Origin of the sequence: Chitinophaga sp. GbtcB8, from assembly GCF_019091455.1 — a bacterium.
Taxonomy (GTDB): Bacteria; Bacteroidota; Bacteroidia; order Chitinophagales; family Chitinophagaceae; genus Chitinophaga.
This window is the reverse complement of the sequence record NZ_JAGXJN010000002.1, coordinates 230,685-615,958: the sequence shown is the minus strand read 5'-3', so window position 1 is coordinate 615,958 and position 385,274 is coordinate 230,685. Positions and strand designations below refer to the sequence as shown.

Here is a 385,274-nt window from a genome sequence, read left to right as displayed (position 1 = left end):
TTCCTCGCGTTCTGGACACAGTCCGCCAGGAGCGTGTACCCGCCCGTTCTTAGCCGCTGGGCGGTTAGGGTTGTAGACTGCACCCACCTATCCGCCACATGCCAGTACCCCTTCCTTGAGTTCGCATACTCCGCTGCCTTGAACCTACTGACTCCTAGTTTCATAAGATTCGCCGCTCGGGTCTTGATCCGTTTCCATTGTTTCCATATGACCATCCGGATTCTCCTGGGATACCATTCGTCCGTTTTGGCCATCAGCTTCTGCATGTCTGCCAGCCGGAAGTAGTTCACCCAACCAGCTATGAACTGTTTGAGCGCTTCTTTCCTTCTGGCGTTCCCCCAACCGTTACTTCTGGAAGTTAATTCCAGGATTCGCCCTCGCATCTTCTCCACGCTTTTCCGATGTACACGTAGGCGGCATTCCCCTTTCATTTTGTAAAATGAGTGGCCAAGGAATCTAACCCCAGTGATGTAAGCAACGCTGCTTTTCTCACGGTTCACTTTCAAAAACAATCTTCCCTCAATGTATCTGATAATGCTTTCCTTGCTGCGTGTCGCTCCTCGTTGGCTTTTGCATAAGATAATCAGATCGTCTGCATAACGAACGAAGCGGTGGCCACGGGTCTCGAGTTCCCGGTCCAATTCATTTAGCATTACATTGCTCAGTAGCGGACTTAAGGGCCCCCCTTGAGGTACACCAGTTTGGCTGGTTTCAAACCTATTTGATACAATAACGCCTGCCTGGAGGTAGCGGAAGAAAACTGTTTCTCGTAAATTGGTGATAGTACTTGCATGATTGCCTGTTGTATCACCAGATCCACAACGGTTGGGATGCCAAGCTGTCTTTGCTTGCCGTCATCCTTGTCTATCAGTACCCGACGTACCGGATTAGGCTGGTATTTACCAGCCAGTATGGTTGTTATTAACGCATCCTTCTCTTTGATGAGATAATCCTTTAAGAACTCGACTTCCATCTCATCTACTCCACCAGCTCCCTTGTTCTGCACTACCCTTTTATAGGCGGCATTCAAATTTGCAGGTGATAGGATTTGTTCCAACATCCCATACCCTGTTTGCGTTAAACTTGTAAGGTTGTTTTCAGTTATCCACATGGAGGTCTGCACTCCTACACAGTCTTCGGATGCCGTCCTAACTTTCTGTAGGGAGTTATCTTGCGATATTTTCTACTTTCTGCACTTCATCTGGTAACATTCATTTACTTCTTAAGGTTCAGTCCTTCAGACACTAGTCGTTATGCCTTACTATGACCTCGGCTGACTTCTCACAGCAAATCTTGTTTCAACCACGCTTCCTACTCCGTTTCCGCGCGTCTGTGGGACCTCCCATGGTAAGTCGATAAACCTTCATTCCATATACCCGCACCATTTACAGTGCTGCGTCCGTGTAATCATGGGATTTCGCTTTGTGTTGCAAGCTCGTCCACTCAGCTTCTGCCTGATAGTGTTCGTGTTCCTCGGGCCGGAATTTTGCCGCCAGCTTCCTCCAGATCCCACCTCGCGGTGGAAACCCTTGCTTTGGGCTAATGGTTAGTGATTACAAACCCCCATAACGGACTTACACCGTCAAGTTTATCGCCTTGCATGGCGCACAACAAAAAACCCGACGGGTGATACCAATCGGGTTTGTAATGTGTTATTATTCAGCATCACATAATAGTCCGACCAGTACCTTGCGGATACCGATAACATGAACTACTATATGACATCATTAATTTCATGAGTGCAAAGATATGTGTTTTGTGCTTTTAAAAAACAGTTCCTTCTGAAATATTTTTATGTAGGAACAAACATCGCCGGTCATTATCTATTTTATCTTCACAACAACCTTTCCTTTGGTACGACCACTTTCTACATAAGCCAGTGCATCCCTGATCGCTTCAAAGCCCCAAATCTTTTCCACCAGCGGACGGATGATGCCGGCATTAACGAGCTCAGTAATTTTACCTAGCTGCGCTCCCTGCGCTCTCATAAAAACAAAGGCATAGCTCACACGCTTCCGTTTTGCTTTCTTACGGATGTTATAGCTTAAAAGGAACATAACTACTTTCAACATCCAGCTGAGCCCTGTCTCTCCGGCAAAAGCAGGATCCGGGGGGCCAGAAACGGAAATCAGCTTACCACCGGGCCTGAGCACGGAAAGCGACTTTTCAAGCATCTTTGCATCCTGGCTGTTTAATACCACATCATAGTCACGTAGCTTATCTTCAAAATTTTCTTTCTTATAATCAATCACCACATCCGCACCCAGCCGTTTCACCATATTCACATTCTCAGTACTGGTGGTAGTGGCCACGGTTGCACCCAAATGTTTTGCAAGTTGTATAGCAATAGTGCCAAGCCCGCCGGAACCGGCCTGTATAAACACCTTTTGACCCTTTTTCAGATCTGCCTTCTCTACCAGCACCTGCCATGCGGTTAATGCAACCAGTGGAAGGGAGGCTGCTTCCTCCATCGTCAGCGAGGAAGGTTTTATTGCTACATCATCTTCATGCATAGCAATGTATTCTGCAAAAGTGCCTATACGGCCTTTATCCGGGCGGGCATACACTTCATCTCCAACTTTAAATTTCCTGACGCGCGACCCTACCTGGGCTATAACACCTGCTACATCATTGCCCAATATCAGGGGCAGGCGATAAGGCAAAACAAGCTTAAATTCTCCCTTCATGATCTTATTGTCAAGCGGATTAATCCCGGTAGCATATACCTGTACCAATACATCATGCTCCCCGGTTTCCGGCACAGGCATCTCTGCGATCCGTCCGCCATCTTTAGGTTTATAACTATCAATTATAAATGCTTTCATGTGGTATTTCTTTTATTTCTATTTAAACTATTTGGCCGCATTCATTCTTTTCAGGATTGCTCTTTCAAAGATCTTATAAGCATAATGCTGCATGGTAAGAAAGAGTGAAGCGCCTTTCCCTACAGGAAAGCTAAACTTGGGTGTCTTTTCGTTCACGATCTTCATTACTGTATCTACAACGGGTTCGGGAGTGGGTGCTTTATCAAATTCATTTTTTGAAAATGCAGCTACTTTTTCCCGGAGCTGATCATAAGCGTTAATTTTCACCTCCGACCCTACTGAGCTATTATTGATGTTGGTTTTGAAGCCCATCGGTTCTACCATAGCTACTTTAATATTAAATTCGTTCAGCTCAAACCTTAGCGCCTTAAAATAGCCTTCCAGCGCATGTTTTGAAGCCGCATAATAAGCAACGCTTGGCAGACCCATTAGACCTGTGATTGATCCCAGCGTGATGATCTTTCCGTGTCTTTGATCCCGGAAATAGGGCAATAGCTTATTAGTGAGTTTGATGGTTCCCCAAAAGTTGGTCTCGAACTGTTGTTTCCCCAGCTCAATAGAAGTTTCTTCGGCAAGGCCAGTTACCAGGTAGCCCGCATTATTAATGAGTACATCCAGCTCCCGGATCTCACTAAAAAGTTCCCTGGAAAAAGAGGCAATAGACTGGTCGTCATTAATATCGAGGGCCAGTAATTTGAAAGGTAGACCGGCCTGGTATTTCCCGGGGTAACGGCTTGTGCCAATTACCCGGTAACCATTTTCATGAAGCTTGCTGGCAATAAGCAATCCGATACCCGATGAGGCCCCTGTGACTAAAACCGTTTGTTTCATTTTATTCTTTTTATTCACTGTTATATAATTACCTGAAAACATTACTTATACAATTGCGTGCGAAAAGCCGTTTAACTTTGCAAACCCTGATCCTGATGTTTATTTTATACTTTTTAGTATATTTTTAGATCCGCAGCCACCCTGTACTTCTCATGACTTAAAATAGACTTTTTAGTATATTATTTGGCAAAAAAAATTACACGGCGTAACGCTCTAATTCCGCTTTCAGGCTCCTGATCAGGCCATGCATTGGTTTAGATGTATTCATAGCTCTGCATAAAACAACGGCCCCCTCCACAGCCGCCACCGCCTTAAATGCATAAACGGGAGGATTAAGCTCATCAGAAAATTCCCCATCCTTAATCCCTTGCTGTAAAATACTGACAAACAGCTCCTGGCCCTGGCGTAGCACAGCTCCTACCTTTTCTTTTATCTCGGGAAAATGGTCGTCAGATTCTACCGCAATGTTGAATAACGGGCATCCTCCTTTTACGTAGGTATCCAAAGGGTCCTTGTAAAAATCAAGGAAGGCAAACACTTTTGCCTTTGCGGTTTTACCCTTGCTTATAATTGTAAATAGCTTTTTTTCATTATTTTCCAGCAAATGATCCACTACCTGTAAAGACAGGTCCTCTTTACTTTGAAAATGCCCGTAAAGACAGCCTTTTGTTACTTTGGCAGCATCCAGCACATCGTCTATGCTCGCGCCGGAGATCCCCTTTTGATTAAAAATAGGGCCCGCTGTCTCCAGGATAAACTGTTTGGTTCTTTCCGCTTTACTCAACATATTAAATATACTTTTCGGTACAAAGATATACTAAAAAGTATATTTTAAACAAAATAATTTCATGCGGTCAATTACTACTCCCCCAACAAACCGCGCCGGTCATCAATTATTATCCTTCATTATTAATTCCCCCTTTACCAGTCAGGTACATGCTCATTAGCGGAGGACAATGGAATTGAACCATCGCCGGACCGTGAAATTCCCATCATATCAACCCTTTCTTTGTGTAGTTTAATTAAAGGACCTGGATGAGACGGAACCGTTTTTAAGCATCAGGGACAAATGTACATGTTATGGTCTGGCGGAAATGCGGGCGCCGCGCCGCAGCGGATCTACATCGCCAAAATATTTTTCCATTCATAGTCAAACTACTGGCTTCTTGTTTCAAATTCAATGTTTTTTTAAACCATATTAGCAGCAACCGAATGTTGCGTGCAGGTCCATATTGGCCGGTCTATCTCCTCACTGCAATAATTATCCCGGTCGCCCAATTTTGTTTTGTCAGTACTAGATCAGTCCTGCTCTCTAAATATTTTATAAAATTGATTGCTTTTTCCTGATGCCCCTCCGGCCAGTTTGGCTGCGGTAACATATCGTCTACAATATAAAGCCCGCCCACATTTAGCATATCTAACACTTCTTCCAAAAGAAGATATTTCCCATGCCAGGTGTCAGCAAAAACATAATCGAATTTTTGTCCTTTATTATTTTTCACCCAATCCTCACCATCAGTATGCACCAGGTTTAAGCGATTGTCATCACCCAGATATTCTTTAGCGATTGCCAAAAGCGCTTCATCATTGTCAAATGAAATCAATGTAGAGTTACTATCCATACCATCCAGTATCCAGGAAGTTGAAAGCCCGGTGCCGGTTCCAAGCTCTAAGAATTTGCCGGATGGTTTTGAAGCAGCTAAGGTCCGTAATAAAGAGCAGGTTAAAATGTCGGAAGCCATAGTAAAGCCATTTTCCTTTGTTGCTTTGTCTATAGCAAAATAAGCGTTCGGTATAGGTTGATTGATTTCCTCAGTCATTTAATATAATTCTTTGTTTGTGAAAAATCACTTTCATCATCATACCTAAAATCATTGCCGGTTATATCATAAAGCACTACTTCCAGCTCATCAAAGTCCCAGGAATAAATATTATTGCCGAATGTGATCGTCTTTCCATTATAATCAAACGCCAGCCTGTTATCACCGTGCAGGTCGTTGATCACCTGCTGTTAGGTATCAAAACCTAAATAATCAAATGAGCCACCAGCCAAGGGATGTTTTGTTAGTGCTGGTTTTGCCAGATGGCGGAACCGTGAAATTTTCCTTATGTCAAACCTTTGCTTCCTGGATCTGAAAAGGCCCTGCCTGATTAACTCCAGGTGTTCTTTACCATCCCCCCTGCGCACCTCCCCCGCCGCCGGTGCCACCGCCAAAATTAAAGCCAGGCGCAGGTGCAGGCGTTGGCGTAAAGCTTTCGGAAACAACCAGCGATTCACCCTGTACCTTTTCCAGCAGGTGAGTATTATCTATTTCCTGGCTGGTAAAATCGTGCTTAGGCGTTTTAAGATAACGGATCAGTACATACGCAATACCTATCATTACCAAACCGCCCAGGGTCATTTCCAGCTCTATTGGCGCCATATGATGGTACTGTTTGATGGTTAATACAATGCCGGCAATTAACACCAGTCCTGTGCGCAGAAGGATCACATTCTTCTTCCAGATGCCTGCTGCAATATAAGCCAGCGGAATAAGTATGGTAAAGATCCAGAAGAGCCAGGCAGCAGGAATGCTTTGGCCGGGTTCCAGGTTAAGATCAAAAAATTCGTTGCTGGCTTCCCGCACTACTAAATAGTTTACAGATAAATAGCCGGTAAGTAAAGTGGTGATCTCAATAATGCTGCCGCAATGCTTGTAGTGCCGCCATGTTGTTTTCCAATCCCATTTCCTTGCCCAGGCATAAATACCATAAGAGGCTATCATCAGTAACAGCGGCGCAGCAATACGGCCGGCAGTACCCATATTGATACAGGCATAGAACAGGCATCCTAATAAAGCTATAACAGCTGCAATGCTCATAAGTGTATCGGCAAAGCGCAAGGCAGCGTAAACCGTTGTCATAAAAATGACCAGGCAATATACCAGGTAAGGAGTATCCTGCGGTAGCGCCATCATACAACCGCTCAGGAATAACGATATGCTGGTCCACAACAGGGCATCATCTACCCCGGAGCGGTGATGTTTGGTTTCATGGATCATGAACTCCAGCGCACCATAGGTTAATAACCCGAAAAAGATGATCAGCCCCTGCCAGGATTCTTTAACAAGCTGTATGAACATCAACCCCAATAATCCCAATGAAAATAAAACGATGATCACCGTTAGCAGGAACAGCCCGATGCGGATGTAAATATTGGGCGTGTAGAACGGTACAGGGTACGCCTGGAAAATGCGCTCCTTTTCCTCTTTACTAATGCATTGCTGTTTGTATGCTTCTTCCGCTTCTTCGTGCAGGACCTTATTATCCAGCCATTCCTGTTTATATGCCAGCATTTTGTTTGATCTTTTTGTTGAGGTTAATAAGGAACAGGATCAGCCCTACGCCGGACCCAATGAAATAGAACAGGATCAGGTACACAGCGCCCAGGTCAATATCCTCCGCCAGCATCAGTAACCGGATCACTAAATAACTGAGCCCGATATAGCTGTATAAGGTAAGGATCAGCATAAAATAAAAAGAATGATCCTTTAGGGCCTGCTTATAGAAATAAAGAGCAGTCCCTGTTAACGCCATTATGAACAGGTAAAACTGGTGCTCAAAGTGGAACATACCTGCCAGCAGGGAAATAAACAGTACATGCGCGCCAATGTTCATATACGTGAAGCGGAAATGTGCTTTAATGTTCCGGTACCGGGATAGCTCCCCTGCTGCAATCAATAATACCCCCAGCGTTATGCCGGTGAAAATAAGGGTTTCGCTGTTGAAGTCATTCTCCCGCAGAATGCGCAAAGGGGTTACCACAATGCCCATCCACGCAGCCAGGTTGGTGATGGCCAGGCTCAACACGCCCAGGTGATCGAAATAATAAGCACAGAAGAACAATACCACCAGTGGAATAAAACCGGCCAGCCGCAGGTGGTTGCCGAAAATGGCATACTGGAATTGTATATAGGCAATGAAGGATACAAAGGTAAGACAGCCCAGTACCAGCAGGTAGTCGGATAAGGCATCCGGCGCAGGCACCTTGCTAAAGGAAAAGGGCTGTTTTCTTTTGTTACAGTAGTAAAAACAGCCGGCGCTTACAGCGGCAATAAACAGCAGAATAACCTGGTGGCCAATGGTATCAATGTTCTTATAAACCAGTATTCCCAGGCCGGTGCTGAGTAATAACACACCCAGGTACAGGACGGTTTTCAGCTCCCAGTGCAGGGAAAACAGCTTATTGGCGGACACAGCTTTTACTTTTTCTACACTGCTTTCACTGATCAACCCCTCTGCGTGTAGCCGCTCAAATGTATGTGGGTGCATAGTTTACAGGGACTAGTATCCTGCAATATAGAAAAAAATATATCGCACATCTGCAACTAAAAGGTGATTTAAATAAGTTTTTGATTACATATTTTTGAATTCTAACTATATCGAAGCCCTCATTTTTTATTACTATCCTATGTCAATGCCCAGGGTAAACTGGTCGTGGAGCATTTATGAATCGTTGCCCGGGTACAGCCGGAATCAGGGGGTGTTATGGTTGCTGTTGCTTTTGATACCTGCCTTGCCACAGGTATCCCGGGCACATACCGTAATGCCTCCGGCGGCTAAAACCGCACTCATAAATGCTTTCGCAGACAGTACCAACATACCGCCAACGCTCACACTTTCGCACACGGACATCTCCTGTAATGGCCGTAATGATGGCAGTATAACTGCCGAAGCATCAAAAGGTAAAGGTTCCTATCAATATAGCCGCGACAATGGACGCAGCTGGCAGAACGATCCTGTTTTTACGCTACTGCCGGCAGGCGCCTACACTATTATAGTACAGGACAGCGCCAAACTGCGGGATACAGCAACCGTTCAGCTAAAAGAGCCCGCAGCCCTGGCTATCAGCGAGCAGCATGCCACTGCCTCCTGCTACGGCAATGCGCAGATCTCTGTACAGCCATCCGGCGGCACACCGCCTTATACCTATAGCCTGGACAGTGCCCGCACCTGGCAGGCCGCCAACTATTTTAATAAGCTGCTGCCGGGCGATTACGTCATACTGGTGAAGGATCAGCACGAGTGTATGACCAGCGCCTGGATGCACATTACCTCTCCCGACCCTATATATATTGAGCTTAGCGCGGAACATGCCACCTGTTATGAAAGCAGCACCGGGCGTATTTCCGTAAAAGCAAGCGGTGGCGAGCTGCCTTATGAATACAGTAAGGATGGCCGAACCTGGCAGGACGATCCTGTTTTTGAAAAGCTGGCGCGCGGCGCCTACAAGATCTATGTGAGGGATCACAACGCGTGTATATTGGATAAAACAATAGAGATAACCGCACCCCAGCGTTTAACCATGCACACACAAAACCAGGATGCTGTTTGTTATGGTAACTCCAACGGCAGCATCAGCGTGCAGGCCCAGGGCGGCACCCAGCCTTACAGGTACACGAATAATAACGGGCTTACCTGGCAAACCACGCCTGATTTCCAGGGCATCTCTGCTGGCGATTATACCGTAATGGTATTGGACAGCAATGCCTGTATGACCTATGAGCAGGTAACCCTGAAAGAACCAACATTTTTATACATCAGCAGCGCCAAAGGCATTTTTAACGGTACAACAGATTGCAGCATTAACATGGTTGCAGGCGGCGGATCGCCCGACTATAGCTACAGCATTGGCAGGAACCAGGCATGGCAAAGCGCCAGTACCTTTGACAATGTTGTTTCCGGCTCTTACACACTGTATGTAAAGGATCAGCATGGGTGTAGAACAGGGCTTATACTTACCGTGGCCACCTCCCCGGTGGTGCAGCTGGTAATGAACAGCTGGGGCCCATCCTGTTACCAGGGTGCCAATGGCAACATTACCATAAATGCACAGGGCGGCCAGCCTCCTTACCGTTATAGCAAAGATGATGGCGCCAACTGGCAAAGTCAAAACCGCTTTGCAGGACCAGCCGGCGTATACAATATACTGGTGGAAGACAATAACGGTAACCAGGTACGCAGCCAGATAACTTTGGGTGAACCCACCCTGCTAACCGCGCGTGTGGAAGGCACGGATGTAACCTGCCGTAATGCGGCAAACGGCAGCATTCACACTTTTGCCAGCGGCGGCTCTCCCCCTTATAAATATAGCATTAACAACGGTGCTACCTGGCAAAGCAATCCTAACTTTATAGGCTTGCCGGGCGGACATTACACCATTATGGTAAAAGACAACGGCTACTGTGATGCCAGCGCCGTTGTAGATATCTATGAACCACCCGCATTACATACTACCGGGAAAAGCAGCGCAGTTACCTGTCATGGTGGTACAAACGGTAGTATAATGTTAACGGCCGATGGCGGTACAGCGCCCTATCAATACACCAAAGATCGCGGGCTTACCTGGCAGGATACTTCTTACTTTGCAAAACTTAGCCGCGGCACTTATAAGATCTATGTACGCGATCATAACGGTTGCCTGGACAGCATATCCATAAAAGTGCAGGAGCCCGCAGCGCTTACCATGAAACCCGTTATACAGCAGGTTGACTGTTATGGCGCAGCAAACGGGAAAGTAACCTTTACCACCAGCGGCGGCACTACACCATACACCTACCGCATGGATAACGGGAACTGGCAAACGGAGCCGGTATTTGACTCCTTAACACCCGGTAACTATACCGTAACCGTAAAAGATGTAAACGGCTGTACTTTCGCTACCACCGTAAGCATTACACAGCCTTATCCCCTGCTGCTGAAATTTATATCTGCTACTAATGGCTGCTCCTACATAGGCGGACAGCTGGCTGTAAAGGCCAGCGGCGGTACCTTACCTTATACGTATAGCCTGGCAGGTACTGCTATGAGCCGCACAGACGGGGATTTCAGCGGCCTGGCTGCCAGCAGCTATGAAGCAATAGTTACCGATAAAAATGGCTGTGAAACAAAGCTGGACCCGGTGGCCATTGACGTATCGCCGGAGCTGACATTGGTGATGGATGAGAAACAGGATATGCAGTGCGATGGGATCCATAAAGGTAGTGTACGTTTTCATGCAACAGGCGGCACCCTTCCCTACCGGTATAGCCTGAATGAAAACACCATCGCTACCGGCGATATCCGTCCTTTGGATAAAGGAGCCTATAACGCCGTGGTGCAGGATAAATACGGCTGTGTAGCAGTGCTGCCGTTCAAGATCATTTTGCTGGATGAGGACTGCGAGCTAACAATGCCTACGGGCTTCTCTCCTAACGGTGACGGGCAGAACGACCTTTTCAGGCCGGCGCTGTACGGGAATATAAGCGGCTATAAGCTTGAGATCTTTAATGTATGGGGAAATCTGATATTTTCACATTCGGATCCGCGGGTTGGATGGGATGGTTATTTTAAAGACCGGCCGCAGGCAGCGGGTACGTATGTATGGATAGCGCGGTATACGAACAGCAAGGGGCAGGCTGTGGTAAGGAGAGGTGCGGTAACGTTGGTGAGGTGATGGAGTTATAACTGGTGAAATGTTCTTGCGCCCTTCGATAGACATTCGGGGTAAAAGCGCATGCAACTCCCATTAAAAGCGCATACTATTAGGGGTAAAAGCGCATGATCTCTGCTACTTTGCCTGCAGGTTAAAAACAAACTGCGCCTGGCTGTTCGGAGCGTTGATGAAGCGTTGGAAGCCGTGTGGGCTTTGGTGGAAAAATTGATCTTTATCAAGCCGATGACGCCAGCCAAGGTTTGTTTTCAATCCTGCAGGCAAGGCGCTTGTGCACGGTTGGAAGTTGTTATTGATGTAGTACACGTAAATACTTATCTTTCGTCGAAAACATCCTACTGGTAAGGCTTATCACCCATCCTGGCCCACTTTTGGGCCTGGTAGCGCAACTACCAAAAGTGATAAAATGTGATAAAATGTGATAAAAACGCTCATTTCATTTGGGACGTTTTATGCAGCCCCTTAACTTCGTTCCGATACTTTTATTCTTCATTTTAAAAAGCAATAACAATGCCTAAACAACAAGGCCCTGTTTATTTTACAGGCACCCGTGGCGATGCCTGTTTTTATAAGATGGACGGGCAGTATTATGTACGTAAGAAAAGCTCCCTGAGCGGAAAACGCGTTAAACACGCCCCTTCTTTTGAATTAACGCGGGTATATGCAGACCTGCTGGCACAGGCTTCAAGGCTGGCTGCAGCGGTGTACCGGCTATTACCTAAGGAGCAAAAGAACCTGGTACTATACCGCGCCATGACCGGCGAAGCCTTGCGGATGCTGAAGCAGGGCGTAAACGTGGAAGTTATTAGCGCACAGCTGCAGGCATATTGTGCACCGAAGGTTGTAAAGGTTAAACCAGCGGAACGCAAACGGAAGGCGGTTACGGCCCCCGGCGGCATGCGTGTGGCAGGTATGGGAAATATTCACTTTGCATTTCCCAAACAGGTACGGGTGTATATTACGCCTGAGGGTAAATTGGAAGTGAGGTTAACAAACAGGACCAAGATGAAGAAGGAGCATGAGCGGGTGGCGATGGAATGATGAAATAGTTAATAAGAGCGTTCAAAGGTTTTCCCGCAGGTTCATTGCCAGCGTGGATGAATAAGCTTAGTACATGTGCAAATCAACGCTTCACAAAGTGCATAGTCTCCTTTATGCAAAAAGACCGCTAATAGTATCTTTCATTTGCCGGATGCGACCCAGCCAGATCCTTGACAGCAGCGTCATTTGTAGTATGTAAGCGGCTATTACCCCAACCAGTAACCAGTATTTGCTTGTATTAAAGTTAATAACCGCAGTAAAGAAAACCAGCAGGCAGGCAGCCATGAGCACCCGGCTGGCAATGGATACTGTGGCATGGATCTTCATTTGGGACAGCTGGCCATTCAATGACTGTTGCAGGTTCACCCCTTGTATACGGCGTTTTGTAAACTGGTAATTGATAATGTTGTGTCCAAGGGCCAACAACATAGCGGCTACCAGCAGAATGTTTACAGCCAATGGTTTGCGATCGCCGTCAAAAGCATTATAGTACATGCAGAGGAATACGATATAGGCTGCCGTTTCTATGATCATTTGTTTGCGGATACCTTTTAACAAGGGGTGTGCCCCCTCCTTTAACATACGTTGCAATTCTGTATTGCTTTTTGCGTTAGGGTTGATGCCCTGCCAGGCCGATTTTAAAGGATCTTGTTCCATAATTACTTTTTAAGCAATTGTTGAATTTTGTTTTTAATTCTGTTCAGTTTTACTCCCACATTATTTTCCGTAATGCCGGTGATCTCCGCGATCTCTTTGTAGCTTAAATCTTCCAGGTATAAAGTAATGAGTGCTTTGTCTGCATCATTGAGTTGTTTGAGCGCATGGAACAATTGTTCCTGCTGCTCATCCGGGTCATGAGGTTCCTCCGGGTTATCCGGCAGCTGATCCGTATACCTGATATCCGGCCGCTTTTTACGGAAAGGGAGAATGGCCGTGTTCAGGGCTATCCGGTACATCCAGGAACTGAATTTGGCCTTTCCCTGGAATGAGGGAACGGAACGCCAGAGCTGGAAGATGATCTCCTGGAAGAGGTCTTCCCGGTCCTGGGGGTTATCCCGGTACAGGCGGCAGATCTTGTGGATGATGGCCTGATGGGTGGTAATGAGGTGTAAGAATTGTGTTTCATCCATTGTGTTTTGTTGGAATGAGTAAGCTAATCTACTGACTTCAGTTTGTTAGTTGCAGGATTTTCTGAAAACTTACGAAGTATAATTAATAACACTATATGGATGTGCTTAGCTTTTATTTATAAAATTTAGTTAGGCAAGCTAGATAAGGAATGAGACGTTTGGGGTAAGTCTGTTATTAATTAGATAGCTAACAGGTAAAGCTGTTGTAATGATTTTTGCCAGTAGATGCTGGCCATGGTTAATATCTGCAACCATCAACCAAATGAAATATGATAAGAAAATTTCAAATTTTGTTGTAGGCAATGCAATTTTTGTGGTGACTTCTCTTACAATTTTGAACTCCAAGACAGGTCCCATATGCTGAGGCTACAACCTTGTTCATAATACCAACAGCAATTTCTGGTGCGGCGTTTTCGTTGTTTAAGTCAGGAAAAATTATTGGACGCAGTTATTGGCTACTCTTATTTTTGCATGGGTACCATTTTTGGGGATGAGGATATGGGAGAAGGGGCAGTGTGGCAGAAAAATGATAGAATTATTTCGATGAAACCACACGAATGATAGAGCCTGGTTACCCACTTAAATGATAATATACTACACAATCTGCAGCAAAATCTGCAGATTGTGTAGTATATCAATTATAATGGGTAATCACATCTCCAAGGAGAGGTAAATTTTCCCGGATCAATGTTTTCTGATTTTAACTTTTCAAAAAGTTCTTCCTCGCTATTTACATAATATTTTTTTTTATTATGCATGATTAAATCCTCATCACCTGTAAATTCACCTATCTTGTCTTTCTCAAGTTCAAAGTCCCGGATCAGATACAAATGTTCAGGAACATTTTTGTTTATAGGTGCTGATTGGGGTTTATAAATGGCAACCCATCTTCTATATTGATCACAACTTGGATCAATTTCTGCGGCAATATGTCCTCCGCCCTTTAATCGGTTATAAACTGCTAGGTCAAAAGTTTTCTCCATACAATTAATTAAAAAATATTCTTGTTACCTCTCCAGCCTCATTATGAATCTGCAGATGCATTATATCACCATGTGGATTCTCAGGTCCGTGTCCTATTAACCGTCCGGTTTCATCAAAAACATCATCCCAATGATAATGTCCCTGAAAAGAATAATACGGGATTTCATCTTATTAATTAATCTTGTTTTTTAATATTTCTATTTCCTCTTTCAGTTCCCGGTGCTGCTGCTCCATCTTCAACAGGTAAAGAGTCAGTTCTTCCACTTTCTGCAGCAGTTTTTTATTCATTTCCGCTACATCCAGTCCCTCCTTTTCTACTTCTGCAGCAGTTGGCATATCCGGCAGGTGTTTGTGCTGCTGTATATAGCCGGCTAACTCAGACAAAGCTGGTAATTGATAATCGTCTGCAAATACATAGTCAGGCCAGGAAGTATAGGTTTTCACTTTTATTTTGGTAAACATGGCATCTCCATTTACGGCAAACTTATACCCCTTGGTATCTTCCGTACCAATGCCTACGTTACCGCTGCCGGTAATGATCATCCTTGAAGTACCCTGGGTAAAGAATTTCATTCCTCCATACGCGGCTGCCCATAATGTAGGCCCGCTTGTACTCCAGCTATCCATTAGCCATTGTATGCCATATTGTGGCTGTATCTTACCATCATAGGTAAAACGGTCAGTAAGGGCTACTCCAAACTGGGTACCCTGCTGTACCTGGATATTGCCTTCACCGTTAATGCGCATGCGTTCTGTAATAACAGAGCTGCCTAGTCCTGCAGTCAGGAAACGGAGCATTGAAGCGTGAGCAGTACCATCCGTCCAGGCATCGCCCGTTATAGCCTCTATCTGCGCTCCTGTTCTGTAGACACCCGCGGCTGGGTTAGAGCCAAACAGTACGCCGCCTAAGCGCTGGTTAGCGACAGTTGGCGTGCCGCTATTGTACAATCTTACAAAAGCTCCGCTATTGGTGGAATAGGCAACTGTACTTTGGGCTGTAATACCGGATGCTCCGGAAGCGGTTACCACATGCAAGGGGAAAGCAGGACTGACAGTACCTATCCCTACATTTCCTAAACCCGCTGCATTCAGCAAAGTATTGTTGCCTGCCAGGTTGATCTGCAGGGGTTTTGAATTAAAGCTCTGTAAATAACTGTAAGTGGCATTACCCCCCAATGCCAATGCGCTGCCGCCCTGGCTTATATTCACATCATAGGTGTTAATACTGCCTGATGTAGCCTCTGTAGCAGAAACAACATGCAGCAGATTAATTGGTGTTATGCCTATACCAACCTTATCAAAGGTTTGAGTAGTTTGTGCCTGGCTAAATAAGGGTAACAAACATATTACCACTAGAACAGGGATATACTGCTTCATATGTAAGGGATTATAAAATTCGTCATCAAAACCGTTTGGCATAAACGTCAAAATTCTTCTTATACTACGCATACTATCTGCATACTCAAAAATTATATCCCAATCTTAATTTAATAGGATCCGTTCTGGGCACATGTTGATTATATAAAAAGTCATACAGCAAAATAACATTGCCTTTCAGCTTACTGTTAATCTTGTACTTCTTACTAATACCGATCAACGCACTCCCCTGCCAGTTATCTATACTCTTCAACTGCTGCGTATTCTGGAAGTTGCTGGTATAATTCTCCTCAAAGCCGCCATTTACATAAATGGTGCCTTTCAGCTTCCAATCCAGGAAAGAGCGCAATCCCATGCCCTGGCTGGAAAAACGGATATTGTCAAAGCCCGTACCCATACCAAGTTTGTAAGCGGCACCTAAGCCAGCAGTCCCATTCTTATGGAATTTATACGCTACCTGCCCGGCAATGTCACTGGTAGTAGGATAGAATTGTGTAGAGCGCGCGAACTGCATGTTGCCACCGAACTCCAGCCGCTGTAGAAAGCTTTTGGTTTTCATTTCATTAGGCTTAAAGTCCGGCATATCAGCAGCATTATCTACATCCGGGAATTTCTTCTTCAGCTCATTGAACTGCTCCCGTGCCTGCGACATCTGCTGGCTTACGGCAGCACGTGCATCCGGCCCGCTGCCGCCTAAACGTTGTTGTATGAGCTGCTCCACCTGGTTACGGGTTTGCAGGCCTTCCAGCTTTTGCGCGGTGTTGCTGCTACCGGAGAGGTTGAACAAACCTGCCAGCTGGGAATGCTTCTGCAGGAAGTCGTTATAGGCGGGTACTTTCTTCAGAACCTCCATGGCTTTGGCTTCTGCTTTCTTTTTGTCTTTGAGGACCTCTTTATACTCCTTTAGCTGTTGTCCGTAGTAATAAGCTTCCTTGTTGTATTTCCGGAGGTCTTTGGTGAAGCCGGTGTATTGTTCCAGCTGTGCCTTCAACTGCTGCCGGCGTTCGCGGATGTAAGCTTTAATTTGCTCTGCCTGTTGAAATTTTGCCTGCAGGTCCTGCACACTTTTAAGAGAGCCGCTTACCTTATCTTGTAAGGCTTTGGACTGGCCACCAAGATCTTTAGCGCCTTTAAGAAAGGATAGAGAATTTTGCAGCGTATCCAGGTAACCGGAGTAATTAGCACCTAAGGCAGATGGATTATATTTCCCTGCTTTTTGCTGCAGGTTTGATCTTAAACTACCTAGTGAATCAATGGAATGACTGAAAATATTCTTCGCAGCAACGGAATCGATCTTAGCCAGTCTGGATTGCATTTTCTTTTCCTGCCGCTGCAGGCGTTGCAAGGCTTTGGCTGTACGTTGGTTGACCTCTTGCTGCATTTTTCGGGACTTACCAGTCACCTGCGAGAAGTATTTAGCAGGCACTTGGGCTACCGCGATAGCAGTACTATCAGTGGTTTGTGCTTGCGCAACATAACCGCTTATCAGGCACAGGAATATGATAGCAGAACAGATCAACCAATGGCTAACCGTTGATGCTCTTTCATGGTAAGGCATGTACGCTACTTTATTAAGGGATCTAATGCGCGGGCATAGTACAGCACTCTCAACATCCACAAATAGGGTAACGATGATCGCTTATGAAAACATGCAGCAGAAAGTATGGGTTTATGCACTTATGGGTAACAACATTACTTTCCAGGTATAGTTTCGGATGTAAAAGAAAATATTTTTTCTCAGCTTACCAACGTCATGATTACATAAAAATTAAACAAATACAATTCATCTGTCATATAACATTCTTACCCCACCTCGCACTATGGCTTTGAACTAAAATCCGGCTTACCGCTTGCACACTTTTTAGTTATTCCGCTTAAAAAAACAATGCAGGTCCAAAACAATGTGATTCTCCATTAACGCTCCTACTCAAAAACACCATACTGATAATTCTTATCAAACAAAAGACTGAAACATGTTCCCTCGCCCACTTTTGACTTTACATCTATCCCTACATGATCTGACTCAAGGATCTCATATGTAGTTGACAACCCAATGCCTAATCCGCCTTGTTTGTTCGTAAAATAGGGTTTGAATATATTCTTCATGTTCGCCTTACTGATCCCGCATCCATTATCTTCTATCCGGATGAAATATTTACCGTACACTGATTTAGTGCTCAGCTCCAGTATTCCTTTTCCCGAAGTCATTGCGTCAATGGCATTAATAATAATATTGGTCAGTGCAATCTTCATTCTCAGCCTGTTCATTTTTATCTTGCAATCCTGGATAGCATAATTCCTTATAACCTCAATATGCTTAAGTGTGATGCGATCCCCGGCCGTTTCTAGTACTTCATCCAGCAGCTGATGAACGGAATATTGTGCTGCCGGTACGTCCTCTTCCTGCTGGTATTTAAGCAGCCCGGTGATCAGATCATTGATCCGGATTGAGCTGCGCATAATAATATCCAGGTATACTTTCAGGTCATCGTTCTTTATTACGGATTCAATCATTCCAATGGATAAATTGATATTGGTTAAAGGGTTCCTAAGCTCATGCGCCATGGCTGTTAAAAACTGAATGGGATAATCCTTCACTTTCTTAGGCGCCGATGGCGTGGGGTAGCGGCTCTGGCGATCTGTTGAGATCAGGTGGTTTGCAAAATCAATATATGAATCGTGACTAGCCAGGGCGCTGGTTTTGGTGCGAACGGTGAGTGTTTTCATTATTCAGGAATTTATCGAAGTAAAGATGCACATATTTAACCCTATATCTGTTATAGGAAGCTATGAATTAATTATATAATTCACAGGTTATTCCCCTTATTCATACCCGCTTTTAATAATGGTTAAGATCATCTTAAACCGCCCGTTTGGTTGTATGAAATTGGGCGCATGGGCAGGTATAATAATCCCCTGGCCCGATTCCAGGTTATGTGAGATCCGGTCAATTACGATCTCCGCCTTGCCCTCAATGATCTGGGCAAAAGTGTCAAAGGGAGAGGTTTTCTCCGTTAACCCTTCTCCACTGTCAAAAGACATGATGCTGATATTACCGGTTGATTTCCTGATAATAGTCTTAATCACCACTGCATTAGCCATATACTCTATAATTTCAACTATGATGTGTGATTTTGATTTTTCGAGTTCTGCAAATTCAGGCTTGCCGTATTTATGCTCATTATCCATAATGTAAAGTTTTATTTAATCGTCAGGATCAACCACAAAGGTCCTACTCTTTTTACCGGTAAGCATTACAGAACTCCATAAATATGTTTCATTATTCACACATCGTCCAGCATGGAGCGTCTTTTCTCCTTAAGCTGTTTAAAATGGGAAGGGGTCAGGCCGGTTGTTTTCTTGAACTGGGTGGAAAGATGCGCCACGCTGCTATAATGCAACAGTGCGGCGATTTGGGTGAGATTAAGCTCATTGTACACCAGCAATTCTTTTACGCGCTCAATTTTATGGGTAATAATGAACTTTTCGATGGTAATGCCCTGTACTTCTGAAAAAAGATTGGAAAGATAGGTGTAGTCGTGGTTTAGTTTTGAGCTTAAAAATTCGGAAAAATTTACGGTCAGGGGTTCCTCTGAATAATGCACCAATTCAACGATCACATTTTTTATCTTCTGGATCAATACGCTCTTTTTATCATCCATTAACTCAAGCCCCCACTTCAACAGGCCGGCCTTGAGCTGGTCATGCTGTTTGATTGACATATTCTCCACAACTTCTACTTCGCCTAATTCCACCGCCGTATAATGCAATCCCAATTTGGTCAGTTCGTCTTTCAAGACCATTTTACAGCGGATACAGACCATATTTTTAATATAGAGCTTCAAGTTTTTTTAATTAATAAGGTGTTTTTACTTATATGAACGACAGTGCTGGGGAGAGGATGGAGAACCGGATATGCCGGTAGAATCTGCTTAAATATAGGTATAAATTTCCTTACCCGGCTATTTCTGTGCAATTGATTATGTGCAAAGACCTTCCATATAAAGTAAGTTGGCCATAACCCGGTAATTGTTCATACCTTTAGAGTATCATTGATATAATACCCACCGCTACCCGCCAGGAATATCCGCATACCTTCACTTGTACGATCTGCTTGCATTTCAGAAAGGCGTTGGAAGATTGTTGTAATAATTAAAAATTATGAAATGGATACTTATGTTAACAGTCTGAATGAATTAAATTATTCAAAAGACGAGCGGCAGAAAAAGCTGCGCCAGATGGTTGAAGATGCCATTAAGGAAGAAAAATTAATTGTTGACCAGCTGCAACATCCGGCAAAGGAAATTTTATCTCCGGGAGAAAAGCTTTCCGACAAAGTTGCTTTATTCGGCGGTAGCTGGAAATTTATTATTATATCCGCCATCATTTTAGCACTTTGGATTTTCTCAAATAATGCTGTTATTAAGAGAACTGCTTTTGATCCTTACCCATTTATATTATTGAATTTAGTGCTTTCCTGTATGGCCGCTCTGCAGGCGCCCATTATTATGATGAGCCAGAACAGAAAGGAAAATACAGACCGGAAGCGAGCCGAAAATGATTACCTCATTAACCTGAAATCAGAAATTGAAATACGCAACCTGCATCAGAAAATAGACATGTTAATGGAGGAACAGCTTCAAAGCTTAATGGAAGTACAATCGGTAGAAATAAAGCTCTTGCAGGAATTGCATGAAAAGTTTGACAAGCAAAATCATGTATTATGAGTAATACGTTTTCAAAAAACCAGTTAATGCAGGCCATCATTCGCCTTACCACAGAAATGGGAATGAACTACCCGGAGCTGTATACATTTTTAGATGAAACGCCTTTATTCCTTTCCAATAAAATAGATGATGAGATCTCCTCTGCTGATCTTACAGAATATTTTGATACGCTTAAAGGTCAGATACGGAATTATGTCAGAACTCATTCAAAAAATATAGCCGGGAATTATGGGATAACAAGGCCGGCATGAATTACTTCTCCCTCACCCTATACAAATACAGATCCCCATACTTCTCTATCGCTCCCTCCCTTTTATCTATCAGCTCCAGCTTAAAACAATCCACAAACTGCGGATCCAGCTTACGCAGTGCCTCCGGCGAATAAATAGTCATGAAATACACATACCGCAAATTATTATCCGCCATGTACTTCATCATACCATCATAATGCGCACTTTCACCACTAATAACAGTCTTAAACACATCCGCCTTCCACTTCAAAAAAGTTACCTCCTGGCCCAGGTCCACGCAATAAAAAGGTTTATCTACAAAAGCGGATAATACATTCAAACACCAGTAATCTGTAACTATTTTGTCACTGGGCGGTACTTCCGAAAATAACCCATGTGCTCTGTAAGCATTTGAAAAAGGATAACGGATATCCTTTGTAACAGCGATCGCGCCACCGGCCAGCTGCAATGCCAATAAAATACCTGCCAATCTACGCGCCCCAAGGGTAGTAGGCGTTTCACTGGCATGTAACCAATACGCCACAATAAACCCGATATAAATAAATCCTACGTAACGCGCGCTGGTTAAAGGAAAAATAGCAGCAGTAGCAAAGGTGAGCAATAGATTCACGCCAAACAGGAGCAGGCTTTTCTTGTTACCACGGAGTATAAAAAATACCAGCACCAGTAAGCCTAATGAAAAAATTGGGTTAACGATCTTTAACACCGGGAACTGCCGTTGTGCATCTATCAGGAATTGAGTATTCCAGAAATGGCCGTCCCACCATACGGGTATGGGCATCAGCGCCCGCAACGGCGCCAGTACAATAGTGGCTGCCTGCTGTTTTAGCTGCCACTTGTTGCTAAAGAATTGCGGGTTTAACACACTGTCCGCTGGCGGAAAAACAAAGCTTAGCGCCGGGATGACCAGTAATATCCCCAGCACACCATGTAAAATCACTAAGCCGGCTTTCTCTTTTTGTTCTGCGCAGTATATTAAGAAGTACAGGTGCAGGCTGCCGGCCAGGAATATGCCCAGCAAATGGGTATTGGTTAATAAGAACAGCAGCAGGTAATATACTAACAGCTTACCCCCGAACTGCCGGCGTATGATCATGCAAATGCAAAAAGCCAGCAGCAGGCCAATGGCATAGTTCCGGCTTAAGAGGGTGAACTCAAACAGTAAGTAATAGCCAAATGGCATCCATATCCGGCTTGCAACAGGTATATCGGAATGCAGCAGCAATATGTAAACAGCTACTATAACAATACACAGGTGTACCGCCTGTATGCCGCCCAGGTTATGCGTGAACTTTGAGATGGTAAAAAGGATCAGGTACCATAAAGGCGGATGCCCTTCATAACGGATATTGCTGAGCAGCTCCCACACGTTTTTACTGGCTTTCGCAATGTTCCAGCTATGGTATTCATCGCCCCAAAGCTCGTGGCGGTACATAGCGAAGCAGAACAACATTACGTAGATAATGAATACAGCCCAAAGCAATGGTTTGGAGGATGTGGATCTCATTTGGGTAGTTTGCTTGATGTAATTCTACCCCCAAAAGAAGATATTATTTCCGGCATTAACAAACAATCCTCGATGAACAAAAGACAAGGTGGTAATAGCACCCAAACAAAAAAAGCGGAGCCGCTGCCCCGCTTTAATAAAATAACTTCCCTTAATGCCCCACAGCCGCCATCTCCTCACAGGCAGTCGCGCATTTTCTACACATGTCGGCGCACCGTCTACAATGCTCCATGCCGTGCTGAGCATGTTTTTCGCATTCATCCGCACAGGCATTACAAATGTCGGTACATACGCGGCAAAGCTGATCGCTGAACCGGCCTTCCATGCTCATTACAGTGGCAGCGGCATTACAGATCACAGCACACTCAAGATCAAGCTGGATACAGGTCTTCAGCATTTCCACATCTTTTTCATTCAAACAGGCCACAGCGCATTGGTGGCAGGCGGTAGCACAAGCCTGGCAGGCTTCCAGGCATTGTTGATACTGTTGATTGGTCATAAGAAATGTATTACAGGTTAAACAATCGTATTTGTTATTATGCCGCAATATCGCGGCCAATTATAGTGCGGAGTTCCCTTGTTCTCATAAACGATTATTAATAAATTTTCCTACTTTTAGCGCAAGGCGTCTCAATGGTATGCACATGCAGTATAATGATAAGGAACTATTCCAGCTGATCTCGGAAGGCAACGAATCCGCTTTCCGGCAGCTCTTTCGCAGGTATGTTCCCGAGCTGCGCCCCCTCATCCTCCACCTGACCAAAGCCCCCGCCATTACAGACGATATTATCCAGGAAACCTTTCTGCGCATATGGATCAGCCGCGATAAGCTGCTTGAAATAGAAAACCCGCACTCCTGGCTGCTGCGTATTGTTTTCCATCAATCATTCTCCTACCTGCGCAAACAGGCCGTGCATCATAAAGTAATGGATGCCATTAGCACCCACGCCGCGGCAGAGGAGCACATCAGCACCACAGAGGAAAGCATCATCTACCATTCCATGCTCAAACAGGTAAGCATGGCCGCTGCACAGCTACCGCCGCAGGCTAAACGTATTTACCTGCTAAGCCGGGATAAGGGCCTGAAAATACCGGAGATCGCCCGTGAGCTTTCCATTTCCCCCAATACCGTTAAAAATTCCCTGGTAAGGTCCTTACAGTTTATCCGCAAACAGCTGGAGCTGTCCGGCTACCTTTTTCCCACACTTATAATATGGCTGCTCACAGCCTGAAAAAAATTTTTCTTTTCCATAGGTCCTAATTGTTTACTTACGCGTCTGTTAATACAGGGGGACTTTCCGCGATGCCGGATTCTACGTTTATGAGATTGCCACGTTTAACATTTAAACAACCAACAAATTGTCTATACAAGACCGTTTAGCATACCTGTTGCAACAGGCTGTGCGTCAGACCGCTACCGTTGCAGAGTTACAGGAATTGTCGGACCTGGTTCAGGCCGACCAAAGCGGCGATACCGCCCGCCTGGTGGAAATGCTGCTGCGTAAAGATCTTCCGCCCGGAACAGCAGAATATGACGAAACCTATTGGGACCAGGTAGCCAATAATATACTGGCTGCTGACCGCCCGGAGGAAATGCCTGCCGGCAACGTAATACCAATACCACAGCGCCGGCGCGGGTGGATGGCAGCAGCCGTTATCACCGGCGCGGTACTGCTCTCCGGAGGGGCGTACTGGTTATTACAAAAGCCCGCTCCTGCCCCGCTGGCGGCCGTTACGCCGGCGCCTGCCCATGATGTTGCCCCCGGTGGCAATAAAGCAGTGCTGATCCTGGCAGATGGTACCCAGATGTCATTGGATAGCACCGCCAATGGCCTGCTGGCGCAACAAGGCAATACAAAGGTTTCCAAACCCGGCGCAGGACAGCTTACCTACACGCAGCAAACAGCGGGCAGCACCGCGCTTACACAATACAATACCCTGCGCACGCCACGCGGCGGCCAGTTCCAGGTAACCTTACCGGATGGCACCAAAGTATGGCTCAATGCTGCCAGCACCTTAAAATATCCCACTGCATTTACCGGCACCAGCCGGCTGGTAGAGCTGAGCGGCGAAGCTTATTTTGAAGTAGCCGCCAATGCCGCCAAACCTTTCCGGGTAAATGTGCTTACCCATACCAACGGCAGCCCGGATAGCATGCAGGTAGCAGTGCTGGGTACCCATTTCAATATTATGGCGTATGAAGATGAGCAGCAGGTTAAAACCACCCTGCTGGAAGGCGCGGTACGCGTAAACAGCCATGGCAGCAGCAAACAGCTGCGTCCCGGCCAGGGCGCCAGCCTGGATAAGCAACAACGTACACTCACTCTGCAGGACAATACAAATACAGAAGAAGCAGTAGCCTGGAAAAACGGCTTTATACAATTGGAAGGCAACGACATTACCTCCGCCATGCGGCTCATAGCCCGCTGGTACGATGTGGAGGTGGTTTACAAAGCGCCTGTGGCTGCGCACTTCCGGGGCATTATACCCAGGAATGTGCCCGTATCACAGGTATTAAAAATGATGGAGCTAACCGGAGAAGTACACTTTGAAATAAAGGGGAAACAGCTGATCGTATCGCCCTGATCTATGCCACTTAAAAATACTACGTTAAAAAACTGAACACATGAGTCCTTAATGTTTATTCCTACACCTAATCTCTGAAGGTCAAAAAAAACCGGGAGCGTTCGCGGCGCCCCCGGTCAATTCAGGCCTGTAATTACAATCGCTTACGGCAATTTTCATTATCAACCCAAACCATACAAATGTATGCAATTGACGCTTTTTTCCCAAAGCGGGCCAAGAAGGCTCGCGTGGGGCAAAACATTTCCACGATTATTAGTAAAAACATTCCTGATCATGAAATTAACGGTGCTTTTGATGACCATCACCCTGCTGCAGGTACATGCGGCCGGGTATGCACAAACAGTTACCCTTTCGCAACGGAATATTTCCCTGGACCAGGTCTTTAAAGAGATCCGGAAGCAAACCGGTTACGCCTTCCTGTATACGGATGAACAGCTGCAGCACCTTCCGAAAGTGAGCCTGGAGCTGAAGAACGCCTCCCTGCAAACAGCGCTGGACGCCTGTTTCCAGGGGCAGCCGCTTACCTACAGCATCTCTGATAAGGTGATCATTATTAAGCGCAAAGCGCTGCAGGCGCCACCTGAAATTGCACCGCCGGACCAGGAAATAAAAGGCCGCATCACCAATGAAAAAGGCGAGCCGCTGCCCGGTGTAACCGTACAGCTGAAAGGCACCACCCGCGGCGTGGTAACCAATGAAAATGGTGAATACACCATTACCGTACCCGCCGGCAATGCCATACTGATCGTTTCATCCATCGGCTATAATAAAGAAGAGATACCGGTATCCGGCAAAAATGAAGTATCTGTTACGCTGCAACCTTCCGCCTCCAACATGAATGAGCTGGTGGTGGTAGGTTATGGCGAACAGAAAAGAGGCTCGCTTACCAATTCCATTACATCCGTTTCAGCAGCTGCATTCAAGGATCAGCCGGTGAACCGCCTGGACCAGGTGTTACAGGGCAGGGCCGCCGGTGTGCAGGTAACCAATGCAGCCGGCTCTCCGGGCGGTAGTGTAAGAATACGCATACGCGGCGCCAATTCCATTAGCCTGGATAACGGTCCCATATATGTAGTAGATGGCTTTGTAGGAGCAGAATTTTTTTCCATTATCCCGGACGACATTGAATCCATACAGGTGCAGAAAAATGCCTCTGCAACTGCCATTTACGGCAGCCGCGGAGCCAATGGCGTTACCCTCGTTACCACTAAAAAAGGCAGCAAGGGCGGTTTAAAGGTGAACTTTACCAGCCGTTACTCCTCCGCCACCGTTATCAAAAAGCTGGACCTGCTGAATGCCGGCGACTTTGCGGAAACGGCCAATGCACATGCAACCGCCGTAGGCACCACCAAACCGTTTACAGATGCGCAGGTAGCAGACTACCGCGCAAAAGGCGGCACCAGCTGGCAGGATGAGATCTTCCGTACAGCGCCCAGCCAGGAATATTTATTGAGCCTTTCCGGCGGTAATGATAAATCCGGCTACTTTATTTCCGGCAACTACCTGGACCAGGATGGCGTGATCAATAATTCATTCTACAAACGTTACACCGTAAGGTCTAACATCAACTCCAACCTGGCCAAAGGCATCTCTACCTTCCTGAACATTACCGGCTCTTACAGCACGGCGCAGAATGTAGATATACCCGCAGACGGCCCTAGCAGCCCATTGGCGCAGGCCATCACATGGTCGCCCACTGTGCCGGTACGGCAGGCTAATGGCAGCTATACCATCAGTGATCCTGTAGGCTCCCTTTTCTATAACCCGGTAGCTTTAACTACAGACCGGCTGGCCGTAACAGAAAGAATGCTGGCTAACCTGATGGGCGGTTTCCGTTTTGAGCTGTTGCCGGGCCTGAGCTATAACCTGCAATATGGCATCAACTATCTTGATTATGATAACAAAAGTTTTGCAGGCAAGGTTACCAATGGCGGCACAGCTACCAGCAGCTACCGCTCCAACAAAGAGATCAAGCTGCAAAATACCAACACCCTTAACTATCGCCGCTTATTTAATAACGTGCATAGCCTGGATATTACAGCGGTGATGGAATACCAGCAAACTACGTACAACTATGTATCCGCCGGCACATCTAACCTTACGTACGAAAATTTCCAGTGGAATAACCTGGCATTAGGTACGCCCGGCAGCCCAGGCTCCGGTTATTCAAAATCGGGCCTGTTCTCGCTGGTAGGCCGTATTAACTATGGCTATAAAGATAAATACTTGGTATCCGGCGCCCTGCGGCGCGATGGGTCTTCCAAGTTCCAGGGTAATAATAAGTACGGTTATTTTCCTTCTGTGTCAGCAGGATGGATGATCAGCAACGAACCTTTTATGCAGGATGTACCCGTGATCAGCACCCTGAAGCTGCGCGGCAGCTGGGGTTTGACAGGCAGCCAGGGTATTAATGCATACAGTACTTTTTCATCCTACTCCAACAGGATAGCCTCCTTTACTAACAGCACTTTTCTGAATGGCATTGTGCTGGGCAACATTGGCAACCCTGATCTTAAATGGGAAACCACCGAGCAAAAAAATGCAGGGCTGGATGTAGGCCTCTTTAACAACCGTGTAAATCTTACGGCAGATTATTTTGTGAAAGAAACGCGCGACCTGCTGCTGAATGAAACCCTGCCCCTGTACCTGGGCGGCAATACTATTACCCGCAACGTTGGTACAGTGCAGAATAAAGGCTGGGAGCTTTCAGTGGAAGCTGCTGTAATAGACAAAGGCGCTGTTAACTGGAACACCTCCCTGAATGTATCCTTCATTAAGAACAAGGTGATATACATAGGTGATGGCAAAAAAATGATCTTTGATCCTAACACCCGCAAAATAGGCGGTGGCATGTCGCCGCAATCAGAGTTTGTGGTAATGCCCGGGCAGCCGCTGGGCGCCATCTGGGGGCTTACTTACCTGGGCACCTGGAAACCGGGCGATGCAAAGGCAGCAGAGTATGGCGCCAAGGCCGGAGATTCCCGCTACCAGGATCTGAATAGTGATGGCCTGATAGATGCCAACGACTACGGTGTAATAGGTACCGGCATTCCCCGCACCTCCATTGGCTGGAACAATACAGTTTCTTACAAGTCCTTTACCCTTAACCTGATGTTCCAGGGCCTGTTAGGCTTTGATAAGCTGAATTACAACAAAGCAGCTGCCATGTACTACGGCGGCGATGCAAGGGAAGCTACCCTAACAGAGATCAAAGACCGTTACATACCCGGCGTTAATGAAACATCGGATATACCCGCTTTCAGCACCACTAACCGGAACTTTACGCAAAGCACCCGTTTCCTGGAAAAAGCAGATTTTCTGCGGTTGAAGAATGTGAGCCTGTCTTATGATATACCTAAATCAAGAATAAAAAATGTGCTGGGCGTTAAAGTATTTGTGAGCGCCACCAACCTGTTCACCTTTACCGGTTACAGCGGCATAGATCCGGAAGCTAATTCTGATGCAGGCGATCTGCGGCAGGGCATTGACTTTGGCTCTTATCCGAATGCAAAAACCATTACCGGGGGCGTTACCCTTAGTTTTTAAATATAACGTACATGATTAAACGACTCCACATGAAAAAGATATACATAGCCGCCTTGCTGCTGCTAACAGCAGGCTGCAGCAAAGAGTTAACGGAAAATCCCAGGGGCCTGGTAGGCGGCGCTGCCGCTTTAAGCAGCCAGGCCGGCCTTGAATCAGCGCTCACCGGCGCATACGGCAGCTTAATGGTACCCTGGACCAGCGGTTTTACCAGCGTGTCGCAAATTGCTATGACCATGGGCGGCGATGACCTCACCACCCACCCCGGCTCCAATAAAGAAGAGTTCCGGGAGTTTGACCGTTTTAATGTAACCTCCCTTAACAGCCGCATGACACCCATCTGGCTGGGCTGTTACAAAACCATACAATCCACCACCAACATCATCAACAATTATACACAGGTGCAGGATGGTACTGAAGCCACAATACAAACCATTGTAGGGGAAGCCAGCTTCCTGCGCGCGCTGAGCTACTACTGGCTTACACGCCTCTGGGGCGAGGTGCCCATTATTCCTTCGGAGATCTATTCACCGGACTTCCTGACCCTTACCAAAAGCAAACCTGCTGATGTATATAAGCTGATAGAAGAAGATCTGGCAAGGGCGGAACAATGGGTGCCCAACAAAAAGCGCGATCCGGGAAGGCCTAACAAAGGCTCCGTAAAAGCGCTGTTGGCAGATGTGTATCTCACGGAAGCCGGCTGGCCGCTGAAAGATCAGTCTAAATATGCCATGGCAGCCGCCAAGGCCAAAGAGGTGATAGATCATAAAGCAGATTATAGCTTTGACCTTTACCAGGATGGGTTCTTAAAGATCTTTGCCGGTGGCACCGTAGAAGATGTGTTCACGCTGTTTACCCGCGGGCAATGGTCTACCTACAACTCCTTTTACGGCCTTTCCACTATGCCGGAGAATGAAGGCGGCTGGAGCGATTTTTTCCCTGAGCTGAAATTCTTTAACAACTTCCCGGCAGGCTCCCGGAAAGATGCTACTTTCTCTACTGAATTTGTGGTAAGTGGCGATACTATTTCCTGGCAGCAAACCACCACCAAACACCCTTATTATAAAAAGTTCACCATACAGCAGGCGGGCGATAAAGCCGTGTATATGTCTAACAACCCGGTGATCATGATCCGGTATGCGCATGTGCTGCTGATCTATGCAGAAGCGCAGGCAAGATCTGCAGGCACACCTAACGCAGACGCATATACTGCGGTGAATGCCGTGCGCCAGCGCGCCGGCTTACCGGCCCTGGCCGCAAATATGACGGGCGCTGATTTTGCCGCTGCAGTGGTAAATGAACGCGCCTGGGGATTTGCCGGTGAACGGAGCCGCTGGTTTGTCCTGGTGCGGCTGGACCAGGTAGCTGCTGCCAATGCCGGTAAAGACCCTGCCGACCTGCAGCCCGCAGGCCCCATTACCCAGGCCGGTTACTGGATGCCCATACCCGGCGTAGATGCATTGGTGAACCCGAATTTATAACAACAATCCAGGATGATTGTCCTATGAAACAATAGCCAGAAACCACGTATTAACAGGAAACCCGGGACCGGCGCAGTAACAGAACTGCGTCGGTCCCTATTTACCCACGTAAAAATGAAACCCGTTATGAAAAACATTTCAACACTCTTTGTGTTGCTGCTTGGCATGCTGTTAAGTGGCAACAGGCTCCATGCGCAATTCCTGCTGCTGGATGATATGGAAGGCAATGGCCCCTGCGCCGGCAGGTGGAACTATTACGCCGGAAATACCACTACCGGCAAAGTGGAATTTGGCGTGCCCAATCCCAGCATCTCTACCGTGAATCCCAGCCCGCTGGTGGCCAAATTCACCAAAGACACTACCTGCTTTGAATACATGAGCGCAGGATGCAGCCTTACAGATTCTTTTGACCTGGCAGCCAACAGCATATTTAAAATGCTGGTGTACAGCAGCACGCAGGACGAGATCATGTTTAAGCTGCAACCCGGCGACAACTATTCAAAAGCAGTGTACTTTACCTATAAGGTAAGCCATATTAATCAATGGGAAGAAGCTACTTACAATTTCCAGAGCGTAAAGAACAGAACAGACTTTAATCGCATTGAAGTACATTTTATTGATGGCAAAAAAGCCAATGGCATCCTGTACTTTGACCTGGTGCAGGGCCCCAACTCCACTGGTATTACCCTAAAGGACACCAGCATTTTAATGGGCCAGGAAAACGGCGCCACGCTCACCGCCACGGTACGCGGCAGTAAATTTGACAGCGTATTAACCACTGCCGGCTGGACCAGCACCAACCTGCCCGCAGGCGTAAGCATAGGTAACGTGCAGCGCATAAACGATACTACCGCACGTATTACGCTAAGCGGCAGCTCACCGGCCAACTACTCCCGCACCACGCTGAAGCTGAACATAGCCGGGGGCGAGCTGGCAAACGCCAACACCACTTCCTACCAGGCAAAAGGCAATGTAGTATTTGAAGGCAACCCCAACTGGACGGTGATCTTTACAGATGAATTTAATACAGACGGCAAGCCCGATGCCGCCAAATGGAAAGTAGACCCGCAGCCTAAAGGATGGATCAATGGAGAGCAGCAGGTATACACCGATACCACGCATGATAATGCGCTTGTAAAAGATGGTAAGCTCATTATTAAAGGCAGGAAGGATTTCCCTACCGGCAATAGCGCAGAGCCCTGGTCATCGGCCCGCCTGATCACACAGGGCAAGCTGGATTTCAAATACGGTAAGGTGGACGTGCGCGCCAAGCTGCCCCGTGCACGCGGCTCCTGGCCTGCCATCTGGCTTATGCCTACCAGCAGCGCCTATGGCGGCTGGCCCAAAAGCGGGGAGCTGGATATGATGGAGCATGTAGGCAATAACTTCGGCACCGTACTCTCTACCGTGCACACACAAAACCACAACTGGACCAACGGCGGCCAGGTATCCGCCAATAAGAAGCTGATGGATGCAGATACCGTGTACCATACCTATAGCATGGAATGGGGCGCAGATTCCATTACCTTCAGCTACGACAGCATACATGTGCTTACTTATCCCAACCCGCATACAGACTGGAAAGACTGGCCCTTTGATCAGCCGTTTTACCTGATCCTGAATGTGGCCATTGGCGGCGGCATGGGCGGTACTATTGCAGAAGCAGACTGGCCGGATAGCATGGTAGTGGATTATGTGCGCATTTCCCAGAAAGGATTAGGCACACCGGTGCTGGATACGGTAACCGTAACACCAGCCACTCTTTCTTTTTTGCCGGGAAAAACGCAGCAGTACACTGCCAAAATACTGGACCAGAACGCGCGGCCAATTGCTGCCACACCAGTATGGAGCATAACCGGCGCAGGCAACAGCATTACCGCCAGCGGGCTGGCCACCCTGAATGATACAGCCATAATTACCGCCACAGTAACCGTAAACGGTGTTACCAAAACAGGCGTAGTACGTGCAAACAAACGTGCAGCCCATTACAAACCTATCCCCGCAAAAATACAGGCGGAAAGTTTTGATAATGGCAATGCCTGTTGTACAGAAACAACCGCCGATACCGGCGGCGGGCTGGATGTGAGCTACATAGGCAGCGGCACCTGGTTTGAATATGATATTGATGTACCGGACAGCAGCGAATACAGGATCCAGTTCCGCGTGGCGGCAAATACGGCCTCCAGCCTGAAAATACAGCTGGATACCGCAACCCTGCAAACAGTAACCCTGCCGGCCAGCGGGGGCTGGCAAAAATGGAGCACAGTAACCTCATTGCCTGTACGTTTATTACCAGGCCAGAAAACCATCCGCATCACCGCTAATAAAGACGGCTGGAACTTTAACTGGCTGCGTTTTATACGCGCAGATTCTATTCCATTAACACGCATCGCCGTTAAGCCGGATCCGGTAACCCTTAACACCGGCGAAACAAAACAATTCACCGCCACCGGTTACGGACAGGATAGCAGCGTGTTTATGCTGCAGCCGGTGTGGTCTGTTTCCGGTACAGGCAATACCATTAGCGCAAATGGCCTGTTAAACGCCCCTGCTGCCGGCGATTATACCATTACAGCCACAGAAGGCGCTGTAAGCGGTATTGCCACAGCACACGTGGTCACAGCCCCGGTGCTCACCCGCATAACCCTTGCGCCGGACACGGTTACTGTACCCTTAGGCGCATCCCAGCAATTTACAGCTACAGGATATGATCAGCGTGACAGTGTTTACACCTTCACTCCTGCCTGGGCGGCCACCGGCGCAGATAATACCATTAGTGCAGGCGGCAATTTTACGGCCGGTAACACGCCGGGCAACTATGTAGTAACAGTATCTGGTGGTGCCGTAAGCGCCACAGCCGCAGTAACTGTTGGTTATACCTGCTCTGTTAATGACAAATATGAAGCAGAAAGCGCCTCTAACCGCGCTACCACCCCCTACCTGGAAACCTGCACAGATGTGGGCGGCGGGCAGGATTTTACCAACCTGCATGTAAACGACTGGTTTGCCTACAGTACGCTGAACGTGCCTGCAGCGGGTAAATACACCATCAGCTTCCGGGTATCCGCCACAGCGCCTGCCAAATTATGGGTAGGGCATAGTGGTTATAACTTTGGCAGTGTTGATATCCCATCCACCGGCGGCGCCTGGCAAACCATTACAGATACCATTACCCTGCCGGCGCTCTCCTATACAGGCATCCATGTGCAATCGGGCACTTTTAAGTTCAACTGGTTCAGTATTAGCAACTGCGCTGCGCCGGCAGCCGATTCCTCCGCTGCCCGTATGGCTTACAGCAGTGTAAAAACCGGTATTGAAACCGGCGATGTAAAAAGCGTGCGGCTGTACCCCAATCCTACCACCGACCAGCTGACCCTGGAATTGCAGGAACCGGTGTACCGGGTATGTACTTTGCTTGATATGCAGGGCAATGTGGTAAAACAATGGGCCCTCGCTAAAGGGCAAACCAGGGTTAGTCAGCACATTGGCTCCCTGATACCGGGTACGTACCTCTTAAAATTAGAAAATGAGCATAAAAAGCTCACTTTGAAAGTGGTCAAATACTAATTGAAAAGTAAAAAAGCAAAAGGTAAAAATTAAAGGGAATGCAGCGAAGTAAGGTTTAAACCTAACCGCTGCATTCTCTTTTTAATTTTTATTTTTTGCTTTTAATTTATACTGCGGCCCCACTGCAATCGGTGTCCATGGCTATTATTTTTTATTTTCAGTTAAAATTGTTTACTTTGGTTTAACGGATTTTTTAGATCAGCAGCAACAAACATTACAGGTTATTATAGATTCATCACCTCAAACCACGTATACTCAAATAACCGTTCCTAATTAGCTTTAAGCAGTGCAAATGAACCTACGTAAAACCCTCTACACTGTTATCGATATGGGTACCGGCCCGGTCAGGGACCGCCATGAAAAATTACTCATCAACAAAGTTAATGGGGTTGCCTGTTCATTGATCGTGCTAAGTTTGATCTTCGGCCTCCTGTTCTACATCCTTTCCGGGCACCTGCTTATATTAATAGCCACCACGGTAGAAAGCCTGCTTTTTGTGCTGATCATTGCCCTTAACTATTATAAAAAACATGCGCTGGCCGCACTGGGCCTGCAGCTGGTGCTCAATGCAGCTATCCTGTATTTTGGCCTGTTACTGGGCAAAGCAATAGACGGGCTTTGGCTGGCGCTGTTCTTAATTGTCACCTCTTTCCTGTTCCTGAAAACCGCCGCGGCAAGGCGCATCAGCCTCACAGGCGGTATCATTTCCCTGGTATTAATAGAGCTGAATAAATTTTACCCGGTAGTAACGCCTTTCCCCTTCACGCCAACGGTGCTGCTGGTAGTACATTACTCCGCCATTGCTGTAATACTGTTCATTACTGTGCTTACCTTAATGCATTACCTGCAATACAACAAGCTGCTGGTAACTGCTGTAAAAGGGCAAACCCGTGAGCTGGAAAACGCTAACCGTTCCCTGAAAGTATTTATGCGCGAGCTTACGCATGAGATCCGTACCCCGCTGAATGCTATTTACAGCATTGCACAGCTGAAGCTGATGGATGCGCCGGATAGCGCTACCAATGAGCACCTGCACTACGCCTGCCATAACGTGTTAAGCATTATTAACAACGTGCAGGACCGCAGTAAAATGGAAGCAGGCAAACCGGATGAGATAAAACGCGAAGCCTTTGATATACGCAGCTGGATCCGGGAAGTATGCAACATTTACAGCTACCTGGCCCGCAGCAAAGCGGTGCAGATAGAGGTAGAAACAGGGGAACAGCTGCCCGGCCTGATGTATGAGGACAAAACCACGCTTACCAAGATCGCTAACAACATTATAGGTAATGCCATTAAGTTCAGCCCTAAAAATACAACCGTTACCGTTAGTATGCACCAGGTGAATGGGCAGTGGCACCTTGCAGTAGCAGACCAGGGCGCAGGCATAAGCCGGGAAAAGGTAGCCACCCTGTTTGATGAATTTACCCGGGAGCGCATCAATTTTGCAGAAGGCACGGGATTGGGTTTGAACATAGCGCAAAAGCTGGCCTTTCAGCTGCAGGGCCATATACAGGTGTTCAGCGAGCAGGGTAAGGGCACCATGTTCATTATATGCCTGCCGGTGCATGAATGTAAAGAGATCATTGTGGCAGATAGCCACCCGGAATATATTGACAATCATATTTTCCAGGGACGTAAAGTGCTGCTGGTGGAGGATGACCATATGAGCCAGCAATACCTGCATAAGTACCTGCACAGTAAAGGTTTTGAAGTAATACTGGCGGAGGATGGCATGGAAGGGTTATACCGCGCCACCTGCGACCAATTCGATATTATTATTTCCGATATTGGGCTGCCCCGCATGGAAGGCCGGGAGCTGCTGGCGCGCCTGAAAGCCAATAAGTACCTGGCCCATGTACCGGTGATCATTACCTCGGCAGACACGGCTATTAAAGAAGACCTGCTGCAGGCAGGAGCCGCAGGCTGCCTGGTAAAACCGGTGGATTTTAAACAGCTGCATAAAGTACTGAAAGACACTATAATTCAGGCTATACTAGCCCCGGAGCACCGGGCTTAGACACTACGCGCGGCACTTTTTGCAATTTTAGTTAAAATGCTTTACCTTGTTGGTGATTAGGCTTCAGCTCAGCACGTACTCAATAACCATAATCTTTAACCATCTCGTATGAATGCCCGTGGCAGGTTACGCTGACTTCAATTAACGCTACTCCCTTATGGCGATATTAAGGAACATTATAAGAACCGGTACCCAAAATGTGGATGAAATAGCCAAACATGCTATTATAGCGGTAAACCGCTTTAGCCTGGTATCTCTCCTCTTAACTTCCTGCTTTGGAATTGTTTTTTATTTCCTGACCGGAGAGCTGCAGATACTGGCCGCCGGCCTGACAGAAGCTGTTTTGCTGGCAGGCGTATTATGGCTGAACAGCCGGCACAAACACCTGTGGGCCAGCTACGCCTACATATGCATTATTAACGGTTCCCTGGTATATTTCAGCGGCATCCTGGCAGCTATTATAGAAGTGCACCTGGCTTTTTTGCTGATGTTCGGCGCCTCGCTGCTGTTCTTCCGGAAAGACAGGGACCGCATGATCAGCATTGGTATTACGGCGCTTACCTTACTGTTGTGTGAATACAACTACTCCTACCCTTTTATAAACCCCATCTTAAAAACAGATTACGAGCAAATGCTCCTGCGCTGGCTGGCCCGGCCCGGCATTATTTTGCTGGATTCCCTGGTGCTGTGGTATTACAAAAAAACCAACGAAGCGCTTTACAGCAGCTTAATGAAACGCTCTGAAGAGCTGGAAGCCGCCAATACTTCCAAGAACTTTTTTATACGCGTTACCAACCATGAGCTGAAAGGACCTTTAAATGCCATTCACGAAATAAGCCAAACCCTGCTGCTGAATGATGAAGTGGATGAAAGCCCTTCCCTGAAGCCGCTGGCAGAGGACCTGTACACAGCCAGCACCACCGCCATGCAGGAGGTAACCAATGTGCTGGATATGTCGCAGATAGAAGCGGGAAAAATTAACCAGGTAGATAACAGCTCCATTAACATACGGCAGTTCCTGATGAACCTGTGCAAGGTGCACCAGTATACGGCCAACCGCAAAAAGGTAAGCATAGTAACAGAGTTTCATGATCAGCTGCCGCTTACCATTATCAGCGATAAGGCCAAGCTTACCAAAGTAATGAGCAACCTGCTCGTGAACGCGGTAAAATTTACCGCCCCTAAAAGCCGTGTAACAGTTAAGGCCTATGTAAAGGACGGCCTGCTGTATATGGCGGTAAAAGACCGGGGCAAAGGTATTGAGCGGGAACGCCTGCACACCATCTTTGACCCGTTTGAAACAGAACAGAACAGCCTGATGGAAGGCAGCGGCCTGGGATTGTTTATTACCCGCCACTTTATAGAGCTGCTGGGCGGAAAGATCACCGTGAACAGCAGCCCGAAGGAAGGTACTGTTTTCACCCTTCATATGCCGCTCATAGCCGGGCAGGCAGAACCACAGGTTACGCAGCCCGCCATTGCACCCGCCGACTACAGCGGTAAAAAAGTGCTGATCTGTGAAGATGACGAAATAAGCCAGCTATACCTGGCCAAGTTCCTGGAAAGGGCTGGCTGCACTACCCTGCTGGCAGATAACGGCGCCAAAGCCATTAACCTTGCCCAGCAGGAAATGCCGGACCTGATGATCCTGGATTCCCATATGCCGGTAATGAGCGGCAGGGAAACGATCACGCATATACGCAATCATCCGCATCTGGCACACTTACCCATTATAGTAATTTCCGGTGATGCCTATAGCGGGGAAAGTGAAGAGCTGCTTACCGCCGGCGCCAGTGAATACCTGCTAAAACCCGTGAGCTTTAGAACACTGAGCGACGTGATGCGCAAGTACCTCACTTCCCCGGTAAATAACAAGCGGCTGCCACCGGCTCAGGCCATCCGGTAGCGGGCCGTATCCATCCAGCTCCAGTCAATATTGCCGCGCATCATAGTAGCCAGCGCATTTACAAAACGCAGCAGCTCTTTATTAACAGCTTCCTCAAAAACCGGCAGCTGTGCAGCCAGCCGTATAAACTCCTTCACCTTATCATCATGGATCTGCGTGGCTTTAAACACAGCATCTTCCAGCGTCAGGTGTTCATGATTCTTCAGTAACATTACCAGGTTCATCTCATCGCCCTGCTGCAATTCCTTGCGGTAAGAAAACAGGTCGTTAGCATAACAGATGGTATCAGAGCACAGGGTAATAAGGGTTTGCACCGTATTATGCCAGCGCACTTCTTCCGGCAGGTGGATGTTCTCCATGATCTCTACCAGGTCTGCAAAAAAGTTGGCGCCGCCAAACTCCTGCCGGAACTGCATGTATTCAGCTACTGCAGGCATGCGGTGCTGTTTCACCAGCTCTATACGCCAAAGGTTTGCCACAAAGGCCCGTTTCATGCTTTCTGCAAAACGGTTTTGCCAGGCAGGTGTGCTGAGGCGGCAGATCCTTTCCCAGAAATCACTGATGGCCGCCAGTGAAGGGCCGTGTTTTTCCAGGGTTTTGGTTTCATGTAATACCAGGATGCGGCGTACCTGCTCCAGGAACATTTCAAAGTTCTCTTTTTTACGCACAGCTTCCGTGTCGGCAGTAGCTTCGTCGTACTGATCGTCTAATACAAATAACAGGGTGTTCAGATCTGCAGCTATACATAATGCTTCCAGGTTTGCATTTGGAAACATACGCGCCACCATCCAGGTGAACCGCTGCCGCCGGTAATGGTCCATTACTTCATTGGTTGTAATGAGGTGAAAGGCTCTTACCCAGTAAGTGGTATGCGCATCGGCCTGTTCAACCAACGGGTTTAAACGGGTCGGAAAAGGACAATACAATGCCGGATTGCCCGTAGAGCTTTTAATGAGTGCCATAGGAAATAAATTTTGTTTGAGGATAATATAGCTAAATTTGAGCAATGTGGGGATAACCTATGCAATGCAGGCCCATTACGGCTTTCCGACTGAAATTATTCTGCAGTAATAGTGAAGAATTAATAATTAAAAATCAAGAATTAAAAAGTAAAATAATAAATATAAAAGTATAATGTAGTGGAGATTGGGGTAGTATTTATACGATACCTGTATGATTGAAATGAGGAAAGAATTAGCGTCATTGCGAGGCATAAACGGAGGTACCGGGCGTAGGTGCCGAAGCAATCTCCCGCCATTCAGATGATTGATTGCTTCGGCCCTATGGCAGGAGATTGCTTCGGCCCTGCTTCCCGCTCCCCCTTACACGCGGCCTCGCAATGACGCGAATCATTTAATTCTTAATTTTTACTTTATCCAGCAGCTCCCGCGCAGTAACCTCCCCGCTGTCAGCCGCCATGCTTAACCAGAACATAGCATAGGTTTCATTTTTTTCTACAGCCAGGCCATTGAGGTAATAACAGCCTACTTCTTTTTGCGCAACAGTTTTCCCGGCTTCAGCGGCCTGTAAAAAGTAGCGGAATGCTTTCAGGTGATCTGCTTTGCTAACAGCATTACGCTCATAAAATTCCGCCAGGTAATACATAGATTCCACATGCCCTACTGCGGCAGACCGCTCATATAACTCCAGGGCTATACGAATATTATAATCATTGGCTATGCCGAGCTGCGGCTGTAATTGTCCTTTGTTATCATAGGCAAAAGTACCTTTGAGCAGCTCAAAGGCCAGGCGGTTCTGGCATTCAGAACCTGCTACGGTAGCGCCCTGGTGCAGGTAACGCGCGGCTGACTTCAGGTTGCGGGCTTTATGATCTCCATAAAAAACAGCTTTAAAGGCAGGGAAACAGCAGCCTTCCTCATCCTGCAGGTCCTGGTCAGCGGTTTTGCAATACCACTCTGCAGCGGCATAGGGATCGCGGTCTTCCTCATAACCTTTATCAAAGTAACGGGCCAGGCAGGCCATAGCCTTCAGGTACCCCAGGGAGGCGCTTTTCATAAGATATTCCAGCGCCATTTTACGGTCTTCTTTATTGGGTTTAAAGAAGTAGCCGGGTACTACATGCACTCCTCTCCATAACAGGCGGCCCTCATAAATGCGCTTGCCTACCAGGTAGTAACAATGTGAGCTGCCATAGTGCATCCCCAGGTTCACGTAATGTGTGGCGGCGCTATAGTCGTGCGTGCGGGAGCGCTTTTCCAGCTCCAGCTCTGCCAGGCGTGCGCAGGCCCAGCCGCTGCCCTGCTGCACAATATTTTCCAGTATATGAATGGCTTTTACCCGGTTAATGATGCCGGTATTATGTTCCTCTCCCCTCCAGTATAGCTGCGCCAGCTGCTCACCGGCGGAAACATAACCTTCCCGCAGGGCCACCTGGTAATAATTCAGCGCTTTTAAAAGGTGGCTGGGCTGAGCGTTTAGCCCTTTCCGGTAGATATCGCCCAGGCGCATCATTGCAGCCGGATGCCCATAGCGGGCAGCACGCCGGTAATATACCACTGCCTGGTGGCTATCGGGATCGGCCTGGCTTAAACAGCCGGCATAATCGTATAATAACACTACATTCTCAGGGTGGTAAGACAGTGCTTCCTTGAAGTAGAGCAGGGCCTTCCCCCACTCCTTACGGCAGGCGTAAAACCGCGCCAGCGCCGGTGCACCACGGTGGGGCGACAGGCGGTACATGGTTTCAATATGCGGAAGCGCTTCTGTGGGCGCATTTTTACCCAGCCAGCAGTAAAAAGCATAGTGGCCACGGTATACGGCGCGTACCTCATTACGGGCATTGGCGGGCAGGCCGCTGTATAAAAGATAGGCATAAGCCTGCATGCTGTCTGACCATACGTCCGGCGGGCGGTGGTACAGCGGTTCGCCGTCCTTCACAATTACCTGGTGTATTTCCGGAGGTGTTTTGCGAAGGGCATCCAGCATGGCTATACGTAAAGTAATGGAAGCGGGCTCCAGCTGCAGGGCTTTTTTATACCAGTAAGGCAGCTGGTGCAGGTCGCCGGTTTCATCCAGCGTAAATTCTTTGGCAGTGCCATAACGTGGGTCTACTGCATTCATATAGCCCAGGTATAACCAGGCATGGAACGGCCTGCGGGAAAGCATTACAGCTGTTTCCAACAATGCGCCGGCATGGTCCATGCCATCTTTCAGGCTTCTTAAACTGTAAACAGATGCGGATGCTACGGGCAGTGAGCCCCTTTTCGTATAGGCGTCAGACAGGATACAATCTGCGAGGATAATATGCGCTGCATAGGATTGCGGGTAGCGGGCCTGCCATTGTACGGCCAGCTGCCAGGCACTTTTTAGTTTAATGGGATAATACCGCAGATATTTTTCCAGGTCGCCCGGAGTGTTCTCCTGCTGTTGTTCGTAACGCTCCTGTACTCCCCGGTATAAATATTCCAGTGTATCAATATCCTCCTCACGCACCAGTTCCAGTAAAAAAAGATAGTTTTTCAATCCGTTGTTCTGCATCATTGTTTCACCACATAATAGTATTGGTTAAATGGGTTACTGTTGTTCTGCAGGAACTGCTTTCAAGCGGATACAGGCCCCAGTGCAAGTTCTGCAATTTACGACGGTAAAATGTTAATAAGATGTAAATGATGAATTGTTTACTAATACGGACAAGAGATTTGTGTGGACTTCGTCCACAGTCCATGATCCATTGCATACTGCGCTGGATGCGTTATGCGGGGAATTGAGGACGATGTTATTAGCTTACAGCATGATCTGTTTAATGAGCAATCAGCCTTACACCGGACTATTCATCACACGTGCTACGCAATGGACCGTGGACTATTGCGGCCATCAGGAAACGGAAGAGAAACCATTCCCTCCTCCTTTATGCAGCTGCTCCAGTAAACGTGTGGCAATCGCATTTACAAGGTCGTTGTCTACAATACTGGATAATACAGGTTTAAGCGTACCGTTCTCCTGCCGGTAGTAGTCTATTGCATGATCCTCATCTATCAGCGCCCGGTAAAATGTTGCCCCATGTTCATGATGCAGGTTAATGTTAACTATGTGATTTTTCCCCTGCAGGTCAAAGTCGAGGATGAATTCCATTCTACAAAATACGAAAATTGCCGTATTTAGGCGTCACCGTTTTACCGGCACGCCCTTAATTGCATATTGGCTAACAGCTGCTGCCAACGGGCATCCCCCATTATTTGTACGGAATAGCTATTACATTCAGGGAAGCAGGGGCTGCATTAATAGCAAGGTGGTTACCCGCAGTGAGCGGCTGCGTAACAGGCACTACTTTTCCCGGATCATCCAGCGTATTAATAGCCAAGGTATTGGCGGTAAGCACCTGTTGCCGGGCAGCGCCTTTAGCGGCCTGTACACCCTGCAGGTTTATTTGCAGGGATTGCGCATGTGCGGACACATTTACAATTTTCAGGATCACCTGTTTTGCGGCTGCATCTATAGTAGCGCTGGCATACAGGCTATCTTTACCGGCCAGTACGGCGCCATTCTGCAAAATGGGCACCACCTGGGTACCTTTATTAGCCGAAAATAGCTTTTGTACATAATAGTTAGGTGTGCCAACTGCCCGCAGGTTATCGAACCAGATAAGGTCCGGGCGCCATTGCCAGGCTTCCACATGGGCAAACAGCGGGGCGTAGGATGCCATCTGCACCACATCGGCATTACGTTCCAGCCCGGTCATAAAAGCAGCTTCCGCCAGGGCGCTGCCCCAGGTGTTACGGCTTTCCGGCTCCGTACCTTCTTTGGTATGGGCGGCATATTCACCCGCAAAGATCTTAGGCCCCTTCTTGCGGTCGTAATTATCGTAACGGGATGCATTTGACAGGAACCACTGCGGGGGCATATAATAATGTTCATCAATAAAATCAGCCCGGCTGCTTTTCAGCTCTTTCCACAAATAATCAAACATAGGGCCTTTGGAGAACGGGCCTGCGCTGGATACCAGCTTAATATCCGGATATTTTGATTTAATGGCCTGTTCAAAGATCTTATACCGTTCTATGTACTGTGGGTCCCACTGTTCATTGCCCACACCCATCAGGGTTAAATGGAATGGCCCAGGGTGGCCCATAGCAGCACGCAGCGCACCCCATTTGGTATTAGCATCGCCATTGGCAAACTCTATGAGATCCAGCGCATCCTGTACATAAGGGTCCAGCTCATTCATGGCTACCACCTCACCGGTATTGAACTGGCAGGCCATGCCGCAGTTAAGGATGGGCAATGGTGCAGCGCCAATGTCTTCCGCCAGCTGAAAATATTCAAAGAACCCCAGGCCAAAGCTCTGGAAATAATCCGGGGTAGAGCGGTGTGAAAATTCTGTGTTCCAGCGGTTTACGATCAGGGTACGCTCCTCCGGTTTGCCTACTGTTTTCTTCCATTGATAACGGTTGGCCAGGTCCCGCCCTTCTACAATACAACCACCGGGAAAACGGATGAACCCGGGTTTAAGATCGGCCAGCATTTGCGCCAGATCAGCGCGCAGTCCATTGGGCCGATTCTTCCAGGTATTGGCCGGGAACAGGGATACCATATCCAGATCTATGCTGCCCTGCCCTTTGAATAACAGCTGCAGCTTACCTTTTGCGGCTGTGCCGGTGGCAGTAAGGGATACCTTATAGGGCTGCCAGCCGTCGTGAAAACCACTTAGTGCAGCTTCCCCAATGGGCTGATCCTTTTCATCCAGCAGCACTACCCTGGCCTGCAGGCCGGTACCGGCGGGCGCATTGGCCCACATGGAAAAATTATACTGCTGCCCCTTTGTAATGCCCATGCCGCGGAAGCCTTCATTGGATAAACCATAGCTGCCATTGGGCGCATCTACCATAATAGCAGCGTAACGCGGGTTGGCCGTGTTAACTGCCGTGCGGTTCACTATGAGGATATGACCAGTGTCTTTATTCTGTTTTACTTCCTTCCAGCCCATGAGCGGTGTAAAGAACTCAAAGGAGCGGTTCTTCACCAGCTCTGCATACAACCCGCCATCTGCCGCAAAATTGATGTCTTCAAAGAAGATCCCCCACATATTGGGAGGCACATTGGTAATGGGTTTATTGGCCTGCACGGTGAGCTGGGTTTGTGCGAAAGTTGGCGTGCTGCTTAGCGCTAATGTAGCGAGTACCAGGAATTTTTTGCAAAACATAACTATAAGTTATTACGTGGAAACATGTATGCCATACCTTAAAAGTATTGCACACGCCAATATACAAATAATATTTGTACGAATGACACTTAATAGGTAATTATGAATTGGAATACAGTAAATGATTGATGGAGATGCTATAATGGAAAAGTCCTGCGCCATAAGGCGCAGGACTTTTTTTATGAAGTACGCAATTCGTAATTAATAGTTCGTATTCTGTATCAGCACACCCTTACTCCGGTCTATTTCCTGCTGTGGTATGGGGAAGTAATAGTGTTTGGGACGTACAAAGGTACGTGCTGCTTCTACTACAGAGCCATCATAGGCCAGCTTGGGTTTGTTGTAGTATGTGGTGATGTCAATAAGCTTGGCTTTATCCCAGCGCATAAGATCCTGGTGGCGTTCGTTCTCACCACACAGCTCTACGCGGCGCTCGTGCATCAGCTGCGTCATACCGGCGCCTGCTACGGGCGGCAGTGCGGCAGATGCGCGTTTGCGTACGGCATTGATCTCTGCATCACCTGCGCCGGCGCCGGCAGTGCGGATCTTGGCTTCTGCTACCAGCAGGTAAATATCTGCGGAGCGCATGAGCGGCGTTTTTAAAGAGTAGTTCAAACCGCCGGAAGGTTTCCATGCGCAGAATTTGCGGTAGTGGCGGCCGGTGGTTGACAGGTCTGCGGTGTAGGTTGCTACTTCCGTACCAATGTCTATTTGATCGCCGGGTCCCATGAAGCAGACCGCCTTGCGCGGGTCATTGGCTTCAAATTCATCTACCAGCCCTTTTACAGGGTAAAAGAAGCTCCAGCCACCCCATGCGCGCGGCGCGTGGTAAGTAATGAAGTCTGAGTAACCCCAGCCATCCACTGTTTGCACGGCCAGCAGCATCTCTGAGTTGTTGCCGGTAGCAACCGAAAAGTTATCGGCATAATTGGTAGCCAGCGCATAGTTAGCGTTGGTAGTAACCTTGGTGCCGTATTCAATAGCTTTATCCAGCTTGTTCCAGTCCATATACAGCTTGGTGAGCAGGCCCCAGGCAGTGCCTTTGCTTACGCGGCCTTTGTCGGCGCTGGCCAGGGTTTCCGGCAGCAAATCGGCAGCCTGTAACAGGTCTGATTCTATCTGGGCGCGCAGTGTATCGCTGCTCACTTTGGGCTTGTTGTAGTTGCCGTTCAGCACATCATCTTCTGTAATGATGGGCGCCTCGCCATATACTACCAGCAAACGCCAGTAAGCATATGCGCGGAAGAAATGCGCTTCGCCCAGGCAGCGGCTCTTGATAGCAGGATCAATGTCCGTGATCTTGGGAATGTAGATGAGCGCATTGTTGGTGCGGTTAATGGTTTCATATTTCCAGCGCCAGCCTACCCTTACAGAATATGTAGAGGCGTCATACTTAAAGTCTTCTATGGCCTGGTCATAGTCGTGATCCCCGCCGCGGATCTGATCATCCGAACAGTTGTCAAACACAAACTCATTAAAGCCGGTATAATCTTCTTCCAGCAAAATATTGTAAATGCCGGTAATGCCGTCCAGCGCATCGCTCTGGTTGCGCCAGTAGTTACCGGTGGTATAACTTCCTTTAGGTTTTACGTCCAGCACATTGCAGGAGGCGGCCAGCAGGAACAGGGCGCAGGTACCTATATATATTATCCGTTGCATAATCTTATCTTTTAAGTTCCCTATGGTTAGAAATTAAGCGTTGCGCCAAAAGTAAAGCTCCTGGCCTGTGGGTAAGCTGCTACATCCACACCGCGCTGGCGGTTACCATCGCCGGTACCGCTGTAACCCAGCATAGGCGTTAACCCGGTGTAGTTGGTAATGATGAACAGGTTTTGCGCGGCTACGTATACACGAAAATCCGAGATGCCGCTGTTGCCCCATATTTTTGCAGGAACAGTGTAACCCAGCGCCACATTGCGCAGCGTAAAATAGTTACCGCTTTCTACAAAACGGTCAGATACGCGCAGGTTATTATTGGCTACATCGTTTGACAGGGTCATACGCGGTACTGTGTTGCTGGTACCTTCTCCATGCCAGCGGTTCAGCGCTTCTGCATACATATTGTACGGGTAGCCGGGGTCCATGCCCTGCATACGGTCTGCATTATACAGCTTTACACCTGCTACGCCGGTGAAGGACAGGCTAAGGTCAAAGCCTTTGTAGTTGGCCCCGGCCTGGATGCCATATGTCATTTTAGGATTGGGGCTGCCCAGGAAAGTGCGGTCATCTTCATCTACTATACCATCGCCATTCACATCCAGGAAGATCATATCACCGGGCTTAATATCCCCGCGGCGTGGATCTTTTGCTATGTTGGGATCAGCATCTATCTGCGCCTGGTTCTGATATACACCGCCTGTTTTCCAGCCGTAGAAGGATGCCAGGGGCTGCCCTTCATAGGTGCGGGAAATTTCCGCGCCCTGGCGGCCGTACACGATGGAGCCGATGTAGGAATCCTTATCGTACAGCTGCGTTACCTTATTCTTAATGAAAGAGGCGTTTGCGGCTATATTGTAGCTGAAGTCCTTGTTACCACCCTGGTAGCTAAGCTCTATTTCCCAGCCACGGTTATTCAGCTGGCCTATGTTACGGTCAGGGATACCTGCTGTACCATGTTCATCCAGCTCCGGTGCAGGCACCAGCATATCGCGGGTATTCTTGTTAAAGTAAGTGATGGTAGCGTTCAGCTTATTTTCCAGCACGCCTATTTCTGCGCTTACGTTGGTCATTTCTGCTTTTTCCCAGGTGATATCCGGGTTAGCAAGGCGGGAGTTCCATACGCCGGTGTAAGGATTTTCGCCGAATGAATAGCGGCGGTCGCGCGTAATGGGCGCCAGGTATTGGAAGTCATTGACATTCTGGTTACCTAACTGACCCCAGCCGCCGGTTACTTTCAGGTTAGAAATAAAGGGTACGCTATTCTTAAAGAATGTTTCGTCTGAAATGCGCCAGCCCAGTGAAAAGGCAGGAAAATAACCCCAGCGTTTACCTTCGGGGAATTTGGAGGAACCATCTGCACGGAAGGTGGCTGTTAACAGGTATTTATCCTTAAAGCTGTAAAAGCCTCTTACAAAACCGGAGGCCAGTGCGCTTTGCGCATTGAAATTGCCATTAATGGCATGGTAGTCGTTGCCGTTATCCAGCACGCGCTGGTCGGGCGCTTCATCATTCAGACCCCAGCTTTCTGCGCGGAAGAAATAACCATTGGTGGTTTGTACAGAGTAACCACCGGTTAAGGTTACACGATGTTTTTGTGCAAACAGGTGGTTAAAGGTCAGGAATACCTCGCCCAGCTCTGACTTATTGCTTTCGCTGCGGTTCCACAGCTCGGCATGGTCACGGGTACGGGTCTGGTCCAGCACTTTGGGTACAAAGCTGTACTGGTTATAGATGCTGCCATCAAAGCCGTAGTTACCGCGTAAGGTTAAACCCTGCAGGATCTCGATCTCTGCATACACATTACCCAGCAGGCGGTAGTTCTTATTCCAGGTGTCGGTGGTTTGTGCGGTGAACACAGGGTTGTTAATATCCCCCAGCTCGTTGCTGGCCTGTGAGGAGCCGTAGCTGCCATCAGGGTTCATTACCGGTATGGCCGGGTTAAAACGCAGGGCGCTGAACAGCAGGCCGGTTTGTGATGAGTAGGTATCAAAACCCTGGTTCTGTTTGTAGCTCAGCTGCAGGTTCTCCCCTATTTTCAGGCGTTTGCCCAGCTTATGCTCAGAGTTAATGCGCATAGAATACCTTTTGAAATAGGTATTTTCCACCAGGCCTTTTTCATCGTAATAACCGGCGCTGAACATATAGTTGGAGCTATTGTTACCACCGCGGATGCTTACATCTGCATTGGTTACATTGCCCGAGCCCAGAATGGCATCCTGCCAGTCAGTGCGCTGGGTGGCGTAGTAAGGATCATTCCACACAGGATCTACCGTACCGCCGGAATTAGCATACCGCTCTTTTTTCAGCATTACCAGGTCGGGCGCGGTAAGCAAAGGAATGGTACGGATGGCGTTGGATACGCCGCGGTACACATTTGCAGATGCCCGCAGCTTTTCGCCGTAGTTACCTTTTTTAGTGGTGATGATGATAACCCCGTTGGCGGCACGTGTACCGTAAATGGCGGAGGAAGATGCATCTTTTAATATTCCCATGGAGGCGATATCATTGGGATTTACATCATTGATGCCGCTTGCAGGCACCCCGTCTATTACCACCAGCGGTTCTGCATTATTAATGGTACCTGTACCGCGGATACGGATGCTGGGCGTGGTACCAGGCGATCCGTCGGAACGCACAATATCCACCCCGCTGGCCCGTCCCTGCAGGGCCTGGGCCGCATCGCTCACGGGCAGGTTCTTAATGTCGGCGCCTTTTATTGAGGAGATGGTGCCCGTAGCATCGCGGCGGGTTTGTGTACCATAACCTACTACCAGCACTTCATTCAGCCCTTTGCTGGATACTTCCAGGGCAATGTTCACGTTGTTGGATTGCTCACCGATGGTGAAGGTTTGCTGGCGATAGCCAACGTAGGAAAAACTAAGCGCGCGTACGCCGGCAGGCACCTGTATGGAAAAACGGCCTGCGGCATCTGTGACCGCGCCCCCTGCTGCGCCCTGCAGGGTAATGGTTACGCCGGGCAGGCCTGTACTATCTGCAGTACTGGTCACCTTTCCGGTAATGATGCGCTGCGCTAGTGCCGTGTTCACACACAGGCATAACAACAAAAGGAAGCAACATGACTTCCATGAGTAAAACTTTTGCATAGCAGGAAAAATAAGTAAGTGATAAACGATTCAGCTATCTGGTCGTAATAAATGAATAATGCTGTGATCCTCTCTACAATTCAAAGAAATAAAAAAGCCGCCCAATAATGTATAGGCTAAAAATGGCTACCCGATTGTTAGTATGGACTGGCCAATCATTGTTCCCCTGTAAGTGTGCTCATAATATAGTTAGTTAGTTAAAGATACAGCGCGGACAAAACTAATGTAATAGTATTTTAGCCACATGACATGCTGCATTAACGATGTGTTAATTCCCCGGCTGAAAGCAGAAAGCGTAAAGCAGAAAGCTGATTGTGTTACGCTTTATGGTATGTGCCTCTGAATGGATAAACTGTTACCAATACAAGGGCTTAAAGCTTTATGCCTTCTGCTTTGCGCTTTACGCTTTGACTATAAATGTAATAACTTTAATGTTTTCACATCATCTTTTTTGTTTTCATTTAAAATTTTGAGGAGATATACCCCATTTCCTGCAGCTGCAGGATGGGTTAACAAGTGTAAGGGGTTTTATTTTTTAAGGGCAATAGTATTTACCAGGGTGCCAATGGGGTCAATGGTGATCTGCACCACATCGTTCTCCTGCAGGGTAAAGCTGCTGTCGGGCACCAGGCAGGTGCCGGTCATCAGGTAACAGCCATCGGGAAAATCGCATTCGCGGTACAGGAAACCGGCCAGCTCCTGGTGGCCGCGTTTCATTTGACTGATGGGTACTGCATCGCTGTACTGCGGCTGCCCGTTGCGCAGTATCTGCATCCTGATCTCTGTATCCGGCGGAATGGTTTGATCAGGTACCAGCAGGCATGGGCCAATGGCTGCACTTTTTTCATATGTCTTTGCCTGCGGCAGGTACAGGGGGTTCTCTCCTTCTATGCTGCGGGAGCTCATGTCGTTGCCAATGGTATAACCCTGTATGGCGCCTTCGCGGTTAATGAACAGGGTTAGCTCCGGTTCTGGTACATTCCAGGTGGAATCCTTTCTGATATTTACTTTGTGACCATGACCTACAGCACGGCGTGCGGTGGATTTAAAGAACAGCTCCGGCCTTTCTGCTTCATATACCAGATCATAAAAAGTAGCGCCGCCTGTGTCTTCTGATTCTTCCATGCGGGCTACCTTACTACGGAAATAGGTAACACCTGCGGCCCATATTTCCTGGGAGCTGATGGGTGGCAGCAGGTGTTGCTGAATGGCGGTTTCCGCATCGCTGGCTGGTTGTGCGGCTGCTATGGCTTTGGAAAGACTGTTAAACAGGTCTGAAGCGTTCACCAGCGTATCCCAGCTGTTTTCCATGCGGTAGTAACGTTCATGGTAGTACGCAAAAATGCCCTTGGTAGTGTTGTATAAGCGGATAAGCTCCATTGATTTTAGATTTTAGATTTACGATTTTAGATTTCCCGGATCGTTGGAATTTACGATTTTAGATTTACGATTTTAGATTTGATGGAAACGGTTTACCAAAGTCCGGTCAGATCGTAAATCTAAAATCGTAAATCGTAAATCAAAAATTATTTTGGAAATGCGGTGCTGATGTCCTGGATGGACATATGCCAAAGCCGCTGTGCCAGGGAATCCATAGTGGCATAGGAGCCTTCCAGGTGCACTGTGGTTTGGCTGTAGGTCAGTGAATTGCCGGGAGCCAGCGGGCGAGCATCCGAAGAAGATTCCAGCTCATAGAAGGGGCCCATTTGGGAACCATCTTCCAGCGGGCCATCATTATAACAATTCACCACATCTCCTTTATAAGGTTCCTTTTGCTGCTCCCATTTTGAATTAACATATTTCCCGTTTCTATTAATGCTGAATAAGATGAGGGTGATAGCGCCACTTTCCACATCCACACTGCCAGCCATGGGTATGGCTATTTCCGGCGCCAGGCCTACCTTACCGCGCTTACGGCCATTGGCCTTCATAAGCAGCAGGCTGTCTTTTACCTGCAAATAACCAGGCGGGATCTTACCAAAATAATCATCATGAATGGCTGCTCTTGCATTAGCTCCTGCTTTAAAAGGTACTACGATCACGGTTTTGTCTGAAGGGGTGAACATGCCTAACAACCAGATGGATAAAAGGCCGGTACTTTCCTGCCAGGCGTTTTTGCCTTTATTGGTTAGGGTATTTTCCGTGCGGTAAGCTACGGTGGCAATGCTTTGCGGCAGCGTAAAACCCAGCTGCTGTATAAGGGTGGCGCGGTTCAGTAAGGTTATCTTACGTGAGATGCCTACCTGGAAATCAGCACCTGCATAGTTCTGCAAAACGCCTTCTTTGTAATAATGTACAGTGGTACTGCTTTGATCCTTCAGGTCAAAAACAGCGGTATCAATGAGGCCGGGTGTTTGCCAGTGCTCAAAGGCAAAGGGTTTTCCCTTGGGAAAGAACAGCGCATACTGCCCGCCTTCCGGGCCTAACCAGAAACGTTCCTCGCCACCGTAGGCATTAATATGCGGGTTGTATTTGCCAGATTCAATTAGTTTATAGTTAAGCCAGCCATAACTTTTGCCATGATAACCGCCGGCGCTGCTGGTCATAACACGGGCCTGGTAATCACCGGCTACCAATACCATGCTGCTATCGTCGGGGCTTTTGAGTGTTACCAGGTTGCCCAGGTGGTTGTGCAGAAAATTTTCATCCTGCTGAAAGGTGCCTGCATCCGTGGTTTGAGCAGCTTGCTGGTCGGCCTGTTTTGCCTGATCCGCTTGTTTAGGAGCCGGGTTGCAGGCCGCGAGGAGAAGGAGGGAAAGTGCGTGGAAAGGATACTTCATTGAATTATTAATTATCAATTACGAATTGGGTACTGCGGTAGCATCAGGTATGAATTATGCACGCGGAACAGTTGCGCAAATAACTACAGTTATACAGGCATAATGTAAGCAAAGTTTCCTGATCATTTACATTAAACATGGTTGATTAAATTACGAATTATTCATTATGAAGTGCAGCGTTTTTTTTGAATGTTACTGAAATAGGTGTTGGCCTGCTGCAGGGTTAACAGGCCATTCACCGTATCCTCTTTTCTAACTTCAACATATGCTCCCGGCGGGCTTTGATAATGCCCCTGCGTCTGTTTGTTCTTACTTCCTGTGTACCGTTGCGCGTTCATGATGGCAACCTCCTGGCGGAAGGAGCTGGCAACTCCGGATCATTCTGCAGGTGACGGAACAACCCGGGGAATAAAAAAGGCGGTATCCGGTTTATAGCTCCATACATGCCGCAGGTGACGGTGTGCAGGTATATCAACAAACGTGGAATATTAGCATACTGCAAATTGATTGTTTTTTTGATGACCGTATTATCCTTTACGAGCCAAAAATTATACTATATTGGCAATTATTACCTATTCAGGCGATTGTATTGTGTATTTTTGGATTAAAAACAAGTTCCACGTATGAAACCGATCCTCCGGAAAGTAGCTGTGCATGGCGGGCATTCCTTTAGTGTGCGGGAAGATGTGCTGCCTTACCTGTATAACCACTGGCATTATCACCCGGAAGTGGAGCTAACGCTCATTCGCAAGGGACGGGGCACCCGCCTGGTGGGCGACCATATGGAACGTTTTACCGATTGCGACCTGGTGCTGCTGGGCCCCAACCTGCCGCATATGTGGCGTAATGATGCAGACTATTTCCAACCGGATAGCGGGCTGCATATTGAAGCCGTGGCCATTCACTTTCACGAAAACTTCTGGGGCGATACCTTTTTACAGCTACCGGAAATGGAACCAGTGCGTATGCTGCTGAAACAGGCAGGCAGGGGCCTGCAGATACATGGGAAAGCCAAAGCTGCATTGTCGTTGCAGATGGAGGAAATATTACAGGCCAGCGGTCCGCAAAAGATCACCTTACTTATTCACCTGCTTACCGCGATTGCTGCTACGCCGGAAAAAAGTTTCCTCAGCAGCCTGGGTTTTGTGCAGGAATACAACCTGCAACGCACGGATAAGATCAACGAGATCTATCATTATACTTTTAACAACTTCACCCAGGCCCTTAGCATTGAAACTGTGGCAAAGGCAGTACACATCAGCCCCCACTCCTTTTGCAGGTATTTTAAAACACGTACCTCTAAAACGTATTTTCAATTCCTGGCGGAGCTGCGGATCGGGTATGCATGTAAGCTGCTGCTGGAAAATGATATGAGCATTGCACAGGTGGCATATTCATCGGGGTTTAATAACCTGGCGAACTTTAACCGGCAGTTTAAGGCTATTACCGGGAAAACGCCGATGGGGTATTTTAAGGGGTATGCGGGGAAGGTAGGGTGAAAACGTGCTGCTATTGTGGTAAGAACTGAAAATTAAATATGAGGTCACCTATGCTTTTCATAAGCGCTCTGAATGGAGCTGCCTTCATTGTATTGATCTTAGGACGGTCAATGTCTTCTCCGAAAGATAAGGTCAATAAATGCATTCTGGCATGAGAGTTTTTCTTAGCTAGTGGCTTTTCAAACATCTCATCTAACAAAGTAAAAGAAAAGTCATCCCGTGTAATTTCGGAACTGGTTACCATTACGGCAATGAAAGTGTTCTCATGTTGATTTGCTTCCAATATGGAGAGCACTATGTGCGGATGAGGTTCTCCATAATTGCTACCGTAAGGATGTGGAAGAAGAAATACGTCGCGCTGGTTAACGGCCATACAGTATCCTGTTCATTGTTTTGCCGGAACGGCTGACAGCGGTTTTTGCTTCTTCAGAAACTGCTGTCACTGGTTGTTTAAGGGTATTCTTTTTTAAAAGCCTCAGCGTGTCGTGCATGATCTCAAGGATCTCCGCTATTATATCGTGAGTAGCTTTTAATGCTTTAGACCTGGGATTAACCAAATGCTGTTCCAGGTCATTTTGAACAGCATAGATGTATTTAATTGTTTCTTCAATGCTTGCTATCTGCAGGCTCAGATTCTCATTCCTGATTTCCTCAACATTTTCTAACAGATAGACATAGGTACCTTTTAATTCCAACAGATAAGCAACCAGCTTTTTATTTGTTCTGCTTAAGAACCGGTTGGCAAGAAAAAAAGGACGCAAGACAAAATAGACGGAAACGACTATTTTATACTCACGGTTCTCTTTATACTGAGCACCCAAAATTGAATGGTAATCCAGTGCTATCATCTGAAATAAATCAATTACTTGCCTGATAAAGATACAAAATCAGGCCCATCCGGCCAAAGTATGCCACTCATCCATTTAACTTTCCCATCTCCCCGCTTCTTTGTAACTTTTATAATAACCCATCTTACACGGCATGCTCATCAAAACTGCTGTATATATGGTTGTTCTGCAAACCCTGCTTTTATCTGCACACGCACAGCAGGTGCGGCTGGCCACCCTGGACCAGCTGGAACAACGTTTTGCTGCAGGCCGTGATACTACTTACATCATAAACTTCTGGGCTACCTGGTGCGGCCCATGCGTACAGGAGCTTCCACATTTTGAACGGTTCGGGAAAACGTTACAGCATACACCGGTAAAGGTATTGCTGGTTAGCCTGGATGCACGGTCCAAACTAAAAAACGAAGTGATGCCGTTTGTGCAAAAAGCAAAACTGAAGAATGAAGTATTACTGCTTAATGAAACTGATCAGCAACAATACATAGACCGTATCAGCCCGCAATGGTCGGGCAGTATACCTGCCACACTTTTTATTAACAAAAGGAAACAGCTACGCCGCCTGGAAGAAAAGGAATTTACATACGACCAGCTACTGGCCTTGTACAACTCTTTAAAATAATACCGTTATGCGCAACTTACTCTTACTGGTGCTACTGCTGCCGGGTCTTTGTGCCCGGGCACAGGAAAAAGGTTACGCCGTAGGCGCGGTGGTAACCGATTTTAAACTGAAGAACGTTGATAACAACACCGTATCGCTGGCCAGCTACCCGGATGCCAGGGGGTACATTGTGATCTTTGGCTGTAACAGCTGTCCCGTATCCCGCGGTTATGAGAACCGTATGGTGGCATTGCAGGAAAAGTTCTCCGGTAAAGGGTTCCCGGTGATCATGATCAACCCTAATGACCCGGAAGTAGCAAGTAGTGAGAGTTTTGCCGATATGCAGCAGCATGCCCGCAAAAGCAGCCTGAACTTTCCCTACCTGGAAGATCCCGGACAAGTAGTGACCCGCCGCTTTGGCGCCCTGCGTACGCCGCATGTGTTTGTACTGCAGAAAACACCTAAAGGAATTGTAGTGGCTTATATTGGCGCAATTGACAATGATCCGGATAATGGAAATGCGCAGAAGATCAATTATGTGCAGAATGCGGTGAATAGCTTACTGGCTGGTCAGCAGCCGGAGGTAACATTTACGAAAGCTGTAGGATGCGGGGTGAAATCAAAGGGGTGAAAGAGCAAAATAAAAAAATCCATGGTCCATTGCCTTGAAAAAAGCAATAGACCATGGACTATTAATTATAAACTATCTTAGAAATTCCAGCCGGCCTTCAGACCGAAGAAACCCATGGTGCCATCTTTAAACCAGGCTTCGTATTTGCCTTCCAGGTCAAAGCCCAGTACGCGTATTCCTATACCCGGCGCAAAGATAGCCGCAGTACCATCGCCACCGGTGAGGTTAGCGGCGCCACCTTCTACCTTAACATACAGTAGCGGAATAGGTAACTTGTACTTAAGACCAACACGTACCGGTACAGCAGATAATGCATCGTACTTTACGTTGTTGCCCATACCATCGCTAACAGATTTACCGCCAAAGCGCATATAACTAACGGAGCCGGTTACACCCAGACCGCCGATCAGTTTAATATCCGCTCCCAGGCCTATACCATAGCCGGTATTGTGGGTGTCTTTCAGGTCGCCTACCGGAAAGCCGGCTTCCACAAAAGGACCAATACTGAATCTTTTCAATTGCGCTTTAGAAATGCTGCTGGTTACACACAGGATCAGCAACATACCAGTGATCGTAGAAAGGATCTTTTTCATCTGAGTGGTTTTGTTCGGAAAGGTTATTATAAATTTTGCGTAAATGTAAGTAATTATTTCATAAATAAATGAAAGAACCCCAACGGCTCAACCATTCTCTGTTATTAAGTGTTAACACATTAAACCATCCAGCAGGTAACCCGTCTTTTATAGCGTAACCGGTTGTCCTGCGGTGAGCCGCTGTTAAGTACTGTTAACGACTGTTAATTACTACTAACAAAACACAGACCAATTGAAAAAGTGCAGGTTATTTGCAGGCATCCGGCTATACCCTTTCATTCCGCTATTGCAAAAGGCTTAATGTATTACGAACAGGATATACCATGAACAGGATCATTATTTTCATGGCGGTCTTATGGATCGCCGGTGCAGGACCTTTACTGGCGCAGGATTCCACTACAGCCGGTTTGCCGGATAAATGGAGCCTGCAACAATGCCTGGATTATGCGCGAGCACATAATATTCAGTTAAGCAGCCTTCGCCTGAGCCAGGCCTCCAGTGAGCAGGACCTGCTGCAATCCCGCGCAGCACGGCTCCCCAGCCTGGGAGGTACGGTTACCCAATCCTTCACTAATTCCAAGAATACCAACCCCGTAGTAGGTGGCTTTCAAACACAATCCAGTCTGGCCAGCAACTATGCGCTAAGCTCCACTTGGATCTTATACCAGGGCGGGTACCTGCGTAATGACATCCGCGAAAAGAACCTGCTGCTGCAGACCGCCAATTTGAACATGCAGCAGGCGGAGAACGACATTACCCTGCAGATCACACAGGCATACCTGAACATTTTACTGGCGGGCGAGAACATTGTGTATGTAAAAGACCTGGTACAAACCTCGCAGGCGCAGCTGCAACAGGGACAACAGCTCTTTAACGCCGGCAGCATTGCCCGTAAAGACCTGGTACAGCTGGAAGCCCAGCAGGCCACAGATGCTTACTCGCTGGTAGTTGCGCAAAACACTTACCGGCAGAATTTACTAACCCTGAAACAGGTATTGCAGCTGCCTACAGCCTATACCTTTTCCATCGTACAGCCGGATACGTTACGGGCAGAAAAACCTGTACCATCACTGGAAGAAGCGCAACGTATTGCCCTGCAAACCAGGCCGGAAGTAAAGAACGGAGAGCTGGGCGTAACCATTGCGGAAGTAGGGCTGGAAAAAGCCAAAGCAGGTTATAAACCCACGCTTAGCCTGGGCGGTACCTTATCCAGCGGGTTTTCCGATAACCAGTCAAACAGCTACTGGCAGCAGCTGGATAATAACTTTTACCAGCGTGCAGGATTAACATTAGGTATTCCCATTTTCAGCAACCGGGTGAACAAGGCCAATGAAGCGCGTGCAAAGATCCAGATAGACCAGGCCAGGTTAACCCTGCAGGATACCAAAACCGTGTTAACACAGCAGGTAGAGCAATCTTACCTGAACCTGCAGAACGCACAGGAGCAATACAAAGCTGCGGAAAAACAGCTGGTGGCCAGTGAAGAGGGTTACCGCATTAGTGTAGAGCAAATGAAAATAGGCGCGGTGAATATAACTGACCTTGCCGTGCAAAAGAACCTGTATGTACAGGCGCTGCAGGCATTTATACAGGCTAAGTATGGCGCCATCCTGAATACCAGGATCTACGAGTTTTATATAGGAGAACCGGTTACTAATAATTAAGGGATAAAACGATAAACAACAGCAAATGAAATCAAAGATTCCATTTGGCAAATAAAACGACAAACAAGCACAAATGAAACGATATAAATGGTTAATAACAGGCATCATCATTATAGCAGCAGTAGCCATCTGGTTCCTGTTCTTCAGGCATAAGGAAGATCCGGTGATGATTGATACAGAAAAACCGGTGTATGGTTTTATTGCCAATGCCATTACGGCTACCGGCACTATACAGCCGGTGGATACAGTGTCTGTAGGTACACAGGTATCCGGCACCATCCGCGTTATTTATGCGGATTTTAATACGCAGGTGAAAAAGAACCAGCTGATAGCGGAGCTGGATAAATCATTGTTGCAGGCGCAGGTGGATCAGTTTCAGGCCAACCTGGCTGCTGCTCAGGACCAGCTGGTGTTCCAGCAAAGTAACTACAGCCGTCAATCGCAGCTGTACAATGTAGGCGCTATCAGCAAGGCCGATTATGAAACGGCCCTGTACCAGTTCAACAGCGCCAAAGCTAATGTGGCGGCAATTAAAGCACAATTGCAATCAGCCAACAAAAACCTTTCGTATGCCAACATTTATTCTCCTATTGACGGTGTGGTGTTAAACAGGAGTGTGAACATAGGGCAAACAGTAGCAGCCAGCTTTAACACCCCTACCCTTTTTATTTTAGCAAAAGACCTTACTAAAATGCAGGTACAGGCCAGCGTGGATGAAGCGGATATTGGCAACGTGGAAAAAGGACAGCGTGTAACCTTTACCGTGGATGCGTTCCCGGACGATGTATTTAACGGCACCGTGCAGGAAGTACGCCTGCAGCCCAGCACTTCTGCTAACGTGGTTACCTATACTACCATCATAGACGCGCCCAATAACGACATGCGCCTGAAACCCGGCATGACGGCCAACATCACCATCTACACCAAAGAAGCCAAGAATGCTTTGCTGGTAAGCGCAAAAGCGCTGAAATTCAAACCGGATTCCGCCCTGCTGAAAGATTATGTGATCATAGGGCGAAGGGATACCTCTCATGGCAAAACAGAACCTGGCTTTTACCGCAGCAAACGCCCGGATACTTTGAGAACACAAACGGATACCACTAAACGCTTAACCTCTCCGGATGAAGCGGCACGTCCTGCTGCAGTATGGATCAAACGGGGCGATACCCTTATGCGCCGCCGTATTATGACAGGACTGAATGATGAAACTAATGTGCAGGTAATGAGCGGGCTGGATACGTCGGATATTGTGGTGAATGATGCAAGACGTGTTACTAAAAAGGAAAAGAACGCCGCAACGAAAAGCCCGTTTATGCCGACAAGGCCGGGCAGAGGTGGCAGCAGCCGCAGTGGCGGAGGAACAGGACCGAGGTAGATGTGCAGATGTTTGAAATTTGCTAATGTGCTGATGTGCTAATATGCTGGTTTTTATAATGAGCGATGGAGTTAAATGATAAATAGCTGGATAAAAGAGGATACAGGATGCTGATGATGAATGGATGAGAATGGGATGAGTTAATAAAGTTTTGAAGCTGAGATGTGCGGAGTGAATGATAATGAAACTATAATGAAATGGGTAAGATACTAGAGCTACATGACCTGAAGCGGGAGTTTAGAATGGGTACGGAGATTGTTCGCGCGCTGAAAGGCGTATCGTTTGAGGTAACAACCGGAGAATTTGTAACTATTATGGGCAGCAGCGGCAGCGGCAAAACTACGCTGCTGAATTTATTGGGCTGCCTGGATAAACCTACCTCAGGGGTATACCAGCTGGATGGCGTGGATATCAGTAAGCTATCGCGGGATGAGCTGGCGCGGCTGCGTAACCGCAAGATCGGTTTTGTGTTCCAGTCCTATAATCTGCTGGCGCGTACCAGCGCGCTGGAAAATGTGGAGCTGCCCTTATTCTACAACTCCGGGCTTACTGCCCACGACCGGAAGGAACGGGCCGTGAAAGCGCTGGAAGCAGTGAAGCTGGCAGAGCGCCTGGATCATATGCCAAACCAGCTATCCGGCGGGCAGCAGCAGCGTGTAGCCATTGCCCGTGCATTGGTGAACGAGCCGGTAATGATATTGGCCGATGAAGCTACCGGCAACCTGGACACCCGCACTTCATACGAGATCATGGCGCTGCTACAGGAGCTGAACCAGGCCGGCAAAACGATTGTATTCGTAACACACGAACCGGATATTGCCGCCTTTAGCAGCCGTACCGTAATGCTGCGCGATGGTAAAGTGATCCGCGACAGCAAGAATGAAAATGTACGGTCTGCACGGCAGGCGCTAAGCGAGCTGCCGGTGGCGGATGATTATTAAAAAACAAAACCATGAACTTCTTCAACCTCATACGGATAGCCTTACGGGCACTGCAACGTAACAAGCTGCGGGCCTTCCTCACCATGCTGGGTATTATTATTGGCGTGGGGGCGGTGATTGCAATGGTGGCCATCGGCCAGGGTTCCAAACAAAGCATACAGGATCAGCTATCCAGCATGGGCTCCAACATGATCACCATACGGCCCAACAGCAATACCAGCGTGGGCGGCGGCGCAAGGCTGGATGCTACCAGCCTGCAAACCCTGAAGCTGGACGATATAAAGGCCATTGAACAACAGGCAAAATATATTACAGCCGTATCGCCACAGGTATCCGGCAAAGGGCAGGCTATTAACGGTGCGCTGAACTGGCCTACCAGCATACAGGGTGTAAGCCCTAGTTACCTGGATATACGCGACTGGCCATTGAAAGAGGGCGTAGCTTTCGGCGATAATGATGTAAAGGCAGCCACCAAAGTTTGCCTCATTGGACAAACAGTTGTGGAGAACCTGTTCAGCGGCGGAGAAAACCCCGTGGGTAAAACCATCCGTTTTAACAAGATCCCTTTTAAGATCATTGGCGTGCTGAGTGAAAAAGGAGAAAATGCATTTGGGCAGGACCAGGACGATATTATCCTGGCGCCCTACACCACGGTGCAGAAGCGCATACTGGCCATCCCGTATATACAGAACATCTTTGCATCGGCTATTGACGAGAGCAGCTCTACGCTGGCTACGGAAGAAGTATCGCAGATCCTGCGCACCGCGCATAAGCTCAAAACCGGCGATGATGATGATTTTACCGTACGTACGCAGGCAGAGCTGATCAATACCTTCAGCTCCACCAGCCAGCTGCTCACGGTGCTGTTAGCCGCCATAGCCGGCATTTCCCTGGTAGTGGGCGGTATTGGTATCATGAACATCATGTATGTTTCTGTAACGGAGCGTACCAAAGAAATAGGATTACGCATGTCTATTGGCGCCAGAGGGATTGATATACTGCTGCAGTTCCTGATAGAGGCCATCCTTATCAGCATTACCGGTGGGCTGATCGGTATTGCGCTGGGGATAACAGCCTCCAAACTGATTACGGTATTCCTTTCCTGGCCCACGCTGGTATCTGAAAGCTCTATTGTGTTATCGTTTATTGTTTGTACGGTAACCGGTGTGTTCTTTGGTTATTACCCGGCAGTAAAGGCCAGCAGGCTGGATCCTATAGAAGCGCTGCGGTATGAGTGAATTACAAATTGCTTAGTGCGGATGATACGGCCCCAGGGCCCAGTACTTGCGGCCTACTAATTTTTTGATCTTGTTAACGGCTTTCCAGCCGTTTTCAGAATTGGTCATTATAACCATTCCGTACCCACCTTCCAGACTGGCCAGCATGCTGGATATATACCCGTAATTATGCCCGTCATGCCCAAAAAAATTCACAGGCCCTCTCTTTGCGATGGTGAACCCTAAAGCATATTGGCTGCCACTGGTATTGGTAACAGGTGTTAGCATCAGGCGGGTATGCTCCTGGTCCAGTATATGGCCCTGCTCTCCTTTTAAGGATAGCTGCACTTCGGCCAGGAACCGCGCCAGATCTGCCGGTGTGCTCCAAAGCCCCCCGAAGCTGAAGGGGTATATAACCATGTATTTATCTTCAATTACTGCATTCTTTTTAAGATGGCCACTGGCAAATTCCTTTCCCGGCAAATGATAGTCAAAAGTGCTGTGCTCCATTTGAAGCGGCGCCAACACTGTTTGTTCCATGATAGCAGGATACGTTTTCTTTTCCTTATCCATTAACAACAGCTCCAGGATGGAGTAACCACCGGCCGAATACACATACTTCCCGGGATACCACGTTACCCGTACCGGCTCATTAATGGCAGGGGCCTGCCCGTTCAATGCCTGTACAATAGTGGGTAAGGTATCTTTCCTTGTATAATGCCGGAATACAGCGCCGGAAATACCGCCGGTATGGCTTAGCAGCTCCTTCACATTCACCTTTGACTGTTTTGTATATTCATTATCAGGCAGCTGCCAGGAAGTAAGCTGTTTATTGATGTCTTCACTTAATGAGATCTTTCCTTCCTGCACCTTTTTCATTACCGCTAATGCCGTTACCGGCTTGCTCATGGAAGCGGCCTGGAAAAGCGTGGTGGCGGTTACGCTATCCTGCGTACCAGCTTCTTTTAACCCAAAGCCTTTTGCCCATACTACTTTATAATTCTCAATAATAGCAATGCTTACACCTACTGCTTTTGTTTTCTTTATGATCTTATTGATCTCAGGGATTAATGACTCATATTTTTGCGCATCAGTTTGTGCATGGAGCGAAACCGTTGTGAAGAATAATGTAAGGGTTAAAATAAATTTCATCTGTGCATGATTATGTAAGTTACTTTACCAGCCCTGTGATCTCATCCAGCTTTGCGCTGAACTTAGTTACAGCTCCTGCTACCACTGCTATCTGCTCCTGTGCCTCTTTCCAGTTACGCTGTTCTATTGCTTCGCGGATACCGGGTAAGGTTTTTACGCCGTAACCGGTATAAAAGCCGGGTGCATAAATGCTGTGCTTAAACCAGGGCCGTTTGGGTAATCCCTGGCTTACCAGCAAACTTTGTTCCGCCTGGTACAAGGCTTCGTTTAAGCGTTGGCGTGCTGCAGCGGTTATTGTAGTTGCAGCAATTGAATCGGCCAGTGTGCTGCTGGAATGGTCCAGCTTTACAAGGGCATTCTGCAGGGCGGAAAAATCCAGGTAAGGCACTTCCGCTTTTGCTTTAGGCGCAGTAAAAGGCTTTTTAGGATCAGCAGCCAGCTGGTAGCTATGCTCTTTTATCAAACGGTTCTCCAACACGGTGTTTTCCCGCAGCTGGTCGGCCTGTTCGGTGAGCTCCTTTACATAACCGCTGATGGTTTTATACAGATCCGTGAAATCAAATGGCAATACATCAGCATCGGCTAAACGTAAAACTGCACGGCCGGCTACCTGCGCCAGCGCTACACCGTAGCTGAAATCCGGATCTTTAAAGCGGGAATACTGGTCGTAGGAATCATAAATGGAATGATACTCTCCCCCATCCCCTTCACCGCCAAAACCCAGGTTTAAAGAAGGCACGCCCAGGTGCTGGAAAAAGGGCGAGTAATCGGAGCCGGAGCCCAGCGCAAAAAGGGTAATGCCTTTCTTTTCCAATGCTGCTTTGCGGCCCGCGGGCGCTGCATTCACCACCGCCGCTGCTTTGGCCCTTTCATATACGCTTACTTTGGTTTGCGGATCGGTTACGTCTTTGGCTATGCCGTCCATTAATTTGGTAAGGGCGTGTGAGCCGCCCATGCCCAGGAAACCGCGTTCATTACCATCTGTATTAATATAGGCTACGGCTTTTTGCTGCAGCTCTTTGTCATGATCTTCCACCCATTCTGTAGATCCTAAAAGGCCTGGTTCCTCGCCATCCCAGGCGCAGTATACCAGGCTGCGTTTAGGCTGGTAACCGCTTTTAACAAGCGCGCCAATGGCCTTAGCTTCTTCCAGCATGGCCGCCAGCCCGCTAATGGGGTCACCGGCGCCATTTACCCAGGCATCATGGTGGTTACCGCGTATCACCCATTCATCCGGGTACTGGCTGCCTTTTATGGTGGCTACTACATCGTATGCAGGCACCAGATCCCAGTTGTAGGTTACCTCCAAATGTACGGTAGCTTTACCCGGCCCTGTATGGTAGGTAATGGGCAATGCGCCCCGCCATCCGGCCGGTACTACTGGTCCTTCCAGGGCTGCCAGCAAAGGCTGCGCATCATGATAGCTGATGGGCTGCACTGGTATTTTCAGGATGGTAGCAGCCTGTGTGCGCTCCAGGCGTTGGGCATTTTCCGTAGCGCCTACACCGGGCGTTAACGGATCGCCGGGATAAATAACCATATCCATTACAGAACCGCGCTGTACCCCATATTCACTTTTAAAGGCACCTTTGGGATATACATCGCCTTCATAATACCCATCTTCTTTAGGATCGGAATAAATGATACAACCAATAGCGCCGTGCTCTGAGGCTACCTTGGGTTTAATACCACGCCAGGAGCGGCCATAACGCGCTATTACTATCTTGCCCTTCACGTCTATGCCTAAACGTTCCAATGTTTCATAATCTTCGGGTAAACCGTAGTTCACATACACCAGCGGCGCTGTTACATTCCCATCTGCGCCCCAGGCATTATAGGTAGGCAGCTGTCCTTCCTGGCCGGAGGTAGCATCTTCTTTCAGGGCCGGCTCTTTTAGCGTAGCCGTGAACTTTACAGGAGCGGTGAGCTCCAGCACCCGTGTTTTAGGCGTGGGAAACAGCACCTTATAGGTGTTAATGCGGGCATCCCACCCATAACTCTTAAACTTCCCTACAATGGCTTCGGCTACTTTTTTACCTTCTGCAGAGCCCAGGTGGTGGGGCTTTGCAGACAATTCCTTAATGGTGGCGCCTATATGGGCGCTGCTAAGCTGCTGATCAAAACGGGTTTCCAGCTGTGTGCTGGCTGCTTTTTGCTGAGCAATAACGGGCGTGCAAATACTCCATGCCAAAGCGGCCGCGCTAAGCGTAATAGTTAACTTCATGATGATTATTTTATAGGCAGATGATGTTGCGATCCGGATATTTGGTTGGTGGTTCCCTATAGTATAGTTAATAATACGGCGAATCCTGTTATTAAACAAGCAGAAAAAAATTACCGGCCTTTTTTGTGCTGCGCTGCTCTTTTACGCTCCTCCTCTTTTTCATTTTCCTGCACATTGTGGCGGTGACTTTCTACCTCTGTTACCTGGTACATTACAGCATAACTGCTGGGCCGGATCTCTGCGCCAAACTGCAGGGCGTAGAATTTGGTGAACTCCGCGCCAACATATAAAATAATGGCGGAATAATAGATCCATAATAACAGCACCACCAAAGACCCGGCTGCGCCATAAGCGCTGCCTATATTGCTGCGGCCTATGTAAAAGGTAATGATGAACTTTCCCAGCATAAACAGCAGCGTGGTAAAAAAAGCCCCGGCGGCCACATCTTTCCAGCGGATCAACGCATCCGGCAATACCTTGTAGATGATAGCAAACAGAAACCATATGATCACGAACGTAAGCACCAGGTTAGTAATGTAGAACAGCATGATGGCAGTATGTGGAAAATGTTCCCGCAGCTGGTCCATAAAACCTTCTACCAGCGCATTGATCATCAATGATACCAGCAATAAAAAGCCCAGTCCCAGCACCAGGGAGAACGACAGCAGGCGGCTTAACAGCAGCTGCACCAATCCCCTGCGGTATTTTACCTTTAAGCGCCACATGCTGTTAATGGTTTCCTGGATCTCTGTAAAAATAGTGGTAGCGCCTATGAGCAGGGCAATAAAGCCTACTGCGGCGGTAAATACATTGGCGCTGTCCAGCGTTGCATTCTTCATTACCTCCTGGATCTGCAGCGCGGCCTTACTGCCTATCAGGCCGCTGACCTGCGTGTAGATCCTGCCTTCCACGGCCTCGCGCCCCCAGAAAAGGTCGGCCAGGAAAATGATGACGATCATCATGGGGCCTAATGAAAAAACCGTGTAAAAGGCCAGCGATGCGCTCAGCCTGAGCACCTGGTCTGTTCCAAAACTTTTACCGGTGTGCCGGAGCACTTTCCAGAAATCCCTTATTGAAAATTTCCTCATAAACAAAGTTGAGCACTTTATGAGGTCAATTAAAGTGCCAGCCTGTAGTATTAATAGCTGGTGGGGTGATGCGCTGTATCTGCAGGGGTACGAATGATGGTATCTTTTGGGGCGGCGGTGCTATCCATGGCAGTATGGGTGCTGTCTGTTTTGCCCGTCAGCAGGCTGTCTGCACGGCCTGGTGTTACGCGGGTATTAGGTGCAGCGCGGTTATCAGCGCCGATCCAGCCCATCTTCTCCATATCCTTACGCTCTTTTTTATTGAACAGCTGCTGCGGATGTTTTTCCCGGCGCAGTCCTTCATCAAAGCGGGATTCTGCTCCCATAGCAGGCGCCTGGTATGCCTGGTTGCTTTTTGACTGGAATACGCCCCTGGAACAGCTGTACAGCAGTATTACAGCACATAGGGCAGTAAATATTTTCAGGGGAAAACGCATAAGCAGGTTGTTTAATACATTAATATGACTCTACCATTTTAACGTGGCAGGCGGGGGATTATTGCTGTGCACAAAAGTAAAATGCAGCCACCCGGTACCGGCATGGCTGCATTTGGCTGAAAGCGGAAAGCTGAAAGCAAAAAGCTATTCAGGTGTTTTTGCTTTTAGTTTATTTTACTGCAAATTTTTGCTGCAGCACCATTTCATTGGCGTTCTTGCCAATGGCTACGGTGTATTGTCCTTTGTATAATTTCCATTTACCGGTGGGCAGGTCCCACTTTTGCAGCTCGCTTACAGGAATACTTAATTCCACGGTTTGCTGCCCGCCCTTATTCACGCTTACGCGTTTAAAGCCTTTCAGCTCTTTCAGGGGCATGCGGTCCATTTGCGGGTACTGTATGTAAGCCTGCAGCACATCATCCGCATCATAGTTACCGGTGTTCTGCACATTCACAGTAAAGTGGATGGTATCTTTTAATGCATATACGTTCTTAGGTGCTTGTGCCCATGCATAGCTGAAAGTAGTGTAGCTTAATCCAAACCCAAAAGGATACTGCACTTCCCCGCTGAAATAGCGGTAGGTACGGCCTTTGAGGCTGTAGTCCTTATAATCCGGCAGGTCGTTCAGGGAGCGGTAGAATGTTACCGGTAAGTGACCGGAAGGTGATACATTGCCAAACACAAGATCCGCCAGCGCTGCACCACCCTGCTCACCGGGGTACCAGGCCAATATAATAGCATCGGCATAAGGTTCAATGGCTGCAATATCAACCGCGCTGCCGGCTGTTACTACGGCAATAATAGGTTTCTTGTGTGCGGCGCGCAGCTTTTTCATAAACGCCAGCTGGGATGCGGGCAGGCTAAGCGTAGCTTTATCACCGCCGGAAGCAGAAAGGAATGCATCGCCCTCTTCTCCTTCCAGCACCGGTGTTAAACCTATTACAGCAATGCTTACATCACTGTTCTCTGCTGCCCATATACCGCCAAAATGTACGGTATCCTTATAATCACAGCCCAGGTCATATTGTACTGCAGTGGCAGGACCAGCTGCTGCGGCAATACCTTCTGCAAAGGTTACCAGGTTGCCGTTAATGCCGTGATAGTTGGCTACCAGCGCATCTGCTGCGGCTGCGTTGGAACCCAGCACCATAATGGAGCTGTATTTTTCTTTCTGCAGGGGCAGCACGCCGTTGTTCTTCAGCAATACCATACCCTGTTCTGCGGTTTTACGCGCCAGCGCTACATGGTAGGCATTGTGCACACTGTCCGCACCATAACGGTTATACGGAGCCAGGCCATTTTCATCAAACATACCCAGCTTCATTTGCGTGCGCAGGTTCTGGCTTAAAGCGCTGTCCACATCTGCTACGGTAAGCAATTTCTTTTCTACGGCTTCCTTTACATCTTTCTGCAAAATGGTGCCGCACTCCATGCCTACTTTAGCTTTTACTGCTGCAGCAGCTGTTTCCAGGCGGGTGGGAATGGCTTTGTGGCGTGTGTAAATATCATCCAGCGCACCGCAGTCTGTTACGGTTTGTCCGCTGAAGCCCCACTCATCGCGCAGGATGGTTTGCAGCAGCGTTTTACCGGTACAGCAAGGCTCCCCGTTCACGCGGTTATAAGCGCACATGATAGAGGCCACATGTGCATCTACCAGGTGTTTAAAGGCATATAAATAAGTTTCGCGCAGGTCTTTTTCATCTATCTGTACGTTAAACGTATGGCGGTCTGCTTCCGGTCCGCTGTGCACGGCAAAGTGTTTGGCGCAGGCGGCGGTTTTCAGGTGCATGGGATCTGTACCCTGCAGGCCGGTGATAAATGAGGTGCCTATGCTGGCGGTGAGAAAGGGATCTTCACCATAGGTTCCCTGGCCGCGGCCCCAGCGTGGATCACGGAACAGGTTAATATTAGGCGTCCAGAAATCGAGGCCCATGTACCACAGGCGGCGGTTCATGGCTACCGACAGGTTGTATTTGGCGCGGGCTTCCGTGGAAATGGTGTTGGCTACTTCCTGCACCAGGGCCTGGTTAAAGGTGGCCGACATGCCAATGGCCTGCGGGTATACTGTGGCCTCTCCTGCCCTGGCAATGCCATGCAGCGCCTCGTTCCACCAGTTGTAAGAGGGAATTTGCAGGCGGTCAATGGCAGGACTGTTAAACCCTAACAGGGAGATCTTCTCATCCAGCGTAAGGGTTTTTAACAGGTCTTTTACGCGCGCATCCACCGGCGCCTGGGCATTCCGGAATACGGGCTGCTGTGCATACAGGCTGCCTGCCATTAATACAAGTACGGTTGCCAGCTGGTAAATTTTTTTCAACATCAGATTAAGATTAGCTTAAGGTTCAATGTTCACAAATGGGGCTTAAAGAAACGGCATTTTCTGGTAAAATAATATTGTTGTGCAGTAATTAACCCAGGCTGATATCATTTTAATAGAAAAAAATAATTTTTAAAAGAACGAACATTCGTTTATCTTTGTTCCCGATATGCGTTTAAGAGATGAAAATAAAGAGACGCTGATCCGGGAGCAGGCCATTGCACTGATTGTGCAGGAAGGCTTTGACGGGTTAAGCATGCAAAAGCTGGCAAAGGCGGCCAATTTATCGGCCTCCACCATTTACATTTATTTCAAAAGCCGGGAGGACCTTCTGAACCAGGTATATATTGCGGTGGATGAGATCTTTGCAAAGGAGGTGCTGAAGAACTTTGACCCTGCCATGTCTTTTGAAGAAGGTTTGTGGCAGCAGTGGAAGAACCGGTATAAGTACGTACAAAAGTACCCGCTGCACTATCATTTCTCTGAACAGTTCCGCAACTCGCCGCTGATCAAACACCAGGATATTAAGGAAAGCCCTTTCCGGGTGGCCATGCAGCAGTTCACTAAAAATGCCATTCAACGCAAAGAGATCGTGGACCTGCCGCCGGAAATATTATGGGCCCTGGCCTATGGCCCGTTTTACATACTTATTAAATTTCACCTGGACCAGAGCAGCATGGGCGGTAAACCTTTTTCCCTAAGCGAGCAGAAAATGAAACAGGCGTTTGGGCTGGTGGTTAAAGCGCTTAAAGCATAAAGCGGAAAGCATAAAGCATAAAGCGGAAGCCTTTTTGTTTAGGGCCCTATGTTGTACTGGAACAACGCACAGCGCATTAAGCGTTAAGCGTTCGGCATTAAGCATTCTGCTTATTATATACACACTAAAACACTACTGATGAAACTCAATCATGCCAACCTGCCGGTGGCAGATGTACCTGCGGTAAAGGATTTCTTTACCACCCACTTTGATTTTACGGCATTGCCCATGCAGGGTGGCGGCGATAAATTTGCCGTGCTGGAAGGTGAAGACGGCTTTATCCTGAACCTGATGCAGGCTAAGGAGGCCCATATTACCGGTACCGAAAGCGGTTATCCTAAAAACTTTCACATCGGCTTTTTCGTAGATACACCGGAGCTGGTGCGCGAAAAACATGCGGCCATTACAGCAGCCGGTTTTACCGCTAATGAGGTGGAGGAATTAAAACGGGGCGGGTTTAGTTCTGTTACGTTCTACTGTTATGCGCCAGGGGGAATATTAGTGGAAGTAAGCAGCAGTAATTAACCCTCATGCGCTTTTACCCCTGATGTTATGCGCTTTTAATAGGGATGTTATGCGCTTTTAATACCAATTGCGCAGCAGTTGCGCACGAGTATCACACGAGTGTCATGCCGGCCTGCTGCCAGTGATGGGTCAAACAGCCGTTAATCCGCAATACTGATTGACGCAATTTACCCGGAGAATGACGCAATCAACCCATCTTTATAGATTGAAAATCACATAGTTTTGTAAGCATATCTAAAACAACGATCATGACTTTCAATCCTTATTTAAATTTTGATGGAAATGCTGAAGAAGCATTTATATTTTATCAATCTGTTTTTGGGGGAGAGTTATTTCTTCAAAGAATGACAGATGCCCCGGGAACGGAGAACCTGCCCGAAAACGAAAAGAAACGTGTTATGCATGTTGCACTTCCTGTTGGTAAGGGTCAGCTTTTAATGGCGTCTGATTGCTTACCTTCTGCGGGACACGTGCTGAACGTAGGCAATAACAATTACATTTCTATTACACCTGATAGCCGTGAAGATACTGAACGGCTTTTTAATGGACTTTCCGCGGGCGGCAAAGTTGAAATGCCTCTTGCGGATATGTTTTGGGGGGATTACTTCGGATCTTTTAAAGATAAATTTGGCGTCTGCTGGATGGTGAATTTTAGCAATAAGCAACCCGGTTCGTAAGATGCCGGAGCTGTGCCAAATGGCCTGTGACTGCAATTAATTTATGTGTGCCACACCTTTTTGGTGTGGCACACTTTGTTAATGATAACCAGGGTTCTGTTTTAATGTTGCAGTGCCATTCTTCAGGCTCAGATCTATCTGGCGCTGCGGAATGGGGAAATATTCATTTACATTTTTAGTGAAATGCGCGCCTCTTACATCTGTAGTAATGGTGCCTTCAAAGGCAAAGTAGGCGTTAATAGCCACATCTGCCTGGCCCCAGCGCACCAGGTCAAAAAAGCGGTGACCTTCCATGGCCAGCTCCAGCTTGCGCTCAAAGTAAACGGCCTTTAAGGCATAAGCCTGCCCTTTGGAGGCAAAGGTACCTGCGGGGTAAGGCTTTACGCTGTAATTAGCTGCGGGCGTGGTAGAGAAGCCGCCCATTGGTTTGTTGTTATCCTTATACTTATACACCCAGCCGGCTGGTATGGCGGCGCGGTTACGCACCATATTTACATACTCTTCTGCTTTGGCAAAGCTGGAGAGCTGCACTTCACATTCGGCAGCCATCAGCAACACATCCGCATAACGGATCAGGTTATAGTTAATGGCATTACCGGGGGCCCAGCTGCGGGGATCATAATAATCGTCCTGCGTGGCCTGCCAGTACACATTCTTTTTGGCGGAGTATACACCGGCATCCACGGGATCGCGGGCCCAGGCTGCGCCGGGGTGCAAGCCCCAGTCAAGGTAAGGTATGCCCTGGCGGCCTACCGTCCAGTCAAGGCGTGGATCTACGGTTTCTGTATTGGCGTTATGCTGGTTATAGGCATCCAGGTAAGGCAAACCGCCGCCATCTGTAATGTAGGAGTTTACCAGGTCTTGTGATGGCTGGTAAAAACCGCAGCAGCTGAAAGGCCCGTTGTAGGGGTAGTTCAGCATCTCGCCCTGGTTGGCATTGGCGGTGGTGCCGGAACCATCGTTCGCATCGTATTGAATGGCAAAAACGGATTCGGAATTGTTTTCCGTAGCTGCGTCAAAGTTATCCTCGAACTTATTTACCAGCGCATAACGTTCTCCCTTGGAAGTAATGCCCTGTGCAATGATCTGGTCGAACAAGGTTTTGGCATCTGTAAACTTATGCTGGTATAACAGGGTTTTGGCCAGGTAAGCGGCGGCAGCCCATTTATTGGGGCGGCCTGCTTCTTCCTGCGTTTCGTGCAGGTTATCCATGGCAAATTTGAAATCCGTCTGAATGTCGGGCCATATATCCTGGTCATTGGGCATCTTAAAGTCACTTTGTTTTTCATCTATCCAGGGCACCATGTTAAACATCTTCTTCAGATCAGAATAATAGTGTGCGCGTAAAAAGCGGGCTTCTGCCTCCACCTCTGTTTTCTCATCCTCCGACATATCTTTTACAGCCGGCAGTATGCGTAACACAGTATTACAGCGGGTTACGCCTTCATAATCCACCCGCCATTTATCGTTAAAAAAACTGTTGCTGGCATCTCCCTTAAAAGCCGCGATGGCCATGGTGGCCGGGGAATCAAAGGGGTCGCTGCCTTTATGCGCATCACCGCCGCACACGCTGCCGTAGATCCAGTTGTCCGGCGATACAGCATAACCGCTGCCGCCGGAAAGGTTCACCATATCTCCATCTTTATAATCCTGCCCGTCCAGCGCACCATAGGCGCCAATAAGCAAAGTGTTCACGCCCTTTTTAGTGGTAAGGGCATTTTCATCTAAGGCCGACAGCGGCGCACGGTCCAGGAAGCTTTTGCTGCAGGACTGTGACAGCAGAGCGGCTGCCAGCATGGATATACTACCTATTAAACGTATGTTTTGCATTACTTACTTTTTAATGGTTTAGAAAGAGAGATTCACACCTACCAGGAACTCCCGCTGACTGGGATAAGCTCCTTCGTCAATACCAAAGTCCGTTACACCGGAGCCACCAATTTCAGGATCAATGCCTTTGTATTTGGTGATGGTGAACAGGTTAGCCGCTTGTATGTACACCCGCAAACGGTCTACATGCAAGCGGTTCAGCATACCAGCCGGCAACGTGTATCCCAGCTGTATGTTCTTGGCGCGCAGGTAAGCGCCATTATCCACGAAATAAGAGTTGGGTACGTTGTTGGTGCTGAAAGAGCCGGCATTTTCCTGGATAGGCGCTTTGGCGTTCTTATGATCCGGGCGCCAGGAATCGTACAGGGCGGTTTTGCTTTTTGCGCCGTCAAAAGAGGAGTAAAAGTCTGTCCACCATTTTACGTTGTTCCAGATCTGGTTGCCCTGCACGCCGTACAGGAAAATGCTGAAATCAAATCCCTTGTATTTGAGGCCCAGGTTAATACCGTAGGATACATCCGGGTTAGGATCGCCCAGGAAGGTGCGGTCATCTGCGGTGATCTGTCCGTCATGGTTGATGTCTGCATAACGGAAGCGGCCCAAACTGGCATCTGTCTGGTAAGTGGCGTTGGGATCGCCGGTGGCTTTCTGCGCTTCTGCATCGGCAGCAGCTATCTCGCTATCATCATTCCAGAAACCTGTTACCTTATATCCAAAGAAAGAGGAAACCGGGTGGCCGGCTGCATTGCGGATGATGGTGCTGCCATCAAAACGGCGGCCATCCTCATCAAAATAGTTAATGCCCTCTGCTATTTTTTTGATCTTATTCTTATAGGTGGTAAAGGTGATGGTTGCATCCAGCTGCAGCTCTTTGGTAATGTTGGTGTGCGTGCCAATGGTAATGTCTATCCCGTGGTTTGACATATTGGCTACGTTGGCATATGGCTGCTGCGCTACGCCGTTAGTGCCGGGCAGCTCAGGATTATACAGCAGGTCTTTGATGTTCTTCTGGTAATAATCTGCAGATACTTCCAGCTTACCGCCGAACAAGCTGGCATCTATACCTATGTTGGTATTAACATCACTTTCCCATTTAGCATAGGGGTTACCGATCTGGTACGGCTGAAAACCTTGCAGGATGCTGTTGTTAGAGCCGGTAAGATCATAATAGGATGAATTCTTATTGCCGTTGAATAACGTATATGCGTTGTAGGGAGACAGGTTAAACTGGTTACCCATTATGCCCCAGCCGCCGCGGATCTTCAGATCGGTGAGCCAGGTAAGGCCTTTCATGAACTGCTCCTGGGAAATGCGCCAGCCTGCACTTACGGCCGGGAACCAGCCATAACGGTTGTAGAGCAGCTTGGACGATCCATCGCGCCGCAGCGTAGCGCCTAACAGGTATTTATCGCGGTAGCTGTAATCCAGGCGGCCGATGAGTGATACCAGCGCATTGGAGAAACGGGTATTGGCAGCTGTTTGCCCGCCGCCGCCGGTGGAGTTATCCACGTAGTTGGGATCAAACGTAAAGAAATCCTGTGTGGTGCCGTTCAGCGTTCTGCCGCGTTCATCATAGGCTTCTGTACCTACCAGCAGTTTCAGGTCATGCGCGCCGGCAAAGGTGTGCTGGAAAGCCAGGGTGTTGGTCCAGGTCCAGTTATGACCGTTGCCGGAATTTTCACTGTAAGAGTTCAGGGAAGAATTTTCCCTGTTCTCATACTGGGGATAGGTGAAGGTATGATCCCAGCTGGAATACACCTCGCCGCCAAAGCTGGTGCGTACAGTGAAGTATTTGAACAGGTCTACCTCCGCATACACATTGCCGAACACGCGGTTGCTTTGCCCTTTATTGGTGCGGGTGCGGTACTGCTGTGCTACAGGGTTAGCCGCATCGCCCAAACCCAGGCCATAGGAGCCTGCAAAGTTGCCCATAATATCATACACCGGTATAATGGGCTGCTGGCGGTAGCTCATGGATACTGCATTTTCACTGGTCAATGATTCTATGCTGGGGTTATCTGTAACGGATACGGATATATTTTCCCCTACCCTTACATGATCTGTAATATTAAACTGGCTGTTGGAGCGCAGGGTGTAGCGTTTCAGGTAGGTGTTCATTAAGGTACCTTCCTGGTTAAAATAGTTGAGTGAGAACAGGTAGTTACCACGGTCGCCACCGCCGCTTACAGACAGGTTATGGCTGGTAATGGGCGCGGGTTTAAAAACTTCGTGATACCAGTCCGTACCTGCTTTATTGGCTTTGGTAATGCGGTAAAAATTATTGAAATCGTCCTGGTCTGTGTAGTTAGGATTTACATAATACAGGGAAGGATCCGTACGGGGATCGCCTTCTTTGAGCCCTACGGGCAGCAGGTAATCCGGCAGCACCGGTGTGGGGCCGCTGCCATACAGCGTATCCGACGGGTTGGCAATGCCGGAGTTCTTATATGCCATCCAGCGCAGGTTAGCCATTTCCTGCGGGTTCAGCGCATGCCATACATTACCGCCTTTAGGATACTGGCGGCCGTAATACGCATCGTACTGCACTTTTACTTTACCGCTGCCTCTTTTGGTGGTGATGATGATAACCCCGTTGGATGCACGGGAGCCGTAAATGGATGCGGCGCCGGCATCTTTTAACACCTGCATGGTGGCTACATCATTCGGGTTCAGGTCACTGATGTTCTGCGTGGGTACACCATCTACCACATATAAGGGCGTGTTATTGCCAAAGGTGTTCACCCCGCGGATACGTACCATGGGCGCCGCGCCGGGCTGCCCGGAACCTATGACCGTTACGCCGGAGGCCTGCCCCTGCAGCTGATCCTCTACCTGCGCGGTGGGCTGCTTGTTCATGTCTGCCACCTTAACAATGGTAACTGCGCCGGTAAGATCTTTTTTACGCTGGGAGGTATAACCGGTTACCACTACCTCATTGAGTGAGCTGGTATTTTCCTGCAGGGTTACATCCAGCGCTGACTGGCTGCCTACGGGTATTTCCCGGCTTTCATAACCTACGTAGGATACTTGCAGCACTTCGCTCCCGCTACCTTCAATATTCAGGGTATAGTTACCATCTGCATCCGTAAGCGCACCGTTTCGTGTACCCTTTACCTTTATAGTTACCCCGGGTAAGGGTACGCCTTTTTTATCTGTTACCCTGCCATGAATAGGGCGCTGCTGCTGTTGCAGCACAGGCGCAGTAGGTGTTTCCAGCTGCTCTGCTGCTTTCTTTTCCGTGACCAGGTAAAAGCGGTCGCGTACTTTTTCAAACGACAGGTTAAAAGGGCTGAGCGCTTTTTGGAGGATCTCTTCCGGCGAGTGGTACAGGGTAAGGTCCAGCTTTACCTTACGGCTTTTTACCAGCTCGCTTTTATAGGCTATGGAAATGCCGAAGCGGTTTTCTGTTTGCCGGAATACATTTTTAAGGGTAAGCTCTTCCAGCTGGTAAGTTACTTCCCTTGGAGTGCCCGCCGGACCTGCAGCAACGGCTGTCAGATCCTGCGCGTAAAGTGCAGGGCATAGCCATGCGAGCGCCAATATGTGCATTGGCAGCACACGTAAACATTTTTGCATGTGTACTTTTTTTTGTGTGTTAGTGACCCCGGTTACTTCCCTTCCGTATATAGATATACTCTTCCTTTTGGTTGAATTTTACGTTGAATACTTTTGCAAATTGTGTCATCATGGTATCGGCATTATAGATCACTGGCATAGAGCCGGATACCTGGTAGCGCAGTAGCTGTGAATCGGCCATGATCAATCGTTTGCCGAATACCTGCTGCATAAAGATTGCGGCATCTGATAAGGTATAGTTCTCCATTTCCACGCGGCTGCTGGTCCAGGCCAGGAGGCGGCTTACCGGTGCATTGCTTTTGGCATAGCTGCCATCCAGCTTATTATAGTTCAGCATTTCACCGGGCTGCAGGTACAGCTGCGTTTCTGGTGCATGGGCGGCCGGTACGTTCAGCTTTACCTGTCCTTGCTGCAGTACTACCATAATCTTATTTCCAAAGCTATTGACGTTGAACTGTGTGCCTAATACTTCTACCGATAGTTTGTCGTACGTATGTACTATAAAACGCTGGTTGTTATGCCTTACATGGAAGTAGGCTTCTCCATCCAGCCACACCTCCCGCTGATCTGCTTTTCCCGTGTACAGCAGGCGGGATCCGGCATTTAATATTATTAAAGAGCTATCCGGCAGCCAGGCGCGTTTTACTTCTCCTAAATGCGTATATACACTATACGTTACCGGCTTAAAAGATCGTTGTTGCATCAGCCATAATGACGTGGCGGCTATTAATATAATTGCGGCTGCGTATTTCCAGCTGGCCCACCAGCGTTTTCTTATAACGGGCAGCTCTTCTTCCCCTGTTTGATGTTCCCAGATATTATCCCATAGCTGGCCCTTTTCCTGTTCTGTAAGCGTATATTCCTTAAACTGTATGCTGCGTACCAGGGTAACGGCAGCTTCAATGGTAGCGCGTTTTTCCGGGTGCTCGCGCAGCCAGGATTCCCAGTAATAGGTATTTTTCACATCCGGATGCAGCACCCATTGCTGAAAGTCCTCATCCAGGATAAAGTCCCTGGTAGTATATAAGTGGTAGGCTTTTTCCGTCAAAGGGTGTTGTTTTTATTAAAGAGACGCGGAGGGGAGAAATCTCATCAGTTTTGGGGAAGTTTTTTGAAAAGTTTTTTTGGGAACACTGGTTGATCTTAATTTAGGTTACCGGAGATGCCTTGGTGCGGATGTTTGCAGGCGTATCTTGGCTTTACATGCTTGCAGGTCCAAACACGGACTGCGCCCGCCTGTTTGGATGGTTATGGGGCGTTGGGTTGTCACTTATGGTTTAGTTAGGTGATGGGGCATTATCAAGCCGGTGACGCCGGGCAAGGTCCTTTGTTTGGAACCTGCAAGCAATGCGGGAGTGCGCCTGGAAAAGTTTAGGGTGCTTAACTAACATGAATAAGTGCATGGGTGGTGAAATGACATATGTATCAATTTGGAGATGGCCCCCGTTCGAAACCGTTTTAGTTACCAGATTACATTGTCTGTGTATTCCTTATCAATGTAATCAGTAAAAGGCCTCACCATTTGCATATGCAGGGTTACAATGTTAAGCTCCCATATGGCTGAATCATCATACCATGGATCAATTAAAAAATGCAACCTTTGTTTCCCTTAATCCCCCCTACTCCGTCCTCAAATTCTTCAACGGATTAGCCACCGCCGCCTTCACCGACTGATACGCAATAGTACCCCCGGCAATAATAAAAGATACTGCCAGTGCGGCCAGGAAAATAGCGGCGTTAATGCCGATGTGGTAAGCAAAATTCTCCAGCCAGGCGTGCATCATGTAATAGGCCACCGGTGCCGCTATCAGGAAGGCTATAGCTATCAGCAGCATAAATTCTTTTGCAAAGAGGCCTACAATATTAAGTATAGAGGCGCCCAATACTTTACGGATGCCCACCTCGCGGGTACGTTGTACGGCAGAAAAAGCAACCAGTCCATACAGTCCTAAACAGCCTATTAAAATAGCCAGGATAGAGAACAGCCGGAAGGCGGTGTACACTTTCTGCTCCTGCTTATAGAACTGTGCAATATGATCATCTATAAATTCGTAGTCGAACAGATCATCCGGGAAAAGGGCTGTCCATACTTTTTCAATACGGGCAATAGTTTCCGGCATGTGCTGCGGCTGCAGCTTTACGCTGGCGCTAAAGAAACGGCCGGCACGGTATAACAGGATGCAGGGCCTTCTCTTTTTATGCTTGGATTCACTCTGGAAGTCCTGCATAACACCGGTAATGATAACCGGTTCGCCGGATGCAATGAACCCCTTACCAATGGCATCCTGCGGGTTTTGAATACCCAGCTTGTGCATGAGCGTTTCATTGATCACCAGCTGGTGGGTGGTATCATTTTCATGTTGCTTAACGATCTTGTTACCGGCCAGCATACGCAGGCCAAACATGTCGGTGTAATGTTCATCAATGAACTTGATCTCCGTTACATCGTCTTTGGTCAGGCCTATTTCCGGTGCACGGAAAGGCGCAAAGCTGCTGTTGTATGAAGGCGCACCGGAAGAAAAGCTGAGATCTTTTATACCGGGATCATTGGCCAGCTGCTGCGCTATTATCTGCTGTTTGGATTCGTCGGGCAGATTAAAGGTGATCACGGCTTCTTTGTTAAAACCCAGGTCCTGGTTTTTGAAGAAATCCATTTGCCGGGCTACTATTAAGGTGCCTACGATCAGGATCTGGGAGGCGGCAAACTGCACAAATACTAAGCTCTTACGCAAAGTTAATCCCCGGAAGTTGTTACCAGTACTGCTTTTCAAAGACAACACCGGTTTAAACGCCGATTGTATAAAGGCCGGGTATAAGCCTGCCAGCAAAACGATCAGCAGCCCCAATGCGAGCACTAAACCCAGTATAACAGGCTGGAAGATCTGCGTATGATCCAGCTTAATATCCAGCCAGTTAACAGCCTGCGGCATAAACAGGTAAGCAATGATAATGCCCAGCAGCAGGGAAATAATGACCAGGAAAGCCGTTTCTCCCAGGAACTGGCGGATGAGCTGCGGCCTGTTAGCGCCCAGCACTTTGCGCACCCCTACTTCTTTGGCGCGGCGTGTAGCCTGCGCCGTGGCCAGGTTAATAAAGTTGATGCAGGCAGTAATAATAATAAACAATGCCACGATGGCCAATGCCCAGTAAGTGCTGCGGGAAGCGGTAGGGCTAACAGTATTATTGAGGTAACGCTGATCAAAGTGAATATCGCGCAGGGGCTGTAAAGGCAGGGTGGCTTCTTTGGCAATATCCGCACCCCAGTTCTTTGTAATAAAACCGGGCAGCTTCCTTTCCAGGTTTGCCACCGGGTAATGTTCCGGTAATACAATATAGGTGCTGCCTCCCATAATGGCATAGAACTCGCGCATAGCGCTGCCCTTTTCAAGGTCTTTGCGGATGCTTTCAAAAGATACCAGGAACCCGAAAGGCAAATGCGTATTACCCGGTACATCTTTAATTAAACCGGTAACCTTCAGGTCCAGGCGGTTATCCAGGTTCAGGAGCTGGCCCATGGGGTCCTTATCTCCAAAATATTTCCTGGCTATACTTTCTGTAAGCACAATGGTATTGGGTTCTGATAAAGCGGTGCGGGGATTGCCCTGCAGCCATTGGTAATCAAAAATGCCGGTGAACTGCCCGTCTGCAAACAGGAAACCATCTGCAGGGAAACGCTGCTGTCCTATTTTTACCAGGCCATTGTTGCGGTACCACACCTGCGATACGTTTTCCAGCTCCGGAAAATCATTGCGTAATGCGGGCGCTATAGCCATAGACACGCTGGGGTTATAATCCAGCGCATGCAGGGTAACACGGTAAGTGCGGTTGGCTTTGTGATGGAAGCTATCGTACCCCAGCTCATTCCGTACGATCAAAAAGGTCATAAGGCAGGAGGCCACACTAATGGTAAGCCCAAATACATTCAACAATACATAGCTGAGATTACGTTGCATGATCCTGATAGCGGAGAGCAGATAACTTCTGAACATGGGAAGGCAGATTGATCAACGCTGGTTTTCCAATACAGTGCCAGTTCATAACTACACTGATAATCAATTACTCTGATCTACCGGCATGTCCGGTTTTAACACAGGCCGTGTGCGAATATGAACAGTGTTTTAAGCGCCTTTATTTACCAGCAAAAGCAGCACCGGCAGGGCCAGTATTTCCTTTAACAGCCCTATGGCTTTGGAGATAAGGTTGTACACGGAATCTACTTTCATACCCATCATATCAGCTACCTCCTGGTAAGAGAGGTTCTGGAAAAAGCGCAGGTAAATAGCTTCCCGCTGGCGGCGGGTTAAAGTGGCCAGGGCGGAGTGCAGCTGCTGCAATTGTTCCTTACGGATCTCGTCCTGGATAATGTGGTGTTCCCGGGGCGGAATGCATTCAAAATCAAAGGGGATGGTATCGTCTGTTTTACGCCAGCGCCGGTCTTTCTGCAGGCTGCGTAACAGGTGGCGGCGGAATGCGGTGAGCAGGTAATAACGTATATGTACCACCGTTTCTGCCAGCTGCTGGCGGCTATGCCACAGGTCCTGGAACAGCTCCTGCAGGCAGTCCTTTACCTTTTCCGCATCTCCGCAGAAATGCAGGCCATAACTGTATAGGTCATCCACGTAGGTGTGATAGATCAGGGCGAAAGCATCGCGGTTACCCTCCCGGAACTGCTGCCACCATGCCGGCTGCGCGGGAGCCTGGTTCAAGGCCGCCACCGGTGGTACTATGGCTTCCTTCATAAGTGTTGATTTTGGCTGAAAGCAGAAAGCGTAAAGCAGAAAGCTGCTTACGTTTTGCTTATGGCTTTGGGAAGATACAAAATTTCCCCTTTTCATGGCACGCGCCTTGCAGCACTTTTAATATGGAAAAACATATCATAACTATCGTACTAAACGATAAGCCTTATCAGTTATTTATTTCCATTGACCACCAGGAAGAAGAAGTTACCTACCGCGTAGAACCGGGTGCAGATGAAGGACAATTAGATAACATCATCCCGGAACGGCTGGAATTCAGGGCCAATGGACATATTAAATTTGATGACCGCTTAAAGACCGTGGAAAGCGAGCAGATCGCACGCCTCATCTGGCAGGAGATACTGGATAAATTGAATCCGTAACCTGCCTGCATGTGTATGTTTGTTTGCTGCCAGCACTTTTCCCAAATGCTGTCAGCATTTCTTTTTTTTAACCATCTCCTCCCCTTTTTGTTGCACATCTTACAACGCATTGCGTAATATTACCCTCAAAAATATAAAGACATGCAAATAGGATTTATTGGACTCGGCAATTTAGGAACTCCCATCGCGGAAAATTTACTGGCAACACACCAGCTGTATGTGTATAACCGCACCGCAGCCAAAGCGCAGCACCTGGTAGATAAAGGCGCCATATTGTGCGAATCTGTAAAAGAGCTGGCCACTATGTGCGATGTGGTATTCAGCATTGTATCGGATGATGCGGCGCTCAAAAACATTACGGAAGGGCCGGATGGTATTGCAGCCCACCTGAAGCGCGGCGGCGTACACATTTCCATGAGCACTATTTTACCGTCAACAGCCACTGTGCTGGAAGCCTTACACCATCAGCACCACAACTACTACATTTCCTCACCTATACTGGGCAGGCCGGAAGCAGCCAGGGCCCGCAAGCTGAACATGCTGGTATCCGGCAACGCTGAAGAGGTTGATCGTATTAAACCCTTATTATCTGATGCCGGCGGCGCAGCTATATGGGAATTTGGGAAAGAGGTGACCGGCGCACCGGCGGCTAAGCTGTGCAGCAATTACCTGATACTTTCCAGCGTAGCAGCCATGGCAGAAGGTATTCACCTGGCCAAACAAAGCGGCATTGATGCTGCGATGTGGATGAACATGCTTACACAAACTATTTTCGGCGCACCGGTTTATATTAACTATAGCGCAGCCTTGTTAAAGGAAAATTATTTACCCGCAGGTTTTGGTTTAAAGCTGGCGTTGAAAGATGCCAACCTGGTATTACAGCAATCAGTAGCTACAGGGAGCAATATGCCGGTAGGCAAAACAGTGCAGGGACTCTTAGAGCAGGCAGTGGCTGCAGGATTTGGAGAGCATGACGTAACTGCGGTAGCGGAAGTAGTAAAAAAATAGTTGGCGTTGGCCAACTATTTTCATCCCAATCCCGGGCCGTAAGGCTGGGGAGTGTCTGAACCCTTCTTTCTGATACCATTCCAGATGGATTCCAGGATATGCCGTCCTTCCAGGGTAATAACCCGGGGAGAACATTGCACACCTTCCCCGGTTTCAAAAATCACCAGGTTATCCGGAATATGGCCTTCAAAACGTTTGGACAGGTCACCGTCCTGTAAATAATATGCAGGTTTACCGTTGTATGTTTCCTGCTCCACATGCAGATCCTCATCTTTACCGTTGAAGCTGATTATAATGGTTTGGGCAGCCATGAGACTTTTTTACATAACGGCCACAAGTTTGGGGCCGGTTTTTAGTTAGCTGTTGGCAGTTGGCTCCTGGCTGTTAGTAGTTGGCCGTTTGATGGGTATAGTTCGATAAATTAGCTGATTCTACTATAATACTGCCGGGCCTGTATGCCTAGCGTAATACAGCTGATAACCAGCAATAAGCATTTCCGGAAGATAAGCACGGTACTCGTTTTAAAGATGACGGGTTATGGGCCGCCAATATACAAAATACTCTCGCTTGTCTACAAAAACCCCCGTCTCATCTACTACTTGAGCGGCGGGTACATCCTACAGATAAATTTGTTAACTTATTCTGTTGAAATGAGGAGCACCAATACTATATATGGTATTATAACCCTGCATGTGCTGATCTGGGGAGCGTTAATGGCGCTGCCGCATTTACTCACAGCAGGTACCCAGCCCCCGCCCGGCGCTTTGCCGGGTAGTTTCTGGTTCATAAGCACGCTGCTGCACATCTGCGCTTTTTACCTCAACGCCTATTTCCTGTATCCCCGCCTGATGAATAAACGGTACTGGTGGTTATACATCCTGAGCCTGGTGGTGCTGGTAATGGGCGTTAATTATGCCAAAACCGGGATCCTGGCAGCGTTCTACTCCCAGATCGCCATAACGGCATCCATCCGCGCTATGCTGTTCTTTTCCATTATGCTGTTCATAGTGGCCAGCATTATATACCGGCTGGTGGTGGATAAGGTACGGTATGAAAAGGCGCAGAAAGAAAGGCAGGCCGAACAGCTGGCTATGGAGCTGAAGTTCCTGCGCTCGCAGATCAGCCCTCACTTTTTGTTTAATGTGCTCACGAACCTGGTGTCGCTGGCCAGGAAAAAGTCGGACCTGATGGAGCCTTCCCTCATTATGCTCTCGGAGCTGATGCGGTACATGCTCTACGATTCCGAAGGCAAAAAAGTGATGCTGGATAAGGAGATCGCTTACCTGAAAAGTTATATTGAGCTGCAGAAGCTGCGCTTTGGCAGCGATACGCAGATAGAAACCATTATTGAGCTGGAAGAAGGCGCTGGCCCTTACAGCATTGAGCCCATGCTGCTGATCCCTTTTGTGGAAAATGCCTTTAAACATGGTATTGGCTGGATCGATGATCCCTGGATCTACATTCGCCTGGTGGTGGCGGAGAACCGCCTTACGTTTACAGTGCGGAATAAATACAGCGGCGACAATGTGAAGGATAGTAAAGATGCTAATTCCGGCATAGGGCTGGCCAATGTAAGCTCGCGCCTGAAGCTCTTATACCCGGAACAGCATATCTTAGCAGTACAAAAGGAAAATGATGTATTTTCCACTACCTTAACCCTGCAGTTAAAATGATGCAATGCCTGGCCATAGATGATGAAAAACTGGTGCTGGAGCTGCTGGAAGACAACATCCGGCAGGTACCTTTCCTGCAGCTGGTAAAAGCCTGCCGCAATGCGCTGGAAGCTACCACCATCCTGCAAAGCACTCCCATCGACCTCTTATTCCTGGATATACAGATGCCGGGGCTCAACGGCCTGCAGCTGCTGCAAAGCTTACCGCATCCACCCATGACCATTCTTATTACCGCCTATGAGCAGTATGCGCTGGAAAGCTATAACCTGGATGTGGTGGATTACCTGCTGAAGCCCGTTTCCTTTGAGCGTTTTATGAAAGCCTGCAACAAAGCGCATGAGCGTTTTTTACGGCAGCCCTATACGCCTGCTGCGGAACCTGCGCCTGATCACTTTTTTGTGAACGTGGAATATACGCTGGTAAAGGTATTGATAGCAGATATCCTGTACGTGGAAGGGCTGAAAGATTACATCAAGATCCATGTAGGCTCCTCCAAAAAACCGGTGATCACGCGTATGAGCATGAAAGCCATTGAAGAAAAGTTACCACCCGCGCAGTTTATACGCACCCATAAATCTTTCATTATTGCAGCCCCTAAGATCACAGCTATTAAACGCGACCTGGTTTGTATAGGAGAGCTGGAGCTGCCCCTGAGCGAGTTTTATAAAGGGAACCTGGATAAGGTGATTAACCGGTGAAGTCCATAGACTATCAATCCTGAGCTTTCAACGAAAGCAACTTTGAGCTTTCCACGAAACCTGCACTCCGTTTTATTACTGATATTTGTATCGTAATTCAAGCAAGGCACTATGGAGCATGCGCAATTAGCAAAGAACCTGCAAGGCATTGTATATTCAGAATATCCGGCGGTACAACGGCAAGGGGAGCATTTCATGCCAGAACATTGCCTGAGTTACCTGATCTCAGGATCGGTAACCGTACTGGATGGGAATAATACCCGCACTTTCAGGCCCGGGGATTATATGTACAGTCCCAAGAACCACCTGGCAAAATTCATTAAACATCCACCGGCAAATGGCAATTACCAGTCTATTGCTATTATAATGGACCAGGATACGCTGCTGGATTTTTATAAAGAGCATGCTGCGCATACCGCCCCCGGCAAAATAGAGAAAGCAGTATTACAGCTGCCGCCCAATGTGTTATTGGAAAATTACTTTCAGTCATTGCTGCCGTATTTTAAACTGGACATGCCGGAACCGCTGATATTGCTGAAAAAGCGGGAAGCCATCCTGCTGCTGTTACAGGCACAGCCGGCGTTGGCCAGCCTGCTGTTTGATTTTAGCGCACCGGGCAAAATAGACCTGGAAGCATTTATGAACCAGCATTTCCGGTATAATGTGGACATGAAAAGATTTGCCTACCTCACGGGCAGAAGCCTGGCCACCTTTAAACGTGATTTTGAAAAAGTATTTCATACAACGCCTAACCGCTGGCTGCAGCAAAAGCGGTTGCAGGAAGCCTATCAGCTGATCAAGGAGCGGGGCGAAAAACCGTCGGATGTGTACCTGGATGTAGGGTTTGAAACCCTTTCGCACTTCTCTTATTCCTTTAAACAATTCTTTGGCGTAAATCCGTCCATGGTATAAACGCCGCTTAATCAATTAATACAACCGGTAAAGCCTTTTACCGGCACACTACACTATTCTTTAATCTTTTTAAAATTGAATCAAATGAAAACTGTTTTCATTACTGGTACTTCCAGTGGTTTGGGTAAAGCGGCCGTTCAGTTATTTGCCGCCCGCGGGTGGAAAGTGATTGCTACCATGCGCAGCCCTGAAAAAGAAACGGAACTTACACAGCTGGATAATGTGCACTTACTGAAGCTGGATGTTGCCAATGCGGCGCAAATAGATACCTGCGTACAACAGGCCCTGGCATCAGGCCCTGTAGATGTGGTGGTGAACAATGCCGGTTATGGCCTGGTAGGCCCGCTGGAAAGTTATACGGATGAGCAAATCACTACCCAGCTGGATACTAACCTGCTGGGCGTAATCAGGATCATTAAGGCTTTTACCCCGCATTTCAGGGAAAAGAAAAGCGGTTTGTTCATCAACATTACATCTATAGGCGGGTTAATAACAGTACCTTTTTCAGCCGTGTACCATGCCAGCAAATGGGCGCTGGAAGGCTTGAGCGAGAGCCTTTCCTTTGAATTCAGCCAGCTGGGTATAGGCATCAAAACCGTTTCGCCGGGCGCTATTAAAACTGATTTCGGTACCCGCTCCCTGCAAACCGGCCAGCCGAATGCAGCCTATGGCAATATGATGGAGCAGGTATTTTCCGTTTTTGGCAGGCTGTGGGACCCGGAAAAATATTCGTCTGCTGAAACGATTGCCGAAGTGGTATATGAAGCCGCTACAGATGGAAAAGATCATCTGCGCTACCAGGCCGGCGAAGATGCAAAAGCATTTTACGCCCAACGCCTGTGGCAGGGTGCGGAACTGTTCCGGAAAGGTATAGAAGAAACTGTATTTGGTGAAATCGGGGTACCTACTGTTTAACCAGGTACGCACATTTCCCCTTTTTGTCGCAGCAAGTAACCGGCAAATAGATTGCGCTAAACCCGCGTAGTGAGGCCGCCTAGTTTTGTGTTCATAAAAACACATACTATGGCGGCTTACATTAAACCTATTATTTTGTTACTGTGTAGCGGGGCCTTGTATATTACCGCTACCGCCCAGGTAAAAATAGCTGGTTATATTACCAACAAAGAGCAGGCTGCCGTTGAAGGCGCCAGCATAACTATCAAGGGCAGCACAGCCGGAGCAGTTACAGACAGCGCCGGTTATTTCCAGCTTAGCACTGCACTCAAAGGCAAACAGGTACTGGCAGTTTCATCCATCGGGTATAAACCCTATGAGCGCGGGATTATGATCCCCGATACTGGTATAACCGTTCACGTTACACTGGCCAATGAGAATAAAACGCTGGGCGAGGTAGTGATCAGCGCCGGCGCTTTTGAAGCAAGCGATAAAGCCAAAGGCGCTTCCCTTACGCCCATGGATGCCATGACAGTGGCGGGTAATAACGGTGATATCTCCAACTCCCTGCGCTCCTTACCCGGCGCACAACAAATAGGTGAGCGGGAAGGTTTGTTTGTGCGCGGCGGCACAGGCGAAGAAACCAAACAGTTTGTAGATGGTACCCTGCTAAAGAACCCCAACTTTGCCAGCGTACCGGGTATTATTCAACCCGCGCGTATTAATCCATTCTTATTTAAAGGCGTATTGTTCAGCACCGGCGGTTACTCTGCCCAATACGGGCAGGCTATGAGCAGCGCGCTGATACTGGAAAGCGTGGACCTGCCGGAAACATCCTCTGCCAGCCTGCACATTTTCCCATCTAACAGCGGCGCAGGTTTTCAAAAGCTGGCCAGGAACAAACAAAGCAGCTATGGCATTAGTGCGGATTATGGCAACCTGCAGCCCTATAACAGCGTGATCAAACAACGGCCGGATTATTTTACCGGACCGGAATATGGCCGCAGCGAAGCCAACTACCGGGTAAAGACCAGCAAAACCGGCATCCTGAAAATATATGCCAACAGCACCTTCAGCAACATTGGCATGCGCAACGCAGATGTTGATACCAGCAGCCTGCAGGGCGCATTTGAGCTGCATAGCCGCAACTTTTACGGCAACATCAGCTACCGCGAAATGCTGGTCCCTAACTGGCAATTGAATGCCGGTGGCGCATATAGCTATAATAAGGATAGAATGTCGTACCAGCTGCAGAACAACGCTCATGAAACCATACCTATTCCAAATACGCCTTTTTCATGGAAGTACCGCAGCTGGCAAACCCAAACCAATTTTGCACAGGGCCGTGCGGTGCTAACACGTTTGTTTGCCCATAACCAGGCCTTGCATATGGGCGTAGAACATTTTTATACGCAGGACCGTTACCGCAGCAATGACAGCATTTATCCATTAACCGATCAGCTAAGCGCTGCTTTTGCTGAGGGCGATATTTATATTACAGATAACATGATGGCAAGGGCCGGTGTGCGTGTGGAACGCTCTACCCTGCTACAACGCACTACCGTAGCGCCGCGCGCCAGCCTGGCCTACCGTTTCCCGGATGGCGGGCAGGTGAATGTTGCTTACGGTATTTTTTACCAGAAACCGGAGAACGAATTTTTATACCAGCAGCGCAATCTTCAATTTTCAGAGGCTACGCATTACATCATCAACTACACTAAAAAGGCTAACAACCGGCTGTTACGTATAGAAGCGTATTATAAAAAATACCAGGACCTTGTTAAAACAGCCCCCGTTCTTAACAACAATGGCAGCGGCGATGCCAAAGGCATAGAGCTGTTCTGGCGCGATAAACGCACCATTCCTAACCTGGATTACTGGGTAAGCTATACTTACCTGGATACCAAACGGGATTACCTGAACTTTCCCTATGCGCTGCAGCCCAATTTTGCCACACCGCACACCGCCTCTTTAGCCGTAAAACGTTACTTCCCCGACATTAACCTGAATGTAAACCTGGTATACAATTTTGCGACCGGGCGCCCGTATTACGATATCCGTTCCCCGCAGGACAAGACCCCGCAGGTCTTTGACCAGGGCACTACCCGCGCCTATCATAACGTGAACCTCAGCGGCGCCTATATGTTTTCCCTGTTCCCGAAATGGAAACATAAAGATTTCTCCGGTATTGGCTTTGGCATGAATAACATACTGGGCACTCAACAGGTGTTTGGCTACCAGTATAGCTATAACGGCATGAACAAAGTACCCATGCTGCCCACTGCCAGCCGCAGCTACTACATCGGCCTCTTTATGAGCTTTGGTATTGACCGGACGGAGGACTTCATTAACGATAATCTTTAATAATTATAAAATCTCATCATCATGAAAAAAGTAATGCTCTTATGTGCAAGTTTCCTGTTATTGCTACTCGCGACTAAAGCGCAGGATAAGCTCTCCGCTGCGATTGCACAGCTGGATAAAGCCAGTACAGTAGCAGATTATGAAGCCCTGGCTGTACGTTTTAAACAGGCGGCGAATGCGCAAAAAAGCAACTGGCTGCCGTTTTATTACACGGCGTTGTGTAATGCTAAAATTGGGTTCCTGCTGCAAAAAGATGGCGACCGTATAGAGCCTTTCAGCATTGAAGGCGAACAATATGCTAAACAGGCGGAAGCATTGCTGAAAGACAAAGGCACCAATAAAGACAAGGCGGAACTGTACACGGTGTATAGCATGGTATACCGCAGTAAAGTATTCATCAACCCCATGACCTACGGGCGTGAATTTGGTACGCTTTCCCAGCAATACCTGGACAAAGCAGCACAGCTGGATCCTGAAAACCCGCGTGTATTGTATCTGCAGGCCTGGGTAAAATACTATACGCCTAAAATGTGGGGCGGCGATAAGGATAAAGCTAAGATCCTGGCCCAATCTGCATTAAAAGGCTTTTCTGCCCAACCGGCAACCGGCGAACAACCGCACTGGGGCAAGCCGGAAAGTGAAGAGCTGTTAGCGAAGTATAAATAGCGTCCATGGCCTGGTGCGAATAGATTTGTTGTTACGTTAAAGGTAGGTGCCTGCACTTGCTTTTAACGTAACATTTTTTTACGCTGTATGCAATGGACTATGGACCAACGACCATGGACTAAAGAATTTCACTACTTTTACAACTATGCTTAACGTCAGCTATGAAGCTTTTTACGAAACAGCCCGCCTGCTTAGCTTTTCTAAAGCGGCAGAAGTGTTGTTTATGACGCAGCCCTCTGTGAGCAAGCATATCCGGCTGCTGGAAAACCAGTTTAACCTCAGCTTCTTTGAAAGAAAAGGCAGCACTATACAGCTAACTGCTGCAGGAAAGATCCTTTTTGATCATATAAAACAGGCTAAAGAGCTGCAGCGGAACATGCAGTTCAATTTAAGCAGCCTCTCCGGACGTCAGCAGGCCAAAGGCTCGCTGGTAGTGGGCGCCAGCACCACAGTGGCATTGTACGTGATACCGGGTATCCTGTCCAGCTTTCACCAGCAATATCCTAACATACAACTGCGGCTGCTCAACAGTAATTCGGAAAATATACTGCGCGCGCTGCTGGAACAGGAAATAGACCTGGGTATTACTGAAAGCAGGAATAAACATACCACGGTGCAGTATAAATTTTTCATGAAAGACGAGGTGATACCGGTATGTCATCACAAAAGCCCGCTGGCTAAAAAGAAACGGGTAACAGTAGAGGAGCTGAAGAATATTCCTGTAGCGCTGCGGGAAAGGGGCAGCGGCACGCTGGCAGCCGTGGCAGAGGCCCTGGCGCCCTTCGGACTATCTATCCAGGATATTAATAACCGCATTATTTTAGGCGGTACAGAAGCTCTCAAAAACTTCCTGCTCAGCGATACCTGCCTGGGCTTTTTACCACAGCGTTCTGTAGAACATCTTATAGATAACGGACAATTGGTACGCATTGATATTCCGGGTTTAAGGATCCACCGCTCCTTCTTTTTCATGCAGCGGCAGGGCACCAATAATGACCAGATCAACAACATATTTATACGCCTCGCCAAAAAACAGTATAACCCCAGGTAATAGTATATGCCTATTTAGTATAACCTCCGAATGAAGGAGCTAAGTACATTTGTTGTGAGAACAAATGATGATAACAGTAATAACCGGCTGTTGTCATTGTACATCTGACTTCATTTTTATTTACACTTCATTTTATGAGGACAATTGAAACATTGTCGTTGCTGTCGTCCCTGCAATGCAGCAGCTGCGGCCAATATCACGACCCACACCGTTTACATCAAACATCCGTATGTTGTAATGCCCCTTTAGTAGCGGAGTATAGTACTGATGATGTATTTCCGCTTTCAAAAGAAGTATTGCCCGCCCAATCAGATAATATGTGGCGTTACCTGGAAATGCTGCCTGTTTTTGATGTGAACAATATTGTAACCCTGGGCGAAGGCATGACGCCCCTGTTAACACTGCACAATATTTCCCGCCAGCTGGGGTTCGATAAACTTTTCTGGAAAGATGAATCGCTGAATCCCACCGGCTCTTTTAAAGCCCGCGGTTTAAGCGCTGCTATTTCCAAGGCCAAAGAATTTGGCGTGGAAAGCTGCATTGTTCCCACAGCAGGCAATGCCGGCGGTGCCATGGCAGCTTATTGCGCTGCTGCAGGCATGCAGGCAGTGGTAGTAATGCCACGGCATACCCCTAAGATCTTTAAGGAAGAATGCTGGATGTACGGTGCTGAAGTAGTACTGGTAGATGGCCTCATTAACGACTGCGCAGCAGAAGCAGCCCGCATCCGGGAAGAACGCGGCTGTTTTGATGTCTCCACCTTTAAGGAGCCGTACCGTTTGGAAGGCAAGAAAACTATGGGTTATGAAATTGCAGAACAGCTGCACTGGAACTTGCCGGATGTGATCCTGTACCCCACCGGCGGCGGTACCGGGTTAATTGGTTTATGGAAAGCATTCGGGGAAATGCTGGCGCTGGGCTGGATACCCGATAAAATGCCCCGCCTGATTGCGGTGCAGGCAGCCAATTGCCAGCCCATAGTGGCCTCCTGGCAAGGTTTGCAGCCTAATGCTAAAAAGTATAACGGACAGCCCTCTATTGCTAATGGCCTGGCCGTGCCCCGCCCCTTTGCGGAGCCGCTGATCATGGATGCGTTAAACCAGTCGCATGGTCATGCGCTGGCCATCAGTGAAGAGGAGCTTAAAAAATACATGCAGTTATTATCGCGGCGGGAGGGATTACTGGCCGCACCTGAAGGTGCGGCCTTACTTGCAGCCCTGCCCAAGCTGCTGGACGAAGGCCTGATACTGCACGATGAAAACATTTTACTGCTGAACACCGGCTCCGGCTATAAATACCTGGAGAATCTGAACATACAATGCTAAACGCTAGTCGTTGAAGGATACATACATATACCTGAAGCTGATCACCATTTCACGGTACTGTTTCATAATATCCTGCCCCAGGTTGCCATAGTAATACCTGTCCTCTTCCATTACCGGTGCGGTAATAACAGGTATATGGGGCAACCTGGGTTTCTTATCGGCAATGCCCAATACTATTTCAGGCAGCCTATATGCGTTCACGGTATTAACACCTCCTGCCCCGCCCTGCGGCAGCCGGAAAGGCTTGCCCCTGCGCATTACCTCTTTCCGGTATTTCTTAAAAAAGGGCGCATTCAGCGCAGTAGCGGTAGCGCCGGTATCAAATATAAAAGGCAAACTGTCTTTTTTGTACGCTACATTGATAACCGGCCGCAGGTTACTCAAACCAAAGTTGGCGTAGCTGCCGGGTAAAGGTTGCTGCGGTACTTCCAGCAGGCCCTCCTTACTGTTAATACGGATCTCGCCCATTTGCTCAATCACCGGGAAACCAATGATGCCTTTAATGCCATACTTTGCCTCCGGCCAGGTAAGCGCGCTGTCGGGGAATACCATGAACACGGCGTTCTTTACCAGGATGCCGCCTATCTTCAGCTCCTTCACTACAGCAATGCGCGCCTTCACAATGCCACCAGTAGCCGCTTCCACGTCAAAATATTTATTCATCGGGGTAAGATGATTGCGTGCGGCGCTGCTTTCTGTAATGGTAGAAATACCGGCGCCGGTGTCAAATACAAATTCATTGCTGGTATCGCCGATGCTCACCGGTATATTCACCAGTCCTACTGCATCCCGCTTAAAAGGAACATGTGTGTCCTGCACCACAGTTAGCTCCTGGGGTGCTATCTCCTGTAAGCCCTCCCATATTACCGCTGCATTGCGGATGGCTGCCTGGTCTTTTTCCGGCAACGTGGTTTTAAAGCTGTCCAGCAAATACATGGAGCTGGTGTAAGCGGCTTTATACCGGTAGGCTTTTACCAGGTTATCTATTTTTACCTGTAACAATTCCGACACCTGTTTGGCGGTAAGATCGGCACGGTACTTTTGCAGCAGCAGGTCTATGCTGGTGTTGGATGTTTGGCCTTTGTTAAAGAAATTATCCAGGTATGCCTGGTAATATAGGCGTTCCCGTTCGGACAGCTGCTCACCTTTAGCTGCTATTACATTGCGTAAAACAAAGAGCTGCCGGCGTAACAACAGGCTATCGGGATGATCATTGTCCTGGGCAATCGCTATTGCGCTGCTGCAGCAAAAGGCCAGCAGCCACATACATTTTTTCATTGATCGTTTTTTATAAACAGTACAGAGAGCGCAAAGTTACACCGTATCAAACAGACGAAAGATATAGGACAGCTCGTACAAGATAAATAGTATAACTAAAATTGCGTTAAAAACGCGGTTATTGATCTGGATGGCCAGCAGGCATAAAATAATATGCACGGCATTACGGATGGGGTATTCTATGGACAGGCTTTTGAGGTAGTCCTGCCCTTTAATAAGCGTATCGCCAATATCCAGCAGGTAGCTGAAGGCCAGGATAGCAAAGAACCATTTTTTGCGGGAAAAGAAATAATCCTCATACCCCTTATAGTCTTTAATATCGTCCGGGAACAGCAGGGCGCATAAAGAGTAAAAGGTCATGATGAAGAAGATGATAAAGAAGTAGCTGGTAAAGGTCCAGTGCGGCACATGCGTTAAACGGTACTCCCACCACCAGAAGTGCACCAGCAGCATGAAAATGTAGAATACCCAGGCCAGGTGCAGCCAATACGGCTTATCGCGGTGCGGATGCTGTATAAATTTAGCCACGCCTTTCAGCAAATGCGTAATGCTTAAACCCAGGATAATGGTGATCAGGGTTTTGATGTGGTTGAAGGTATCCATTGGACTAATTTAAGCATAAAGCAGAAAGCGTAAAGCAGAAAGCCTGAAGCCTTTATGTTCTATCCCCCATTTATCCTTTATGCTTTATGCCTTATGCTTTGTGCTTTATGCTTCCCTAGCGCTTTGCCGGTCCATACAACGGTGTGCCGCTGCGCAGGCCTGTGTGCTGGCCGTTTTCCAGCTCCAGCTGGCCATTTACCAATACGTACTGCATGCCGGTGGAGTATTGATGCGGAACGTCAAAGGTGGCTTTGTCATCGATCGTTTGATCGTCAAAGATCACAATATCAGCGGCCATACCTTCGCGGAGCATACCCCTGTTCTTTAGCTGGAACTTCTGTGCGGCCAGGGAGGTCATGCGGCGGATGGCCTCTTCCAGCGGGATCAGCTTAGCCTCCCGCACATATTTACCCAGTATGCGCGCATTAGTACCATAAGCGCGGGGGTGCGGCATGCCTTTGCCCGGTGTGGGTACGCCGGCATCAGCGCCTACCATGCAAAAGGGGTATTGCATAATGTAACGCACATCTTCCTCATTCATGCCATGGTACACCATTTGCGCACCGCCTTTTTCCACCATATCCATAATGGTTTCCGCCTCATGTTTTGCATTGCCTTTACGGCCCATCAACTTGTTGATGTCTGTAATGCTTTTACCGTTAAAGCTGGTATCTGCCGGGTAATTGGCTACCACGCAGTAGCTGAAATTCTTGTATTTGTAGCTGTGAAGCTGTTCCAGCATTTCCTTTTTGATCTGTGCACGGGTGGCGGCATTGTGCAGGCGCACGTTAATGGAATCCTGCCCGCCTGCAAGCGCCCAATCCGGCAAACGTACGCCCAGGTTGGTGCTGCTGGCCGTGTAGGGATATTGATCAATGGTTACGTCCCAGCCTTCTTTGCGTGCCTGCTGCACTAATCCCAATATTTCGCGGGAACGGCCCCAGTTAGCTTTACCACTTACTTTAAAATGCGAGATCTCTACCGGCATATTGGCCGATTTGCCAATGTTAATGGCTTCATTCACCGCATCCACCACTTTGTTTTCCTCGTTCCGTATATGTGACGCATACACGCCGTTATATTGCGCGGCTGACCTAGCCAGCTCCACTACTTCATCTGTTTTGGAAAAAGCGCCGGGAATGTAAATGAGGCCTGTTGAAAAACCTACGGCGCCATCCTGCATGGCTTTGGCCACCAGGGAATCCATCTGCTGCTGCTCTGCCGGTGTGGGTGCGCGGTTATCCCGCTGCATAACCTGTGCCCGTACCGTATTATGCCCTACCAGGGAGGCTATGTTAATACCTGCGTGCAAGCTATCTACCCGGCCAAAGAACTTTTGCAGGTCGGCGGCTGAGCTGCCGCAGTTGCCCGTAACAATGGTGGTTACACCATCATAGATATAGTTATCTGCAGTAGGGCGTTCAAAAATGCCGGATTCCACATGCCCGTGTACATCAATAAAACCAGGGGCTACGATCATCTTTTGCGCATCAATGGTTTTGCTGGCGCTATAGCCGCTTAGCTTGCCTACGGCAATGATCTTACCTTCTTTTACCGCCACATCCCCATAAAACCAGGAGTTGCCGGTACCATCCACGATGCGGCCGTTGCGGATCAATACATCGCAGGGCTGTTGCGCAAACGCGGGGAAACTGCACAGCAAAGCCATGCCGGTTAACCATTTCATCATACAATTATTTTTTGCTGTTGGCCTTAAATACCCGTATAAAATTTCCGCCTAATATTTTGCGGATGTCTTTCTTTGTATATCCTCTTTCCAGTAATGCTTTGGTCACTAACGGGTAGTCCTCTACACCGTTCAGCTGTTGCGGCGGGGCTTCAATCCCGTCAAAGTCGGATCCCAGCCCTACATGCTCCACCCCGGCCAGCTTAGCTATGTAGTCAATATGATCAATGAGCAAATTAAAGGGCGCCCGCAGCTGTTCTGCTTCTGCAGGGTATTTGCGGTATAGCTCCTCCTGGATCTCATACGCTGCTTTGCTGCTTTGTTTCAGGGCGTCTGCATCCTGCTGATGCCGGGCAATGAACTCCTTTTGCCGCCGGAAATAGGTGCTGTCCAGGAAACCGGAATAAAAGTTCACCTGTATTACGCCGCCATTGGCGCCAACTGCTTTGATCTGCTCATCCTTCAGGTTGCGGAACACGGGGCAAAGCGCATATGCGCAGCTGTGCGATACCAGCACCGGTTTGGTGGTGGTGTGAATGGCGTCCCAAAAGGTTTGCTCGCCTACATGCGAGAGGTCTACCATCATGCCCAGCTGGTTCATGCGCCGCACTACCTGTTTGCCAAAATCGTTCAGCCCCTTATGCGCGTTACGCACACTATCGCCTGATTCATCTTTGGCAGAGCTGGCCCATTCCGTAGAGTTGTTCCAGGTAAGGGTCAGGTAACGCGCGCCGCGTTTGTACAGGCTATCCAGGTTAGCAATATCGCCGGCTATCATATGCCCGCCTTCCACGCCTATCATGGCTGCCAGCTTATGCTGTTTTACGGCCCAGTCCAATTGCTTTGGGGTAAACGCCATCGCCATTTTATCGGCGTTACGTGCGGTAATGGCGTACAGGGAATCGATCTCTATATTGGCAAATTTGAAAGCGGTATCCTTTCCAAAACGTTCATCGCAGAAAATGGAAAACACCTGTACATCTACCCCGCCCTCTTTAAAACGGGCCAGGTCAGAATGTGTTTTGCCGCGCAGGTCCTGTGAAATATCCAGTCCGCGCATGGTGGCGGAGGAAAGTACATCGTTATGCGTATCCACCAGCACAGCCTTTTCATGCAGCTTTTTATATGCCTGGGCATTGAGGGCGCTTTCAGAAAATAATAATACAACGCAGCACAAGGCCAGGCGCCGGGGCAAGAGGTTCTTCATGAAGCGGTAGATTTTGGATTGTGTTCTCAATAAAACAAAAAAACCGCATAAAACCTAAAGGTTATGCGGTTTTGCCTGTTTTTAAAATGATCTTAAGCAGCCGGGTTGGTATATTGTTTGATGGCATCAAACTCCTGGCCCTTGGCCAGTTTTTCTTCTTCTACATCATAATCATCCTGCAGGCCCAGCCAGAACTTAGGCGAAGTACCAAAATAGATGCTAAGCCTCAGGGCGGTATCGGCAGTAATTCTGCGAGCGCCCTTTAATATTGCTGCAACGCGTGTTTGCGGAATATTAATATCCTTGGCTAATCTATATGCTGAAATATTCATGGGTGTTAAGAACTCCTCCTGCAATATTTCTCCCGGGTGGATATTTTTTAGTCTTTTCATGGCAATAGGCTTTTAATGATAATCTATAATTTCCACTGCCGCAGCATTTCCACTGCTCCATTTAAAAATAATCCTCCATTGATCATTGATCCGTATGCTGTAAAACTCTTTCATATTCCCTGAAAGCTTTTCCAGCTTATTTGCCGGTGGTATCTTCAGATCATTTAAATGCTGCGAGTTATTCAACATCCTTAACTTTCTTCTTGCTATTTCCTGTATCCCATTCGGCAATTTCTTTGACCACTCACCATTCCATATTTTTTCGGTTTCCTTATTTCCAAAAGATACGATCATACATACGTATTTCGTTACTAACGCCAAAGGTAAGTATTTTTACCTTTATTTCAAAGAAAACCTCTTATCCCCTACAACACCACCCGTTTCCCTTCCTTTGCCGACTTACGCGCTGCTTCCAGTATCCTTACCACAATAATATTATTCTCTAATGACGACAGATCATTACCCGGTTTAAAACCATCTTTCAGCACAGCCTGCAGGTAAGTGAGGTTATCCTGGTACTGCGCGGTTTTTACTTCCACGGTGTAGGTGCTATCCTTTTGGCGGCCTACCAGGTTATGCATGTTCAGCGCATGCAGGTAACCGGTTTTGCCAAACACTTCCAGGTCTTTAATGCTGAAAGGCCAGTTCCAGGAGGCTTCTATGATGCCGGTGGCATCCGGGTATTCCAGCAGAATGGTGGCATCATCATCTACTTTGGGATATACATCGGGTTTTATCTGGTGTGTAACGGCCCTTACTGCTACCGGTGCTTTACCGTGCATCAGCCATGTCATTAAGTTAGCGCCATAACAGCCAAAGTCCATTAATGCGCCTGCGCCGTTCTTTACCGGATCGGTGAGCCATTTCAGGAAGTCGGGGCTGCAGCCTATTTCTTTAGGGCCTTCGTGGCCGTCATGTACTATCATTTTGCGGATGGGGCCAATGGTGTGCTGGTTGTTCACCATATCCTGCACCTGCTGGTTGGTATTGTACCAGGTGGTTTCATAATTGGTGAGCACGGGCACATGGTATTGTGCGGAGAGTGCGGCTATGCGCTGCGCCTGCTGTACGGATACGGCCAGCGGTTTTTCCACCATCACCGGTATGCCTTTGGGGGCGCAGGCTTCCACCACAGCCAGGTGATCGGCAATGGGATTATAGGCCAGCACTACATCCGGTTTTATTTTAGCCAGCATGGAGGGCACATCTTTATAAAAGATATTATCCGGCAGCTGGTAGCGTTTTTTCATGCGCTGGATCAGCTGTTCATCGTTTTCCGCAATACCCAGGATCTTTACTTCGCCTTTGCGATAGCGGCCCAGGATCAGGTGCACATGGTCGTGGTTAAGGCCGGCCAGCGCTACCTGCAGGGATACCTGCTGCGCGATGGCGGAAAAGTGGAAAACGAGTAACAGCATCAATAATAAACGGCAGCGTTGCATGAGTATGGAATTTTAGTGAACGTTGAACGTACAAAGTATAAAAAAAGCCGCGCGCTGTGCCGGGGTTGTGATGAGTGGCACGTTTAGCGCATCTTTACCCGCAGCACATATTTGCTGGCGGTAATGTACAATACCGTATCATCCTCTGCCAGGGCGCAATTGGAGGTGGCTACCGGTACTTTTATCTTCCCTAATAATTTGCCGCTGCTGTTAAAGATCCATACGCCACCGGGGCCGGTAGCAAAAATATTACCCTTACGGTCTATCTTAAAACCATCGGGTGAGCCGCCTTCTTTTTTCCCTTCGGCCGTTACATCCCGCAGAATGCGCGGGTTCGCCAGCGAATCATTTTCAGCCAGGTCAAACATATACCATATGGCTTTATTAGGATCAGAGTTAGCTACGATGAGCGTTTTTTCATCCGGCGTTAATGCCAGTCCGTTAGGGCGTGTAAGCGAGTCCGTGAGTAAGGTTACCTTACCGTCTGTGGCCACTTTGAACACGCCGTGAAAAGGCAGCTCACGGGCAGGGTCTTCGTTCTGTTTTTCCATGCCATAAGGCGGATCAGTAAAAAACAGGTCGCCGTTGCTACGCATAATGGCATCATTGGGACTGTTAAACTTTTTGCCGCCATAGTTATCTGCCAGGGAAATGAATTTAGATGCAGGTTTATCCAGCGGGGCATCCATACGCGCCATACGGCGGTCGCCATGCTGGCATAACACCAGGCGGCCCTGCAGGTCCAGGATCAGGGCATTGGAGCCTACTTCTCCCCCGCGTGGCGTAGTGCCGGTATAACCGGAGGGTGTAAGGTAAGTTTCCAGCCCTTTGTCTGCCGTCCATTTACATACTTTGTTCTTCGGGATATCGGAGAACAGCAGCATGTTATGCGCAGGGATCCACAACGGCCCTTCGGACCAGTCAAAACCTTCCGCAATAATTTCTATGGGAGCATCTTTATGCAGTATGGAATCCAGGCTGCTGTCTGCCTGCTCAATGGTGCCGATCGTTCTCATATCACGGGAATTACAGGCACAAAATAGTATAATAACGTGGAAAATATATAAGTTCCGGTTCATACCAGGTAAGGTTAAACGATTTGTTATTTACGCCGCAAAGGATCCAGCAGGAACATGAGGCCGTTGGTCTTGATCACGTACAACGTTTCCAGCAGCATGCCCAGCTTGCCTTTTGGGAAACCGCCTTTGCGCGGAAACCATTCCAGGTAAGATACCGGCAGATCGCAAAGCACAGTGTCTTTGTACTTACCAAAGGGCATTTTCATGGTCACTAACTGTTGTAATATCTCCGGGTTGGGCTGTGCAAGTTCCATGAACAAATATATGAATTTGGGATTTTAGATTTATGATTTTAGATGAAGGCCGGAGGGCTGCAGGCCGGTATACTTCCGGATCTCGTTGCTCAGGTGCGCATGATCATAATAACCATATTCAAAGGCAATGTCCTGCAGGCTGGCGCCGGCCCGGTGTTCCTTAATATGCTGTAATGCAAAGCGGTACCTTACCAGGTTGGCAAAGGCTTTGGGGCTGATGCCCGTTTGTTGCTTGAACTGCCGTTCCAGCTGCCGGTTATGCATGAAATGTTTTTTAGCCAGCCGGTCCATGCTAAGCTGTCCTTTATAATGATAGAGGTCTGCAATAACGGGTAAAAGGCTGTGCGGAACAGTTTTTATTTTATCCAGCAACAGCTTGTCCAGCACATCAGGCTCAAACGTTATACCGGTGATCAAACCACTGTTAAAAGGGATAATGCGGTCTGTGATAGTTTCCAGGGAAAGATCGTAAAACGCGGTAAAACAGCCCGGCTTAAAACGGATGCCTAATAAGCTGGTAGCGGGCTGCCGCATGGAGGCGGAAAAACGCGTCATAGTACCTACCAGGTAAGTGCCTCCGGTGGCCATTATGAGCTGCGGGTTAACAGCTACCGCTGTACCCAGGTTAAAAATAATATCTACGCAGCCGTCCGGTAAGATCCTTTCCGGCGCAGGCAGGTCATGGGCAGCTGTTTGCACGGTCCAGTAAGCGTCTATATAACTGCGCAGCTGCGGATGAGGTGTATATTCGCGGTAGCTCATATCTCTGCAAATTTACGATATTTATACGTGTTGTATGATAACCAGCAAATTGCATGCGTAACACTCCGGATGTTATTTAATATAGGGGTTACCGTAGTATTTAATTTTAACAATTCCACAGCAATTTTACGCTTTTCATATGAGGGACTGCATGCAACAATTGGTTTATCTTCCATTAAAGTTTGTATGCGGACAATATAAACTGGCAACCCGGCCGGTATCTGTTTATAATGTTTAAAACCCAATACCCTTACCCAAATTAAAAGTTAACGTACCATGAAAAAACACCTTGTATGGCTGCTGGCATGCAGCACAACCCTCTTGTCCTGTTACAAACCCCAAATGGAGCCCGGGTTAAAAGACAATACCCTCTATAACAACAAAACAGGCGCTACTGCACTGTTGACCGGTATTAATTATTATGTATCCACCACTGGCGATGACGCTGCTGACGGCAGCCTGGGCACGCCTTTCCGCACCATTAATAAAGCCCTTACAGTGGTAACGCCCGGTGATACGGTATTTGTGCGCGGCGGCACTTATATTGAGAAAGTACATTTCCCCGTATCCGGTGTAAAAGGCAGCTTTGTTACATTAAAAGAGTATCCCGGTGAAACCGCTATCATCAGCGGCACAGGGCTTAGCGTAACGGCCGATGAAGGCCTGGTAACCATTGACAGCGCGCAGTATATTGCGATAGATGGTTTTGACATCTGTAATTTTAAAAGCAGCACCGGTAACCCCAGGGGCATCCTGGTAACGAACGGCAAAGACTTTACACGGCTGTATAACAACCAGGTGTACGGCATTAACTATGAAGGCGCTCCGCAAACCGGCAACAGCTACGGCATTTTATTCAGCGGCAGCACAGCCGACCCGGTGAGCGATATCCAGGTAACCAACAACACCATCCGCGACTGCCAAACCGGTACCGGCGCTAACCTGGGCGCAGTGGGCAGCGTTTCATCCTTTACCTTCAGCAACAATGCCATCTATAACGGGGAAAACATTGGTATCAGCGTAACCGGCAGCTATGAGAATGGCGCTTACAGAAAGCCTGGCGCAGGTACCATTCAGCGTAATACTGTTTATAATGTTACACAGGCCGGCATCAGCCTGCTGGGGGCCCTGAACATAATTGCCGATGCCAACTACATACATAACAACGGCATTGGCATCCAGGCAGGCGGCGTTATCAATTATTCTGCCGGCACACTCAATATCTTAACCAATAACATGATCTGGTTCTGCCAGGGCAGCGGCATCGCTATAGGCAGCACAGATGCAGCCAGTACAGCCGGCGCCACTAACAGCTATGTGCTGAACAATACCCTGTATTATAACAACCAGCAACCGCCTGCCACAGGTATGAACGGGGAGGTTGACATACAAACGAATGGTATGTTCACCAATCTCTTTAACAATATCATCTACGCCGGCCCGGCAGATCTATTTGTGAGCGCAAACAGCACCTCCTCTTCCTATCCCTATGCCGACCATAACATGTATTACACAGATGGTACGCGGCAGTGGCGTTATAATGGTACCCTCATAAGTGATCTCATTACCTGGAGAACGTATGTAAGGCCCGAAACACATTCTACCAACACTATTGATCCGGGCTTTATAAATACCGTGCCAGCCAGTCTGAACCTGCATTTGTCGGTTCATTCACTGGCAAAAAATATGGGTACTGAGTTTACCCGGATCCCGGGAACGGATATTGACGGAGAATCCCGGAGGGTAGGCGCCATTGACGCAGGCGCAGATGAGCTGCAATAACACAAAAATCCGGGAGTTACTCCCGGATTTTTTATTAGCTTCACCCTTATGTTTACGCAAGATACCTATACCGCCAGAAGGCGCCAACTGAAGGCCACTGTTAACCAGGGCCTTATTTTATTATTGGGCAATGAGGAACTGGGAATGAACTACCGGGATAATGTGTATCATTTCCGGCAGGACAGCTCTTTCCTGTATTTTATAGGCATTGACAGGCCCTCGCTGGTAGCAGTAATAGATGTGGACAATGACAAAGAGCTGCTGTTTGGTAATGAGCTTACCATGGACGACCTGGTATGGACAGGCCCTAAAGAAACCATCCGCGACCAGGCAGCCAAAACCGGCATCTCCGAAGTGCAGCCTTTAGCAGCGCTGGATGGCCTGCTGAAAGCCGCGCAAGCTAAGGGACAGCCCATACATTTCCTGCCCCCTTACCGTGCAGATAATGCGCAAAAGCTCAGCGACTGGTTAAACATTCCCTATGCTGCGCTGAAAAGCAAGGCATCTGTAACACTCATAAAAGCGGTAATAGCACAACGCGCCATTAAAGCGCCTGAAGAGATAGCAGAAATAGAAAAAGCCATTGGCATTACAGTAGATATGCAGCTGGAAGCCATTCGCAGCGCGCAGGCAGGTTTAACGGAAGCACAGCTGGCCGGCCGGGTACATGGCGTGGCAGTAAGCTCCGGCGGTAACCTCTCCTTCCCTATTATTTTAACGGTGAATGGGCAGATCTTACATAACCACTACCAGGATACCGTATTAAAGGACGGGCAAATGGTGCTGTGCGATTGCGGAGCAGAAACACCCCTGCATTATGCCGGCGACCTTACCCGCACCTTTCCCGTGAATGGCAGCTTTACCCCTATACAAAGATCTGTGTATGATATTGTAGCCGCCGCACAACAGGCAGCCATAGACGCCCTGCGGCCCGGCATGCTGTTTAGGGATGTGCATTTGCTGGCCTGCGAAAAACTGGCAGAAGGCCAGCGCGACCTGGGCCTTATGAAAGGCGATGTAAAGGAAGCCGTTGCGCAGGGAGCGCATACCCTGTTCTTCCAATGCGGGTTAGGACATATGATGGGGCATGATGTACATGATATGGAAGACCTGGGCGAAAACTATGTAGGTTATACAGATACACTGGTAAAAAGCACGGAGTTCGGCCTGAAATCATTACGCCTGGGACGCGCCCTGGAAAAGGGTTTTGTGCTGACCGTAGAACCGGGATTATATTTTATTCCCGAACTGATGGATGCCTGGCAGGCTGCTAAAAAACACACGGACTTTATTAACTATGATAAAGTACAGGCCTTTCGCAACTTTGGCGGCATACGTATAGAGGAAGACTTTTTAATTACGGGAGATGGCAGCCGCCTGCTGGGTAAGCCTTTATACAAAACAGCATCGGCCATTGAAGCGCTGAAGTAAGGAATAAACCTTTTGCTATTTATTAAAAACTGCTAACTTAGGCGGGAAAAACCTGCAACTGTCAATTTTTTGTCCTTATAATGCCACATCCGAATGTAAGCCTGTTCCAGACTATCCGCTGCCTATGCACTTTACACTGGCGGCTGAAAAAACAGGAACGTTACTTCCACCAACACCTGCCACCTTTACTGGCGCAGCTGGCTGCCGGTCAGTCAAAGATTTTTTCTGAAAAAACCGTTCAACGCATCCATAAATACTGGCAGCTGGGACTGCACGTTATCTGCAACAGCCTGTACCAGCTAAGCGGGCGGCAGCTTACAGCAAATGAACAGCAGCGCATTTTATTATTCAGCATTTTCGGCCCTTTGTACGATGACCTGTTTGATGATCAGATCATGAGCCATGAACAGCTGGAAGCTTTTACCTGGCAACCGGAAAAGCATGTACCGCAAAGCTTTGAGGAGCATGTGGTGAAAGCGGTGTACCTGGAGCTACTAGCCTTGGCGCCTGACAGGAAAAAGGTAATGGAGCACCTGCACGAAGTATTTGTTTGGCAGCAGGCATCGCTTAAACAGCTATCGCCGGAAGTAGCTGAAGCTGCGCTTTACGAGATCACCTATAAAAAAAGCTACTACTCTATTTTACTTTACTACTCCATATTAGACCACTACCCCGCCACAGCCATACAGCATATGCTGTACCCCATGGCCGGGCTGTTACAATTAACCAACGATGCTTTTGATGTGTACAAGGATGTGCGCAGCGGTATTCATACCCTTCCCAACCTGTACCGCAACTATGATCAGCTGCAACAGCACTTTATGACCGATGTGGCGCTGTTCAATCATTACCTGGAGCAGCTGCCCTTTGAGCGCTTTGCCAAAGTATTTTACAGCACTACCATGCATGCCCTGCATGGCATGGGCCGTATGGCGCTGGAACAATTGAAAGCCAACACCCGCGGGGTAACCAGCATGGCGGAACTGGCTGCCCTGAGCCGCAAGGCCCTGGTGTGTGATATGGATTCTTTAGGTCAGAAAATAAAATGGGTAAAAGAGGTAAGGCGGCTGGTTAACTACCGGCAACCGGTACACGCAGCTGTTGCAGCAGCTGCTGCGTTGTAAGCACGGTGGCAAATTCGTCCTGCAGGGTAGCCAGGGATACCTGGTGCACCAGCTCTGCATCAAAACGTTCACCATTCACACCGGTTTTATTGAATGCTGCAGTAGCATCGGAGATCACGTATGTATGATAGCCTAAATTACCGGCCATACGGGTTGTGGTTGATACACAGTGTTCCGTTGATAACCCGATCACAACTACCGCGTTAATCCCCTGCGCATCCAGCTGCGCCTGAAGATCAGTATTAATAAAAGCGCTGTTCACACTTCTTACCACCACAGGCTCTCCGGGCAAAGGTTTTACTTCTTCCTTAAATGCATACCCGGCTTTTTCCGGGAACAACGGTGACTTCGGGCTTAGGGAGCTATACTGGATATGGAAGAACGGCAGCTCATTGGCGCGCCAGTAAACCAGCAATTTTTGGGCATTCTCTTCTGCCTGGGGGTTATTACGTTCACCGCCATAATATTCCTTTTCTTCAAAACCTTGCTGAAGATCTACCAGCAATAAGGCCGGGCGGCCCTGTAATACATTTTCCATGATGGGTAGTTTATGCAGGCAAAGGTAAGCCAGGATGCAGTTACAGGGAAGGACAAGAAAGCGAAGTTTTAGGACAATCGTTAGTCTGCGCTTAAATTACGCACAGGCGCCAGCACTACTGCCCTGCACACCTGTAAGGTAATGGTGCCCAATGCAATGAGCAAAGCAAAAACACCCGCTGCCAGGAAGATCCACCCATTCAGTGGCACCCGGTAAGCGAAGTGCTGTAACCAGCCATTCATGGCACTCCATGCAACAGGCGATGCGATGATAAAAGCGATCCCTACCAGCTGCAGGAAGTTTTTGGAGAACAATGCAACAATGCTCATCACATCTGCCCCCAATACCCTGCGGATCCCTATTTCCTTAATACGCTGATGTGTAGCTATATGTGCCAGGCCAAACAATCCTGCACAGCAAATAAGTATAGAAAGTACGGTTGCAATATTGATGATCTTTTTCCAGCGCAGCTCCTGTGCATATTCCTGCATGTTCAGCTGATCCAGGTAGCTGTAGCTGAATACAGCATCCGGCAATGCTTTTTTGTAGGCGGCTTCAAAAGCAGCCAGCGCATGCTGCTGGCCTGTTGGTGCTAACTTTAACAAGATGGTTCTGCCAAACCAGCTGCTCATGATCATTACGGTTGGCTGAATACGCTCCCGCAAAGAACCGGTATGAAAATCCTTTACTACGCCTACAATTGTTTTTACTTCCTTGTCAAAATATTCATCTGTATGTATTTGCTTACCTATAGGATCCGTAAGACCTGCGGCCTTTACAAAGGCTTCGTTTACAATGGCTCCCTGTGTTTTGTCGGTGGCATAAGCTGCGGAAAAATTGCGCCCGCTGCTTAGTGTAATGCCCATGGCCGGTAAATAATCCTCATCTATTACCATATGCGCAGCTGCAGTGCTGCTGCCATTTACTTTTACCGGGCTGGTACCGCTGCGGGTACCTCCAAAAGACACCATTTTTACAGCCGGCTGTTTTAACAGCTCGTTTTTCAATAAGGCTTTTACCTGCGGCAGCTCCGGCTCTCCGCCAATGTAGGCGCGTATTACCTGTTGCGGGTTATAACCCAGGTCTTTTGTACGCACATAATTCATCTGGCGGTAAAACAACAGCGTGAAAAGCAGCAGGAAAATGGCCAGGGAGAATTGTAAAACAATAAGCATATGGCCCGGCATATTGCGGCCCAGCAATTTTTGCTTACCTGCCAATGCCTGCACCGGTTTTAAGCCGGATAATACATAGGATGGATAAACGCCGGTGAGCATAACGATCCCCGCCAATACCACACTACAATAACCCAGCAGGGAAATATCCAGCACTTTGGCAGGGATCAGGTCTTTCCCCGTTAGCTGGTTAAAGGTGGGCAGCGCACCCCAGGTTAATAACAATGCCAGCACAAAGGCCGCAAGGCACAATACGCCTGATTCCAGCAGGAATTGCAGCATCATCTGCATATTACTGCTGCCATTTATTTTCCGGATGCCCACTTCCTTTATTCTTTTGAGCGAGCCGGCCAGGCTGATGTTAATGAAATTAATACCGGCCATCAGTAAAATAAAGATGGCTATGCCCAGGAACAGCCAGGAAAATACGGGGTTGCTGCCATTTATAATGCCGCCTTCTTTACTATCATTATCTGCCCCAACGTATAAGGGATGCAGGTGCATGTCCTTTATATTTTGTAAGCCAAAACGGAGGCTTGCATCTTTCCTGGTATTGTTAAGCTTCCGGGACACAACACTAATATCTGCCCCTGGCTGTAGCAGTACAAAAGTGCTCAGATAAAGATTACGCCAATCTGTATCTTCAAATGAAAGCTGCATAAAACTGAAAGGCAGCAGCACATCAAACCGGATAGAAGAGTTACGGGGCGGGTCTTTTACCACAGCGGTCACCACCAGGGGTTTTCCTAATTTCCTGGCAGAAGGGTCTGCGTTCATGCTTAGCAGCTGCCCTACCACATCAATGCGGTTGAAGTATTTTAACGCGGTGCTTTCCGTAATAACGGCGCTGCCTATATCCTGCAGGGCTGTTTGCGGATCGCCCTTTAACAGCTGGAACGAGAACAGGTTAAAAAAATGTTCATCCACAAACATCAGCTGTTGCTGCAGCACTTTATTATTTGCAGTAAGGTCGCCGTATATGCCGCCCCCCATTACTCTTACAAAGTCCTGCACTTCCGGTATCTGCGCCTTAAAGGCCGGACCGTGCACCTGGCCGGTACCTCCTGTGGTTTGTGTGTTATTATCCTGCGTGATGGTGGTGGTAACGCGGTAAAGGTCTTTATGATGCATGTGGAAGGCATCAAAGCTGTTCTCATCTTTAATATACAGGATGGCCAGCAGTACGGCCGTAATACCAATGGCCAGACCAATAATATTGATCATGGTATATAACCTGTTCCTTGTATGATTGCGGAAGGCTGCCTTTAAATAGTCGGTGAACATAAGTATGGATCTAGCGCTACATAAAAAATGCCACTTACTACTACTTTGATAATGTGTAAGTTAATATTTTACCCGGCAATGTATATGTCCGTTTTTAATGAGACATTGTTCATTTCTGGACACTGATAATTTGTAATTTAGCGCTATTATGATCAAGTTCACAGCCACTATACTCAGCTTCAATGAAAACGGCGATAAGACCGGCTGGAGCTATGTTGAGATCCCCGCCGATATTGCGCAGGAGCTAAAACCGGGCAACAGGAAAACTTTTCGCGTAAAGGGTAAGCTGGATAATTTTGCGATAAAAGCCGTAGCTGTAATGCCCATGGGCGGAGGCCGCTTTATATTGCCTGTTAATGCGGATATGCGCAAAGGCACCGGTAAGCGTAAAGGTGCTAAACTGCAGCTGCAGCTTACGGAAGATAAGAACCCAACTCCGGTTACCTGTCCTGAGCTAATGGAATGTCTGGCGGATGATCCGGATGCGCTGGCTTATTTTAACAGTCTTAATATGTCGCACCGCAACTATTTTATGAAGTGGATAGAGAGCGCCAAAACAGTGCCTACGAAAGAAAAGCGTATAGCCCAAACAGTAATATCGCTTTCAAAAAAGCAAAGTTATCCTGAAATGCTCCGTGCGCAGCAGCGGGATAAATTGTTATAGTGTGGTGAGGCCTGCGGCAGGCTTTATCGTACATACGTTGCCGTAGATATGTATATTGTGTGCAACACATTTGCTAAATTTTCTTTCCCGGAGCGCCTCTTGTCAGGTAAAGACCAAACCCTTTACCAGCAATCATTTCAAGCCTGCCAAACATCTTTCATTAACTAAAATGGACAATTGCAAAATGGATTTTGCTAAAAAATTCCGGTTAAAAATGTTGCATAAGTACAAACGATTGCATACTTTCGTGCCGTACTGAACCGGTAGCACAACAGAGAGAATCAAGCAAAGCCGAATGCACAAACCATAGAAAAACCTTTACCATTCGTACACAAATCCATAACCATTTATTATTTAGCTAAAACTAGTATCCATAAAGAACATATTAGTGTAGTATAACCATATTTTAAACAGGCGTAAACCGTTTTGTATGAAGAGCCATTTGCAGCGTGTTGCCATACACGTATGTTATGACCATATGTGTACATGACATTTCCATATTAAATATTCTGTACTTAGCAAACTATTTAATTCATTTTGCATATATCCTATGAAAACCTACCCCGTCCGGCTGCGGAGGGCATCATCCCTATGCCTGTTATTGCCGTTACACTGCGCTGTACTGCCACTGCAGCCCGGTAGCGTACTTTGCTGCGCAGTGTAACTTTTTTCCCACGACCCTGTCTTTTCTTCTTTTTAAACATCAACTATATGCGACAGATCAAACGGGCAACCGTTCCGGGGCAATATAAGTGTCGCGTTTACGTTAAAAGAAGCGGGTTATACTACGTTGGGTATATTTGATATGTCCGGCAAGTTAGTGGCTCAGCGGTAATATACCGGCAGGTACTTATATGCTGAAAGTGATCCATAACGGTAAAGTGACTACGAAAAAGTTATCTAAACAATAAGGTCCTGACATTCCTTGCAAAAAGCCGGCTACGCGAGTGGCCGGCTTTTGCATTCCACAAAAAAGCCGGCCCATTAAAATGGAACCGGCTTTCTCTATTCTATATAATGTGTGAAGGTATCAATACCCGGGATTCTGCTCTGCTGCGCGTTCATCGGCAGTAAGCGGTACACCGTCCTTAAAGAGGCGATCAATGTGCTGCTGCGGAATGGGGCGTAGCTTGTGAAATGGTTTCATGTTGCCGGCTGCAGGATTAAAGAGCTTTATTCTTTCAACAGATGTTTCTGTACGCGCCAGGTCCATCCAGCGCTGGAACTCACCTAACAGCTCCCGTGTTCTTTCATTCAGCATAAAATGAATGAAACGCGCAGCTTTGGAGCTGGCAGACGGCGGGTACTGCTCATGCGGATCATTCGCATCAAAAGCAGCTTCCGTTACCTGTACCAGGCTCTCAGTGCTGCTTACATCCCCCTGCACACCACCTTCGGTAAACCAGTAATGCATGGGTTTTGCTTCGCCCTGTTTGTAAGCGGCCCTGCGGCGCAGCGCATTAATGTATTCCAATGCGCGGCCATAATTACCACCACGGCCATACGCTTCTGCAGCAATCAGGTAGGTTTCTGCAAGGCGTGCATATACGCCGTCACGGCCGGCGGTTTCAGTGGAGATATCCAGGCGGGTGGGATCCATGTGTTTGATCAGCGACAGGAAATCCTGTTTATTAAACTTATTGCGCGTTATCCACAGGTAAGGCTTCCTGGCGATCTCCGCATCAGGCACATTCTGGTGCAGGGTAAGCAATATGGCAGTGTCGCCCAGCTTGAACTTAGGCTGCCCTACCAGTGCTGGCGAAGGCGCATTGTCTACCGTCCATTTGGGAATATTGGCGGCGTTGTTAGAGAGGTAGGTGGTGCGGAAGCTTTTATAAAAGCGGGAATCATTTTTCCGGTCAAAAATATCCAGGGTATAATTAGTAGGCATCAGGCGGCGGAACGGGCGCCCGTAGGGAATATCCCGCTGCATACCGGGTTTTTGGTCGTACACCATCTGGTAGTACAGGTGCGTGCGGTTGCCGGAGCCGTTCAGCATAAAGGCATTGTTGTTGAACTGTGCAGCCAGTATCACTTCACGGTTTTCCTGGTTGTTAATGTTCCAGAGATCGGCGTAGTTATCTAACAGCTGGTAAGGCCCGTCTGTGATCACCAGGTTAGCCCAGTAAGCGGCGCTGTCCATATCTGAAGGCTTTTGTCCGCGTTGTTCCGTAACAGCGCTGCCACGGGTTAAATATACCTTGGCTAAGTAATGCCTGGCAGCACCTTTGGTAATACGCCCGTATTGCGACTGGGTGGCAGGCAGTGTTGCAGCGGCAAACTGCAGGTCGCTGATAATGGTTTGGTAAATATCTGCAACGGGAGATCGTGCAAACTCAAGACGTACCGTAATATCACCGGTAAGTGTAAGCGGCACGCTTCCAAACTGCTGCACCAGCATAAAGTAATAAAAACCCCGCAGGAAACGCAGCTCTGCAATGCGCAGGTTCTTATTGGTATCGTTCGTGTAAAACTGCGTGCCCTCTATTTTTGGAATGCGTTCTATGCCCATATTGCAGGCATTAATGGCGCGATAGTAGGCTGTCCACATATCATGAATGTATGCGGCGGAGGTAGGGTTCAGCTGGGCAGTGAAATCGTCAAAATATTTATTCTGCCCGTCAGATGCTTCGGTGTATTCATCTACGCCGTAGTTGAACAGGGTAAAGCTCTGCTCCCCGTTAAACAGATAACGAAGCTCGCTGTACGCGCCATCCACCAGGTCTTCTATCCCGGTTTCGGTATTGTAATAATCATAAGAGATCTGTGTTACCATTTCCTCATCCAGGAACTTTTTGCAGGAAGGCAGCAGCAGAATGGCTATCAGTATATATAATCGCTTTTGCATCATTTTTCAGTTTATGGGTGAGGGTTAGAAACCTACGCGCAGGCCTATCACTATGCTTTTATCACTCAGGTTATTATCTATCAGCTGATCGTTTATGTTGGTCTGATAGTTGGCAGTAAATTCCGGGTCCAGGCCTTTGAAATCTGTGATCAGCCAGGGATTAAACGCCGTAACATATACCCGCAGGTTCTGGATGTGCAGGCGTGAGATCATGCTCTTTGGCAGGTTATATGCCAGCGATACATTACGCAGCTTCACAAAAGAGGCTTTCTGATACAGGTAAGATTCCGGGTAATCTATCCGTTCCTGGTCCTGCCGGGGGCGCGGGTATACGTTGGATGGGTTGGCCGGTGTCCAGTAATCCAGCTTCCTTTCCGTATAACGTCCTGCCAGTGAAGGACGGTAATAGCCGCTGGCTACCATCTGCCCTATACGTGCGTAAAAGAAAAAGGAGAACTCCACGCCTTTGTACGCAAAGGTGTTCACAATACTGCCTGACCAGTCGGGTACGTTGTTGCCAATAACCATACGGTCACGGGCATCGATCACCTTATCATTGTTCAGGTCCAGGATCTTGCCCTGGCCGGGTTTGCGGCCATATGCGGCAGCGGCATCCGCTTCATTGGTTTGCCATACACCAATGGGTTTCCAGTCGTAGTATACCGTTACCGGCTGCCCTATGAACCAGCGGTTGGCAATATCGTCGTTCTTGGCGCCGTACAGCTCTGTGATCTCTTCTTTGTTCTTGGCAAATACCAGGTCGGTGGTCCAGCGGAAACCGCTGTTGGTTTCCATATTCACTGTTCCCAGGCTCACTTCCACACCACGGTTGCGGGTAGATCCGATGTTCTCCTGTATAAACCCAAAACCGGATACCGTGGGCACCTGCCGGTCCATGATCAGATCGCGGGTATTGGCCTGGTAAACATCTACGGTACCGGTTATACGTCCTTTTGCAAAGGAGAAATCAATACCGCCGTTCACCTGGTAAGTGGCTTCCCATTTCAGCGCCGGGTTAGGTATCAGGTTGGGTAAGTAACCCCATGCAGGATTATCACCCCATACATAACGGGTTTTTGCCAGGCGGCCCTGCACCGTGTACGGGCTAATGGCGGAGTTACCTGTTTTACCATATCCCACGCGCAGCTTCAGCTCATCTAAAAAGGAGATGCCTTTCAGAAAGCGCTCTTCCTGCATTTTCCAGGCCAGCGCAAAGGAGGGAAAGAAGTCCCATTTGTTACCCGGCGCCAGCACGGAAGACCCGTCAAAACGACCAGATACCGTAAGCAGGTAACGGTCTAACAACGTGTAGTTCACACGGCCCATGTACGACATTAACCTGCGTTGCGAATAATCGCTGCTGAATGCATCCGGCCCGCTGTTGTTGGTAGATCCCAGGTTGTAGAACAGCTGTTTATCGTACGGCAGGTTAGACACCGTAAGCCCGGATGCCTCATACCTTTCATGCTGTATACTTTGCAGCAGCGTTAGGCCCAGGCTATGCTGCTTATTAATTTGTTTATCGTAGTACAGCAGGTTTTCCAGCACATAGGAAAACCGCTGCTGCTGGTCATAAATAGCCTGCGACGTACCGCGGTTACGGTTAGTGCTTAGCGATCCGTAGAACTGCCCGCGGCGGTACTGCCTGTAATCGGGGCCAAAGTTCATACGGAAGCGCAGGTCCTTTGTGAGCTGTATTTCGCCGTAATAGCTGCCCATCACATGCGTGGTGCGGCGTTCATCAATTACATTATCGATATTGAACAACGGGTTAAAGATCAGCGCATCGCCACCTGGCTGGTATATTTTATTACCAGCGCTGTCATAGGGTACGGCCAGGGGCAGCTGTCCAATAGCGTTAAAGTACAACGGCGCGCCGTATTGCTGGGTAGCTACGCTGGCCATGGTGGAGCCGCCTACGCGTATAATGCGGCTCACATTGTAATCCACTCCCAGGCGTACATTGTACCGCTCAAAGGATTGTGTTTTCTGGATGCCGCTTTCATTGTAATACCCCAGCGACATTACCACCCGCACTTTCTCCGATCCGCCGGAAACGCTTACCTGGTGGTCCTGCTTAATACCGGTGCGCAGCGCCATCTTGGCCCAGTCCGTGGTTCTTACTTTACCAGCATTGTAAATGGGTAAGGAATCAAAGGAACCCATACCGTACAATGCAAACTGCTGCTGTTCTGCAGCAGTAGCTGCGCGGTATTTGGGGATCAGGTTGGCTTTGTCTGCCCACTCATACCCCTCTGCTACAGATTCCCACATGTTAGCATCGCCCTTAAATAAATTAAAGTCCTGTTTAGGATTGGGAAAGGGAGTGGTATAATCCAACGGATCGCTGTTATTGCGGTAGGCCTCCCGTCTCAGCTCTGCAAACTCGCCCCCATCCATCATATCCAGGGTAGTGAGCGGTTTTGAAAAGCCAACATACCCATCGTACGTTACAGAGGCTGCACCGATCTTGCCTTTTTTCATGGTCACCAGTATTACGCCGTTGGCGCCGCGGGAACCATAGATGGCGGTAGCAGATGCATCTTTCAGGATCTCTACAGATGCTATGTCGGATGGGTTAAAGTCATTGATGCTGGAGCTGTCCGGCAGCGGAATACCATCCAGCACCACCAGCGGATAGTTGGTAGCTTTCAGGGAGCGGTTACCGCGAATGCGGATCTGCGGGTTATCGCCCGGGCGGAAACTGCTGGCGGCCACATCTACCCCGGCAGCCCTGCCCTGCAAGGCCTGCGAAATACTTTGCACGGGTACCTGTTTTAATTGCTGGGCGCTTACGGAAGATAAGGATCCTGTTACATCACTCTTTTTGCGGGTACCGTACCCAACCACCACTACTTCTTCAATAGCGGTTTGGTCCAGCGCCAGCACCATATTAATAGTGCTGCGGTTGCCGATCTCCTCCTCCTTACGTACATATCCTACAAAAGAAAAAACCAGGGTGCCCTGGCCATTGCTAACGGTGAGCCTGTAGTGCCCGTCCTTATCTGTAACCGTACCTGTGCTGGTACCTTTCAGCGCTACCGTTACACCAGGCAGCGGGCTATTGGTCTCTGCCGCTGTTACACGGCCGGTAATGGTGATGGCAGGCGCTTCGCGCGCAAAAGAAATTAAATGGCTACAACAGACAAATAACGTAAAAAGCAGGGCTTTCGCAAACAGGAAGGCGATCCCGTTGCGTTTCGTGGATGTACGCATATTGTTTCAGATTTTGGGTGCGAGGAAAAGGTTGATACTTTCTGCTACATGTTCATAACGTAGCTGCTAAAGTAGCAGAAAGGCGGGGTGGAAAGAATGGAAAATCGTACAGATGTATGGATAAATTGGTGGGGCAAACGGCGGCTTGACCTGCAAATAATCCATATTTGGGAATTTTTGTACCTTCCATGGTAAGTAAATATCAGAATAAATGAAAAGAAGGACCAACAGGGGGATGGCATTACGTACCGGGGTAAGTAAAATACGCCATTATTTCCGTCTTTCTGCTTATAAAAAACTCAAGGAACAGGATCTAAGTGACCTGGAAGAAAAAGGCTTTGAAGTAATGTTTGCAAATATTGGAAAACGTGCTGCTACCAATGCCATCAATGAAAATAAAGCATTGGGAATTCCTGTTACCTTCTGGCAAGACGGATGGGTAGTACGCAGAATGCCGGATGGCAGCATTGAACGGCTCCAACAGGCAGCACAGGTCAGGGAAAAACAATTCAGGAAAGGCACTGTACTCCATGTCAGAAAAACACACTAGCCGTATGCGGGTATTTGCCGGCCCTAACGGGTCCGGTAAAAGCACCACTATTAGAGAAGTTCAACGCAATTTTTATACGGGTGTTTACATCAATGCAGATGATATAGAAAAAACCGGGCGGGAAAAAGGCTTTATTAACCTGGGAGATTATGGTTTAACCGCTGATGAAACAACTTTTACTAATTTCCTTCAACAATCTACCCTATTTCAAAAAGCGAACCAGGAAGGGTTTCCAATAGATCTTACATTTTCAGACAATATCATAAAAATAAGAAAGGATACTCATTCCTATGAAGCTGCTTTAATTGCTGAGTTCCTGCGCCAATTGCTGATTGAAGAAGGCAATACTTTTTCTTTTGAAACAGTAATGTCGCACCCCTCCAAACTGGATATATTTAGAAATGCCCATGCAGCCGGCTTTAAAAACTACCTGTACTTTATTGCAACAATATCGCCTAAGATCAATATTGATCGCGTAGCGGCAAGAGTAAAAAAGGGCGGGCATGCTGTTGACCCACGTAAAATCGAAGAACGTTATTACCGCTCCCTGGATCTTTTAGCTGACATGATACCTTATTGCCATCGGTGTTACCTGATCGACAATTCACTGGAAGGAAAATACCGTCTAATAGCAGAAATTGAAGATAATGAAACAGTCATCATTCATAATGATGATATTCCGGATTGGGTGTATACCCATGCTATCCAAAAAATGGGATTTGACCAATAATTACCTACAACCTCTCATAATCTTCCCGCGTATCCACATCCACCTCTCCCAACGGGAACGGCACAGCCGCCACTTCCTGCTCAAACTGCGCTAACAGCTTTTTAGCGCCTTCCTGGCCTTTGAGGGCCATCAGCCCGGGAAAGAATTGCTTATCAAACAGCACAGGCACGCCCATGGTGTTTTTATAGTAGCTGGCTACAATGCCTTTGCCGGTGTCCAGCTTTTGCTGCATGAGCTGCTGCAGGTGTTCAACACTCACATGGGGCTGATCGCATACCATTAAGATCACGCCGGTGGCCAGGGGCGCTTTTTCCTGCAGGGCCGATATGCCGGTACGGATAGAGGAGCTCATGCCCTCTTCCCAATCCTTGTTCTCTATCATGGTTACCAGCTCTTTGGGAACTTCCGGGGAAATGATCATGGCATGCGCGCCCAGTACCACTATTACGGGAGTGCAGCCTGAGCTCAGGGCCGTTTGTATAGCGTGCTGCAACAGGGTTTTGCCCTGGTAAATGAGCTGTTGTTTGGGAGCGCCCATGCGGGTAGAGGCGCCCGCGGCTAAGATGATGATGCCTGTCATAATAATGGATTAATGCAGTACAGCTGGTTCCCCGTTGTGCGGGGCATGAATAGGGGTATTTTTATCGCGCAGCGGGCTACCACTGCGGTTAGACAGCACAGCTTTGATCTCCGCCATTACCGACAGCGCAATTTCTTCCGCACCTTCCGCGCCAATATCCAGGCCGGTGGGCCCATACACTTTCTGTAGCTGTTCCGGGGTAATGGTGATGCCGGCTGCGCGCAGCTCTTCCAGCATACGGTCCAGCTTCTTTTTAGGGCCCAGGGAACCAATGTAGGGCAGCTCCAAAGGCAGCAGCTGCCGCAGCATGGCCAGGTCGTAATTATAGTTGTGCGTCATGAGCACCACGGCGGTACGGTCATCAATCACTATTTGCGATAAAGCCTGTTCCGACCTGGAAACCAGCACTTTACCAGCCTGCGGGAAACGCTGCAAGGTGGCATAATTAGGGCGGCCATCTACCACCGTGGTTTCCCAGCCCAGCACTGCTGCCAGGGCGGTTAACGGAATAGCGTCATTACCAGCTCCGAAAATGATCAGGGCCGGCGCAGGCTGCACCACTTCTATAAAGGCAGTGAAAGTATGCGTGTAGGTGTATTGTTTGGTAACATGCAGCTGGGTACGCAGCGCTTCCTCCGCATCCTGCAGTAAAGTATTATCCGGCCATTCTATGTTGCTGAAAAATGTATTTTTCTGTACGCTGTTCTGCGTAAGCAGCAAAACAGTACCGGGTTGTGTTCCTTTTTTATCTTCCAGGGAGAATAAAGTAGCCAGCACGGAGGTTTGCCGCTGCTGCAGGCAGGCTTTTAATAATTGAATGGGATGATCGGGCGCTGTGGGCACAACAGGCTCTATTAAAATATGGATGATGCCATTGCAGCCCAGCTGCACGCCCAGTTTGGCATCGTCTTCGTCGGTAGTATCGTAGGTTACCAGCATGGCCTGCTGGCGGAACATTACCTGCTGGGCTTTGCGCAGGGCATCGCCCTCCAGGCAGCCTCCGCTGATAGCGCCGGTCAGCTGACCGTCTTCTGTAATTAACATGCGTGCTCCGGCGCGGCGGTAAGCAGAGCCTTCTACCAGCACCACGGTGGCTAATGCGGTTTGTTGTCCTTGCAGTTGAGCTTTGTCAAACGCGGCTACAATGTCTTTGAGCTCTTTCATCGTTCCTAAAGTTAAAAGTAAAAACGTAAAAGTAAAAGGCAGGCCGTTATCTTAAAGTAAAAAAGCAAAAGGTGACGAGTAAAACGATTGCTTTACCCGTCACCTTTTATATATCTAATAGTCATCTCATTTCGCCCATCGCCTTCTCACTTCGTTCCTTACACTTCGCTCTGCTGCTTCTGCACAGAGAACACCGCTTCGCTATTCATAAATGGCTGTGATCTTAACCGATGGCCGGTAGCGGCAAAAATAGCATTGCCTATTGCTGCGGCTACAGGTGGTAAGGCCGGCTCGCCTAAACCCGTGGGCTTTTCATTATTTTCAATAAAAGCTATTTCCACCGGCGGCGCTTCCCGCATGCGTATCAGGCGGTAACGGTCGTAGTTGGTTTGATCCGGCTTGCCTTTGGTAAGGGTCAGCTCACCGAACATGGCATGTCCCAAACCATCTATCATAGCGCCTTCCACCTGGTTTTCCGCTCCGCTCCTGTTAATGATGGTGCCGCAATCCACTGCGCAATAGATCTTGTTGATCTTCCATTGCCCGTTCACGTTACTCACTTCCGCCACCTGCGCCACATAGGTCTGGAATGAGAAGTGTGCGCTTATTCCCTGGAACACACCGGGTTTAGACTGGCCCCAGCCGGCCATTTGCGCTACTTTTTTGATCACGCCGGCATAACGGTCAGGATTATAATCCATTTTGCCTACCGGCTGCGCTTTGGCCTGCTCCAGCAGCTCCAGGCGGAATGCTACGGGGTCTTTACCTACGCCGTGCGCAATTTCATCCAGGAAAGATTCTTCTGCAAAAGCAATGTAGTTATGAATGGGTGCGCGCCAGGGGCCTGTAGTTACGGGCGATTTATACTCGTGCGTATCCACCTGCAGATTAGGTACTGCACCGGCAGGGAAATTATCTTCACGCGATGTATTACCAGTTACGCCTACAGAATGGTGATGCCAGGCAATGAGCCTGCCGTTACTATCTGTTGCGGCCTTGTATTTGTATAAAGCCATGGGCCGGTAAAACCCGCCGCCCATATCATCTTCCCTTTTCCAGATCACATTTACCGGGGCTTTGGCCAGCTGGGATACTGCCACAGCTTCCTCTACGAAATCGGTCATGAGCCTGCGGCCAAAACCGCCACCCATGCGGGTCATGCCTACCTTTATCTTCTCCTTAGGGATCTTGAATTTTTCAGCAATGGTATTACGCGCTTTGTCCGGCAGCTGAATAGGCCCATACAGCTCAACACTGTCAGCTTTTACATCCGCAAAAAAGTTCATGGGCTCCATGGGGTTGTGCGGAATAAACGGGCATTCAAATGTTGCCTCAAATGTTTTGGTACCGGCAGCCAATCCTTTTTTGATGTTGCCATCCTTACGTTTTGATTCTTTTGGCAGCTGTTCCAGCGTCTTATTAAAGTTGGCTTTGTAATCAGCAGTGCTTTCCAGCGTGCCATCATCTTTCCAAACCGGTTTTATGGATCTGGCAGCCTGCATCACTTCCCAGGTGCTGCGGCCCAGCACTGCTATCTTGTTATCAAAGGTCACTACATCTTTTATGCCCTGGTATTTGCGGGCAGCATCCTGGTTAAAGGATTCCAGTGTTTGCCCGAATGCAGGCGGACGGATAATAGTGGCATACAACATGCCTTCCCGTTTGGTATCAATACCGTATTTCTGTTTGCCGGTAATAATGGCTTTGGTATCGTAGTTCCCTATACGTGTGCCAATGATCTTAAAGCGCTTCGGGTCTTTCAGCTTCACATCTTTGGGTACGGGCATGGTAGCTGCTTTTTCTACCAGGTCGCCGTAAGAGATCTTTTTGCCGCTGTCTTTATGAAACACCATACCAGCTTCCGTGGTGCAGGTGTTGGGAGCTACCTTCCATTTATCGGCAGCTGCATTCACCAGCATTTGCCGGCCGGTGGCGCCTGCCTGCCGGAATGGATCCCAGCTGCTGCGTACAGAGCCACTGCCACCTGCTACCTGGCGTGTATACTTGTCCGTATCCAGGGCGGCTTGCTCAATGATCACGTTCTTCCAGTCTACATCCAGCTCTTCTGCCACTATCATGGGCAGGGCAGTTTTCACCCCCTGTCCTATTTCCGGGTTGGGCGCCATAATGGTCACCAAACCGTCGGTACCTATTTTAATGAATGCATTCAGGGTTTGCATTGCTGCGGGCGCATTGCTACCGGAAGGGCTACACGAAGCTAAATACTCCATGCCTAATATCAAACCTCCGCCGGCCGTAATGCCGATCTTGAGGAAATGTCTTCTGTTGATGGTGGATGTGCTCATGATTTACCTCCTTGTGCAGCCAGGTGAATGGCTTTTTTAATTCTGTTATAGGTACCGCAGCGGCAAATATTGCCCGACATCAGATTATCAATCTCCTGGTCTGTAGGCTGCGGTTTATCTTTCAGGAAAGCTGCTGCGCTCATGATCGGCCCGGACGGGCAGTAACCGCATTGCGGCACATCCACTTCTTCCCAGGCTTTTTGTAAAGGATGATCTCCTTTTTCAGACAGTCCTTCAATGGTCACTATTTTTTGCTGACCAATGGCGGATACCGGTACGGAGCAGGACCTCACAGCATCACCGTTCAGGTGCACGGTGCAGGCGCCGCATTGTGCAATGCCACATCCGAACTTGGTACCTGTTAGTCCTGCAAAATCGCGGATCACCCATAACAAAGGCATTTGCGGGTCTACATCTACTTTGTAGTCAGTGTTGTTGATGGTTAAGTTGAAGACAGCCATAACAAGGGTTTAGAGATTACACCAATGATAACGTTAGAAATATAATACAATATTTTGCTTTGGGGAAGTAAAAATACATTGGTGGTAAAGTGAAGGGAGCTATTTAATTAGATAGGTAAAATATAAAAAAACGGGATGCCGCCATATCCTTTACAGGCTTATGTTTGCGGCACCCCAGCTTTGATCTTATATTTTAACGACCGTTGTATATTATAATACTATTCGGCAGGTATTTATCTGTTTTGCTTTGGACGCATTGGTAGTAGAAATTATTAAGCGTTAGTGCCACCATCAATAGTAGTTACTGCACCATTAAAAGAGCGGCCTTCTGCGCTTGACAGGAACGCTACATATGCTGCAATATCGTCTGCGGATCCGTATTTAGGAATGGCCATTAAGGTGCGTTGATGATCGGAATGTGGTCCGTTCTGCGGGTTCATATCGGTATCAGTTGCACCGGGCTGTATCAGGTTCACAGTGACCTCGCGTGCGCCGAGGTCGCGTGCCAGTCCTTTGGTAAGGCCAATGAGCGCGGCTTTTGTCATGGAATAGAGCGTCATACCCGGCGCCCATACCCGCTCTGCCAGGTTGCTACCAATGGTAATAATGCGGCCACCGTTGGGCATATGCGCAAGCGCTGCCTGCACTGCTACAAATACTGCCCGTACATTTACAGATACTACGCGGTCAAATTCTGCCAGGGTATGTTTGTCTATTTGTCCGTCTATCCAGATGCCTGCATTGTTCACCAGGATATCTATGCTACCAAAGGCTTTGCCTGCCTGGTTCACCGCAGCGGTGAGGGCTTCGGCGTTTTCATTGTCAGCAGCAATGGCTATTGCTTGTCCGCCGGCAGCTTCAATTTCTTTAACTACTGCCTGTGCTTTATCTGCAGCGCTTACGTAAGTGATGGCTACTTTTGCACCTTCATGTGCCAGGCGTTTGGCGATAGCGGCGCCCATACCACGGCTCCCTCCTGTTACCAGGGCTGTTTTGTTCTCTAAACGTTTCATATGTTATGATTTGAATGTTGGAAGTTTATATTAGAATGATCATTCCATTATTGGTCAAAAAAAAGGCGATCATTGCCTGATCACTTGAATTAAAAACTCTGCCATTTGTGTTACGAGCTTTTTATTTTTTGAGATGATATAGGTTTGCCACAATCCACTGAAGTTAGCGATGATATAACTGGCCAGCATATTTACATCGCGGTCTTTGCTGATCTCCCCTGCTGATTGCGCTTTTTTAAGTAATACCTCCAGGATATCATTCAGGCGGGCGCCATCATTCTTCAGGATATTGCTCACCTCTTTATCTGTTTCTGCCAGCTCGAAGGAAGATTTCACCACCATGCAGGCTTTACCTTCCTGCAGCGTTCTTTCCAGGGCTTTGCGGATAATGGCTTCTACTGCATCTATAGACGATAGCGCACCAGCAGCAGCTGCTTTGTATTCCTCCTGTTTATCTGTAGCATAATTGCCCAGGCATTGCAGGAATAGGGCGTGTTTATCGCCATAAGTATCGTAGATGCTGGCGCGGTTCAGCTGCATTGCTTCTACCAGGTCCTGCATGGAAGTGGCGTGGTAGCCCTTTTCCCAGAACAGGTCACGGGCTTTTTCCAATCTTTCTTCCGGGTCAAATGCTTTGTTTCGTGCCATGATGAGGCAAAGGTACGATAACGGAACGATTGTTCCAAATATAGATTATGAAGTGGGGTTATGTGGAGTAATGGTTGTGGTCCCTGCCATTAGTGTATGATGGAGTTTCCGGAGGGTTGGTTACCGTTCTCAAAGGTTTTATAAACATTTCCAGGATTCTTATAACCGTTCCCGGAGGTCCAATAAACGGGCTGCACCCGCCTGTTTTGTAATCCGATGGTGCGTTTACTATCGTATTAGGCGTTGTTATGTTATAGGGCTTTATCAAGCGCATCACGCCGGGCAAAGGCCCGTTTATTGGACCTCCGGGGCCGGGGAGATCGAAGCGATGGAAGAACATTATGTTGGTTGCTGTGGTTCCTCATATTGTCTCGTTGTTTCCTAATTATGGGTCCGGTGATCAGAGCAATGAAAGTCCTTTTTGTTGATAGCTGCGGTTCCTTATATTACCTCATGTTTCCTATTATGGGTCCAGTAATCGGAGCGATGAAACTCCTTTATGTTGGTTGCTGCTGGTTCCTCACATTATCTCGTGTTGCCTGTTTTCTCTTAGCTACACTGTTAAAATTTTTTGATAACACGCTCTCTCGCCGGGCCTCCTACCCATCCGAGCAGCGGACCTTAGCCGGCGCGATACGCTTGATAATGACACATCCCTATTTACAGCTGATACGACCCACTAAGCCCCAATAGACTTACCGAACAGGCGGGTACAGTTCGTTGCCGGATGGGTGGGAGAACCCTACATGCTTTCCAACATACTCCCGCAATGCTTCATTCAACCGCGCAGTAACAGCCCCCGGTTGCCCATTACTAATAGGTTTCCCATCCAGCTGCAATACAGGCAAAATGTATTTAGTAGTGCTGGAAATAAAAGCCTCCTTTGCAGCACGAAACTCTTCTAAGGTAACATCCCGCTCTTCCACTTGGTACAATCCGCCAGCTACTTTTAAAGTATGCATTCGCGTAATGCCTTTTAAAATGTTGCGGGATGGCGTTACTACAATATCATCCTCCGTAACCATAAAAATATTTGCACGCGGGCATTCCGTGATCAACCCATGCCGGTAATACAGCAGGTCATCTGCCTGTTGCTCCTTTACAAACGGCTGCAGCCAGATGGCCATCAGGTAATCAATGGTCTTTATTTCCGGCAGCTGCCGCTGATGATTGTAGCTTACCAGGCGCAATCCTTTTTCAAAGGCATCTGCAGCAAGCGGGGCCAAAGGTTGTTGCGTGATCACCAGGTTAGGCGTAGTAATACTATACCCGTCCTGCGGGTAACCGCCGGTGCAGGAAATACGGATGCCGGCATCGGGGACCTGGTTGCGTTGTATTAATTCATGGATGATCGCTTTCAATTGCTCCGGGCTTTGCTGCAACGGCAGCCGCATTTGCGCTGCGGAATTGTAGAAGCGGGCCAGGTGGTCATCCAGGAAAACCGGTATGTTATTGGTCGTTTTAAAGAAATCAAAAATGCCGTAACCACGTTGTGTTGCCAGGTCAGTGACCAGCAAGGCAGCCTCTGTGGCGGGTACAAATGTATTGTTGATAAAAACAGCCGCTTGGTTCATGCTGCGTAGATATTTGCCGAAAGATAAGGCAGTACGCGGGTATTTCTATATTTTGATCACTACTTTTCCCATCAGGCAGCCCGTAGCAAAATATTCATAGGCTTGTGCAGCTTCCTCAAAGGGAAATACGCGGTCTATTACCGGGTGCAGCAGGTGTACGGCCATGGCGCGGATCATGGCTTCCAGGCCGGTACGGTGGCCAACAAATAAACGGCGCATGGTAACCAGGTTGCCGGCCAGTATGATGGGATCTATTGTTATCATCTTTTTTTGGATGCCCAGCACACTCACCAGCGCTACATTGGCATTGAGCGCAGTTACCTGTAAGGATTGCTCAATGGTATCGGCCCCGCCGGTTTCTATGATATGATCTATGCCTTGCCCGTTCGTGAGCGCCCGTACTGCAGGCGGCCAGTTGGGTATGGTATGCCGGTTGATCACATCATCCGCGCCCAGCTCAATAAGCCGCGCCGCCTTCTCCGGGCAGGAGGTAATGGCAATCACTTTTGCACCCAGCATTTTGGCAAACTGTAAAGCAAACAATGCTACGCCGCCGGTGCCTATAGTAAGTACGGTTTGCCCCGGTGTAATGGGCCCGCCGCCGGTTAGTGCGTTCCAGGCCGTTAATCCTGCGCAAGGCAAGGTGGCCGCTTCCTCCCAGCTCAGGTGTGGTGGTACATGTACCAGGCTTTCTTCTTCCAGCAAGGCATATTCCGTGAGCATACCGGGCAGTGTGCAGCCTAATTGGTGCCGGCCAAGCTCACGGCTAAAAGGCCCGTCTACCCAGCGGGCAAAGTAGCTGCCGGCTACATGATCGCCTATGGCAAACTTTTGTACAGCTTCACCAGTAGCCACTACTTCTCCTGCCCCATCGCTCAGCGGTATTACGCCCGGTACTGACGGCAGCGGGTACACGCCATTCAGGATATAGGTATCCCGGCGGTTCAGGGATACGGCATGCATACGTACCAATACTTCTGTAGGGCCGGGTTCCGGGATGGAATGTTGTTGCAGGATGAGTTTTTTTACAGTGGCTGTATCTTCCAGGTGATAAGCTCTCATGATCATTATTTTGATGGCAAAGCTAGGCCGGGTCAGTGCCTGCGGGTTTATCCAAAGACGCCAATCATTGATCATTTTGCGCCACGGCATCACAGCCAGTTGTATTTACACTTATCTTGGCACAAATTTCAGGATGTATGGATCTGCAAAAAGCATTAGTGAAAAACCTGCTGGCCTATGCAGTGCGGCGGGAAATATCTGCGGAGCAGTTATGCTCACTGGCAGGGCTTTCTATCTCCGCCTTACAAAGTAAAAACCCGTTGGTCATTACACCAAAACAGCTGAATGATCTGTGGTTAAACGCCTGCCACCTGAGTAACGATCCTTTATTCGGGCTGCACCTGGGCGAGTCCATGCAGGCATCTGCCCTGGGCATGGTAGGGCTCATCATTCAGCATAGCAGCACAGTAGGCGAAGCGCTTACACAGGCGGCGTCCTTCACGCACCTCATCACCGATCTGTTTGGCATGCAGGTTACGCAACATAAAACAGGTTTCACCGTACAGTTCATTCCTTATAAAGATGGCACACAGGAACACAGTTTCGCGTTTCAGCAAATGATGGACCTGTTTATGGCCTATACCCTGCATGAAATGGACGGACTGGTATTGCAGCCCATTCAGCCCAAACAGGTGAAGCTGCCCTTTCATAGCCATAATGAAGCGGAATACCAGCGGGTGCTGCGTTGTACGGCTATACGGAAATCAAAGGAATATGTAATTGAGTTTGATAAACAGCATTGGGATACGCCGGTGATCACTGCTAATTACGCTTTACAAAGCCTGCTGCTGCAAAAGGTGGGCGCGGTAGATGATACGTTAAGCAACATTCCCAACCTGCGCACCCGGTTAAGCAGTTATTTACTGGCCAATGCTTACCTGGGCATTCCTTCTTTGGAAGACCTGGCCGCGAACTTTAACACCAGCGCCCGTACGCTGCAACGCAAGCTGCAGGAAGAAGGCATTACCTACCAGCAGCTGGCTGAATCAGTACGCAAATCGCTGGCCCTGCATTACCTGGAATCCGGTAGTTACCCTATAAAAGAGATCTCGTATATACTGGGATATAATGAGCTGAGTGCATTTACACGGGCATTTAAAAGATGGACCGGCAGCAGCCCGGTGAATTATTTGAAAAATTAGCTAATGTGATGACATCAAAACAATTCCAGCTGCCCGTTCGCCGGCGGCAATATCTCACCAAAATTAGAAAGCCCGATCCCTAACAACCGTACTTTATTATCCTCATAAAAAGCCGCGGTCATCAGCTGCCTTGCGGTAGCCTGTATGGTAGCAACATCATTCACCGGATAGCTAAGCGATAAATTCCGCGTGATCTGCCGGAAGTCACTGTACTTCACTTTCAGCGTAATAGTACGGCCCTTTAGATTGTATTTCACTAAGCGGTTATGTACGGTTAGCGATAGCTTATCCAGCTCCGCGTACATTTCTTCCAGGGTGGTAAGGTCGTAAGGGAAGGTATCTTCTGCGCTGAGGGATTTGGTTTCGCGGTGTGGTTCTACGGGCCGGTCATCAATGCCCCGCACAATGCGGTAATAGAAACGGCCGGGTTTACCGAAATGCTGGGTAAGATCTGCTTCCGTAAGTTTTTTCAGATCAGCGCCGGTGTGCAGGCCCATGCGTTTCATCTTATCTGCCGTTACCTTGCCTACGCCAAAGAACTTTTCTACCGGCAGCTTTTCCATAAAATCTTCTATTGCAGAAGGGCCTATGAAGGTAAGGCCATCCGGCTTTTGCATATCAGAGGCTATCTTGGCTACAAACTTATTTACCGATACGCCGGCAGATGCAGTAAGCCGGAGCTCATCCTTTATAGCCTGCTTGATCAGCTTAGCCACTTCTATGGCAGATCCTACCTGCAGTTTATCCTCTGTTACATCCAGGAAAGCTTCATCCAGGGAAAGGGGTTCTATCAGGTCGGTGTAGCGGTGAAAGATCTCGCGGATCCTGCGGGATACCTCTTTGTACACATCAAACCTTGGACGTACGAAAATAGCATCCGGGCAAAGCTGCAGCGCCCTTTTGGATGGCATGGCAGAACGGATACCGAATTTGCGCGCTTCATAGCTGGCAGTAGCCACTACCCCGCCCCGGCCTTCAGGCGAGCCGCCGACTACAATGGGTTTGCCGCGGTACTCGGGAAAATCGCGCTGCTCTATGGACGCGTAAAAAGCGTCCATATCTATGTGGATGATCTTGCGGAGCGGTTTAGAAGGTTCGTTTTGCATGCAGCACCAGGTAGCAAAAGACAAAGATAGGAAGGGATGGGAGAATAAAAAGGAAAAGGCCCCTGAGGACGGCTCCCTGACATTAACAAGATATTAACCTTTTCGATGATCGTTTATCATAATTTACGGCCTCATTGCATCTAAGGACAGTAATACACCTATCGAGAGTAAAAATAAGGAAGCATTCAACTTATCACATGAGATTCATTTGATCCAGGATATGTATCCCCGCATATTTCCCCTCATTTTTTCATTTTGCCTTTTTATCACATTAATGGCAGGCAACTTCTATGCCTATACGCAGGGGAAAGATGCAAGGGTAACCATTACCTGTGAAAATCTTACATTAAGCGACTTCTTTAATGCAATATGGGAACAAACCCAGCTACAGGCCTTCTTCAACGATCAGCAAATAAATAGTTCGGAAAGGATCAGCGTAACATTTAAAAATGAGCCGCTGGATAACGTGCTCGCCTATCTGCTAAGAAAAAGAGAGCTTACCTGGGACTACAGGGGTCAGGTATTTGTGATCTTACCCAGAAAAGAAGGCGATCCGCTGTTAGGTGAGATGCCGAAAAATGTTACCCGAACAGTAACAGGAACAGTGCGGGATAATAATGGTATTCCTGTTAAGAATATTTTTGTTGGGGTGAGAGCTTCCTTTAAAGGAACCCGGACAGATGAAAACGGCCAGTTCAGGTTAAAAGATGTTAAACCGGATGCCCGTCTTGCAACACGTTCCATGCTCTATATTAATAAAGAGGTGATTGCAAAGGAAGATACCATCAATATACAGGTAGCCCCCTACGTTGCAAACCTGGACCAGATAACCATAGTGGGATATTCCCAACAAACGCTTACCGGGAATATCAGCAGGGTAAAAGAGGAGGATATTACTGCTCAACCGGTTTCAAACCCGCTCTTTGCATTACAGGGCCGTATACCCGGGTTATATATTACGGCCATCAGTGGATTGCCTGGCAGCAGTCTTAATATCCGCTTGCGTGGAAGGAACAGTATTGAAAGCAGCACAGATCCGCTGATAATATATGATGGTATGCCTTTCTTTTCGGGACAATCCAATTCAGATGTGACCAATAAGATTGGAAGCGGCGTTGGTTTAGGTGCAAATGTTGCCGCCAGCCCGTTAAACCTGGTAAATGTGCATGATATTGCCAGTATATCTGTACTGAAGGATGCTGATGCTACAGCCATCTACGGCACCCGCGGGGCTAACGGGGTAATAGTCATTACCAGTAAAACGCCCACAGAGGATAGGAAAGGAATGACGGTCAACGTATACTCAGGCATAGCGGAAGCGGGTCATTTGGTTAAGTACCTGGATACGCAGCAATATTTACAGATGCGTCATGAAGGATTAAACAACGACAAGCGGTCTGCTGACTCCTCTCGTGATTATGACCTCAAAGTATGGGATACCACGCGTTATACCAACTGGCAAAAGACGCTGATAGGCGGAACGGGCCATGTTACCAATGCGAACATGGAATTGGTGGGCACAGGTAAAACCAGCAGTTACCGCTTAAGCGGCCTGTATAGGCGTGAAAGCACTGTTTATCCCACTAAAGAATTTTATTACACAAAGGGTTCATTACGGTTTCAATACAATTTCAGCTCACTCAATAAAAAATTCAATGCAGCTGTTGCCGGAAATTATGTGGCTGACCGGAATGTGTTGCCCTCTCTGGATCTTACCCAATTTTCCACATTGCCGCCTAATACGCCGGAGCCTTATGTTCGTGATACCCTCAACTTTGCAGAGGGGAATTTTGAGAACCCTTATAGCTTTATGCTTCAAACCTACAAAGCTGGCTCACATAACGTCCGTACTAATGGCACCTTTAGTTACCAGCTAATACCAGGTTTGTCTATAACATCCACTTTAGGTTATGGCTCCTTCAATATACATGAAACGCAGATCAATCCATCAAGATCATTCGGTGGCCAGATCGCTGGCTTTAGCAATTTTGCGGATACTAAATTTTCCAACCTGATTGCAGAGCTGCAAGGCTCATGGAATAAAACAATTGGAAAAGAACAATTTAATATGCTGATCGGATCCACCTTTCAAAAAGATGGGAAAACGGCCAACAGTTATTCAGGCTATGGGTATAAGGATGATACGCAGCTCGAAAACAGAAATGCTGCAACAGACGTGGATACCAATAACCAAACCAGGCAAAACTATCGTTACACATCCTGGTATGCACATATCGGCTATAAGCATAATGACAAATATTTGCTGAATATAACTATTAACCGGGACGGCTCTACCAGGCTATCCACTATGGGTAGATACGGTAACTTTGGAACCATTGCAGCTGCCTGGATCTTCAGCAGGGAAAGCTGGTTGGTACAAAACCGTATTCTGAGCTTTGGTAAATTGCGCGGCAGCCTGGGAGTATCGGGCAATAACAGATGGACACCCGATGAAAGCAAAAACCCTTCCCTACCTTTTTATCTGGCAGTTGGCAATGTTTATGGCCCCTTAGCCAATTGGAATTATACCTGGGAGAAAGTACGAAAAGCGGAAGCAGGACTAGACCTTGGTTTTTTTAACGATCAGTTGTTAATAAACCTCAGTGTATATCATAACCGCAGTGGTAACCAGCTTCTCACATTAAAATCCGCCTTCGACGGCGCAGAAAAAAGACCGGTGAATTACCCGGCAGTAGTGGAAAACAAAGGTGTGGAGGTAGACATCATCTCCAATAACATAAGATCCGATAAGCTCACCTGGACTACAAATTTGAACATCAGTTTTCCCAAAACAGTACTGAAAAAATTCCCATTCCTGGAAATGACCTCCTACAAATACTATTACTCTGTAGGGTTACCGCTTGATATGTTTAAGGGATACCATGTACTCGGCGTTGCTCCGAAAGAAGGGATCTTCCTGTTTGCGGACAAGAACGGAGACGGAGCTACCCTTGATGACAAGGCATATGGCAAGGGTATTGGGCCCTCCATATATGGAGGTATACAAAATAATATCCGGTGGAAAGGCCTGGAAATTGAATTTCTTTTACGCTTTGTGCGTCAAAAAAATTATAGCTACGAATATGCAAATTCCAATGTTGCCCCGGGCGCTATACGCAATCAGCCTACAACAGTTTGGGACCGCTGGCAGCATCCTGAAGATGTGACCCATATACAGCGATTTACCAGTACAATATTCACACCGGAAGGAACAGCTTTCCGTTATTTAGTTGAGAGCGACCAACGAATAGCAGATGCATCTTATATAAGGATGCAGTCATTATCTGTTGCCTGGCATCTTCCCGAAGCATGGATGCAAAGGATCAGGATAAAAAGCAGTAAATTGTTTGTACAGGGGCAAAATTTGTTTACAATTACCAGGTATCCCGGTTTAGATCCTGAAACTGCCGCATCCTCGGAAAGATATCCTACAACCAGGATGGTTACCGCCGGATTACAAATAGCATTCTAAGAACAGGGGGCAAGACACGGGCACCAGGTTATTTACACCACTTCTTTAATTCGGGGGGCTTGATTACTGTTATGACTTCTCTTACAGTGATACGTATAGCAGTTTAACTTATTGCGCAATCGATAGCAATAATGGGAGATGCTGAAAACCCATGTAACAGAGTAAGCATAAAACCAAATTTAATCATCATGAAAAAGTTCCTATGTAAACGCCGGCGTGAAGCAATTACGCTTGCCGTATTATTATTGTCCACCTTATTTTCACTGGCAAATACGAAACGCACATCTGCCAGATTCATACAGAGTAATCTCGGTAATACTTGCCTGTTAGGGACCCTACCGCCTGAATGCGGAACCACTGTAACCGGTGTTATTTGCACCAGCACTTTGGGAACAGCCACCAGGACCTGGTACCAGGATAATTGTGTGACCGTATACTATCGGCAGCCATAATCCACACCGGGCAAAACGGGAACCATAACACATAACAACATAAAAACGGCAGGGTATGTTGTACCCTGCCGCTTCATTCATCCCCCTCCGCTTACTTAGAAGCAATATGCAGCGTATCTCCCGAAAAACGACAATCAAGTTTAGTGACCGCTGGTATATTATTTATGTTGGCCATCAGGCCAATTGACTTATCGATCAAACCTGTATATCTTTTATCCAGCAGCCGCTCATCATCAATAACAACGCAGGTATCAAACAGCCGCTCCAGCCTGGGAGCTATAGCATTTAGATCTTCATTGAAGAAATGGCACACTCCATGCTGCCATGCCAAAGCAACATTACACGTGCACGCCCGTAGCTGGAACGTGCTACCATGCGTATACACCAGCTCCTCGCCTGCATGTACAATAATGTCTTTGCCCATTGCCCTGACACGGATCTTTCCCTTAACCAATGAGATCTTTGTTACTCCGGAGTCATAGGTATTAACATTGAACTCTGTGCCCAGTACCTCAATGGTGGCATAAGGTGTGTTAATGACAAATGGCCTGCGGCCGGGCGCCACTTTAAAATAAGCTTCCCCTTTAAAATCCACTTTCCGCTTATCTTTTGAGAACTGCACCCGCAGGCGTGAAGCTGCATTGATCCGTACTGTAGATCCATCCGATAAGCTAACGCTATCTTCCTTTCCCCTGAATGTTATCACGGTGTGGATTGCAGTATCCTCCATGTTATCAAAAGGGAGAGCCAGCATAGAATTGTTTCCGCCGAATGTGGGCGGACCGTAATGGAAAAAACAAATGCCGGAGATGATCAATAGTAACACCGCTGCAGCCCTCATCATCTCAAGTCTGCGTGCATGTTTTGTGCTCTTAACAGCAACAACTTTGAGCGTATCCCGGTGCTTATGCTTACCCGCAACAGGTCTTTTGAAATGCCAGGAGCGGTACAGGGCAGATTCGTCGGCATATATAGCTGCAGCCTTGGGATCTGCCGCAATAATATCGCTAAGAAGCTGCTCTTCATCAGGACTGATAGAGCCCGCCAGTTTCTTTGCGATGAGATCTAAAAACATGTTGAAATCGTATAGCATATAAATATGTTCTGGTGTAGTACATATGTTTCTACCACAATCGCCTTAACGCGATTGGGCGGTTTTTCAAGATTATGTCAATACCAACTCATGGATGTTTTGGCAGTGTTGCACAAACTCATTTGTCAGCATTTAATAATGTCCAGGCGACATTTTTTGGGGCGCCCGACAGTACATGATTATCTATGCAGATATCAAGGCATCTGAGAATTATACATTCTCCTATTGTAAGAGCTTTAGCTGTGTGATATATTTATTTACATTACCATAATTAATGGATTGATTAATTGTCCCTTACTCATGGGTATATAGGGTGAAAAAATCCTGCTCAATTTAACAGCAGGATGGGTTAAATCTGGTTAATTACATGTTAAAGCATTTGTTATTGATCGGGAAATTATTATAGCAGCATCAATAAGATACTATCCTTTACAATCCTGATACATCATTGTAATGCATACACTGTTATTTTTATTACAGCGCAACTGCTCCATTCAAGATCCCTATCTCCGCTGCAAGCGCCGGGTATCTTGCTTTCAGATCTTCCAGGATCAATGATAAATGCGTTCCAATATTCACATAGGCAGTGGTCTTACCCTGGAATTGCACACCGGATACCGACATGGATGCCCGGTGCAAGGCCACCACCTCCCACTGGTCGTTCAATACCGGCGAGCCGGAAGTACCGGCTTCTGTATCCGTAAAATAACGCAGCTCATTAGCAGTGGAGGAGCTTACAAGATTATTCCGGATGGCATAACGTTTACCACGCCCGCCGGGGTGCTGTATAATATTAACGGGAATAGGCTCATTGTTATAGGTAAGCATTTGCGTGGTGTACCGCAGCGGGCTTCTGCCGGTGTCCGGCACCCGTATAATGGCATAGTCCAGGCCGGGCTCCCATGCTTCCAGTGCCGTTACCTGGATGGTGCTGCCTGCTTCCATTTCATCTGCATCAAAATCCAGCAATGCCTGCGTGCCTTTTGCCTGCAGCTGCAGATCGGCTTCCGGGGCATTTGCCTCACCCTGTTTCCGCGCATTAATAACGTGATGGTTTGTCATAATAAGCGATGAGGTGAGCAGCCAGCCGGTACCTAAAAAGTTCATGGGCTGCCCATTCGCCAGCTTGCGGGGCTGGCCGTTCTGAAAACCCGGCACTTTCAGCTTTAACACGGCAGGCGCCGCTTTTACGCCTGCTTCCATAAAGGCAAAGGTTACCATATCATCTGCATGAATGATCTGTTCCTTTATTTCCTTTATGTTCTCCACATCAGGTTTGGGAGCACCTGTGGCCCGCTGGTTCACCAGGTCCAGCGTAGCCCTTACCGTTGCTTCATTTTGCCCGGCCCCGTATAACAGGAAGGCTGCATTCTGCAGGTATAGCTGCAGCGGCACCGCACCGGAGGTTAGCCTTTCCACTTCATTCATGTACCCTATATCTACCATCATTTGTGCGGCGGGGTTACCTGCCTGCGGAAAAACGGCCACAAATCTTCTGTCAATGGATTGCAGCAATGCAATGCGGTTCCCGGCCGGGTCTAACCCGCTTATAAGCGCATCGCCCAGTTTCAGGATCTCCTGTTGTGTAAGTAATGCCATTAAACTAAGCTTTCGTATAAATAATTATCTTCTTCCTGCTCCCAGCTTTCCCTGTATTCATCCAGGCCCCTGAGGTTTTCAGTGGTCAGTATGTCAAGCGTTGGCTTGAAACCGTGTATGTTAAAGCTTTCCAGCTGCTTCCTGGTTTTAGGATATTCATCGCCTAAGAGTGGAATAGCCAGCTCAATTACAAAGGGCACCGTATAGGCGTTGCTTTCGTTTATGCGTTCACAGGCAGCGTTTAACCTGAAACGTAAAGCCGGGATAATGTTATTGTTGCTTAAATGGTGGGTATCATGGATCAGCAGCCGGTGGCAGAGGATCTGGATAAGGGGAATGGGGTTGGCCGCACCGGCAATGGCCTGCGCTGCCTGTTCCAGCTTTTCATCTGCAGTGGGTGGATCTTTTCGGAGCAATGCTACCTGCGACTGCAGCCAGAACAATTCCGCCAGGCGGCCCCGGTTCGTGGAGCCGGATACCTTCTCTACCCCCTGCTCCAGCACTTCCCATGCCCGTTGATTATTTTCTATCAGCATATATACCTTTGCTTCCAGCGCAAAAAGTGGGCTTTGTTCTGAGCGGTCTTTCCGCTCGCCTAATAATTCCAGCGCCCATTTAAACTGCAGCTCCTTTAATGCGCGTTTGATCTTACGCGTTATATTCCGCTCCCAGTCCATTATATCCGCATTTGCATAAATATCACGGGGCACTTCAAGGGCCATCCTGGAAGCCAGCCAAACCTTAACATGATCCGGGTATTCTTCCAGGTTAGAGGCTATGGATTGCTCAATACCTTTTATCCAGCGCTGGTCAAGCTCGTGATAACTGTTTTCACCCAATGCCAGCCGGTGGTACATTTCTTCCGCGCGCGCCTCAATAGTTTCCTGCCCTATATAAAAAGCAATGGCGGCATTATGCAGCGTACGTACTTCAGCGTATTTATCCTGCTTCAGCAGCCGGATCATGGATTGCCGGATCTCCGGGCGGTACACCAGGGTACCGGCATCGCCCATTGTTACCAGCGCATGCTCCCGTTTTAACGCTTCAAAAAGCGCTTCTGCTTCTGTTATACTTTCAATGGCTATTTTGCAAACAGGGGCCAGCACATAGAGTATTATTTCCGGGCTGGTAATGCGTAACACCATGCCGGGATGTGCCAGCTTACGCACCTCTTCGTTATGGATATGATCCAGGATCCTTTTGTAGAGCTGCCCCTGTATGATCTGCTCATCCAGCCGGAAGAACATCCAGTTGGATGTACTCAGGTTCTTAATTCCTGAAGTACCGGCAGCACCGGTGTCAGATGTAATTAAGTTGGCTGCAAGCCTTAGCGATAAAGGATTTCCGCCCACCTGTCCGGCAACGGCCTTTGCAACGGTTCCATCTGTAACGCCAAGGGCATTCAGCAAAGTAATGCTGTCGGCCTGGTCCAGCCGTTCCAGGGGCAGCTCCTGCAAAACATCTTTATCTATCCCCAGGTCTGCAATGGGCGTTCTGCCTGCAATAATGATAGACAGCAGGGAAAACTCCCTCTGAATAATACCAAGCATACGCCAAAAGGCACTCAGGCTTTCACGATCGCGGTACTGTACCTCCTCAAAAGTATCCAGTACAATTAATACCGGGAGCGGGCTTTTGGGGTTGTTCTGTTTGGAAATAATATCAAGCAGCGAGGCAAATTCACTATAGAGGGTTTCATCTGCTGAACGGTAGGCATTCAGGCGAATAGTACGGGTAGCAGATATATCTCCCCGGTTATTTATTGCACCCTGGCCATCCCGGTAGTCGCGCACCACATCATTGAACTGTATGAACACAGCGGCAAGCTCCGGGAGCTGTAATGCCAGCTGCGCAGCTACTTCCACCAATATGGTAAAGGGCGTTTCAATGCGCAGGTTAGGCTGGTCAAAAGCCAGGTAAGCAAAGGGGATCTTTTTCTTATTGTCGCCCTGGAAATTCTCCCACAGCAAACGGCCTACCAGCGCCGATTTCCCAATGCCGCCCGGGCCATGAATAGCCAGTATGGGTTTCTTTTTAGACGAGAACCAATCCAGTATGGAAGTGGAGGCATTGCCAATATGCTGGTTCAGGGTACGCAGCTCTTTTTTGCGCCCGGTAAAGTTTGAAATAACCAGGTGCTCAAAACTTGCCAGCACGCTTTTCCGGTGTAACAGCTGCAGCACATCGGCCTGGGAAGGAAGGCTGTCATCCATTCCCCCCAGCCAGGTAAGCACCTGGCACAAACAGTTCAGCTGTTTATAACCCATTTTTTCCGGTGGGGGTATGGTGCCGGTAGACAGGTAGTTTTCCCATAACTTTTGCACATCGGTTATCAAACGGTCCGGGTTGGCCTGCAAAGCCGCCTGCATAGCTGTTCTTGATGTGAACTTACGCAATGCTTCCTGCCGTGTAGCAGGCTTTAACGTAAAAAGGCCTTCTGATAATCCGCCGGCAGCGGGTACAACATAGTCATACAATAATACCCGGGGATGCGGGTGCGTAACAGTGCTATTAAGCGGCTGCAGGGAATCACAGGCAAAACAATGCAGCACGGCTGCTGCCTGCAGGTAAGCCCATAACAGCTGATCATCCTTCGTTGTTTCCTTTTGCTGGCGTTCATCCCGCTTGCTGGTATATTTTGCAATGATCCTGGCAGTAATATCTAATGACATAAAATTAAATTTCGTTGAGAGAATCCTTGAGATCATCCAGTCTTTGCTGTAGCTCGTTCATGCGCTCCGCGCGGTCTTTTGGAAGGCCGGTAAGCACCTGCAGCAGCACGGCCTCGAAATCAATGTCAGGCACGGCTGCAAAGATCACGGTCAGCTCATTCACCGCACGCAAAAGCATCCTTAAGCGCTGGTTCAGCTCATACATTTTCTCCGGTGCTTTGGGAAGGTCAGTGCAAACATATGCCACCAGGTGCTGCATATTAAAGCTGTGGCCTGCTGCTCTTTTCAATATTTCATCTACCGCAAATTCTACATCGTTGGCGGTGCAGGGTTGTATCCGCTCTTCCTCTACCTTACCGGGGTCCACCGTTAATACCGCCCGGTCAAATCCTATGAGTATAAGCCGGCAGCGATGCGAAAACACGCCTGTAGTGATCCGGTCTGAAAGGGCTACCAGGAAATTCCGGGTTGCCGGCAGCAGCATTTCCCCGCGGAAGTTGTCTAAAACAAACCAGTGTTGTGAAGATGTTTGCGATGCTTCATTCAGCACCCAGCCGGCAAGCTGCCGGGCGTACAGGTTTAAATTGGTTTCAGGTGCAGGCATGCTGGTCAGCGGCCTGCCCATCTGGTACACCAGGTCCATAGCCACTTCCCTGGGGCCCATTGACAGGCCCAGCTCAGGGTCCAGAGAAAGCCGGTAAGTTAAGATCGACTTTACGTTTGAAAAGTGCTCTATATAATTCGTGGAGTACGATTTTCCGCATTGGGTATCTCCATTCACCACCAGTATGGGCTGCAGGTTAGCACCGGCAGTGGACAGCCGTTGCAGGTGCGAGCGCAATAATCTCCGGTTCACGAATGGGGTGCTGTTATTCAGCACGGTCTGGTCAAGCGGGTCTGCAACGGGTGGCGGCTGGTGCCGTGAGCGTTCCCAGATCTCCGCGATCTTTGCATCCACAATGGTCAGCTCATAGATCTTCAGCAGGCGTTCCATCCAGGTAGGCATGTGGCCCCAGCCGTCGTTTATGCATAAGCGTACGGCGTCCATGGCTATTTCACGGGCTTTCCCCTGTACCAGGTCTTCGGCAAATGTGGTGTTCATAAAAGAAAGTACCAGCGCGGTCCTGGGTTTTTCTTCCAGGATCAACCGGCTGGTCAGCACTTCTATTACGTAGTCTTTATCGTTTTCAGATAACATAAGAATTAATTTATGCGTCATACCATTCCTGCCAGCTTACACGGCGCATACCCGGCGGCGCAGGTGCATTTTCAGGCGCGATCAGCGGGGTAGTTTCCTGCGGTTGGCTAATGGGCTTTGTAAGGCTGTTCCAGTCAAACATAAATACAGCAGTGTAATACGCGGTTATTTGCGGGGAAAAGAATACCAGGCTGGTATCCCGGTTGTATTGCGTACCGTCAGACGACCAGTTGTTGCTGCCTACCACCGCTATTTTACCATCAATGAGAATGCCCTTGTTATGTACTTTGCTGCTTTGCCGGCGGAACATGCTTCTTTTCCATTTACGGGTACCGATCAGCAGGTCGGAGTGCTCTGCTTTCTGGCTGGGGCCAACAATCACTTTTACATCCAAGCCTGCTTCCATCTTTTGGGCAATAGCCGCAATGATCCGGTCAAATATTTCTGCAGAAGGCTGGCGTATGTAAGAGAACTGCAGGTACAGCGATTCCTCCGCAGCTTCAATCAGCTTCAATACTTCCGCTGCATAATTATCAGGGCTCATCAAAGGTTTCACTTTTACAACCTCGCCGTTTGTATAGAAGGTCTCTGCTGCAAAGGGCTGTGGCTGTATTACGGCTGCTTCCGCTTCAGCTAAGGTATCCGGTACAAAAAGGTCCGGCAGCTCAAAAAAAGCTTCTTCTATTACTGCTCCTGTGGCCTGCCGCATATCATAGCGGATAAACTTTTCGTACATCTCCGCCAAAGGCCTGTCTTCAATGATCACATGCCATTCCCGGTTCCCTTCCTTATACAGGAACTGCTCATTGCCGGGTGTTATCAGGGGTTGGCTGTGAGGGCTCCAGTTACCGCTGGAAAGCCAGAAAGCGCTGGAATCACGCACAGCTACCTTGGTATGGTACGAGTTATTAAAAATGCGGTTAGCGCCGGATACGGATGCTTTTACAAATTCCAGCCTTTCGCCCCAGCTTTGTGAGAGGGTATCTACTATGTGCAGGTCGTTCTTATCAACCTGTAATATCATACTTAGCGTAGCGCCCCGCTCCTGCCCCAGCGTGGTAATGGTATCAATGATGTGCGTTGCATAAAACTCATACATGGCCACCGTAAGGCTGGTAGTGGTTTCTTCAAGAAACGGCTGAAGGGTGGTCCAGCCGGAATCCGGCCCTACATGGCAGGTCACATTCTTCACTTCCATTGCGGTAAGCGCTACCTCGTTGGGGTCCGGCGGCTGGTAGTTAATGTGGGGAGCAGCTTCCAGGTTATATCCCTCCCATATTGAAAGCGGTATCAAACCTTCCACCAGGTCCAGTGGGGTGGCAACTTCGGCTTCAAGGGGTATGCCTTCCAGGCTTTCCGGCAGGGGCACTATGCCGGCATCCGGTTTTGTTACTACTGTTATTACGGGAACAGGATCTTCTCCCCGGTTACTTTTGCTGAATCCCGGGCGCACACCTAATACACCGGGCAGAGTTAACAGCGCTTCCTGGTTGGCTTTAATAACCGTAATAACCGGTCCAAACAGATCGGGGCTTACCGGTAATATTTCTTCCACTGTTTGCATTGTTATTTTTTTGGGATCTGTGATGAATTATGATCTTTTCCAGCTTTCCAGGTTCGAGAAAACCTGGGACGAGATCCTGGTGCCGGAGTTAGCGGTATTGCCTCCGTAGGTATGAATAGCCACCGCTTGCCGCTGTCCGCCCTTAATGATGTATACGCCTGCGCCGCTTTGTCCGCCAGCGGTATCTGCTGCGTAAAAAATCTTATCGGCGTTCACACTGCCTATCTGCCTGTTATCATACCATAAGGTGCCAGGGGGCTTATCTCCCGGGTAACCTTCAATGTTGGCGATGGATGCCAGCAACAGGTTATCGTCATAAACGCCAAAACCCATATATCCCAGCTCCTGGTCAAAAGCAGCCGGTAAAATAATGGCGCCATAATCGTAGTGCTCCAATCCCTTTTCGCCCCATCCCTGCACGGTCCAGAACTCCGTAGCGGTTTTACCGCCAAAGGGCAGCTGTGTACCATTACGGCCGGGCATTACCTGGATCTTTTTTACCCAGCCATCGCGGGCCGGCATACCGCTGTTTTTGATACATACACAATGTCCTGCGGTGATCAATGTGCGCGGGCTTATAAACCAGCCGGTACCTATCCATTGCGTATTATCGGCTGCAGTGATCAGCAGGGAAGCTGTTGCGCGCCAGGGATATTTTTTGGTATCTGTGATCTGTACGCGTTCATCGGTCCCTATCACTACTTCCTTTATTGGACTTGCACCAAAAGAAGCATTCCCGATATCCGCCAGGCCTGACAGGTCCGGAACGTTAAAGGATGTTTCGTCCTCCCCGGCCAGCTCCTGTATAATGCGGGGTATATATTCTATTTCCGCGCCGTCCGTTATAGGCCAGATATCGCCATAACCGGGCGATCCGGGCGATTCCATGGGCACTAACACAGATGATTCAGAGGTAATAATATTTGTTATAGGGGTATGCAATCCTGTCACAGGTACTACATCAGGCATGATAAACAGGTTTATAAAAATGAAGTGCTCGAAGGAAATAATTTTAAATGGGGTGATGAGAAAACTGATCCGTTCGGGGAATTAGAGCCGGCTAAAATAAGGACTGTTGTTGGGGTATTGATTCCTCATAAAAATAGCTAATAACGATAACAACGTGAAATCTTTTTTTATGCCGGCAGCCGCTTCTGTCAAAGGCCCGGAGCGGTATTCAGAGAGGAAGGTACAGGGGGCTAACATAATCATCTAAATAATAATTTCTACATAATAGCTATATGAACAATTAACAGCTGCCTTTTGTATTCATTATAACTGGGGACATTGTAAATAGACCGTCGCAAGAACTAACACTTAACATAAGCGGAAACCGTTTTGTAACCTCAAGCCGTGCATTATGCCCATTTACCTGTCATGCCTGCTGGCCTGGCTTTTGTATAGCCTGTTCAATACTTTGTCAAAAAATCCGGGTGTATTAAGTGGCGCCCGATCCGCTGTTGCTATTGCATTCAGCGCTTATATCCGTACATTTTTCCTTGTAGCGGCTATTGCCTATACACTCTTAGCGGTGTTGGTCTTTATGCTCAATAATATAACTGGTGTTGGTGAAAACGTTGTGCTTGCGCGTATGTTGTTTGCCCCGCTACGTGCATTAAAACAATTTCATGATGCGTTCCATGCAAGCTGGCAATGGCTAAGCCTGGCACTGATGCCTGTTCTGGCGCTCATCGTTATTTATTACGTTATAAAGAAACATGCCAAACGTCCGGGCATAATAAATGGACAGCAGCGCGCCAGCGGTAGGGCATTCACTTTCTTTACATCCGCCGGCATGCACAGCGCCGTTAACAAAACAGATACAGCACTTTCCATAACTTCCGGTGTAATACTACTGGCTTCGCTTCTAATATTGCAGGCCATCCAGGTACCATTTGCCACTGTAAATGCACGTTACAACCTGGAAAATATTATTGTTGCGCATCACATCCAAACCCTGGATGAAAAGTGGAACCTGCATTTTCCTCCGGGTACTCAAAAGAAGACGCCCCTCTCCGCAGATCTGAGCGCCGGTATTGCCAGATTAAGCCGCATCATGGAACGGGAAATTATGCGTTCCTTTTTGCACGACAGTGTAAGCCTGGATAGCGTACAGCAGTTCCAGTTAGTGAGCACCCAGGTAAGGCAAAACTTATTAAAGGCATACGTTGCGCAGAAACAAGTTGCCGCAGATCCGCATGCTTATGAGGCTACCAATCCGTTTGATAACTTTGAGCCCGTCAGCCCGTCGCCGGCAGCTACCAGTTTCATTAAAGCTTATGCATATCAGACAGCGCAGCCTGGCCCTGCTACCAGCTTTGGCAAAAAAATGGAGGCCAGGCTTAGCACCGCAGTTAGCAGGCTAAGCGCCCGGGATCAACAGATGTTCCGCACGCAGCTCAGGGACCTTAACAACATGTATAATGACCAGGTAACCATCGATGATGTAATTACCATGAGCTTTGAAAACCTGCACGATAGCCTGGCTGATAACTGGTCAAAAGAAATACTTAAGAACCTGTTAGGAGAACAGGTGTTTCTAAAGTTTTTCACGGCCGCCTTTCCCCGCAGCTTTCAGAAAGCATTTGATAATATTCTGGAAATGAAAGCCAGGGATCTGCTAACATCTATTTTCATTGATCACAAAACCGTGATGGCATCCATCCATAACATCAGACATACCTCTTCCGGTGGCGTGATCTCGGACCATCTCACCAAAATCAAGGACCGTCTCAAAAAACATCCCCTTCCTTTTGAGAAGATGAACAACGCCATCAGGCAGGCGCCGCCCGCTATTATCTATAACCGCATGCAAGAGCCGGAATACCAGATGACCGAAAACCGGCTGGATGTTTATGTAGAAAAAGCGGCTAACAACCTGGTAAGGCCCTACATTAAAGCCGCTTATGCCGGCGGACTAAGCACCTATGAAGATTACTTTCCCAATTCGCTGCAATCTTCTGTTCCCACGCATTATGCTGTGATCATGAAACCCCTGAAACGGTTCTCGCCCACCAGCATTGTGGCCTTTACCCGCGAGGAAGCTTTTAATAATGCCTTCAGTTTTTCCAACCTTTCCGCTAACCCCTGGACCGGCGGGGTATTAATAGGGCGAAGTCCTGAAAAAAGCAGCACCGCAGCACCGGATATCCGTGACATGCAATGGGAGGATAGCGCAGGTTTTGTGCATATTACCCTTATTGATGCAGCGGGTAAAAAGTATAAGCTGGGGAGTTTTTCCAAACCCGTTATTGCGCAGGCCCTGGCCTATGCAGCAGATGCCAGGCCCGTAGCTACCACTATGATCAACTGTACTGATGGCGCCCTGCCCCTAAGGGTGCTGATGCATCCGGCACTGGTAAACACCCCGCTTGGCTGTAACATCATCAGCATGGACCGTTTTGTAGATACCTATGCGTACAATGAGCCTTCCGGTCAGGTCCAGTATGCGTTGCTGCAGTTCCGTTATCAAAAGTTCATGTATGATGCATGCGCTTATTACCTGATCTTTAAAAGGCATCTTTATGAGGGTACGGAAAACTTCCTGGTAGAAGGGCCTTACAAACAATTCACCGGTTTTGTTATTAGTAATTTTACGTTGCTAAAGCAAAAGTTGTTAAACGGCAGTGTATTTAACGATCCCCTGCTCTCCCCTATGCGTGTTAAAAAAAGTTATTACCACCAGTACCTGGTTGATTTAATCGTAACCCACCTCGCCAGCAGCGCTACAGGAGAAGAATTCTTTAATAAAATAAACGCCGGCTTCCCGGGTAATATGACCGCAGGGGATATTCTCATCACACAATCGGAGATACGTTCTGGTGTGCGGGAGGATCCGTATTTACTGGATCCTGATCTTCGCTCGCTGATGTTACCTGCAGACGATAATCCATTAAATACACTGACGTTTATTGAGCAGGTAGCGTATAATAAAAGCAGGTTCTGTAAAAAGGACCTTCACCCGGAGGTGGATAACAGCCCCTGGGCGTTTCCGTACATTAAGTCGAATAATATGATCCAAAGGACCATTGACCAGAATGTACAGGATGGTGTTAATAAGGAGATCATGGATCATGCGCTGGCTTTTACAGTAGCGCAACGCCTGTTCAGGAGTGCTTTTTCTGGTGCGCTTGGGTTGGGTTTTCCGCTTTCGCGGATGGGGAGTTTGATGGAGGTGTGTGTTAGCGGAGTGGGATATGTGAAAACGCCGGAGTGGAGCGCGGGGTATCAGTCACTGCCGGGTATGGATAAGGAGGTGTTTGATATAATGGGGGTGAGTGGGGAGGAGAATGAACGGGCGTGCAGGTGAAATTACTAATGCCCTGCAGTAGCTGCATCAAATACGCGGCAAAAGTTACCGCCGCCGATCTTGGCGATCTCATTCTCCGTGAAACCGGTCTTTAACATTGCATCAACAACCGCGTAATAGAAACCGGTTTGTTGGTCCTGCCAGGCTTCGTTTGTGCGTTCACCCACTCTGCCGCGATCTTTTCCACCGGAGCCATTATTACCGCGTGGAATGCTGTCCTGGTGATTGCCGGGATTGTTCCCACCCGGTTTAGGACCAAAGTCACCAGCAGGTCTGTAAGCAGGAGTTAACTTGGTATCTGTGCCAATGCTGACATGATCAATTCCCATAACATCAACCAGTACCCGAATGTTCCGGGCATACTCCAGCGGCGTATCTGCCAAGTGCGTCCAAACGCTAATAACGCCGCCTGCGTTGGCAACGATCTTAGCCTGCTCCTTGCTGATGAGTCTTGGCCGCATCATTTTGGCCATGAACGGATTCTGCCCCAGCTGGGTATCAAGGCCCGTATGAGAAATGATTACTGGCTGGGTGGCCACTTTTAATGCAGCGTCAATCGTTTCATTGCTAGCATGTGCAAGGTCTACAAGAATGCCTAATTTGTTACATTCTTTGATAACATCTGCTCCGAACGTGGTGAGTCCACCCCAGCGAGCGGGGTTTGTATAAACGTCGCCCAATGGTACGGATGCATCGTTGTCATGAAGTAGTCCAAGATGCCGCAAACCCCGGTTATAGGCTACTCCAAGCCGGTCTAATTGTCCTTCGAGAAAGTGCCCGCCCTCTACCGATTGAATAACGGTTGGCTTGTGTTCTTTATGAGCGGCACGGAGGTCTGCCAGGTTCATGGAGCGCTTCATGTTGTTACTTTCCAGCACCTTGTCCATTGCATTCAATCCGTTTATGAACCGGTTATAGGCATCTCCCGGGTTACGTAGCTGCTGATAGTCTACGGCGAATGTCATACAGATGGCCGATAAGCCCGACTTCTTCATTTCGCCGGCCAGGTCTACTTTAGGGCCCGGTAATTCCGCTGCGTTAAGCGGAACATCAATATGATTGTGGGTATCAATCCCGATGGTTTTGGATACAATTGCAGCTACCTCTGGGTCTACATCGTTCACAGCCCATGTTAACAATGGGTTCAACATCATTACTGCGCCAGCTCCGGTTACTGTGGTGATAAATTTCCGCCGGGACCATTCCTCCTGGGTTCTTTCCATGATTTTCAATTAGGCAATTGCCAATGGCAAAAAGACAATGAATATATAAAAAACCTGGTAAGACCAAAGATAAATTCTACAAAACCTTCAATGCCGCCCTTGGCTTACAACCATAATGCACGCACTTAACACCGGCCCTGTTATTGTTAAACTTTCCGTTGGGCGCATATCCGGATTGAGCCTTTGTTTCATCATAATACCCATCACTTGAATAAACAGCATGATAGGCATTATAAGTAACAAGATTTGCATTGGTATTCAGATTGGCCTTACCAAGGTTTTTGAACTTAACACCTAACAAACGGTAAACAGTGGGTGTATTATAGCCATTCAGCAGGCTGTTAAGAGCCTGCCCATAGGACGGCAAATTCCGTAACCGCTGGTTCATTTTCACCATTACCGCAAAACAGGTATCTGCATAATCCCGGATACGCTTAGCCTCCGGCAGATCTGATCTGTTAACAAAACCATTTTCCTTTGTAGCGGTACGTATCTGTTCATAAGTAATATTAAATGAGCTGTCATTCCTCAGTATAACGGTGATCAGGCTGTCCTCATTATGCCGTTCATATCTAAAAACATTCCCCACACCAAAGGTACCAATGCAGGCTTTGATTAAAGCTATGGAAGCACAATTACCGCCGCCATTCACATTTCCCTGCTTAAAAGCATTAAAAAGCAGGTTATTCTCAGGCGATGTTTGTCCATTTGCATTAAATATGCATAACATCAACAGTCCTGTAATTATTCTTTTCATCATTATTCGTTTAAGGGTTGTATAAAATTAGTAAAGGCGGCGGATCATGGGTTAGTAAACCAAACCTCGTAATGCCTGGGCCTGGTCCCTCTGCCGTTTCCAGGTATCCTCACAGGGCTTTCATTTAAAGTCGGACCTAAATTCAGCGTTTTCAGGATCTGAATAATTTCAGCAGCTTCCCCGCGCTCTTCATCCCGGTAATATCTTACCTCTATCTTATCCGGGATATTCGCTTTCAGCCTTGCAACGTTCTCCACTCCTGGTGCTATAAAATTTCTTTTGCTCAGCTCATTTTGCAATAATTTGGCAACAGGCCGTTGGCTTTCATCTGCTATCTGGATATATACACGTGGGGCAATGTTGTTCAGCTGTTCTGTGGCTTTGTTAAGCAATGTTTTAATAGTATCCGTGCGGCCGGTAGAACAGGGCATGGAATAAACCTGGGCCCGGATAAGGGCAATATTTCTTTTGGCGCTATCTGTTTGAAGTTGGATGGCCGCATACTCCTGCTGGGCCACTAATTGTTTGCTCTTCGCTGCATCTCTGGCTAATTCAGCCGCAGCCACGGCTTTTATGGCCGAATCTTTTTTTACCTGCGCCTCCTTCATTTCCAGTGCCGCGGTTTTCGACTGTATATTCGATACGATGTTCTGGCCTATTACACCGCCTAAGGCAATTACAACGGCGAAAGAGCTGGTCCAGAAGTTTAATTTTTTGTATGCCGGCCGTTTGAGGTCTGCTACTTTTAAGGTGAGCTCTTCAACTTTTAGTTGCTGCTCTTTTAGTTTGAGCTGTGCTTCGTTGAGGGCGGTTTGTTCGGGGGAAGGGGAATGGGGTGATTGTTCCATTTTGGTTGTTATTTAGAAAACAACATGACTATAATATACTGAAAATCGCTGTTGTTGTACTATTCCACAATAACTTTTTTGGTCCAACCTACAAAGTCCCTTACCTGCTAGTACATATCTAATGAACAAACGTCTTATTCTATATCACCAGCCAATAACATTTTCCATCCCCTGTTACTTTCCGCCCCACAATTTCAGTTCTTAATATAAACACCATTTTATGGATCTGAAAATCAAAATACCGCATAAGAAAAACCACATCAGGTTCTTCATCTATAACATTCCGCCCTGGCTGGTGGTATGGATCGTATTATTCCTCATGCTGCTCCGGCTGATGACAGGACACTGGCTTTAACGCTCTAAACCAACTATTATGCTTAATTATGAACGGGATCTTGAATTTGCAAAGGTTTTTGAGGATATGCATCCAAAACTGGACAAGTTCTTCCATTTCAGGCTTAAAAATGCCGGCAGGTCGGGAACGGCGGATTGGGCCCTGATGAAAGATGACCTGGTACAACAAACGGCATATAAAGCACTGCAATACAGTCGCACCACTAATGGCGCCAATTACCCACTAAAAAAGCTCATCCGCATAAAAGCAGGTAATACCTGGTCTGAGTACATAAAGCAGTCAAAAAACAAACCTTTTAAACACACATCGGAAGGCTCGCCTGAAAAAGAAAGTAAAGACCCGGATCCTCTTAAAACAATGATGAACAAAGACCTGCAGGATCATCTGCCTGCAAAAGCCGGGAAAATGGAACTAAAGATCATCGTTCAGATGATAACCGAAGGATATCACTACAGCGAAATAGCACAAATCCTTAATATAAAAGAAGGCGCTGTAAAAATGCAGGTGTACCGGCTAAAGAAATGGTTGAACCGGAAAGGAAAGAAGTAATTATTATTCACTCAAAAGTTAATCTAAAAAGTATGCAACAGATAAATAAGCAGATAGCTGATACTTTCACAGGATTCCTCAGGGGTTTTGTGAGTATATATGACGATATGGACGAAAATGACCTGATCCTCGCCTATGAAAATCTGTTCAATCATCAACCCATAGGCTCCCTTATAAAGAACAACCGCTTAGCCCAAACGGTAGAATACCTGAAAGAGGTAATGGCTATGCATCAGTTAACCACCTTAGATGGCTTAATAGCCCACTACAACCGTAAAAAGACCAGGGTAAGGGAGTTCCTTACTGATCTCATTCAGCAGACCAGGAAAGATAGTCCGCTGCCAATAAAGGATCCGCCCTCTATTAACGCACTCAGTCCCTCTTTATATAAAAATACTTTTCTGAAACTGCATCATGCTACGGCAAAAGCGTTAACAGTGGCCAACCGGCCGTTCCACCTCTTTATAAATGCTCTGTATCGCCGCATGTATATTACAGACCATCATTTTAAGCCTAAAGAGGAATACATGGGTATTTCCGTTCATTTTTTTGTACCGGTCCCTGTAGAACGGGAACAGGTGAAAGGTTTTATCTCCTCCGTGTACCTGGAACAATTCTATGAGCATAATAACAACCGGCCTATTAACCTCATACAATTAAAGAACCAGCAGTTTAAATGCACTACTGTTGGATATATAGAGGAGCATATGCCATTAGATGGCTGGACACATTTCAGCAACCGTATTAATATCATTTTCGAAGCCAGAATAGAAATCCTGCTTGAGAAGCTCCTTAAAAAGATAAAAAAGGAACGGCCTGTTAAAAGTGAAGGATTCAAAAAAGAGCTGGTGGAATGGCTGTATTACTCAAAACTGCGCGATCCTGGTATGTGTGAAAATTTCTTTACCCAGTTGAAACGATCCGGAAGCAACGCGTCTCCCCTGCCTGACCGGGAAACCAAAAAAGCATCTCTATTAAAGACCAGGTCTCAACTCGCCGCCATTATCAATGATATTTGTGAAAAGAAATTGTCCCTTAAAAAATGGGCCATTCTTAAAAGTCCATCCGGGCACTCCTGGGTAACATCGGATAATGCCGGTTTTGGTATCAGTATTGAGGAATGGTGTAAGTCCAGACAAGCTTCCCACCCTGATACCCTGCTGGCTGATATAAAGCAGGATACAGTGATCTATTTTCCATTATCCAAAGACTACTGCCTGCGATTACAACCTTATGATCTGGACGACGCCTGGCTTGCGGACCTGAATAATGCACCCATAACATTTGAACAGTCTTCGGAGCAGGAGCTGACCATTGTGAACCGGTTAACCTATGCCACTCACAAGTATTTTGTGGTAGCCGGGGATATTAAGAGTTTGGAGCTGTGTAATACGAAGATCAGGGCGCATGCGGGGGGTAGGTAGTAAAAGGAAGCCACTGGAATATTTAACTAGGTTCAGCTTCGCCCTTGCCACCCTCAATAGGGAATCCGCTGCTTTGACTGCATCTTTTGGGGACAAGATGAGAAATAATGAGGTTATTCTTAGTAAAAACAATAATCTCCTAATGCTGTCAATACAAACAATTGGAGCTGTTATAGAGGTTAAGCGTTGCGTGAGTGAAATCAATTACATTAAGGCATTCCTTACCCTCAGCTAAATGGGTGCCATTTGAAATTAGCTGGAGGAGTTTATTTTTTTCATAAATGTGCTTACAAATGACAATGTTACTCAGATCTCTTATATCCAAACCCGTTGACAGGCTGTCAACGGTAGTCAATATCACCGGAGCGCCCCATCCACCATTTCTAAACCGTTTTAAAGTTTCTTTACCTGCGGCGCCATCAGCCGTTGTTACTCGGGCACAACATCCAAATATATGAATGAGGTACATTTCATTAATAGCATTACATATATTTAATGCATGCGTTTGATCTACGCAGTAAATAATTGTTTTCCCCAAAGGGGGTAAATATTCCAGTAGCTTTTCCGCAATAAACCTCACTGACACTGGGGAGGTTATATCAGAATCTGTTATTTCCCACTCACCAAATAAATTAAACGGTCTAATACGGTGAATTTTAACTGGTGAAAGAAAGCCGTCCTTAATTCCTTCTTCCAGTGTATATTGATAAAGTGGTTCACTTCCAAACATGTCGCTTGCCATTTGCGGCACACCGGAAAATCCGAAATGTATGGCGTCATTAAAATACTTTAGTATGTCACTCAAAATATCTTGCTGAGATATGCTTCTTCCTTTATAGGCATCTATAATAATAATGTCAAAAAAAGACTTTGGGTATATCTTATAATATTCATGTTTCTTCTTTTTGAAGGAAAATCGCCGGTAAGTAGATAAAAATATATTTCCCTCAACTGAAAAACCGGTCTTTTGTTCTTTACTAAGATCGGTCAGTATATAATCTTCCCCGTATCGGCTAAAGAAACTAACAAATTGTTCAATCATCTCCTGCCTGTCTGTAAGAACCAGTACTCTTGGTTTCCTGTTCGCCCCCTCAATATTCCAGTTACACTGAAATAGTTTGTACAATATTTGAAAGGTCACATAAGTTTTTCCCGTGCCGGGTGCCATGTTTAATATCCCTCCTTCTCTCTTCGCAATACTCTTCATTACTATTTCTATTGCATCATACTGGTATTCCCGGATAGATTCATTCTCTCTCAGGTGTGTTGGGGCTTTATGTAACTCTTCCTGCAATGAAATGTATGGAGTGGCTATTTTCATCAGTAGTTCATCGGGAGTAGGAAAGTAATTAATGTACTGTCCTTTCCCCGTATACATATCAAACTCATAGATGTCTTTCCCATTACTGGCATATACAAATCGCAACTGTTTATTGCTCGCATATTTTATAGCCTTTTGTAAACCGGCGTTGGCTCGTTTACCTGCTCTTTTGGCTTCTATAATAGCTACGGGTATATTATTATGTATCAATAAATAATCAACAAATCCACGTCTTACTATTTTGCCATCAGAATAGGTAATACAGTATTCCCGGCAAATGTTCTGAGGTTTCCATTTGCTCCTTTTAAGTGCAGGCTCTATAAATTCAGCCCTTGTATCTGCTTCTGAAAAGCGTGTTTTCATGAGAAATAAAATAATAATTACTTATTCCTTCTCTCCAATACCCCCTCTGTACTTTTATCACCCGGCTTCAATTGCATTATTATTTATGCCATCAACAATACTAATAATCTTAGCCCCCTGAGTTAAATCAAATACTCCACTCAGTCCCTGGTCGCTAAAATCAGTAAAAGGCTGATCAAAAAGCATTTGTTTATCAATGGTGCCTTTAACGCTCAAGTAATCAATAATAGTATTAATGAAATTAATCTGTTGCGCAGAAAAATTCCCTTTATCCAGGAATTCAGCAAAGGCTTCCTTCGCCGCATTTATTTCCAACCCTAAAATACTTCTCACAAATTTTCCAAGCGGCTTACCATCCATGGCTTTTTCCAACATTTCCTTATTACCACCTTTATCAATACTAAATAACAACCGTTCCAGTTCCTGCAGTTCTGATTTAGTAATAGGCTGGTTATTGCGAATGCGGTGAATGGTAATATGATCATAATTATCCCGGATAATTTTTTCCACCCTTCTTTTATGATCCCCTAACTCCTGGTATTGGGTTAACAGCTCTACCTCTTCAATATTATCCAGGGTATCGGTAAAATTGGTATAAAGGAGCTTTTGTCCTTCCACATCTATATACTGAATAAGATTGCGTAACGCAAGCCTTGTTTCGTTATGGCTGGTTACTCCTGAATTTTTCCAATACGGTTCTTCCTGCAACATCCTGATTAAGGGCTCCTGTTGTTTTACCTGGGGAATACTTAATTTCCGCAATAACCCTTTTACTGTATCTTTTATCTTTCCCTGGTAATACCTGATACGGGAAGACTGTTCTATTTGCTGTGCAATCAGTGAAAGCATCAGTAAATCAAACCGGCGGGCGGATTCTGTAGACGTACTATCTGTATATAAATGAGCAAGATGGTTTTCTATCTCGTAAACATCGCTTAAATCCAATGCATTCCACCGGTCGCGGTTTTTATACTTCTCTACATATCTTAGTTCCATCCTTACCCTGAAATCTTCCGGGTTAAATGAACATACAATAGCATACAACTCATCCAGCAATTGCTCACAAAAAATTGCTTCCTCTTCCGCAGCAGGATGTTGGGTAAGCAAAAAAGCTATATTTAATTTCTTCTTGAAAATTAGTTCACTCATAGGTATCCTTACCCCTGTCTCTGATTCCTTAATACCACTATTGAAAAATTCAATGTTGCCACATATGTCAAAAACATAAAAGCATTCCTTATTCTGGCCAGGCCCAAAAATACCCGGGCATAAACGTGTTCCCCGGCCAATCATTTGCCAGTATTTGGCTTTCGACTGTACCAGTTTAAAAAACACAAGGTTTAAAATCTCGGGTATATCAATACCGGTATCCAGCATATCCACCGAAACGGCTATCTGGAAGTCGGTATTCTCAGGATTAGCAAATTGATAAATCATATCCTGGGCATCATACACGGTATTATCAATGAGCCGCAGCATTTTACCCTTTTCTTCAGGGTATAATTCATTGAAACACTTTTCAATAAAAACGGCATGTTCATGATTTTTTGCAAAAATGATTGTTTTACCAAGGCGGTCTCCCCCTTGAATAGTCAAACCCTTCTGCATAAGTGTTTGTAGCACCTTGTTTACCGTATCTTTATTAAATAGCCAGGTATTTACTGCGCTGCTGTCTACTTCCTGGGGTACCTCTCCATATGTTTCTAAAAACTCCTTTTCATAAGCTTCTTTTTCCGCTTCGCTCAGCTCATCATATCTAATACCTTTCCTTACAAATTTCAGCGGCACCTTAATACCTTTTGGCGGTACCAGGTATCCATCACTCACAGCTTTATCCAGCTCATAGGCATAGGTTGGCTGATGCACCTCCAGGCCAAACTGCTCGTAAGTATCTTTATCCGCATCCGCCTTTGGTGTGGCGGTTAACCCAATAAATATGGCATCAAAATATTGGAAAATGGCTTTGTAACGCTTGTAAATGCTCCGGTGGGCCTCGTCAATAATTATTACGTCAAAATGTCCTACTCCATAATAACGCTTTCCTTCCGCCTTCGCGTTATCTATCTTATTCATCATGGTAGGGTATGTGCTGAATACAATCCGGCTCGCAGTATCTTCTTCTTCCCGGGTAAGGTCAATAGCGGTAAGCTGCGGCAGGTAGGTATTAAAAGCATTTTTTGCCTGTGTTACCAAAGCGTTTCTGTCAGCAAGAAATAAGATCCGCTTAGCCCAGTTTGCCTTGGTCAACAAGTCCGTTATGGCTGCTGCTATTCTTGTTTTACCGCTGCCGGTAGCCATTACCAATAAAGTCCCCCTGGCTTTTTTATCCTCCAATCTTTCCATTACGCGTTTAATCGCTTCTTCCTGGTAATACCGGTCTGCAATATCTTTATTAATACGTTGGGTATGCAAAAGCTTGCGGGTAATACGGCGGTTCACTAATAACTGCAACTCATCCTTGCTATAAAACCCCTGTACTTTCCTGGGTGCATAAAAAAGATCATCCCACAGGTTAGTTTCAAAACCATTGGTATAAAAAATAATAGGGCGCTGGCTGTATATCCGCTCAAGCGCATCAGCATAAAGCTCTGCCTGGCGTTGACCTTCATGGGCATCCCCTAAGGTTCTTTTTGCCTCTATCACAGCCAGTGGCTTACCATCATCCCCCCATAAAACATAATCAGCCCTGCCATCTCCGGTCTGCATTCCCGCAATCCTAAATTCCACAAAATTAGGTTGGGTAATATCCCAGCCTGCCTCTTTTAACATTACGTCAATATACATCCGCCTTGTTTCCGCCTCTGAAACGTTAAGCGGCGGTAAAGGCAGTGTTTTATGAGATGCTTTTACAGCCTGTATGGCATCAAGCCGTTGCTGTAATTTTTCTGCCAGCTCCTTATTCTCCAGTAAGGCTGTATTGGCCCGTTCCAGCTGCTGTTTTACTGCCTCATATTGCAGGGCAAGATGTTCAGCCTGTTTCCTGGTACGTACTATGGCATCTCCTTTCGGCAGTATATTTTCATCAAATATCACAACCGGGGTAAGGCTTATACTGTAAATACGCACTACCCACAAACAAAAGCTGTGTATCATTTTTAATGCTACCAGGGAGTCTTTAACGGTTGTTGCGGCAGAACCATGTGCCGCATTATTCCCTATCTTACGTACAAGGTTAATATTGCGCCAAAGAGTTTCCGGTACAACATCCATAAAACTCTGCTCATACATTAAGGAATTCAGCGTGGTATCTGCCGGTATAGCTAATTCGCTATCGTTATCATACAACCACTTCACAAACTCTTCCAGTGATTTACGGCAAAGTATAGCGCAGTACATCGGATCAGTATATACCTGTTCCTCCGCCCTGCGCGCTGTGGCGTACATCAGTTGAAATTCGTTTTGCAAAAAGGAAAAATTACTTTCCATAAGGTTGTTTTTAGTGTAACCAGGTTATTTTATTAATTCGCCTTTGAAGGCTTTTTGTAAAAGGCTTTGAAAAAGGCTTTCGGAGTGGGTTATTTGTTTAAGCATGGTTTGCTTGATCTCCAGTATATGCTGAGCCATTATTGCAAACCTCCGTTGAACCTCTATTGGAGGTAATAAAATTTTAATTCTTTTCATTTGCCCAAGAACTAGGTCCCGATTAGCAATTCCTCTAGTAAAAAGTTGCGATTGGGTATAACAAAAGTCATGATTTAACATGCTTTCTAAAAATTTCCCTTCAAGAAGTCCCCTATCAAATTTCAATACAGCAAGATGTACCCAATTTGAAAATTCGAAATCTATATCGACACATTTTGCAAATCCGGTTGTCCCTCCTTTTGTGTATAAAACATCACCAATTCGGGCATTACATTTTGCTTTATAAATTTCATGATCTTTTTCTGAAATGTATCGGACGTTAGACAGATCCCAATATCCTTTAATAATATTGTTGACCGAAATAAAAGGCACACCTTCTTTTACATACCGAGGAGATACATGTGGACCATCCTTTATACTTGTACATACGTCCCCCAGGGTCTTTATTTCCCATCCTTTGTCATTCTTTACCGGATCACCAAACATCTGGTAAAATATACTTTGTAACAGTTTATCGTATTGAGCAAGTAAGGCTTTGTCTTTACGGCGTAGTTCATCTGCTTTGTCTAATATGGCAGCTATTTTCAATTGTATAGAAAGCGGAGGCATAGGAATTTGAAGATTTCGCAATTCCCCTCCATTAACGTGAGGAATCGTTGCTCCGGTTCTTTTAGACTTTATTTCAGCTTCCTTGGCTTGTAAATAGCGAAATAGAAACCTTCCATTGACATTATCATTCAATGGCCTTAATCGGGCAAGGGTGCTGCCAATTACCCCGGTGAGGTTAGTTCCAACTTTCCCTGCATTAGCACCATCCCAGGCAATAATTACATCGTTCGCCAAAACATCAATACCTTTTTCATCTGTAAATTTGGGAATATAGCTACCATTCAAATCTTCAATTTGAATATATCGTGTAGCCGATGTATTTTCAACCTCGTTATGCTTTTTACCCTTAGCAGTTGATACAATTTCATTCAATTTTATTGTTTTCCAACTCATCTAATATCTGTTCTAATTATAAATATTGCTTATCTTTCTTACGTTTACCATCTAATGCTCAACGTACTAATATGCTAACAATGGTAACAACTCCAAAGAATAATTCATATCCCAGCTAACAACTTTTTCAGTTGTTCCAACGCATCACTACGGTCCTTATCCAACCCCTCAATTGTCTTTATAATATCCGCAGGCGCCTCATACTCCTTCTCTTCATGTTTCACCTCCTTATACCGGTTAATGCTCAAATCATAGCCATGCTGTTTTATTTCTTCAACAGGGACAAAAAAACACGCAGTATCCCGCCCGCCTTCCAAAGAGGCAGCTCCCTTATTCTTCCATTTATCCAGCACATCAGGTATATCGTTCTGCGGTATAGGCTGCCGTTTATCATCCAAGCTAAAACCATCCGCCTTCATATCATAGAACCAAACATGGTCCGTACCACCGGTAGTAGTTTTAGTAAAAATTAATATACCCGTGCTTACACCTGCATAAGGCCTGAATACACCCGAAGGCATGGATATTACCGCCTCCAGTTTATGCTGTTCAATCAATAGTTGCCTTATCTGTTTATGTGCCTTACTGCTACCAAATAGCACCCCATCCGGGATAATAACTGCTGCACGGCCACCTTTCCTTAACCCACGTAATATCAAAGCCAGGAAAAGTAGCTCCGTTTTCTTACTATCTACCATTTTCAAGATACTGCCATCCACAGCATCCTTATCCAGGCTACCGGTAAAGGGGGGGTTACCAAGCATCAGTGTTGCCTGGTCTGTAAAAGCATGATTTGCTTCACTTAGTGCATCCACATCTCGCAGGTCCGGTTCTTCAATACCATGCAAAATCATGTTCATCGCGCCAATACGTATCATAGTAGGGTCAAATTCCATCCCCATAAACATGTGGCGGTTAAAATGCGTGGTAAATGCCCCATCATAAAAGGCCCTGGCCGCGTGTTCACGCAAAAATTCAGCACAGCCTACCAGAAAACCGCAAGTGCCTGCCGCAGGGTCGCAGATAACATCATCCGTAGTAGGCACCATCATTTCTACCATCATCTTAATAATATGCCTGGGTGTACGAAACTGGCCGTTTTGGCCTGCGGTAGCAATTTTGCTTAACAGGTACTCATATACGTCGCCCTTGGTATCCCGGTCTTTCATATCTATACCACTCAGCATATCTACCACGTTCGATAAAAGCCGGGCTGTGGGAATCATAAATACCGCACCTTTCATAAACCTGGCGAAAGCACTGCCTGTGCCCCCATAATTCTTCATAAAATCAAACACCCCATTTTCCTTCCTGAAAAGCTGAAACATGGTTTCAGGCTCCATATCTTTAAAGGTGCTCCAGCGCAGCTCCTTTTGATCCTCGCTATATATAGGCCCTTCTACCGGGGTTCCTAATAAGGTAGACTGTTGCTCCTTGAGTATTTGCAGTTCATCCAAACGTTTAATAAAAAGCAGGTAAGTAATTTGTTCAATCACAGTCAGCGGGTTGGAAATGCCGCCGGTCCAGAAGGTATTCCAAATCTTATCGATGTCTGTACGAAGCTCTGATGTAAGCATATTTATATTTTGAAGATGCAAGATAGTCCTATAATCATATTGAAAAACAAAAGTCACGTTGATGCATGCACCCTATTTGCATCCTCCGGAGAATAAACGGCCAATCCTGACAGGAAAAGCTTTTTCATAGCCTCCCGCAGATCCTGCGGCTCCAAAACCTCCAGTTCGCCTCCGAAACCCAAAAGTACCGAGCGTAACTCATAGTTACAAAGCAGATTTAGCGCTATAAGCATGCCCCCATCGGGGTATTCTTCCAGCACCTGCTGCGTACGATGGATAGGTTTTGTTCTGATATACGGAGCCTGCAACCGGGACACTTTAATCCTGATTGGCTGAGGCACTTCGTCCGTGGGCACGGTTACGCCTATAAGTGATTCAAAATAAATATCTGGATCAAACAAGTCATTCCCTATAAATGATACCAAAGAGTTTTTTATTTCCTGTATCCGGTCCAGGGCCAGATTTGTCAGTTTCTTATCATTTTCCTTCCTGCCAAATAAAAACCATCGGTTGCGGTATTCCTTCAGCAGGTAAGGGTGAAAAACAAACTGGTTGGGGGCTGTTGCATTAAAAGATTGGTAGGTGATCCTTAATGGGGTCTTTTCTTTAATCGCATAAAAAATATTATCAATATATTCAGTTCCCCGGGCCACTGTATGCTTCTCAAATTGTATAATGCAGTGGCTTTCAGGAATATTGGTATCCACCGTATGCTGAAGTTTGTTAACAATTACCTCTACCTCCTCCAGGATCTTAAAATCATTCACCTGCTTTAAAATTTTAATAGCGTCCTTTAAATATTCTACCTCTTCATGGCTGATCGGCAAATTTTTAATTGAAAAATCAGGGTCACTATACATAAAATAGGTAACCCGTCCCTCCTTTCTCCGTTCAATCGGCGCCCCCAGGGTCATTTCCAGCTGTTTAATATCATCTTGTATAGTCCGCTTTCGTACGTCTTTTTGCCCAAATTGGTCCCATAACTTGTCATTAACCGTATCAATTAAGTCCTGTAAAGTCCATTTTCTTCTCCGGTTGCGTAAGCATTCATCCAGAATCGCAATGCGGAAAGCAAAGTTTTTATTAGCGGGCATTGATTAAAGATTGAATATATAAATATAGTAAGTCCCTCTCAGGATGCAAAAAGAGTGCATCCTGCACGGCTAGCTTTGACTCATTGCATTACAACAGCATAATAGTAAAAAAATTAAGGCTATTGAGTTCCGCCTGTAAGAGCTCAGGGGAGACACGGTTTTCACTCTCTTTGCTGAAAGCCATTTAAAACCGAATACTATGGCTATAGGAAGAACGGCTGGCACAGGCGAAACATGTCCTGAAAGCGGCGTTTGGAAGGTAGTAGGTACGCCTACTACAACAGCCCCGATAGCGAAGGGGAATCGCATGCCACCTTACGGGGGCAAAGCGGTAACCTGGGTGCTCATCCAGCTAGCGTAAAATAAAAGGAGCTTCAATTATGAAGCTCCTTTTATTTTTATTTAATTATCACATCTTTTGCTACATAATTTCTACCATCCCTGTCAAATTCCGGCTTCCCAGCTACAAAGCAAATAGAACATGTTACCTCCCGTCCTACTGCTAATTTCTTAAGCAAGGCGGCATCTACCGGTTTCTGAGAATAGAACATTACATTCCGGTCAATTTCCTGACATTGAATAAAGGCCCGGGATCCTTTAATACCTTTTACTTTCCCGGCATACACATTCCCGTCAACCGGCGCCTGTTTCTTATAAACTTTAATGCCCGCCGGCCTCCCGGACGTACTACTCAAATCAATTTTCCCAACTACTACAGGTGGCGCCAGCACCGGCCGCACTACAGGTTCCTCAGATACCGGCTTTTCAACAACATCTTCCTCAGTGGCTGCCTGCAGGGGAATAACCTCCTCTTCATCTTCCGCTTTCACTTTTATGTCAACTTCATCCCGGTTGCTATTGAATGGAATAACTGCCCAGGCCTGGATCTGATCATACCGGAATCCAACAAAGAATTTAACTCTGTCATTAACACTTCTCTCACTAAATCCTCCGTGGTGGGGAACAAAAAATGCTTCCAGTCCGCAATCCAGTACAATAATACCCTGCTGTGAATTTTGCACAGTTTTTATTCTGCCGAAAGCCTCCCGCAACTTTTGCTTATTCCGGTCAAAAAAATCCAACGAAAAATCGCCCAGGCTCTTGTGATTCAGCATCTGTCTTATTCCCTTACCGGGAGCAAGCCATTCAAAACAAAACCGGTCGTTATTCACATATGGCTTCATAAGTGCCAATATTTCCCGTACGTTCGTAGTAGTTGAATTATCAAATGCAGCTCCTTCTGAAATGGCCTGTATGGCATTTAACACATATAAATAATAATACCCCTCCAGCAAAGAGTTGCTGTTTTGGCCGGCAATCTGGGTCCAGGTGCTTATCTTAACAATGCAGGAAGCTATATCTGGCGGATTTTTCAGAAACCGCACGGCCTGCATCAGGAGCCTGATATTTTGTGCATTATCCGGCTCATCAAAAATGTTTTCGTTAAGGTATTTGATGCATTGCAGCAGCTCACTTTCAGATATCCTGCTCCAGGAGTTAAATAAATCCTTTTCATGAATTGCTTTTGAGGCCAGCAGGCAGGTTACAAACATCCGTTTATAACGCGGCCGCATAAATTCATATCCGGACGGTGTCTTATTAATTAACTGCTCAAACCTATTTTTCGCAGACAGCTCGGAACCAATTGTTCTGATCAAATGTGTTTCGCTCTTCAGTATATATTCTGCTGACCGCTGTATCCTATACCGGTTGTCCATCTGTTTGGACTGTTCAATCAGAAAAAACGCCTCCCGAAGTAGAAAAGTGGCTTTATCCAACTTCTCCATGTACCAGTTATGGCTTGGGTCTGACAGGAAAACATCCTTTTTACTGGAGGCCGCAAATGTTTTAAACCCGTAATTGATAGCCCGTATAATACAGCTTATCTGGGAATGATAACCGTAGATGTTGGATGCATCCAATCTTATGACTTCATCAAATATGGTACATGCTTCATCAGTTAGGTTCCTGATTTCATACTCTTTATCTTCATCGGGTATCTCATCCTGGGTGGCAGCCGTTATTTTATTTGACGCTTTTTCACTGTAACACATGCCAAGCGTATGCATTAGCCCGGAATTATTCGGAGCTATTGTAAGAGAAATCTGCGCCTCAGAAATAGCTTTTTCGAAATCTTTTACTTTGGGGCTATAGGCATACCTGGCATAGTGCCCGTGAAAATGGGCCTCTTCCGGGTAGGAATTTACAAGCACCTCAAATATCGCCATGGCATCATGGGGGTTCGCCACATCCGATATCAGCTCTGTAAACTCCTGCTCTTTTCCGGAACCATCAAAATCATGTCGCTCAATAAAAAGGCTGTTCAGGATCTGCTCTGTTGTCTCATCCAATATGGGTACCGCTGTTTTAATCATATCTATCAACTCAATCAGCCAGTTGCCCAGGTTATTCTTCCAGTTTTCCTTGGTCTCTATTCCACCGCCAAGTATAATTTTCATGGCTTCCTGGGATAAGACTGAATAACGTGGGCGCCACCGGTTCAAATAACCCTCTTCGTTAAACTCCTCATGTAATAATGGCAGCAGCGCATGATGCCTTCCCAATACAGAAATCAGGTCGCATTTATCACGGTCCACTTTAAAAAGCGGTGCAAATAATTCCCCAGCAACAGACCGTTGTGTGTAATTATAAATAATGGTTATAAAACCAATCAGTTTTTTCTGCTCAAGGGAAATGCCATTAAAACATTTAACTACATAATCTTCCGCTCCCTGGTAATCATCGCCGTATGCAGTTAAGGCATAAAGTACAGGTGTAATATATCCGGGTGTTGACTCGTTTTTCCCAGGTATAGATTTTATACGCTCCTTCATCGCCGGCGCCAGTGCGGTGTACATGCTTTCAAACGCTGGAACTTCCTGAAAGGATAATCTTGCAGGCAGATAAGCTTTATCCGGTGCATTCTCATGCGGGCCTCGCCTGATCACAAAAATAACGGCATTTTTCTTTGTCATTGCCAGGTCCCGGTACAACCTGTTCATGTCCCTTATTTCAAATGCCTCAATAAGTATCAGCAATGGAAGGCTGCCTTTGGTATACTTGTCATAAATGGTTCGCAGCGCATCAATGGTTTTTCTGGGCTCGTATTTGTGTACTACCACTGTTGGGTAGTTTTTCGACAGTTCCCAGGCAATATGCCTGCCCACCGTAGTACCTCCGGATCCTGCTTCATGTATCAGCTCAAATAAGCAAAGCTTATTTAAATCCAGTCTGATCTTTATTTTGTGCTGTATTTCATCAACCGGGCTCCTTCTAATATCTTTTTGTTCCGCCAGATCCCTCCAGGATATTACCTTACCCCGGTAAAACCCGTTTTCCTCGTCAGACGCTATCAAATTTGCAATCCCCTTATGAAGCACCTCTATTTCCAGCGACAGCAACAAGTCATAATCTTCTTGCTTCATTCTTGCCCCGTCACTCTTTTCATCAGCACGTGAAGGGATCCAATAGGCATCAGAAGGTTGCTTATCGTTACCCAATAGTGCATAGTTTTCAATATGGGCGGCAATCTCCTCCGGCGAAATGGTAATAATCTGTACATTAGAATAAGTGTCCAGCACCTGCTCATAAAGTGTAATATCGTCAGTGGTAATAACAAACTGTAGGTTAGCCTCATCCACAATGTTTAAAGCATCTATAATGGCATACGCATAATTTTTACTAGGGTTAACAAGCACCACAATGCGTGTCTTAGTATGGGAGCCCTTTATAAAGGATTTGTATAACGGATCGGCTATTTTACTCTTATATTTATTATTCCATATTTTAAATTCCTTAATAGGAGTTATGCTTCCCTGCCCGTTTGCCATAAACCAATACCTCGGAAATCCGGGATCAAATGAGCACTTGTCTTCTATTGTATACGAAATTTTATTAGAAGCTCCTCTTTCCTGGTTAAAATGATAAAGTAGGCCTAGCTCGTTCTCATCGCTCTGCGGGTTAAAGTCAATAACCAGCCGCCATGGCAGCAAAGAAAAGGATTTTACGGTATGGGCGCTTGCAGACAAATACTCCGGAGAAACCAGTATATACTGGTACCTCATGGCATCAAATTCCAGGCAGGCATTATAAAATTGGTTCCACCGCTCTAGAAAGGAGGCGCCACTAGGTACATGCGGCTTGCCCGCTATTGCATCTTCAATTTCCATGGGTAGCGGCATTCCCATAACATCAGCATAAAACCACCGTACAATAGGCACCAGGGCATGGTGGCATATATCCAGATCATCCTGGGTTATTTTTTTTCGCGGATCATCCTGGTGGTGTGAACCATTATTTCCCTTATTCCTGACAATCTCAAATTGATTTTGCAGGCAGCTATCGATAAGTATCCTAAGCTCATCCCTACCAATAGTATGTATAAGGTTCTCCAGGTTTAATTTCCCGGTATAAGTATCTGGTACAAACCGCGCAGGAATAGCGTCATGTTTTCCATTAATAATTCTTTCACCGACAATATCCCCCTTCCGCTTAAAAATACAGGCTTTACATATAGCTTCTACAGTAATCCGGGCATTGGCGGTTACCAGGTCCCCGTTATTGTAACTATTAACCCACAATGTAAAATAGTATGATATATCATTCAGCTTCTCTGACAATCCCATAGGTAAATAATATATAATTAAAAATAGTCAGGTATACTAACTATTAAAGCCACATACCCGTAATATGTTAATACCGGGTTATTGTACCTATGTACTACTCACTTTTTCTTTTCCTTAATAAAATAAGTAAAGCTGCACATAAAAAACCGTTGCAGCACATTGCTTTGCACATCCTCTATATAACTCTGCCCAACCGTACGTTCAATGCTCGTATTACGGTTAAGCAGGTCAGATACATGCAACTTCAAAAGTGCCCGGTTATGGGCCATGGATTTAGCTATATATCCGTTCAATAAGGTAATGTGCTGGTTGTACCCCGCAGCCAGCCCGGTATTAAGCCAGTAATTGGCAGCTGCATAAATGCTAAACCCAAGCGGCAATTGCACATTGCCGTTAAAGGAAAAACCATAACTGAAGTAATTGGTGTTACTGGTCTTTTGCAGTGAGTACCGTACGGCATTATAATGCGCACTGGCATTCACACCAAAATCAAACAGTGTGGCGTGTGAATAATTAAAACCCAGGGTTTGGTCCACTCCAAAATTACCCGTATAACTTTTCTGGCCGTTTACATAACCAGCATCACGGTTATAGCTAAAGGTGGTATTGGTATTAATGGCGGTCTGTAGCTTTTTTAACGGAAATGAATTTACCATGTTTATATTGGTTCTGTAGCTCCCGTTCATATTCAGCGGCTGGCTTACCTGGCGCCCTAATGAATCAAACCAGCTGGCATTAATGATCTTGTTGCTGATAACGGAGGTATTGATGTTCACAAAAAAACTCCGCATGCTAACCGGGTTAAGCGCCTCATATTTTATATTGGCGCTGTGTATAAAGGCCGGCTGCAGGTCCGGATTGCCCAGCTGTATATATAAGGGATTACTGTTATCCGGTACCGGCTGCAGTTGGGCCAGGTCCGGCAATTGAGGCACACCGGTATAATCCATATGCAGGCGGTTATGGCTGGTAAAGGCATAGCCGAAAAACGCTTTGGGATAAATCCTGTGCATATGTAACCGGAGTTCCGGCTGCCCGCTAACCTCGTTATGAAGGCTATTTATATACGTTGCCAGCCCTATGCCGAAATCATACTTTTCCCCTTGCGTTTGTATGTTCACAAGCCCATAATGTGAAATCGAAGTACTTTCAAAAGAGTTGCTCAGGCTATCGTTAAAATGGTCATAGCTGTTTTTGGCAGGGTTAAAGTCATAGGTATACTTTTCAGCCGTATTATACCGCCGGGTAGGCATATACATCACCTGTAGATAGTAATTCTTAAAAACAGGCATCGTATATACTAACAGCGCCTGCAAGATCTGTTGCCGGCTGTTACGGTTATTATGCTGGTTAATAGTATCCGCCTGTGTATCACCACCAGGAAGAATAAAGAAATTATCGGACCGGTTAAATCCCTCATTGCTGCTGTTATTATTAGTAGCATTTAATCTTGCGCTGAATGTGTGCCCGGGTTTCCGGAACCGCCTGCTGAAATTACCTACTAAATTAAGAGAAGGAGCCGTATTGCCGGTTGTATTATGCAGGCTGCCGTAATTTACCAGCTGCTGCGTGCCACTCAGGGAGGTGTAAGTACGCTGCTGATCACTGTTACCACTGTTATAACTGTAATTACCTTCCATGGTCAACAGGTTCATTGAATCCGGCCTGAACTCGATATGTGTATTAATAGTATGGTTATGAGTATTAGCTGACGCCCGGCTGCGCTGGTTATAATAATAGGTAGTATCCGGCAAAATATTCTGGCGTGCGCTACTGATCATGTTTTCCGTGTTATTGCCATTAGCAGTATAACTGCCGTTCAACCGCCATTGTTTGCCTATGTCTTTGCTGTAATTAGCCCCAGCATTCCAGGCCTGGCTCAGCCCACTGCTCCTGGGAACTGCGCCTCCATCCAGGAAAGTGGGGTTGTTAACATTATTGGCGCTGCCTATAAAAGATAGCTGCTCCCCGTCACTAAAGCGGTTCAGGTTCCCGTTCCCTGCAAAACGTTCTTCCGTACCGTAACCGGCGGCCACCCTTCCGAAAAACTGTTGTTTACGCGATTGTTTGATGGTGATGTTGATCGTTTTTTCCCTTTCCCCATCATCAATACCAGTAAACCGTGCCTGCTCGCTTTTCCGGTCAATGAATTGTATCCTGTTGATCATATCTGCCGGCAAATTCTGGATCACCAGCTTCAGGTCATTGCCCCAAAAGGGCCTGCCGTCTACCAATATCCGTTTAACCTCCACTCCGTTTATGCGTATGGTACCGTCTGGGTCTACCTGTACGCCCGGCAATTTTTTCAGCAAAGTTTCCATTAAAGCATTCTCGCGGGTTTTGTAATGATCTGCATTAAATTCCAGCGTATCTTTTTTCATGGTCATGGGCACAGCTGCCTCCACTATTTCCACTAGCTGCAGGTTCACGCCGGTTTTTTGCAGCGCTAAGCCGCCCAGGTCTGTAAGGGTATCTGCCGGTAATATCTGTACAGGTTTTAGCAGCGTTTTATACCCCAGGTAAGTTACATATAACAGGTACGCGCCAGGGGTTATACCTTTTATTTCAAACGCACCCTGGCGGCCTGCAAAAGTAAATGCTGCGCGTGTTGAGTCTTTAGCATATAACAGCGTAATGCTTGCATCAGCCAAAGGTTGTTGTGTATCCTTTTCAATAATGCGGCCTTTTACCCGTGCCGTTTGTAATTGCTGAGACCAGGTTATGAGAGGGCAAAGGGTAACAATACATACGATGAGGAGTATTTTACTCATCTGTAAAACAATAAGGGTCCTTTAATGGTATGTTCCGGTACTGTAATGTAAGAAGTAAATAGTAGACATTAGGACCATTATGGATAGAATATTGGTCCGCAGTATTATAGCAGCGGGTAACTTCCGCAAATAAAAAAACCACCGGTTTCCCGGTGGTTTTTTTATCTTAAAATAGCAGTTTTGTTACTGTCCCCTTAACAGCACCGTTCCATCCCAATCCTGCTCATATGCTGCCACTTTACCATTATTTTTCAAATTCTTCAAAAACACATCCACCGAGTCATTCTTATGCAGTATACCCGTATAGGTTACTTTCCCCAGCTCCTCACTATCCAGTTTAAACGTTACCCCGTACAATCGCTCTGCCACTTTACAAACTTCTGCCAGCGGCTCCTGTTGGAAACGGTATATCCCTTGCAGCCAGCTTAGTTCACTGCTACCATTAACCGCTTCTATTTCCATGCGTTTTGTCTTCGGGTCCAGCACAGCTTTCTGGCAAGGGCTTAACTTCACGCTCCCTTTGGCTGTTACCGGCTGCATTATCACATCCGTCACCGCTACCTTACCGGATATCAGTGATAGCAGGAAATGGTCATCATAGGTGTTAATATTAAACGACGTTCCCAGCACCTGCACATCCTTCTTTTTAGAATGTACTATAAAGGGTTGGTTGGCATTGGCTGCTACGTTAAAAAATGCTTCCCCGTCTACAAACACTTCCCTTTTAGGGCCTGTAAAGGCAAAGGGGAACCGCAGGATGGTTGCTGCGTTCAGGTGCACCACAGAGCCGTCTGCCAGGGTAAGGCTGTACATGTTGCCGGCAGGCACTGTGATCGTATTATCCCTACCGGCATTAGGATCGCCTGTTTTGGCAGTAAAGTATAACATAGAGGCATTGGTGTGCAGCATGGCTGCACTGGCTACAATAGTATCGTTGTTCATCCCTAGCGCTACGGCATCACCGCCAGCCATGGCCAGGGTTACACCTTTCAGGTGGGTAACGGTAGGGGCATGTTTCTCGTAAAAGGGAAAGTACAGTGCAATGGCGCTGGTAGCCAGCGCCACTATGCCGGCAGCGGCAAAGTTCAGGTACCGCCTGCGTTTAGGCAGGGCAGCCCTTCTTTCCTCTACACTCCGCGGTATTTCCATATTAATGAAGCTTTGCACCCGTACCTGCGCGCTGGTTTGGGGAACTTTGGCAAGGTTCTCATAGGTTACGCGTACGTCTTCTGCCATTTCCCTCGCATCTTCATCCTGGCGCAAGATCTGGTCAATAAGGCGTTCTTCCTCCCAGCTGGTGCAATTCTCCTGCCGGCGTATCAGCAGTAATAGCAAATCATCGCGATCAATGTTGTTGATCATAGTGGTTCATTTTTTTAGTTGGTTGGGGCCCTCAATTAAGATAGTGGATAGGAAAGAAAGGAATAGGCTATAGGCTTTCATTGTCTCCCGTTCACACGTGTTCCTTTATCTTACCATACTTAACATCCGAAATGATCATATGGTTGCAAATTTTCGAAAAAATTATTGAATTGACATCATACTTATTATCCACCGGTTATCCCCCTAAAAAAGACCGTCGGAGAACGGCCTTGTGTTATGTTTTGGTGCAAAAATGAAAATATTTTAGTAGCTACTGTAAATGCAAAACTCCTTCATTATCAAAGTGATAGTGAATCTTTCGGGCACTCCCAAGATTGTCCAGGAAGGCGGTGATTGGCTTGTTCCTATCCATCATTCCGGCAAAGCGTTCCGTGGCTAATTGGGGGTTATCTATTAACACGTTTGTGCCATACCACCGGGGCAGCACATTTACTATTTCCTGCAGAGTGGCATCAGAAAAGTAGTATTTTCCTTCCTGCCAGCCCAGGGTTTCATCTTCATCAAACGGCTGTACCTGTATTCCCTCATCCACTGTATAAATGGCTTCATTACCTGGTTTAATCTTTACTGTGTTCTTACCAGCAGCAAATTGCACTGCCCCATCTACCAGCGCTACTTTTATTATCCCGGAATCATAAGTGTTTACGTTAAAGCTGGTGCCTAGTACCTGCACCGTACCATGTGGGGTGTGTACCAGGAAAGGCCTGCCGGCCTGGGGAGCAACCCTGAGAAAGGCCTCCCCGGAGACCGTAATCTCACGGGAAGAACCCTTAAGGGCGAGAGAGAAGCTGACCTCCGTGCCTGAATTCAAATGGATCTCAGACCCGTCAGCCAAAAACATCTTATAGTCCTTTCCTATTGGAACTGTTAGCTTGCTGATGGCGGCAGCCTCATTGCTGCCATTATTATTGCCGTCCAGGGTGTAGGATAAGGCTTTCCCATTATTCTTCAGCTTTGCCCCGGCCAGCTGTATCTTATCTTGCGCCTGTGAAAGGTTAATGGTTTTACCATTCGCCAGCTGCAGGGTAATATTTTTGTTATTTGCAGTCATCTGTTCCGTTGGTACTTGCCTGTTATAGAACAATACACCCGCTATAATCCCTGTCAGCATCGCTGCAACTACACTTACGTACAAAAAAATATTCCGGATCTGTGGCTGCGAAGTTTTTTTGGTGATCTCTTCTGCCGGTATCCACTGCACATCTTCATACCGCAGGAATCCATTATGCACATCCTCCGGTAAAAATTTATGCTTAAACTCTTCCCAGGCTGCCAGTACTTCAGGGTCTGTAGCTATCAGCTGCTTCAGGTACAGCGCATCAGTTTCGCTGATGTCACCAGCTATCCAGGAGCTCATAAGTGCATGTATATGGCGGGGGTCACGCTTCATTATCACTATTACAGGGTTTCCGTTGCATATGTACTATTGTCTTTTTATCCTTTCTTTAAATGCTGCCTTAAAATTTTCATTGCCCGCACCAGCTGGTTCTTTACCGTGTTAGGGCTTACCCCCATTTCCTGCGCCACCTCTATCCTGCTCTTACGTTGTATGTAAGAAAGCTCAAACACCCTGGCAGATAGCGGCGGTATTTGCTCAATGGCGTTTTTCAAAGACCAGCTCAGCTGCTGCTGCCACTCGGCTATCTCCATCCGGATCTCCGGCGCACAGGCCTCATCCTGCACAGGCATATGCGCTATTCGCTTTTGCTTAGCTTTTCTTGCTGTTAGCCGGTCCATGCACCGGTTATAAACTACCTTATGCACATACCCCTTTATTACCACCTCTTCACTTTTACACTGCCCCGGGTCTATTCTCATATACAGCTGCCGTTCCCAAAAGTCAATAAAAAAATCCTGCACCAGGTCCTGCGCCTCCATCTCATCTTCCAGTATAGAAGCAGCCACTATCATCAGGTAGCGGCGGTACTTTTCATAAAAGGCGGCAAATGCCGCAGGTTTCCCAACCTTTAGCTGCTGCAGCAATATAATATCTTCTTCGTACAGTGACATAGTTGTGGTCATATTTAATACGTATAACAAACCGGTTCACCTGCTAAAACACTGGCATGCTTAAAGTTAGCAGTATAAAAAACCAATAACGTGAATAGGAAGTTAACGCATTCCTTAATGACATGTTAATGCATTCATTAATGTATTGTTAACAAAAACAATCGAATGGTACACTGCACTGCTACCTCAGTAATATCATAAAGCGGGAATAATATTAATTATTCGTTCTTAATTACTCTTTTCTCCTCACCTATGCCAACGTACCGGGGTTTAAACCATTTTTTCAGATCTACCAAACTAACCGCTATGCAACCAATGTTATTGCTAACACGCAGCTATCTAAACCCATGGCTGTTATTCATCTTTATTTTATCCCTTACCTGCGGCAATGCTCATGCCTATGCCGGCACACAGAATGATCATCCGGTTACCTTAACTGGTAATACCACCCTACGTGGTGTATTTAAAGCTATTAAACAACAAACCGGCTATGCGGTCATGTACAGCACCGCAGCCACTGCGCTGAACCAGGATGAAAAAGTGAATGTAAATTTTAAAGAAACTCCGTTGGACGACGTGCTGGCGTACGTGTTACGGGGTAAGGAACTGGAATGGAAATACAGCGATGATGTGTTGGTGATCCATAAAAAAGAGCCGATGCAACCTGAAAAAAAAATTGAGGGTGATAGTACGGTGACGCCGGCTATGATCACTGGTAAAGTAACCGATGCCAACGGAGCACCAGTTATTGGTGCCACCATTATGGTTAAAGGAACCTCACAGGGCGCCGTATCTGATAAAGAAGGCAATTACAGCATTCCCAAAGTGCCTATTGGCGCTACGCTGCTGATCAGCAGCGTGGGCTATGCCAGAAGGGAAATTACGGTAAGCGGTAAACGCATCCTCACTCAGCTGAATATGGACATCAGCAAACTGGATGAAACACAAATCATCGCTTACGGCACCACCACGCAGCGCTATAACACCGGCAACACCGCCACCATAAAAGCCAAGGACATAGAAAGGCAGCCCGTGGCCAACCCGCTACTGGCCCTACAGGGCCGTGTGCCGGGCCTGTACATTACCCAGAACACCGGCATTTCTGGCGGTGGTGTTACGGTGCGTATCCAGGGGCAAAACAGCATCTTTAACGGTAGTGATCCGCTGTTTGTAGTAGATGGGGTGCCCATCTACTACAAACTACCCACTACCGGCCTGGATGCCATTTTGGGTCAATCCGGCAACGATCCCCTTAGGGGCCAGCAATCCTCTGGCAATCCCCTGAGCTACCTAAACCCCGCAGATATCGAAAGCATCAGCATCCTGAAGGATGCTGATGCCACCGCTATCTACGGCTCCCGCGCTGCCAACGGCGCTGTCCTCATTACCACCAAAAAAGGGAAGGAAGGCCCCGTGCGGTTTAACATGGACTTTCAGCAGGGCTGGGGCAAAGTAACTCGTACTTTAAAAATGCTTAACACACAGCAGTATCTGGAAATGCGCCATGAAGGAAAAAGAAATGACAATGCAACCATTCTGCCTACAGACTATGATATTAACGGCACCTGGGATACTACCCGCTATACCGACTGGCAAAAAGCGCTCATAGGCAGCACCGCGCACTACACCAATATAAACGCCAGCTTCTCTGGCGGCACAGCCTTGGCCCAATACCTGGTAGGTGGCACTTATCACCGTGAAACCACCGTATTCCCCTACCCCAGCGATTTTGCAGACCAAAAGGCATCCGTACATTTCAGCATCAGCAGCCGCAGTGCAAACCAGAAATTCAGGCTGCTGGTATCCGGCAATTACATGGTGGATAATAACCAGCTACCTAGAGTGGATCTAACCCAAAGAGCCATTCAGACGGAGCCGGATGCTCCTCCCTTGTATGTAAGTGGTACTTCTGATTTAAACTGGGCACCCACTACCGCCGGTGCCAGCGCCTGGACCAATCCACTTATAGGTATATATATGAAATATGTAAATAAAACTACTAATCTGCTTAGCAACCTGGTAGTCAGTTACCAGCTTTTACCGGGTCTGGAAGTAAGTACCAGCCTGGGATATACGAATTTGCAAACAAATGATTTTGCGCCCACTCCGCTCTTGGCAATAAAACCGGAAAATCGTCCCGTATCCCAAAGGCGAGCATTTTATGGTAACCGGACTGTTAATTCCTGGATCATAGAGCCTCAACTCCGCTACCGGAAAAGGATACTAAAGGGTAACCTGGAAACTATTTTGGGGGGCACCGTTCAGGAAAACAATACAAAAGGGAATACCGTCATTGGCTTAGGCTATAATAATGATGATGTAATGAAAGAAATGGGCACCGCCAGTTCCCTGCAAAGTGGTGGATCAAACAATTCCCAATATAAATACAATGCATTTTTTGGCAGACTAAATTATAATTGGCAGGATAAATACATTATCAATCTAACTGCCCGCAGGGATGGAAGCTCCCGTTTTGGTACCGCCAACCGCTTCCATAATTTTGGAGCAGCAGGCGCTGCGTGGATATTCTCCAATGAGCATTTTATCCGTAAAACGTTGCCCTTTCTCAGCTTTGGTAAGCTACGCACTAGCTATGGTATAACAGGCAATGACCAGATAGCTGACTATAATTATTTAAGTTTATATAGTATTCAGAATGCTGGCAATCCTTATCAGGGCAGTAGCGCATTAACACCGTTTTATCTTTCCAACCCACGCCTCCAATGGGAAGAAACCAGGAAATTGCAGATAGGGCTGGAGCTGGGATTTGCCGGCGATAGAATATTATTGAACACCACCTATGTCCGCAACCGTTCCTCCAACCAATTACTTGAGTACATACTTCCCAATATAACTGGCTATTCCAACATTTTACGCAATTTCCCGGCAACAGTACAAAATAGTAGTTGGGAGTTTGCAATCAGTACAACGAATGTAAAAGGCAAAAATATTACCTGGACCTCTGATTTGAATATCACTATTCCACGCAACAAGCTAGTAGCGTTTCCCGGGCTTGAAAGCTCACCTTATGCTAGTACACTCATCATCGGCCAACCACTGGGTGTCATCCGGGCTTACCATTTTCTGGGTGTAGATCCGACAGTCGGGGATTACCAGTTTGCCGACAAAAACGGCAAGGCCACTGCCACCCCGGCTTTTGAAGATGCCACTGTACTGCTCAATCTGTCGCCCAAATTTTATGGTGGCTTACAGAACAGCATCACCTACAATGGCTTCGAAGTCAATTTCCTGTTACAGTTTGTAAAACAATTGGGGGATAATGTACTGTTCAATGGCAATTCCAATATAGGTCCCGGCGAGTTCTTTAATGGTAGAAGCAACCAACCGGTAACAGTGTTGGATCACTGGGAAAAACCAGGCGATGTAAAATCCATTCGGAGGTATGGCGCCGTTCCAAATGGCTCAGCGCAACAGTTGGCAAATGCAAATACCAGTGATGCAGGCTACACAGATGCTTCCTATATCCGCCTGAAAAACCTGGCGGTAGCCTGGCGTTTACCTGTCAAATGGTTGCAAATAACACACATGCAAAGCTGCCAACTTTTCTTGCAGAGCCAAAACCTGCTCACCTTTACCAACTATAAAGGGCTGGACCCGGAGAACCAAGGTACTATTGCTTTACCTCCTCTAAAAGTATTCACTGTTGGCATAAAGGCCGGCCTGTAATCACAACAACGCTCTATTAAAACTAAACAATATGCAACTCAAACATATTATGCTCTGTATAAGTGCCATACTTACGGTGAGTGAATTTTCTGCCTGCAAAAAATGGATAGAGGCCGAGCAGCCCCTCACATCCGTGACAGATGTGGAAGTGTATATCAAAGATGAAAATGCCATAGCCGTATTGAATGGCCTATACACCAATATGAGTTCCTCTAGCATTCTCACCGGCAGCGCCGGTATGGCAGTATTAACTGGTCTGTCTGCAGATGAATGGGCCTTATATACCGGTGTAACTGATGCAAAGTATATCGCCTATTATACCAATAATTTAGTATCTAATTACACTCAAACTTCGGACGACAGCTTCTGGAATTACTTTTACAACTACATTTTTATTTGCAATAAAACCCTTGAAGGGCTGGCAGGGGCGGATAAAATAACCCCGGCCATTAAAAAACAGCTATTGGGTGAGGCCAGGTTCATGCGCGCATTCGCCTACTTTTACCTGGTGAATCTGTATGGGGAGGTACCTATTGTAACCGGTACGGATTACACGGCCAATGCTATGATGCCTCGCGCGCCTATAGCCAAAGTGTATGAGCAGATAATTATCGATCTGAAAGAAGCCAAGGATTTATTAAGTGATACCTACCTAAAAGCAGACCTGCGTACCACAACAGACGACCGGCTAAGACCCACTAGTTGGGCTGCCACTGCATTGCTGGCTCGTGTGTACCTGTATATAGGTGACTGGAAAAATGCTGAAACCCAGGCCACTACCCTCATAAATAATACGACCCTGTTTGGGTTGCCGGCTTTAAACAACGCCTTTCTAAAAAACAGCACAGAGGCCATCTGGCAGCTACAGCCTGTAATTGCCGGCCATAATACGGAAGAAGCCTGGACTTTCATCATCCCCAACACAGGCCTAGACGCGACCCTATACCCCGTGTATTTAAGTGATACGTTACTGCATAGTTTTGAGCCGGCCGATCAGCGGCTTAGTAACTGGGTGGATACCGTAACCGTAGCCGGTATTCTGTATCACTATCCCTATAAATATAAAAGCGCCATCCTGAATGACCCTGTTACAGAATATCTTATTGTGCTGCGTTTGGACGAACAGTACCTCATCCGCTCCGAAGCTCGGGCGCAACTGGGCAATATATCTGGCGCTGTTGCAGACCTTAATAACATACGTCAGCGAGCCGGCCTGCCCGGTACAACGTCTGATAATAGAAATGCCTTGCTAAATGCCATTTTTCACGAACGACAGGTAGAGCTATTTACAGAATGGGGCCACCGCTGGATGGACCTGAAAAGAAGTAACCGGGCCAACGAGTTGATGAAGATGGTTACGCCCATGAAAGGCGGCAGCTGGCAAACTACAGATCAACTTTACCCAATACCTTTTGCAGACATAAATAGCAACAATAACCTTGTCCAGAATCCCGGGTATTAAATAGATAAGCCCTATATTAATCTAATTGTATAAACTTAAACGGCAAATCAGGTATGAAAAAAATGTTGTTACTGCTTCTGGGCATGCCCTTTTTCGTGTGTGCCCAGGAGAATGGTATCCAGTTTGAAGAAAACTTAAGCTGGCAGCAAGTATTGCAAAAAGCAAAAGCCGAGAACAAATATATTTTTGTAGACTGTTACACCACCTGGTGCGGCCCTTGTAAGCAGATGGAAAAAGAGGTGTATCCTAACGACAGTGTAGGAGCTTATATAAACAGCAGGTTCATTTCCGTAAAAATGCAGATGGATAAAACGGCGAAAGATGCCCCCGCCATACGCAACTGGTATAAGGATGCAGAAGCCATTGAAAAAAAATACAAGGTAATAGCCTACCCTACGTTCCTCTATTTTGGCCCAGATGGCACGTGGACCGCAAAAGAAATTGGATTTAAATCTCCTGCAGACTTTATGGCCCTGGCTGGCAAAGCCATCCTTCCTGGCCAAAAATATGTGGATCCCTATAAAAAATACGACAGACTGTTGTCAAAATATAACCGCAGTAAGAAAAGCTATGCAAGTATGACTTACTTAGTTAAAACCGCAAAGGAATTGGGTCAGTGGGAGACAGCCGATAGTCTAACAAAGAACTACTATCAATCTTTGAAAAGAGTAAAACGGGGAAATCTGTATAATAAGGACATCATTGCTTTCATAGCGGACAACATTAAAACGGATCATGATCCCTTCTTTTCCCTCTTTTTCCCCGACAGTAAAGAAGTAAATACTGTAATGAAAAAAAATGGATTCGCGGAGAAGGTGGTAGACCGAATAATTCTGTATGAATACATTGATCCGTTAGTAAAAGCCGCTAAAGGGGAATCTGAGCCCGATTGGACGACTTTTTACACAAAGTTGGAAAACAAATTTAATACTACATATGCAGATAAAGCGCTCTTAACCTACCGGGCTAACTGGAGCCTTGTAAACAGAAATCACCATGACTACATAAAATATTTCATCCTTAAAGTAGAAAAGTATGGTACAGATACCACCAACGCGCTTATGGACGCTACATTGAATAATTTTGCCTGGCATGTCTTGATGCACAGTAATGACAGTGCTCAGATCAACACCGTTATTGGGTGGATGCAGCGAGTAGCCCACCGCAATTGCTGTACACCGATGAGTAATATATGGGATACCTACGCTAACCTCTTATATAAAGCCGGCAGAAGAGATGAAGCGCTTTTTTGGGAAACAAAAGCGCTTAACAATGTAATTAGCGAAGACTTTTCCCAGCTCTACCGGACAACAATTAATAAAATAAAACGCGGAGAACCTACCTGGCCGGAAAATAATTAAGCCTATTGCTAAATATGCCAAATCATTTAAATGGCAAACACTTACATTCAGTTTTCAAAACCCTGCATTTAAACTCTTTTATAAAAAACCATGAAACATCTATCATTACTGCTCCTCTCTATAACCATTACAACAAACTCGACCGCCCAAAAGGGGAAATCTCCCATTGATAGCAATTCCATTTATAGTTGGCCATACTTATCAAGTCAGGTATTTATCAGTAATAACGGCAAATATTTTGCATATAATATCGAAAATCAACCTGTTAATAGTACAACATTAGTACTGCGTTCAACAACCGATTCTTGGAATAAAAGATGGCCAGGCGCACATCCACTCGTTTTTGCAGCAAATAACAAGCAGTTAATCTTTACTTGTAGTGACACGCTTTATTTTTTCCAGACCAGCACCGGTAAATTACAATGTATTCCCAATGTTAGCGCGATACAACAGCCACGTTACCAACAAGGTCAATGGTTAGCATACAAATTTAAAAATGGTGAAGATCTATTGATATTACAAAATTTAGTAACCGCAAAAAAATGGCGTTTCCCTGCTGTTATAGACTATACTTTTGACAATAATGGCCAAGCCTTGTTGTTAAAAACAGCTGCGTGGGAAGGGAACAGACATTTTATAAAACTACAATATGTATCCTTACCTTCCGGTAATATTACAGACATCTGGACTTCAGCCGACTTCCCGGATCAGGACCTAAAGATCACTAACTATTGTATAGATGAAAGTGGAAGCCAGGGAGCCTTTACGACAGCTAACCTCAAGGCGGGCCAAACAGCTAATTCGATTTGGTATTATAAAAAGGGCATGGAGAAGGCGGTTTTAAAAGCAAATCATCAGACGGCAGATATACAACTCGGTTTGCTGGTCGATGATCAAACACTTAGCTTTAGTGAAGACGGGCATTATATTTTTTTTAACCTGAAAATACCGGAAATAAAATCGCGGGAAATTGTAGGTCCGGAAAACTTGGATATATGGAGCTATAGGGATACAATACTGCATTCCCTCCAGTTACTGAATCCACAAACACCGTCTTATAGAGCAGTCATCAGTACAAACAGTAATAAGATCATCCAGTTGGAAAAGGAGAATGAATTCGTAGTGGCTACACCACCGAAAGGAGACTTTGTTGTGGTATTACACAGGGTACAGGGAGACCGCTTCTGGCTAGGAATTAATCCGGCAAATCCTGCTATGCCTAACACAAACTACCTTTTATCTTTAAAGGATGGTACTATAACTCCTATTAAAACAGCAGGTTTCTCCCTCTTCACCTTTTCACCTGACGGAAAATATCTGGTATATTATGATGGCACAAAAGATAATGCCGATTATTACAGCTATGATCTAAGCACTGGAAAAACAATAAATATATCCAGTATTATACCCCGGAAGACACTAGCATTCAACAATGAATTCTATACGGGAACTAGCAATATTGCTCCTTCCGGCATAGCAGGTTGGTTACAAGGTGGTGCTGGATTACTGGTATATGATAACTATGATATATGGCTGCTGGATCCCACCGGCAATAACCAACCAAAGAATATTACAAATGGATATGGCCGTACCAACCATACTCGACTTAGGTTGGCGAATGAACAGGATCGGTTTCACAAATCCGTACTACACAAAAAAGATGCTTCCCTGCTGCTAACAGGCTTCAATGTTAATACTAAATATAACGGCTTCTATCGCAAACAGGTTAATAGGAGGGGCGATCCTGAGCTGCTCACTATGGGTCCATGGACATTATGTTATGAACCGGGCTACCAGGCTACCGCAACAGATCATACCTTTTCACATGGCATGTCCCCCTTCAAAGCAGTAGATACCGATACCTGGGTGGTACAACGACAGACATCATCCGAAGCTCCTAACTATTTTCTAACAACCGACTTCAAAAATTATAAAGCGTTAACCAATTTATATCCCCAGCAGGAGTACAACTGGCTAACAACAGAGTTGCTGACCTGGAAGCAGCTGGATGGCATTATGAGTCAGGGAATATTGTACAAACCGGAAAACTTTGATCCTAAGAAACAATACCCGGTATTGTTCAATTATTACCAGCAATTCTCCGGCCGTATGTACGAGTATCCTGAACCTGCTTTTATGACAACAAACATAAATATTCCCTGGTTTGTAAGCCGAGGCTACTTGGTATTTACGCCGGACATTCACTTTACTGTAGGCAAATTTGGACAAAGCGCATACAACACATTGGTTTCAGCAGCTCAAATGCTGTCCCGCCTGCCCTATGTTGATGCCAAACACATGGGCTTAAATGGACACAGTGCGGCAGGATATTCTACCAATTATCTGGTAACACATACAGACATTTTTGCAGCAGCTTTGGAAGGTGCTGGCGTTAGCGATATTATAAGTTCTGCACTACAGCTTGGAGGAGATGGGAGAAGCCGACTTGCAGGGTCTGAATATTTACATGGAGGTAGCCTCTGGGAAAAACGGAACGATTATCTGGAGAACTCTCCAATTTTGAATGCCGACAAGGTTACAACACCTCTACTGATCTTTCACAACAAAGGTGATGGCGCGGTGCCTTGGGAACAGGCAGTGGAATTGTTCGTTGCACTCCGTCGTCTGCAAAAACCAGTATGGATGATGCAATATAACAATAACAGCCATGGCGTATCAGGCAAAGATGCAATTGACTTCACCATCCGAGTTACACAGTTTTTTGATCATTATTTAAAAGGTGCTCCACCTCCAATATGGATGACCGAAGGCATTCCGGCTAGATTAAAGGGCATCAAAACCGGTTACGAGCTTGACACAAGCGGTAAAGTCCCGTAGAATATTTATGGCTCTACACATATTTCACCTAACTTACCGCATTGAGGGGCGCCTGCAGTGGTACAAGCAGTCGCGTTTGTAGTAGTGGTATAAAAATATGTTCGGGCCGGAGTATTTGCCATTGGAACGCAAAAACTGGTTGTGATACCAGCAGTGCATCTCCCCGCCCCACCTTGTGTTGTCCTATAGCAATATACCGCGCCAAAAGTCTTGGCCTTAAAAGCCAAGGCACCACCTACTACTGCCAGTACTGTAATAGCAGACAACATAATTTTTACCTTCTGCATAATTACTTGCTTTAAATTATTCCTTTAAAAAATGCATAGTATTTAGCCTCACACGTTAAGAGACCGCCTCCATGTTTTTGCAAACATAGGAGACGGTCTCTTTTAAAATTATAACCTAACTTTTATTACTCGAGAACAACTTCGCCAACCTTAGCACACTGTGGTGCACCTGCAGTGGTACACGCTGCCAAATTTGTAGTAGTTGTATAAAAATATGTTAGGGCAGGAGTATTTGCATTTGAAATATCAAAACTAGTTTGAATTGAGGCAGTACATCTACCTGTTCCTCCTGCAATTGTCTTATAGCAATAATCTACACCAAAAGTCTTAGCTTTAAAAGCCAGGGCGCCACCTACGGCTGCCAATACCGTAATGGCAGATAAGATAATTTTTACTCTTTTCATAATTCAGGTGCTTTTTAAATCAAAAAGCTAAACTTTAATTTATGATCGTGCCTACTCTTTTATAAAGGTTTTCGGCTTCGCCTTTCCCACGTGGACGTATACCAATTGGTCAATAGCTTAGTAAAGTTTTTGCTCAGTTTTCTGCAACTGCTTTTATTTGACTACTGTAAACCTGCCCTATAAATACTTTGCGCAACTTCCGGTCCTTTCCATAAATAGCCGTGTAGGGCACTACCTGTGTTTCAAAATAGTTGGGGAAAAAATTTTTCAGGTCAAGCCCCATTTGAATATTAGGATATTGTCGTACTTTATACTCCTCATAAAAATGCTTCATGTCGCTGAATGGAAAAGAAGTAAACATATAAAATTGTATGTTCTTGAGTTTATCCATCTTTTGGGCAATATCACCCATCTGTGCCCGGCAATAAGGGCAATAGGGGCTAAAGTAAAATAATACTACCGGTTTGCTTACAGGGCTGTTTGCCGTGTTGAAATGGGTCACACTATCGGCAAGCAACAACTCAAAGGCCGGCAGCTCTTTACCCTCCATACCGGTTTTTATGGCCTCCTTGTTGGTACAGCTATAAGTAGCGATCAACACCATAGCAAGCAGTAAATTTTCAAGTATTTTCATAAATAGATAGTTTATGCATTGTTTTATTTTTTTTCCGTAATGCTAAACTGCTTTGGCACGCATGCTTGCAATGGCCGTTTTAAGGCTGTTGGCTGTTCCTGCAGTATAAATGTGGTAAGCTGTATCCCAAACACCAGTGTAATCACCATCGGAAATATTTGATATCGCAGTTCAATAGGTGCCGCTATCACACTAAAGCACATATTACTCAGCCACACAATCAGCATCCACCATAGTATTTTCTGCTGCACCTGTCTGCGGCGCCGCAGGCCGCCCAGGCAGGTAAATGCAACAAAGCCCATAACAAAAAAAAGGTTAATAAAAGCAAACAAGGCGGTAAAATACTGGCTGATTAGGATGTGCCTATCTTTAAAGTACGTAGTTATTTTATTACTTCTCCAGCCAAACCACCGCGCCGTAGCCATCGGTACGCTATCCCTTTGCATATTATAAACCTCCATAAACTGTGGCGGCGGTGCATAATAGCGGATCAGGTTAGGCCACAGGTAACGCCGCGCAAACAACACCGGATGCCGTACTACCAGGTACCGTCCGTAAGCGCCATATAACGACCCCATACTGCCCCAGCGTTGCAAATAAGGGGCAACGCTGTCCTTCCGCCAGGTATAATACATATATTCCAGCAATGGTGATTTAAAGTCCCAGAAATAATACACCCCTATATTGGCATCAGGTCTTTGGGGTAGCCTTCGCATGGAGTCCATATGCCGGTTCACCATCACGTGTAGGGGGCGCAATTTGGCTGGTACGCTTTCTGGCGGGTCAGGGTTGGCATACGCATAACCATACAAAGCATCAGCAGCCAGTAGCCATCCTCCAAATGGTGAGTATTGCCAGGTATTGGTTTCCTGATAATAACTGTAACTGGTGCGGCCTATGAAAACGCCTAGCAATAATATAATACAGCCAATACCCGCTATTTTCATCCAGGCCTTCAACCGCTTAAACATAATGATCAAAATGCTGATCAGCGGGTAAAACAGGGCCGTGTACCTCAGGGTAAATGCGCATAGCAACACAACAGCATGTAAAACCAATAGCCGAGGTCTTGGCGCATACAATATCCACAACACCTGTGTAAACCATAGCAGACTAAAAGCTGTAAATAACGCATCGCTAGATACAAAGTTGCTAATATGTAGCATCAACGGGTTTAATACGCAGCAACCAAACATAATGCGGAAGGCGGTTTTACTTGGGCCCAGCAGGTACCGCACCGTGTACAGCAGATACAGTATGCTGCCTTGCAGAAAAAAGTACTGGAAAGCCGTCAGTGCCAGGTCAGAGCTGGTAAAGCTGCTGAATAGGCGCAGGAATTTGGAGTACCCAATGGCCCAAATATTCACAAATTGATTGCTCTCTGCAGCAGCTATATAGGAATGCGAATCGGGTGGCATAAAGTTTGGGTAAGGGTACAGTATCTTAAAGCAAATAAACTGTATAATAATAGCCGCAGTTGCTATCCATAACAGTAACCGGCTTTCCGGGTCCTGCCATATCCTTTTGTTAAATGGCGTATCAGGTATAGTAGGCATCAACTGCATAAATTATAACTTAAAAACTATGATGTATTTCACCTGGCTCAATAGCTTCATCTGCGTAACTGGCCGATATAGGTTCTTGTCTGCTTTGCTGCACTGTTACACGTTTTTCTTCCAGTCCTTTTTGCCACAACCAGTCCAGTAGTAAAAGAGTAAAAGTGCTCGTAAGCAGTATGGGAAAGGCCTGAAACCTTAAGGCTGCGGAAGAGGCAAAAATGGTGAATCCCGCATTCAATAGCCAGACGCCACCGCCCATCAACACCCCTTTTCGGAATAGGGTGTGCTCCCGAAAGCCTTTTAGCAGCACAAAGCACAGCAGCAGGCAAAGCATTACCACGTTAATGATCCCGGAAAAGATGGGGTAAAACCCCAGCAGCTGCGCCTGAAATGTTTTACTCCGAACTTTCACCTTATTGCTTTTATACCCAAACCATTGCTGGGCTACAGGCTGCACACTGTCCCTACCGGAATTATATGTTTCCAAAAACTCCAGTGGCGGCGCATAGTACTTGTTGACATTCGGCCATAAAAAATATCGTGCATATTGCAAAGGGTATTTGCGGATGATGTATCGCCCATAATCTCCGTACAGCGGCCCCATACTGGCCCATTTGCGCACCTCGCTGGTGCGGCTGTCTTTTTTGAACAAACGCTCGCGGTATACATACAAAGGCAGGCTTGGCGTCCACATATAAGCTGTACTGGCTATCAGCCCTTCTACCGGATGCGTTTTCACATCCCGGCTGCTGTCAAAATACGTTCGTATCATGTTGTCCAATACTTTGAATCTTTGCGGCACCGGCTTTCGGTCTGCGCTATCCACATACCGATAAGCATACATGGCATTATTGGCCATTAGCCAACCACTGAATGGAGAATACTGCCAGGTACCGGTGAGCTTTTTGTACTGGTGCCCGTTGTACAATACAAACAGCCCGCACAGGATAATACCAACTGCGGCACCCGCCATTTTCTGGCCCCATGACTGAGGGGATAATAAAAAGGCTATCAGAGCTATACCCGGGTATATCAGCGCATTATACCGCACCGTAAACGCAGCAAATACCACCAACGCGTGGCATACCATCACTATATTATTGGGCCGGTGCATGATCCATAGCAACAGCGCAAACCAACTGAGACTTAGGGCCACAAAAAGGCCGTCGCTGGATATAAGGTTGGCCAGGCCCAGGAATAAAGGGTTCAACACCATAAATGCCAGCAGCAGGTGTTGCACCCGCCTACTCGGCCGGTTAAAATAAAACAGTGTAAATAGCAAAAACAATGCGCTGCCTTGCAGCAGCAGATATTGAAACGCAGTTAAAACCAGGTCTGAGCTGCCGAATACACTGAACATCCGCAGGAAGCGCCCGTACCCTACCAGGTAAGCATCAATATTCAAATTTTGCTGCGCAATATTCAGGTACACGAATGAATCCCCGTGTATATAGCTGGCATATGGGTAAATGTATTTGAACACACCAAATTGTATCACCATGGCTGCTGCTGCTATCCATAAAATAATCCGGTACTGCCTGTTGCCCCATATAAAGTACCCAAAGGTTTCAGATGGAGTATTAGCTGGTATGTGCGTTGTGATATCCATTGCCCTAATATCTAGGTTGAGTAATTATAACTGTTCCGTATTTGCCGGTACTTTAACAGCAGCAGGCAATCGTACATGATGGTTAAACAGAGAATACTTCAATATACAAAACACCGTCCGCACCCCATCCTTCCACCCTATCTTCTTACCTTCCTTATACGTTCTGCCGTAATAAGAGATTCCCACCTCATATATCCGCAGATCAGGTATTTGCGCAATTTTCACCGTTACCTCCGGCTCAAATCCAAACCGTTTTTCTTGCAAGTATATTTGTTGTATAAGGCTTGTTCTGAAAACCTTATAACAGGTTTCCATATCAGTCAAATTCAGATTACAAAACATGTTGGATAAAAAGGTCAGCAACCGGTTGCCTATGGTATGCCAGAAAAAAAGTATCCGGTGTGCATTTCCACCCATAAACCGGGATCCATACACCACATCAGCAAAGCCGTTTACAATAGGCTTTAACAGGGTGTTGTATTCATCCGGGTCATATTCCAAATCCGCATCCTGCACCACAATGTATTCACCAGTAGCATGAGCTATTCCCGTATGTATGGCCGCCCCTTTTCCCTGGTTAACAGTATGTTTTAGATACCGGATAGGAAATGCCGGGTTGTTCAACATATATTGCTGTATCACCTGCTCCGTATCATCCTTGGAGCAGTCATTCACCAAAATCACTTCCTTCTCAATATTCCGTATCAGAAAAACATCCTTTACTTTGTCCAGGATAAGATGAATGGTCCTGGCTTCATTATAGGCAGGAATAATAATGGATAACTTCTTAATGGCCACCGGTATTTGTTGCCCGTTAACGGCCGGCGGCACCTCGGTTCCTGTCCTAACCACCGTATTGCTGGCAGGCATAGGCGCTGGTGGGTCTATCTGACTGGGAATTATGTCCATTTGTTCAATATTTTTAGTATGTTTTAAACACAGCAGGTATCACGCCTGCAATGGGTATGTTAGCTTCTCCGGGTGCAGGATCCGCGCTAAAAAGTAGATCACGCCGCTGCAGCCTGTCATAAGATCCGCCGTAGGTATAATATCAATCGCATCTGTTATCCAGTAACAGCTTGTTGTATCCTGCTGCTTACGCAAATGTGTCAAAGCGCCGGCTATCCGTACAGCCTTTTTGTTCCATTCATCTTCTTTAAACACACGCCCGGCTTCCAAGTAAAGTTCTCCCAGCCCGGTTATGCCCCAGGCATGGCTTAGATTCCGGTCCAATACAAACGGGCTGTAATTGGCTAAAGCGCCGGTGGCTATTGTCTTATAAACCGGATCTTTAATCAGTTCATACGCTTTAATAAAAGTCAACGTTATACCGGCTATGCCTATATGCTCCCAAAGGTGCGCCTGTTTGTTAATGGAGTTTACTGGCCAGCTATATGTCTGCTTATGTACATGCGCCTGTTGCTGTAACCACGCTAAAGCTTTAACGGCTGCATGGGTAATATTCTCATCCTTTAACCGGGCGGCGGCCATTAACAAAAAGTAAGTAATACCGGCAATACCTTGCGCCAAACCTGTAATGGTGGCATAGCCTCCCTTCCCATCATTCAAAGGCACTACCCAGGCCCCATTCTTTTGTTGCTGTTGTAACAGCAGCATACAATGTTGCTGCAACTGTTCCATCCCAAATGGCTCCGGCAGCAGGTGCAGGCAATGCAACAGGGCCAGCCCCTGCCCTGCCGCTCCGCTCACCAGGTTCAGCTCCTCCGGTGCGCGCTCCAGGCATTGCCTGATAAGGGAAATGTTGGAGGCCGTATTTTCCAGCAATACCGCATCTATACTAGCCGCCAGCATTAATGCTACCCCGGCACTACCGAGATAAAGCCCAGCTGGCATGGTCTGTACATCTTGCAGATAGCCTGTTTTAAGAAAATTTATATTATACGCATAGTATTGGCGGATGGTATCGTCTATAGGTATCCCTGCTCTTGCAAGCTGGCTTATTAAGTATAAAGGGCCTGTTACACCTTCATAAAATCCGGGGTATATGGAGTAAGCCGTTAACGGATTACCCGTCTGTTGATTTACCTGTATGGTTTTTGAAACCCATAACCCTTCCTCAGTAGCCATCCGCTCACAAATAATACCACGCAGCCCTTGTTGTATAACATCCGCCATGGTTGCCGCAGGTATTAAAATATCCTCAGCGGGTAACTGGGTTGGTAAACGATCCTGCTTATTCCGGTAACGCTGTACGGTTTCCCTGATCACGGCGAAAGTGGGCCTCTGCCGGGCATCCGTTTGCAGGCAATCAGCTATCAGGTTAGCCATTTCCCGGTCTTTAATAAAAAAGTATAAATGTTCTTTCAACAGTTCGGTATCTGCCGCCTCAAATTTTAAAGGTGATAAGCAGGTAAAGAAAACGATCATCAAAGCACCCAGTCCATAAATGTCTTCTTTTACCGTAGGCACAGGCCGCGTATTTTGCTCCGGCGGCATAAAGCCCAGTGTGGTAAATATATAGGGTGGGTTAGGTATTTGTTCATTAATAGAATAAGTAAGTTCAAGGTCTATGATGTGTAGTTTTTGCTTGTTGTTGAAAATAAAATTGGCAGGGGTAAGATCCCGGTGCACATATCCCCGTTCATGCAACCGCCCAACAACATCTAATACCTGTAGTAAATAATCCAGCAATAATACCCGCTGCTGCCGGGCTAAATTGATCCAGCTGTTCCCAGCATATATATTCATTATTTTCTGGTCCAGGGATTCCCCTTCAATAAACTCCATCATCACATACAGATCCCCGTTCTCTTTAAAATGGTCCAGTATTTTAGGTATGGGTACGCTATTACCTAAGTCATTATGTACTTTTATCTGCCACTCCAGCCGGTCCTGTATATCACGGCCAAATCCATCTGAGAACATATGTTTTTTACCTTCCTTTACCAGGCAGGGTTTAGCCCAGAACCATTTTTTCAGGTACATGCCTTTTATTACCCTTCCCTTCACATCATGTTTTAGAACAGCTACCGGTTTTATGTAATCATTCAGTAATGGCTTTTCTATCCGTACGCTATAAGGTTTAATAGGGTCAAATGGCCAGCTGATGCCTACCGGCAGTGTAAAGGGTACGGAATAACTGTCCGGTATCAGTTGTCCCTGCTGGTCATAAATATATTCGCATGAATTACCATCAGGTCCTGGCTGCAGCACTGGCGTCCAGCCTCCATACCGCGCATGTACCACAGTGCCCAAATGGATAGCAGTGGGTATATCCGGTCCTTTAAATTCCGCAGTTATTGCCAGTAATCGCTGTGCAAGTGCCAGCGCCTGCATTTCATTTTCAGGATAAATGCATACGGCTTTTCCTAGTAACGTATATCCATACATACCACCTAACAAACCATCACAGGCCACTTCATTAACAGGGATTTTAAACGGTACCTGTTGTTGTATCAGTTCCGGTACAAGCTTAGCCAGTAACGCCGGTATTTGAGTTTTAATAACAGCAATATGTAATATCCAGCCTTGTACTTGGGTAAGGGTACCTGCCTGCAAATAATATTCACTGCTGGTATAGGTCAGGCCATATGCTTGTAATATGTTACTGTAATCGTCCGAAGCGGGTAATATTTCCGGGGTTTGAGGTATGGTTGTGCTTAACTCAGTTTCCATTATTTTTTCTGGCAACATATCAGGCTGTTTACAGGTCGATCAACAAATTGTTAACTCACAACCGGTACTGCCTCCTCCAAATAAAAGGAGGCAGCCCGGTGATACAATTCAAAAGGCAAACTATAAATGCAGTGCAGAATGGAAATTAACCTGGCAAAGCAGTCTTTCCCTGCACCAAAATTGGAGTAAACATCATCAGCATATCAAAGGTTATAATGAGTAATTATCATTTCAAACATGGTTAAACAGATTTGATCGGGTCATTCATTGCTTTGTAAAGATGCGCTACATTGGTAGATGTTGCGGTAGCCCAATAGGTCATTTTAAGTGGAAAATCAGCCCAATCAAAGTGCCAGCCTTCGCTCTTATGAAGCGCCACAAACACTTGGCATTAAATACTTTTTGAAGATCTGGATCGGTTAGCTAGAGTAACAAACTATTTATAGGTATAACTATTCACCAATTATGCATCAACTAAAGCATTTTGGCCCTTCATAAAAAAATTCACCATTTACATTTGATTAACCCGATCTTTTAAACTAATTGCCTATTCTTGCATAGGATTTATTTGAGATTGCTCTCCTATCTCTCTCTTTAGGTTTGCATCTCTCTTGAATACCGCTCCATATTTGGGGCAGTTTTTCATTTAACCAATTGCTCCGGATCCTCTAGGCGCTCCTGCATCAGCATCTGTTAACACCTTAAATTATTTGCATAGGGCCTCATTGATTTTTACTAGCGAACCTCTTTATGGGCGTCCGCCTTCCGTGGGCTAATATAGTCCGTAATCTTCTCTAATATTCTACTAGTGGGGAACACCAACTCAGCTGCATTAAGTCTACTCAGAAAGACCGATCCCAGGAATAAGGGAATATATAATCGTACCTCCCAAAGGATGGTAAAAAAAACAACGAAAATACTGTACGGCAAGCTAACAATATGATACAGTATAATTAACCGTTTATTCTCTGCGGTTAAAGACATGGAAAAAGATAAATAAAAGAACAGGGCCCAAAAAAGAAGTCCCATATTATTCTCAATCCTGGTATAGTCTCCTGCTCCCCCGCTGAACATTCTTTCCTCACCAGAAGGTTCTTTAATAAAAATTGCAAGAGCAAGGAAGGTCACCAAAAAGCTTAACGAAATAAAGGTGATCGCGTATAACGATTTTTCTGAAACCCCCATTTTACAAATAATTAAAACAATAAGAAGTGATACTGTTAAAGCAGACGACTCTCTGTTCAGGGTAAAAACAATCACCAGTAAGCAAAGGATTATTAATGAAAAATGATAATTCTGGTGAAAATATTTAAGAAAAACATATATAATGAGTAACTCCAGAAAATAACTAGATATATCGTAGGGGTAGATGGCAAACTGTGATACATTTATTAGTATAGGTACAAAAAAGATGAGGATATTCCTTTCAGAGCTAGTGAACGAGAAATCTCGGTGGTAAAACAATAACACCAACATAATGGAGGTCAATGCAAGAAAAAAAGTATTCAGGTAAAAAAAAGACCGGTAAAAATTATTTGAACCCTTGGGGTCCATAAATAATACCTGCCTGTTAGCCTTGGGATCAGGATAATGGGCGTCCATAAACCGGTTTAATCTTATCAGCAATTCTTTGCTTAAGATCCGGTACTTAAATACACCTCTGTCAAATGCATGTGTAAAGGTTGCTTCTGAATAATATCCCGAGTTGTAATTGGAGGTAAATCCGAAATAAACAATATAACTGCTTAAAAAAGATATAAGCACAGCCACTATTATTGAAAAGATGATCTGGTAGCGCATTTTAAAACTTTTAATATTTACAGATACTGATTACTTCCTTCATTTTTTGTATGGTCCGTACATACACATCTTCCATTAACAGGTGAGAGAACTCTCCATTACGCCCAATACTGTAAAGCCCTTTCACTCCGCTGGTTTTTATAAACTGCCGTCGTAAAGGCTCATATTGTTTATAATAAATGGGGTAAGCAAATTTTACTCTCAGCACTTTATAGCCAAGCAAACATTTACGGATGCCTGGAATAATTTCAGATAGCTGGATTAATACAGCATTATACCAATCTTCGTCTGGCAGGTCCCAGCTGTTATCCCCCGGTTTGCATCCGATGTCAGCCGTTATAACAGACTTTCCAGGTGGGCTCACCCAGGGCATGGAATAAGAAGGCTCTGTTAGGCGAAAAAAAGAGTATCTATCTTCTGGCGTCCATAATGTGGCATCAGGTAATATCCGCTTTCCTTCACACATAATGGTAACACATATCATTCCGCTATATTGAAAATGGTAAAGGTAACTAAGGTCGTTGGCACCATCGATCAACTGGGAGAGAATATTCACGGGAGCAGTACTGATCACTACAGATGTAGGGATGATGTTTTCATTAACCTCTACTCCTTTCACGCCGTCACTTCCAACAATAATACGGCTTACGTCCGCATTTAACTGTATATGATCATTCACTTCTGCTGCAAGCCGTTCACTCAGCATTTTTATGCCTTCATTAGGGTACACATGCCATACGTTCCAGCTTTCCGGTAGTTCCCGACAATAACCAATGGCAATGGCCTTACCGGTAAATAGTCCTCCTAATTTTAAATAGATGGTCCGGAAAATACCGGGCAATTTATCCCCCACATCAGCGGCCAGGGTATGGGCAGGGCTGCCAGTCAGGCCTTCTATTAAAGGAATAGCCACCTCAGTCGCAAAAGCCTTTCCATATTCCTGGATAAATCTCTCCTGCAGGTTCTCATGCCTGCGGAGCAAAGGAAAGCGCAATCGGCTTCTTAGTGCGTCTATCAGGTATTTTTTATTCCCTAAAAGGCCAAAGGGGTAACTCCGGAGTCGGCCATTCAGCCAAATGCTTTCCCCAAAATAGAGCACGTCCCTGCATTGATCTGTTATACCCAGTTTCCTTGCAAGCCGGTTAGTAATAATATGTGTTCCCAAATCATATTTGAATCCCTGCTCATCAGTAAAGGTTTGCGCAAGCCCTCCAATATTTTTTCCTCCTTCAAATAGAACAAATGGGATCTTATTCCGCTTTAGCTCTTTAGCAGCCACCAGGCCGGCAAAACCTCCTCCTATGATCACTACGGGATCTGTTGTTAATGCTCCAGCTGTTTTAGGCATATTTATAATACTTAAATGGCTGTACTGGAAAATAAGTTCTTAATATAACTCAGCACTATCCGCGCCAGTCCGCGGGAAAGCACTTCATCTAATGCATTTATAAATGTGTTAACTTCATCTGCAGTTATAATAAGTGGGGGCTCAATGCGGATAACATTCCTGTTATATTCAGTAAAACCCACAAGTATCTGGTGATCCCGAAGCAAAATGCTCCCTACAAAACCACACAAGCTTCCTTTTAATTTTTCATCCAATGTGGAAATGATCTTCTCCAGATGTAAAGGCATAGCATGGCTGAAATCATGAAATTCAATGCCTACCATTAAACCAATCCCTCTTATTTCTTTTATAATGGTTGCATGTTTTCTTTGTAACGCATTTAGAAGTTCCAGCAGCAGTGTACCCATTTTTTCACTGTTTTCTATCAATCCTTCATCATATAAGATATTGAGCGTTTCAATAGCCGTACAGCAGGCTTCGCCCATTCCGGAAAAGGTTGCAGGCCCATGTATCAGTGCCAGTTTAGGAGTTCCATATGCGGTCATATGCAGAGGTCTCCTGGATATGGTTGCACTAATAGCGGTTTTACCGCCACCTAAAGACTTCGCCAACGTAACAATATCAGGTACAGTATTATTATGCTCAAATGCAAAAAATTGCCCGGTTCTTCCCACTCCGCACTGTACTTCGTCCGCTATCCAGATCACATTATATTTAGTGCATAAGTACCGCACTTTGTGCCAATATTCCGCAGGTGCAGTAATAATTCCGGCGCCCCCCTGTATGGTTTCCAGTATCAGGATACCAACAGACGGATCACTGTTAAATAACTGTTCAAGCACCACTATATCACCAAAGGGTACTTTAACCGTATTTTTCAACAACTGAAAAGAAGATGCATAGAATGCAGAATCTGTAACCGACAATGCGCCTCGCGATTTTCCGTGAAAAGAAGATCCGGCATATGCGATCGTTGATCTGGAAGGTCCCTGTACTTTTTCCGCCAGTTTAAGGGCCGCTTCAACAGCCTCTGATCCACTGGTGCCAAAAAATACCATATCCAGGTTCTCAGGTGCAATAGCCGACAGATTTTTCGCAAGCACTGAGGCATACTGCGAAATAAACGCCATAGCAATCTCATGCCGCTTCTCTTTCTGAAACTGGCTGCGGACAGCCAAAATACGGGAGTGATTGTGACCAAGCGCCAGGGCGCCAAAACAACCAAAAAGATCCATGATTTTATGACCGAAACGGTCATAATAATACATTCCCTCTGCATGATCTATCAGTATTTTATGAAAACCAAGCAATTTCATATAATGATACTGTGCTGGGTTTATGTGGGTACAGAACAGCCGGGCATTTGCTTGCTGTGTCAGATGTTTGGCATCTTCTACTGCAAGTAGTTTAGGTTTAAGCATAAGGGAAGCTTAATGATGATTGCGTGCAGAATATAATAGGTATGCAATAGGGCTTATCCGCGCTTACTTTGCAGGCTATAGGTTGTGGTGATATTTATACAATTTACACTGCTAAGTTCGTTCAAATCGCTGGCTCAAAGGTGTCCATTCCGGTCAATCCCCGTAGAAAATAGGCTCAGCTCCGCTCCACCAACTTCTATAAAAAAATTGATTTTGGTCAATCTCATCATATCAATATCTTACTTAAATTGCAACCTTCAAATCAACCATAACCTTAAAAACAATGAAGAACCTTACACCAGAACAGGAAACAATCAAAGAAGCAGTCCTGGGCGATATTCTCCAGGCGCTCTTACAGCAAAACGCGTTAACACCATTCTTACTCCGAAGCCGCCAGATCGTAAGTATCTTCCGCGTCTCTCCCCAGCACTTATGCTGGATGCGCGAAAACGGTATAGTACCTGTCGTAAAAGAAGGCCGCAGTTTTCTTTACAATCCAATGGACGTTTTCGGAATATTAGCTGATCAAACCCTCAATTAATCGCAAAAACAAAATGAATTTTATTACGCATGTTAATAGTTTCTTTATGCACCAGCATAAGGAACAGCAGCTTACTGCTACCCATATCAGCCTGTATATGGCCCTGTTTCAGTATTGGAACTATCATCGCTTCCCGCCAACCTTTACATTGTACCGTAATTCGCTCATGCGCTTAAGCGGCATTGGCTCCAGAAGCACCTACCTCAAATGTCTCAAAGAATTGCACAATCAAGGCTACTTACAGTACCACCCGGCTAAAAATACCAACCGCCCCAGTGTAAGCATGTTCACATTAGATGTTATCACAGCAAAGGAAAAAACAGAGCAGGGCCCGGTAAAAAGTGGGCCCGGTCCCGGCGCAGATATGGACATCCTCCAGCTCAAAATTGGTTCCCTCCCCGGCCCGGATGTGGATCCCTTTAATAAAACAGTATCAAACAGGGTAAACAGGGAGAGTCAAACCCTCCCGCCCGCACAGGAACAGGTACTCCTTTATTTTCAGCAGGTCAGTTATCCGGAACAGGAAGCCTTTAAATTCTTTGCGCATTACCAGGCCAATGGCTGGATGCTGGGCGGTAGAACGCCCATTGTAAATTGGCAGGCAGCCGCAGATAAATGGATGAGGAATGAAAACAAAATAAAAAACAACAACCATGCAAACAACAGCCACACCCCGCAAAACAAAGACTATGACAAACCCTTCTGAGTACTGGCAGCCATTGCAAACCGTCATAAAAAAAGGTAAAGAAATGTATGGCTCCGCTTTTAACATCACAGAAGATGACCAGCCCACAGTGTTGAAACTCTTATACTGGTTCCTGGAAGATAAACAACAGGCTGCAGCACATAACATCTGCCTGCAAAAAGGCCTTCTTCTATGCGGCCCCATAGGCTGCGGTAAAACAGCCCTTATGCAGGTGATGCGCAGTTTATGTCGTCCTGAATGGCGGTTCCTGGTCATCCCCTGCCACCGCCTGGCGCTCGATTTTGCGCTCGAAGGTCATGCTGTGGTAGAGCGTTACACCACCCAGCCAGTTAATAGTAAGTCTAAGCCGCTTACAATTTGTTTTGACGACCTGGGTTTTGAGCCCAACACAGCTCATTATGGTAACAACTGCAACATCATGTCGCAAATCCTGCCCCTGCGGTATGAGCTGTTTCTTGAATGTGGTACACTCACCCATCTCACCACTAATCTCAATGCACTGGAAATAGAAGAACGTTATGGTAACCGTATCCGCAGCCGCATGCGCCAGATGTTTAACATCATCGCCTTTCCAAAAAACAGTACAGACAAGCGTAAATAAGTGTGCCACACCTTCCCGGTGTGGCACACATCCCCTTCGCTCTGATCAATTGCTATCACGCAGCTTTCGCATTCCCCGCAGCAGGTGGTGGCGCTGCCGGCACATCCACCTGCACAATGGCAAGTGCGTTATGCCGCCCGCTGTTCAGCGGGTAAAACTTGCCGTTCACCTGCTGGTAATAACGCACACCCAGCGCCAGGAACAATGGCAGTGTACTGTTGGCTGTCACCGCATTGTTCAGGCTAATAGCAGCCTCCAGCTGATCGCCGTACACCAGCTCCGCCGTAGCGCTGTTAGCGCCAATATGCACGCTGTTGTCAAAATCGATCTCAGCACCAGCGCTTACCACGCTGAAATGCGTGGCGCCTGCAGGGGCCTTCAGCATGCTTTTGGGCACAAACGGCGTAATGTCCACCTTAAGCGTTCCGGCCGCACGGTCCACGGTGGCAGTATACGGCGCAAAGAATACAGTGGTCAGTTTGGCATCGCCGTTAAAGTCAAAACCGCGTATCAGCAAAAGGTTGCCGTCCGTTACGGTACGTTGTCCGCGGTCGTTCAAAGGGTCAGCTTTGATCACCTTCGACATTCCCTTAGCCAGCCTGCTGGTAAGTTTACCATCACTGGCATTGTTAGCCAGTATGCGCAGGGAATCAGTCAGCAGTTTGCCGGCCCGGCCGGCCCTTTCAAATTCAGCCATGTTTTCCCGGGTGCGTTCAAAAGCAGGGTCAGTGGCAATACGTTTACTCATGTTACTGGGCATAAAAATTGGTTTTAAAGTTTATTGAAGTACAGCGTGTTCAGGCACACACCGTTTAAGCCCTGATCGCACAAAACAAGCCACCAGTATTAATTACAGCGCTGTGATAGGAGCTTTGTTTGTTCGACAGTGCAATGATAAAACCATCCGCAGAACAGGAAAAACGAAATGAGCGTTTTTATCACTTTATATCACATTTGATCACTTTTGGCGTTTTTTATCACTTTTTATCACTTTTGGCACTTGTTATTATCCATGAAAAAAAGTATACCGCAACGGCGTTTTATTTACACTAAAGACGTGGAAAACATCACAGGCAAAAGCGCGCAAACCGCCCGCCGCCTGCTAAAGGAGATCCGTGAAAAACTGGGCAAAGGCGAAGAAGACCTGGTGACCGCAGCCGAGTTTTGCGCCTGCACCGGCATTACGGAAGAAGAACTGGCCCCTTTCCTGGAAAACTAAAGTCATGAGCAATTGGTATGAAACAGGCCGTTTATTCGGGCGTTATTCGGCTGCAACTCGTGCGCAATTCGGGTCAGCCCTTTCTCATTAAACACAATAGGAATATTTTAAACCTATTGATACTAACATGATTTTTGTATTATCAAAACAGTTATTTTCACCACCATTTTTTAAATATTTGTTAACACTATAAACCCAAACTATCCGCAACATGGAAACCGTTATTGCACAGATAGATGACATCTATTCGATTTCCAACCAGGCAAAAAAAGCCCTCAGCGAACGCTTTTTGTGCGACACCTTCTCCCCAAAAATAACCTTGTTAAAAGAAAACGAGATCTGTGAGTACGCTTACTTTGTGGTCAGCGGCCTGCTGCGCCGCTTTTACATACAGGATGATAAAGAGGTCACCTGTACCTTTATAAAGAAAAACCAATGGGCCATTTCCCCGTACAGTTTTTATCATCAGGAACCCGGCCATGATTATATCGAAACCATCACAGAAACACAGGTGGTGTATATCAGCTTCCAGGATGTACAGGAGCTGTGTGCCAGCTTTCCGGAGCTGTATATCGTCGATAACCACTACCTCCGTAGCATGATCATACAAACCATTACACATAGCCGCCTCCTGCGCCTGAAAGCAAAAGATCGCCTGGCTCTTTTTATGAAAGCCCATGCTGATCTGTTCAGCATCGCGCCTCAAAAACATATCGCCTCCTTCCTGGGGCTGGCGGAGGAAACATTAAGCAGGAGAAGAGGAAAATAAGAACAGCTTGGTGTGATTTTCACACGATCATTCCCCAATTAAAATAATGTAGTTTTTAAATAGAAAAATGGAACCCTGCAGAAACAGCAATCTCTACCTTTACACGGAAAATTGATCTTTAAAAAATCAACCATTCTGCGTATGAGTTCCACTATCTCCAAACAGGAAGTCCCCTCTATACCTCCGAAAATCGGGCAGCGGTTTAAGCTCACAGTTTATTGTGTGGCAATAGTTGGCGGCCTGTTATTCGGGTATAATACAGGTATTATTGCAGGCGCCATTCCTTACATCAGCGCTTATTTTAACCTGGAGGGCTGGGCGCTCGGTTGGGCCGTGGGTTGCATGTTAATTGGCTGCGCAGTAGGCTCCTTAATCGCCGGTGTACTGGCCGATAAATTTGGACGGAGTAAAATATTGATCGCATGCGCCGTCTTTTTTGTAGTTACAGGTTTAGCTGCCATTGTATCTCAGCAGCTGTATGCATTTACGTGGTCTCGTATCATTGGTGGGTTGGGGGTAGGAGCAATCGCATTATTATCTCCTTTGTATCTTTCTGAATTAGCGCCACCCTCCTTAAAAGGCACCCTCATAGCCAGTTACCAGTCAGCTATTATAACCGGTATTTTACTGGCCTATTTTTCCTGTAGCTCCTTATATGGCACCGGGCCAAATAACTGGAGCTGGATGCTGGCTTCACAGCTCGCCTTCCCGGTATTGTTTGGGCTCCTGGTATACAGGCTGCCGGAAATGCCTTATGATGCAGTAAAGGGTATCGTGGTATCAACGAAGCATGATGGAAAAGTTTTTTTTAAAATGGAGCCCATTCCTTTTAAAGACCTTTTTTCCCCGCCTTACAGCCAGCTGTTGTTTATCGGTATCCTGGTAGCAGTATGCCAGCAGGTTACAGGCATTAATGTGGTCCTGTATTATGCCCCGCTGATCTTTAAGGAATTGGGCGCCGATGCAGCGGTAGCATTCCGGCAAACCATCTTTATAGGAGTAATAACACTGGCAGCAGCCGTTGTAATAATCTTTGTGGCTGATAAAATGAACAGAAAAAATGTTATGTTATGCGGCATTTCGCTCATGGGCGGTCTGTTAGCCATACTGGCAGTTTGTTTCCGGAATGGATATGTCTTTGGTAGTTTCTTATTCCTGCTTTTGTATGTGGCGGCCTTTAGCTGCACCCTGGGTACGGTTACCTGGTTATACCTCACGGAGATCTTTCCCGGTATCATCCGCGGGAGGGCCATGTCCATAGCTATTCTTGCCTTATGGCTGGCAGATTTTGCCGTTAGCGCCAGCTTTCCTGCAATGAACAAATACATGGGCATGCCCGTTACGCTGCTCTGTTATCTCACTATATGTATAATTTTTACACTGCTCATATACATTAAAGTACAGGAAACAAAAGATCATTCAGCAGGGGGAACATCAAAGCCCGTTTAAGGCAGCTCTCATTCATTTATCCGCAAACAGCTTACGGTACTGTAGTGGCGTAAGCTGTTTTATTTTCCTGAACTGCTTGTGAAAGTTAGCCATGGTATTATACCCGCTTTCATAACAAATATCCAGCACCGTTTTTTGTGTTTCCCGCAGCAGGTTACAGGCATACCCGATGCGTACCTCGTTCAGGAAATCAATATACGTTTTCTTGGTGCAGCGTTTAAAGTAATTACAGAACGCAGGTACGCTCATACACGCCACGTGCGCCGCCTGTGAAACGGTAATAGGGTCGCGGAAAGTATCAATGGTAAATTGAAAAACCCGGTCCAGTTTATCCCGGTCTTTATGTTGAAAAGAGTTAACAGTTTGGGTAGATACCGTAACATAGTCAGGTTGTGTAGCCATAATTTCCAGGCATTCCCCCAGCAGCAGGATCCGTTTAAACCCGCTGGTATATTCCAGCGCTTTTACCAGCGGCGCCAGCTTTTCTTTAACAGGTGTTTGCATTTTTAGCCCCTGGAACGATTTGTCCAGTAGTTGCCGTATGTATTTACTCTCCGGTAATTGTAAAAAGTATTCACCCCAGAAGTCCTCTTTAAACTGCACCACCACTGCACTGGTCACCATATCAGGCTCCCATTTCTGAAAAGTATGCGGCAGGTTCGATCCCAGGAAATAAATATCACCGGTTTCAAACATCTCTACTTGATTCCCCACAAAACTCTGCCCTGCCCCCTCCGTGAACAGGATCAGCTCATACTCAATATGCTGATGCCACCCCACCTCAAAATGAGGCGTGCGGAATGTTTTCGCCACAAACGACGTGCTTTCATCCAGGGGCAATTTTTGTAACGCGGGACGCATGAGACAATGTGTAGATCTATACCGTTTTTAGCAATTTAGCAAAATTTAGCATACCCCATCAATTAAAATAATTTAGTTTTTGAATAGGAAAATGGAATACCTCCCCTCCGCAATCGCTTACTTTCGTAAAAGAAAATGTATGTTGGTAGTACATTTCTATGTTAAGTACGTATTAGCATATTAGTACATTAGCACATTCCACAGTATGAATACAGTCTCCACATTACCGCCGGTAGCCCCGGTAGTTAATCCTTCAACCCCGGTAAATAATAGCTTCATCATTACCGTAAGCAGCGTTGCCGCATTAGGTGGCCTCCTCTTCGGCTACGATACCGCTATTATCTCCGGCGCCATCCCTTACATCACCGCTTATTTTAAGCTGGATGAATATACCCTGGGCTGGGCCGTCAGCGTTATCCTGGTGGGCTGCGCCATAGGCGCACTAGCCGCAGGCGCGTTAGCAGATAAATACGGCCGCCGCACAGTATTAATTACCTGTGCTATCCTGTTTGCTATTTCCGGCATCGGTGCAGGTCTGTCCCATCAGTTATATCTACTCATACTCTCGCGCCTCATAGGCGGTTTAGGCGTAGGCGCTGCCGCCATGGTATCGCCCATGTACATTGCCGAAATAGCCCCAGCAGCCTGGCGTGGCAGGCTGGTAGCCTGTTACCAGCTGGCCATTGTGTTCGGCATCCTGCTCGCCTACTTCTCTAACTATTTATTAGATGCTACCGGTCCTGATAACTGGCGCTGGATGTTTGCCTCACAGGCCGCCCCCTCCCTCCTGTTCTTGTTCTTATTATTAGCTGTACCGGAAACCCCGCGCTGGCTCATGAAACAGGGCCGTAAAAAAGAAGCCATCGACATACTTAACAAAACATCCGGCAGCGCTGCAGCAATTACCGAAATAGCCGCCATTGAAAATAGCTTTCAGCAGGAAACACATGCCCCGCTCAAACTTATTTTTACAAAAACCTACCGCCCGGTATTATTCATCGGCATCCTGGTAGCCGTATTCCAGCAGGTTACCGGCATCAATGCCATCCTGTATTATGCCCCGGTGATCTTTAAAGAAATGGGCATGGATACTTCTTCCTCCATGTTACAGACCATTGGCATCGGTGTGGTAAATGTTATCTCTACCTTCATTGCCATTGGCCTGGTAGATAAAGTAGGCCGCAAAAAGTTCCTGCTGGCCGGCAGCTGTATCATGGGTATTTCACTCATCGTGGTAGCTACCTGTTTCCAGTATAAATACTTCCACAACTACATCGTACTCATTGGTATGCTGGCCTATGTAGGCGCTTTCGGCTGCACCCTGGGCGCCGTTACCTGGGTGTATCTCTCCGAGATCTTTCCCAACCGCATCCGCGGTCTCGCCATGTCCATAGCTACCTTAGCGTTATGGCTGGCGGATTTTATCATTGCCGGCAGTTTCCCCGTTATGACCAAACACCTTGGCACGCCCCTCACCCTTTTCTGTTATGCTGTTTTATGTGCAATTGCATTTTTCTATATGCTCTTAAAAGTGAAAGAAACCAAGGGTCGCTCCCTTGAGGAAATAGAGCACCTGTTTATTAAACCTTTCTAAAACTTCAAAACATGATCACTCCCGAAAATATCAAACAGTACCAGGACCAGGGTTACCTGGTCATACCAAACCTATTGTCACAAACAGACATTGCCAACCTGAAAAAAGAAACCGCCGCCATCTTCCGCGGACACCGCGGACATATAGATGGTATGGTAGACGTAGATGATAACGAACCCGATGAAGACGTGCTCAAAAAATATGTGGCCATCCACTTCCCGCACAAGATCTCAAAGGTCATCCACAACTCATTGTTTAACCGCAACATCGTGGAGATCCTTACAAAGATCGTGAGCCCCAACATGAAATGCATGCAGTCCATGCTCTTTGTAAAATCTCCCGGGAAAGCCGGCCAGTCCTGGCACCAGGATGAATACTACATCCCTACCCGCGATAGGTCCCTCGTCGGCGTATGGATCGCCATCGACGATGCCTCCGTGGAAAACGGTTGCCTCTGGATCATTCCCGGCCGCCCCGGTTATATTATGCCCCGCGTAAAGAACAGCTCACCGGAATATGCCGATGTAGATACCATAGATGTATCCCAATACGAAAAGAACAAGATCCCGGTAGAAGTAAAAGCCGGCTCCGTAGTGTTCTTCAACGGTTACACCCTGCACTGCTCTTTGCGCAACAAAACAAAAGATCACTTCCGCACCGCATTGGTCAATCACTACATGAGCGCGGAATCCATGCTGCCCTGGGATCAGGACGGCCACCTGCCACCCACAGAAGACCTCCGTGATATTGTGCTGGTAGCCGGCCACGATCCCTATGCTCATAAAGGCACCGTAGATGCCAACAAACCCTACCTCCGCCCCGAAGTACTTAAAATCAAAACTGAATTATAATGGCTTTGCAAGTACTTTTCTTTTGCCCCCGCTGGGGAAGCGAACATATGCCCTGGGAAGATTTTTGCCACAACGTAAAACAGGAAGGTTACGATGGTATTGAATATGCTATTGCATCCGATACCTCTCCTAAAGAGCTGGATAACGCCTGGAACGCTGCAGTTAAAAACAGCCTGGTCATTCTTCCCCAGCATTTTGATACCTACACCGCCAATTTTACGGAGCATTATGATCTTTATTGTAACTGGCTGTTAAGGATCAGGGCTTACCAACCGTTTAAAGTGAATTCTCAAACCGGCAAAGACTTCTTCAGCTTTGAACAGAACAAAGTGCTCATTGAAGCCGCTGCCGCCAGCGGTTTGCAGGTGCTGCACGAAACGCACCGCAATAAGTTCTCCTTTGCCGCCCATATCACCAAAGCCTACCTGGAAAAGATCCCGGATCTGCGGCTCACACTGGATGCCTCCCATTGGGTAAATGTAGCAGAGTCTTTCCTGGATGATCAGCCCTCCGCCATGCAGCTGGCCATTGAAAGAACAGAGCACATCCACGCCCGTGTAGGTTACCCGGAAGGCCCCCAGGTACCCGATCCCCGCGCCCCGGAATGGCAGGAGGCGCTGAACAAACACCTCTCCTGGTGGGATCAGGTAGTGCAGCTTAAAGAACAGCAGTCGCCCAACGCTCAGCTTACCATTAGCCCGGAGTTTGGTCCCTTCCCTTACATGGTGCACAATCCCGTTACCGGCCAGCCCATAGCCAACCAATGGGAGGTGAACAGTTACATCATGCACTTATTAAAGAACAGATACAACTACAAAAATGAAGTGTCTTTTAAAGCCAGTATGGCTCCTCCTGCTATGTAATATAGCGGTCCACGTTATGGCACAACCCCTTGCCATTAAAAATGATAAACACATCCCTGTACCTGCCTATAAGAACGCCAGCCTGCCAACTGCCAAACGGGTAGCCGACCTGCTTCCTCGTATGACGCTGGAGGAAAAAATAGCCCAGGTACGCAGCATGCACTTTGGCCGCCCCATTATAGACAATGCCATGCAGGCCAATGCCTTTAAAATGGATTCCATGTTCCGTTACGGCATCGGCATGATGAACCCCGATTTTAAGGCCACTGCAGCAAACACCATCCACCGCCGCAATGCGCTGCAACAATGGCTGCGTAAAAATACCCGTTTAGGCATCCCCGTTATTTTCCTGGACGAAGCCCACCATGGCCTCCTGGCCCCCGGTGCTGATGCCTTTCCGCATAGCATAGGTTTTGCCTGCTCCTGGGATACCGCCTTAGTACAACGGGTATATGATTATGTTAGCCGTGAATGCCGCTCCAAAGGCACGGATGTGGTCCTGGCTCCCATCGTAGACGTTTGCCGCGATCCCCGCTGGGGCCGCACCGGCGAAACCTTTGGCGAAGATCCTTACCTCTGTGGTGTATTAGGCAGTGCTGTGGTACGCGGTTTCCAGGGCAGCAGTAATGGTAAGGTTACGCAGGATCATGTAGGCGCCTGTCTCAAAACATTCACCGGTCATGGCGGTTCAGAAGGCGCCAATAACCAGGGCCCCACCAATGTCTCCATCCGCGATCTGCGGGAGATTCACATGGAATCCTTCCGCCTGGCCATCAACCGCTCCAAACCTACATCCATAATGGCCTCCTATTGTGAGGTAGATGATATTCCCTCCCATGCCAATAAATGGCTGTTAACAGACGTACTCCGCAAAGAATGGAAGTTCAACGGCGTGGTGGTTTCCGACTGGTTCGCCATCGATCAGCTTTGGCAAAAACACCTCATTGCTGCAGATACCAAATCAGCCGCCCTCACCGCCTTTAACGCCGGCGTAACAATAGATCTTCCTTACGGCAAGAACTACACTTTCCTGGAACCCCTCATCAAAGAAAAGAAGCTGCCCATGAAAGAGCTGGATAGCGCCGTAGCTTACATCCTCCGCCTGAAATTCGATTTAGGCTTATTTGAACAGGATACCGCTTCGCTTGAAAAAGCACAGCAGCTCATGGCCTCCAACGAAGGCACACCACTGGCCCTGGAAGCCGCAGAAAAGTCCATGGTACTATTAAAGAACGATAACAACTTCCTCCCCATCAAAAAAGACCAGTACAAAAAGATCGCCGTCATAGGTCCCTGTGCCGCAGTAAACTATTTAGGTGATTACTCCGGTATTCCACGTCACAATGTATCCCTGTTAGATGGTTTAAAGAACAAAGCCGATGGTCAGTATGAAGTCCTCTACGCCCAGGGCGTCAAGCTCACCACCAACGGCGATACCATCAGCCACAACAACTATCAGTACATTGATACCGCACACTGGCCCTCCAAAGAAGAAAACCTGCGTCTCATAAACGAAGCAGTACAAGTCGCCAAACAATCAGACTTCATCATCATCGCCATCGGCGAAAACGAACAGCTGGGCCGCGAAGCATGGGCCAACCACCCCGGCGACCAAACAGATCTCAACCTCCAATCCCAGCAGGAGGAGCTGGTAAAAGCCATCATGGCCACCGGCAAACCCACCATGGTATACCTGGCCCATGGTCGCCCTTTATCTATCAACTGGATTGCTGAAAACGTGCCCGCCATCGTAGACGGCTGGTTCACCGGCGAAGAAGCCGGCAACGCTTTCGCCAACATCCTCTTCGGCGATGTAAACCCTTCCGGCAAGCTCGCCATCAGTTATCCCCGCTCCGCCGGCCAGGTACCCATCTATTACAACCACAAGCCCAGCGCGCAGTTCTTCCCCTACCTAACGGAACAAAACACGCCGCTCTACCCCTTCGGTTACGGCCGCAGTTATACCACCTACAGCTACGCAGCCCCGCAGGTATCTGATTCAACAATGAAAAAGAACGGCGCTGTTACCATCACCGTAAACGTAACCAACAGGGGCACCCGTAAAGGAGATGAAATAGTGCAATTATACATTCACCAGAAAGTAGCTTCCGTAACAAGGCCTGTAAAGGAGCTCAAAGACTTCGCCCGCATTCCCCTGGAGCCCGGTGAAACAAAAACGGTTTCTTTTAAATTAGATCGCACCAAACTTGCTTACTGGAACAAAGACATGAAGTACGGTGTAGAACCCGGCACTGTGGAAATCTTCACAGGCCCTAACAGCACCGACGTACAAAAGATAGACCTCGCTGTAGAATAATTATCAACCTTACTTTAGTTGTGTTTTCATTCAGTCTGGCCGGTACAATCTAAAAAGTGTACCGGCATTTTTTAAACACTTTTTCACAATTCACTCGCTCCAATCTTATTAATTATTAATTCTTAATTGTTAATTAACTTGTTTTTGAATATATTTGTTAACGTCTGATTACCACAACCAGCGCATTCGAGAGATAAAATAACCAAGAGTATTTATAAGTTTAATCCTGTACCAAATATGAAATAATCATTCCAGGTTCCCGCTACACTATAAGGTAGCAATGTAAGATTCCCATTGTTTAAGGCGACAATATAATTCCTATTATGAAAGTTCTCCATACAGCCGATTGGCATATTGGCCAATTGTTTCATGGACATGACCGCACTTATGAACACCAGCAGTTCCTCTATTGGTTAGTACAAACAATAAAGGATGAACAGGTCGGGGTTTTGTTAATTAGCGGAGATGTATTTGATCAGTCCAATCCATCAGCAGCAGCGGTAAAAATGTTTTACCGCTTCCTGAACCAGGCCACTAAAGCCAATCCTCACCTGCAAATAATCGTTACCGCCGGCAATCACGATTCCGCCCCGCGGTTGGAATCTCCTAAACCGCTGCTGGAATCGTCCAACATTCACATTATCGGTTTAATAGAAAAAGATGAAGCAGGCAATATCGATTATGAAAAGCTGATCATCCCTTTAAAAGATCAAACAGGCGCCACTAAGGCCTGGTGTTTGGCCATCCCCTTCCTCCGTATTGGAGACTATCCCGTTATTCCCAACGCTGATAATCCCTATGCAGAAGGCATTGCCGCTTTATACCAGCAAGTTTACCAACATGCTCTTGCCAAAAAGCAAAATGGCCAGGCCATCATTTGCATGGGGCACCTGCATACACAGCAAGCGGAGATAACAGATCTGGACACTACAGAAAGGCTCATCATGGGTGGTGTAGAACATATCTCCCCGGCATCCTTTCATGAAGATATTAATTACGTAGCGCTGGGGCATATCCATAAAGCGCAGCGCATTGGCGGCAAAGAACATATCCGGTACTGCGGCAGCCCGCTGCCCATGTCCTTTTCCGAACTGCATTACAAACACCAGGTCCTGGTTTTTACGCTGAACGAAAAAGGGATCAGTAGCCCGCAGCCCATCGAAGTTCCTTTGGCCATCCCGCTACTGCGTGTACCGTCAACCCATAGCTCCTTACCAGACGTATTATTAGCCTTACAGCAATTACCCGATACCAATGGTGATCCCGGCTTCCCCCCTTACCTGCAGGTGTGCGTGTTGCTCGATGGCCCGGAACCTTCTCTCCGGCATCAGGTAGAAAAGGCGTCGGCAGGCAAGCATGTGCGGCTAACAAAGATCGATTCCCGTTACCGCAACGCCAGCGCCGGGGCAACACAGGAACAGCCTTTTTCACATGATAGATTAAATGAGCTGAAACCCCTGGATGTTTTTACCCGCGTATATGAATCTAAATATAACACCCCTGTTCCTGAGGCCATACAACAGTTGTTCAATCAGGTGGCGCAGGAAGTGTCTCAAATCCAGGCAACATGAAAATACTCACTATACGGGCTAATAACCTGACATCATTGGAAGGTCTTACAATAATTGATTTCACAGCTGCCCCCTTAGACACCGCCGGCATTTTTGCCATTACAGGCCCCATGGGCGCAGGCAAATCCACTATTCTCGATGCCCTCTGCTTAGCCCTGTATGCAAAAACGCCCCGTTACCTCCAGGCCAAAGAAACCGGTATTGATCTCCATGATGTACCAGGTAGCACTATTAACCAGGGCGATGTACGTGGCATCTTGCGCAATGGCACAGCAGAGGGTTATGCCGAAGCCGACTTTGTTGGTGTGGACGGCCAGCACTACCGTGCAACCTGGAGTGTTAGAAGGGCCAGGAACAAAGCCACTGGCAGCCTGCAGCCATTCGAAATTGCATTAAAAAACCTCAGCACCAACACAGACATACCCGGCAGAAAACAGGAATTGCTGGATGAAATTGAGCGCAAGGTAGGTTTGAATTTCGAGCAGTTTACCCGCTCAGTATTACTAGCCCAGGGCGATTTTGCCACCTTTCTCAAAGCAGCCAAAGACGATAAATCAGCCCTGCTGGAAAAACTTACCGGCACCACTATTTATACTGAAATCTCCAAACGCATTTTTGAACGCCATCGGGAAGAAGCACAGCAACTGCGGGATCTCAACCTGCAACGGCAGGGAATCCCCACTTTTACTGCAGAAGAGCTGGAATCATTCACACAACGGCAGGCAGTAGTAACCACTGAAATACAAGCACAGGAGCAGCAGGTAGATGCCTTGAATAAAGAGATCAGCTGGCACCAGCAGCTTACAGCCCTGCAGGCGCAATTGGCTGCAGCCGGCAAAGGGCACCAGGAAGCTGTAACAACCAGGCAAAGCGCAGTCGTTCGTGAACAAAAGCTAAAACAGGTAGAGCAGGCGCAAGCCACCCGAACCTGGGTAGATGCCCGCAAGACCACCGAAACCCAACTCACCGGCAAAGTCCGTGAAATAGAACAATTAACTGTCAATATTAACACGCTACAACACCAGAAAACAGAACAGGATCAATTGCAGCAACAGGCAGTCACGGATCTCACTGCCAAAAACCAGGCTTACAGTGATGCAACACCAATGCTGGAGCAGGCTAAAAAGCTGGACGTCCAGATCACTGAACGCACAGACTCTAAGACCCAGGCAGCCAACGAAGTAGCCCTGGCGCAAAAAAAACACCAGCAACAGCAGCAGTTATTACAGAACAAACAAACAGAAGCAACCCAGCTGCAAAGTAATATTGAACGGTCAACCCAGTGGAAAAAAGAAAACGCAGGCCATCAGCAAATTGCCGAACACCAAAGCCTCATTAGCGCCAAACTGTCTGATGCCCAACAACTGTTGGGAGCATTACAATCTCTGCACACGCAGATATCAGATACAGAAAAAGCGCTTGCCAGCCAGCAACAGGGAAAAGAAAATGCCGTTACACAATCCATCACGGTACAACAGCAGTTACAAACCGCACAACAGGCATACCAGACCGGCTCTGAAAAACTGGCAGGCATCCCAATAGCAACATTGGAACACAATAAATCCCAGGCGGATGATGCAGTGGAAAACACAATCAAGGCACAGGCACATTGGCGCTTACTCTACACAGCCCAAACAGATTTTAATAGTTTAAAACAAAAACTGGCAGACAGTGAAAAGGAATATGCAGATAAAACTAACCAGTTAAAAGAAATCAGCGGGCAGCTCGCCATGCTGCTTACTCAGCGGGAAACATCACAGCAAATGCTGAACAAAGCCCGGCTGGCAGCAGCTGAAAATGTAGTATCATTACGGAACCAGTTAATTGCAGAAGATCCCTGCCCGGTATGCGGCAGTACAGAACATCCATATGCAACACACAATACGCAACTGGATCATGTATTTAAAGAGCTCGAAGCTGCCCACCAGCAAAATGAAACCGCCTATACTGCTTGTTTCACAACCCAAAATAATACCCAGGCAGCCTGCAATGGATTAAACAAAACAATTGCAGACCTGCAAAAACAGCGTACTACAAAGGAACCTTCCTTACTGCAGCTCCAGCAAACCTGGTCTGGTTTTGCCGCCCATACGGATAGTATGGCCATACCGGACGATCAAAAAACAGCCTGGCTGCAGCAACAACAGCAGGAGAAAAAACAACAGCAGCAAAGTATCCGGCAACAGCTGCAAGCCTACAACCTGTTAAAACAGCAACTGGACACCCAACAGCAACAACTGATACAGTTAGAGAAACAGCTGGCTGCCCATAACAATACAATAAAAGATACAGAGCGCAGCTTACAATCGCTTAATGAGCAATTGGCGCAACAGCTCCGTGAGCGCGACAAAAGCAGCACAGCGCTCAGTAAAACAGAGCAACAGCTCAGCCCTTATTTTTCCGCACAGGACTGGTTCTCCGGCTGGAAAACAAATCCCCAGGCCTTCCTGGATCACATCAACACAGTTGCACAGCAATGGAAAGATAATAGCGAACAGCTCAGCTCAGGTATTCAACAACATGGCATCCTGTCTGCCACCATTAACACTATGCAGGAGCAATGCCAGGCCCTGTTAGCAGATCTGGATAAAAAGCAGCAACAGTTAACAGCCATCAACGATCAATGTCAAGGGTTGGTACAGCAGCGGCAAACCATCTTCGGAGGCGCAGCCGCAGCCAATATAGAAGCGGGATTAAAACGTGCTATAGAGGCTGCACAACAAACACTTGAAACACAAAAGGATAAAAACACAGCGCTGCAAACCTCCATTACCAAAATCCTTACGCAGCAAGAGCAAACAGGAAAAGAAATAGAGTTGTTACAACAGCAGCAAACCACCCACACCGGGAAAATACAGCAATGGCTAAGCAACTATAATACCCCGCAATCCTCAACCATGGATGAGCAGCTGTTACTACAGCTGTTGGAGCTCCCTGCCGAATGGATAGATGAGGAAAGAGCTGTTTTACGCGCTATGGATGATGCACTTACCCATGCGCAATCTATATTAAATGAAAGAACAAAACAGCTGGAACAGCACCAGCAGCAACAACGCTCTGAGCGGCAGGCCGATGAGCTCACCCAGCTTTTAAAAGACGCCAGGGCAGCTTTGCAATCAGCTGCAGAGGAAAAAACAGGAATAACACTCCGCCTGCAACAGGATACAGCTAACAGGCAGCAGATAAGCCAGCTGCTTACCACCATTGAAGCCCATGCCCAAATAGTAGACAACTGGGCAAAGCTGAACGAAGTAATTGGCGCTGCTGATGGCAAAAAATTCAGGCAAATAGCCCAGGAATACACCCTCGATGTATTGCTGGGTTATGCCAATAAACACCTCACTGCACTCAGCCGGCGGTACTTGCTCCAGCGCATACCAGGCACCTTGGGCTTGCAGGTGGCAGATCAGGATATGGGCGATGAGATCCGCACTGTTTTCTCTCTTTCCGGCGGGGAATCTTTCCTGGTATCACTGGCATTAGCATTGGGATTAGCCTCCCTGTCTTCTAACCAGATGCAGGTAGAATCCCTGTTCATTGACGAAGGCTTTGGTGCTCTGGACCCCGCCACCCTGAGCATAGCCATGGATGCCCTTGAACGCCTGCACAATCAGGGACGCAAAGTAGGCGTCATCTCTCATGTGCAGGAAATGACAGAGCGCATACCGGTACAGGTAAAGGTCAGCAAACAGGCAAGCGGAAAAAGCATAGTGGAAGTGCTCAGTATCTAAAAAACGTTTATACACCCAAAACAATAAATATGTTAGACTCTATTATTCTCAGGGACGTTGCAACATATGATTCAACCGGAGTAGAAATCAACGACCTGAAAAAGATCAACTTTATCTACGGGGCAAATGGTTCCGGTAAAACAACCTTAACTAAGTTTGTGCACGACCCTGAAAATGAAAATTACCAGGATTGTAGCCTTACCTGGAAAAATAACCTTCCGGTTGAAACCCGGGTATACAATAAGGACTTTAGAGACAGGAACTTCGGGAAGGGCAAAATGGACGGTATTTTTACGCTGGGGCAGGCTACAAAAGAACAAATCCAGGCCATTGAATTAATGCAGGTTGAGCTATCGAAGCTTAAAGACGAAGAAATAACAAAAAACACCTCGCTGGAGCAACATGGCGAAGAAGAAGAAGAAGCCGAAGATGATTTTAAGGAGTCCATATGGCAAACTGCTTATAAAAAGTACGAACGTGATTTTAAGGAAGCATTTACCGGTTACATGCAAAAGGAAAAATTTAAAGACAAAATACTCTCTGAATTCCCAAAAACCGCTTCACAACCTGAAACCCATAATACCCTGAAGGAAAAGGCTAAAACAATCTTTGGGAAACCGCCGGTATCTATGCAGTTTATTACAAAAATGGATTTCAGCCGTGTGTTGGAAATTGAAAAAGATAAGATCTGGCAGAAAAAAATTATTGGGAAATCGGACGTTGGAATTGCAGGTTTAATCCAAATGTTAAATCTAAATGATTGGGTAAATGAAGGAAGGAGTTATTTGCAGGAAGACGAAACCTGCCCGTTTTGCCAACAACAAACCATTACCAAAGATTTCAGGAAGCAGCTGGAAAACTATTTTGACGAAACCTTTACGCATGATACTGCAACGGCAAAGGCCTGTGCAGAAGAATACAACAGGCTTGCACAAAACCTGTTAAACCACTTGTTTGAAATAGAAACAAGAGAAAAGGCAAACGAAGAAACAAAGCTGAATATCGAATCTTTCTCCGCTTTACTTAAAACATTAACAAGTCAGTTCGCAGCTAACAAAGAGTTGTTGAATAATAAAATAAAGGAACCCAGCAGAAGCATTGAACTGGTTGCTGTACAAGCGCAATTGGAAGGCATTGAGCAGTTGATTATACAATGTAATGCGGAAATAAAAAAGCACAATGACATTGTAGATGATTTTACTAATCAACGGAGTAAACTGGTAGAAGCAATCTGGAACTTCCTTATTGAAGAAAACAGGGTGGCCATTGAAGCCTTCAATAGAAAAGTTGCTAATATCCAAAAGCTCACCGGTGAAATTGAAAAACGGTTAAATGAATTAAGCGTTCAACATGCCACCCTGTCAAACGAAATAAAAGAAGCAAATAAGAATGTAACCAGCACACAGCCCTCTGTTGACGAGATCAATGGTATACTTAAGTCTTATGGTTTCCTCAATTTTGAAATAGTGCCTTCAAAAACAGAGCCCAACCAATACCAGATCCATAGACAAGACGGTACCATTGCCGAATCCACACTAAGCGAAGGTGAAACTACTTTCATTACATTCCTGTATTTCCTACAGCAGGCTAAAGGAAGCACACAACGGGAAAACATTACAGAAGAGCGGATTTTAGTAATTGATGATCCCATTTCCAGCCTGGATAGTAATGTGCTCTTTATAGTAAGCTCCCTGATAAAAGAGATCATCAAAGACATACATAAGAAAAAAGGTCCTATCAAACAGTTGATCCTACTCACCCATAATGTCTATTTCCACAAAGAGGTATCTTTTGTAAAAGATAAAAAGGGCCCAAACGCCAGGGAGAGAAGCTTCTGGGTTTTAAGGCGTAATAAAAATATATCCTCAATACAGGCATTTGGAACAGACAACCCAATTTTAAGCTCTTATGAACTACTATGGAAAGAGCTGGTTAACCGGGATCAAAATTCAGGCATCACCATTCAGAATACAATGAGAAGGATTCTTGAACATTATTTCAAAATACTGGGCGGACATAACGACGATAAAATAATTAAAAGCTTTGAAAACCACGAAGAACAGGAAATATGCAGATCCCTGATTTGCTGGCTCAACGACGGTTCACACGGCATAACGGATGATATCTATGTACAGCGCCTGGATGAAATCATCGATACCTATTTTGATGTCTTCCGGAAAATATTTCGTCAAATGGGACATGAAGAACATTACAATATGATGTTTCGCACACCAGCAACTGAGGAAACAGCAGCAACAAATAATTAACCTGAAATATGTCAATAACCATCACCTTCAACCATCTCCCGGTTATCAACTTTGCATTGCAGCAAAACCAGGTGCCGGTAGTAACTGAGTTAAGCATTACCAATAACTCAGAAGACGATTGGGAACAGGTTACCGTAGAAATAGTGTCAGAGCCGGATTTTATGGTAGCCTGGAGTCAAACCATTGGCGCCCTTAAGAAAGAAGAAACATGGTCCTTGAAGCACGTAGCTTTACATATTGCACCTGCTTATCTCGCCGCCCTCACAGAACGGATAGCAGGCAGTTTTATGCTTACGGTAAAGAAGGCCGGCCAGCAACTCTTTCAGGAACATTATCCGATAGCCTTATTAGCCTATGATCAATGGAATGGTATTAGCCTAATGCCGGAAATGCTGGCAGCATTTATCACACCCAACCATCCGGATATTCCAGGCATTATACGAAAGGCAGCAGGCATCCTGGAAAAATGGACCGGCAGCCCTTCCTTTGATGAATACCAGACCCGTAACCCCAACCGGGTACGAAAACAAATGGCAGCTATCTATGAAGCCATATCTGAGTTACAGCTCATCTATTGTTCCGTACCTGCCAGCTTTGAAGAAACCGGGCAACGGGTTCGCCTCACAGACGCTATTTTTGCCAATAAACTAGCCAATTGCCTGGATCTTTCCCTGTTATATGCAGCCTGCCTGGAAGCAGTAGGTATCCATCCTTTTGTAGTCGTTGTAAAAGGACATGCATTTACAGGCGCCTGGCTCATAGATGAGTCTTTTGCCGACACGGTGAACGATGATCCCTCCTTGCTAACCAAAAGAACAGCCAACGGCATCAGTGAAATCACACTGGTAGAAGCAACCTGTATGAATGCCGGGCAAAACACCGCTTTTGACGATGCCGTACGCGCCGCCGATCAGAAAATGCTGCACCAGGAAAATTTTATCCTGTTCATAGATGTAAAACGTGCCCGCTTTAGCAGCATTCGCCCACTGCCACTACGCATTGCCACACCCACGGGTTGGGAAATACAGGAAGAAGCCCTGACAGCAAGAACCAATATAAGCCCGGATGATATCACGGTAAGCGAATGTTTGCTGCAGGTAGAGAAAATAGAGGTAACAAAACAACGCCTGTGGGAACGCAAGCTGCTGGACCTCACCCTGCGTAATAGCCTGCTGAACACACGCATTACCAAAAGCGTAATTCAGTTTATGACCGTCCATATCGGGCAGTTGGAAGATGCCCTGGCCGACGGGGAAGAATTTCAGATACTGGCCAAACCCACAGATTGGGATCATGCCATACGTGATACAGGGTTATACAAAGCCTTACACCAATCTGATCCCGTTGCCGACCTGGTAAAACATGAACTAACACATAAACGTATCCGCACCCACCTGTCAGAAACAGAGTTACAGGCAGCATTAACCCATGTGTACCGTTCATCCCGCCTGGCATTGGAGGAAAATGGCGCCAATACTTTATACATAGGCCTGGGCATGTTGAAATGGTATGAAACCACCGCCAGCGAGCGGGCCCGGTATGCGCCCATTTTGCTGATCCCCGTTGAGATCATCCGTAAATCTGCACACAAAGGATATGTAATCCGCAGCCGGGAAGAAGAAACCATCACGAATATTACCTTGTTGGAAATGCTTCGCCAGGATTTTGGCATTACAATCGGGCTCGAAACACTTCCCAGGGATGAAAGTGGCGTAGATGTAAAAGCAGTCATGAACTATATCCGCCAGGCAGTAATGAGCCAGCCCCGCTGGGATGTGGAAGAACAGGCCATCCTGGGCACTTTCTCCTTTAGTAAATTTATACTCTGGAACGACATTCACCATAACGCTGCTGAATTATGTAAGAACAAACTGGTAGCCAGCCTCATGTCAGGTAAGTTGGAATGGAACGTAGGTACAGATACCTCTACAGCACAGATCCTTGATGGACAGTTACATCCCGCCCAGGTAGCATTGCCAATCAGCACAGACTCCTCACAGCTGCATGCCATTGTAAGCTCAGCCCAGGACAAAAGTTTTGTGTTGCACGGCCCTCCCGGCACAGGAAAGTCGCAAACCATTACCAATATTATCGCCAATGCCTTATATGCAGGTAAACGCGTGCTTTTTGTAGCCGCCAAGAAAGCCGCGCTGGAGGTAGTAGAAAGCAGGTTACAATCCATTGGTATTGCACCCTTTTGCCTGGAGCTCCATTCAAACAAAGCCAAAAAATCTTCGGTATTGGAGCAGCTCAAAGCAGCCACACAAATAACACAGAAATCCTCTCCCGAAAACTTTCAGCACGAAGCCGATCGTTTATTTGAACTGCGTAACGAACTGAATGTTTATGTAGATGCGCTGCATAAAAAACATCCGCTGGGTTATTCATTATTTGATCTGTTCACAGCCTATAGCCAGTTGCCCGCAGGCGAAGACCAGGTATATTTTCCGGCTGACATTCTCCGGAATATAACCCCCGCACAGCTTAGTACGTGGAAAGATTTAGCAGAAGAAATACAAAACACTGGTCTAATCATAGGTCACCCGCAGGGCCATCCCCTGTTGGCGCTTAATATGAGAGAATATAATACCCAGCTGAAACAACAGGCACGCCAGTTAATAGATGACTATTTGCAACAACTGGCAAAGTCTGTACAGGCAGCCATAACAGCAAATAACATCTTACAGCTGGAAGGCAGCTACCAGCAACCGGAACAGGAAGAAGCCATCATACAGCTGGCCAGCTTGCTCACTTCCCTGGAAAATACCCCTGCTTCATTATTGCAGGCAGATCCTTTGGAGCAAACACTGATGGAAGTCATACAGGTAGCAGCAAACGGCAAAAAGAGAGATGCCTTACGGGCAACCTTGTTAACCAATTGGCAAAAGGATCTTTTGAATTTTCAGGCCGCACAAACTTTGTCGGAATGGAATCTGGCATCGCACAAGTGGTTCCTTCCCCGTTGGCTTAAGCAAAAAGCCATCCTGAAAACCCTCAAAAGCATGTCGCTGACCGGGCAAGTCGATAAACAGGAAGTAACAGCAGTGCTGCAGAATATTATTGCCTATAGCGGAGAACAGGCAATCATAGATCAAACCAGGCACCTGCCGGCCACATTGGGTTTCCTTTGGAAAAATGGAGAATGTGAGTGGGATACCCTTATAAAAACCTGCGGGCAGCTGATTGAAACAAACCGTCTTGCAGGCAATATTACAGGTGTAAAACAGTTGAAAGAATGGCGTAACCGTATGGCAGGAGAATGGGCAGAAGGGAGTAAGGTCTATACTGCAGCACATGTAAGAAAACTAACAGAATATGCGGAATTACAGCAGCAAATAAAGCAAACAGAAGCTGGGCTACAGCAATTACTGGGCATAAGAAATACCGCAACACTGCATAACAATAGCCAGGATCGTAAAGCAGACCTGATCGCTACTGCACAACAGTGGCTGCAAAATATAGACGCACTCAAAGACTGGTACAATTGGACAAATGTAAGAGCGCGTGCACTGCAGGCAGGCCTGCAACCGCTGATAACTGCTTATGAAAACGGCAGCATCCAAAGTAAAGATCTTCTTCTTCAATACAATAAAGGCTTATACTCCTCGGCTGCCAATGGCATCATAGAACAAACACCGCAGCTGGCCATATTCAATGGCGACCTGTTTAGCGAAAAGATCAGGAAGTTCAGAACAATCAGCAAACAGTTTGAAACACTAACCAAAGAACAACTCTACGCCAGGCTCGCAGCAAAAATCCCCAACTTTACGCAGGAAGCCTCACAGAGCTCGGAGATCGGAATGCTGCAAAGAGCAATAAGAAATAACGGCCGCGCAATGTCCATCCGCAAGATCTTTGACAGCATTCCCAACCTGCTGCCCCGGCTTACCCCCTGCATGCTCATGAGCCCCATATCCGTAGCGCAATACTTTGACTGTAACAGCGTAAAATTTGACCTGGTTATTTTCGATGAAGCCTCACAAATGCCCACCTGCGAAGCAGTAGGCGCCATTGCCCGTGGCAGCAATGTAATTGTGGTGGGAGATCCCAAACAAATGCCACCAACCAGCTTTTTCTCCAACAATAATATAGATGAGGACAATATCGAAAAAGAGGATCTGGAAAGTATCCTGGACGATTGCCTTGCGCTTTCCATGCCATCACAGCACCTGTTATGGCATTACCGTAGTAAGCACGAAAGCCTGATTGCCTTTAGCAATGCAAAATATTATGAAAACAAGCTGCTGACATTCCCTTCAACAGATGATATTGCCAGCAAGGTGCAATTTGTGCCCGTTGATGGTTTCTACGATAAAGGAAAAACAAGACAGAACCACAATGAGGCAAAAGCCATTGTAAATGAAGTAATACGCCGCTTATCAGACCCGGTATTGGCAAAAAGAAGTATGGGCATTGTTACTTTCAGCGCCACACAGCAGATCCTAATAGACGATTTGCTGACAGAAGTTTTTGCAGCACGCCCGGAGCTGGAAAAAATTGCCCTGGAAACAGAAGAACCATTATTCATCAAAAACCTGGAAAATGTGCAGGGCGATGAAAGGGATATAATCTTGTTTTCTATTGGTTACGGACCGGACAAGGAAGGAAAAATAAGCCTGAACTTTGGCCCCATCAACCGGGATGGTGGCTGGCGAAGACTAAACGTAGCCGTTTCGCGTGCACGGTATGAAATGAAGGTTTTTTCCACTTTGCGTTCAGACCAGATCGATCTGAACCGTACAAGTGCAGAAGGTGTAGCCGGCCTTAAAGCATTCCTGGCCTATGCAGAAAAGGGTAAAACAGCATTACCCATACGCTCCCTGAATAAGCATAATGAGTCATTTTCGTTTGAAACAGTAATTGCTGAAGAGATCAAAAAACATGGTTATGATGTTCATACGCATATTGGTTGCTCAGCTTATAGGATAGACATAGGCATTGTTGATCCAAAGGATCCTTCAAAGTATGTCCTGGCAGTGCTCACAGACGGCAAGAACTATTATAATGCCACCACTTCTAAAGACCGTGAAATGATTCAGGTGGATGTATTGCACCAGTTGGGCTGGAAGGTGCACAAAATATGGTCTGTAGAATGGTGGGAGAACCCCGGCAAGGTACTCAACGGCATTATAGACGCAATAGATCATACCCACACTGCAACTACCAGCGAGCCCTCATTACAGGTTCAGGTAGCAACCACTATAAATAACGCACCGCAGCCATCTTTCACTCAACACCTTGTTACACCTTCGGCTGTTCCTTATCAGATTAGCCAGGTTAACCAGGTGATCACCTCATCATCAGAAGAGTTCCTGTTTCCTGAAAACCGGGGAAAGATCAAAGACCAGATATTTGATGTACTGGAAGCTGAATCCCCCATTAGTAAAAACCTTTTATGCAAACGCGTACTTGCTGCATGGGGCATTTCAAGAATGGGAACCAGGATCAACTTCCATTTTGAAGGTTTATTTAACCAGCTGGATATAGAGCAGACTACCTATGGAGATAAAACTTTCTTCTGGAAAAAAGGCCAGCAGGCAAAAGACTTTACAGTGTACAGGATTGCAGCTACAGAAGCGGCTAAAAGAGATGCCGATGATTTACCTCCGGAAGAAATTGCCACTGCGGTAAGAGAGATTTTAAAAAATCAGATTAGCCTTTCCCAACCGGATCTCATAAGAGAAGCCGCAAAGGCATTTGGATATGCAAGAATAGGCGCCAACGTTGAAAACGCTATGTTATTAGGCATCAACAAAGCCATTGACCATGGTTATGCAATGTGGAAAAACGATAGAATAGTTTATAATGAATAATGGAGGCCTAAAAACCTCCTCACTTCTCTCCCACCCCAATCACCGACAGCCCCACCAGATTCCCCACCACCTTATCCGCCACCCTAAACACCGGCACCAGCTTATTATAAAACTTCAGCTCCCCGGCCGGCAGCGTCTTTTTCCCCATCACGGTACCACTCCAGAACCAACCCAATATCCCCGCAAAATTAAAATGCCAGGTCCTCATCACTTTAAACCGTTGTGATTCCAGCAGCTTCCGCAAAGAGCTCCTGGTATATCTCCGGTAATGTTCCAGCTCCCGGTCAAACCCATTATAAAGCGCCTGGTACGCCGGCACTAATATAATCACCCTTCCACCCGGCGCCAGTAATTTATAACAATTCGCCAGCGCCAGCTGGTGGTCCAGTATATGCTCCACTACATTTAGTGCAAACACCGTATTAAATTTCCCGATCAGCTTCGGGTACGCACTTTCAATATCTGGGATAGCTAGGTCCAGGTGAAGCACATCTCTGATCAGCGGTTCCGCATCAAATTTTTTCTGCAGCATCCGGCAATAATCTGCACTATAATCGCTCACATGCAGCGGTATCCCGTTTTGTACAAAACAGCTGGATATATTACCAATGCCACTGCCAATTTCCAGTACCGCGCCTTTTACATAAGGCCGTATAGAATCAAACATCCATTGGTTCAGCCGGTCAGCAACGCTCAGGTTCTCAAGGGTCGACAAACCCACTTCCTGTGGTGTCATAGTCGTAGATGGGATCATATGCAGGAATTTATTTTTTAACAATACAATAGGATGCTGCCCCCCGTTCTGAAAGAGAGGCAGCAACTCCATGAAAAAAGGCAATCATCATATTTATGGCAGTGCCAGGTATATAGGTTGGTAGGTGCAGCAAAACGGGTTATCATTGCTTTCATTACAAAGATGCCCACAAACAACAGATCCGTCAGTAGACGTTCAGGCCACTTTCAGTAGACGATCAGGCCAAATTTCCGCCCTTCTCTAACCCATTAAAATAGTTTAGTTTTTAGATAGTAAAGTGGAATGCTCCCCGCCCTGCCAGAGGTAATTTTAGAGGTAATTTCACCTGTTACTGAGCACATCACGCAAATGAGCACGTCACACAAAGATGTATTAGAGATAACAGCCGCCAACTACATACCACCCGGGCTCAGTTCAATCTCTTTGGGATAGTACAAACAACGCACTGACCAGTATTACAAGTATGGACTTTCATATCACAATTATCACCAGGGCAACAGGTACAAAAGGTACAGGTCCTCACGCATTCAACCGCCGTACCACTACTTCCTCATTGAAGTACTGCATTGCGGGCAGGTCCGGGTTACGAACCTTAGGCCGGCGTGACACGACCCACAACGTCCCAAAGCCCTCCACCGCCCGTCCGCTTGAGCTGCCCCATAGCCATCCAAACAGGCGGGCGCAGTTCGTACCCGGACTTGCCTGCATGGCTATAAATGCTGAACGCTGAATGCCAAATGCCTAACGCTAAAAACACAAGGCATAAGGCAAGAACTGAAAACTCAAAACCAGAACTTATAAAATACAAAACCAAATTCCAGTGTCCTCATTCCGCAAAATATTCGCCTTTTTAAACCTTCTCCTCCTTGCAGCTGCGCTGCAAGCGCAAAACCTCAGCATCGTGATCTCCAAAAACGCTACCCCTATGGAAGATTACGCCGCCAAAGACCTGTCTCGTTACATCTACCAGCTCTCCGGCAAGCTCCCGGCCATCACCACCAGTGATAACAAAACCGATGGTTTTATCCTCGGCCGCCCCGGCAACCCGGTAATTGACCGCCTGATTTCAGAACAAAAGATAAAGCTCCCTAATGCCCCGCAAAGTTACCTGCTCAAAAAGCTCAAAGAGAACGGTAAAGAGGTGATAGTAATAGCTGCTAATGAAGAAGTAGGAGTGCTCTACGGCGTTTACGGCCTCCTGGAAGAACACCTCGGCGTAAGTTTCAGCTTCGATGGCGATGTACTTCCGGAAAAGAAACTCACCAACATACTCCCGGAAGTGAACGAAGAAAAAACACCCGCCGTGGAAGTACGCGGTTTCCTTCCCTGGACTAACTTCCCACAATCCGCTACCTCTTACTCCTGGGAAGACTGGAAATTCATCCTGGACCAGATGGCCCGAATGCGTTTGAACTTTCTGCACATCCATAACTACAATGGCGAAGCAGGGCATAATGAAATGTTCCACAACTTTGAGGTCAATGGAAAAATGTCCCGCGTATGGATGGCCACCGCCCGCACCGGCCATGCCTGGGGCTCCTTTCCGGGCGGAGAAGTAAACAAATACCCCTTTGGATCTTCAGACTTATTTGATGATTACGACTTCGGCGCCGACTGTGCCCTGCACAATGAAAAGCTCAGTAATAAACAGGTATTCCGCAAAGGCGTGAACGAGTTCCAGCGTGTAATTGAATACGCCCACCGCCGCGGTATCCGCATAGGCCTGGGCCTGGATATCGATTTGATCCCGGAAGCTTATGGTCTGCAGCCCGATGATCCCAAGGTAGTAGAAGCCCGCGTAAAGCAGATTACCACCGATTATCCCAATCTCGATTATGTGCTCTGCTTTCAGTCAGAAGGTATTGCAAAAGATAAAGCCAAATGGCAAAAATGGCGTACCATCTTCGATGGTTTTTACAATGGATTAAAGAAAGCCACGCCCAATACCCGGGTAGCCGTTTCTGGCTGGGGCCTGGAACCAGAGAACACCGCCACCCTGCCCAAAGATGTGATCTGTGCACCCATCTCTTATTACTCAGATGGTTTTGAAAGCGGCACTATTTACGATCAGCGCGAGTACTGGGGCTGTCCCTGGCTGGAAAGAGATTTTAACAGCTCTGTATACTATTATCCCTATAACATGGACCTCTCTAATACCATTAAAGCATGGAAAGAGCGTGCCCCTAATATGAAAGGTTTTTACTCCCTCACCTGGCGCATTACCGATGCGGTGAAAGCCAAAATGTGGTATATCTCCAGAGCGCCCTGGGATGATAAGAACGAACTAAAGGATTCCAGGACCGTGTACGGTCGTTTTGCAGAGCAGCAGTATGGCAACGCTGCTGCTACTGCAATAACGCCCATTATTAATGAAAATGAGCCCTACGCCAGTAACTTCAGCGAGTGCCGCAGCACGCCGCCCTTCCGCGTAGGCGATGTCGAAAATAATGAGAGTTACCTTTTCAACGTACTCTCCTTCCGACTCACAGGAGAAGGCACACAGGAATTCTTCACCCCCGCAGTAAATTATACGCAGAACAATGTAGTACGCACAGTAGCTATTTCATCAGACAGCAGCTGCGTGGCTTACATCCGCAAAGGCTCCTGGACAGCCTACAGGGAACAGGAATTTGATCCCAAATGGACCCGGTTCAAAGCGCGGGTAGCCTCCATGGGCAGCGGTGGCCGTATAGAGATCCGCCTGAACGCACCGGATGGCCCTAAGATCGGCGAAGCTCTGGTACAACCTACCGGCGATTGGGTAAACTGGACAGATGTACAAACAAACATAACACCTGCACCCGGTAAGCACTCCATTTACCTGGTATACCGCGAGCCCGATGCTGCCCAGACCTATAAAGCCGATATAACAATGGCGCAGGCTGAGCTAAGCAAAGCAAAAGACCAGCTCTCCACGCTGGATAACACTATTAATGCAACAACCAATCCCGGGCAGCAATACCGCCTTAAACTCCTGCGCAGCCGTATTGGTGCAGAACAGGATCACATTCAGCTGAACCTGCATTTTAACGAAGCCAAATGGAACATTACACCGGTGGCTGCCTCCTGGGTACGCAACTTCAACAGCCGCGTAACAGATCTTTCTTCATTAGGCAACGTGGTAAGTATGCAGAACCGTTTTATCCAGAAGAATTATTTACCTGAAATAAACAGGCGCCTGCTCAACACATACGGCGCACCTGCACCCGAAAACCTACAGGTAAAAGGTACCCGTGATGGCGCCATCCTTACCTGGGAAATGAACCACCCCGGTTCAAGAGGATTTGTAGTTTTCCGTAATGGAGAACGTATTACAGAAAACACTTTACCCGCAGATGCCCGCCGCTATGAAGACAAAACCTCCAGCGCCGCTAAATATGAAGTGATCAGTGTACGTTGGGACGATATGGGCTCCACCCCTTCTGTGGCCGCCAGCTGCGAAGCCGGTACAGCCGACAAAACAGCCCCGCAGATCGTAGTAATATCTGCGCCCACATCCGCACTGGCCGGTCAGCCGGTTTGGATCAAAGCAAGATTGCTTGATAACCGTGTATATGATCTGCTAAATGCAAATCTCTATTATCGTAAACCCGGTACAAAAGAATGGCATCAGCTAAATATGACGCGCAAAGTAAAAGCCATTTTCACCGCGATAATCCCTGCAGACCAAATAGGCCCGGAAGGACTGGAATACTATATTGCAGCAATTGACGGCGATAACAAATCTATGTTCCCTGCAGATGCCCCTTCGCAGCCGCTCTCTTTAATGCAGGAAAAGCTCACTGTCACAGCCGCATCCCTCATAGCACCGGAGCTGCAATCGCAACAACAATCCTTTAAATGGCAACCGGTAACCAACGCATCTTACTACCACATCTATCGTTCGCAGGATAAGGACTTCACACCCGGCCCGGAAAACTTCCTAACCTACATCGCCGCAGACGCAGCCCTCACCTTCACCGACAACGGTGAAGACCTGCTGGCCCAGCCCCTGCAAGGCGCCTGGTACTATCGCGTCACCGCCCTGGATGCTCACGGCTACGAAGGCCCGGCCTCCACATCCATCAACCCCTCCCAACCTTAAGATCATAACCCCCTCTGGTATTGTCATTAAAAGTGAAGCGTCCCGATAACAAGTTTATCGGGACGCTTTTTAATTATTCAATAATAGTGTGCAATCACCCCATTTGGCAGCAAGCTTTCATACGCCTGCAAATGTTTCCGCAGTCCAACCGCTTCCTCTGGCCGTACCGCAAAAAAAGAAACACTATCATCCGCACAAATAACATTAGACCTTAACTGCCAGGATCCTACTTTATTCCAGTTCTGCCACACGCCCTGCGGAATATACCGCTCAAATATCACAGCTATCCTTATACTATCCTTTTGCGTTAGCTGCTCAATATACCCCGGGGAATAATACCCATTCTTAATACTCTTTGTAATCTCATAGCTGCCCAGCCCCCAAAGGTCCAGGTTCCCGCCCCTGGTAAAATAAGAGGCAGCGCCTATATCATTAAAGGCAACAGGCGTGTTATAATAATACTTCCCTAAAAAAAGCCCCATCTGGTATTGCTGCTGGTAAATATTCACGCTGGCCGGGTGCACCAGCGTAAGGGCATCCCTGCTTCTTAAAAGGATAGGAATAACTAATATAAAACCCACAAAGATCAACAGCCATTTCGCCTGCGCAAACAACAACGATAATGCCTGCTTCCCATAACGGAATAACAATACACCGCTTACAATAGCCCCATTAGCTATCAGGTAAGCCTCATAACGGGGGAATCGCGTTCTGCCAGTTAGCAGCAGATAGCAGAGCGTAGCAAGGGTTAACAATATTATCATATACCGGTATTTAATAGCCGGTATGGCCGGGCGGCAAAACAGATAGGTCAATGGTAATATCAGTAACAAACGTTGGGGGGCTGCTGTAGCATAAAAGCCGGTCGAAATAGAGAGCTTATTATACAGGTCATCAAAAAAGAAATTGATCATACCATCTATAGTCAGCGGCGGCGCACCAGACTTCAGCAATACAGAATTAGGTATAGCATAACTGCCATGGTACTGTGCATAAGCCCCGAAAATAATAATAGGTAATACAGAAACTACTACCAGCTTCACTGCAGTCAGCATCCGGCCCTCAAAGAACGCGATCAAACCCGCAATCCCTATCAGCACAGCCCCCTCATACCTGGTAGCGGTTAGCAAAAAACCATATGCATACAGCTGCCAGGAAAAACCACGTTTTCCGGTTTCAACCTGCGCAGCCAGTTCCTCCGAAAACCTTGTCACAAAAAGAAAGCAGAACCAGATCTGTAACATATGTTCCATGCCGCACATAACAATGACAGTTAGCGGCGTTACCAGTATTACCACCAGTAATATGCTTAATTGCGCAACAGGCCCCAGCTCCTGCCGCACAAGCCATTTGTGCAGCGCTACCAGGAACAATAAACCGGTAAGCAGGTTAATTATAAATGGAATAATAGTATGTGCGCCAAATATTTTTAAGGTTCCAGCCAGCAATAAAGGGTAAAGGACAGAAGAAGAAGCAGAAGTAAATCCCTGTGGCGAGATGCCCCATACATGATAAAAGGCAATGTTCCTGGCAATGGCTAAGTGAATATAAACATCATCCAGCGGATAAGAGAATACGCCATTGGTATTTAGCATAATGGCATACTCCATAACAAATATAAGAAGTAAGAACGTGGCCAGCGTTATCCATAGGGCATGTTTGCTGCTCATATCGCAGGGGGTTTGTTTAAAAATAACGCCCCTTCATGCGATGCACATGCAGTTTACAAAATTATGATCTTATCTATCGGTATCTTACCATAAACAGTTTGCACACTCGCTTTACGGTTCTTATAAACAACATTCCCAAACCCGCTTGCGGTAGATAAAAAACTGGTAAAATCCCCAACCCTTGAATCTACGTAAAGTATCTTATCCACCGCATCATAACGCACCCCTGTTAATGCCTGCAGCAATGCGTAGCTGGATAACGCCCGCGCATACCAGTGCCCGCATTCATATTCATCAAATGGATTACGTATCCGCCCGTCATAACGATTACGGCAGGTACGCACAATATCTAACCCCTCCTTTACCTTACCCATCATGATCAAATGGCTGGCCACTTCATATTCAATCCCCGTCCACACTTCATTGGAATACACAAAAGGTAAGGCCAGTTTATCGCCTTTAGGCCAGGTACAAAGCAATAGTCCTCCCTCCTTGCCCATAGCAAAAGTGGGGCGTTGCGGATTGGAGAAGTCTGTAAGGTCTTTTTTGAGATTATACTTGTACACAGCCTGCAAATGGCTCCGGATCTTTACTGTATCAAATGGCGCCGGCAAACCGCATACATAGGCTAGCCAGGCGCCTATCACGCCATCACTCAGGCACCCGCCCCCATATTGATATTTAGGGCCTTCCTTTTCCAATAATTGCTCCGCTTCAGGTGAATACCTTTCACTTTCTTCACTACTACCGCCCGCGGCTACAACTGGGTTAGGCGCCTGTAGGCCTTCCCATTTCACCTGCTGAATAAAATATTCCCCGTTATAAAGCTGTGTTTCCAGGTAGGTCCTCCCACTTTGCAACAAAGGCTGATACGCACTTACATCCTCTTGCAAAAAAGTGCCCATTCGTATCATAGCATCTAATGCGCCCAGGTAAATACTGCTGCACATGCCATCCGGTCCCCAAAATTCTATATCATATGTGTTGTGATGGGGCTCTTCCAGAACGCCTTTATGTTTTGGGTCCCAGGTACTAATGCAATAGTCCAGGCTGCGTTTTAATTTAGGATACAAGCCCCGCAGCCACTCATGGTCCGCACTAATGCGCCAGTCCCGGTACACCCGCATAATGCTGCCCAGCTGCCCGTCAGCAGCAGGAAAATAATACTGGTGCCCTGCAGGCCGTATCGGCAGCGAAGCGCGGTAGTTCTGATGGCCCACAGAATCCATGCTTTCATTATACTCTGTATTCCGGATAGTACGCTCCATGGCTGGGAACAAATGTGGCAGCGCCTGCGCGTAATTCCACACATGTGTGCAGGTGCCGGTACAGCTGCCCATTTCATCATTACAGCCTTCCCATCCCCAGAAACGGCCATCATATTGCCTTAACACCGTAGGCGATTTTAAGATAGTAAGATTAGCCGCAATAGCTTCCAGCACTTCAGCCGGCAGCGTGCTTTTATAAAAAGCTTCCGTAAATAAACGGCTCTTTTGCCGCAGGCTGTCGTAATGTTCCTGCCAGTATTCAGCTACAGCAAAAACATCCCCGAACCTGCTGCTATACCAGGGTTTATGATATATAGATGGGAGATCTGCCGATGCGTCCCGCACCGTGCTGTCAGCAGTTTTTTTTACCGGTAGCCCATAACGTAAACGGCTATTGGGTACATACCAGGCCATCATCACCCGGATCGTTCTCTCCTGCCCGGGTCCCAGTTTAAAAGGTACAAACACAGACGCCCCCGGCGCATCCTTCGCCACAGGCGCCACTGCCTTTACCTGGCCGGCTTCAATATTATTCCATGCCATGGAAAGCGGGTCCCACCAGCCACCCCGGAACCAGCAATGATCGGTAACCGTTTCTGCTGCATCCGTAAAAATGGCAAAGCTGCCTTTCTGAAAAGGCGCTTTAGGGGTGCTGTCCTGTGTAAGCACAAACCCGTTCTTAATAGATAGTATATGGTTAGGGCCAATAGTACTGTCATACGCTCCCGGCCTTTGAGGAATAGCCATAAAGTTGCGGGCGTTATAGGAAAACACGTACTCCTGCACCTTACCGCTGGTATTTTTAAACCGGTATTCCAGCGCACCCAGGGGCAGGCTGGAATTATCTTCATCCGTAGGAATAAAAGGGCTCCAGCCGGTGATCTGTACTTCCAGCGGCAGCATTTTATCCTGCAACGTCACCTCTCCAAAAGGAAACCGTGCAAGAAAGCTGGCTTCCCTGAACCTGGCCAGTCCATACGTGCTGCCTTCTGCACCCCTTGCTGCATTTCTTTGCCCGAATTTCTTCCATCCAGGCACAGGCCCTTCCAGCACCTTGGCGCTGTTAGGAACACCTTTCAGCGCAATAGCCGCAAACATAGCAGGTTCATTATACATATCAGGGTTATTCCGTACGGACATATGGGAAACAGCCCCCGTCCCCTCCAAACAAAACATCCCCGCTCCCATGCCGCCAATAGGAAAAGCTACCTGTTGCAGGTATTCTCCTTTATACACATCATTATAATGACGGTTAACTGATTGTGCTTGTAGTGTGAAAGATCCTGTTATCCAGGTTAGAACAATTAACAGGAGAGGTTTAATGTACATGACAGGAGTGTGTTATTAGCAGTTCATTGTAAGATCCGGTAACCGGTTTGCTCCGGGTAAAGGCACCGTAGTAAGAAGTGAATAATGCCGCCGTTACCCGTTGTAAGCGCCGCAGATGGCAGGGCATCCTCATTGGCGATCCAGTAACAATATCCCCGGTCTGTAAAGTTGCGTGAATGCAGCAGGAGGTTGGCGATCCAGTTAGCCCGCAGCTTCCATTCATTTGTTTTAAAAACCCGGAATGCTTCAAGATATAGTTCACCAAGTCCGGCCAGTCCTCCGCTTTGAGTATAGTTATCATTCAGGATAAGTTTGGGATAACTGCTCAATGCATCTTCAGCTGCCTTTTTAAACCTCGGCATTTTAAACACTTCATAAGCCTTTATAAAGGTTAAGATGCACCCACCTACTTCATCTACAGTTTTTTTATCATATTGTACTATTCCTGTAAAACGTTTTTTCCTGCACAGGTCTCGGAGCTCATGGGTTTGCCGGCCTATCCAGTCCAGGGATCTCAGCGCTGCCTGCGCTGCTTTATCATCCCCGTATTTTTCAACATAGTCTAATAAAAACCAGGTGATGCCCGTAGTGCCGGCCGCAAAACTGATATCAGGTAACCAGCACCCCTCCTTTTGTTGTAACATCTCAATAAACCTTACCTTATTTCTAAGCAATTGGGCAAACGTGTCTTTATCAAGATAGTTGCGGCATAAGTTCAGGGCTATCCCCTGCCCCGCGGCGCCACTGTTCATATCAGGTGATGTGCTGTGCAGGTCCAGGGCACGCAGAATATAATCCCGGTATTCATGGGTATCCGGTATCAGCCCGCCCTTTATGCCCTCTGAAAATGCCAGCGCCACCCCCGCCGCGCCTTTCCACAACCCGGGGTCATTACCCAAAGCACCCTGCTTCACAAATTCAAGTACCCGGTAATAAGGCGTTACAGATCCTGTTACATCAATATTATTTTTCCTGAGCCTGGCCAGTAAATAAAGTACCCCCGCAATACCATCACTCAGCCCCAGGCTGTTGCTATTGGCCTGCTCGCGCTGCAATGCATACAAAGAACTTACTAAGCCCCTGGAAGCCCGGTTTAATACTGCGCTAAGCTGGTCCCGGTATTCATTAGTGCATTGAAAAGAATAGATCGTGTAGCCGGAGAGCTCCATTTCCGCCTGGTATCTTTCTATAACAGCACTTATTGTTTCCAGGCCTGGCCGATGTGCAGGATCATCATCCAAACACTGTACAATAAGATCGGCAATAGGTTTACTGCCCGTTAAAAAACAAAGGTCCTGGGCAAGATCAGTGGTATAATGATGTGTAAATTTCGTAGGGTTTAAACCGGTAAATAAAGCGATCATCAAAGCTCCTAAACCATAAACATCTTCTTTATCCGTGGGGGCCGGCCCCGGCCTTTTGCTTACTCTAGGCCAGGCCATGCCTGCATTAATAAAGTACACCCGCTTGCGCCGGTCAATAAAAATGCTATTGGCAGAAAGGCTGCGATGTATATACCCTTTCCTGTGAAAACGCCCGGTAATGGCAATAATATTCAGTAAAATATGGATCAGGTCTTTCTTTACCACCGGGTTTAATTCATACCAGCTTTCATTCCGGAAGTTTACTTTTTGCAGATAGTTAGCCAGGGAAATGCCTTTAATAAATTCCAGTACAAGATAACAGGTATCTCCCTCACAAAAATAATCAATGCATTTAGGCACATATTCCTGCGCCGCATATACCTTATGTACATGCGCCTGCCATTTTAAGGAAGATGAGATAGCGTTTGCCGTTTTCACAATACATCGCCTAGTCCGGAAAAATCGGTCCCTGTAAACACCTTTAAACACCTCCTTTTTTACAATGGATATAAGCCGGTATCGCTTATTCAGTACGCTTTTATAAGTCTGCATGAAATGGTTATTGTGGGGCACGTGTCCTGTTCTCAAAATACCGCAGCTCGTCGATCAACAACAACGTGAACGTTAAACAAATGAACATGGGGAATACCTGGTAACGGATCACAATAATGTTGGCAAATATGCTGAAACCCAGGTTCAGCAGTACAAACACGCCTATAAGAATCGCACACTGTTTGAAACGGGGATCCGCATTCCTGAAATACTTTGGTTGCACAAAATGAAAATATCCAATGAAAATGCACAGGTTCAGAATGCAGAATAGGGTAGGATACAAAAACAGCAGTATTCCCTGGAATTGCTTAGGCAGGGCAACCGGCAGTTTCGTGCTCTCTAAGTGAAACCATTCCTGCACAATAGGCACCGTTTCATCAAAGCCCAGGTTATAGACCTCCAGTTTTTCCAGCGGCGGAAAAAAGTAATTCATGGTATTCACCCCCATATAATACCGGACGAAGGCTACCGGATGCTGTTTTACCAGCGATAACCCAAATTCCTTAAACACAGGCGATACCTTTCCCCAGGCCACTACGCTTTCATAACCGGTTGTAGGCTGGTAATGCCGCGACATATACTGTTTCAACGGCGCATTAGGCTGGCGTATAAAATAATTGGCCACATAAGCAGGCAGGTTCCGCTCATGTGGAGGTGTTTCCTTAAAGAACTGTATGGCTATCCGGTTAAGTTCCCTCACTTCAGGAGAGCTCATTTTTGTACTATCCGCATTAATATGCTCATACATGTACAGTGCATTATTGCCCCATTGCCACCCGCCAAGAATAGGCGGGAACTGCGCCGTGCCCGTCATCTTTTCAGAAGCATTCAGGCAATAAAAGATAAAAGGAATAATTAGCAGGGGACCAATTACAATGCCCACCACCTTTCTCCAAAGCGCCTGCCGGGAAAACAAAAAAGCAATAGCAGTTATTACCGGGTAAAACAATGCATTATACCTGAAAGTAAATGCTATAAAGAATAAAATAGCCTGGAAAAAGATCTGGTACAACTGGGGCTTATGCATGATCCACATCAGCTGGCTTACCCACACAAGGCTCATCGATATGAATAGCGCATCACTGGTTACATAGTTCGCAATATAAAACTGTAGTGGATTAAAGAACAGGAATAAAATAAGTATGATCCGGGTGTACTTCCGGGCAGTATAAAAATAAGTAACCGTGTAATAAAAGTACAGGGAAGAAGTTACAAGGCTAAAATATTGAAAAGTTATTAAGGCAAGATGAGAATACGTGATCCAGTGAAAAACCGCCAGGAACTTAGAATAACCAATAGGCCATATATTAACGCCCAGCCCCTCCTGCGCAGCAAAAATATAACTCCAGCTATCGGAAAAAAAATCCGGAAAGGGATACAACACTTTAAAAATAATGAACTCCACTGTGGCACAAGCCAGCAGGGTTAAAAGCAAAGTTCTGTTCCGTTTATGCCGGAAAACAAAATCTGCAAAAGCATTATTAGCCGTTCCGCCGGTGCTGATATTTACAGGGAGGGCGCCTGTTATATAACTTTGTGTATTCATAGAGTGGGCCGGGTTTGAGCATGAGGGAAGATGCTTAATAAAACTTGTAAGTCCTTATAAAGATCGCCCGAATAACTTAGGGCCCTGATGTACCAATAGGCCATTGTCAGTAGACAATCAGGCCAATTTATTACTTAATCCCCGCTACCGCCAACTCCAAAAATTCCCTATATTACCTCCTCACTTTTCAAACCCAACGGAACAAATGCCACGTAATCGCACTCATTTCTGTCTGTTATTAAGCAGTATCTTATTCCAATGTAGTCTTGCCTGCGCGCAATCGCCTACCCTGCAAACCCGCTGGGCAAAGGATGTTCACGCCACGGCCATTCCCCTCCCGGAATACCCCCGCCCGCAGTTGGTGCGCAATGCATGGCTGAACCTGAACGGTCCCTGGCAGTACGCCATTGCGCCCATGTCCCAGCAAACGCCGCCCGCATCTTATGCAGGCAACATCCTGGTGCCTTACCCGGTAGAGTCGCAGCTTTCCGGCGTTACCAAAACAGTAGGCAAAGACCAGGTGCTGTGGTATAAAAGAACCTTCACTCTCCCGGCAAACTATAAGAACAAGAACCTGTTATTACATTTCGGCGCAGCCGACTGGCAGGCGGATGTTTTTGTGAACGGCCAACTTGCCGGCACGCACAAAGGCGGTTACGATCCCTTCTCTTTTAACATCACCTCCCTGTTAAAGAAAAGCGGCCCGCAGGAAATTGTGGTACGCATCTGGGACCCAACGGATGATGGTCCCCAGCCCCGCGGCAAACAGGTGAAGAAACCCTCCGGCATCTGGTACACACCTGTTACCGGCATCTGGCAAACTGTATGGATAGAGCCCGTAGCACCCGCCTACATTGCTTCCCTGAAACCCACGCCAGACATCGACAAACAATCCTTACAGCTCAGTGTAAATGCACCTAACCTGTTACCCGGCGATGCCATAAAAGTAACCGCCCTGGATGGCGCCCAACAGGTAGCAGAACAAACCATTAATAACGGTACCAGCACTACGTTAAATATACCGCAGCCCAAACTCTGGTCACCGGAACATCCCTTCCTGTATAACCTGCAGGTAACAATTGTGCGCAAAGGCAAAGTGATAGACGAAGTGAAAAGTTATTTCGCCATGCGCAAGATCTCCATGGCGCCGGATGAAAAAGGCATTCAGCGTATGCTGCTCAACAACAAATTTGTATTCCAGTTCGGCCCCTTAGACCAGGGCTGGTGGCCTGACGGCTTGTACACCGCACCCACTGATGCCGCGCTCTTATACGATCTTACACAAACCAAAGCCATGGGCTTTAACATGATCCGCAAACACGTAAAGGTAGAACCAGCCCGCTGGTACCGTTACGCAGATTCATTAGGCATCCTGGTTTGGCAGGATATGCCCAGCGGTGACCTGGGTAACCATTGGGAGAACCGCCCCGGTGTACTGGGCCGCGCCACAGATCAGAAAAGGGACAACATCTCAGAGAGCATTTACCGTACAGAATGGAAAGCCATCATGGATGCCCTCCATCCTTTCTCCTGCATAGTGGTATGGGGGCCCTTTAATGAAGCCTGGGGCCAGTTCAAAACAGAAGAGATCACCAAATGGACCATGCAGCAGGATCCCTCCCGCCTGGTGAACAGCGCCAGCGGCGGCAACTTTTACCCGGTAGGTCACATGATAGACCTGCACAGCTATCCTGATCCTGCCATGCCCCGCCCGGACCTCTTCGGCAAACAACAGGCACTGGTGTTAGGCGAATTTGGCGGATTGGGACTTCCCCTGCCCGGCCATACCTGGCAGCAAAAGGATAACTGGGGTTATCAGAGCTTTAAGAATGCAGACGACCTGTTTGATGTGTACAAACGTTTTTGTGAAAGACTGAAAACGCTCATTCCCGAAGGCCTTTCCGCCGCCGTATATACCCAAACCACTGATGTGGAAATGGAAGTGAACGGCCTCATGACCTACGACCGTGAAGTAACAAAAGTACCGGCAGAAAAGCTGAAAGCAATACAGGAACCGCTTACAAAGGAGTAAAACATTTATAACACAAACCTCAGTGCAATGATTCACCCACCAGCACAGGTGCATCATCTGCTCTGAGGTTTATAGTTTTCGGTTCATCTGCATTGGCCGCATTAATGAAATATTCTATAATGATCAGGGAAAATGCAGCGCTAATGATCATTGAAAATACCTGGTATCTCAATACAATAGGGCCTGCCATTATACTAAAGGCTCCATTGGCAAACCATAATATAAAAGCCCCCAACAATATTTTATACAAATACCCGCCGCTTTTAAAATCATTGATCACAAAAAAAATAATACAGCCGGTTAAAAATCCAAGATTGGATAAAGCTATTATGAGCGTATAAGGTGCCGCAATCCCGTCCAGGGATTCCTCCTCCGGTACATAAAAAGTTATGAGATTAGGTAAAAGATAATACTTTACATAAAGACCTGGATATTTACGCATGGCATAGGCGCCATAACTTCCGTACAACGGGGCCATAGCGGACCATTGCCACACCTTCACCTGCCGCAGCGAATCCATATGACGGATAACAGCATGCAGCGGCCTTAAACGGGGAGGTATTTTTGCCGGTGCTTCCGGTGTTGTATACGTATACATATACAGGGTATTACCTGTTTCCCGCTGGTACGTTTTAACCGTATGTATAATATACCCTCCTATAAAAACGAATATCAATAAGTTACCAGCCAGTTTAAACAGGATATATGATCTTGAAATTGCAATGATAACCATGCTGATCACCGGGTAATACAATGCATTATAACTTAGGGTAAATACCAGCAATAACAGCAGGGCATGTATTATCAACAGCGGCAGCCTGGCCCCTTTCATGATCCATAACAGTTGCGTAGCCCAACCAATACTCAAGGCAGTGAACAGCGCATCACTGGAAATTAAATTACTCACATGCAGCAGAAGCGGGTTTATGACCCCTATGAAAAATAATAGCGCGGTAATGATCTTCCCGGGCCTGAGGAAATAGGTAAGTGTGAAAATGAAGTAGAGGATAAATATTTGCAGCAATAAGTATTGGAAAAGAACCAACGCAGTAGCTGAATGGGTAAACAGGCTGCCCAGCCGCAAAAATTTAGCGTATCCCACAGGCCATATACTAATGTCCTTGTTAGCTGCGGCCATTTCCAGGTAAGCATAAGATTCCGGCAGGAAATTAGGATTGGGAAACAGGGATTTAAATACAATGAACTGTATGAGTATAAGGCCGGCAGACAGCAACAGGTATAACCTGTTTTCCCTGACATACCAGGTCCATTGCCAGAAGGTTGTACCAGGAGTATGTTCAGCCGTTAAAATGCCAATGGTGCCAAATTGCTGCATACAATTAATGATTAAACCCACCATAGCGATGTGCCGTGATAACAATACTCCGGTAGGTGTAGTGTCCTAAAAAACTAGTTCCGCCTGAAAAGGCGGAACCTAATATAATCCTCAAAATAACAGACACAACCGGGCAAGCACCCGGTGTGACCGGTAAGTTTAAGCTTCGTTGTCAGTAATAAAGTTCCTCCTATTAATTGGAATTAACGGTAGACTTTTAGACCAATTTTCCATTCAAACCAGACAATTTTACATCATTTTCACCCCTCACTGCAATAGGCTCACAGTATGCTGAACGCCGAATGCTAAACGCTTAATGCCGCCCAACCGCCCGGCCTTCAGGCCACCAAATGCCCTCCTCCCAGTCTCCACCAATCCCCTTATTCCTCCCCAACCCCTCCCAGCCTCCCAAAACACGCCTCTCACATCCCCAACCCACTTCCCCCCTCAAATTACCCGCCACCAGCTTATTTCCCCCCACCCCTCCGCTGCATTTAGCGTTAAGCATTCGGCGTTCAGCATTAAGCATTAGGAAGCATTCGGCGTTAAGCGCATTTCGTAACCGAAAATTTCCTATCTTCACTGGATTTCTATCGTATTCACGGGGGCACAATTCAACCTCAGACAAACGATTACAACTTAAAAACGCACTGGAACCTTGCAATTTCACGAATTTGGTTTTGACGACGATCTACTGGATGGTATTTACGCAATGGGCTACAACACCGCCACTCCTGTACAGGAACAGGTAATACCCCCTATTATCGCAGGCCGCGATATACTGGCCTCCGCACAAACAGGTACCGGCAAAACGGCCGCATTCCTGCTGCCCGTGCTGCATAATCTGCTTACGCAGGGCCGCGACGAACATAGCATTAACGCAATGGTGATAGTACCTACCCGCGAGCTGGCCATGCAAATAGCCCAGGCGCTGGAAGGACTAACCTACTACACCGATATCAGTTCCATAGCCGTATACGGCGGCACCGGCGGCGCTAACTTTGCCGCAGAGAAAAAGGCCCTGGCCACCGGGGTGGATATTGTCATCTGCACGCCCGGCCGCATGATAGCCCACCTGAACATGGGTTATGTAAATGTGAAAAAGCTGAAATACCTGGTGCTGGACGATGCCGATCGCATGCTGGACATGGGCTTTTACGACGATATCATCAAGATCATCTCCTTCCTGCCCAAAGAGCGCCAGAACCTCATGTTCTCCGCCACCATGCCTACCAAGATCAAACAGCTGGCAATGAAGATCCTCCAGGATCCTGAGCACATCTCCATTGCCCTGGGCAAGGCGCCGGAAAAGATCGTGCAGGAAGTTTTCATGGTGCATGAACAGCAAAAGATCCCGCTCATCAAACACGTGCTCACACAAAAGCAGTTTGATAGCGTGATCATCTTCTGCTCCAGCAAACAGAACGTAAAAACGCTATACGCGGAGCTGCACCGCGCAAAGTTCTCCATAGAGCTCATTCACTCCGACCTGGAACAGGAAAAACGCGAACAGGCCCTCCTGGATTTTAAGAACAAGAAGCTTAAAATGCTGGTGGCCACCGATATCCTGAGCCGTGGTATTGACGTTGAAGATATTGACCTGGTGATCAACTACGACGTTCCCAAAGACGGCGAAGACTACATTCACCGCATTGGACGTACCGCCCGTGCAGCTACTGACGGTACCGCATATACGTTTGTAAGTGGAAAGGAAATGGGCCGTTTTGCCCGCATAGAAAGAACCCTGGGTAAACAGGTACCCCGCGGTGTAATACCGCCGGAGATAGGTCCCGCCCCGGTAATGAAACCCCGCTCTGAACGTCCGGAAGGCGGCCACCATGGCAAGCCCCGTCACGGAGGTGGTGGAGGTGGAGGTCACCGTAAACAGGGTTCCGGCAATCATCAGCACAAATCCAGAACAGAGAACAGTGGTAGTGGTCAGTCATCCCGGTCCCAGGGCGGCGAACGTAAACAGAATAGCCAGCCTAAACGGTATAATAACCGTCCATCTTCCGGTTCGGCGCAATAAGCCATCACTATCGCACAAAATAATAGATGATCGCAAAAATGATCGCAGCAAACGCTAAGCCTGCCACAAACGTAATGGTCTGTTTACCGCGCTGATGTTCATAAGTATTGGGATCAATAAAAAAAGTGATGAATAACAAGGGGTCAACTTTCAGATCCGGGCGGTATTGTTTCAGCCCCTTCATAAACGCAGCGATCAGCTCTCCCCGGTTGGCAAAGAACACATGGAACGGATGCGCCCCGCGGAACGTTTCTTTCTGGCTTACCGGTATCCCATCCTGCATATACCACCACTGAAAATGATCTGAGCTGATCCGTGCCCCATTCACCATACCGGAAGTAGTTTCCTTATTTACATCATGGGTTAGATCCCTGATTTTCGTACTGCCGAGGGCTTTGCTAAAGGAGTGCCACTGCAGGGTTTTAACAATAGTTTTAGTGTACTGGTTATAGAACTGCACCCCGTCTTTATCCACGGTAATAGTGGTGTATCGTTTCCCTTTCAGGATCAGGTATAACAGCACTCCATTCATCACCAACGCAATGCACAGCAGTGCAAAACGTCCCCACAACGGTGTATTATCCTCCATAAACAATAAGCAAACAGCCCCTATCATCAGCCCAACCGCCGCTAACGCTAAGGCACAAACGACAATACCGAAAAAGATATTTACCTATACTAACGGCTGGGAAGTAACCGCGGTGAACGGTCTGGCATCAGGAGATAATTTCATAAGCGAAAAGCATAAAGCACAAAACATACCGCCCGTCTTCCGGCCCGGTGCAGTAATAAATCGTAAATCTAAAATCGTAAATCTAAAATCAAATTATTCTTCCACCAACTTTATCCCCGTTTGCGTAAACTCGATCTTCTTTTGTTTATACAAACTGCCCGTCGTCATTTTAAACGTCTTTTTGCTCATGCCAAAGAACGCATAGATCTCCTCTGGATCTGATTTATCATGATAAGGCAGGTAACCATTGTTCTCCTGCAGCAGCCGCAGGATCTTTCCACTTTCATCCTCCACTTTTTTGTAACCTGCCTGTCCAAGCACAACATCTATCTTATTCTCCTCCTTGATCTTTTTCACAAAACCCTGCAGGCGTTCGCCAATGTCCAGGGTGCGGAACACTTCATTGAAATGCAGCAGTCCAATATGTTGCTGGTTGATGATCACCACATAACCCAGCTGTGTACGGCGGTAAATGATCATTTCCACCGGGTCCATTTCTTTTACGGTCAGCTGTTCATTGCTCAGGTAGGGATCTATTTTTTCCGTAGCCGCAATACGGCCGGTGAGGTTATCAATGTAAATACGCACCAGGTACTCCTGTCCTTTCTGCATAGTGCTCATTTGCTGGGATCTGGGCACAAACAGGTCTTTCATCAGGCCCCAGTCCAGGAAAGCGCCCTGCTCCGTATCATCCACGGCTTTCAGCAGCAGGATATCGCCGGCTACGCCTTTGGGTTTATCGGTAGTGGCAATGAGGCGGTTCTCGGAATCATGGTACAGGAACACTTCCAGCTCGTCGCCAGGTTTGGTATCCGCAGGCACGTACCTTTTAGGCAACAGGATCTCCTGTTCGCCTCCGTCCAGGAATACTCCAAAGTCAGATGTTTTCTTCACTTTCAGCCGGTTATATGCACCAATATTGAACATGTAGTAATGGATTAATCCCGCAAAGGTAGCATAAAAACCGAAGGGGTAAGCCGGATGTAGGAAGTACGATGAAGGATGAGCTACATGCTTATCACGCACGCCATCTCAATGCACTGCGCCGTAGGTCCATACGACGGACCTTTGCCCGGCGCGCCCCGCTTGACACCGCCCCATGCCCCCACAAGCCCCTACACGACCTCCAACGCTCCATAGCCCTCCAAACAGGCGGGCGCAGTCCGGAGCTGGACCTACGCGAAAGGGCCTTTAACAAACAGTAAGGCCCTTCCGCAAAAAATCTTCAGTAAAACAAGCAATCAGCTCACCCCAATATCCCCTCAATCTCCCCCAGCTCCTCTTCCGTAAACCGCTCCGCCTTCAAACATTGCAGCGTATCCTGCAGCTGCTCCGGCCGGCTGGCCCCTACCAGCACTGAGGTAACGCGCGCATCCTTCAGCAGCCACCACAACGCCATTTGCGCCAGTGTTTGCCCGCGCCGCTGCGCCAAAACATGCAGCCCTTTGATCTGCTGCAATCTTCGCGCAGTTACATCCTGCTCTTTCAGGAAACCATGCGGCTTTGCCGCACGCGAATCCTGCGGAATACCATGCAGGTATTTATCGGTTAACAGGCCCTGTGCCAGTGGAGAAAAGGGAATACAGCCAACGCCTTCATCGCCCAGCAGGTCCAGTAAGCCATTTTCCACCCAGCGTTCAAACATGCTGTATTTGGGCTGATGGATCAGGCAGGGCGTGCCTAGCTGTTTTAAGATAGCAATAGCCCGTGCCGCCTCCTGTGCGGGATAGTTGGAGATGCCCACATACAGCGCCTTTCCCTGCCGTACCAGCAGGTCCAGGGTTTGCATGGTTTCTCCCAGCGGTGTTTCCGGGTCAGGGCGGTGATGGTAAAAGATACCTCCATAATCCAGCTGCATACGGCGCAGGCTTTGAACCAGGCTGGATACCAGGTATTTTTTGGAGCCCCAGTCGCCATAAGGCCCGGGCCACATCGTATAACCTGCTTTGGAAGAAATGATCAGCACATCGCGGTAACCGCGGAAGTCGCTGTGCAGGATACGGCCAAAGTTCTCCTCTGCCGCTCCGGGAGAAGGGCCGTAATTATTGGCCAGGTCAAAATGTGTGATGCCGCTGTCAAAAGCAGTGAACAGTATTTTACGGTAGTTATCCGGCACATCTACATGCCCGAAGTTATGCCACAGCCCCAGCGAAATAGCAGGCAACTTAATACCGCTCTTGCCGCAACGGCGATACTCCATCTCAGCGTAACGATTAGCAGAAAATCCCATATGTCTTTAAATTATTAATCCTTAATTAAACCTGCAGTGCAGCTCCACATACTTCTTAATAACCTGCACCCTATCCGATAAGTACCGCGGCGTAAAAAACCAGTTCGACCACTCCTCAAAATGCATGTACTGGTAACCAAGATAAAAGATCCAGAATATAAAACCCAGGTAAGGCACTGCTTTTAATTCATCATCGGAAAATGGGCGCACGGTACGATAGGCTTCAATAAACACCTGGAAGTCGCGGTCAGCAGCTTCCTGCGTCATTTTCCCGGCACCCACATGAAAAAAGAAATGCAGGAAAAAAGAAGCCACATCATTTGCCAGCCATCCCTTCCCGGTAAAGTCAAAATCAAAAAAGGTAAGCTGGCCCTGCTCATCAAAATGGAAGTTCTTGGGTAAAAAATCATACTGCAAATACCCATGGCTAAAGCTACCGGTAGGTAATTCATTTAACTGCTGTATCACCTTTTGTGCAGTATCCTTCAGGTACGTATATCCTTCTGCGTGATCCCTGAACGCAGGCGCCAGGGTTTCCAGGGGTTGCAGCAGCAGGCGCTTAATATCGTAGGTTTCGCGCTCATGTGGCAGCACCAGGTTGGCGGTAATGTTATGCACCTTTGCCATTTCACGGCCTACCAGCTGCAGCTGCGCTTCCGTCAGGTCATAAACATTGCTGCCTTTGGCATAGCTGAACAATACCCCGTGCCGCAGGCCTTCCGGCGCATTAAAATCCTGGATCTGGTTACCCTGAAGGTCCGGTATGGGATAGGAAACAGTGGCCCCGCCTTTGTGCAAACGGTTCAGCAGCTCTACCTCTCCCTGGATCTCGTGCAGGCTGCGATGGCTGATCCGGTACACTTTAAAAATGTACACAGGCGCACCGTCCTTTTCTATAATATAGGTATCGCTCACATTACGCAGCAGCAGGCGGCACGTAAGCGCAGGATCGCCATATTGTTGTATGATGAAGGCTTGCAGGGCTTTGGACGATAACATGGAGTACTGCACGGGGAAGCTGCTCATGGGTTAAAAAATTTAGGGACCTAAGGTAACGGTTAAAGTTTGTATTTCGTAACTTTGCAGCATGTCAGATACAGAAAGCTTACAGGAATTCTACCAGTATAAATTTAATTTCCTGCCCAATAACCTTCAGCAGGACATAGGGCATTTTAACGTGTTCAACCTGGAGGACTGCATAGGGCCTAACGGCACGCCGGCCAAATACCGCCGCCGCGAGTTCTATAAGATCACCTTAATACGGGGCGAGAATATTTACCATTATGCAGATAAAAGCCTGAAGGTCAATGGCAGCGCCCTGCTGTTCTTTAACCCGCACGTGCCCTACACCTGGGAAAATGTGGCCGACGATCCCACCGGTTTTTTCTGCATCTTCAGCGAAACCTTTTTCACAGACCGTACCCGCAACGGCCTCAATGAGCTGCCCATGTACGCCAATGGCGGCAAACCGGCCTATTTGCTCACCCCGGAGCAGGATGCCCATGTAAGCAGCCTGTTTGGGAAAATGCTGGATGAGATCAACAGCGACTACATTTATAAATACGACCTGCTCCGCAATTACGTGATGGAGCTCATCCACTTTGCCCTGAAAACCCAGCCCTCTGAAAACCTGTACCAGCACCCGGATGCCAATTCCCGCATCTGTGCCGTGTTTACAGAGCTGCTGGAACGGCAGTTCCCCATTGAGCACCCCTCACAGCGCTTTTCCCTGCGCTCTGCCAAAGACTTTGCAGAACAGCTGGCCGTGCATGTAAACCACCTGAACCGCGCCATACGGGTCACCACCGGCAAAACCACCACGGAACGCATTGCCGAAAGGCTGGTGAGCGAGGCCAAATCACTGCTCAAACATACCGACTGGAACATCTCCGAAATAGGCTACTGCCTGGGGTTTGAGGAGCCTTCCCACTTCAATAACTTCTTTAAGAAACATACCAGCATTCCCCCCTCTGCTTTCAGGGCTGTTTGAATTATGTAACCATTTGTTTGAAAGGCGTAAGCTGCGCCCGGGCTTAGGGGCGTAATTTTGCTCCATCAAAAATGTTTAACGATGGACAAGCAACAAGTATGGTTCATAACCGGCGCCTCCAAAGGCCTGGGACTGAGCTTCGTAAAACAGCTCTTACAGGCAGGTCATATGGTAGCCGCTACCTCCCGCAATACGCAGGACCTCAGCAGCTCTGTTGGTACAAGCTCTTCTCAGTTCTTACCCCTGCAGGTTAACCTGGCAGATGAGAACAGCGTAGCACAGGCGCTGGAACAAACCGTAAAAACCTTTGGCGGGCTGGATGTGGTGGTGAACAACGCCGGTTATGGCATTGGCGGCAGCGTGGAAGAAGTAACGGACGCGGAAGTACGCCAGGCCTTTGATGTAAATGTATTCGGCGCCATTAACGTGATCCGTAAAGCGCTGCCTTACCTGCGCAAACAACGTTCCGGTCATATCATTAATATCTCCTCCATTGCCGGTTTTACAGGCGGCACAGGATGGTCTATATATACCGCAGCCAAACACGCTATAGTAGGTTTATCCGAAGTGCTGGCTGCCGATGTGCAGGAGCTGGGCATCAAGGTGACCGTGGTAGCACCCGGCGCTTTCCGCACCAGCTTCCTCACACCGGATTCACTGGCCATCACGGATAATTACATTGAAGACTACACCGCCGTTCACGCCACCCACGACAAGTTCCGTAAAATGGACGGGCAGCAGGCCGGCGATCCGGAAAAGGCCGTAGCAGAAATGATCCGCATCACCACCGTACCCAACCCGCCCCTGTACTTCCTCTTAGGTACCGATGCCTATAACCGCGCCACGAATAAGCTGGAAATACTTGGTAAGGAATACAAGGCCTGGGAGGCAGTAACAAAATCCACAGACTACTAGCCGTCATTGCGAGGCCCTGCTTCGTCATTGCGAGGCCTCGCGCAAGGACTTGTGGGCAGCAAGGCCGAAGCAATCCCCAGCCATTCCGGAGATTGCTTCGTCACCCCACGCACAATAGCTTTACTCTGCGCCTCGCAATGACGGACATAACATAAAAAAGTCCTGCGTTTAAACGCAGGACTTTTCTATTTGAAGTACTCAACTCAATTATTAATTATAACAACAAAACATCAATCCTATGCGCCTGCACCATCTCCGCATGATCCGACCAGGAGAACACCGTAAAATATCCGTCCTGCGAAGCTACCAGCGCCAGGGAATCCCGCTGGTCATGCACAAACTGCGCGGCAGATAAATGCCGGGTACCGCCCAAGCTGGATGGATGTATGAGCCGTGGGCTGCCATCCATTACCGGCTCCATTAACAACACCTGCTCTGCCCTGGTGGAGTTATGCGCGCGGGTGATCTTGGCGCCAAAGGTCAGCAGCTGATGCCGGTCGTTGATCACGGTAGCGCCGTCTACGGCGGTAAGGCCGGTCACGTTCTCCACTTCGCGGCGTAAAGCATTCTGCAGGAATATATCACTTCCGTTCTTGTTATTGCAGTTGGATGATACCAGGTCCGCCACACCGGAGAATGCCGGTACTACCGGGTATTGTAAAGGATGGATCAGCGAGCCTTTCCACTCTTCATGCCGGGAGGATACTACCAGTAAAATGCCGCCCCGCCCATGCGCACGCATGGATACGGCAATTTGTATCAGCACATTTACAGGATCATTCCATACGGCCGATGAGCTAAGCCCCAGCAGGGAGGTCAGAATGGGCGGGCTATCCGGCAGCAGGCCGCTGTTCTCATCCACCACTTTTACCTGGTCGCCACGCAGCACAGCTACGTTCATGAACTTGCCCAGGCCAATAATGCGGCGCTGTTTCACTACCAGCAATGCCGGTTCTGAAACGTCCAGCACAAAACAATAGTCCGGCAGTTTAATAGTAGTACCCCAGATGTACAGCTCCTCCCCTTTATACCAGATGCCTACATGCACGCCGGCCCGCTCTACGCCGGGCGCCAGCTTGCTGAGTGTTTTGGGGTTCAGCGGCAGGGGTTGTGCAAATAACAACGGTTTGCCGGCCTGGGAAGGCGGCAAAAAGGCCAGTGATATTTTGGTGGCGTTCCCTTCTTCTTTACGAAGGCTGGCCCAGAAGGCGGTGTCAATCATCTTCTCCACGATCCATGCCTCCGGCACAGACGCCAGGTTCCTTTCCCCGTTCTCCAGGGCCGCAGTCTGATGTTTTAATAAGATCGATGCTATTGTGTCGGCAACCTTACCAGCAGCCTGGTAGGCGGTTTCATACGTCAGTTCCATACTAAAAGTATTAAGGCCATGTTTCCCTCTAAGGGCTTTCTCTCTTTTCAGTACAAATTTAACCATTTTTAGGGCACGGAATTGTCGCTAAAACTCAAAAGGCCATCCATAAAACGGAAAGGCCTTTATAAGTACTATTTGAATTTGGATGAATGACGATGATTATTGGGGCAGGTAGTGGAACCGGGCGCCCTCATATACATGGGTTTCCGTATTGCCTCCTAAGGAAAGTGCAACTGTCCTTACTGCACTAACGGGATAGTTATCACTATTGTATTCATAAGCATAGGTGGTGGTACCACTAAATCCGTTAGTACTGGAAAACGATTCTTCCACCTCATTATTAACAGAAAGATATTGAGGACCACCCAGGAAATAATAATAACCCGCCATACTCCTGAAAGGGCTGGGCTTATCCTCATAACGATAGGTCCGGGTAGTGGTTTCCCATTTTTTTGTTACCCCATCTATATATGAACTGGTCACTACGTTCTTAACCAGGTTATTTTTCTCCCAGGTATAAAAGTTAACAACAGTATCTGTTTTTGCCGCTGAGGTAAATGCGTAGGTCGCTGTTAACTGCCCCTGTGTATTATAAACCAGGGAGTCGTATGCGGTGCCACTGGTGCTTTCAGGATGATCTATCCGCACTGCCTGCCCGGCGCTGTTATAGGTTAGCACAGCCACCGTTTCTCCAGCAGGATCACTAATATCCCTTGCGAAATTATAACGTTTCATTTGCCCGTTCTCATAGAAGGGATAAACAAAAAGAGAAGTATCCGGTGGTAAACCGTCAAATGTAATATTAGCTAACCGCTTTAAGGTTCCATCGGAGTTATAATCAAGTGCAGTGCTGTCCCAGGGCGATAAATAGCTGCTAATGGTAAGCAACACCTCCGGTTCAGGTACGGGATCATTGTTGTCATTATCCTTGCTACAAGACGCATACAGTACCATAATACCTAGGAGGGATAATAAGTGCAATCGCATAGTTGACAGACCAATTCAGACCACAAAACTAGATATTGCGTTTAGCCGTACAATAACATCTAAGTACCATATACCTGTCCGTTTCCGGACACCGCCCGTTCGCATACGAACATTCCCCCATCACCTCCCACCCCGCCAGCCCCTACTGCTAGCGGGCTACGCAATATGGCAACCTAATTGCGACTTTCTTCCCGGACAATAATTATTAAACACCCGCCTATGTTTAAAAATTACATCAAGGTAGCGTTACGCAACCTGCTTAAACACAAAAGCTTTTCCCTCATTAATATTTTTGGCCTGTCTATGGGCATGGCTATAACCATGGTCATCGGGTTATGGGTATGGGATGAATTATCCTTTGACAAGTATCATACTAACTACCCGCGCATTGCACAGGTATGGCAGCATGCAACAGACGGCAAGGAAAGTGGCGCCGGAACCTCAACGCCGGTTCCCCTGGGCGCAGAGCTGCGCATGGCATATCCGGATGATCTCAAATACGTGGTAAGGGCCGGCGGTGGGCAGTACACCATTGCTGCCGGCGATAATAAATTCACACAGGACGGTTGTTTTATAGAACCGGATGGGCCGGAAATGTTCAGCTTTCGCATGCTGCAGGGCACGCGCGACGGGCTTAAAGATCCCTCCTCTGTTTTAATATCCCGGTCGCTGGCCCAAAAGTTATTTGGTAAAGAAGACCCTATGGGAAAACTGGTAAAGATCACCAACATCATTTCCCTGAAGGTGGCCGGCATTTATGAAGATCTTCCCGAAAACAGCACCTGGCACAGCACAACCTTCTTTGCACCCTGGGATAAATATGTAAGCACCTGGGATTGGGTGAAGAACCTGAAAGATGATTGGGGCAGCAATATTACAAACACCTATGTACAGATAGCAGACCATGCGGATATGGATAAAGTATCTGCAAAGATCAGCGGTGTAATGACCCGCAAACATCCTGAAAAGAATTATAAGGTAGACCTGTTCCTCCATCCCATGCACAAGTGGCACCTGTATTCCAACTTTGTGAATGGTGTAAACAGCGGCGGGCTTATCACCTTTGTATGGCTGTTTGGTATCATTGGCACGTTTGTATTGCTGCTGGCCTGCATTAACTTTATGAACTTAAGCACGGCACGTTCAGAAAAACGTGCCAAGGAAGTAGGTATCCGCAAGGCCATCGGCTCGCTGCGCTCACAGCTCATCAACCAGTTCTATAGCGAGTCTGTGCTGATGTCGTTGTTTGCATTTGTGCTGGCCATTATTTTTGTGATCACCATGCTGCCCTGGTTTAATACCGTAGCAGATAAACACATTGTTTTCCCCTGGACCAATGCCTGGTGCTGGATAGCAGGGATCGGCTTTTCATTGCTCACCGGTTTTATTGCAGGCAGCTATCCCGCCATTTACCTCTCGTCTTTTCAGCCGGTAAAAGTATTAAAAGGCACTTTCCGCGCAGGCCGTTTTGCATCCCTGCCCCGTAAAGTATTGGTAGTAGTGCAGTTTACCGTATCTGTACTGCTCATCACCGGCACCGTGATCGTATACCGGCAAATACAGTATGGCAAGAACCGCCCTGTGGGTTACGACCGCAATGGGCTTATCTCCATCCACGAAACCACGCCCGAAGTATATAAGAATTACGACATTATTCACCGCACCTTACTGGAAAATAATATTGCAGTAGAAATGGCGGAATCACAATGCCCTATTACTGATATCTGGGCCAACTCCGGTGGGTTCGACTGGGCAGGTAAAGACCCGTCCTTTGAGGCGAATTTTGCGAACATTGGCGTGCGCCATGAGTTTGGTAAAACCGTTAACTGGAAGTTCAGGGAAGGGCGTGATTTTTCCAAAGCATTTGCATCAGATTCCATGGCGGTGATATTAAATGAAGCTGCTGTGAAATACATGGGTATTAAAGGCGATCCCATAGGTATGACTATACGTTGGAATGGCCAGGATTACCATGTGATAGGCGTTACGGAAGATATGATCATGACCTCTCCTTACCGCGCCGTACCGCAAAGTGTTTTCAGCATTTTGCATGAGGGCGGTAACATCATCAACATCCGGCTGAACCCACGCATGAATATGAGCGAAGCGCTGAAAAAGCTGGAAGCTGTTTTTAAACAATACAATTCCTCCGCACCTTTTGAATATACATTTGTAGACCAGGAATACGCAAAGAAGTTCGGCGCCGAAGAGCGCATTGCAAAACTCTCCACCGTATTTGCCGCACTGGCTATTGTTATCAGCTGCCTGGGACTGTTTGGATTAGCCTCTTTTATTGCAGAACAACGCACCAAGGAAATTGGTATCCGCAAAGTACTGGGGGCTTCTATCTTCAATTTATGGCGCATGTTATCCAAAGATTTTGCGCTGCTGGTTGTATTATCCTGCTGTATAGCTACCCCTATTGCCTGGTATTTTCTGCATCAATGGCTGCAGCAATATGAATACCGTACAAATATTTCGTGGATAATTTTTTTAGCCGTAGGGGCGGGAGCGTTATTCATTGCACTATCAACCGTTAGTTATCAGGCAATTAAAACAGCATTATCAAATCCCGTAAAAAGTTTACGGGCAGAATAAACATATTGTTAATAACTATTACGGGTATACCCTGCACAAATAGTAAATATCTTTCATATATTTGCAACCATAACCCCTGAAAGATATTTACTATTTATCCGCTCTATGCCCGAAGAAAAGTTGGTTGTTAAGCACTTCCGGTTATTCACCTTTAACGTAATTGGCCTGGTAACGATCCCCTGCCTTTTTGCAGGTAACCCAGGCGCCGGACTAATGTACCGGAAAGCCTTGTCCACCAGGGATTCCGTGATCATCCCGCAGCCGGGAGCAGATACTATCAGCATCTCCATTGTGGGGGATATGATGGTAGGTTCCAGCTATCCTTCTCCCCTTTACCTGCCCGCAGCAGGTGAAGGAAATATCCTGCAGCATGCCATTCCCTTATTACAGCAAACAGACCTGCGCATCGGTAATCTTGAAAGCGCGGTATCTGATAGTGCAGCCGTGTATAAACAATGCGGCTTAACGCAGTGTTTTGCTTTCCGCACACCACTTAAATATGCACAGTGGTATAAGGAAGCCGGCTTTGAATATCTTAACCTGTCTAACAACCATTCTTATGATTTTGGAGATAAAGGTGTGCAACATACGCTTGCTTTTTTACGTAACAACAACATACGCACCAGTGGTGTTACCCAGCACCCATTTGATACACTAACGGCCCGGAATACACGCTTTGGATTTGTTTCCTTTGCCCCGCACAGCAACTGCCTTAACATGAACAACGACTCACTGGTACAGGCATACGTAGCGCGTGTAAGGCCCCTGTGTGATGTGCTCATTGTATTCTTTCATGGCGGTGCAGAAGGTACTACGCGTACGCATACCCCAAAACGGCGGGAAATATTCCTGGGCCAGGACCGTGGCAATGTAACACACTTTGCACGTTTGTGTGTGGATGCCGGCGCTGATATGGTCATAGGCTCCGGCCCGCATGTGGTAAGAGGGATGGAAGTATATAAGCAAAAGCTGATCGCGTACAGCCTGGGTAACTTTGCCACCTATCACCTGTTTAACCTGAAACCGCCCTACAACGTAGCGCCCCTGCTGCAGGTAAAGATCACCGGTAAAGGCGAGCTCATAGATCATAAAGTATTTTCTTTTGTACAGCAGGGCGAAGGCGTACCTATGCCGGATAGCAGCATGCAGGCGTATAAGATGATCCAAAGCTTATCTGCACAGGATTTTGGATTTAAACAGGTAAATGCAGGCCTGCACGATACCCTCAACATATCTGCCGTGGGTTTAAACCGCAACAGGTATTGTTCAACTTTTCAACCCTAAACTTAACATCGCCGCTTAGGAATTTCTTGCTATTTTTAGTGATCTGTTAACCAAATTAAATCATGGAACCCATGAGAAAAACCCTCATTTTCACCTGCCTGGCAGTATTTTTCCTTGCCCGGAGCTTTGCTTCAACACCTGTATTTAAAGCGCACACCAATGCTACTACCAAACACAAGGTGGCAGCCACATATGACGTGCGTATTACGCTGGTGCATACGGATGGCTCACCGGTAACCGGCGGCACCGGCCTGCACGGTTTCTGGGCCCGTAATGAGGCTACCGGCACTTACTATGACCCTACTGACCGGGAAGGTTATGAGTTTGAAGGATTACCCGCCGGCACGTACACCTTTGGCGCTTACCCCGGTAACTGGGACGGCGCAGTGTCTAAAACCGTTACGCTCAGCAGCGGCGATGTTGGCCCGGATGGTTTTATTACCGTAACATTAGTGTATTGGGTAGAGTAAACCGCCCGTACTGTACAACACTTTTATAGCCGGTCGCTGCAGGGCCGGCTTTCTTTTTACCCCATAAAATATTACATTGGGTAACAAGTACTCCACGTCATATGATCAATATTAATTCCAACGGTAAAGCGCAAAACACTTTTGACGCTATAGTGATAGGCTCCGGCATCAGCGGCGGATGGGCCGCCAAAGAGCTGTGCGACCATGGCCTGCAAACCCTGGTGCTGGAAAGGGGCCGCAATGTAGAACATAACAAAGACTACCCTACCGCTACCAAAGCGCCCTGGGAATTTACCCACCGCGGGCAAATGACCAAACAGTTCCTACAGGAGAACCCGCTCATCAGCAAGGCCGCAGGCTTTGGAGAAGACACCGCACACTTTTTCATTAAAGACAAAGATCATCCCCACATACAGGAAAAACCGTTCGCCTGGATCCGGGGTAACCAGGTAGGCGGCAAATCACTTACCTGGGGCCGTGCCTGCCAGCGCTGGAGCCCGTTTGAATTTACCGCCCCGCAACGTTACGGCTACGGCATTGGCTGGCCCATTGGGTATGATGATGTAGCACCCTGGTACACGCATGTGGAAGAATTTATTGGCGTATGCGGCACCCGCGATGGCATTGCCGCTATGCCGGACGGCTCTTTTCTGCCACCGTTTGAATTTAACTGCGTGGAAGCGCTGGTACAGAAAACCGTTAAACAGCATTACCCCGGCCGGCATCTTGTACATGCCCGCTGGGCGCATATTACAGAACCCAAACCCATTCACCTGGAACAGGGCCGCGTAAAATGCCAGGCGCGTAATTTATGCATGCGGGGCTGCCCGTTTGGCGGGTACTTCAGCTCCGTATCCTCTACCCTGCCCTGGGCAAAAAAAACAGGCCATTTAACCATCCGCCCGTTCTCTGTAGTACATTCCATTATATACGATGAGCAAAAACAAAAGGCTATAGGCGTACGCGTTATAGATGCCAATACCCATGCCGCTACCGATTATTTTGCACAGGTTATTTTCGTGAATGCATCGGCATTGAACAGTACCCTGGTACTGCTCAATTCTACTTCCAGCCGCTTTCCCAACGGCCTTGGGAACGACAATGGCCTGCTGGGCCATTACGTAGCCTTTCATAACTACCGGGCCTCAGTAAATGGTACGCTGGATGGATTGGATGACCGTTACTATTTTGGCCGCAACCCCACAGAGCCCATTATAGCCAACTACCGAAACCTGGAAAAGCAGGACACCGATTATGTTGGCGGCTTTACTACTTTCATGGGCGCCTACCGCCAGCGGCTGGATGATTCGCACACCACAGAAACCATTGGCGCTGCTTACAAAGAAGCGCTTACAGAACCCGGCGGCTGGCACGTGTATATGTACATGCAGGGCGGAACCATTCCCAAAGCCAGCAACCACGTACGTTTAAGCAAAGATCAGAAAGACCAGTGGGGCATTCCGCTGCTGGTAATGAATGTGGGTTATGATGATAATGATGAAAAGATGATCAGGGACTTCCTGGCCCAAAGCGCCGCCATGCTGGGAAAGGCCGGCTGCAAGAACATACAGCAATACGATAACCACCAGGCGCCCGGCCTGGATATTCATGAAATGGGCGGCTGCCGCATGGGCAGCGATCCTAAAACCTCTTTACTGAATGAATGGAACCAGCTGCACCACTGCAAAAATGTATTTGTAACAGATGGCGCCTGCATGGCCAGCACCGGCAATCAAAGCCCTTCCCTGCTGTATATGGCGCTTACCGCGAGAGCAGTGGATCATGCGGTGAAAGAAATGAAAAAGGGAGCCCATGGACTATAAACCATGGACTCCCGTACTACTACCGGTGTAATCCCTTCTTCTTCAAATAAGCCAGCAACTCTTCCGGGTAATTAGTCTGTATACAATTCGCATACTTAAACGCCTTCATCATCGCGTCAAAGCCACTATCTTTTTGTTTTTCCTCCATATCGTCATACTTGCCCAGGGCATTGATCCACACGCGTTCTCCGTGTACGCGTACGCGGCTCATCAAACTATCGGAATAAAAAGAATCATCAATGTGAATGGCGGCGTATTTACCCTGCTGCATGATCTTTTCTGTTTCCTCCGCGTTATGCGATCGGGGCATAATGGGAATGTTGGGATCCAGGTCGTGCAGGTAGGGTGCGTATTTGGCGGCATACAGGAAAAATAATACCTGCGGGGCCGTTTGGGTAGCCTCTACCAGTGCGCAGGTTTTCTTAGCAGCTTCCGGTGATGCTTCCTTGAAATCAATGTCCAGCATGGCCTTGCCTTTTAACAGCTTCAGCGCTTCCTCAAAGGTGGGGATCTTTTCTTCCGTAGGCTGGCCGTTAAACAGCAGGCGGAATGCCTGCAGCTGTTGGTACGTGTAATCCCTTACAGCGCCGGGCTGGCCTGTGGTGCGGGTAATGGTGCCGTCGTGCATGATCACCAGCACACTGTCTTTGGTGGAGCGTACATCCAGCTCTACCACATCAACGCCTATACGGATAGCTTCTTTAATAGCGGCAATAGAATTCTCCGGGTACTTGTTATGTGCGGCACGGTGGGCGGTTACCAGCACACGCTCCGGGTGGTGGTAAAAATCTTCCAGGATGGGTTCCACCCTGGATTGCGCCTGTGATAACAGTTGCGTGCAAAGCAGCAACGCAACAGCAAAACTAAATTGCTTCATTTTTAATATTTAATGGTAGTAATTAATATCCGTCGTTCTGCGGAAAGGGTACGGTTGAAAGATCGCGCTGCGACTGCGGAATGGGCCTCAGTGCATGGATCGGCTTAATGTTGGCGCCGTTCGGGTTGTACAGCTTCACACGATCCACCAGCTTACCGGTGCGTACAAGGTCCATCCAGCGGCCTTCTTCCCCGCCCAGCTCACGGGCCCGTTCATCCAGCACAGCATCCATATTCAGCTGTGCAGCAGTCAGCCCAGGCATGGTGGTACCTGGTTTGGCGGCACGGCTGCGCACTTTGTTCAGGTAGGTTACACCCTGCTCCGGCTTACCATCCAGCATCAATGCTTCTGCTGCAATGAGGTAGGTATCTGATAAACGGTACACAAAATAATCGCGAAAGCCGTTCAGGTCCTGCGGGGAGGCGCGGGTAGGATCATCATGTTTTTTGATGCCCCAGTGCATGTTATCTGTATTGGGTGCAATGGTAGATGTTACGCCCGGGCTGATCTGCCATACCACGGTATCGCCCAGCTTTTTACCTGCAGGCAGGTTGGCGGGGTTGTTATAGAACCAGTATATGCGGAAGGTAACATCAAAACGACTGTCGTTCTTATCAAACAGGTTGCGGAAGAAGGGTGTGGGCCGGAAGCGTGTGTACGGACGGCCACCCTGGTTCACATCGCGCAGCAGGCCAAACTGGTCGTAGGCGGGCGTAAAAAAGGCATTACCCTGGTTGCCATCGCCATTGAACAATGCATTGTTAATGTATTGTACGGCAAAAAGCACTTCTGCATTCTTCTGGTTGTTATAGTCAAATACACTTGCATAGGCTGGCAGCAGCTGGTAAGGCCCTTCATTGATCACTTTTGCAGCGGCAGTAGCGGCACCGGTATAATCCTTCAGCAGCAGGTCTGTTACAGCTAACTGGTGCAGGGCAGCGCCTTTGGTGATGCGGCCATACTCCTGCGTGGTCCAGTCAAGGTTGTCCACTGCAAACTGTGTATCTTCCTGCATCTTTTTCCAGATATCGGCTTTAGGTGTTCTGCCGGCATTGGTTACCACGCCTTTGGTTTCATGATCTGTATACACTACATCGCCAAACTGCAGGGTTAACCAGTAATAATAATGCGCGCGTAAAAAGCGTACTTCTGCTTTGTAGTGGTTGCGCAGCGCTTCATCCATGGTAATGGCGTCTATGCGGTCCAGGATGGTATTGGCGGCATTAATGCCTGCATAACAATTGGTCCACAGATCATACAGGTAACCGGCAGAGGCATTCAGCGCAGTGGAGTAATCGTCCATGAACTTATAACCACCGTCTTTTCCATGCTGAAAAATATCCGTGCCCATGGTGGTAAGGGTAAACCCTTTCTGCGATCCATATAAGCCGCGCAGCTGGCTGTATACGCCGGTAACGCCGTTGTTAATGCCGGCTGCATCACTGTAAATAGCCTCCGGCACGGGCTTATACAGGTTCTTCTCTTCCAGGCTGCAGGAGCTGATGCCCAGCCAGCTGCATATGAAGAACAGGAAAGTAAATAATTTATAACGTTGCATAGCGGTTGTTTGATCAGTTAAAAAGCTGCATTTAAGCCTACGGCATACATTTTAACGGTAGGGTACATGGCGCGGGTACCATCCGATTCAAACTCAGGGTCCTGGCCTTTATAATGCGTGAAGGTGAACGGGTTCTCCGCGCTCAGGTTTATTTTCAGGCTCCGGATACCACTGCGCTGCAGCCATACCTGCGGCAGTGTGTACGACAGCCCAATGTTCTTTACTCTTACAAAGCTGGCATCTTTCATGGCCAGCGTTTGCCCCAGGTACACAGATTCCTGGTTCTTGTTAGGCTGTGGATTATCGTTGGTAGGATTTTCCGGTGTCCAGTAATCCACATCCAGGTTATTGTAACGGCCGGCCAGGCGGTTATTGTTATCGTACCATTGTGAATAGATCAGGTAATGCTGACGGGTATTCACCACCACACTCAGGTCCAGGCCACGGTAAATGAAATGGCTGGTAACGCCCCCCAGCCATGCGGGGCGCTGATTGCCTATTACCACACGGTCCTGGTCGTTCAGGGTTTTATCATTATTGGCGTCTGCTATCTTTATCATACCCGGCTTAAAGCCCAGGGCTGCTGCTTCCGTTGCTTCGGAAGTTTGCCAGATGCCGGTCTTTTTGTAGTAGTAAAAAATGTTAATGGGCTGTCCGATGATCCAGCTGTTGCCCAGGTCATTCTTACCATCGCCATACAGCTGCACTATTTTGTTCTGATTGGCGCTGAAGCTGAAATCTGTTTTCCACTGGAAACCGCTTTTCGTAGATACGTTAATGGTAGAAAGGCTTACCTCCCATCCATTATTGCGCGTAGCGCCTATATTCTCTACTATGTTGGTATAACCGGTGCTGGAAGGAATGCTGCGGGTAAGCAGGATGTTCTTTGTATTGGAAATATAATGTTCTATGGAACCGGAAATACGGTCGTTGAATAACCCGAAATCAATACCCATATTCAGCTCACGGGTAGTTTCCCATTGCAGGTTAGGATTGGCAATGCTGTAAGGTATAAAACCATTGGCGCCCGTTTCCCCAAAAGCATACACACCTTTAGTGAGCAGGCTGAAAGTGCCATAAGGGTTTACCGGGTTATTACCATTGCTGCCATAGCTTACACGCAACTTCAGCGCGCTGATGTTGCGCAGGCTTTGCATGAAGGGCTCTGCATCTATGCGCCAGGCCGCAGCAGCAGAGGGGAAATAGCCCCATTTATGCCCGGGCGCAAATACGGAAGAACCATCTGCACGCGCAGTTAATGTTAGCAGGTAACGGTTCTTATAATCATAGTTCACACGCGCCATGTAGGACAGCAGCAGTGATTTGCTGTAATCGCTGCTAACGCCTGTTACTTCCCCTGCGCTGCCCAGGTTATGATAGCCCTGCGCTTCATAAGGGAGCTTATTGGCGCTGATGCCGGCGCTGTTGGTGATCTGCTGCTGGGAGCTTTGTAATAAGGTAACACCCAGATTATGATCTTTACTGATGCGGTGCTTATATCTCAGTATATTCTCTACCGTTATGGAAAAGCGATCCTGGTCAAATGTGCTGGCCGTGGCATTACCGCCCTGGTTAGCATCCGTAAGGCTGCCTTTGAAAATGCCTTCCCTCGCTACTTCCAGCTCAGGCCCTACGTTCAGGCGGTAGGTAAGATCTTTGAGAATGTCCCATTCGCCGTACACGCTGGCAAATACCCTGGTTTTATAACGTTCGTCAATGGTGTTCTTTATTACCATTAAAGGGTTTACGCGCTGGCCTTCATCATTATTGGGACGGAACAACATGTTACCGGCACTGTCATACGGTACGCCCAGCGGGTTGGTACGCAGCATATCATCGAACACGGTGTTATCTGCTACACTCTGCTCTGACCGGGTTACAAAAGTGGATACGCCCATGCGGATGCGGTCATTTACCTGGTGGTCCAGGTTAATGCGTATGGATCCGCGGGTGTAATCTGTTTTATCAATGATGCCGGTTTCCCTGAAATAGTTAAGGGAAACAGCGAACTGCGTTTTTTCCTTACCACCGGTGATAGACAGCTGGTGGTTTTGCCGGGATCCCTGGTGATATACCAGGTCCTGCCAGTCGGTGCTACGGCCTTTGGCCAGTGATTCCAGCGCTATAGCATCAAACAGCTGATCATCCGGCGGAATGGGACCATTGCCATCTGCAGCAGCGCCTCTGGCAGCTTCCCGGCGCAGTTTGGCAAACTGCTGCCCATCCATCAGGTCCAGCTTGCGGGTAATGGAAGTAATGCCGTAGTAAGCATCATAGTTGATAACCGACCTGCCGGCCTGGCCACGTTTGGTGGTAATGAGTATTACGCCGTTAGCGCCGCGTGACCCGTAAATAGCGGAGGATGCGGCATCTTTCAGCACTTCTATGGAAGCAATATCGTTGGGATTGATCTCGTTAAAGCTGGCATCCATTACCGGTATGCCATCCAGCACCAGCAGGGGCGCATTGCCGCCGTTCATAGAACGCTCCCCGCGTATTAAGATGTTGGCGGAACCGCCGGGCTCATTGCCGCTGGTGAACACATCCAAACCAGCTACCTTACCTTTAAGACCCTGTATGGGGTTGGTAACAGGTTGCGCGGCCAGCTCCTTGCCCTGTACAGATACAATAGCGCCGGTTACCTCTCTTTTCTTTTGTGTGCCGTAACCTACTACCACTTCCTCTTCCAGCCCTTTAATATCTTCCTGCAATACCACGTTTATTTCACCACTGCCGGCAGTTATTTCCTGTGTCACATAACCTGATATAGTGTATACCAGCACTTCGCTTTCTGCTACCTGCAGGAAAAAAACGCCTTCCCCATCTGTAACAGCGCTGCGGTTAGCGCCTTTTACCTGCACCGTTACACCGGGTAAGGGCGCGCCTTTGGCATCCGTGACCCTGCCTTTCCGTTTATCGTCAGGATCAGCTGCTACAGTGGGTTTCAGCGGCACGGTAGTGATCTCTTTTTCCAGAATAATGACCTTATTATTTTGCACTTTGTACGTAAGGCGGGTATTGCGCAGCAGCTCATTCACCACCCAATCCAATGATCTTTGCCGGGCGTTCAGGCTTACGGCTTTGTAAGGGGCGATGGCCTGCTCGTTATAAATAAACAGCACACCGCTTTGCTGCTGAATAATGGTAAATGCTTCTTTGAGTGATCTGCGCTGGATGCTCAGATCTATTTTCTCCACCGGGTACTGCCCCCTGGAAACAGCGCCCTGCAACAGCTGAGCGCCTAACAGCAGGAACATACTTATTATATTACCTGTTCTCATGACCTGCTTAATTACAGATACAACATTACTGGTACAAATTTTCATACCTTTGCACGGGTTTTAATAATTGAGTAAAATCATTATGGGATCCGGTCCGGGGATCAATTAGTGATTGGCGTTACGGATTGATCTTTCCCGGGTTACTGCCGGTGAGGTATTACCTTACCGGTTTTTTTATGCGGGTAATTATCGTTGAAGCATAGGCGATACAATTTTATTGTTTACTGAATATGATGTTATGATGATCGATGGTGTAATGCAGTTTGTTGGCCAGGCTCAGGGCATCCAGCACATCGTTCAATGAATCCGGCGCCTCAAAACCAGCTGTGATGCGGTATGCAGGCAGGGTATTATCTGCAAAGGTTATGTGCACCCCGTACGTTTGTTCCAGCTGCATGGCTATCAGGTCCAGCCTTTCATTATTGAATAACAGCCGCCCGCTGGTCCATGCGCTGATGTTGGTGGCATCCCGGTGTTCCTTTTTCCAATTTTGCTGCTGCGTGTAAAAAGTGAGCTGCTCATCCGGCAGCAGTATTACCTGCCGGCCTGCCAGCTGCTGTACTGGATCCGCCTGCACCGCTACTTTGCCCTGCTGTACTGTCACCTGTACTATTGCCAGCTTTTCATAAGCGCGTACATTAAAGATGGTACCCAGCACTCGTGTATGGATGCTGCCGGAGCGTATAATAAAAGGATGGGCAGGGTCCTGGGTCACGTTTAAACAGGCCTCCCCTGTTAACAGCTCCACCTCTCTTTGCGGGCCGTTAAATTTATCGGGATAACGCAAACGGCTGCCTGCATTCAGCCATACTACAGAGCTATCGCTCAGGCGCAGCTGCAGCGGATGATCCTGCGCAACAGCCTCCTGCCAGTGTGTTGCGCTAGGCCATAACTTTTGTAATACATACCCTGCGCCTAATAATAAGATAAGGCTGGCGGCTATTTTCAGTAGCGTACTTACCGGCATGGTTACACGTTTTGCAGTGCGTGGCTGTTGGATGCGCTGTAACAGGACATCTTCCTCCGGGTAGGCAGACGGTGCTGTGTAAGCGGTATTAGCCTCCTGCTGCCGCCGGTACCATTCTTCTACCAGCAGCTGTTCCTCCGGCGTACATTGCCCGGCTATATACCTTTTTAATAATTGTTTGATGTGGCGTGCTTTCATTTACATTAACCTGAAAGGTGTGTATGTATATGACAGGCCTGCGTAAAGGAAGGGGTAGGCGTCTATATTATCTAAATGTTAACGCTCTTCAAAACAACAAGGGGAAGTGGCTCATTTTATGGCGCAGGGTACGGATGGCGTTACTGATCTGCTTTTTAACGGTTTCCTGCGAGAGCTGCAGGCGGCTGGCTATTTCTTTGTGTGACAGGGTGGTTTTACGGCTCAGCTCAAATACTTCCCGCATTTTAGCGGGCAGCAGCGCTATTTCTTTTTCTATGCGGGCAATCATTTCTTTTTCCGTGATACGGTGCAGTAAAGAATGATCAGCAGTGGAAAGGAATTGTTGCAGGCTATCCAGGTGCTGCCGGTACGTACGCTTATGCGCTATTACATTCAGCACGCGGTTACGCACAGCGGTATATAAGTAGGCGGAGAGTGTGCCGGATAATACAATGCTGCCGGCTTTTGTGTAGATGGTGGTAAATACTTCCTGTACCACATCCTGCGCATCCTGCTCCTGTTCCAGCATACGGCAGGCGTGCAGGTACAGGCCGCCCCAGAAACGTTTGTACAGCTCATCAAAGGCAGGCGCATTTCCCTGCTGAAATAACGCTAAGAGTGTTTCATCATTTATTTCACACAGCTCACCGGGATAAGAAGATTGATACATATTGCCCCCTGGTTACGGCCAAAATTAATCTGAGGGCGGGGATATTTCATGTTAAATAATTGTGAGCGGCGGGTTCCATCGACTACATGCTGCCTGCTGCCGCACGTATCTTCTCCATTTCCTTCCCCGGCTCAGTAACTTCATCCGGCTGTACGCCTTTCTGCTCCCAGGTAATAGTGGTACCGGGCAATGTAGGCGAAGCAACGGAAACAGATACATAGAGCTGCTCATTTACCGGGAACCATTCATTCATATTGGCGCCGCCGGCAGAGGGCTGCCCTACAATGGTAGCGCGCTTTTGTGATTGCAGGCAAAAGGCCAGCGCTTCTGCGGCAGATGCTGTTCTGTTGTTGATCATTATAAATACAGGCGCAGTATATTTTTCCTGCGTAAGCCAGGAAACGGTTTTTATATTTTCTGTAGCGCCGTTGCGGCTCTTCATTTGCAGCAGCGGTGTATTATTCTTCAGGAAAAAACTTTCTATTACCGGGCCTATATCGCTGCCGCCGCCTCCATTGCCCTGCAGGTCAATAATGAGTGCTCGGGTGTGTGCAACAAACTGCATGGCAGCGTATAATACCGGTAAACTTTTTCCGGAGATATTGATCTCTGACAATTTAATATAGCCAATGTTATTATCCAGGATCCGTACTTCGCGGAAGCCGTAGTTCTTTTCGCTGGCAGCAGGGCCGTAATAGAAATCATCTTCTGTTTCCTTTGTAATGTTATCCGGTGGCGCCAGCAAAGTTTTTACCGTAGCAGGATCGTTGCGTACATACAGGTGGCCATCGTGGCTAATGCTGCGCAGCAGCTGCGTTGCCAGGGAATCAAAACCTTTCCAGGTAGTGGCAGTATTAAAGCTGCCATACTGGTGGGCGGCTTTAAATGCAGCAGCTATCTGCGCGCCTTTGTCTTCGTGCACATAACTACGGCGGATGATAGCGGCAATAGTATCAACGGCTGTAGCAATCTCTTTTTTGGAAAGCTGCGCATGCGTGCTGAGCGCAGTGCTTAAGAATGTTATAAATAGTATCCCCCATTTTTTCATACAAGTGTGTTTATGGGGCAAAGGTGAGGGAATGGAGGCGGAAGAAATAGAATGAAATTTGCCCGGGGGATACAAAAACGGCTGTATCAAAAAAATGATACAGCCGCTAATAGTATAAACCGGTATTACTTAGACAACTCCTCAAACTCTTCTGCAGATAATTCAATCTCTGCGGCTTTCATATTCTCATCTAAGTGGCCTATGGATTTAGTACCGGGGATCAGCAGGATGTTCTCTGCGCGCTGCAGCAGCCAGGCCAGCGCTATTTGTGCAGTGGTGGCGTTATGGGCAGCAGCAATCTTGTTGATCTTATCAGCCATGCTGTCCGGGCCGGAGGCCAGCGGAAACCAGGGAATAAAGGCCATATTGCGCCGGGTAGTATAGTCCAGCACTTCTTCCCACTGGCGGTTGCCCAGGTTGTAGAGGTTCTGTACAGATACAATAGGTAATACTTTTTCTGCCCTTTCGATCTGCTCAATATTTACTTCAGATAAGCCCACCAAGCGGATCTTGCCGGCTTTTACGGCCTCGGCTACAGGCGCCAGGGTTTCCTCTACCGGTACGTTAGGATCAAAGCGGTGCAGCTGCCACAGGTCAATGGTTTCTACTTTCAGGCGTTTCAGGCTGCCCTCAATGTTTTCGCGGATAAAGGCGGGGTGGCCGTTGGGGATCCACTGACCGGGGCCGGGCCGGTTAAAACCGCCTTTGGTAGCAATGATCACACCTGGTTTGTAAGGGTACAATGCATCTGCAATCAGGCTTTCATTTAACTGGGGGCCGTAAGCTTCGGCCGTGTCAATGAAATTAACGCCGGCAGCTACTGCAGCCTGCAAAACCTTCTTTGCGTTCTCACGGTCTGCTACCTCTCCGAATACGCCGGTACCTGTGAGCTGCATGGCGCCGTACCCTACCCTATTGATATTAAGCTGACCACCTAAAGCGTAGGTCAATGCTGTTTTGCTTGTTATCATGGTTTTTCAATTTAGTATAACAAAGGTGAGGATATTCCGGCAGGTAGAAAATATTAAAAGCGAACCGGCGGTGCAGCCAGGTTACCCTGACCAACCGCCGGTATTGTATTACAGTAGAAGAACAAATAATGGCTTAGTGATCCTACAGCGTGGTATTCACCCGCTCATTCCTTTTGTTGCCAAAAAGGTTTACCGTAGCGCCTACTTCATAAGCGCCATCCACATAGGTTTTAATACCGCCGGTTTGGGTAGAGTACAGCACCTGCAGCGTAACGGTTTGCATAATGTTAACCCCCACCCCTGCGGTAATGCTTTTGGTGGTATGGTACATGCCCATTACATTGGCTACATTGTTCAGGAAGGAGATATTAACTCCTGCATCCAGGATATTATCATATCCCTTTACACCCCGGTAGCAGAGCTTAGGCTCTACGCTGCTTACCGGGCCATCGCCAAAGAACTTATACGATGCGGCAGTGAAAAAGATACCGCCACCGTTCACGCCTTTATCATCGCCGGTGAACAGGCTTCTTACATTGGGTAAGGCGCCCTGGATGTTCCAGCGCCCGTCTGTGTAGGCCATACCGTATTCGCCTTCAAAATAGTTATCGCGGCGGTTAAAGGCGGCAATGGACGGATCTGTAACATCACCGTTCACATTTTTATAGTCTACCCGCTGGAAGTTAAGCGCCAGGGACAGGCCAAAGTGCAGTGTTTGCCCGTTATGCCCTACTGGTAAATGGTATGCATATGAAAGCGCTACGCGGGTACGGTTCATGAGTCCTGCCTGATCATTAAAGATGTTGATGCCGCCGCCCACGCGGTAGCCGAACAGTGCGTCGGCTGTAAAGAACTTGGTTTCAGGCGAGCCATCTATGCCGGTCCACTGGCGGCGGTAGGCGCCGTTAAAGTGGATGCCGGTGTCGGCGCCTGCCATGGCCGGGTTGGCCAGGTACTGGTTCTGGAAGTACTGGGTGCCGGAGGGTTCCAGCAGGGCCTGGGAATTACCCCAGGACTGGGCCTGTGCCTGCCTGCTGCCTATTAGGGTGAGCAATGCTGCACCTATGAATAATACCCGCATATGCTTTTTATTTAACCGTGTACACATGGTATCAATATTTTAACGGATCAATGCTGATCCCTGATGATAGTAATATATCCTTTTGCCGTTTTAGCGCCGCCGTTGATCTTCAGCACGTAGTAATAAGTGCCTTCTGCCAGCGGGCTGCCGTTGAGGGTAGCGTCCCAGTCGTTGCTATAGTTCACGCGGTGGTAGATCATGCGGCCGGAGCGGTCGAAGATGGATACTTCGTTATCCGGGTAGCTGTCCAGGTTGCGGATCACCCATTTATCGTTCCTGCCATCGCCGTTAGGTGTAAGGATGTTGATAGCATCTACTTTAAAGTCCTCAACCACTGTTATGGCTATGTCAGCAGTGCTGCTACAGCCGGCTGCTGTGGTGGCCGTTACTACATAAGTGATATTGCTTAGCGGCCTGGCTTCCAGTATAAAGTTATTCTGACCACTCAGGATACCATCTGCCGGCGACCAGCTGTACGTATAACCGTTAACCCTGGTAGCGTTAAGGTGTATCACATCGCCTTTGGAGATGGTGCTGCCTTTATCGCTGCTGATGCTGATGGATGGCAGCTCATTCACCGTAATGGTGAAGCTGCGGCGCAGGGTATCTACCCCACCGTTGTCCGTACCGCCGTTATCCTTGATGGTAACGGTGATAGTGGCTGTGCCGGTGGTTACAGATGCTTTCAGCTTGTAGCTTAATACGTTGGATGCATTTACACTCAGCGCATCAAAGAACGGCTGGTTAGAGACTGCGGTAATGGTATACGTTTGTCCTGCTTCGGTGGCGGATGCGCCTGTCAGCTGAATGGTATGCGTATCAGTACCGGTACAAACCTTCGCATCTGCAATAACATCCAGCGTAGGCGCTTTGTTAATGAATGCTATGAGCACTTTAATAGTTACCGGCGCTGCTGCGCTGGTATTTAACCCGTCGCTTACCGTTACGGTGAGTGTAAAGGTTTGGCCGGCCTTGCTTTTCAGCAGGGCGGCGTCTTTTACGGTAATTGCGCCGGTAGCGGCATTCAGGGCAAAGGTTCCGCCGGAGCCGTCGGTAACCAGGGTCCAGTTTTGCAGGGTGCCTGCTGTTTCAGCAGCAGTGAGCGTACCTACAACAGTGCCTACGGTGCTGTTATCATATACATCGAAGGAAGCATTGGCAATTACCGGTGCAGTAACATCATAGGTAATGGTTACAGTGTTGGAAGCCGTGTTACCATTATTACCGATGTTCACAGCGGCATCTGCCGGTACGCTTACATTCACTGCGCCATCTGCTACGGGTGTGATGGTAGCGGTATAAGTAATATTATCTGTGGTATTCAGGTTGCTTACGGTAGCATTAGTGGCTGTGATACCGGTGCTTGTTAAACCTGTTACGGCCTCGCTAAAGGTGAGCGTAACATTAAATCCGGTATTTACGCGCGCTGCTGCGGTGGTAGCTACTACTACTGTGGGGTGCGCGGTGTTAACGCGTACGCCGGCGGTGCTGCCAACACTGTTCAGGGTAAGTACTGCATTGTTGCCAGCCGGGTCGCGGAGGGTGCTGCCATTCAGCGCCAGGGCCGCGCCCGGGGAAATGCCGTCCATATCCATCTGGCCATTCAGCACGGTGTAGCGGAACAACAGGGCATTGGTGCCGGTACCGCTTACATAATTGGCCTGTACGGTAGTAGTGCCAATGGTCACCGGTATGGATGGGGTGCCGCCTGCTACATCCACAGCCTCGCTCATATGCACGGTGAAGTCCAGGTTCTGGCCAGTGGTGTAGTAAGCGTTGGCCGGTACATCCACAGATGTAATAACCGGTGCTGTAGCATCGTATGTGTAGCTGATGGTATTGGATGCGGTGTTGCTGTTGCTTACAACATTCACTGCTGCATTAGCGGGCACCTGCAGGCTTACCAGGCCATCTGCCACTGGTGTTACCAGTGCGGTATACGTAATGTTATCGGTAGTGTTCTGGTTAGACAGTGTGGCGTTGGTGGCGTTGATATCGCTCAGGGTAAAGCCGGTTACTGCTTCGCTGAAAGTGATGGTTAAGGTGAATGGCGCATTAGCCTGCACAGTGCCTGACAGCTGTACGGTTGGTATAGCGGTGTATACATACACGCCGCTGGTATTACCCACGTTGCTGAGGGTGTTTGCAGCGGTGTTGCCTGCGTCATCTTTTATAGTGCCTATCATGGTACCTGCAATGGCAATGCCATCCAGGTCCTGCTCACCTGCCTGCACCGTGTAGGTAAAGGTTAAGGCGTTGGTACCGCTGCCGCTTACATAGGCTGCCTGCACAGAGCTGCTGCCAATGGTAAGGTTCAGGGAAGGTATGCCGCCTGCACCTATCACGTTCACATTTTCACTGTAGTTAACGGTGAAGCTAAGCACATCGCCTGCTTTGTAATAACCGTTAGCCGGTACGGCTACAGAGCTTATGGCCGGTGCGGTGCCGTCGTAGGTGTATGTTAAGATATTGGAGGCTGCGTTACCGTTATTACCGATGTTCACCGCTATATTGGCGGGTACCTGTACGGTTACCGTACCATCTGCCGCAGGCGTAATTAAGGCCGTGTAGGTAATGTTATCAGCGGTTACCGTAGCGCCGGCAGTACCGTTGGTTACAGTAATATCGCCGCTGGTAAAGCCGGTTACTTTTTCACTGAAAGTAAAGGTGGCTGTGAATGGCTGGTTACCAGGCGATACTGCTGTGGTGCTTACTGTTACCGTGGCGGTAGTGGTGTTTACAAATACACCGGCTGTGCCGGGCACACCATTCAGCGTTAATACCGCATCGTTAGTGGCGGCGTCTTGTATGATACCGCCGTTTAAGGTAAGATTGCCCAGGGCAATGCCATCCATATCATTATCACCGGTTTGCACGGTGTAGGAGAATGTGAGCTGGTTGGTGCCGCTGCCGCTTACATAATCTGCCTGTTGTGTGGCAGCACCTATTACCACACCTAATTGCGGTGTGCCGGTAACAGTTACGTTCTCACTGAAGGTAGCGGTAAGGCTAAGCACATCCCCTGCTTTATAATAACCGTTAGCCGGTACGGATACTGCGGTTATTACAGGTGCAGTACCATCGTAGGTAAAGCTAAGCGTATTGGATGCCGTGTTATTGGTGCCGGCTACGTTCAGCGCTTTATTGGCCGGGAAGTTTATGCTTACAGGGCCATCTGCCGTAGGCGTTACCGTTAGTGTGAACACCGTGTTGGCAGTGCCGGACAGGCTACTTACCGTACCATTGGTAACGGTGAAATCTGCTAATGCCACACCTGCCATAGATTCGCTAAAGGTCGCGGTGATGGTGAAGGGCGCATTTACCAGTGCGGGTGCTGCGGTGGTTAATGTTACGGAAGGTATAGCGGTGTGTACCCGTACGCCGGTAGTGGCGGGCACGCCGTTTAAGGCAAGTGCCGCATTGTTGGTGGCTGCATCCCGGATAGTGCCGCCATTCAGCTGCAGGGTACCCAGGGTAATACCAGTCATATCCTCTTCCCCGCTCTGCACTGTATAACGGAATACCAGCGCGCCGGTACCGCTGCCGCTTACATAGCCGGCATTACGGGTGGTGCTGCCTACCACTACTTCCAGGTAGGGTGTGCCGGTTACCGTTACATTTTCACTGAAGTTTATGGTAAAGTTGAGGATACCGCCTGTTTTATAATACCCGTTGCCAGGTACGCCCACAGTTGTAACAACCGGTGCAGTACCATCGTAGGTAAGGTTGAGGATATTGGATGTTATGTTACCATTGCTGGCTATATTCACCGCGCTGCCGGCAGGTACCTGTAAGGATACGGCGCCATCGGCAGTGGGTGTTACATCCAGTGTATAAGTAATATTATCGGAAGTATTCAGGTTGCTTACTGTGGCGTTGGTAGCAGTAACATCTGCTGCGGTAAAACCGGTTACTTCTTCAGTGAAGGTAATGGTGACCGGGAACAGCGCATTCACCAGGGCCGGTGCGGTGGTGGATATTGTTACGCCAGGTACTACGCTGTATACAAATACACCGCTGGTGCTGCCTATGCTGTTTAATGTCAGCACAGTGTTGTTGGCAGCTATATCGCGGATAGTACCACCATTTAGTGCTATGGCGCTGCCTACGCTGATGCCATCCAGGTCCTGCTCCCCTGCCTGCACCGTGTAGCGGAATACCAGCGCGCCGGTACCGCTGCCGCTGATGTAGCTGGCATCAACTGTTGCAGCCCCGATAGTGATGGGAATTGTTGGTGTACCCGTTACCGTTACATTCTCATTGAAGTTAACGGTAAAGTCCAGGTTCTGCCCGTTTTGGTAATACCCGTTGGCCGGTACGCTTACAGATGTTACTGTGGGCGCAACTGCATCTACCCGCACGCCGCTGGTGTTGTTTAAGTTATATAAGATAAGATCAGCATCGTTGGTGGCGGCATCTTTTATAGAACCGCCGTTTGTGCTAAGGGTGCCTGCAACAATGCCATCAGTATCCAGCTCTCCGCTTTGGATGGTGTAGGAGAATGTCAGGTCATTTGTGCCGCTGCCGCTTACATACACAGCCTGCCGGATGATAGAGCCTATCATTATACTGATCTGCGGGGTTCCGGCTACGGTTACATTTTCATTGTAGTGAACGGTAAAGGTGAGTACCTCCCCGGTGTTATAATACCCGCCAGCCGGTACGCTTACGGATGTAACGGTTGGTACAGCGTCATCGTAAGTAATGCTGAGCGTATTGGAAGCCGTGTTGGGGTTATGGCCTATGTTCTGTACTGCATTAGCCGGTAACTGCATATTTATAACGCCATTTGCCGAAGGCTGCAGGTCCATCGTATACGTAATGTTATCCGTTGTCTGTAAGTTGCTTACCGTAGTATTGAGCACATTAAGATCACCTACACTAAGGCCGGATACCGCCTCGCTGAAAGAAAGGGTAATGCTGAAGCCACTGTTACGCGGCGAGCTGGCGGTGGTAGATAATACCACAGAAGGTATAGTAGTATTTACACGTACGCCGGCCAAGCTGGGCACGCCACTCAATGTAACATTCGCATTATTGGTGGCTGCATCCTGGATAGTACCGCCGTTCAGGGCAAGCGTACCTAAGGTAATGCCATCGTTATCTGCTTCGCCGGCTTGTACGGTATAGCTGAATACCAGGGCATTGGTGCCGCTGCCGCTTACATAAGCTGCCTGGCGGCCGGTGCTGCCAACGGTCAGGTTAATATAAGGTGTACCCGTTACCGTTACATTCTCGCTGAAGTTAAGGGTAAAGTCCAGGTTCTGGCCGGCATGGTAATAATCATTGGCCGGTACGCCTATGGATGTAACGGTAGGCGCTGTCTGGTCTACGGTCCAGGTGTAGGAATCAGGTGTTGCGTCTGTATTACCAGCAAGGTCTCTTGCTCTTACGCTGAAGGTATGTGGCCCTTCTGCCAAACCCGTATAGGTTAACGGAGTGGTAACCATTACAAAAGCACCTGCACCCAGGGCGCCCTCAAAGGTAGCGGCCGGATCGTCGGAGCTGAATGTGAATGTTGCGTTAGCACTGTTGGTGATTAAAGGCGGCATACCGGTAATAGTGGTATTGGGCGCTGTCTGGTCCAAAGTGATGTTGTCCGTTTCAACAATAAAGTTGCCTGAGCGGTCCCGTACCATCACATACACTGTTTTGGATCCATCACCGGCAGATAATGTCCAGGTCTTCGTTGCCGCCAGGGCTTCAAAGGCGCTGTAAGAGGAGCCATCATTGGAGAAGGCCATCTGCAGTACTGGATCTGCATCGGTAGCCGATATAGCCAGATTAACCGAAGGGTTATTGGTAAAGGCTGCACCGCTGTTAATGGTAAAGGTATTTATTGTTGGGAAGGTTCTGTCTATCGTATATACCTGACCGCTTGTATAAGGTACGGGCGTTACGGTGGGGGAAATGCCGGATCCGTTAACATCCAGTCTCAGCGTACCATCGCCGGTGCCGGTATTTACAGTTACCGTATAGGTAGTACCGCTGCCGCTTACGGTGGTTATGGCGGCGCCGGTAAGGCCGGTGGTAGTTAGTGAGAACGCAGCGGTGGTAACACCGGTAGCGGAACCACTGAAGGTAACCGTATACTGTACGGAGGCCGTATTGGTGGGCGATGCATTAACGCGGTTTACGCTATTAACGGCAATAGTAGGCGGATCCAGGCGCTTGAAAGCGCCATCGGCCGGGTCACCAGCAGTGGCCGGATCATCTGTTGCATCATTTACAAAGATGCTGCTCCCTTTTACCACCATGCCCCAGGGATAAAAACCGGCTGCGCTTACCAGCGTTACCGGTGTGAGGGCAGTGCCTGATGCGCCTGCAGTTACCGGGTATGAATATTTTACGACATGCGAAGTAGTAGCGCTTACTGCTTCAACAGTATACAGGTTGTTGGAAGCATCCAGTGCCAGGGTGCTAATGCCCTTGCCGCTGTTAATAACGCTGGCAGTATACGCGGGATAGGTTAGCTTTATCAGCTGGCCGCCATCATTACTGGTACCGGGGGCAGGGTCATTGGTTTTAAAATCCAGGAAATAAATATTCCCGTAGTCATCTACTACAACGCTCCAGGGATAGGAAAAATCCTCCTGATAAGGCACCCCGGCATATAACACGGTACCTGCACCGGTTTCATTCGTGTGCAGGTATTTAACCACCCGGTACTTATCATCGCCATTATTGTATGTGCCGTCGGGATCTATATATTCCGTGGTAATAATGTCATTATTCTGGTCGATAGCAAGCGAAGAATAAAACTTGCCGCTTTGTATCACCGATTTTGTGTAGGATGGTGCAGTGAGCTTAATGATCTCCCAGTTATCAGTTCCAGCTGGAGTTGGGTTTGTAACATATACATCGCCCAGCGAGCTCACGGCCAAACCCCAGGGGTATTCAATAGCATTGGCATCCAGCTGCAGGCTGCTGTTTAATGTGACAGGCGCTCCGGTACCGTTGATATATTCTACCACGGTATATTTGCCGCTACCAGCATCTTCCCGCACAGCATAAATGTTGCCGGCAACATCTTTTGCCAGCGCACACTGTGAAAGGCCTGAATTTATGGTAGTGGAGGTATACTGCGCCATGGCTGCAAAGCCGGACAACAGGCCGGCCAGCAGTAAGTAAAGGGCTTTCATACTTTGTGTAAATGTATGTTTCATATAAGGGTATTAAATGCAGAGGAAGGGATTTTGCCAGCCTGTAATGCAGGCATCATGTATGGTTTCAAACTCTTTCGCATCAAAGCGCATCCCTTTTCCCCGGTCAATGATTATTTTATGGAGGCTATTTCGTACTGTTGATATTTTAATGATGTTAGTATTAGGTAACGCAAAACCAGAGAGCGGGTAAAAATTCTTTTCGCCACCCGGGCCCTGTATAATACCGGTACGCAGCTGCTGCTTTACGGTATCCCAGTCTCTTTTTTTTGCGTGGGGTAATAATTCTTTCCAGATAAGACCGGCTTCATATCCCATCAGCGCGTAGATATTGGCAGGTTGCTGTGCGGTGGTTTCAAACTTCTTTACAAAGGCGCGGTTGGCCTGGCTTTCATCTTCCCGCATCCATAGCTGTGCGGTGTACATTTCCATATCTATATGTTTGATATCATCCAGGATATCATCGTACGCCATGGTTTCATGCACCAGCAGGGGTATGCGTTTATGCAATCCGCTGCTGATCCACTGCTGTAAAAAGCGGGTGCCCATGCTGCCACAGAAAATGGCGTGCACATAGGCGGGCTGCTCTTCTTTCCATTTGTTAAAGATGCCGTCCAGGTCCAGCTTCAGCGGGTCATTAGGGTCAAAGGGCAATACGTTCAGCTGCAGCGATGAGCCACCGGCGGCGGCCACGCCCTGCTGGAAAGTATTATCCAGATGATAACCTGCTTCGTATACCGGCATAATCATATGCCCGCCCCCGCCAAAGGTGCTGTGCGCCCAATGGCCCAGCGCATATTGCGATTGCCATAGCTGATGGGAGGCATAAAAAATGTCGGGGCTGAGATAGGGAAAATGCGGTACGTACTCTCCCATATCAAAAAAGAAAGCGGGCTTTTTTTCCTTTTCTATGATAGGGACCATATCGGGAATGGACTTATAACCTATCAACCCGGAAAGGATATCTACCCGGTTAAAAAAGAGCAGCTTGCGCGCAGCATCTTCGCTGGCCTTCAAGCTGCCCTGATTTGTATATTCCGGTATGAACTGAATAGTACGCTGCCGTGCAGGATCCAGGCCCATACCTAATAACCACCCTGTTACCAGGTGTGCATGGTAATAGGGATAAATACCCGAATAGGGTGTCAGGAATCCGACGGTTAGCGGAGCGTTCATTTTTTGTAGTTAGATAGTAACATTCATAAGGCGCGGCAGAGGGATGCTGCAGCTATGGATGTAATATTAATAATTTTTTCCAGACAGTCTTAGTTCCTTGAAGGGAAGATACCTTCCGTTGCAATCAGGTAAGTCAGGGCCAGGTAAGGGTTCTGAATGCTGAACGGCTGGCTGCCACCGGCGATGCCTATGGTAACGTTACCGCTTACAGTACCCGGAGCCAGCGTGGTAGTGTTATCCTGTGCTGCATAACCCTTGATCTGGGTAGCGCCCGGGCCACTGCCAATAGTAGGCAATACAGCCGGTACCAGGGAAGGACCAGGTGTGTTAGTAGTACCTGCAGCAGTGCTGGCAGAGATAGTTGATGTTCCGCCGCTTATCACTCCTGTGTGATTATGCGCAGGCATATTGGTGATGAGCAGCGTTGTGCTTTCTGTTCCGGCAAGCTGCCCAAGCTGATAATTGGAAAGGCCCGGTCCCTGGCCCCAGCCAATGGCTGAACGGCCACGCAGGTCCGGTAATGCAAAAGTAGTTTGTCCGTTGCCCCCGTAAGTAGTGCCCAGTAAAGAGAATAACGCAGAGTTCTGTGCAATGGACACTATCTGTCCCCAGCACATAGCCCAGCCACGGATTGCAAAATTCCCACCAAAGAGCATAATCATAGCTAAGTAAGGTTCCATAACGATTAAATTAAGGGTTTATGCTGTGTTCAACAGCGGTTATTAAAAAATGTTTAAACTTAGACAAGATTTTTTTTGCCGGCACTGAAACCGGGTACTGCTACCGGCGCTCCTCCGTTGGCTTTGGAGATAACAGCCAGGGTTCCTATCACACTATTTGTTGCAGCGTCGTATACCGACCGGTAGCTTTGCTGCTGCAGCAGCTGCACAAAATCGTTAAGGGCATGGGCACAGCCATCGGGTACACGGGTTTGTTTATATGCGTTCCTGCTCTCATTCCACTGAGGGTCATCATACTGCTCCAGGTAAGGCCTTACCGGCTCCCACATAAAATTCTCCGGGCTTTGCCCTTTGATATGGATAGCCCGTGCAACATCCATCCAGTGGCCATCACTGCCCTTTAGCCGGAAGCCTGTGCTCAGTGGCTGCCCTGTTCCTGTATGCGATTGTAAATAGACGGTTTGCTGCTGCTCAGTGGTTAAACAGATCAGATCCAGCTGCGCACGCATCAGGTATATACGTTGCGCAGCGGTTTTAGGATGTTGCTTGCTGATCACATATTCCGTTTGATGCGGCTGTACCTGTAATGATTGATATTTATTACCCTTGTGCATGCCCAGTATTCCGGCGATGGCGGCCGCAGGAAATACCGGGTAAGGTAAGGGGTTAGTAGTATGTGTGGGTGTTAAAGTCTGGTAGTGCGCACCGGCGTGGATGGTTTCCAGTGTGCCGAACAGGCCTGCGTTTACCATGTTGGAAACGGCCATGAGATCGGGACGGTAGCTGTGCTCATCCAGCGTAAAATACTGGCGGTTAGTACGCTCGCTGGTGCGGATGATATCTTCATGCTCCTGTACCGTAACGCCCATTACCGGGCCACAGGCTACATGTTTGCCTGCCAGCAGCGCGGCTTTGGCAATGGTATAGTGCTGATCCCAGGGTGTGGCAATGATAACGGCATCAAGATCTTTACGGGATAAAAGCTGCTGATAATCATTACAGACATCCGGCTGCGTGTAGGCGGTACCGTTCAGCAACGGCTTACAGGCCTGCAGCGCAGCGGTATTACTTTCGCAAATAGCCCGTACATCCAGCTGGCGGTGCTGTAAGGCCCATTGAAGGTATTGGCGGCCCCAGGGCCCTGCGCCAATTACTCCTATACGTAAGCGGGAAGACGTTATTGCCGACAGTGAGGTAGGTAATAACGTTAAAACAGGTGCAAGGATAGCTGCATTTTTAAGGAAATGCCTTCTTCCGGGTACATGCATAGAGATAAATTCGTTCCAACAAAATTAGAGATTGCTCAATCGACGTGGGCTCGCAGTTACAAGGATAAAACAGATGTAGGTTCTTCGGATAGAGGTTAAAAAGATCGAACAAATGTATTACTAATTTTATATTAAAGAAATTTATTTTGGGTATATTTTAACAATTAACACATTGGTGTTAGTGGGGCGAAAGCGGAAGGCAGAAAGCAAAAAGCTTCTCATGTTTTGTTTTATGTGTTTTGTTCCGGACTGAACGTTGAAGGCTTAAAGCTGAGCGCCTCTTATTTTTTGCGCGATGTGTTTGGCTGTATGCTTTTGCAAAGCAGGCTGAACGCTCTTTGCTTTATGCTTTTTGCTTTTATTCGGGAATATTATTGTAATTTAGTTATTCATCAAAGAAAAGGAGGTATTCATGCAATCTACAGGATATTCATGGAAACCTGCGGTTAGTATCGCCTAACTGGGTTCTTCCATATAAGAAAACTGTCAGACGCCCGGACGGGTGTCGGAGAGCCACCGGTAAACCGGTGGCTTTTTTTTGTTTAATGCTGAAGGCTGATCCTTTCCTGTTTTATGCTGTTTGCCTTTTGTTTATACTTATGTTTTGTGCCTGCATATGCATAAGCATTTGGTATTACCCATGAGATATAGCATTAAACACATGGAGCAAAAAATGAGAAGCGTTAAGCGTTAAGCGTTCGGCATTAAGCATTCAGCATTAATTCAGCGCGCGGCAATATTTCTTCCGGTAATCCTGCGGGGTAAGGCCGGTAATGCGTTTGAATACTTTGCGGAAGGTTTTAAGATCGTTATACCCTACATTATTCATGAGCGCACTAATGTTTTCCCCGCTCTTTTCCAGCGCTTTTTTGGCAGATTCTATTTTTACCCGCTGCAGGTATTCCAGCGGGGTGCTTTGGGTGGCATGTTTAAAGCGGCGTATGAAATTGCGTTTGCTCATGTTGCTGCGCCCTGCAATTTCCTCGATGGAGATCTGCAGGTGAAAATGCTCTTCAATATAAGACTGCGCCTTGCGGATCTCTTCATCCTCATGCTGGTGCTGCCCCATAAACATAGAGAAGTGCGCCTGGTTCACGCGGTCCATATCAATGGAAAACATTTTGCTGGCTACAATGCCTACCTCCCGCCCGCAGAACTTTTCTACCAGGTACAATACCAGGTTAAGCGAGGAAAAGGCGCCGCCGCTGGTGTAAATACCTTCTTCATCCGTTACCACCAGGTCGGGAAGTATTTCTATGTTGGGATAGCGGCGCCGCATATCATCTACCGCGGTCCAGTGGGTGGTGCAGCAACGGCCGGCCAGCAGGCCTGCTTCTGCCAGGAAGTAGCTGCCCAAACACAGGCTGGCTACTTCTGCACCACGGCGGTGCATGGTTATGATCCAGTTCACCAGCGCATGGTTTTTGTCCAGCGCCTGCTGGGCATCGCCATAAAAAGCGGGTGCTATTACCAGGTCAGTATTGCTGACCTCCGATAAGTTTTTATTGCTGATGAACTGCCCGGGGATGTGCATGGAGGGATTATTACCCTTATCACTTACCAAAGTTACCCTAAAGGCTGGCGGTGCGCCGGCTTGCTGCAGGATGCGGTTAGTACCGGACAGCAGGTCCAGCACACCTGCAATGGAGGATAAGACGGTGTCTTCGTAGATCAACAAAGCTATTTCCTTCATGGTTTTTCTTCTTAGCGTGGGTGTTCACAAATGTAGGTATTTAAACCTTACTGCACGCGGATCTTGATCACGGCCTTTTTTACCGGGGCCGGACCATCTACCTGTATGTTAGGCATGTGCAGGTCTGTAGGAAAAAAGATGGCGAAATGGCCCTGCTGCAGCTTTGAGAAAAAGGCCGGCCGGTCCGGTACCAGCAGGTAATCCGCGGCTTCATCGTACGCTTTGGAGGGCTGTTGCTGCTGCAGGTTATCGTGCCCTATGAGCTCTGATCCGCTGATGATGTACTGCACATCAATATGCTGGCGGTGGGCTTCCATCTGCTCGCCGGCAGCAGGTACGGTATCGTACTCATTGATCATTACAAAAACATTGTTGCCATCTATTTCATATTTACCTTTTACCAGTGTGGTAAGGTCTGTGCCGGCCAGGTATTCAAATGCCTTTACAAATGCAGGGCCCAGGTTATAGTATAGGTGCGCATTGGCTAATGTATCCAGGATCATCGTTGAAAAATTGTTTAGTGAGAAAGATACTAATTCGCCAGAATATAATCTGTTTCTTTACTGATACGTTGCAGCAGCTGTTTGAAATAGGCTTGCATAGCTACCCTCCCCCCAAAAACATGTAGGCTTTTATGTAGGGGGGAGGAGTTGCGCAGCAATGGCGCAGCCATCTCCCGCAGGGAAAAACCCGCTTATACCACAGCAGCGCTGCCTACCGGGGGCGGTAAGCGTAAGAACTGCTTATCCCAGATCTGGTACACGATCACCAGCCACATGATAATGCTTGGGAATGCCTTACCGGCATAGGGTAACATCACATTATGCCGCATCCAGGGCGTAAGCAGGTCTGAGTGGGCAAAACTGGTGAAAATGAGCACAAATATGAACAAGGCATTGTTCCAGCGGGTAGGCCTTTGCATTACATACCAGATGCACACTGCCGGGAAGGCAATGATGTAGGTAGGCGATTCTGAGCTGGTGCTGAATATAACAGTGAAGAGCAGCACGGAACAAAGCAAGTACAGGCAATATTCCTTATTCTCTTTCCATTGAAGGCGCAGGTAATGGGTGCCAAACAGCAGAAAAGCGGGGCATAATACCCACAGGTTGTTCAGCTGTTTTAAATGAAATACCCGTTGTATAAAACCCATGGCGGAAATATTCTGGAATATAACGCCCTGGTCGAACTTATAATTCTTTTTATTTTTTTGTACAATGGCCTCTCCCCACTCCCGGTAGGATTGTACAATATAATCAAAGGAGGATATGACTGCCGGTAAGATCCACAATACAGCGCCCCATAAAATCAGGCTGCCTATAAAACGCCAGCGGTGTTTACTGAAAAAGAAGAATGCCAGCCCTACTATGCCATATAATTTTACCAGGGTGGCTATAATGATAAAAAAAGCAGCCCAGAAATCCTTCCCCTGCCGTATCAGTACAAAGCTCAGGATAAGACAGGCTATAATGGATGGGTTAAACTGGAAATAGCTGCTGGAACCCATCAGCTCATGGCTGGTAAAGATCAGCACCAGGTTTTGCTGGATACGGGTAATGGGCAGCTTGCGGATGGCGATGTACAGGAACAGCGCATTGGCTATCACCCATAACATAGCTCCTACGGAAAAGGGTAACAGGGCAAAAGGTGCAATAATAATGCTATACACCGGCCCATACATATTTACATCATAGTAGTGCTCAGGATAAGGAATGTACAGGGGCTTTTGCGCCACCAGGTGCAGGTATACATACCGGAAAACACTGAAATTGTTGGCATTGTTGGCCAGCAGCTCCTTGGCGGCCACCAGGATAGATAAACCGAACCATAATAACAGGGCCAGCCAGTCTTTTTCGCCTAACCAGGTTAGTGTAAAACGCTTAGCGGCTGGCAGGCCATTACTTTTTTGCATTAGTTCCATACGGATAGTCTGATAGTTGTTGGCACAAAAATAGTGTGCGTATTTTGTATTATTATTTTATTATAAGTTATTTTATTATTTGAACGTTTCTTAATTGCTCTTATGAACACGAATGTGTCGGTTATCCCTGAGTTTCTGGCCGGCGGCGGTGAAATGGGGGCACGTATCAGGGAATATAACTGGGCCGCTACCCCGCTGGGGCCTGTAGATACCTGGCCTCAAAGCCTCAGAACCTGTGTACGTATTATGCTTACTTCCAGGCAGCCCATCTGGATAGGCTGGGGAAAAGAGTTAATTAAGTTCTACAATGATCCCTACAAAGCTATTGTGGGCGGTAAACATCCCTGGGCGCTGGGCAGCCCTGCTTCCGTGGTATGGAAAGATATCTGGAAGGATATTGAGCCTATGCTGCAGCAGGTGATGCAGGAGGATGAAGGCACCTATGTGGAATCCCAGCTACTAATTATGGAGCGGAATGGGTATGCGGAAGAAACCTATTACACATTTTCCTACACACCCATACCGGGTGATGATGGCGGCACTGCCGGCATGATCTGCGCCAATGTGGATAATACGGACCGTATTATCAGCGAACGGCAGCTAAAGACCCTCACGCAGCTGGGTAAACGTTTAACCGGGCTGCAGGCCAGCCGGGATGTGATACAACAAACCATTTATACACTGGAAGAAAACCCGAAGGACTTTCCTTTTGCACTTTTTTATACTCTATCTGATAACAGGGCTACGCTGGTAAATGCTACGGACCTGGGCGATGCCGCCCCGCAGGTACCCGCTGAAATTGACCTGGAAACCCCGGGCCTGGGTGTTTTACTGCAAAGGGCCGCCCTGCTGCGGCAGCCGCAGGTCATGGACGGGCTGGAAGCTATTATGGGAGCCATGCCCATGGGCAGCTGGACCATCAGGCCCGGAAAAGCTGTTATACTGCCCATTGTTTCTGCTACGGCCAAAGAACCTTATGGTTTCCTGGTAGCAGGCTTTAACCCCTACCGCTTACCAGATGAAAAATATATTGGTTTCTGCACCCTGATCATGGACCAGATCATGTCCGGCTTTGCAGATGTGCACCTGCTGGAAGAAGAGCGGAAAAGGGCTGCGGCGCTGGCGGAGATAGACCGCGCTAAAACGGCCTTTTTTTCCAACATCAGCCATGAGTTCCGCACGCCTCTGACCTTATTACTGGGCCCTATTGAAGAAGCCCTGCAAAACCCTGCTATTGATACCGCCCATAAAACAGAGCTGGAAATTGCCTACCGCAATGCGCTGCGCATGCAAAAGCTGGTGAACACGCTGCTGGAATTTTCGCGCATTGAAGCGGAACGGGTAGACGGAAAGTTTGCCCGGGTGGACATCTGCAGATTTACAGAGGACCTGGCCAGCACCTTCCGCTCTGCGGTTGAAAAAGCCGGTATGGCGCTGAACATTCTTTGTACTGATACAGAGGCGGAAGTATATGTGGATGTGGAGATGTGGGAGAAAATAGTATTGAACCTGCTCTCTAACGCCTTTAAATATACGAACCAGGGTCATATAGATGTAGGGGTGCAGGTGGCAGATAACCAGGTGCTGCTATCAGTAACGGATACGGGTATAGGTATTGCAGCAGACCAGCTGGATAAAATATTTGACCGTTTTCACCGGGTAGAGAACATACAGGGCCGCAGCCAGGAAGGCACAGGTATTGGCCTGGCCATGGTAAAAGAGCTGGTAAAGATCCATAAGGGAAATATTACCGTAAGCAGCCGCCCGGGCGCAGGATCTACCTTTACAGTAGTGATACCCACGGGTAAGAAACACCTGGAACACGGCCGTATTGAAGAAAGCGATCCTAACGCAATTATATCTAAACAGGCCGACGCTTTTTTGCAGGAAGCCATGAAATGGCTGCCGGAAGCGCCGCGGCATGAAGCAGCTATTAATGATACCAGTAGCCCTGCTTTATATACAGTGCTGCTGGCAGATGATAATGCAGATATGCGGGAGTACGTACAGCGGCTGCTGGCCCACCAGTTCCGTGTAATCACTGCCGTTAATGGTGAAGAGGCATTCAGCAAAATGCTGCAATATAAACCGGACCTGCTGCTGTCTGACATTATGATGCCCCGGCTGAATGGTTTTGGATTGCTGCAGCAGGTACGTAACCACCCGGATACCCGGCATATACCGGTGATCTTTTTATCGGCCCGCGCAGGTGAAGAATCTAAAGTAGAAGGGCTGGATGCCGGTGCGGACGATTACCTGGTGAAACCCTTTTCGGCCCGTGAATTACTGGCCCGGGTAGAAGCGAATATCAAGATTGCCAAAAGCCGTATTGCCGCTGAAAATAATGTGCGCAACATGATCCTGCAATCACCCATACCCATGGTGCTGCTGCGCGGGGACACCTTTTCTATTGAGATCGTAAATGAAAGGGCCCTGGAGCTCTGGGACAGGGATCATGAAAATGCCATCAACAAACCGCTGCTGGAAGTGCTGCCGGAACTGGCGGAGCAGGGTTTTGGACAAATATTACATGAAGTATATACCAGCGGTGTGCCCTACCATGGCAATGAAATACCGTTGGAGCTGATACGTTTTGGTAAACCCGAACAGCTGTTCCTTAACTTCATTTACGCGCCGCTGCGCGATGCACATAATGTGGTAACAGGTATTATTGCAGTAGGCATTGATGTATCTGAACAGGTAATTGCCCGCCGCGTTGCCCGGGAATATACCACTTTGCTGGAGCAGGAAGTAAAAAACCGCACACACGAGCTGCAGGAGCTGAATATAGCTTTACAACAATCCAATGAAGACCTGCAACAGTTTGCACATGTGGTCAGCCATGACCTGAAAGAGCCTGTGCGCAAGATCAAAACCTTCAGCAACCGGTTGCAGTATGAGTATGGAGATCTGCTGCCGGAAAAAGGCAGAACATTCCTGGATAAAGTGCAACATGCCACAGAAAGGATCTTTTCCATGATAGAAGGGGTGCTCTCCTACTCTACCCTGAATGCTGCAGAACAGAAACTTGAAAAAGTTGATCTGAATAAAACGCTGGCCAATATTGAGGAAGACCTGGAAGTAAGCATACAGCAAAAACGCGCGCGTATTGTGCGGAACGAATTACCTATAGTTGAGGGCGCTTCCATACTCATTTACCAGCTATTTTATAATTTAATTAACAACTCCCTGAAGTTTGCGCGAACAGATGAATTGCCGGTGATACGCATTACCTGCTCTACCCTTCGGGAAGGCGGACAGGATTATGTAGAGGTGGCGGTCACCGATAATGGTATAGGATTTGAACAGGAATATGCAAAGCGAATTTTCGATACCTTTACCAGGCTGAATGCAAAAGATAAATTTGAGGGAACCGGTTTGGGCCTGGCCTTATGTAAAAAGATAGTGGAACGGCACCATGGCAGCATTACCGCTACCGGTATAAGAGATGAAGGTGCTGTATTTACCATATTATTACCATTGATACAGATACAACGACCGTTTAAAGCAGATAGCAATGGCAGTAACGAGAACCTTTTTACTAATAGATGATGATACGGACGACCGCGAATTATTTGCGGAAGTACTGGCAGCCGTAGATCCTATTATTACCTGCAAACAGGCCATAGACGGGGAAGAGGCTTTCCGGAAACTGCAAAAAGGGTTGGAACATCCGGACATTATATTCCTGGACATTAACCTGCCGGTAATGAATGGCTGGCAGTTCCTGCGGAAATTAAAGACCGCTGACGGTTTAAAAGATATCCCGGTGATCATGTATTCCACCTCTTCTGACCAAAACGATAAAGAAACGGCTAATGTACTTGGCGCATCCTGCTTTTTAACTAAACCCAATAGTTACAAAGACCTGAAAGGCTTACTGGAAGCGATTGTGGTAGCAGCTCAACAAAATAACCCCGCCACTGCTATTTGTAAGGCTATTGCCAGCTACCGGAGAAAGAATTAACGCTGAACGCTAAGGGCTAAGGGCTCTTTAATATTTACTCCTGTAAAACTTGTTTTCTTCTGTTAACTGTAAAGGATGGTTGGTAAACCAGGCGATGAACTGCTGCCACTTTTGTGGATTATTCAAACGCCAGTCATCAAACTCCTGCTGGTTACCGTTGCCCAATACCCAGTAATTATAGGCCTCAAAATGACCGGCGCTGCGTACTTGCTGCTGGTAATCAAATAATACAACGGGTGTTTTTTGCTGGTGGCCCAGCTGCTGATAGTTATCCAGGAACTTAGAACGGATATTATGCAGCGTGGCCAGGCTTACGATCTTCTCCCCTGCTACTGCCAGGGCTAACGTTGGCTCATACACGCCGGTACCGAAAGGTTTGCGCATTAAAGCCTGCAACAGCGCATCCGGTCCGCTTTTCGGGTTATAGACAATATTAACCGTTTTATTTTTGCTGAAGCTAACGGTAATGCTGGTATCGTCCTTAAACTGGATCTCTGATTTATAAGTGTAGTATAATTGTTTGCTGATCTCCTCTGTACGTTTGCTGCCGCGTTCCAGGTTCACGAAGATCTCCCCGTAGATCATAGCCCATACTTCCTCTTCAGAATCAAAGAACAAACGTGCAGCCCAGTAATAGTTGGAGGGGAATGCGGGATCGGCTTTAATACCGGCTTCAAAAAAGGCTAATGCCTTGTTGTATTGTTTAGTGTTAAGCTCCATTACACCTCTTTCCAGGTACAGGTTACCTGCCACGGGAAAATGCTCCAGCCCTTTATCATACGTTTCAATGGCCTTACTGCTTTTGCCGGCGTTGTCGTAACTATTGCCTAACATCTGGTACACCCGGGCCGTGACCATTTTATTCTTCAGCATTTTTTTGAGGATGGTAATAGCGCCTTCATAATCCTGCAGCTGGTAATGGGCGAAGGCTATCTCGTAGGGTATTTCCGGATCATTGGGATCCAGCTGCTGCGCGGCTGCCAGCATTACCAGTGCCTCTGCAGACTTACCATCATCAATAAGGGCGATGGCGGTATCGCGTTTTTGCCTTGCCAGGGCCGTATCTGTTTGTGCGCTGGCGGCAAGGCCGGACAAGACGAGTATGGAACAGACGAGTAAGCGCATAGATATAGATTTGCAGATGTGCAAATATGCAGATGTGCGAATATGAAGATAAGCAAATGGGCAGATATTTGGATGTACGGATGGAGCATTACGAAGATCACTCATTTACCATCTGCACATCTGCATATCTGCACATTTACCTGTTACGTTGTAATCAGGTTTTGCAGGGATTGTTTATAATCCTTTCGCATGATCAGCTGCCCTGCATTTACCTGTACAAAGTTTTTTAATACTTCATTAGCCCCATCTGCGTGGTGCTGTTTTTTGAACTTTATGTTGCTTGCTATAGCGCTTACGGATCGTATAATTCCCCAGGGAATGCCCCACCAGCCCAGGATCAGGGTTCTGGCCTGCGCTTTATGAATGGCGCTGTCCAGGCAATCGGGGCAGCCGATCTTTACGTGCTGCTGGTAATGTGTAATGAAAATGAAGCTGATTACTTCAGATACCATTGTTGCGTTCAGCAATTTGTTATTCGTTTGGCAGTGCGGGCATTGCAGGCTGCGGAGCAGGTTGCAGTAATAATCTGTTTCGTCTGTTGCCAGCGTGCGATTGTTCTGTAATTCCAGAGCGGTTGATAACCGGGAATCCAGGCCGCGTTTCTGGACCTCTTCTTTTGCAATGGCGAGTGCCGCGGGTGTAAGTCCTTGTGCATCATGGGAGAAAAAGTGGATCAGCTCTTTATCGGACATTTGAGCATAGTGCTCCTGTACGAAGTGGGTATCGATTCCTGTACTCATAGGGATAGGTGTATTGTCTCAGACAAATATAATAAAATTTCAATGTTGACGTTGGTGGTTTTTTGGGGTCCTCCACCATGTCATAATCCCCCCTTTAATTGTCGTATTTCAACCCCTTCCGGCATGTGTGCGCATTGTAAGTTTGCATCATCATCCAAACGAAAACTTACAACTATGATCAATAATCAGGCAGCTTACCAGGAATATACCAGCACATACAGAGAGCTGTTACAATTACTCTCCACCTTTTCACAGGAGCAGCTGAATACCGTGCCCTTTGAAGGCAGCTGGACGGCTGCACAGGTAGGAGAACATTTATTAAAAGGCACTATTGCCGATGCTGTAGACGGACCAGGTGTACCTACGCAACGGGCGCCCGATGAAATGAAAGCCGTCATTGAAGGTATTTTCCTTGACTTTAGCACTAAGCTGCAATCGCCGGATTTTGTATTGCCGGAGGCAAAAGAGTACGACAAACAAAACCTGCTGAATGCAATGGATGCCACGGTTAGCCGCACGGAAAAAGCCATTCAAACGCAGGACCTGTCTATGACCTACGCTGAATTTGACTTTCCGCAGGTAGGCCCGCTTACACGGCTGGAATGGGTTTGTTTTGGCGTAGCACATGCGAAAAGGCATATACGGCAGCTGAGGAATATTTATGAACATGTAGCTAAAAGCGGAAAGCAGAAAGCAGAAAGCTGATTACGTTTTGCACTTTGCGTTTAGCATTTAGCATTTGGAGCCTGGCATTCAACGTTCCCTACTGAACACTGGTTGTGCATTTCCGGACATGTTGGTAGAAGAGCGGTGCGGTATTTCATTGAAGATCAATTACTTTTCACTTTGGCACCATCTTGCTGAAGAAGGTGTATGCGACACTTACTCCTTACTGTTATCATTACCGTTATGATGGGCTTTGTAACAATGTGCTGTAAAGCCCAGGGTACACTCCCCGATTCAATACGCAGCCAGCTAAAAATAAATGTAGCAGGCTTTATGGGCCGGTACCACTCACCCGGCATAGCCGTAGCCGTTATACATGATCAGGACATTATTTACAGCGAAGCCCTGGGTTATGTGGATGTGGAAAACAAAATACCCTCCACCATTGATACAAAGTACCCGATACTATCCGTAAGCAAAACATTTACCGCTACTATGCTTATGCAGCTCAAAGCCAAACAGGTGGTACGGCTGGATGATGATGTGCGTAAATACCTGCCGGAATACAAGCATGCCGCCACGCTGCTGCAGCTGGCTACGCACACAAGCGGCCTGCCCCGCAATACCCAGGCCGATCTTGCCTTTATGCAAGGGATAGACCGGTGGATAATGGGAGCATCAAAAGACACCGCTATTGTTGCCAGTACCCAACAGGCCATGCTGCAGTCTTTACCCTTTATTACAACAGAATACCCGGCGTATGACCTGCTGTCGTACAGCGACCGGCATTACTCTAACCTGGGTTACAGCATGCTGGGTTTTGCATTGGAAAGGGCCGCTAAAACCACCTATACTACCTATGTGAAACAGCATATTATGCAACCCCTGGGTATGAGCAGCAGCGGCTTTTTGCAGGATGCTGATAATCCCAAAGTGGCTGCCGGCTACCATTATAACGATAGTACGAAATCAGTGACCCGCACACCGGTGTTTGTGCCCAATTCGGCTATGCCGGCAGGCGGCGTTTATTCAACCGCCAGGGACCTGGCTAAGTACATCAGCTTCCAGTTCCGGGATGATGCGGCGGCCAACCAAATATTACCGGCTACGGATAAGGCCATGATGGGGGCCTTTAAAATTGGCTGGAAACCAGCATACCCTTTTGTGATGCATGAAGGCGCAATGCTGGGTTACCGTTGCGAGGTCTTTTTTAGCCCGGCGTTAAAACTAGGCTGGGTAATACTAACCAACGTAAGCGACTTTGAGTTTAACCGGATAAATGCAATATTCAGCCAGCTCCTAACACCGGTTTTCAATAAAAAAACGGACACAGACCTGCGTAAATATACAGGTACTTACAAGCTGGCAGGTGGCGCCGGTAGTCTTGATATTAGTATAAGGAACGGTCAGCTGTATTCCACTTACCTGTCGGAGCTGAGTAATGTACCTCTGACGCATGCGGGCGATAACCATTTCCAGGTAAAGGTTCCCGGCACCTCATTCAGCCTGGGGTACGATTTTATTACAGATGCGGCTTCGCAGAAAATGATCCTGAACCTGGATCAGTTCATGTGGGTTAAGGAATAATGATCCCAGGCTGCTTTGGCTATCTCTGAAATAATGCGCTGGTTAGTAGCATCATCTTCCTTTGAATCAGATACAAATACGGCCATGGCTATATGTTTTCCATTGGGCAGGGTAATAATGCCAATGTCGTTGAATGCGGCGGTAAGGTGCTGCTCATTGGTATCGGAAGTGCCGGATTTATGGGCTACGTCTGTATCGGCAGGCAACAGGCCTTTAAGGCGGTTGCTTTTAACGCCAGTGGCCATGAGCTGCCAGAGTAATGTTTTACTGTTCTCAGAAAGGATCTTCCCCGCCTGAAACTTTTGCAGCAGCTGCGTAGCTGCGATGGGGGTAGTCCAGTTATTGTACTGTACATCCCAGGCAGCGTGCATCTGTGCTTCATTAGCCACAATGTTAATGTCTTTAACCCCCAGGGTGTGTATGTAATTATTCAGGGCTGCCGGCCCACCCACTAAGCCAAATAAAATGTCACAGCCGTTATTATCGCTCTGGGATACGGTGTAGCTTAACAGCTCCTTTATGGTAAGATCAAATTCCGGTGCGGTGTGCTCATCCCGCAAGGGGCTCCAGGATTTTTTTGCAAGCGATGCTTGTTTGATGTGAATGCGTTGGGTAAGGGACAGCTTTCCCTGGTCTGCTTTATGCAATACCAGCAATGCCAGGTGAAATTTAAACACGCTTTGCATGGGGTAATGATGGGCGGCATTAATAGAAAGGGTGTCCTTATCTTCTATAGCCAGCATGGAAATGCCGATGTGAGCCTGTTTTCCGGCAATAATGGCTTCCATTTTCTGCCGGAGCGCGGGCAGCTGGGCATGGGTGGTATAAGAGAAAGCGGTAAAAATCAGGAGGATGAATACGCGTAATAGCATAGTAAGGTTTATGAGGTCTTGAAGGTAAAAAATCTGTTTATTTTTGGAGCATGTTTCTTCTTGATAAAATTAATCTGTTTCCAAAATCCACCGGGCTTTTAGTCAGCATGAGGATTAACTAGCGCCTGATCCTCATATAACCCAAACTCCTCATAAGTAACCCCTGTTAAATCATTATTATCTTATGCCCGGTTATGAACCGGGATTATACTCCACATATTGTATAAGTCTTTACATCCTATATGCTTATATTACAACCTGGTTATTAATAAATTTATCTGCTCAGCGCGGTTTTACAACATTCTGTTTCTGGAATGTTGTTTGTTTAACAGTACCGCGTAGCGGGTTAAGAAACCAGCGGAAAGGGCTTGTGCATATGATAAATGGCCAATTATTAATAGATAAATACCAGCTATGGGGTCTACTGAACGATCAGAGCAACCGGTTATTACCAAGGGCATTGATAAGTTTTTCCTGAATTTTTATGACATACTCAAGTTTGTTCTCCGGTTTTTCAAGGAGATGTTCACGCCTCCATATGAAGGCCGGGAGTTTGTACGGCAGTGTTATTATATAGGTAATAAATCATTGCTGCTGATCACGCTCACGGGGTTTATTACGGGGCTGGTGTTCACTAAACAATCCAGGCCGTCGCTGGCGGAGTTTGGAGCTACCTCCTGGCTGCCATCGCTGATCTCTATTGCGGTAATACGCGCTTTGGCGCCGCTGGTTACTGCTCTCATCTGCGCAGGTAAGGTGGGTTCCAGCATTGGCGCGGAGCTGGCTTCCATGAAAGTAACAGAGCAGATTGATGCCATGGAGGTATCGGCCATCAATCCTTTTAAATACCTGGTGGTAACCCGGGTAATGGCCTGTATGTTATGTGTGCCGCTTTTAATGGCTTATACCGGCCTGGTAGCCATGACGGGCTCTTACCTGGATATTCACCTGAATGAGCAGACCAGCCTGGCCATCTTTGTCCAGAATGCATTTGAGAAAATTTCGTTCCTGGACTTTTTCTCCTCATTCATTAAAACGCTGTTCTACGGCTTTACCATTGGGATTGTGAGCTGCTACCAGGGCTATCATGCCACGCAGGGCACACAGGGCGTGGGTAAAGCGGCTAATGTGAGCGTGGTGATTTCCATGTTCCTGATATTTATAGAAGAGATCATTATTGTTCAGGTAATAAATATGTTGCGCTAACTTATGAAACCATTTACGCCGGAAATACACTGGGATGAAACGGTGATCTCCATCAGGGATCTGTATAAATCCTTTGGACAGAACCATGTGCTGCGGGGCGTTAACCTGGACCTGCACCGGGGCGAGAACATTGTGGTACTGGGCCGTTCCGGTACGGGTAAATCAGTATTGATAAAGATCATTTCTGCGTTATTGTACCCGGATTCGGGCACGGTGAATGTGCTGGGGCTGGAAGTGGAAACCCTTAAACATGATGAGCTGCGGGATCTGCGCCTGAAAATTGGTTTTTGCTTTCAGAACGGGGCTTTGTATGATAGTATGACGGTGGGCGAAAATCTCGCGTTCCCCCTCAGGCGTAATATGCCGCATATGAGCAAAAAGGAAAGGGACGAACGCATTGCCACCGTGCTGGAAGCTGTGGGCCTTTCGCAAACAATAAAACAGATGCCGGCGGAGCTGTCCGGCGGGCAGCGTAAACGCATAGGCATTGGGCGTACGCTGATATTGCGGCCGGAGATCATGTTATATGATGAACCCCCCGCCGGGCTGGACCCGATCACCTGCACGGATATCAATAACCTGATCAACGAAGTGCAAAAGCGGTTCAAGACCAGCTCCATTATTATTACGCATGACCTGGCCTGTGCAAAAGCCACCGGCGATAAGATTGCCGTTATGAAGGAAGGCCGGTTCATTAAAGAGGGCAACTTTGAAGAGGTATTCAGCGATAACGATGAGCTGATACGGGAATTTTACGATTATAACTTTATACAATAGCTTATGAAAGAAACTAGCAGATCAAGAGCCGTTAAAGTAGGTATATTCAGTTTCCTGGGGCTGGTAATTTTTGCCCTGGCGGTGCTGGTGCTGGGCGGGCAACGGAAATCCTTTATGTCATCTGTAGAGGTAAAAGCAATTTTCCACGATGTGGGCGGGCTTGCCAAAGGTAATAACGTTTGGTATTCCGGCGTAAAAGTAGGTATGATCAAAAAGATCACCTTTATACAGCATGACCAGATCGAAGTGCTGATGAATATTGACAAGAACTCGCGCCAGTTTATTCATAAGGATGTAAAAGCCAAGGTAAGCACCGATGGGCTGGTGGGTAACAAGATCATTGCGCTGACGGGCGGCAGCGGCCATACACCGGTTATTGAGGACGGAGATGTGATTGGCGTGGCCACCAGCATCAGCACTGATGAAATACTGGATACCCTGCAGGTGAACAATAAGAACCTGGTGCAGATAACGGGCAGCCTGGCCAAACTGGCCCAGCAGCTCTCCGAAGGCCACGGCACCCTGGGTAAGCTGCTGAACGACAGCACCGTGTACGATAACCTGAACACCACCATGGCCAAGCTGGGCGCCAGCGCTAACAATGCGCAGCGTCTTACCAGTAACCTGGCCGGCTATACGGCAAAATTGCAAAACCCGGGCACATTGGCTAATGACCTGGTAACAGATACGGTTATATTTCAACGCCTGCGTAATACCGCTACCGGCTTTGATACCATTGCCCGCAGGGCTAATGATGTAGTGGCCAACCTGCAGCAGGCCAGCAACAGCATCAGCACTAAGCTAAACAGCAGCGAATCGCCGGCAGGTGTGCTGCTGAACGATGACAGCGCCGCGCATGACCTGCAGCTGACCTTAAAGAACCTGGCTAACAGCACCGGCAAGCTGGATACCAATATGGAAGCTGTACGGCATAACTTCTTATTGCGCGGGTATTTCCGCCGGCAGGAGAAGCAGAAGAAGAAAGAGCAGAAAGAGCTGGAGAAAAAGGCGGAGCAGGCGAGAAAAGATAGTTTGAAGGCACTGGGGCAGTAATTAATAAAGAAGAATTAAGAATTAATATAGGGGATGTATCAGATGTGATACATCCCTGTTTTTTTGTGAAATGTTGTATTGAGCCTATGCCGTGATCATTCCAGCCTCAAACTCTTCACCGGATTCATTAACGCTGCCTTAATACCCTGGTAGCTGACGGTTAACAGCGTTATGGCAATGGCTCCCAGGCCGGTAACGGCAAAGATCCACCAGGACATTGTTGCACGGTACTGGTAATGCTGCAGCCAGGCGCTCATACCATAATAAGCCACGGGTACGGCTATACAAAAGGCTATGATCACCAGCACTACAAAATCTTTACTTAAAAGGCTCCATAAATTAAATACAGAGGCGCCCATTACCTTGCGCACGCCTATTTCCTTGAAACGCTGCTCTGCCATAAATGCCGCCATACCAAACAATCCCAGGCAGCTGATGAAAATGGCAAGAATGGTAAAACAGCTGGCCAGCTTGCCAATGCGTTCTTCTGCATTGAACTTGCGGGCGTACTGCTCATCGGCAAACTTATAGGTAAAAGGCATTGCGGGCGAATAGGTTTTGCAAACAGCTGCTATTTTATCAAGCGCCGTATGTGCGCTTACGTTAGGGCTGATACGGAAATTCACATACCCGAAATCTTCAGGGGCTATATAAAAAATAGTTTGTTTCACGGGCTCGTAGGGCGATTGCATAACCATATCCTTAATTACACCAATGATGTGGTAATCCTTGTTCCTGAACCGTACGATCTCCCCTATTGGATCATTCAGCCCCATGTATTTTACGGCGGCTTCGTTAACGATCAGCGAAGTGGAATCCGTGAGCAGCTGCCTGGAAAAATCGCGGCCTGCTGCAAACTGCCAGCCTATGGTTTTACCATACTCAGATGTTACGCGGATGTTGGCAAAATTATCTGTCATAGCCGGATCTTTCCCTTTCCATTCCAGGCCTCCACGGTAGTTATTAACGCCGGTGGAAGGGCTGGATGATTCTGATACGGCTGTTATGGCGCCGGACCTCAGCAGATCAGCACGTACGGCTTCAAAATGGTTATGCAGGTCGTTGGTAGCGGTTTCTATAGTGATCAACCCCTCGCGGCTATAACCTACCGGGCGGTTCTGGGCAAAACGGATCTGTTTAAATACCATGATAGTACCAATGATCAATATCACAGACACTGCAAACTGCACTACTACCAGCACCTTACGCGGTATGGCAGCCAGGCGGCCGGCCCTGAAAGTACCTTTTAATACTTTTACCGGCTGAAAAGAGGAAAGGTATAAAGCCGGATAGCTGCCGGCCAGCAAACCGGTTAACAAAGCAAACCCTATGCAGCTGCTCCAGAACAAAGGATTGCTCCATAAGATCTGTATATCTTTATCGGCTATATTATTAAAGAATGGTAAAACCAGCACTACCAGCAGCAGGGCCAGTACAAAGGCCAGTATGGCCGTTAACATGGATTCACAATAGAACTGGTAAATGAGCTGCGCCCTGAAAGAGCCAATAGCTTTGCGGATGCCTACCTCTTTTGCCCGCTTTTCTGAGCGTGCTGTTTGCAGGTTCATAAAATTAATACAGGCCAGCAGCAGCACTGCAATACCAATGATGCCGAAAAGCCACACGTATTGTATGGCGCCGCCTACGTTCACCCCATTTTTAAACTCCATATACAGGTGCCATTTGGACATAGGCTGCAGGAACAGCTCCGGCTTAGCCAGTGCATTGGCCGGACCGGCCTTTTCCGCTTTTATGTTCCTTATTTTGGCCGATACCTTTGCCATATCTGCATGATCTGCTATTTGCACATACATTTGCAGGAAATCATCGTTCCAGTCAGCAGCCGCCCTGTTCACGATCCAGTCTTCCGAAGTGGCGAAATAATCCCAGGGCGCCATAAAGGTTACATTGCGCAGTGTGCTGTTGCGGGGCAGATCTTCATACACACCTCCTACCAAAAAAGTAACCTTATCATCCAGCTTTACTACTTTGCCCATGGGGTCTGCATCGCCAAACAAAGCTTTTGCTACTGTTTGGGAAAGCAGCATGGAGGAAGGGCCTTTTAATGCATTACGCGTGCCTTTAAGCATGCGGAGGGAAAACATTTCAGGGGCATCTGCACTGATATATTTGCCGGTATAGGTGATCTTATTATCACCTGCGGATAAAATATGATCCCAGGTAAGGGTTGACATAACAATGTACTTAAAATCGCTGCCATAACTTTCATGCATGGCGGCATTCAGCGGCATAGGAATTACCTCGCCTGTGCTTACCTTACCATCCAGCGTTTTCTGCTGCATTACTTCTGCAATGCGGTTATAGTTTTGATGGTACTTATTAAAAGAAAGCTCGTTCCACACCCATAAACCTATCAGCATGGCTACTGCCATGCCTACTGACAGCCCGCCAATGTTGATGAATGCATGTGTTTTGTTCTTATGCAGGTAACGCAGCGCAATCTTCAGATAAGTGTTAAGCATAACGGTGTTATATGAGTAAAGGGAAAATGCAGGCTGGAAATCCAAAAAAAATGCCTGAAAGCTAGTTAACTATGAATCAGGTATTTATATGAAGGCAGAAGGAAAGGATTGTTCATAATCGGACAAGGGCTGTCCGGTAATTAGACAGACTGCATTTTCCAGGATTATTTCGATAAATTGATCTGACATTTAACAACCGCAAGCTATGGATAGTGAAAACAGCATCGTTTCCTCTGCTTCCAGCTACTGGCTTACACGCTTTGTTATACTTCGTATGCTTGGAGTGGTTTATGCGGTCGCTTTCCTGGTGGCCATTAACCAGCTTGTTCCTTTAATTGGTACGGACGGATTGCTGCCGCTGAATCATTACCTGGAACGGGTAAGCGCTGCATTTGGATCAAGCGGCGCGGGCTTCCGGCGCCTGCCCTCCATTTTCTGGTACTGGCATTCTGATACTGCGCTGTTAACAGTGGCCTGGGCCGGGTTTATACTTTCCTGCATAGTAGCAGCCGGTTATGCCAATGCCATCCTGCTTGCGGTGCTGTGGGCCTTTTATCTTTCCATCGTGCATGTAGGGCAGGAATGGTATGGATATGGCTGGGAGATCCAGCTTGCTGAAACCGGCTTTCTCTCCATTTTTCTTTGCCCGCTGCTTGACCTGCGCCCCTTTCCGCGTACGGCGCCTCCCCTGCCTGTTCTCATTTTATTCCGCTGGCTCATCTTCCGTATTATGCTGGGATCGGGCCTGATCAAGTTCCGGGGCGATGAAATATGGCGCAATGGCACAGCGCTCTACCATCATTTTGAAACACAACCCATTCCAGGTCCCTTAAGCCGCTGGTTTCATTTTCTGCCACATGCTGCATTAAAAATAGGTGTATGGCTTAACTGGCTGGCAGAAATTGCAGCGCCCTGGTTTGTATTCGGGCCACGCTTAGCCCGGCATATTGCGGGGATAGTGATCGTTTTATTCCAGGTGAATATTATACTCAGCGGTAACCTCTCGTTCTTAAACTGGCTTACTATTATTCCTGCACTGGCTTGTTTTGATGATGGCTTCTGGTCAAAGATACTGCCAGGTGTGCTGGTACATAAAGCGGAAGCTGCTGCTGCCAGGGCCGTAACATCCAAATCCATGTCCGTTACTGCATGGATTCTTACTGCTGTTATTTCGCTGCTTAGTATTCAGCCGGCCCTGAACCTGCTATCGCCCGGGCAGGTCATGAACAGCTCTTACGATCCGCTTGCGCTGGTAAACACCTACGGAGCCTTTGGAACAGTGGGCCAGGAACGATTGAACGTGGTGTTTGAAGGTACTAACGACGAGTATCCTGGGAATAAAGCCAACTGGAAACCCTACATCTATAAGGGCCTGCCGGTAGCTCTTAATAAACAGCCGCCACAAATAGCGCCCTACCAGCTGCGCCTGGACTGGCAAATGTGGTTTGCCGCTATGTCATCCCCAAACGAGTATCCGTGGACGTTACACCTGGTATGGAAGCTGCTGCATAACAACCCGGGCGCTGTAAGCTTATTTGCCGGTAATCCCTTTCCCGCTAAGCCGCCCAGGTTTATCCGAGCCGTGTTATACCACTATACTTTTGCCAAACCTGGCAATGCAGGCGGGCTTTGGTGGAGGCGTGAACGTGTGGGTGAATGGATACCGGCATTGTCTGTAGAAGATCCGCGGCTGATAGCGTTTTTAAAGGAGCAGGGATGGCTGAAATGATGAGGACTTCGCCTTATCAATATCAGCGCTATGGTACAGCGCTTCAGGGATCTGCGCCAGGGTGGAATCATGCACCTGCTCCCCTAACCCGTAGAACTGCTGGAAGCTCATAATGAGCGGGCGCCATTTATCCGGATCTACCCGGTTGGTAGTACCCTCCATTAAGATACTATCGTTAATGTGTACACGCTGTATGCGCAGCTCAATGGTTACGATACGTCCTTTTTGCAAAGGTTCATCATCGCCTACACCATGTACGGCTGCTACTTTAGCTTCCATATGCACGGGGCATTCCAGCACGCGGGGCGGAGCTATGGTTTCAGAAGCGATGGGCGTAAGGCCGGCGGTTTCAAATTTGGCGGGCTCGTAACGGTAACCCTTTTTCAGCTTGCCCTCCGGCACAGGGTTGCTGCCGGTAGTACGCGCCAGGCGGTTCACCGCAGCTACCTGTTGTACAGAGGGAAGGTTTAACACGCATTCCCCGTTTCGTATAATGTTCTGCGTAGTTTTGGATGGTGCGGCCAAACCCAGTATACAACGCCATCCCAGCCAGAAGGCAGAAGACATAGGCGCCAGGTTAGCGCTGCCATCTTCATTCTGTGTGCTGATCAGAACTACCGGTGTGCCGAAGTATAAAATAGCGGGATCTGTGCTGAGGTGCATATACAATTGTTTTGTTTACCCTACAAAAGTAGCGGTGCACCTTTGGCCGGAAAACCCGGTTCTTGCGGAATGTGTTAGAACGGCGGTACTTCTATTTCCTGCAACAGCGGTTCCAGCGCTGCCAGGGATGCCTGCAGGTCTTTTTCCAGCCGGGCTTTTTTGCTGAGCTTAAATAACAGCTGGCTTAGAGGATCTTTGCGTATGTAGTAAGACAGCGTGAAACGGGTGGTATGCTCATCCATCTTTTCCATAAAGAAATGAAGGGAGCTTTTCTTATTTGCGTCGGTTTCAGTGAGCACAATACTTTCATCCGGGTTATAGGCAAAGCTGCTAACATATACCATACGCTCTCCTTTTTCCAGCTCATAACGGTAACGGTTGCCGATGCCAGGCAGCTTATGATCTACATCATGTACGGCTTTTATTCCTTTTTGCCAGCGGTTACGAAACTCCGGGTGGCAGGCGGTGTAGAACAGGTTCTTAATATTAGTATGATAAACCTTGCTGGCAGCCACCATTTTTGCCTGCTGCGCCAGCTCGGGGCTGGCGGGGTAATCCGGCGGGATCTGGTCTTTCAGATGGCTTAGCTGTGTGTAATGGAAGGGGATGCTGCCTGTTTCTGTTTGTTTGGCGCTCTGGTTCCATTGCATCCATTCTGCAAAATCTGCGGGTGGAGCGCCGGGCAGCAGGCTTTCGGTTACCAGCCAGTATTCGTGCTGCTCAATATCGTTCTTCAACAGCTGGTGGGCAACAATAATATCCTTTCCAATGAGCTTACTGAAGTTCTTAACGTTATAGCTGGTAAATTCCCCGTAATGGGTAATTACTTTCAGGGACAGGCTAACGGCGGATACGCAGGCTTTGCACTGGCATAAACGGCGGTATTCATAAGCAATGAGGTGGCGGTGAAACTCGCAGAACATTCGCTCTACCTGTTTGTAAATAGCTTCCAGCTGCAGCGGTGCGCCGAATTTATAGAACAGGATGGCGTCTCCTTCTATTTCAGAAATTTCCAGTCCTACCTGGTTAGCGTTGATGAGGATCTCCAGGAGGTCCTGGATGATAAAACGGCTGTGTTCAATTTCCGTTTCAGTGACAAACCGGGTGAAGCCGCTTATATCAGGAATAAATAGCAGCCCTTTGTTTTCCATTTTTCTTTTAAAGTTAGTATAAATAGTTTTTTTGTGGCGAAAGGTTTTGCGCAGCTGCTTGGAAAGTTGGGGCCTTTTGTTGATAGGCCCTTATTTGCGGACCTTTTGCTTATAGCCTTTTTCCGCAGGTCCAACGACGGACTGCGCCCGGCTGTTTGGATGACTATGGTGCTGAGGGGGACATTTCAGCGGTGTGATGTTATGGGGCTTTATCAAGCCGGTGACGCCGGGCAAGGTCCTTGCTTTGGACCTGCGGGGCAAGGCGGATATAGCGCGATAAAGGACTGGAATATTTGCCCCTTTCCCAACCTGCCATTTTTTGCGTATTTTGCTAATAATCAGCCTACATCCATGTCACAGCATAAGCAAACAGCGCCGATCATTATCTATAATACGTTATATGATCAGTACGTAGCACAGGGCCTGCCCCTGGGTAACCTGAACGAGCATACGCAATTTAATATTCATAGCCTGAAGGGTATTCTTACCTCCCTGCCTTTTCAGTCGGAAGTATATAAACCTAACTTCTTTTCCTTTGTGTTTGTTAAGGATGCCAATGGCCAGTACACAACCGACGATCATGTATTTAAGACAGAGCCTAACATGATCTACTTCACCAATCCCGGGCATTATAAATCACATTACTGGGAGCGGCTGGGAGAAGTGTACCTGGTAACGCTGAGTGAAAGCTTTCTGAAAGAGAATGTGCACCCGCGCATTTTTGAGGAGTTTTCTTTCCTGCTGTCAGAAACCGTACAGCCGCGGGTTGTAGGCCCGGAGATCTATGCGGAGTTTGAGCAGCTGTATTTACAGGTGGAGCAGGCCTACCTGTCCGACTCTCCCTATAAGAACAGGATCATCGGCAACCTGTTTGTGGTGATCTTATTAAAGGTGAAAGAATATTTCTGGGAAGATTATAACCCTATTTATGAGGGTAACCGCAGCTCGCAGATCGTAAAGGATTTTAAGCGGATGCTGGAACAGCACTACCGCGACCTGCGTAACGGTAAAACGGAAAAGGTGTTCCGTGTGCAGGACTATGCAGATGCCCAGCACCTGCACCCCAACTATTTAAGTAATGTTATTAAAACCAAAACGGGCAAAACCATCAGCACCTGGATCACGGAAAAAACCATTGCAGAAGCTAAGTCGCTACTACAGCATTCCGCCACGCCTATTAAGGAAATCGCCTACCAGCTGGGCTTTGCAGAGAGCACCCATTTCAGCAACTACTTTAAGAAATATACCGACCTCTCCCCTGTCCTGTACCGCAAACAATTCGGGCAACCGGCATCCTAGAATTATTTTTGCTAATCAGCTAAACTATTATCTTAACAACGGATCGAATTTATTAATCATTTAAAAATTCCCGTTATGAGAACCCTCACCCTGTTTGCAGGCTTGTATGCCTGCCTGCTATGCTGCAGCTGCGGAAAAAACAATGAGAGCGCCACGGAGCGCTCCGTTAATCAAAAGCTATCCGCAGTTTCCGCCACCGCTGTTAATGCCAACATTACGGATTACACCATTTACACCTTTTCCTGCGTAGCCGGGGGTAAGTACATGGAAGTTACCGGCTTCCCTACCTACAATGAAAAGTATGACGATCAGCGTAAAATTACCCAATACGCCAGCTCTGTTTCAGATGGCGTAATTGATGGCTGGCAACGCTGGCATATTATTTACAAAACCACGGTAAATGGTACCCGGTATTATCATATCCGCAATGTATTCAGTGGTAAGCTGCTGGATGTGCCGGGCGGCTCAAACGTATCCGGTACGCAGCTGCAGCAATACTTTGAGTTTCCGCTCCTGAGCAATGAGCAGCTTTGGAGCATTGAGCCTGCGGCTACTACAGGCGCCTTCCGTATTATTAATAAAGGCAGCGGTATGGCCCTTACCAATGCAGGATCATCCACTGCCAACGGCACACCTATTACCCAGGAAACAGCCGGTACCGGCACTAACCAGCAATGGATCTTAACCGCCCGGGAGGCTGATACTTACCGGGACGACCGGGTAGTACGCTTCTTTAACCGTAACAGCAGCTCCATGGGATCAGTAGCTTTTGATGAAGGCACCAGCATTCCATTAAGCAATGGCAAAGTGTTGTGGGTAACCCAGGATGCCTGGGATGGCGCATCCCTGCAGCCCAATGGTAAATTCAGCTGCAATTCCTTTTTCAGCTATGGCAACTCTATCCTGATACAACCTACGGCCGGTAACTGGGATGCTGCTTCCACTCCCAATATGACCCGGGATTCCAGCGCACAGGGGCGCCCTAAGCAAATATGCGATATTCAACCCGGTAATAGTTTTGCATGGCCCGGCCCGGGGGTAGAAATCGGTAACCATGTATACATTCAGTGCGGTGAAGGTTCCGGCTTAAGCCTCAGCGATCAGTCATTATATGATCTTACAGAAAATGCGGGCACCAAATGGCAGGTAAAACGCACCACACCGGCGGGTATGTCGGGGCAAAACGCTATCAACTATTCCTCGGGCATGGTAAAAGCAGCAGATGGTTATGTATATGTTTTTGGCGCACAGGCTACCGGTTTTGGTTATACGAACAATGTACATGTGGCCCGCTTTCCTATAAGCAACCCGCAATCATGGACGTTCTGGAACGGCACAGCCTGGGTTAGCAGCCCTGTTACCGGCGACGGCGCACGCATTACCGATGCGCTGGGCACCGCTGCTGTTGCCTATGTAAATGGAAAGTATGTAATGGTAACCATGGACCAGGGCTTTAACTGTGATAACAGCCGTAATATTTATACAGCTACTGCTACCAGCCCTACGGGCCCGTTCAGCGTTCGTAAACAGGTGTACACTATTAAAGAATATTTGTATGGTAATTATGCCCGGTATTATACCCCGGCTATACATCCTGAATCTGTGAACGGCCGTAATGAGCTGCTGGTAACCTATTGCCTGAACTTCTCTGCCTGCGGGGTGGAAGATTGTGTGGATGGCTACCTGGACCCCTATTTTTACAGGGTAAAAGGCATAAGGGTGCCTTATGGGAAGATTGGATTGTAATGCTGAACGCCTACCTTAGAATTTTGTACCTAATAGTGTAATATTTGCACTTTTAGGGCGCGTGTATCATAGACCTTTGTATTGTCAACAACGAATAATTGTAAACAATAAAAACAAAGTAATATGAGCACGCTAACCAACAAAATTGCATTAGTAACCGGCGCATCCAGGGGTATTGGCGCTACGGTTGCCCGTCACCTGGCTGCTGCCGGTGCTAAAGTTGTGATCAACTATGCCGGTGGTAAAGAAGCTGCCGACCAGCTTGTAAATGAAATAAAAGAAAAAGGCGGCGATGCCATTGCCGTACAGGCCGATGTAAGTAAATCTGCTGACGTAAAAAACCTGTTTGATACCGCTATTGCCCATTATGGCAAAATAGATATATTGGTGAATAATGCCGGCATCATGATCACCAAGCTGCTGAAAGACACTACAGATGAAGATTTCAGCCGCCAGTTCGATATTAATGTTAAAGGCGTTTTTAACACCCTGCGCGAAGCCGCTACCCGCCTGGCCGATAATGGCAGCGTTATTAACTTCTCCTCAACCACCACCCGCGTAATGATGCCTACCTATGCTACCTACGTTGGCACCAAAGCAGCGGTAGAACAGTTTACCCGCATCTTTGCCAAAGAAGTAGGCAGCCGTGGTATTAATGTGAACACCGTATCTCCCGGCCCCACCAACACTGAACTTTTTACCAAAGGTAAATCCGATGAGCTGATAGGCCGCCTGGCCAGCCTCTCCCCCTTTAACCGCATTGGCGAACCGGAAGATACTGCCCGCGTGGTAGTGTTCCTTGCCAGTGATGATGCCAAATGGGTGAATGCGCAGAATATTGGCGCAAATGGAGGAATGGCGTAAATAATTAAGAATTAATAGTGCTTAAAAACTGAACTATATATGAACAGCTTAAAAAATAAAGTAGCCTTAATTACGGGATCTGCAAGAGGATTGGGTAAAGCCATTGCAGAAAGATATGCGGCGCTGGGCGCAGATATTGTGATCAATTATTCACGCGATAAGGCTTCAGCAGATGAAGTGGTGAGCAATATTACAGCCATGGGCGCTAAAGTGATAGCCGTGCAGGCCGATGTGAGCAAAGTGGCCGAGCTGGAAAAACTGTTTGCAGAAGCTAAAAAAGCCTTTGGCAAAATAGACATTGTGGTGGCTAATGCTGGTATTGAAATGGTGGAAGTACCGGTAACCGATTTTACAGAAGAACAGTTTGACCGCGTATTTTCCATCAACACCAAAGGATCTTACTTTACACTGCAACAGGCAGCCCGTAACGTGGAAGACAATGGCCGCATTATTTACATTGCTTCCAGCACCACCTCGTTCCCTGTGCCTGGTATGGCCGTGTACGGCGGCAGTAAAACCACGCCCCGCTACCTGGTGGATATTCTTTCCAAAGAAATAGGACACAGAGGTGTAACTGTTAATTCTATTATTCCTTTTGCAGTAGATCATTCCGGTATCTTTGTTGATCCTGAAAGCTACCCTGCGCTGCGCAAACAGCTGCTGGACAGCTGCCCCATGGGCCGTTTAGCTGAAGTGGAAGATGTGGCTAATGTAGCGGAGTTCTTTGCCAGCGACCTCTCTTCTTTTGTGAACGGGCAGCATTTGCTGGTGAATGGAGGAGCGACTAATTGAGGCTGAATGCTGAATGCTAAACGCTGAACGCTGATTGTGTTATGTTGAATGTGCTGTGATGGGCGTTTGAAACAATTCGCGGGCATTAAGCGTTTAGCGTTTAGCATAAAATAAGCGTATGTATATAAAAATCATCAACTCCATCCTCATACTCACAGCCGTATTCATGGGCTTAAAACAGGGCTGGGCTATGTTAACAGTACAGCCGAATATGTTGCAGCTTTTTGGTAAATGGCATTTCAGCAGAACAGGTATTATGATCACCGGGGCCGTTACCCTCATCAGCGCAGTGCTGATATTGTTTCCCAGGACCTTTGTATGGGGCAATTTCCTGATGGCGGCTTCCATTTTATTCATTACCTGTTTTCACTTATGGGATAAGGACCTGAAGGGCGCAGCCATTGAGCTGCCCTTCCTGTTACTGAACCTCCTGATCATTTTCCTGCAACACCCGCTGGGTAAACCACACTGATCATGCAAACGGATAAACTCACCAATACCACCGTAAAACAAGCCATTAATGCCTTACAGGCGGGAGATAAAAAAGCCTGGTTTGCTGCATTCACGGCAGATGCGGCCCTGTATGATGATGGTAATAAAATAAACTTCCACACTTTCTGGGAAAAAGCGTTGGGGCATGAACGTTTTACCAGCATTGATAAGGTAGAAAATAAGGGGCTGGATGTGTACGGCCATTTTCACAGCGACCAATGGGGCGCTTTTAAAACATATATGAAATTCCATCTACAGGCGGATGGAAAAATCAACCGGCTGGATATAGGACAAGCCAGCTATTAAAACCCTTACCGGGTGTACAAGGGGCTAATATTAAGATCAATGCAATAGTCCGTGATCCAGCTGCCGGCGGCATCTACGTACAGGATATTAGGTTTGTTCTTTTTGTTGATGGTGCCGTTACTGATCCAGTCGTTCACTGTTGGCAGCAGGTAACGGTTGCCCTTAGCGGAAAGGTCCAGGATGGTCTGGTTCTTTTTCAGGGCATTGGTAAGCAATATTACGCCGCTTACCACAGCGCCGGTCCTGTCGGGGCGGAAACCATTGCAGATCAGCGCTGCTTCCTGGCTGCTTTGGGTTAGCTGCCAGTCCAGGCGTATGAGGTCATTATCCTTTACACCTTCCTTCATGCTGTTGAAGAACAGCACCTGGTCGGCCAGCATTTTTTTGATATCGTTGGTAGCTGCATATTTACGCCGGTAATTAATAAAAGCACCGGAAGTATTTGCAATGCTGCATGAATCAATAGCGCCCTGGTAGGCATGCTGCTCAAATACTACGATCACTTTACCGGCCAGGTCTTTTAATTTTAAGTCTGCTAATTTCTGTTGCTGATTGTGGTACAGGTGCGTGCCCAGCTGTGCTATAATAGTGTCTGCCAAACGGGCTGTAGGTACATCCTGCTCACAAAAGTGACTAAAGTTCAGCATCACGGTTTCCATTTTGTTAGTTTCCAGGAAAGCGTGCACACTGCTCAGCACATCGGCCAGCTTTTCCCCGTAACCGGCGCCTACAGCATCCACATCACAGTCGGACTCTGCATGTTTTATATATAACGCCTTCGCATAATTGCCTACCCGCAGGTCAAACATACGGATGCCGTTCTGCAGCTGCTCTTTTATAGGTAAGCTTTGGGTGAGCGTATTGCAGGTATTAATGGCGTCTTTCATTTGCCCGCCGGTGCCGTTTAATACGGACATGCCGGCATCGTGCGCGCCGGGTATTACAATATCCTTTAGCGTATAGGTTTCTTTGGCGGGGTGCAGGAGGTCCTGCATCCAGGAGGCGGGGTTATAGGCGGCAAAATAGCTCAGGTACATGTGCTGGTCATTACCGGTGTAGGCCAGCATAAAATTGTTAACATCTATTTCGCAAATGGCTACCGGGTTGCTGCTGTTGAAGTAAGGGGGCAGCACCTTTTTTTCCGTAGGCGGGTTCCCGTTACCGGCGGTGGCGTAATAAATGCGGGTATCTTTCTTGGCCCCGCTCCACAGGTAAAACAGCTGCTGTGCGTTGTACACATGGTATAAGGCGGGTGCCGTGCCTGTAGCAGCGCCTGCCAGCTGTGTGGCTGCTCCCCACTTATTGCTGTGCATGTTATAGTCGGCATAATACACATCATTTCCCTTATATGCCTGCCAGCAAAAGCGTATGTCGGTACCCGTGAGGCTTACAATAAAGGGATAGGCGGCAGCTTGTACGCGCTCAACAGTTTGCAGCTGCGCATCCTGCAGCACACCCTTGTTGCCGGGTTCCAGCAATGCAAATACCAGGGTACTTTTATCATTTGCATGTGAGGCCAGCACAATTTGCTCATGAATAGCCGTGGTGCTTAACCCGTTTGCCAGCAAGCCATTCAGCTTTACGGTATATACCTGCTGTGCAGCCAGGCTGGTATCTGTATCATTCTTTATATATTTCAGGGATCCATCTGCAGCTATCCAGAACAGGTACAGGTGCTCATCTAATACCTGCAGCACAGGTGCGCAGCTGGTGGCGGCGCTGCTTACAATAACATCCTGCTGTGTAAAAGCGGTATCCTGGTGTTTGCCCAGGTAGCTGGCATGAACGGGGGCATTATTTCCGGGGGCTTTCCAGGTTACAAAATAACCTCCCCGGAAGTGCGTAATGTCCGGTGCTTTGTCTGTAACGGCCTGTGGCAGCAGGGCTACGGGCGGTGTAAAGGAAAGGTTCTGCGCATACAGCGGGCAGGTGAATAACAACAGGGAGTAAAGGAATTTATACATAATTGGCAGATCAGGTATATAATAAACAGCAATGGTTTGTATTTTATAACGCGCCGGTTTCCATATTTGTTTAAACCTTTTGCAGGGCTGCAATGTTAGTTACCAATATAATTAAACAGCCATTGCCATGCCCAGAACCCTCCTGCTATTGTACTGTATCACTATTGTTATGTTGCCTGCATTTGCCCAGGATGCGCATTACTGGTCAAACAACTACGGTCCCGGGGTGCTGCTAACGCCCGGCAGCGTTATTGCCAGCAACCGTGATAGTGGTGTGCTGTTCTATAACCCTGCCCTGCTGAGCCTTTCCAACAAGAACCGTATTGCCATCAGCACTATTTCCGCTAATATTTACCAGCTGGATGCCACTAAGATCAAAAACGGCGCCGGTACCGGAAGGGACCTGCACAATAATAGTGTCCGGATTGTGCCGCAAATGTTATCCGGCAGCATATCGTTAGGCAAAAAGGCGCCGGTAGTAATTGCCTATGCGCTGATAAATTCCCCGGGATTCCGCTTCCAGGCCTCGCAGCGGCGTGATGATAAGATCAATGTGCTGAATGATGCTTATAGCCCCGGCGATGAATACTTTGTGGGCGATTATGTGCTGGAAAACCGGGTAAGTGAAACTTCCGCCCTGCTAAGCACCGGTTTCCGGCTTACACCCCGCCTTTCCGCCGGTATCTCTGCCGAAGCGCAGCTGCGGCAGCAGCATTATAATGTTATCAGCAATACCCGCGCGCTGGCAAATGCCGATATTGACAGCTTACCGCTACCACTACCGCTGGTAAGCACCAGTGCTTATTACCTGGCCAACTACATTCATGCGGGGCTGCGCTTTAAAGCAGGGCTTGCCTATGATGCAGGCCGCCATCACCTGGGGTGGACAGTTAGCTCCCCATTGCTGCATGTGTGGGGCACCGGTACTATCGTAACGGACTATACGATAAATAATATGTATGAAGATGCCCTGAAGGATTTTTACAGCCTCCTGGCCAACAGCCGGCAGGAAAGCCTGAAAACAACCTTTAAAATGCCGCTGAGCACTGCCCTGGGTTATGCCTATGATTTCAGGCGGGGACAGCTATATGTAACAGCGGAATACTTTTGCCGGGTAAAGGAGTATAATGTAATTACACCCCGGAGCGATGCTTTTATACGGCCCGACACCGGCAGTAATTCCAGCTTAACCCGTGAGTTCGTACGCCTGCACGATGCGCGCAAGGCCATTCTAAATGTAGCCGTTGGCGTTAGCTACAACATACGGCCTTCAGTAACGGGTTATTGCTCTGTAAGAACGGATATGAGCTATGCCGACAAAGACCAGTTCAAAGACCAAACCGGCTATGAGCCATATACTGCGTACTGGAACCTTGTACACTGGGCGCTGGGCGCCAACTTTAAGCAAAAGAAGTTTAATTTCCGCACCGGCTTTCTTTGCTCCTATGGCGTTACCCATCACTTTCCTCAGGATGTTAACTTTGATCATCCCAATGAAAATAACGTGCTGCAGGGCGATCCCACGGATGTAAAGGCCCGGCGGTTTTCGGTCGGTTTTATGCTGGCGTATATACATAATTTGTGAGCGGAAAGCTTAAAGCGGAAAGCAGAAAGCTTAATGCAGCGAAGGGTTGAGGCGGAAGGCTTTTGCTTTATGCTTTCTCCTTTATGCTTTTTGCTTTATGCTTTCCGCTTTATGCTTAGCGCAGCACTGCGAATGCGGCTCAGGGATTCGCGGGTAATGCCTAAATAGGAGGCTATCTGGTGCTGGGGGATACGCTGTTCAAAGTAGGCGTATTGCGCTAAAAAATCCTGGTAGCGTTCTTCCAAAGGTTTTTGTAAGAACAGCACGCGTCGCTGCAGGGTAACAAAAGCCTTTTGCATGATCATACGCCAGTAAATGTTCATGGCTGGTATTTCATTGAACAGCTGCTGCTGCTGGGCATATTCCAGCACAAGTACTTCTGTATCCTCCAAAGCATCAATATTATATAAGGATGGCGTGTGGGTAAGCATACTATAGAGGTCAGCTATCCACCAGTCTTCCAAAGCAAACTGCATTACGTTTTCCCGGCCTTCATTATCCACTTCGTACTGGCGTAAACAGCCCTTTATTACAAAGTGATCGGCGTTGCAAATGGCGCCTTCTTCCAGCAGGTATTGTCTTTTACGCAGCTTTTTGTGCCGGAAAAAACCGGGGATCTTTGCTTTTTCCTCTTCCGTTAAAGAAATGTACCTGCAAAAGTTGTTGATGAGTAACTGATGCATTGCTAACCAGGTTTACAACTGCATAGTTACAACATTTTACCTGCGCTATTGCACTATACCCAATTGTTTCATAAGGGTCAGCTCATCGGTTACCCGCCAGTGCTCCACAATCTTTCCATGATGGATCTTTTCTATGTTGATCTGGTTCACTGCTATCTTTTTGCCGGTCGGCGGCTGCCCGAACAGATCGCCCCTTTGCGTGCCGGTCATTATTACCCTTACCACGGCCATGCTGTCATTTACAATAAGGTCTTTTATTTCATAATGCAGATCGGGAAATGCCTTGCGGATGGCCGCCACAATGGGTTTAAGGCCGGCTGGCCCGGGTGGCGGGTCAGGCGTGCTGGGCGTATGGTTAATGTACTGCGGATCCAGCAGCTCGTCCAGCACCTCCAGCTTGCCACTGTTCCATACTTCTGCAAAGTAACGTTGTACGATCTGCTTGTTTTGTGCTGCCGGTGTGGGTGGGCAGCTATAGGAGGCGCACAATACACCCATTACCAGGATCAGAATTTGCCGCATAGTTTATAGCTTTTCGCTGCAAAGTTCCGTTCCTGGCGGCCTTATTCCAATGATGTATGATAATGGTTTTGTGTGATGCAGATCAATTATTACCCGCTAAGGCTCTGTAATAAATGCCAGCTGCGCGTTCTGGTAGCGCGGTTTGGCCAGCTGCTCTTTCAGCTTTTTGAAGGTTTCAGAAGGGCCTTTGGTGGCAAACAGGTTCACCAGCCAGGCAGGCAAAGAGCCACCGGGATCTGTTTCCAGTGTATAGTCTATTTGTACGGACTTTTGCTTAACGGGTGTGAGGATCCACTTTCCATAGGAGCGGTGTACGCGTACGATGTTCTTTTTTTCCGGTACATAATCCGCTACGGTAGGCCCGTTGATAGTAACTATTTTGGTTTGCGGGTCCTGTGTGGTGATCAGGTGTGCTACAAAATCGCGGTTACTGACAGGCCAGGGCAGGCTTACTTCTGAATAATAAAACAGCTCTGCCGGGGTTATCTGTTTTAATAAAGTGCTGGATTTAGTGCTGTATACCCATTCGGCGCCGGTGTTCACATCTAAGATCACGGTTACCAGCTGGGATAAGGTGGCGGGTACCAGGCAGCGTACCCTTACGGCTTTGAGGTGGGAGTTCTCTATATTTTTGGTATAGATCTCCATATCTCCGTCCCTTGCTTTCAGGGTCCATTTTTGCTGCCCATTTACCAGGAGGGATAACAACATTGCCACGCACAGTATCAAGGTTCTTTTGTTCATACGCATAAAGCCAGGTTGATTGTAACTAATTCCTTTCTGGGTGCAAGTTACGGAGAACTGCGGGGTTTTTGGTCACACGAATGTTATAGAGCGGAAAGCAGAAGGCAGAAAGCGGAAAGCTTAATGCAGCGGAGGGCTTTATGCTTTGCGCTTTATGCTTTCGGCTTGTGCCGGGGGCCTGGTGGGGATGCTACTAACCTAAAGGTTAGTGGGTGTGGCTGAACAAGAAAAGAAAAAATTGGGCCAGCCAAGAATAACCGGCCCTTTTTTCACGCTATTGAACAATGAAAAGCGCAGGGGTCACTGCGCTTAGAGTAAACTCAACGATAGGTGAAGGGTTGGGTAAGCTGTGCGGATGATGTTTAAACCCGGGTTTATGCATCACCGTAATGTTCCCATGTAACGCCTTTACTTTTTGCTCAAACAGCAGGGTGTTCTCTGCTGGTGGCACTGCCTCATCTGCATCTGCACATATTATAAGTATCGGATACTTCCCCTTCACAATCTCTTTTACCTTATCTACAGGGCTGCCTTTGAACTGCTGCAGCTGTGCATTGGTAGTAATACCGTAATCTGCTTTTAGCTGCTGCAGCTCCTTAGGTTCCGGTTTTACCCTCCCTAAACTACCGGGCCAGCTTTTAAGGTCCAGCACAGGGTTATCCACGTACACGCAGGCTACTTTGTCCGGGTTTTCCGCGGCCCAGTTAAATACATATACGCCTCCCCTGCTCATGCCTTCCATGGCGGCTTTGCGGGCCAGGCCGGCGTGCTGCAGCAGATCGTAAAAATGATTCCAGGTTTGAATGGCGGCCTGGTTACCAAACAGCTCTGCTACATCGCAGTATACCACATGATAACCCCGTTCCAGCAATGCAAGATCTGTTTGCGGCTCATGGCCCCAGAAACGGGCGCGCCATATCCAGGGATGGCCTTTGGCCGCCCATTTAGGTTTTACCACTTTGCAGGCATGGTTATCCAGCGTAAAATCTGCACAGGCATAACCGTAAAAAGCGCTGACAGTGGTGGGTATGCTAAGCTGTTTGAAAATATCAAAAGCAGGATCGCGCTGCACCATTAGCTGATCGTATAAACGTTTGGCCATAATACCGGAGCCCGCGGCATTGGGATGGATGTTGTCGGGCAGCAGCTCAGGTTTGTTGATCAGCAAGGGATGCATGTCCAGCATTTCCAGGCCCTCCTGCAGGGCTACCTGCTGCATGTGCGGGATCACCTGTTTTACGATCACTGCATCCCAAATGCCGGTGGTATCTGTTACAAAAGACACTACCGGGCCTAATAAAATAATGCGGGGATGGGATGGCAGCTGCGTAAATGACCTGATAAGGGCGTGATAGTCCGCTTCATATTCATGCATGTACACGCGGTTAATGAGCTTACTATCATTGCCGCCCAGGTCAATGAACACTATATCCGGGTTGCTTTGCAAGGCTTGCCGGTATTCGTTTGTTTTTATATAAGGATGATCGCCATTGCTTAATAAGGTAGTGCCGCTTACACCGTAGTTATTTACGATGTAATCCTTGCCCAGCAGGGCTTGCAGCTGCGCGGGAAAGGAGTTATGCTCCCGGTCCGGCACAGTAGCGCCATAGGTAATGCTGGCGCCTATGCAGGTAATTTTTTTCTGCGCCATGGCGGGTGCGATGGTGCAGAGGATGAGGAATAATATGATAAGCTTTCTCATGTTCAATAGCGTTATTATGTGTGCCGCAGCTTTAGCGGGTAAACGTATACGTTTTTCCTGCCTGCGTGGCAAGATCATATAACTGTGTTGCCTTCAGCGTAGGCGTTGTTAGCTTTGCCTTTTCATTAATGAGCGGGCGGGGTGTGGTTTCCGGCTGAAAGAACGGATTACTATTAGCATCCGTGGCGGCTTTCAGGCCCTTGCCCTGCAGCGCATTAGGCACGCGTAAACGGCAATTGCCTCCCAGCGCAGAGCGGATAGTGACCTTACTCAGCTTACCATCTTCCCACTGCATATTTACAATTTCAAAACCGCCCCTTGCACGCAGGCCGCTGATGCTGCCGCTTTTCCAATCGTCCGGTAAAGCAGGCAGCAGATCAATGGCGCCATCCTGGCTTTGCAGCAGCATTTCCGTAATGCCGGCTGTGCAGCCAAAGTTGCCACCTATCTGGAAAGGCGGGTGCGCACCAAACAGGTTGGGATATGTACCGCCGCCACTGTTCTCCTTTGCGTGGTTCTTTCCTGCCGGCGTAAGCTGGTTTTTGATCAGCTGCCAGGCATGGTTACCATCCAGCAGGCGGGCCCAGAGGTTTACTTTCCAGCCCATAGACCAGCCGGTGGAAATATCGCCCCGCTGTATTAAAGAGGTACGGGCCGCGTCAAACAGCTCCGGCGTGCGGTAAGGAGAGATCTGATTGGCCGGGTACAGCCCAAACAGGTGCGATACGTGACGGTGTTTATCTTCCGGATTATCCAGGTCCTGCAGCCACTCCTGCAGCTGGCTGTACTGGCCTATTTGCATGGGTGGCAGCTTGCTGCGGGTAGCCTTCAGCTTAGCCACTAATTCGGGGTCTGTATTCAATATTTCCGCGGCGTGAATGGTGTTGGAAAAAAGATCAAACACCAGCTGGTTATCCATGGTGGCGCCTGCGCTGATGGAGATCCCGGGATGCGCCTGCGGCGCATTTTCCGGCGACATGGAAGGTGATACCACCAGCCATTGATGCGTGGGTTCGGGTATTAAAAAATCAAGGTAGAACTGTGCAGCGCCTCTCAGTGCCGGAAATACGCTTTGCAGGTATTTTTTATCGCCATTGTACAAATACTTTTCCCATAAATGCCGGCTAAGCCATGCACCGCCCATGGGCCACATTGCAGAATAAATACCATCTACCGGGCCGGTAATACGCCACAGGTCTGTATTATGGTGGGCCACCCAGCCACCGGCGCCATACATTACACGCGCGGTTTCCCTGCCGGTAACAGACAGCTCCTTTACCATTTGCACCAGCGGCATATGCATTTCCGGGAGATTGGTTTCTTCTGCCGGCCAGTAGTTCATTTCCGTATTAATGTTAATGGTGTACTTGCTGCCCCAGGGCGGATCCATCTTGTTATTCCACAGGCCCTGTAAGGTAGCGGGCTGCCCGCCGGGCTGGGAAGCGGAAATAAGCAGGTAACGGCCAAACTGGAAGTACAAGGCTACCAGCTGCGGGTCATTGGCCTGCGCAAAATCGCGTAAGCGTATATCCGTTGGGTTTTTAACGGAATCCGTAGTACCCAGGTCCAGGTGCACACGGTTGAAATATTTTTGATAGGCAGCTATGTGCGCGCTGCGCAGCTGCTGGTAGTTTTGAGTTAATGCTTTGCTTAAATAATCTGTAGCGCGTTTGCCTTCATCGGCGCTAATATCCTGGTAGTTCACATAGTTTGTGGCCATGGAAATGTACAGCGTAACGGCGTCAGCGCCGGTTACGTTAATAACATCGCCTGATGCGGTTACTTTACCTCCCTCATTCCTGAACTTTACCAGCGACTGGAATTTTACTTTACCAGGTACGTTTTCCTTATCGCTGCTGATGCCGGAAAGTTTCAGCTCATCATTTCCAGATACGCTTATTGCTGACTTATGCTCACTATGAAAGGATGCCCGGAATGTAATACTGCCGGGTGTTGTAGCGCTGAGGTGCACCACTATCACCTGGCCAGGCGTGGAGGCAAATACTTCGCGGCTGAAGGTAGTGCCGTTCACCTTATAGGATGTTTTGGCGATGGCGGTTTCCAGGTTCAGCTCCCGGTAATAATCTGTGTATTGATCATGGCCCGCAAAGTCCAGCTGCAGCTCGCCTGCGGTCTGGTACTTCATGCCGTTATTCTTTTTAGACTGTATGTTTTGCGCGGCCATTTTACTGGCCTCTTTATACTGCCCGTTGAAGATGAGCTTACGGATCTCCGGTAGGGCGGCTAATGCATCCGGGTTATCGTTGCGGTTAGGGCTGCCGCTCCACAACGTAGCTTCATTCAGCTGTAATGTTTCTGTTGCAGGGTTGCCGTATACCATAGCTGCTAAACGCCCGTTACCCACTGGCAGCGCAGCTTCCCATACCTTGCCTGCAGGCGCGTTGTACCACAGCTTCAATGTTTTATCCTGCGGAGCGGCGGGCGACATTGGAATATTTGGGCTGTTAGCTGCCTTACCACGCACAATATTACTGGTAGCGCCAGCCAGCTGCAGATACCAGTCTGAGGGCAGCTGCTGCCCATCCTGGTCCAGCGATACAAACTGCGCATGCGCTGGTTTTTGTGCCGCTGCCGGCGCTATTTTAAACATAGCGGTGCCTTCATCCACCTCATCGTACATGGCAATGTACACCATATTCACACCAGCTTTGATCACATTATAAGATTGATGCCAGAAAAAGCTGCCGCCATTACGCGGTACCTGGTTAAAGGGCGATTTACCATTGCGCAGGTTATACCAGGAAAACCCCGGCCATATTACGGGCATGTAATCTATGTGCTGCTGATCGCAATACGTTTTATCCGGTATTACAGAAGTATTGCAGAATTTATCTGCGCCTGCTGCATCCTTAAACCGGCCTACTGCCCAGGGGCTGATCACATCCAGCTTATTGAACACAGCGCGCCAGGGTTCCGGCTGCTGCATCCAGGTATTGTTTAATCCACCCATAATGGTGGCCTGGTATTTACCTTGTTTGAACCATTGCAGCAGGGAATCCGTAGCCTGTGCCGTAGCAAAGGTGGTATGGTCAAAACCCAGGCCCCAGATGGCTAACAGCGGTTTGCCCTTGTGATGTAAATAAGATGAGCCTTTAGTGATCTGCAGGGAATCTACCAGGTATTGCCAGTCGCGCATGATGATCTCTTTCCAACGCGGGCCTGCGCCGGAAATATCATACATAATGCAGTACACGCGCTCATATTTTTCACTGGCCTGTTTAATGTTGCGTACTACCTGGTTAAAATGTTTGCGCCCGTTCTCTCCTCTTATTTCAGTAACAAAACGTTGTGCAAATACGCCATCCAGGGCATGTTCTTTCATCCATTTAAAATGGAGGTCTACCGTGGCGTATTTGTAGGCGGAGAACAGCTTTGCTTGCTGGCCATTGGCATATACCATGCTGGTAGCTTCCTGAACATCAGCGGGGTACTCGCGCATATCCGGCCAGTAGTCAAAGGTGGCGTGCGCGGAATCCGGCTGGTTATTGCGGAACCAGTGTTTCCAGGCCCCATTGCCAGAACCATCACCAGGCGTACCAAACCAGCCCTGGTAGCCGAACATCACTTTTTTGTCCAGCGTGTTGGCGTCCGGCAGGTACCCTTGCGAGTAGCTGCTGAAAGCCGTTAATATCATGGCGGTTATTAATGCGTATAGTTTCATTCAGCTGGTGTTTTATTGTGGCCGCGATGCGGGTGATGTTCCAAAGTTATAATTAGGTTTGCTGCCCATCCAGAATTGCAGGGTGCCGCCCTTCACAATATCAGCATGCAGCAGGTAGCTTTTCGTGTACTCCTTACCGTTGAGCGTAATACGCTGCACATAAATATTTCCCGGGCTGTTATTCACAGCAATAATGGTAAAGGGTTTGCCGGAAGGTGTTTGTATCACGGCTTTATCCACCGCCGGGCTGCCGATCACATACGCGCCGGAAGCCGGGAACACAGGATAAAAACCCAGGGATGAGAACACGTTCCATGCCGACATTTGCCCGCAGTCCTCATTACCGATAATGCCATCAGGTTTATCGTGATACATTTCCTTCATAATGTAACGCACCTTCTCTGCTGTTTTCCATTGTTGCCCTGCATAGGCATACAGGTAGCTGATATGGTGGCCGGGCTCATTGCCATGGGCGTACTGCCCAATTAAACCGGTAAGGTCCTGCAGCGTACTGCTTTTCATTTCCAGGGTAAAGAAACTATCCAGCCTTGACGCAAAGGATTTTTCTCCGCCTAAGAGCTTTATGAGCCCCGGTACATCACCAGGTACCAGCCAAAGGTATTGCCAGGCATTGCCTTCTGTATAATCCGGGTTGGGCGCTTTCATGGCATCAAAAGCGGGGCGGCGGCTACCATCCAGGAACACGCTGCGGAAAAACTTTGTGCCGGGATCGTAGTACTGGTGGTAGTTTTGTGCACGTTTCCAGAAATACGTGTAGTCGTCCTGTTTATGCAGCGCTTTTGCCATCAGGGCAATGCTGGCATCACTGATGCCATATTCCAAGCCGCGGGCTACAGAGCCGCGGAACTTATCGCCGGGTATGGGTTTAAAGTTCTTCACGTACATAAGGCCCAGGCTATCGCCCATGGCAGTGGCTTTTATGGCATTGTAGGCACGGTTAACATCAAAGCCCTTAATGCCTTTGAGATATGCTTCCGCCACTATCTGCATACTGCTGATGCCTACCATGGTGCCGGTTTCATTGGCATTGAGGTGCCAGATGGGCAGCTTGCCCTGCTGGTCATAAATAGCCAGCATGGCGTTGATCATATCTGCTGTGCGTTCCGGTTCAATGAGTGTGTACAAAGGGTGGGCGGCCCGATACGTATCCCACATGGAGAAGATGGAATAGTTCGTAAAGCTGGCGCCCGTGTGCACCTGTTTATCAGCGCCGCGGTAATCGCCATTGTGGTCATTGAAAACAGCCGGGTCTATCATGGTATGATAGAGGGAGGTATAAAAAATGCGCTTTTCTTTGTCGTCTTTAGTGTCTATCTGAATTTTAGAAAGCTCTTTGTTCCATTGATCGTCTGCGGCCTGCGCTACCTGTTTAAAGTTCCAGCCGGGTATTTCAGCGTCTATATTGGCCAGGGCATTATCTGCGCTTACAGGTGAGATGCCTACTTTCATCTGCAGGGTGAAGGGGCCTTCCTCAAAACTCATCAAACCCTTAATGGCAGGGCCCTCTCCCCTGCTGCCCTGCAACAGCTGATCGTGATTATATACGCTGAACTGTTTAACAGGTATGGAGGTACGGATTGCAAAATATACCCGCTGGTCTTTAGCCCAGCCGGTGGAGTAACGGTAACCTTTAAAGGTTTGCGCATCTACCTGTTCTATAAAAGTGGCGGTGGCTTTGTCCTGCGTACCTTCTTTAAGGTCTATGATCACGCGGGCAGTAGCATCTCCCGGGAAATTGTACTGATGAAAACCTACCCGTTCTGTTGCGGTTAGCTCTGCTGATACGTGATAATCATCCAGCTTTACAAAGTAATAACCGGGTTTTGCCTTTTCATTTTCGTGTGAGTATAATGATGCATAACCTGTGCGGTGGTTGGATTCTGTGCCTTTATCGGTTTTAATTTCGCCGGTGTACGGCATGATGAGGATATCTCCCAGGTCGCCAATACCGGTACCATTCAGATGCAGGTGTGAGAAACCGATCAAGATGCTATCGCCATAATTGTAACCGGAATCCCAATCCCAGCCTTTGAAAATATTTGCAGGCCCCACCTGCACTGCGCCAAAAGGCACGCTGGCGCCTACAAACACATGCCCATGCCCGCCGGAACCGATGTACGGATCAACGTATTTTGTTTGTGCCTGGGCCGTTGCTGATAATAAGAAAGCCGTTATAAGTGTGAAATACTTCATTAATTATTGTTTAAACTTACTGCCTCAATTCTTCTAAGGTCCAGAACTTGCCACGGCTGGCAGTTTCAGCCCGTACCTGTTTTACTTTTTCTACGGATACAACGGGAGAATTATCCCGGTTCCTTTCCCTGCGGGTACCGAAGCTGTAACGTACATAACTGAGCACTGATGCTATCCATTCATCATTATTAGATGCACCAAAAGGCGCCATTACATCTGTATACGTTTTGCCATCAATAGGCCCGCTTAAGCCATTCAGCAAGATCTTCATAAGGGTTACATCATCCCCATCTACACGTTTAGAGCCTACGAAAGGCGGCGCTGCCGCTGAGCCATTGCCCACTACAATGCCTTTACCATCCGGCCCATGACAGGTAGAACAAAGCTGTTTGTAAATAGTTGCGCCCTGCAGTATCCTGTTACGGCTGGCCGTGGGCATGCTGCCTAAACGGCGGCCAAAGAGTTTTGTGTTGTTATTCACCTCAATGCTGTGCGCTACGCCCTGCATAAATTCTTTATCGGCGCCTGCATTTACAATGCTTGCAGCCAGGGCTTTTGCATCGTCTGATTTGCTGATGGAGAGCGTGTTTACCAGCTGCACCTGCACATCTGCAGAAGGATCGTTCTTTAAGGCTGCCAGCTGGCGGATCATATCTGCATCATCTTGCCTCACATAACGTTCGCTGATCCATACCGCTGTTTTACGCACCTGCGCAGCTGTATCTTTCAGCGCTTTTAATAATGTTTCTTTATCAATGGCATTCAGGCCTTCTAAGGTCCACAAGGCATGTATGCGGCCAAGGGTGGTATGCGGGCCGGCAGCCATTTGCCGGAGCGCCGGCACCAATGACTGATCTCCGCGCACAATAATTTCCTTTTGCGCATTTTCCCGCCACCAGGCATTGGGATGATCCAGGTACGTTAAGAGCTGTGCACCGCTATCATCCAGCAAATGCGGTTTGGGACCGGGTTTGTAGCCATCATGCACCACGCGGTAAATACGGCCGCGGCCAATATTCTTATCCAGGCCTTTGTTTATAATGCGCGGGCGCAGGAAGCTGCCTTCTTTGGTCCAGTTGCTTTCCTGGATAATGCCGTGGTACATATCTACAATGTACAAACAGCCATCAGGGCCGGTGGTGGTATTTACGGGGCGGAAGTTCATATCTGTGGAGGTAATGAACTCCTGCTGGTTGTAGGCATTTTCCAATGTTATTTTCCCGTTGTTATCTATCACTTTTGCACGGCGGATCAAACGGCCCACGGGCTCGCAGATCAGCAGATCACCTTTCATATCGGCTGGCAATGCATTACCGCGGAAAACAGATTGACCACAGCTGGCAGTAAAATGATTGAGCGTGGTATCCGGCCGCAAACGGCCCATACCGCCCTGCACATCCGGTGTAGCAATAATGGGCCATACAGCCTGGAAAGCATCATTGAACTGATCACGCGGGTTTAAGATGCCATAAGCAGGATTGATCTGGAAACCCAGCGCCGGTATTTCCGCGCCTGCGCTGGAAAAGAACAAACGGCCAAGATCATCATTACCCACGCCCCATTGCCCGCCCGGTGAATTAGCCAGGGAATCTGCCACCAGCTTACCATTGACATACTTATAACGTACGGGGTCGCAGCTTACATAGATCCAGTTATCCAGGTTCCATAACAGGCCGCTTTTCTGGTGTTCCAGGTTGCGGGTGTCCGGCGTATCGTTCTTATACACCTGCACTTTCTCATCTGCTTTGCCATCGCCATTGGTATCTGCATAACTGTAAATGTTATACGTATAGGTTTCGTTAACCAGCAGCTTGTGGCCTACGCATAACAACATGCGCGGCAGCACCATACTGTCTATAAAGGTGGAACGTTTATCCATTTTACCATCGCCGTTGGTATCTTCCAGCAGGGATACCTGGCAAATGGGTTTGTTTTCGTCTGTGCCGTTAATGTCCATCATATAGGTGCGCATTTCTGCTACATACATTCGGGCATTGCCGTCCCATACAATAGCCACGGGCTCCTGCACCATAGGCTCACTGGCCACCAGCTGCAGGTGATAACCGGGCTGCAGGTAAATGGACTGCATGGCTTCTTTCACTGTTTTGTAGGAAGGATCGGGATGCGGGTTTACGATCACCTTACCCGTAGCGTCGCGCTGCAGGGCCGGCTGCGATGATCTGCAATGATATATCAGCAGGCTGCCTAATAATAAGCCTGCTGTTATACGCCATTTGTTATGTGCTTTGCTCATGACCATCTGTTATTTAGCATTATTGAGGGAAAGAATATACTGCACCATTTTTTTGGCATCTGCTGCGGGTAAGGCAGGATGCGGCGCCATGGCTACCTGGCCCCATACGCCTGCGCCCCCGTTCAGCACCTTGGCACAAAGCTGCGTTACGCTGGCTTCTGTAGCGGGATATTTTTTAGCTACATCCAGGTATGCGGGGCCTACCAGCTTCTGATCTACTTTATGACAGGCCAGGCAATCGGATTTTGAGAGCAGGGCTTCACCGTCTGCAATGTCCTGCGCGCTGGCTAGCAGTTTGGGAGCTGGTTTAGCAGCCGGTTTAGCGCTTGCAGTTTTGGCAGGCGCCTTTTTTACCGGCCCCTGTTTGGGTTTGGTTTGATCCCTTTGTTCGACGTGGCTGTGGGCAGTGGCGGCTATCAGGAGAAAGCCTGCCAGCAATAAGCATCTGGTCATTGAATATGCAGTTTAATATTTTCTGTTTTGAAAGTCCATGAACTATTTTTTTTAGTTCATGGACTTTTCTACTGTTTATGCCCCCGGTATATTCACCGGCTTAGGCGCATTATAGTTATACCGCTTGTTTACATTATCAGCTGTGCGGGCGCCTACACGTACATAGTAGGTGCGGCTGTTGCCCAGCGTGCCTTTGGTGGTAATGCTGATGGTTTGTCCCAGCAGCGCATTACCATCTGCTCCGTTGTACTTTACCTGGTTAGAGAAACGGTTGTCGTAACTGGCGTTGCTCACAAAATCCGTGGTAGATACATACAGGAACACATCTGTTACATTAAACTGGTAAGCGGTATTGGTGGTGCCGCGTGTGAACTTACACCGCACGGTTATTGTTTTATCCGGGTTCACTACCGGCTCCCCTACCCACTCTACTTTCAGGAACGGATCTACGTTAAATTCCAGGCTGGTTACCCCGGAGATATCTACCGTTTTACTGTTATCAATTACCGGTGTGGTGGTGGTTACCAGGGGTACAAAAGCGCCATCCATAGGATATACTTTGTACTTGCCTTTAAACAGGCGGCTGTTGTTAAAAGTACCATCCGGTTTTACGTTAAAGTATTGCGGTATTACGCCCTGCCCGTTGTTCCAGCTTTGCTCTTCCAAACGTAAACGAATCCCCGCTGATTCTGTTTGGATGGGCTGCCCGGTGCTGTTATCAATTACACGTCCGGTAAGCGTTTCAGCCGGCTCCTCGTAGTTATCGTTCTTGGTGCAGGCGCTTAGCAAAGCCAGCCCCATGCAAAAAATTGTTGTGTATATATAAGTGCGTTTCATTGTTTGACTTTTTATTGGTTTTGTACCAGTTTAGGGTTCTTGGTGATCTCTCCATTGGGTATCTGCTCATAATACCACATGGGCTGGAAAGTGAACTGCTGGTTACCTTCGTACCTTCTTTTATCAAAAATGTATTTGCCGTTGGCAGCTACATAAATGGGATTCAGCACCAGCCATACGCGGTTCTGAATTTCGGCATCTGCCGTGCGCCAGCGTTTAATATCCCACCAGATCTTGTTCTCAAACCCAAGCTCCTTGCGCCTTTCACTACGGATCACGTTAATGCTGGTAAGATCGGCTGCACTGCTCAGCAGCGTAGCGCCGGCACGGTCGCGGATGTCGTTGATGCAGGTATAAGCATCCTGCCGGTAGTCTGCATCATTTTGCCCGGCCGTCATTAATTCGTAATCTGCTTCTGCACGGTTCAGTAAAACTTCTGCGTAGCGCATCTCTATCCAGGGCTGGAAAGATTTGTTCACGATCACATCTGCCACCGGCTTGCGCTGATCCAGGTACTTGCGCTGGAAGAAACCGGAAATAGTTACAGAACCACCGGTAGTACCGTAAGTGCCGCTTAAGCCGCCTGCATTCATTTTTTGCCCGTTAGGCAGGTCCACCATGGGCGAAGGCAGGTTGCTGCTGTTAACTGCCGGTACTATGTTCGGGTTGTTGGCGTAAGGATTGGTAGTGTTAGGGAAAGGGCTTACACTGCCGGGAAATGGATTAATGCCGCCTGCAATATCACCTTTATAAATACCCCTGCGGATATCTATTACCTGGCCTTTGAAAGTGGCGCCAGGCATTAATACTGTTGCCAGCAAACGCGGTTCTGCATTCTGGAAAAAGCTGTACGGATTATCATAATACGCGTACTGGCCTGTAGTTGCATCAATGGTTTTAAGACTGCCGTCTGCATTGCGGGGCAGGCCATCAAACAGCTCTACGTAATCTAAAGTGGGGTTCATGTAAGAGCTGTAACCATCCTTGCCTTTCATCTGGTTAGGGATGGCAAACAGGTCAAAGCTGTGCACTGCATTCAGATCGCTGTACTCTTTCATGAAAATGGCTTCCTTATTGGCGCTGCTCACATCAAAGAACAGATTATAGTAATTCTCCTCCTTATTGGCGGATGCGCGGTAAAGCGTGTAACCACCTGCTTCCACCAGTTTTGCGGCGGCATAACATTCCTTAAAATAACGTACGGCCTCTGTAGCGGGAATGCCCTGCACCTGCGCACCTGTGGCGGGATCGGAGATGTTCTTGGTATTATATTTTGCAATGGAGCCTGCAAACAGCATAACCCTTGACTTGAGCGCTGCAGCTATGAACTTATTGGCGCGGCCCCGCTGTTCGCTGGTATTGTTCATAAGCATAATGGCCGTGTCCAGGTCTTTGCCAATATAATCATACACCTGCTGCTCAGAGCTGCGGGGCAGCTGCAGCTCCTCTAAACCCTGCTGGGGATAGAATTGCACGCCGGGCGTAATGGGTACGCCACCATAACGTTTTACCAGCTCAAAGTAAGTGAAGCTGCGGATAAAGCGGGCCTCGCCCAGCCACTGGTTCACCTGGCTCTGGTTAAAGTTGAACGCATAGGCGGGCATGGTTTCCAGGAAGTAATTGGCATTACGGATCACCACATAGGCATCGCCCCAGTAGCCGGTTTGCGCGGCACTGGCGCTACCAGCTTCCCTGGACATAGATTCTCCGGTAAGGTTATTGAGATTTTGAATATAATTGAACTGGTTATAACCGGTGTTGATGTTATATTTGAAATCCTCTATGGGCAGGCGGTTGTACAGGCCTGCAAAATAAGCGGTAACGCCGCCGGTGCTGGCAAAGGCATCTTTATCCTGCACAATATTATCGGGCAATATGCCCAGCTTGTTGCAGGCGGTGACTATACACAGCAGTATCAGTAACGGATATATGAATTTTTTCATTTTTGGAATGCTTTAGTTAATCATTAAAAATCTACACTCAGCCCAACATTATACGTTTTGTTCAGCGGGTACACATACCCGTACAGGTCCGATGGATGTTCCGGATCCACGTAGCGTATGCCCGTTGCAGTGAAAATGTTGTACCCGTTCACATACAACCTGGCTTGTCTTAAACCGGCCTTACGGGTAACGGATTTCGAAAACACATATGTATAGCCCAGTTCCACGCTTTTAAGCCTGGCATAGGCAGCATTCTTTACTGCAAAAGAGGAGTTCCCATCGAAGCCGGTGCCTGTCATGGCAAAATAACCGGGCACATACTGCGTATTGGGATCGTAGGGGTCTGCCGCAGGATCTACTGTGTGCCAGCGGTCCATGTACTGCTCCAGGGCATTACCATTAAAGTTCAGCGGCGTGGCCAGCGCTTCCGGGTAAGCGATCCATTTCATGGCAGCGCCCTGGATCAGCGCGCTCAGATCAAATCCATGGTAGCTAACCCCAAAACTTACCCCAAAGTTGATGAGGGGCGGATTGGGCGTGCTGGTACCCCGGTCTGTATTACCATTATACGTGGATGCAATTGGATGACGATCCAGGTCATCTATATAACCATCGTTATTCCAGTCTTCATATTTATAATCACCTGGCAGGGTGGCGCGGTTGCCGCCGCCATTGTCTATGTTGTAGTTATAAATATCATTGAAGGATTCAAAACGCCCCGCGCCCGTATAACCCCACCATACATCGTTATAGCGGTCGTTCACGTTATTGCGCCAGTTATCGTAAGAGTTACCGGCTACTGCGCGTTCATAATGTTTCCATTTGGTACGGGAGTAAGAAATATTGCCGCTGATGTTATAGCTGATCTGCCCTATGCGGTTGCGGTGCGTAAGCAACAGCTCCAGACCGCTGCTCTGGTCACTGTTCAGGTTCTCCTGCGGCAGTGCTGCGCCTAATGAGCCTGGCAGAGATAACAGGCGGTTGGCTAACAAACCATTCCTGTCCCTTTTAAACCAATCCAGCTGAAAGCCGAATAAACCTTTCCAGAAATCTGCATCCAAACCGAAGTTGAGCGTTTTGGATTTAAACCAGGTAATACCTGGATTAGGCAGTACGCGGAAACCTAAGGCATTGGTGTAGCTGCCATCAAACACAGAACCGCCGGGCAGGGTTTGCAGGTTGCCGGATGAAGGATAGTCGTAACCGGTGAGGTACTGGAAACGCAGGCCGCTGGCATCGCCCATTACCCCATAAGAGGCGCGGAACTTAATGTTATCAATGAACGTAAGCTTTGGATTGTCCTTAATAAAGCTTTCTTCAGAAATGCGGTAACCGGCAGATACGGCTGGAAAGAAGCCCCACTGGCCAGTGGGCGCAAAACGGGAGGAGCCATCGTAACGGCCGCTGAGGTCCAGCAGATACTTTGCATTATAATCATAATGCAGCTTGCCCACATAACTTTTGGTGGCGTAATTGGTTAAGCCACCCAGGTCCTGCGTGCCAATCTGGTTGGCAGTAGTGCCGGTGCCCAGCTGGTCCAGCGTACCTAATACCAGGTAACGGCTGGCGCTGAAGTTGTCTGACTTTTGCGTACGCTCCTCATACAATGCCAGCACATCCACATTATGCGCTTTGGCAAAGGTGTGGCTGTAGTTTAATGAGAACTGCAGCATGGTGTTAGGTGCGGCGGAGTAATACCGGTTTACGTTAGAAGGCGTTTGCAGCGGTTTGGGATTAAACACGGTGCTATCGCCCACTTTCACTGCCTGGTATACATTAAAAGAGCGTGCAAAGTTCTTGTTGTCTGACGTGGCATAATCATAGCTATACAGCGCTTTGGCATTTAAGCCTTCCAGGAAAGGTACGGCATAGTTAAGTGTAAAGGTGCCCTGAAAAGTGTTGGACACAGACCGCTTATACCCGTCAATAGCTGCGTTGGTAAGGGCCAGCGCGCTGGTGCCATTATCGTCCAGGTAGTTAATATAATCAGGATTGTTATCTGCATACAATGAATAAGTGGGCGGATGCCGCCACAGTGCTTTAAAAATGCCCCAGGAATCTTCATAGGGCTGGTTGCGGGTATCGGAAATACCGCTCAGCTGCAGCTCCGCAGTGAGTGTGCTGGAAATTTTTGCCGTAAGGTTAGAGCGTACGTTGTACTTTTTGTAATTCAGGTCGCCCGATTTCCAGAAACCCTGCTGGCTCAGGTAACCCAGGCTTACGAAGTAGGTCATTTTTTCGGAGCCGCCGCTGGCAGTGAGGCTGTGCTCTGTTTGCGGGGCTGTGTTGCGTACTACTGCGCCATACCAGTCGGTGCTGGTTTTGGCGCCGTTGGCGTAAGCATCAAAATCGTTCTGGTTGTACACCGGTGTACCGCCGTTTACGTTGTGCAGGGCTCTTTCATTGAATAAGGTCATCCAGTCCGTGGCATCCAGCACTTTGGGCAAACCGGATGGTTTTTGCATGCCTACTGTAACAGTGTAGTTTAGCTGGGTGGTGCCTGCCTTACCTTTTTTGGTGGTAACCAGTATTACACCATTGGCGGCCTGCACACCGTATACTGCGGCGGCAGCATCTTTCAGTACGGAAATGCTTTCAATATCATTCGGGTCCAGGCGGTTCAGGGTACCGCGGGGTACCCCGTCAATGATAATGAGCGGTGAGCCTAAACCGCGAATGTCGAAGCTGTTGCTAAAGGACCCTGGCTCTGCGCTGTTCTGTACTACGCGCACACCGGGCAGCTTGCCGGTGAGCATGTTCAGCACATTTTCATTGCGGGTGGTCTTGATCTCATCACCTTTTATGGTGGCAATGGAACCGGTAAGGGTAGCCTGGCGCTGCTGCCCGTAGCCTACCACTACTACTTCGCCCAGGCTGCTGTTATTACGCGCCAGGGAAATGTTCAGCTCCTGTGCGGAGGCCTGTACTTCTTTTGCTACATACCCTACATAGGAAATAATTAAGGTGGCGTTGCCGGGAACGTTGAGATTAAACCGGCCTTCTGTGTTGGTAACGGTGCCCGTGTTACCATTTTTTACTTTTACGGCTGCGCCAATAAGCGGCCCGCCGGTGTCGTCCGTGACCCTGCCCCTGACGGCGATGTTCTGTGCGTAACCTTGCAGCATCGCACAACACGCCAGTACCATAAATAGAATTTTTTTCATACCGTGGTGTTTAAAATGTGGATTTAAAAATTGGTTGTACCGGCGACAAATTAAGCGGGCACCGCTTAACAAATGCTTAATTACAGATTAACCGGCCTGCCATTCCCATTAACAAACACCATAATTAGTGCACTAATTGGGGCCGATTATTGTTTTTTTGCCGCGTCATTTAACCCACACGGTTTATTTTTATTTATGATCGATCTTATTTCCTTTATTCCAGAAAATGAAAGTTCCCCGGTCTGTGGAGGTGATGATCTCCACTCTCCCATCCTTATCCAGGTCTGCTGCCAGGATATCTGAGCCTGCGCCGGAACGGTTATGCACCAGCTCTGGTACAAACGTAGCGCCGCCGGGTGCTTTGGGATCGCGCACAGTGCGGAACCAGTACAGCACCGGTGCGCCGTAAGGGTCCGGGTCAAAGTAATTGTCCAGGTGCGACCAGTAACGTTTACCGGCAATAAAATCCGGGATGCCATCGCCATCCACATCTGCGGCAGTAGTGCCGTGGATCTGGGAAAAAGTTACGCCGCCTGCATTTTTGCTGCTGTAATCGTCCATGATGAGATGCTGCGTAAAAGTGATGCTGCCCCTGCTATCCTGCGTTTGTTCAAACCAGGCCAGGCCAAAACCATGTGCATTGAGGCTGGTAACCACATCATTCTTCCCATCGCCATTTACATCATATACTGCCATTACTGCGCCACCTGCACCGGTGCTGCGGTGGCCATAACGCGCCAGGGCTGCGGGATGATAGGACCATGGCCGGCCATTGTCCGTAACCGGCTGCTCCCACCAGCCGTTGGGATTTACAATGTCCGTACGCCCGTCGCCGTTAATGTCGCCGGTACCAATACCGTGGCCCATCATATACCCATTGCCGGAAATAATATGCGGCACCCAGGGTTTGGCAGGATCTGCGGGATCGGGTTTGGCATAACGCAGCGTACCTTCTGCGCCATATACCAGCTCCGGTTTACCATCGCCATCAAGATCCCTGAACACGGTGATCTCTGTTTGCACGGAGGGGATCACCTCAAACTTATCCCAGCGGCGGGAAGCCCCTTTGGGATTGAGGTACACGGTGGCACGCGGCGGGCCGGTAAAAATATCCGGCCACCCGTCGGCATTGAAATCGTAAGTATACTGGCAATTAATTTCTGTAAACTCTTTGGAAGGATTGTAGGCTGAGGCGGGAAAAATTTCCCGCAGACGGGTATAATCCGGGCCAAAGTAAATGTAAGGACCGGCCACAATATCGGTATACCCATCTTTATTAAAGTCTGCTGCTGCAGCGCCCCAGGAATAATACATATCACTAATACGCTGTACCTGGAAACGCGGTCCGGTAGCTTCTTGGGGGATGATCTTTTGAGCCAGGTCCTTCCAGCCTATTGTTTTAAACTGCGCTGTACCGTTGCTTACGTACAGGGCTATGGGGCCATAAAGTCCTGCATCGTCAGCAGCGGCGCCCAATTCACGGCCATCATTCAGGAAAGTACGGATGATGCTGGCATCTATAAATATTTCAATTGTGTTCCAGTCATTAGGGCGCAAGGCCGTTTCCGGGCGTTGTAAAGGCAGCTCCGGTCCGCCAGCACGGCGGTTACGGTTGTTATTATTGTTATTGCTGCTGCCCCGCGGATCTGGCGGCGGCGCCAGGCGCACAATGCTGCCGGCGGAACGTAATGGCTCACGCAACAGCTCTTTACCCTGCGTGTTAAGCACTATGCTATATATTATGATACCGCTGTCTTTTATGGATACCAGCACCCCTTTAATGCTGTCGTTCCTTGTTTCCATACGGAACAGGAAACCGGCTTCTGTACCGGGCGTACATTTGAACTGTGCATGCAGGCCGGCATCCTGATAGCTGCTATCCAGCACCAGCCAGCCGCTGTTTCCATTAGCCGTACCCGTGAGTGTGCCGTTCTGCGCCTGCCACTTTGCAGCACCTAACCCATGCCATGGGCCTAATACGGAACCGCTGAATGTGCCATCCGGTACAAAACTTTGCCCGGTTTGTGCATGTGCGCTTAGCGCCAGTAGTAACAGGATAATGACCACTCTCATATATTATTCTTCACGTGTTCAATTAACCAATCGCCTATTTTTTCATAATCCGCATCCTGGAACTCCGGGCTCCATTGCTCTGCGGAGTAAATGCCCTTGAAGCCATGCTGCTCCGCCAGCTGCACGCATTTATCGAAATCGTAGGAGGTATGCTGCATTTGTTCATTAAACTTCATGACCTTGGCGGAGATGAGATATGCGTACGGCATTATTTTTTCAAGGGAGGCAAACATGCTTTTCACAGGATAGTTACCAAAATCCGGGAGTGTATAAATATTGCCGGGGCCTGCTTCTTTTACAATTCGTATATGCGTGTCCGGGTTCATTTCAATTCCAAAGTGATTTTCAGTGAGCAGCACCAGTTTTTTGCTTTTGGCGTAGCGGTTAATTTCTTTCATGGAGGTTATGCTCTTTTCCAGGGAGCCGCCTGCTCTGCCGGGGTTTACACGCACACAAGCTGAGCCAACATAAGCCACCGCATCCAGCCATTCTTTTACATGCGCCATGCTGCGCTGGCGTTCTGTTTCATCAACCGCTGCAAGATCGTAGCTGCTATCTACCTGCACATTCACCAAACGGCTGCCGGCTGCTTTAATACGATCCTTGAGCATAGACAGGTAAGGCTTTTCCAGCGATTCAAAATGATTGCTCCAGAACTCCAGGTTGCGGATATTGAAACGTTCTTTATAATACGCCGGCACAGCTGTCAGGGTGAGCTCGTTCTTGATAGTGGAGATCTCTTTAGGACGGGTTTGTTTAAAACGATAGCGGAACAATACGGTGCCCATACCGATGCGGTCCATTTTATCTTTGCGGCCCGCAAAAACAGGCAGCGAAGAAGATACCCATACGGATAACAACAGGCCTGAGGATTGGATGATGAAGGCTTTTCTGTTCATAGCGTAAAATTGATGTACACATTAATCGGGTAATGCATATACTACATAACTCCGGGGCAATGCGCCCGGGGCGTTTGATCTGTCAATTGTTTCATTCGTGAAAGGTGCATTGGCACTTACTACAATGTACTGGCGTCCTTTAACCTGGTACATAGCGGGCAAGCCCTGGGTTTCCCAGGATAGGTTGCCGGTCCATAATACCTGGCCGTTATCTGCATCAAAGGCATACAGCCTGCCACCTTTAGCGGTAGCAAACAATAATCCTGTGCTGGTAACGATCATACCCTTACGCTGGGAGCCAATGGGAATACCAGTGCCCTTGCCGCCCAGCTTTGTTATGCGCTCGTCCTGCCCTAAAGGCGCCCGCCACTTTACGGTGCCGGTGTTCAGATCATATGCCGTAATGGACGACCACAGGGGGCTCATTAAATTGGAATACTGTAAACCATAATCCGTGGTGTAATGATCTTCCGGCGCCTTCACGCCTTCCGGGTATGTGCGCATCATTTTTGATGAACGCCCTGTAATACTGTCCGGTACTGCCATTCCACCGGAAGCTACTACCGGACCGGCCGGCATTACCGGTTCAGGCTTCGGCGGACGGGCACGCATGGCCTCATTACTTTGAATGCCTGCCAGAAAACCATACAGGTCTGTTACACTCTTTTCATCTATATGCTGAAAGCCGGGCATTTGTCCTTTCCCGGTGGCCAGGATGGTTTTAAAATTCTCCAGCGGTACGCGGGCACCCAGGTTCAATAATGATGGGCCTAAGCCACCACCGCGGTTAGCGCCGTGGCACGACTGGCAATACTGCGCGTATACAGCCTGTGCGCGGTTGTTGCGGGCGGCTGTCATAGGCCCTTCATTGGGCATAAGTTTTTCCAGCTTGAATACTGATGCGTAATCCATGCTGGCTACATACACCAGCCCTGCTTCCGGGTTAGCAGCGGAGTTGCCTAAGTTGGCCCCTCCTGTTGCTCCCGGTATAACCATGGTTTCGTATTGGTCAGATGGCGGGGTGAATAAACCCGTGCGTGCTGCGGCGATGCGCTTCTCCCAGTGCTGCTTTTGCTCCGGCGTAAAGTAAGGATTGAGATCATCCTTTCTCACCACATGCCGCGTAAAAGGCGGTATCACTGTGGGCACCGGCTGCGTAGGCCAGGTTTCTTCGCCCGGCATATCGCTGGAAGGCACGGGCCGTTCTTCAACAGGCCATAAGGGCTGCCCGGTTACACGGTCAAACACAAACAGGAAACCCTGCTTGGTGGCCTGGGCCACGGCATCTACCCACTTTCCTTCATGCCTTACCCTAATGAGCTGCGGTGCTGCGGTAAGGTCATAGTCCCACAGATCATGATGCACGGTTTGGTAATGCCATAAACGTTTTCCCGTGCGTGCATCCAGCGCCAGCAAACAGTTACCGAACAAATTACTGCCGGCACGGTCGGCGCCGTAGTAATCGTATGTGGGCGAGCCTACGGGAAAATATGCGATGCCGCGTTGAGCGTCTACCGATATTTCGCCCCAGGTGTTTACACCGCCTACATATTTGTAAGCATCTTTAGGCCAGGTATCATAGCCGTACTCACCCGGATGCGGAATGGTGTGGAATACCCATTCCAGCTTACCCGTGATGATGCTGTATGCCCTGACATGTCCTGGTGCTGAGAACAGGTTTTCCCCGGGCGAAGAGCCCAGCAGGATCAGGTCCTCAAACACCGCCCCCGGTGTAGTGCTTTGTACCCGCGAGAAAGTATTGGGATCACGTCCCAACCCTTCTTTCAGCGATACATACCCATTAGTACCAAAATTGGCTATAGACTTTCCCGTGGCTGCATCAATTTCCTGCAACGTATTGTTGAGGCAAAAGATCAGGCGCCGGTCCTTTTTATCTTTACTTTCCCAGTAGTTGATCCCGCGCCAGGTAATACCTCCCAGGTTGGCATGGATCCACAGCTCTTTGCCTGTAGCTGCATTCAGCGCTACCAGCGAATTATTTTTTGCCAGCAGGTACATTACAGTATCAATGATCACAGGGCTGAACAGGTATTGTACACTGTCCGCTGTGGGATAGCTCCAGGCTACCTGCAGCTGACTCACATTGGCTTTTGTGAGCTGTTTCAGCTCCATAAACCTGGACTGATCCGCGCCGCCGCCGTATTGCTGCCAGCTGGTATGCCTGCCGCTTTTTACGGTTACATTACAGGCAAACAAAACCAGTACTACCCATACTTTTGAAATACCTCTCTGCTTCAGGCGCATAAAAAATGACGTGGAATTTTAGCGTTAATAGTCCTGCGTGACTTTAATGGTTTGCCAATGAAGGCGGGGGTAAAATTAACCGGGGAGCCTTAATAAAGAACTAATAAAGGATTAATAGCGGGGTTAATGGTGTTAATTACTGTTAACGGCATTAGTGAGCGGTTGTAATGACGGATGAGCGGAGGGGAGCGAATGAGCGAAGCGAATGGGGGATTTGCTGTGGGTTATGCAAATTTCTTTTTTGTGGGTACTCTGTGGATCATTGCAGTAAACTGTATGATGTACATTTTTAGGGGAATTGTCTTTTGTGAGTCACTGGGTGTAAACTGTATGATGATTATATTTCCAGGGGATTGTCTTCTGTGGGTCACTGGTTGCAAACTGTATGAGGGTTAATTTTTTAAGGTAGATCTTTCTCCGCAGATCACTGGGAGCAAACTGTATGATGCTTAGTTTTTTAAGTGGATCGTTCTCCGCAGATCCGGCTGCGAACTGCACCCGCCTGTTTTGAATGTCTATTGGACTTTGGAGGGTCGTACGGGCTAAGGGGGGTAATGGGGCGCTGTCAAGCGAATCACGCCGGGCAAAGGTTCGCAGCTCGGATCCGCGGAAGAACTACCCCAAGAGGAAACAGTGAGGAACCCCAGCGATTGCAATACTGAGATAGATGCAGGTAATGAAATAATCCTTAATCACAAGTAATTACGGGATAGTGATGGAGAATGTTTCCCCAGGGCCCTCGATCGCTCTGATCTACGCGGGCCCCGAAGGTCCGGATAAACGGGCCTTTGCCCGGCGTGATACGCTTGATATGTTTAATAGCAATCCACTGCTCATACGATAATATAATAGCTTAATAGATTTACATAACAGGCGGGTGCAGCCCGTTTACTGGACCTCCGGGAAAGCGGGAAAGCAATAAAGCAAAATAGAGAGCTACGCGGTGTTACATCAAACGAAGAAAGTTTAATTATAAGCTCCTCACTCCAAAATCTCCTGAAAGTTCTTTTCAAAATCCTCGCCATACAAACGCTTGTACTCTTTGCCGAAATGCTCAAAGGTATCGCGTGCAAGGGAGTGTTTGCCAAGGTAAGCCAGGGATTTACATTTGATGCTCATGGTGTCTTCATTCACCGGGTCAAAGTAGTAGATGTAGTTGGCTACTTTGATCAGGAAATCAGGGTCTTCGCGCAGGTCTACGGAAGAGGCGAAGTGCATGTAGGTGTCTATGATCTCGTTGGAGATCTCGGATTTGAAAGCATCCAGCCATTCATGCTCGTCGTTGGTGAGAAAGCTGCCCCGCTGAATGATGTCTGCCAGGCCGCTCATGCGGTGTTTATTGAGCTGGCTTTTGTCGCGCATAATGCCCAGGTAACGGCTGTAATCGATATATACCTTGTCTTCATCAAGATCTATTTTCCAGTAACCCGTGTCCTTGGAAATACGGATAAACCCGATCCTTTCCAGGATGTTTTTTAGCTTGGCAATATTTACGGATCGGTTGTTACGCGCGCTGGCAGCGGTTTTATCGAACCACAGCAGCTCTTTCAGCTTCTCAGAGCTGATGCCCCGCTCCCAGCGGATGCTGTACAATAATATTACAAGGAACAGCTCACGGATGAGCGGCGTAAATAATTTCGTGACCTCCTCCCCGCTGCTATCCCGTACCTGGAAATCTCCGAACAGGTGGATGAGCACTTTGTCCTGGCCTGGTACGGCGGCTGCAGGCGGTGTGGATGCAGCATCAAACTGCGGCTGCAGAGCTGTTACCGGTAAAACAGGCTCCTGCGGAATGGGTGTGGGTGTAACGGGTGTTGTTACGGCGGGCTGTTTATGCCGGAACCTGCGGTAAAGCTGCCAGCCGGCACACAGCAGGAGTAATACAGCACCGGCGCCCAAAGCAATTAATCCCGTGTAGCTGTTACGTGGCGCAGCTTCCGGCGCCTGTACCGGCAAGGGCGGGCCATATAAGGAATACATGCTGATAGTAGTGCGGTTGGCTTCTTCATCATAGAACAAAACCGGTACAATGAAACGTTTGGCAATACTATCGTAAAACACATCTGCATAAGAGCGGATGTCATGGAACTTATAGGGGATCTTATCCCCCACGGCCTGGAATGCCGGCTGCGTTAAAGAGCCCTGGATCAATTGCAGCTCCGAATCAAATTTATGCTTGGGAAATATCAGCCCGTAATAGGTATGTGCAGCTTCGTTAATAACCAGCGAGTTGGCAAATACAAATTCTTCCGTATCTATTTTAAGGTCGTAGATCTTTTTGAAGGTGCGGGTGCGTACATCAAAATAATTAAGGTCATAGAGGTTCTTAGGATTCAGCACCTGCCGGCCGGATGGGTTACCATATCCGCCCATAATATAAGCCCCATGTGCTGCCGGGCCCAGCGCGGCCAGGTAACGCGGCGTCATTTGGGATTTGGATGAATCTATCAGCTGCACCGTGGCGGTAGGCATATGATAGCGGTACATATTACTCTTGTATAAAAAGAAACCGTAACCGTTAAAGGTATACAAAGCGGTGTCTGCCGCTGAGTAATATTTGTTGAAATGGCAGTAGTTCATACCATCTGTAAACGACGGCAGCTGCTTATCCCAGGCCAGGGTAGCAGGGTCCAGGATGGCCATATCCTGCAGGGTAACGGGAAGCAGGTAGATCTTTTTATCAACAACGTTATAGTACGACTGGTATTTGATAGAAAGAGATTGCGGACCGGTGCTGTACGCATCCGCTCTCATTTTATTTAAGGGAATGGAGTAACGAAATAAAGAATCGCGCCCAATAATATATACCGTTTCCTCTGCCGGGTTAAAAGCCAGGCTGGCAGCGCCATTGATAGTGAACGGCTGCAAGGCCTGCCAGTTGGTACGCATTTTTTTCATCCACAGCGCATTGGTAGCTATGCCATTGCTATTACCCACGGAATCTGCAGCCAGGCCGCCATCTGCCTCATTCAAAGGCCAGTAATGGGTAAGCCTGTTATTTTCCAGGATGCGGATGTTACGCAGCATCATAGGCGGTACATCAGAGTTCTTAAAGTTCTGGTAATCATTGGCGCCAAAGAACAGCTTATAACAGTTCTTATTACTGAGGGGCAGCGGCTGCTCAAAGGTTTGGCCGCCGGCCAGCAGGCGCAGCATGCCTTTATCCTTATTGAACTGCAGGCGGAAAGTGTGCCACTGGTCCTGCGTGCCAATACCCGGCAGGTCAAACACAATGCGGGAAAAGGTATCGCCAATCACAATCCTGAAATGACGGATGGGCGGCGATTTATCGTAGTCGTAAATAAGATCGATATTACGGCCGTCGTTGCCGATGACACGCACCAGGTAACCAAAATAATTTTTCTGGTTGGGTATAAAGGATACTTCAAAAGACAGCTCCACATTATCGGTAAAACATAAAGCATGTTCCTGCCCTATGGCAAGGCCTGTGCGCTTATCCTGGACAACCTCATGACTGCGGAAATCAAGCCCATAGGTTTGGCCGAATGCACTGCAGCTGGCAATTAACAAGATAAAAAGGCCGGTGATGAATTTGTGGAATTTAATCTGTGTACACACCTTGTTCAATAAAGCTAAAATTTACAGACTAAATTTAGCAAGAATTTGGAATATTCCATTTACCATTCATACAGGTTTGCAGGAATGGTTAGTACGTGGTTTCTGTAGCCTGCTGTGGTGGCGGTTGCCAGAGCGGTCCGGTCCGTGTTTAATTTTCGTAACTATAGGTTGCCAGCTTATAGGTTTTATTTGCAACAATGGTGTAAAGTTTCTTAATTCTTCCTTCACGGTCGTAGGTATACCGGTAAAACTGGTCATCACTTCCCGGACCGCCGGTGTAAACACCCTGTTGCTCAGGTTCAGGTTCTCTTTTGATGGTCCTGCGTTTTAATTTTCCATTATTATAATACTCATAGCTTGTTATCTCTCTGGTTTTATCATCAGTTATCTCTTCTTTTTTAACGAGTAAGCTTCCCTGGTAAGTTAAAATATAGGTCCGTTCAAAGGAATGATCTGCCTTTTTCCCTGGCGGACAATGATATGAGATCTCCTGGTAGGTAAGCACAGAATCGCCCTGGTTTGCTACCAGGCGGTAGATGGTTGAATCCTTACTGGCAAACGTACGTTTCTGAAAGGCTATTCTATTATTGAGGTAAGCATATTCGTACTTAACGGTGTCAACTCTTTTGGGATTGCTGAAGTCGTAAGCATAGATAATTTGGATTATGTCATGCTTATCATTGTATTGGTATAAATCTTTTCCCTGGAGTTCATTCTTTTTATGACTATTCTTTTCAACAGTTCTTCCGAAAGCATCCAGCCTTTCATAAGTCCAATACCCTCTGCCGCCAGTTCCATTGAAATACTTACCGCGAATGCCGGTGGTGTTAGGGTATAAGCTTTTTTCGCTAAAAAGCTGCGCTTTTAATATGAAGGCGTAAAGTAAAAAGGCCAGTGTTAAGATCGTCTTTGTCATAATTTCAACAGGTTAGGGTTGGGTTAATTGGCAATTGTAAAATGTCCGGCTCAATAAAGATACAAAGTTGAAATAATATTTGAGACCCATCCGTGCCCCGGCGAAAATGGTTTGTAAGCTCATGACAGTAAAAGAGCCACAGATCTGACTGCGGCTCTTTCAAATATATTTATACGACCTTTTTTATTCCTGCCCGGGAAGCTGGGACATATCCATATACACTATTTCCCACTGGTGCCCATCCAGGTCGGCAAAACTGTGCTGGTACATCCAGCCATGGTCCTGGGGCTCCGCATAGATCGCGGCCCCGGCGTCTTTGGCCTTTGCAACCATTGTCTGCACTTCCTCCTTCGACGAAGCATCCAGCGCTATCAGTACCTCCGTAGTATTTTTTGCATCAGCAATGTTCTTCCTGGTGAAGGTTTTAAAGTACTCTTCTGTGAGCAGCATAGCGAAAATATTGTCGCTAATAACCATGCTGCCTGCCTTCTCGTCGGTAAACTGGGGATTAAAGCTGAAACCCAGGCTGGTGAAAAATGCCATGGACGCTGCCAGGTCTTTTACCGGTAGATTAATGAAGATCTTTGTTGCCATTGTTCTGTGTTTTTAAGTGATTGATGACACAAAACTGCAGCAACTTTTTTTCCTGGACTTTTACATATGTTGAGGAATGCAAAAATTATTTGTTGGCAAAAAAGATCCGGCTCAACTGGGTGGGGGTAATGCCGAGGTAAGAAGCGATCTGGTGTTTTTTCAGCCGTTTTATCAGCTGCGGGTATTTGTATAACAGCTCCTCATAGCGTTTTTTTGCCGTGTCGTGGCGGAGCGATATCTCGTAGGGCTCTTTTTCAACGATCCAGTGCTGCTCCATGTACCTTATGTAAAAAGCCGCTATATCCGGGTATTGGGCTACCAGCTGTTTAAATGCAGCAAAATCGTATTCCAGTACAGTAGTGTCTTCCAGCGCGGTTATGGTAAAAACCCCTGGCTCAGCTTTTAGCATGGCGCTCATGGAGCCTGCAATGCGCTGTTCCGGAAAGAAATATTTGATGATCATGCTGCCATCGTCCGAAGTATAGTACTGTGAGAAAAGCCCCGTTACAACAAAGGCCAGCTTATTGGGCACCTGTCCTTCGCGTATGAAATTTTCACCACGGTCATATTTATTCTCTCTGAGCAGCGCTGTCCATGCTGCTTCTGCGGCTTCGGTCAGTGCGGCATATGTCCGGATCTTGCGAAAAAACATATCGGTAGTCATGATGTACAGTGTTATTATTTACCCTGCGATAAAGATACCAATTTTACTTTTTTCAGCTGCCCAACACCTTTGATACCCCTTAAAACGTACATTTGTACCTGTTATATCCATTAAAGAACAGTAATAGCCCGGAAAGCCCTTGTAATCTAAAGCCTATATAGTGTAGCACTTATTCCATGAGCAAAAAACTTCCCTGGCCCTGTTATTAGTTTAATTGCCATATACATATATGGCTGAACCACGTCATTTAAATTGTACCATATGAAAAGCCCGATCTACTCAACAGATCTGTTGAAGGCGCGCACCAGTATGTTTGCGTCCCTCCTTTTTTTACTCTTGCCATTATGCTTACATGCGCAGCGGCAGCTGGTATGGGAAGAGAATTTTAACACCGGCACTACTTTAGATCCAAAAGTGTGGACCTATGAAACCGGCGATGGCTGCGCCAAAGGCAACTGCGGCTGGGGCAATGCGGAGCTGGAATATTACACCAACCGCGCTGAAAATGTGCGCATTGAAAATGGAAGCCTGATCATTGAAGCCCGGCGCGAGACCATGGGTGGTAAACCCTTTACCTCCGGCCGTATTAAAACTGCCGGCCGTGTATCTTTCCGCTACGGCGCACTGGAAGCCCGCATTAAAGTACCCAAAGTAGGCAACGGCCTATGGCCCGCCTTCTGGATGCTGGGCGCTACCGGCGGTACCTGGCCGCATAATGGCGAGGTGGATATTTTAGAGATGGGTTTTGCCGGCGCTATAGCAGCGGGTAAGGCTAACAAAACCGTAAGTGCCGCCACGCACTGGTGGACGGAAAACCCCGGTGGTTATACCGGTCATGCCACCTATGCCAAAGACACGGTAACAGAAGCTGCGGAGCTTAGCGATGCTTTTCACCTGTACAAGCTGGAATGGGATCCCAACTTCCTGACCATTTTCCTGGACAATCAACCCTATTACAAAATAGGTATTGCAGGCGGCAACGGGCTGGATGCTTTTCAGAACCCGTTTTATATTCTGCTGAACCTTGCTGTGGGCGGCAATTATCCAGGCATACCTTCAGAAAGCGGCATAACAGCGCCGCTGCCTGGCCGCATGGAAATAGATTATCTTAAACTGTACCAGGATGTAACCCAGGGCGAGGAGCTGATCCTGGGCACCAACAACGCACCGGAAGGCAACTACGGTATTTTTACCGATAACACAACGGTGAGCGACAAAGTAGTATTTGGCCAGGGCGCTAACCTGTTCCTGTGGAACAACATTACCAGCATCAGCCCTGCGCCGGCTCCCTTTGAAGGCAGCAATGCCTGGGCCTTTCATGCCAATACCGGTAACTGGTTCGGCTTAGGCGTAGCCAATGATGCAAAGAATATGAGCAACTTTGCAGGCGGTAGCTTAAAGTTCCATATGAGAACCACTTCCACCGCGCCGTTCAAAGTAGGTATTGCTACCGATGGTGCAGAAGGCTGGGTGAACTTTACCGGTACCAATGAACATGGCCTGGTAAGAGATGGCCAATGGCACCAGGTAACTATTCCCATAAGTGAGTTTGGCAGCGCGCTGGACCTGATGCAGGTAACGCAGCTATTCATGTTCTCCGGCGATGCACCGGCAACAGCCGCTGACTTTTATTTCGATAACATTTATTACAGCGGCGGCGTATCTGAGAATCCGGCACCCATAGTGGCTATCACCAACCTGGCTAATGATACTGTATTCACCACACCGGCGGCTATTAATATTCAAACCAATGCCAGTGACCCTAACGGCAGCATTACTAAAGTAGATTTCTTTAACGGCACTAAACTGATCGGTACAAAAACCACTGCGCCCTTCAGCTTTACCTGGAACACCTCTGCACAAGGCATTGCACAGGTGATTGCCAAAGCAACAGATAACCAGGGTAAGATAAGCAGCTCAAAACCTATAACAGTACTGATAGCAGCCCCCGGCAATACGGCTCCGCAGGTAAACATTACATCGCCCACTGCTGCCACGCCTTACCGAAAACCAGCTAAAGTAGTGATCAGCGCAAATGTTACGGACGATGGCAGCATTTACAAAGTAGAATACTTTAACGGTACTACGTTATTAGGTACACTCAATAAAGCGCCTTATAACTTTACCTGGGAAAATGTGGACCAGGGCACCTATACCATTACAGTAAAAGCTACGGACAATGGCAAACGCAGCACAACATCAGCACCGGTAACCATCACGGTAAAGGATAACAGGATCACGGCAGATAAGTATGGCGTGTACAGTGAAGACACTTCCATTACTGATAAGCTTACCTATGGGCTGGATGCTAACCTGTATGTGTGGAACAACCTGAGCACCATTGCCAATGCCACGCCAGCAGAAGGTTCTGAAGTAATGGCCTTTACCGCGGCAGCCAATAACTGGTTTGGGTTAGGCGTAGCTAATGATGTGCGCGATCTTACGAACTTCAGCACCGGTTTCCTGAAATTCTCCTTTAAAACTACGTATGCCGGCTCTTTCCGTTTCAGCGTAATTTCCAGCAGCGGGCAAACAGATATTAACTATGCCGCCGCTGAGCAGAAATACGGTTTGATAAGAGATGGGCAATGGCATGAAGTAAGCATACCGGTAAGCGCTTTAACCGGTACTAACCTGGCCGCAGTAACGCAGGCTTTTACCTTCTCCGGCGATGCGCCTGCAGCAGCAGCCAGCTTTTACATAGACAATGTATATTACACCACGCCCAATGCCGGCAACAACCAGCCTAACCTGGCGCTGAATAAAACCACTACTACCTCCGCTAATGAAAATATTTCCTTTGAAGGTAACTATGCGGTAGATGGCAATGCAGGCACCCGCTGGTCCAGCGCCTTCAGCGATCCGCAATGGATTGTAGTAGATCTGGGCGCGGATTACAACATAAACCGTGTAAAACTCACCTGGGAAACCGCGGCCGGTAAAGATTACCTGGTGCAGGTATCCAATGATCCAGGTACCTGGAACGGCGCTTTAAAGACCGTTACTAATAACAGCGTGCTCACTAACGACTGGACCGGTTTGAGCGGCCACGGACGTTACCTGCGTATTTATGGTACTGCCAGAACCACACCATACGGTTACTCGCTGTTTGAGCTGGAAGCCTATGGCAGCCCCTTTACCGGTGCTGCACGTACCAATGGTATCAGCGTTACCAGCCATCCGGCAACCACGCACAGCAAATGGACAGCCAGCGTGTATCCGAACCCGGTAGCCGGCGGACAAGCACAAATACTGAGCAGTGAAGCCATTAAACAGATCAAAATAGTGGGCATGAATGGCAGAACATGGAGCACTCAATTATCGCAGGAAGGGAAATTGGGCGGTACTTATCCTGTTGATGCGAACAGCTTACCAGCCGGTATGTACTTAATACAGCTCATGAACAAACAACATGAAACGCTGCTGCTGAAGTTTGTGAAGCAATAGTCCATGGTCGATGGTCCATAGTCCATGGCATGGTGCTTGAGGGATGGTTGTGCGTAGAATAGAAAAAGAAAAGGGCTGTCTCCAAATTATTTAAGAGACAGCCCTTTTTCCGTATGGAAATTAACCTGTTCTGCATCTGTGTTATATGATCAGGATCTCCCTTGTTGTTATAACAATCATCATTTGCGCAGCTCATCCGCCATTAGCGCTAAAGAAGGTAATGGATATCCCCCTGCCTGCCGGGTATGTTCGTTTGGCCCAACCAGCAAATTCCTACGGTGCTTACCTGCGTGCCCTTACCCTGGACCAGGATAGAACTGTTTATCTCTTCAATGGTGCAAAGAAAACAAATCAAAATGCTCAATACGCCGTACTTGATATGGACATCGGTAACAAAGATCTTCAGCAGTGCGCTGATGCCGTGATCCGCCTGCGCGCTGAGTTCCTCTACCAGGCAGGAAGGTATAACGGGATCACTTTTACTTTAACGAACGGCTTCCGGTGTGATTATGTGCATTATGCCGAAGGATTCCGGCTGAATGTGAACGGCAACCAGTGCCGCTGGCAACGGCAGCAGCCGGAAAATTACAGTTATGCCACCTTCAGGCAGTATCTTAACCTCGTTTTTTCCTATGCTGGCACCCGGTCATTACATACACAGCTGAAAACCATACCTATGTCTGGAATGCAGCCTGGTGCTGTATTTGTGCAGAAAGGTGATCCCTACGGCCACGCCGTTACAGTGATGGATATGGCCTATAACCCTATCACGAAGGACACCATTTTCCTGCTTTCCCAAAGTTACATGCCTGCTCAAAGCATTCACGTGCTGAAGAATCCTGAAGATGGTAAGTTATCTCCATGGTATTCCCTAAAGGCTGCAGATCCCATAGAAACGCCCGAATGGACCTTTTACCAGAAAGATCTGAAAACATTCTAGCGTGTAGCGCCGGAAACACTTTTCCTATACTCCACCGGGCTTACACCGCTATACTTCCTGAACTGCCGGCTCAAATGGCTTTCATCTGTAAAGCCCAGCTCACCGGCAATCTGGCTAATGGTAAGCGTGCTGTAAGCCAGGCGTTGCTGCACCAGCTTGATCTTATACTGAGTGATATAATGCTGCAGGCTTTCCCCGGCAAACTTCCGGAAATACTCGCCTACATAATTTGCGGAGAGATTAAAATGAGAAGCCAGGTGATCGATCTTCAGCTTTTCGGGGAGGTTGATGTGCTGGTGAATGTACAGCAGCATGCGGTTGATCAGCGGCTCTGATTCCAGTCCTGTAACAGTGCTGCCTGCATTGTCAGCTACATTGCGGGCCAGGATGTTCAGGATCAGCGTTACAAAATGCTGCAGGTTCTCTTCATGGTAGGATTGTTTTTGCTCATACTCATCTACCATGCTGCTCATGAGTGTAGCGATCATATCACAGTCGCCTGGATTTTTTACCAGCAGCTCCTGGAAACGGTTATGGTGCGAGAAGATATGTTCCAGCTGTTTAAGCCACTGCGTAATGCGTTCCCGGTCCTGCGCATTTTTGCACTGCTTCAGGAATACCTCTGAGAAACGGATGGAGCAGAAACGGGTAGGCGTTTCAATGTCAAACCCGCGGCAGTCCAGCGGCGTAAAAAGAAAAATGCTTCCCTTGTGGTAGGGAAATTTATTACGGTTCACTTCCCGCATGCCGTTGCCTTCCAGGATCCGCACAATCTCAAAGAAATGGTAGATCAGCGGGCGCTCATTCCAGCATTCCATATCAGATACATACAGCTCAAAAGGCTGGTGTAAGACTTTGTGTTCCATACCTGCCAATTTACAGGAAAAACCTTGTTTTGTCACTGTTCTGCTGTAGCTGCTACCGGTAATTTTGATGCCAGAAAAATTAATGTATCATGAGTTTGAATGAAAAACTGCTGTCGCCATTAGTTACTCCTGCGGTTACGTTCCGCAACCGGGTAGTAATGGCGCCCATGAGCAGGCACCGGTCCCTAAAAACCATTCCCGGTGCTTCTGTAGCCACCTATTACGCGCAAAGGGCCAGCGCCGGTTTGATCATAGCGGAGAACAGCGCAGTAGCGGCTAACGGTGTCGGCTATGTGGATGCACCGGGTATCTATAATACAGCCCAGCAAGCTGGCTGGAAACAGGTAGTAGATGAAGTACATGCCCGCAATGGAAAGATCTTTGTACAGCTGGTACATACCGGCCGTATAGGCCACCCGCTGAACCATGAAGGGGAAGCGTCGCTGGTGGCTCCTTCTGCTGTAAGGGCAGCTGGTATGATGCGTATAGCCGGGGACCGGCATTTACCCATGCCGGAACCGCAGGCGCTCAGCACTGCCGGAGCACAAGCCATGGTGGATGCACATATACGGGCTGCTGAAACCTCCATAACACTAGGTTTTGATGGTGTGGAAATCCATGGCGCGCATGGCTTTTTACCGGAGCAGTTCCTGCATCCGCACACCAACCGCAGAACAGACCGTTATGGCGGCAGTATTGAGAACCGCAGCCGCTTTTTACTGGAGATCGTAGAAGGCGTTACAGCGGCCATTGGCCGGGAACGTACCGGCATCAGGCTCTCCCCTTTTGCGGGTTTGAACGACCTGCCTCCATATGCTGAAGAAACAGCCACGCACCTGTACCTTACTGATGCCTTGCGGCAATTGGGTCTTCTGTACATCCATCTTTCTGATCAATCCTCCAACGGACGCCCGCCCATACCGCAGGAGTTTTTATGGGAGGTACGCAAACGCTTTCCTAACCTGCTGATGCTGGCCGGTGGTTATACTGCCGCTTCTGCTGAAACCATTTTACAATCCGGCCTGGCTGATCTTATAGCATTTGGCAGGCCTTTTATTGCCAACCCTGACCTGGTGGAACGGTTCCGCTTGAATGCGCCGCTGACAGCTGGCGACGCAGATACTTTTTACCAGGGAGGCGATGAAGGGTATATTGATTACCCGGTTATGCATCAGGATGCAGCGCTTTGCAGCGTGTGATCACAGCCTTGCCATCACCACAAAAAAAGCGGCTGGCTCCCATAAAAGGCGCCAGCCGCAGGTGTTTATACCATCTGCACATTAATAAGTGATACCCGGGAAGGTAGCACGTGCCTGGTTAAATTGTGTTTCATATGTTGAAGGCCAGCCGAAAGCGGTAGTAGCCTGCGCTTTCAGGTTATGGCCTACGGCGCCGCTCCAGAAATGTACAAACTCGCCCATGTTCATAGCACGGGAATAGTTCTGCCCACTCTTGGGAAAATACTGCGCCAGCAAAGTGAAATATTTATTTAACCCTGCAGAGCCGCCCAGCTGATAAATAGGATAGAACCAGTTCTTGAACCATTGGGTACCGGCGCGGGGAAAGTTATCCGAACCATTGATCACCAGGTTATACCAGCGGGTAGCGTCAGCTGTTCTGCCCAAACCTTTGTATACGTCGTAAATAAAGATCTCTGCCCATTTACTATCGCCCCAGATACCAAAAGCCGGGGAGTTATGATAACCTTTGGAAGCGCCTTCCACAATATGCGCTACCTCGTGCGTGGTAATATCCAGGTCGTTGCCGGTGCCGGATAACCAGGCGCTGGTGCTGTTGGAGCCTACATCTATCACATTGCGGTTATCATGGCTTGCATCAAAATAAGTGGAGGGATGGCCGCCGCTGTACTTGCCGGTATGGAAAATGGCAAACAAACGCGGGTCTGAGCCAAAGGAGCCGTACAAACCTTTGGTGTAGCGCCATACATCGCCCATATAAGTATTGGGCCAGGTAACACTGCTGCTTACGTCATTATCAAAATATACGGCTACATCATCATCATAAAATTTACGGTTTAAGAGCTGTACATGCTCAAACCAATGCTCCTGCCAGGTAGCCGGCGGCGCTGCCACTACTGCGGCTTTAGCGGATGATTTGACAGCAGCATCCTTACCGGATGGCTGGGAAATATTATCCTCCTTGCCACAGGAGCTTAGTAAAGAAAATAACAGAACGGGAATACTTAGCATAGTGCTGATCCTGAACGATTGTAAGTTCATGCGGTTTAGTTTAAATAATGAAAAATAAAAACGGGTGTCTGCGGCTGCCGGGTTACAACAGCCGTGGGTTACGGTTCGTGGAAAATAAATAGCGTTGCTTAATTGGACCGGCTGCTCATCGCTCCCTGATGAGAGAATAGAAATAGCAACGCTAATGTGCTCAGCTCAAATTTTTAATTGCTCTTATAATGCAGGATTTTGTGAATAATCAGACCACAGCTGGTCAACGGATTTACCCGTTAGCTGGTTCCAGGTATTGCTGGTGTAAGTTCTGTTACGGCATGCTGTGTTCAGGTCATTAACAATGGTGCTGCGTACATGCAGCTCCAGCCAGGCCAGGAAACGTGCGGTTACACGATAGGCGTCCGTGTATTTTTGCGAGGCATTCCAGGCAGGTAATGACCAACCGGCAGGACCGTTATTTACACCAAATTTATAACGTGCATAATCGGCGATCCCTTCTGTTAGCCAGCCGGGCGTGCCGCCGGTGTAATGCTGCACAATGTGCATTACTTCGTGGGTAACTACGTCTATGTCCTCCGGATGGCTATGGAACCAGGCAGCACTGAAGGTAGTAACATCGCCTGATGTGTAGGCTACACCGGTGTAGTTAGGGTCTATAACAAACTTCACCTGCTTGGTAGCGCCAGTAAAAAAACGATTTAGCAACTTTGGATAAACGGTGAAAAAAGTGTTGATCAACCGTTGATATTCCGCAGTATCAAAGGTGCCGTCATTGTTGGTGAAGGTAAGCGTATAACCGTTGCTGGTGTATACCACGGTTCCAACAGGCTGTACAGCCTGCGCCTTTACGCCTTTGTTTACAGACAGTTCATTAGTGCCGGGTACGTCGTCGGGTGTAACAAGTGATGATTTGCTACAGGCAGAAAGTAAAAGCATACCTACTGCACCGGAGATAATGGAGTTTTTAAGAGGAAATTTCATTTGATTTCGGGTTTTTCATTCGGGAGTCTGATGAGTACAGCGATCTTATGAAATATAAGCCAATCCTTTTTATTTTCATAAAATTTTTTCTGCTGAACCCCAGTGCAATATCGATTTTGCAAGTAATTATGCGGAGGAATTGATCAATTTAGCTTTCTGTGTTTGATAGGGTAAAGAGAGCCTCCACCGGAGGTGCAACGACGGACTGCGCCCGCCTGTTTGAATAAATATTTAGCTATTGTTATCGTATAAGCTACTTTCAATCCATTACGCATTATCAAGCGTGTGACGCCGGGCAAAGGTCCTTTCGTTTGCACCTCCGGCAGCAGCAGAACTAACTGACCGGTAGTGATGCGGCAAGACCCGGCTGTACAACAGCGGTTGGCGGCTGGCGTTTAGCTTTTAGCAGTTAGCTGTTAGCTGTTAGCTGTTTGAAATTTGTAATCTTTTGTTTGAATAGTTTAAGCGCTGTAAATGATATGCAGCTTACTTTTGAGCTTCTAAATATCTTCATTTATGCAATACAGGAAACTGGGAACCACGCAAGAACAAGTATCCGCAATTGGGTTAGGATGTATGGGCATGAGCGCCTTTTATGGCGACAGGAATGATACGGAAAGCATTGCTACTTTAAACCGGGCATTAGACCTGGGTATTAATTTCTGGGACACTGCCGATATGTATGGCAACGGGGAAAATGAAAAGCTTATCTCCAATGTACTGGTGCCCAATCGTAACAAAATATTTATTGCCACTAAGTTCGGATTCCGCTCCCGGGACGGGCAAACCGGGATCAGCGGCAGCCCCAATATATATTTTGACGGATCGCCGGAATGGGTAAGAACCGCTGTAGACCACAGTCTTAAAAGACTGAAAATAGATACCATTGATCTTTATTACACACACCGCATAGATCCGCAGGTGCCTGTTGAGGAAACCGTAGGTGCAATGGCTGAGCTGGTGAAAGCCGGCAAAGTGCGTTACCTGGGCTTAAGCGAAGCCTCTGCCGCTACCATCCGCAGAGCGCATGCTGTACATCCCATTACAGCGCTGCAATCAGAATACTCTTTAATGACACGGGATGTGGAAGACAATATTTTACCCACGCTTCGTGAGCTGGGCATTTCCCTGGTCCCCTACTCCCCGCTTGGCAGAGGTTTCATCACCAATGCCATGGATATACGGTCCCTGCCGGACAGTGATTTCCGTAAACAGCTGCCCCGCTTTACCGGTAATAACCTGACCAACAACCAGTCGCTTACACAAGAGCTTACCGCTATTGCAAAGGATAAGAGCTGCACGCTGGCTCAATTGGCGCTGGCCTGGGTATTAGCGCAGGGCCAGGATATTGTTCCCATTCCCGGCACTAAACAACGCAAGTACCTGGAGGATAATGCGGGTGCTATTAACGTAACACTTTCCGCCGCTGATCTTGCTGTTATTGACGGGCTGCTGAACCGCTACCCTATATCAGGTGAGCGTTACCTGGAAGGATCCATGAAGCTGATAGAAAAATAACAATTGAGGTTAGCTGTTTTTGTGCAAGGGCGCCTGCAGTAATTTACATACTCCAGGCTGCCCTTGACTTATTTGTTGATGGTGGTATAATCGGGCTGCAGATCAATGGTCATAAAACCGATCAATCCTTCGTCCCTGAACTGTTGCATAGTATACTCGATCACCTGCTCCGATGGGCCGGCGGGATCCAGCAAACGTACCTTTGTTATTCTACAGGTGCGGCCATCCGTAATATAATCAGCCCCTACACAAACACGCCCATGCATTTTGGTAGCCATCACCAAAGGAATATCTTTTTTAAGATGATCAATGATCACTAAGTGGTCATTAAAACGGCCATAGGAAATGTATACGCGTACATTCACGGTTTCACCTGCCTCGTTCTCATAACGCCCGCCCAGGGGCATACGCGCCAGCTCATAGTTTCCGCCCGCGCCCCGGTTCACCAGCTGCCCAAAAAGCTTTACCACCTGTTTCTCCTGTGTTTCAGGGATGCCCACGGCATTCAGCATCATTTGATTACAGGCGGCCCAGCACCATAAAGGTTGTTTTTGTAATGCATAAAAAGAGCCTGGAGTGGCAATATCCACAGAGTAAGCCTGCATTGTCTGGGCGTTAACAAAAGCTGTGTGCAGCAGGTACAGCATTGCATATACCACAATACGTTTCATAGCGGGATCGGGGATTTAATAATTAACAGGTACACTTATTCCGTAAAATGTATTCGGATAATAGGAGAAGAATTGGATGCTCAGCGTAATAGAAACAGGAGTTAAATGTAAGTCGGCTGATCTTAACTGAAGATCAAGATACATCTTTTTTTGAAATTCAGCAATAATCTTGGAGCAGGCTGCCCGGCCAGCCCCCTTGTTTTCCCGGTGCAGCAAGCCAGTCCGGCCCCGGACCACAGAGCTTAGGCAGCTCCTTACTTTTTCCGCTTAGCTGCAGGTACTACTTTATTGTATGCCAGCGCATGTTGTATCCAGTAATTAAAGTCTGCTGCTGCCTGCATGCCCTCTGCAGCTATCAGCACAAAACCCTTCAAAGGCCTGCCGGTAAAGGCCATTTCATGGCAGCCTTTCCTTTGCAGCGCCGCTGCATATTCTTCTGGCGCTATACGGCACATCAGCTCATCTTTCATGACGCCTACGCACATTTTTCCATCTACCATAAAAGTAAGACCACCCATCATTTTCTTTTCTTCCAGGGCAGGCTGCCCGGCCAGCGCTTTTCTTATACGTATGGCCAGCTGTTCGTTGTAAGGCATAATGCAGGCTGTTATTTAGTGGCGATTGCTTCCCCGGTAAATTTATAAAAAACCGGGCTGCTGTAATAATGATGACGGAATTTCCCCCTTTAATAGTCGCTATTACCCCTCCGGGATAACCTAAAAGAGTTGCATCTTTGCTGCATAACATTTAACCTGTATTAAAATATTGATTACTTAAACCTCAAACCATGGAAAAACAAGTATTCAAAATTGCTGTGAATGCACCCCGCGAAAAAGTATGGAACATACTCTGGGGCGATGCCTCCTACCGCGACTGGACCTCTGTATTCAGTGAGGGTTCCCGCGCAGTAACCGACTGGAAAAAAGGCAGTAAGGTATTGTTCCTGGATCATAAGAATGAAGGCATGGTAGCTTCCATTGCAGAGAACATTCCCAACGAGTACATGTCTATAGAGCACCTGGGCTTTGTAAAAGATGGCGTGGAAGATATGGAAAGCCCGGGCGTAAAGGACTGGGCCGGCGCCCATGAGAACTATACGCTTAAAACGGTGAATGGGCAAACAGAGCTCACCGTTGATATGGACATTACGCAACAATACCTGGACTACTTCCGGGAAACCTTTCCCAAAGCGCTGGACCGTGTAAAAACGCTGGCAGAAAATAATTAGCAGCTATGCGTGATAATACTGCAGCGCCTAAAGATACAGATGAATATATAGCCATGCTGCCCGTGAACTTCAGGGGCACGCTGGAAAAGCTGCGGGCGCTTATCCAATCCCTTGCACCGGAAGCACAGGAAATGATCAGCTACCAGATCCCCTGCTTTAAGTATTATTATATGCTGGTAGGTATTGGGGCCAACAAGCAATACTGCAGCCTGTATGTAATGAGCCCTCCGCTGATTGCCGCCATGAAGGCGGAGCTGAAGGGGGTAAAGGTATCCGGCGCTACTATTCATTTTGAGCCGGATGCTCCCTTACCGGTAGCGCTGATCAAAAAGATCGTGCGGGCGCGTATGCAGGAAAATAAGGAAAAAGCAATGGCTAAAGAGAAGTAAGGTTTATTGCTACAAATAACAAAAGGAACCTGTTTGCCAAATGGCAAACAGGTTTTTTATTTGCCTGCCTGGTAAATTATTTTCCCTTTGGCAAGAGTATATGCTACGTCTGCAAACCTTTTACTGTCCGTTGCAGGATCTGCTTCCAGCACCACAAGGTCAGCATCCATACCTACTGCAACACGGCCGGTTTGTGCGCCCAGTCCGAATTTTTTAGCTGGTGCTGTTGTAAGGGCGGTTAGGATCTGGTCAAAGCTAAAACCTGCCTGTGCCAGAAAGTCAAATTCATCGGTAGTGGAATAATCTGTTACGTAACCTACATCTGTACCAAACAATATTTCACCGCCTGCTTTTACATAAGAGCCGGCCTGCTGTAAGGCAGTAGCTATCAGGTTACCATTATCTAAAGGAAGCCCTATTCTTAACAGCTCCCATTTGAAGAGCTTTAAAGAGGGAATGAGCGCTGTTTTATGCCGCAGTAAATTGTGGATGGTGGCGGTGTCCCAGGGTCTATGATCATCCGGCGCCACATGCGCCAGTACATCCACACCACTTTCAATAGCTATGTCAACGCCGGCATCAGAAGTAGGGTGCGCAAATACCGGCTTGCCCAGCGCATGTGCGGCGCTTACTGCAGCACGGGCTACATCCAGCGGCATAGGTACTACCTCGTGGCCGTTGGGTGAGGCTGCCCATATTTTTATACCATCGGCGCCGGCCTGGATCTGCTTCTGCACATAGGCAGTAGCTTCTGCCGGTGTGCCTATTTCCGGCAGCTTCAGAGGCCTGATATAAACGGGGCTTCCGTTAGGCGGGGTAAAAGGCACGCCCACGCTCATTATGGCCGGCCCGCTCACCTCCCCGGCTGTTATTCTTTTACGCAGCGCTAACAGGTTGGAGAAGTCAAATACAGCCAGGTCAAACACATGGGTGAAACCATAACGGCCAAACATATCACTTAGCTGTTTGCTTAATTGTGCAGCTGGCAGGCTGTCTGCATGAAGCCATTTAGGTTCTATAAAATGCACATGACAGTTCCAGAAACCAGCGGTCAGCACTTTTCCCTTACAGTCTATAACATAGGCTTCTGAAGGTATTTTAACGGTCTTTGAGCTGCCTACTGCAGTGATCTTACCATCCTGCACCAGCACCACACCTGCGGTAATGGGTTTTGCGCCCGGGGAAGGATAGATCTTTGCGCCTGTTAATGCCAGTACCTGGCGGTTTGCTACAGATTGGGCCATGGCAGGCAGATACAGGGCTATTACGATAAGAATGGCGGATAATTTTTTCATTGTAATAGTTTTGAAAGGGCAATTTAAATGTTTTAACAACCCTTACAATATATTACTATGAAAAAATGCTAATAGTGTCCTTCCGGAAATTTATCCGCTACCAGGTTTAGCTGCACCCCATGTTCAAGGTATGCTTTTGCACCGGCCAGCACTATTGTAAAACCTTCTGTACTGTCACGCACAGCTGCCAGCACCTTTGCAGCATCTCCTTTAAAACCTTCATTCACCACGCTTACAAAAGTGCCCTTCCCGGCCAGCGTTTTAAATGTCCAGGTAACCAGGGTAATATCCTCTCCATTACCCCACTCCATAACTATTTCCTTATCAGGTGTAACTGACTTTACAAAAACCGGTACCGTAAGGTTAAACATGCTCCAGGTCCATTCTACTTTTTTACCTGCTTCCAGCGGGCCAGAGCTATGCGTGAACCAGAACTTAGTGATCACTTCCGGGTTCACAAACGCATCAAATACTTCTTTCACCGGTTTGCGAATGAGCATTTCCGCTTTTGCAAAGGGTTTGTTTTCATTTGCTGCCATCTGTTAAAGTTTTTATGGTCTGATAATAAACGGGCTTATAACCGTCCTATTCTGCACAAAATCACCACAAATTCCTTGCCCCGATGCCGGTACTTGAACAGTATGCTCTTCACATGATAATTTATATAGCTTTGCCCTGTATGTTATTTACAAAAGATACTTTTATTGTAACAGGGCTGCTGCTCCTGGTCATTATCATTTGCATCCGCACAAAAAAGCTAACGGTTACGGCTGCACTCACTGCCGGTGTGGTAGGCTTCCTGGTATTTGCAGGTACAGGATATAACGGGCTGTTGCTGCTGGGAACTTTTTTTACGCTGGGTGTGCTGGCTACGACGCACCGGAAAGATGTGAAGGCAGGCCTGCATCCAGAGGGGATTCATCCCCAGGCAAGGAATGCCTGGCAGGTACTGGCCAATGGCGGCACCGCTGCATTAATGGCGGTGATGGCAATTATTCATCCCGCGCATGCTTTCCTGTATCATGTTATGCTGGCGGCCAGCCTGGCAGCTGCTGCTTCAGACACACTATCTTCTGAGCTGGGTATGGTCTATGGCCGCAATCATTACAATATATTAACCTTTAAAAAAGACACCCGCGGGCTGGATGGTGTAGTAAGCCTGGAAGGTACGCTGATAGGCGCTGCAGGCGCATTCATCATTGCCTCCGTATATGCGTTGGGGCTTGGTTTTAACAGGTATTTCCTTTTTATAGGGCTGGCAGGCATACTGGGCAACCTGGCAGATTCTGTGCTGGGCGCTTCTTTGGAGCGCAGGCATTATATCAATAATGATGTAGTGAACTTTCTTAACACCCTGTTTGCGGCCTGCTGTGCGTGGCTGTTTAGTACACTAATGTAGGGATCACTTTGGTACGGTAAGTAAAGATACCTTCCAGTTGTTTGCCCACAAACAGCGCATGGGCCATCGTTCCAAGGAAACCAAAGGGTAAACGGTAGTGCACAATATCCGTCATCTCCACCCCTCCTTCCACTGCTTTAAAATGATGCTGATGGTGCCAGAAAGCGTAGGGCCCAAAACGTTGCTCATCTACAAAATAACGCAGGTGATCCACATGCGTGATCTCCGTCATCCAGTATAGTGGTATGCCTAATATAGGGCGGATGGTGTATTCTATAATAAGGCCGGGATACATGCCTTTGCTGTACCCGCCCTCTTTTACCACAAAGTGCATATCCGGCGGGGTAATGGCCTGCAGGTTAGCCGGCGTGCTGAAAAATTCCCAGGCACGTTCCAGCGTGACGGGTAAGAATTGTTTACGTTGAATTAAATATGTTTTTGCCAAAACGCGCAGGTTTACTGCTAAAATAGGCAATATCCGTTTGTCTCCCCGCCAATATTCATTTCAATGCCAGGAATGCGCCATCAACAATAAACAACTTTACGCCCTGTCCGGAAGAAGTGCGGTGGGAGCTCAGCTCATCAGATACCTGGTACGACATGCCCTTTGTTAGCCGGTAGGTGCTGCCATCTGCCAGCTCCGTGGTCATTTCTCCTTCAATGCAGTAAATGATATGACCTTTTGCGCACCAGTGATCTGCTTTATAATTTTTGGAATACTCTACAATGCGGATGCGCAGATCGCCGTATTGCAGTGTTTTCCAATACGCTTCACCGGTATCGCCGGCATGTTTTGTGGCAGGTATACTTTCCCAGTCAGTGGTTTGGAAGGGAATATTTGCAGGATGCATGGGTTATGTAATTGTTTATTATAACCCGTAATTTATAGGATTTCATAACAAAAGTGAAATGTATAACTTTACCGCTAAATACCTATACCATGAGATCCCTCCTGCTGCTGGCCTTTGCAGGTATGCTGCCTGTATGCGCATTTTCACAGGATACTACTATTCTTTTCATGAATAAATACTGGAACGAGGTACCGGCCGGGCAAGCCACTCATATGCGGCGTGTTATAAGCAAAGGCGCTGACTCTGCCGGGCAGCTGTATGAGATCCAGGAATACACTATCAGCGGGCAGCTGCTGGGACGCATGTTATCCGGTTCCAAAACAAAATTATTGCTCAATGGTTACCGCACCTGGTACAACAATAAACAACAGCCATCCAAAACAGGCGTTTACACTAAAAGTAAACCCAGCGGGCAATGGACTGATTATTACTATAACGGACAAATGAAAATGCAGTACTCCTTTGCGGCAGATGCAGCCGCTGAGCCCTGGCAAACTGAAGGTTATGCCTGAGGGGGAAAAATGTACGGATGGCATTTTTCCTGCCGATCAGGTTTGCCCTTGAAGGTAATTAACCGTATAACCGGTACCGTGATAGTAAGGGGTTTTGATTTCATGATAAGTTGTTATACCTTTCATTGTAAATTTTACTTATATAACCGTATCCTATGCGTTTCCTGAACATCACACTGCTTTTCAGTGCCTTATTATTATTTTCCTGCAGCAAAAAAGATGATGATAAACCCACCGGCGGCGGCGACGACACCATAACCGTGGGTAAAAAAGGCGCTGACTTCAGCACCAACACCACCAATGGCACCTGGTATGGCAACATTACCCTGCTGAAAAGCCACTGGTTCTACACCTGGGGCACTACCCTGCCGTTTGACCAGGCGCCCGGCAACTGCGAGTTTGCCACCATGTTCTGGGGCAAAGGCAATGTAACAGCCGATAATATTGCCTACGTTAAACAAAAGAAAGCAGAAGATAAAGTAAAATACATGCTGGGTTTTAATGAGCCCGACCTGGCAGACCAATCCAACATGAGCGTGGATGATGCGCTGGCATTATGGCCACAGCTGGAAAGTGTTGGTTTACCACTGGGCAGCCCGGCGGTGTCATGGCCTACCGCGCAGTGGTTCACTGATTTTATGACCAAAGCTGCTGCACAGAAACGCCGGGTAGATTTTATTTGCGTACACATGTACGTAGGTACAGACGATGTTCACTTTGTAAAAACACTGCAGGACCTATACGATAAATATCACCTGCCCATCTGGATCACGGAGTTTGCTACCTGTGCCAACGATGCCAAAACCATGCAGGAGAACCCGTATACGCCGGCCATGGTACTGGGTTTTATGCAAAGGCTGTTACCACAGCTGGAAGCATTGCCCTTTGTGCAGCGTTACTCCTGGTTTTCCGGAAACCCCACCAGCAGCCGCTTATGGTCATCTGCACTGGTAGATGCGAGTGGTAAGCTGACTACACTGGGTCAGTGGTATGCGGCCTACAAGCCGAATGATAAAGTGGGGAAATAAGAGAATGTAAAAGTGAATGCAGCGGTCATATCGCTGCATTTACTTTTATATTTAAGATTTTACATTTGCAATTTTACATTTTTCCTCCTGCTGCTGAGTTTTTTCCGCAGCAAATGCCCCTTCCACATCCAAAGCCCGCTTAATATCACTACCGGCAAAAACACCCAGCGTACCGCATTTGCAGCAGGTGGATTGGCTGCTACCGGCCCATAGATATATCCCAGGATGGGGATACTGAGTATAATATGTAACCAGCGGATTATCTTACGTTCTGTGGCTGCTTTCATAAAAACTGTTTGTTACACAAAACTAGCTCTCTACCCTATATCCATTTGGGAGAAGTAGACATGATGGGAAAATGTGCCGATAAGATGTACCTTGCAACATGCTCATTCAAGCCTCCTGTTTGCTCAATTTTACCAGCGAAGCGCCGGTACCAACCACCTTTATGTTGCGCGCCAAAAGCGGTGTTGCACAATTTATAGTGAAAGAAGAAATGCACACCTCCCCTTACCAGACCATGACGGAATTTACGGATACCTACGGCAACCTGTGCCAGCGCATTGTGCTGCCGGTGGGCGACTTCCAGATAAGAAGCACCGTGGTGGCGGATTGCGCTGATCTTATTGATGTAAATTACAGCGCTCTATGGACGCCGGTAGAATTGCTCCCCGACTTTCTTTTGCATTACCTGTTACCCAGCCGTTACTGTGAGTCTGATAAGCTGGCTTCGCTGGCCATGGAGATCACGAAAGACCTTGCGCCGGGTTATGCGCAGGTAGAGGCTATACGCCAATGGATACAAACCAATATCATTTACCAGTATGGTACTACGAACAGCTCTACTTCTGCCTTTGATATTTTAGCTACTAAAACCGGCGTGTGCAGGGACTTTGCACACCTGGGCATAGCCCTTTGCCGGGCATTGGATATCCCGGCAAGAATGGTAACCGGTTATCTGTATGAATTAAAACCCATGGACCTGCATGCCTGGTTTGAAGCCTATCTTAACGGCCGCTGGTATTGTTTTGATGCTACCCAAACCGAACCCAAAGGCAACCGCATCACCATCGCTTACGGGCGTGATGCTGCAGATGTGGCTTTTGCCAGCCATTTTGGACAGGTAACTCTAACCGCTATGGCGGTAACAGTAGAACAACCGCAGCCCGGTACTATTACCCTTTAGGCATTTTACTAAAATCCATGTACACCGGGTTCCAGCGATGGCCATCCGGATCAGTGAATACGCTGCCATAGATCCAGCCCTGCATTTCATGGGGCTGGTGATCTGTTTTGCCACCGGCGGCCAGTACTTTTTGGGCAATCTCGTCTACCTCTTCTTTGTTGTGTACATCAAAGGACAGCAGCACTTCTGTGCCCTGCTGTGTATCTGCTACAGGGCTTTGTGTAAATCCTTTAAAGGCAGGTTCTTCAAAAAGCATGACTACAATATTCTTTTCACCTACCAGCAGGCAGGCTGCATTGGGGCCGCCCCCAAAATTCTCATTGAATGAAAAACCCAGTGCGGAGAAAAATGCTTTTGATCTTTTGATGTCTTTTACGGGCAGGTTAAGCCAGAATTCTTTTGCCATGATCTTGATTTTAGATTTATGAATGCGGATTTACGGATCTTAGATTTGCGATTTTAGATCTTAGATTTGCGAATGTATGTTTTGCAATTGCAGATTTATGATCGCAAAAATTATTTGAAGATACTGGTGGCACACCTGTGGTTTTGTTCATGCGGAGGCCGCCTTTGTTTGTTATTTATTTCTTAGCCAGCAATTCATCCAGCCTGCTGAAACCTTCGCTGATACCGCGCTCCATGCCAGCGGCTACTTTACCATCGCGGTCCAGTACAGAGCGGAAAACAGAGTGCAGTGTTACCCTGGTGCGGTTGCCGGGCAGCGCTTCAAAAATAGCAGCATCCAGGCTTACATAACCTTTACCTAACAGCCCTTCAAACTCAAAGGTCTGGATAGCTCTTTCCGGCGGCAGCACTTCATGAATAACACCGCGGAAGCCGTACTCGTTGCCATTTTGATCAGTGTGCACATAACGGTAGGCGCCGCCGCTCTTGCCTTCAAAATAATCGATCTTCATTTTCATGTTGCGGGGGCCTAACCATTGCACCAGCAGGGTGGGGTTAATAAATGCCTCAAACACCAGTTCCCGTGGAGCATCCAGCTCACGAATGACAAAAAGTTCCTGTTTGCCCGGTTCGGCAATAACTTTCAGCTGTTTTGACTGCGTCATTTTTTATTGGTTTTTTTGTTCTTTTTCATGTTGGTCAGCAGGTTATCGAGCTGCTCAAAACGGTATTCCCAGTTACTGCTGAAGGGCGCCAGCCAGTCGGCTACCGCTGCAAGAGGCTCCAGCTGTGCTTCGCAATAACGTTCCCTCCCCTGTTGTTTAATGATGATCAGCCCACACTCAGTAAGTATCTTAATATGCTGCGAAATAGCCGGCCGGCTTACATCAAAATTGTCTGCAATGGCATTCAGGTTCAGCGACTGGCTGGCAATAAGGCTGATGATGGCCCTGCGTGTAGGATCAGCTATGGCCTGAAAAACATCTCTCCTGGCTTGTACGGTCATAAAATATGTAAGTAATTGCTTACAAATATATACGTAAGCATTTACTTACACAATGATTGGCGAAAATTTTCATTTATTGGATAGTCAGGGTCATTTGCGACTTATGCTCCCCGGCCCTACCTTTGCCAGAGAGTAAATACCTTTACGGCAAAGGCTAAACGGGATTTTAATTATGGGAACGATCAGCATACTGGGTTGCGGATGGTTTGGGCTGCACCTGGCTCAATCATTGATCACAGCGGGTTTTACAGTAAAAGGTTCTACTACCTCCAATGATAAGCTGGCGGTGTTAGCAGAAACCGGCATTATCCCTTTTCTGCTGAACCTTTCCATGCCAATAGTTAAAACGTACTTTTTTAATTGCGAAGTACTGGTAATTGCCGTACCGCCCAAAGCCCGCGCCGGGCAGGCTGGTAATTATGTACCAGCCATGCAGCGCTTAGTGGAAGCCATTACTGTTTATGGCATTAAGCAGGTTATTTTCATCAGCGCTACCAGCGTGTATGGAGATCATAATACGGAGGTAGATGAACATACCGTGCCGGCGCCGGATACCTTATCCGGTGAAGTGCTGGTAACTGCAGAAAACTTATTCCGTAATGCGGAAGCTTTTCAAACTACCATTCTTCGCTTTGCCGGCCTGGTAGGCCCTGGCCGTGATCCCGGACGGTTCTTTGCCGGTAAAACAGATATACCCAATGGGTTAGCGCCGGTGAACCTGCTGCACCAGCTGGATGCTACGGGCATTTGCAGGGCTGTTATTCAGCAGTCGTGTTATGGTTATACCATGAATGCCTGTGCGCCGCATCATCCTACGCGTAATGACTTTTATACAAAGGCAGCGGAAAAGGCCGGGTTAACGCTGCCGCAGTTCCGTTTGGAAAAGCTGCAGTGGAAAATAGTAAACAGCGTGTATATGAAGGCGTTATTGGGTTATGAGTTTGAGGTGGATAATTGGGAATACTTCGCCCTGTAATCCACCGGCGATAACCCTGTTACCTTCTTAAACATATTCCGGAAAGCCTTTCTGTCTGTATACCCCACTGCATACATCACCTCATTTACATTTTTACGGTTCTGTTCCAGCTCCCGTTTGGCAGATTCCATCTTTACTTTTTGGATATATTCAATGGGCACATGCTGTGTAGCCTTTTTAAAACGGCGTATGAAGCTGCGTTTGCTCATAGCAGACTGGCTGGCCAGGAACTCCACCGTAATACGTTCGTCAATATTCTTTTCAATGTATACCTGCGATCTGCGGATCACATCATCCTCATGTTTTTTATATCCTTCAAAAAAGATGAACGGCGACTGGGAATTGCGCTCAATATCTATCTGCAGGATCTTAGCACAGTACAATGCTGCTGCCCGCCCGTTATACTTTTCCACCAGGTATAAGATCAGGTTTAAGGATGATTGCGCACCACCCGCAGTATAAATACCATTTACCTCTGTAATGATCTTATCTGTACGCAAATGCACATCCGGGAACATGGCGGCAAAGGATTGGCCGGCCCGCCAGTGGGTAGAACATTCTTCATTTTTCAGCAGCCCGGTAGCTGCCAGCAGGAAAGCTCCGGTACACATGCTGGCCAGCTCTGTGCCTTGTGCATACCGCTGCACCATCCAATTAATAAGGGTTTGATTTTTTTCCAATGCATAGTGGTCCTGCTCATATAAACCAGGAATGATAATAATATCCGGCTGCAGGGTTTTCAGGTTATGGCGGTCAGGTTGTACCACGAACTGCGCATTCAATAGCGATTGTGAAATGCCGCTGCCAATAAGGGTTAGCTCGTAGAACCGGGATCTGCCTTTCTCTGCCAGGAACTCATTGGCCTTTTCAAATACCTCTATAGCGCCAAATAAGGAGCTGGGTTTTACTTGGCCTTCCGGTAATAAGAAACATACCTTTTTCATGTATTAAAGGTCCATTACAACACTGGCACAAACAACCCCTTAAGTTGTCATCTATGCCCCCGTTTAAGCAAATGCGCCGCAATAGCTTTGCTGTATAAATTCATACAAATGAAAAAGCCAACAGCAAACATACTGGTAACCGGCGCTACGGGTTTAAGCGGCAAACTGGTGATCAAAGAATTTGAAAATCAGGGTATTCCTGTAAGAGCGCTGATCCGCGACCGCGAAAAAGCCAAAGCAATGGAAAGCTACACGCATGTAAGCATTTACGAAGGTGATATGCTGCAGCCTGAAACATTACACGCCGCGCTGGAAGGCGTTGAAAAAGTTTTGATGATCTCCTCCGCCGCCAAAAAAATGATAACTACCCAGCAAAGCTTTACCGATGCCGCTAAAAAAGCAGGCGTAACACATGTAATAAAATATTCCGGCGCTGATTCCGGCATTGGTTTTAACAGCCAGAACTTCATTGCGCAAAAAGAGCATGAAAATGCTGAAGACTACCTGGTGCATTCCGGCCTGCAGTGGACATTGCTACGCCCCAGCCAGTTCATGCAAATGTACTTCCCCGGCGCACCGGCTGGTGTAAATATGGAGCGGGGCGAGCTGGCATTACCCATCAGCCAGGGTAAGTTGTCCCCGGTAGATATTGAGGATGTGGCAAAAGTATGCGTACAGCTGCTTACCCAGGACGGCCATATTAACCGCATCTATGAAATGACCGGCCCGGACGCCCTGAATATGGAGGAAGCATGCGAAATACTGACCCGGGTAACCGGCCGGAAAATGACGCATAACAACCTGTCCTTTGAGGCGTATGAGAACACGCTGACATCACGGGGTCTGCCGGCAATTTCCATCCGCATACTGATGGAAATTGCCCGGGAACGAAGTAAATGTATTGAATCACACATCAAGCTGGATACGCATAAACGTTTTGGTATACGGCCAACCAATTTTGCAGAATTTGTTTATAAGAACATCTCTGCATTCAAATAATTGCTTTATGCAACACATTTTTCAGGTTGGTATTAAAGAGCGGGCCCTTTCCCAAATAGGTAATTACTAGGTTTTGTGCAAAGCGTATAATATCTTTAGTGAAGAGATAAAATCCCCACTTATGCGCTTTGCCTTCCTTTTGCTTAGCTTTTTTGCCTGCTCCATTACCGCCTTTTCCCAGCAAATTAAAAAGATCGATAACAGCACCATATCTGCTGCCGCCTTAACCCAAAAGATCCAGTACCTGATGGATACTGCGCATGTACAGGGTTTGGAGATCAGCGTTTTTAACAGTAACAAGGTGGTGTACAAACGCGCTTTCGGTTACAAACGGATAGATACCAAAGCCCCTTTAACCACGCACTCCAACATATACGGCGCATCACTGAGCAAGGCTGTATTTACCGTGCTGGTGCTAAAGCTGGTGGAAGAGGGCATATTAAACCTGGACAAACCGCTGCAGGATTACCTGCCGCAGCCCATTTATGCTTACGCGCCTAAAACCAAATGGCATGATCATTATGCCGATCTGCGATCAGATAGCCTGTACCGCAAAATAACAGCCCGTATGTGCCTGGACCATACCAGCGGTTTTCCCAACTGGCGCTGGGATATGCCGGACCAAAAGCTGCGGGTAATGTTTGAGCCGGGCACGCATTACAGCTACTCAGGCGAAGGCATGGTGTACTTGCAGGTAGTGCTTGAAAAAATGCTGGGCAAACCGCTGCAAACGCTGGCAGCGGAAAAAATATTTACGCCCCTGGGCATGCAGCACTCCGCCTACCAATGGCTGCCGGCATATGAAGCTGATTATGCGGTAGGGCATAAATCAAACGGGGAGCTGTATGAAAAAGACAAGGATAATGAGCCCCGCTCCCCCAGCACTTTAGAAACCACGCTGGATGATCTTACCCTGTTTATAACAGCAGTGCTGCAGCATAAGCTGATCAGTGCCGCCAGTACCAAACAAATGTTTACCCCGCAAATACGGCTGCGCTCCGCGCACCAGTTTGGCCCAAAGGCCTGGCAGGATACTACCTCCACGGCCAATGATAACATTTCCCTGAGTTACGGGCTGGGTTGGGGCTTACTTAAATCGCCCTACGGCTGGGGTGCCTTTAAAGAAGGCCATGGCGATGGCTTTCAGCACTACTGTATTATTTTCCCGGAAAAACAGGCCGGCATTCTCATTATGACCAACAGCGATAACGGTGAAAGCATTTTTAAAGAGCTGCTGGCCACTGCTATCGGCGACACCTTTACGCCCTGGGAATGGCAGTATTATATTCCCTATAACCTGAAAAAGTAAAACAACGATACATAATAAAAGGTCATAATTTATCAAAACAAATATCTGCTGGCAGCACCGGCATTTGTAAAACGGTATTGTACCTTTAGGCCGTAGCATTATCCTTATCAGCGACTGGCAATAGTTTCCTCAATTCCCCGATCTACGTTAACCATTTAAATGATCTCTTATGCCTTTCCACTTACCCCTGTCACGTACCACGTGCGTATTTGCCTTTTTATGCTTACTGGCTGCCTGTAAGAAAAATGATCACTGGCCGCCTAAACCCGAAGATTGCGGCTGCGATGCAAAAAACTTTATAGCTACTACTGAAGATGACCGCGTGTTGTATTCCAATCGTGGTTACCGCTTTGATAAAACCTATAAAGCGGATGGCAGCATTGACAAATTTTACATGAATGTCTGGGGGCCGGCTTCTCCATTTGATTATATAGCCTATTTCAAAACATCCGGCAGCTGGGCGTTTCTCATAGACAGTACCAGCCAGGATACGGTACTTCGTGTTGAGCTGAACAGCAGGAAGCAGCCGGTACGTTCGTTCCTGAAGGATCCCCTGGGTTTTGTGGGACCCTGGCAATACTATACCTATAATAGTAAAGGTCAGCTGGTAAAAGCTGCAAAAGGTGATGTATACGGCGCCTATTCCGTAAAGTATGACCCATATGGTAATGTGCTTGCCTACATATGGGACATAGATACCAGCTTTTCTCTAACTTTTACCTACGACTATAATACCCCGATCAAAGGTGGCAGCTATTTCGTGAATGATGCCGATATAGCTACACGTGAGATAATGATATTGCAGCTCCTGGGATTATTGCCCAGCTCTCCGCATCATAAAATGCTTACAGCTAAAGGCCTTTCTTACTACCCACCGTTTGACCGCTCCTTTGTTAACCAGCAAATTGATGGGGAAGGTTATGTTACCTCTTACGAAACTTCGCTTTGGTATGGCCAGCAACTGTTGAAATGCACTACCAACTGGCATTGTAAGGGAACGCAACCACCTCAGAAATATTAAATAAGGAAGAAGGCCCGTGGTGCAGGATATTCCACGGGCCTTTTATCAGTTTGCCCGCTCCGTTTCCGCACCGGCTGCATTATCCGCATGTTTGCGCTTACGGGCAAAATCCTCCTTGCCAAAGCGGTAGGTAAATGCAATGCCTATACGCTGCGTATCTGTTTCATTGGTGTGGTATACGCTGGCCTGTTTAATGCTGATCACCCGTTCCTTTGGTATCCAGGTATGAAAAATATCTTCTACTGAAAGGCGGATGCTGCCTTTGTCCTTCAGGATCTTTTTTTGCGCAGCTGCAGCTACCCGGTAACGCGGGTCCACGGTGCGCTGCCCCTGTATATCCCGGCCAAAATAGAAGCCTGATAGCTCAGCGCTCCAGCCCTTTTGAAAGCTGAACTGGTTCATAACATTTAGCCGGCCGGTGCTGGTGCCGTTCCGAAGATTTTCAGTGCCTACGGTTCCCTTTAAGGCCAGTTTTGCCAGCTGCAGGTTGGCGTTCAGGCTCCACCAGGTGGTGGGTTTCAGCTGGGTGTTAACAGACAATAAGATCATATAACCGAAGAACACATTTCCCGGGCGGGTAATAAAAATATTGCCGGCAGCTTCCGTGGTCTGGAAAATAATATCGTTAAAGCGGCCATACTGCAGGCCAATGCCCAGGTTTTGCCTGTGCTGGTACTTTAGCGCATACTGCGTTTGGTACTGTGCACGCAGTAAGGGATTACCGGTGGTATAGGTATAATTATCCTGGTAGAACAGGAAGGGATTCAGCAGCTGGTAATTGGGCCGGCTTACCCGGCGGTTAATACTGGCGGTCACGGTATTGTTACCGGCACTGTCTAACTTATAACTTACAAATACGCTGGGGAACAAATTGGTATAGGTGCGGGTAAAGCTGCTGTCCGGTGTATAAGTATTAGCTACCTGGTGGCCTTGCAGGTGTGTGTTCTCTATACGCAGGCCGGCCTGCACGCCTATACGCCGCCAGCTTTTGCGGGCATTGATGTAGGCGGCATTAATATTTTCCCGGTAAATGAAATGGTTGGAGCGGCGGTCGTCCTCCACAGGATAGCTGCCCTCCAGATCCAGGTATTGGGAATTATTATCGTTGGTAACATAGCTGGATTTCACACCGGCCTCCCACCCTGCCTTGTTCTTCAACGGATGCGTATAATCTGCTTTAAAGGAGTAAATATTAATGCCGGGCAACAGGTTGTAGCCAAACAGACTTTGATCATTGAGGGTACCATCAGGCAGGTAACTATTATTCTGCAAATGCTGTGTGCCAGGTGTTTGATAGCGGATATAATCCAGGTCAGCAGAGAGCTCACGGCCCTCATTATTAAATTTATGCTGGTAGTTGAGGTTAGCGGCCCCGTTCTTTCTACGATCCTGCCCCTGCATAAAACCCTGGCTGGTGGAATCTGTTATGTGGCCGGGGTTCAGGCTGCTGCTCCTGTAGCTCATCCATTCTTTATGCGGGTTCAGATCTCCATAAAACACAAATCCCCAGGTGGTATTTTTATTGACCATATGATCCATACCAACGCGCAGGGAAGTGCTGCGGAAACTGTTCTGCCGCCTGTTCTGCAATAATACGGAATTGGTCAGCTGTGTATCGTCTGTATAAAATTGCCGGTTGTTATCATCGGCACTGTAATAACGTTCATGGTTATAGTTAAAATTGCCAAAGAAGTTGAGCTTTCCCCGTTTGTAGTTAATGTTCAGGTTAGTGTTTTGCCGGTCATAAACACCCTGGCTATACGAAGTGGAGAAGTTGCCGTTTACGCCGTTCTGCCGGTTCTTCTTCAGGCGTATGTTTATCACGGCCCCGCCGGAGGCATCATATTTGGCGGAGGGATTGTCTATAAGCTCTATTTTATCCAGCGAAGCCCCGGGTATGGAACGCAGGTAACTGGACAGATCCTGCGCCGAAAGGTATGTAGAACGGCCATCGATCAGCACCAGTACGCCTTTGCCGTTAAGGCTTATCTGCCCGTTGTTATCCACCAGCACGCCGGGTGTTTTTTCCAGCACTTCCAGCGTATTGCTGGTTGCACTGCTGATCATGGCATCCACATTCACAACAGTTTTATCAATATCCTGCACCAGCAGCGGCTTTTTAGCTGTAACTTCCACGGCTTTTAAATGCACTTTTTTCTGAGTGCTGTCAGTAACCGGCTGTTGTGCATACAGGTTGTGTATGCATAGTATGATGGCTGTAGTAACAAAAATGGTTTTCATTATCTTTAGATTGACAGGGCAAATATTACAGGGATTTACAAGCCATTTAAATAATTGTGCCGTATGCAGCTGTTAGCATGATGGAAAGGCCATTAAACGTGTTGAACTGTTTAGTGGAGCTTACACCCGGTTTCGTCATTAAAAGCCTGCTGTTGAACATTTATATTAGGGGCTGGCGGCTCAGTTGTTCATATTTGCATACGGGCATAAGGTATTATCATGAAACAGGCATTTAACACAGGCAGCGATAGCAGGATAAAATGGGGTGTGTACACCGCGCTTACTATTGTTACCGCCCTGCTGATCTACTCCTCCTTCAAGTCGTATGTAAGGAACCTCACTACCATAGAAGACGAGGAATGGTCTATAGCAGCGGTGGCAGGCATCCTGGGCAGCATTTATGCAGGCCGGTTCATTTCGCAGTTATGGATATCTAAACATCAGCATGTGCCGGTATGGATCCTGATCCTGTTGCCGCTGATAATGATCACCAGCAGTTTTGCCGCTATTTTTTTTGCAGGCAGCCTGCTGCGGCATGGGCATAACGCCCTGTACTGGTTCTTTTTTGGGTTCCCGCTTTTGCTGTTCTGTATCAGTACCGGCATGTTCATTAAGCTGATACGGGTGCGCATCACACAACAACTACAGGAAGCCCGTACGGCTGCCGCCCAAAGCCAAAGTGAGCTGCAGCTGTTACAATCGCAGCTGAGCCCGCACTTTTTGTTTAATACGCTCAATAATATGTATGGCATTTCCATTACCCAGCATGAAAAGATCCCTGCGCTGTTATTAAAGCTGGCCGACCTGCTGCGGTATTCCGTGTACGATGTAAAAGAGCTGTTTGTACCCCTGCAGGATGAGCTGGCGTATATTCACAACTACATTGAATTTGAAAAGATACGTGTTGGCGAGCGGCTGGAGCTTACGCTGGACCTGGCAGATGCAGCGCACATCCATGGAAAAATAGCGCCCATGCTGCTGATCACTTTTATAGAAAATGCCTTTAAACATTCCAAAACCACCGGTAATAAAAAGATCACGGTGGATATACGTTTAAAACAGCAGGGCAATTACATCCTGTTCACCGTTAACAACTCTTATGAAAGCAGGAAGAGTGAGCTGGCTGCCCGCGAAAAACACAGCGGCCTGGGATTGCAGAATGTGCGGCAGCGGCTGGCGCTGTTATACCCCGGAGCGTTTGACCTGCAGATAGCCGACCAGCCACCCTTTTACAGCATAATGCTGCGGTTAAAATTAAAATACGATGCAAAAGATCAATTGCCTGATCATAGATGATGAACCGGTAGCGCGGGATATACTGCAAACCTATTGCGCGCACCTGCCCATGCTGCAGGTAGTAGCAGCTGCCGGTGATGCGCTGGAAGCAAAGGCCCTGCTGCTGCAACATACAGTAGACCTTATTTTTGTAGATATTAACATGCCGGTGCTGGATGGCATTGCTTTTATTAAAACCCTGAAAAAGCCGCCGCAGGTTATTTTCACCACCGCTTATAAAGAGTATGCGCTGGATGCTTTTGACCTTGCTGCCTGTGACTACCTGTTAAAACCATTTTCCCTGGAACGGTTTATTATGGCGGTGGACAAGGCTTTGGAAAGGATGCGCACTCCGGCGCCGGCTGCCCAGGAAACAAACGAGCCTGCCTTCTTTTTCATCAGAACCGACCGGAAGATCTATAGAGTATTATATGAGGAGCTGCTGTACGCAGAAGCCTGCGGTAATTATACCAAAGTGGTGACCACGCAGCATACCCTGCTACCCAACATGCCTTTTTCCAGCTTTGAAGCCCTGCTGCCGGAAACCTTATTCATCCGCGTGCACCGTTCCTTTATTATCAGCAAGGTAAAGATCACGCTTATTGAGGGCAACCGTGTTTTTATTAACGGGGTGGAAATACCCATTGGCAGCGCCTATAAAGATAATTTCATGAAACAGCTGGGCTTATAAAAAAAACGTCCGGGAAAATGGACCACTCATTTTTTCCCGGACGGTTATGTTCACTGGTATATATACTCTCTTAGAACTTATAGGCAATACCGGCGGCAAAGTTCCTGGTGCGCTGCGGGTTCACCGACCAATAACCGGTATAATACTCTTTATTGGTAATGTTATTCAATGCAAAGGTGAACCGGAATTTTTCTGAATTATAGAACAGGCTGGCGTTTACTACCACATAGCCGGGCAGGTAAAAAACACCGGTTTTGCTGTTGTCAATTACTTTTGTCTTGCTGGCATAGTTACCGCCTGCGCCTATACCAAAGTTCTTTAATGCGCCGTTGCTGAACTTATAGGTGCCCCATAAGTTCACCGCATTGGGAGGGCCCTGCCCGCCGGGCGTTCTGCCGGGTTCATTGTAAAAGTCTGCTTCGTTCCCCTTCTTTACTTTAATATCATTGTAGGCATAACCGGCAATGATGTTCAGGCCGGGAAGCGGGTTGGCATTCAAATCTATTTCAAATCCTTTGCTTTCTACTTTTCCGCCCTGCACCACATCGTTAGGATTACCGGGAGCTGGTACCACGCGGTCGCTTACCTTAATATCGTAGGCAGAAACAGTGGCAAATAATTTATCTGCAAACAGGTTTGCTTTTACGCCAAATTCCAGCTGGTTGGCATGTTCCGGCTTAAATGTTTTTATATGCCGGTTTTCGCCATCTTCATCAGATACTGCCTGCGGCGCTACGTTAATGAACGCATTCATGTAGTTGGCAAAAATGGACAGCTTATCCAGCACCGGCTGGTACACGATACCGAATTTGGGTGAGAGCGCAAACTGGTGAAAATCATCTTCGTCTGTAGCAGGATCGCCTTTGGTAGTAAAATAATCTGCACGTAAGCTGGCCATCACCAGTAAACCCGGTGTAAGGTTCAGCACATCAGAAGCATAAGCGCTGTAAGAGCTGTTGGAAACGTTGCTGGAAGTGCCGCCGGTACCTGACAGCAGGTTGTTTACATAATCCTTTGATAAAGGAAAAGGCGTTATGGTGTCGCCGGTAGCCAGGTCAGGCATGAAGGTATTACCCTCCGGCGTTACATAACGGGCAACTGCCCAGCCGCCGCCATTATCAATCACGTTGCGGTTAAAGTAGTCCAGCCCTATCAGCAGGCGGTTACGCAGGCTGCCCAGCTTAAAATCGCCGTTAAAGTTCTGCTGCACATCCGTGGTAGTGATGGTATTATTTTCGTTATGCACATACTGCTCAAAAACGTTATTGCCCGGTTCATCATCCCATATATAAGTATAGATACCGTCTGATTTTACACTGCCGCGGGATACCACGGTTTGTGAAGTCCACTGGCCGGATAATTTATACAGCATTTGCGCCTGCAGGTTGTAGCGCGGGTTTTTAATGGTAAGATCGTTGCTGGTAAAGGATGCCTTATAATTCAGGTTCAGGGCGTTTATGTCCTTAAAATCCAGTGGGGCGTCCCGGTTGTTGTGAAAGAATACCGGGGGTACAGCCCTTTCTTCCTGCAGGATCTCTGTCAGTACCTGGAAGCTAAGCCGGTCGTTCACTTCATATACCAGGGAAGGCGCTATGAAAAAGGATTTTTTAAAACCTGCATCCTGGAAACTGTTCTCTGAATGGTAGGCGGTATTAACCCGTAAGGCTATCTTTTCTTTTTTACTTAAAGGGGTATTGATGTCGGCTGTAACGCGGTTCAATCCAAAGCTGCCCATGTTATAGGCTACTTCCCCGCCCACACCGAAATACGGTTTTTTGGTGATGGTATTGATCATACCCCCATAGCTGTAAAAGCCGCCGCCAAACAGTGTGGCTGAAGGGCCTTTGATCACCTGGATCTCCTCTATATCAGCAGGGTCCAGGTTGCCGCTTACCAAACCGGGTAAACCGTTGGTGAGCAAAGGCTGCGCATCAAAACCCCTCAAGGCAAAATAAGCGGCGCCATCACCACTTCTGCCGGTTGATTCCCAGGTGCGGGTAATCCCGGGTACGTTCCGCAAAGCATCGTCATAATTATTAATGCCCTGCTGTTTCATGATCTCTGCAGATACCGTGTTGTATACCTGCGGATTCTCCAGATTGGTAAGCGGCATTTTAGCCACAATGTTATTCTGCTTATTGCCGTTGCGGCTGGAAATGATCACTTCATGCAGCTCTGCGGCATTTTCATTCAGCACAAGATCCACCTGCAGGGTTTGTCCGGCTGCTACGGTAATGGGTTTTTCCTGGGCCACTGCTGCAATAGCTGTTGCCTTTAAGAGCCAGCTGCCCGGCTTCACATTCTTAATAGTGTACTCCCCTTTTTCATTACTGATAGCACCCCATTTGGTACGGTCTATACGCAGGGTAATGTTAATGGCCGGCTGCCCGTCGGCGGTAGTAACGGTGCCTTTAACAGTGCCATTCTGCGCAAACAATACAGTGGTGGACAGGATAAAAATGTGTAAGAATAGTAGCAGTTTCCCCATGATGGTATATTAATAAGCAGGTAATAGCAATTTTGGAGTGCAAAATTGATGAATTGAAAGGGCTGCCGTTTACGCAATCGGGAAAATTATTTACCGGAAAGGAAAAAATTGTGAACCGGTCTTTTCCTCGAACGTACCGGCGTTCATGCAAAAATGGTTTGTGTAGTTTGCTTTACCTTTATTGCTCATTATAAAACCATCACACATGGCACTATCCGGGGATATACTGGCAATAGACGTAGGCGGGTCACATATTAAAGGCACCATCCTTAACAGCAAAGGCGAATGGCAGATGGACTACAAACGCCTGCCCACACCCAAAGACGCCAAACCGGCGGATGTACTGGAAGTTATTGCGGAGCTGGCAAAAGATATGCCGGACTATGATAAAGTATCCGTAGGTTTTCCCGGTTATGTACGTAACGGTGTGGTATATACGGCGCCTAACCTGGGTAATCCCAACTGGAAAAATATAGACCTGGGCCAGCGGATCAGCAACCTGTTACAGCAACCGGTGCGGCTGGTAAATGATGCAGACCAGCTGGGCCTGGGCGTAGTAAGCGGCAAAGGGTTTGAGCTGGCCGTAACGCTGGGCACCGGTTTTGGAACGGCCCTGCTTATAGACGGTTACCTGCTGCCCCACCTGGAGCTGGCCCACCACCCGGTAACCAAAGAGCATGATTACGATGAATACATTGGCAGCAAAGCCCTGGAAAAAGAAGGTAAAGACAAGTGGAACAAACGCATTGCCAAAGTGCTGGACATCTTAAAGGTGGTATTCAACTACGACCGCCTGTACCTGGGCGGCGGCAATGCAGAAGAGCTGGATATTGAGCTGGACAATAACATTCACCTCTTTACCAATAAAGACGGTATTAAAGGCGGCGCTAAGCTGTGGGAGCTGGAAGATAAGTATCATATCAGCACCAATTATCCGGCTAAAAAGTAAGGTTACTTATATAACATGGTGATCAAAAATTCGGATACCTCAAAGATCCGGTCCAGCGCTACCACGGCTATACCAGCCACCAGTATGGTAATGATCTCCAGCGTTAGCTGTTTAACAATGGCCTTGTCTTCGATGGTTCTCCAGATAATGGGTAAGTTCACAATGGTGCTGGCCAGAGAAGACAGTACAGCCACACTACCTGCCACGGCGGCGGTTATTTTTCCATGATTAGCCATGGTGGCCGCTGCCGCAGTAGTACTGGCGCTGCTTACCAGACCGCCAAAGAAACCGGTTGCTAAAATACCGTAGCTGCCAAAAACCTTTGTGAGCAAGGTGCCCCCTATCTGCACCACAATAAACAGGAAGCCAAAGCTGATCACCTTTTGTATGGCAATGGGGGATTCAAGATGTAGCGATACCGGCTGCTCCTTTCCGGACAGCTCTTTCCGGATATTATCTTTCCAGATCCAAAGCCCTGCTACCACCGACATAGCAATAATGGGCAATGCCGCTGCGGCCAGCGATCTTTCAGAGAACAACAGAATAAGCAGCAGGTTGCGGGCAAACATAGCTTCTGTGGTAAGCAGGCAAAGGGTTTTTATTTTTTTACTTTGCCCGGTTGCCTGTGCCCGTGCGCCTAACTCCGCCACTGTGGCGCTGCTGTTCACCAGGCCGCCAAAAATGGCGCCCAGGTAAAGCCCCCTTGTGCTGAACATTCTTAGCAAAAAGTAGTTCACAAAACCGATCCCTGAAATGGCAATGATGCTTAGCCAGGCATCACTGGGATTAAACAGCTGCCAGGGATCAATATAACGGTCAGGGATAAGCGGGTAGATTACAAAACCTATTAATCCCAATAAGATGGCGCTTCTTATTTCAGAAGGCTGCAGGCCGCCGGCAAAGCGGTTCAGCTCTGTTTTCCAGGCCAGCAGCATGGTCATTATAATAGCGCCGGCAACCGGGGTAAAAATATGCCCCAGCCCTACTAAAACCCCCAGGATATAATTAGCGATCAAAGCAGCGGAGGTGGTGATCTCCGTGGTGCGGTCAATGAGCAGGCTGCGTGCATTGGTGATCAGCACCAGCAGGAAAACGCCTATCAGGCAGGCAATGGAAAAATCTGGCCCTATTACGGTAGCCAGCGTGCCCAGTAAGGCTACTATTGAAAAAGTACGTATCCCCGTTTCTTTATGAGACCACATCCGTTCCATTCCCACCAACATGCCAATACCGATAGAAACGGCCATTTTAACAGCGATGGGTCCTGTGGCATAATGCAAAAATTTTTGATCCATTATTCTGATGCTCCCTGATTTACGTTTGCTTAAAGATAATAAAATGATAATGAATGTATGTAGATGAAACCGGTTATGGAGCTACGGATACCTACTTAAAAAAGTAGAAAATTTAAACAAGCTTAGCAGATGTTATCATTTTTTAGAAATTAACCTCTATTTTAGGCGGGCGCATTGATAAAATGCCCGATCATTAAGTATTAAATAAAGAAAAATGTCCATCATTTCCAGAAGTGTGTTGCAGGCTTTAATATTAACGAAGAACGAAGAACCGAATATTCAACGCGTATTGGACAAACTTACCTGGCTTGAGCGTGTAGTGGTGCTGGATAGTTACAGCACAGATAAAACCATAGAGATCCTGCAATCATACCCGAACGTGGAAATAGTGTACCGGGCTTTTGACAGCTTTGCACAGCAATGTAATTACGGGCTTTCCCTGATCGAATCTGAATGGGTGCTTAGTATGGACGCCGATTATGTGCTGACGGATCAATTCATTGAAGAAACAAAGGCATTTGTATCAGGCGCCGGCAGCGATATAGTAGGTTATGATACCCGGTTTGAGTTCCTGATCTACGGCCGGCAGCTGATCAGCAATAATACTACCCCCAGAACGGTATTGTTCCGTAGAACGCTGGGCAGCTATTTTGATGACGGGCATGCGCACAGGCTCCGCATCAATGGCAGGATAGGCGCTTACAAGGCCCGCATTTTACATGACGACCGCAAACCCTTCAGCAGGTGGCTGAGCAACCAGGACGGATACTCCATTAAAGAATGCCATAAGCTATTGGACCCCACTAACCCGGACCGCAATTCTGTGCTCAATAAAATACGCAGGACCAAGATCTTTGCCCCCCTTTTTGTATTCTTTTATTGCTTGATCATTAAACGGCTAATTTTCAGCGGCTGGGCAGGCTGGTACTATACCTTACAAAGGACTATGGTGGAAATGCTGTTTTCTCTGCGGCTGATGGAGGAACAACATTTTGATGTGAATAGTAAGAAGTAGGATTTTATTTATTGGCTGATATGTCCTCCAGTTTATCCAGCTCACTCGATTATTATACCTCGGAGGTTAGCCTTGCTCCTTTTGCAAGTCCCGTGAAACAGTTACCCATTGCAGCCTTTAGTTTAGCGGCATAAAGGGTGGTGCACTATCGTTGCGACAAGGTTCTTCCCAAGGAGCGTTACAGGCCTTTCAAAAGATAGTTGCCTGATCAAGTTAGAATATTAGTCGTAATGGACTATTAAAGGTCTTAGATGATATAGCAACTTGGGCATCTTCGTTGCGTCGCAATCCGTTCATCGTCCATCTTAGGTAGCAGCAACCTTTTTTGCCGTCAGTGATGATCTTAAGCAACGAATTCCTAAGCTCCAAGGTACTTTTACAATAATTTACAAAGTTTACATTTAAATTTACACTCCTAACCCTTCAAGCTGAAAGGATTAAAGTAGGTTCGCTGTATCAAACTTTAATAGGATATGAAAAATAAAAGAAACCTTTTGCCCTTCCTGATTATTCTGTTAACAGGAGTAATTTATTTTGCCGTACAGACTCAACAAAAAAAAGATACTCATCGGGCTAACTTTTCTGGCGAATGGAAATCCAAAGAGTCGATAAGTATGGGCGGAAATATTGTTTGCTGCTATAACTCGGGGGATCGTATGCTGTCTAAAACAATGAAAATAGCAGAGCAGGCAAATTTTCTAACCATAGAGGTATCAAGCTCGTTTCCTGGCACAGCGCCGGTTACAAGCCAGGAAAAACTGACCTTCGACGGTAAAGCAAGCGAAATTAATCATGGCCGGGAAAGAGGAAAGAAGTCTACCGTAAAGTTGTCAGATGATGGACAAACGATGACTGTGAACTCAATTGTACACCTGATGGTTGCCACTCCTTACCATGTAGATGTTCAGGAACAACTATTTATTTACATAACAGAGGTTTGGAAGTTGAGCAAGGATGGCAAGTCTATTTCCGTTCAGGCCAATGCAAAATCAACCTCATGGGGCGGCGATCGTTCCTGGAAGACCGTATTCGATAAAGTCAGTTAGCATTTAAAAAAATTTTTGTACAAGCCCGACTTATTCGGGCGATCCTTTTGTTATCGGCGAGGCTTGTCCTGGAGATCAGCCTTGATGTCGGAATAGAATGTCATGTAATATAAATTTACACTTTTGTAATAAAGTTGTCTCTATTTCCCAGTATAATTTTTTATTTGGGTTATGGTAATATTGCCATAACCCAAATAGTGATTTATGAGAGACAATTCTCGAACATTTGAATCTGTCACAACCTCTATATTGAAGGTGTTGAAAGAAGACTTTCTTCGAACCAAAGATTTGAGTTTAATAGGTACCGGTGACAAGAAGCTGATATCTTCAATAAGGCTGTTGAAGCACTTCCTGCTTACCGGCGAAATTATTCCTAGAAAAGCACCGGTTATCTTCGGCGGTGAAATAGGACAGATGATGGCACAATATGTATCCTATAGAAAATCGGAACGGCTTTCTCATCATACCATATATAATCAGGAACTACTTCTTTTCCGCTTTTTGGGTAACAGCAGCCTGTAGTGTGCCCTTCCCAATTATGTCCGCAGTGCGTTCACAATTGGGAATGTGCGGTAAAATTGCCGGTACCAGTTAAGCTGACGAAATGAGAAACTACTTCCAAACTCAGGCTGCAGGGCTTCAGATAAAGACCTTATCAAAAAGGAGCCATAATCAGCCCGTTCTTTCCCGGCTTGTTCTTCTTCAAAGATACGCTTCCCGATATTCCCAGTACATCAGCACCCGGGTATTGTCCACTGCACGGATAGCCTGTTCCCGGCTTTGGAGGATCATGTTCTTTATTTCGGCTATCAGAGATCTCTTTACCTTCATAATTTGGGGGATTATTTTAAAAATAAAGGCCCCAATTTTAAAGGAATTATGTGTTATAAACAAACAGCAATTTGATAGTTATAGTATCACCCTTCCCCCAACAATAACCTTTTCCACTATAATCCCTTCATCAAACACCACCACATCCGCATCCATGCCTGCTGCCAGTGCACCTTTCCTATGGCCCAGCTGCATGATCCTCGCCGGCACACGGGTCATCATTTTCACAGCTTCGGCTAAAGGCACCTCTCCCAGGGTGATCATGGTTCTTACCAACCGGTCTGCGGTAGCTACGCTGCCGGCAAAAGCGCTGCGGTCCGGCAATTTGGCCACTCCATCTTCCACAATCACTTTTAACCCATGATCTTTAGCGCCCAGGATGCTCTCCCCTGGCGGCATACCGGCCGCCCGCATGGCATCGGTGATCAGTGCAGTACGGTCAGTGCCTTTTACTTTACAGATCAGCTTTAACAGCGGCGCTGGTAAATGAATGCCATCGGCAATAATCTCTGCATCTATTTCATCTATCAGGTACACGCTTTCAATTACGCCGGCATAACGAAAAGCATTCTTCCGCATTACGCCCGACATACCTGAATAGAAATGTGTAGCCAGGGTATAACCGTTTTCTACTGCTTTCACCACATCATCATACACGGCATTGGTATGCGCAATGGCAGGCAGTATATTGTTGGCCAGCAGGTAACGGCCAAAGGCTAAGGCGCCGGGCAGCTCGGGTGCTGCACTCCAGCGCGCAATGCAACCCTCTGAACAGGTAATGATCTCTTTATATTCTTTTTCGTCGGGGTGTCTTATATAACGGGGATCCTGCGCACCCCGCTGTTCCATATCAAAGTAAGGTCCTTCAATGTGCATGCCTATGAACTGCGCACCCTGCTCATTTTTAGGCGCTGCCTGTTTGTAAATGTCCAGCGTATGCAGCAGGTCCTCTTTTTCAGCGGTAAGCGTGGTAGGCGCCATAGCGGTAGTGCCGTATTTAGCGTGGGTTTGGGCAATGGTCAGGAAAGCTTCTACGTTGCCGTCCATAAAATCAGCGCCGCCACCGCCATGAATGTGTATATCAATAAACCCAGGCGATACATATTTACCTCCGGCATCAATAACAATATCAGCACGGGAGGTGATCTTTTCCTCACTGACCTGCACAATTTTACCGCCTGCTATTAACAGGCTGCCGTTAGGTATAATGCGGTGCGGTGTGATCAACTGTCCGTTTATGATCTTTATGGATGGCTGCATATTATTTCTTTAGCAAATTCCATGTTTTAATACGGTAACCTTTAAACGCGTAAAATACCAGGTACATATAACAGGGCAGTAAAATAATGTACCCTGCCCGTACGGAATACAGATCTGCCAAACGGCCATATATCAATGGCAGTATAGCATTGCCACAAAGCCCCATGATCATTACAGAAGCGCCCAGCTTGGTGTAGCGGCCCAGGTCCTTTAACGCCCAGGGCCAGATGCCCGCCCATACCAGCGAATTGGCCAGGCCCAGTAGCACCACAAACCAGAGCGAAATATCTGCACTATAACCAAAGAGCTGTACAGAGCCCTGCAACAACAGGATACAGCAAGTTAAGACACTGCCCAGTAATGTGCAAAACTGCAATGCATGCAGCTGGCTTACCCACCTGGGAATAACGATGATGCCGATCACATAACCGGTAATGGTAGCAAACAGCGTGAACGACGGAAATACTTTGGCCTGCTGTAAAGACAAACCCATAGAATCCGCATAACCAATAATGGTATCCACCGCAATCACCTGCGTACCTACATGCAAAAAGATGGCAACAGCGCCCAGGATCAGATGCGGGAACTGCAGGATACTTTTTTTACCGGCATTTGCTACGGCCAGCTCCTCATTTTCCGCCTCCGTATTAATTTCAGGCAATGCGGAATAACGCACAGTTAGCCCTAACAGGAACAGCACAATAGTAATAATAGCGTAAGGTGGTATTACACGCCTTATCAGCGCATCCAGGAAAGCGGCCCTTGCATCATCCGCCATGCCGGACAGCTGCGCAAACAGGGCGCTATCATCGGCCTTTAACACTACGGCGCCTAATACCAGCGGCGCAATAATGCCTGCGCCTTTGTTAAAGATGCCCATAATGCTGATGCGCTGGGCCGCCCTTTCCGGTTTGCCTAAAATGGTTACATAGGGATTGGCCGCTGTTTGCAATACAGCCAGCCCCAGACCAATAGTGAACAAACCGGTGAGGAAAAGCGGGTAAGCACGATAAAGCGCTGCGGGTATAAACAGCAAAGCGCCTAAAGCCATTACCCAGAAACCAGCCATGATGCCCCTTTTAAAGCCCAAACGCCGGATGAGGTAAGCCGATGGTACCGACATTACCAGGTAGGCAATATAAAAGGCAAATGTTACCAGGTAGGATTCAAAATGGGTTAACTCGCAGGCTATACGAAAATAAGGGATGAGGATCGCATTCACCCAGGATACAAACCCGAACACGAAAAATAACATGCCAATGATCACCAGGGAAATGGCTACTTCCCTTTTCCGTAATGTGCCTGCGTGTGTATTACCCATACTGTTTATTTAATGCCTTCTTTGGTTAATAATGATGCGGATGTTTCATCCAGGAAGAATGTACAATCCGGGTGCTGCTGCAGAATGCTGGCCGGGAACAGGTTGCTTACAGGCTTCTCCAGGCTGTCCCTTACGGCGGCGGCTTTGCGTTTATCCGGTACGGAGCAGATGATATGTTTGGATAACATGATCTGTTTAATGGACATGCTGATGGCCTGCTTCGGTACCTCTTCCAGCTGCTCAAACCAGCCTTCGTTCATTTGCTGCCTGCGGCAGGGCTCATCCAGGTTTACTACCAGGTAAGGTTTAGTGGTAGTGAAATCTGCCGGGGGATCATTAAATGCCAGGTGGCCATTTTCCCCGATGCCTACCAGCGCAATGTCTATGGGATACTGCTTTATCAGCTTGGCCAGGCGTTCGCATTCCTGTTCAGGATCTGCGTTACCATCCACCAGCACTGCTTCTTTCAAAGGGGCTACCTTATCCAGGAAACGCTCCTTTAAATATTTACGGAAGCTGGCGGCATGGGTTTCCGGCAGTCCAATATATTCATCCAGGTGGAACATGGTTACCTTACCCCAGTCTATGCCCGGTTGGGAAATAAGCTCCTTCAGGGTTTCAAACTGGCTGGCGCCGGTGGCCAGGATCACGTTGGCGCTGCCTTTTACAGATAGAGTTCCCCGTAACAGGGCCGCTGCTTTTTTACCGGCTGCAATGCCCAGCGCAGCTGCATTTTGTTCAATTGATATGTTCATTAATATAAGATTTCAAATGAAAGGGTTAATGATCTATTTAACGCCGGTGAGGTTGCCATGTGTTATAGACATTTCCACCGGTTTGTTCTGTTTCCAGGAGCCACGTGTAAAGTCAGGCACATCCAGGCTTTTGGAGCGGCCGGCCACTGATTTTTCACTCAATGGGCCAATAACGCTCCATGCTGCGGCATCATACACATCATGGTCCATGGGCAGCCCGTTACGCAGGCAGTCTATCCAGCGCCAATCCATTAAAAAATCCATACCACCATGGCCGCCCACTTTTTTAGCCATTTCACCGAGCTGTTTTACAATGGGCAGTGTGTACTGCTCTTCCAGCTTCTTTATGGCATCGTCCTCCAGCCATCCTTCATGGCTGGTAGCAATTCTGCCGGCCAGCGGATACTTTTGTGCAGCTGCCCTGGTGCCTGTAATAGCGTGTATGCGTGAGTAGGGATGCGGTGATGATACATCATGCTGCACCAGGATGGTTTTGCCATTGATGGTACGGATGGTGGAGATATTCATGTTACCGCGGAATTGACTGTTGGCAAACTGCTGAAAGTCCGGGTCTTTGGCGGCGGCTTCTTTTGCCAGCGGGGCCAGTGTAAAATCGTTACTGCTTACAGATACCAGGTAATCCATACGGTCGCCGCGGTTAATGTTCATTACCTGGCATACCGGGCCCAGGCCATGCGTGGGATACAGGTTACCATTACGGTGTGCATTTTCACGCAAACGCCAGTAATCATACCGTGCATTCTTATTAAAAAAGCTGTTGGCAATATCATGTATGTACGCACCTTCCCCGTGCACAATTTCCCCGAAAAAGCCCTGCCGCGCCATGTTCAGCGTTAGCAGCTCAAAGAAATCGTAACAGCAGTTCTCCAGGAAAATGCAGTGCTTTTTATTTTTTTCAGATGTTTCTACCAGCTGCCAGCATTCTTCCACAGTTTTGGCAGCCGGTACTTCTACGGCTACATGTTTACCATGGTTCATGGCATAAACGGCAATAGGCGTATGCAGCTCCCAGGGAGTGGCTATGTATACCACATCTATATCAGGACTTTCACATAATTGTTTCCAGGCGTCTTTTTTACCGGCATACAATACGGGGTTATGCCCGGAGCCTTTCAGCTTTTCTTTAGCGGCTTCGGCCTGCGGTGTTCTGATATCACACAGGCCGTTAATGGAAACCCCATCAATATAATTAATGCGCGGCACGGCAGCGCTGCCCCGGTTACCCAGACCAACAAAACCAATGCGCACGGTATCCAGCTTAGGGGCTGCATAACCACACATATTAAAATGCGGCGCGCCTGTTAGCGGCTGGTACTGGCTTACCACGTTACCGGCCATACTGGTTAAAGGATTACCAGCCATAATACCGGTTCCCAGTAAACCGGTAAGCTTCAAAAAATCCCTGCGGTTATTTCCCATACATTCATAATTTATTATTGTACAAATACGGTTTTGGCGGAGGTATGATAAAGCCGCTGCTGTTCTTTAAAGACTTGCTGATAGTTACCGGCAGCTGTCCGCCCCGACATGGTCACCGGTTGTATAAATACAGTTTCCTTACCTGATAAAGCTGCGGCCAGCGCCACATTTCCCCAGCTGATAATACCAGGTACGTGAATGGCCATATTAAAAAAGTCAATGCCTTCCCGTTCATCAAACACATAACTTACCGGGCATTGGCGCAGGGTTATTGTATCCGCCCCACTGCTGATGGCATTGTAAAAAAGCGCGGCAAGGCCCAGCTCTTTTTCCGCATCAATGGAAAAGGCAACGGGGTTACGGGCAGTTTTAATGTAGTTAGTAATTACCTGCAGCTGCCCTACCCATTGGGCCATTACACTATTGCCTAACCACATGGCAGAGCGGGCCAGTGTATGAAAATGTGGTAAACGCCCGTCTGTTTTGTCTGCGCTGGTAGACGCACATTCGCCAATGCCCCACAGGTCGGCCAGTATAATGTTTGCACCCTGGTACTGTTGTAAAAGCGCGGCGGGTATGCTGTCCTTCCCCTTTGATGAAAGAAGCAGTACATACTTTTGTGACCCGGCAGCAGGCAATATTGATAATGGTATCAGCTGGCCTTCTGTCGTTTCCAGTGTTACCCTTTCCCATTGCTGCTGCGGGGCATAGGTATGCGCTTCCTTCATCCCGGGGCCGTCAATCAACCCTAAAACCGTCTTTAATGTTCTTCTTTTTTCAGCGGTATCTGTTACTGCCGGCTTTAGCTTATTTCCCTGTTGTTTGCAATAAGCTGCAATGCCCATTACCAGTGGGTTACGCCGGCCATCCGGGAATACCTGCAGCTGTTGTGCGGGTAATAAAGTAAAGGGCATTTCCGTAACAGGCGCACCGTTCCCTTTACCTTTCAGCTGCTGGTCCATCCAGCCTAACAGGGCGCTGCGCATTTCCGGCCAGTAACCGTGCGTAGTATCAAACAATTGATAAGCCACCGCATTGGGTGTATGATACAGATCGTAAATGCTGCGTACATTCTCATAGCTGCGCAGCATTTCTGCCGGTTTAAACGTAGCGCTGGCATCTTTCAGGGCGCTGCATATTTTCAATGCGCGGGGCGCTACCAGGCCCAGCACGCCTGCTTCTTCCGTGAAGGTGAACCCACCGGGCAGCAGCTCGCATACGCAGTTAGAGTTCATGATGTAAGATTCAAAGGTGCCTACGCTCACTACCGGCATGGCTGCTTTTATACGTGTATCCATGGCCGATAGCCACATGGTTTGGTTACCACCGCCGCTGGCTCCTGTAGCGCCTATCTTAGTGGTATCCACATACGGCAAGGAACATAACAGGTCTACCCCGCGTATATTATCTGCTACCTGGCTGCCCAGCAATGTTTCGCCAATGTTCAGCAAAGCTGCGCCCAGGTTAGCACCATGATATTCCGCTACGCCATGCTCCGTAGTGCGCTCACCGGATCCCCAGGCATCTATATTCAAACATACATAACCATGCAGGGCCAGCGTGTGTGCGCAGGACTGCACCATTTCCCCGGCCTTACCATCCGGCCAGTGGCCGTGCATATTGATCACTGCCGGAAAAGGCCCTTTACCATCCGGCACGTACAGATTAGCCGTAGCATACACGCCCGGCCTGGTCTGGAACCAGATGTAACGCACGGAATAACCTTTTAGCTGGCGCCGGCCGGTTTCCTTTATGTGCAGCGGCAGCTGGTGATTAATGTAAATGTTACCATGCTGCTGAATATCAGCCGTGAGCGTCCCCCGCTGTTTTTCCCACGCTGCCAGGTTACCGGGCAGGGGAAACAGGCGGTTCTGCAACGCTGCACGGGCCTTCAGCTCCGCCGCAACCAGGTCAGAAGGCGCCTTTGTTTGTGCAAAAGCGCCCAACATTGATAATAAACAAACTATCACTATCAGGAATACACGCATGTTCATATAAAGTTTTAATTCACATCCCACCATAAACGGGTAACAGCATTATCCGGCCCGTTCAGCATATCCTGCGCTTTCTTCAGCTCTACGCCGTTGGTAGCTGCATCTACAGATGAATAAGGCAGGCGGTTTATAAATGTGCCCACCGGCAGGTCCGCATTATCAGATTGCAGCAGCGGGTACATTACCGGGTAACCACTGCGGCGGAACTCGGCCCAGGCCTCTACCCCATCCGGGAAAAGACATAACCATTTCTGTGTACCTATCTGCGCACGCTGTACCGCCGTGCCGGCGGCCCATTTAACCGGTGTGGCGGCTACTGCGGGCGAATTAGCCTCATCGCCCGGCGCTACCGGCACAGCCGCTGATTGAATATAATTATTAATAGCAGTAGCATCTGTAATACCCCATTCTTCCATGCTTACGGTTATTCCTTTTTCATACAGCTCCTGTGCGGTACCGCCCATGTTCCAGCCATTCAGCGCACCTTCTGCCCGCAGGAAATACGCTTCTGCCGCATGCAGCACCGGCTGCGTAACCGTGGAATTGGCCACCCAGGCGCCGGCAGCGGGGTTCCAGGTAACCCAGCGGGGACCTACATTTGACGTTTGTGCGGGCCTGTTACCCGGCAGGTTAATGGCGGTTGCAGAGGAGCCGTTGCGCAAGCCTTTGAACTGACCGGTAGCCACTGCCGGCTGAAAATACACCGGCAAACGCGGGTCTGCATAACCTTTCAGGTATGAGGCCATGGTGGAGCTCATACTAAATTCAGTATTCGCGGCATTAAATGCCAGGCCATTGGCATCATCCCCATTCAGGGAGCGATTAATATAAGCGGATTCACTGCTAACAGTCATCACCCCGGAAGTAACGGCAGCTTCTGCCTGTTGCCTGGCAATATCCGGCGCCACATTAGAGATGCGTAAGGCTAAGCGCAGGCGCAGCGTGTTGGCAAAGGCGATCCATTTTTTGGTATCACCACCGTACATAATATCGTAGCTGCTGAAAACATTTGCACCATTCAGTGTTTTAAGGTTGGTAACCGCAGAATCCAGGCGTTTGAACATGTCTTCATAGATCTTATCCTGCGGATCATAGGGAATGGCTGTGCTGCTTTCCCCTGCATGGAAGTAAGGCACCGGGCCGTAATAGTCAGTAAGGCGGTGAAACACGTACACATACATGATATTGGCCAGCGCATACTCACCGGAAGTGGGCCGTGTATTCTCAAAAATAGTTTGCAGCTGCGGCAGTGTAAGCACATACGTTACAATACCGGGGCGGGAGAGCCAGGTATCATTCAGCGCATACCGGTCAGTAGTAAAGCTGGTAGTGGTAAGCGCATAGTATTGTGCATACAGGTCCGGCATAAGAATAGAGATGGTCTGGTAATAAGAGCGCTGTATAGTAGCCGCAGATTGCGCTCTTGAAAACATGAATGGCAGCTCCGTAGGCCCGGCCTCCGTGATCTTGGCCGGGTTAGTATTAATATCACTAAAATCCTTTGTACAGGCTGTAAAAGATACCGCGAATGCTATTAACAGGAAGAAAATATTTTGCTTGTTCATAAGATCGCTTTAAGAGAATTTAGAATGACACACCCACATTTAATCCATAGCTGCGGGTACCAGGCAACAGACCGCTTTCAATACCCTGGTAATTACTGCTGCCAATAGCTACCTCCGGATCAACCGGTATGCTGCGTTTGCCAATGCCCGGTATATCCATCAGGGACTTTCCTTTATACAGGAAGAACAGGTTTCTGCCGGTGAGCGACACCCTGACCCGTTTTACCAGTGTCTGATCAAAGTTCCAGTCGTATGAAAGCGATAGCTCGCGCAAGCGGAAGTTGGTGGTGCTGTAAGCAAAGAAACCTGCATAACCTGTACGGCCGCCCTGTGATACAGATGACCATAGCTGTTCTGCACTCACGGTTTTGGCATTGGGCGTGCCATCTGCCATTACACCGGGTAATATCAAGCCGCCTTCACGGTACTGCGTAGTGTAATCAGCAATCCCAAAATAAGCCATCATCGCATCCGTACCGGATACCAGTATACCGCCCACACGGCCATCCAGCAGGAAGGATAGTATGAATTTCTTATACTGCAGCTGGTTGTTCCAGCCAAGGGTGTAATCCGGGTTAAAATTGCCGATCTTCTGTAAGGGGCTGATCACCGGCAAGCCGTTCGCATTTATAAGGTGCTGTCCTGTTTTTGCATCTGTTGCCCAGCTATAATCATAAATATCGCCGTAGGAGCCGCCTGGTTTTATAAGCAGGCTGCCTAAACCGGTAGCGGTGGAGAGGCTGGCCTGGGTAACAGACGAGCTCAAAGAGATCACTTTATTGCGGTTCAGCGCAAAGTTCACACTGGTGTTCCAGCTAAGGTCTTTGGTTTGCAGCGGTATGGCAGACAGCATAGCTTCTATACCCTTGTTCTGGATATTACCGGCATTCACATACTGCTGGTTATACCCGGAGGCCTGTGGCAGGCCCAGGAAAATAAGCTGGTTAAAGGTATTGCTTTTATAAAAAGTAGCGTCCAGCCCTATGCGGCCATCCAGGAACTTCCATTCCAGGCCTGCTTCCCAGGAACGTGTTTTTTCCGGTTTCAGGTTATTAATGTATTGCGTTACATCGCGCGATACAAAACCATTCCCCGCGCCGGGGCTGTACGTATAGGTTTGCACCAGCAGGTACGGATCAGCATCGTTACCTACCTGCGTAAAGGAGCCGCGCAGCTTTGCAAAGCTGATCCAGGCGGGCATTTGCACCATATCAGACAGGATAAGGGAAAGGCCGGCGGACGGATAAAAATAGCTGTGCGGGGATGGCAAGGTAGATGACCAGTCGTTACGTGCGCTTACATCAGCATACAACCATTTGCGGAAGCTCAGCTGCGCATTGGCATATACAGATTGGATCTCCTTATCTGCCACAATGCTGGAAAAAGAAGGCGTTGTGGCAAAGTTCAGGTTAAAGTGATTTGGAATGCTTAGGCCATTGGCAAAGGATTGTGAGTTATAACCCTTTGAGCGCAGCACAGAGGCGCCCAGGTTATAGCTGATACCAATGTCTGAGCTAACATTATTGGAGCCGGATAACAGCACATCCATATTACGCTCCCAGTGGTTCACAAAGGCTTCCTGGTAGCGGCCACCGGCATTAGTAGTAATGGGTAAGGTGCCGGCGAAAAAGCTGCCGGTTATTTTATCGTCATAGCGGTCAAGGCTATACCGGCCCTGTAAGCTCAGCCAGTCCGTGAACTGATATTTGGCGGAGCCTACCAGCATTACACGGTTACGCTGCTCGCTTACATTGGTGCGGTACACATCCCAGTAAGGATTCTGGAAAATGGAGGAGTTGGTCCAGTAAAAAGGTACCGGCTGCCCGTTGCTGCTGTTATAGTTCTCAAAATGTTTTAAGGAATCGCCCGGCATATCCCGTGGCATGATCAGCGCTTCGTTGGTAACACCATTATCCCCTAACCTGGGCTTGTTGCGGATCTCCTGGTTTACGTAGGTGAGCTTTACATCCGTGGTTAGTTTGGGAATGATCTCCGTATTCAGGCGAAGGTTCAGCGTGTTACGGGTTAGCCCGTTCTCCGGCACAATACCATTGTTGTTGTTATAGGTGTAAGAAGCATAACCGCGCATTTTATCCGTACCGCCGGATACATTTACAGAATGATCTGTAGTGATACCTGTGCGGTAAAAATCGCGCAGGTTGCCGGCATAGGTAGTGGCAGCTGCGCCATAACTCTGGCCGGCCTGTGCGCCAAACACCCCGCCGTTACCACGGCCATATTTATTCTGCAGGTCCATCAGCAAGTAAGGCTGATCTGCTGTAACACCGCCGCTATAGTTTACCGCCAGCCTGCCTTTTGCACCACTTTTGGTGGTGATGATCAGGGCGCCGTTAGCTGCACGGTTGCCGTATAAAGCGGCGGCTGCAGGGCCTTTCAGCACTGTAATGGATTCTACATCTTCCGGGTTTACGCTGGCAGCACCATCACTGCCGGAGTAACCACTGCTTATACTTTTTTGCTGGGTAGCTACTGTATTGGCGGAACCGCTGCCTCCCTGTTCTGTGGTCATGGTATTATCAATAGGCACACCATCAACTACTATCAGCGCGTTATTATTGCCGCTAATGGAGCGGTTACCGCGTAATACGATCCTGGCAGCGCCGCCGGGGCCTGATGCTACAGGCGTAACTACCGCCCCCGCTATTTTTCCGCTTAAACCGCCCACGATATTAGCACCGGGATTTTTAACGCCGTTGATGGCTGCTGCATCCAGCTGCTGGGTAGCATAACCTAATGACCTGGTTTGGCGTTTAATGCCCAGGGCCGTAACCACTACAGCATCCAGCTGGCCTTCGCTGCCTGCTAATACTATATTTTTATTTCCGCTTCCGCTCACCGGCAGCATCCTGGCTGTAAAACCAATGAAGGTGAATACGAGGGTATCTTTTGTATCTGCTTCAATAACATAAGCTCCGTTTTCATTAGTGGTGGTTCCTTTATTGGTTCCTTTTACCAACACGGTTACGCCTGTAAGCGGCGTTTTCTTTTGATCTGTTACTACACCGGTTACTTTTTGCAATGCCTGTGCCAGGGCACTTTTCCCCGGAAGTATCGCAAACAGCAAACCTATGCCCAATGCAAGTAAATGATGCATTTTACATCTCATGGTATATAGTATTTTGGTTGATAATTGTATTGTCCGTTTAAAAGTAATATAAAACCTATAGCCTTCACCGGTAGTGCCGGTATATATTAGCGATAACGTTATCGAGAACGCTCTCGTTTAATAACAGGGCTTATTACAGACAGCAAATGCGCTGCAGTTCTACTTTCTGACAGTAGATTCCCGCACGATCAAGGTGCTGGGTAATACCACTTCTTCCGGTGGAAAACGTTTTTTGGTGATGTGCTTCAGCAGCAGCTCACAGCTGATCTTACCAATTTCAAAAGCCGGCTCTGCTACGGTGGTTAACGAAGGTGAGATGAGTGCGGAAGCGGGATCGTTGGTAAAACCGATCACGCCTATTTCCTTACCAATTTTAATGTTGTGCTGTTTAAGGGCTAACATGGCGCCAATGGCTTTACGGTCGTTCACACCGAAAATAGCATCGGGCCTTTTTTTATGGGTTAATAATATTTGTGTGTCTGCTTCACCACATTCCTGCGAAAAACCGGAGTGGATAATGAACTGCTCATTTAGCGGCAGGTGGTGTTTTTCCAGCGCATCCTGGTAACCTTTTAATCTTTTCTCCGTCATGGCAATACCGCGCGGGCCGGCCAGGTGCGCTATCCGTGTATAACCTTGCTGAATAAGGTGCTCCGTAGCCATAAAGGCGCCGTTATAATCATCCTGCATTACTTTAGAGGTATCCATGGTAGGTGATACACGGTCAAAGAACACGACATGAATACCCTTGTCTGTGATCTCACTAAAATGTTTAAAAGAAGAAGCGCAGGAGGATACCAGGAAACCCGCGAAACTGGAAATGTTCAGGTTGTGCGTAATGTCTATTTCCCGCTCTTCGGCATCATTGGTAATAAACAGCATAATATTGTATCCCTTGCTGTACGCCACTTCCTGTATGCCCGTAATAACAGTAGAAAAATAATAGTTAGTTACAAAAGGCAGAATAATTCCAATGTTATTGGTCTTCCCTTTTGCTAAGCCGGTGGCGTTCACATTCGGTTTATAATCCAGCGCTTTGGCCATCTGCAGCACCTTTTCACGCGTTTCTTTATTAACATCATAGGTATCGCGCAAAGCCCTGGACACCGTGGCTACAGAAATATTCAGGTTACGCGCAATATCCTTTATAGTGATCATACTGGCCATAAGCGTAGTTACAGGTGTGTATAATAGTTGTGATAAGCGCTGCCGCAGCAGGCTTTTGCATTCCCCCTTCCTTTATAATTATGCCGGCTGGATATACCGGACCTGAGTGTGCTTCTAATATAACAGGTATTTCATTCATCCGCATAAAAAATTACGTAAACGTTCTCGACAGTAGCGGTTTTATAGAACACCATTGTAATTGAGCCGCCTGGAAGCTATTACCAATAGCGATGGCGAATTCACGTTCCCGGATATGAAACCCGGCAAATATTACCTGCAGGCCGTGCTGAACTGGAGCTCCGGTGCCTATTACGACCGGTACACTGGTTCCGGCTACAATAGCTATGGTGGCGGTACTGATTACTACCAGCGTGAGTATTATAAAAGTATGTAGAAGTGGAGAAGGATGGAGAGGTAGTGCATGTGAAGCTCAAATAGCAGTACACTTCTTTAGCGATAATAAGTAATGATCATACAATCATTACTTATTTTTTTGCTCATACAGCTTTGGCCCTTTAATACCTTTCTTTTCATACATTTCCTTATTCATCAGGAAATGGCTTTCACTCATCATGTTCAGATAGTTTTCCAACGGCTCCAGCCCTGCTGCTTTCCGCCTTTCGTTCACTGATGCCGGATCTTCCAGCGGTTTAGGAATAGCCTGGCAGCTATCTGTATTATAAGTGACCTGTGTACCGTACACCTGTTTACCACCGGTATTCAGCCGTACACGGTCTGTTAAGTAAGCCAGGTCTTTAGAGGATGCTTTTTTATCAGCCACCTGTTGCTCCATAGCCTTAATTACCTGTTGCTGAAATGCAGGCCATTTATCCAGGTGTTGTACCAATAACCAGAAATGATGCGCCCCTTCCTCCCCTACCATATCACTACCCGGATAACCATAACTATCCAGCATTTTTTCCAGCCTTTTATGATGGGAAGTAAATACACTGTCTTTAAAATGCTGCCACACCGGGGAATCAAAGGTTAGCCCTTTCGGCGGCAAGCCTGCTGCCTGCTGGTCAATAACCACCATTTTTGCCAGGGTATCTGCAAGGGCAGGATTGGTTTGCGCTATTGTAAGGCTATTTAATAATATGCAGCAGAAGAACAATGGGATTATTTTCATATGTAGCAGTGATGAAGTATAAATATAATCTTTTCCGGTTGCTGTTTACACCACTACCCTTCCCGGTTGTTCCACTCTTTCCGGCTCTCCGGCCGCCAGCCTTGCCTGCTGCGCTGCCAGCAGCTCATGCGGGTAACCTAAAGCAATTGCGCTTACTTCATCCAGCTGGTTGATCTGTTCAGCAGTAAGCTGTACATGTACTGCGCCCAGGTTATCTTCCAGCTGCGCTGCTGTGCGCGGGCCAATTACCGGGATAACTCCTTTAGCTGCGGCCCATGCAATAGCCACCTGCCCTGCATTAGCACCGGTTGCTGTTGCTATTTCAAACAGCTGATCAAGAATGGTATCATGCCGTACATCCGGTGTTTTACCGGTAAAGTGTGTAACACGGCCTGTTTCCCCCTTCCGGTACTTACCGGTAAGCACACCGCCGCCCAGCGGGGAGTAGCCTAAAACGCCCAGGCCAAAACCATGGGCCATGGGTAATAGCTCCCGTTCCGCGGCACGGCTAATAAGACTGTATTCCAGCTGTACGCAGGTAAGCGGTGCCCAGTTTCGTAGGTCAGCCAGCGTTGCTGCGGTAGCAATACGCCATGCAGGAAAGTTGGAAAAGCCTCCATAAATGATCTTGCCGGCACGGGTCAGGTCTTCAAAGCCACGCATGATCTCTTCCGCAGGCGTAATATTATCTGCAGCATGCGCCAGGTAAAGGTCTATACGGTCTGTACGCAGGCGTTTGAGGCTTCCTTCCACGGCCTGTACCATAGCTTTGCGACTGTTGCCCAGCATGGCTATGGTGGAGGAACGGGAATGGGCAAACGTATATTTGGTAACCAGCACCAGCTCATTACGCCGGCCGGTTATATATTCACCAATCAGCTGCTCTGACCCGCCGCCCTGGTACTGGTCGGATGTGTCTATGAGATTCCCGCCAGCCATTAAGTAAGTGTCCAGCATCTCACGCACGGTAGCCGGTTCCGCGCCATATCCCGCGCTGTTGCCGAACATAGCGCCGCCAAGGGCTATGCCGCTCACTCTTAATCCTGTTCCTCTTCCGAATAATCTATATCGCATCGTTTATTTTTTATACAAAATTCTGCCTGGAAACCCTGGTAAACAAGTACGGATAAATGATTCAATAGCCATAAATTTATTCCCATGGCCGGCGTGGCGGATATGTTATCTTTGGTACATGTATAAAAGAAAAAATCCCATAAAGCTGGATTGCAGTGTGTACCTGGCCCGGGAGGTGCTGTACGGCAAATGGAAAGTGGGGCTTATTCATTACATAGGTCAGGGTATTAAACGGCCGGGCGCATTACAGCGCAGATTACCGGGCTCTAACCGGAAAGTACTGGCGGTGCAGCTGAATGAGCTGTTTGCAGCGGGCCTTATTTCCCGGAAAGTTTATTCAGAGCTGCCGCCCAAAGTTGAATATACTTTAACCGAATTTGGAGCAACCCTGCTGCCGGTTATAAAAGTAATGGGCGAATGGGGAGACCGCTACCGGGAGCGGCTGCAAGAGGTATTAGCGGAGAAATAAAATAAGCAGTTTGTTAATGGGGGCTTAGCGTGTAAAAAAACATTCCTGTGAATATCTTCCCTTTCGATTTGATAATCATTGATTTATAAATATCATGTCCATATCCGGATTGTTAAGCGCCTTGCTTAGCTAATATTTTTAGCATATTATTGCTAAAAATATTGGTGAAACATGATGACGATAGGAAAAGCGGCAGCGGATCACTCTACTCCACACATTCATACGATCAATAAATAAGATCTTCCGCCATGTCCGCCACTAAAAAAGAGATCATTAGTCAATTGCAAAAAGAGCTGTTGCTTTTGCAGGGGTTTAAACCAACACTAAATGCAGCTGTTCACGCAGGCCTTGAGCCCGTGGAGGCGGCATTTCCCAACGCGGTTTTTCCTACAGGTGCCGTTCATGAATTTTTAAGCGAGGCTGCAGAACAGGCAGCAGCTACAGGCGGATTTATTGCCGGACTCTTAGCGCCCCTGATGCAGCAGGGCCGTGTTTGTATATGGATCAGTGCTGCACGCACCCTTTTTCCGCCTGCATTGGCAGCATTTGGCGTAACACCTGATCAGATCATTTTTGTAGATCTGCAACGCGAACGGGATGTGTTATGGGCCATGGAAGAAGCGTTGAAATGTGAAGGGCTGGCAGCTGTGGTTGGCGAAATGAGGGACATTAGCTTCACCGCATCCAGGCGGCTGCAGCTGGCGGTAGAACAAAGCAGGGTAACCGGTTTTATACTACGCCACCAGCCACGCGATCTGAATGCAAATGCCTGTGTGGCCCGGTGGAGGGTTACGCCGCTGCACAGCGAACCCGGTGACAATATGCCCGGCATTGGTTTTCCCCGCTGGCGTATAACACTTTTAAAAGTGCGCAACGGTAAACCCGGTGAATGGCCGCTGGAATGGGCACAGGGCCGGTTTAACGTGATCACTGAAAATATTGCATTACAACCGCCCGCGGATGTACGAAAAATAGGATAATATGCCCAAACGTTTTGTAGCCATATGGTTCCGTCATTTAATAACAGACTGGCTGATCATCCGCAAGCCTGAATTGCTGCATCAGCCTTTTATACTGGCGGCGCCTGATCACGGGCGCATGATGATAACAGCAGCCAGCGCTGCTGCGCAGGCACAGGGCATTTTTGTTGGAATGGTGCTGGCAGATGCCAGGGCCATTGTTCCTGCGCTACAGGTATTTAACGACAAACCCGGTTTAGCGGAGCAATTATTGAAAGCGCTTTGCAAATGGTGTATACGTTATACCCCTGTTGCCGCTACAGACCTGCCCGATGGTTTGATACTGGATGCCAGCGGCTGCGCGCACTTGTGGGGAGGAGAACAACCTTACCTACAGGAGATCATTACCCGCTTAAAAGCTTTTGGTTATCATGTACGTGTAGCCATTGCAGATACCATTGGTACTGCATGGGCCGTAGCGCGGTATGGAAGGGTTACCTGCATCATTAAAAGCGGAGAACAGGCCACTGCCCTGCTACCCTTACCCCCCGCTGCCTTGCGCCTGGAACCTGACCTGCTGGAACGTTTACAAAAGCTGGGCCTGTACCAGGTCTGCAGTTTTATAAATATGCCGCGTTCCGCGCTGCGCAGGCGTTTTGGCCAGGCGCTGCTTGGCCGTATGGATCAGGCCCTGGGCCGGGAAGAGGAAGTTATTGATCCGCTGTTACCCATTCCTCCCTACCAGGAACGGCTGCCCTGCCTGGAACCTATACTAACGGCAACGGGTATTGAAATTGCACTGCAACGATTGCTGGAAACACTTTGCAGCCGCCTGCAGCAAAAAGGCAAGGGACTGCGTACCGCCGTTCTTAAAGCATACCGGGTGGATGGTAAGATAGAACAGGTGGAAATTGGCACTAACCGCGCATCACACAATACCCGTCATCTTTTCAAACTATTTGAAAATAAGATACCTACTATTGAACCGGCCTTAGGCATAGAGCTTTTTATACTGGAAGCGCCCCATGTGGAAGACGTTTCTCCCCAGCAGGAAACATTGTGGACCGGCGGTTGCGGCCTGGAAAGCATTACGCTGGCGCAGCTGACAGACCGGCTGGCCGGTAAAACAGGCGCGCATTCCATTCGCCGTTATTTGCCGGTACAGCATTACTGGCCGGAGCGCTCTATTACCCCCACCGCTTCTATGCTGGAAAAACCAGCTACACCCTGGCGCACGGACCATCCCCGCCCCATGCAGCTGTTACGGGAACCAGAGCCGGTAGAGGTTAGCGCCCCCATACCTGACTATCCGCCTATGTTGTTTACTTACAAAGGCAAGCTGCACTACATAAAAAAGGCAGACGGTCCTGAACGTATTGAACGCGAATGGTGGCTGGAGGAAGGGCCGCACCGGGATTATTATGCTGTGGAAGACCAGGACGGCCGCCGTTACTGGCTTTTCAGGTCGGGGCATTATGATGTGAATAAACCGCATTGCTGGTACATCCATGGCTTTTTTGCGTAAGAAAATGAAATGATGTATGTACACTGAATTACAGGTCACCACCAATTTTAGTTTCCTGCGGGGCGCCTCTCATCCCGAAGAGCTGGTAGAACAGGCGTTTGCCTATGGTTATAAAAAGATCGCCATTACAGACCGTAACACACTTGCGGGTATTGTACGCGCGCATGTAGCTGCTCAGGGAAAGGATATACAGCTCATCCCTGCCTGCCGTCTTGACCTGGTGGATGGCCCCAGCCTGCTGGCTTATCCTACCAATAAAGAAGCCTATAGCCGGCTTTCTGCTTTGTTAACGGAAGGTAACCTGAGAACGGAGAAAGGCAAATGCGAGCTGTTTAAAACCGATGTATATAAACATGCCAAAGGCATAAAGTTCATTGTTATACCACCTGATTCATTAACCGCAAATTTCAGCTTTGAACCAGCCTTCCGGCAGGCACTGAATGCATACCGGGAAGCGTTTGGCGATGAGCTGTACCTGGCCGCATCCCGCTCCTACCAGGGCGATGATACCAAAAAACTGTACCGGCTTTCAGAACTCTCCGGACAATTACAAATACCACTGGTAGCCACCAACGATGTGCATTACCATCAAACTGCGCGCCGCCAGCTGCAGGATGTGCTAACCTGCATCCGTGAAAAATGTACTATTCATAACGCCGGCTTCCGGCTGCATCCCAATGCAGAACGGTACCTGAAACCCATTGATGAAATGCAGCGGCTGTTCCGGCAATACCCCGATGCCATCCACCGCACGCAGGAAATTGCAGCCGCCTGCCAGTTCTCACTGGATATGCTGCAATATGTATACCCGGAAGAGCTGACCAGCAATGGCCGCACCCCGCAGCAGGAACTTACTGTTCTTGCCTGGGAGGGCGCCCGGCAGCGGTTTGGCGGCAACATCCCGGAAAAGGTAAGCAAGGCCATTGATTATGAGCTTACGTTCATTGAGGGGAAAAATTATGCTCCCTACTTTTTAACCGTGTATGATATTGTACGTTACGCAAGGGAACAGGATATTTTATGCCAGGGACGCGGGTCGGCCGCCAATTCCACTGTTTGTTACTGCCTGGGCATTACTTCTGTTGACCCCTCAAAGTTTGATCTGCTGTTTGAGCGTTTTATTTCATCTGCACGTAATGAGCCGCCTGATATTGATGTGGAGTTTGAGCATGAGCGACGGGAGGAAGTGATGCAATACATTTACAAAAAGTATGGCCGCGACCGGGCAGCCATTGTAGCAACGGTAACACAGCAACGGCAAAAAGGCGCTATCCGCGATGTAGGAAAAGCAATGGGGTTATCTGTAGATACCATCAACCGGCTTTCAAGCTCCATCTGGGATTTTACGGAGGGATGGTTTGAGGAGCATCGCCTTACAGAACAGGGATTGAATGCCAATGATCCGATGCTGCGGAAAGTGTTACAGCTTACCGGACAGCTCATGGGTTTTCCACGGCAGCTGGGCCAGCATACCGGGGGGTTTGTAATTACGCAGGATAAACTTTCTGATCTGTGCCCTATATTAAATGCGCGTATGGAAGACCGTACCTGTATTGAATGGAATAAGGACGACATTGATGCCCTGGGCTTTCTGAAGATAGATGTATTGGCACTGGGTATGCTCACCTGCATCCGTAAAGGTTTTGATCTGTTGAAGGAGCATTACGGGAAGCCCTATACGCTGGCTACTATTCCCCAGGATGATCCTGCCGTTTATGAAATGATCTGCCGTGCAGATACCATTGGCGTTTTCCAGATAGAGAGCCGTGCGCAGCAAGCCATGTTACCCCGGCTGAGGCCTGACTGCTTTTATGACCTGGTAATAGAAGTAGCCATTGTGCGGCCAGGGCCTATCCAGGGCGATATGGTGCATCCTTACTTACGCCGGCGTAACGGTTTAGAACCTGTTGAATATCCTTCTGAAGCATTAAAAAATATCCTTCAACGCACCTTAGGCGTGCCCCTGTTCCAGGAACAAGCCATGCAAATTGCTATTGATGCCGCAGGTTTTACACCCGCTGAAGCAGATGAGCTTCGCCGCAGCATGGCCACTTTTAAGCTGCCTGGCATGGTGAGCAAGTTCAGGGAAAAGCTGGTTAGCGGCATGGTTAAAAACAAGTATACCGAAGAATTTGCCCATCGCATTTTCAAACAGCTGGAAGGGTTTGGCAGTTATGGATTTCCTGAAAGCCATGCTGTAAGTTTTGCCCTGCTGGTATATGTATCTTCCTGGATCAAATGTTTTTATCCGGATGTTTTTGCCTGCGCCTTGCTCAACAGCATGCCCATGGGGTTTTATCAGCCGGCCCAGATCGTGATCGATGCAAAGAACCACGGCGTGGAGGTGCGGCCGGTAGATGTGAACCATTCCATGTGGGATAATACGATCGAAAAAAGGTCAGATCCGCCCCATGCGCTCCGCCTGGGCTTTCGCCAGGTAAAAGGGATGCGGGAGGATGATGTGCAGGCACTTATTGCGGGGCGCACTACTCACTATACTACTATTCCTGCATTACGTGATGCCGGTGTGCAGCAATCTACCCTGGAAAAACTGGCAGATGCAGATGCCTTCAGATCATTGGGCCTTGACCGGCGCCGGGCCTTATGGGAAGTAACAGCCCTGCACGACCGGCCTATTGCGCTGTTTGCCGGCACACCGTCAGAAAGCGCTGCTGAAACGCAGATCACGTTGCCGGAGATGTCTGCATCTGAACATGTAATACAGGATTATGCGGCTATGTCATTATCGTTAAAAGCACATCCCGTAAGTTTTGTACGGGAAAAGCTGCAGCAGCTGCATATTGTGACGGCACAGGCACTGAACACCCTTACTGATGGTATGCCGGTAAAAGTAGCCGGCCTTGTGCTGGTGCGGCAAAGACCCGGTACTGCCAGCGGTATTTGTTTTATTACCATTGAGGATGAAACGGGGTGCGCTAACCTGGTAGTGTTTCAAAAGCTGTTTGATAAGTACCGAAAAGAGATCCTGCAATCCCGCCTTTTGATGGTGGAAGGTACCTTGCAGCGTGAGGGAGAGGTGATCCACGTGATCGTAAAACATTGTTATAACTTAACGGAGCTGCTGCGGGAGCTAAGCAGCGCATTGCCGGAAGAACCGCCGGGCCATGCGGATGAACGGAGGCCGTTTCCCGCTTCA

The 385,274-nt window shown here is 47.7% G+C and carries 285 protein-coding genes (1 of these 285 only partly in view); 111 read left to right on the top strand and 174 right to left on the bottom strand.

The genetic code is table 11. From position 1 onward, the window contains the following. The 9 genes from KVT36_RS05405 to KVT36_RS05365 form a co-directional block, all read right to left on the bottom strand. The coding region (locus KVT36_RS05405) for a group II intron maturase-specific domain-containing protein (protein ID WP_254639847.1) at window positions 1–665 on the bottom strand (665 nt) is incomplete at its 3' end. A gap of 8 nt (window positions 666–673) precedes the next feature. Beyond that, window positions 674–1,060, bottom strand: a complete 387-nt coding sequence (locus KVT36_RS05400) for a hypothetical protein (RefSeq protein WP_217602475.1) — start codon at window positions 1,058–1,060, stop codon at window positions 674–676. A gap of 763 nt (window positions 1,061–1,823) precedes the next feature. After that, window positions 1,824–2,825: an NADP-dependent oxidoreductase gene (locus KVT36_RS05395; protein WP_217602474.1), complete on the bottom strand. Its 1,002-nt coding sequence runs from the start codon at window positions 2,823–2,825 to the stop codon at window positions 1,824–1,826. A 27-nt stretch (window positions 2,826–2,852) separates the two neighbouring features. Beyond that, window positions 2,853–3,656 (bottom strand): SDR family NAD(P)-dependent oxidoreductase, encoded by an 804-nt coding sequence (locus tag KVT36_RS05390; RefSeq protein WP_217602473.1) that lies wholly within the window; start codon window positions 3,654–3,656, stop codon window positions 2,853–2,855. A gap of 196 nt (window positions 3,657–3,852) precedes the next feature. Then, the gene (locus KVT36_RS05385; RefSeq protein WP_217602472.1) at window positions 3,853–4,443 is read right to left on the bottom strand and encodes a TetR/AcrR family transcriptional regulator; all 591 of its coding nucleotides are present in this window, start codon (window positions 4,441–4,443) and stop codon (window positions 3,853–3,855) included. Between the two features lie 454 nt (window positions 4,444–4,897). Beyond that, window positions 4,898–5,476, bottom strand: coding sequence for an O-methyltransferase (locus tag KVT36_RS05380; protein ID WP_217602471.1), 579 nt, complete (start codon window positions 5,474–5,476; stop codon window positions 4,898–4,900). Then, window positions 5,473–5,661 (bottom strand): hypothetical protein, encoded by a 189-nt coding sequence (locus KVT36_RS05375; RefSeq protein ID WP_217602470.1) that lies wholly within the window; start codon window positions 5,659–5,661, stop codon window positions 5,473–5,475. The genes KVT36_RS05380 and KVT36_RS05375 overlap by 4 nt, the downstream gene beginning before the upstream one ends. Window positions 5,662–5,824: 163 nt before the next feature. Continuing rightward, a complete protein-coding gene (locus tag KVT36_RS05370) occupies window positions 5,825–6,991 on the bottom strand; it encodes a hypothetical protein (protein ID WP_217602469.1) in 1,167 nt (388 codons plus the stop codon). Further along, the gene (locus tag KVT36_RS05365) at window positions 6,978–7,967 is read right to left on the bottom strand and encodes a DUF2157 domain-containing protein (protein WP_217602468.1); all 990 of its coding nucleotides are present in this window, start codon (window positions 7,965–7,967) and stop codon (window positions 6,978–6,980) included. The genes KVT36_RS05370 and KVT36_RS05365 overlap by 14 nt, the downstream gene beginning before the upstream one ends. A 139-nt stretch (window positions 7,968–8,106) precedes the next feature. Here KVT36_RS05365 and KVT36_RS05360 point away from each other — a divergent pair, with 139 nt between their 5' ends. Both KVT36_RS05360 and KVT36_RS05355 read left to right on the top strand, forming a co-directional pair. Then, window positions 8,107–11,130, top strand: coding sequence for a gliding motility-associated C-terminal domain-containing protein (locus KVT36_RS05360; RefSeq protein WP_217602467.1), 3,024 nt, complete (start codon window positions 8,107–8,109; stop codon window positions 11,128–11,130). 507 nt (window positions 11,131–11,637) lie between these two features. Beyond that, a complete protein-coding gene (locus KVT36_RS05355) occupies window positions 11,638–12,168 on the top strand; it encodes a hypothetical protein (RefSeq protein ID WP_217602466.1) in 531 nt (176 codons plus the stop codon). A 111-nt stretch (window positions 12,169–12,279) separates the two neighbouring features. Here the strand turns inward: KVT36_RS05355 and KVT36_RS05350 are convergent, their stop codons facing one another. The 8 genes from KVT36_RS05350 to KVT36_RS05315 all read right to left on the bottom strand — a co-directional run bounded on the left by KVT36_RS05350 (window position 12,280) and on the right by KVT36_RS05315 (window position 19,504). Further along, a complete protein-coding gene (locus KVT36_RS05350) occupies window positions 12,280–12,825 on the bottom strand; it encodes a hypothetical protein (RefSeq protein ID WP_217602465.1) in 546 nt (181 codons plus the stop codon). A 2-nt stretch (window positions 12,826–12,827) separates the two neighbouring features. Beyond that, window positions 12,828–13,298, bottom strand: coding sequence for an RNA polymerase sigma factor (locus tag KVT36_RS05345; RefSeq protein ID WP_217602464.1), 471 nt, complete (start codon window positions 13,296–13,298; stop codon window positions 12,828–12,830). Window positions 13,299–13,936: 638 nt separating this feature from the next. After that, on the bottom strand, window positions 13,937–14,281 hold the full coding sequence (locus KVT36_RS05340; protein WP_217602463.1) for a hypothetical protein: 345 nt from the start codon (window positions 14,279–14,281) through the stop codon (window positions 13,937–13,939). Window positions 14,282–14,453: 172 nt separating this feature from the next. Next, a complete protein-coding gene (locus KVT36_RS05335) occupies window positions 14,454–15,659 on the bottom strand; it encodes a hypothetical protein (protein WP_217602462.1) in 1,206 nt (401 codons plus the stop codon). An 85-nt stretch (window positions 15,660–15,744) separates the two neighbouring features. Next, entirely contained in the window at window positions 15,745–17,040 is a 1,296-nt protein-coding gene (locus tag KVT36_RS05330; protein ID WP_217602461.1) for a hypothetical protein, read from the bottom strand. A 542-nt stretch (window positions 17,041–17,582) separates the two neighbouring features. Next, on the bottom strand, window positions 17,583–18,386 hold the full coding sequence (locus tag KVT36_RS05325; protein WP_217602460.1) for a nitrogen regulation protein NR(II): 804 nt from the start codon (window positions 18,384–18,386) through the stop codon (window positions 17,583–17,585). Between the two features lie 96 nt (window positions 18,387–18,482). Continuing rightward, window positions 18,483–18,848, bottom strand: coding sequence for a cupin domain-containing protein (locus KVT36_RS05320; RefSeq protein ID WP_217602459.1), 366 nt, complete (start codon window positions 18,846–18,848; stop codon window positions 18,483–18,485). A gap of 95 nt (window positions 18,849–18,943) precedes the next feature. Continuing rightward, entirely contained in the window at window positions 18,944–19,504 is a 561-nt protein-coding gene (locus tag KVT36_RS05315; RefSeq protein ID WP_217602458.1) for an AraC family transcriptional regulator, read from the bottom strand. Between the two features lie 393 nt (window positions 19,505–19,897). On the opposite strand from KVT36_RS05315, the gene KVT36_RS05310 reads away from it, so the two are divergent. Together KVT36_RS05310 and KVT36_RS05305 are read left to right on the top strand one after the other, a co-directional pair. Next, on the top strand, window positions 19,898–20,386 hold the full coding sequence (locus KVT36_RS05310) for a DUF1003 domain-containing protein (RefSeq protein ID WP_217602457.1): 489 nt from the start codon (window positions 19,898–19,900) through the stop codon (window positions 20,384–20,386). Beyond that, window positions 20,383–20,637 (top strand): hypothetical protein, encoded by a 255-nt coding sequence (locus KVT36_RS05305; protein WP_217602456.1) that lies wholly within the window; start codon window positions 20,383–20,385, stop codon window positions 20,635–20,637. Before KVT36_RS05310 ends, KVT36_RS05305 begins: the two co-directional genes overlap by 4 nt. Window position 20,638: 1 nt before the next feature. On the opposite strand, the gene KVT36_RS05300 is transcribed toward KVT36_RS05305, so the two are convergent. Continuing rightward, a complete protein-coding gene (locus KVT36_RS05300; protein ID WP_217602455.1) occupies window positions 20,639–22,144 on the bottom strand; it encodes a hypothetical protein in 1,506 nt (501 codons plus the stop codon). Window positions 22,145–22,295: 151 nt separating this feature from the next. Continuing rightward, window positions 22,296–22,469, bottom strand: a complete 174-nt coding sequence (locus KVT36_RS33135) for a four-helix bundle copper-binding protein (protein WP_368670001.1) — start codon at window positions 22,467–22,469, stop codon at window positions 22,296–22,298. Between the two features lie 319 nt (window positions 22,470–22,788). Between KVT36_RS33135 and KVT36_RS05290 the strand changes: the two genes are divergently transcribed. The 7 genes from KVT36_RS05290 to KVT36_RS05260 all read left to right on the top strand — a co-directional run bounded on the left by KVT36_RS05290 (window position 22,789) and on the right by KVT36_RS05260 (window position 37,247). Next, window positions 22,789–23,376 (top strand): RNA polymerase sigma-70 factor, encoded by a 588-nt coding sequence (locus tag KVT36_RS05290; protein WP_217602453.1) that lies wholly within the window; start codon window positions 22,789–22,791, stop codon window positions 23,374–23,376. Between the two features lie 127 nt (window positions 23,377–23,503). Next, the gene (locus KVT36_RS05285; RefSeq protein WP_217602452.1) at window positions 23,504–24,730 is read left to right on the top strand and encodes a FecR family protein; all 1,227 of its coding nucleotides are present in this window, start codon (window positions 23,504–23,506) and stop codon (window positions 24,728–24,730) included. Window positions 24,731–25,003: 273 nt separating this feature from the next. Further along, window positions 25,004–28,276 carry a TonB-dependent receptor gene (locus KVT36_RS05280; protein WP_217602451.1) on the top strand — a complete coding sequence of 1,091 codons (3,273 nt, stop codon included), beginning with the start codon at window positions 25,004–25,006 and terminating at the stop codon, window positions 28,274–28,276. Between the two features lie 29 nt (window positions 28,277–28,305). Then, a complete protein-coding gene (locus KVT36_RS05275) occupies window positions 28,306–29,754 on the top strand; it encodes a RagB/SusD family nutrient uptake outer membrane protein (protein WP_217602450.1) in 1,449 nt (482 codons plus the stop codon). 126 nt (window positions 29,755–29,880) lie between these two features. Then, window positions 29,881–33,321: a carbohydrate-binding protein gene (locus tag KVT36_RS05270; RefSeq protein WP_217602449.1), complete on the top strand. Its 3,441-nt coding sequence runs from the start codon at window positions 29,881–29,883 to the stop codon at window positions 33,319–33,321. A 292-nt stretch (window positions 33,322–33,613) separates the two neighbouring features. Further along, window positions 33,614–35,341: an ATP-binding protein gene (locus KVT36_RS05265; RefSeq protein WP_217602448.1), complete on the top strand. Its 1,728-nt coding sequence runs from the start codon at window positions 33,614–33,616 to the stop codon at window positions 35,339–35,341. 157 nt (window positions 35,342–35,498) lie between these two features. Continuing rightward, a complete protein-coding gene (locus tag KVT36_RS05260) occupies window positions 35,499–37,247 on the top strand; it encodes a hybrid sensor histidine kinase/response regulator (protein WP_217602447.1) in 1,749 nt (582 codons plus the stop codon). Here KVT36_RS05260 and KVT36_RS05255 read toward each other — a convergent pair. From KVT36_RS05255 to KVT36_RS05220, 8 genes are all read right to left on the bottom strand, one after another. Further along, window positions 37,232–38,209 (bottom strand): hypothetical protein, encoded by a 978-nt coding sequence (locus tag KVT36_RS05255; RefSeq protein WP_217602446.1) that lies wholly within the window; start codon window positions 38,207–38,209, stop codon window positions 37,232–37,234. The genes KVT36_RS05260 and KVT36_RS05255 overlap by 16 nt on opposite strands. 391 nt (window positions 38,210–38,600) lie before the next feature. Further along, window positions 38,601–40,748, bottom strand: a complete 2,148-nt coding sequence (locus KVT36_RS05250; protein WP_217602445.1) for a tetratricopeptide repeat protein — start codon at window positions 40,746–40,748, stop codon at window positions 38,601–38,603. 333 nt (window positions 40,749–41,081) lie between these two features. Then, window positions 41,082–41,339 (bottom strand): hypothetical protein, encoded by a 258-nt coding sequence (locus tag KVT36_RS05245; protein ID WP_217602444.1) that lies wholly within the window; start codon window positions 41,337–41,339, stop codon window positions 41,082–41,084. Between the two features lie 100 nt (window positions 41,340–41,439). Further along, window positions 41,440–43,407, bottom strand: coding sequence for an alpha-L-arabinofuranosidase C-terminal domain-containing protein (locus tag KVT36_RS05240; RefSeq protein ID WP_217602443.1), 1,968 nt, complete (start codon window positions 43,405–43,407; stop codon window positions 41,440–41,442). A 201-nt stretch (window positions 43,408–43,608) separates the two neighbouring features. Then, on the bottom strand, window positions 43,609–45,066 hold the full coding sequence (locus KVT36_RS05235) for a RagB/SusD family nutrient uptake outer membrane protein (protein ID WP_217602442.1): 1,458 nt from the start codon (window positions 45,064–45,066) through the stop codon (window positions 43,609–43,611). Window positions 45,067–45,092: 26 nt separating this feature from the next. After that, the gene (locus tag KVT36_RS05230; RefSeq protein WP_217602441.1) at window positions 45,093–48,113 is read right to left on the bottom strand and encodes a TonB-dependent receptor; all 3,021 of its coding nucleotides are present in this window, start codon (window positions 48,111–48,113) and stop codon (window positions 45,093–45,095) included. A gap of 585 nt (window positions 48,114–48,698) precedes the next feature. After that, complete coding sequence (locus KVT36_RS05225; protein ID WP_217602440.1) at window positions 48,699–49,550, bottom strand: fumarylacetoacetate hydrolase family protein; 852 nt, start codon at window positions 49,548–49,550, stop codon at window positions 48,699–48,701. A gap of 146 nt (window positions 49,551–49,696) precedes the next feature. Beyond that, on the bottom strand, window positions 49,697–50,950 hold the full coding sequence (locus KVT36_RS05220; protein ID WP_217602439.1) for a DUF6786 family protein: 1,254 nt from the start codon (window positions 50,948–50,950) through the stop codon (window positions 49,697–49,699). A gap of 623 nt (window positions 50,951–51,573) precedes the next feature. Between KVT36_RS05220 and KVT36_RS05215 the strand changes: the two genes are divergently transcribed. Next, window positions 51,574–52,449, top strand: a complete 876-nt coding sequence (locus KVT36_RS05215; RefSeq protein ID WP_217602438.1) for an AraC family transcriptional regulator — start codon at window positions 51,574–51,576, stop codon at window positions 52,447–52,449. Between the two features lie 10 nt (window positions 52,450–52,459). On the opposite strand, the gene KVT36_RS05210 is transcribed toward KVT36_RS05215, so the two are convergent. Further along, complete coding sequence (locus tag KVT36_RS05210) at window positions 52,460–52,822, bottom strand: type II toxin-antitoxin system PemK/MazF family toxin (RefSeq protein ID WP_217602437.1); 363 nt, start codon at window positions 52,820–52,822, stop codon at window positions 52,460–52,462. Then, the gene (locus tag KVT36_RS05205; RefSeq protein WP_217602436.1) at window positions 52,812–53,297 is read right to left on the bottom strand and encodes a hypothetical protein; all 486 of its coding nucleotides are present in this window, start codon (window positions 53,295–53,297) and stop codon (window positions 52,812–52,814) included. The genes KVT36_RS05210 and KVT36_RS05205 overlap by 11 nt, the downstream gene beginning before the upstream one ends. Window positions 53,298–53,454: 157 nt before the next feature. Here KVT36_RS05205 and KVT36_RS05200 point away from each other — a divergent pair, with 157 nt between their 5' ends. Together KVT36_RS05200 and KVT36_RS05195 are read left to right on the top strand one after the other, a co-directional pair. After that, window positions 53,455–53,916 (top strand): TlpA disulfide reductase family protein, encoded by a 462-nt coding sequence (locus KVT36_RS05200; protein WP_217602435.1) that lies wholly within the window; start codon window positions 53,455–53,457, stop codon window positions 53,914–53,916. 7 nt (window positions 53,917–53,923) lie between these two features. Further along, complete coding sequence (locus KVT36_RS05195) at window positions 53,924–54,526, top strand: redoxin domain-containing protein (RefSeq protein WP_217602434.1); 603 nt, start codon at window positions 53,924–53,926, stop codon at window positions 54,524–54,526. Window positions 54,527–54,603: 77 nt separating this feature from the next. Here the strand turns inward: KVT36_RS05195 and KVT36_RS05190 are convergent, their stop codons facing one another. Then, entirely contained in the window at window positions 54,604–55,119 is a 516-nt protein-coding gene (locus tag KVT36_RS05190) for a hypothetical protein (RefSeq protein WP_238386551.1), read from the bottom strand. 323 nt (window positions 55,120–55,442) lie between these two features. Here KVT36_RS05190 and KVT36_RS05185 point away from each other — a divergent pair, with 323 nt between their 5' ends. The 4 genes from KVT36_RS05185 (at window position 55,443) to KVT36_RS05170 (ending at window position 60,337) form a co-directional block, all read left to right on the top strand. Further along, the gene (locus tag KVT36_RS05185) at window positions 55,443–56,783 is read left to right on the top strand and encodes a TolC family protein (protein ID WP_217602433.1); all 1,341 of its coding nucleotides are present in this window, start codon (window positions 55,443–55,445) and stop codon (window positions 56,781–56,783) included. Between the two features lie 73 nt (window positions 56,784–56,856). Further along, window positions 56,857–58,158 (top strand): efflux RND transporter periplasmic adaptor subunit, encoded by a 1,302-nt coding sequence (locus tag KVT36_RS05180; protein ID WP_217602432.1) that lies wholly within the window; start codon window positions 56,857–56,859, stop codon window positions 58,156–58,158. A 197-nt stretch (window positions 58,159–58,355) separates the two neighbouring features. Then, window positions 58,356–59,099, top strand: a complete 744-nt coding sequence (locus KVT36_RS05175) for an ABC transporter ATP-binding protein (RefSeq protein WP_254639841.1) — start codon at window positions 58,356–58,358, stop codon at window positions 59,097–59,099. A gap of 11 nt (window positions 59,100–59,110) precedes the next feature. Beyond that, on the top strand, window positions 59,111–60,337 hold the full coding sequence (locus KVT36_RS05170) for an ABC transporter permease (RefSeq protein ID WP_217602431.1): 1,227 nt from the start codon (window positions 59,111–59,113) through the stop codon (window positions 60,335–60,337). 12 nt (window positions 60,338–60,349) lie between these two features. Here the strand turns inward: KVT36_RS05170 and KVT36_RS05165 are convergent, their stop codons facing one another. From KVT36_RS05165 to KVT36_RS05145, 5 genes are all read right to left on the bottom strand, one after another. Then, on the bottom strand, window positions 60,350–61,468 hold the full coding sequence (locus tag KVT36_RS05165) for a serine hydrolase (RefSeq protein ID WP_217602430.1): 1,119 nt from the start codon (window positions 61,466–61,468) through the stop codon (window positions 60,350–60,352). A gap of 19 nt (window positions 61,469–61,487) precedes the next feature. Next, window positions 61,488–63,692, bottom strand: a complete 2,205-nt coding sequence (locus tag KVT36_RS05160; RefSeq protein ID WP_217602429.1) for a transferrin receptor-like dimerization domain-containing protein — start codon at window positions 63,690–63,692, stop codon at window positions 61,488–61,490. A 110-nt stretch (window positions 63,693–63,802) separates the two neighbouring features. Continuing rightward, on the bottom strand, window positions 63,803–64,780 hold the full coding sequence (locus tag KVT36_RS05155) for a YihY/virulence factor BrkB family protein (RefSeq protein WP_217602428.1): 978 nt from the start codon (window positions 64,778–64,780) through the stop codon (window positions 63,803–63,805). A 50-nt stretch (window positions 64,781–64,830) separates the two neighbouring features. Continuing rightward, window positions 64,831–65,217: a hypothetical protein gene (locus KVT36_RS05150; protein WP_217602427.1), complete on the bottom strand. Its 387-nt coding sequence runs from the start codon at window positions 65,215–65,217 to the stop codon at window positions 64,831–64,833. A 169-nt stretch (window positions 65,218–65,386) separates the two neighbouring features. Next, on the bottom strand, window positions 65,387–67,537 hold the full coding sequence (locus KVT36_RS05145; RefSeq protein WP_217602426.1) for a glycoside hydrolase family 3 N-terminal domain-containing protein: 2,151 nt from the start codon (window positions 67,535–67,537) through the stop codon (window positions 65,387–65,389). 166 nt (window positions 67,538–67,703) lie between these two features. Here KVT36_RS05145 and KVT36_RS05140 point away from each other — a divergent pair, with 166 nt between their 5' ends. The 3 genes from KVT36_RS05140 (at window position 67,704) to KVT36_RS05130 (ending at window position 69,493) form a co-directional block, all read left to right on the top strand. Continuing rightward, window positions 67,704–68,291, top strand: coding sequence for a TetR/AcrR family transcriptional regulator (locus KVT36_RS05140; protein WP_217602425.1), 588 nt, complete (start codon window positions 67,704–67,706; stop codon window positions 68,289–68,291). Window positions 68,292–68,429: 138 nt separating this feature from the next. Next, window positions 68,430–68,816, top strand: coding sequence for a VOC family protein (locus KVT36_RS05135; protein WP_217602424.1), 387 nt, complete (start codon window positions 68,430–68,432; stop codon window positions 68,814–68,816). A 248-nt stretch (window positions 68,817–69,064) separates the two neighbouring features. Continuing rightward, on the top strand, window positions 69,065–69,493 hold the full coding sequence (locus tag KVT36_RS05130; RefSeq protein ID WP_254639840.1) for a VOC family protein: 429 nt from the start codon (window positions 69,065–69,067) through the stop codon (window positions 69,491–69,493). 78 nt (window positions 69,494–69,571) lie between these two features. Here KVT36_RS05130 and KVT36_RS05125 read toward each other — a convergent pair whose 3' ends face one another. The 5 genes from KVT36_RS05125 to KVT36_RS05105 form a co-directional block, all read right to left on the bottom strand. Continuing rightward, window positions 69,572–71,323 carry a RagB/SusD family nutrient uptake outer membrane protein gene (locus KVT36_RS05125; RefSeq protein WP_217602423.1) on the bottom strand — a complete coding sequence of 584 codons (1,752 nt, stop codon included), beginning with the start codon at window positions 71,321–71,323 and terminating at the stop codon, window positions 69,572–69,574. An 18-nt stretch (window positions 71,324–71,341) separates the two neighbouring features. Next, a complete protein-coding gene (locus KVT36_RS05120) occupies window positions 71,342–74,899 on the bottom strand; it encodes a TonB-dependent receptor (protein WP_217602422.1) in 3,558 nt (1,185 codons plus the stop codon). A 19-nt stretch (window positions 74,900–74,918) separates the two neighbouring features. Beyond that, window positions 74,919–75,947: a FecR family protein gene (locus tag KVT36_RS05115; RefSeq protein WP_217602421.1), complete on the bottom strand. Its 1,029-nt coding sequence runs from the start codon at window positions 75,945–75,947 to the stop codon at window positions 74,919–74,921. Between the two features lie 571 nt (window positions 75,948–76,518). Further along, on the bottom strand, window positions 76,519–78,888 hold the full coding sequence (locus KVT36_RS05110; RefSeq protein ID WP_217602420.1) for an ABC transporter permease: 2,370 nt from the start codon (window positions 78,886–78,888) through the stop codon (window positions 76,519–76,521). A 129-nt stretch (window positions 78,889–79,017) separates the two neighbouring features. Continuing rightward, the gene (locus KVT36_RS05105; protein WP_217602419.1) at window positions 79,018–79,638 is read right to left on the bottom strand and encodes an RNA polymerase sigma factor; all 621 of its coding nucleotides are present in this window, start codon (window positions 79,636–79,638) and stop codon (window positions 79,018–79,020) included. Between the two features lie 122 nt (window positions 79,639–79,760). On the opposite strand from KVT36_RS05105, the gene KVT36_RS05100 reads away from it, so the two are divergent. Together KVT36_RS05100 and KVT36_RS05095 are read left to right on the top strand one after the other, a co-directional pair. Beyond that, the gene (locus KVT36_RS05100; RefSeq protein WP_217602418.1) at window positions 79,761–80,018 is read left to right on the top strand and encodes a hypothetical protein; all 258 of its coding nucleotides are present in this window, start codon (window positions 79,761–79,763) and stop codon (window positions 80,016–80,018) included. A gap of 141 nt (window positions 80,019–80,159) precedes the next feature. Then, window positions 80,160–81,026: an NAD(P)-dependent oxidoreductase gene (locus KVT36_RS05095; RefSeq protein ID WP_217602417.1), complete on the top strand. Its 867-nt coding sequence runs from the start codon at window positions 80,160–80,162 to the stop codon at window positions 81,024–81,026. A gap of 20 nt (window positions 81,027–81,046) precedes the next feature. Here the strand turns inward: KVT36_RS05095 and KVT36_RS05090 are convergent, their stop codons facing one another. Beyond that, entirely contained in the window at window positions 81,047–81,337 is a 291-nt protein-coding gene (locus KVT36_RS05090; protein WP_217602416.1) for a hypothetical protein, read from the bottom strand. Window positions 81,338–81,676: 339 nt separating this feature from the next. Here KVT36_RS05090 and KVT36_RS05085 point away from each other — a divergent pair, with 339 nt between their 5' ends. The 8 genes from KVT36_RS05085 (at window position 81,677) to KVT36_RS05050 (ending at window position 90,609) form a co-directional block, all read left to right on the top strand. Continuing rightward, window positions 81,677–82,699, top strand: a complete 1,023-nt coding sequence (locus KVT36_RS05085; protein WP_217602415.1) for a sensor histidine kinase — start codon at window positions 81,677–81,679, stop codon at window positions 82,697–82,699. Continuing rightward, the gene (locus KVT36_RS05080) at window positions 82,696–83,397 is read left to right on the top strand and encodes a LytTR family DNA-binding domain-containing protein (protein ID WP_217602414.1); all 702 of its coding nucleotides are present in this window, start codon (window positions 82,696–82,698) and stop codon (window positions 83,395–83,397) included. Before KVT36_RS05085 ends, KVT36_RS05080 begins: the two co-directional genes overlap by 4 nt. Before the next feature lie 111 nt (window positions 83,398–83,508). Continuing rightward, the gene (locus KVT36_RS05075) at window positions 83,509–84,309 is read left to right on the top strand and encodes an AraC family transcriptional regulator (RefSeq protein ID WP_217602413.1); all 801 of its coding nucleotides are present in this window, start codon (window positions 83,509–83,511) and stop codon (window positions 84,307–84,309) included. An 84-nt stretch (window positions 84,310–84,393) separates the two neighbouring features. Continuing rightward, window positions 84,394–85,224: an SDR family oxidoreductase gene (locus KVT36_RS05070; RefSeq protein WP_217602412.1), complete on the top strand. Its 831-nt coding sequence runs from the start codon at window positions 84,394–84,396 to the stop codon at window positions 85,222–85,224. 108 nt (window positions 85,225–85,332) lie between these two features. After that, window positions 85,333–87,567, top strand: coding sequence for a TonB-dependent receptor (locus KVT36_RS05065; RefSeq protein WP_217602411.1), 2,235 nt, complete (start codon window positions 85,333–85,335; stop codon window positions 87,565–87,567). A gap of 21 nt (window positions 87,568–87,588) precedes the next feature. Continuing rightward, entirely contained in the window at window positions 87,589–88,233 is a 645-nt protein-coding gene (locus KVT36_RS05060) for a hypothetical protein (RefSeq protein ID WP_217602410.1), read from the top strand. 145 nt (window positions 88,234–88,378) lie between these two features. After that, entirely contained in the window at window positions 88,379–89,284 is a 906-nt protein-coding gene (locus tag KVT36_RS05055) for a LysR family transcriptional regulator (protein WP_217602409.1), read from the top strand. A gap of 134 nt (window positions 89,285–89,418) precedes the next feature. Next, window positions 89,419–90,609 carry a threonine synthase gene (locus tag KVT36_RS05050; RefSeq protein ID WP_217602408.1) on the top strand — a complete coding sequence of 397 codons (1,191 nt, stop codon included), beginning with the start codon at window positions 89,419–89,421 and terminating at the stop codon, window positions 90,607–90,609. 3 nt (window positions 90,610–90,612) lie between these two features. Here KVT36_RS05050 and KVT36_RS05045 read toward each other — a convergent pair whose 3' ends face one another. The 10 genes from KVT36_RS05045 to KVT36_RS05000 all read right to left on the bottom strand — a co-directional run bounded on the left by KVT36_RS05045 (window position 90,613) and on the right by KVT36_RS05000 (window position 99,313). Then, window positions 90,613–91,887, bottom strand: a complete 1,275-nt coding sequence (locus KVT36_RS05045; RefSeq protein WP_217602407.1) for a retroviral-like aspartic protease family protein — start codon at window positions 91,885–91,887, stop codon at window positions 90,613–90,615. 36 nt (window positions 91,888–91,923) lie between these two features. Beyond that, window positions 91,924–92,490, bottom strand: a complete 567-nt coding sequence (locus KVT36_RS05040; RefSeq protein WP_254639839.1) for a hypothetical protein — start codon at window positions 92,488–92,490, stop codon at window positions 91,924–91,926. Window positions 92,491–92,605: 115 nt separating this feature from the next. Next, window positions 92,606–94,180: an amidohydrolase family protein gene (locus KVT36_RS05035; RefSeq protein ID WP_254639838.1), complete on the bottom strand. Its 1,575-nt coding sequence runs from the start codon at window positions 94,178–94,180 to the stop codon at window positions 92,606–92,608. Between the two features lie 4 nt (window positions 94,181–94,184). Beyond that, the gene (locus KVT36_RS05030; RefSeq protein WP_217602406.1) at window positions 94,185–95,384 is read right to left on the bottom strand and encodes a dipeptidase; all 1,200 of its coding nucleotides are present in this window, start codon (window positions 95,382–95,384) and stop codon (window positions 94,185–94,187) included. A 92-nt stretch (window positions 95,385–95,476) separates the two neighbouring features. Next, window positions 95,477–95,776, bottom strand: coding sequence for a HigA family addiction module antitoxin (locus tag KVT36_RS05025; RefSeq protein WP_217602405.1), 300 nt, complete (start codon window positions 95,774–95,776; stop codon window positions 95,477–95,479). A 12-nt stretch (window positions 95,777–95,788) separates the two neighbouring features. Then, entirely contained in the window at window positions 95,789–96,070 is a 282-nt protein-coding gene (locus KVT36_RS05020; RefSeq protein WP_217602404.1) for a type II toxin-antitoxin system RelE/ParE family toxin, read from the bottom strand. Between the two features lie 71 nt (window positions 96,071–96,141). Further along, a complete protein-coding gene (locus KVT36_RS05015) occupies window positions 96,142–97,218 on the bottom strand; it encodes a Gfo/Idh/MocA family protein (protein WP_254639837.1) in 1,077 nt (358 codons plus the stop codon). A gap of 83 nt (window positions 97,219–97,301) precedes the next feature. Further along, window positions 97,302–98,234, bottom strand: coding sequence for an SMP-30/gluconolactonase/LRE family protein (locus tag KVT36_RS05010; protein ID WP_217602403.1), 933 nt, complete (start codon window positions 98,232–98,234; stop codon window positions 97,302–97,304). A gap of 86 nt (window positions 98,235–98,320) precedes the next feature. After that, on the bottom strand, window positions 98,321–98,551 hold the full coding sequence (locus tag KVT36_RS05005; protein WP_089910669.1) for a DUF3820 family protein: 231 nt from the start codon (window positions 98,549–98,551) through the stop codon (window positions 98,321–98,323). A 30-nt stretch (window positions 98,552–98,581) separates the two neighbouring features. Then, entirely contained in the window at window positions 98,582–99,313 is a 732-nt protein-coding gene (locus KVT36_RS05000) for a helix-turn-helix transcriptional regulator (protein WP_217602402.1), read from the bottom strand. Between the two features lie 276 nt (window positions 99,314–99,589). On the opposite strand from KVT36_RS05000, the gene KVT36_RS04995 reads away from it, so the two are divergent. The 3 genes from KVT36_RS04995 (at window position 99,590) to KVT36_RS04985 (ending at window position 103,650) form a co-directional block, all read left to right on the top strand. Then, window positions 99,590–101,095, top strand: a complete 1,506-nt coding sequence (locus KVT36_RS04995; protein ID WP_217602401.1) for a right-handed parallel beta-helix repeat-containing protein — start codon at window positions 99,590–99,592, stop codon at window positions 101,093–101,095. Window positions 101,096–101,143: 48 nt separating this feature from the next. Next, window positions 101,144–102,526, top strand: a complete 1,383-nt coding sequence (locus tag KVT36_RS04990) for an aminopeptidase P family protein (RefSeq protein ID WP_217602400.1) — start codon at window positions 101,144–101,146, stop codon at window positions 102,524–102,526. Between the two features lie 80 nt (window positions 102,527–102,606). Next, window positions 102,607–103,650 carry a class 1 isoprenoid biosynthesis enzyme gene (locus KVT36_RS04985; RefSeq protein WP_217602399.1) on the top strand — a complete coding sequence of 348 codons (1,044 nt, stop codon included), beginning with the start codon at window positions 102,607–102,609 and terminating at the stop codon, window positions 103,648–103,650. Here the strand turns inward: KVT36_RS04985 and KVT36_RS04980 are convergent. Next, the gene (locus KVT36_RS04980; RefSeq protein WP_217602398.1) at window positions 103,598–104,188 is read right to left on the bottom strand and encodes a cysteine hydrolase family protein; all 591 of its coding nucleotides are present in this window, start codon (window positions 104,186–104,188) and stop codon (window positions 103,598–103,600) included. The genes KVT36_RS04985 and KVT36_RS04980 overlap by 53 nt on opposite strands. 80 nt (window positions 104,189–104,268) lie before the next feature. Next, window positions 104,269–106,647: an ABC transporter permease gene (locus tag KVT36_RS04975; RefSeq protein ID WP_217602397.1), complete on the bottom strand. Its 2,379-nt coding sequence runs from the start codon at window positions 106,645–106,647 to the stop codon at window positions 104,269–104,271. A 148-nt stretch (window positions 106,648–106,795) separates the two neighbouring features. Between KVT36_RS04975 and KVT36_RS04970 the strand changes: the two genes are divergently transcribed. Together KVT36_RS04970 and KVT36_RS33130 are read left to right on the top strand one after the other, a co-directional pair. Then, on the top strand, window positions 106,796–107,311 hold the full coding sequence (locus KVT36_RS04970) for a YdeI/OmpD-associated family protein (protein WP_217602396.1): 516 nt from the start codon (window positions 106,796–106,798) through the stop codon (window positions 107,309–107,311). A gap of 836 nt (window positions 107,312–108,147) precedes the next feature. Then, complete coding sequence (locus tag KVT36_RS33130) at window positions 108,148–108,222, top strand: hypothetical protein (protein WP_368670000.1); 75 nt, start codon at window positions 108,148–108,150, stop codon at window positions 108,220–108,222. Between the two features lie 119 nt (window positions 108,223–108,341). Here KVT36_RS33130 and KVT36_RS04960 read toward each other — a convergent pair whose 3' ends face one another. Both KVT36_RS04960 and KVT36_RS04955 read right to left on the bottom strand, forming a co-directional pair. Further along, window positions 108,342–110,159 carry a RagB/SusD family nutrient uptake outer membrane protein gene (locus KVT36_RS04960; protein WP_217602395.1) on the bottom strand — a complete coding sequence of 606 codons (1,818 nt, stop codon included), beginning with the start codon at window positions 110,157–110,159 and terminating at the stop codon, window positions 108,342–108,344. Between the two features lie 24 nt (window positions 110,160–110,183). After that, entirely contained in the window at window positions 110,184–113,375 is a 3,192-nt protein-coding gene (locus KVT36_RS04955; protein WP_217602394.1) for a TonB-dependent receptor, read from the bottom strand. Between the two features lie 211 nt (window positions 113,376–113,586). Here KVT36_RS04955 and KVT36_RS04950 point away from each other — a divergent pair, with 211 nt between their 5' ends. Next, window positions 113,587–113,925, top strand: a complete 339-nt coding sequence (locus KVT36_RS04950) for a hypothetical protein (RefSeq protein ID WP_217602393.1) — start codon at window positions 113,587–113,589, stop codon at window positions 113,923–113,925. 4 nt (window positions 113,926–113,929) lie between these two features. Continuing rightward, entirely contained in the window at window positions 113,930–114,655 is a 726-nt protein-coding gene (locus KVT36_RS04945) for a zeta toxin family protein (protein WP_217602392.1), read from the top strand. A 4-nt stretch (window positions 114,656–114,659) separates the two neighbouring features. Here the strand turns inward: KVT36_RS04945 and KVT36_RS04940 are convergent, their stop codons facing one another. From KVT36_RS04940 to KVT36_RS04905, 8 genes are all read right to left on the bottom strand, one after another. After that, window positions 114,660–115,235, bottom strand: coding sequence for an NTP transferase domain-containing protein (locus tag KVT36_RS04940; protein WP_217602391.1), 576 nt, complete (start codon window positions 115,233–115,235; stop codon window positions 114,660–114,662). A 9-nt stretch (window positions 115,236–115,244) separates the two neighbouring features. Then, window positions 115,245–116,399 carry an XdhC family protein gene (locus KVT36_RS04935; protein ID WP_217602390.1) on the bottom strand — a complete coding sequence of 385 codons (1,155 nt, stop codon included), beginning with the start codon at window positions 116,397–116,399 and terminating at the stop codon, window positions 115,245–115,247. 158 nt (window positions 116,400–116,557) lie between these two features. After that, window positions 116,558–118,705, bottom strand: a complete 2,148-nt coding sequence (locus KVT36_RS04930; RefSeq protein WP_217602389.1) for a molybdopterin cofactor-binding domain-containing protein — start codon at window positions 118,703–118,705, stop codon at window positions 116,558–116,560. Further along, window positions 118,702–119,166 (bottom strand): (2Fe-2S)-binding protein, encoded by a 465-nt coding sequence (locus KVT36_RS04925; RefSeq protein WP_217602388.1) that lies wholly within the window; start codon window positions 119,164–119,166, stop codon window positions 118,702–118,704. Before KVT36_RS04925 ends, KVT36_RS04930 begins: the two co-directional genes overlap by 4 nt. 272 nt (window positions 119,167–119,438) lie before the next feature. Beyond that, window positions 119,439–120,179, bottom strand: a complete 741-nt coding sequence (locus KVT36_RS04920; RefSeq protein WP_217602387.1) for an SDR family NAD(P)-dependent oxidoreductase — start codon at window positions 120,177–120,179, stop codon at window positions 119,439–119,441. A gap of 69 nt (window positions 120,180–120,248) precedes the next feature. Next, complete coding sequence (locus tag KVT36_RS04915; protein ID WP_217602386.1) at window positions 120,249–120,827, bottom strand: TetR/AcrR family transcriptional regulator; 579 nt, start codon at window positions 120,825–120,827, stop codon at window positions 120,249–120,251. Window positions 120,828–121,522: 695 nt separating this feature from the next. Continuing rightward, complete coding sequence (locus KVT36_RS04910; protein WP_217602385.1) at window positions 121,523–122,401, bottom strand: aminotransferase class IV; 879 nt, start codon at window positions 122,399–122,401, stop codon at window positions 121,523–121,525. Window positions 122,402–122,446: 45 nt separating this feature from the next. Continuing rightward, window positions 122,447–123,463: an NAD(P)-dependent alcohol dehydrogenase gene (locus KVT36_RS04905; protein ID WP_217602384.1), complete on the bottom strand. Its 1,017-nt coding sequence runs from the start codon at window positions 123,461–123,463 to the stop codon at window positions 122,447–122,449. A 137-nt stretch (window positions 123,464–123,600) separates the two neighbouring features. On the opposite strand from KVT36_RS04905, the gene KVT36_RS04900 reads away from it, so the two are divergent. Beyond that, the gene (locus KVT36_RS04900) at window positions 123,601–124,605 is read left to right on the top strand and encodes an AraC family transcriptional regulator (protein WP_217602383.1); all 1,005 of its coding nucleotides are present in this window, start codon (window positions 123,601–123,603) and stop codon (window positions 124,603–124,605) included. Between the two features lie 14 nt (window positions 124,606–124,619). On the opposite strand, the gene dinB is transcribed toward KVT36_RS04900, so the two are convergent. Further along, complete coding sequence (gene dinB / locus KVT36_RS04895) at window positions 124,620–125,711, bottom strand: DNA polymerase IV (RefSeq protein WP_217602382.1); 1,092 nt, start codon at window positions 125,709–125,711, stop codon at window positions 124,620–124,622. A gap of 274 nt (window positions 125,712–125,985) precedes the next feature. Between dinB and KVT36_RS04890 the strand changes: the two genes are divergently transcribed. Beyond that, entirely contained in the window at window positions 125,986–129,183 is a 3,198-nt protein-coding gene (locus KVT36_RS04890; protein ID WP_217602381.1) for a SusC/RagA family TonB-linked outer membrane protein, read from the top strand. 543 nt (window positions 129,184–129,726) lie between these two features. Here KVT36_RS04890 and KVT36_RS04885 read toward each other — a convergent pair. The 6 genes from KVT36_RS04885 to KVT36_RS04860 form a co-directional block, all read right to left on the bottom strand. Continuing rightward, window positions 129,727–130,710 (bottom strand): FecR family protein, encoded by a 984-nt coding sequence (locus KVT36_RS04885; protein WP_217602380.1) that lies wholly within the window; start codon window positions 130,708–130,710, stop codon window positions 129,727–129,729. 492 nt (window positions 130,711–131,202) lie between these two features. Then, on the bottom strand, window positions 131,203–132,327 hold the full coding sequence (locus KVT36_RS04880) for a trypsin-like peptidase domain-containing protein (protein WP_217602379.1): 1,125 nt from the start codon (window positions 132,325–132,327) through the stop codon (window positions 131,203–131,205). Continuing rightward, window positions 132,327–134,999 (bottom strand): ATP-binding protein, encoded by a 2,673-nt coding sequence (locus KVT36_RS04875; RefSeq protein ID WP_217602378.1) that lies wholly within the window; start codon window positions 134,997–134,999, stop codon window positions 132,327–132,329. Before KVT36_RS04875 ends, KVT36_RS04880 begins: the two co-directional genes overlap by 1 nt. Before the next feature lie 4 nt (window positions 135,000–135,003). Then, on the bottom strand, window positions 135,004–136,197 hold the full coding sequence (locus KVT36_RS04870; RefSeq protein ID WP_217602377.1) for a hypothetical protein: 1,194 nt from the start codon (window positions 136,195–136,197) through the stop codon (window positions 135,004–135,006). Window positions 136,198–136,207: 10 nt separating this feature from the next. Then, window positions 136,208–137,761 (bottom strand): phospholipase D-like domain-containing protein, encoded by a 1,554-nt coding sequence (locus KVT36_RS04865; RefSeq protein WP_217602376.1) that lies wholly within the window; start codon window positions 137,759–137,761, stop codon window positions 136,208–136,210. A 27-nt stretch (window positions 137,762–137,788) separates the two neighbouring features. Beyond that, complete coding sequence (locus tag KVT36_RS04860) at window positions 137,789–138,730, bottom strand: serine protease (RefSeq protein WP_217602375.1); 942 nt, start codon at window positions 138,728–138,730, stop codon at window positions 137,789–137,791. Window positions 138,731–139,121: 391 nt separating this feature from the next. Here KVT36_RS04860 and KVT36_RS04855 point away from each other — a divergent pair, with 391 nt between their 5' ends. After that, a complete protein-coding gene (locus KVT36_RS04855) occupies window positions 139,122–142,070 on the top strand; it encodes a hypothetical protein (RefSeq protein ID WP_217602374.1) in 2,949 nt (982 codons plus the stop codon). 5 nt (window positions 142,071–142,075) lie between these two features. Here KVT36_RS04855 and KVT36_RS04850 read toward each other — a convergent pair whose 3' ends face one another. The 3 genes from KVT36_RS04850 to KVT36_RS04840 form a co-directional block, all read right to left on the bottom strand. Then, window positions 142,076–143,293: a dipeptidase gene (locus KVT36_RS04850; protein WP_217602373.1), complete on the bottom strand. Its 1,218-nt coding sequence runs from the start codon at window positions 143,291–143,293 to the stop codon at window positions 142,076–142,078. A gap of 76 nt (window positions 143,294–143,369) precedes the next feature. Next, window positions 143,370–144,050: a hypothetical protein gene (locus tag KVT36_RS04845; RefSeq protein WP_217602372.1), complete on the bottom strand. Its 681-nt coding sequence runs from the start codon at window positions 144,048–144,050 to the stop codon at window positions 143,370–143,372. A gap of 44 nt (window positions 144,051–144,094) precedes the next feature. Beyond that, window positions 144,095–144,898, bottom strand: a complete 804-nt coding sequence (locus KVT36_RS04840) for a hypothetical protein (protein ID WP_217602371.1) — start codon at window positions 144,896–144,898, stop codon at window positions 144,095–144,097. A gap of 220 nt (window positions 144,899–145,118) precedes the next feature. On the opposite strand from KVT36_RS04840, the gene KVT36_RS32950 reads away from it, so the two are divergent. Genes KVT36_RS32950 through KVT36_RS04830 form a run of 3 tightly spaced genes read left to right on the top strand, consistent with a single transcriptional unit; the run spans window position 145,119 to window position 147,226 of the window. Beyond that, complete coding sequence (locus KVT36_RS32950; protein WP_256449939.1) at window positions 145,119–145,253, top strand: hypothetical protein; 135 nt, start codon at window positions 145,119–145,121, stop codon at window positions 145,251–145,253. 18 nt (window positions 145,254–145,271) lie between these two features. Continuing rightward, on the top strand, window positions 145,272–145,802 hold the full coding sequence (locus KVT36_RS04835) for an RNA polymerase sigma factor (RefSeq protein ID WP_217602370.1): 531 nt from the start codon (window positions 145,272–145,274) through the stop codon (window positions 145,800–145,802). Window positions 145,803–145,834: 32 nt separating this feature from the next. Beyond that, complete coding sequence (locus KVT36_RS04830; protein WP_217602369.1) at window positions 145,835–147,226, top strand: hypothetical protein; 1,392 nt, start codon at window positions 145,835–145,837, stop codon at window positions 147,224–147,226. A gap of 148 nt (window positions 147,227–147,374) precedes the next feature. On the opposite strand, the gene KVT36_RS04825 is transcribed toward KVT36_RS04830, so the two are convergent. From KVT36_RS04825 to KVT36_RS04780, 10 genes are all read right to left on the bottom strand, one after another. Then, window positions 147,375–148,910 carry a DEAD/DEAH box helicase family protein gene (locus tag KVT36_RS04825; protein ID WP_217602368.1) on the bottom strand — a complete coding sequence of 512 codons (1,536 nt, stop codon included), beginning with the start codon at window positions 148,908–148,910 and terminating at the stop codon, window positions 147,375–147,377. Window positions 148,911–148,967: 57 nt separating this feature from the next. After that, complete coding sequence (locus KVT36_RS04820) at window positions 148,968–152,336, bottom strand: DEAD/DEAH box helicase family protein (protein ID WP_217602367.1); 3,369 nt, start codon at window positions 152,334–152,336, stop codon at window positions 148,968–148,970. Window positions 152,337–152,360: 24 nt separating this feature from the next. After that, complete coding sequence (locus tag KVT36_RS04815; protein ID WP_217602366.1) at window positions 152,361–153,494, bottom strand: restriction endonuclease subunit S; 1,134 nt, start codon at window positions 153,492–153,494, stop codon at window positions 152,361–152,363. Window positions 153,495–153,598: 104 nt separating this feature from the next. After that, window positions 153,599–155,071 (bottom strand): class I SAM-dependent DNA methyltransferase, encoded by a 1,473-nt coding sequence (locus tag KVT36_RS04810; protein ID WP_217602365.1) that lies wholly within the window; start codon window positions 155,069–155,071, stop codon window positions 153,599–153,601. 53 nt (window positions 155,072–155,124) lie between these two features. After that, window positions 155,125–156,165 (bottom strand): YafY family protein, encoded by a 1,041-nt coding sequence (locus tag KVT36_RS04805; RefSeq protein WP_217602364.1) that lies wholly within the window; start codon window positions 156,163–156,165, stop codon window positions 155,125–155,127. A 398-nt stretch (window positions 156,166–156,563) separates the two neighbouring features. Then, window positions 156,564–160,790: a lipopolysaccharide assembly protein LapB gene (locus KVT36_RS04800; protein WP_217602363.1), complete on the bottom strand. Its 4,227-nt coding sequence runs from the start codon at window positions 160,788–160,790 to the stop codon at window positions 156,564–156,566. Between the two features lie 98 nt (window positions 160,791–160,888). Beyond that, window positions 160,889–163,561, bottom strand: coding sequence for an outer membrane beta-barrel protein (locus KVT36_RS04795; RefSeq protein ID WP_217602362.1), 2,673 nt, complete (start codon window positions 163,559–163,561; stop codon window positions 160,889–160,891). Between the two features lie 183 nt (window positions 163,562–163,744). Beyond that, window positions 163,745–164,923: a FecR family protein gene (locus tag KVT36_RS04790; RefSeq protein ID WP_217602361.1), complete on the bottom strand. Its 1,179-nt coding sequence runs from the start codon at window positions 164,921–164,923 to the stop codon at window positions 163,745–163,747. A 271-nt stretch (window positions 164,924–165,194) separates the two neighbouring features. After that, window positions 165,195–166,301, bottom strand: a complete 1,107-nt coding sequence (locus tag KVT36_RS04785) for a FecR family protein (RefSeq protein WP_217602360.1) — start codon at window positions 166,299–166,301, stop codon at window positions 165,195–165,197. Window positions 166,302–166,378: 77 nt separating this feature from the next. Further along, the gene (locus KVT36_RS04780; RefSeq protein ID WP_217602359.1) at window positions 166,379–166,966 is read right to left on the bottom strand and encodes an RNA polymerase sigma factor; all 588 of its coding nucleotides are present in this window, start codon (window positions 166,964–166,966) and stop codon (window positions 166,379–166,381) included. Between the two features lie 294 nt (window positions 166,967–167,260). Here KVT36_RS04780 and KVT36_RS04775 point away from each other — a divergent pair, with 294 nt between their 5' ends. From KVT36_RS04775 to KVT36_RS04760, 4 genes are all read left to right on the top strand, one after another. Beyond that, window positions 167,261–170,641, top strand: a complete 3,381-nt coding sequence (locus KVT36_RS04775; protein ID WP_217602358.1) for a SusC/RagA family TonB-linked outer membrane protein — start codon at window positions 167,261–167,263, stop codon at window positions 170,639–170,641. A gap of 31 nt (window positions 170,642–170,672) precedes the next feature. Further along, entirely contained in the window at window positions 170,673–172,103 is a 1,431-nt protein-coding gene (locus tag KVT36_RS04770; RefSeq protein WP_217602357.1) for a RagB/SusD family nutrient uptake outer membrane protein, read from the top strand. Between the two features lie 53 nt (window positions 172,104–172,156). Further along, the gene (locus KVT36_RS04765; RefSeq protein ID WP_217602356.1) at window positions 172,157–173,464 is read left to right on the top strand and encodes a DUF255 domain-containing protein; all 1,308 of its coding nucleotides are present in this window, start codon (window positions 172,157–172,159) and stop codon (window positions 173,462–173,464) included. Window positions 173,465–173,554: 90 nt separating this feature from the next. Next, window positions 173,555–176,302, top strand: coding sequence for a prolyl oligopeptidase family serine peptidase (locus tag KVT36_RS04760; RefSeq protein WP_217602355.1), 2,748 nt, complete (start codon window positions 173,555–173,557; stop codon window positions 176,300–176,302). 412 nt (window positions 176,303–176,714) lie between these two features. On the opposite strand, the gene KVT36_RS04755 is transcribed toward KVT36_RS04760, so the two are convergent. From KVT36_RS04755 to KVT36_RS04720, 8 genes are all read right to left on the bottom strand, one after another. Next, entirely contained in the window at window positions 176,715–176,993 is a 279-nt protein-coding gene (locus tag KVT36_RS04755; protein ID WP_217602354.1) for a hypothetical protein, read from the bottom strand. 133 nt (window positions 176,994–177,126) lie between these two features. Next, window positions 177,127–177,627, bottom strand: coding sequence for a redoxin domain-containing protein (locus KVT36_RS04750; RefSeq protein ID WP_217602353.1), 501 nt, complete (start codon window positions 177,625–177,627; stop codon window positions 177,127–177,129). A 23-nt stretch (window positions 177,628–177,650) separates the two neighbouring features. After that, window positions 177,651–179,183, bottom strand: coding sequence for a hypothetical protein (locus KVT36_RS04745; RefSeq protein WP_217602352.1), 1,533 nt, complete (start codon window positions 179,181–179,183; stop codon window positions 177,651–177,653). A gap of 19 nt (window positions 179,184–179,202) precedes the next feature. Beyond that, window positions 179,203–180,795: a hypothetical protein gene (locus KVT36_RS04740; RefSeq protein ID WP_217602351.1), complete on the bottom strand. Its 1,593-nt coding sequence runs from the start codon at window positions 180,793–180,795 to the stop codon at window positions 179,203–179,205. A 24-nt stretch (window positions 180,796–180,819) separates the two neighbouring features. Continuing rightward, window positions 180,820–181,704, bottom strand: coding sequence for a glycosyltransferase family 2 protein (locus KVT36_RS04735; RefSeq protein ID WP_254639836.1), 885 nt, complete (start codon window positions 181,702–181,704; stop codon window positions 180,820–180,822). Between the two features lie 39 nt (window positions 181,705–181,743). After that, on the bottom strand, window positions 181,744–184,431 hold the full coding sequence (locus KVT36_RS04730; RefSeq protein WP_217602350.1) for a lanthionine synthetase LanC family protein: 2,688 nt from the start codon (window positions 184,429–184,431) through the stop codon (window positions 181,744–181,746). A 1,810-nt stretch (window positions 184,432–186,241) separates the two neighbouring features. Beyond that, a complete protein-coding gene (locus tag KVT36_RS04725) occupies window positions 186,242–187,579 on the bottom strand; it encodes an NAD(P)/FAD-dependent oxidoreductase (RefSeq protein WP_217602349.1) in 1,338 nt (445 codons plus the stop codon). An 11-nt stretch (window positions 187,580–187,590) separates the two neighbouring features. After that, entirely contained in the window at window positions 187,591–189,000 is a 1,410-nt protein-coding gene (locus tag KVT36_RS04720; RefSeq protein ID WP_217602348.1) for an aspartate aminotransferase family protein, read from the bottom strand. A gap of 283 nt (window positions 189,001–189,283) precedes the next feature. Between KVT36_RS04720 and KVT36_RS04715 the strand changes: the two genes are divergently transcribed. Genes KVT36_RS04715 through KVT36_RS04705 form a run of 3 tightly spaced genes read left to right on the top strand, consistent with a single transcriptional unit; the run spans window position 189,284 to window position 190,848 of the window. Then, the gene (locus KVT36_RS04715; RefSeq protein WP_217602347.1) at window positions 189,284–189,541 is read left to right on the top strand and encodes a hypothetical protein; all 258 of its coding nucleotides are present in this window, start codon (window positions 189,284–189,286) and stop codon (window positions 189,539–189,541) included. Between the two features lie 46 nt (window positions 189,542–189,587). After that, window positions 189,588–190,247, top strand: coding sequence for a hypothetical protein (locus KVT36_RS04710; protein ID WP_217602346.1), 660 nt, complete (start codon window positions 189,588–189,590; stop codon window positions 190,245–190,247). Then, entirely contained in the window at window positions 190,231–190,848 is a 618-nt protein-coding gene (locus tag KVT36_RS04705; protein ID WP_217602345.1) for an ATP-binding protein, read from the top strand. The genes KVT36_RS04710 and KVT36_RS04705 overlap by 17 nt, the downstream gene beginning before the upstream one ends. A 55-nt stretch (window positions 190,849–190,903) precedes the next feature. Here KVT36_RS04705 and KVT36_RS04700 read toward each other — a convergent pair whose 3' ends face one another. Next, the gene (locus KVT36_RS04700) at window positions 190,904–191,608 is read right to left on the bottom strand and encodes a hypothetical protein (protein ID WP_217602344.1); all 705 of its coding nucleotides are present in this window, start codon (window positions 191,606–191,608) and stop codon (window positions 190,904–190,906) included. A gap of 252 nt (window positions 191,609–191,860) precedes the next feature. Between KVT36_RS04700 and KVT36_RS04695 the strand changes: the two genes are divergently transcribed. From KVT36_RS04695 to KVT36_RS04685, 3 genes are all read left to right on the top strand, one after another. Further along, complete coding sequence (locus KVT36_RS04695; protein WP_217602343.1) at window positions 191,861–192,067, top strand: hypothetical protein; 207 nt, start codon at window positions 191,861–191,863, stop codon at window positions 192,065–192,067. A gap of 211 nt (window positions 192,068–192,278) precedes the next feature. Then, window positions 192,279–192,836, top strand: a complete 558-nt coding sequence (locus tag KVT36_RS04690) for a Crp/Fnr family transcriptional regulator (RefSeq protein ID WP_217602342.1) — start codon at window positions 192,279–192,281, stop codon at window positions 192,834–192,836. A 141-nt stretch (window positions 192,837–192,977) separates the two neighbouring features. After that, window positions 192,978–194,285 (top strand): MFS transporter, encoded by a 1,308-nt coding sequence (locus tag KVT36_RS04685; RefSeq protein WP_217602341.1) that lies wholly within the window; start codon window positions 192,978–192,980, stop codon window positions 194,283–194,285. 12 nt (window positions 194,286–194,297) lie between these two features. Here KVT36_RS04685 and KVT36_RS04680 read toward each other — a convergent pair whose 3' ends face one another. Next, on the bottom strand, window positions 194,298–195,146 hold the full coding sequence (locus KVT36_RS04680; RefSeq protein WP_217602340.1) for an AraC family transcriptional regulator: 849 nt from the start codon (window positions 195,144–195,146) through the stop codon (window positions 194,298–194,300). A gap of 205 nt (window positions 195,147–195,351) precedes the next feature. Between KVT36_RS04680 and KVT36_RS04675 the strand changes: the two genes are divergently transcribed. The 8 genes from KVT36_RS04675 (at window position 195,352) to KVT36_RS04640 (ending at window position 214,153) form a co-directional block, all read left to right on the top strand. After that, window positions 195,352–196,740, top strand: coding sequence for a sugar porter family MFS transporter (locus KVT36_RS04675; RefSeq protein ID WP_217602339.1), 1,389 nt, complete (start codon window positions 195,352–195,354; stop codon window positions 196,738–196,740). An 11-nt stretch (window positions 196,741–196,751) separates the two neighbouring features. Next, the gene (locus tag KVT36_RS04670) at window positions 196,752–197,591 is read left to right on the top strand and encodes a phytanoyl-CoA dioxygenase family protein (RefSeq protein WP_217602338.1); all 840 of its coding nucleotides are present in this window, start codon (window positions 196,752–196,754) and stop codon (window positions 197,589–197,591) included. Continuing rightward, window positions 197,591–198,454 (top strand): sugar phosphate isomerase/epimerase, encoded by an 864-nt coding sequence (locus KVT36_RS04665; protein WP_254639835.1) that lies wholly within the window; start codon window positions 197,591–197,593, stop codon window positions 198,452–198,454. Before KVT36_RS04670 ends, KVT36_RS04665 begins: the two co-directional genes overlap by 1 nt. A 16-nt stretch (window positions 198,455–198,470) precedes the next feature. Continuing rightward, the gene (locus KVT36_RS04660) at window positions 198,471–200,771 is read left to right on the top strand and encodes a glycoside hydrolase family 3 N-terminal domain-containing protein (protein ID WP_217602337.1); all 2,301 of its coding nucleotides are present in this window, start codon (window positions 198,471–198,473) and stop codon (window positions 200,769–200,771) included. A gap of 323 nt (window positions 200,772–201,094) precedes the next feature. After that, the gene (locus tag KVT36_RS04655; RefSeq protein ID WP_217602336.1) at window positions 201,095–202,342 is read left to right on the top strand and encodes an exonuclease SbcCD subunit D C-terminal domain-containing protein; all 1,248 of its coding nucleotides are present in this window, start codon (window positions 201,095–201,097) and stop codon (window positions 202,340–202,342) included. Next, entirely contained in the window at window positions 202,339–206,073 is a 3,735-nt protein-coding gene (locus KVT36_RS04650; protein ID WP_217602335.1) for an AAA family ATPase, read from the top strand. Before KVT36_RS04655 ends, KVT36_RS04650 begins: the two co-directional genes overlap by 4 nt. Before the next feature lie 29 nt (window positions 206,074–206,102). Further along, complete coding sequence (locus KVT36_RS04645) at window positions 206,103–208,340, top strand: AAA family ATPase (protein WP_217602334.1); 2,238 nt, start codon at window positions 206,103–206,105, stop codon at window positions 208,338–208,340. An 8-nt stretch (window positions 208,341–208,348) separates the two neighbouring features. Further along, the gene (locus tag KVT36_RS04640) at window positions 208,349–214,153 is read left to right on the top strand and encodes a DUF3320 domain-containing protein (protein WP_217602333.1); all 5,805 of its coding nucleotides are present in this window, start codon (window positions 208,349–208,351) and stop codon (window positions 214,151–214,153) included. A gap of 19 nt (window positions 214,154–214,172) precedes the next feature. On the opposite strand, the gene KVT36_RS04635 is transcribed toward KVT36_RS04640, so the two are convergent. Beyond that, window positions 214,173–214,907 (bottom strand): bifunctional 2-polyprenyl-6-hydroxyphenol methylase/3-demethylubiquinol 3-O-methyltransferase UbiG, encoded by a 735-nt coding sequence (locus KVT36_RS04635; protein WP_217602332.1) that lies wholly within the window; start codon window positions 214,905–214,907, stop codon window positions 214,173–214,175. A gap of 820 nt (window positions 214,908–215,727) precedes the next feature. Here KVT36_RS04635 and KVT36_RS04630 point away from each other — a divergent pair. Beyond that, entirely contained in the window at window positions 215,728–218,991 is a 3,264-nt protein-coding gene (locus tag KVT36_RS04630) for a carbohydrate-binding protein (protein ID WP_368669997.1), read from the top strand. A 77-nt stretch (window positions 218,992–219,068) separates the two neighbouring features. Here KVT36_RS04630 and KVT36_RS04625 read toward each other — a convergent pair whose 3' ends face one another. The 4 genes from KVT36_RS04625 to KVT36_RS04610 all read right to left on the bottom strand — a co-directional run bounded on the left by KVT36_RS04625 (window position 219,069) and on the right by KVT36_RS04610 (window position 226,720). After that, complete coding sequence (locus tag KVT36_RS04625; RefSeq protein WP_217602330.1) at window positions 219,069–220,661, bottom strand: hypothetical protein; 1,593 nt, start codon at window positions 220,659–220,661, stop codon at window positions 219,069–219,071. A 53-nt stretch (window positions 220,662–220,714) separates the two neighbouring features. Continuing rightward, a complete protein-coding gene (locus KVT36_RS04620; protein ID WP_368669996.1) occupies window positions 220,715–223,165 on the bottom strand; it encodes a GH116 family glycosyl hydrolase in 2,451 nt (816 codons plus the stop codon). A 116-nt stretch (window positions 223,166–223,281) separates the two neighbouring features. Beyond that, window positions 223,282–225,174 carry a lanthionine synthetase LanC family protein gene (locus tag KVT36_RS04615; protein WP_217602328.1) on the bottom strand — a complete coding sequence of 631 codons (1,893 nt, stop codon included), beginning with the start codon at window positions 225,172–225,174 and terminating at the stop codon, window positions 223,282–223,284. Window positions 225,175–225,181: 7 nt separating this feature from the next. Continuing rightward, complete coding sequence (locus KVT36_RS04610) at window positions 225,182–226,720, bottom strand: hypothetical protein (protein ID WP_217602327.1); 1,539 nt, start codon at window positions 226,718–226,720, stop codon at window positions 225,182–225,184. Window positions 226,721–226,925: 205 nt separating this feature from the next. Here KVT36_RS04610 and KVT36_RS04605 point away from each other — a divergent pair, with 205 nt between their 5' ends. Continuing rightward, window positions 226,926–228,752, top strand: coding sequence for a glycoside hydrolase family 2 protein (locus KVT36_RS04605; RefSeq protein ID WP_217602326.1), 1,827 nt, complete (start codon window positions 226,926–226,928; stop codon window positions 228,750–228,752). Between the two features lie 19 nt (window positions 228,753–228,771). Here KVT36_RS04605 and KVT36_RS04600 read toward each other — a convergent pair whose 3' ends face one another. Next, window positions 228,772–230,088, bottom strand: coding sequence for a hypothetical protein (locus tag KVT36_RS04600; RefSeq protein ID WP_217602325.1), 1,317 nt, complete (start codon window positions 230,086–230,088; stop codon window positions 228,772–228,774). A 658-nt stretch (window positions 230,089–230,746) separates the two neighbouring features. Between KVT36_RS04600 and KVT36_RS04595 the strand changes: the two genes are divergently transcribed. Then, window positions 230,747–232,117, top strand: a complete 1,371-nt coding sequence (locus KVT36_RS04595; protein ID WP_217602324.1) for a DEAD/DEAH box helicase — start codon at window positions 230,747–230,749, stop codon at window positions 232,115–232,117. A gap of 7 nt (window positions 232,118–232,124) precedes the next feature. On the opposite strand, the gene KVT36_RS04590 is transcribed toward KVT36_RS04595, so the two are convergent. From KVT36_RS04590 to KVT36_RS04575, 4 genes are all read right to left on the bottom strand, one after another. Beyond that, entirely contained in the window at window positions 232,125–232,706 is a 582-nt protein-coding gene (locus KVT36_RS04590) for a hypothetical protein (protein WP_217602323.1), read from the bottom strand. A 237-nt stretch (window positions 232,707–232,943) separates the two neighbouring features. Further along, window positions 232,944–233,777, bottom strand: a complete 834-nt coding sequence (locus tag KVT36_RS04585; RefSeq protein ID WP_217602322.1) for a S1 RNA-binding domain-containing protein — start codon at window positions 233,775–233,777, stop codon at window positions 232,944–232,946. A gap of 319 nt (window positions 233,778–234,096) precedes the next feature. After that, window positions 234,097–235,080, bottom strand: a complete 984-nt coding sequence (locus tag KVT36_RS04580) for an aldo/keto reductase (protein WP_217602321.1) — start codon at window positions 235,078–235,080, stop codon at window positions 234,097–234,099. 21 nt (window positions 235,081–235,101) lie between these two features. Continuing rightward, complete coding sequence (locus tag KVT36_RS04575; RefSeq protein ID WP_217602320.1) at window positions 235,102–236,106, bottom strand: phosphotransferase enzyme family protein; 1,005 nt, start codon at window positions 236,104–236,106, stop codon at window positions 235,102–235,104. A gap of 61 nt (window positions 236,107–236,167) precedes the next feature. Between KVT36_RS04575 and KVT36_RS04570 the strand changes: the two genes are divergently transcribed. Both KVT36_RS04570 and KVT36_RS04565 read left to right on the top strand, forming a co-directional pair. Beyond that, window positions 236,168–237,070, top strand: coding sequence for an AraC family transcriptional regulator (locus KVT36_RS04570; protein ID WP_217602319.1), 903 nt, complete (start codon window positions 236,168–236,170; stop codon window positions 237,068–237,070). Between the two features lie 81 nt (window positions 237,071–237,151). Further along, window positions 237,152–237,985 (top strand): SDR family NAD(P)-dependent oxidoreductase, encoded by an 834-nt coding sequence (locus tag KVT36_RS04565; protein ID WP_217602318.1) that lies wholly within the window; start codon window positions 237,152–237,154, stop codon window positions 237,983–237,985. Window positions 237,986–238,199: 214 nt separating this feature from the next. On the opposite strand, the gene KVT36_RS04560 is transcribed toward KVT36_RS04565, so the two are convergent. Both KVT36_RS04560 and KVT36_RS04555 read right to left on the bottom strand, forming a co-directional pair. Next, window positions 238,200–239,354 (bottom strand): putative sensor domain DACNV-containing protein, encoded by a 1,155-nt coding sequence (locus KVT36_RS04560; RefSeq protein ID WP_217602317.1) that lies wholly within the window; start codon window positions 239,352–239,354, stop codon window positions 238,200–238,202. A gap of 162 nt (window positions 239,355–239,516) precedes the next feature. After that, a complete protein-coding gene (locus KVT36_RS04555; protein ID WP_217602316.1) occupies window positions 239,517–240,344 on the bottom strand; it encodes a hypothetical protein in 828 nt (275 codons plus the stop codon). A 219-nt stretch (window positions 240,345–240,563) separates the two neighbouring features. On the opposite strand from KVT36_RS04555, the gene KVT36_RS04550 reads away from it, so the two are divergent. From KVT36_RS04550 to KVT36_RS04535, 4 genes are all read left to right on the top strand, one after another. Next, entirely contained in the window at window positions 240,564–242,942 is a 2,379-nt protein-coding gene (locus tag KVT36_RS04550; protein WP_217602315.1) for an ABC transporter permease, read from the top strand. Between the two features lie 105 nt (window positions 242,943–243,047). Next, window positions 243,048–244,226: a CapA family protein gene (locus KVT36_RS04545; RefSeq protein WP_217602314.1), complete on the top strand. Its 1,179-nt coding sequence runs from the start codon at window positions 243,048–243,050 to the stop codon at window positions 244,224–244,226. Window positions 244,227–244,297: 71 nt separating this feature from the next. Further along, on the top strand, window positions 244,298–244,696 hold the full coding sequence (locus tag KVT36_RS04540) for a hypothetical protein (RefSeq protein WP_217602313.1): 399 nt from the start codon (window positions 244,298–244,300) through the stop codon (window positions 244,694–244,696). 101 nt (window positions 244,697–244,797) lie between these two features. Next, window positions 244,798–246,519: a GMC oxidoreductase gene (locus tag KVT36_RS04535; protein WP_217602312.1), complete on the top strand. Its 1,722-nt coding sequence runs from the start codon at window positions 244,798–244,800 to the stop codon at window positions 246,517–246,519. A 19-nt stretch (window positions 246,520–246,538) separates the two neighbouring features. Here KVT36_RS04535 and KVT36_RS04530 read toward each other — a convergent pair whose 3' ends face one another. From KVT36_RS04530 to KVT36_RS04460, 15 genes are all read right to left on the bottom strand, one after another. Next, window positions 246,539–247,396 (bottom strand): glycerophosphodiester phosphodiesterase family protein, encoded by an 858-nt coding sequence (locus KVT36_RS04530; protein WP_217602311.1) that lies wholly within the window; start codon window positions 247,394–247,396, stop codon window positions 246,539–246,541. A 22-nt stretch (window positions 247,397–247,418) separates the two neighbouring features. Next, entirely contained in the window at window positions 247,419–248,954 is a 1,536-nt protein-coding gene (locus KVT36_RS04525; RefSeq protein WP_217602310.1) for a RagB/SusD family nutrient uptake outer membrane protein, read from the bottom strand. A 17-nt stretch (window positions 248,955–248,971) separates the two neighbouring features. Next, window positions 248,972–252,235, bottom strand: a complete 3,264-nt coding sequence (locus KVT36_RS04520) for a TonB-dependent receptor (RefSeq protein ID WP_217602309.1) — start codon at window positions 252,233–252,235, stop codon at window positions 248,972–248,974. A 214-nt stretch (window positions 252,236–252,449) separates the two neighbouring features. Then, window positions 252,450–253,400, bottom strand: coding sequence for a FecR family protein (locus KVT36_RS04515; protein WP_217602308.1), 951 nt, complete (start codon window positions 253,398–253,400; stop codon window positions 252,450–252,452). Between the two features lie 88 nt (window positions 253,401–253,488). Then, a complete protein-coding gene (locus tag KVT36_RS04510) occupies window positions 253,489–254,070 on the bottom strand; it encodes an RNA polymerase sigma factor (protein ID WP_217602307.1) in 582 nt (193 codons plus the stop codon). Window positions 254,071–254,152: 82 nt separating this feature from the next. Next, window positions 254,153–255,118, bottom strand: coding sequence for a S41 family peptidase (locus tag KVT36_RS04505; protein ID WP_217602306.1), 966 nt, complete (start codon window positions 255,116–255,118; stop codon window positions 254,153–254,155). Window positions 255,119–255,243: 125 nt separating this feature from the next. Next, the gene (locus KVT36_RS04500) at window positions 255,244–256,089 is read right to left on the bottom strand and encodes an aldo/keto reductase (RefSeq protein WP_217602305.1); all 846 of its coding nucleotides are present in this window, start codon (window positions 256,087–256,089) and stop codon (window positions 255,244–255,246) included. 142 nt (window positions 256,090–256,231) lie between these two features. Next, window positions 256,232–257,197 carry a PorP/SprF family type IX secretion system membrane protein gene (locus tag KVT36_RS04495; RefSeq protein WP_217602304.1) on the bottom strand — a complete coding sequence of 322 codons (966 nt, stop codon included), beginning with the start codon at window positions 257,195–257,197 and terminating at the stop codon, window positions 256,232–256,234. A gap of 20 nt (window positions 257,198–257,217) precedes the next feature. After that, complete coding sequence (locus KVT36_RS04490; protein WP_217602303.1) at window positions 257,218–264,336, bottom strand: Ig-like domain-containing protein; 7,119 nt, start codon at window positions 264,334–264,336, stop codon at window positions 257,218–257,220. Window positions 264,337–264,345: 9 nt separating this feature from the next. Next, the gene (locus tag KVT36_RS04485; protein WP_217602302.1) at window positions 264,346–265,509 is read right to left on the bottom strand and encodes an ABC transporter substrate-binding protein; all 1,164 of its coding nucleotides are present in this window, start codon (window positions 265,507–265,509) and stop codon (window positions 264,346–264,348) included. Window positions 265,510–265,598: 89 nt separating this feature from the next. Beyond that, on the bottom strand, window positions 265,599–266,189 hold the full coding sequence (locus tag KVT36_RS04480) for a phage tail protein (RefSeq protein WP_217602301.1): 591 nt from the start codon (window positions 266,187–266,189) through the stop codon (window positions 265,599–265,601). A gap of 59 nt (window positions 266,190–266,248) precedes the next feature. Continuing rightward, window positions 266,249–267,457, bottom strand: a complete 1,209-nt coding sequence (locus KVT36_RS04475; protein ID WP_217602300.1) for a Gfo/Idh/MocA family protein — start codon at window positions 267,455–267,457, stop codon at window positions 266,249–266,251. Between the two features lie 718 nt (window positions 267,458–268,175). After that, entirely contained in the window at window positions 268,176–269,150 is a 975-nt protein-coding gene (locus KVT36_RS04470) for a GlxA family transcriptional regulator (RefSeq protein ID WP_217602299.1), read from the bottom strand. A gap of 47 nt (window positions 269,151–269,197) precedes the next feature. Continuing rightward, window positions 269,198–269,653 (bottom strand): YhcH/YjgK/YiaL family protein, encoded by a 456-nt coding sequence (locus tag KVT36_RS04465; protein ID WP_217602298.1) that lies wholly within the window; start codon window positions 269,651–269,653, stop codon window positions 269,198–269,200. 191 nt (window positions 269,654–269,844) lie between these two features. Then, entirely contained in the window at window positions 269,845–271,062 is a 1,218-nt protein-coding gene (locus KVT36_RS04460) for a glycosyltransferase family 87 protein (RefSeq protein WP_217602297.1), read from the bottom strand. 111 nt (window positions 271,063–271,173) lie between these two features. Between KVT36_RS04460 and KVT36_RS04455 the strand changes: the two genes are divergently transcribed. Next, entirely contained in the window at window positions 271,174–274,623 is a 3,450-nt protein-coding gene (locus KVT36_RS04455) for an ATP-binding protein (protein WP_217602296.1), read from the top strand. Then, complete coding sequence (locus tag KVT36_RS04450) at window positions 274,589–275,038, top strand: response regulator (protein WP_217602295.1); 450 nt, start codon at window positions 274,589–274,591, stop codon at window positions 275,036–275,038. Before KVT36_RS04455 ends, KVT36_RS04450 begins: the two co-directional genes overlap by 35 nt. A gap of 27 nt (window positions 275,039–275,065) precedes the next feature. Here KVT36_RS04450 and KVT36_RS04445 read toward each other — a convergent pair whose 3' ends face one another. Both KVT36_RS04445 and KVT36_RS04440 read right to left on the bottom strand, forming a co-directional pair. Then, a complete protein-coding gene (locus tag KVT36_RS04445; RefSeq protein ID WP_217602294.1) occupies window positions 275,066–276,163 on the bottom strand; it encodes a tetratricopeptide repeat protein in 1,098 nt (365 codons plus the stop codon). A 143-nt stretch (window positions 276,164–276,306) separates the two neighbouring features. Then, on the bottom strand, window positions 276,307–276,903 hold the full coding sequence (locus tag KVT36_RS04440) for a hypothetical protein (protein WP_217602293.1): 597 nt from the start codon (window positions 276,901–276,903) through the stop codon (window positions 276,307–276,309). Window positions 276,904–277,077: 174 nt separating this feature from the next. Between KVT36_RS04440 and KVT36_RS04435 the strand changes: the two genes are divergently transcribed. Then, entirely contained in the window at window positions 277,078–277,608 is a 531-nt protein-coding gene (locus KVT36_RS04435) for a DinB family protein (protein ID WP_217602292.1), read from the top strand. Between the two features lie 168 nt (window positions 277,609–277,776). Continuing rightward, window positions 277,777–279,156 (top strand): serine hydrolase, encoded by a 1,380-nt coding sequence (locus KVT36_RS04430; RefSeq protein ID WP_217602291.1) that lies wholly within the window; start codon window positions 277,777–277,779, stop codon window positions 279,154–279,156. On the opposite strand, the gene bla is transcribed toward KVT36_RS04430, so the two are convergent. Continuing rightward, window positions 279,132–280,028, bottom strand: coding sequence for a class A beta-lactamase, subclass A2 (gene bla, locus KVT36_RS04425; protein ID WP_217602290.1), 897 nt, complete (start codon window positions 280,026–280,028; stop codon window positions 279,132–279,134). The two genes, KVT36_RS04430 and bla, sit on opposite strands and share 25 nt — an antisense overlap. A gap of 414 nt (window positions 280,029–280,442) precedes the next feature. Here bla and KVT36_RS04420 point away from each other — a divergent pair, with 414 nt between their 5' ends. From KVT36_RS04420 to KVT36_RS04410, 3 genes are read left to right on the top strand one after another with little or no spacing between them, the layout of a single operon-like run. Beyond that, on the top strand, window positions 280,443–281,234 hold the full coding sequence (locus tag KVT36_RS04420; RefSeq protein WP_089910291.1) for an ABC transporter permease: 792 nt from the start codon (window positions 280,443–280,445) through the stop codon (window positions 281,232–281,234). A 3-nt stretch (window positions 281,235–281,237) separates the two neighbouring features. Continuing rightward, on the top strand, window positions 281,238–282,011 hold the full coding sequence (locus KVT36_RS04415) for an ABC transporter ATP-binding protein (protein ID WP_217602289.1): 774 nt from the start codon (window positions 281,238–281,240) through the stop codon (window positions 282,009–282,011). A 3-nt stretch (window positions 282,012–282,014) separates the two neighbouring features. Further along, the gene (locus KVT36_RS04410) at window positions 282,015–283,064 is read left to right on the top strand and encodes an MlaD family protein (RefSeq protein WP_217602288.1); all 1,050 of its coding nucleotides are present in this window, start codon (window positions 282,015–282,017) and stop codon (window positions 283,062–283,064) included. A 95-nt stretch (window positions 283,065–283,159) separates the two neighbouring features. Here the strand turns inward: KVT36_RS04410 and KVT36_RS04405 are convergent, their stop codons facing one another. Continuing rightward, window positions 283,160–285,547, bottom strand: coding sequence for an ABC transporter permease (locus KVT36_RS04405; RefSeq protein ID WP_217602287.1), 2,388 nt, complete (start codon window positions 285,545–285,547; stop codon window positions 283,160–283,162). Window positions 285,548–285,752: 205 nt separating this feature from the next. Here KVT36_RS04405 and KVT36_RS04400 point away from each other — a divergent pair, with 205 nt between their 5' ends. Then, complete coding sequence (locus tag KVT36_RS04400) at window positions 285,753–287,276, top strand: lipase maturation factor family protein (RefSeq protein WP_217602286.1); 1,524 nt, start codon at window positions 285,753–285,755, stop codon at window positions 287,274–287,276. On the opposite strand, the gene KVT36_RS04395 is transcribed toward KVT36_RS04400, so the two are convergent. Continuing rightward, complete coding sequence (locus tag KVT36_RS04395) at window positions 287,250–287,939, bottom strand: flavin reductase family protein (protein WP_217602285.1); 690 nt, start codon at window positions 287,937–287,939, stop codon at window positions 287,250–287,252. The genes KVT36_RS04400 and KVT36_RS04395 overlap by 27 nt on opposite strands. A 74-nt stretch (window positions 287,940–288,013) precedes the next feature. Continuing rightward, complete coding sequence (locus KVT36_RS04390; protein WP_217602284.1) at window positions 288,014–289,090, bottom strand: DUF2652 domain-containing protein; 1,077 nt, start codon at window positions 289,088–289,090, stop codon at window positions 288,014–288,016. 351 nt (window positions 289,091–289,441) lie between these two features. Here KVT36_RS04390 and KVT36_RS04385 point away from each other — a divergent pair, with 351 nt between their 5' ends. The 6 genes from KVT36_RS04385 (at window position 289,442) to KVT36_RS04360 (ending at window position 294,589) form a co-directional block, all read left to right on the top strand. After that, window positions 289,442–290,389, top strand: coding sequence for an AraC family transcriptional regulator (locus KVT36_RS04385; protein WP_217602283.1), 948 nt, complete (start codon window positions 289,442–289,444; stop codon window positions 290,387–290,389). Window positions 290,390–290,464: 75 nt separating this feature from the next. Continuing rightward, a complete protein-coding gene (locus tag KVT36_RS04380; protein WP_217602282.1) occupies window positions 290,465–292,135 on the top strand; it encodes an RICIN domain-containing protein in 1,671 nt (556 codons plus the stop codon). A gap of 123 nt (window positions 292,136–292,258) precedes the next feature. Continuing rightward, window positions 292,259–292,999 (top strand): SDR family oxidoreductase, encoded by a 741-nt coding sequence (locus KVT36_RS04375; protein WP_217602281.1) that lies wholly within the window; start codon window positions 292,259–292,261, stop codon window positions 292,997–292,999. Window positions 293,000–293,038: 39 nt separating this feature from the next. Beyond that, complete coding sequence (locus KVT36_RS04370) at window positions 293,039–293,791, top strand: SDR family oxidoreductase (RefSeq protein ID WP_217602280.1); 753 nt, start codon at window positions 293,039–293,041, stop codon at window positions 293,789–293,791. 118 nt (window positions 293,792–293,909) lie between these two features. Further along, the gene (locus KVT36_RS04365; protein WP_217602279.1) at window positions 293,910–294,263 is read left to right on the top strand and encodes a DoxX family protein; all 354 of its coding nucleotides are present in this window, start codon (window positions 293,910–293,912) and stop codon (window positions 294,261–294,263) included. Window positions 294,264–294,265: 2 nt separating this feature from the next. Further along, window positions 294,266–294,589, top strand: a complete 324-nt coding sequence (locus KVT36_RS04360; protein ID WP_217602278.1) for a hypothetical protein — start codon at window positions 294,266–294,268, stop codon at window positions 294,587–294,589. Between the two features lie 5 nt (window positions 294,590–294,594). On the opposite strand, the gene KVT36_RS04355 is transcribed toward KVT36_RS04360, so the two are convergent. Beyond that, on the bottom strand, window positions 294,595–296,553 hold the full coding sequence (locus KVT36_RS04355) for a phosphatidylinositol-specific phospholipase C domain-containing protein (protein ID WP_217602277.1): 1,959 nt from the start codon (window positions 296,551–296,553) through the stop codon (window positions 294,595–294,597). A 127-nt stretch (window positions 296,554–296,680) separates the two neighbouring features. Between KVT36_RS04355 and KVT36_RS04350 the strand changes: the two genes are divergently transcribed. Then, window positions 296,681–298,138 (top strand): hypothetical protein, encoded by a 1,458-nt coding sequence (locus KVT36_RS04350; protein WP_217602276.1) that lies wholly within the window; start codon window positions 296,681–296,683, stop codon window positions 298,136–298,138. Between the two features lie 95 nt (window positions 298,139–298,233). On the opposite strand, the gene KVT36_RS04345 is transcribed toward KVT36_RS04350, so the two are convergent. The 18 genes from KVT36_RS04345 to KVT36_RS04260 all read right to left on the bottom strand — a co-directional run bounded on the left by KVT36_RS04345 (window position 298,234) and on the right by KVT36_RS04260 (window position 327,326). Beyond that, on the bottom strand, window positions 298,234–298,821 hold the full coding sequence (locus tag KVT36_RS04345) for a Crp/Fnr family transcriptional regulator (RefSeq protein WP_217602275.1): 588 nt from the start codon (window positions 298,819–298,821) through the stop codon (window positions 298,234–298,236). 45 nt (window positions 298,822–298,866) lie between these two features. Beyond that, on the bottom strand, window positions 298,867–299,343 hold the full coding sequence (locus tag KVT36_RS04340; RefSeq protein WP_217602274.1) for an ester cyclase: 477 nt from the start codon (window positions 299,341–299,343) through the stop codon (window positions 298,867–298,869). Window positions 299,344–299,439: 96 nt separating this feature from the next. Beyond that, window positions 299,440–300,087 (bottom strand): START domain-containing protein, encoded by a 648-nt coding sequence (locus KVT36_RS04335; protein ID WP_217602273.1) that lies wholly within the window; start codon window positions 300,085–300,087, stop codon window positions 299,440–299,442. 274 nt (window positions 300,088–300,361) lie between these two features. Then, window positions 300,362–301,789 (bottom strand): GDSL-type esterase/lipase family protein, encoded by a 1,428-nt coding sequence (locus tag KVT36_RS04330; RefSeq protein WP_217602272.1) that lies wholly within the window; start codon window positions 301,787–301,789, stop codon window positions 300,362–300,364. Between the two features lie 31 nt (window positions 301,790–301,820). Beyond that, window positions 301,821–305,471 (bottom strand): glycoside hydrolase N-terminal domain-containing protein, encoded by a 3,651-nt coding sequence (locus KVT36_RS04325; protein WP_254639834.1) that lies wholly within the window; start codon window positions 305,469–305,471, stop codon window positions 301,821–301,823. Window positions 305,472–305,483: 12 nt separating this feature from the next. Continuing rightward, window positions 305,484–307,685, bottom strand: a complete 2,202-nt coding sequence (locus KVT36_RS04320; RefSeq protein WP_217602271.1) for a GH92 family glycosyl hydrolase — start codon at window positions 307,683–307,685, stop codon at window positions 305,484–305,486. Window positions 307,686–307,701: 16 nt separating this feature from the next. Continuing rightward, window positions 307,702–309,939, bottom strand: a complete 2,238-nt coding sequence (locus KVT36_RS04315; protein ID WP_217602270.1) for a c-type cytochrome — start codon at window positions 309,937–309,939, stop codon at window positions 307,702–307,704. A 9-nt stretch (window positions 309,940–309,948) separates the two neighbouring features. Then, on the bottom strand, window positions 309,949–310,392 hold the full coding sequence (locus KVT36_RS04310) for a c-type cytochrome (protein ID WP_217602269.1): 444 nt from the start codon (window positions 310,390–310,392) through the stop codon (window positions 309,949–309,951). Window positions 310,393–310,467: 75 nt separating this feature from the next. Next, window positions 310,468–311,229, bottom strand: coding sequence for a DUF3823 domain-containing protein (locus KVT36_RS04305; protein WP_217602268.1), 762 nt, complete (start codon window positions 311,227–311,229; stop codon window positions 310,468–310,470). 11 nt (window positions 311,230–311,240) lie between these two features. Next, the gene (locus KVT36_RS04300; protein WP_217602267.1) at window positions 311,241–313,172 is read right to left on the bottom strand and encodes a RagB/SusD family nutrient uptake outer membrane protein; all 1,932 of its coding nucleotides are present in this window, start codon (window positions 313,170–313,172) and stop codon (window positions 311,241–311,243) included. Window positions 313,173–313,195: 23 nt separating this feature from the next. Beyond that, a complete protein-coding gene (locus KVT36_RS04295; protein WP_217602266.1) occupies window positions 313,196–316,336 on the bottom strand; it encodes a TonB-dependent receptor in 3,141 nt (1,046 codons plus the stop codon). Window positions 316,337–316,525: 189 nt separating this feature from the next. After that, a complete protein-coding gene (locus KVT36_RS04290; RefSeq protein ID WP_217602265.1) occupies window positions 316,526–318,409 on the bottom strand; it encodes an FG-GAP-like repeat-containing protein in 1,884 nt (627 codons plus the stop codon). Beyond that, on the bottom strand, window positions 318,406–319,308 hold the full coding sequence (locus KVT36_RS04285; RefSeq protein WP_217602264.1) for a sugar phosphate isomerase/epimerase: 903 nt from the start codon (window positions 319,306–319,308) through the stop codon (window positions 318,406–318,408). Before KVT36_RS04285 ends, KVT36_RS04290 begins: the two co-directional genes overlap by 4 nt. Window positions 319,309–319,329: 21 nt before the next feature. After that, window positions 319,330–321,573: a PQQ-binding-like beta-propeller repeat protein gene (locus KVT36_RS04280; protein ID WP_217602263.1), complete on the bottom strand. Its 2,244-nt coding sequence runs from the start codon at window positions 321,571–321,573 to the stop codon at window positions 319,330–319,332. A gap of 981 nt (window positions 321,574–322,554) precedes the next feature. Then, complete coding sequence (locus KVT36_RS04275; protein ID WP_217602262.1) at window positions 322,555–325,152, bottom strand: hypothetical protein; 2,598 nt, start codon at window positions 325,150–325,152, stop codon at window positions 322,555–322,557. Window positions 325,153–325,300: 148 nt separating this feature from the next. Continuing rightward, window positions 325,301–326,068 (bottom strand): hypothetical protein, encoded by a 768-nt coding sequence (locus KVT36_RS04270; protein WP_217602261.1) that lies wholly within the window; start codon window positions 326,066–326,068, stop codon window positions 325,301–325,303. A gap of 183 nt (window positions 326,069–326,251) precedes the next feature. Beyond that, window positions 326,252–326,662 carry a VOC family protein gene (locus KVT36_RS04265; RefSeq protein WP_217602260.1) on the bottom strand — a complete coding sequence of 137 codons (411 nt, stop codon included), beginning with the start codon at window positions 326,660–326,662 and terminating at the stop codon, window positions 326,252–326,254. 85 nt (window positions 326,663–326,747) lie between these two features. After that, window positions 326,748–327,326 (bottom strand): Crp/Fnr family transcriptional regulator, encoded by a 579-nt coding sequence (locus KVT36_RS04260; protein WP_217602259.1) that lies wholly within the window; start codon window positions 327,324–327,326, stop codon window positions 326,748–326,750. 261 nt (window positions 327,327–327,587) lie between these two features. Between KVT36_RS04260 and KVT36_RS04255 the strand changes: the two genes are divergently transcribed. Together KVT36_RS04255 and KVT36_RS04250 are read left to right on the top strand one after the other, a co-directional pair. Then, on the top strand, window positions 327,588–330,773 hold the full coding sequence (locus KVT36_RS04255; RefSeq protein WP_217602258.1) for an Ig-like domain-containing protein: 3,186 nt from the start codon (window positions 327,588–327,590) through the stop codon (window positions 330,771–330,773). A gap of 145 nt (window positions 330,774–330,918) precedes the next feature. Beyond that, entirely contained in the window at window positions 330,919–331,713 is a 795-nt protein-coding gene (locus KVT36_RS04250) for a DUF4846 domain-containing protein (RefSeq protein ID WP_217602257.1), read from the top strand. Here the strand turns inward: KVT36_RS04250 and KVT36_RS04245 are convergent. After that, the gene (locus tag KVT36_RS04245; RefSeq protein ID WP_217602256.1) at window positions 331,710–332,579 is read right to left on the bottom strand and encodes an AraC family transcriptional regulator; all 870 of its coding nucleotides are present in this window, start codon (window positions 332,577–332,579) and stop codon (window positions 331,710–331,712) included. The genes KVT36_RS04250 and KVT36_RS04245 overlap by 4 nt on opposite strands. Window positions 332,580–332,668: 89 nt before the next feature. Here KVT36_RS04245 and KVT36_RS04240 point away from each other — a divergent pair, with 89 nt between their 5' ends. Continuing rightward, window positions 332,669–333,778 carry an alkene reductase gene (locus tag KVT36_RS04240; protein ID WP_217602255.1) on the top strand — a complete coding sequence of 370 codons (1,110 nt, stop codon included), beginning with the start codon at window positions 332,669–332,671 and terminating at the stop codon, window positions 333,776–333,778. A gap of 81 nt (window positions 333,779–333,859) precedes the next feature. Here KVT36_RS04240 and KVT36_RS04235 read toward each other — a convergent pair whose 3' ends face one another. Both KVT36_RS04235 and KVT36_RS04230 read right to left on the bottom strand, forming a co-directional pair. After that, the gene (locus tag KVT36_RS04235; protein ID WP_254639833.1) at window positions 333,860–334,819 is read right to left on the bottom strand and encodes a hypothetical protein; all 960 of its coding nucleotides are present in this window, start codon (window positions 334,817–334,819) and stop codon (window positions 333,860–333,862) included. A gap of 183 nt (window positions 334,820–335,002) precedes the next feature. Then, window positions 335,003–335,764, bottom strand: a complete 762-nt coding sequence (locus KVT36_RS04230) for a basic secretory family protein (RefSeq protein ID WP_254639832.1) — start codon at window positions 335,762–335,764, stop codon at window positions 335,003–335,005. A gap of 516 nt (window positions 335,765–336,280) precedes the next feature. Here KVT36_RS04230 and KVT36_RS04225 point away from each other — a divergent pair. Beyond that, window positions 336,281–337,282, top strand: coding sequence for an aldo/keto reductase (locus KVT36_RS04225; RefSeq protein WP_217602254.1), 1,002 nt, complete (start codon window positions 336,281–336,283; stop codon window positions 337,280–337,282). 68 nt (window positions 337,283–337,350) lie between these two features. Here the strand turns inward: KVT36_RS04225 and KVT36_RS04220 are convergent, their stop codons facing one another. Both KVT36_RS04220 and KVT36_RS04215 read right to left on the bottom strand, forming a co-directional pair. Beyond that, complete coding sequence (locus KVT36_RS04220; RefSeq protein ID WP_217602253.1) at window positions 337,351–337,953, bottom strand: papain-like cysteine protease family protein; 603 nt, start codon at window positions 337,951–337,953, stop codon at window positions 337,351–337,353. Window positions 337,954–338,207: 254 nt separating this feature from the next. Next, the gene (locus KVT36_RS04215) at window positions 338,208–338,549 is read right to left on the bottom strand and encodes a TfoX/Sxy family protein (RefSeq protein WP_217602252.1); all 342 of its coding nucleotides are present in this window, start codon (window positions 338,547–338,549) and stop codon (window positions 338,208–338,210) included. Window positions 338,550–338,740: 191 nt separating this feature from the next. Between KVT36_RS04215 and KVT36_RS04210 the strand changes: the two genes are divergently transcribed. Together KVT36_RS04210 and KVT36_RS04205 are read left to right on the top strand one after the other, a co-directional pair. Beyond that, window positions 338,741–339,181, top strand: coding sequence for an SRPBCC domain-containing protein (locus KVT36_RS04210; protein ID WP_217602251.1), 441 nt, complete (start codon window positions 338,741–338,743; stop codon window positions 339,179–339,181). A 5-nt stretch (window positions 339,182–339,186) separates the two neighbouring features. Then, the gene (locus KVT36_RS04205) at window positions 339,187–339,570 is read left to right on the top strand and encodes an iron chaperone (protein ID WP_217602250.1); all 384 of its coding nucleotides are present in this window, start codon (window positions 339,187–339,189) and stop codon (window positions 339,568–339,570) included. Window positions 339,571–339,626: 56 nt separating this feature from the next. Here the strand turns inward: KVT36_RS04205 and KVT36_RS04200 are convergent, their stop codons facing one another. Both KVT36_RS04200 and KVT36_RS04195 read right to left on the bottom strand, forming a co-directional pair. Then, a complete protein-coding gene (locus KVT36_RS04200; protein WP_217602249.1) occupies window positions 339,627–340,865 on the bottom strand; it encodes an amidohydrolase family protein in 1,239 nt (412 codons plus the stop codon). Between the two features lie 68 nt (window positions 340,866–340,933). Beyond that, window positions 340,934–341,404, bottom strand: coding sequence for an SRPBCC family protein (locus KVT36_RS04195; RefSeq protein ID WP_217602248.1), 471 nt, complete (start codon window positions 341,402–341,404; stop codon window positions 340,934–340,936). Between the two features lie 140 nt (window positions 341,405–341,544). On the opposite strand from KVT36_RS04195, the gene KVT36_RS04190 reads away from it, so the two are divergent. Next, window positions 341,545–342,264, top strand: coding sequence for a DUF92 domain-containing protein (locus KVT36_RS04190; RefSeq protein ID WP_217602247.1), 720 nt, complete (start codon window positions 341,545–341,547; stop codon window positions 342,262–342,264). Here KVT36_RS04190 and KVT36_RS04185 read toward each other — a convergent pair. Both KVT36_RS04185 and KVT36_RS04180 read right to left on the bottom strand, forming a co-directional pair. After that, window positions 342,248–342,709, bottom strand: a complete 462-nt coding sequence (locus tag KVT36_RS04185) for an SRPBCC family protein (RefSeq protein ID WP_217602246.1) — start codon at window positions 342,707–342,709, stop codon at window positions 342,248–342,250. The two genes, KVT36_RS04190 and KVT36_RS04185, sit on opposite strands and share 17 nt — an antisense overlap. Before the next feature lie 55 nt (window positions 342,710–342,764). Then, entirely contained in the window at window positions 342,765–343,115 is a 351-nt protein-coding gene (locus KVT36_RS04180) for a DHCW motif cupin fold protein (protein ID WP_217602245.1), read from the bottom strand. 89 nt (window positions 343,116–343,204) lie between these two features. On the opposite strand from KVT36_RS04180, the gene KVT36_RS04175 reads away from it, so the two are divergent. Next, window positions 343,205–343,627 carry a hypothetical protein gene (locus KVT36_RS04175; RefSeq protein WP_217602244.1) on the top strand — a complete coding sequence of 141 codons (423 nt, stop codon included), beginning with the start codon at window positions 343,205–343,207 and terminating at the stop codon, window positions 343,625–343,627. A 155-nt stretch (window positions 343,628–343,782) separates the two neighbouring features. Next, window positions 343,783–344,655 carry a glycosyl hydrolase gene (locus KVT36_RS04170; RefSeq protein WP_217602243.1) on the top strand — a complete coding sequence of 291 codons (873 nt, stop codon included), beginning with the start codon at window positions 343,783–343,785 and terminating at the stop codon, window positions 344,653–344,655. Window positions 344,656–344,714: 59 nt separating this feature from the next. On the opposite strand, the gene KVT36_RS04165 is transcribed toward KVT36_RS04170, so the two are convergent. Continuing rightward, window positions 344,715–344,942 (bottom strand): hypothetical protein, encoded by a 228-nt coding sequence (locus tag KVT36_RS04165; RefSeq protein ID WP_217602242.1) that lies wholly within the window; start codon window positions 344,940–344,942, stop codon window positions 344,715–344,717. Between the two features lie 98 nt (window positions 344,943–345,040). Between KVT36_RS04165 and KVT36_RS04160 the strand changes: the two genes are divergently transcribed. Continuing rightward, the gene (locus KVT36_RS04160; RefSeq protein ID WP_217602241.1) at window positions 345,041–345,841 is read left to right on the top strand and encodes a transglutaminase family protein; all 801 of its coding nucleotides are present in this window, start codon (window positions 345,041–345,043) and stop codon (window positions 345,839–345,841) included. On the opposite strand, the gene KVT36_RS04155 is transcribed toward KVT36_RS04160, so the two are convergent. From KVT36_RS04155 to KVT36_RS04145, 3 genes are all read right to left on the bottom strand, one after another. Beyond that, window positions 345,831–346,247 carry a VOC family protein gene (locus KVT36_RS04155; RefSeq protein WP_217602240.1) on the bottom strand — a complete coding sequence of 139 codons (417 nt, stop codon included), beginning with the start codon at window positions 346,245–346,247 and terminating at the stop codon, window positions 345,831–345,833. The two genes, KVT36_RS04160 and KVT36_RS04155, sit on opposite strands and share 11 nt — an antisense overlap. A gap of 175 nt (window positions 346,248–346,422) precedes the next feature. Next, window positions 346,423–346,911: an SRPBCC family protein gene (locus KVT36_RS04150; RefSeq protein ID WP_217602239.1), complete on the bottom strand. Its 489-nt coding sequence runs from the start codon at window positions 346,909–346,911 to the stop codon at window positions 346,423–346,425. Beyond that, window positions 346,908–347,252 (bottom strand): helix-turn-helix transcriptional regulator, encoded by a 345-nt coding sequence (locus KVT36_RS04145; RefSeq protein ID WP_217602238.1) that lies wholly within the window; start codon window positions 347,250–347,252, stop codon window positions 346,908–346,910. Before KVT36_RS04145 ends, KVT36_RS04150 begins: the two co-directional genes overlap by 4 nt. A 172-nt stretch (window positions 347,253–347,424) precedes the next feature. Here KVT36_RS04145 and KVT36_RS04140 point away from each other — a divergent pair, with 172 nt between their 5' ends. Then, window positions 347,425–348,228 (top strand): SDR family oxidoreductase, encoded by an 804-nt coding sequence (locus tag KVT36_RS04140; RefSeq protein ID WP_217602237.1) that lies wholly within the window; start codon window positions 347,425–347,427, stop codon window positions 348,226–348,228. On the opposite strand, the gene KVT36_RS04135 is transcribed toward KVT36_RS04140, so the two are convergent. After that, window positions 348,186–349,172 carry a GlxA family transcriptional regulator gene (locus tag KVT36_RS04135; RefSeq protein ID WP_217602236.1) on the bottom strand — a complete coding sequence of 329 codons (987 nt, stop codon included), beginning with the start codon at window positions 349,170–349,172 and terminating at the stop codon, window positions 348,186–348,188. The two genes, KVT36_RS04140 and KVT36_RS04135, sit on opposite strands and share 43 nt — an antisense overlap. A gap of 108 nt (window positions 349,173–349,280) precedes the next feature. On the opposite strand from KVT36_RS04135, the gene KVT36_RS04130 reads away from it, so the two are divergent. The 3 genes from KVT36_RS04130 (at window position 349,281) to KVT36_RS04120 (ending at window position 352,501) form a co-directional block, all read left to right on the top strand. Continuing rightward, complete coding sequence (locus KVT36_RS04130; RefSeq protein WP_217602235.1) at window positions 349,281–350,171, top strand: NAD(P)H-binding protein; 891 nt, start codon at window positions 349,281–349,283, stop codon at window positions 350,169–350,171. 121 nt (window positions 350,172–350,292) lie between these two features. Beyond that, entirely contained in the window at window positions 350,293–351,480 is a 1,188-nt protein-coding gene (locus KVT36_RS04125) for a serine hydrolase (RefSeq protein WP_217602234.1), read from the top strand. A 169-nt stretch (window positions 351,481–351,649) separates the two neighbouring features. Further along, window positions 351,650–352,501 carry a hypothetical protein gene (locus KVT36_RS04120; protein ID WP_217602233.1) on the top strand — a complete coding sequence of 284 codons (852 nt, stop codon included), beginning with the start codon at window positions 351,650–351,652 and terminating at the stop codon, window positions 352,499–352,501. A gap of 45 nt (window positions 352,502–352,546) precedes the next feature. Here the strand turns inward: KVT36_RS04120 and KVT36_RS04115 are convergent, their stop codons facing one another. Beyond that, the gene (locus KVT36_RS04115; RefSeq protein WP_217602232.1) at window positions 352,547–354,742 is read right to left on the bottom strand and encodes an outer membrane beta-barrel family protein; all 2,196 of its coding nucleotides are present in this window, start codon (window positions 354,740–354,742) and stop codon (window positions 352,547–352,549) included. Between the two features lie 219 nt (window positions 354,743–354,961). On the opposite strand from KVT36_RS04115, the gene KVT36_RS04110 reads away from it, so the two are divergent. Both KVT36_RS04110 and KVT36_RS04105 read left to right on the top strand, forming a co-directional pair. Then, a complete protein-coding gene (locus tag KVT36_RS04110) occupies window positions 354,962–356,038 on the top strand; it encodes a sensor histidine kinase (RefSeq protein ID WP_217602231.1) in 1,077 nt (358 codons plus the stop codon). After that, complete coding sequence (locus KVT36_RS04105; protein WP_217602230.1) at window positions 356,007–356,708, top strand: LytTR family DNA-binding domain-containing protein; 702 nt, start codon at window positions 356,007–356,009, stop codon at window positions 356,706–356,708. Before KVT36_RS04110 ends, KVT36_RS04105 begins: the two co-directional genes overlap by 32 nt. 70 nt (window positions 356,709–356,778) lie before the next feature. Here KVT36_RS04105 and KVT36_RS04100 read toward each other — a convergent pair whose 3' ends face one another. Next, window positions 356,779–359,196: a TonB-dependent receptor gene (locus KVT36_RS04100; RefSeq protein ID WP_217602229.1), complete on the bottom strand. Its 2,418-nt coding sequence runs from the start codon at window positions 359,194–359,196 to the stop codon at window positions 356,779–356,781. 205 nt (window positions 359,197–359,401) lie between these two features. Between KVT36_RS04100 and KVT36_RS04095 the strand changes: the two genes are divergently transcribed. Continuing rightward, window positions 359,402–360,145 carry an ROK family protein gene (locus KVT36_RS04095; RefSeq protein ID WP_217602228.1) on the top strand — a complete coding sequence of 248 codons (744 nt, stop codon included), beginning with the start codon at window positions 359,402–359,404 and terminating at the stop codon, window positions 360,143–360,145. 2 nt (window positions 360,146–360,147) lie between these two features. Here KVT36_RS04095 and KVT36_RS04090 read toward each other — a convergent pair whose 3' ends face one another. Then, on the bottom strand, window positions 360,148–361,392 hold the full coding sequence (locus KVT36_RS04090) for a DUF4010 domain-containing protein (RefSeq protein WP_217602227.1): 1,245 nt from the start codon (window positions 361,390–361,392) through the stop codon (window positions 360,148–360,150). 262 nt (window positions 361,393–361,654) lie between these two features. Between KVT36_RS04090 and KVT36_RS04085 the strand changes: the two genes are divergently transcribed. The 3 genes from KVT36_RS04085 to KVT36_RS04075 all read left to right on the top strand — a co-directional run bounded on the left by KVT36_RS04085 (window position 361,655) and on the right by KVT36_RS04075 (window position 364,023). Next, window positions 361,655–362,455 carry a glycosyltransferase family 2 protein gene (locus KVT36_RS04085; protein ID WP_217602226.1) on the top strand — a complete coding sequence of 267 codons (801 nt, stop codon included), beginning with the start codon at window positions 361,655–361,657 and terminating at the stop codon, window positions 362,453–362,455. 473 nt (window positions 362,456–362,928) lie between these two features. Next, window positions 362,929–363,501, top strand: a complete 573-nt coding sequence (locus KVT36_RS04080) for a hypothetical protein (protein WP_254639831.1) — start codon at window positions 362,929–362,931, stop codon at window positions 363,499–363,501. A gap of 204 nt (window positions 363,502–363,705) precedes the next feature. After that, the gene (locus KVT36_RS04075; protein WP_217602225.1) at window positions 363,706–364,023 is read left to right on the top strand and encodes a hypothetical protein; all 318 of its coding nucleotides are present in this window, start codon (window positions 363,706–363,708) and stop codon (window positions 364,021–364,023) included. Between the two features lie 14 nt (window positions 364,024–364,037). Here the strand turns inward: KVT36_RS04075 and KVT36_RS33125 are convergent, their stop codons facing one another. The 10 genes from KVT36_RS33125 to KVT36_RS04030 all read right to left on the bottom strand — a co-directional run bounded on the left by KVT36_RS33125 (window position 364,038) and on the right by KVT36_RS04030 (window position 376,952). Further along, window positions 364,038–364,211: a DUF1016 N-terminal domain-containing protein gene (locus KVT36_RS33125; protein WP_368669999.1), complete on the bottom strand. Its 174-nt coding sequence runs from the start codon at window positions 364,209–364,211 to the stop codon at window positions 364,038–364,040. Continuing rightward, window positions 364,204–364,332: a hypothetical protein gene (locus tag KVT36_RS32945; RefSeq protein ID WP_256449938.1), complete on the bottom strand. Its 129-nt coding sequence runs from the start codon at window positions 364,330–364,332 to the stop codon at window positions 364,204–364,206. Before KVT36_RS32945 ends, KVT36_RS33125 begins: the two co-directional genes overlap by 8 nt. A 78-nt stretch (window positions 364,333–364,410) precedes the next feature. Further along, a complete protein-coding gene (gene nagA, locus KVT36_RS04065) occupies window positions 364,411–365,592 on the bottom strand; it encodes an N-acetylglucosamine-6-phosphate deacetylase (RefSeq protein ID WP_217602224.1) in 1,182 nt (393 codons plus the stop codon). 1 nt (window position 365,593) lies between these two features. Further along, window positions 365,594–366,913, bottom strand: a complete 1,320-nt coding sequence (locus KVT36_RS04060) for a sugar MFS transporter (protein WP_217602223.1) — start codon at window positions 366,911–366,913, stop codon at window positions 365,594–365,596. A 5-nt stretch (window positions 366,914–366,918) separates the two neighbouring features. Next, window positions 366,919–367,668, bottom strand: coding sequence for a glucosamine-6-phosphate deaminase (locus KVT36_RS04055; protein WP_217602222.1), 750 nt, complete (start codon window positions 367,666–367,668; stop codon window positions 366,919–366,921). A 33-nt stretch (window positions 367,669–367,701) separates the two neighbouring features. Next, the gene (locus tag KVT36_RS04050; protein ID WP_217602221.1) at window positions 367,702–369,108 is read right to left on the bottom strand and encodes a Gfo/Idh/MocA family protein; all 1,407 of its coding nucleotides are present in this window, start codon (window positions 369,106–369,108) and stop codon (window positions 367,702–367,704) included. A gap of 14 nt (window positions 369,109–369,122) precedes the next feature. Next, the gene (locus KVT36_RS04045; RefSeq protein WP_217602220.1) at window positions 369,123–371,102 is read right to left on the bottom strand and encodes a S9 family peptidase; all 1,980 of its coding nucleotides are present in this window, start codon (window positions 371,100–371,102) and stop codon (window positions 369,123–369,125) included. An 8-nt stretch (window positions 371,103–371,110) separates the two neighbouring features. Continuing rightward, the gene (locus KVT36_RS04040; protein WP_217602219.1) at window positions 371,111–372,667 is read right to left on the bottom strand and encodes a SusD/RagB family nutrient-binding outer membrane lipoprotein; all 1,557 of its coding nucleotides are present in this window, start codon (window positions 372,665–372,667) and stop codon (window positions 371,111–371,113) included. A 19-nt stretch (window positions 372,668–372,686) separates the two neighbouring features. Next, window positions 372,687–375,794, bottom strand: a complete 3,108-nt coding sequence (locus tag KVT36_RS04035) for a SusC/RagA family TonB-linked outer membrane protein (RefSeq protein WP_217602218.1) — start codon at window positions 375,792–375,794, stop codon at window positions 372,687–372,689. A gap of 159 nt (window positions 375,795–375,953) precedes the next feature. After that, a complete protein-coding gene (locus KVT36_RS04030; protein WP_254639830.1) occupies window positions 375,954–376,952 on the bottom strand; it encodes a LacI family DNA-binding transcriptional regulator in 999 nt (332 codons plus the stop codon). 208 nt (window positions 376,953–377,160) lie between these two features. Here KVT36_RS04030 and KVT36_RS04025 point away from each other — a divergent pair, with 208 nt between their 5' ends. After that, window positions 377,161–377,355 (top strand): carboxypeptidase-like regulatory domain-containing protein, encoded by a 195-nt coding sequence (locus KVT36_RS04025; protein ID WP_217602216.1) that lies wholly within the window; start codon window positions 377,161–377,163, stop codon window positions 377,353–377,355. Window positions 377,356–377,442: 87 nt separating this feature from the next. Here the strand turns inward: KVT36_RS04025 and KVT36_RS04020 are convergent, their stop codons facing one another. After that, a complete protein-coding gene (locus KVT36_RS04020; RefSeq protein ID WP_217602215.1) occupies window positions 377,443–378,090 on the bottom strand; it encodes a DUF6624 domain-containing protein in 648 nt (215 codons plus the stop codon). 45 nt (window positions 378,091–378,135) lie between these two features. Further along, a complete protein-coding gene (locus KVT36_RS04015; protein WP_217602214.1) occupies window positions 378,136–379,164 on the bottom strand; it encodes an aldo/keto reductase in 1,029 nt (342 codons plus the stop codon). A gap of 118 nt (window positions 379,165–379,282) precedes the next feature. Here KVT36_RS04015 and KVT36_RS04010 point away from each other — a divergent pair, with 118 nt between their 5' ends. From KVT36_RS04010 to KVT36_RS03995, 4 genes are all read left to right on the top strand, one after another. Next, window positions 379,283–379,633: a helix-turn-helix domain-containing protein gene (locus KVT36_RS04010; RefSeq protein ID WP_217602213.1), complete on the top strand. Its 351-nt coding sequence runs from the start codon at window positions 379,283–379,285 to the stop codon at window positions 379,631–379,633. A 248-nt stretch (window positions 379,634–379,881) separates the two neighbouring features. Continuing rightward, window positions 379,882–380,613, top strand: a complete 732-nt coding sequence (locus tag KVT36_RS04005) for an ImuA family protein (RefSeq protein WP_217602212.1) — start codon at window positions 379,882–379,884, stop codon at window positions 380,611–380,613. 1 nt (window position 380,614) lies between these two features. Further along, window positions 380,615–382,117 (top strand): DNA polymerase Y family protein, encoded by a 1,503-nt coding sequence (locus KVT36_RS04000; protein WP_217602211.1) that lies wholly within the window; start codon window positions 380,615–380,617, stop codon window positions 382,115–382,117. 16 nt (window positions 382,118–382,133) lie between these two features. Then, window positions 382,134–385,274, top strand: partial view of an error-prone DNA polymerase gene (locus tag KVT36_RS03995; protein WP_217602210.1) — the 5' portion only. 60 nt of this gene lie beyond the right edge of the window; the window shows 3,141 of its 3,201 coding nt (coding positions 1–3,141); the start codon lies at window positions 382,134–382,136; its stop codon lies beyond the right edge, outside the window.

Excerpts from the sequence above, each read along its gene's own strand:
- KVT36_RS04715 (WP_217602347.1), top strand. The coding sequence starts at position 189,284 with ATGAAGAACCTTACACCAGAACAGGAAACAATCAAAGAAGCAGTCCTG.
- KVT36_RS04175 (WP_217602244.1), top strand. The coding sequence starts at position 343,205 with ATGAGATCCCTCCTGCTGCTGGCCTTTGCAGGTATGCTGCCTGTATGC.
- KVT36_RS04505 (WP_217602306.1), bottom strand. The coding sequence starts at position 255,118 with ATGAAAAAATGGGGGATACTATTTATAACATTCTTAAGCACTGCGCTC.
- KVT36_RS04435 (WP_217602292.1), top strand. The coding sequence starts at position 277,078 with ATGATCAATAATCAGGCAGCTTACCAGGAATATACCAGCACATACAGA.
- KVT36_RS04515 (WP_217602308.1), bottom strand. The coding sequence starts at position 253,400 with ATGAAAGCACGCCACATCAAACAATTATTAAAAAGGTATATAGCCGGG.
- KVT36_RS04700 (WP_217602344.1), bottom strand. The coding sequence starts at position 191,608 with ATGCCCAGTAACATGAGTAAACGTATTGCCACTGACCCTGCTTTTGAA.
- KVT36_RS04825 (WP_217602368.1), bottom strand. The coding sequence starts at position 148,910 with ATGAAAACACGCTTTTCAGAAGCAGATACAAGGGCTGAATTTATAGAG.
- KVT36_RS05135 (WP_217602424.1), top strand. The coding sequence starts at position 68,430 with ATGAAACTCAATCATGCCAACCTGCCGGTGGCAGATGTACCTGCGGTA.
- KVT36_RS05020 (WP_217602404.1), bottom strand. The coding sequence starts at position 96,070 with ATGATCGTATCTTTTGGAAATAAGGAAACCGAAAAAATATGGAATGGT.
- KVT36_RS04795 (WP_217602362.1), bottom strand. The coding sequence starts at position 163,561 with ATGAGTAAAATACTCCTCATCGTATGTATTGTTACCCTTTGCCCTCTC.
- KVT36_RS04100 (WP_217602229.1), bottom strand. The coding sequence starts at position 359,196 with ATGGGGAAACTGCTACTATTCTTACACATTTTTATCCTGTCCACCACT.
- KVT36_RS04580 (WP_217602321.1), bottom strand. The coding sequence starts at position 235,080 with ATGGGATTTTCTGCTAATCGTTACGCTGAGATGGAGTATCGCCGTTGC.
- KVT36_RS05395 (WP_217602474.1), bottom strand. The coding sequence starts at position 2,825 with ATGAAAGCATTTATAATTGATAGTTATAAACCTAAAGATGGCGGACGG.
- KVT36_RS04180 (WP_217602245.1), bottom strand. The coding sequence starts at position 343,115 with ATGCATCCTGCAAATATTCCCTTCCAAACCACTGACTGGGAAAGTATA.
- KVT36_RS05125 (WP_217602423.1), bottom strand. The coding sequence starts at position 71,323 with ATGCAAAACATACGTTTAATAGGTAGTATATCCATGCTGGCAGCCGCT.
- KVT36_RS04905 (WP_217602384.1), bottom strand. The coding sequence starts at position 123,463 with ATGAGAGCTTATCACCTGGAAGATACAGCCACTGTAAAAAAACTCATC.
- KVT36_RS04845 (WP_217602372.1), bottom strand. The coding sequence starts at position 144,050 with ATGAAAAGAATAATTACAGGACTGTTGATGTTATGCATATTTAATGCA.
- KVT36_RS04525 (WP_217602310.1), bottom strand. The coding sequence starts at position 248,954 with ATGCAACGTTATAAATTATTTACTTTCCTGTTCTTCATATGCAGCTGG.
- KVT36_RS05325 (WP_217602460.1), bottom strand. The coding sequence starts at position 18,386 with ATGAAAACACTCACCGTTCGCACCAAAACCAGCGCCCTGGCTAGTCAC.
- KVT36_RS04045 (WP_217602220.1), bottom strand. The coding sequence starts at position 371,102 with ATGAACATGCGTGTATTCCTGATAGTGATAGTTTGTTTATTATCAATG.
- KVT36_RS04215 (WP_217602252.1), bottom strand. The coding sequence starts at position 338,549 with ATGCCTTACAACGAACAGCTGGCCATACGTATAAGAAAAGCGCTGGCC.
- KVT36_RS04200 (WP_217602249.1), bottom strand. The coding sequence starts at position 340,865 with ATGAAAAAATTATCCGCCATTCTTATCGTAATAGCCCTGTATCTGCCT.
- KVT36_RS04980 (WP_217602398.1), bottom strand. The coding sequence starts at position 104,188 with ATGGAAAATGTATTACAGGGCCGCCCGGCCTTATTGCTGGTAGATCTT.
- KVT36_RS04940 (WP_217602391.1), bottom strand. The coding sequence starts at position 115,235 with ATGACAGGCATCATCATCTTAGCCGCGGGCGCCTCTACCCGCATGGGC.
- KVT36_RS05000 (WP_217602402.1), bottom strand. The coding sequence starts at position 99,313 with ATGAGCTACCGCGAATATACACCTCATCCGCAGCTGCGCAGTTATATA.
- KVT36_RS04120 (WP_217602233.1), top strand. The coding sequence starts at position 351,650 with ATGCCTTTCCACTTACCCCTGTCACGTACCACGTGCGTATTTGCCTTT.
- KVT36_RS04995 (WP_217602401.1), top strand. The coding sequence starts at position 99,590 with ATGAAAAAACACCTTGTATGGCTGCTGGCATGCAGCACAACCCTCTTG.
- KVT36_RS05160 (WP_217602429.1), bottom strand. The coding sequence starts at position 63,692 with ATGAAGTTAACTATTACGCTTAGCGCGGCCGCTTTGGCATGGAGTATT.
- KVT36_RS05070 (WP_217602412.1), top strand. The coding sequence starts at position 84,394 with ATGAAAACTGTTTTCATTACTGGTACTTCCAGTGGTTTGGGTAAAGCG.
- KVT36_RS04665 (WP_254639835.1), top strand. The coding sequence starts at position 197,591 with ATGGCTTTGCAAGTACTTTTCTTTTGCCCCCGCTGGGGAAGCGAACAT.
- KVT36_RS05140 (WP_217602425.1), top strand. The coding sequence starts at position 67,704 with ATGCGTTTAAGAGATGAAAATAAAGAGACGCTGATCCGGGAGCAGGCC.
- KVT36_RS04800 (WP_217602363.1), bottom strand. The coding sequence starts at position 160,790 with ATGGGATTGTCAGAGAAGCTGAATGATATATCATACTATTTTACATTG.
- KVT36_RS05365 (WP_217602468.1), bottom strand. The coding sequence starts at position 7,967 with ATGCACCCACATACATTTGAGCGGCTACACGCAGAGGGGTTGATCAGT.
- KVT36_RS04930 (WP_217602389.1), bottom strand. The coding sequence starts at position 118,705 with ATGAGCACATCCACCATCAACAGAAGACATTTCCTCAAGATCGGCATT.
- KVT36_RS04770 (WP_217602357.1), top strand. The coding sequence starts at position 170,673 with ATGCAACTCAAACATATTATGCTCTGTATAAGTGCCATACTTACGGTG.
- KVT36_RS04010 (WP_217602213.1), top strand. The coding sequence starts at position 379,283 with ATGTATAAAAGAAAAAATCCCATAAAGCTGGATTGCAGTGTGTACCTG.
- KVT36_RS05025 (WP_217602405.1), bottom strand. The coding sequence starts at position 95,776 with ATGAAAAGACTAAAAAATATCCACCCGGGAGAAATATTGCAGGAGGAG.
- KVT36_RS05330 (WP_217602461.1), bottom strand. The coding sequence starts at position 17,040 with ATGCAGCAAGAGGTCAACCAACGTACAGCCAAAGCCTTGCAACGCCTG.
- KVT36_RS04760 (WP_217602355.1), top strand. The coding sequence starts at position 173,555 with ATGAAACATCTATCATTACTGCTCCTCTCTATAACCATTACAACAAAC.
- KVT36_RS04055 (WP_217602222.1), bottom strand. The coding sequence starts at position 367,668 with ATGAACATATCAATTGAACAAAATGCAGCTGCGCTGGGCATTGCAGCC.
- KVT36_RS04040 (WP_217602219.1), bottom strand. The coding sequence starts at position 372,667 with ATGAACAAGCAAAATATTTTCTTCCTGTTAATAGCATTCGCGGTATCT.
- KVT36_RS04285 (WP_217602264.1), bottom strand. The coding sequence starts at position 319,308 with ATGAACAGAAAAGCCTTCATCATCCAATCCTCAGGCCTGTTGTTATCC.
- KVT36_RS05055 (WP_217602409.1), top strand. The coding sequence starts at position 88,379 with ATGCTTAACGTCAGCTATGAAGCTTTTTACGAAACAGCCCGCCTGCTT.
- KVT36_RS04475 (WP_217602300.1), bottom strand. The coding sequence starts at position 267,457 with ATGCATGTACCCGGAAGAAGGCATTTCCTTAAAAATGCAGCTATCCTT.
- KVT36_RS04970 (WP_217602396.1), top strand. The coding sequence starts at position 106,796 with ATGATCAAGTTCACAGCCACTATACTCAGCTTCAATGAAAACGGCGAT.
- KVT36_RS04450 (WP_217602295.1), top strand. The coding sequence starts at position 274,589 with ATGGCAGTAACGAGAACCTTTTTACTAATAGATGATGATACGGACGAC.
- KVT36_RS04755 (WP_217602354.1), bottom strand. The coding sequence starts at position 176,993 with ATGAAAAGAGTAAAAATTATCTTATCTGCCATTACGGTATTGGCAGCC.
- KVT36_RS04570 (WP_217602319.1), top strand. The coding sequence starts at position 236,168 with ATGTCAGATACAGAAAGCTTACAGGAATTCTACCAGTATAAATTTAAT.
- KVT36_RS04675 (WP_217602339.1), top strand. The coding sequence starts at position 195,352 with ATGAATACAGTCTCCACATTACCGCCGGTAGCCCCGGTAGTTAATCCT.
- KVT36_RS04420 (WP_089910291.1), top strand. The coding sequence starts at position 280,443 with ATGGGGTCTACTGAACGATCAGAGCAACCGGTTATTACCAAGGGCATT.
- KVT36_RS04935 (WP_217602390.1), bottom strand. The coding sequence starts at position 116,399 with ATGAAAGAGCTCAAAGACATTGTAGCCGCGTTTGACAAAGCTCAACTG.
- KVT36_RS04560 (WP_217602317.1), bottom strand. The coding sequence starts at position 239,354 with ATGGAACTGACGTATGAAACCGCCTACCAGGCTGCTGGTAAGGTTGCC.
- KVT36_RS04160 (WP_217602241.1), top strand. The coding sequence starts at position 345,041 with ATGCTCATTCAAGCCTCCTGTTTGCTCAATTTTACCAGCGAAGCGCCG.
- KVT36_RS04705 (WP_217602345.1), top strand. The coding sequence starts at position 190,231 with ATGACAAACCCTTCTGAGTACTGGCAGCCATTGCAAACCGTCATAAAA.
- KVT36_RS04500 (WP_217602305.1), bottom strand. The coding sequence starts at position 256,089 with ATGATAACAAGCAAAACAGCATTGACCTACGCTTTAGGTGGTCAGCTT.
- KVT36_RS04340 (WP_217602274.1), bottom strand. The coding sequence starts at position 299,343 with ATGCGGCAAATTCTGATCCTGGTAATGGGTGTATTGTGCGCCTCCTAT.
- KVT36_RS04850 (WP_217602373.1), bottom strand. The coding sequence starts at position 143,293 with ATGGAAAGAACCCAGGAGGAATGGTCCCGGCGGAAATTTATCACCACA.
- KVT36_RS04140 (WP_217602237.1), top strand. The coding sequence starts at position 347,425 with ATGGGAACGATCAGCATACTGGGTTGCGGATGGTTTGGGCTGCACCTG.
- KVT36_RS04640 (WP_217602333.1), top strand. The coding sequence starts at position 208,349 with ATGTCAATAACCATCACCTTCAACCATCTCCCGGTTATCAACTTTGCA.
- KVT36_RS04670 (WP_217602338.1), top strand. The coding sequence starts at position 196,752 with ATGATCACTCCCGAAAATATCAAACAGTACCAGGACCAGGGTTACCTG.
- KVT36_RS04030 (WP_254639830.1), bottom strand. The coding sequence starts at position 376,952 with ATGATCACTATAAAGGATATTGCGCGTAACCTGAATATTTCTGTAGCC.
- KVT36_RS04815 (WP_217602366.1), bottom strand. The coding sequence starts at position 153,494 with ATGAGTTGGAAAACAATAAAATTGAATGAAATTGTATCAACTGCTAAG.
- KVT36_RS04725 (WP_217602349.1), bottom strand. The coding sequence starts at position 187,579 with ATGCCTAAAACAGCTGGAGCATTAACAACAGATCCCGTAGTGATCATA.
- KVT36_RS04655 (WP_217602336.1), top strand. The coding sequence starts at position 201,095 with ATGAAAGTTCTCCATACAGCCGATTGGCATATTGGCCAATTGTTTCAT.
- KVT36_RS04165 (WP_217602242.1), bottom strand. The coding sequence starts at position 344,942 with ATGAAAGCAGCCACAGAACGTAAGATAATCCGCTGGTTACATATTATA.
- KVT36_RS04005 (WP_217602212.1), top strand. The coding sequence starts at position 379,882 with ATGTCCGCCACTAAAAAAGAGATCATTAGTCAATTGCAAAAAGAGCTG.
- KVT36_RS04650 (WP_217602335.1), top strand. The coding sequence starts at position 202,339 with ATGAAAATACTCACTATACGGGCTAATAACCTGACATCATTGGAAGGT.
- KVT36_RS04145 (WP_217602238.1), bottom strand. The coding sequence starts at position 347,252 with ATGACCGTACAAGCCAGGAGAGATGTTTTTCAGGCCATAGCTGATCCT.
- KVT36_RS04245 (WP_217602256.1), bottom strand. The coding sequence starts at position 332,579 with ATGGAACACAAAGTCTTACACCAGCCTTTTGAGCTGTATGTATCTGAT.
- KVT36_RS04870 (WP_217602377.1), bottom strand. The coding sequence starts at position 136,197 with ATGTTATCTGAAAACGATAAAGACTACGTAATAGAAGTGCTGACCAGC.
- KVT36_RS04125 (WP_217602234.1), top strand. The coding sequence starts at position 350,293 with ATGCGCTTTGCCTTCCTTTTGCTTAGCTTTTTTGCCTGCTCCATTACC.
- KVT36_RS05275 (WP_217602450.1), top strand. The coding sequence starts at position 28,306 with ATGAAAAAGATATACATAGCCGCCTTGCTGCTGCTAACAGCAGGCTGC.
- KVT36_RS05105 (WP_217602419.1), bottom strand. The coding sequence starts at position 79,638 with ATGAAGGAAGCCATAGTACCACCGGTGGCGGCCTTGAACCAGGCTCCC.
- KVT36_RS05190 (WP_238386551.1), bottom strand. The coding sequence starts at position 55,119 with ATGAAAAAGATCCTTTCTACGATCACTGGTATGTTGCTGATCCTGTGT.
- KVT36_RS04080 (WP_254639831.1), top strand. The coding sequence starts at position 362,929 with ATGAAAAATAAAAGAAACCTTTTGCCCTTCCTGATTATTCTGTTAACA.
- KVT36_RS04685 (WP_217602341.1), top strand. The coding sequence starts at position 192,978 with ATGAGTTCCACTATCTCCAAACAGGAAGTCCCCTCTATACCTCCGAAA.
- KVT36_RS04405 (WP_217602287.1), bottom strand. The coding sequence starts at position 285,547 with ATGCTTAACACTTATCTGAAGATTGCGCTGCGTTACCTGCATAAGAAC.
- KVT36_RS04195 (WP_217602248.1), bottom strand. The coding sequence starts at position 341,404 with ATGGCAGCAAATGAAAACAAACCCTTTGCAAAAGCGGAAATGCTCATT.
- KVT36_RS05400 (WP_217602475.1), bottom strand. The coding sequence starts at position 1,060 with ATGTTGGAACAAATCCTATCACCTGCAAATTTGAATGCCGCCTATAAA.
- KVT36_RS04790 (WP_217602361.1), bottom strand. The coding sequence starts at position 164,923 with ATGATCAACAACATTGATCGCGATGATTTGCTATTACTGCTGATACGC.
- KVT36_RS04490 (WP_217602303.1), bottom strand. The coding sequence starts at position 264,336 with ATGAAACATACATTTACACAAAGTATGAAAGCCCTTTACTTACTGCTG.
- KVT36_RS05355 (WP_217602466.1), top strand. The coding sequence starts at position 11,638 with ATGCCTAAACAACAAGGCCCTGTTTATTTTACAGGCACCCGTGGCGAT.
- KVT36_RS05130 (WP_254639840.1), top strand. The coding sequence starts at position 69,065 with ATGACTTTCAATCCTTATTTAAATTTTGATGGAAATGCTGAAGAAGCA.
- KVT36_RS04805 (WP_217602364.1), bottom strand. The coding sequence starts at position 156,165 with ATGCCCGCTAATAAAAACTTTGCTTTCCGCATTGCGATTCTGGATGAA.
- KVT36_RS04530 (WP_217602311.1), bottom strand. The coding sequence starts at position 247,396 with ATGAAGCAATTTAGTTTTGCTGTTGCGTTGCTGCTTTGCACGCAACTG.
- KVT36_RS04390 (WP_217602284.1), bottom strand. The coding sequence starts at position 289,090 with ATGGAAAACAAAGGGCTGCTATTTATTCCTGATATAAGCGGCTTCACC.
- KVT36_RS04365 (WP_217602279.1), top strand. The coding sequence starts at position 293,910 with ATGTATATAAAAATCATCAACTCCATCCTCATACTCACAGCCGTATTC.
- KVT36_RS04600 (WP_217602325.1), bottom strand. The coding sequence starts at position 230,088 with ATGCAGCAATTTGGCACCATTGGCATTTTAACGGCTGAACATACTCCT.
- KVT36_RS05005 (WP_089910669.1), bottom strand. The coding sequence starts at position 98,551 with ATGGAACTTGCACAGCCCAACCCGGAGATATTACAACAGTTAGTGACC.
- KVT36_RS04210 (WP_217602251.1), top strand. The coding sequence starts at position 338,741 with ATGGAAAAACAAGTATTCAAAATTGCTGTGAATGCACCCCGCGAAAAA.
- KVT36_RS04645 (WP_217602334.1), top strand. The coding sequence starts at position 206,103 with ATGTTAGACTCTATTATTCTCAGGGACGTTGCAACATATGATTCAACC.
- KVT36_RS04695 (WP_217602343.1), top strand. The coding sequence starts at position 191,861 with ATGAAAAAAAGTATACCGCAACGGCGTTTTATTTACACTAAAGACGTG.
- KVT36_RS04105 (WP_217602230.1), top strand. The coding sequence starts at position 356,007 with ATGCAAAAGATCAATTGCCTGATCATAGATGATGAACCGGTAGCGCGG.
- KVT36_RS04480 (WP_217602301.1), bottom strand. The coding sequence starts at position 266,189 with ATGGAACCTTACTTAGCTATGATTATGCTCTTTGGTGGGAATTTTGCA.
- KVT36_RS05225 (WP_217602440.1), bottom strand. The coding sequence starts at position 49,550 with ATGGAGCTTATCCGCTTATACAACACTACCAAGGGCATTTTTGCGTAC.
- KVT36_RS04110 (WP_217602231.1), top strand. The coding sequence starts at position 354,962 with ATGAAACAGGCATTTAACACAGGCAGCGATAGCAGGATAAAATGGGGT.
- KVT36_RS04865 (WP_217602376.1), bottom strand. The coding sequence starts at position 137,761 with ATGCAAACAGTGGAAGAAATATTACCGGTAAGCCCCGATCTGTTTGGA.
- KVT36_RS04130 (WP_217602235.1), top strand. The coding sequence starts at position 349,281 with ATGAAAAAGCCAACAGCAAACATACTGGTAACCGGCGCTACGGGTTTA.
- KVT36_RS05110 (WP_217602420.1), bottom strand. The coding sequence starts at position 78,888 with ATGTTCAGAAGTTATCTGCTCTCCGCTATCAGGATCATGCAACGTAAT.
- KVT36_RS04305 (WP_217602268.1), bottom strand. The coding sequence starts at position 311,229 with ATGAAACGCACTTATATATACACAACAATTTTTTGCATGGGGCTGGCT.
- KVT36_RS04535 (WP_217602312.1), top strand. The coding sequence starts at position 244,798 with ATGATCAATATTAATTCCAACGGTAAAGCGCAAAACACTTTTGACGCT.
- KVT36_RS05300 (WP_217602455.1), bottom strand. The coding sequence starts at position 22,144 with ATGAGATCCACATCCTCCAAACCATTGCTTTGGGCTGTATTCATTATC.
- KVT36_RS04015 (WP_217602214.1), bottom strand. The coding sequence starts at position 379,164 with ATGCGATATAGATTATTCGGAAGAGGAACAGGATTAAGAGTGAGCGGC.
- KVT36_RS04400 (WP_217602286.1), top strand. The coding sequence starts at position 285,753 with ATGGATAGTGAAAACAGCATCGTTTCCTCTGCTTCCAGCTACTGGCTT.
- KVT36_RS05150 (WP_217602427.1), bottom strand. The coding sequence starts at position 65,217 with ATGCGTTTTCCCCTGAAAATATTTACTGCCCTATGTGCTGTAATACTG.
- KVT36_RS04260 (WP_217602259.1), bottom strand. The coding sequence starts at position 327,326 with ATGACTACCGATATGTTTTTTCGCAAGATCCGGACATATGCCGCACTG.
- KVT36_RS04485 (WP_217602302.1), bottom strand. The coding sequence starts at position 265,509 with ATGAACGCTCCGCTAACCGTCGGATTCCTGACACCCTATTCGGGTATT.
- KVT36_RS04950 (WP_217602393.1), top strand. The coding sequence starts at position 113,587 with ATGAAAAGAAGGACCAACAGGGGGATGGCATTACGTACCGGGGTAAGT.
- KVT36_RS04445 (WP_217602294.1), bottom strand. The coding sequence starts at position 276,163 with ATGCGCTTACTCGTCTGTTCCATACTCGTCTTGTCCGGCCTTGCCGCC.
- KVT36_RS05090 (WP_217602416.1), bottom strand. The coding sequence starts at position 81,337 with ATGGCTGCCCAAACCATTATAATCAGCTTCAACGGTAAAGATGAGGAT.
- KVT36_RS04780 (WP_217602359.1), bottom strand. The coding sequence starts at position 166,966 with ATGACCACAACTATGTCACTGTACGAAGAAGATATTATATTGCTGCAG.
- KVT36_RS04240 (WP_217602255.1), top strand. The coding sequence starts at position 332,669 with ATGAGTTTGAATGAAAAACTGCTGTCGCCATTAGTTACTCCTGCGGTT.
- KVT36_RS04235 (WP_254639833.1), bottom strand. The coding sequence starts at position 334,819 with ATGAACTTACAATCGTTCAGGATCAGCACTATGCTAAGTATTCCCGTT.
- KVT36_RS04735 (WP_254639836.1), bottom strand. The coding sequence starts at position 181,704 with ATGGACATAATTCCCAGTCAGATAGACCCACCAGCGCCTATGCCTGCC.
- KVT36_RS05220 (WP_217602439.1), bottom strand. The coding sequence starts at position 50,950 with ATGAAGTATCCTTTCCACGCACTTTCCCTCCTTCTCCTCGCGGCCTGC.
- KVT36_RS04360 (WP_217602278.1), top strand. The coding sequence starts at position 294,266 with ATGCAAACGGATAAACTCACCAATACCACCGTAAAACAAGCCATTAAT.
- KVT36_RS04550 (WP_217602315.1), top strand. The coding sequence starts at position 240,564 with ATGTTTAAAAATTACATCAAGGTAGCGTTACGCAACCTGCTTAAACAC.
- KVT36_RS04155 (WP_217602240.1), bottom strand. The coding sequence starts at position 346,247 with ATGGCAAAAGAATTCTGGCTTAACCTGCCCGTAAAAGACATCAAAAGA.
- KVT36_RS05310 (WP_217602457.1), top strand. The coding sequence starts at position 19,898 with ATGGTTGAAGATGCCATTAAGGAAGAAAAATTAATTGTTGACCAGCTG.
- KVT36_RS04050 (WP_217602221.1), bottom strand. The coding sequence starts at position 369,108 with ATGGGAAATAACCGCAGGGATTTTTTGAAGCTTACCGGTTTACTGGGA.
- KVT36_RS04605 (WP_217602326.1), top strand. The coding sequence starts at position 226,926 with ATGCCACGTAATCGCACTCATTTCTGTCTGTTATTAAGCAGTATCTTA.
- KVT36_RS04635 (WP_217602332.1), bottom strand. The coding sequence starts at position 214,907 with ATGATCCCATCTACGACTATGACACCACAGGAAGTGGGTTTGTCGACC.
- KVT36_RS04255 (WP_217602258.1), top strand. The coding sequence starts at position 327,588 with ATGAAAAGCCCGATCTACTCAACAGATCTGTTGAAGGCGCGCACCAGT.
- KVT36_RS04615 (WP_217602328.1), bottom strand. The coding sequence starts at position 225,174 with ATGCAGACTTATAAAAGCGTACTGAATAAGCGATACCGGCTTATATCC.
- KVT36_RS05180 (WP_217602432.1), top strand. The coding sequence starts at position 56,857 with ATGAAACGATATAAATGGTTAATAACAGGCATCATCATTATAGCAGCA.
- KVT36_RS05050 (WP_217602408.1), top strand. The coding sequence starts at position 89,419 with ATGAGGACAATTGAAACATTGTCGTTGCTGTCGTCCCTGCAATGCAGC.
- KVT36_RS04380 (WP_217602282.1), top strand. The coding sequence starts at position 290,465 with ATGAGAACCCTCACCCTGTTTGCAGGCTTGTATGCCTGCCTGCTATGC.
- KVT36_RS05240 (WP_217602443.1), bottom strand. The coding sequence starts at position 43,407 with ATGTTTTGCAAAAAATTCCTGGTACTCGCTACATTAGCGCTAAGCAGC.
- KVT36_RS04775 (WP_217602358.1), top strand. The coding sequence starts at position 167,261 with ATGCAACCAATGTTATTGCTAACACGCAGCTATCTAAACCCATGGCTG.
- KVT36_RS05060 (WP_217602410.1), top strand. The coding sequence starts at position 87,589 with ATGAAAAAAGTAATGCTCTTATGTGCAAGTTTCCTGTTATTGCTACTC.
- KVT36_RS04355 (WP_217602277.1), bottom strand. The coding sequence starts at position 296,553 with ATGTATAAATTCCTTTACTCCCTGTTGTTATTCACCTGCCCGCTGTAT.
- KVT36_RS04835 (WP_217602370.1), top strand. The coding sequence starts at position 145,272 with ATGCTTAATTATGAACGGGATCTTGAATTTGCAAAGGTTTTTGAGGAT.
- KVT36_RS04680 (WP_217602340.1), bottom strand. The coding sequence starts at position 195,146 with ATGCGTCCCGCGTTACAAAAATTGCCCCTGGATGAAAGCACGTCGTTT.
- KVT36_RS05065 (WP_217602411.1), top strand. The coding sequence starts at position 85,333 with ATGGCGGCTTACATTAAACCTATTATTTTGTTACTGTGTAGCGGGGCC.
- KVT36_RS05270 (WP_217602449.1), top strand. The coding sequence starts at position 29,881 with ATGAAAAACATTTCAACACTCTTTGTGTTGCTGCTTGGCATGCTGTTA.
- KVT36_RS05185 (WP_217602433.1), top strand. The coding sequence starts at position 55,443 with ATGAACAGGATCATTATTTTCATGGCGGTCTTATGGATCGCCGGTGCA.
- KVT36_RS05250 (WP_217602445.1), bottom strand. The coding sequence starts at position 40,748 with ATGATGCAGAACAACGGATTGAAAAACTATCTTTTTTTACTGGAACTG.
- KVT36_RS04035 (WP_217602218.1), bottom strand. The coding sequence starts at position 375,794 with ATGAGATGTAAAATGCATCATTTACTTGCATTGGGCATAGGTTTGCTG.
- KVT36_RS04900 (WP_217602383.1), top strand. The coding sequence starts at position 123,601 with ATGGATCTGCAAAAAGCATTAGTGAAAAACCTGCTGGCCTATGCAGTG.
- KVT36_RS05350 (WP_217602465.1), bottom strand. The coding sequence starts at position 12,825 with ATGGAACAAGATCCTTTAAAATCGGCCTGGCAGGGCATCAACCCTAAC.
- KVT36_RS04150 (WP_217602239.1), bottom strand. The coding sequence starts at position 346,911 with ATGACGCAGTCAAAACAGCTGAAAGTTATTGCCGAACCGGGCAAACAG.
- KVT36_RS04575 (WP_217602320.1), bottom strand. The coding sequence starts at position 236,106 with ATGAGCAGCTTCCCCGTGCAGTACTCCATGTTATCGTCCAAAGCCCTG.
- KVT36_RS05340 (WP_217602463.1), bottom strand. The coding sequence starts at position 14,281 with ATGGAGAAAACTTTTGACCTAGCAGTTTATAACCGATTAAAGGGCGGA.
- KVT36_RS05040 (WP_254639839.1), bottom strand. The coding sequence starts at position 92,490 with ATGGATACCTTCAACCACATCAAAACCCTGATCACCATTATCCTGGGT.
- KVT36_RS04855 (WP_217602374.1), top strand. The coding sequence starts at position 139,122 with ATGCCCATTTACCTGTCATGCCTGCTGGCCTGGCTTTTGTATAGCCTG.
- KVT36_RS04315 (WP_217602270.1), bottom strand. The coding sequence starts at position 309,939 with ATGAGCAAAGCACATAACAAATGGCGTATAACAGCAGGCTTATTATTA.
- KVT36_RS04545 (WP_217602314.1), top strand. The coding sequence starts at position 243,048 with ATGCCCGAAGAAAAGTTGGTTGTTAAGCACTTCCGGTTATTCACCTTT.
- KVT36_RS04810 (WP_217602365.1), bottom strand. The coding sequence starts at position 155,071 with ATGCTTACATCAGAGCTTCGTACAGACATCGATAAGATTTGGAATACC.
- KVT36_RS04920 (WP_217602387.1), bottom strand. The coding sequence starts at position 120,179 with ATGAAACGTTTAGAGAACAAAACAGCCCTGGTAACAGGAGGGAGCCGT.
- KVT36_RS04470 (WP_217602299.1), bottom strand. The coding sequence starts at position 269,150 with ATGAAGGAAATAGCTTTGTTGATCTACGAAGACACCGTCTTATCCTCC.
- KVT36_RS05235 (WP_217602442.1), bottom strand. The coding sequence starts at position 45,066 with ATGCAACGGATAATATATATAGGTACCTGCGCCCTGTTCCTGCTGGCC.
- KVT36_RS04710 (WP_217602346.1), top strand. The coding sequence starts at position 189,588 with ATGCACCAGCATAAGGAACAGCAGCTTACTGCTACCCATATCAGCCTG.
- KVT36_RS05200 (WP_217602435.1), top strand. The coding sequence starts at position 53,455 with ATGGTTGTTCTGCAAACCCTGCTTTTATCTGCACACGCACAGCAGGTG.
- KVT36_RS04460 (WP_217602297.1), bottom strand. The coding sequence starts at position 271,062 with ATGCAAAAAAGTAATGGCCTGCCAGCCGCTAAGCGTTTTACACTAACC.
- KVT36_RS04270 (WP_217602261.1), bottom strand. The coding sequence starts at position 326,068 with ATGACAAAGACGATCTTAACACTGGCCTTTTTACTTTACGCCTTCATA.
- KVT36_RS04510 (WP_217602307.1), bottom strand. The coding sequence starts at position 254,070 with ATGTATCAATCTTCTTATCCCGGTGAGCTGTGTGAAATAAATGATGAA.
- KVT36_RS05260 (WP_217602447.1), top strand. The coding sequence starts at position 35,499 with ATGGCGATATTAAGGAACATTATAAGAACCGGTACCCAAAATGTGGAT.
- KVT36_RS05280 (WP_217602451.1), top strand. The coding sequence starts at position 25,004 with ATGAAATTAACGGTGCTTTTGATGACCATCACCCTGCTGCAGGTACAT.
- KVT36_RS05390 (WP_217602473.1), bottom strand. The coding sequence starts at position 3,656 with ATGAAACAAACGGTTTTAGTCACAGGGGCCTCATCGGGTATCGGATTG.
- KVT36_RS05045 (WP_217602407.1), bottom strand. The coding sequence starts at position 91,887 with ATGAAAAAATGTATGTGGCTGCTGGCCTTTTGCTGCAGCAGCGCAATA.
- KVT36_RS33135 (WP_368670001.1), bottom strand. The coding sequence starts at position 22,469 with ATGGAAGGCCGGTTCAGCGATCAGCTTTGCCGCGTATGTACCGACATT.
- KVT36_RS04540 (WP_217602313.1), top strand. The coding sequence starts at position 244,298 with ATGAGAAAAACCCTCATTTTCACCTGCCTGGCAGTATTTTTCCTTGCC.
- KVT36_RS04330 (WP_217602272.1), bottom strand. The coding sequence starts at position 301,789 with ATGAGAAAGCTTATCATATTATTCCTCATCCTCTGCACCATCGCACCC.
- KVT36_RS04325 (WP_254639834.1), bottom strand. The coding sequence starts at position 305,471 with ATGAAACTATACGCATTAATAACCGCCATGATATTAACGGCTTTCAGC.
- KVT36_RS04720 (WP_217602348.1), bottom strand. The coding sequence starts at position 189,000 with ATGCTTAAACCTAAACTACTTGCAGTAGAAGATGCCAAACATCTGACA.
- KVT36_RS05095 (WP_217602417.1), top strand. The coding sequence starts at position 80,160 with ATGCAAATAGGATTTATTGGACTCGGCAATTTAGGAACTCCCATCGCG.
- KVT36_RS04830 (WP_217602369.1), top strand. The coding sequence starts at position 145,835 with ATGCAACAGATAAATAAGCAGATAGCTGATACTTTCACAGGATTCCTC.
- KVT36_RS04415 (WP_217602289.1), top strand. The coding sequence starts at position 281,238 with ATGAAACCATTTACGCCGGAAATACACTGGGATGAAACGGTGATCTCC.
- KVT36_RS04875 (WP_217602378.1), bottom strand. The coding sequence starts at position 134,999 with ATGTCATTAGATATTACTGCCAGGATCATTGCAAAATATACCAGCAAG.
- KVT36_RS05085 (WP_217602415.1), top strand. The coding sequence starts at position 81,677 with ATGAGGAGCACCAATACTATATATGGTATTATAACCCTGCATGTGCTG.
- KVT36_RS04300 (WP_217602267.1), bottom strand. The coding sequence starts at position 313,172 with ATGAAAAAATTCATATATCCGTTACTGATACTGCTGTGTATAGTCACC.
- KVT36_RS05010 (WP_217602403.1), bottom strand. The coding sequence starts at position 98,234 with ATGAGAACGATCGGCACCATTGAGCAGGCAGACAGCAGCCTGGATTCC.
- KVT36_RS04335 (WP_217602273.1), bottom strand. The coding sequence starts at position 300,087 with ATGAACAAAAGAACCTTGATACTGTGCGTGGCAATGTTGTTATCCCTC.
- KVT36_RS05380 (WP_217602471.1), bottom strand. The coding sequence starts at position 5,476 with ATGACTGAGGAAATCAATCAACCTATACCGAACGCTTATTTTGCTATA.
- KVT36_RS04190 (WP_217602247.1), top strand. The coding sequence starts at position 341,545 with ATGTTATTTACAAAAGATACTTTTATTGTAACAGGGCTGCTGCTCCTG.
- bla (WP_217602290.1), bottom strand. The coding sequence starts at position 280,028 with ATGCTATTACGCGTATTCATCCTCCTGATTTTTACCGCTTTCTCTTAT.
- KVT36_RS04090 (WP_217602227.1), bottom strand. The coding sequence starts at position 361,392 with ATGGCCGTTTCTATCGGTATTGGCATGTTGGTGGGAATGGAACGGATG.
- KVT36_RS05345 (WP_217602464.1), bottom strand. The coding sequence starts at position 13,298 with ATGGATGAAACACAATTCTTACACCTCATTACCACCCATCAGGCCATC.
- KVT36_RS04960 (WP_217602395.1), bottom strand. The coding sequence starts at position 110,159 with ATGCAAAAGCGATTATATATACTGATAGCCATTCTGCTGCTGCCTTCC.
- KVT36_RS04455 (WP_217602296.1), top strand. The coding sequence starts at position 271,174 with ATGAACACGAATGTGTCGGTTATCCCTGAGTTTCTGGCCGGCGGCGGT.
- KVT36_RS05290 (WP_217602453.1), top strand. The coding sequence starts at position 22,789 with ATGCAGTATAATGATAAGGAACTATTCCAGCTGATCTCGGAAGGCAAC.
- KVT36_RS04925 (WP_217602388.1), bottom strand. The coding sequence starts at position 119,166 with ATGGCTGTCTTCAACTTAACCATCAACAACACTGACTACAAAGTAGAT.
- KVT36_RS04660 (WP_217602337.1), top strand. The coding sequence starts at position 198,471 with ATGGCACAACCCCTTGCCATTAAAAATGATAAACACATCCCTGTACCT.
- KVT36_RS04135 (WP_217602236.1), bottom strand. The coding sequence starts at position 349,172 with ATGAAAAAGGTATGTTTCTTATTACCGGAAGGCCAAGTAAAACCCAGC.
- KVT36_RS05370 (WP_217602469.1), bottom strand. The coding sequence starts at position 6,991 with ATGCTGGCATATAAACAGGAATGGCTGGATAATAAGGTCCTGCACGAA.
- KVT36_RS04520 (WP_217602309.1), bottom strand. The coding sequence starts at position 252,235 with ATGAGAACAGGTAATATAATAAGTATGTTCCTGCTGTTAGGCGCTCAG.
- KVT36_RS04740 (WP_217602351.1), bottom strand. The coding sequence starts at position 180,795 with ATGGATATCACAACGCACATACCAGCTAATACTCCATCTGAAACCTTT.
- KVT36_RS04075 (WP_217602225.1), top strand. The coding sequence starts at position 363,706 with ATGAGAGACAATTCTCGAACATTTGAATCTGTCACAACCTCTATATTG.
- KVT36_RS05015 (WP_254639837.1), bottom strand. The coding sequence starts at position 97,218 with ATGCAACGCTGCCGTTTATTATTGATGCTGTTACTCGTTTTCCACTTT.
- KVT36_RS04585 (WP_217602322.1), bottom strand. The coding sequence starts at position 233,777 with ATGTTCAATATTGGTGCATATAACCGGCTGAAAGTGAAGAAAACATCT.
- KVT36_RS05155 (WP_217602428.1), bottom strand. The coding sequence starts at position 64,780 with ATGAGGAAATTTTCAATAAGGGATTTCTGGAAAGTGCTCCGGCACACC.
- KVT36_RS04565 (WP_217602318.1), top strand. The coding sequence starts at position 237,152 with ATGGACAAGCAACAAGTATGGTTCATAACCGGCGCCTCCAAAGGCCTG.
- KVT36_RS04095 (WP_217602228.1), top strand. The coding sequence starts at position 359,402 with ATGGCACTATCCGGGGATATACTGGCAATAGACGTAGGCGGGTCACAT.
- KVT36_RS04295 (WP_217602266.1), bottom strand. The coding sequence starts at position 316,336 with ATGAAAAAAATTCTATTTATGGTACTGGCGTGTTGTGCGATGCTGCAA.
- KVT36_RS04280 (WP_217602263.1), bottom strand. The coding sequence starts at position 321,573 with ATGCGCCTGAAGCAGAGAGGTATTTCAAAAGTATGGGTAGTACTGGTT.
- KVT36_RS04625 (WP_217602330.1), bottom strand. The coding sequence starts at position 220,661 with ATGAGCAGCAAACATGCCCTATGGATAACGCTGGCCACGTTCTTACTT.
- KVT36_RS05100 (WP_217602418.1), top strand. The coding sequence starts at position 79,761 with ATGGAAAAACATATCATAACTATCGTACTAAACGATAAGCCTTATCAG.
- KVT36_RS05210 (WP_217602437.1), bottom strand. The coding sequence starts at position 52,822 with ATGGCCGTTAACCAGCGCGACGTATTTCTTCTTCCACATCCTTACGGT.
- KVT36_RS05305 (WP_217602456.1), top strand. The coding sequence starts at position 20,383 with ATGAGTAATACGTTTTCAAAAAACCAGTTAATGCAGGCCATCATTCGC.
- KVT36_RS05360 (WP_217602467.1), top strand. The coding sequence starts at position 8,107 with ATGTCAATGCCCAGGGTAAACTGGTCGTGGAGCATTTATGAATCGTTG.
- KVT36_RS04410 (WP_217602288.1), top strand. The coding sequence starts at position 282,015 with ATGAAAGAAACTAGCAGATCAAGAGCCGTTAAAGTAGGTATATTCAGT.
- KVT36_RS05080 (WP_217602414.1), top strand. The coding sequence starts at position 82,696 with ATGATGCAATGCCTGGCCATAGATGATGAAAAACTGGTGCTGGAGCTG.
- KVT36_RS04820 (WP_217602367.1), bottom strand. The coding sequence starts at position 152,336 with ATGGAAAGTAATTTTTCCTTTTTGCAAAACGAATTTCAACTGATGTAC.
- KVT36_RS04440 (WP_217602293.1), bottom strand. The coding sequence starts at position 276,903 with ATGAGTACAGGAATCGATACCCACTTCGTACAGGAGCACTATGCTCAA.
- KVT36_RS04610 (WP_217602327.1), bottom strand. The coding sequence starts at position 226,720 with ATGAATACACAAAGTTATATAACAGGCGCCCTCCCTGTAAATATCAGC.
- KVT36_RS04020 (WP_217602215.1), bottom strand. The coding sequence starts at position 378,090 with ATGAAAATAATCCCATTGTTCTTCTGCTGCATATTATTAAATAGCCTT.
- KVT36_RS05265 (WP_217602448.1), top strand. The coding sequence starts at position 33,614 with ATGAACCTACGTAAAACCCTCTACACTGTTATCGATATGGGTACCGGC.
- KVT36_RS04745 (WP_217602352.1), bottom strand. The coding sequence starts at position 179,183 with ATGCCTACTATACCTGATACGCCATTTAACAAAAGGATATGGCAGGAC.
- KVT36_RS04000 (WP_217602211.1), top strand. The coding sequence starts at position 380,615 with ATGCCCAAACGTTTTGTAGCCATATGGTTCCGTCATTTAATAACAGAC.
- KVT36_RS04495 (WP_217602304.1), bottom strand. The coding sequence starts at position 257,197 with ATGTGTACACGGTTAAATAAAAAGCATATGCGGGTATTATTCATAGGT.
- KVT36_RS05245 (WP_217602444.1), bottom strand. The coding sequence starts at position 41,339 with ATGGAATTCATCCTCGACTTTGACCTGCAGGGGAAAAATCACATAGTT.
- KVT36_RS04945 (WP_217602392.1), top strand. The coding sequence starts at position 113,930 with ATGCGGGTATTTGCCGGCCCTAACGGGTCCGGTAAAAGCACCACTATT.
- KVT36_RS04430 (WP_217602291.1), top strand. The coding sequence starts at position 277,777 with ATGCGACACTTACTCCTTACTGTTATCATTACCGTTATGATGGGCTTT.
- KVT36_RS05145 (WP_217602426.1), bottom strand. The coding sequence starts at position 67,537 with ATGTTGAAAAAAATTTACCAGCTGGCAACCGTACTTGTATTAATGGCA.
- KVT36_RS04890 (WP_217602381.1), top strand. The coding sequence starts at position 125,986 with ATGGCAGGCAACTTCTATGCCTATACGCAGGGGAAAGATGCAAGGGTA.
- KVT36_RS32950 (WP_256449939.1), top strand. The coding sequence starts at position 145,119 with ATGGATCTGAAAATCAAAATACCGCATAAGAAAAACCACATCAGGTTC.
- KVT36_RS04205 (WP_217602250.1), top strand. The coding sequence starts at position 339,187 with ATGCGTGATAATACTGCAGCGCCTAAAGATACAGATGAATATATAGCC.
- KVT36_RS04385 (WP_217602283.1), top strand. The coding sequence starts at position 289,442 with ATGTCACAGCATAAGCAAACAGCGCCGATCATTATCTATAATACGTTA.
- KVT36_RS04060 (WP_217602223.1), bottom strand. The coding sequence starts at position 366,913 with ATGGGTAATACACACGCAGGCACATTACGGAAAAGGGAAGTAGCCATT.
- KVT36_RS05255 (WP_217602446.1), bottom strand. The coding sequence starts at position 38,209 with ATGGCACTCATTAAAAGCTCTACGGGCAATCCGGCATTGTATTGTCCT.
- KVT36_RS04375 (WP_217602281.1), top strand. The coding sequence starts at position 292,259 with ATGAGCACGCTAACCAACAAAATTGCATTAGTAACCGGCGCATCCAGG.
- KVT36_RS04345 (WP_217602275.1), bottom strand. The coding sequence starts at position 298,821 with ATGCATCAGTTACTCATCAACAACTTTTGCAGGTACATTTCTTTAACG.
- KVT36_RS04350 (WP_217602276.1), top strand. The coding sequence starts at position 296,681 with ATGCCCAGAACCCTCCTGCTATTGTACTGTATCACTATTGTTATGTTG.
- KVT36_RS04555 (WP_217602316.1), bottom strand. The coding sequence starts at position 240,344 with ATGCGATTGCACTTATTATCCCTCCTAGGTATTATGGTACTGTATGCG.
- KVT36_RS04690 (WP_217602342.1), top strand. The coding sequence starts at position 192,279 with ATGGAAACCGTTATTGCACAGATAGATGACATCTATTCGATTTCCAAC.
- KVT36_RS04915 (WP_217602386.1), bottom strand. The coding sequence starts at position 120,827 with ATGGCACGAAACAAAGCATTTGACCCGGAAGAAAGATTGGAAAAAGCC.
- KVT36_RS04985 (WP_217602399.1), top strand. The coding sequence starts at position 102,607 with ATGCCACATCCGAATGTAAGCCTGTTCCAGACTATCCGCTGCCTATGC.
- KVT36_RS04880 (WP_217602379.1), bottom strand. The coding sequence starts at position 132,327 with ATGGCATTACTTACACAACAGGAGATCCTGAAACTGGGCGATGCGCTT.
- KVT36_RS05175 (WP_254639841.1), top strand. The coding sequence starts at position 58,356 with ATGGGTAAGATACTAGAGCTACATGACCTGAAGCGGGAGTTTAGAATG.
- KVT36_RS04910 (WP_217602385.1), bottom strand. The coding sequence starts at position 122,401 with ATGAACCAAGCGGCTGTTTTTATCAACAATACATTTGTACCCGCCACA.
- KVT36_RS04085 (WP_217602226.1), top strand. The coding sequence starts at position 361,655 with ATGTCCATCATTTCCAGAAGTGTGTTGCAGGCTTTAATATTAACGAAG.
- KVT36_RS05035 (WP_254639838.1), bottom strand. The coding sequence starts at position 94,180 with ATGATGAAATGGTTAACCGGCATGGCTTTGCTGTGCAGTTTCCCCGCG.
- KVT36_RS05335 (WP_217602462.1), bottom strand. The coding sequence starts at position 15,659 with ATGAAGCAGTATATCCCTGTTCTAGTGGTAATATGTTTGTTACCCTTA.
- KVT36_RS05120 (WP_217602422.1), bottom strand. The coding sequence starts at position 74,899 with ATGCAAAAATGTTTACGTGTGCTGCCAATGCACATATTGGCGCTCGCA.
- KVT36_RS04230 (WP_254639832.1), bottom strand. The coding sequence starts at position 335,764 with ATGAAATTTCCTCTTAAAAACTCCATTATCTCCGGTGCAGTAGGTATG.
- KVT36_RS05205 (WP_217602436.1), bottom strand. The coding sequence starts at position 53,297 with ATGATAGCACTGGATTACCATTCAATTTTGGGTGCTCAGTATAAAGAG.
- KVT36_RS04290 (WP_217602265.1), bottom strand. The coding sequence starts at position 318,409 with ATGAGAGTGGTCATTATCCTGTTACTACTGGCGCTAAGCGCACATGCA.
- KVT36_RS05030 (WP_217602406.1), bottom strand. The coding sequence starts at position 95,384 with ATGAAGAACCTCTTGCCCCGGCGCCTGGCCTTGTGCTGCGTTGTATTA.
- KVT36_RS04885 (WP_217602380.1), bottom strand. The coding sequence starts at position 130,710 with ATGTTTTTAGATCTCATCGCAAAGAAACTGGCGGGCTCTATCAGTCCT.
- KVT36_RS04955 (WP_217602394.1), bottom strand. The coding sequence starts at position 113,375 with ATGCGTACATCCACGAAACGCAACGGGATCGCCTTCCTGTTTGCGAAA.
- KVT36_RS04310 (WP_217602269.1), bottom strand. The coding sequence starts at position 310,392 with ATGACCAGATGCTTATTGCTGGCAGGCTTTCTCCTGATAGCCGCCACT.
- KVT36_RS04265 (WP_217602260.1), bottom strand. The coding sequence starts at position 326,662 with ATGGCAACAAAGATCTTCATTAATCTACCGGTAAAAGACCTGGCAGCG.
- KVT36_RS04860 (WP_217602375.1), bottom strand. The coding sequence starts at position 138,730 with ATGCCTGATGTAGTACCTGTGACAGGATTGCATACCCCTATAACAAAT.
- KVT36_RS05170 (WP_217602431.1), top strand. The coding sequence starts at position 59,111 with ATGAACTTCTTCAACCTCATACGGATAGCCTTACGGGCACTGCAACGT.
- KVT36_RS05385 (WP_217602472.1), bottom strand. The coding sequence starts at position 4,443 with ATGTTGAGTAAAGCGGAAAGAACCAAACAGTTTATCCTGGAGACAGCG.
- KVT36_RS05165 (WP_217602430.1), bottom strand. The coding sequence starts at position 61,468 with ATGAAATTTATTTTAACCCTTACATTATTCTTCACAACGGTTTCGCTC.
- KVT36_RS04590 (WP_217602323.1), bottom strand. The coding sequence starts at position 232,706 with ATGGAGGATAATACACCGTTGTGGGGACGTTTTGCACTGCTGTGCATT.
- KVT36_RS05195 (WP_217602434.1), top strand. The coding sequence starts at position 53,924 with ATGCGCAACTTACTCTTACTGGTGCTACTGCTGCCGGGTCTTTGTGCC.
- KVT36_RS04395 (WP_217602285.1), bottom strand. The coding sequence starts at position 287,939 with ATGCACCTCAGCACAGATCCCGCTATTTTATACTTCGGCACACCGGTA.
- KVT36_RS04840 (WP_217602371.1), bottom strand. The coding sequence starts at position 144,898 with ATGGAACAATCACCCCATTCCCCTTCCCCCGAACAAACCGCCCTCAAC.
- KVT36_RS04250 (WP_217602257.1), top strand. The coding sequence starts at position 330,919 with ATGATCAGGATCTCCCTTGTTGTTATAACAATCATCATTTGCGCAGCT.
- KVT36_RS04765 (WP_217602356.1), top strand. The coding sequence starts at position 172,157 with ATGAAAAAAATGTTGTTACTGCTTCTGGGCATGCCCTTTTTCGTGTGT.
- nagA (WP_217602224.1), bottom strand. The coding sequence starts at position 365,592 with ATGCAGCCATCCATAAAGATCATAAACGGACAGTTGATCACACCGCAC.
- KVT36_RS05215 (WP_217602438.1), top strand. The coding sequence starts at position 51,574 with ATGAAACCGATCCTCCGGAAAGTAGCTGTGCATGGCGGGCATTCCTTT.
- KVT36_RS04990 (WP_217602400.1), top strand. The coding sequence starts at position 101,144 with ATGTTTACGCAAGATACCTATACCGCCAGAAGGCGCCAACTGAAGGCC.
- KVT36_RS04975 (WP_217602397.1), bottom strand. The coding sequence starts at position 106,647 with ATGTTCACCGACTATTTAAAGGCAGCCTTCCGCAATCATACAAGGAAC.
- KVT36_RS04750 (WP_217602353.1), bottom strand. The coding sequence starts at position 177,627 with ATGAAAATACTTGAAAATTTACTGCTTGCTATGGTGTTGATCGCTACT.
- KVT36_RS04220 (WP_217602253.1), bottom strand. The coding sequence starts at position 337,953 with ATGAAACGTATTGTGGTATATGCAATGCTGTACCTGCTGCACACAGCT.
- KVT36_RS05075 (WP_217602413.1), top strand. The coding sequence starts at position 83,509 with ATGGAGCATGCGCAATTAGCAAAGAACCTGCAAGGCATTGTATATTCA.
- KVT36_RS04465 (WP_217602298.1), bottom strand. The coding sequence starts at position 269,653 with ATGATCCTGGATACATTAGCCAATGCGCACCTATACTATAACCTGGGC.
- dinB (WP_217602382.1), bottom strand. The coding sequence starts at position 125,711 with ATGCAAAACGAACCTTCTAAACCGCTCCGCAAGATCATCCACATAGAT.
- KVT36_RS04730 (WP_217602350.1), bottom strand. The coding sequence starts at position 184,431 with ATGGAAACTGAGTTAAGCACAACCATACCTCAAACCCCGGAAATATTA.
- KVT36_RS04320 (WP_217602271.1), bottom strand. The coding sequence starts at position 307,685 with ATGAAGTATTTCACACTTATAACGGCTTTCTTATTATCAGCAACGGCC.
- KVT36_RS04370 (WP_217602280.1), top strand. The coding sequence starts at position 293,039 with ATGAACAGCTTAAAAAATAAAGTAGCCTTAATTACGGGATCTGCAAGA.
- KVT36_RS04115 (WP_217602232.1), bottom strand. The coding sequence starts at position 354,742 with ATGAAAACCATTTTTGTTACTACAGCCATCATACTATGCATACACAAC.
- KVT36_RS04170 (WP_217602243.1), top strand. The coding sequence starts at position 343,783 with ATGCGTTTCCTGAACATCACACTGCTTTTCAGTGCCTTATTATTATTT.
- KVT36_RS04225 (WP_217602254.1), top strand. The coding sequence starts at position 336,281 with ATGCAATACAGGAAACTGGGAACCACGCAAGAACAAGTATCCGCAATT.
- KVT36_RS04785 (WP_217602360.1), bottom strand. The coding sequence starts at position 166,301 with ATGAGCTCCTGGATAGCTGGTGACATCAGCGAAACTGATGCGCTGTAC.
- KVT36_RS05320 (WP_217602459.1), bottom strand. The coding sequence starts at position 18,848 with ATGGATAATGAGCATAAATACGGCAAGCCTGAATTTGCAGAACTCGAA.
- KVT36_RS32945 (WP_256449938.1), bottom strand. The coding sequence starts at position 364,332 with ATGAAGGTAAAGAGATCTCTGATAGCCGAAATAAAGAACATGATCCTC.